A 461,373-nucleotide genomic window follows, 5' to 3' on the forward strand; every position below is an offset into this window, starting at 1 on the left:
AGTTAGGTATGTTTCGTTCTGATATACCCTTGGTAAATTTACAGGGGTTCGTGCGCCAACTTTTTATCATTTCAGATTTTTGGAGCTCAAGCTATGCTGTTTTGGGTGCACACCAAAATGGAAATCCACTGGAAGATTATAGACAGACGATTCACACGGCCTTTTATCCATATCTTGTTTAAAGGAACGGGTCAAATTGGATCGATCCTTGGATTGTTATTCTTTCCTTAATGTGAAAATGGTAACCTCGGGTCGGGCGTTGAATCTGATGGGAATGCTGTGTCCCAGTCCGCGGTTGATATATAATGTTCTGTCTCCGCTTATTTTCTTGATTCCTTTATCGTAGTTTTTATTCTTTACGGGAATAATCGGGGAGCCCCAGAAAGGAATTCTTACTTGGCCAGCATGCGTGTGTCCTGCCAGTATCCAGCCATTGTATCCATTCCAGCCGTCGAGGTCTGCGGCATCCGGATTGTGACATAAAACTAAACTGGCTTGAGATTGATCATAGTCTTTCATGGTCTTTACAAGGTCAAAGTTCGTTCCCCAAAAGTCATCTATACCGAATATTCTTAATCCTTGGGTTATTACGCTTTCATTTCTCAATACTTTTATCGAATATCCATTGAGTAGGCTAACGATTGAATCTGCCGCCGCACTGTCCTGAAAATTCTTTCCATAGTCATGATTACCTAGAATTGCCAATGTTTGAAGTTTGCCTTTTGGGACATCTTGCATGACTTCATCGAGTTGTTCTAAAGGGATTTTATTCTGGACAAGACGTACAAAGTCACCGGTGTATACCATGATATCGGGCTTTAATGCTCGGATTTCCCGAAAGGTTCTTTTTATAAAATCTTTATTCACATAGTTACCGATATGTATGTCCGAGATTTGGATCAACGACTTTCCTTCCAATGCTTCTGGTAAATGTTTTACAGTTAGATTGATCTGCTCGTATTTTACCCAATGTGGCTCGATTTTCCAGCTGTAAAAACCGAGCAATGCACCCATTACGAATAAATAAATTGCTATATGCTTTAATTTTCGCTTATTTTTCATAGCGCTAAATTAACTTTTCCAGTCAGATTTGCTAATCTTCATATTGAGGCTTTTCCAGGTTTCGTTGCCAATTGTTACTTCCGAAATAATATTTTCGTTAATTCGAAAACCTACGGCTTCATAACATCGGATTGCATTGTGATTCCAGTCATAAACGTTTAAATCGGCTATTTCATAATTGCCTTCAGTAAAAAGCAGCTTGAGTAGTTCATTTACCGTGCTTCTGCCGTAACCTTTATTTCGTTCGGAACTTTTTGCAATTAGGATGCGGCAAAGCCTTGGAATGTCCCGTTCGAAGCTTAATTCGCAGTGGCCGATAATTTCTTCGGTTGCTGTATCGATGATTTTAAAGGCGTTTCGCTTTGGGTCTTGAATGTATTTTTCAAGTTGGAAATCGGTAATCGGAAACGAAAAATACGGTCCTGCAAACTGTAATAGTTCCTCTGCTGATTGAATCCATGACTTAAAAAGCGGGAAATCTGATTTTTCGAATTGAAGTAGTGTTATCATGATTATTGTCTAGTTGCCACTCTGAAGGCAAATCAATTTAGAAAATTCTCGTGCCCGATCCTAAAGAAATTACTGAATTTTACGAAATTCGTGCGAAATATATTAAAAGAGTATTATGCCGCAGCTTATTTTAGATACAATTATAGAAGCTCCTTTATCGGTTGTTTTTGACTTGGCACGTAGTATTGATCTGCATATGTATTCGACAAAGAAAACTGGGGAGAAGGCAATTGATGGGGTGACGACAGGATTAATCGAGGCAGGTCAGCAGGTGCGCTGGCGTGCAAGGCATCTTGGAGTAAAGCAAACATTAACTGTGCAGATAACAGCGATGGAAAAACCTCATTTTTTCGAAGATCGAATGACTCAGGGAGTGTTTCATTCGATGGATCACCAGCATATTTTCAAGGAACTGGAACATGGCAAAGTATTAATGCGCGATGTGTTCAATTTTAAAGCTCCTCTCGGGGTTCTGGGAAGGCTTGCAGAATGGCTATTTTTAACCCGATACATGCTGCGCTTTCTTGAAGAAAGAAATCAGGTGATCAAAGAAGTTGCTGAGTCGGGTGAATTCCAGGTCTATCTTCCAGTCTAGTTTCATTTGGGGGTAAACGATAGGTTGCTAGGTGTCGACTGTTGGTTTTAGCGAGAAGCATAGGGGCGAATTTTTCAACTGGATCACATTTAGCAGTTCAATGAACGATGATATGGGGATGCTCCGCTTTTTCGCTGAATTATCTGAAAATTCGTATGTATTTAATGGTTTCTAGCAACAACAACTATCGTTGGATTTTCTTTCCGAAGTTGCTCCTGTAAGAAATCAAAAGCTCCTTTCTGATTCATGGTGACCTGATAGATTTTGTTGAATTCATTATAGAAATAGATGCGATAGCTGTTGGGCCCCCGGTAGTTTCTGATGATTTTTGTTTCAATGCGATGAATTTGACTAATTGGGATCTGTTTGTTTCCAATGAATGGGAAAAATAAAATTTCATTTTCACAAAAAAGATATGGGGCGATAGCTGAAAAGATGCGGACTAGCCGTCTGCTATATTGTTGGTAGATGTCAAGATCATCGTCGTTTAGTTGTTGCAGTGCATGGATGAATTTTTGGTTTTTAATGTAAGCTATCCAACTCAACAGGCCGAACGCAAAGCCTAGATAAACGAAAAGAAAGGATAGGGTAGGGAGTGATTTTGAAAAAAACGACAGCCTGTCTTCACTGTCCGACCATTTCTGAAAAAAAGCCACCAGAAAAAATCCGTAACAAAAAACGAACATCGCGAGGAAGATACCAATTATTACATTGCGGGTTTTCCTGATTTTTACAATTTCTGCTTTTAAAAATGATCTCAATACAGAGGGGGTGTTGCTCATGGTTTGTTGGGAAAACTTAAATATAATAAAAGCGTTTGTTTTGTTCTGTGTGAATTTGATTTTAATGGATTTGGGTAGTTTCATTTTGTAATGTTTTACTTAAGGTTATTCTGTTTATTTAGCTGTATTAAATCTTCTTATTGATTTATTTTGTTGTTTTTTGACGCTGTTGGGTATACCGAAAGGGTTGTCTAACTCATCACATTCCAGTGCTGGTCCGATGCTGTGAAGGTTGTTTTAAGCTCGTTTTTGCTTCTCTTTTTCTTGAGTGACCTAAGGTGCTTTACTCGGAGAAGATGTCTTAAATCGATTAAAAGAGGGCTAGAATTAAGTCGGGTGATTTGGATGGTTGGTCTCGGTCGCCGCAGATCGATTCAGGTGGGAGTTGCCTGTCTAATTTAACGGGGAGTTTTTTGAATCAACCTGTAGTGTTGCGAAAAGATTGTTATTATTCGTTTTAAGCGACTTTGTGTGAATTGTGGGTAAAGCGATGATTGTGTAGGGATATTACCTTAGATCGAATTAAAATGGTGTTAAATCCGGTGTTTACTTATATCTAATGAAGTGGTCTTTGCAAATGGACTTGCTTGGGGGGGCGAAACGTTTCGCATGATGTTGGTAGAAGCGCTAGAGAAATATAGTAAAGTACATGTGCACGCTCTGCTGCATGGATGCTCTTTTGGGTAGGCGGCCATCGTTAATGGTGGGAACTGTGACCGATGCCATTTTTCAGGTCATTCAATTTTTCGAGCTCTACAATACACATGAAGAATTTAAAGATTGTGGTCTCCTGTATTTTTTGTATCCGGCACTGGAGGGAATGCCCGCTTTGGCGCTATCCATGAATAGCAGAAAGGGTGTGGATAAAATTTTATCCACATCCTTTCCGCTATAAAAACCAGGCTTTTCAAACCGTTTTACATGTGTTTTTTTTATTTATATAATCGATGTAATGTGTTGCTGTATAGATGTTAATTTGTGTTTTTTTTGATTTTATGTTAAAAGATGTAAAATTGTATAAAAATAGTGTTATAGTCAGGAAATGATCCGTATTTTTTTGATTTAACCCAAAGGAAAGGCGTCAAAAAAGGAGCATTGTTGCCTTGGTATAGGCTTACAAAAAGCCTATTTCCTTGTTCAATGGAGTGGATTAAATAAAAAGTGAGGGTTACTTTCAGGGAGTTATACCGAGTTTGGTAGCGACCTTATAACAGGTTTAGAAATGGTCTTGGGTCGTCCTATTTCGCGTAATTTGAAGGGATTTCAATGATTTGAATAATTGAATAGCGGGACGCTTAAATGCGATATATTTTAATGTTTTGTAATTTTTATATTGCTTTTAATCAGTTGGTTTATGTAGATTATGTCGATGTGTAGTTTATGTTTTGAAAAAGTTGATTTTGCGTCTTCTGGATTATTTTCAAAACGATGCTCAATAGAAAAAATGAAGGAAAAAGCTGAAGATTTAGCCTGTTAATCCAAGGAATTACCCGTGGTTTTATTCGGGTCGATATGGCTTTTCGTTAACAGGATTTTCCCTTTAATCAGGTCATCATTGAATTGGCCGACCGTTGTTTTTTGAAGCATTTCCGAGAGGTTATTGCGTATGCTTTTGAACTCGTGATGCAAGGGGCAGGGATATTGTTCGGAGCAGAATTCAAGCCCCATGCCGCAGCCGACAAATAGGCTTTCACCGTCGATCGCTTTGACGACTTCGGATAGTGGAGTGGACATATCTTCCCTGTCGAGGTAAAATCCACCACCAGGTCCCTTCATGGATCGAATGATACCTGCACGACTTAGATTCTGCAGTATCTTACCTAGAAAAGCTTCCGGAGAATGGATACTCTCTGCTATTTCTTTTATGCTCACGCGTTTATTTTCTTGGGAGCTTTGTGCGATAAAAAAAACTGCCCGTAGTCCATATTCACATGTTTTAGAAAAAATGCCCATAATCTTTTTTGCTTTTTGCAAATGTACAAAATCAAAAATAGCCATCCACCAATGATTAAAAATTAGGGATGACTATTTGATGAAGTGAGGCAGTGCACTTAATTTAGTTGCAATGATGCTGGACCAAATTCTTCGAAATGAATGTTCTCAGCGTTGATACCCTGATTGGTTAAATATTGGAAGTGCTTTTTGATAAATCCTGATGGGCCACAGAGGTAATAGTTTGCCTCCTGTGGAAGATGCGAAGCATCTATTTTAGCGAGATCAACCCAACCCACAAGCACGTCGGCATCCGCATCCTGAGCTTCGTCATAGAAAGAAAAACTAGTTATGTTTTGATGTTGATTTTCCAATGTTTTTACTCTTTCTTTAAACGCATGTAAATCAGGGTTACGGCAACCATGGATCCAAGTGATTGGTTTGTCTTCTTTCTTGTCAGCTAAATGCTCTAACATGGCAATCAATGGGGGCTGACCAACTCCGCCACTAATAAATACATCTGGTTTTTCACTTTCGATAAGTTGAAAGGAGCCTGTAGGTGCTGTGAGTTCCAGTTGTTTTCCAACTTCAAAGTATTGATGTATATAATTACTCACCATACCCTCAGGTTTTCCTTCCGTAGCTACTCTTTTTACCGAAATCCGAAAGTACTCTCCATTGCTCGCATCGGAAAGACTATATTGTCTTGGTTGGTACAGGTGTAATTCGGGAAGAAATACACGTACACTTACATACTGGCCTGCCTCATGTTTTGGAAGTTTTCCTTGATCTGTTGGCTTGAGATAAATAGACTGAATCTCGGCAGTCTCAGATACCACTTTTACAATGGTGAATGGCTTCCAGCCCGTCCATCCACCGTCGTTCTGGATCATTTGATCATACATATCCTTTTCGATTCCGATCATCAGGTCTGCTAATTGAAAATAGGCAACTTTCCAGGCTTCAATCAGTTCTTCTGTTGCAGCGTCCCCCAATACTTCTTGAATGGAGGCCAATAGATGCTTGCCAACAATCTGATAATGCTCCGGACGAATATTGAGGCTACTGTGTTTTTGTCCAATATGTTTCACTGCAGAAAGAAGGACTGCGGGATTCTCGATATGCTCGGCATAGGCCAACACTGCCGTGGCCAACGCTGTTTGTTGTCGCGCATTTTGTTGGTTTCCCATATTGAAGATATGTTTAAGCTCAGGATTGTGAGCAAACATACGTTTATAAAAATAACTGGTCAGCGCTACACCATGTTCTTTTAAAACCGGTACAGTGCCTTTGATTAACTCTTTTTGTGCTTCAGTAATCATAATAGAATATTTAAATACCTTTTTATCTTTTATTTGATCGGAATAAAAAAACAAAAAAATCCACCTCGGCTACGAGGAATTTTGTAAACCTTGATAGGGTTCATTTGCAAGTGACTATCGGGTACAAAAATAGAAATTTATAATAAAAGACAAAAATATCTTTTATTATTTTTTATCTGTTGTTTGGTCATCAGCTGATCGATTGAAAAGGTAGTATTATTATCAGCTCTGGCTATTCTAAGTTTATAGCGCTGGCTATTCCCAGGTTTTGAGGTTTCTAGGATAAAATGTCCATTCAGGGGTTTTTATAATATCCTGGTCTATATCGTACCAAGGACTAAGCGTGCTGTTGTTCCAATTGTTTAAAATTTGTATTTCTTGGGCTGGCATGTAACTTTGCGCGAGCAGCACGATTGTTTTTCCAGTACTGTCCTTAGCTAGATCAACTACAATGATTGCATGGCCAATGGGTGATCCCTTCTGGATAAAAGTATCTCCAATCTTAACTTCCTGAGTCGTTTTTACGCTGGGCAGCTCATCGTGTAACGAAGCTGTATTGGCATAGGCAAACACATATTCCAGGTATTTCCAATAGGTTGGGTAGGAGTAGTCTCCTTTTGCATAGTTTGTATACGCGCGAGGTTTGCTATCGGAAAGGAAGTTGAATTTGATATCCTTATACCGCTTCTGTTGGTATAAGTAATCTGCCCTGAGCCGCATTACAGCATCGGCGCATTGATGTAAATCGCGCTTTCCTATGTCTAGTTTCACAACGCTATTGTAGATGTTATTTCTAGGTTTAATTTTTCCGTTATAATAATGTACCTCCTGGGTGATGGGGTATAATGGAAGATTTTCGAGAAATTTTCCAAATTCTTCTACCTTATAGGTAGGTCTTTTAAAGCCTTCTGGTAACAAAATGCGCGATTTGATCGTCATCCCATCGGGGTTGATAAACTGATTCCCGTCAGGTGCTATTGACTCAATAGTTGCCGGATTCAAAGTTTTGTTATTTGGTGCAGCAACATTTGGCTGCCCACATCCACTGAAAACCTGACACGAGAGGAGTGGAATGAGTACATATATTGATCTCATATAAAAGTTTCTGAGCTAGTGTATTGCGTTTCATCGAATATACTTAAATTTAGATATAATTCGAAGTGTGAATCATTTGAAAAAATTAAGAAATTTTTAAGCTATTCATCAACTTTTTGGATCATTTTCTGATGTAGCTTAGCCGAAGTTAATAAGAATACGATTATGTCAGGAAAACAGATTTTTCAGACGTCAAGCAAAAAGCGCTGGTACGCTTTTTCATGGATGAGCAGAGCATTGGTGATTGGTTTGATCATTGGTGTTATATGTGTGGTTTATACATTGGGAAAGATTCAGATTCCTCCTTTTCCAACAATTAATACCAACACAGCGTTGACTGAAAAGTCCACCGCCAGATTAAAAAAATCCAAACAATTTAAGGAGTTTACCATTGTAAAATCCGAATTAGAGAAGATTAAACGTGACCGGGAGCTGAAGCATTTGAAACATATTGGTACCAAAGATAGAATCAATATGGGGTTTTATGTCAGTTCTTGGTCTAATGAAGTCCGTGAGCAGTCTCTATCGGATCTACGCCGCAATATTGGTCATTTGGATATGGTTGCTATGGAATCGTTTTTTACTGTGCCTAATCAAGATACAGTAGTGGATAAAGCAGATACTGCTGCACTTAAGGTCATTCATCAATATAAGCGCAAAGCTATCGCACAGATTTCCAATTTCAGTGGTAATGATTTTGACGGGCAGACTGTAAAGGCTATTTTACTTAATCCGGATAAACAACAGCGTTTTATAGACGACATCCTTCTTAAAGTGAAGCGCAATGGCTTTGCTGGTATAAATATTGACTTTGAGAATTTACAGTTGGATGATCACAAGCCATTAAACGATTTTATGGCCCATATCTATACCGTATTTCATACGGAGCGCCTGCTTGTCACTCAGGATATCTCACCTGAAAATGATGATTACGATCCCATTGCGTTACAAAAATACAACGACTATATTATTTTGATGGCTTATGATCAGCATTCCATTGAAAGTAATGCCGGCGCCATTTCACATCAGGCATGGGTTGAAAAAAATCTCGATGAACTTTGCAATAAGATCGATGCAGACAAGGTGATTCTGGCTTTGGCCTGTTATGGATATGATTGGCCAAAAGGCAGTGTTGGTAAGACATTGACTTATGATAACGCTGTTATTTTGGCGCATAATTACAATGCTAAGATTACTTTTGATCCCGAATCGGCAAATCTCAACTTTAGCTACAAAGATGGGACAGGGATGCATCATGATGTCTATTTTACAGACGCTGCAACCTATTTTAATCTTATCCGTAAAGCAGATGACTGGGGGCTGGCCGGTATTGCACTGTGGCGTTTAGGAAGTGAAGATGCCCGTTTATGGTCATTTATTTCACGATCATTGGGTCAAGAAAACTTGAAAAAAGAACCTTTTGACTTTGGAAAGATAAGCCAGATCAATGTCGGGGGTATTCAATATATTGGCGATGGGGAAATTTTGGACTTGGTCAATAGTCCCGCTCCGGGGGAAGTGAAATTCACTTACGACCCATCAACGCTTATGGTTCAGAATCAGGAGTATGTAAAGACGCCAAGTAATTATGTAATCAAACGCTTTGGAGAAAGAGATAATACGGTAGTCCTGACCTTTGATGACGGTCCCGATCCCACGTATACACCACAAGTATTGGATATCCTAAAAAAGGAACATGTTCCCGGAGCTTTCTTCCTTGTTGGTGTTATGGCTGAGAAAAATATGGATCTGGTTCGTAGAGAATATCAAGAGGGACATGAACTCGGTAACCATACCTTTTTTCATCCTGATATGTCTACAATAGGCCCAAATAGGGTTAAGTTTGAACTGAATGCCACCCGAAAAATCATCGAATGTATAACCGGTCATAGTACAATTCTTTTCCGGGCTCCTTTTAATGCTGATGCCGAGCCACAGACTGTTGCCGAAATTCTGCCTGTTGCTCAGAGCCGGAAAGAGAACTACATCAATATTGGAGAGTACATTGATCCCAACGACTGGTTACCCGGCCGTACGGCAGATGAAATCTATAATGAAGTCATCAAACAACGCGATAATGGGAACATTATTCTATTACATGATGCCGGAGGCAATCGAGAAGCGACTATAGCCGCCTTGCCGCGTATTATTCATTATTTTAAATCTCACGGTTATAAATTTGCGAAGATTGGAGATTTAATGGGAAAAAAACGTGATGAATTGATGCCCCCTGTAGAAAATGCTTCCGATTCGGGATTTAGTGGATCTTCCAACCGCTTGTTCTTAGGAACATTGTTTTACGGTAACATCTTCCTTAACTTGGTTTTTTCCATTGCAATTGTATTGGCAATTTTTAGAACAGCAATGATTGCTTATCTGGCAATCCGACAAAAACAAAAAAGTAAAAAAGAGCGATCTCAATTGGTTGTGGAACCTCGGGAAAAGGTAAGTGTGATCATTCCTGCCTATAATGAGGAAATAACAGTGTTGGCGACGATAAAAAGCCTGTTGAATTTGGATTATCCCAATTATGAATTGATTTTTGTTGATGATGGATCGAAAGATAAAACTTTTGAGATTGTCAGTAAGGTGTATGGCGATCATCCTAAAGTAAGGTTATTTACAAAACCAAATGGGGGGAAAGCGTCTGCGCTTAACTATGGTATCCAACAATCCGAAGCACAGTTTGTGCTTTGTATCGATGCCGATACACAACTGAAAACAGATGCGTTAAAACAGTTGATGAAATATTTCAATAAACCTCAGGTCGGCGCTGTTGCGGGTAGTGTTAAAGTGGGAAATGTGCATAATATATTGACACATTGGCAATCGATCGAATATATAACCTCACAGAATATGGATCGGAGAGCGTTCGATTTGCTCAATATGATATCGGTCGTACCAGGAGCAATTGGGGCCTTTCGTAGATCTGTTATTTTGGAAGTGGGCGGATTTACAACAGATACATTAGCGGAAGATTGTGATTTAACCATGCGTATATTAAGAGCGGGTTATACCGTGCGAAATTCATCTGAAGCAATCGCTTATACGGAAGCGCCCGATACGGTCGGGATGCTCTTCAAGCAACGTTTCCGTTGGAGTTTTGGTGTGTTGCAAAGTTTCTGGAAGAATAAACAGACCCTGTTGAATCCCAAATATGGCTATTTTGGCATGGTCGGAATGCCTAATATTCTGATTTTTCAGATTATACTTCCTTTATTTGCTCCCTTGGCCGATATTTTTATGTTATTCTCTCTGGTGAGTGGTCTTTTCTCCTTAAGCGAGGTAAATGGTATCAGCTGGACGGGAATTGCAGGATTATTTTCACTGCATAACGGTTTTGGCCAAGTGATGTTTTATTACTTCCTTTTTGTATTCGTGGATATGTTCTTTGCAGGTATTGCCTTTAAAATGGAAGGCGAGAAGCTTAGCAATTTAATTTATTTGTTTCCGCAACGTTTTTTCTGGCGTCAACTGATGTACTTCGTTTTATTCAAGTCTGTCAGAAAAGCCATTAAAGGTGAATTGAATACCTGGGGTACCTTGAAACGGACAGGGGGAGTAAAGCAGGTAACAACAAGTGAATAAGAAGCCGGTAACAACAAGTGAATAAAAAGCAGGCACGTGCATGAGCTAAACGATAGCGATCCAATGTGGTTCCTTCGTCGGATCCTACACTAGGATCACTATCGCCAGCCCGCCAAAAAGTATACCGAGATTTTTAATTGACCTTGAGAATAAGTACTTTCAACAAAAAAAGCAACAATAATGAAGATACTTTCCGCTCAGCAGATGCATAGGGTTGATGGTGAAACCTTAGAGGATCAAAAAATCAGTAGTCTAGACTTGATGGAACGAGCTGCAACAGTTGTTTTTGAGGAAATTAAAAAGCTTCATCCCCGATTGGAGTACAGTACCTTTTTCATCTTCTGCGGTAAAGGAAACAACGGCGGCGATGGCTTGGTGTTGGCTCGTCTGTTAGATCAACAACAGGCCCAAGTCAAGGTTTATTTAATGGATGTGGAGGATTACTCCGCTGATAATCTTGCCAATCAAAAGCGTTTACCCAATCATATCATTCAAAAAGTTGCTGCGGAAGACCAGATTGCTATCCCTTCCGATGCAATCGTACTGGATTGCCTGTTTGGTTATGGATTAAAGCGTGCACTAACATCAGACTGGATTGGACTTATTTCTAGTATAAATGGATGTGCTGCAAGGATCTATTCCGTCGATATGCCTTCTGGATTACTGGCAGATAAAAAGACTGCTGCAGATGTTCCAATAGTAAAGGCAGATTTGGTTTATACCTTTCAGTTCCCCAAGATGGCCTTGCTGCTGCCCGAAAACCAATGGTATGTAAAAGACTTCAAGGTATTGGATATCGATCTTAGCCAACGAGCAATTGAAGCGGTAGAAACCAATCTTTTTTATGTCGACGAGTCGCTTGTCAGGTCCTTTTATCGACAACGAAGGAAATTTGATCATAAGGGAACATTTGGTCATACCCTGATTATTGGCGGAAGTAAAGGTAAAATGGGGGCTGTTCAGCTTGCGCTAAAAGCGGCTCTTCGAGCGGGCTGCGGTTTAGCTTCCGCTTATGTGCCTGACGGTGGTAATACCATCTTACAGACCGCCGTGCCCGAGGCGATGGTGATGACAGATCCTGAGCAGGATTTTATTAGCCAATTCCCGGCCATCGATGGCTACCAGTCTGTAGGTATCGGAATCGGTATGGGAACGGAGCAATATACAATTGATGCATTAAAGGTATTTATTTCAAGTATTAATGATACCTCTTTGGTATTAGATGCTGATGCTTTGAATATTCTTGCCCGCGAACCGGATCTCTGGGCTTTTGTTCCAGCGCAGAGTATATTGACTCCACATCCCAAAGAACTTAGCCGGATATTGGGTGCTTGGCAAGATGATTTTGAAAAGATTGAGAAAGTGAAAGTCTTTGCGCGTAAACATCAGTTTTACGTGTTAATAAAAGGGGCCAATAGTGCGATGGTTATGCCTGATGGGCAGGTGTATTTCAATAGTACAGGCAATGTGGGAATGGCGACGGGGGGCAGTGGCGATATCCTGACGGGGATAATCACCTCCTTGCTTGGACAGGGCTATTCTTCCAAAGAGGCTTTAATTATGGGGGTATATATCCATGGGCGCGCGGCAGATATTGCAGTTAAGACGATCGGCACCTATTCATTGTTACCTTCGGATACCATTAATCATCTTTCCGACGCATTTATCTCTTTAGAAAAAGGATTATGATAGATTGGTACATTGAACAAGTCTTTGCTGCTCGGACGTGGAAGCTTCGAAAAGAGGTTTTCTCTCCCGAAGGTAAGCTGGCTGAAGTGATGTTGGATGGCGATTTTGAAGCTACACATTTTGCGGCCTACGATGGAAACGAAGTGGTAGGCGTGCTGAGCCTGATTAGTTCAGTTGATGCTTATATAATCCATTTCCTTGCCGTTGCCCCAGATCTAAGAATGAAAGGAATAGGGACCGCATTATTGCGTTATGCACGGCTTTTTGTCCATACATTTGCTGGTAAATATCTTCTTGCAAATGTGACCGGCGACCAGCAACATTTTTGGACAAGTAATGGATTTGTTCTTCTAAAACAGCATGAAGACACCGTCACTTATTCATTATCTATAACAGATGATCCTATACATTAACTGTAAGAAGATAGTGTAAGCGGGAAGATAGATCCTTTTCCCCATAAATGTGACCTATGTTATCCCTTGTGACCCGTGTTATCCCTACAGATTTTCAGCGTAGGTGATCCGAGCCGCTTCGGTTATGTTACGTATCACCCGGCAAGGATTGCCTGCAGCTACGACATCCGCTGGTATATCTTTTGTGACGACCGATCCAGAACCAATGACCGAATTTTTTCCGATTCGCACGCCAGGGTTGATGACAACATGTCCACCGATCCATACATTATCTTCGATAACGATCGGCAAAGCAAATTCCCAACCTTGATTTCTTGCTTCAAAATGGAGTGGGTGACCAGCTGTGAAGAGGCTTACATTAGGACCAAATAATACATTATCACCTATGGTAACCGGCGCGCCGTCTAAAATCGTACAATTATAGTTGCTGTAAAAGTTCTCACCAATAGCAATATTATAACCATAATCGCAACGAAAAGGAGGTTCGAGAAAGAATCGAGTCCCAGTCGCTTTAAACAGTTTTTGAATGATCTGTTTTCTGAATTTCAGTTGTTTAGGCTCCGAATCGTTAAATCGCTTCAGTTCTTCTTTTGCGTATTGTCTTTCCTTAAATAATTGCCCCTCCGAATCTATATAGGGAAGTCCGGCAATCATTTTTTCCTTTGCTGATTTCATTCAATGCCCGTTTTTCTGTAACAAACTTAGATAAATTGATGTTGAAATGCAATAATAATCTACGCGTTGTGAATCTAGATTATTGAGCGCTCTTATTTCACATAATCAAGCCCCTGTTTTCTATTTCACATAATCAAGCCCCTGTTTTCTATTAAGCATAACCAATGGATACCCTGTTTTCCATCAAATTATCCTGTTTCCAACAAATGGACAGTTTTTCAGCGCCAGGTTTTATAGCACCTACTGATCCCCACAAAGTGTCGTTAAACCTTTCTCCGATTTAATTCATACAGTTGTGACAAACAATTTTCGTTCGAAACGCATTTAGATAGTGGAGCACACGATGCTATTGCCTTTGTCCGGGCTATATTCAAAATATTATTCCAATGAAGATTGCTTATATAAGTACCTACTTGCCCAAAGAATGTGGGATTGCCACTTTTACATCAGATTTGTTGCATGCTGTAGCACTGCATAATCAGGAACTGACGCAACATGTTTTTGCGGTCGCGGATCGGGACTATGTTTATCCCAGTGAGGTCGTGTTTAAAATAGATCAACATCGTCAATTGTCCTATATTGAAGCCGCAAATTATATTAATGAGAACGGGTACGACTGTGTCATACTCGAACACGAATATGGCATCTTCGGAGGGAATAGCGGCATATATATCTTATCATTGATTAACGCATTGCATATTCCGCTACTCGTTAATTTTCACACCATTCTTGAAAAACCAAATGTTGATGAAAAGGCCATTCTTATTGAAATTGTAAAACGGGCTTCCATTGTAATCGTCATGAGCAATTATGCAATTACATTACTCAAATCGATTTATCGGGTCAATACCTCTAAAGTTAGGCTGATACAGCACGGGGTTCCAGAGTTTACCTTGGATCATGAGCTTGCAAAACTTAAAAAGGGGCTTTCTGGAAAGAAAGTTTTATTGACCTTTGGTTTTTTGGGGCGTAACAAGGGAATTGAAATGGTGATTGAATCCCTACCTGAGGTCGTCAAAGATGAACCTGATCTGTTATACCTCGTTGTTGGTAAAACGCATCCCAATGTATTGGCACATTCCGGCGAGGAATATCGGGAATATCTGGGTAGTCTCGTGGAAGCCTATCAGTTGGAGGAACATGTGCAATTTGTCAATTCCTTTGTCAGTCAGGCCGATCTTGTGGAGTATCTATGTGCCTGTGATGTTTATGTTACACCTTATATTAATGAGGCACAGATTACAAGTGGAACATTGTCTTACGCTATTGGTGCCGGAGCTGCGGTGGTGTCCACTCCCTATTGGCATGCCAAAGAGCTGCTAGCTGATGGGAGGGGCGTGTTGGTGGAATTTAAAAATTCAGCCAAGATGGCCGAGGTGCTCAAAAATCTGTTTTCAAATTTGGACTATCGCACGACACTAAGAGACAACGCCCGTATATTTGGTAAAGAGATGACCTGGAAAAATATAGGTCTCCGGTACACACGAATTTTAGATAAAATTATTCCTACCTACGATAGCCTCAAAGAAAATGTAGGATTTAGTAAAGAGGAAATGCCTAAATTCAGCTGGAAGCATATCGACAGACTGACCAATCAGGTCGGTATCTTACAGCATGCAACTTATTCGCTACCGAACTACAAAGAGGGCTATTGTCTTGACGATAATGCAAGAGCGCTTTTAGTTGCTTTATTGGCGCAGCAAGATTTTGCTGACAAAAGGCTTGACCGTCGTATTTCGACTTATCTGAGTTATATCTATTATCATCAGCGCGAAGATGGGCTTTTTCACAATTTTATGAATTTCCAGCATAGTTTCCTCGATGAGGTGGGTTCGGAAGACTCCTTTGGACGGACGATATGGGCACTGGGGGTGCTTCTTCGGGAAACAAAATTGACAAGTTATTATCAATTGGGACATGAGCTGTTTTTTAGGGCCGTTCCAAATTTTGGCCAGTTGCGTTCCAACCGAGCGATAGCTTATACTGTACTGGGAATTGCGGAATATTTGCACCATCAATCCAATGATGAGGTGATGATAGAGCTGATGCGGGCACTTATCGGCAAGCTGGTACGGGAATACGAAGCAAGCTCAGATGAAAACTGGCAATGGTTTGAAGCGGTATTGAGTTATGACAACGCAATTTTGCCCTATGCGTTATTGACGGCCTATCCTTTTTTGAACGATGAAACAATAAAACAGTTGGGCCTATCGACTTTAAAGTTTCTCGAAAGTATGACTGTCCAGAATGGTGCGCTTTCATTGGTCGGAAACCAGGAATGGGCCAAACAAGGAAAGCATATCAGTAAGTTTGGCCAGCAGCCGCTCGATGTCACGGCAATGGTATTTATGTATCGTGAAGCTTTTAGACTGACCAATAAAAAGGTCTATTTTACCCGTATGATTGCTTCTTTCCGCTGGTTTTTAGGAGAGAATGATCTTCGGCTCGGTTTGTATGATGAGGAAACCAAAGGTTGCTGTGATGGCCTTGAATCCTATGGCATCAATAGAAACCAAGGGGCGGAGAGCACCCTTTGTTTCTATTTGGCTTATATCGTAGTTTATCGTGCTTTTATTGATAACGATCAGGATTCAAGATAGCGAGCAACAAATCTTCGAGCTTGATGGTTGCATAAGTTGATGCATAATCGGACATCGCATAAGGTAAAATCAGGTGTTCGTTGTGTACAATGGCTCCGCAGGAATAAATGACATTTGGTACATAGCCTTCTCGCTCTTCGTCATTGGGTGTCATCAGTGGGCTGTGTAGACGTCCAATTTCGACATGCGGGTTGTCCAAGTCCAAAAGAGCCGCGCCTAGGACATATTCACGCATTGGTCCAACGGCATGGGTTAAAATCAGCCAGCCGTATTGTGTTTCTATCGGCGAACCGCAATTGCCAATCTGAACAAATTCATACGGATATTCTGGCTGCTGAATCCGGATTGCGGTTTCCTGCCATATATTGATATTATTAGAGTAGGCGATGTAGTTGTTCTCACCATCAATCCGGCAGAGCATGGCATAACGTCCATTTATTTTACGTGGAAATAGTGCCGCCCCCTTATTGGCAATTTCACCATAAATAGGTTTCACTTTAAAATGGTAAAAATCTTTTGTGGTGAGTAATTTCGGGAGGATGCTGAATCCGTCGTAAGCGGTGTATGTTGCATAGTACGTGCTCTCACCTTTTTCGGTTCGGAACTGGACGAAGCGAGCGTCTTCAATTCCTCTTTTTTCTGTGTCGGCGATAGGAAATATGACACGTTCCGAAATGGAAGTATCCAGGGAGAAAGTCATTTCATAATGTGAAGATGCAAGCCAGAGGGCCTGTTGCAGAAATGTAATATTTTCCAGATTATCGTCACTATCGCGTCGCACTTCATCGATGTACCGTTTGAGTTCTTCGTAGGTAAATGTTTCTGTTAGCTTTTCCTCTAGTTTTGACTTGACTTCCGTTGGTTCGGCATGTAGCTCATTCATTTTCTTTAAGAACGATTCCTTGTGATAACGGTGATTTTTGACTTGTATGGGCTTATCCAATAAACTGCCAACATAATCGATATGTATATTATTGTCGACATCAAGTGTGCCTGATCGAAAAACGATTGAAGAGACATGGCCTTCTCCTGTAGCCCTGAAACTCAAAATAACCCGTTTTTCACCTTTGAATAACTCTGTCTGGTCCGGATGTTCGATAATGGAGGGATTAAATAATGCCGCTGACTCAATCGAATATTCCATGGTGAAGTAGGATCCGATCAGTAGCTTGTCAATTTGACTTAGCTTTTCCTTTGGAAATGGAATCTTCTCCAATAAGTGGCTTATTCGGTCAAAATTACGTTCAAATATATGGACAATGCTACGATGTCTTTTTGTATAGCTTCGCAGGACCTGTCCAAATACCTCTTTCCGTTCCAATTCGTTAAGCGATAGAAGGCGTTTGATAACTTTTATCGTGCGGTCATCTCCCAACGAAAAAAAACGTGCTAAAACTCTCTTTTTATCAGGTTTAAAGTAGATATCCTTCCGTTCAACTTGTACTGGTCTATGCATAATGATATGTTGATGTTTATACCCTGTATTAGAACGAACAGTGATTGGCTTTTGTTTTTATTCTAAGCCAATAATCACCGGATATCTAATAAAAATGGAGTAACTTTGACCAAGGAAAAATTTTAGATATGATTGAAAATAGTTTAGAACCAAAAGCAATTTGGAAAAATTTCTCTGCATTGAATGCGGTCCCGAGAGCTTCTAAAAAAGAAGAGCGCGTGATTGCCTTTATGGTAGACTTTGGTAAATCCTTGGGTTTAGAAACAAGCGTTGATGAGATTGGTAATGTGCTCATCAAAAAATCCGCTACTCCGGGAATGGAGGACCGTAAAACGATTGTATTGCAGTCGCATTTGGATATGGTTCACCAGAAAAATAACGATACTGTTTTTGACTTCGATAATGAAGGTATTAAGATGTACGTTGATGGTGATTGGATAAAAGCAGAAGGTACCACTTTGGGTGCAGATAATGGTCTTGGCGTTGCGACAATCATGTCGATTTTGGAATCATCCATTATTGAACACCCTGCCATTGAAGCTTTGTTTACGATTGATGAAGAGACAGGCATGACGGGAGCTTTAGGTTTAAAAGGCGGTGTGCTTTCGGGCGAAATCTTGCTCAATCTGGATACAGAGAATGATACTGAAATCGATATTGGCTGTGCCGGGGGCATTGATGTGACGGCAACGCAGTCCTACGTTGCAGAGCCTTGTCCTTTTGATACGTTATCTTTTGAAATTACAGTAAAAGGACTACATGGGGGGCATTCTGGTATGGACATTCATAAAGGTTTTGCCAATGCCAATAAAGTAATGAACCGTTTGTTATTTGGCTCCAATGCACATTATGGATTGCGTATTGCTTCTTTATTGGGCGGAAGTCTACGCAATGCAATTCCGAGAGAAAGTGTTGCAAAGGTGGTCATCATTAAGGATAAAGCAACTGACTTTGTTCAGAATTTGACACAGTTGGCTCAGGATATTAAATTGGAATTTGCAACGACAGAACCGGCTATGGAAATTGTCGTGAAGCAAACTGATGCTGCTTATGCAACAGTAGTTCCAGTAAACGTGCAGGAAAACCTGATCAACAGCGTTTATGCGGCTTTAAATGGTGTATATCGTGTGAGTGCCGATTTCGAAGACTTGGTAGAAACCTCCAATAATATTGCTAAAGTAGAAGTAGGCGGGGAAAAGGTTTCCATCAAATGTCTAACCAGATCTTCTGTTGAAACGTCTAAATTTGATTTAGCCCAATCTTTAAAAGCTGCATTTGAACTGGGTGGTTTTACCGTCGGTTTTTCGGGCAATTATCCAGGATGGGCACCTAATCCGAATTCTGAGATTTTAGAAGTGCTCAAATCAATTTATACGAGACAACATGGTGAAGCTCCAGAAGTCGTGGCTTGCCATGCCGGGCTTGAGTGCGGTATCTTGGGAACAAACTATCCCGAAATGGATATGATTTCTTTTGGACCAACAATCTTAGGTGCACATTCGCCTGCAGAGCGTGTCTCCATTTCTTCGGTACAGAAGTTTTGGAGTTTTGTGCTCGAAATTCTCAAAGAGATCCCTAAAAAATAAATTTTCAACAAGGGCCTATTGCTGGTTTTTTTTTTTTGACGATAGGTCATGAAAGCAAAAAGAGATAGGTCACGGAAACAGAAAGGTATGGTGTAAGCCATACCTTTTTTATTTTCATTAATTTTTCATTTTCCTTGCAAAAAATGAAAAATAACCTTACTTTCAGGATGAAAAAATGATTTAATAGACCAAATTTTATACAAGCTCTCAAATTGAGGGAAAACCTAATAGTGATATAATGATCATAATCCTCATTGTAATCAGCATTTGTTTGCTTATCCTTTGCATAACTTATTTTAAGATCAATGCCTTTCTCGCTTTTTTAGTTGTTTCCTTACTCAGTGGACTTTGTTTGGGTATTCCACCGGCACAGTTGGTGGGGACAGTTGAAAAGGGCGTTGCGGGAGTTATGGGGAGCCTGACTTTAATTATTGTATTGGGCGCAATGTTGGGGAAAATTGTAGCTGAAAGTGGGGCCGCCGAGATAATTGCTGAGCAAATGGTCCGCCTGATGGGAGAGAAATACCTTCAGTGGGGGCTTATGTTGACGGGTTTTATCGTTGGAATACCGCTATTTTATGGAATCGGATTTGTCTTATTAGTTCCCTTGATATTTTCGATTTCCTACCGCTATAAGTTGCCGACAGTATATATTGGATTACCGATGCTGGCAGCCCTGTCTGTGACACATGGCTTTATTCCGCCGCATCCTTCCCCAGTTGCATTAGTTGCCCTGTTTCACGCTGATATGGGACTGACACTTATATATGGTCTTTTGATCGCCATACCTGCTATTATTTTGGGTGGGCCAATTTTTGGAAGAAGCCTCAAAAATATACGTGCAAGTCAGGAATCAATTTTTCGAGAGAAAGATCGCTCAGAATCAGCGCAGTATCCGCGCCCGACAGTGGGGGTAAGTTTGGCTGTTGCTTTGCTGCCGGTATTGCTCATTGTTTTATTTACACTGCTTCCTTATTGCTATCATACAACCAATATAGCGCTGCAGGAGGGAGTTAAGTTTATCGGCAACCCTACCGTTGTTATGGTTATTGCGGTCGGTGTAGCAACCTATTTATTAGGATTGAAATTGGGACGATCGATGACCAATGTGATGACAATCTATGAGTCTGCGGTGAAAGATATTGCCATGATTCTATTGATTATTGCTGGCTCGGGAATCTTTAAACAAGTGATGGAGGACAGTGGAGTCAGTCTGTTATTGGCCAATACCCTGCAACAGCTCCCCATTTCACCTTTACTGTTGGCTTGGTTAATTACAGCTGTTATCAGAGGTTGTGTCGGCTCGGCCACAGTAGCCGCCTTGACAGCCGCTGGTGTTCTGCTACCTATTGTTACAGGGGGAAAAGCGGATCCCAACCTTATGGTATTGGCGATAGGAGCCGGAAGTCTGATGTTTTCCCATGTCAATGATGCCGGATTTTGGCTATTTAAAGAGTACTTTGGCCTAAGCGTAAAGGATACGTTATTTTCATGGTCGATCATGGAGGCGATTGTTTCCATTGTTGGGCTCCTTGCTGTTTTACTATTGCAATTAATTTTATATTAGCTATTATTTTAAACTTTAAAATCGTTAAAGATGTACAACGCAGACGAACAATTCGAAAAATTAGGTTTGACATTACCTCCGGCACCGGCACCTAAAGGTGTCTATAAACCATACGTTATTGACGGCAAGTATCTGTATCTTTCTGGTCATGGTCCAGTACAAGATGATGCTGCATTAATTATCGGTCGCATTGGAAGTGATATCAGTCCTGAAGAAGGCAAACTTGCAGCGAGACAAGTTGGCCTAACCATGTTGTCGACCATTAAAACCAACTTGGGCTCATTGAACAAAATCAAGCGTGTGATCAAGGTATTGGGTATGGTCAACTGTACCTCGGATTTTCTTTATCATCCAGGCGTAATTAACGGCTGTAGTGAGCTATTCGCTGCGGTTTGGGGAGAAGAGAATGGTATTGGAACACGTAGTGCAGTTGGATTTGGTTCTTTGCCCGATAATATTCCCGTAGAAATCGAAGCATTATTTGAGTTATACTAATCGGAATTGTATGGAAACTTGGTGCCATATACATGATGTCGATCAGGTCGATTCGCCAGCCTTGCTGGTCTATCCTGATCGCATTGTCAAGAACATAGACCGCGCTTTACATATTGTGCATGGGCGGGCTGATCGATTGCGGCCGCATATCAAAACGAACAAGTGTCGGGAAGTATGCCAACTGATGATGGATAGGGGGATTACAAAGTTTAAGTGTGCAACCATTGCAGAAGCTGAACTATTGGGTATTATCGGTGCAAAAGATGTTTTGCTGGCATACCAGCCCGTAGGGCCAAAGATAGATCGTTTTTTGAATCTTGTAACCGCCTTTCCCGAGACACATTTTGCCTGTCTTGTGGATCATGTCGATGCAGCACAGGAGATTTCAAAGCGGAGTCTGTCGAGAGGCTTACGCAGCGCTGTTTATCTGGATGTTAATATTGGCATGGGCCGTACAGGAGTGCCTTTAGAAGGGATTGAGCGTCTCGTTATGGATATCCATCTTTTGGAAGGTATTCAGTTGGTAGGTGTGCATGGTTATGACGGTCATATTCATGACAAGGATTATAAACTTCGCGAAAAGCAATCTCAACATTCATATGGTATACTCGAAACCGCCTACCTTATGGCGCAGGTGTCCACCTCTAAACCTTTGACTAAAGTTATTGGCGGTTCGCCAAGTTTCACTTTTCATGCCGAACGCAGCGATGTAGAATGCAGTCCCGGAACGTTTGTGTTTTGGGATTTTGGCTATGCCGAAAATTTCGCAGAACAGGATTTTATGATTGCGGCGGTACTTCTGACGCGTGTCGTTTCTATCGTTGATCATAAGCACCTTTGTTTGGATCTGGGGTATAAATCAGTTGCATGTGAATCGCCGCAGCCTCGCGTCAAGTTTTTCGATTCCCGTATTGGCGAAATAAAAATGCAGAGTGAAGAACATTTGGTGGTTGAAGTTTCCAATACTGCACAATTTAATATCGGCGATGCCCTTTATGCCGTGCCAAGGCATATCTGCCCGACAGTAGCTTGTTATGGCGAACTTCAAGTTGTCAATGAACGGCAGGCAGATCAAATTTGGACTGTTTATGCGCGAAATAAAAAGATAAATTATTGATATGTACGAATTTGAAATGCCATTTTTGGTCGATGCACATTTGGATTTGAGTATGAATGCCATGGAATGGAATCGGGATCTTCGATTGCCGATTACTGAACTGAACCGTAGGGAAAAGGGGATGGATGACAAACCCGATCGTGCTAAGGCAACAGTCACTTTTGACGAATTGCGTCGTGGTCATATTGGTTTGGTTGTTGCCACTCAAATCGCCCGTTTCGTAAAACCCGATAGCCCATTACCAGGCTGGTACTCACCGGAACAGGCATGGGCGCAAACACAGGGACAGCTTGCATGGTATAAAGCAATGGAAGCCGATGGACAAATGAAAATGATCTGTACAAAAACTGATCTGGACCAACATTTGGCGCTTTGGTCGGATGGCGGCGATCATGCCGATAAGCCAATCGGGTACCTGCTGAGTCTGGAAGGTGCCGATTCCATTGTAGATATCAGCTATCTCGAAACAGCCTATAACTATGGTTTAAGAGCGATTGGACCAGCACATTACGGGCCAGGTAGATATGCCAATGGAACAGATTCGTCTGGCAAGCTTAATGAGCAGGGAATAAGGTTGTTGCAGGAAATGGAGCGATTGGGGATGATATTGGACGCGACACACCTAAATGATGATGCTTTTTGGGATGCTGTACAACGTTATCAGGGTGCGATTTGGGCCAGTCATAATAATTGCCGCAAGTTTGTGGACCATAATAGGCAGTTCAGTGATGAAATGATTAAGACACTTGTGGAGAAAAAAGCGGTGATCGGTGTAGCGCTCGATGCTTGGATGATGGTACCGAATTGGGTCCGCGGTGTATCCGACCCTAAAACAAGCAATTGCTCCATGGATATCATGGCCAACAATATTGATCATATTTGTCAATTGGCAGGAAATGTCGATCATGTTGGCGTAGGGAGCGATTTAGACGGAGCATTTGGCCGTGAGCAGTGTCCTTATGATCTGGAAACGATTGCTGATATCCAAAAAGTATTTGGTATCCTGTCAAAAAGAGGGTATGATAACACGGATCTTGAAAAGATTGCCAGCAAGAACTGGCTTAATTTTATGCGAAATGCATTGCCCGAATCTTAAGAAAAGATAATCGAATCTTAAGAAATGAAATGGAGACATCCTTGAGCACAAATAGGTCAATAACCTACCCAGATGATAGCATGTCTTGAAGAGCAAATAGTTAACAATAGCGAAGCTGATTAGACGAATCAAAACAAACACCTCCAATACCAATTAATAGATGAAACCAGTATTACGCGTGCAATTGTCCCTGATGATGTTTTTAGAGTATTTTATCAAAGGGGCTTGGTTTGTAACTTTGGGAACATACCTCATTAAATCGCTCAATGCCTCGGGTATGGAGGTCGCAAATATTTTTGCGACACAATCCCTTGGTGCTGTATTTGCTCCTTTTTTTGTGGGTTTTGTCGCCGACAGGTATTTTAATGCCGAGCGGGTACTTTCAGCATTACATCTCATTGGAGCTGCACTACTTTACGGGATGTCGCAGGCGCCCGATGCGACACATTTTTATCCCTATGTATTTGTCTATTTTATGGCTTACATGTCTTCGCTATCCTTATCCAATGGGATCGCATTCCGGCATATTGAAGATGCGAAGAAGTATTTTCCGGGGGTACGCGTGTGGGGAACGATCGGTTGGATCTGTTCGGGACTTGTGATCAGTTATTTGTTCCGTTGGGATGCTCCAGAATCGATACAGGCAGGTGCCTTGCATAATACCTTTATTATGGGCGCGGTTTGTTCGTTGTTACTGGCATTCTTTAGTTTGGCCCTACCAAAAACACCACCACAAGTGAAGCTTAGAGATGAAAAGTTTGATTTTGGAAAGGCAATCGGTTTGGATGCATTGAAGCTTTTAAAACAGCGGAGTTTTCTGATTTTTTTTGTAACAGCAATTGTCATCTGTATTCCCATTTCGTTCTATTATCAAAATGCGAACCCATTTTTGGTCAACGCCGGAATACCGAACCCCACAGCAAAAATGGCATTGGGGCAATTTTCCGAAGCCATCTGCTTATTGTTGATTCCATTTTTCTTTAGACGCTTGGGGTATAAAAAGATGATTTTACTGGGCATTGCGGCCTGGGCACTCCGTTATTTGTTTTTTGCCTACGGCGACGGACAGGAACGGTCATTTTTATTGCTATTCGGAATTTTATTGCATGGCATCTGCTATGATTTTATGTTCGTAGTGGGGCAGATCTATACCGATCGAATTGCTGGTGAAAAATACAAGGCTTCTGCACAGGGTCTTATTACCATTGCGATGTATGGTGTAGGGATGCTGATCGGATTTTGGGTTGCCGGTGCTGTTTCAGATTATCTGAAAACAGCTTATGCTGCTCAATTTTGGGAATATCTTTGGTTTATTCCGGCAGGTATTTCTGGTTTTTGTCTTGTGTTATTTGCCCTGTTTTTTAAAGAGGAGAAAACGGTGCCGGATATGAAAACCAGCTAAAGATGCGCTATGTTCAATTAAAGGCAGAACGTCCGTAAAAAACGATAACATGGAGCATCTATGATGGGAAGGTGCTCCATGTCTTTAAAATGCCTATTAGATCATATTGAACCATTCCTGGTATTTTTCACCGATGAAGGGGAGTGGTTTCCGCTCTCCGGAAAATGCGGACATTAATCCTAGTATAAGAGCAATAAGTAGGAGCAATCCAACAATACTAATGGCGATTCCGCCAATACCCGGAACAAAACGTAAAAGTCCCAAAGCCATTCCTGTTACTGAAATGCCTATACTTTGTCGGATATGGAATTGCGCTAAAGCAGTCTTTTCCTTGTTGTTCATGATGATGGCTGCAACAAGGCCGATAATGGTTAAGTAAGAAATAATAGCAATTGTTTTTCCGTCATTTGACGTAGCCTTCTGAATAGGGGTTCTCTCCATGATCCTTTATTGTAAAATGTTTGACTTAAATATTTAAGACAAATTTAGGAGAGATATCCCTTCTATCCTTTAGCTGAATTCAGGGATATTTTAATTATCCTTCGACACTTTCCAGTAATTGCTTTTCATGAAGTTCAAAATATTCACCTCTTTTCTCCATCAATTCAGCATGTGTACCCTGTTCTACAATCTCGCCTTGATCCATCACCAATATATGGTCTGCATTCTTGATTGTCGAGATGCGATGGGCAATAAAAATACAGGTCTTGCCTTTCATGATGCGGCTTAGCGAACGGAGAATTGTTTCTTCTGTTTTTGTATCCACGGCTGAAAGACAGTCATCAAAAATCAATACTTTGGGTTCCTTAATTAAAGCGCGTGCGATGGAAACCCGTTGTTTTTGTCCACCGGAGAGGGTGATACCACGTTCCCCAACGGCGGTTTCAAATCCATCTTCAAAAGCTATAATATTGTCGTATACAGCGGCATCTTTGGCGGCCTGTTCCACTTGTTCCTGTGTAAAGTGGTCTAAACCAAAGCCTATATTATTGGCAATGGTATCTGAAAATAGGAAAACATCTTGTGGGACAAATCCAACTTGTTGGCGCAAGCTTTTGAAATCAAGGTTTTTAATTTCAAGACTATCATAATGAATACTTCCTTTGTCGATATCATACATCCGAAGGAGTAAGTTGGCCAGCGTAGATTTTCCGGATCCTGTTTTTCCGATAATAGCAAGTGTTTTGCCAACCGGAATTTGGAACGATATATTTTTAATCGCCTGAATACCCGTTTCCGGATAGGTAAAGGAGATCCCATCAACCCTGATTTCACCCGCTAGTTCTTGCGTAGCTGTTCCGTTAACAATTGGAGATTCAGTATGGAGAAATTCGTTGATGCGTTTTTGTGAGGCTGCAGCACGTTGTACCAATGAGGTAACCCAAGCCAAAGACATGGCCGGGAAAGTCAACTGGTTGACATAGATGATAAACTCAGCAATATTTCCGGCAGTGACTGTTCCTTTGGCAACCTCAATTCCACCAATATAAATGGTGATTACCGTACTGAGCCCAATGAGCAATAGAATAAGCGGAAAGAAAACAGCCTGTACTTTGACGAGATCAAGAGCTGTATTACGGTAAATGGTACTTTCCTTCTCAAATTCCTGCATTTTGTTTTGTTCTCTGGTATAGGTCTTGATGACGCGGATACCTGCAAAAGTTTCCTGCACAAAAGAAGAAAGATTCGCCAGTTGTTTCTGTATTTTTAAGCTACGCTTGTTAATAATCTTATTGACAAATAAAATAATAACCGATAGGACCGGTATTGGTGCCAATGCATAAGTAGCCAACCGTCCATTGACGCTATACATCGCATAGATGACCATGATCGATAAAACTACGGTATTGATCGCATACATGATGGCGGGTCCGAGGTAGTTACGTACCTGATTGACATCTTCGGTGGCTCGGCTCATGAGATCTCCGGTATTGTTCTTCCGAAAGAAACCGAAGTTTAAATCTTGGTAATGATTATAGATCTCATTTTTGAGGTCGTATTCAATATAACGCGACGTTAAAATGATCGTCTGACGCATAAAGAATAAAAATATGCCCCGCAACAGCGAAAGTAGGAGGACGACGAAACCAAAAAACAGGAGGCTGGTGCCAAATACCTGGTAGATGAGTTCCTGTCTGTCGAAACCATCAAATAGACGGTATAGATAGATGTTTTCCTGTACCAAATCAAATGCTTCGCGAATCACCTTTGCAGGCAATACCCCGAAATAGTTGGAGATGATAACAAAAATAACCCCTGGAATCAGTTTCCAGCGGTATTTATAAAAGTACTTATTTAAGTAGGCGAGATCCTTCATATTACGAATACAAAAGTAGGACTAATTCATCAAAATGCTTTATGATTTGAGCGAATTTACTGTCATTCGGAAATCAAATGTTAAGTCTTGGATAAAAAAAGTTGTTATGCACAACGAATAATTTTCCTACTTTTGCATCAAGTACCTTAAAAAATTAAAACAAATTAGAGTAGTACATTTTATGTCAACATCTCAAAATTCTATTTTTGAATTGATGAGCCAGTCTGGCCATCAAAACTTATTTTTCTGTAATGATGAATTAGTGGGCTTGAAAGCTATCGTTGCGATCCATGATACAACCTTGGGGCCTGCGATAGGAGGGGTTCGTATGTTACCATACGAAAGTACAGAAGAAGCTATTGAGGATGCTTTACGTTTATCCAAGGCCATTACGTATAAATCAGCCATCACTGGATTGAATTTAGGCGGTGGAAGTGCTGTTATTATTGGGAATAGCCGTTTGGACAAATCTGAGGTTTTATTGCGCCGTTTGGGCCAGTTTATTGAAGGATTGAATGGTAATTTCATTGCTTCTTTGGATGTAGGTACTACACAACGCGATTTAGAACATATTTATACGGAGACTGACCATGTTGCTGGTTTACCAAAAGCAATTCATGGCAGTGGTGTCGGTGATCCTTCGATCTTCGCTGCTCAAGGTGTTTATTTCGGTATAAAAGCATGCTTAAAGGAATTATACGGATCGGAAAATGTTGCTGGTAAAAAAGTAATTGTACATGGCGTAGGTGGTGTTGGTGAGCGTTTAATTGCGATGTTGCGTGAAGAGAATGCGCGTGTATATGTAAGCGATATTACGGAAGAAAAAATGCTAAAAGTAGCGGCTAAGTACAAAGCTGAGCCAATACCTTACGGTGAAGTATTCGATCACGAATTTGATGTATATTCTCCCTGTGCATTAGGCGGTACCGTAAATCCAGAATCCGCACAGAAAATGCAATGCAAAATTATTGCTGGTTCTGCCAATAATCAATTGAAAGATGAACTTGTTACAAGTTCTATCCTTCATGAAAGAGGTATATTATACGCCCCTGACTATTTGATCAACGCTGGTGCATTAATCGGCTGTTATTCAGAAATTCAAAATTATGGTGTAGATCACACTGAATTTGTGATCAAAAATATTTATAATGCGACTAGAGACGTGTTAAAAAAATCAAAAGAAGAGAATATCTCAACTTTTGAAGCGGCCAATCGCATCGCGGAGAAGCGTATCCAAGATATTAAAAAAATCAAGAGATAGTCTTCATCCCAAAATCGTTCTTATTTATTATTTTATAAAAAATCGTTCTTTAAAATTACTATGTTAAACAGGAGACACCTGAGGGTAAAAGTAGTGCAAACGCTTTATGCGTACAGTCTTTCGGAAGATAAAGACATCAAAACATTTGAGAAAGCACTATTAAAAAATGTGGATGAAGTTTATGAGATGTATATGTGGACACTGAATCTTTTAGATGAAGTATCTGATTATGTCTTAATAGATGCAGAGGGTAGGGCCAATAAGTTTTTACCAACTGAAAAAGACTTGTCTTTAACGACCAAGTTAAGTACAAACACTTTTATTGAGTCATTGAGACAAAATCCACAATATGGAGAAGGTGTCAAAAAGTATAAGATTTCCTGGAGCTTTGACCCGGAGATCGTACGTACTGTATTTTTGCAGTTAAAGGATTCTGAAGCTTATTTGGAGTACTTGCAACAAGAAGATCGTTCGATCGGTACGGAAAAAGATATCATCAAGCATATCTTTAAAAAGATCATCTTGAAATCGCCGGTTATAGAGCAGGTTTTTGAAGAAAAATTCATCAACTGGCCGGTAGATAAAGAAGTATTGCAGGCTTTGATCGCGAAGACTTTTAAGAATTTTAGTTCTGAAGATCCACGTAAAAATAAACTTGCAGAGATTACGCAAAACTGGAATGATGATAGCGACTATGTCATTGCATTGTTGGGTAAAACTATCCGCAATACAAATGAATATCAAAAGCTTATCTCTGAGAAAACGAAGAATTGGGAATCAGATCGTATTGCCTTAATGGATACATTATTGATGCGTATGGCCATATGTGAGTTGGTTAATTTTCCATCTATTCCAGTGAAAGTGACAATAAATGAGTATATTGAAATTTCTAAGGTATTCAGTACATTGAAAAGTAATACATTTATCAATGGTATCTTGGATAAAATACTGAGCGATCTGAATCAACAAGGAAGAATCCAGAAGGCAGGTCGTGGTTTAAGAGATTAAAACCAAACGCATAAATAATTTATACGAATGAAAAACTTTGGCAAATATTCGGTTTTAGCTTTGTCGGCAGTACTTTTATTTTCTTGTGGAAATGCACAAAAAGGAAAAGAAGAAGGAACCAAGACAGCGACTGAAACAGCAGCTGCGGATAGCCTTTCTAAGGCGGCAGCACAATTGGGAAAAGTAGAATTTGAAGAGTCTGCATTTGATTTCGGTCAGGTAAAGGAAGGCGCACAGGTAAAACACACCTTTGTGTTGAAAAATTCGGGTGATGCACCTGTTATTATCTCGAAAGTGACTGCTTCATGTGGTTGTACACAACCTGAGTTTTCGAAAAGCCCTATTTTGCCAGGTGGAAAATCTGAGATCCATGTAACTTTCAATAGTGAAGGACAGGTTGGTAAACAGCAGAAGATCATTACGATTCAATCGAATGCTTCCAATGGCTTAACAACGGTGCAGCTGAAAGGCGAAGTATTAGCAAAATAACACATTATTAAACGATATAATAGAAGATGAACACAGTATTATTACAAGCAGCGGGTGGCAATTTGATGAGTTTTTTACCAATGGTTTTGATTATCGTGGTATTTTATTTCTTCATGATCAGACCGCAAATGAAAAAGCAAAAAGATCACAAAAAATATATTGAAGAACTTGGTGTAAACTCTAAGGTTGTTACAACAGCTGGTATTCACGGACGTATTGTAGAAGTATCAGACACTACTTTCTTAGTCGATGTAGGTTCGGGTGTAAAAATCCGTTTTGATAAATCAGCAATTGCTTTAGATGCTTCCAAAGCTGCTAACAACACTGAGAAGAGCGCTTCTTAAGCTTTTTCCTGAAAGAAATAAAAGCCAGTTTTCCACGAAAACTGGCTTTTTTTATGTGATGCCTTTTAATTTCATCGTTTAGCTAACTGCGACGGAGCAGTGCTCGATACGATAACAATGCTTTAGATTACTCCACAATAAATGGAATTCGAAAAACCGCCATCTAAGGTATCCCATATTCCGACATAGACATGGAAATCAGTGGTTTTTCGCTTTAACCGGTCAAATTGAACTGAACAAGAACCTTCACTTACGCTTGCGATAGAAGTTCTTAAATGGGATTCATTAAACGGGTCCAATAATACCAGGTTGATTTTATATACGCTATCACTATATTGATCATCTGCTTCCCAGCTCAGGTCGATTACATCATTGTTGATACTGACTTGGCAGTTGGATAATGGGGTTAGCGAACCAGAAAATAGAAGCAGTCGTTCTGGATTAACAAAAGGGTTATTATCAGCGTCTATTTCGATGGCCTCCTTAAAAATATGCCGTTGTGCCAATTGGAATGCACCTACGCGACTTCCTTTTTCCGCTAAAAACTGGTAACCAAATTCAAGAAGTCGCTTATTATGGCCGGCAAACTTACCTGCTACTTGCTGTTTTTTTCTGTTTAAAAGCTCCGCCGCACTTGGTGGGGAGCTGCGTTTTCTTTTTGGGCCGCGCACCACATTTTGATCCTTCAACATGTAGGCACTCACCGATCCAAATTTACCAATAATAGGTCCATTCGGACCGTTTTGTAAAATTGCCATAGCTATTCCTCTTTTAGTTTATAATTCTTGTATTGAGCTTATTATCAATTTACTACTATTTTCTTAATTACTTTAGTAGTAACACTATTTTTACAGGGGATTAACAGGGGGTTAGCAGGGTATTGACCCCTGTTATACCCCTGTTAACCCCCTGTAATCCCCCTGTAAAACCCCAGTTAACATAAAACACAATAGTTGCGAGATACAATCGTTTTTGCGACGTTATTCTCAACGGTTTTTCATTTGTTTTTAGGATTTAATCCACTGCTGACATCGGGCTGTCGATTGAGGGATTAACTTTATGAAAAAAACGATATGAAAAATCTTAGACCATTTGATGGGCAGCATTGTGAAACAACGGCAACAGGTACATTACTTGCCCATATAGGCATTGAGCTTTCGGAGCCGATGCTTTTTGGACTGGGAGAAGGGCTCAGTTTTATCTATTGGAAAATGAAAACCATGGACTTTCCATTTTTGGGCGGACGAATAAAACCAGATCTACTGACGCAGCATATCTGCAAAAATCTCGGTCTAAACCTCAGCGTTCATGAAACTTCTTCAAAAGTAAAAGCTTGGCAGGCTGTACAACAGCTCTTGGATAGGGGGCAACCGGTAGGCTTAAAACTCGATGCCTATCATCTGGAGTATTTTGCAAAACCCTTTCATTTCGCGGGTCATTATGTAGCTATTTATGGTTATGACCATGATAATGCCTATTTAGTGGATACGAGGCAGCAGGGTGGAAGCGTGCGTACATCCCTTGCGAGTTTGGCGCTAGCTAGGGCTGAGAAGGGGCCTATGGCGTCTAAAAATCTGTATTACACGATAGCAGGTAGTGGCGGGCATTTGGACTTGAAAGAAGTGCTGATTGCTGCAATGGTCAATAATGCAAAGGAATATCTTGCACCGCCCATCAGCAACATTTCATATAAAGGAATTTTGAAGACTGCTGAGGAATTGACCAAATGGTACAAGACGAGTCATGCGATTGAAAGTGAGTTTAAAATGGCTGCAAATTTAATGGAAAACGCAGGTACTGGCGGCGCCTTGTTTCGAAATCTATATCGCGACTTTATAAAAGAAAGTTATGATCTGCTCGGAATAGAGCAGATCGCTGCAGTTCATCATGAGTTTGCGCAGATTGCATTATTGTGGACATCCTTGTCGGAATTGTTTAGTCAAATTGCGGAGACAGCCAGTTTTGATGATGTACAGCAGGCATCAGAAATTTTCAGAACTCTTGCCACAAAAGAGAAAAATGCAATGGAAATATTGCTGTCTTTAAGATGAAATGCAGATAAGAACACAGATTTTTACGCAAATTGATTAAGTTTGTATCATGGCGAATGCAGTTCGAATAAATAAGACCCAACGGCGTAAGATTAATGTCTTCGTGCGTTGTGTTGGAATTTCGTTGTTAGCTTGGTTATTGTTTTCGATCTCCAATCAATATACTGTTTCCGTCAAGGCGGCGATTGAATATGTCAATCTTCCCGAGAAACGCGCATTTCACCCCCAGCAATCCGATACGGTAAAAGTAAAGCTGGAAATGACAGGATGGCAATTCCTGTTTTCCAAAGCTGCATTGGAAACCCCAAAGGTTCAGGTGGACCTAAGCTCGTTAAAAACCAAAGACTGGATTGTTTTTTCCAACCAATTGGGCTTTATCAACCGACAGTTTCCACATGAACAACGCGTGGTGTCAGTTAGCCCAGATACCTTGTTTTTTGATTTTTCCAAGCAGACCCAGCGTAAGGTGCCTGTAAAACCCCTTGCAAATATCGGATTTAAACGTGGCTACGGTTTTATCGCTGATACCAAAGTTACACCAGCTTATGTGACAATCACCGGACCTTACGAGGATGTTTCGGCTATCGAGTATTGGGAAACGGATACCGTTCGTGGAAAGGAAGTCGAAACCGACGTTCGGACCGTGGCCAACCTGGCACGTAACCAAAAAGCGAATATCAATGTTTATCCGACTTCAGTCGAGGTGCTGATGCCTGTAGGTGAGTTGACCGAGAAAGTAATCGAGTTGCCCGTAAAAGTGGAGAATGGCCAACGTTATAGTTCGGTCAGGCTTAGTCCGAGCAAAGTTGTCGTCACGGTGTTGATGTCTGTCAAAGATTATAATAACTATACATCGCGAGATTTTGAAGCGGTGGTGGATTTGTCCGATTGGGAGAAAAACGAGGTGCAATATTTGCCTATTTTGCTGACCAAGGTACCGGACTATTGTAAGGTAATTAGCGTTGTGCCCCAAAACGTGGACTTTTTTGTACGTAAATAACAATATTTTCATGAAGATTGGAATAACAGGTGGGATTGGATCCGGTAAAACATTTATCTGTCAGCTTTTTAAAGCCATGGCTGTACCTGTTTATAATGCTGATGATGAGGCGAAGGAATTGATGAATACCGATTTGCGAATCAAAGCACGTTTGATAGCGGAGTTCGGCGAAGAGACCTATAAGGATGGGAAACTGGATCGGGCTTTTTTGGCTGAACAGATATTCTCCGACAAGGCGAAGCTCGAACTTGTGAACGGCATTGTACACCCCGTCGTCATTCAGGCGGCAAAGGACTGGGCTGAACAGCAAAAGTCCCGTTATTCACTCAAAGAGGCTGCTTTGCTTTTTGAAAGTGGCTCTTACAAGGATCTTGATTATACCATACTGGTTACTGCGCCTTTACCCATACGCGTTAAACGTGTCATGGAACGTGATGCTGTTACTGAGGAACAGGTCATGGAGCGAATTAATAAGCAACTATCTGACGAAGAGAAATTAAAATTGGCAGACTTCGTCATCATTAATGATGGAACCACTCCGCTATTGCCGCAGGTGTGGACTTTGCATCAAAAGTTTCTAAAATAATATGATGTCTACACTATTGGCTGACTTCTTAGTCAGAAAGCCAGAAGGCTATTACTGCCGTTATGGTGATTTTTTTATTGATGCCAGCAATCCCGTTATGCACAATGTCGTATCTCATGCCCATGGCGATCATGCCAGTTCAGGACACGACTATGTGTATGCCACACATGCGACTTCACTGTTTATGGCTTATCGGTATAAACAGAATCGCAAAGATTCTTATCAGGTCAAATTGTTTAATAGTCCCTTTAAAATAGGTGCGGTCGAAATCACATTTTTACCAGCAGGTCATATACTGGGTTCAGCACAGATTCTAATGGAATATCGGGGGGTACGTTACTTATACACCGGCGATTACAAGTTACAAGCTGATGATACCTGTGAGCCGATCGAAGTGCAGCAGGCCGATGTCCTCATTACAGAAAGCACCTTTGCAAATCCGGATATCAGCCATCCCGATCCGGCGGAGGAGATAAAAAAACTTGATGGACATGCCAGTAATATCTTATTAGGTACTTATGTGTTGGGCAAGGCGCAGCGGATTACTGATTTGATCAACAGGTACTGCCCGGATCGAAAAGTGCTTGTGCATAGTGGAATATTGCCCTACCATCGCCTTTATGATCAACATGGGCTGAAGAAATTAGACTACGAGCCCTACAATAGAAGAGAAATGAAACAGGGCGAACAGAATAAAGTTTACTTGGTACCGCCGATGACCTTCAATAGTTATTTTAGGGCGACCAAAGTATTACGTGCATTTGCCTCAGGCTGGAAACGTTTACAGGCACAGAATGATATCGAGCTGTACATTTCTGATCATGTGGACTGGAATGACATTCTTCAGTACATTAAGATGGTAAATCCCAAAGAAGTTTGGACACTACACGGTGACGGAAGTATTTTAAAACGTTATTTTAACGAAAAATTGATCGTGCGTGATGTGCTTTCTGCATAAGTAGGATGTGTCGATAACTCCGCTGGTAAACATAGCGGAGTTCGCTATTTCATATTGACAATTTTGTCAACGATATAAACCGTGTTTCCACGCCAGGGAAGCACACCATGATATTCTTTGTAACGCAGATCGAAGTATTTTCCACTATTGAGCTCCAATTGACGGAATATAGAATCATCTTCAATAGAAAATTCAAATTGATTGCTGGCGATACCACCCGTTTTGATACTTCCAAATCCCTCCTGGATGAGCTTGCCTTCGTAGGTCTTGAAAATATTGCCCTTTTTTACAGCATAATTAAGATAGCCAGATTTTACACCTTCACCGAATACATAGTAATACTTCCAGTAAACGTAGGAACCGGCCCCCACAAGGAGGAAAAGGATCAGCAGGAGTAAGAACTTCTTAAATCCGGATTTTTTCGGTTTTTGTTCGGGTAAATTTTCCATCATGTGTGCTAATTAAAACCATTTAATGCAGTGACTAGAACTATGCGCCGGAACGATGATTTTTCTGTCCAACGGATAGTTTCACCTAAAGATAAATAATTAACAGCATAATGACGAATGGATTATACCTAGACTAACGGTTGGCTAGCAATAGTGATTGCCGTTTTGTGCTGTGTTGCTAATTCTATTAGTTATTTTTCGGTTTTCTTAGTCTATAATGCTAATTTTTGTAAATTTGGATCATGGATCCCGAACAGGTACATCGCAAGATTATTCATTTGGATATGGATGCATTTTATGCCTCTGTAGATCAGCGTGATTTTCCCGAATATCGGGGAAAAGCGATTGCAGTAGGTGGTTCCCCGGATGGGAGGGGAGTCGTTGCAACGGCCAGTTACGAAGCGCGAAAGTTTGGCGTCAAATCTGCCATGAGCTCCCGAAAAGCTCTCCAGTTGTGCCCCCATATTATCTTTACCTATCCTCGCTTTGATGTTTATCGTCAGGTTTCATACCAAATTCGGGAGATTTTTCTCCGTTATACGGATTTAATCGAGCCGCTTTCCCTGGATGAAGCTTTTTTGGATGTGACCATAGACAAACAGGGTATTGGTTCGGCTATTGATATCGCCAAAGCCATTAAAGAGGCTATCCAAGAAGAGTTGAATCTGACCGTCTCTGCTGGTGTTTCCGTCAATAAATTTGTTGCAAAGATTGCTTCGGATATGGACAAGCCCAACGGCTTAACATTTATAGGTCCTTCGAAAATTGTCAAGTTCATGGAGTCATTGCCCGTGGATAAGTTTTTTGGCGTAGGTAAGGTGACCGCAAAAAAAATGCATGAACTGGGGCTATTTACCGGACTCGATTTAAAAAAACAGCGTGAAGAGGACCTCGTACGTTGGTTTGGAAAGACTGGGCACTTTTTTTACCGTATCGTACGCGGGATCGACGACCGTCCTGTTGTCCCCAATCGCAGCAGTAAATCGGTCGGGATTGAGGATACGTTTGGCGAGGATGTAGAAGCATTTGAAGAATTAAATACCATTTTGCAACGGCTCTGCAAACAGTTGTGGACACGCATCGGGAAAAAGGAAATCTCTGGAAGAACCTTAACCATAAAAATTAAATATGCCGATTTCGTTCAGTTGACACGGAGTATAACCTTAGAAAATAGTTTTGATTCGGAAGACAAAATTTACGCCACTGCCCATAGTTTGTTGAGCAAGGTTGAGCTGCTGAACAAAGTGAGGTTGTTGGGTGTTTCGATATCAAATTTTGTGGAAGAAGCTGATTTTCCAAAGGAAGGTATACAGCTAACACTTTTCGAACATCGTCCTTAGCAAGGAATCATCCGGTTTAATCAAGTCTTTGCTAAGCCATATGGTACGCGCAATCTGAATTAAGCTTGTTACAGGCAAAATCGTCGTTATTTGCCACAATTCTTTATCTTAGCCAAAATAATTAATAAACATATCCAAAAATTAATGAATACGGTATCAAGAGTACTCTTAGGTGCGTCTATCGTTTTTTTAGTGCATGAGGTTGGTTTTGCACAAAAGAAATTGGATTTTGCACAGTCCTGGGGGCAGAAGCCATCGTTGACAGTTCGTACGAATCAGTATCCTGGCTGGGCAGATGGGACAGCTTATCTGGAAAATGATGTAAATGATGGTCGTTTATATCAGGTTAACGTTAAATCAGGTCATAGAAGCATTTATACAGTTCCCGCTAAAGAAGGCACGGTTGTCTATGTCGAGAACAATGATATCTTCCTGAAAAGTACAGATGGTGTTGCCAAGAAGCTGACCAACTCTCCGGATGTCGCGGAACAGAATCCGACCTTATCGCCGGATGGTAAATATGTTGCCTTTACCCGCAAAAGCAATTTGTATAGCGTAGATGTGACTTCGGGAAAAGAAATGCAATATACAAATGATGGTACCGACGTGATTTACAATGGTTGGTCATCTTGGGTATATTACGAGGAAATTCTTGGGCGTCCAACAAAATACAAAGCTTTTTGGTGGTCTCCGGACAGCCGTAAAATCGCCTTCATGCGTTTCGATGATACCAAGGTTCCTATGTTTCCGATTTATTCGTCCAAAGGCCAGCATGGTTACCTGGAGGAAACAAGATACCCCAAAGCTGGAGACCCAAATCCGGAAGTGAAGGTGGGTATCGTTCATCTCGATGGGGGGAACGTTACCTGGGCTGATTTCAACGAAAAAGATGATCAGTATTTTGGGCAGCCTTATTGGGCCTTTGATAGCAAAAATGTGATGGTGCAGTGGATGAATAGGGATCAGAACAATTTGAAGTTTTATCAAGTGGATCCGAATTCTGGTTCGAAAAAAGAAATTTACGACGAGCGTCAGGCCTCATGGATCAATTTGGATCACGATGAACGTATCACCTATCTTGCGGACAACAAATATTATATCTTAAAATCGGATAAGACGGGCTGGGCGCATTACTACCTCTATAAATTGGATGGAACATTGGTCAATCCAATTACTTCAGGCGAATGGCAGGTAACCGAATTAAAACGGATTGATGAAAAAAATAAGGTGATCTATTTTACCGCACGGAAAGAAAACTCGGCACGTTTTGATTTGTACCGTGTGGATTATTCGGGTAAAAACTTAAAACGTCTGACTTTCGGTGAATACTCACACGATGTCAATGTATCGCCTGATGGCAAGTATTTTATTAGCAAATACTCCAATGTGGGTACACCAGATCGATTTGCGCTGTTGGATAATCAAGGCAAGGTCGTCCGTCAGTTAGCAGATAGTAAAGCGGCTGATTTTGCTTCGTATACGTACGGTAAAACCGAATACTTACATCTTAAATCAGATGATGGTTTGTTCGATCTTCCATTAACAATTACTTATCCGACAAATTTCGATAAATCAAAAGTTTACCCTGTTGTTTTCAGTATCTATGGTGGTCCTGATGCTGGAACGGTAAAAGATACCTGGAAAGGAACAAATAATCAATATTGGGCTAATGAAGGAATTATTCAGGTCTCTGCAGATCACCGGGCATCTGGTCATTTTGGTAAACAAGGTGTTGCTTATATGCACCGCAATCTTGGCCACTGGGAGATTATTGATTATTCAACGATTGTTAAATGGTTAAAATCGCAACCTTGGGTTGCTAAAAACAAAGTGCTTATCACCGGGCATAGCTACGGAGGTTATATGACTTGTTTGGCGATGACGAAGGCCGCAGATGTATTTGATTTTGGTATTGCCGGTGCACCCGTAACCTCATGGGATCTGTACGATAGCCATTATACTGAAAGATGGATGGATACGCCTCAAGACAATCCTGAAGGCTATAAAGCTGGTTCCGTGTTGACCTATGCAAATAACTATAAAGGCGTTTTGCGTATTATGCATGGCGATATGGATGATAATGTCCATTTACAGAATACAATCCAACTTGTCGATAAATTGACAGATCGAAGTGTTCCTTTTGAGTTGATGATCTATCCGGGAAGCCGTCATGGATTTGATCGTTCGAAAAGTAAATATGATTCTAATGAGCGTGCGCGTTTCTACTACCAATACTTATTGGAGACGCCGCTTCCCAAAGAATTTAAGTAGGCATAGTTCGATATACCCTATAGAATCCCCTGTCCATTCGGATAGGGGATTTTTTTTTATGTTAAATATTACAAAAAAAATGATTTTTATGGGAGTGTAAATTGTTGAAAATTAAAAAATATGGCATCTTTGTAGAAGTTTATTCAAAGAAAAAATGATTCAATTCCTAAAGGAAAGTACTTTTGCCGTTAATGAGGTTTTTAATAAGTCATGGGAGTTGCTGAAAAAACATTATTTTTCAGTGGCGGGGCTTTGTTTTTTACTGTTCGTGACCTCCGGACTCTCTAATTATCTCGCGACCACAATCAGTGATTTCAATGTGGTGTTGAGTGGCTTTATGGCATTTTTTTTCATGGTGATGTATTTCGGATTGAATATGACTTTATTTAAGTATATCTTAAGTCTGATTGATGGAAATCATGATAAGAAATTGATCCAATGCATCCCTAGTTCTAAGGAGCTCGCCTATTTTTTTGGCGCAATGTTAAGTATAATGGTGCTCTCCATAGCACTCCTGATGATTTTAGGTGCCGTTTCTTTACCATTCCTTTATCTATTTGAAAATGGTGACAATCGGATGGAGTTGATGAGCAACTTTACGATGTTTGTTGTTTTTGTCGCTGCAATATTGACTTTCATCTTGATTATTAGAGTGGCATTTTATCCATTTTTCATTATTGATAAACACGCGGGGACATTGAGGTCATTACGCTTCAGTTTTGCGCTGACAAAGGGCAATGTATTCAAACTATTATTGATTTTGGCTGTATTTGCTTTTTTTCAGTTATTGCAGATGTATTTTAATTATTTAGAATATTACATAATTTTTATTATTTTGAACCTCGTGAGTTCTTTCTTGGTGGTACCTTTGGCTAGTATTGTTGTTTCGGTCGCTTACCGATCCATGATGGCGGATTACCATGGGGGAGAGGATCCAAAGATTTTAAATAATATATTTTAATTAATAGCAAAGGTTTTGAGTAAAAAAGGAATTGCCATTTTAGGGGCAACGGGAAGTATAGGTACACAAGCCTTGGATGTGATTAGAGCCTTTCCTACTAAATTTGAAGCAATCGTTCTGACCTGTGGTAGCAATGCAACATTGTTGGTTAAACAGGCCTTGGAGTTTAAGCCCAAAGCGGTTGTTGTAACGGATTACCTTCAGTACAGTTATGTGCAGGATGCTTTAAAAGGACATGATATCGCTGTTCTTTTGGGAGAAGCAGGACTGGTTGAAGTGGTGCAGTACGAAGAAGTAGATGTTGTTTTGAATGCGATCGTTGGATCTGCGGGATTAAAACCTACTGTTAAAGCAATTCAATCGAAAAAAGATATTGCGCTGGCCAATAAGGAGACGCTGGTTGTCGCCGGTGAGCTGATTATGGCTTTAGTGAAAGAATATGGTGTACGCATGCTTCCTGTAGATTCGGAGCATTCGGCGATCTTCCAGTGTTTGGCTGGAGAGGAGCATAATCCAATCGAGAAGATATATATCACAGCTTCCGGAGGACCCTTTCGTGGTAAAAAGAGAGCAGATCTTCTCGCAGTGACTAAGGCTGAAGCCTTGAAACATCCCAATTGGTCGATGGGTGCCAAAATTACGATTGACTCGGCGTCCTTGATGAATAAAGGGCTAGAAGTGATTGAAGCAAAATGGCTCTTCAATCTGTCAATAGATCAGGTCGATGTGATTGTACATCCCCAATCTATTGTACATTCGCTGGTTCAGTTTCAGGATGGTTCCATGAAGGCCCAAATGGGGGTTCCTGATATGAAATTGCCGATCCAGTATGCACTGACCTATCCGGCACGTTTTGAAAACAGTTTTGAGCGATTTAATTTCATGGACTATCCAACGCTCAGTTTTGAAAAAGCAGACATGGAAACTTTTCGGAATTTGGCACTTGCCTATGAGAGCCTTCGTGCCGGCGGAAATAGAAGCTGTGTATTAAATGCAGCCAATGAAGTTGTTGTGGATGCCTTCCTGAAAGATCAAGTTGGGTTTTTGGAAATGAGTGATATTATTGAACAGACATTAGGTAAAGTAGAATTCATTGCTACACCGACGCTGGATGATTATCTGGAGACGGATCGTGTCGCAAGATTAATAACAAAGGAAATAATCAAAGATTAAATTTTAAAAAGCATACATGGGTGTTTTAATTATGGTCGGACAAGTGATTTTAGGCTTGTCAATTTTAATTGTTCTACATGAGTTAGGACATTTCTTAGCAGCACGTGCATTTGGTATCAAAGTGGAAAAGTTTTATCTGTTCTTTGATGCTTGGGGAGTGAAATTATTTAAATTCAATTATAAAGGATGTGAATATGGTATTGGCTGGTTGCCTTTAGGTGGTTATGTCAAGATTGCGGGTATGATCGATGAATCGATGGATACTGAGCAATTAAAAGGGGAACCACAACCCTGGGAATTTAGATCAAAACCAGCTTGGCAACGTTTAATTGTTATGCTTGGGGGGATTATTGTCAATATTGTGGTCGGCGTTGTTGTTTTTTGGATGCTGACTTTTAAAATGGGCAATACAGATATCAAAATGGATCAGCTGGTAAATGGTATAGTTCCAGGATCCATTGGTGAATCCATCGGTTTGAAAGCTGGCGATAAAGTGATTTCAATAGACGGTCACCGTATCGAAAATTATTCGGAGCTGATCAGTTCTAAAGTATTGATGGGCGGAGTGGCACTTACAGTTGAGCGCAATGGTGCAACAACAGAAGTAAAAGTTCCAGCGGATTTATTGAACACGCTTTCTGACAAGAAGGGGGAAAAGTTCATCGAGCCACGTGTTAAAACGACAAGTGTTGCTGAAGTAACGCCTGGATCGGTGGCAAGTAAGATGGGTTTTATCAAAGGAGATAGCATTATTGCGGTGAACGAGGTCCCGGTTCCTTTCTTCGACGAGTTTAAAGCACAAATAAAAGCGAATATCAATAAAGCTGTTGCGATTAAAGTTTTACGCAAAGGAACCGAAGTTTCATTGCAAGGGAATGTTCCTGTGGATGCCATGCTGGGAATAGGTATTAATCGTGATTATTCTATCAAATCTTTTACAACACAATATAGCTTGATGGAGGCATTTCCAATCGGCGCTAAAAAAGCATTTACGGTGATTACCGACAACGCCAAAGGATTTGGCAAGATTTTCAAAGGCGAGGTACGTGCTGATAAAGCATTATCTGGTCCAATTGGAATTGCTACCTTGTTCGGCACGGAAGTGGACTGGATCCGTTTTTGGTCCTTAGTAGGGATGTTGTCTATGGCATTGGCATTTATGAACCTATTGCCTATTCCAGCTTTGGATGGCGGTCACGTATTGTTCTTGTTGGTTGAAATGATACAAGGCAAGCCATTGAGCGAAAAATTCCTGGAAAAAGCACAAATGGTCGGTTTCTTTATTTTATTGGCTTTAATGGTCTTTATATTCGGAAACGATATTTTTAAGCTATTTAAATAAATGAAATTCGTCAGCCAGCCGAAAGGCTGATGACTTGCATACCTTAAAAAGGCTTAAAGCCAATCATGGTCGGAAGAAATTCCGACCATTTTTTATGGTAGGTAGGTATTGAATAAAATAGCCTGCAGTTCGGTTTATAACATTCATCTACGCTATTGGCTTTCATTTGCTTTCATTGTACCTGTTCCAAAATACGAGACGAAGGTTTTTCTAACAATAAATTGTTTATTTATATTGCATTTAAAAAACAATTTTTCTAAGTTTGACCATGGATGGAAGAAATAGAGCAGATGTAAAGCCAGGCATGTTGGTGAATATAATCTTAAAAAAGGACCAACGTACAGGAAATTTAACAGAAGGCATTGTGAAAGACTTGCTGACATCGTCCTCATATCATTCGAGGGGAATTAAAGTCAGGTTGACGGATGGCCAAGTAGGCAGAGTGGCTGAAATTATTGAAGATGATTTTTAAGGTATAGGCTACCGATCTTTATTTCTCTTTACTTAATCTTTTCTAACGGTATTGACACGGAGAGATTTACTACCTATGATGTTCTTATTGTATAAATCAAACTAAAAGCTTGTTGGATTGTTAATAGGGAACATTTTGAAATAAAATTTGTATTATAACATAATTATTGCTAACTTTTTTCTGTATTTTTTATTTTATTACATATTTATATAATATTGTTTTTATAATTATTAAAATGATAGCTTTTTCAAATGGATACCAAAAGTAAATGTACGGTTGTCTACGCAGATGATGCGCTGATTCATCATGTGTTGATGCGAGCTATGGCTCAATCTCATTTATTGGATTTGGTTTATTGTGCTTCCAATGGTAGGGATTTAATCGACTACCTCGATGAAAACGAGCACGAACTTCCTGAAATATGTATATTAGATCTGCATATGCCTGTATTAAACGGGATAGAAACGGCAAAAATCATACGTGAGCGGTTTCCCTCTATTCGAATATTTGGGTTGACATCAAGTAGTGATGAAAATGAACGGATGGAATTACGGGACGCTGGGGCAGAAGAGATCTTTTCGAAAGAACAGATGCCGCTATTAATGAAACAACTTGCTCCCAGCATATAGCTATAAATAAAGAAGAGGTCTAACAGATGTTAGGCCTCTTCTTTATTTTCTAAAGCATCCTTAAATTTAAGAAGTCTAATCCAGGATGGACATTTGCTTAGATCTTTTTTCCATAATCCAACATGGATAAAACTTGTGCTCAAGAAACGTTGCACGTCGAAGACCTGCATATCTTGCTGTATTTCTAGCGATTCAGGCAAGTCTTTGGATTGAAAATATTGTTGTAATTCTTCTGGAGTCATACCACAAAAATAGCGTTTTAAATCCTTATCTCCAACCTCCTCCGAGTGCCCGGTACAGATCTACAAATGCATCTAAATGCTGTTGTCTTAACTCGACCAGATCGAGGTCGCTGTTTAGGGCATTGCTTTGCGCTGTAATGACCTCTAAGTAAGTAGCGTAGCCACTTTTAAAGAGTAAACCCGCATTTTTGACGGCAAGATGTGCATTATCGACTCTTTCTTTCGCCAAAGACAATTGCTCCCGTTGCTTGTCGACCGTGACCACTGCATTAGAGACTTCGGCTACGGCTTCCACGACCTTTTGTTGCAATTGGAGTTCGGCTTTATCACGTTCCAATTTAGCTACCTCATACTGTGTTTTCAAGGTTTTGTTTTTGAAAATAGGTGTGGTTAAATTCCCGGTTATACCACCGAGCAATGCTCCGGGGATATTGAACCAATTTTTGGGGAGCATACTATTTACCCCCAATACGCCACCCACGGTCAATGAAGGATAACGCATAGCCTGTTGGATATTGGCATTCGCATTGGCTGCAATCAATTGAAATTCAGATGATCGGATATCTGGTCTATTGCGCACAATTTCGATTGGAGAACCGAGGGAGATGTCTTTGCTTTCAGCGAAGAGATGTTCGTAAGAGGTGCCTCTTTTGATACTGTCAGGTAATTTTCCTGTGAGCGTTTGAAGAGCATTCTCCTGGATGACAATTTCCTTTTCGAGTTCGGGAACGAGGGACGCCGCCAATAGGCGCTGTGATTGGGTTTGCTGGATAGCCAAAGCCGTGATTTCACCAGCTTCATATTGTAGCTTGATCATGCGGAGCGTACTGTCGTTTAATTGGACGTTACGTTTAGCGACCTCTATTTTGGCATCAAGCATCAAGAGATTGAAGTAGCCTTTTGCTACAGAAGTTATGATAGAGGTCTGTATCGCATTTTTTGCCTCCTGTGTATCCAAATACTCGGCTAATAGCTGCTCTTGTTTACTTCCTATTTTCTTCCAGATATCTATTTCCCAGCTAAAATTAATATCGGAACCAAACATAGATTGATACACGAACATATTTTGTGGCGCTGTTTCACCTTTGTGATCGTAATATTTGGTCAGAGGTCCACTGCCAAAGTCTTTGGATCGCCAGGTACGGTTTCCATTGGCAATTGTCGCATTTACACTCGGCAGATAATTGGCTTTGTTCTGCGCCAAAACTCGGGTTGAAATCTGCAGGTTGAGCAATGCTGTCTTCATCTCAAAATTATTTGCTAAGGCAGAGTCAATCAATAGCTTCAAGGTAGGATCGTGAAAGAAGGACTTCCAATGGATCAGCCCCATACTGGAGGTGTCTCCGAAATAATCCAATGTATCGCCACGAAAGTTTTCCGGAAGTTTGAGTTTGGGCTGCACATAATTTTTGCCGATTTTACAGGCATTCATCAGGCCTAAGAGACCAATGATGATAGATATTCCCGAAAGGTATTTTTTTATGTTTTTCATTATTCTTCCTCTTCTTTAGCTAGTTTATCATGTAGTTTTTCATCCAGGCTTTTGAATACGACAAAGAGTACAGGGATGATAAAGATGCCGAAGGCTACACCAAAGAGCATGCCGCCGGCAGCGCTGAAACTGATCGAATGGTTACCGATCGCCGAGGGGCCAACCGTCCACATCAAGGGCACCAAGCCAGCAACAAAGGCTAAACTGGTCATCAAGATTGGCCGTAACCTCAGTTTGGAGCCGCTAATGGCTGCTTCGACGATACTTTTTCCGTTTTTACGCTCCTGGACGGCGAATTCTACGATCAGAATTGCGTTTTTGGCCAATAAGCCAATGAGCATAATAAGCCCCACCTGCACGTAGATGTTGTTTTGAAGTCCAACAAGGTTGATCACAGAAAAAACGCCGATCAATCCCACTGGAATAGACAATAACACTGCCCAGGGAAGAATATAGCTTTCATATTGGGCCGAAAGTAAGAAGTAGACGAATAGGATACTAAGAGCAAAAATCAAGATCGTCTGTGAGCCGGATTGACTTTCTTCATAGCTCATGCCCGTCCATTCAAAACCATAATTACCGGGAAGTTTAGTATCGGCCAGTTTTTGGATAGCTTGCATGGCGTCATCTGTACTGTAGCCTTCAGCAGGAGTGATATTTACAGCGATGGCATTATATAGATTATAACGCGTAATGGTTTCTGGTCCCACAGTCTTTTCCAGGGTCAATATGGTGTTAATAGGAACCATTTCGCCTTTGCTGTTGCGTACAAAAATTGAGTTGAAGGATTCGGGATCTTTACGGAAATCGAAATCCGATTGGACATAAACACGATATTGGCGACCAAATCGGTTAAAATCACTCGCCTGTACACGTGCGAAGTAAGATCGGATTGTGGACATGAGATCTTTGATTTCAACTCCGAGGGATTTTGCCTTCACGGCGTCGATATTTACTTCATACTGAGGGAAGTTCGACTTAAAGCTCGTGTAGGCGCTTCGTATTTCAGGTAAGGTGTTGAGCTGGTTGATAAAAGTATCTGCAATGGTGTTAAAATCCCGAATGTCACCACCCATTCGATCCTGAAGAACCATTTCAATTCCAGCAAAGTCTCCAAAGCCCTGTACGGTAGGTCGGGGGAACACTGTAAACGTTGCTTCATTGATTTGAGATAGATCATTTCTGATGGTATCCATAAATGCATTGATATTTTTGATATGCTCGCGTTTGGCATGAGGTTTTAAAGTAATATACCCAGCGGCAAATGCCGGGCTTGAGCTTCCGTCCAGGGCATTGAAACCAGAAACTGTTGTCATCCCATTAATATCCTGTCTTTTCTTTAAAATACTATCGGCACGGTGCAGTACCTCAGTTGTCCGGCTCAATGAAGCGCCGGGAGGGAGGGCAATGTTGTACGTGATAAATCCATCATCTTCTGTCGGAATAAAACTTTTGGGTGTTTTAATCATAAACACAATGCCAAGTGCTGTAATTAAAATTAAGCCTACCCAGGCTATTTTCTTATTCTTGATCAGTATTTCTACAATCGAGACATAACGGGCGGTCAGTCGATCAAAAGAGGTATTGAATGCTTTAAAGAAGCGATCTTTAAATTGATTGATTTTGCCGGTTTTTTGATTGGCATGATGTTGTGGTGCTTTAAGTAGAAGCGCACATAGGGCTGGACTTAAAGTTAATGCATTGAGTGCTGAAATCAGAATTGCCGTTGCAAGGGTGTAAGCAAACTGGCGATAAAAGATACCTGCTGGCCCTTCCATAAATCCTACAGGCAAAAATACAGCAGCCATGACCATGGTTATGGACAGGATAGCTCCCGTAATTTCGGACATCGTCGATAATGTAGCGGCTCTGGGTTTCATTCCTGTGCTGTGCATTTTTTCGTGGATGGCCTCGACGACGACAATGGCGTCATCCACTACGATTCCAATAGCCAACACCAGGGCAAACATCGTGAGGACATTGAGCGAAAATCCAAAAAGCTGCAGAAAAAAGAAGGTTCCCACCAATGAAACCGGGATTGCAATTGCAGGGATCAAGGTGGATCTAAAATCTTGCAGGAAGATAAAGACAATAATAAATACCAGGATAAAGGCTTCAAAAAGGGTGTGCTCAACCTGGTTGATCGATTCATCGATCTGGTCACGTACCGAGTAGGTCACCTCGTAGTGTATGCCTTTTGGAAATGTTTTTGATTGTTCTTCGAGAACCTTTCTGACGGCAATATCGATATCATGGGCGTTGGAACCACTGGTTTGTGTTAAGTTGAGTGTAAGACCGGGATGTCCATTTACCTTATTGTCGCTGCTTAGATTTGTAGCACCGAATTCTACCCGTGCCACATCTTTTAAATAGAGTACTGAACCGTCGGTGTTGGTTTTGATCACAATACTCTGGAATTCCTCCGGTGTGGTGAAACGTCCTTTATGACGGATCACTGTTTCGAAAGCTTCATCTGAGGTTTCTCCAAATTTACCTGGGGCAATCTCAAAGTTTTGATCTTTTATAGCGTTGGTGACATCTTGTGGAACGAGGTTATAAAGTGCTAGCTTTTCCGGGTTCAACCAAAGTCGCATCGCGTAATCCCTGGCTCCCAAACGGGAAACCTGGGCTACGCCATCAACACGCAGCAAAGGCCGCATCAGGTTAATCTGTGCATAAGCCTGGAGAAAGGTTTCGTCGTAGGCACTATCCTGGTGATCGGAGTAGAGATTGATGGTCATAATGACACCCGTTTGCCGTGGCATGACCGTGATTCCGGCCTCATTTACTTCTGCGGGAATGGAACTGATTGCTTTGGAAATCCGTGTCTGTACGTTGACCGAGGCAATATCAGGATTGGTACCGGTCTTAAAATAGACCGACACACTTCCCGATCCTGAATTGGAGGCAGACGACTTGATATAGGTCATATCCTCTACACCATTGATGGCTTCTTCGATAGGTAGTAAAACACTTTTTGCTACGGTTTCAGCATTAGCTCCCGGATAACTTAGTGAAACAAGCACACTTGGTGGTGCAATTTCCGGAAAGCGCGAGACAGGCAGGAGTTTTAGCCCCACTAAGCCCAAGATTACCAGGATAATGGAAACCACCGTGGCTAATACAGGCCTATTTATAAATGTTTTTAGCATATATATGGAATTTTAAACACGCTACATGAAGTGTACAGTATGCCCGACACCTTGTAGCATGTAAAAATGATAGATAATTATTTCTGTAAAATCGGGGTTACTGGAGAACCGTCGGTCAATTTGTCAAATCCACTGGTAATAACGCGATCGTTCTCCTGTAGTCCTGAGTAGACGATATAATTGTTTTTGGTTTTTCCTGTAAGCTGGATATTTCGTTTCTGTGCTTTATTGTTTTGGTCCAGTATATACACGAAGGTTTTATCCTGCAATTCATTGACTGCAATCTGAGGGATTTGTAGAACGTCCTTTTTAACCTCTGCAATTTTAAGCGTGCCACTACTTCCGGATCGAAGTATATTGTCGTGGTTTTGGAAAGTGGCGCGCAAGGAGATCGCTCCCGTAGTACGGTTAATCTGGCCATTGACGGCATCGACTATACCTTTTTTTGCGTATTCTTCACCATCTGCAAGGACTAGCGTAACTTCGGGAAATACAAGCTTCTGATTTTGGTTGTATTTTTTCCCTTCTAGGCTGTCTTTTTTTGCCTGTGCTTTGGAAAAATAAAGAAAGTCAGATTCATTCATGGAAAAATAAACATAGACTTCCTGGATGTCTGAAAGATAGGTGAGGGGTTCTTTATCTCCTTTTGAGACCAAATTTCCGATGCGTTTTGGAATCCGACCAATATAACCGCCTACTGGAGCTGTGATAACCGTAAAATCCTTACTGATCTGAGCCGAACGTACGGCTGCGATGGCTTGATCCAGTGTAGCCTTGGCTACCTGATAGTCTGATTTGGCCGATGCCAGTCTGACATCGGAGATAACGTCGTTTTGAACCAGCGGTTTCAATCGGTCGACTTCGAGCTGTGCATTTTTAAGTTTGGCTCTGGCGACCTGCTCTGTAGCAACCATGTTATTGAGATTTTCCTGATAAGTAGAGGGGTCTACTTTGAACAGTTTCTGGCCTTTTTGAACAAAAGAACCTTCATCGATATAAATTTCCTGAAGCAGTCCTTCGACCTGTGGGCGGACCTCAACGTTAACTTTACCTTCTATGGTGCCCAAATAATCCTTGATGGTGGTTGCATCTGATTTAGTGACGGTATAGACGGGCAAGGCTACGTTTTTTTCTTTGGTTTTATTTTCTTTTGAAGAACTTGAAGAACAACTTACCTGTGTGGCTAAGGCTGAACAAATCAATAGGGATACTTTAAAAATAGATAATGTTTTTTTCTTCACAATGCTTGATTAATTTTTACGATATATGTTTTGTGTAATATGAATATTACAATATAAACGTCAAATAGTTTAATTATTGTGAAGATTAACATTTGTTAACATCTCAAATTTTAGTTAATAACTGTTCAATTATTAATCAATAATAATGTTTAATAGTTTTAAGAATTTGATTGTTATGGTTTTATGGAGAGAGGTACATCATATTTTCCCTCAAAGGAAAATATGATGTTGCTTGCATTGTAAGCTTAGAATTTAAGGTGCTTCACGGTCAATCCGTTATTGATAAGCTGTTTTAAAGCATCAATACCTATACCGATATGTTCTTCTACATATTTTGCTGTAACTGTTACATCACTGACGGAAGTTTTGACTCCTTCCGGCACCATCGGTTGATCCGAAACTAGCAGTAAAGCACCTGTTGGAATCTTGTTGGCAAATCCGACGCTGAATATCGTTGCGGTTTCCATATCAACGCACATGGCACGGATTGATTTTAAATATTTTTTGAAAGCTTTGTCATGTTCCCAAACCCGTCTATTGGTAGTGTATACCGTTCCAGTCCAGTAATCGCGTTGGTGATCCCGAATTGTAGTGGATATGGCCTTTTGCATGGCGAAGGCAGGTAATGAAGGTACTTCGGGTGGAAAGTAGTCATTCGATGTTCCCTCGCCGCGGATAGCGGCAATTGGAAGAATCAATTCACCTACAGGAATTTTTTTCTTGATACCCCCGGTCTTACCCAAGAATAGAACGGCTTTTGGTGCAATTGCTGATAATAGATCCATAATGGTTGCGGCCATTGGACTTCCCATTCCGAAATTGATAATGGTGATGCCTCCGGCAGTGACGGATTGCATCGGTTTGTCTTCCCCGTAAATAGGAGCATTATCATGCATTTCAGAAAACAGGTGGATATATTTTGAAAAGTTCGTTAAAAGGATATACTCCCCAAACTCTTCCAAAGGCCTTCCCGTATAACGAGGAAGCCAGTTGTTCACGATTTCTTCTTTGGTTTTTAAACCTGGTGTGATCGGACTATTTACGGTATTCTTTGCACTTTTCTTTGTTGTCATAGTCATTAAATTTAATTTCTTGAATCTCTTATCTTCCTGTCAACATTCCGTTATGGCTATGTTATTATTGTAATATAAGATTTTTAATTCTTTTCTAAAAAAAAATCCCGTTCAGCGAACGGGATTTTTTTTAAGCGACTTTAAGCTTTTTCAAATCGGACTTTTCGAATTTTTTCTTCGCATAGTCCAAGGTAATTTCTAATGCTTTCTGTCCCGTTTGCTCTTTTGTTGACGGAATCTCAAACATGGCGTCCAGCATAATGGCTTCGCAGATACTGCGGAGGCCACGGGCTCCAAGTTTAAATTCGTCAGCTTTATCAATAATAAACGTATATACGTCAGGATCAAATTTTAGTTCGATGCCTTCGTATTCAAACAACTTCTTGTATTGTTTTACCAATGCATTTTTTGGTTCAGTCAAAATGCTCAGTAAAGTTTCCTTATCCAGTGGATTTAAGTAAGTCAATACAGGAAGACGGCCAATTAACTCCGGAATTAAACCAAAGTTCTTTAAGTCTTGAGGTGTAATATACTTGTACAGATTGTTCAAGTCAATTTCCTCTTCGTCTTCGTTCATTTTATAACCTACTGTTTGCGTGCGCAGACGGTTTGCAATTTTCTTTTGAATACCGTCGAATGCACCACCACAGATAAATAGAATATTACTTGTATTGACTGCGATCATTTTTTGATCCGGGTGTTTACGGCCGCCTTGAGGTGGAACGTTTACAACTGTACCTTCGAGAATCTTCAATAAAGCTTGCTGCACACCTTCACCCGATACATCTCTCGTAATGGAAGGATTGTCGCTTTTACGTGCGATTTTATCAATCTCATCGATATAGATGATACCGCGCTCTGCAGAGGCTACATCATAATCCGCCGCTTGCAATAAACGTGTCAATATACTTTCTACGTCTTCCCCTACATAACCTGCTTCTGTCAATACAGTTGCATCTACGATACAGAATGGTACATTTAATATCTTAGCAACAGTTTTTGCCAGCAAGGTTTTACCTGTACCCGTTTCACCAACGATAATCAAATTGGATTTTTCGATTTCAATTTCGTCTTTATCCACTTTCTGATTTAAACGTTTATAGTGATTATAAACTGCTACTGAAATTACTTTTTTAGCATCATCCTGACCGATTACATATTGATCCAGGTGAGTTTTAATCTCCAAAGGGCGGATCAACTTTAAAGCAGTCTGTAAAGTTTTACTTTTTCGTTGTTTTAATTCTTCTGCCAAGATTTCGCCTGCCTGCTGGATACATCTGTCACAGATGTGTGCTCCATTGCCTGCAATGAGCATCTGAGCTTCATTTTTGCTTATGCCACAAAACGAACAGTGAATGTCTCTATCGTTATTCTTTGCCATTGTTATTTAATAATCTCCTTCTTAGGAAGTAAAATTTCGTCAATCATACCGAATTCTTTGGCTTCATTGGCTCTCATCCAGTAATCGCGATCTGAAGATTTTTCTACCCATTCGTAAGTTTGTCCAGAGTGATCTGAAATAATGGTGTATAATTCTTCTTTCAATTTCATCATCTCACGTAAGTTGATTTCCATATCGGCAGCAACTCCTTGTGCACCACCGGAAGGTTGGTGAATCATGACGCGTGAGTGACGTAAGGCTGCACGTTTGCCTTTTGCACCAGCAACCAAAAGAACAGCTCCCATAGACGCAGCAATACCTGTACAGATAGTCGCTACATCTGGCGTGATATATTGCATGGTATCATAAATTCCTAGTCCAGCGTATACGCTTCCGCCTGGTGAATTGATATAGATTTGGATATCACGTTGTGCATCGGTAGATTGTAGGAACAAGAGCTGTGCCTGAATAATGTTGGCTACCTGATCATCAATACCGCTGCCTAAAAATATGATACGGTCCATCATCAAACGCGAAAACACATCCATCTGTGCAACGTTCAGTTGACGTTCTTCCACGATGTAAGGTGTAAGGTTTGTAGGAATGCTTGTTTCTGTGCGAGCAATGAAGCTATCAACATGTTGACTTCCAATACGGTGATGCTTTACTGCATATTTTCTGAATTCGTTTTTATCTATATTCATCTTTTTATTTTTTTCTATTCTGTAGGACTAATATAAAACTATATTTTAAAAATCAAATAAATTGAAAAGATGTTTTACATCTACTTTACATTTTTTTGGTGATCCCGCTCCAAGAACTCTTGATACCGTATATTTGGGCTATTTTTTTATCTGTTTCATGTATAGCCCCTTAGCTAATTTCGTTATAGTTTGGGAGGTCTTCTAAAAATTCATAGGACTCCGTATTAAAATCAATTTTACAATAGTAATGATTCATGCCGTTGCTCACTAACAAGTATGGTATGCGGTGCACCGTATTATAATTTGCAATTTGCTCAAATACTTGCTGTGTGATTTTTATATGTGGCGCCTTAAACTCGGCTAAAACGACCTTATTTCCGCTGCTATTGTAAATTAACAAATCACTCCGTTTCTGAAGGTTATTTAATTTCAATCCGCCCTCAATATGCATCAGTGATTTGGGGTAATTTTTCATGAGTGACAAATAATTGATCCAATGCTGTCTAACCCATTCTTCCGGTGTTAATACCAAGTCCTTTTTTCTGAGCTCATCAAAGATGTAAATCGCATTGTTCTTTTTGGATATTTTAGCTTTAAATGGCGGTAAGTTCAGTGGAGTCGGTGAAAACATACACAAATATACTAAAATTTTAGCAAAAGAAATAAATTCATGAAGTTCGAAATACAGTGTTTTTTTTGACTTGTCTGATTTTTTAGGCTCTGGGGAACCCTATGTCTGCATTTATGACACGATTGCTTAACCCAATTGTGAAAGTTATGTTGCTGAATGTTCAAGGCTTTAAACCAATAGTTTAATGTAATGGCGGTACAAGAGTCAATTATAAAAGCGTAATTTTACGGAGTTTACTCGGTTGAATTGTCATTAAAATCGTAATTTTGCTTCGCATAAAATGCCCATGCTCGAGCTCGATAGACATTTTGATGTGCGGTGACATGGGAGGATTTTAGCGCTAGCAGATCGCTTGGATGCCGGAAACAAATAGGGGGCAACTGATCTACAGCCGACGAATAAATAGACTACATATGAACATAAATCCGATCTTATCCGATATTAAGAACAGGTCTTTTAAACCAGTGTATTTATTGCAAGGGGAGGAGAGTTATTTCATTGATACCATTGCCGACGCTTTGGAAGCAACAGTATTGAATGATGCGCAGAAGGGCTTTGATCAATCGATTTTCTACGGAAAAGATATTGATATGTCTACCGTTGTTAATGCAGCAAAACGGTATCCCATGTTGAGTGATTATCAGGTGATTATTATCAAGGAGGCACAGGAGCTAAAATGGAAATCGGATACGGAAGAACTGTTGACTAAATACCTGGAGCATCTTACACCGACAACCATTCTTGTGTTTTGTTTTAAACATGGGAAATTTGACAAACGCAAAAAGATCTATAAAGTCTTTGAAAAAAAAGGGCTGGTTGTTGATGCGGCTAAACTATACGACGATAAGGTGGGCCCTTGGATTGGAGCGTATGTGAAAGATACCGGCTGGCGCATTCATCCGCAAGCTACGATGATGATTGCGGACTATCTCGGTAATGACCTGTCCAAAGTGTCCAATGAACTTGACAAGCTGATGCTTAATGTTCCAAAGAGCCAAGAGATAAGCATGGAAGATGTTGAACGAAATATTGGTATTTCCAAAGATTATAATGTTTTTGAATTAAATACTGCATTGGCTAAACGTAATGCCCTAAAAGCTTATCAAATAGTCGATTATTTTGTAGCGAACCCCAAAAATAATCCGCTGGTGATGGTTATTGGACAAATTGCTACCTACTTCACGAAGATTCTCAAATACCATTATCTGATCGACAAATCGGTCGCGGCAAAAGAATTGGGCGTACATCCTTTCTTTCTGAAGGAATACGAGCTTGCTGCAAGAAATTACAACCGGCGGAAAACTTTCGATGTGCTCAATGTGTTGAAGGAGACTGATTTAAAATCCAAAGGTGTCAATGTGCCGAGCAATTTCAATAGCGAAGAGATTTTAAAAGAAATGATCTATCGAATACTTAACTAATCCCATCCAACAGCAAGAACACCAGCAGTGGTGTTTTTTTTTACACAAATTTAATAATTAAACACTTGTTTAAATTAAACGTTTGTTTAACTTTGTCGCGCATTTAGCGAGAACGTATTTTATAATCGCTATGAATATGCGATTGTATCTTTAAAAGATCGAGGTTTAAAATGGAATTTAACGAGAAACAGATTGATATTCTGCTTGCAGCAGAGCGTCTTTTTGCAACAAAAGGATTTGATGGGACTTCCGTTCGTGACATCGCCAATGAGGCGAATGTGAATGTTGCGATGATCAACTATTATTTTGGATCAAAGGACAAGCTACTGGATACGTTTTTTGAGTGGCGTGTTCCTGATTTTATGATCAATGTGGATGAGTTGGCGCTTGTCGATAATGCGTTGGATAAAATTGACGCTATGGTGGATAAATCGTTTAAGTCCATGAACTCCCATCGCAAACTGTATCATATCATTACCATTGAAAGTTCGTTAAAGCAACGCATGCTGATCTCGGAGGCTTTTCGCAAACTCAAGTTGCACAATCTTGAAGTGATATCGTCTGTCATCAATGCGGGGGTAGAGCAGGGAGTATTCAAAGCGGGTTATGATCCCATCTTGATCCACTCCATGATGATGGGCGTATTTATGAATTTTCAGATGAATCATTGTTTTTTACAGGATCAGTTGCATATCGATAACGATGAGGACTATGCAAATTATATAGAAACAACTTTAACAGAATTTATACAGAAAACAATTAAAGCTTTATTGACATATGAAAAATAAGTTGGCCAATTTGAGTGCTTTATTGCTTTTAAGTCCTATGGGTCTGTTGGCGCAAGACAACAAACACATGACTTTGGAAGAGATAATTCACTTGGCCGCAAATCAAAGCGTGGAAGCAAAGTCTACCGATACCAAGATATTGGGGAGACAGCTCGAAGTCGAAACTGCCAAATCGAAACAGCTTCCTGATGCAAAATTGAGTGGACAATACATGGCTATGACTACTCCAAATGTGAATTTAAAGTTGGCTTTAGGTGAGGGGGGCTCTGCTCCGGATATTGCTGCAAACCAATTGTGGTTAGGACAGGCATCGGTGAGCATGCCAATCTATACAGGTGGACGTATTAAAGGGGGAATTAATATTGCAAAAGATGTATTAAAAGCCGAGGAATACAACGCTGTAGCAAGTAAAGATCAACTGGCTATACGTGCAGTGAATCTTTATTTAAGCCTTTATAAGGCTCAGCAAACCAACTTGTTGATTGCTGAAAATATCAAGCAGTCTGAGCAGCGTGTTTCGGATTTTAAAGCGATGCTTGACAATGGTTTGATCGCGCGTAACGACCTGTTAAAAGCAGAACTGCAGCTTTCAAATTATCAGGTTTCGCTTCAGGAAGCACAGAAAAATATCAAGGTGCTGAATTATCAATTGGCTAATTTTTTGAAAATTGATGAGGATACGCAGCTGGATCAGATCAATTTGGCTGAGGTGAACGGTGTTGATTTGGGTTTAAAAGCATCTTATGACGCTGCGAAAACCTCACGTTCTGATGTGAAATCTTTGGAGTCACAACGGTTGGTTGCAGAGGACCAGTTGAAGGTAACAAAAGCATCTACATTGCCACAGGTTTCTGCAACGGCAGGTTACAATGCTTTTGGTTTGCAAAAAGTGGTTACCGTAACAAATGCGGCCATGGTAGGTGTAGGTGTATCCTACGACATCGGTTCACTTTATAAAAACAAAAGAGAAGTGAATGTTGCGAAAAATCATATCAGGGAAATTGATGAGCACATTGAATTATTAAACGATAAGGTGAAAGTGCAGGTTCAACAGGCCAATGAAAACTATATGCTGGCACAAAAGCAGGATGTGGTTTACCATCAGGCGGTGGATCAGGCGGTTGAAAATTATCGTATTACAAAAGATAAGTATGATAATGGTATCGCGGATACAGACGATTTGTTAACTGCCGACGTACAGCAGCTTCAAAGCAAGATCAATCTTGCGATCAGCAAAGCAAATACCATCGAAAAATATTACGACCTGCTGTTAGCAAATGGGTCTTTAAACATTAAATAGCAATTAATCTAGACATGGAAAATACAGTAGAAAACGCACCTGAAAAGAAAGGTACAAATAAAAAATTTACAATTGTTTTGGTGGCATTGGTCATCTTCGGAGGAGCGTACGGTGCTTATAAATATATGCATGGTCAGGCGCATGAAACGACAGACGATGCGCAGGTAGAGAAAAACATGAGTCCGATCATTCCACGCGTTGGTGGGTTTATCTCGAAAGTGTACGTAAAGGATAATGATTTGGTTAAAAAGGGGGATACCTTGTTCACTATTGAGAGCCAAGATTATCAGGTTCGTGTGGACGAAGCGCTAGCATCCTTGGCAGCAGCTCAAAGTAGCTTTGATGTTTCAAAGGCAGATGTATCTGCATCTTCGGCGAATGTAGCTATTTCGGATGCAACGATCCAATCTAATTTGGGCAGCATCGATGCAGCACGTATTCGTGCTAAGCAAGCGAATAATGATTATATCCGCTACCAAAACTTATACAACAATCAATCAATTACGAAACAACAGTATGAGCAGGCATTAACAGCGAAATTGGAAGCTGACAAGCAGGTTGAAATTTTGCAACAACAACGTAACGCCAGTGCTTCACAACGTAATGCAGTCGTAAGTAAGACTACAGTGGCTTCAAAGCAAACTTCTGTTGCTGAGGCGAATATAAAAAGAGCGAATGCGCAACTTGAGGCAGCTAAATTGAACCTTTCTTATACTGCGGTACTTGCTTCTGTGGATGGTCAGGTATCGAATATCAAGGTACAACCGGGGCAGATGGTCAATCCAGGTCAATCTTTGTTCTACATTGTAGATAATATTGAAACCTGGGTCGTTGCTAACTTTAAGGAGACGCAATTGGAAAAAATAAAACCTGGACAAAAAGTTGGTATTAAAGTGGACGCTTATCCTGCTATTGAGTTTGAAGGTGAGGTAAACTCTTTCTCTCCAGCAACTGGTTCACGATTCTCTTTATTGCCTCCAGATAATGCAACTGGTAACTTTGTAAAGACTGTTCAGCGTTTACCTGTAAAGATCAAATTGACAAAAGACAATAAAGCAGAAAATGTGGCTTTGCTCAGACCGGGCATGAATGCTGACGTAGATGTGCATGTTCAATAACTATGGAAAATTTAAATCAACAAGATAGTCTGGTTGAATATGGTTTTCGACGCGTTGTAATCACGATTACAGCGGTGCTTTGTGCGCTGTTGGAAATTGTGGATACAACCATTGTCAATGTGGCCCTGAACGACATGAAAGGTTCACTGGGGGCGACGTTGACGGATGTCGCATGGGTTATCACAGCTTACGCAATTGCGAATGTAATTGTGATCCCGATGACCAGCTGGTTGTCCCAACAGTTTGGGCGTAGAAATTACTTTGCGGCTTCTATTATCATATTCACAGTATCTTCATTTTTGTGCGGTAATGCAACCAATATGTGGGAGCTTGTTGCATTTCGCTTTATACAAGGGATGGGTGGGGGAGCCTTACTGGTTACAGCCCAGACTATTATCACGGAAAGTTATCCCAAAGAAAAACGTAGTATGGCCCAAGCTATCTACGGGATGGGAGTCATTGTTGGCCCTACATTAGGGCCGCCGCTGGGTGGGTACATCATCGATAACTTCTCTTGGCCGTATATCTTTTATATCAATGTGCCGCTTGGTATTATTGCGACCTTGTTGACCTTATCTTTTGTACGCAGTCCTAAATACAGTCAAAAGCAGTCTGCTAGGGAAGTGGATTGGTTCGGTATGATATTTTTGATCATGTTTATTGGCTCACTTCAGTTTGTATTAGAACACGGACAACAGGATGACTGGTTTGACGACCCCTTGATTTTAGGCTTATCGATTTTATCTGTCTTTGGATTACTGTTTTTTATATGGCGGGAGTTGGTGTACGATAAACCGATTGTTAACCTGCGCGTATTGAAGGATAAGAATTTGCAGGTGGGTGTGGTGATGAGCTTTATTCTTGGTTTTGGCTTGTTCGGATCGACGTTTATTATTCCAATCTATACGCAGTCGATATTGGGATGGACGGCAACAGATGCAGGTTTGCTCTTGTTACCAAGTTCGATTATGACCGGTATCATGATGCCTTTTATCGGTAAGATGATCCAAAATGGTGTTCCTCAGAAGTATATGGTTGCCTTAGGGCTATGTATCTTTTTTGGCTTTTGTTTTTGGATGTATAGCCTCATGACAAACGATACAGGTTCGGAACATATGTTTTGGCCATTGATTCTCCGCGGAGTTGGCCTAGGATTGTTGTTTGTACCTGTTATGACACTGTCTTTATCAACATTACATGGTAAGTCAATCGGTGAAGGGGCTGCTTTTACAGGGATGATGCGTCAATTGGGTGGTTCATTTGGAATTGCTTTGATTACGACATTTATTGCCCGTGATAGCCAAAAACATCGTGTTGATCTGGTAGCTAATTTAGACCCAAGTAAGTTTGATGTGCAACAACGGGTGCAGCAATTGCAAATGAGTTTTCAGGCGAAAGGTTTTTCGCCTAATGAGGCTTTGGCCAAAGCGCATCAAATATTGGACTTGAGTGTGATGAAGCAAGCGACCGTTTTATCTTATATGGATGTGTTTTTGTATCTAGGGATTGTCTTTTTGATTTGTGTCCCTTTTGTATTGATGATCAAACAGGGGAAAACACAGATCGATATGTCCAGTGTGCATTAGTATTGGATTCGTCTGCTGCGCTGTTATCATAGTGCAACATCAGTGAAGAACAATTTATCGTTCAATCAGAAGTCCTCAAAAAGTATTTAACTTTTTGAGGACTTTTTTTGTGCACGTTCTTTTGTGGTAGAAAATCATGTTAAGTTGGCGTTTCTTTTTGAGTTGGCGCTTCTTATTGTCTGGACATGAGAAAGCATACATTTTTGTCCATTGAAAAACCATAAATTGAAAAACCTGATTTAGAATTGATTGTTTAATAATAAAGAGTTTGGAAGAATTGATCTTTTGGCATCAGAAAAGACGGTTCTTGTTGAATTGCGATTAAGGTAGATTTTTTGTCTTCAAAATAGCGACTGCATGTATACAGAAAAACTTAATTTTTTGGCGTTTATCATTCCCTTATTTTTAATCTTGATGGTGTTGGAATATTGGTATAGCCTCAAAAAACAGAAACGTTTTTATTCTTTTGATGAATCGATCTCAAATCTCAATGTTGGTATCGTCGAGCGTATGTGTGATATGTTTTCTGTTAGTTTATTTTACTTTTTTTTCGTTTGGGTGTATCAAAACTTTGCGATATTTCACATTGAAGCTAATTTTTGGACCTGGGTTATCCTTTTCCTATTTACAGATTTTCTCTGGTATTGGTATCATCGCTATAGCCATGAAATAAACTTGTTGTGGGCGGCTCATGTTGTACATCACCAAAGTGAAGATTATAACTTTACCGTAGCAGCCCGGATCACCATATTTCAAGCCGTTTTCCGTTCGTTATTTTGGGCTTTTATTCCCCTTTTGGGATTCCCTCCCTTTATGATGACCGCTATTCTGTTGATTCATGGCGTATATCCATTTTTCTCCCATACGCAGACCGTAGGAAATTTGGGGATTTTAGAGCGTGTATTTGTAACGCCATCTCACCACCGGGTGCATCATAGCAGCAATGAAATCTATTTGGATAAGAATTATGGAGATATCCTGATTATTTGGGATAAGCTATTTGGAACATTTATCCCAGAGCAAAAAGAAGAACCTTGTGTCTATGGACTCACAAAACCCATTCACCGCTACACTTTTCTATGGCAGCATTTTCATTATTTATTTGAAATTGGTTTGTCATTTAAGCGGGCGGAAGGATTTAGGAACAAAATGCGGACTATCTTTGGTAGGCCCGACGATATACAGCCTGAAATTCGCGAAGAACTGGAAGAGCGCATATTTGCAGGAGCTAGGCCCCAAGCTCATGCACAGGTGTTAAGCCGCTATATCTTTTTTCAGTCGATGTTGACGATGCTCCTGCTTTTCTTTTTTTTGCTTTACGGTAATTATCAGCAACTCATACAACTCCTTATTGGCGGAGGATTTATTCTCTGTAGCGTCATTTGTATTGGGGGGCTTCTAGAACATGAAGATTGGGTTTTTCCACTTGAGATGCTTCGGTTATTCTTATTACTGCTGTATATCGGTCTAACTTTTTATTCAACATTGGGGCTTGTTTTGGTAGGATGTTTCGCTTTGATTCAATTGATTTTTTATAAAACGTTAGCAGGTCACTATAAAAAAGTTTTGCGTCTTGAAAGATGTTGAAAATTGACTTCTGAAGAGCCATTCCCTGTGAATGGTAGACGCAGTCAAATTTGTGAGGGCGTTGTTACTGTCAATTATTTGCCTGCTGCTGTAACTAAGTCCGCAAATGATTGACAATAGGATCTGGCCATAATATCCCAGCTATATTGTTTTAGGGTATTTTGTTTAAATTGTAGGCTTAGGTTTTTATAGTGGACTGGATTTTCTAAAATGGCTTGAAGTTGTTCAATCCATTCGTTTTGGTTTTTGCTTGTCAGGAGCAGGCCATTGCAATTATGTGTCACGGCGCTTGTAATTCCTTCTAATTTGGCGGCCACAACAATGGTGCCTGCTGTGGAAGCCTCCAAACAAACGAGCCCAAAGCCTTCCATATCTCCCGCCACTTCAATATTGGGCATCAAGAAGGCCTGTGCGTTGGTCAAGAGGCTTTGCAGTTGTTGGAATGGGACTTTTCCAAGATGTTCAATTTTTTCGGGATATGCTTTCAGTAATTTTCGGATCTCCCCTTGATCGGTCGGAAATCCGAGGAATAAGGTGATTAAATGATTTATCTTTTTTGGTATAAGCTGCAATAGGCGTTCTTTCCATGTAGGTTCGTGATCGAATGGACCCACCATCAGTAATTTGAAATCACCCTGAATAGCGGGAATGACATGTTTCATCAACCACGAGAAACCCTTCCGTTTAACAGGGCGTCCCAAAGTGATGAAATAGGGCTTGTTTTCGCAGGCTGGTTCATTGTTTTGAGTGGAGTGGTGTATCGGATCTACACCGTTGGGTATAACAATAATTTTGGATGGATCGATACCACGTAACTGTGCGGCGTCGGCGGTAGCTTGGCTAACCGCAATAAGCTGATCAAATGTATTAAACCGCGGTATGATCTTACGTTGAAAATAGCTAAAGGGAAATACGATATCCAGTCCGTGAAGCGTGGCAACACGTTTTAAATGGGGATACCCTTTGTGAAAAGAGGCTAAAGACGCAATTAACCCATCATTAAAGTGAATAAGCTTGATGCCAGGGTTATCGTTAATTTTGGCTAGAATTCGGCGATTCAGCTGGAAGAAGAAGGCTAAAAGAGGTTCCCTGTTGTCATAGACTAAGGTGTGTACCTTCAAGTAAAGAGCCGCAGTATTGATCAGTTCAAAGCTTTGTTTTTCCATACCGCCAACACTTGGTGGATATTTGTGGCTGACAAATAGTATTTCTATTTCAGATGGGTACATGAACTGGTTTCTTTTTGATGCATAGATAAAATATAAAACCCAGCGCTACCCAGGTGAGCTGTCGACCGCGACGTAATAATGAAGCACTGAGCCAAATACTACCCCCTGTAATACCGATCATATGGAGAAGGAGCTTATTGGCGATTTCTTCAATACCCAGTTGTCCTGGAATAAAAGCACCGATGCTTTTCAGCACAATGACACTCATGTCCACTATTAAACCATGTATTGGTTGTACTGCAACACCCAAAAATTTTAGAATATAATAGAATTCAAGGCTGCCAATAATCCAATGTAGTGCAAAAAGTAAGTAAGAATACCAAAAAACCTTATTTTGATGTCGATAAAAGTCTTTTACACTCCAAAGTAGTGACTGAGAATGCGCTTTTGCTTTTCCAAAAAATGTTGCTGTCGAAGCCTTGGTTTGTGAGGGACTTTTTGCAGCTATTAACCAATAAAGTATCAGGATCATCAGAAGGAACAGAAATAGACAGATAATATAAATTACTGGCCCTGCGTAGCGTATAATTTCATTTTTTAAAGGAGAAAATATCAACCAAAGCATAGCAATCAAAAAGAGAGTCAATTGAGATAGTACGGCGGTAATACGGGATATAGCAACTGAATTCAATCCTTCTTTTAACGGAATGTCATAACGGGTTATCAATTGTACCTTTAATAAGTCACCACCTATAATGCTTGTAGGATTGAATAGTCCAACGGTTTCCCCGATTTGACGGATGGCAAAGAGTTCGATCAGATTGACCTTCTTTTTTGCGGAGCCCAAGCATATCCACCAAGCTAATGTGCCTACAAAATAGGCCGCGCAAGTCGTAAACAAAATAACAATGAAGCGATAACCAACTGAGGAGAGCTCTTTTTTCAAGGCATTTAAGTCGCTTTTCGCTAAAAAGACAGTGATGGACGCCAGAATCAAAAATAGAAAAATACCTTTGATGAGTTGGCTTGGGTTTGTTAGTTTGCCCATGCCAAATCGACTTCCTGTGTTTTGTCAATCAATAGTTCAATGTCATTAAAATAGCATCCAGATAGTCTATTCCAATCCAGTTGTCCGACATAGGATAGACCTTCAGTAATGAGATTCTTTTTTAAGCTCACGTCAGAGAGAATTTTTTTGAGGTAGTAAACATATCCAGCTGCATTTTCAGGTTGACACTTAAATCCATTTTTCCCGTGCTGAATCAAGGAAGCCGAACCCCCACCATCGGCGATAACACAAGGAAGTCCGGATGCCAATGCTTCGACAACAACATTTCCGTACGTTTCTGAGACCGACGGAAAAACAAAAGCATCTGCCGAAGCATATAGAATTGCAAGCTCATCATGGCTTTTCTTTCCTAAGAAAATGGCATTAGGCATCTCTTGCATTGCAATTATTTTGGCTGTTCCTTCACCGACAACAATGAAATTATAGTCAAGATTCTGAGCTTGTATCTGTTGATAGATTTCAATAAGCGTTTTAATATTTTTTTCCCAGACGATACGACTGACAAAGAGGATTGTTGGTTTGTCATTCTTTGTGATAGTCTGCAGCTGAGATAGATTCTTTTTATTGGGATTAAACAAGGCTGTGTCTATTCCTCTTTGCCACAGTTTTAATCCTTCTTGTTGTAAGCCGATCTGCTGTAATTCGTTTAGAATAGATTTGGTGGGTACATAGACAATATCACATTTGTTATAAAAGTTATTCATTGCTTTTTTCATCCATTGTTCAGTTGGCTTGACCAAGGGGAGTATGTTTTTGAAATAATAGGCAATGTATGAAATGAAGTGTGTATGATAGATCGTAAGGACAGGAATACCTTTCCGTTTGGCATAATTTAATGCGAAAAAACCTAAAAGGGAAGGCGTAGCAATGTGGATCATGTCGGGAGCAAATTTATCTAAGGCGAGCTCAAGTTTCTTTTTAATAAGCTGTGGAATAGCGAGACAATAATCGTCGTTGACCGGTATTTTGAATGTGGGTACCTTGTAAGAATGAAAATTGCGAAATTGCGTAGGGCCGCCACCATAAATAAAAAAATAGTTGAATTTCTGCTGGTCTATACGGTTTATTAGCTGAAACATTGTCCGTGATGCACCGTCGAAATCCTCGACGAGTATCTCTGTAAAGAAGGCTACCTTTCTCATGTTATTCTTATTAGGGGTTGTATAAAAATAGCTGAAAGCTGTAACTCCTATGCTATGCAGGTATTAACCTTTTGTCATTATAGTGTTTATAAATTATTAGTTTTTAATAATTTGTGCATAATTATTAAAAATAGAATTAATTGAATATGATAATAGAGCTAATGTTGGCGCAGTAGCTTTGGAGTGAACGAAATATTCAATCCATGCTATTAGATCTATTGTTCGAAAAAAAAATTAGACCTAAGGGTTTTCGAAAGATTGTCATCTTATTTATTTGTGCATCTGCCGGTGTTATGTTGGGTTTTAAGTTGAAGCCAAAACAACAACCGAAGCTCAGTAATTCGGTATATGCAGCTATGCCGGAAGCGACTTACGGAAAGCTAAATTTGTTAACGTACAATATAGCAGGTCTCCCTGAATTGATTTCCAGTGCTGTAACCGAGCGGGCTTCTAGTATTACGTCGATCGGCAATCGGATCAATGGGTTTGATATTGTCAATGTACAGGAAGACTTTAACTACAACAAGTTTCTTTACAGCGAAAATACGCATAGCTACCGAACGGCAAATATGGGTGGGGTACCTTTTGGGGACGGGCTGAGTACACTTTCAAAATATCCTATTGTTGAGTTTGAGCGGATAGGGTGGACTGATTGCAATGGCGCAGATTGTCTGACTCCTAAAGGCTTTTCTTATGCTCGAATTCAATTGGCCAAAGAGGTATTTATTGATGTTTATAATGTACATGCGACAGCTCAGGATGATCAGAATGCAACGATTGCCCGGCAGAACAATATAAATCAGCTGAAATCCTATATCAAAAAGTATTCGGCTGGCAGACCACTTTTGATTATGGGCGACTTTAATGCACATTATGCTTACGAGCTGGATAACATCGGTTCTTTTCAGAAGGACTTAGGTTTGGTAGATGCATGGGTAAGTTTACGCAACAAAGGTGATATTCCTGGGCCTCAAGTGAATTTTGAAGCGAAAACAGCATTGGAGTTGACAGAGGATTGCGAAGGTATTGATAAAATTTACTATCGCAATGATCATCATTTGCTATTTGAGGCAAAGAATTATCAGGTTCAAAAAAAACTTTTTCAAAACGAAGAGGGCCAGGATTTATCCGACCATTGTGCAGTGTCCTTACAATTAGGCTGGCGTGTTGTCAAATCTTCGGTTCAGTAAAATAAAAATAAAACTTTCTCAATTCTTTCATATCAATCGCGATTAGCACTGAACCCCTCAGTGCTTTTTTGCGTATTAAAAAAGCCCCATAAAATGAATTATGGAGCCTTTATTAAATTGGGATAAATTATCTTATTTATACATTTCTTCACGTTGTGCTTTAACCACATCGCTATTAATGTATTCATCGTAAGTCATCAATTTGTCGATGATACCTTTCGGAGTCAATTCGATGATTCTATTGGCAACAGTTTCAGTCAATTCGTGGTCACGGGATGTGAACAACATTGATCCTTTAAAATCAGACATACCGTTATTTAGAGCAGTGATAGATTCCAAATCCAAGTGATTGGTGGGCTCATCGAAAACTAGGAAGTTGGCACCCTGAAGCATCATGCGAGAAAACATACAACGCATTTTTTCTCCCCCTGAAAGCACAGATACCTTTTTCATAACCTCTTCACCGGAAAACAACATTTTCCCTAAAAATCCCCGTATAAATTGTTCGTCTGCTTCTGGGTTAGTTGTATAGTCTCTCAACCAATCGACTAAATTATCATTTTTTCCTTCGAAGAATGCGGCATTTTCAATCGGCATATCGGCAGGAGTGATGGTAATACCCCATTTGAATTCCCCGCCGAAATCGGTGTCTCTACCAGTGATAATGTCGTAAAATGCTGTGGTCACTAATGAATTTGGACCTAGAACAGCGATTTTGTCACCTTTATTAATCATAAACGTGATATCCTTGAAGAATACCTCGCCATTGACCGTTTTGCTTAATCCTTCGACTTGTAGCGTTTGATCTCCCGGTTCACGATTCATGGTATTGAACATGATGGCCGGATATTTACGGTTGGATGGTTTAATTTCGTCAATATTAATCTTATCCAATGCTTTCTTACGAGAAGTAGCTTGTTTGGATTTGGAAGCGTTGGCAGAGAACCGACGGATAAATTCCTGGAGTTCTTTCACTTTATCTTCCATTTTCTTATTTTGATCAGAACGTTGCTTTAACGCTAATTGAGAAGATTCGTACCAGAACGAGTAGTTACCCGTATAGATTGTCATCTTACCAAAATCAATATCCACCGTGTGCGTACATACAGCATCCAGGAAGTGACGGTCGTGGGATACAACTAAAACGATTGCTTCATAACTTGCTAAAAAATCTTCTAACCATGCAATGGTGTTGATATCCAAATCATTGGTAGGCTCATCGAGAATCAAAATATCTGGTTTGCCAAATAATGCTTGAGCCAAGAGTACGCGGACTTTTTGGTTACCGTCGATTTCAGAAACTAATTTATAGTGCAGATCTTCTTTGATACCCAAACTGCTCAATAAAGTTGCGGCATTAGATTCGGCATTCCAGCCATCCATTTCAGCAAAAAGACTTTCCAGTTCGCCGGCGCGTTCGCCGTCGGCATCAGAGAAATCCTCTTTCATGTAAATGGCATCTTTCTCTTTCATGATTTTGTAAAGCTCTTGGTTACCCATCATGACAGTTTCAAGAACAGTAAACTCATCGAAAGCATAGTGATCCTGACTTAAAACAGACATGCGTTCGCCTGGCGTGAATGCCACTGAACCTGTCGAAGGATCAACTTCCCCTGAGATAATTTTTAAGAAAGTAGATTTACCTGCTCCATTAGCACCGATAATACCGTAACAGTTTCCAGGTGTGAATTTTAAATTGACATCTTCGAATAGTATACGTTTACCAAAACGAAGGGAGAGATTGGACACATTAATCATGCTGCAAAGATACGTTTTAATCTTGGATTTTTAACTATTTACGGTGATCAGTTACGTGGAGAAATTGAAGGTAGCAATGTTGCGGAATTCAGCAGTTTTCAGCACCTGTGGCAAAACAGTATTCTGTGAAATTTCAATGGGCGGAAATGATCTTTGCAATGAAGTGTGAAATGCAGTTATGTTTTGCAGATATTGGATTAATAAATTATAAATATTGTGTCAGTGATTTAAATTGGCTTCTTTTTTGTGGACAAGAGCTGAAATGAAATCAATTATGAAAAGAAATAGAATAACGGGTGTCGTTATACTTGCTGTTGCTTTTTTGTTTAATATTCAAGGAGCCTCAGCCCAGTTTGGAGGACTTTTGGATAAAGCAAGCAAAGCCGTTGCTTCCAAAGGGAGTAAGGTACTGGGATTGGATAAGTTGCTAAAGGAACCTGAAGCAATCAGTACAAGTTTTGAAGATGTAAATAGAAAAGGGGAGCAAATGCCCGATTTTCAAAATACGGCGGTTTATAAACCTTTAGAAAATTTACAAAAGAATGGTAGTGATGGTTATGTATTGGAAGCCGGTCATTTTGAAATAACCAATAAGAGCTATTGCTTGAAAGCGGGTACCTATGCACCTTCAAAAGGCGATGGATATATGTATGCGCCTACTCTTGGTAAAAAAAGAGAAGTGGTCATTGCAATTTTAAAAAGTGCTGAAAAGCACCCAGAAGTAGCACAATCTGACATACAGATGCTATTGTGGACGATCATTGCGAAGACAAAATTTATTGATTATTCGGGCCCGGTGAAAGAGACAGCCTTAAAATTGCTTACAGCTGAACAAATTTTGCATTTGGAAGGTGGTGCGCTCGGCGTTTTGCCATTTGACGTTGTCCAAAAAGCAAAAGACCAGATGCCACCGGCAGTACAGACAATCTTCGAAGCGGAAAATAATATTCGGCAGCTAGTTTCCTCAGGAAACTATTCGTACGCTGATTTTGAACAATATGCAATCTTAGCTGGTATGGCTGAGCCTCGTACAGACGTGCCAAGTGGTATTTGGACGCTTCATCCCGATGGCTACTATGTTCGCTATTTCCCAAGTGGTTATGCGATTACCAAAGTTCAGGTGTATGTCCCTCAAGAATTGATTACAAAATTGAATGGTAAGAAGCTTGTATACGATGCAACAGATGATATTGCCTGTCCGGCAAATACGGGGTCGCAACGGTTAGCGCAAACAAATGAACCGGTGCGTCATTAAGATGTGAGGTATTGAAAGTTCGATAGGAAGTGAAGGGGGGGGAAGGAAATTTAATGAATAAGGGAGATCTACTGATCTCCCTTATTCATTAAATTTCCTCTTTTGCCTCCTGTATAATATATAAACAATGACAATGATAGCGATGATTGCTAAAATAATGTAATGGGAACCTGAATGTTGGGTTTTATCCTCTGTCGTCTGCGCATATGTAAAATTTGCTACGAAAAGAAGCACCATGAAAATCCACTTCTTGCACATAATAAACGGTTTATTAACTATAGTAGCAAGCTAAGTATTTTTTGCAACAAAGTCAAATTAATTCGGTAAAAAATAACTAAGATTTTTATAAAATTTTAATGCATAACCTCTGTTTCTCACATTTGATTCGTTATGTTCGAAAAATAAAAGGATAGCAGAAGAGCTTTTGTCTTTTTTATTCGCTTTTTGGTTCTTTTACCACTAATAAAACACAGCTAAATCGGCTGTCTCCCATTGGATATCGCTCGGGATATTGTCCCTGGAATTCGGTAAATGGTCCTAAAAATCGTATCTTGTGAACCTTTGTAAGCGTTTTTAGATATTCAAATCATGTCAAAACTTATCAATTTAACTGTCTTTAGAGAATTCTTAAAATCCAGCTTTGCTGGCGGAATTATACTTTTTTCCTGCGTTATTCTGGCATTGATCGTAGCAAACACGTCATTGTATGCCAGTGTAATGGAATTTTTGAACCGGGAAGTAGGCTTTGAGAGCGGTCATATTCATTTAAAATATTCGTGGTTGTTGTGGCTCAACGATGGTTTGATGGCTATTTTCTTTTTACTGGTGGGACTCGAGATAAAACGTGAAATTGTAGAGGGTGAACTCTCATCGCCAAGTAAAGCAATCCTGCCCATTTTGGCTGCGGTTGGTGGGGCGCTTTTGCCTGCCATCATTTATTTTGTATTAAATCAGGGAACCAATACTGCAAACGGCTGGGGAATCCCTATGGCAACAGATATTGCATTTGCTTTAGCGGTTATCACGCTTCTGGGAAATAAGGTACCTGCCAGTCTTAAGATCTTTTTGGCTGCACTGGCCATTGTTGACGACCTACTTGCCATATTGGTTATTGCGATCTTTTATAGTAATGGTATTCATGCGACCTATTTATTTATTGCTTTAGGTATCTTTTTGTTTTTGATCGTGTTAAATAAATTGGGCGTTAAAGCGATATGGGCTTACCTGATTCCGGGACTATTTATTTGGTACTTTGTTCACCACTCGGGTATTCATGCAACAATAGCAGGCGTGCTGGTGGCCATGACGCTACCGACAACACCGGACGCGAAAGAATCTCCCCTAGAAAAACTTGAGCATCTTTTGACCAAACCTGTCAATTTCATTATCATTCCTCTGTTTGCATTTGCGAATACACTTATTCCAATCCATGGTGAAATGATTGGAGGTTTGACTTCAAAATTGGGGATCGGTATTATCCTTGGTCTAATCGCTGGTAAATCAATTGGGATATTTTTGATCTGTTTTATTGCTAAAAAATTGAAGATTGCGCAATTACCGGAAGGGGCTGGCTGGAAACAGATTTTTGGTGTCGGCTTATTGGGCGGAATCGGTTTCACGATGTCAATCTTCATCTCGATACTGTCATTTGATGATAGCATGTTGATTGAAGAAGCAAAGTTCGCAGTTCTGATCGCGTCTTTATGCGCCGGCTTGTTAGGCTATATCGTTTTGAATGCAGTGTCAGCCACAAAGAAAACACAGGTTATTGATTAAATTTTGCATAGATAGCAGTCGTACGTTTGGCTTACAATGTCGTACGTTTGACATACAATAATGTGTAGGACCGTTTTTTTGGTCAAATTCAGTCCTGATTCCTTCATGGATTAATCCTATCTGAGGGTTAATTTGGAAGAGGATAACGAGCTATAGGTATTAATTTTAGACTTTTATGAATTAGATTTAGTAATTTAGGGCACAACAATAAAAACAATACGTTGAGATTTGATGAATTTGGCTTTGTTCCAGCTTTGGAAGAAGGTTTAGAAAGTATGATGTTTGAGGAGGCTACGCCGATCCAAGAACAGACCATCCCGATTATTAAAGAGGGAAAAGATATGATTGCCTGCGCACAGACAGGTACAGGTAAAACAGCAGCCTATATGTTGCCCATCCTCGATGCAATAGCACGGAATTCAAGGGAATCTATTCTTGCAATTATCCTTGTCCCAACCCGGGAACTTGCCATGCAAATTGATCAGCAGATTATGGGCATGTCTTATTACACGGGTGCAACATCCATAGCCATTTATGGTGGGGGCGACGGTATGGGCTACGAACAGCAAAAACGGGCTATACGAGAGGGGGTAAATATCATTGTAGCTACGCCGGGAAGGTTGATAAGCCATCTTACCTCCATGAAGATTGATCTCTCTCATTTAAAGCACTTTGTTTTGGATGAAGCTGATAGTATGCTGGATATGGGGTTTCAAGACGATATTTTACGTATTGTAAGTTATTTACCGAAGAAAAAGCAGATGCTTTTGTTTTCGGCTACGATGCCGATGAAGATCAGATCTTTTGCCCGAAAAATTCTCCAGGAGCCTGTGGAGGTCAATATTGCCATTTCTAAACCTTCGGAAGGGATAGATCAACGTGTATATCTTGCCTATGATCAACAGAAAATGGAGCTCCTGAAGAATATACTGAAGGATCCCAATTATGTATCTGTTATTATTTTTGCATCCCAAAAAACTACGGTCAAACTTCTCGCTCAGGAATTACAGAAGCAGGGGATTGATGCGGAGGGTTTCCATTCGGATCTCGAACAGTCGAAACGGGAAGATATTATGGCCAGATTCCGGTCTCGTCAGGTGCGGGTACTGGTAGGGACAGATGTGATATCTCGCGGTATCGATGTGGTGGGGATCAGTTTGGTCGTTAATTATGATGTTCCACCGGATCCGGAAGACTACGTACACCGTATTGGACGTACTGCGCGGGCAGCAACTACAGGAACGGCCATTACCTTTGTCAATGAGAAAGACCAAAACCGTTTTGCTCAGATTGAGAATTTAATAGGTTATACGATTGAACAACTTCCATTGCCAGAGGGGTTTGAAGCAGGGCCCATTTACAATCCTGCCAAAAAGAATCCACAGCATAAGAAGAAGCGTTTCAATAGGAATAAAAATAAAAACTATCAGAAAGCTAAAAGAGCCTGATTTTAAAATGCAAAGCCCCCATATGAGAAAAATGTGGGGGCTTTGCATTTGAGTATATATTTTATTCAACAGTCCACTATTTTATTCAACAGTCCACACGGCCAATTCATATCCATCAGGATCCTGGAACTGAAATCTCTTTCCACCGGGAAAGCTAAAAATATCTTTTAATATAGTCCCGCCAGCGCGGATAACCTGATCACGCGTAGCCTGCAGATCGTCGGCATAGATAACGACGAGAATACTGCCATTTATTGGGTTGCCAAGTGTGAAACCACCATCCACATATTTCCCGCCAAAAGCTGTATATGCTGGCCCGTAGTCCGTAAACTCCCAGCCAAAACTCGTTGTGTAGAATGCTTTGGCACGTTCAAGGTCGCTTGATACAAACTCAAGGTATTGGATCTGCTGGTTGACAAATTTGTTTTCTGTACTGCTATTGCTCATAACGGAACTATCTATTTAATGTATGTATAATAAATTGCTTGATCGGTTGTGTCGGTTTTGGAATTAAAACCCAAACCGTTTTATAAATATAAGGCTTTGTTGAAAATGACACGCATTTTCTTTTCAACATTCATTTCCCAATCTTAGTTGGACTGGGAAATGAATGGAGGTTGTTAAGCGCTCTTTTTACTGCTGATCCAATATTGTAATAGCACAGATGAAACAACCAAAAACAGTCCTACATAGAAGGATAGGTTTAATTCTCTTGCTTCATTAAGAAATAAAAATGCAATCAAAATAGCATATACTGGCTCAAGATTTAAGCTTAAGTTCAATGTAAATGCCGATATCTTCTTTAAGATTTCTGTAAATGCGAGATAGACAGCAACTGTGCAACATAAGGATAGAATAAGCAGGTAAAAAATATCCAGGGCATTGGGAATGAAAGTGCTGATTGGATAATGCTGAATGTAAAAAGGAAGTAGACATGCCAGCCCTATTGTTCCACCGATCATTTGATAATAGTTGATGCATATTGCGTTGTACTTTTTGGTCAATTTTTCATTGTGAACCGCATAGAGTGAGGCAAAAGCCGGAGAAATTATCCCTAAGACTATGCCAAGCTGGTGTGAGGTATCGAAGTGAAATATCAGTGCAATACCGCACAACGTAAGTCCACTCAACAGAAGTTCAGACAATCTGAATTTCGTTTTATTGATCATCGGTGCAAAAATAGCGGTGAAAAAACTTGCCATACAGTAGCAGATCACGCCGATGGAAATGTTTGAATATTTGATGCTAGCATAGAATAATAGCCAGGATGCTGTCAATAGTAGCCCATTTTTTGCAATATGCAGTTTCTCTTTGAACGTAAAATCTGTAGGTATTTTATACCATTTTAGAATAAAAAATAGGATAACGGCAGCTAAAAATACACGGTACCATGTGAGTATCCCTTCGTTTAGTGAAATCACTTTTCCAAATACACCAGATAGTCCCAGGCACAACACAGCAAGGTGCAGCATGAAATATGAATGTTTCATAAGAAATTGTCTTCCAGTTCCGTCCATTAAGGACGAAAGGTGTTAAATAATAAAATTGATAGTAAATAAGAAGCACAGCAAATCAGTCCATTTCTGGCATTGTGCTTCAGTAATATTTGAGAAAAATATTACGCTACTGGAGGAGGAAGACAACTCGTTCTATTCATCATATTTGTATTTACCCGAAGATAGGGAATTTTGGGCGCAGCTGCAAAAAAGGAATGAAAAAGCCCCCAGAAAGTCTTTGCTTCTAGGGGCATATATTTAGTCCGTTGCCTTTATTTTGTGATTCTATGGCGTATTTGGCGGTAAAGCGTCTGTTCCGCCACCCAATGCACGGTAAAGATCTATGGCTGCATTGAGCTTTTCCCGTTTTACTGTAATACGTTCCAAATCATTTTGGAGCGCATTGTTTTGGGCAGTTATCACCTCCAGATAGTTTGCCATCCCACTTTTGTAAAGTAAGGCGGCATCAGCGGTGGCTTTGGCGAGGGCATTTGATTTGGCATGGATAAGTTGCAGGCGCTGTTCCGTATGTTTGATTTTTGCCAAGGCATCCGAAACTTCTGAAACTGCGACCATAACCGACTGTTTAAACTGCAAAGCTATCTTCTCACGTTCGATGACCGATATTTCATAGTTTGTTTTTAAAGCACCTTTCTGGAAAATTGGCTGTGCAATATTCCCCGCTATTGTTTTTACGATCGATCCCGGTAGATCAAACCATTTGTTAAATTGAATGGAGTTTGTACCAATGGATGGTGTCAAGCTTATGGAAGGGTACATCGCTGCTTTGGCGAGTCCCATTCTGCTTGTCGCTGCCACAACCGCGTATTCAGCTGCTCTGACATCTGGTCTGCGGCTCAAGAGTTCGGCCGGCACCCCTGTGGCAAGTCCGTCTCCAACAATTGTATCATCTAAACTTGCTGTACGTTGAATGTCCTCGGGGAAACCTCCGCAAAGAATGCTCAGTGCATTTTCTTCTACAGCCATGTTTTGATGGGCTAGGGGAATCAACAATTCAGCAGTTTTCTTCTGAGCTTCGGCTTGCTCCACGGCAAGCGAACTGACCAGTGATGAGTTGTATTGCAAACGTATCATATTCAGTGTGCTATCGCTCAATTGAACATTTCTTTGTGCAATCTTAAGCTGCTCATCCAAAGCAATCAGATTATAATAGGACTGGATGACCTGTACAATAACCCGGGTTTTCAGGGCCGATAAATTTTCCTTTTGGCCAAAAAAATTGGCTAAGGATTCCTCTTTTTGCATTTTTACCTTTCCCCAGATATCGGCTTCCCAAGATAATCTGAGCGTGGCACTATAATCGTCCATATAAGGTGTCCCGATAAATTGGTCACTCAGCGAGCCATTCAAGGAATTGCTCGATAACCAGGTTCTATTCGCTCCAATGCTTAAATCAGCTGTCGGCAGTAACCCTTTCTTAGACTGCTTGTACGCGAGTTCCAATTGTTGCATATTTAGGAGTGCAACATTGACGTCAGTATTGTTGGATAATGCCTTCTCAATGAGTGATGTCAACAAGGGATCCTGTACAAATTTACGCCAGGATAGCTGTAGCGTATCAGACGTCAGGACAACCGCGCTGTTTTTGAAATTTTCGGGTATTACTATCTCCTGACGTGTGTATTTTTTCCCCACGCTGCATGCGGACAACAACAGGGTAGTGCTTGCGAAAATTGTTATATAGTGATGAAATTTTTTCATTTTAATCGTTTGTATTGTGTACTGTATTGTCCGTAAGCTTTTTACCCGAAACTTTTTCTTGCAGATATTGGAACACCAGGTATAGCAACGGTATGATGATTACGCCGAGGATAACACCACTTAACATACCCATTGCTGCTCCCGTACTGATTGAATGGTTACCTGTAGCTGTTCCGCCGGTCGCAAACATCAAAGGTACCATGCCGGCAATGAAAGCCAATGAAGTCATCAAGATTGGGCGTAGACGAGCTCTTGCTCCTTCTAAAGCCGAATCAATGAGTGAGGAGCCTGCTCTTCTCCGCTGTAAAGCAAATTCAACAATCAAAATGGCATTTTTTGCCAAAAGACCGATGAGCATGATCAAGCCGACCTGGACGTAGATATTGTTGTCCAATCCAATGGCACGTGTTCCTAAGAAAGAACCTATCATACCTGTTGGGATTGATAACAGGACGGCAAGGGGCAATAAGTAACTTTCGTACTGTGCTGATAGTAAGAAGTATACAAATAGCAAGCTTAATGCTAGGATAAGTACGGTTTGATTGCCTGATGATTTCTCTTCCAAGCTAAGTCCCGTCCATTCGTAGCTATAGTCTCCCGGTAACTTGGTCAATACATTTTTCTCCAATGTTTCCATGATCGCACCATTACTGATACCAGGCGTACTAACAACGTTTATCGTGAGCGAATTGTATAAATTATAACGGGTTACCGACTCAGGGCCATACACTTTACGAAGGGTGACCAAGGTATTCACCGGAACCATTTGGCCAAGATTATTCTTGACAAATATTTCGTTGAAGGCTTCTTTATCGGTTCTATAGATGCCATCCGCTTTAACTGCTATCCGATAGAATTTTCCGAAACGATTGAAATTCAATGATTGGTCACCCGCAAAGTAAGTTTGAACGGACGAAAGCATTTCACTGACATCTACGCCAAGTTGGGCAGCTTTGTCCTCATCTACTTCTAACTCCATCTGTGGATAATCTGCTCTGAACATGGTATAGGCAAACTGTACCCCTGGTTGTTTCATAATCTGCGCAATAACGGAGTCGGACATTGCTTTTAGCTCTACCGGCGATTTACCAGCTCTGTCCTGCAATACGAGTTCCGCTCCATTCATCATACCATAACCATCAACAGGAGGGGAGCGAAAGGCCATTGCGTTACCTTCTTTGACACTGGATAATTTTTGTGAGATAACTTGGTGAATCTGATCGATATCGTTCATCTCACCACGTTTCTTTTTATCTTTCAGGCGTATGAATCCTGTTGCATAGGCTGCGCTGGAGTTGTTACCGATCATATTGAATCCAGTAATACTTGTATGGCTTTCAATAGAAGGGATATCGGCAAGTAGTTTTTCGATTTTTTCTACTGCTTTTGTGGTTCGATCAAGTCCCGTTCCTGGGGGCATTTCCAAACTGTATACGACAAAGTTATCATCTTCCATTGGTACAAAACTTTTGGAAGTGCTTGTCATGAGGTATCCGGCAACGCCAATTGTCGCTAGGATCAAAAGTGCCGAAATCCATTTTTTCTTTGCCAGGAATTTTAATGAACCCACGTATCGGTTGGTCATGTTTTCGAAGCCAGCGTTAAACGCTTTGAAAAAACGTTGAGAAAATCCTGTTTTTGGGGTCTGCCCATCGTGATTTTCGGCGTGCGTATTTTTAAGCAATAATGCGCAGAGTGCCGGTGTTAAAGTCAAGGCATTAATCGCAGAGATCACAATGGCAATAACAAGGGTGTAGGCAAACTGTTTATAAAACATGCCCGATGAACCTGTCATAAATCCAATGGGAATAAAAACTGCACACATAACCAAGGTAATGGAGATTACAGCCCCTGTGATTTCACTCATGGCACTATGGGTAGCCTGCTTACCGGTTAAGTTGGAAGTCTCCATCTTTCCGTGTACTGCTTCGACAACGACAATTGCATCATCGACAACAATACCAATGGCGAGTACTAGGGCAAATAACGTCAATATATTGATGGTAAAGCCAAACACCAGCAGGAAGAAGAACGTACCTACGATAGCTACTGGTACTGCGATTGCTGGAATAATAGTCGATCGTATGTCCTGCAGAAACAAAAATACAACTAAGAAAACCAATATGAAGGCTTCAATCAATGTCGAACGTACTTGAGCCGTACTTTCATCCAAGCGTTCTTTGGTACTGATCAATTTAAAAATCTTGATTCCAGGAGGAAAAGAGCGTTGCGCTATTTCAATCTGTTTATCGATTCCGATTTCAATTTCATTGGCGTTGGAGCCTGATGTCTGGAATATACCAATGGTAACGGTATTGAGGCCGTTATTTTGCGAATTACCGCTATAACTGATCGAGCCAAACTCAATACGTGCGACATCCTTTAAACGAACGATCTGAACGTCATTGTTTTTGACGATAATGTTTTCATACTGCTCTGGAAGGTTCTTTTTCCCTTTATAGCGTATGACATATTCAAGTGGTGCTTTTGATTCTTCCCCTAATTTTCCAGGTGCAGATTCCAGACTTTGTTTGGAAATTGCAGCAATGACTTCTTGTGGAACGAGTCCATAACTCGCCATTTTTTGCGGATTCAACCATACACGCATCGAATAGTCTTTGGAACCGAATACCATGGCCTGACCGACCCCAGGTACACGCTTGATCTGTGGGATCAAGTTGATGTTCACATAATTCTGTAAAAATAGTTCATCATATTTTTTATTATCTTCTGTATAGATATTAAATATCATGATCATACTATTTTGTTGCTTGGAAGTCGTTAATCCCATTCGCACAACTTCCTGTGGCAGGATAGGAGTAGCCTGTTGTACTCTGTTTTGCACATTTACGGCTGCCTGATCTGGATTTACACCTGCTTTAAAGACAATACGCACAGAGAATGTACCATCGTTACTTGCAGTAGATGTAATGTATTCCATGTCCTCCACACCATTGATTTGCTCTTCGAGGGGTGTAACAACTGACCTCAATACTGTTTCGCTATTTCCTCCGGGATAGCTTCCGGTAACTTGGACCGTGGGCGGGGCGATATCCGGGAATCGCGTTTGAGGCAGCCTAAAAAGACCGATAACCCCCAGTATGACAAATATGATAGATATAACAGTTGCCAAAACTGGCCTGTCAATAAATTTCTTTAACATTTTAGTTTAAATTTTATAAAGCTTTTAGTACCGTTTTTTTTCAAAAGTGATTACTGAATGTATAGGCTTGTTGCCTTTCTTTGAGCAATTCAGCTTTTGCTATACCTGCTATCCTTGTTACATGGTGGATTTTTTAGTCGGTTGAACTTGCATTCCATCATTAAGCATATCAATTCTATTCATAACGATTTTTTCACCAGCTGTGAGTCCTGATTTAAGTAAGTAGGCGTCAGCGGTATTTCCTGCAATTTCAATCTGTTTCATGGAAATTTTATTTTTCTCACCAATAACATACACGAAATAGCGGTCTTGAATATCCTTTACAGCGGCCATAGGTACCAACAATACGTTTTCATGCGCTTTTTTCAAGATTACTTTTGCTGAGCCACCCGAACGGAGAATTTTTTCGGGATTGATGAAACTTGCTTTAAGTGCCATGCTTCCTGTTGTTCTGTCGATGTTACCACTAGCTAACTCTACTTTCCCCGAATGGTTGTATGCTGTTCCATCAGCCAGTAATAGCGTTGCTTGTTGATTGGATGTTTTGTTATTCTGATCTTTGATAAAGGCTATAAAATCGGCCTCACTCAATGAAAAATACACATTTACGGTATTGATTTCAGATAGCGTCGTTAAAGGTGTCGCGTCTGCTGCGGTAATTAAATTTCCGATCCGATTAGGAATACGGCCGATATAACCACTCACTGGTGCATTGATCAACGTAAATTTGGCATTTATTTGAGATGAACCGAGTGCAGCCTGTGCTTGCGCTACCTGCGCTTTAGCTGTGGCATAATTGGCCTCTGCAGTTTTTAACTGTAATTCGGTATACACTTTACCTTCAACAAGTGGTTTGATTTTTTCAATCTCCAATTTCGCATTTTGTTCTGCCGATAAAGCAGCTTGGTAAGCTGCCTTGCTGTTGTTTACTTGTTCGTTGTAGACATCAGCTTTTATTTTGAAAAGGGGTTGACCCTGGGATACATAGTCTCCTTCTTTGACATAAATCTGATCAAGATAACCAGTTACCTGCGCTTTGACATCGACGTTGACGGTCCCCTCTAATGTACCAGGATATTTTTTTTCGGTCTCCGCGTGGGTAGGAGATAATTCGATAAAGTCAACAGTAACTGCCTGCTCTTGCGGTTGTTCTTGGTTGCCTCCACAGGACGATAATAATGCTGCTGCTGTAATAAGTGTAAGGAAAGGTTTTAAAGTCATCGTTCTTTGTGCCATTTTATCATTTTATAATGAAACAAAGAAAAGAATTCTTTTAAGCCATAAGGCAAAGAAATCTACCGAGACGTTACAATTGCTTACTGAAACGTATCAGTGATGATCTGAATTTTACGATATTAAATGGTACGATCCAATTGTGTTGAAGATATTGGTCTTATCGATTGACATTCCCTTGTTCATCCCGAAAAACTTATTTTACCTTTCTGACGTAAAAGGAGCAAGCGGATCAGTTTTAACATCAATAGTCTAACCAAGTTTTCAGCAATTGAGCCTTTTCTCTGCTCACAAGGATTTCCACTTGATCGTTATTTTTAATTTCTATTTTTAGTTTTCCGTTGAAGTGGTTATGTAATCTTTTGATCGCATCTATATGTACAATGAATTGCCTGTTGGCACGAAAAAATACTTTTGGATTTAATTGCTGTTCGAGTTCTTCCATTGTTTGAGGGACAATTTCGACAGTGCCACATTTGAGTTGCGCATGGGTAAGTTTAAATTCGGAGTAGAAGTATAATATCTCTTCAACAAGAACGGTTTTATAGCCGTCTTTGAATGGAATTAGAAAGCGCGAGCGAAAATCTTTCGGATAGATAAAATCCAATAAACCTTGAAGCGGTTGTTGGTTGATCTGGAGATCTTTTTGATAGTCAAGTTTTTGGATGGCATTTTCCAGCTCTGTTTTTTCTACAGGCTTAAGCAAATAATCTATGCTATTGAATTTAAAGGCCCTCACAGCGTATTCGTCAAATGCTGTTGTAAATATGATTGGGCAATCTATTTTTATAGTCTCTAATATTTCAAAGCTTAAACCATCGGATAGACGAATATCCATCATCACCAGGTCGGGAAGTTCATTGCCATTGAACCAGTTGATGCTATCAGCGATATTATCCAGGACATCTAAAATAACGATAGATGGCTTTATTTCCTTCAAAAGTCGTTTTAAACGATCGGCATTGAGTTTTTCGTCCTCGATGATTAATACTTTGGTTATATTCATTATGCTTGCGCTAAAAGTGGGAGGATAACGTTAAATGTTTTGCCATCATTCTTTATTTGCAGTTTTAAGTTGGATAGCAAATCGTATCTTTTAATGATGTTTGAAATCCCGATTCCCGATGATTCGGATACATTCTCAATAGGGATTAGTATATTTTCAACAACAAGTTGATTCTGGGAGTTGGTGTATACCTTTATTTTCAGCGGTTTTTTCTTATTTGTCTGATTATGCTTTAGTGCATTTTCTACCAATAATTGTAAGGTAAGGGGAGGTAATTGGCAATTGCGTTTGGCAGGATTGACGTTTATTTCGAAGTTTACCCCATCGCCAAATCGGTTTTTGATGAGAAATATGTATGAATTTAGAAAGTTGAGTTCTTCTTCGAGTGAGATAATGTCCTTTTTGGAATTGACAAGAAGGTAGCGATATATTTTGGAGAAGTTTTCTGCATATTCATAGCCTAATTGTTGGTCTTCGAGGATGATTTCTGAGAGCACGCTCAGGTTATTAAAGACAAAATGGGGGTCGATCTGTAATTTTAACGATTGAAGTTCTGTTTCAAGAATGACCTGATCAAGCTTTGCAGCGCGCATGGATTCATTCTTCCAGTTGGTGATCAAATGACTACCGATATTGATACCCATTATCATGAGCGCAATCAATACACTGATTGTAATGTTTTGAATCATCCCCCTTTTTTCCTCTAAAGATGGAGCTATAGTGACATTCTGAGGGCCAAAATAATATTTTGAAATGAGGTATTCCAAAAGTAAATTGATAAAGAGTACTGCAAAAAGGTTGATGACGGTTTCAAGTAGAAGTCGCTCTGTCGGACTATCTTTCCAGGTTAAGAACTTATTAAGCTTGTCATGGACAATGATACTAAATTCGGAAATGATAAAGCTGTAAATGATTGTAAATGTCCATTCACCGAGTATTTCGAACATATTCCGTTTAAAATAGCCATCCCAGCAACTCGAGAAAGGATCAATAATATAGGCGACGAGATAAATAAGCAGAAAGGACAGAAAGGTAAATATCAGCCTTTTTTTATTTGTACTAATTAGAGTCTTATCGTTTTTATAGATCGCTATATCCTGCATTCTTTTAACTTATATGTATCGGTGAAATCTATGCAAATTTCGTAATTCCTTTTAGTATTGGACGACAAATTTCTGCTGAAGCGTATAAAGCCCCGACTGAAATATCAATTTGATACACTCAGGCGTATATTGACGAAGATCGGTAGATTATCTAGTATTGACATATCAGAATAGAATTCTTTATGAAATTCGTGTGTCCTGTTTTTTAATTGGTTGTAAATCTTGTTGTTATTTGTTTTTTGTGATCGATTGATATAACAGTTTCAAAGAATGACTCTGGATATGGGGTTCGTTTTTAGCTATAAACAGAAAGGCTTGACATCATTTCGTCAAGCCTTTCTGTTTTATTGAGGTAACTATTGTATCGATGTATTATCCTTTAAATTATTTTGGCTCTTGATGCGTTGTTGGCGTATGGATAATATCGAAATAGATCGTTTTGTCATTAGCGTTTGGATAAACTCTATACGTGAATTCTTTCTTCGTTAATACAGTAATATCAACCACACGAGTAAACAATGTTTCACCAGCAGCATTTTTAGCAACAATTGTTCTCGTTTTACCATCTGCAGATACGGTCCAGTCGCCGTGCATTTTGGGAGAATTGTCAAGATTGAACATTGTAAATGTACCGTCAGATTTGAAATAAGCAAATCCTACAAAATTTGACACGTTAGCATCTGTTAACACTACACTTTCTCCTTTATTATTCTTTGCGTTTGTTGTTTCCCAGGGGGTACTGGCCAATATTTCGCTTGGTGTAAGCTGTGGTTCAACAACAGTTTCGTCATCTTTACTGCAACTCACCGCTACTAGTGTGCTTAAGGCGATACATACCGCTAATGCAATTTTTTTTAAATCTCTCATTTTATAAAATTTATATGATCTCACAAAAGTAATCGCATTGTTTCAGCTGTATTTGTCTCTTTTATTCCAAGGTTTGAAGGATTTATAAATTGAATGAGATCGCGCTGTAGAAGAAGGTTAAACAAAAGAAAAAGCTTGCTATTAGTTTGCTTTACATGGAAACAATTAAAGGTGATGGAAGAATGGGCTTCGGATAAAAATAAAACAGGGGACCCTAAAGCCCCCCATCTACCAGATATGTATAATAAAATTAGAAAATTGCTTTTTTACAGCATTAATTGTTGCTCCATCCACCACCTAATGAACGATACAGGTCAACAACTGCAGAAAGCTCCGCTTTCTTTACCTGAGCAAGTTCGAGCTCACTTTGCAAGATATTGCTTTGTGCCGTAATTACTTCCAAGTAAGTGGCCATTCCTGTTTCAAATAAAAGATTGGCGTGCTTCGTTGCTTCCTTTAGACGCGTCGTTCTATCTGAAGTAATCTTTTGTTTTTCTTTCAATTTTTGAATTGAAATTAAAGCATCGGAAACTTCTCCAGCTGCTGAGATTACTTTTTGCTTGAAGATCAATACGTTCTTTTCTTGTTCGACACGTGCCAGTTCATATTGAGTTTTCAATTCCTTCCGCTGTAAAATAGGCTGCGTAATACTTCCTGTAATTGCCCCAAATAATGAAGCTGGTAAGTTGAACCAATTGCTTGCCTTGAATGCATTTACTCCTGCTTCGGCGCTAATAACCAAGGAAGGATACATACGTGCCTTTGCGTATTGTTGATAAGCTTGTGAAGCTGTAATAGCCAGTTCAGCTTGTTTTACATCCGGACGATGACTTAGCAAATCGGCTGGGACGCCAGTTGCTAATTCTTCGGGGAATTGAATATTCGACAATTTCTCGGCTATTTTAATCTCCTGCGGGAGTTTTCCGCTAAGAATCTGAATGGCATTTTCCTGAATACGGATCTGTTGTTCAAAGTCGGGGATCAAGGCAGCTGCAGACAATCGCTGCGCATCGACCTGTTCCAATGCAAGCAGCGTAATGTCACCAACTTCATATTGTTGCTGGACAATACGTAAAGTTGTATCGCTTAATTGCAAGTTTTGTTTGGCGATATCACGCAATTGATAAAGCATCAGTAGTTGATAATAGCCTTGCGCAACTTGTGCAATTAATTGGGTTTGAATTACTTTTTTCGCTTCTTCTGTCTGTAAATAGGAAGCTAAAGCAGCGATATTTTGATTTTTGATTTTACCCCATATGTCGGCCTCCCAGGATAAACCTAAGGATGCCGTATAATCTTCCACATGGTGTTGGCCTAAAAACTGCCCCAGGCTCAATCCATTCATGCTGTTATTGGATGGGTTGGTGCTATTTCCGCGGATCTGTAGTTGGGCCGTGGGAAGATAGTTAGCTTTTGCCTGTTTCAGGCTCAGTTGAGACGCTTCTATATTTTTTAGTGCCAGTTGCATATCTAAGTTATGTTGTATAGCACTATCGATCAAGGTTTGTAAGACTTGATCCTTAAAAAAATCACGCCATGGAATAGAACCTATGCTAGTTTCCTGCGGAGCTTTAGCCTGGTCGCGGTACTGTTCGGGTAAGTTGGGGGCAAGGTGTTGATTGCTGACCAACTTATCTGTTTTGCAAGACCATGCGACAAAAGATAAGATGAAAACCGTCAGTAATTTTGATTTACTATTCATATATTTAAATGCTGTCATGATATACTAATTGTTTGTATGCACGGGTATTTCCAACGAAACGGCATTGTTTTCATGTTGTTTTTGCTTTGGAGCACCTCCTATTTTCTCTTGGATAAATTGGAAGAAAATAAAGAGAATAGGGATAATAAAGAGCCCTAAAACTACTCCAGTAAACATCCCTCCCGCAGCGGCAATACTGATTGAGTGATTTCCTTGCGCTGATGGACCTACTGCTGTCATCATTGGAATCATACCAACGATAAAAGCTAAAGAAGTCATAATAATAGGTCTCAAACGTAATCTCGCTGCTTTAAGTGCGGCACTAGGAATTGATAGTCCCTGTTTGCGTCCTTGGATGGCAAATTCTACGATCAGAATGGCATTTTTGGCCAATAATCCAATCAACATAACGAGTGCGACTTGTACATAGATGTTGTTGGCAATATCAGTGAAGCTAATTGCTGCAAAGACCCCAAATATACCTGTAGGAATAGAGAGAATAACCGCCAATGGAATGATATAGCTTTCATATTGTGCCGCAAGCAGAAAATAAACGAATATCAGACAGAGAATAAAAATTAATGTGGATTGGCCTCCGGAGACAATTTCTTCTTTAGTCATACCTGAGAACTCATAAGTGAATCCAGTCGGCAATTGTTGTTTTGCAACTTCTTCAACTGCACGGATAGCATCTCCGGAACTATATCCTGGTTTTGGGATCGCATTTATTCCAATCGAATTGAATAAGTTGTAACGAGATGCTGTTTCCGGACCATATACACGTTCTAATTTGACTAATGTATTGATGGGAACCATGTCTCCCAATCTGTTTTTTACAAAAATACCGTCCATCGAAGTTGGTTCACTTCTATCCTTGGCATCAGCTTGGACCATCACACGATAATACTTTCCAAAACGATTAAAATCTGAGGCTTGGGCACTACCAAAATAGGCTTGCATGGTCTGTAAAATGCTTTTTGTGCTTACGCCAAGTTGTTCTGCTTTGATATCATCTACTTGAAGTTCATATTGTGGATAGTCCGCTTTAAAGGTTGTGAAAGCCATCATAATTTCTGGACGTTTCATCAATTCGCCAATAAACTTTTGGCCTATGCCACTGAATTTTCCGAGTTGTCCACCGGTCCGGTCCTGCAGTACCATATCCAGACCATCCACGTTACTGAATCCTGGTACAGTAGGGAAGGTAAAGACAAAGAAATTTGCGCCTTTGATATTTGCCAATCGCTGATTGACATCGGCCATAATTGCATTGATGTCTTTTATCTTACCACGTTCTTCATGTGGCTTAAGGAGGATAAATGCAACACCTGCTGATGGACTTGTGGATTGTGTCAAAATATTGAAACCAGCAAGTACATTTAAAGTTTTGGTAAAATCAGCATGTTGAAGTTGCTTCTCTGCTTCGGCTAATGCTCCAGAGGTACGATCCAAAGAAGCACCTGCTGGCATAGATAAGGATACAGCAATGAATCCTTGATCCTCTGATGGGATGAATCCAGTAGGTGTTTTACGGATCATAAATACAGTCAAAAGTAGGGTAATTCCCAATCCTGCAAATGCAACCCACTTATAACGGATCAAGAAGCGTAAACTACCTAAATAATTCTTCGTCAACCGATCAAATCCGACATTGAATCCAGCGAAGAAACGCTCTTTGAAATTAAGTTTCTTGGCATCAGCATGACCATGATGCGTTGGTTTTAAGAAGAGCGCACATAACGCAGGACTTAGTGTCAAGGCATTGATTGCTGAAATAACGATTGCAATCGCCAAGGTGAAAGCAAATTGTCTATAAAATACCCCGGTTGAACCTTCCATAAAGCCGATGGGAAGGAATACGGCAGACATCACCAATGTAATCGAGATGATGGCGCCTGTGATTTCACTCATGGCAGATGTCGTAGCAAGCTTAGGCGGGAGATTTTCATGCTCCATCTTGGCATGAACAGCCTCCACAACCACAATCGCGTCATCGACGACAATCCCAATGGCTAGCACCAGAGCAAACAAAGTCAGTAGGTTGATTGAAAAGCCGAAGAGCTGCATGAAGAAAAATGTTCCCACGATGGCTACCGGTACCGCAATCGCTGGTATCAATGTCGATCTAAAATCTTGAAGGAATAGAAAGACAACTAAAAATACCAGTATAAATGCTTCAACTAGTGTATGTTTTACTTGGTCAATAGATTGATCAAGTGCATCTTTTGTGTTGTATAAAACGAGATATTTGACACCTTTTGGAAAGCTTAAAGAGGCTTTCTCCATGAATTTTTGAATGGCAATCTGAATTTCATTTGCATTCGAACCTGCAAGCTGCATGACCCCAATATTCAATCCTGCTTTACCGTTGATGCGCGTATGACTCGCATAGGTATAAGATCCCAGTTCGACACGAGCGACGTCTTTGAGTTTTAGTACAGAACCGTCTGTATTGGAGCGGATAATAATGTTTTCGTAATCACTTGGCTGGTTGAGTTTACCTTTATATTTGATTACAAATTCAAAAGCTTCACTGCTGCTCTCTCCGAATTTACCCGGAGCAGCTTCGACGTTTTTATCTTGAATGGCGGCCATTACTTCCTCAGGCGTTAATTTATAGGTAGCCATTTGATTTGGATTGAGCCATACACGCATGGAGTAGTCTTTGCTACCACCAAATGGCAATGCTTGTCCAACCCCAGGTATCCGTTTCAGTTCAGGAATAATATTGATCTGGGCGTAATTGGTAATAAAGGTCTGATCGTATTTACTCTGATCTTCCGTATAAAGATCCAATACCATGATCAAGCTGTTTTGCTGTTTTGCCGTGGTGATCCCGGCTTGTACAACCTCAGCCGGCAATTGGCTGGTTGCTTGAGCCACACGATTTTGGACGTTTACAGCAGCTTGGTCAGGGTCTGTACCAAGTTTAAAATATACCGTAATCATTAACGAACCGTCGTTGCTGGCGGTAGAGCTCATGTAGCTCATATTTTCAACACCGTTGATTGACTCTTCGAGTGAGGGGGCTACGGCACGAAGCACCGTTTCGGCATTTGCCCCAGGATATAATGCCGTTACTTGCACTGCGGGCGGTGCAATATCGGGAAACTGCTGCAATGGCAGTTTGAGGATACCAATCACCCCCAATATGACAAGTAATATGGAGATAACGGTAGCAAGTACAGGTCTTTCTATAAATTTCTTAAGCATGTGATTTTCTAATATTATAATGAATTGATGCTATCTCTTGATAAGGCTTGTGGTGTAATTTTCTGACCATCCTGAAGCAAGTCAATGCCTTTGTAGACAATTCGGTCTCCCGCATTCAGCCCTTTACTTACCAGGTAATTTGCACCACTTTTTCCAATGACAGTAATAGGTTGTTGAACAACTTTATTTTCTTTACCAACGGTATAAACGAAGATTTTATCCTGCATTTCAAGGGTAGCAAGCTGCGGTACCAATAATGCTTGTGCATACTTCTTCTGTAGTCTTACACGACCGGTGTTTCCGTTGCGCAAAACTCCCTCCGGATTGTTGAATGTTGCACGAAGTGTAATCGCACCGGTATTTTTATCAAACTGCCCATCCACCATATCTATTTTTCCTTTCTGATCATAAATTGTCTGATCCGAAAGAACTAAGCTGATCGGAGGGAGGTTGTGAAGCTTTTGTTGTAAATTACTCCCTTCTGTATTGTTTTTGAATGCAATAAAGTCATTTTCTCCCAGTGAGAAATAAACATGAAGATCTCTTACATTTGACAATGCGGTAAGTGGTTGTGCGTCTGTGGGACCAACCAAACTCCCTTGTTTGCGTTGTAATCTACCGATGTATCCTTCGGCTGAAGCCCGTATTAGCGTATATCCGACATTGATTTTTGCGGTTTCAACGGCCGATAGTGCCAATTGTACATTTGCTTTAGCGGCATTACGTGCGCTAATAGCTGTTTTTAGCTGGAAGTCTGTCAGTACTTTGGTATTCACCAGCTTTGTTTTCTTTTCGACTTCTAACTCCGCATTTTCCAGACTAGCTTTTGCTGCCAGTAAATTTGCCTTCGCTTGGTTTAATTGTTCCTGATAGGGGCGGTCGTTGATCTTGAAAAGTGCCTGACCTTTAGTTACTTTGGCTCCTTCATCGACATAGATGTTTTCCAAAATTCCCTCTACCTGAGGTCTGATCTCAATATTGGCGGAAGCTTCAATAGTCGCTGGATATTCCTGGTAAACTGTCTCGCTACCATTCTCGATGGTAACGACCGGAAGGTTAACTGGTGGTGGATCAATGGGTTTACTTGTTCCGGTTGAGCAACTGTATAGAAAGATTGCACTCAACACATATGCAGTCTTTACGATATTAATTCGTTTAACACTGTTAAGTGCTGGAACGTAAATCTTTTTAAGACTTGGTGATAAATTTGTTTTCATGTGATATTAAAAATTGAAGTTTTGGTGTATTTAACGGTGTTAGATTTTTTAACGTTGTATTTTTTGTTGTAAAAAAATTTAGTCAGTCAGGGAGCGTGTGATGCCGTAAATAGCATCCTTTAATACTTCTTGATTGGTATTTTCGCCATTACCTTGGTTTACCAGATTGATCGAAATCAATCCATGTATAATAGACCAGTAGGTGAAATACTTTCTACAGATCAATTCTTCGGATGGATTTTTCTCTTTCATGATTTCACGGATGACATCACTTATCAATTTTCCGTGGGATTCTGCACATTTATATGTTTTTTCAAATCCACAACAGGCTGTTCCAACGCCGAACATTAACTGATATAATTCACGTTCTTCGAAGGCGAAATCCCAATAGCTAAACCACATTGCTTCCAATTGTTTCTCCAGATCGGTTTCAGTTGATTTGGCTTGCTTTACTTTTTTGGCAAGCAGGAGATAGCCTTGGTTGGCAAGTTCCATCAAGATGGCATCTTTATTGGCGAAATACTCGTATATCATGGGGGCAGTATATTCAATGATATCTGCAATTTTGCGCATACTCAGGGCCTGCCATCCTTCTTCTTTGACGATTTGGAGCGCAGCATCTAGAATATTGGTTCTATTCTCATCTTTGAGCCGTTGTATGCGTTCTTTACTACCCATGTTAATGCGTAAATAATTTAACAGTGTTAGGCAAAAGTGATACTTTTAATTTTATTTATTGACATCTAAAAGTCATTAAATAAAAAGGCCTTATTTTTTCGGTTCGGAAGAAGCGTTTTCAGGGCTTGCAGCAAGGGTTACAATCTGTTTTATGCGATTTTTTTCTTTCTCAGTTAGGGGAAGTGCCTGTTCGATGATAGGGAGAATTTCAGTACTTTTTTCCGATTGCAATAACAGGTCGATGAAACCAAGATAGGTGCGGATAAGGTCTGTTTTAATGCCGAAGAAAATGCGTGGATCTACAATATATAATTCCTGTACTAATGCTAACAATAGGGTTTTTCTTTTTTTATCCTTTTCCGAGTTGTTGTATGCGGGTAGTAGGCCCTTTCTTTCAAGATCTGTTAATTTTACCGCGACAGCGTGCTCTAGTACATATTTTTTTTGTTTTCTATCGAGTAAATCACGTAACTCGGCAAGTAAATTTCGATAAATAACTTGTTTGGCTTTCCCCGAGAAAAGATTATCTTCTGTAGATAGGAGGATATCTTGTTGTTCGAAATGATCAAAGAAGGTAGATTCCACATAGACGGAGTGGTGGAAATTGATCGCGTTATTATTGAAACTGCTAAGTACTTTGGCAATTTCCTTTTTATCACTATTAAGAAAATAATAATAATATCGATCACCAATTTGCTGGTTCCAGCGAATGTAATTGATGGTGAAACTATAGGAAGTATCCTGGTCGGGGCTATAGCCAGTCCACGATAGTTGATCAGCTTCCTGGATTAAATGATCATAAGCCAACAGCTTTCCATTGACGCGTATGGCATAATTCCTTTCCTTATTCAAGTAGAGAAACCAACCGAATTCTTGTGCGAGGAAATTGTTAAAGTCATCGCTTTCAAAAAATGTAGCATTAAGTCCAAAAATGCCTTCAAGAGTAACTTGTGTTTCTGTATTTTTATGTACTACTGGCGTGCTTTCACTGATATCGTATTGCTCTTTACTTTCGCGATCGATTTGAATTCGGTAGTTTGAGAAATATTCATCCTTTTGAAAAACAGTATTCCAAATTGCACGTGTTGCAAAAAGCGAGAAAGAAAATCGGCCCTTTCCCTTTTTTCCTCTTGTATAGGAACTGCGTTTGAGGCTGTTCTTTTTTATAGAATCCAAAAAGTTTCCAAATGAGGAAGAAAGCGTCTCTAGGGGTATGCCTTCGCCATTGTCCTGTATGCTTATACGATTAATGTAGCCTAATTCATTACTGTCTATGAAGAGTTCGATCTGTGTGGCTTTTGCATCAAATCCATTCCAGATATATTCAGCAATGGCATGTTTGGGGTCTTTGGGAAGTCCTGCAGATTCGATACTTTGGTTGGTTATTTTTGTGCTCTTCTTCATCGTAAAGACGGTTTAGCTTAAAACTTGTAAAAAAAGATGGAAATAATTTGGTCGATTAATTCCATTTCAATGTACACTATTTTTTAGATCTCTTGATTAAAAATGTGAAAAAATAAGCAAGTCCAAAATAGATAATAAGATCGAAAAGAAGATAAATAAAATTGAAACTACTTCGATTCTCAGGTTCAAATGAGTGTTTGCCGCCAATATATTCATAAAAAGGAAATGGAAAGCCCAATCTGTTATTTCCATCGGATGGGCTATCGCATTTAGCGAAGAGAATGGTGGCCGCAACTGTTATTACACTAAAAATTACCCAGGTTTTCTTTGGGAAATTTGAAACTATCTTCATGGTTATTGGGCTTTAAGTAGTTTAAAATTACAAAATATCATATGTAGATGTATACGTCTCATTTGTGTCCATATGGCCATTGACGGCTAAAGTTGATGTGTTGATATAGAAGTTGCTTTTTTGGTAGAAAATATACCTAAATTTAGTCTATGCTTATAGAAACTTTAAAAAGCCTTTTCCGACGGGACTTAAACAGGCTGCGTGATGAAATTTCTTTGTACAAACAGGAAGGAAATATATGGCTTATTGAACGTAATATTTCCAATTCAGCTGGCAACCTATGTTTACACCTGATCGGAAATCTTCAAACATATATTGGTGCTGAAATAGGCAAGACTGGGTATATCAGAGATCGAGCGGCCGAGTTTTCGTTAAAAGACATTCCTCGAACACGATTAATAGATCAGATAGATGATACGATTGATGTGGTTACACGCTCTTTGGATCTGTTGTCAGAGGAGAACCTTCTTGAGATATATCCTATACGCGTGTTTGAGGAAAAAACAACAACGCAGTATTTGCTTGTTCATCTGACCACCCACCTAACTTATCACCTTGGCCAAATAAACTATCACCGCCGACTGCTGGATCAACCTGAGGTGTAGTTAATGTATTGGTAAACCTATTCTTATTCTAAAACATAGGAAACAAATTTATAGTATGGATGTAAGAAAAGCGGTATTATCTGATGCCCCGGAGCTCGCAACCTTGACCGAACAGCTGGGGTATCCAGCCGATATTGAAGGAATGAAAACTATTTTGGAGGATCTGTTGCGGAAGCAGGAGTATGCTGTATTTGTGGGGATTATTGATAATAAAACAGTTGGCTGGATTCAACTTCATCAGGTCATCAGTATGGAGACTGGTGTTTATGTAGAAATCATTGGCTTGGTTGTCGATGAAGAATATCGAGGTCGGGGGATAGGTCGATTATTATTGCATACGGCATCTGATTGGTCTAGGTCTCTCGATTGTTACCGTTTGCGTGTCAGATGCAATATCATTCGGACCGAGAGCCATAAGTTTTATCAAAATAGCGGTTTTATACTAAAAAAGGAGCAGAAAGTTTTTGATTCTTTGCTTTAAAAGGTGAACTTTAGCCCAATTAGATATCGAGACCATCAAACATTCTACCTGTATCGAGTGTTGATTTCTCGAAGACCCGACTTAGATAAAATGAGAAGAATCTTTACATTAATTGCCTGTTGCTGTGTTTTTAATTCGCATGCACAACGTATGGACAGTATTACCACGGTGATCGCTCCTGAATATGACCGAGTGGGTTTATTGCATCGATTTTGGCTTGGAGATAGTTACCGTAAATTATACAATACTCCTGTTAAGATGCGTGTGATGGATCTCGCTACTGAGCGGGGCGGGCTTCAGATTGTTAAGTTGGGTGGTGGTATGCAGACACAGTCACTTCGACTGGTAGATTCTATGGGTAGGGAGTGGGTTCTCAGGTCTATTCAGAAATACCCTGAACGTAGTCTACCAGAAAGCCTTCGAAAGACATTTGCAAAAGATATAGTACAAGATCAGATTTCGATACATCATCCATTTGGTGCATTGACCGTTCCGCCATTTAATAAAGCCTTAGGTATTCCTTCAGCTTCGCCAGAACTGGTTTTTGTAGGAGATGACCCTAGGTTCGGCGAGTATCGTGAGGTATTTAAAAATAGGGCCTATATGTTTGAGGCGCGTACACCTTTTGAGGATCAAAAAACAGATAATAGCGCAAAAGTCATGCGTAAAGTGTTGGAAGACAACGATACGCAAATTGATCAGAAGCTCACGCTACGTGCGCGTATGCTCGACTTTACGCTTGGGGACTGGGATCGTCATCAAGATAATTGGCGTTGGGATCCCGAAAAAGAAAAAGGTAAAAAGATCTATACCCCCGTCCCAAGAGATCGGGATAAGGTATATTATAAAACTTCGGGTGTATTTCCCACATTACTTTCCTATCAATGGCTGAAGGCTCATTTGCAACCCTTTAGTCCACATATCCGAAATGTGCCCCATTGGAATTTTAATGCGAGTACTTTTGATCATTTTTTTCTCACTCATCTTACAGAGGATGAATGGATTGACGAAATACAGTTTGTTCAGAAAACACTGACGGATTCGTTGATTCATCAAGCGATGTTAACGATGCCTGATACAATTGTGAAAATGAGCGCGAATGAATTGGAAACAAATATTCGTTCAAGAAGGGACGAGCTGATGGAAAGCGGACTGACCTACTATCGATTTCTTGCGCGTGTCGTTGAACTACCATTGTCCGCCAAATCTGAATTTGTGGATGTCGATTACAATAAGGATGGCTCGGTCACTGTCAATATTCACAACAAGAGAAAAGATGGTACCGAAGGGCGAAAACTGCTAAAACGCACCTTTGTACCTGATCAGACCAAAGAAGTTCGTATATATGGCATATCGGGCACTGACGAATATAAGTTACATGGATCGGGCAAATCGCCCATAAAGATCCGGCTAATTGGGGGGGATGGACAGAATCTATATCGTACAACTGATAAATTTGCCAATGGCAGCAAAGTTTATATCTATGATGGTAAAAATCAGGTGCCGGGTGCTATGCAGGTTGATGATGCTATTCATCTGAAGTTGAGCAAAGACAGCGCTGTCCATAAGTTTGACTATGAAAATTTTATCTATGATCGTAAAGGGGTCGTTTTTAACCTAGATTATGGAGTTGATCGTGGACTTATTTTTGGTCTGGGGTATATGATCGAGAATCAGGGGTTCAGAAAGAAGCCTTATGCCTATCGGCATCAGTTTCTAGGCAGTTATTTGACCGGTCGCGAATCATTTATGTTTGATTACAAAGGGAATTACAAAGATCTCATTGCAGGACATGATCTTTATATTCATCTTTCGTCCCTTGGTCCCAAAAACCTGAGTAATTTCTTTGGATATGGAAACAATACTATTTTCGATAAATCGGATTCAAAGCGCATTTCGTATTACCGAAATCGATTTGATCTTGTGAGCGGTGACATTTTTCTGGAAAAGTACCTGGAACCTAAATTCAAGGTGTTCTATGGATCTTCTTCCGAATATTATACGAGTAAAGAATCGAATAATGTTGGACGTTATTTTGAGGAATTTCATCAAAAATATCCATCGGAACCTATCTATGGGAGTAATTTCTTCACTGGGCTTACTGGCGGGATAGATTATGATACACGTGATAATATGGCCAATCCTAAATCTGGAGTACACGTACATACCAGGCTGGGCTGGAATGCTGAAATTGGAGGGGAGGGCCGCAACTATACAAAATTGCAGCATTCCATGAGTTTTTATAAAACGGTTGCCAATAGCTATATTACTTTCGCCAACCGTGTGGGATTTGATGCGGTATGGGGAGATCCCTATTTTTATCAGCATGCGCAAATTGGAGGGGAAATGAGCTTAAGAGGGTATAATTCCCGACGGTTCACTGGGAAAACAGCGCTATATAATAATTTTGACATGCGATTAAAATTATTTAGCTACTCTTCTTATATCGTTCCTGGAACAGTCGGGGCAATTGGTTTTTATGATGTTGGAAGGGTATGGATGAGTCATGAAAATTCCAATGACTGGCATATGGGGTACGGCGGCGGAATTTATTTTATGCCTGGAGATCTGCTCACGATTCAGGGGGTAGTCGGTTTTAGTAAAGAAGCAACCTTGCCTTATCTTCGCGTTGGACTTTCTTTTTAAAGACCTAAAATGAAGCTTTTTAAGTGTGAAATGAAATGAAATCGGAGATCAAAAAAAAATTAGATAAGAATTTTTCGGAGCGTAGACTACGAAATAGCAGCATTGATTTATCTGTGCTAAAACACTATAAGAGTTACGCAAAAACTTTTGCCGACATTCATAATGGTATAGCTGTACTGAGTGACCTGACAGCGAACTGGAGTTATACATATTTAGGGACAATTGCGGAGCGACTTCATCTTCCTGCAGATGAAAAGAAACTGGAAATAAACGGTATTTGGGAAGATTTTCTTCTCGAACGTGTTTACCCCGATGATTTGGCCATCAAACATGCTTTGGAGCTTCAATTTCTTGACTTGGTCAAAAAAATGGATCCGGCGGAGCGATTCAATTATCAAGCAAACAGTGTCCTGCGAGTCGAGGGGCGAGAGGGGCAAATCATGCAGCTGTCCCATCAAATTTTTTACTTGGACACCCCGGGGCCGGAATTTCCACAGTTGGCTTTATGCTGTTATACCCTATTACCAGAAACTGAAACGTCAATCAATCTCCGAAATTATATCCTCAATCAGGTAACAGGCGTAGTTCATCACTTGGATGGTTATGGTGCGAAAACGTCAATTAGTACACGAGAGAAAGAAATTTTAAGCTGTATCAAGGAGGGGATGATTAGTAAACGAATTGCCGAAAAACTAGGCCTGAGCATAAATACAGTTAATCGGCATCGGCAAAATATACTCCAAAAGCTTCGTGTACGAAATTCATATGAAGCAGTGAGTGTGTTTAACAAGATGCAGCAGGATATACTGACTTAAGATAACGCCCACCTATGCGACTGTCTTAGGCGGGCGTCGGTATTTTTAGTTTGAATTATTCTCTTTCAGCCATTTGCTTCGACGTTGATCTGCAAGGTGTTTGATCGTAAAATAATCAAATTTGGCCTGAAAGCCATTGCCGTCTGGTGAAGCTGCCATTAGACCGACCATAACAGGGTGATTATCCTGTAGCCAGGCATTTCTCATCATGATATACTCCTTGTCATCAAAGGAATAGAAAAATTCTACAGCATCTAATCGACGTATCGCCTTGATCCAGATGTAGGGGATTTCCTTATCGATCGGAACAATGCTCCAATCACTTGTTTTATGTGTAACGACCGTACTTAAATTGTATTTTCCGTCGACAAATTCGATTCCTGCTTTTATATAGTTTTCATGATCAATGCGCAGCATAATACCTGCTTGATCGAACCGGGTTTGATAGTTCGCCGAGATCTTCGCCTTGACTTCAAACTCTCCCCCGCGTAGCGTATAGAAAAAGGGGGCGTCATCTACTGTAAATCCATAATGAGAGATACGCCAATAATCGCTTTTAGGCGTAACGAACATCGAAAGCGAATTGTCTTTGATGTTCCATTCTGTTGGCTCGTTAAACCAAAGCATCTTATCCAATTTTTGTGCGCTGGCCTGTATCGTAAGCAATGGAAATAATGAAGCTGCTAAAAATGTCTTTATAGTTTTCATGTTTTTGTTTTTGTGATGATATTCATTTTCATCAGCAAAGATATTTAAGCATAGCACAGATTTTCAATACTGATAAATAACCATGATTTCAATAATTCATCCTATTGTAATTTATTTGCAATTTAATTGCATTTAGTTTTTTGCTACATAGTTGCAATAGTGAAAAATACTATCTTCGCTGAGTTGACTTTTAATCCATTGTAGTACCGAATTGGTATAGCCAACGGGATCCATTTCAATTTTAAACAATATAAGCAACAGCAGTATGGAATTTTGGGAACGTAATTTTATAGAGAAGCAAGAAATGTGGGGGGATGAAGCAGCAAAGTCTACAATTTTTGCATTAGGTTTTTTTTTGGAGCATAACATCAAAAATATACTGATTCCTGGGTTCGGCTACGGTCGCAATGGTCGCCCTTTTTCGGAAAACGGAATAAAAATTACAGGTATTGAGATCTCGAAAACGGCAATAGAGCTCGCCCGGAAATCCTTTGGGGCAGATACGGTTATCCATCATGGTTCGGTTAATGAAATGCCTTTTGATCAGGATATATATGACGGTATATTTTGTTACGGGCTTATTCATCTATTGGATGCTGAAGAACGTAATGCGTTAATCCAGCATTGTTTTGACCAATTAGCTGAAGGAGGTTATATGATTTTTACGACCGTATCAAAGCAAGCAAGCATCTACGGAAAGGGAGAGGCTTTAGGCACTGATCGATTTGCAATGTTTGGTGGAGTACATATGTTCTTTTACGATTTTGATTCCATTCATGCCGAATTCGATCCCTATGGATTAATGGAAATTAGGGAAGTGGAGGAAAATTTTCCATTCTACTTCATCATTTGTCAGAAGAGGATTAATATTTAATAATGTATATATGAAAGATGATAGAAGCTATGAGGTAATTATTGTTGGGGGAAGTTATTCGGGGCTTTCTGCAGCGATGGCATTGGGACGTTCCTTGCGGAATGTGTTGATTATCGATAGTGGGCTACCATGTAATCGACAGACGCCGCACTCCCATAATTTCATCACGCATGATGGTGAAAAGCCGCTCAGTATAGCGAAAAAAGCAAGGGAAGAAGTCCTGAACTACCCGAGTGTCAAGTTCCAGAAAGGGCTTGCTGTGAGCGGCACGAAGACAGCTACAGGGTATGAAATAACCACCGAAAATGGGGACGTCTTTCAGGCTAAAAAGCTCATTTTTGCGACGGGTGTGGAAGATATTATGCCTAGCATACAGGGATTTTCAGCCTGTTGGGGAATTTCGGTTATCCATTGCCCATATTGTCACGGTTATGAATTTCGAAAAGGAAAAACTGCTATTATGGCCAATGGTGAAAGAGCTCTTCACCTTGCAGGTTTGGTTCACAATCTGTCATCTGACTTAACGCTATTGACTTTGGGTAAGGTTAGTTTTGATGTTAAGCAGAAAGCAAAACTGAAGTTACACGGTATTTCGATTATTGAAGAAGAAATAAGTAAAATCCAGCACAAGAATGGATGGGTTCAGCAGGTACAATTAAAAGACGGTCGTGAACTTGCCTTTGATGCTGTTTATGCTGCCATTCCTTTCAGGCAACATTCGCTTATTCCTGCCATGTTAGGTTGCGAATTGACCGATCAGGGACATATAAAAGCAGACAATTTCCAGAAAACAACAGTTGCGGGTGTTTTTGCCTGTGGAGATAATTCTAGTATGATGCGTTCGGTGGCGAATGCTGTTGCGACAGGAAACCTAGCTGGAGCAATGGTTAATAAAGAACTGGTCGACGAGGTTTTTTAGTGGTCGCATTGATCTGTTTTCCGGATGTGATCGCACTTTGTTAATTCATCAGGAAGTTTATATCACAAAAACTTCCTGATGCGTAAATACTACCTTTAAGCGGGACCCTAGTTCGATGCTCGTCTTAAAAGAAATTCAAATGGACCGTTTTTAAATTTTTTTGTCCAAATTTTGCTGAAGTAATAGCTGCCTATAAAATAAGTCGATGATAGGAAGAGAATTATCCCTGGTGATAAGGTTGCTTTCTGGTCGATTACTTGATTAAATACCCCCTTGCTAGCCAAAAAAGAAAATAATAGGATGCCCAATGTTAAATGGGATATATAATGCGTTAATGTCATCTGGCCAGTTTTCGCGAGACAGTTGACAAATGTATTGGGAGTAATAAAGCGACTAATGTACATGAAGGTGCTAATAAGTAGCAGGCTAAAACCTATTGTACTGATTAAAAATGGAAGTACCGGAGGAAGATAATCCGCGTTTAGAAAAGAGTAGGCTGCCATGCCAATGAGGTTTTGAGGGATACATTGTGCAACTTGTACTACCAGGTATAATACCAATCCTATGAGAAACAGTTTTTTTTGAACAATGGCGTTGGTCCAGTCCAGTTTACCCAGGTACATACCGATCATGAAATAAGACATCCACGGAAAAATAGAATTCCAGCCATTATATAAAGAGTTTCTGATAAACCCCTTTAGGCTCCAATTGTCGGTATAAGTTAGTGTATCGAAATTCCATCCAGTTTCATAAGGAATTAAAATGAGCAAAAGGTGAAAAACGATCGTGAAGAAAACTGCCCCATATATGTAGTATTGTTTATCAACGAATAGCAAGGAAGAGGCGATAAACATGTAAAATCCATAAAAGTGAAGGATATCTGCAGGCCACCAAATAGATAATAATAATCCAAGAACAAATAGAAAACCTGCTTTTTTCTGCACAATAGTCTTTAGTTTAACTTGTTCTTGCGGAGAAGCGTAAATAGATTTTTCTGTTCGCAAGGTAAGTCCCATGCCTGATAGGACAACAAATATTGTACTCGAATTGCCGCTAAAGAGAGTGAGAAACTGGCCTAGCCAACTGGTATGTTGTGGATCTCCAAGAACGAGATTAAAATTGACGATATACATCCCAAAGATTGCGTAAGCTCTCAGGATATCAAATCCTATAAATCTGATTTTTTCTGCCATGATAGTTGATTTTCAAAATGTACTGCAAATTTTGAAAGATGTACTGGTTTGGCATTTGACTTAAATCAAATAATTAGATTTTTGTGCGGACCCTGCTTAATGTTTCTAGGGAAATTCCCAGATAAGAAGCAATATAGGTAAGCGGTATATGGCGTATGAAATCTGGCTGTTCCTTAAGGATTAGCTTATACTTTTCCATGGCGCTGAGGGTGTGAAATTCAAACAGACGCCTTTCTAACCACATTGTATAGTATTCTGTCATTAAAAGATCGAGTTGAATGAGTTGAGGATGATTTATTTTGAGATGCTGAAAAGCGTTTTTATCCATGCACGAAACAGTAACGTCTGTAATTGCTTGAATAAACTCCCTGCTAGGCTGATTCGAAACATAACTGCTAAAGGCGACTGCGAGATCATGTTTAAAAAGTAGCTCAGTCGTTACTTCTTTTTTTTCATTCATATAGTATTTCCTCGTAATACCTTCCTCTATCCAAAAGCTAGACTTGCAGACCTCACCTTGATATAAAAGAAATTCGCCCTTTTTGTATTTTTTGGTTTTGGAAATGGCCTGTAATGCTGAGTGTGTTTCCGCATCAAAACCGTCAATTAAAGTATTGATTTTTTTTAGATGCTCATTCATTTTGGCTGATTTGAGTGATCGAAAGTTGCTGACGTTACATTTGTTGAATCCGTTCGGTCCTACCCGCCGTTTCTCTTCCCCACTCAGCAATCGACTCGAGTAGTGGAACAAGTGTTTTTCCGAATTCTGTCAGTTCGTAATCTACTTTCAAAGGAGCTTTGTCGGTATGTACAGTACGTTTTACTAAACCATCAGCCTCAAGTTCCTTTAATTGTAAGCTTAATGTACGCTCTGTAATTAGGGCGCATTCTTTTCTCAGCTCATTATAGCGTTTTTTTTCAATTAAATGAATCAAAATTACTGCCTTCCACTTGCCGCCTATGTATTTCATAGTCAGGCTGGTACTGCATGGATATTGTTTGTTGTCTATCAAATACATCTGTTACTATCAAGTTTGACCGTTATTGCAAATATATAACACTATATTTAAGTTTGCAACTATAAAAAATATAGTTAATTTAATCTTGTATGTTATGGCTTTTTTAGAAACTGCAAAGCAACGTTACACAACGAAAAAGTATAATTCAAAAGCGCTAATTCCGGAGGAGAAAATCGCTGAATTAAAGGAAATAATCCGATTGAGTCCATCTTCCATCAATAGCCAGCCATGGAAGTTTTTCTTTGTTTCTTCTGGGGACATGAAACAAAAACTCGCTGCCGCATCCTATTGGAACGCACAGAAGATAAATGAGGCAAGCCATCTGGTTGTCTTTAGTGCACTTACTGATGTAGATCGCTTTGAAGAGCAAATCGCAAACACGCTTCCAGAGGGATCGATTAATTACTATAAGCAATTTTTGCAGTCGAAAGGGGAGGTCCATGTTCAATCCTGGATGAAGCAACAGGTGTATCTTTCTTTGGGATTTTTCCTTGCAGCCTGTGCTGCAAATCATATTGACGCAACCCCAATGGAAGGAATTGAAAATTCCGTCTACGATGAAATACTGGAACTCGATGGCTATCAGACGCTTTTTGCAGTTGCTATTGGCTATCGACATGTGGAGGATGCAAATCAGCCTGCCATTACAGCAAAATCACGCTTGACAATTGCAGATATAATTGAAGAATTCTAGGTAAAAAAAGATGAAACCACTATCGGTTTCATCTCTTTTACATTAGTTTAAACGTATCTTTTTGCCCTGTTCGGGGAAAATATAATTTACTTTAAGTGGATTATTCTTGAGCAATTCGTTTTTAATGATTTCAGGGTTGTTACCAGTTGGTTTTCGGTGTGTGACCACAATGCTTAGCCCTTCCAAGTTTTTCAGCCCCGTTTTTTCTTTGAGCTTTAGCAGTTCTTCTAGCAATAAATTGGGGGTTAGGTGACCAAAGAGTAAATTTTCCGGTTGATTATTTGGAAAGGAGACTTCAATCAATATACTGTTTAATTGTTTGTTTTTGATCAGTGGGGCAATGTTATTCCAGAGCTTATCTAGCTGATTGGATTTTTCCACCCGATCGGCACCTGTATCACCAAGGTAAAGGAGATAGTGGTTGTCGTAGTGGACGAGGGCAGCACTACTTTTATATGGATTTACATGGCTCAGTTCGTATGCCGTCAAAGATAATGTCGTATTTGGTACTTGCGTTTCCAGCCCCTCTTGTAAACTGTTGTAATGATACTTTCCTAGTATGGGTTTTTGGCCCTGATCCCCAAAATTGATCCAGGTATCCGTGATAAAGTAGTGATTTTGTAGAATTTGAAGGACGGGATCAATAGCGAAAATGTTCTTTTTGCTATCGGCAGGAGAATTAATAATAAGACCCGATAAATGATCGAGATGTCCATGGGAAATGAAATATCCCTTTATTTGGTTATGTAAAATTGTTTCGACCGAACCATTTAGACTTTTCAATGCAATGGCTTTTCTGATGCCTGTATTTATGGTTCCGGCATCGAGGCAAAGGAAGGCCGTGTCTTTTGGAGTTCCTACTAAATAAGCAGAAAGATTGTCTTCTTGTTCGCCACCATATATTCCCAGCGGGACAAGGTCAAAATGCTGTGCCTGACAGGTCATGGTCACAAGAAATGTAAAAATGGAAAGCGCTAGTTTTTTCATGATTATTAAACTAAAAACCCATCCTTTGTTATAGGATGGGTTCAAATTTACACTATTTTTTGTTTATTGGTTGAATCGGTAACGTACACCCAGCTGAATTCTCCAGCGTGAAGTTTCATCCACACTGTTCGAGAAAGTGTTGATTAAAGGAATCTGATTTGTTGCATCTAAATAAGGGAATGAGAATGTTGGTTGTCCCTGCGCATTCAATCCTTTGTAATTTAAGATACCGTTTGCTTTGTTGGCAAATTGGGCAACTCCCCAGCTTTTGTTGATCATATTACCGAAATTAAATACATCAAAAGTAATCTGCAATTGATGTTTCTTTCCGCTGGTATTTAAAAACACATCTTGCGCGATACGAATATCCAGTGTTCCGATCATTTTTCCTACCAATGCGTTACGTTTCGCGTATTGGCCTCTGTGTGCATTCAGGTAATTGTCCTGATTAATGTATCCGTTCAATTGAGACCATAATTGATCAGCTGTCCGGGTGTCTTGCGCATTGTCGCCAACAAGAGCAATTTCAGCTTTACTATTCGGGATATAAATCAAGTCATTGCCCGACAAACCATCATTATTCAGGTCACCGCCATAGGTATAGGAGTAACGAGGCCCATCCTGCAGTTGATAAAATAAGGAGAATGTCGTTCCTAAATGATCCAGGTATTCTTTACGGTAACAGAAGTTGGCAATAAATCTATTTTTAACCAGATAAGTCGAATAAGAAAGATCAGCACTATTTGGATTGCCCGAAACATAACGATCACGCCACATCGACTGTGCAATAGATCCCCCATCGTTCACAGATCTTGAATCTGTATAGGTATAACCGATATTTGCAAAGAAACCACCTTTGAATTCTTTCGATAATGTTCCCGTCAGGGTGTAGCTATAGCCTTTTGATGTATTGGACATCACAATAGCGTCCGAAATGTTAGGATTTTCAGGAGTCGGTTGTGCGGCGCCATAGATACGTGGTGTTGTATAACGCATACGGTTATCGGCACCAGCTAAAGCTTTTCCATCCGTTGTATTTAGATTGACGTTACGGAAATAAACCGAATTGATATCTTTCGAATACATGGCTTCAAAAGTACCAATAACACCGCCCGGTAATTTTTGGTCAACGGCAAGGTTCGTTCTCCAAAGCTGCATAAATTTGAAGTTATTATCCGTTACCGCCAAGTTATAACTCGAGTTGTTGGCTGCAGTTTGGTGGTTCACGTTGCGATAAGCATCCACATCAGGTGTAAACGGTCTATTTGTTGGATTATTGATGGATTCAGAACCAAACATGACACCATTATTGCCGGCCTGATTAGAAATCCATACTAATGGCGGACGACCTGTAAAGATCCCCGATCCACCACGTACCTGTGTTTGATTTGTTCCATTGACATTCCAATTAAATCCAATTCGTGGCGACCAAAGAATTGCACTCTTTGGATATTTTGATACATCGATCTTTTCACCTTGATCAAAATTCAACTTGGTTACATTATCATTTTTCAGTTCATTGGGAGATGATATGTTCGTCAAATCGGCTCTCAATCCAGCAGTCAATTTAAAATGATCATTTACAGCATAGGCATCCTGCGCATATAAACCAAACATACGTGCTGAAATCTCTGCGTAAGGAAATGATCCATCAGGTAAAACAGAATACTGGATTTGGTATTTGGTTGCGTTAGAAACATTATTTTTTGCAGAGTTGTAGAAATCATCTAAACTGGCAAATGTATAGGCACCATAATAGTTCGGTGCAAATCCATTGGTGGTTTTGTAGTTTTCAAAATTGGCACCCAATGTAATCTCATGTTTTCCGGCATAAATATTAAAGTTGTTGGTAGCTTGAAATACCTTCGTCTTTAAACTATTAAATGCTGTAAATGGCTCGTAACCAAATGCTGTCATGCTACTACCGTCGGGGTTCATGATGTCTACCAAAGGAAATGGCTGACCACCTTTGGATTCCCTAAAATCGTTCATGACATTGTAACCTACGGTCAATGAATTTGAATATTTGCTACTGATACGTGTGCGTAATTCTAAATTCACATTGTCCATATTGTTGTGTATACCGTAGCCTGCTGAGCTGAAAGGTAGGCCAAGGTTGGACGGTTGCCGATTATTTTTGGGCGCACCACTATTGGACGGTAGGATGTCGCGATAGGAACGAAAGTAGAAATATTTGGCGCTTAAAGTATTTTTTTGATCGATATTGTAATCTAATTTAACGGAAAATTTGTCACTGCGTGTATCTAAAGGATAATCTTGATATGATCGAGGATTATAGCCGATCGATTTTAGGTAGTTGGCTAGATCATCAAGTTTTTCCGCAGATACGGTTGAAACATTCGGCCCCGTATTTCCTCCACGTGAAGCTATAAAATTTGTTCCTGGGTCTGTTCTTCGCTCAAGCTCACCGCTTGCAAAAAAGAAAAGCTTGTTTTTGATAATTGGTCCCCCCACGGTAAAACCATAGCCTTTTAAGCTGAAGTTGTTGACTGGTGCTCTTAACCCGGCCGAATTGTATTTGTTGACTAAATTCTGATTTCTGAAATAATAATTTAACGAACCTTGTACTTCGTTTGTACCGCTTCTTGTTACAGCATTGATTGCAGCACCGGTAAAACCATTTTGTCTGACGTCATAAGGAGCGATGTTTACTGAAATCTCCTCAAAGGCGTCCATATTGATGGGTTGCGAGTTTGTTTGACTTCCGATAGTTCCCTGTAATCCAAAAGCATTATTAAATAGCGCTCCGTCGATCGTAAAGTTATTTGCAAGGTTGCTTCTTCCCGCAAAAGAAGGATTACCGTATTGCATCGAAAATTGAGGGGTCAGTTTGACAAAATCCGTAAAGCTTCGATTGAGTGTAGGTAGATTTTGAATCGCTGTTCGGGAAATGTTTTGTGCTGCACCTGTTCGGCCGGAGTTGAAGACTTTTCCCTGTCTCGTTCCTACAACGACAGCTTCATCCAACACCTGTGATGCGGACTGCATCTGAATATCCAATGTTGAGCTTTGTCCCAAAGCTAGTTTCTCTATCTGCTTGATATTGGGTGAATGGCCCAGATAAGTTACGGTGATTTGATAAGGGCCACCAATTCTCATATTGGGGAGATTGTAGCGACCGTCATTTCGTGATGAAGTAACGTACTTTGTCCCAGAAGGTAAATGTATGGCTTCGATTGTCGCCCCATTGATTGGCGAATTTCCCTCTCTGACGGTTCCATTCAGAGCAGAGGTGGTTTCATTTTGCGCATAGGTAAGTGATGTACCAATTGTGCTTAGCAAAATGCTGGTAATCAAATGTTTTCTCATTTGTTTCGTAGCTGTTTAAATGACTAGGTGATTTTTAAACCGCGATAAAGGTAGGAGAGTATTATTGATTTTGTGTTAAGTAAATATTATTTAAATATTTCCACAATCGCTGCTATATGAAGCCTTCATTTGGTAATTATATAGGTTATCGTTTGATGGTTGATGATAGGTTATTTCACTGGTTGGTGGCTATTTTTTAATTTTAATTGTGCCATTGCGATAGAGGTTTAAGGCGGCCGTCAGAATACTTTCGATTGTGTCTATCGGAAGATCTTCCTGTGGATCAATAGGCAATGTTTTCATCCGAAGACGCTGACCTGCTTCCAGCTGTACCTGGTCCAAATGTTTACCTTCAACCATCAGTAGGTACGGAAATGTAGTCCGTTTGTCGGTCCAAAGGTAACAGAATGCTTTTTTTCTATAGCAAAAGCAAGGCATACCGTATTTTATGGTCTCACTCACATCCGCATCCTGTTGAAGGATAATATGTCTTAATGCTAAAAGACAGCTTTTATTTGGTTCTTTCTGGTTCAGATAGAAATGTTGGATCTCCTGCATATGAATGATGTGTTGCAAATAAAGATACAAGACTTATCCTTTTTTATATGATATAGTTACAATTTTCTTTTGTTGTTTAGTATATTCAGACCTATTTTATGCGATCGAATTATCTATTTGCTTATGACCATAAATTTTAGAAATATAGACTATTTGAATAGTGGAAATGAAGTGCAAAAAAAAGCCTATCGGTTACTGATGGATTATCAGATTATTAACCGTCTTGAGGATTACAGTCCGATTGTAGTTGGTACAATACCGATTCAGATAGATGTTGATGGGAGTGATATAGACATTATTCTGCGTGTAGATGATTTTGATGCTCTTGAAGAAAAGCTGTCTCTTAATTTTTCGCAGCATGCACATTTTCGGTTACAGCGGGCTGCCGGTCATGTAATCGTGTGCAGTTTCTCTATTGAGGAACAGCTTTTTGAAATTTATGCAACGGATAAAGCAACTGAAATTCAGAATGGATATTTACATATGCTTAAAGAGCATGAAATCATTCAATTGAGGGGGAAAGAATTCGCTGAGCAGGTCAGGCAGCTCAAAAGGAGCGGGGTAAAAACTGAGCCTGCATTTTGTCAGCTATTGGGAATTGAAGGCGATGCATATACAGAACTTCTAAAGTATAATCCAGCAGATAATTCGATAAACTATGAATGATTTTAATCTAAAATAGTATGAATCCCCTAATTGAACAATTTAAAAAATATGGCTATCTCAATGAAGCAATTGAGAAAGCGGTAGAAAATAGAACTCGTTATTTTTTTAAGAAAAAGGGTGAGCATTTTTTGAGGGAAGGGCAGCATTTATCAAGCTATTTTGTTTTGCGTAGAGGACTGATTCGTGCTTATTTCTTTAAAAATGGACGTGAAATGAACAGTTGGTTTGGTGAGGAAAACCAGATTTTTGGATCGATTTTGCCCGTTTATACTGAAAAGCCCTCTTTTGAAAATATTCAGTTTCTGGAAGACTCCGAGATCTATGCAATTTCTGTGGACGATTTGAATGAATTGTATAGGATTTATCCTGAACTAAATCTTATAGGCCGAAAGATTGCTGAGGAGGTTTGTATTATTCTTGAAGAACGGATTATGTCCCTGCATACCGAATCTGCAGTAGAACGATATCAATCTCTCATCCGCCTACAGCCAAATTTGTTAAATAGAATTAATCTTGGCCATATTGCATCATATTTAGGGATTACACAGGAAACGCTCAGCCGGATACGACGGTAAGTACACGATTTTGATATAAGTCAAAAAATGCCCCTTATATAGCGATTATCTTTGCTTTAGAAATTTAAACTATTGAAAATGAATTGGATTGCATTGATTATTGCTGGCATTTTTGAAATTGGCTGGCCGCTCGGATTAAAAATGGCTCAACAGCCAGATTCCAATAAATTTGGTTGGATTCTATTAGCTAGTGTCTCCATGAGCATTAGTGGCGGATTATTATTTTATGCTCAAAAAACTATTCCTATAGGTACAGCATATGCTGTATGGACAGGTTTAGGGGCAGTGGGCACATTAATGGTCGGAATCTTTTTTTTCGGAGATTCGGCCAATGTATTTAGACTCCTGTCTGCAACATTGATCGTCGCAGGAATTATTGGCTTAAAGATTTTTTAAAAATACCGGAAATATTATTTATCTCAGTGTACATAAAAAAATAGAATATGCGCTCAATTTTCTTCAATTGGATTGTTAAAAATATATAAAATCTATTTTTTTTAGTCTAAACTCCCTAGAAGAGAGTAGGTTGGGATGATTTTTGCTACGCAATTACATTATGAGGCAAGAACTAGCTGAAAAAATAGAATTGTATAGTAAAAGGTACGGCCTATTTATGCGACCGGAGTATATTAGCTTTGCTCGGGATACAACAAGGCTGTTGCTTCGCAACGAATGTCTCCGTGAAGGTGATATAAAAGCTTATCAAGACTATATTGCCTCACATTATCCCGAAGATCTTCCCTGGGAAATGAAACAATTTCAGGAAGCGACCAAAGCATTGGAGCGCATGAGTAAGGAGACGGCTATTGCATGGGTGAATGCGCATCGAATCAATATTTTTGAATCCGACATTTTTATCGATGATGAAGATTCAATTCTGCGCCCCATTCAATCAAAAGATGAAGACATGTTTCGCTATAATTTTAACGCCTTGGAAGAACTTATCTACAATCACCAAAGACCGGACGACTTATTTCGGCGGAATAGAGATTGTTTTTGGATAGATACAAGAATTGACTGGCGGTAGTTTACTGCTAATTGAAGTGTGGTTTCCCAAGAGCTATCTCGTTCTCCGACGAATACCTCTTGGGACACTTTTTTGTTATTTGGATTCTGCGACAAAAATTTCATTTTCTTGTCCAAGGACCACGGTAGGAAACTTTTTGTTGAAGTCAATCGAAATATCTCCTTTTCCCTTTTCGCCGTCTCCGTTGGAATCCCAATCTAATGTTACGTAGTATTTTATGGGCTCAGCGTCACTGACTTTAGGCTGGATGAGCTTAAGGTGATTTTTAGGTAAATCGAGTTTGAGATCAAAAGGTATTTGGTTCGCTGTAAAACTCTTTTCCAGGATCATTGTAGCTGGTACATCTGCTATCTGGGCCGAAACTGCAGATAGGCGAATCTTGCCCGTTGGATTTTTAACTGCAATAGCATTTGTTGATTGAATTTTTACGGAAAGACCAGTTGTATTCGTATGCATTTTTTTCGTATTTAATGTTGTTGAACAACTGCTTGCAGCGAGTGCGACAGCAAGTAATGATATCGTAAGTTTTAACATAATGATTTTTTATTTGTATTGTTTTAACTGTTATTGAAGCACCAAAATTGGATAATTTACAATTTGAGAGATATCCCGACATTTGCAATCCCGAGGTAGCCGAAACCAAATTCGCCATAGATACCTATTTTATTACCGTAACGAATGGCTATCGGCGTAAATTGATAGGATAGCGCACCGAAGCTCTCTATCTTCTTTTTGTCTATTGTTAAATTTTGCATAGCCCAAACCTCCTTTTCCATATAGTTTAAGTTTAGTTTTATTCAAATAGCTATATTGCATATTCAGAAGTCCCCCAAAAACATTCCATTTTGAATCCCCAAGATCATCTTTGTAAGAAACCGTATTTTTACCATAAAACCCGTCGATGCCCATAGACAGTCTTTTGTTTAAATTATGTGAATACCCGGCAGTAAATGTGCCAGTTCCGCTGGAATGTTCTACTTCTCTTCCGAGTAAACCCATAAATATTCCCTCACCGAGCATTGTACCGATCTCTTGGACCGGAATAAGGCCATACCCCACTCGAATTTCTGATTTTTTTTGCATGTTTTCTTGCCCATATCCTTCCAACGAAATCAGGGAGACTAGGACGATGAATATAATTTTCTTCATTAATATAGTTAAGTCAGGATTTTATGTGACTTACTCTAGGTGACGTTTTTGAAATTTAATTCGCTACAATTTATTTTACATAGTATTTTATTTCTTATTTAATTTATATTTTGATTTTAAATTCTTTTTAACTTACTAAAGGCTTGTGAAGTTTTTGGGGTGTATAAGGCATCTTTTTTAAATCAAGGTGCAGATCCTTTATTAAGGACTGAATGTCTAGCGATGGGAGAGCTTAACTCCTGACGGATTTCATTGGCTAAGGCAGTGGATAAAAGGCGGGGAATGAAAGCGGAACAGGAAGATAATAGGAGGGCTAAAGTGGGAAGATGGGGCTGAGGCTATTGCATAAAAAAAGTCCTTAGCATTTGCTAAGGACTTTTTTATTATAAGGTCTTTATTTTTAGGTTTCTAAATGAAACACCTCTGGACCAATCCTGTAGTGCTAATTTCCCACTAATATGTTTACCAAACTCTGGATAATCTTTGAAATTACTATGTTTTACCAAATCTTTCCATTTAGCGGAATTAAAATCCATTTCAGCAGTGATTTTACCATTCAGGTAGAACGTTACCTTTCCGTCTTTCTGAATAATACTCGATTCATTCCAATCATCCTGTGCTTTAATATTGACAAAGTTTTGCTGCGGTAGAAATGTATAAAGACAGCCGGAACGCTTCAGTGGCTTATCAAAATCAGGATGGGAATCTGCCAACAATTGGTATTCTGGTCCTGAATGATAGGTCGCATTGATATCCGGTCTTTCCTGTACATTGACAAAAACGCCACTATTTCCCTCTTTTTCGAGCTTCCATTCAAACTTAAACTCATAATTTTTATACTCTTTGTCCGATACTAAGTCATATTTTTGGCTTTCACTGTTTGGATTGCAGTAAATAGTCCCATTTTTAACGACCCAGGCTGTAGGAGCATTTTTACTATTATTGTAGGTATGCCAATTGTTAAGCGTGGTACCATCAAATAGAAGTTGCCAGCCGTTACTTTGCTCTTCTTCTGTCAATGTATTCGGACTGCTTTTTTCATTTTGACAGGAGAGTAAAATACAGCCCATAAAGACCGATAAGATGATTTTTTTGAAAAGGTTTAAGTTTATCATTGTTTTTATTTGTATAAGTGTCTCTTTAATAAGTTTTCCCATTTAATATGTATCCCCTAAAATAATTTTTAATATGAACTTTTGGCGATAATTTCATGTTCCTTTGCAAATTTGTTACATAGTACTTCTGCTAATACTCATCCGGAGGTTCACCTATTCTCCTATTCATTTATGAATTTTTAAAACATTCTTTTCCGTCATTTTATAGAATAGACCAGTTCAAACCGCCTATGTTTTTTGGTCACCTCTCAAGTATACATGACAAGTTACACATTATAATGATTTGATCACATTTTCAGCATAGTCATTCTCATTTTGATAAAATAACCTTATCAAAATGATAGGATTATCCAATGCTGTTTTGTGGTTTATTTTTTTATAACACCTGATTAATAGTGTGTTATGTTGTTTTTTGGCATAGTGGAACGCTGTTTGGCTTATTGGGACAAATGAATGTAAATATGAAAACAGGACGGAAAAGAAAAGTATGTGGCAAGAGCCCTCCGAAGGAGACGATCGGCAATGCTGCTGGCATGTAATTGAAGTTAACAAAATGAAATCGCGATTCACTAATAAAATTTAACAATGGCAATAACAATCATACTCGTCATAACTGGAATTTTGTTCTTCTGGTTATTCTATAAAATGGTCGACTTCTTCGGCAAAATATAAAAGAAATAATATGAAAGAGAAGCAAGAAAATAAAGGCAGCAGTTCCGCACATAATTTATCGGGAGACCGTATAGCGAAGATCATAGTAGTGGTATTGATTATTGCAATGATTTTTCAACTCTATATCGGTTAGATTTTGAAGTATAGTTTTACACACAACATGAAAAAATTAAATCAATACGGTGCAGGTTTGTATATGGCGCTCCATTATAAGGAAATCCGATCAGAGATTAATTTCTTATTGCGAAAGCACAATTTTGCAGGAGCCTTACAGGCTGTTATTAATCATCTTCGGAGCTTAATTGTATTGCAAAGTACGGACAAAATTTGCCAGCATATTCATTTCCTCGGAATGATTTATGGACGAGGAAACCATTATGTCAAATACATTCTGGAAAATCTCTTTGTAAGATCTTTAGGAGGTCTTCGGCGCATCAGTTCGGTCAATGCATGGGCGGTAATCGAAGCTCAGCTACCAACACCATTTTTAGAGGTCCTTAAAGGACAACAAATTCATAACCTATTAATATCAAAGTAAATGACAGCTTTATTTATTGTAGCACTACTGGTTTTTGCATATATCTGTTATGTACTTCTAAAGCCAGAAAAATTTTAATAACAAGATTACTCATTCTCTATCGTCGGCGATGAAATCCCGCTTTCAGTCAGTTCTTTTCGTGTTACATAGTGAAAAGAAGAGCTTGAGGTTAGATGACGATCGGTCATGATACACTTTTTATACAAATCAACTAAAGAAATGAATACAGAGATTCTTGGAATCATAGTGATGTTCATCGTAACATTACTACTCGGACTTCCCCTTGGGAAATATATGGCTAAGGTATATGGCAATGAAAAGACCTGGTTAGATCCATTGTTTCAACCATTGGAACGATTTTTTTATCGGGTGACAGGAATTAATCCTAGCCTCCAGATGACCTGGAAACAGCACCTCGTTGCTCTTTTGACAATTAATCTACTGTGGTTCCTGTTGAGCATGGTTATCCTGATGAATATGGGACATTTGCCTTTAAATCCAGATGGGAATCCTGGAATGACTGCTGATTTGGCCTTTAATACCAGTATCTCTTTTTTGGTCAACTGTAATCTCCAGCACTATTCCGGTGAATCAGGAGTGAGCTATCTAGGACAAATTTGGCTCATGTTTCTTCAATTCGTGACGGCAGGCGTGGGAATGGCTGCTGCAGTGGTTATTTTCAAAGCTTTTAGGGATAAGACAACAACACAATTGGGCAATTTTTACGATTTCTTTGTGAAGTCTTGCACCCGGATTTTACTGCCTATCTCCGTCTTGGTTGCTGCCATCTTCGTATTCCAAGGCATGCCGATGACTTTCGAAGGTAAGGACAGCATGATTACTGTCGCTGGAGATACCGTACAGGTAAGCCGAGGACCAGTAGCTGCCTTTGTCCCAATTAAACATCTTGGTACAAATGGAGGTGGTTTTTTCGGAGCAAACAGTGCACATCCATTTGAAAATCCCAATTATTTGACCAATATGGTGGAAATGATTGCCCAGTTTATTATCCCGATGGCGATGATATTTGCATTCGGCTTTTTTATTCGCAAGCGTAAATTTTCATGGATGATGTTTGGTGTGATGACCATTGGGTTTATCATCCTGACAATACCAAATATAAAAATGGAGATGGCTGGAAATCCAGCGATTGCACAGATGGGTATTGACACGTCTATGGGCGCCATGGAGGGAAAGGAAATACGTATTGGTGCAGCGGCATCGGGGTTTTGGAGTATTGTTACAACGATGATTTCGACGGGTTCTGTCAATTCTATGCATGATAGTTACATGCCCTTATCTGGTATGAACGAACTTATAGCGATGATGGTGAATGCTTTTTATGGTGGTGTAGGCGCGGGGATACTCAATTTCTTCATTTTTATTATACTCGCTGTTTTCATTAGTGGCTTGATGGTGGGGCGCACACCAGAGTTTATGGGTAAGAAAGTTGAAGCGCGGGAAATGAAAATCGCTATGATTGTTGCTCTTGCCCATCCTTTTCTAATCCTTGTCGGTACAGCACTTGCTACAGCGTTTCCAGCCCAAGGTGCTTCTACATTGAATAACCCTGGATTCCATGGTTTTAGTGAAATATTGTACGAATATACTTCATCCGCAGCTAACAATGGTAGTGGGTTTGAAGGTCTTGGAGATAATACAATTTGGTGGAACATTTCGACAGGTATCGTATTGTTACTCGGCCGCTTTATACCGATTATAGGCCCAATTGCTATTGCGGGATTATTGGCTGAGAAAAAATTTATACCTGAGGGTGAGGGAACGCTAAAAACAGATACAAGTACATTCGGTTTAATGGTATTCGCTGTAATAGCGATTATTGCAGCACTCTCTTTCTTCCCTGCGTTGGCATTGGGTCCAATTGCGGAATATTTTTCCATGTAGTACTTAAAATTAAAGAATTCTAAAAATGAGCAATCAACAAACATTGTTTCAGAAAGAACTTGTACAACAGGCGTTAAAGCAATCTTTCGTGAAGCTAAATCCTAAAATAATGTTCCGTAATCCAGTGATGTTTACTGTGGAAATCGGGACGCTGATTATGGCCGTCGTTTGTCTTTGGATAATGACTGGGGAAAAATCACAAGGTACACTTGGTTATAATTTTACGGTATTTCTTATTCTATTTTTAACCTTATTGTTTGGAAATTTTGCTGAGGCAATTGCCGAAGCCCGCGGTAAGGCGCAAGCAGATAGTCTTCGGAAAACTCGGGAGGAAACTCCAGCAACTCTGCGTGATGGTCGGGTAGTTTCGTCCGCTCAACTGAAAAAAGATGATGTTTTTGTTTGCCAGGCTGGTGATGTAATTCCATTGGATGGGGAGATTATTGAGGGATTGGCAACCATAGATGAGAGTGCAATTACCGGAGAATCAGCACCGGTGATCCGCGAGTCTGGGGGTGATAAAAGTTCAGTTACCGGTGGTACCAAGGTTTTGTCCGATCGAATTGTCGTGCAGGTAACGACAGAACCAGGGGAGAGCTTTTTGGATAAGATGATCGCATTGGTTGAAGGGGCAAGCCGCCAAAAAACACCTAATGAGATTGCATTAACAATCCTTCTGGCAGGTTTTACACTTGTATTTATTATCGTAACGGTGACCTTAAAACCATTTGCGGATTATGCCAATGTTGGTATCACCATTGCGTCGTTTATTTCACTTTTTGTCTGTCTGATTCCAACAACAATAGGTGGTCTTTTATCGGCAATTGGTATCGCGGGAATGGATCGTGCACTTCGTGCAAATGTTATAACAAAAAGTGGCAAGGCAGTTGAAACGGCAGGAGATATTGATGTCTTGTTGCTTGATAAAACTGGAACTATTACGATCGGAAATCGTAAGGCGACAAATTTTTACCCCGCAGATGGCGTCCTGAAGGAAGTTCTGGTACGTGCGGCCACATTGAGCTCCATGGCGGATGAAACACCGGAAGGGAAATCAATTGTCGAATTGGCTGGTGTCAATCCATCGAGCTATAAGGTCGAAAATCCTGCATTCATTAAGTTTACCGCGGAGACCCGTAGCTCGGGAATAGACTTTGCACAGACACGTATTCGTAAAGGTGCAACAGATGCTATTCGGAATATCATTGTAAAGGCTGGAAATCTGTTTCCTCAGGAAATAGATGAACGCGTAAAGCTTATCTCTCAAAATGGGGGAACCCCATTGGTCGTTGCAGAGAATGAACAGGTTCTCGGTGTCATAGAATTGCAGGATGTGATAAAACCCGGAATTCATGAACGCTTTGAAAGGTTACGAAAAATGGGTATCAAAACTGTTATGGTGACGGGAGATAATCCGTTGACGGCCAAATATATTGCGGAAAAAGCTGGAGTGGATGATTTCATAGCCGAAGCGAAACCTGAAGACAAGATGAACTATATCAAAAAAGAACAGCTTGATGGACGATTGGTCGCCATGATGGGGGATGGTACAAACGATGCTCCGGCACTTGCACAAGCCGATGTTGGTGTAGCGATGAACAGCGGTACACAAGCTGCAAAAGAGGCCGGAAATATGGTCGATCTCGACAATGATCCAACCAAACTGATTGAGGTTGTGGAGATAGGCAAACAATTGTTGATGACCAGAGGTACGCTAACAACGTTTAGTATTGCAAACGATGTCGCCAAATATTTTGCTATCATTCCGGCCTTGTTTATTGCAGCAATACCCGCACTTCAAGGTTTAAACATTATGCAGCTCAGTAGTCCACAAAGTGCCATACTATCAGCTGTCATCTTTAACGCAATTATTATCCCATTACTGATTCCTTTGGCATTGAAAGGAGTCGCATACAAACCTATAGGTGCAAGCGCACTGTTACGGAGAAATCTGCTCGTTTTTGGACTTGGTGGAGTACTCGTTCCATTTATTGGTATCAAGGTCATAGACCTACTGGTTTCCCTATTTATCTAATACATTTTTAATAATAAAAGCAAAGATGAAAACACATATATATCCGGCAATAAAGATTACAATTATCTTATTGCTCCTGCTCTCAGTGGTATATCCAGTCCTCGTATGGGCAATAGCTCAAATAGCACCCAATCATGGAAAAGGGGAAATGCTTGAGTACAATGGGCAAAAGTATTACAGAAATATTGGGCAGGCCTTTACGCGTGATGATTACTTCTCGTCGCGTCCTTCAGCTGTTGGTTATAATGCTGCTGGATCGGGTGGAAGTAACAAAGGACCTTCTAATGGGGAATATCTTTCGGAAGTTAGGGCCCGTATCGATACTTTCTTAGTTCACAATCCTACTGTAAAACGCGAACAGGTACCGGTAGACATTGTTACAGCCAGTGGTAGTGGTTTGGATCCAGATATCTCCATAGAGGCCGCAAAAATACAAATTGATCGTGTTGCGAAAGCGAGAGGTATATCGGTAAATAGCCTACAGTCTCTTGTTGATGCCCACGTTCAGACGCCTTTATGGAATATGTTTGGACCTCGCAAAATCAATGTCCTTGAACTAAATATTGCTTTGGACAAGATGGCTGAAAAATAAAATTGACCTAAAGGGTCATCGATATACATTTTATAAGAACAATTTACATGAAAAAACTAGCGATGTTGGCCTGTTTACTCGCAGGGGCAACACAATTATTTGCACAGCAAGATACTACTCAAAATACCCGATTGTCTATCAGTGGTTACCTTGAAGCATATTACCTCCGGGACTTTAACAATCCACTTGGAAATACACGCCCAGGCTTTGTATATAGTCACAATAGGACGAATGAAGTAAACATAAACTTGGCACTTTTAAAAGCTGCATACGAAACAACAAATACCCGTGCAAATCTTGCTTTAGGTGTCGGTACATATATGAATGCCAACTACGGTGCGGAACCCGGAGTCTTAAAAAATATTTACGAAGCGAACGCCGGTATACGTATCTCAAAAAAACATAATTTATGGATCGATGCTGGCATATTTTCTTCCCATTTGGGCTTTGAAAGCGCTATAGGAAAGGATAATTGGACTTTAACAAGAAGTATTTTTGCGGATAATTCCCCTTATTTTGAAACAGGAGCAAAAATATCCTATACATCCGCATCGGGAAAACTGTTTTTAAGTGGGCTGATTTTAAACGGATGGCAGCGGATTCAACGGGTGGATGGTAGCAGTTTGCCGGCATTTGGGCATCAACTGGTCTATAAACCGACAGATAAATGGACCATCAATAGTGGTTCTTTTATAGGCAGTGATAAAGCGGATAGTGTCAGACAAATGCGTTATTTTCATAATCTATATGCAATTTATCAAATGAACGAAAAGCTGGGAATCACATTCGGATTTGATATTGGCGCGGAACAAAAAGCAAAAGGTAGCTCAAAGTACAATGCATGGTACACCCCCGTGTTAATTGCACGATACGCGACGACCGAAAAATTTAGCTTAACAGCAAGAGGAGAATATTACAACGATAAGCATGGTGTGATCGTTTCTACGACTACAGATCAAGGTTTTCAAACGTTTGGCTATTCTTTAAATGCAGATTATGCCATTCTTCCCAATGTTCTTTGGCGTACGGAACTACGTAATCTCACGAATAAAGATGCTATTTTCCTTGATCGGACAAATAAGTTGGTGAAAAATAGTGTGACGGCTGTAACAGCACTTACCGTTAGTTTTTAAAAACAATCGTTCCTGCCGTGTGTTGGATCGGCAGGAACCTTCTGAAATGAAAGGCAATAAAAATGGAAGAAAGGAAAAGCGCTGAACACTTTTTGGACCTTATCCGGAAATCGAGAAGAGGTCGCTTCAAACTTTATATTGGTATGAGTGCAGGGGTTGGAAAAACATACCGCATGTTACAGGATGCACATACCCTTTTACAGGGAGGAATCGATGTGCGTATTGGCTATATTGAGACACATAATCGGAAGGAAACACATCAATTGCTCGACGGTCTACCCCTTATCGCCCGACGCCATCTTTTTTACAAAGGCAAACAGTTGGAGGAACTGGACCTTTATGCTGTCTTGAATTCACATCCCGAGGTTGTCATTATCGATGAGCTGGCACATACCAATATTGAAGGCAGTAAAAATACCAAAAGGTGGCAGGATGTTATGGAGATTCTTGAAGCGGGGATTAATGTGATCAGCGCTGTTAATATCCAGCATATTGAGAGTTTAAACGAGGAGGTCAAAGCGATTACAGGTGTTGAAGTGCAAGAACGTGTTCCCGACAGTGTTATTGATTCCGCAGATGAAGTCGTTAATATTGATCTTACTGCAGAAGAGCTTATCATTCGCCTAAAAGAGGGCAAGATCTATGACGCGTCAAAAATTCAGGCAGCGCTTCAAAACTTCTTTAAAAGCGAACATATCTTACAATTGCGTGAAATGGCGTTGAAAGAAGTTGCCTCCCAGGTTCAACGCAAAGTAGAGATTGAAGTTCAACCCCAACGATGGGTGCGAAAGGAGCGTTTCCTGGCTTGTATAAGTTCTAATGAAATAAAAGCAAAAAACGTCATCCGAAAAACAGCACGCTTAGCAGGATATTACAATAGCAGTTGGTTTTTGCTCTATGTACAGTTGCCAAAAGAGCGCGGAGATCGGATAGCTTTAAATAAACAACGGCACCTGATCAATAACTTTAAACTGGCGACAGAACTTGGTGGAGAAATTATCAAAGTAGAAAGTCATAGTGTGGCAAAAGAGATCATCGCTTTGTGCGAGCTCCGCAAGATCACCACAGTTTGCATTGGAAAACCACGATTATCTCTTTTAAGGATGTTACTTGCTAAGGATACATTTAGCAAACTGCTGGCACAACTGTCGACGGAAGACATCGATCTGATTATATTGTCTTAATGATAAAGACAAATTGTGAATAAGATGAAAATAAAAACGAAACTTACCTTTGGTGTAGGATCACTTTTTCTCATGATCTTTCTACTTGCCGCGCTAAGTGGTTGGTATGTAAACCGATTAAAAAAGGATACCGCAAATATACTGACAGCGAACTACAATACGCTGCTGTACGCCAAGAATATGTTATTGGCATTAGAGGAAATTCCTGTTGCAAAAGCTGCTTTTAACAACTTCCAGATCAATCTTGACAAACAACGGAAAAATGTTACCGAAGTCGGAGAGCAGCAAACAACAAACGCAATTGCCAAACATTTTTTAAAACTGAAAGATAAGCCCTTAGATGTTACTATTGTCTCGTCTATCAGAAAGGATATTGCCTTGTTAATGGAACAAAATATGACGGCAATTTCTCGGAAGAGTATTATTGCGGATCGCACCGCCGAACATGCAATTTTGGTCATTTCATTTGCCGGGGCACTCTGTTTTATCATTGCTTTTATATTACTGGTCAATTTGCCGTCCAATATAGCTAACCCCATTGCGAAATTGACAGCGAGTATTCGACAAATTGCAGGACAGAACTACAAAGAGCGTATTCAGGTACAGAGCGGAGGTGAGTTTGCGGAACTCGTCGCTTCATTTAATTCCATGGCAGAGAAACTTGAAGAATATGCTGAAAGTAAACTTGAAAAAATTTTAAAGGAAAAAAGACGAATAGAGTCTCTTGTTGATCATATGCATGATCCGGTGATAGGCTTCGACGAAGAGCGACGTGTCATTTTTGTCAACGAGGAAGCACTTCGCATCACAAATCTACATAAAGATCAACTTCTCGGAAGATCTGCTTTAGCGGTTTCAGATGAAAATGATCTTGCTAAGGATATTTTTAAAGATCTTTTTCTTCCTGTAGAAAAACGTAAAAAAAATGCGGTTAAAATTTATGCAGACGATAGAGAAAGCTATTTTGAAAAAGATGTTATCGATATCAATGTTTTGCCTACGGGTGAACTTGAATCAAAGTTTATCGGGCAGGTGGTTATCCTAAAGAATATTACGCCATTTAAGGAACTTGATCTTGCAAAAACAAATTTCATCGGTACCGTTTCGCACGAGTTCAAAACACCTATTGCGGCGATTCAGATGGGGGTTCAATTGTTGGAAAACGAACAAATAGGATATCTAAATACCGAGCAGCTTACATTGTTAAACGGAATAAAAGATGATTCTAACCGCCTGCTTCAAATAACCGGTGAACTGTTAAATATGACGCAGGTTGAAAGTGGTTCCATTCAAATTAACTTACATACGACGGAAATACAGCCAATTATTGAATATGCCATCATGGCAAATCAATTTGCTGCGAATCAAAAAAATATCCACTTTGTTATCGAGGTAGACCCCAATGTGAAAGCTATATTTGCTGACAATGAGAAAACTGCCTGGGTTCTTACAAATTTTCTTTCCAATGCGATACGTTACTCCCATGAAGATTCGGTTATTCGCATAGTAGTGGAAAACAGCGAACTTAAAACAAAATTTATCGTTACCGACAGTGGGCAAGGGATCGAGCCGAAATATCTGGATAAAATATTTGCGCGTTACTTCCGTGTGCCAGGGTCCAAAAAAGGTGGAACAGGACTTGGTTTAAGTATTAGTAAAGAGTTTATAGAGGCGCAAGGTGGCGAAATTGGTGTTGAAAGTGATTATGGCGCAGGAAGTTCTTTCTATTTTTCATTGCGTACCGCAATTTCCGATAATTAATACCATATTAAACGATTCGTATCTGTTCATACAGCACATCATGACAATAGAACAAGGACGGATGGGAGGAGAACAATTTTTGAGATTATAAGTGGCGCCGGCAAGCCACTTATAATCTCAAAAATCGATTAATGGTTGACTAAAGCCATAGCGCCTTCGCTGTATCGTGCTCCGATATTGGGGTATTTGTGGAGTATTTCATCTATTTTTTTTAAATCATCATGCGATAATTGTACATCAAGGGCACCAACATTTTCCTCCAGGTATTTTCTTTTTTTAGTTCCTGGAATAGGAATGATGTCATTTCCCTGTGCCAGCACCCAGGCTAAAGCGAGTTGTATTGGACTACAGTTTTTATCTTTTGCCAGTAGGGAGAAGTCGGTGACTAATTGTGCATTGTTCAATGCATGTTCACCTTGATTTCGAGGTAAGGTTCTTCTAAAGTCGTCCGAAGCAAGATCTTCTAAATTTAAAGAATTGGAAAATAATCCACGCGCTAGAGGCGCATAAGGAATTAAACTTATCCCCAATTGCCGTACGGTCTGTAAGATTTCTTTTTCTACATCACGTGTAAGGAGCGAATATTCGCTCTGTAAAGCAGCTATAGGGTGTACGGCATTAGCTTTAATGATTGATGCGGGAGATGCTTCGCTTAAACCCAAATACCTCACTTTTCCTTCTTTAACCAATTCTGCCATAGCGCCTACGGTCTCTTCGATAGGAATACTGGGATCTACGCGGTGCGCATAATAAAGATCTATAGTATCGATTCTAAGGCGTTTTAAACTTTTTTCTACCGCTAATTTTATCCATTCGGGCGAGCCATCGAAATAGGTGTTTGCCGTACCACTTGGACCTGCTATTTCATCTTTAAAGCGAAACCCAAATTTTGTTGCAATAAAAACTTTGTCACGGTTGGGAACAAGCACTTTTGAAATAAGTTCCTCATTGGCACCGTTGCCGTACATATCCGCGGTATCCCAAAAATTAATGCCGAGGTCCAATGCTCTTTCCAATGTCGCAATACTCTCTTTTTCGTCAGTAGGTCCGTATGCAAAGCTCATTCCCATACAGCCTAATCCAATCGCAGAGAGTTTTTCATTTGTTGTTCCAAGATTTCTATATTTCATAATGATTACATTTTGTTCAATACAAAAGTACATATGGAACAAACGAAGCGAGTTAAGACAATCAAACAGATTGTTATACAATTCAAACAGTACTGCTTCGGACTTGGTTTGGAGACATCCCGGTTTGCTTTTTGAAGAAATTGGTGAAATAGGATGGATATTCAAATCCCAGGCTGTAGGCAATATCCGATACATTCCAATTGGTATGCAACAACAAAGCTTTGGCTTCTTGGGCCACACGGTTTGCAATGTGTGTACTGGTGGTTTTGCCTGTGGTTTCTTTTACCGACCTATTGAGGTGATTGATATGAACCGAAAGCGCATGCGCATAATCTGCAGGGCTTTTCAATTGCAGGCTAAGTTGAAGGGTATTGATTGGAAATTGTCTTTCTAACAGCTCAAGAAATAGTCCCGATACCCTGGTCGAGGCATTGGTATAAGATCCAAAACTCGCTGCGGGACTCGATTTCATCGTTTCATGAATTAGAAGATGTAGATAACTTCGCAACATATCATCTTTATGAATATAGCTCGAGTTCATTTCAACCATCATCTTTTGGAAGATTGTAGAAATTTCTGCTAATTGTGTTTCATCCGGAAAATAAATCGGGTTGCTACCTATCTTGAACAGGGGAGAGTCTTTTAGACTTTCTATCCGTTCACTATGCTGTATAAATTCCTCTGTAAATACACAATACCATCCGGATTGTTCTGAGGATTCGGGTTCCCAAGCATATGGAACAACCGGATTCGCAAATAACATGGCAGGTCTATCGATTTGTATCCACTTATCTGCGTAATATAGTTTTCCACGCCCTATGATAAGGGAGGTTTTATAAAAATCGCGGCGATTGTACGGAGAGACGACAGTACAGGATTCCCTGCTGAAAACATTGAAATGCCCAATTCCCGTATTATTTAGCGGCAAATCCAAATTAGTTAAACCTGATTGCCTTTTGTAAAAATCTGTTACACTTTCGGCTGATTTCATATTACTAAATTAAAAAAAGAGAAACAATCCTACGTCATAAACGGATCAGTTTCTCGAAAATGAATTCGAATATTTGGTTAGCCTGTGGCATTTTATTTGAACTGTTTGTGATTTTGTTCCTATTTTTGAGGGTATCCAATAATTGATTTTTTATCACAAGGATATCCTTTACATATTGTGACCATGATTAAAATTTATCATAATAAAAATTGCAGTAAGAGTTGTAATGCATTGGAGCTGCTACAGCATCAAGCTGTGGATATAGAAGTACAGGAGTACTTAAACGATGTTCCGACGAGAGGCCAATTGATTGAATTATTGGGTCAACTTGCTTTAAAACCTTTGGAACTTATCAGAAAAGGAGAATCGGTCTTTCAGGAAAAATTCCAAAATCTTCACTTGACAGATGAGCAATGGATCGATGTGATGCTGGAGTATCCGATCTTGATTGAGCGCCCTATCGTTGTAAAGGACGGTGTAGCAGTAATTGGTCGACCTATTGAAAAAGTTTTAGCACTCATTGGTGCTAAGTGACGATGCTGGCTTGATTGTTATATTTCTTGATTGTATGAAACATTTTTTGAATATAGCTGCAGCCGTGTTGGATGTACTAAAATTTTTTTTCTAATCACTAATTTTGGCTTTTTTTGAACGGTTAAAGATATCTCCTATGATATTATTTTATCGACATGATTTAGTGGGTTATTCTTTTAAAGAGGACATTTATACTTGTACCGACTTTATCAGGGTCTTGTTGGTGTATCCCATGGCTGTATCCTGGTAAAAGAATCAGTTCACAATTGTTATTTTGTTTGATTAGATTTGCATAATGTTTGATTCGAAGCTGATCATAGGCATCAAACCAAAATCTATCATTTATTCCCAATTTACTGTTCATTTCTTTTTCATATCGCTCGATAGGTCGATTGTAGGCGATGAATACGGTAACAGGGACATTTTTTAGAAGCGGTAAATCGGCATAATCTTTAAAAAAATGTTTTTCGCTGACTGCCAGTTCTCTTTTCATTTCCAATTTTACACCTTCACCAAGGTTTTTGTCGCTTATCATATCTGAAAGCATTTTTACCCAGAGTTGTTGGTAACCTATCTGGCTATTTGATGTTTTAGTAGCAATTGCATCTTCTGTTTTTGTTAACATAAAATCGGTAGGATCGATGAGGACTAAGCCGGCAATTTCATCCGGATATTTAGCTGCAAACAGCCTAACAAAAGCTCCACCCAATGAATGCCCGACGAGTAAATAGGGCGGTTTAATTTCTAAACTGGATAGGATTAAATGTAATTTGTCCACAACATCTTGGTCAGATTTTAAGAATGGATCAGGATCCGAATTTCCTAAGCCATTTCTGTCATAACTGAAATACGGTATATTACTCATTAATTTGGGGAAAAGGACGGAAAAATTGTTCCCGCTCATGCCGATGCCACTTTCAAAAATGACGATTGGCTCGTTGGCTTTTCTTTTTTCCAACCCCTTTACCCAATAGGATGTTCGTATACCTTTAATATTAGCCGTTTCCTGTGCATACGTTTGTATGACCCCAATGGAAACGAAGAATAGCATGATCGTCCAGGTTTTCATATTTCTTTTAAAGCTCAAATGAAAGGATGAATTTTTGCATTTACCGTTTATTTATTAGTGCTGCAATATGTTCTTTAAGGCCATTGGTTGATTGTAGTCCAATGTCCGAAAATTGATAATCATTTAGCATAAATTGGTGGAAGGTATCTTGTTCCAACAATATGGTTCTACCTTTTGAAAGGTTGTAAATTTTAGTGTTAATTACGCTAATATCATGGTTTTCTTGCGTAAATGCAATAAAATCAATACGATAATCATCCCGTATTAAGGTGCCCTGGCCAAAATAGTCGGGGTGGTTTCTAGAGACATTTCCCGCGTAAATTTTATTCGTTTGAGCTAAAGTCATCATAGACTCCTGCGAGGTTAATTTAACAACAATATTGCAGAAAGAATAATATTCCTTGTCATGAGGAGATTTGGTTACGCTAAATGTATAAATGATATAATTATCTACTCCGAGCGATAATGAGTCTACGATCACTTTGGTTCCTACAGCCTGATAGGGTTTGACGTGGAAGTTGAAATTTTGTAGGGGTAAAATGTTGGCCTGCGGAGGTACCTTAGTATTATCTTTTTCGAGAAAATAGTTTGAATCTTTTACTTGTCCAATACTATTTTGAGAAAAGCAAATCAAGAAGACGATCCATATTCCTATAATTCTATGCATTGTTTTTATTTTATTGGTTATCTGATCCTGTCAAAATAAACACATAATCTATATCATGATAGGGCTATTCGGTCAATATGGGGTTTACCTCGGTTAGTCAATATTATTTATCGGTAAGCCCACATGCTTTTGGTGTATATGCTGTGGGCTTCTTTAGGACCCTATTTTAATGTGTTGTAGGTAACGATAAGATATTCTTTATTTGTACAATATGCCTGTTATTGTGATGAATAATAAAACGAAATATATCTCCTAAACGGAGCTGTATCCAGTTGCTGAAAGATAGCCTAATGCGAATTTTAGTTAAATCTTTTGACCTTGCCTTATCGAGTAGATGAAGTAGTCTATTTTGCTGTTCTAAAAAAACTGGAATCGGTTCGGCGCTCTGCATAAGATTTCTGGGATCCATTTTTCGAAAAGTTTTCATCTTTTTTTCCTTATCATTTGGTAAAATAGAATTAGCAAAATAGTTCCCTAAAAAACCACTTTTGAAATCAACATTGTAGCCAAGATTGCTTTCGGATATTTTTTTTGTGATTTTAGGTAAATAGAAACTTCCATACAGATTCAGGTGCTGTATGCATTCGAGGATATTCCAGGACCCTTCATGAGGTCTTTTATGTAATGTCTCCTGAGAAAGGGCTTCTAGGGAATTGACAAATGATATATGTTCCTGTACTTGCTTTTCCAGTTGATCAAGTAGTTCTAATGATTTATATTTCATCTTTTTTTTGATAAAATACTCGAAAATAAATTGGAAAAAAATTGATTTAACTCAAGATTTACTGATTCTTGATAAAGTTTCGGGACTCATTCTAAGATAATTGGCGATATGCTTATTAGGAATTAGTTGAAATAATCTAGGATTTCGTTTAATGAGTCTTTCATACCTGTTTTTTGGAGAGTCCAGCAATAGATCTCGTTCTCTTTCAAGCTGCTGTAATACCAACTGTTCCAAGATAGTGATATATAATTTTGTGTTTTCTGAAGTGGAATAGATAAAATTCATAAAGTCTTCCTTCTCGGCGATTAGCATATCTGTTTTCTTTATTGCCTGAATTGTATAATCCGAGTAGCTACCATGAATAAAAGAATCCATAGCTACAATGAGATCTCCATCATATCCAAAGCGAATAATCTGTTCATGATCTTCCTGAAAAATAGAAATTTTGATGCTGCCTTTTTTTATGAAATAAATCTTTGAATCAATCGAACCATTCATTTTGATGTATTCGTTCCTCCTAAAAGAAATTTCTTTTTTAAAGATTCGAGGTGATATGAGATCTAACAGCTTATGCATATACGTTGGATTTAATTGAATCATTAAAGGTCTTCGAAATTAGCGATTGTATTGCTGTTTTCAAATATTGATTATTGAGCTACAAATATCGCCAAGTTTTGACCTAATATGGGTTCCAGATTTACCGGTTGAATAATTATGTGCAGATTTACGGTATTAAATGAAAACATGGAATATGTTTTCACGATTTTACAGATTTAAATACTTCATTAAATAATTTTAGTTTGAAAAGAGTCCTCGTTATCCTGTTCATTTTGCTGGTTTCATTTTTAATAGCGGCGTTTTTTATCAAAGTCAATAAGAGGGAAACCTTGCTCTATAAGATACAGCAGTGGGTTACCTACGATACAGCAGATTGGGAAAATTATGAAAACAATAAACAGCTACTTGCCGCTGGGGCTACCGAAGTAACGACGACTGAAGTGGTAGGTGTAGAAGATGATCTATACCCGGTTGATACAAATCGCATATCGCCAGAATTTAGGGCTTTAGAAATCGAAAAAATTAGAAAGACAGATTTTGGACGATTAGTAATAGCGAAGTTACCACCGGATCATGAGGATGCACAAATCGCATTAATTCATCTCACGGATCGTAAATTGACCGATGTGATAATCAATCAGAAGATTAATATTAAAGTTGGAACTTGTTTTGAAAACCCAAAAACAGCAGGTAATTATCGTTGCGTGAGTTGTATGATTTTACTTTACAATCGAGAGAAGAAAAGTTGGGTGGAGGCTCCAAACGGTGAAAATTTCTTGAAAAATGCCTATGATTTTTACCAGGCGTCTGAAGGAGATATTTGGCAAGCACGCGAGTTGTCCATGAGAATCCCTTATGATTATGCGCTTATAGCAAAATATAGTAAGTAAAATTTCTTTTAAGTAGTTAATATCAATACCGTTATGTTTAAATTTTTAAGAGAATTATTGAATGCGGCAAAGGAAGGTATGCATGAAGCCAAAGATGAACTTACTTTTAAAGCCGAAGAGGAAAAAAGGGAGGAGAGTTTAGCAATTGATAACAATATACTTCTGGATATTCCTTATGAAGAACAGTTTGGTAATGCATTGGGAGCCGCATTTAGAGTCATTGTTTTTGGGGACTGGTTTACGGTATTCGGAAGTACGGGAGATGATGGAAATTATCCGATTCACTTATATCAATTTGGAAATTATCCCAAAATTGATCAATATAGAAGTGATTTTATCAAATTGTTAAAAAGAGATTTTGGTATAACAGATACAGACAGCTGTCTTGAAATGTTGAGTTCATATTTTACATTACTTGGAATAGAAAAGACCGGGACCGCATTGGAAGAAAAAAACGGCAAAATCGATACAGCCGTTTGGGATATCTCCAAAGTAGGGGTGAATGCCTTTGTTGTTGCTGTAGCAAGTCATATTACGACATCCGCAACGGACGTTGGATATCTATCAAAACCTGTGGCATTAGATGTTCTCAAAAAGTTGTCAGTATATGCGAAAAAGCATTTTAGTGATTGGTTGTTATTTTCCGATCATTTTATGGAAGGAGAAGATCAAGTTGGGTTAAATAGTAAAATTGGGAAATCTTATTTGAAAAGGTATATTGGGTATCTTAAAGAAAAGAAAGGAAGTCCCTGGAATAATGTCGCATGGTGGAATGGTAATCATTCCGTCTGAGTGTTGTCTCATGTGGCCTCCACATCCACTACATTTTACGGCTTTGGATTTGCTCTATCAATTGGAACAACAAATCGCTCAGAAAGAACTCGGCGACCATAGCTATCTCGAAAGATTAGATGCTATCGAGAAAGATCAAGGGGGAATTCCTATGTTTTATCTGACTTGTGGAAGTTAATTTTTTTTGTGGAATAAATGAATTTTAAAGGCATTTTTTTGGTTATCAGTTGTATGTTGATCGTTGTCGTGTTGACAGAAGTCTATAAGAAAAATGTAGCTAAAAATTATTTATACGGTGTTAAAAAAAGCTATGAGATGAATGATCATTTTGAAACAGATAAATTAAGAAAACTGTCGTCACGACCCTTTCTATTTGGTATAGAAGATAATCTGTTAAGTGACGAAGATTATTTTTTTGATGAAAATTATTTCTACGCTGTCGTTCGAAAAGGTGGGGCAGGTAGATCCTTTAGGTTAGTGGATATCATTGAACTTCGTAGGACATCGACTCAAATTAATAATCACTATATCTGGCAAGTTGTCGTTCAATTGGATAGTAAGGGACAGTCCATTTTCAGTTTTACGCATAACTATTCCCTCTGGAATAGAAATTTCTATGTTTTTTATCAAAAAATACGAGAACTCAATCCACATGCAATCAAATCAAAATGGAGTTTGTGGACGATGTAACAAATTCAATTTCAACACTTGGATGTATAGAAAAAGAAAAGTGGCTAAAACTGTAATCTAATTGCTTTTGTTATCCTAAGTAAAACGTTATGGGTAAATTACGATTATTGATCATGAATGTGTTGGTAGTTTTTCTTTATGGAGCTTGTCAATTACCTCAACGCCCGCCACAGTCCAGTACAAATGAATCTAAGCACAAGGCACAGGAATTACCTTCTAACATAACGTTTTTTGGTGGTGGAAGATCTAAGGAAATGAATATGGTATCAGGGAAAACGGATACTATTTTCATTTCAGTCCATCAGGCGGATTCGGTTCTTATCAAAATAAAAACTCCCGCGGATACAGCCAATGTACGAATTAGTCAGCTTTTTCTGCCCAATGGTTCGGCTGATGGCCCCTTTGGCCAAGAGCTTGCCTATAGATTTAAAGATGTTGGCCAATATCATATTACGGTGAATGAGAATAAAATGATAGGGAATCATTACTCAGGGCCTTATGTAGTACAAATTGTGCCAATAGTTCAATAGTACACTTGAAATAATAGAATAGAACAATAGTTATTCCGAGTAAAATGGATTCATAATAACTATTGTCGCATTCAGGAATTTATTACAGCAGGCCTTCTGCTAATATAGGATTAAAATAAGATCTTCTTTCCAGGCTACTCAACATCACCTGTGTACTTGATCGTATTATTCACGTAAAGCGTTGATTTTTTAGCATCATATTTATAGTTATCCTTTTGGTAAATTTCGTTTTCGACTTTATCCAGGATAATGTTTTTTTTACTGTCATCAGGTAAAAATAATTCTAGCTTTGATTTATCCTCGCTAAGGACAACAAAGGCACTAATGACAGCTTTTCCTTCTTCTTTCTCCGTTGGATTTAGGCGTAAGCCCACATTGAAGACCTGGATACATCCTTGTTTGATCTCACTCCAAGTTTGTCCTGCCGCGACTAAACAACCGTGCTCATCCTTGCTGCCGCCGACCGACGGAGTTGCTTCCTTACTTTGGCCAGCTGTTTCTTTTGATTCGCTGTTCTTGGGAGCATTGTTACAGGCTGTAAAAGTAAAAAGGCTCATGACTATAAATGCTAGTTTTCTCATTTGAATCGGTTTTTATATGTTTTCTCATGTTCACACAATAAATATACCATACTCTTCTGTTTATTCAGCAATCGACTTATTACGGTAGGCTTTCATCCTTTCCTTAGCTATAAGGTGCAGCTCCGCGGTATCGCAGAAAAATGTGTGTAGCGTAAGTCAATATTGTCATAGGACAAGTCGAATTTCTGTGTAGTTTATTAATATTGTGGTGCCGCGCAATGTGATCTTTTGTATCAGAACATTGGACGGAATGATTTTAAACCAATGTAGATAGACAAAAGTATTCTTATCATTTAAAACATCCTATGAAACATAAAGATCATCCTGTCAAAAATTTGGTTTCGGTTATTTTAGTTGAAAAGCAACTAGCCGATGTTTGGAAATATTGGAATGATGCTGATGCAATTATGCAATGGAATATTCCATTTGACGATTGGCACTGCCCTGCTGTTCATATTGACTTTAGGGAGGGCGGGATGTTTAATTTTAGAATGGAACAAAAAAATAGTCGAGAGGGATTTGATTATGTAGGATTATACAATGAGATTATTTTGATGGAGTACATTGGAAGTACCAGTGGAGGGAGAACCTGTGTTGTTGAATTTCAGGCGATTGATAACAATACGATTATCCGGGAAACTTTCGAACCTGATACATTTACACCTTTGGACCTACAACAGTCTTTTACCGATGGCGTCTTGCTAAGTTTTAAAAAATTTATAGAAAACAAATCGTTGTAGAAGCGTGTTGCTACTGACAGAAATATAGACTTTATAGAATAAATTATGCGTGAAATAAAATCGAAAAGCGGTTATGCACCTGCAAATGGAATAAAACTTTACTACGAAATATTCGGCACAGGAAAGCCTTTAGTATTGATTCATGGCGGAGGTTCCTCTGGGTTCTCTGATTTTGAAGAAACAGTAAAAAGATTGCATGATCAGTACCAGTTGATTGTGATAGACCTGCAAAATCATGGAAGATCCGAACACAGAACCACTCCCGAAACCTTCGAGCAGGATGCGAAAGATATTTCGGCTGTTCTTGACTTCTTTTCTATCGAAAAAGCTTCATTTTTCGGTTTTAGTAATGGAGCGACAACACTTTTGAAATTTGCGATAATGTATCCGGACAAGGTGGAAAAGTTGATTGCTGCATCGGGAAATACGAAAAGAGAGGGGCTTTTAGATGGTTTTTTTGAAAGTATGGAAGCTTCAACGATTAACGATATACCACCTTTTCTCAAAGAAAATTTTATGAAGCTGAACCCAGATCCGGAGAAATTTCGAAATATGTATGAAAAAGATAGCCAGCGCATGATAAACTTTAAAGACTTCGAACCGGAATCCTTAAGCCTTTTGACCTGCCCGGTATTTTTGATAGGTGGAGACCAAGATGTTGTAAAAACGACACATCTAGCTGCCATGCAACAGCAGATTCCTCATGCCCGACTGCTTATTTTACCGGCTAATCATGGGAACTATATGATGGCTGATTTTAATGGCGATGTAAATGACCAATTGATCGATTTTACACTAGGGCAAATACAGCATTTTTTGGCACCCAATTGATACCTGTTCAATCGAATAAGTTCGCGCCAAAGGTTTATCGATAATTACGCATATTACGTTCCATCTTACGTATGCGCTGTTCGTTTTTTCCGTCAACACGAGATGCCACCGCCCAAATGGCTGCGGGTATCCAACCCAGTATGGTCATCTGTAGGATCAAACAGAGAATGCCACTTAGAATCTTACCGCGTAAAAAAAACGATAACCAAGGAAGTAAGACTGCTATTAATATCATAAATAATAGGGTTATAAACATTAAAATACAAAAGTACGGTATTCACCATTAAAAATCACGAATAATATCAATTAAAGCAATTTAAGTTATTTTTTGCTTGTTTGTAATGTATTGATGCTTAATGTGTAATGGTTTTGCGTTGCTAGAATAGGTAAATGTTAAGAAAACTTAAAATATGCTTTCTGACAGATGAATTTTAGAATTTTAAGGAGGTGTGGCACCAAAGTTGATGTTTCCCTGTCGAATATTTTAGATGCAGATTACATATAATAAATGACGGAAAACATGGGAAACAATAATAACATTATTGAGAATTTAGATAGCAAATATCATGGATATCTAGAAGATGAGGGGAAATGGCTCAATGATGGATTTAAGAATATTTTCATCGATGGGGAACCAAGTAAAGCAAATCTGAAAACCTCGGTTTATCTTATGTTACCCCAAGAGATCAGAGAATATGTTGATCAATTGTTACTCAACGATTGATTATAAATTATACCAGCAAATCGTTCAAAGTAAAAGTTTACTAGAATCAGTTTTTTCTGATTTTAGTAAACTTTTACTTGTTTAAACAGGGGAGAGCAGACCACATCTCCATTAAATACCATATTCTTTCACGGTTTGGCAAATTTGCTCTTTTTGTTTTCGGCTTAATACGTTCAACATGTTAAGGATTTCTTTACCTTGAAAAGTCTCAAGCTCAAGTCTAGAACCCAACCAATTGCTTTCAATAATACGGATATTAACGATTTGAATGTAGGGCACGAATACCAGCGCATCCAAATCTGCTAAAGCCCACATACTACCGGTCTTCTTTTTAATCCGTTTAAAATACAATCCTTTTTTATCTGTTCGGGCTCGGATGATCTTCCTGCTGCTCTTTAAAAGAAGGCAGCCGCCGATAATAAAAGATAAATGGAGCAACAGCATAAATAATGAGACTAAAAAGCGAAATACATCTTTAAAGTCAAGTACCATGGCACTGAAATTCTCTTTAAATGAATCATTCGGATGATAACCGATGAGACATGTAGATATCCCCATTAAAATCAAGATACTACCGATGATAATGGATCGCCAATTAGGTAGGTAATAATTAATAAAGGTTTCACTGTCTGTGGCTGCTAATTTTCTCCTTTTCATATCTAAATATAGGGACCTTATAAATTGACCGTACAGAAGACTTACAATTCGTTCAGAAGCATTTATAATTCGACAACTATTGTTATAAAGGCATGAAGTCTGTTTTTGAAATTATTATGAACTTGTTTATTGGTCGCATCGAAATCCATGTTACGGAAGATTGGACCACTGTACATCTGCTATCTGGATGAGGTGGATACGAAAGAGTTGCGATACATTTGCACTATAAATCAAAATATTTAATGAAAATGAATTATAACATTAGAAAGGCAAGTCTTGAGGATCTTGATCAAGCAGCAGCGTTATTCAATCTTTATCGGATTTTCTACAGACAAGAATCGGATTTGGAAAAAGCCAAAGAATTTTTGAGGGACCGATTTTTGTACGGAGAGTCAGAAATCTTTTTGGCAATTCAGGGCGAACAAGCTGTTGGTTTTGTTCAGCTTTATAAATTGTTTCATTATACTAAATTGCAGCGACAGTGGTTGTTGAGTGATCTATTTGTGCATCCTGATCACCGGAGTAAAGGTCTTTCGGTTCGGCTTATAGATCGTAGTAAAGTCTGGTGTGAAGAGACTGGAGCTTGTGGTCTGATGCTTGAGACCGAGAAAACAAATGTTATCGGTAATAGTCTTTATCCGAGGTGTGGATTTGAATACGACGGCATGCATAACTATTATCATTGGTGGCGATAACCTTAACTGGATCGTCAGGGCACTTCTGCGTCTGGCGATCCAGTTGGCAACTGAGATTAATTAGACGGCAAATTGTGTCAAATGATGATCCAGGTGTTTATAAAACATGTTGTTCCACTCCCAGCTTTTAAGCTTGCCGAAAGAATGGGACTCCTTCCCATCAAAATAGTTTTCGCCCAATTCCAGCGTTTTTTTAATGTAATCGATTAACCTACGTTGCTCGATCTCGAAATCACGTCTGGATGTTACCAGAAACTCTGTAGCAGTAGGGTTATTTCTCTTATAAGGTTTTTCATTGACCACCAGATTCTTTACAAACCATTTTAGTAGTAGTTTCTTTAATCCAGTAGGCTTAGGATACTTGTCTTCATAGATCAATTCATAGATCACATTGCAGTGGGCTAACATTTGATCGACAGTCATTTTACCCCATTGGGCACTGCTGTCTGGATTAAGATTTTGAATCCGTGCTATCACTTCATCACTCACTGTTTTGTCAAAAATATTTTTCATTATTTAAATGCTAATTGGTTTTCAGGTTGCTGGAACTTTGGTTGGGGATGATAACGTACGAAATAATAGTCTATATTAATTGAAGTATAATATCACATTTAAAGGTTCATCTTTTACAGTTACTTTCTTTTCGGTAGGCCCATTTTTATTGCTGTACCTCAATGTATAAGACTGATTTTTTTTCACGATAAATGTTAAATAGTCATTCGCATCCTGCAGTTTAGTTGCGGTCGAACCACCGCCAATTTGATCATTTCCTTGAAAGATATCTACATTGCATTTTGTTCTGCCTTCCGGTTGACATTGATCGTTACTGAGATACATGGTTACGTTTAGACGGGTGTAAGATTTGTCGTTCAATTGTTGGCTATATTGCTGATTGAATAGATCAATATAGCGCTGGGAAACATTATCTGCATATACTTCTGTTTCGCTCCATGCTGGGAATGAGGTAGCTGCCGGTTTGTAGGAAGCCGCATAAATGGAATGTTCCTTGCTATTCGGATCGGCTTTCCCTGCGTCGGCCAAAAACCAGCTATAATTTAGGTCTTTGTCCGGATAATATTCAGTAAAATACCATTTACCATTAATCCATACCTCGACCCAACTGTGGTTACCACGATTGTCATGCCAGTTTGGTGTACCGGCAATCCGGGCCGGTATACCTACTGATCGCAATGCATCGATCAGTAAAATGGATAATCCGGTACAAGATGCCATTCCTTGGCTTATCGATTCAGATGGATTTTGATCTGCTTTTTTTCGTTGGGTATTGTAATCGACTTTTACTTCATCTCTGATATTCTTATTTATGGCTACAATGGCATCTTTCATCGTGTTGCTATTTGTTACATATTTTGAGAAACGATCGTAGAAATCACCACGCCAGTCGTCTAGATCTTCAGAAAATACACGATAGGGCAATACCTCATTTAGAAAAATAGAATCTGGAATTTCCTTAGCCCAGGAAAATGTTGATTTTGCCTGGTAAGCCTTTTCAATATTATGGATAAGATGATCACTCTTAATCGTCGTTAAATCATTCTTAGGCATATAAGCTATGAGAAAAGCCGCGCCTTCACGCATTTCTTTGGGCAGTTTCTCTAGTACTTTTTCCAATTCATTACGATTCGTGCCGGCAGCTTTTAGTGCATTTTTCACCGGTTTTTGATACTGACTTGGTAAAGAGGAAAGCTTGAAATCTTGTGCAGATGCTTTGAAAAAAATGGCTGTAGATAAACAGCAGAAAACTAAAGAAAATACCTTTTTTAACATAATATACGCTTGCTTGTTCTTTATCTATTTAAATTAACACAATTTGTATATTTCAAACATAGATAAATTGATTTTTATATGCAAAAATACGTTTTATAGTCTGACTCGTAACTTAGAAGCCCAATTTACATAATATCTTCTTTGACAGCCCGTGAGCCTCTGTTCTAGCCCGATAGCTACCTGCATTGGGACAGAGCCGTATCACAGTCCCTGTGAATCCAAGATGAATCCGACATTCTCTTGGAGTGACAGCCCTTTATTAAGGTGGACTCAACGCGAACGAAGTACGTCGATGTACTTTTGGATTGCGCTGCACTTCTAAAAAGTCAAAAGGTGTTAATCCCGCACAATTTCATTTGCAAATGAATACAAATTTATTTTAGTTTGAAGATCTTTAAGGCAAAGTAAAGATCATAACCCAAAAAATAATTTGAATGACAATTCCGATGAAGCCGTTTCATTTTCTATATTATAGTGTATGCTGTCTGATCCTTTTATCTGGTATGCTGTATTCCTGTCAATCGCAAAATCCGGATCGGGTGATACTTGAAAAATTGGATAGAACTTTTAATGCATCCAAATTTTATGGCCCCAAAATAAAAAGGAGCGAAGAGTTGCTGCATGCGGACGTTAAAAGTATGGATAAGAAAGAGTTGAAAAAAGTCTTTGAAACCGCCATATTTAAAAAGGATACGCTTGCTATTTTTAATTCAGAAGGGAGTCTGCCAACGTTATTTTATATCGAGTCTACCGCAGCTTGGGGAACACGGAAATTAAAGCCAGTTAAAGATTTCGGTTATCGTTATACAACTGTTTCATACAATGAAGAAAAGGATACCGTAGCGATATTAAACGGAGTTTCTTTTCCAGCCTTGACTATGGCAGAGGATAAAAATGGTGAATTTGCATATCTATATGCACTGAAGACTTCAAAAAATAAAGATGATTTTCAAAATATTTACAACTATCTACAGAACGCGTTTACAAAATTGACGCTTCAAGATGATGCGGGAAGTGGTATAAAAGGTTGGGAAAATAAAGACTTTTACTATTTTCTACATAAAAAAAATAGAAGGGAAGAACAGATTTTTTCGTTTGGAGAAGATGAAGACGACAAGCCGACGACTACAGACATCACCGATATCCGTTTGGAAATTTATTCTAAAATTTACATCCAAAATATGCAACAAGAGCAGGTTTACTTACCGGATTATATTCCCATTATCAAATGACAGATGTAGATAATTGGTAACCGTCAAACTTGTTACAAACCTGCATAAGCGAATTTGTTTATATTTACTTCCTTGTAAAAAAATCAATCAAATCGTTTTATTTTTATGTCAGATACTCAAATACCGACTTCCGCTTATGCAGATACCAAACCACATTATGCTGTACTTGATGGGTTACGTGGGGTCGCAGCTATTACCGTGGTTTGCTTTCATATTTTTGAAGCCTTTGCAACGAGCCATTTAGATCAGCGAATTAATCATGGTTATTTGGCGGTCGACTTTTTCTTTATGCTTTCAGGATTTGTCGTGGGCTATGCTTATGATGATCGCTGGAAGACGATGACAACAAAAGAATTTATAAAACGAAGAATAATACGTTTACATCCGATGGTTGTTATGGGAGCGATCATTGGAGCGGTTATGTTCTATTTTCAGGGTTGTTCTGTTTGGGATGTGACCAAAGTGACATTTTCTTCGCTGGCAATCGCGACCCTATTGAATGCCTTGTTAATTCCTGCGATTCCGGGGCATGAGGTGAGAGGGCTTGGGGAGATGTTTCCATTAAATGGACCAAGCTGGTCGTTGTTTTTTGAATACATCGGTAATATCCTGTATGCATTGGTCATTCGAAGATTTTCGACCAAAGCGTTAGCCGGACTCGTTATTTTATTCGGAATAGGTTTGGCTGCATTTGCGATATTGGGACCCTTGGGAGATATCTGTGCCGGTTTTTCACTCACAGGAACAGAATTTACGGCAGGTTCACTTCGACTTTTATTTTCTTTTACAGCGGGTCTATTTCTATCGAGGATATTTAAATCTTTACAGATCAAGGGAGCATTTTGGATTTGTAGTTTAATCTTAGTGCCACTTTTGGCCATGCCGCGCATTGGTGGGGCCGAGCATTTATGGATGAATGGTCTGTACGACACGTTATGTTGTGTTGTTGTTTTCCCTTTGCTTGTTGTTTTAGGAGCATCTGGCAAGGGAGAAAGCGGTATTACAAGTTGGCTTTGCAAGTTTTTAGGCGATATATCCTATCCTTTATATATGGTACATTATCCCTTTATTTATCTATACTATGCTTGGGTCAAGAATGAAAATCTGAGTTTTGAAGAATCTCTGCCGGGAGTAGCAGCTGTTGTGATCGGAAGTATTGTGCTTGCATACGGCTGTTTGAAGTTATACGATATACCCGTACGGCGATATCTGTCAAAACGATTTCTAAGATCAAAAGGGAAATAGCCGCCGGCAAACTAATCCTATATTTATTATAAAATAAAAAAACACCAATTTATGGTGTTTTTTATGCATATTACGTAGGACAGTGACCTGTACATAGAGAAAATATCTTGTCATGTTAAATAACGCTTGAATGTCAGTCTTTTTCAAAAAAAACGTTGTTATATTTCGACGAATAAAATACCAAATAGAAGCCTAAAGGACTTCGGTACACCGTTGGATCTGACGCAAGAATATGATGAGTGGGAGCGTCCATCCACAGCTTTAAGCGTGCGGATTCATAAGGACTAACTGTTTCGATCTTGCCCTTGTAAACTTTGGACACTTTACCTGCATTTACGACGTTGAAATAAATCGAATCGTTATCCTTTATGACAAAATTGTACCTATCGTATTGCCAGTCAGTTTGTTTTCCTGGGAATATGTCACGTTTTATATGATAAGTCCCATAATAATCTTCTTTTTTTAAGATTTTTGGGCTAGCGATCCATTGAAAAAGTTGAGACAAAGAAAAAAGTAGAATTGCGTAACCAAAGAAGCGTCTTTCTGTGAAAATTCCGCATAACATTAAAATTACCAGCAGTGGTAGAAAAATAAATATAATGAAAAAATTAGCCCCAAATCCCATTTTATAAATTGTTGTGGCTTCGAAGAAAACCAAATGGATTTTCTTTTACTCCTCTTTTAGAAACCTACTTTCTAAATTGAAAGTTTTAACTAAAGTAGCCCCATAGCTACCAAATCCAACACAGTATGCCTTCTATTGTCCAATTTATTCTTGACACATGCTTCAAGGATTTTTTTGACACCATTTGAATAAGAATCATGTCCGAGAACCTTGGTCTCAATTTTAATTTCATCATTTTTATCTTTGATCACAATCTGATGGTAGGCATGCTTTTCTAAGTAGGCAACGGGAATATTGATTTTATAAGCCTGCGTTTTCGCATCGCGAATAGAGACAACACGCTCATGAGCGACCTGTAAAGAGTTGGCGATATGATAAGCTGTACCTGGTTCAGTATTCTTGGAGGCCTGATGAGACTCTATAATAGATATTTCATAGTCTTTGAAATTATGACCAAATTGTTGAAGCATATGGAGCGTTTTTAGCAAAAGTATGGAGGTATTCGGGCAAATGACAAGTGGAAAAGCAGTCTCGAGCTTTTCGGTCTCTAGGCCCGTCGACAGTTCAATTAATACCGAACCCGTACGTGCACAAAAATCAAGACAATCTTGTAACTCCCGGCCCGATCCGGCATGTATAACAATAGATGGAGATGTCGTTGTAATGGATGGTTGCCAAGGTGAAATTTCTACATTGGGAATGGAATAATCGGCTTCCAGTATTGCGTTTGCCAGTTTTCCTGATCCTACTACAAAGGCTTTTTTTGTATTCATATTGCTTGTTTTATCAAAATATCCGCTATCCTTTTGACTATGAATCGATAAAATGATACCGGATGAATTTGTAATGAAGTAAAGGTTGTGCTTGAGTGAGGTAAGTTACAAAAATAGACGGTAAAATTTAATCTTTGCTATTATGGAATTATTCTTTTTTCACGCATTTCGTCAAAGAGCTGATAAAACATTGGTTCAGTATCGATAAATTCATGGAAACCGAGCCGCCTTGCCTTTGTGCCGTCGGCAAAAAAATCATAATCCCAAGAAAAGACAAAGTCGCCAAAAGGCCAAGCTGAAACCTGCGCATAGTTATAGCTTAATGCATGCTTTTCTTTTAATTTTTGCCATACAGGCTCCTTATCTGCCATCATTGTTTCGAGCGATAGCGGGATCGGGTCAGCACTTTGCATACCAAAATAGGCCGCTAATTTGGGCCATAGCTCCTTCCAGCGGAAGAGATCGCCATTGTTAATGTTGAAGGCTTGATTGGCCGCTTGTGGATTGGTCGAGGCCCATACCGTTGCTTTGGCTAATAGTGTTGAATCGGTCATTTCCATCAATGTCTGAAAAGCGCCAATTTTTCCTGGAAACCGAAGCGGAATACCGAGTTCTTTTGAGATAGAAGCATATACAGCAATGAGCAACGCTAGATTCATCGGATTATTGGGAGCCGTTCCACCAACAACTGACGGACGGATCGCTGACCAATTCCATTTCTTACCTTTTTGCAGTTGTTCGAGGTATTGCTGTTGGCTGGTATTGAATTCAGGCGGCATATGTCCGGCATCTGATTCTTTGGCCGGTGTCTTGAAAGGACCCAAATGAGCACCGTATACTTTATAACCTTGCATTAAGCTGATGTGCTGAAGATCACCTGCTATTGGCTCAACGACAGTTAAAACATTACGCAGCATTTTCATATTGGGCTCCACCAGCTCAGTCCAGGTCGGCCTATCCTGATATGCAACATAGTAAATATGAGTCACTGAATCCAAGTTGCCTAGTTTTTTGATACAATCGGCTATATCTAATAAATCTACAGCGATAAAACGAACCTTATTCCGATCGGCATTTGTTCGTCGTGATAAACCTATAATTTCCCATTCTTCCGTCTTTTCAAGGTAGTCTATGAGATTGTTGCCTATAACGCCATTGGCGCCAACAACTAAAGCGGTGTTTTTTCTAGTCTTCATCTTTGTCTAATACTTATAAGGCCAAAGTTAGTTGGAAGCTTAGTGGGTTTTAATGTAAAAATCCAACATAATTATGTATATTTCTGAAATGAAACGTTATCGTCAGTTTGAACCGGTGCTTATTTCAGGATTTAAGATGCTTGAATGGAACCATCCCGAACACAATCACAATCATTACGAGTTCATTTTTATTCGGGAGGGTTCAGGACGACATATCGTTAATGGGCATTCATTTCCTTACGAGGAAGGAGCGATCTTTCTACTGGGGCCAGATGATCAGCATTATTTTGAAATCGAACAACTCACACATTTTGTTTATCTTAAATTTACAGACGCCTACCTTGGTCGTGACACTTCGGGTGCTACGCCCGCAATACAACAGCTGGAATATATCATAAAAAGTAGAGAAATCCATCAGATGGGATTTCAATTAGCGGGGGAAGATAAGCTGGTGATAGAACAGATCTTTGATATACTCCTTTTATTTAAGAAAGATCAAATCGGAAATCAGGAGCTTATTTGGTTGCAATTATTCAGCATTGCACATGTTCTGCAGCGAAATATGCCTGAATTGCGTAGTAGTAGTACCAAAAGTCGCGATCTGCAGGCTATGTTTTGTTATATTCATAAAAATATTTACGATCCCAACTGTCTGCGGATACAAATGATGGCGGAGCACTTTAATATTGCCAACGATTATCTTGGTATTTATTTTAAACGTCAGGCAGGGATTACCTTACGGGACTATATTCAAAACTACCGCAGTACATTGATACGTCAACGAATAGCAGTAGGAAGAGTTACCTTAAAGGAAATTGCTGCTGAATTTGGGCTGACCGATGTAAGTCACCTGACTAAGATTATACATAAAACGTAGTCCATTCCCATTGAAAAGCATTGAAATCAAATTTAATCTATAATATTTATCCCGTAGAAGATAAAAATGCAATAAAAATATGGAGAAACGGGATAAACCTTTTACCACCTAACCCTACAGAAATGAATAAAATTGAACCTGTGGAGCACATTCTATTGCTGGATTAGGAAAATGGCGCCTATAACGCCTAGCGAAAAAATTTGGCTGGGGTAGTTGATTTTTCGACATTTTTTGTAGATTTGTCGAGTAATGACAGGTCAACAGGAAAATATTAAAGAGGAAATTATCTTATCATCCATGAAAGTGTTTGAAACATATGGATTTGCAAGGGTTTCTATGCAGGATATTTCAAAAGCTTGTGGAAAGGGTCGGAGCACGTTATATTACTATTTTACCAGTAAAATGGATGTCTTTGATGCGATTGCGGAGTATCTATGTCAGGAAGTGTTTGAGGTCGCGAGTAGAACTTATAACAGGGACGCTTCACTGGAAGATAATTTAGTCGGTTTTTTACAAGCAAAACTACGTCAGATTAATTTAATTACGAAACGTTTTCATCTCGCATTCGAAGATATGAAATCCGATCCAGCCTTGATGGTTTCGAAAACACGTTACATGCTGGACGACGAGATTAAGTTGATTCGTGAAATGATTGAATTAGCCGTTAGGAAAAAAGAAATTCAGGCCTTAGAGGAAAAGGATATCCTGTTTTTATCCGAAATGTTAGTGACAACATCACGTTGTTTTGAGCAGGAAGTTTTACTTTTTGATCGTTTTCCAGATTTTGAAGCTAGGCTTTCCTGGTTGACAAGTATATGTGTTAAGGGACTACGCTAGCAATTCGGAGTGTAGCGCGAAGTAATTATTTTGAACAGTAAGGATGTATATTTATTGTTCTTTTTTTTGAAACTGGTTTCGACAAAAATACAAAATATGTCTATTTTGATTGATCGATTCTTTTTATACAGACAATAAACAGGATTACAACTATGGTGTTAAATGCGAAAGTAGGAAAGTCGGTAGATAGCTTTGCATCAGAAAGATGCGTTTTGGTCATGGTGGAGACAGAGGAAACGATCCGTCCTGAAATGATGGGGGTGTTGGATCCAGATATTGATTGTTATTTATTGATACACAATGATGTGGAGCGCTTGGATAGCCTAGCTCTTGCACTGGAAAATGAAAATAAAAAGGTTCGACTAGCCCGTGATTTTGAGGAACTGAAACAAATGCGTTTTTTGAACCACCAATTACAACAAATTGCCGTTAAAATTTTGAAATAATCTAAATATGTATAAAGTTGTTTATTCTTTATCTCGTAAGCTGAAGTGGAAAGCGAGCGAGATTTATCATTTTCTCTATCAGAGTTTTCCGGAGATAAAAAATATTGATTTATTGTTGGATGACCAGCAATTTTTGCTTGTTCTGCGGATTAGTACCCGACTGGAATTTTCTATTCTGAATATATGCCAGAAACAGGGCTTGGCAATGCAATTTGTACAAGTCGAGGATACTGATTAGTCTGTCTGCTTTACAAAGCTAGCCTATTAGAGATGTTCAGGCATGATGCGATGAGCCGTAAAGAAATATCAATTTGAGCTTTATAGCAAAATCATTCTGAAAGTTACTTTTTACTTTTGATATCGTTCCTTCAAAACATTTTTCACATCCATTGGTTAATTTTATCGTGCGGATGGAATCTGTGTTGTATCATGGGAATTTTATGCATTTATTTAAAACAGAAAACAACAATTTTATCAAGTATGAGTACATTTTCAATTAGAGCTTTTGGAACAAGCGCACCAACGGCTGATCTAAAACAGATGGATATTGAACGCCGTGAAGTGACGGATAAAGATGTCGAGATTGATATCTTATTTTGTGGAGTTTGCCATTCGGATTTACATACAGCGCGAAATGAATGGGGCGGAACCGTTTATCCGAATGTACCCGGTCATGAAATTGTGGGTCGAATTACTAAAGTTGGATCCGCTGTAACCAAGTTTAAAGTTGGCGATTTGGCCGGTGTAGGCTGTATGGTAGATAGTTGTCGCGAATGTGATAGTTGTAAGGAAGGACTGGAACAGTATTGTGAAAATGGAAATATCCAAACATACAACGGACACGATAAGCACCTTAATAAACAGACATTTGGTGGTTATTCTGAACGTGTTGTAGTAGATCAGGATTTTGTGCTCCACATTCCTGAAAATTTGGATCTCGCAGCGACAGCACCTTTATTATGTGCTGGAATTACCACTTATTCACCTTTGAGGCATTGGAATGTGGGACCAGGAAAAAAGGTTGGCATAGTGGGTATCGGTGGCTTGGGACACATGGGAGTCAAAATAGCGAAAGCAATGGGAGCGCACGTCGTTGTCATTACAACGTCTGCTTCTAAAGTTGATGACGCTAAACGTTTAGGTGCCGATGAGGTGATCTTGTCAACTGATGCAGAACAAATGAAGGAACATGCAGGAACATTACATTTCATTTTGGACTGTGTTTCGGCACAACATGACATCAATGCCTATTTAAGTTTATTGAAACGAGATGGTTCCTTGACGCTTGTTGGCGCTCCGGAGCATCCACTTCCTGTTGCTCCTTTTAGTCTGATTCCAACACGTAAAAGTTTTTCAGGTTCTATGATCGGTGGGATAGCCGAAACACAGGAGATGCTTGATTTTTGTGGTAAACATAATATTATCTCCGATATAGAGCTGATTAAAATGCAGGATATCAATCATGCCTATGATAGACTATTGAAAAGCGATGTTAAATACAGGTTTGTTATTGACATGGCGAGTTTGAAAAACTAGCACAATAAAATTATTCAATGCTGAACCATCAAGGGGAATTTCGAGTACCTTTGATGGTTCAGTTTTTTTATACAGGTATTTCACCTAATTATTGAGCTAACCTTTTACCCTTTAAAATTGTTAACATGGGGTAGAGAAGTCAACTATTAGTCGTTTTTATGGAAAAAAATAAAATTATTGTGTTTTGGTTTCGTCGGGACTTACGTCTGGATGATAATGCCGGGCTTACTCGCGCACTGGCCTTGGGCTATCCCGTATTACCTATATTCATATTTGACGAAGAAATTTTGAAGCAATTGGAGGATAGGAGGGATCGACGTCTTCATTACATCCATCAGGCTTTAACCCGTATCAATACCCTACTCGGGGAAAGTGGTGCAACTTTGAATACGTTCTATGGTAAACCTATCGCTATCTACAGGGAGTTGATTGAAAAATTCGATGTGCAGGGAATCTATTGTAATCGGGATTATGAACCGAAAGCAATTCGTCGGGACAAAGAAATTTTCGAGCTTTGTACAGCTAGGGGAATTCCTTTCAAAGCTGTGAAAGATCAGGTTATTTTCGATAAAGGAGATATTTTAAAGAATGATGGAACACCCTATACGGTTTATACGCCTTATGCAAAGAAATGGCGGGAAAAATTACGTCCAGAGGACCATCTTTCCTCTACCTGCACAACGGGATCTTTCTTTCAACAAAACCATCAGCAGATTATTTCTTTGGCGAATTTAGGATTTCTGAAGACTGACCTTATTTTTGAAGAACCAGAGCTGAATGCGACGATTATTGACCATTATGATACCACCCGCGATTATCCGGCATTAATGGGCACAACTAAATTGGGGATTGCACTTCGTTTTGGAACAATCAGTGTTCGTCAATGTGTTACTTTTGCTTTAAAACACAATGCGACCTGGTTGTCTGAATTGATCTGGCGTGAATTTTTTATGCAGATACTCTACCACTATCCGCATGTTGTTACGGAGTCCTTTAGAAAGCAATACGATGCCATACAATGGCGCAACGACGAAGTAGAATTCCAGCAATGGTGCAACGGAGAGACCGGATATCCTATGGTCGATGCGGGTATGCGCCAATTGAACAGTTCGGGTTATATGCACAATCGCGTACGAATGGTTGTAGCCAGTTTTCTTTGTAAGCACCTTTTGATTGATTGGAGATGGGGGGAGGCCTACTTTGCACAAAAATTAAATGATTATGATCTGTCGGCCAACAATGGTAACTGGCAATGGGCCGCCGGCAGTGGTTGTGATGCAGCTCCATATTTTAGGGTTTTTAATCCAACGCTCCAGGCTGAGAAGTTCGATAAAAATCAGGAATATATAAAACAATGGGTTCCTGAATTAGACACTTTAGACTATTGTAAGCCTATTGTTGACCATCAGTTTGCCCGTGATCGTGCGATAAAGACCTACGCAAAGGCGTTGAAATAATGGTATTGAATGTCTTCTCCTTACGAGCGGTTTTAAGGACCAACAAGTAGGAGCGGACATTCAATGTATCTAATTTTATTGATCTAAAAACTCGGCTACAAATGCGTCAAATGCCTGCGGATTTTCGGCTTGAACCCAGTGACCAGCATTAGGAATTGTTTTAAACACGGCATTTGGAAATTGTTCCCTGATCTTAATTTTATCTTCAGGTAATATATATCTTGATTTCTCTCCAGGTAGAAATAATGTGGGACCGTTGAATATTCCCGATTTTACCCCGACAGTGATGAACTCCGTATATTTATTTTTTAAAACATCCAGATTAAAGCGCCAATCTAATTTCCGATCTTCTCTGATATATACATTTTTTAATAAAAATTGGATAACTCCCGGATCACTCAAATAGTGTTCAATCTTTACTTGTACATCTTTCCTGTTATCCAGTGTTGTGATATCCACAGCAGATAGCGCATCGAAGATATCCTCGTGATGTGGCGGATAAGCTTTTGGGGCTATATCAGCGATGATCAGTTTTTCAATTTTTCCGGGATGATCAATAGCAAATTGCATCGCTACTTTTCCGCCCAAAGAATGGCCCAATAGGAGTACTTTATCTGCTCCAATGGATGTTATATAGGCCAGCAGATCTTCTACCATAACTTCCACCGACATATCTTCACTATGGAAACTTCGTCCGTGATTACGAAGATCGAGTAAATGTACCTGTCTTTTCTCTCCGAAACTACGACCAAAGGATCCCCAGTTGTCTGCCATACCAAAAAGCCCATGCAGAACAATTAATGGAGTGCCACCGTTATCTGCGCCATATATTTTGCTGTGTTGTAATTCTTTCAATGCCATGCTATCTATTATTGCAATTATCACCTCTCTGTGATCTGTATATGCAGCGAAGTTAGCTTTTGTTGGTGATTTTTTGATCGAAATTATGTAAAACATTTACATCACTTCCTAGTTGATCCCATCTTGTCGCTCTTATCAAAATGGTAGTATTTGGTGATTTATTGGTAGTTCATCGCTGCTATATCCACCTTAATTTTGTGTAAACTTAATTCATAAAATAGATGAGCAATAGCGCGTTAATAGTCATTGATATTCAAAATGAGTATTTTGAAGATGGCGGAATGGAACTTGTCGATCCGTTGAAGGCAGGTAAAAATGCAAGAAGAGTGATCGACCAATTTAGGCGAAGAAAATTGCCTGTGGTTCATATTCAACATATTTCTTCAGATCCCGAAGCAATGCCATTCTTTATTGATGGCACAAGAGCTGCCGAAATTCATGAAAGCGTAAGTCCAATGCCAAACGAGCTTGTCATACGTAAACATTTTCCCAACAGCTTTAGAGAGACAGAATTATTGGATTACCTTCGCAGAAATAAGATCGAGGAACTTGTTGTCGTGGGCATGATGACCCATATGTGTATTGACGCCACGGTACGTGCTGCTGTCGATTTGGGCTTTCCATGTACGGTAATTGATGATGCCTGTGCGACGCGCGATCTCGAGATCAATGGCTCCGTAGTTGGTGCACTGGAGGTTCAGCATGCCTTTCTCGCTGCATTGGCATTCTTTTATGCGCAGGTTCAAGATACTGAGACGTACTTGGAACTCCATTGATTTCAATGGAAGTTGGGCCATGTGGTTGCCGATCTGCATGGCCCGATTTTCATAACGTCAATTTGTATACGTAATTCAATATTTATTTGAATTCCTGAATAAATGCACCAATGGTTTTTCCAGTTTGAGTTTTGAAAAACCGCATTAAATGATTGGGTTCTGAAAAGTTAAGGTCAAAAGCAATTTGATTAACGGAATGGTCAGAATGGATAAGAAGGTCCTGAATCTCGAATAGCAAACGCTGCCGAAGCAGGTGTGTCGCTGTGGTATTAAACTGTGCTTTAACGGCCTGATTTAACGTAATCCTACTTATTCCCATGAGTGTCGCATATTCGTTTACCCGTTGTTTCTCCCGAATGAACTGTTCCATAAGTTCTTTAAATTGATAGGCGAAATTATTTTCCGCTTTTTGGTTCGGCAGCTTATTCAGGCGGGCATATTTTCGGTTTAAAGTCTGCAATAGGTAATAAAGTAAAGAACGAATAATATGGGCGCTATCTGCTTGGCTTTCGATAAGTTCAAGTTTAATTTCGGCGAGAAGACCACAGAATTTTGACATATGTGTGTCATCTGCTATAATTTGGGGCACATAACTAAGTTGGTAGAAATATAATAGTTTGTATGTGAATAGTTTATCTGAAAAAAAATCATGCAAAAAGTCTTCCTGAAAAATCAATGTTGTAAATTCAAGGTGTTCTGGATCCAGTTCCCAGGTATGTTTTTGAAAAGCCGAAATAAAGATGATTGAATTGTCGGACAAGGAGAGAATCTCTTGCCCCATTATCAATCTGCCTTTGGCTTTTTTGAAAAATAGAATTTCAAAAAAATCTTTATGGTAAGTATCTTGATGTGTATAATCCGTTTCTTTTTCATTGAGGACATTCAACAAAAACTCAACACCGCATTCACCCTTATGGAATTTTATTGTTCTCAATCTAGATTACTTTAATGAACCAAAAATACTAAACTTTATACGTTACACCAGCCTAAATACAAATATTATCGTACCGCTTTAGCCCTTATGTTTATTGCCGCAACTAAGCAAGGAGTAAGGATTGGAGGCGAAGTGTTTGGATGGTAAAAAGGCTTTCTATTATTTGGTGGTTTTCAAAATAGTTATCAAAACAGTAGTCAAAACAGTTAACGGAGAATAGATGAGTTGGAGAGCACGTTAAGAAGGAAGCTGAATTTTGAAAATGGGAATAAAATTTTTGGTAAAAGTGATTTTCATCACTTTTTTGTTGGGAAGAATACGCTACATTTACTGGTGTAGCCATTTATCCAGTAAGATTAGTATTTGGTATTGACAAAAATTATTTAGCCATAAAAATATATTATTTGGGGGTTTTCTCGTTATGAGAGGCCCCTTAATTTTTTAAGCAACCTCTAGTTCTGAGATGAAGAAATTATGCACGCCACCGCAAGCTTGAGGTCTTGTTTTAAAGAAAATAGGTCTTTTCGATAGCTTTCAATAACTTGTTCGAAAAGACCTATAGGTGTCTTCTTATTACTGCTTAGTAAATTGCATTCTGTGCCGTTAATATAACAGGAGCGCCATCGGTAATGAGAATTGTATGTTCATGTTGCGCCATGAATCCACCTTTGTCCCCAACCATTGTCCAGCCGTCGTTGAGTTCGGTCGCGTATGTGGAGGTTGTTGAAATAAAGGTTTCAATAGCAACAACAGTATTTTTTCGAAATCTTCGTTGGTCAAAGCGATTTTTATAGTTAAGCAATTCATCGGGTTCCTCATGCAGACTTTTTCCTACACCATGTCCGCCAAGATTCTTGATGACTTTATAGCCTCTTTTTTTCGCTTCAGTTTCTATTAGATGCCCAATATCGGCTATTTTCACGCCACCACGAATATTATTTATTGCTTTTTGAAGAATTTCTTTTGATGCTTTTACTAACTTTTCGTGTTGAAATATGTCCTTTCCTATAACAAAGGAACAACCATTATCAGCCCAATAGCCATCCAGTTCGGCAGATACATCGATATTGATCAAATCACCTTCTTGCAATAGTCTTTCCGCAGTAGGTATTCCGTGGCAAAACTCGTTGTTTATACTGATACAGGTGTAGCCTGGGAAACCATAGGTAAGAGCGGGAGCAGAATTCGCACCCATGCTTTTTAATATTTCGGCTCCATATTCGTCAAGCTCTTTCGTGGACATACCCACTTGAGCATGTGTTATCATAGCTTTTAAGGTGATGGCAACGGCATCGCTCGCTTTTTGTATGCCTGTTAGCTCTGTTTCATTCGTTATAGACATCGCTGATGTTTTTATTGTGAGCAGGTGAGCTCTGTTTTTTATTTTGTTATTTATAACTACCGGGAACAAATGATTAAAGGTCATTTTGTTTTAATCGGATATAAACCAGTACAAAGGTCTTAATAAAATTGAATAAAATAGACATTTGCTTGCGATTACAAGTAAATATACTGTGTTTGGGCGTTAAAAGTCTAGTAACAAATGCTGAAAAGCAATGTGTTTTTGTCCTAGTTTTTATTGTTTTAGTCCTTTGTTTTAATGTTTAGACATTTATTTTTTTATGTATCTTTACATAACTTTATGATGTTGCTATTGATCATTTAAATTAGAATAAAATGGCTTTATTAGATACCCTAGAATGGCGTTATGCCACAAAAAAATACGACCCTACAAAAAAGGTCGCTCAGGAAGATTTGGATAAGATTTTGGAGGCAGCACGTATGGCTCCGAGCTCGTCTGGACTTCAACAGTTCCGTGTGATTGTGATTACGAATCAGGAATTAAAAGAAAAAATTGTACCTGTGGCTTGGGGGCAACAAATTGTTGCTGATAGCTCACATTTATTGGTCTTCGCAGGATGGAATAGCTATACGGACGAACGTATTGATAATACCTTCGACAAGATGAATGCGTTGAGAGGTTTACCTTTAGACACCACTGACGAGTATAAAAATAGATTGAAAGCACAGTTATCGAGCCTATCCGGTGAGCAACAAGCAGCCCATGCGGCTAAACAAGCCTATATTGCTTTTGGTCTGGCAATTGCTCAGGCTGCAGAATTAGGCGTTGATGCAACTCCTATGGAGGGTTTTTCAAATGCCGAATTGGATGAACTTCTTGGTTTAGATAAACTGGGATTGAAGAGTGCAGTTATGCTTCCTTTAGGCTATCGGATGGAAGAACAAGATTGGTTGCTGAAGCTGAAAAAATTTAGACTTCCGAAAGAGGAATTTTTGATTGAACTCGCATAAATTGCAGAACAGTATTAAAAAAAGCGTTTCAACACTTGGTTGAAACGCTTTTTTTATAGTTACCTCCAACTTACACAGGGACCGCCTTTATAGACTACATAAGTTTACTGTTTGCCCCTTTTTTAGTTTCACATATTGTATGGTGTTATCTTTCTGTAAGGTCTTTTTCGTACTGACATGCATGAGCGTCTTGGGTTCAAAAATTCGAAAGGTACCATCTTCGGTCGCAGTTATTTTCAGCATAACGATTTTATCTCCTCTTTTTTCAGCGTTTACGATAAATCCGCCCATCGTTCTTAAATTTTTGAAAGATGCTGTTGCCCATTCAGCAGGTAAGGCTGGAAAGATTTCTACATAGTTATTCTTGCTCTGAATGAGCAATTCGTGTATTCCTTGCGCAAATGCAAAGTTACCTTCTAACGTAAATGGTCGATACGTAAAGTCTGAATATTGCCCCCCTTTCTGGTCACCATTCAGATGAAAGGAATTGGTGGAACAAAAGTTCTGTGCAAATTTTTGAAGATTGATTACGGCTTCCTTTCCTTGTTTAGCTCGCGCGTGTAAACAAGCCATCCATGCAAAGGAATAACCGACCCACGCACGGGTACCCAGTTTTTCAATATGATCTAGGGAACTTTCGATGAGCTCTTTTTCCTGCGGATTATTGATGTCTAATAAATCCAATGGATAAATTGCCATATAGGGAGACATATGCCGATGGGAATGTTTCATTGGAAGATTTACAGCAACTTGTAGTCCGGTTTCATCCGTTGCATAATGAGGTAGTTGGGCCTTACATTTTAACCAATTCTTCGCTTCTTGCGGTTTTCCCATTGCTGTGCTCACCTCACTTGCAGCCTGGAAAAGAAAATGCGCTAAACTAAGATCGAAATTGGTCCAATTGTCAAACCATGCTGATACACTGTTGTCATTGTATTCGGGACTGCTGCTCAAAGGCAGGTAACGGAGTCCATTTTTTAATGTGGTTATATTTTTAAGGTAAGTCGCAGACTCAACGATATAGGGATAGGCTTGTTCTCTTAGAAAGGTTTTATCCATGCTATATTTCCATTGCCAATAAAAATGTTGGGCCGCCCATGCACCAATAGTTGGAGAAAGAGAATACTGAATCCATCCACCCATAGGATCTCCATTTAAAGTAAGGACACCGGGTACATTCAGCCCATCGACACCAAAATATTGCTTGGTAAAATCACTATTTTTTTTGCGGATCTTCCAGAGCCAATCTGTATAGCTTTTGGCTTCGGCCAATCTATTCCCCGAATAGGCTGGCCAATAGCTCAATTGGGTGTTAAGGTCATTGTGAAAGTCTCCTTTCCAAGGGGGGAGACCACCATTATCTGCCGTCCAGACGGCCTGAAGCGTAATTGCTGGAGCACCTTCTCTTGCGACAGCACCGAGCTTGTACATATCAAGATAATATTGCTTTTCAAGATTTTTTTCTGGAATAGTTATACTTGATTTGGACCAATAGTTTGACCACCAATGCAAATGGCTTGCTTTTTCTTCGGTGTATTTTTTGAGGGAAAGTTCAGAAGGGGCTACCTTTTGATCGTTGACGATTGTCCAATAACCAATCAGTTTTTTAGCTGATATCTTTTCCCATCTCAATACAACTTCAAAAAAATGATTGTCATAAGTTTTTTGGTGCAGCACTTCGTAATTGCTGGTTCGGGTTATATTCCCTTGCTTATATCCTAATCTTGCTAAATTTTGACCTTCAACAACGCTTTTGTTTTCATCTTTGTTTGCGCTATTTTCATATTGATGGGGAATTAATTGAGGTACAAGGTCACTCACATTGTTTCCTGTAATTTCAAAATAGCCAAAGGGTTTATAGGCGTGTATGAATGTTCTTAATATCCGACCATCTTTGAATTTAAGAATATTGGTGGCCTGTTCCAGGTCAAGTACGTTCGAAACGACAGTGCCAAATTTCGCTAAGTCAAAGAACAGCGACGCTGCTGGAAGCTTGGTGGGATAGGGGGATCTATCGTAAGGAGCGTCTCCCCACTCTTGTACAATACCATAGCTGTTGTTTTTTATTTGTTGTTGGACCCAATTGAATTTGTGGTTTTCTATTGCAAAGGCCTTTCTTTCATCCCATAGATCTGCGCGATCAAGTGAAAATCGAATCATATTATCTTTTTTCCAAATCAGTGCACCCAATTGACCATTTCCCAACGGAATGGCTTCATCCCACCGCGAAGCCAACTGATCGAAATGGAGGTTGTTGTCCGATGTCGGTTGACCGAAAGAGAACACTGTGAACGAACAGAATAGTATTAAATAAAGATATTTCATAATTGAAAGGGTTAGCTTGTAAATTTAAAACTCTGGAAGGGGAGATACTGACACTATTGTTACTTTTTTGCATACTATTTTATCTATGCGAGGGCCTTGAACCTGTTAAAACCACTTTAACAGCAGATTTAGCGGTGATTGTATGCAGTCAGAAAACTAAATAAGTTAATTCGTATCGAAATTGTTATACTTTTTGATACGTAGGAATATGTCGCAAAAGTGTTGTTTTATTGTCTGCAGTTTAACCAAAGAAAGTACGTTATGCTGTTTTAAATCAATCTTTTGAGCAGGTGGGACTATAGTATCCAGAAAAACTTGCAAGGGCAAGGGGTAATATTGTTTATGTTTCTGTTAATCTAGTTTTAGTATAATCCAGTGTTGTTCTCTAATTTTATCCTACTCGAAACTAGCACATTTATGGAATAGTTTCGGCTCCACTTAACGAAGAAAACAATCATTATTCATTTCGTTTAGTGCATAAACCTAAAATAATACAGAATAGATATATCCCAATGCTATGAGAAAAAAGATTTTGGTGCTAATATTATTGGCGCTTGTGCTTATTGGTACAAGCATTTTGACTTTTGGAAAAAAAGAGCCAGTTGATTTTAGCGCTGATGTTAAACCGATATTGAATAAACATTGTATCACATGCCATGGTGGGGTTAAAAAAAATGGTGGCTTAAGCTTTCTTTTTGAAAATGAGGCCTTCGCCAAAGCCGAGTCAGGCAAATCGGCAATTATTCGTGGCGATGGCGAACACAGTGAACTTATAAAGAGACTGATTTCCGATGACCCTGAATTGCGTATGCCTTACAATGCCCCTAAACTGAATGACGATGAAATTGATATACTCAAAAGATGGATCGATGAAGGAGCTAAGTGGGGAGAGCATTGGGCCTATACAACACCTAAGGAAACGGAGGTCCCTAAACCTTTTTCGTTGCTCAGTATATTTGGTGTTAAGCCCAAAGGGGTGAACAATACGATTGATTTTTTTGTTTTGGATAAGATGAAGGAGAAGAAATTGTCCTTTGCAGATGAAGCCGATAAAGCATCGTTGCTCCGAAGAGTTTATTTGGATCTAATTGGTATCCCACCCTCGTTGGCAGAGATTCAAGCCTTTGAAGCAGACCAGCGTGATGATGCTTATACCCGGCGGGTAGACAGTCTACTGGCTTCTCAGAAATATGGCGAAAAGTGGGCGAGTTGGTGGTTGGATATGGCGCGATATGCCGATACGAAGGGCTACGAGAAGGATGGTTCGCGCACGATATGGACTTATCGGGATTGGGTCATCAAGGCCTTAAACAAGGATATGCCTTATGATGAATTTACGATTGAACAGCTCGCTGGGGATTTGCTTCCGGAACCAACCAAGGATCAACTTATCGCAACAGCATTCCATCGCAATACCATGAATAATGATGAAGGCGGGACCGATAGCGAGGAATTTCGGATGGCTGCGGTTTTGGATCGTTTAAATACAACTTATCAAGTATGGTTGAGTACGACCTTTGAATGCGTGCAATGCCATAGTCATACTTATGATCCGTTTAAATTTGAAGAGTATTATAAATCGTTAGCTTTTTTTAACAACACCAGAGATGAAGATACCCAAGGTGATCATCCTAAACTGCGTTTTTACACCGCACAGGATGAAAAGCGAATTGACAGTATAAAGAGGTGGTTGTCGACGACAGGAAATGCCAGCTTGGTAAAATCAACAGATCTATTCCTTCACACCCTTGAGCCCAAAGTCCATGCGCATTACAGCGACCAAATAGTAGATGGTGCGCTTTATGATACGAAATGGTTGGGGGTTAGAACTGGAGGATCGGCTCGATTAAGGGCAATAAACCTGGATAATAAACAGCAATTCTTCATGAATTTCTGGACAGGTGCGGTAGGTGGAAAATTGGAAATTCATTTGGATAAACCTAGCGGACCAATACTTGCCGTCATTGATTTGCCGAGTACGAATGGAAGACAGGTTATTCAGTCTCCCATAAGTGCGACTCGTGGTGTACATGACTTATATCTGGTTTTCAAGAATCCATCTGTCGCTCATGGACAGCCGATCTGCATGATTGAATGGTTTGCATTTCGCGAGAACTTTCCACATGAAAAGTCACTGGATAATATGAATTTTCAAAAGACTTTTCTCCAGTTGGTCAACATGCAACCTGAGGGGGTACCAATCATGATTGAAAATCCCAAGGACATGCATCGTAAAACCAATGTATTTATACGCGGTAACCGCCTGTCGCTAGGTGCGGAAGTGCAGCCTACAGTTCCGGCATCACTGAATAGTTTCCCTAAGGGGGCTCAACGCAATCGTTTGGGTTTTGCGCAGTGGATTGTCAGTAAGGAAAACCCGTTGACAGCGCGAACTTTAGTTAATCGCGTATGGGCTCAACTATTTGGTCGGGGGCTTGTTGAACCATTGGGAGATATGGGCACACAGAGTATTCCGCCGATTCACCGAGAATTATTAGATTATCTTGCCCTAGATCTGATGAATACCAAAAAGTGGAGCGTTAAAAAATTGATCCGCGAGATGGTATTATCCGGAACTTATAAGCAATCCTCTAGCTTGAACAATTCCAATTTTGAAAAGGATCCACAGAATTATTATTTGGCAAGGGGACCTCGCTTTAGATTATCTGCCGAACAGATTCGCGATCAGGCTTTAGCCGTAAGTGGATTGCTCAGCAATAAAATGTATGGACCAAGTGTAATGCCATACCAACCGGATGGGGTATGGATGACTGTATACAGCGGTGAGTCCTGGGTGAAAAGTGCTGGAGAAGATCAATACCGAAGAGGCATCTATACGTTTTTAAAGCGTACGAGTCCTTATCCTTCTTTTGTTTCTTTTGATGCTTCGAGTAGGGAGGTTTGTTTGGTCGACCGTATCCGTACCAATACACCGCTGCAAGCGCTTGCCACATTAAACGATCCTGTTTATCTCGAAGCGGCTAAACATCTGGGTGCTATTATGGAAAAGGAGGGAAATGGAAACCTCAGAGATGGTATCCGTGTCGGTTATAGACATGCAATGTTGAAGGATGCCGATGAAAAGAAACTCAAAGAGCTGGAACAGCTTTATCAAAAAGCGTTGATTGATTTCAGCAAAAAGCCTGATTCGGCAGCCAAATTTTTGAATGAAGATTTAGCGAAAAGCAATGTAAAGGTCCTGCCTTCAAAAGCTGCCTACATGCTTGTTGCCAATGCAGTGTTGAATTTGGACGAGTTTTTAACGAAATCATAAATAATGAAATGATAAATATGGAATGATACTTCTGAATAAGGGCTTTCGTGTGAAAACGAAGTCTTTTGTTAAGAAGGGTAAGGCCTATGAAATAATAAGAATATAAACCGAAATGAGCTAAAGCTGCGGACTAAAAATTTAGCGACACAGCCCGTTCATACGTAATGATAGTCAGATGAAAGATCTAAATAAGCTAATAGAAGAAGCGCAACAATTTGAATTGCAGGCTGTCACAAGAAGACATTTTCTAAAGGATTGTGTGGCAGGTATCGGAGGTATTGCTTTGGGGAGTTTGTTGACGAGTTGTAATGGATGGGGACAGTCAAAATCAGCAGAAAAGTTGGATCTGAATGCACTCAATCCACTGGTACCCAAGCCTCCTCATTTCCCAGGTAAGGCTAAAAGTGTAATTTATCTGCATATGGCCGGCGCTCCGTCGCAATTGGAGTTATTTGATTACAAGCCTGCATTACAGAAATTACATAATCAACCTTGCCCAGAGTCCTTACTCGCGGGAAAGAAATTTGCCTTTATTCGTGGGATTCCAAAAATGTTGGGGCCACAAGCTACTTTTAAACAGTATGGAGCAAGTGGGGCTTGGGTATCAGATCATTTGCCTCACTTTAGTAAAGTTGTTGATGAAGTGAGTTTTCTGAAGGCCGTGCATACCGATCAGTTCAATCACGGTCCAGCGCAATTGTTTATGCATACGGGAAGTGCCCGTCTCGGCCGGCCAAGCATTGGTTCATGGGTAACTTATGGTCTGGGATCTGAAAATAGCAATTTACCCGGATTTGTTGTGTTAACATCGGGAGGTAAAACACCGGATGCAGGAAAAAGTGTCTGGGGAAGTGGATTTTTACCATCGGTATACCAAGGCGTTCAATGTCGTTCAAAGGGTGACCCCGTATTGCATATTGCCGATCCTGAAGGAATGGGAAGGGATATGAAGCGTGATTTGATTGATGCCATAAATAACGTCAACAAAACAGAATACGATACCTTTAAAGACCCAGAAACCTTGTCGCGGATTGCACAATATGAGATGGCTTATAAAATGCAGGTTGCAGTTCCTGAAGTGATGGACATCAATAATGAACCTGCTTATATTCACGAATTGTATGGAACTGAGCCGGGTAAAGAATCGTTTGCCAATAATTGCCTCTTGGCTCGGAAACTCGTAGAACAGGGGGTACGATTCGTTCAGTTATTTGATTGGGGTTGGGATAGTCACGGTACAAATCCCGCAGATTCGATTGATCTTGGCTTTAAAAATAAATGCCGGGAGATTGATCGACCAATGACCGCATTGATTATGGATCTAAAACAACGTGGTTTGCTGGAAGAAACACTAGTCGTGTGGGGAGGGGAATTTGGACGTACACCGATGCAAGAAAATAGGGACAACAGCGATATGCCATTCCTGGGACGCGATCATCATACAGACGCCTATACCATCTGGATGGCAGGTGGGGGAGTTCGTAATGGTATAAGTTACGGTCAAACCGATGATATTGGGTTCGCTGGGGTAGAAGGGCGTAGTTCTGTACACGATGTCCATGCGACCATGCTCCACTTTTTGGGTTTTGATCATGAGAAATTTACGTACGATTTTCAAGGAAGGCCATTCCGATTGACAGATGTGGAGGGTGAACTTATTCAAGCTATAATTTAAAAATATGAAACAACTTCTAGTATTAATTTTATTTATGAGCAGTTTTCTATCTATGACTGCCCAGCAGTTACACATCAAATATTATTGCACCAATTGGGGAAATAGCGATTCCTGGGATACGTTCTGTCTCCGGGTGAAAAATGCTGGTTACGATGGTGTTGAATCCTGGTTACCTGGTAGTCCAAATGAGCGCAAGGAGATGATCGATGCATTACATAAATATGGATTGAGTTTAGGATTGCTTTCAGGCGGATCGGGCGGAACTTATGAGGAATATAAACAAAGTTTTAAGCGTAATTTGGATGAAGCAGCACAGCTGAAACCCGATTATATCAATTGCCATACAGGTAAAGATTATTACTCGTTTGAGCAGAATAAAACATTAATTGAGCTTGCAGATGCGGCTAAAAATAAGTACCACATCCCCGTTTATCATGAGACCCATCGCGGAAGATTTAGTTTTGCAGCTCATGTGACAATAGAATATTTAGAGAAGATTCCGACCTTACAACTTGCGTTGGATATCTCGCATTGGTGCAATGTACACGAATCAATGCTTTCTGATCAGACCGAGGCTGTAACAAAGGCACTTTCCAGAACGGAGCACATTCACGCACGAATTGGGCATCCTGAAGGACCACAAGTCAATGACCCTGCGGCTCCTGAATGGAAGAGTATTGTTGCGCAACATTTGACCTGGTGGGATAAAGTTGTTGCTAAACACAAGGAAAATGGGATGAAGTTATTAACCATAACGACCGAGTTTGGTCCAGCAGGTTATTTACCCACATTACCGTTTACACAACAACCGGTGGCCGATCAATGGTCAATCAATGTTTATATGTTGCATTTACTCAAAGACAGATATAAAGAATGATAGTTTTCTTTGATGAATTATTGGGCTTTTTGGGACGATTTCACCCGCTTTTGGTCCATCTACCGATCGGCATATTATTGTTGGCTTTTGTTATGGCAATTAGGATTCAGTTTAAAGGCGGGGATATGTATTTGCCTGCTATTAAGCTCTCCTTATTCCTAGGGACAATCGCTGCTATAGTAGCTGCTTTGTCGGGTTATCTGCTTTCACGAAATGGAGGTTATGAGGAGGATGTACTGAGCTATCACAAGTGGCTGGGAATTGCCGTGGCTATCAGTAGTTTGTTGCTTTGGTTTCTTTATCGTAAAGAATCTCCTGGTGCATTTCGCTTTTGGCTTTTTTTCATCCTGGTGCTCTTGATTGGGGTGACCGGACACTACGGTGGAACACTGACACATGGAAAGGGTTACTTTGTGGAAGCTATGCCAGTAGCACTTAAAAAGCTGTTTAAAGCGGAAGAAGATAAAGAGGAGGTTCTTATCGTTCAAAATGCGCAGGAAGCAGAAGCCTATATGGGAATTATTCAACCTATTCTAAAACAGCGTTGTCAAAGCTGCCACGGGCAAAGAAAGCAGGAAGGGGGGCTGGCATTGGATACAAAAGAGAATTTGTTAAAAGGAGGAGAGAACGGCACAGTACTAAATGCAAATGATTCGAAAAAGAGTGAATTATATGCCCGGTTGGTGTTGCCCGAGGGACATAAGAAACGTATGCCACCTAAAGGTCGTACACCGATAACCGCTGATCAGATAAAACTGATTGCCTGGTGGATTGATCAAGGAGCCAATTTTGATAAAAAAGTGCATGAAATACCACAAACGGAGGAAATAGCTCATTTGTTGAAAAAATTGGAAAGAGGGGAAAAAGAGGTGTCTGCTGTATTGTATGCTGATCTACCAGCAGCACCAGCTTTGCCAAAAGATAAAGTTGATGCTTGGCAGGCTAAGGGTATTAAGATCATCCAAGTTGCAAGAGATAATAACTTCGTGTTGGTTAATGCGATTAATTATCCTCAATTTAATGATAAGGACCTACAGGAATTGTTAGCCATTAAGGATAATATTGTACAGCTGAAATTAGGAAATACGGCTGTTACGGATCTTGCTTTTTCAACATTTTCGGCAATGCCAATTCTTTCCCGTCTACATCTGGAAAATACAAAAATTTCCGATGCTGGATTGAGCCAGCTGAAAGGCCTGTCAAAATTAACGTATTTGAATCTGACAGGAACAAAAGTTACATCAAAAGGGTTATCAAAACTGAACGAGCTTCCAAACTTAAAGAACGTATATCTGTATAAGATCGTAAATCAGGAAGTCGCTGCGATAAAGCAGTTGAATGCTAAGATTAAGGTAGATACTGGTAATTATAGTTTGCCTTTTATTGAAACCGATACAATCAGGTTTTAAGCTGTTATTGGACCTGTTGACTACACGATGAAAATCCGCGATCCAAATAATACTCTTGTCCAATTTAACAACTTGGCGACATAGGCAAGTAATTTAAGGGAAATAAACAGGATATTTTGGCGGATAGGAAGCGAGTATACAAAGGAGAATGCGGAAAAGGCTTTAGCGTAATATAAAATAGGAATGCTAAGGTGAGGATTTCAAATAAAACCTTCATGACTTCGTAGACACCAACAGCAATGAAAGCAAACTGAAGGTTCTTTTTGGCCAATAAGATTAGACACTTTCAGAAAAAATGCCCCCAGAAAGTGTCTAACTTTTTGGGGGCACTGCAAATTTCCTGCTGCTCTTTTTACATCGCGATAAGCTGTTTTTATTTAGTTCCAGCATGTTCTAGTAATTCGATCGCATCGTAAAGCACACCTGCTTCACCTCTAAAAGTTCCTGAACCCTCTGGTTTGTTATCTTTTGTGTACCATTCATAAAAACCTTTATTTTTGATAACACGGGCAAGCATCGGCTGTATTTGCTCATAAGCTTCCTGTTGAAAACCATTTTTAACGAGCTGCTGAATCATACGCCCACCGAACCAGGTCCAGTCCCCACCATTTTGATAACCATACGGATACATGCCTTTGTTTTTAAATGAACCTGCAGGATAAGTTGGGTACACGGTAAGTCCAATTGTTGCCGCACCAGCGTCTTTTACATTTTTAATCATTTTATCCAATGAAACTTTTATTTGCTCTTTGCTGAGTAAATTCGCCTCAATAGCGATAGCTGTTCCACCATGATAATAGATTTGATTTTCATCAAAATCAGCCGAAAATGGAGAGCCTTTGATATAAATATGGGGAATAAACTTTTGGTTCTTTTCATCCCAAAGGTGTTTCATGGTATTACTTGCTATGGAAGCTCTGATTTTTCCCCATTTTTCTTTTTTCTCAGGAAGTAGATCCATGTAGTTGTCAAGGGCGATCAAAAACATCGCATTGTCGTAGATGTCCAAAGCAATATGCGAATTTTCATCTAGATGGACACCCCAGTCATGCTCGGGTTGAACGTCGCCCCAATCAACCGTGGTTGCACCCCAAAGTAAACCATAAGTATCATTATAACGTTTGTCCAATAAAAATTGCAAAGCACGTTCCATGCGATCCTTTACAGTTGCATCACCAATTTTTTCATTGAGAAAAGCCTTATCTTTAGTAGCAACGATATATTTGTGTACCGCTTGAATTAAAGAGGATTCCTGGTCTGTTTCAACGGTGTTTTTATGTGCAGCATAATCAGGAGCCAAGGTACTGGTGATTGTGTAATAGTCCGATACGCCATTTTTTAAGCTGGACTTTTTGACAAAACCATCGGCAATATTACCATCAGGGCCTTGTAGTTTAAAGAACAAAGCCAATTGATCTTTGATCTGTTCATGGGGATGTACTTTTGTTGCTAAGGTGATAAATGTATTGTAGTCTCTAATCCATACCTCACTGTATCCATCCCCCGCATTGAATCCGCTTTTGATGATGTTCGTAGCCATATCTTTGACAATATGGAAGCTGCTATCTTTTTGGATGCTGTCTTGTAAATTGTTCGTAGATGCTTTACTGCCCGGGTTTTGGCAGGACAGTAATAGGAGCGATGAAGATAATGCAAAAAATATAGTTCTCATTGTGCTGTTTGTTTATAATAAATGGTTTGATTAACATTTGGATTCTTTGACAAAAGATTGGATAACCTTTGCCTTACCGTTTCCTAAATTACGCAATGTATAGGACCCAGCAGCAGCAGGAACGGCAAAAGTCTCGGCATAATGGAAGACCCTCTTCATGCCATTTGCTGTCGTCAGCTCAATTGCCTCACCCTCGACAAGCATCATGATATGGCATTGTCCCTGCGTTTCAATCGAAACATCCTGATCGAATTCGTATCTAAAAACATCGTAGAAATGATCTTCATGCGTTGGCAAATGTATTCTTGTTGTTTGCGCATCAAGGACTTTTTCACTGGGCTGAGCTAGCAGTGTGTTTTTTACGACATCACCTTTCCGGCTAAAATTGAGGTTAGCGAATGCTCTATCAATATTTAATGGACGTGGTTTCCCATCTAAATCGGGACGCACCCAGTCGTACATTTTAAAGGTATAATTATAAGGTGTTGCACTGATTTCGAGCACGAGATTGTTCACGCCGGAAGAATGTACGGTACCATGTGGAATCAAATATAACTGGTGTTTCTTGGATTCGAATTTTTGAACGTATTGCTCGATATCCATAGCTATTCCGCTGTGGAAGCTCTCTTCTAAAGCGGAGCGAAATTTGTCTGCATCAATTGTTTGCTGAAAGCCCAGATACACTTGCGCGTCCTCTTTTCTATCAACGATATAATATGATTCGTCCTGTGTGAAGTTTTCTCCAAATTCTGCTTTTGCATAAGCTGGACTGGGGTGACATTGAATGGATAGGTTGCCACCATCAAAGGTGTCCAGAAAATTGAAGCGTATTGGGAATTCGACATCGAAACGTTGCTGTGCATGACCGAGTACATTGGCACTTTCTTGAAACATCAATTGATCGAATGAAATTTCGAGTATATGTCCATCTGCTTCGAGCAAAATACCATTTTCGGGGACAATCATTTCGAAGGACCACGCATAGTTTTTGACATCCTGATCGATGCCTGTAAGGTGCTCTTTCATCCACTGTCCACCCCATACTCCGGGTTCAAAAGTTGGTCGTACGCGGAAGTAATTTTGGGACATGGTTTGCAATGTATCGCGTAGATCCTTCCCCGTAATCCATGGTAAGCTGTGGGACGATTGTTGATCCGCAAGAATTTCGACACGGGACAAGATGGATCTTTTATGTCGGTTCAATATTTCCCAGTCGACAAAATAGTAACGCTTATAGGTTTCCTTTTGATTGGTTTGTGTTGAACAGCCTAAATTTAAAGCTTTGCCCGCACGCATGCGTTGAATAAGCACATTTTTGGGCAAATCAATATACATCAGCTGACTAGACGTATCGACTAATGATGCTCCAGGACCGTAAAAGATGGTATACTTACCTTGTTTTGAATCGGAGTTCGCTAGTATTGATTGAAAATCCGCTAGTTTTTCGGTATCAAAGTATTCAATGAGCTGAATCCCGGCCTTTTTTCCGAACAATGGGTCATTGCCGCCTAGGTAGGGAGAGACAATATCCTGGATGGCTGATTCCGATTTTAAAGCAGAATCCATCGCAATAAATCGTGCGGCTACGCCCTGTCTTTCAAATTCTTGCTTCAGGTTGGGGATGATTGTGCCCCAGTTAACACCTACAAAACCATCAATGCTATGTATATTATGTGTAATGAGATGTGCGACAAGATTCGGGTAGGAATTTGATAATGTTCCTTGAACTGGAAACGTCGGAGCGATTTCGTACTGAAAAGGTTTTGTTTGAGTATTAGAATACATATTGATGTAATTTATTGCAAATGAATGATGTTGGAGTAAATAGCTTTTGCTTACTTGTTTGTTGATTTTTTGTTGTGTTTTTCAATCCAGAATTTTTCGATCTCCTCCAAAGGTTTGCCCTTCGTTTCTGGCAGGAATCCAAGTACAACAAGGAATGCGATGGCACAGAAAAATGCAAACAACCAGAACGTATAGCGGGCGCCCCAGGAAGCGAGAAGAATGGGAGTTAGCTGTCCCACGATAGCATCGGAAATCCACATCACCATAATACTGATACCCATGGCGCGAGCCCGGATGGCATTTGGGAAGATTTCGGCTGCGACGACAAATTTTAGTGGGCCAATGGAAAAAGCAAAGAAAAATAAGAAGGAAAGTATAGCGATAATCAATGCGATATTATTGACTTGACCTTGATTAAAAAGATAACCAGTAACCAGCAAACTCAGGGTAGCACCTACAGTTCCCAAAAGATATAAGGGACGTCTACCCCAATTATCAACCTTCCAGATTGCGAAGAAAGTAAATAGCACATTGGCAGCTCCAAAGAATAACTGGGCATGATAGGAGTTGTTTAATGAAATACCTGATTCAAGCAATATGCTCGGACCATAATAAACAATTGCGTTGATTCCACTGAGTTGTGAAAATAAAGGGAGGAAGAGGCCCAATAGAAAGGCCTTGCGATAAATAGGAGAGAACAGATCACGTAGATTTCCTTTCGAGGAAACATTGCTAACCTCTTGTATATCCGATAGTCCTAATGTGGCACTGATCGCTGCAACTTCAGTGTTTCGTCCATTTTTAGAAAGCCAACGCGGACTTTCAGGAATAAAGTAAACTCCAATGCATAACAATAAAGCCGGTATTGCGCCAACTAAAAACATAGTTCGCCACAGTTCATTTTGCTGGGTGGAGGTATATTCAAGAATCAAGTAATTGCTGATATAGGCAAATAGGATACCGAATGTAATAGCGAGTTGATAACAGGTGACTGATCTTCCTCTAAATTTGCTTGGCGATATTTCCGCAAGATATAAGGGCACAACAATTGAGGCTATTCCAACACCAAGGCCCCCAATGCTTCTACTTGCAATCAATATGCTGTAAGAAGGACTGAATCCACAGCCAATTGCTGAGAATAAAAAAAGCAGGGCCGCAGTAATAAAGGCGGGTTTTCGGCCGTATTTATCTGTTAATGGTCCTGTGAAAAATACACCAACAATACAGCCTAGCAAAGCTGAACTGACAAAAACGCCCTCTTGAGCAGGAGATAGTCCGAAAAATTGCTTCACCAACGGCAAAGCACCTGCAATTACAGCCATATCGAAACCGAAAAGGAGTCCTCCAATTGAAACGATACATAAAATGATGATAAATTTCTTTGACATCTGCGGTTTATATTAATATGTATATACATACAAACATATATCTATTTTTTTAATTATGCAAAAAATCTTATTTTAGCACAAGCAATCCAAATGATGAATTTAAAAATAGATCATAAAAGTCCTGTTCCGCTGCATATACAAGCTGAGAATTTGTTACGCGAATTAATTAAGCAGCCTGAATATATAGAGGGGAAATTATTACCCAATGAAATTGAATTAGCAAAAAGATTGGCAATTTCCCGTTCTACTTTGCGTTTAGCGATCAATAAACTGGTATATGAGGAGCTGCTAATTAGAAAGAAGGGGATAGGAACGAAGGTGACTAGTTCTAAATTCAGTTCAAAATCCAAAAATTGGTTGAGTTTCTCACAAGAGATGAAAAATCGTGGGATTGAGGTGAAGAATTTTGAGCTTCACGTCAGCTGGGTTGTTCCGGATAAAGCTGTTTCGAAGTTTTTTAATGTAGATGAGGATCAGAAGCTATTAAAACTAGAACGTTTGAGAGGAAAGAAAGATGACCCATTTGTTTATTTTATCTCTTATTTCCATCCGCGTATAGGTTTAAACGGCGATGAAGATTTTAAGAGACCTCTATATGAGATCTTAGAAGCAGATTATCATGTCGTTGCAGATCTTTCTCAGGAAGAGTTGGATGCAATGGCTGCAAATAAATTTATAGCGGATAAATTGGAGATTAATATCGGTGATCCTATTTTGTCCCGCAAGCGCTTTGTATTTGACCAATCTGGAAAGCCAATTGAATATAATTTAGGGTTCTACCGTGCGGAAAGTTTTACCTATACAGTTGAAAGCAGAAGAGATTATTAAGTAAATTCACTCATCCTTTTTGAATTGATCAAGTGGATGAGTGAATATCTAATTTATTTATTCTTTTAATGATTCTTTTCTACGGTAGTTTCTGCCCAGCTTTCTAGGAGCGCTATTGCTTTACTAAGTACTCCTGCAGAACCTTTGAATTTCCCTGATCCGCTAGGGACGTTATTTTGACCATACCATTCGTAAAATCCTTTGTTTTTCACAACCCGATCGATCATCGGTTGGAGTTCTGCATAGGCTTCTTGATAAAAACCGTTTAAAACGAGTTGCTGGATCATCCGTCCGCCAAACCAGGTCCAATCACCACCATTTTGGTATTGGTAAGGCTGAGCCATTCCTCCGATGAAAAATCCAACTGGATAGGTTGGGTATAAGGTCAATCCAATACTCGGCATGCCCGATAACCGGACGTTTTCCAGCATTTGCGTATTGACTGTTTTTATTTCTGAATCGGAAAGTAACCCGGCTTCTATAGCGATGGCGGTGCCCCCATGATAATGGATCGTATTTTCATCAAATCCTTTTGGGATAGGAGATGTCTTAGGGTAGATATGAGGGATGAATTTTTGTTTTTTCTTATCCCATAAATGACGTCTACTGTTTGTTTCGAGACTCTTTTTTAATCCCTTCCATTCTGTCACCTTCGGAGAGTTGGGCTGGATATCAATCAATGTCTGCAATGCAATAATAAACATCGCGTTGTCATAAATATCTATCGCCTCATTGGAGAGCTCATTCCAGTCACAACCAAAGCTATCGTTGGGTTGCACATCTCCCCAATCTGCTGTCATCGCACCCCAAAGCAATTGATACTTGTGGTTGAACCGTTCTCTTTTCAAATAATCCAACATGAGTTGGATACGATCTTTTACAGAAATTCCACCGATAGACTCCTCCAGGATACTGTAATCCTTTGTTTTCCGGATATATTTACCAAGCAGTTGGATGAGTGACGTTTCCTGGTCTGTTTCTACTGTATTTTTAAATCCAACATGGCCTGGCGCATTTTCTGAATAATAAGGTGTATCATCATGCCAGGTAAAATCCTTCTTAAGGACATAGCCGTCTACCATTTCACCATTGGGCTGTTGCATCTGAAAGAATACTAAAATGGCTCCTCTAATGTCCGCTTGGGACCGCTCTTCCAATGCGGTTTCAATAAATGTATTGAGATCCCTGGCCCAAATTTGTGAGTAGCCACTTCCCGCATTGAAACCTTCTTTGATGACCTCTCGGGCAAGGCTGTCGACATATTTTAAGTTTTGATCCGCTAGAATGCTTTTTGCCAACTTAAGTTGAGTTATACCGTCGGGTTTTGTTTGTTGTGCTGATAGTTGGGTTCCGAGTAACAGAAGTATTAGACTAAAAAATGTGCTGTTTTTTTTCATTGTGGTTTTATTGTAATTTTCATCTACTTCAGGGCTTTTGATCAAAGATCAGCCGTCCAATGTGTATTTTTTTTGAATTTATTTACTGGTTATGTTTTTAGTATGTATGTACAATCAAAGTTATGGAAAAATGTCAGTATTTAAGTTTTAATAACGTTTTATTTGGTTAGTATTTAAAATTTTACAAATTTAGGTATTGTGGTGAAGCCTTTTCCGTAGTTAAATTGAGTAAGAAAACAGAACTCATGTTTATACATACTCTATTTTTTTGTAAGTTTGCTGTAGAACCTAATTGAGAACAATGGTAAAGCGTATCATTTATTATTTTTGTAGTTTATTTGTTAGTACGGCAGCTGTTTTCGCACAGCAGAAAACAGATTTGACCGTTTTTGTAAAACCTAATATTGGATCCGTCCATAGCCGGTATTTCTTTTATACACCAGCAGCAGTACCTTTTGGAATGGCTAAGCTCGCTCCGAGCACAAATGGAAGCTATGGGAACAAGTCGGGCTGGGAAGCTGTGGGGTACGATGATAGGCATGGGTCAATAGAAGGATTCGCTAATTTTCACGAATTCCAGGTAGGCGGAGTGGTATTTGCACCGTCCGTTGGAAAATTGAAGACAACTCCTGGTCAACTTGATCGTCCACAAAGCGGCTATCGTTCTGCTTTCGATAAGAAAGATGAGTTTGCTACTTCTGGCTATTACCGCGTCAAGTTAAAAGATTATAATATACTTGCGGAGCTCACTTCAACCAAGCGCGTCGGTTTTCATCGGTATACTTTCCCAAAAACTGAAGAAGCCAACCTTATTTTCGATATTGGCCATGTTATGGGGGAAAGTGGCCCAGTCGTTGATGCTGAAGTGAATTATGACAAACAGCACGTCTGGGGATATGTGGTTACCAATCCTGTATACGTACAAAAATATCAGCAGGGTGCTCATGTTAAGATGTTTTTCTTCGCGGAGATAAACAAACAGCCTAAATCTTTTGGAACATTTAGAGATTCCACGACTTTCGATCAACATAGCCGTATAAAAGGAAAGGGGGCAGGCTTGTTCCTGAAATTTGATACCCAAGTAGGGGAATCTATCGAAGTCAAGACCGGTTTGTCTTATACATCTGTGGAAAATGCACAACTGAATTTGCTTAAAGAAGCAAAGGATATGTCGTTTGATACTGCAAAGAGAAATGCCTTGAAAACCTGGAATAGTGAACTGGGAAGAATTTTGGTGGAAGGGGGCAAAGTCGACGACCGCATTAAATTTTATACTGGATTGTATCATGCTTTACTTGGTCGTGGGCTTGCAAGCGACGTCAATGGTGCATATCCCAAAAATGATGGCTCGGTAGGGCAGATTGCTCTAAATAAACAGGGGCAACCTATTCATCATCATTATAATACCGATGCGATCTGGGGTGCATTTTGGAATTTGACACAGTTATGGTCTATTGCTTATCCGGACTATTACAACGACTGGATTCAGAGTCAATTGTTGGTCTATCGCGATGCAGGTTGGTTAGGAGACGGTATTGCCAACAGTAAATACGTTTCGGGTGTAGGGACTAATTTTACAGGTTTGGCAATTGCAGCGGCGTATAATGTGGGTATTCGTGACTATGATGTGAATCTTGCCTATGCTGCGGTGCGTAAAAATGAATTGGAAGCGAAGGACCGACTGCCTGGAGCAGGAAAGTTAGATGTAGGAGTTTTCGTTCGCAAGGGCTATTCACCCTATATAAAAGATGATAATGGTAGTCCCGAATTAATGACCAATGGATCTCCTTTTGGTGCTTCGCATACCTTGGAATATGCTTTTTCTGCCGGTGCAGCCGCACAATTTGCAAAATCATTGGGACACCAAAAAGACTACATTAAATTTCAGGGATTATCCGATGGATGGCGCAATCTGTATGATACCACGACGAAGTTTATGCGACCAAAGGATAGTACTGGACGATTTATTTCAAACTTTAACCCGTATGAACCATGGCGTGGATTTCAGGAGGGAAATGCTTGGCAGTATACCTTCTATGTTCCGCATGTCCCACAAGAATTGGTTAAACTGGTTGGAAAGGATCTGTTTAATCAGCGGTTGGATAGTATTTTTACCGTGTCGCAGAAGAATGTGTTTGGAGGTGGTACACAAATTGACGCTTTCGCAGGGATTGAAAGTCTTTATAATCATGGTAATCAACCGAACCTGCATATCTCTTGGCTGTTCTATTTTTCTGGTAGACCTGATTTAAGTCAGAAATGGGTACGGGCAATTTGCAAGGAGTTTTATGGTAATGATGCAATACATGGCTATGGCTACGGACAAGACGAAGACCAAGGACAGCTTGGAGCGTGGTATGTCTTGTCGAGTATCGGTCTATTCGATGTCAGAAGTCTCACCACCGAGAAACCCGCACTTCAGATTGGCGCGCCACTTTTCGATCGGGTAACGATACAATTACCGGAGAAATTAAGAAAAAGTAAATTTATCATTCAGGTGAAGAAAGAGCAGCCCAATAGTTATATTGTTGATCAGGTTAGGTTGAATAACTGCCTGTGGAAAGGTTGGCAGCTTCCTTTTGAACGCCTGGTAGAAGGTGGGATTTTAGACCTCAAGTTGAAAGGCAACTAAATTTAAGCAATAAAAAAATAGCCCCATTCGGGGCTATTTTCAAGGTAGGTTGGTTTGTTGATTGCCTACGCGATTTCAGCAATAAAATTGCCCTCTTGATCCAAATCAGCTTTGTGAGCTGCGATTTGTTGAAGATTAATATGTCCTATGACATATTTGAAATCTGGTGCGTAATATCGTTCTGTGATTTCACTGAAATTTAACTTTTCAATCAGTGTATCATCTGTGTATCTCAAATAAACCTTAATTAAATAATCTTGGCTATAATTTAATGTGCTGGATTCTAAATGTTTTTTATATTCATAACGGTATCCATAGCGAAGGGCAGCGATATCCGATAGCACAGCAGAGCCCGTCGGGTGTCCACCTGCTCCTTTACCATAGAAAAATTGCTCGTCTGCAAAGGCAGCTTTTACCAATACACCATTGTTCTCATTTTCTACATTATAGAGCATGCTCTCTTTGCCTACTAGGCGTGGTAATACATAAAGTACAACTTTGTTGCCATCGATCTCTTTTGCTGTTGGTATCAATTTGATCTTGAGGTTCTTTTCTTTAGCAAAACGAATATCTTGCTGTCCCAATTTGTCAATACCAATATTAAAGACATCGTCTGGTTTGACATAGATTCCGTACGCATGGGAAGCAACAATACATACTTTAAATTTTGGGTCAAATCCACCTACATCCAGGGTTGGATCTGTTTCTGCAAAACCAAGTTCTTGCGCTTTCTTTAAAGCGTCTGTATATTGCTGGTTTTCATTGAAAACTTTAGATAAAATATAGTTGGAAGATCCATTAAAAATACCGCTGACAGAATGAAGTAATTCATTGTCATAGTACTCTTCTAAATTCCGTATAATAGGAATACTTCCGCAAACGGCACCTTCATACAATAAACTGGTGCCATATTCATGTTGGATATCAACCAGCTCTTCCAAATGGGTGGCAATCATTTTTTTATTGGCAGATACCACATTTTTTCCCGATTTCAAGGCACGAACAGTTAGTTGATAGGCTGCTTCGGCATCATCTATTAGTTCGACAACAGTGTTAATTTCTGGGTCACCTAAAATTGTTTCCGCGTCGGTAGAAAATAGATCTGCTGGTAGCGAGCGCTTTTTATCTCCGTTTTTAATGACAAATTTTTTGATCTCCAGATTAAGATTTTTGGTTTTGATGATATCGTAAAGACCTTGGCCTACTACACCAAACCCAAACATCCCTATTGTTAATTTATTACTCATATCTCTTCTTAAATTCTCTTATATATATTATTTATTCTCTTATACTAATTCGTTTAGGTATTCTTTTTGTTCCCGCAGAAAGTTGCTGATGATTTTTGTGAGTTTTTTTGTTTCGATCAAAAATCCATCGTGGCCATAGGTAGATTCAATCTCCTGATAGTGGGCATTCGGAACATGTTGAGCGATGAATTGTTGCTCTTGTGGAGGAAACAACAAATCTGTATTGACGCTCAATACTAAAGTTGGACAGTCGATGCTCGCTAAAGCGGATTCGATAGATCGTCTTCCCCGACCTAGATTATGGCTGTCCATTGCTTTGGTTAGGAAGTAATAGCTGTACGCATTATAGCGTTTCACCAATTTTTCACCCTGATAGTTTTGATAGGAGGATGCTTTATAATGATCGAGTTTTTCGTTATCATCCTCCTTTTGTGTGTTGGCATACGTTGTATAGTTGCGGTAAGACAACAGTGCCATAGCGCGTGCAACTTTTAAACCCTTAGCTCCGCCATCGGGATGATTGGCGTAAAAGGTTCGATCAGTTGTGATGGCAAGACGTTGACTTTCATTGAATGCAATACCCCATGGTGAATGGACGGCATTTGTTCCAACGACGATTAGATGGTTGATGGCTATACTGTGCGATACGGCCCATTCCAATGCTTGTTGACCGCCTAATGAGCCCCCAATAAGGATCTCTATTTGTTTGATATCCAGGTAGTCTGCAAGAAATTGATGTGCGTTGACCAAATCCCTTACTGTAAATTCAGGAAAAGATAGGTAGTAGGGCTGTCCAGTAGCTGGGTTTACAGATAGCGGATTACTGCTATTATATGCTGATCCTATGACATTGGCGCAGATAATATAATAATCGTTTGAATCAAACAATTCACCTGTTCCAAAAAGACCGGACCACCAATCCAGTACATCTGCATTAGCCGTTAGTGCATGGCAAACCCAGATCACATTACTGCGATCTGCATTGGGTTTGCCAAATGTTTCATAACTGATTTGTAAATCAGTAAGCTCTCTTCCATTTTCAAATACAAAAGGCTCCGGGTGCAGATAAATATGCTTACTCATTTTACGTTTAAGTTTAAGCCGAAAAAATCTGATTATTTAATTTTATCAAAAGCTTGTTGTAAATCAGCTTTGATGTCATCAATATGTTCTATTCCTACAGAAAGACGTAATAAACCTTTGAACACTCCAGCATTGGCTTGATCTTCATCACTCAATTGTTGGTGAGTAGTCGCTGCTGGATGGATAATCAATGACTTCGTATCACCGACGTTGGCCAAGTGACTGATCAATTCTAAGCTGTCGATAAAGCTATTGGCCTTTTGTGCTGCGTCACCTTTGAGCTGGAAAGAAAGCACTGCACCATAGCCATTTTTAAGGTATTTTTGTGCGTTAGCGAAGCTCGGAGAACTTTTTAAGCCCGGATAGTTTACTTTTTCTACCTGTGGATGCGCCTCAAGCCATTTAGCTACCTCTAAAGTGTTGTCTACATGGCGTTGCACCCGTAAAGACAGGGTTTCAAGCCCTTGTAATAATAAGAATGAATTGAAAGGGGAGAGTGCTGGCCCGAAATCTCGAAGCCCTTCCACACGTGCCCGAATGGCAAATTGAATATTTCCAAACGGTCCGCCTTCACCGAAAACTTCGGAAAAAACTAAGCCATGATAACCTTCAGATGGTTCGGAAAATTGAGGGTATTTTCCGTTGCCCCAATTGTAGTTTCCGCCGTCGACGATGACACCGCCAATGCTTGTACCATGTCCACCGATCCATTTAGTAGCCGATTCAACAACAACATTCGCACCATACTCCAAAGGTTTAAATAAATAACCTCCAGCTCCAAAAGTATTATCGACGATTAATGGTAAGTCATATTTTTTTGCTACGGCAGCAATTTTCTCAAAGTCTGGAATATTGAAACTTGGGTTTCCAATTGTTTCAACATAGATGGCCTTTGTTTTATCATCAATGAGGGCTTCAATTTTATCTGCCTCGGCGTCCGTTGCAAAACGAGCTTCGATGCCCAGGCGTTTAAAAGAAACTTTAAACTGGTTAAATGTACCGCCGTATAAGTTGGATCCGGCAACAAAATTGTCACCACTTTCCAAGATATTATTTAATGCAATAAACTGTGCCGCCTGGCCAGATGCAACAGCAACAGCAGCGACTCCACCTTCCAGTGCCGCAATACGTTGTTCGAAAACATCCGTAGTAGGGTTCATAATCCGTGTATAGATATTGCCGAACTGCTTTAATGCAAATAAGTTTGCGCCGTGTTCGGCATTTTCAAATACAAAAGATGTTGTTTGATATATAGGAACTGCTCTAGATCCCGTAGTAGGATCAGCGACTTGGCCAGCGTGAACCTGAAGAGTTTCGAATTTTAAATTTTTGTTTGAAGACATAATATATCAGATTTTAAGGGTTCAAAAAGAAATTGCTAAGTAAAAAGAGAAGCATACACACCTCGTTGAAGGGTCTGTTAAATCTTTATCCAAGAAAAAGGAAATGATTTTTAACAAGCATGGAAGTGCATATGCATACGCATTCGCATCAATACAGTTGTACGATGACTTACACTTTCGCTTATCGTGTGGTTCACTTGTGTTGAACCTGAATTTTTAATGGACTTCAGTAGTTTAATAATCATTGTCTTATGTCATTTATATGCTCCAAAACGATATTGTTTTGGACAGGAATTGGCACCTTTTCAAACAAATTGAAGGTTGCCAGTGGGTCATTGAGCCAGTCTCTCGCCACTTCTTTATAAATCAAGACCTACTGATTAAGGGAGGTGTTGATTAGAAATCTTCTTTCGAAGACGACACAAATATAAACTCTTTTTTTATTAAAGCAAAAGAAAAGCTATTTTTTAGTTAAAGGAATTTTAAATAACATACCGATCGGGATCGCATATCGTCGGATGAAACCGGATAAATAACTGTCAATCGGGTATTATGATTTCTTTAAGTTGATCCGTTCCGCAATTTGATTTAAATCTGTTAAAAGAGGTTTAAGTGCATCAATTCTACTATGGATATCATACGCTAGGTGGCGATTCGTCTTTTTGCTTAACGATAGTGAAAGACCCACCAAATGGGAGTTGACCTGATAAGAGAGTGCTTGAAAATGGTGGATATGTGACCAATCCATCCATTTATGCTCGGGTTCTTTTTTCATTTGATTGATAGCGTCTGAAAATAGCGCCATGGCAGTCTGCGCTTTTTTGCGAGCCAGTCGTATATCAAAAGAACTTTGTTTCTCTTCCGACAGACGGTTATTGATGGTTTGGAAATAATGCTCGTTGTAAAGGGATACCTCTTTTGCCAGCTGAACCATGCCTGTGCTCTGGCGTACGGGGATCAAGAAATAACCTGCTATAGCCAAGAATGCTCCAATGAGTGTGAAAAGTATTCGGCTGCCTAAAATGAGATTGATATTGCCTTCAAACAAATTGAGCGCAATCACAATTCCCAAGGTAATAAAGATGACACTGACCATATAATTAGATCGGTTGAACAAAAAGAATCCGAAAAGACCTAATGCAGCTATGGTAAGGAGAGCTGGGAGAAAATGAATAGAAATTAAGCAGAATATACCAACTATTATACCCGAGAATGTGCCTACAATACGCTCTATATTACGCTTTTTTGTCATTGAAAATGCTGGTCTGGCAACAATAGCGATCGTCAGTAAGATCCAATAGGTATATTTAAAATCCAAAAATAAAATACCGATCAATGCGCCTGTTCCAAAAAGAAGAGCCATCCGAACTGCAAATCGAAAAAGCGGGTTATTCAGATGGAGTTTACTTTTTAGATCAGCAAGATTGCGCAAAGGTCGATTGATAAATTGCTGGTACTCACTGCTGTCAATCTTATCCTGAATTTCCTGATTTTGATAAAAAGCTACCTGAATTCGGCTGAGTACTTCAATAATTGCTTCGATGTTGCTTATGATCGAACATAATATACTTTTTGCTTGACCGGTCTGCTGTTCTTGAATTTCTTTTAAATCCTGTAAGAGGGCATTAATTTTAAAGTTATTGTGATATAATTGATGCGCATACCGAAACCTCTTGTTAGGTTGTGAAAAGCTATCAATTTCTAAAGCTAATAATTTGATTGTGTGACGAATTAAAGGGAGGCTGCCCGTGTCTGCAAGATTTTTGCGAATCGCATCATAGTCGTGATCAAGTGCAATAATTAACTCATGAAGGTCAATTAACCCATAAACCTGACTGAGCCAATAATTGCTTTTATGCCACTGTTGACTTATGATTTTTTTTTCTCGAAAAAGAAGAGACCTGATTTGTTCCTGTTGTTCGCTGATCAGGCCATGAATTTTGCCTACGCGACTGTACGTTATATTCAAAGGAATATTGGGATCGTAAGACTGTGATCGTATCAATAGAAATTGGGACAATCCATGAAAACCATTGGCCATCGCATGTTTTAGCGAGCGATAAGGTTGTATATAGGCTTGTAAAAGGCTAAAAAAGTAGTATATAATGGAACCTGTTGTAATCTGTAAACTAACCGCAAAAGGGTGTTGCGGGGCCATTCCGATCACAAAACTCATGAGAATCAATGTCATGTTTCCAATTGCAGCATAGCGAGCCCCAAAAATACCGTATAACGTACATATAAAACCGGCCGCTGCTAGCAGTATAACCAAGGGCCAATGATACGGAAATACAATCGCTGTAAACAATGATGCAACAAAGAAGGTGGGAATACATACGAGAGCAGAAGAAAGTTTATCTTTTCTGTTTCCAGGAGGATCTGTGAGTGTTGTTAACAACGATCCGACACCGATTCCAATAGCCGTGCTCGCTTGCGCTCCCAATAAGTAGATCGCCAAACTTGGCAAGATGCTGATGGAAACATTACGTAATGCGTCTCCAGAATGCTCGCCATGCATAAATCGTATCATAAGGATATAAATACGGTAGAATCTTTTCTTCAATGATACAGTGCTCATTAATCAGTTTACTAATTTTCTATGTAAAAATACAAATATTATGCTTAATATTTTTTGTATACAATTTATTTGTTTTGATTTTTGTTGATTTTTTGAATTTTTATTTTGATTCGATGTGCTTTTCTTGCGCTGTGCTTTTTGGAGATTCAAGATTAGCTGGGATGATTTTATCGGCTTTAGCATCGATCAGCGAATGACATGGTTTACCGATGTTATTTGGTTGTCTACCGAGTGAATCGGACGATCTATCTATTTCTACTAGTCAACGTGTAATGAATACACGAGGTTTGTTGTCATTATTATGAAGTTGACTATCCAATCGATAGCCTTAAGAAATTACATTATGAAACCACAAAAAATTAAATTGCTCTTATTTTCTCTTGTTTTATTCCTGTTTTCTATTGCCGGACCCGTTTCAGCACAGTCTGACGGGGGAAAATTACGTACAGTCGTTGTTGGACAAGACAATCAGCCTATTGTGGCTGCAAATATTTCATTGTTTCGTAAGCCCAATGATATCTTGTTAAAAGGAACTTTATCCAACGAAAATGGAGAAATTGTGTTGTCTGCGATACCCGAAGGGAAGTACAGCCTACAGGTGTCCACGGTGGGTTATGCTATTTATCGTTCTGCTGAAATGGTCGTGAGTGCGGGTGATCTCAAGGTACTGGATACGATTCGTTTACAGGTGGAAAGTAAAGTGCTGAGTGAGGCACAGGTGATCGGTAAGAAACCATTGATTGAAAGTCACCTTGATAAAGTTGTCCTCAATGTTGAAAACAGTATTTTGGCAACAGGGAATAACGCATTGGAACTCCTGCAAAAGGTTCCAGGGGTAACTTTAGACAATAAAAAGATCAATCTACGTGGAAAAAGTAATGTGATTATCATGATTGATGGTAAGCCTACTTATCTTTCTGCAGATGAAGTATCGCGATTATTGGAAAATACAGCTTCCAATGCAATAGCATCGATCGAAGTACTCACCAATCCACCCGCAAAATACGATGCAGCAGGGAATGCAGGAATTATTAATATTAAGACAAAGAAGAATACGCAATTTGGAAGTAATGTTAGTTTAAACCTCAATTTAGGGCAGGGTAAATATACAAAGGCGGATGGTGGCTTTCTAGTAAACCATCGTAACAGTTGGGTGAACTTATTTTCTTCTTATAACTACGCAAATGCCTTAGGCTTTAATGATTTAAATATCGATAGGGCTGTAGATACCAAAATCGGGACGACTTTTTTCAATTCGGATTCTTATTCGAAATTCCGCTATCGAGGCCATAATTTCAAATTTGCGGCAGATTTTAACCTGGGGAAAGAGGAGGTCATTGGATTTGTGGTTAACGGTAACGTAAGTAATGGCCATTCAACACGCGAGGGAAGCAATCTGATCGCCTCTCAAAAAGGAAAGCTTGATTCGATTGTATTAGGAAGCAATTTGTCAGATTTTAAATACCACTACCTCACTTATAATCTTAACTATAAAAAGACATTTGATACCTTAGGGACTGAATTGACCGTTAATGGGGATTATTCATATTCGAAGAATAATGACAATAGCACTGTTGGAAACCGTTTTTTGGATGCAAATTGGGAAGAATTTAAATCACCGAATATTTTCCGGAATGATATGCTTTCTAAGACCAAAATTTTGGTTTTTAAAACCGATTTTGTGCATCCTTTTAATAAAACGACGAAACTTGAGGCGGGCTTAAAATATAGCCGTGTAAAAACAGATAATAATTTGTTATACGAAGATCAGGATCAGCAAGGCGAGTTTGTGCAAAATAATGGTCAAAGTAATCAGTTTTTGTATAATGAAAATATAGCTGCAGCTTATTTCAGCCTAAATAAATCATTCGGAAAGTTTTCGGTACAAACTGGACTGCGTGTTGAAAATACAAGCTCCCTAGGAAACTCGGTGACGCTTGGGCAACAAACAAAACGTACCTATACCGATTTTTTCCCATCAATATTTGTACAGCAACAGATTAATGATGATCACAAGCTTGGTGCGAGTTATAGCAGACGTATTGACCGTCCTGATTATGGGGCATTGAATCCCTTTGTGTATTATTTGGATCAATACACGTATCAGTATGGCAACCCTTATTTAAATCCACAATATACCAATTCGTATGAAGTAAATTATACCTTTAAAGATCGCTATTTATTGAGTTTGGGCTACAAGAGGACCAATGATGCCATCACTCAGGTCATAGAAAGCAATTCGGAGACCAAAGCTATTGCACAGACAGATAGAAATCTGGCTTACTTTGATTATTACAACATGAATGTCAATATACCAGTTAAGCTTTTTAAATGGTGGAGTATTTCTAACAATGCCAGCGCTTTTTATAATAAGTTTAGTTTTGATGAGCACTCCGGAGCGCAACGCCAATTGGAAAAGTTATCTTTCCAGGTAAGTTCCAATCATGATATTCGAATTGGGAAAACAACAAATCTGGAGCTGACAGCCAATTATTTTTCGCCAGCAGTATATGGGGTATTTAGTTTTCAGTCTTACTATGGTATCGATCTAGGTGCTGGAAAAACATTTCTTGACAAAAAATTGAATGTAAAGTTGGCTGTAAATGATGTGTTGAATACAAGAGGTCAGCGCAGATTGTCGAGTTATCAGGAAAATGGATACTATCGTATACGAAATGGATATGATAGTCGGGTTATCCGATTGTCAGTTTCTTATCGTTTTGGTAATATGAATATTAAGTCAGTCAATAAGAAGGCTGGTAATAATGATGAAGATAATCGGTTAAAAAAATAGGAGCTACTGTTGTGAGGGGAGATAAGGAGCGAGAGATAGCGAACGTTTCCCTGAAACAAAAAGAGCCTGCGATATCGCAGGCTCTTTTTGTTTCAGGGAAGTTATCTTAACTTAAAAATAAGATCTCTCTCAATTTTGGAAGAGGCCATTTTTTGTCATCAACAATTTTCTCCAATTTGTTGACATGATAACGGATCACATCGAAATATGGTTTAACCGATTCATCGTAAGCGATTGATCTTTCACGTACGTCATCAATTTGGTTTGCTTTTTTACGTTCCTGACGCATTGCTTCAGCTTGCTCCAAGATGGTATTTACGTGTGTTGAAATACGTTCTACAAAGTTCAATTGAGAGCTGAATGCTGCCTGCGCTAGACCAAGGTCTTTTAATCCTTTGACATTTTCAATCAATTCGTTTTGATAAATGAAACATGCAGGAGCAATTTGGTTGTTAACCATCTCTTCGATGACACGTGCCTCAATTTGTAATTTTTTATAGAAGTTTTCAAGCAAGATTTCGTGGCGAGCTTCTGATTCACGTTTAGTATAAATACCTAGTGATTCAAACAGGGCTAAAGATTCTTCTTTTACATAAACATCTAATGCTTTAGGCGTAGATTTGATGTTAGAAAGACCACGTGCCTCAGCTTCTTTTTCCCACTCTTCGCTATATCCATTGCCTTCGAAACGGATTGCTTTTGAATCTTTGATGTATTTGCGGACAACATTTAAGATTGCAAGATCTTTTTTAATGCCTTTTTTGATTTGTTTATCTACTTCCGTTTTGAACTCGATCAATTGTGCTGCAACGATTGCATTCAATACGGTCATCGGTAAAGCAGAGTTTGCAGAAGAACCAACAGCGCGGAATTCAAATTTGTTACCAGTAAAAGCAAATGGTGAAGTACGGTTCCGGTCTGTATTGTCCAATTTTAATTCAGGAACTTTAGGAATACCATGCCATAAGTTTGCCTCTGCTTTTACTTTTTTAGCAACACGAGCAGATTCAACTTCTTCCAAAAGCTCATCCAATTGAGAGCCTAAGAAAATTGAAATAATTGCTGGCGGAGCCTCATTTGCACCTAGGCGGTGATCGTTGCTTGCACTAGCGATAGAAGCACGCATCAAATCAGCATATTCATAAACAGCTTTAATGGTATTGACAAAGAAAGTCAAGAACATCAAATTGTTTTTAGGCGTTTTTCCAGGAGATAATAAATTTACACCGGTATTTGTGATTAAAGACCAGTTGTTGTGTTTACCAGATCCGTTGACACCGGAGTATGGTTTTTCATGCAACAATACTTTGAAGTTGTGTCTTAAAGCAACTTGTTCCATGACATTCATCAACAATTGGTTGTGATCGATAGCCAAGTTGATTTCTTCGTACATTGGAGCACATTCAAATTGAGAAGGTGCAACTTCGTTGTGACGAGTCTTTAAAGGAATACCTAATTTTAAAGCTTCATTTTCCAAATCCACCATGTAAGCTAATACACGCTCTGGAATCGCACCAAAATAGTGGTCTTCCAATTGTTGGCCTTTTGCCGACATATGGCCAAATAACGTACGGCCAGTTAACTGAAGATCTGGACGAGCATTATATAAGGAAAGGTCAACCAAGAAATACTCTTGTTCAATACCAAGAGAAGCGTTTACTTTAGTGACCGATTTATCAAAATATTGAGCAACATCTGTTGCAGCTTTATCTACTGCGTTGATCGCTTTCAATAAAGGAGCTTTATAGTCTAATGATTCACCCGTATAGGAAACAAAAACTGTTGGAATACATAATGTTTTACCAGCGCCTGTTTCGTAAATGAAGGCAGGAGAAGATGGATCCCAAGCTGTATAACCTCTAGCTTCGAACGTATTACGGATACCACCGTTTGGGAAAGAAGATGCATCGGGCTCTTGTTGAACTAATGCGTCAGCTGTAAATTTTTCAATTGCTTCACCGTTTTCGTCTGGCTCAAAAAAAGCATCATGTTTTTCAGCAGTCGAACCTGTCAGCGGTTGAAACCAGTGTGTGTAGTGAGAAACGCCGTGGTTAAGTGCCCAAGTTTTCATGGCCTGTGAAATGTGTTCAGCCAAATCTCTTGAAATAATCTGTCCCTCTTCAATGGATGCAACTAACTCCTTGTATGAATTTTTAGGAAGGTAGTCTTTCATTTTGTTTACGGAAAAAACATTCTTTCCGTAGATGTCAGTTGCTTTTTTAGTTTCAACTTTTTCAAATGAAGCAATTTGGCGTGAGCCTGCTGCTTCTACTGCTTTGAATCTTAGGTTCGACATTTGTATTTTGTAGTTAAATTACAGTTTTGTTGATTTTGTTTTTCAAAAATATTGTGTTTTTATTGAAAACTGAAATTTTTTTTGATGTTTTTTGTGAAATAATTTGAAAATTATGGTTTTTGGCTAATAAAAAAGGTGTGATTTGTATAAATCACACCTTTTTTATTGTTTTGTGTTATAATTCGAATCCCCAGTCTATTCCTTTTTCGGTGGCAGGTACTCCTTTCTTCATCCAAGCAGGAGCGGGGGCACCTTTTAGGAAATGATCGAAGAATTGCTGTTCCCGAATTTGTATATCCTTGCGGTTTTGTCGGAGTATGAGGTTATGTTCATCACCATTATAATTCAGCATCCATACAGGTTTGTTTAATCGGCGCAATGCAGTAAACATTTCAATGCCTTGATACCATGGCACGGCCCCATCATTGTCATTGGCCATAATGACAACGGGAGTTTTAACTTTATCCAAATGGAATAAAGGTGAGTTTTCGATGTACAGTTCCGGAGCTTCCCATAGGGTTTTTCCGATGCGGCTTTGTGTATGTTCGTATTGGAATTGGCGCGACATACCGGTTTGCCAGCGTATTCCGCCATAGGCAGATGTCATGTTGACAACAGGAGCACCAGTCCAAGCCGCAGCATACATATTGGTCCGCGTAATGAGGTGAGCAACTTGATAGCCGCCCCAACTTTGCCCCTGTATTCCCATTTTCGTACTATCAACCCATGCATTCTGAGCGAGGTTTCTCATCCCCGAATTGATGTATTCTTCAGCTGATTGACCCGGGTGACCTGTTTTGTAGCTTATATTTGGTGCAAATACAAGGTATTCGTTACTTACAAAATAGGGGATGTTCAAACGTGATGGTGTAGGAGCAGGAGGTTGATACGTATATAATCCATCTGAAAGCTTTTCATAGAAGTAAGCTATAATGGGATATTTTTTTGCAGGATCAAAATTTTCTGGTTTATAAAGAATTCCCTCCGCCTGATTTCCTTCAGGCGTTGTCCAATGAACAAGTTCTGCTGTACCCCAATTGTAATTAGCCTGTTGGGGGTTAATATTGGATAGCTGTAATTCGTCTTTGAACTTAATTGTATTGGTATATATATTAGGTGAATTCATATAATCCTCTTTACTGTACAGTATCGTTTGTTGATCTGCCGAAGAGCTGATATTCTTAAACGTTTTTGCCTCTACCAAAAGACTTTTAGGATCGCTATGCTGTCCCTTGAACTGGTAGAAACCAGATTCTTTGGTTTTATTGTCAAAAGACGTTAGAAAACCACCCTTTTTATAGTCTAGTGTTGTGGCTTGTTCGCGATCTTCTTCTCTTTTTAAAGGCAAGTAGCGGAAAGTTGTCTGCGAAGCAGCCCCATAGCCGTTTGTCAAGATGGATTTGTTGGATCCGTCCAAGTTAAAATACCAGATATCATATCTCGAATTGACGTAAATCCCTTTAAAGTCTGGGCTCCATGCTGCCATGCCGTATCCTTGTGCTGAGGTAGGCATATCATTTTCCTCGTCGGCAAAGGACGCAGGTATACCGTCATTTAGAACTGTTTTTTTCTTTGACCTAACCTGATAGGAATTCCAGGTTCCTTTATCTTGGTCGAAATATACGATGTATTTTGCGTCAGGACTTAAGATTGCATTTCCTGAAAAGTCTGAAAGGATTAACTCTTTATTTCCTGTTTTTGTCGAAACCAGATAGATGTCATCTCTTGTACTACCTTCCCATTGACTTGCGATGCGCTTGCCAAAATCAGTACGCGCTAAGACATACTCTTCATTTCCATCCGGTGTAAGTGCCGTGGAGTTGAATGTTTGGTCCGTAAGGGGGATAATGTTACGATTGTATTTGGGGTAAGTGACCGCTAAGAAGTTTCTTGCAAGGTCTTTCTTTAAATTTACCAACTGCATTGGTTGTAAATAATCGTCTTGCCAGTTCCAAACGTCTACTTTAGCATGCTCAAAATCAACCAAAGTGGTGTCTTTGACACGAGGTATTGGTGCTATGCCGAAAAATAACTTCTCTCCATTTTTGCTGAAACGGATATCCCCATCCCCGCTAACGGCCCAGTTTTTAGGTATACCATTGCTGGTTTTTGTTGCGAGATATTGGGCTGTATCTATACCATTTGAATAGTAATATAAATTATAATTTTTCAGCAATGCCTTTTCATTGGAGAGATCCCCTAGGTAAGCGAGCTGGTTGCCTGATTCATCAAATTTGAAATTTTTATAATTGCCTTTTCCATTTGATATCTTTTTGAGCTTTTTAGTTGCTATTTCGTAGAGGTAGACTCCAGATTCTTTTGACAGGCTATCTTTCGAATCTGTTTTTTTTGAAAAAACAATTTTTGATCCGTTTTTATTCCATTCGTATTGGTCTACGGATGAAAATTGTACCGAATCACCGGAATTTAAATCATATAAAGCAAGCGTTGCAACTGTTTTTTTCTTTTTATCGCTGCTTTTCTTTGCCGATGTGGCATCATTAGCCGTTTTTGTTTCAGATTTTTCATTTATTTCCTTGTCGAAAAGAAAAGAGACAAAATTGTTGTTATGATCGGCAATTTTGTAAGATTTTACCTGCGCAAATTTGACAAGGGATGAAGTCGTTAAATTGTAGATCGCCAATGAATCTTTTGGGAGTTCTTCGACTTTCTTCTTTTTGATTTTGGCTTCGCGGGTTACGGCAAATGGTGCTTTGACCAAACTTAGCAGATGGTTTTCGGTATCTGTCAGTTTTCCATTATATCCACGGGGAATTTGAATGAGTTCTTTGTTTTCTTTGGTTTTGAGAAAAAGCTGATTATTGCCTTCTTGTGGAACGACCTGAAACAGGACAAATTTTCCCGATTTACTGATATAGGGCGATGATACGCTTTGCCAACTATCATATACCGTATGATCCAATGGTTTCTTTTGTGCATGGGCAGCGAATGCTGCCAGAAAACAAAATGGAATACAGATACTTTTCTTATTCATATTTTAAACCTTTTTGTCGCAATTTATTCATAAAAAATAAATAAACATCGATTTTTTGGTATATTCATTGTTACGTAAACATAAAAAACTGGTTATGAAATCATCATCCGCTGTTATTATTTCGATTATAATGGGCGCTGTGCTCTTGCTTGGCACCTGGATATTGGGTACAGCTTATCGCTATAAGTTTAAATCGACGCAGACAATCACTGTTAATGGTAATGCCAAAAAAGATTTCGAATCTGATCTAGTCAAATGGAGTGCTACTTTTAGCCGAAAGAATTACGAATTGAGTGCTGCTTCAGCACAACTGGCCACTGATCGTGATTTGGTGCGGGATTTTTTAGTACAACAGGGGGTTAAAGCCGACGAGATCCGTTTCGAAGCCGTTAATATTGCCAAAGATTTCGAATATCATACAGATGGAAAGGGGAATGGTTATAATACTTTTTCCGGTTATACCTTATCGCAGGCCGTAAGTGTCGAATCCAAAGACTTAAATAAAGTGGACAATGCCTCACGAGAAATATCGACATTAATTTCCAAAGGGATAGAACTTAGCTCCAGCACCCCCAATTATTATTACTCCAAGCTAGAGGATCTGAAATTGGAACTTATTTCACAGGCTTCAAAAAATGCACATCAACGTGCAGACAATATTGCAAAGGAATCGAATGCCGGATTAGGTAATCTGGTAAAGGCTGATCTCGGAATTTTTCAGATAACAGGACAAAACGACAACGAAGAGTACTCTTCTGGCGGTGCATTTAATACAACCTCGAGAAAAAAAACAGCTAATATCACGGTTAAAGCAAGTTTTTTGAGTAACTAATGAAAAATTATTCGACTGAATTTCAGTTCTATATTGGTTTTCGTTGAAAATTTGTTCAAAAAGTTTTCTCCTTTTCAATAAAAAACCTACTTTTGCATCATCCCAAACGGATATGCCCGGATGGCGGAATTGGTAGACGCGCTGGTCTCAAACACCAGTGGGAAACCGTGCCGGTTCGACTCCGGCTCCGGGTACTAAAATCCTCTTTACTTACTGTAAAGAGGATTTTTTTGTGCGTCTATGCTGCATCTGACCTGAAGATTGCCACAAGTTCCGGATTATAGCTAATCAAGGTAGGTACTAAAACAGATACATCCTAATATCAACTTATATCTAATAACAATTTTCAATCAATCTTTAGACAGTGATCAGTCAGTGCTTATTCAATTTGTACTGAATGATCACTGAACAATCACTGAACGATCACTGAGCAAGCACTGAATAAGCATTGTCTCAAGATCTAACTTGGTCACTATTTGATTCTAAGTTGCTGCAGCTATTGCTTGTTCTTTGGTGTTTCTTCGCTTATTGTAGCTACTTTCATTAGACCTTCCTCGGTATTCGTTTGCCGTTTCTTTGGTGTTTCTTTGTTTATTCTTTGGTATTTTAACGATAAAACAGCAATAAAACAGCAATAAAATAGCACAGAAACGGTAAAGTAAGTGTAATCTTGAACCAGACTTGTAGATAAGAAAGATAAATTAACTACCGTCGAAATGGCAATAAGATGGGCTTTTTTTTATAAACTTTCTTTAATCTGAATATTCTTGTTTAAATTGGAAATACCAAATATAAACTTGGATGAAAACAGTTTTTTTATCGCTGGCACTGCTGTGTTTTTTCATTACTCAGGGGCAAGTAGGGTTTGTCTTAAACGGGAAAAAGAATGTTAAAATTCCTTTTCTTTTCGTACATAACCTGGTGATTATCCCTGTACAGGTAAATGGATATATGATGAACTTCCTGTTGGATACGGGGGTTAAAGAAACCATGATATTTGGCGAAACATTAAAGTCAATTGATAGCGCTGTTTTTGTTAATAAATTTCAGGGATTGGGTAGGGAAGAGGGGTTGGATGGCTATTTATCCATACATAATCAGGTGAATATTGCTGGGGTATATGAAGATTTAGACCAACCGATCTATATTCTTCAAAATGCGCATATTGATATCTCTACTCGGATAGGAGTGGAAGTTAATGGAATTATGGGAAGTCGCTTTTTTGAAAACCAAATGATGGAAATGGATTTTCAAAAACATCGTATTACCTTATATGCCAAGGCGAACCGGCCCAAGGGACTTGACAAGATGCAGCGTTTGCCGCTGGATATTTTAAATAGTCGTCCCTATACTTCGGTTGCTTTTAAACAGGGTGATGTTTCTATTGATGGTCGTGTATTGATCGACATGGGAAATAGTGATGCCTTAATGCTTATTCCTTCAAAGCTAAACAATTTTGATATTAAGCCCCCATTTATTGATGACTACATAGGGCAGGGTTTTAACGGTGAGATTTATGGAAAAAGAAATCGAATCCGATCGCTCGAACTTGGGCCGTTTACAATGAACTACCCCTTGGTAGCCTATCCCGAATTGAGTTCGTTACAGCATGCAACATTTGTGAGCGAAAGAATAGGTTCCATTGGAAACGAGTTGTTACGCCGATTTAAGGTCGTATTCGATTATCCCAACAAGTCGATATATCTTCATAAGAATAAAGATTTTGATCGCTTTTATTATCTGAATATGAGTGGCTTGGAGATTATACATGATGGCATTAAATACGAAAAAGAAGAAATACCTGTCGTTCTGCAAAAAGATGGCGGCACAGAGGTAAGAATGGGCAACAGCGTACAGTATCGCTTTGTACTTCGAAATATGTACAAAATTGCGACCGTTCGTGATGGTTCGCCTGCGGCAATCGCAGGACTAATACCCGGAGATAAGGTTGTACGGATCAATGGTAGATCTGCATCGTCATTTTCCCTGGAGTCAATTCACAATCTTTTTAAATCAGAAGAGGGAAAGGAAATGTATTTTCGAGTGACCAGAGGCGAGAAGACACTCGATTTTAAATTTGTGTTAAAGGATCCGCTTCCATTTAACTCGGATTAAATTTTCGCGAATTTTTCTATTTTAAACTGAACTTACTTATATTTGCACTTGATAATAATATTTTAATAATTTAAACACGAAAAGATATGTTGGTCGCTAGAATAATAACACAGCAAGCTTTTAAGGCAAATGGATTTGCCGAAAGCAATCTTCGTGCTTTTCGTCCTATTTAAGATATTCTTCGAAATAGGAGCGCATCATGTTTGTTCAATCCGCTGGAGTGAATAATCAGGTCGCTTTACTTCTTTTGAAAAACCAATTTATACAGATGAAAAAGCCGAAGTTCATTCGGGCTTTTTAATTTTCCGGATTTTCGTTTCTATTTAGATAGTCAAAGCTCTTCAGGGATGCAGCGTTTTAAAAAAACAGGTGCGTTCGACTCTATAGGAGTAATTGACTGTGCATTAAGAAAAATGCTTAATAGAATCGTAATCCCTAAAAGAATATTCCCGAAATTTTTTCAAAAAGGCTGCCGATTTCCAAGAGGAAATTGATGGCTAATTATTTATATTTTTTATAAAAATGGGAAGTAAATTATCTGGAAAAGATCTAGTAAAAATAGGTTTTCCACAAAATAATATAGTTAATACAGCTTTAGGGCTGATCACAAGGTATCGAAAGAGGGAAAATAAAGAAACCATTCTTCTTGAACTTGCTGAGTTGATAGAAGCTCCGCAGCGATTTATGGCGCATAAAATATGGGGAAAGGTCTCTGAAGGACTTGTTAAACCTGTTGAAGTACGCATGCAGGAGCTTCATTCACATTGTGCTCCATTTAGCATATTTGGTGAAAATGAAATTGATGAGCAGGCAAAAAGACAGTTGTATGATGCACTGAGATTGCCTATTTCAAGACAAGGTGCACTGATGCCGGATGCACATACAGGTTATGGCCTTCCCATCGGTGGGGTACTGGCCACAGAAAATGCTGTTATACCCTATGGTGTAGGCGTAGATATTGGTTGTCGGATGAGCCTGTCGATATTCGACTTACCAGGCAGTTATTTCAAAGGGAGGGAGTTCCAACTGAAAAATATATTGAAGGAAAACACCAAATTTGGTTTAAATGACACTCATCGTGATAAGCATGACCATGTTGTTTTCAGTAGAACTGAATTTCAGGAAATCCCACTATTAAAATCCCTGTTGGGTAAAGCTTACAGACAATTTGGGACTTCTGGTAGTGGAAATCACTTTGTCGAATTGGGCATTGTTGAGCTTCAAACCGTGCGGGAGGAATGGGGGATAAATCCAGGACAGTACTTGGGGATTTTATCCCATAGTGGCTCTCGAGGTTTGGGGGCGAATATCGCTAAGCATTACACAAGCCTTGCGGCGCAACAATGTCCATTACCACGTCATGTCCAACATTTGGCCTGGTTGGATTTAGCAAGCCAAGAAGGACAAGAATACTGGATGGCAATGAATTTGGCTGGGGAGTATGCCCAAGCCTGTCATGCAGACATCCACCGACGTTTGGCTAAAGCACTTGGCGGTAATCCCATGGTAACGATCGAAAATCATCATAATTTCGCATGGAAGGAATTAGTGAATGGGGAGGAATGCATTGTTCATCGGAAGGGAGCAACGCCTGCAGGCAAGGGCGTGCTGGGGGTGATTCCCGGCTCGATGACAGCACCAGGGTTCATTGTTGAGGGAACGGGAAACCCCTTAAGTTTACAGTCTGCATCCCATGGAGCGGGGCGTGTCATGTCGAGATCCGCCTGCAAAAATAATTTGACAAAAAGCGCTATGCTGAAAGATCTGGAAGCACATGGTGTAGAATTGATTGGCGGTGCGTTGGATGAATCACCACGTGCGTATAAAGATATTCATCGGGTGATGCAATTACAGCAGGAGTTGGTAACTGTTCTCGGAATGTTTAGTCCGAAGATTGTACGTATGGACAAATAAGGTTATGAAAGAAAGGTATTTACAAATTTCTTCGGGACGAGGTCCTAAGGAATGTAATATGGCCGTTAGGTTGGTAGTCGACAGAATCTCTTTTGAAGGTAGTAAAGTTGGAGTTGAAGTCACGGAAATAGAAACAGAAGAAGTTGATGGACTTCCTTGTTCGTTAATCGTCAGATTTAGAGGAAAAGATATGGATCAATTGATTGATCATTGGATTGGTACAGTCTGTTGGGTGTGTAAAAGCCCTTTTCGTCCTTTACACAAACGGAAGAATTGGTTTGTCGAAATTAAAACGTATCATCCGGGTGAAAAGGAAAAGGTGTTGGATTTAAAGCATGTATATTTCCAAACGATGCGAAGTAGCGGTGCAGGTGGACAGCATGTTAATAAAGTAAGTTCTGGCGTTAGAGCGACGCATGCTCCGACAGGGATAAGTGTTCAGGTGATGGACACGAGATCGCAATTGCAGAATAAAGAGATCGCAATGCAGCGCTTGGCTGCACGTCTGCGGGATTTGGAAAGCGTTGAGTTAAATACGGCCAAAGAGCAAAAATGGAAAAACCAAATCGAGGTGACACGGGGACAGTCGAAACGGGTCTTTTATGGTCAGAAATTTATTGAGAATTAATAATTTGTATTGTTTTTACTGAAGCGAAAACCCTTGCTAATATATTGGCAAGGGTTTGTTTTTTTTAGTGGTATTCTATTGTTTAATAAGGGGTTGTGGTTTGTTTGTTCAGGCTTGGTGATATGGCTTTAGCTGTGTGAGACTTGTAATATTTTAACATTTGATGTTAAAATATGGGTAATATTGGTCAATATCATAGCGTGCTCTGTTTCAACATTTGCATAAATTAGATTTTATAAAAGCATTTTAAACTAACTAACAGAGACTAGCTTATGAACAAAAGAAGTATTGCAATACTAGCATCCAATATACTAGTATGTTCTGCGCTTTATGCCCAAACAGCACTTAAAGGCAAAGTGTTGGATCAAGATGGCAAACCAATACCGGGGGTATCGGTGACCATTCGAGGCGGTGCCGGCACGCAGACAGGAATTGATGGTGGATTTTCATTAACATATACAGGTGGAGGAGTTTTAAATGTCACTGCAGTTGGTTACAAATCTAAGCAGATTCAACTTAGTAATCAAACGAATTTAAACGTTACATTAGAATCTTCAGCGGAGAATTTAGATGAAGTGGTGGTTACCGCATTAGGTATCACAAGGGAGAAAAAATCGTTGGGTTATGCTATGCAGGAGGTTAAAGCAAAAGAACTGACAGATGCAGGACAATATAGCCTAACAGGCGCATTGGCGGGAAAGGTTGCGGGGGTACAGGTGAACCAATTTGGTGGAGCTATAGGTTCTTCTGCCCGTATTTCTATCCGTGGAAATACGTCATTACAGGCAAATCAGCAACCGCTTATCGTAGTGGATGGTATTCCTATTACAAATGATTCTCAACGTAGTGGTGATAATACGTATAGCGGGGTGGATTACGGGTCGGGTTTAAATGACATTAATCCAGATGATATAGAAAGCATCAACGTACTGAAAGGTGGGGCAGCGGCACTATACGGTATGCGTGCTGGTACAGGCGTTATTATGATTACGACAAAATCTGGAAAACGCGCCGAAAACGGAGTGCAGATTTCGTACGATGGTAATTTTTCCATCGACAGGGCGGCCAATTTACCGAAGTACCAAAATTTATATGGTCAGGGATCACGGGGGGATGAATACAGTTTTAAGAAATTTGGTGGAAATCTATCCTATCAGGATTATGTAACCCAAAATTCATTCAGTTATGTTGATGGTACAGGAAACATTGGTGTTAATGATAATATCGATGAATCTTGGGGTCCTCGCATGGACATTGGCTTGTTGATACCACAGTTTAATAGCCCGGTTGTGAATGGTGTACGCCAGGCAACAGCATGGAATTCGCATAAAAATAATGTTAGAGAGTTCTTCCAAACTGGTTTTTCCCAAAATCATAACATTTCATTGCTTTCCAAATCAGATCGATCGTCTACACGTGCTTCAATCTCTTACCGAAATCAAACCGGAACGGTGCCTAATACGGATCAGAAAAAATATACAGCGCAATTAAATAATGAATATAAGGTTAGTGATAAAGTGTCTTATGACATTATGAGTAATTTTACGCGCACAGAAAGTAACAACTTGGTCACTCAGGGATATGATGCTGCCAATCCAATGAATGGCCTGATCTGGTTTGGCCGTCAGGTGGATATGCAGGACTTGAAAAAGAACTGGGATCAAAAAGATGCACAAGGGAAATATACCTATTACAATTGGAATTCCGCTTACCATATGAATCCTTTTTATACGATGCATGAGTCTCTTAATGCTATGAAAATGAACCGTGTTTTTGGTAAGACCTCATTGTATTATCAACCCTTTGATTTTTTGAAATTTGAGGGACGTGTAGGCTTGGATTACTATAATACACATATGTTTGAAACGACATATTTTAACTTTGATAATAAGAATGGAAAGTTCGATGAAATAAAAAATAGTAATTCCGATTTTAATGCAGATTTTATTGCAAATTTTAATAAACAGTTTGGCGATCTGAGTTTAACCGGTATTTTGGGGGCAAATTATCGGGACTATCAATATGAAACAAATACACTAGGAGCAAAAGGATTAAATGTGTTGGGGGTCTATACCATTTCGAATAAAATCGGAGATGCTTACACCTTTATGGACCATTCTAAAGGCCGTTCCAATTCGGTATATGGACAGGCTAATTTGGGCTGGAAAGATCAATTGTATTTAGATTTAACAGCGCGGAACGATTGGTCTTCAACGTTAAAAAAATCCTTTTTTTATCCTTCGGCAAGTTTAAGCTGGATTCCAACAGCTTCATTTGAAGGTCTGAAAAGTGATTATTTGAATTTTTGGAAAATGCGATTTAATTTGGTTAAAGTAGGTAACGCTACACGACCTTATCAAAATGGAAACTATTATTATGCGCAAACAGACGCCTATAATAACCTGGCGCAAATGTACAAAAGCATGGTTTATGCCATTGAAGGCTTGGAACCTGAAGCCATTACGTCTTATGAAATTGGTACTGAACTTGGTTTATTCAAAGACCGGCTCCATTTAGATGTTACCTATTATCAAAAGGTAAATAAAAAACAATTGCTCCCAGTAACGACCTCCAATGTGGTTGGGTTTAGCAGTATCTTCCTAAATGCGGGAGAAATTCGAAGTAAAGGTATTGAAGTTCAGTTACGCGGCGATATCCTGAAGCGCGAAGATGGGTTGAACTGGACAACGACTGTCAACTTTTCAAAAGATAGAAACAAGGTTGTTGAACTTTATCCCGAATTGGGTTTGAAAGACTATAGACAGGGTTGGACTTGGGGTATTTCCAATATGGCGTCTGTAGGACGCCCATGGGGCAGCTTGGTAGGACCTGGTTATGATCGTGTAGAAGATGGGCCTATGAAAGGTGCTATTAAAGTGGGGTCCAACGGTCTGGTTTCTACACCTATTGATGGTCAAGTGATTGGTAATGCTGTGCCAGACTTCTTGGCTTCGATGCGTAATGACTTCACCTTTAAAGATTTTAGATTTGGCTTTATGCTCGATTTCCGTAAGGGAGGAGATATTTGGTCACAAACAATGTCCCATGGTTATGCGACGGGTATAGCTGAAATTACTGCTGCGGATGGCATTCGTGAAAGGGCTATTCTTGCCGGTCGTGACGTGATGAAAAACGAACGATTTGCAATGTCAGACGGAAAAGGAGGCTGGGTCGCAAATACCATAGAGACTACTGCGCAGGACTGGTATGAAAATGGAGGCATTGCCGAAATGTATGTTTTTGATGGTTCTTTTCTGAAATTAAGAGAAGCCTATATTTCGTATAATTTACCTAAACATCTGTATAGTAAAATAAAAGGGATTAAGCGTGCTAATATTTCTGTCACAGGTACCAATTTAGCATTGCTTTGGGTACATAAATCGAATACGATGCGGTTGGATCCGGAAGGCGGAGGTGTATCTAGTGATTCTAGAGGTGTAGGATTTGAGCAAGCCAGTGTTCCAAACTCAAGAAGTATAGGTCTTAAACTTGGTTTTACATTTTAATTAACACATAAAGTTTAAGATTTAGAACCCCAAAAAAATTATGATTATGAATACTTTCATTAAAAAACTAAAATATACGCCTTTTTTAGCAGTTCTTCTGGTTACAGGGTGTACCAAGAATTTTGAGAAAATAAATACCGATCCGGATGCTTTAAATGATGTTCCGCCACAAAACATGCTGGTTAATGTGATGCGGAATGCAGGTGACCAATTTGGTGGCGATGTTGATGGGTATGGTACATTTGCTGGGTATATTGTTAAAATTCAATATCCTGATAATTTAAGTGGATTGATCCCAACAAATAATACTTATGGCAATCGCTGGGCCGCTTGTTACTATAATATCACCCAAATGAAGGATCTGCTAAAAAGGACTGATGCCACTGCAGAGGGGTATAAAAATACAAGGGCTATAGCAAGAATTTGGAATAACTATATGTGGTCCTATTTATTGGATGGCTGGGGAGATATTCCGTATTCAGAGGCATTTAAAGGACGGCCAGATGATGGTTCCGTATTAAAAGCCAAATACGATAAGCAAGAAGATATTTTTCCAGCGGTGTTAGCCGATCTCAAATCAATTGCGGATGAACTAGCCGCTGGGATTGGTGCCGATGAAACATTGGAATACGATATCGTGTATGGGCCTAAAAATTCTGGGCCAGATAATCTAAAGCAGCAAATGCTGAAATGGCAGAAATTCTGTAATTCTTTGCGTTTGCGGATGGCGATGCGGATATCATCCGTTGCTCCTGCTTTAGCTAAATCTACGATTGAAGAAATTGCAGGTAATAAGACAAAATATCCAATCATCGAAACCAACGCGGAAAATTGTCAAATGGTTTATCCGGGAACGCTGCCTTATATGGAACCATGGTACAAATCAGGTATCAATGGTAATCGGATCAACAACTGGGGTATGTTTGATATTTTTATCGATCATTTGAATGAAACAAAAGATCCTAGAATTGCTTCGATTGCACAGAAAAATAATGCCGGTAAGTATGTAGGATTTGTCAACGGTTCGCTTACCAACCCTTCTCCATCGACATCAATTTCATGGATTGGTTTGCATTACATCAACAATCCTGCTGGAGCAGTACCTTTTTATCGTGCATGTGAAAGTTATTATACATTAGCAGAAGCTGCTTTATCGGGATATAATGTTGGAATTTCCGCTAAAGATGCCTATGAAAAAGCTGTGACATTATCAATGGAAGATAATGACGTTGCAGCATCCGATGTTACGACTTATCTTGCCGGAGCTGGTAAATTTGATGGAACGAAAAATCGCATCTATTGGGATATGTGGGTCGCTCTGTTTAAAGAAAATTTTGAAGCCTGGAGTTTGTACAGAAGGACTGGAATTCCTAGCACCAACTATCCTTCAAAAATTCAAAATTCTGCAATCGCACATACAGATCAGCCTTGGCGTTTGCCTTACCCGAATAATGAGTATTTATATAATACAGAAAACGTGACAGCAGCAGCAGCTGGAACTGTAAATTATAATTGGGGAAAACGATTGTGGTGGGCAAAAGACAATGGAAAAAACTAGTTTAAAATGTTTTATTGAGCGGGTATCGAAAGATCCCGCTTTTTTTTGCTCGTTTGGATAACAATTTACTCCCACAGTGGACTAAGATGTCTTGTTGACATTTTGGATAAAGCCTCAATTTCAAAAAGTTGAGGCTTTTTAATTGGTAATACATCCCTTTAAAAAAGGAGTGTACAGTTGTCAAAGGTATTTAGCAGACTGAGGGAAGGCTTTAGCCGCTGAAATAATTTACAATAATTAATTGGGGTAATACCGTATTTTCTTCTGTGATTTACCTTTAATGTAGAAAATAATTTGCTTTATTGCGTTGATAATTAGTATCTTTAAGAGGGAGGCTCTAAAAAGGAGTTCTTCAGACTAAGTAAACTTAAGTAATCGCTGTAGCCTGTATCTAGAGAAGGCTATAGGGTTTGGAATTTCAAATTCGATATTATGATAAAATCCCCGGGCTTCCTTTTTAAGGAAGCGATCAAGAATGAAAAACCATTACAAATTGTTGGAGCGATTAATGCTAATCATGCCCTTTTGGCTGAACAGGCTGGTTTTAAAGCTATTTATCTTTCAGGAGGAGGTGTCGCAGCCGGTTCACTGGGAATTCCAGATCTTGGGATAACAACACTTCAGGATGTTTTGATTGATGTGGATCGCATTACAAATGTGTGTAAACTTCCTTTGCTAGTGGATATTGATACTGGCTTCGGGCCTTCGGCATTCAATGTTGCACGTACAATAAAGTCTTTAATTAAAGTGGGAGCGGCCGCAGTCCACATGGAGGATCAGGTGGGGGCTAAACGTTGTGGGCACCGGCCTGGGAAAGAGCTCGTCTCTCGGGCTGAAATGGTTGATCGCCTGAAAGCGGCGGTGGACGCACGAACGGATGAGCATTTTGCCATTGGTGCACGTACAGATGCACTTGGTTCTGAAGGCCTTGAACTTGCTTTGGAAAGAGCGGTGGCTTATAAAGAAGCTGGAGCGGACTTTATTTTTGCTGAAGCAGTACATCATTTGGAGCAATACGTTCAATTTAGTGCGGCAACTGGCCTTCCTATTTTGGCGAATATCACCGAATTTGGACAAACACCGTTGTTTAGCCTGAATGAACTACGTCAAGCGGATGTTTCTATTGTCCTTTATCCACTATCTGCTTTCCGCGCCGCTAATAAGGCGGCTACAAATGTTTATCGTCACATTCGGGAAGACGGTGGGCAGCTTAATGTGATTGACGACATGCAGACGAGAGAAGAGTTATACAGAAGTATCGATTATTATGCCTATGAAAATCGATTGGATCAATTGTTTAACAAATAATTATATTCAGATGGAAGAGACAAACAGCACAGGTTTTAAGCCCAAAAAAAGTGTAGCACTCTCTGGTGTAGCAGCTGGTAATACGGCTTTGAGCACTGTCGGAAAAAGTGGTAATGATCTGCATTATAGGGGCTATGATATTTTAGATCTGGCGCATCAGGCAAGTTTTGAAGAGGTCGCTTATTTACTTATTTATGGAAGTCTACCAACACAGGCACAGCTCGTCACTTATCAAAGTCAGTTGATCAGTCAACGTGGTCTACCTATTACTGTTCAACAGGTCCTCAAGCAATTGCCATCGACGGCACATGCCATGGATGTTTTACGGACTTATGTTTCATTTTTCGGCAGCGTTTCGCCCGAGAAAGACAGTCATCCCATTACTGGTGCCTGTGACATTGCAACTCGCCTGATGGCTTCGATGGCCTCAGCACTGTTGTACTGGTATCATTTTAGTCAGCATGGACGTGAGGTGCAGGTAGAGACATCAGATGCAACGTTGGGCGGGCATTTTTTGCATTTGCTACACGGAAAATCGCCATCGTCTTCTTGGGTAAGAGCGATGCAGATTTCACTCAATTTATATGCCGAACATGAGTTTAATGCATCTACATTCACCGCTCGGGTAATCGCCGGTACAGGATCAGATATGTATTCCTGCATCGCTGGTGCGATAGGTGCGCTACGTGGACCTAAACATGGCGGAGCCAATGAGGTCGCTTTCGAAATTCAGAGTCGTTATGCAAATGCTGATGAGGCAGAAGCGGATATCCGGAAGCGATTGGCAAACAAAGAAGTCATTATTGGTTTTGGCCATCCTGTATATACAATCTCGGATCCAAGAAATCAAGTGATAAAACAAGTGGCCAAAGAGCTGTCGGAAGAAGCGGGCGACATGACGCTCTACCTGATCGCTGAACGGTTGGAAAAAGTCATGTGGGAAGAAAAGAAAATGTTTCCGAACCTGGACTGGTATTCTGCGGTGTCCTATCATATTATGGGCATTCCAACGGAGATGTTTACGCCGTTATTTGTCCTCTCACGTATTACCGGCTGGTCAGCGCATGTTTTCGAGCAGCGTCAGGATGGAAAAATTATCCGACCAAGTGCAAATTATGTTGGTCCTGAGGACAGACCTTTTGTACCTCTTTCCGAACGGTAAATTTGGATCGGGAAAAGGCATTAAAAAGTACTTTTTAAACGTTGGGCTTTGAGGAAGAGCTTAGCTCAGAAAAAAACGAATTATATTAATAAATAGAACGAGAGTCTTATACGAAAATACACGAATGAGTTCAGCAATATCAAATGAAAGACCACAACCGGATCAGGGTTTAGTGGACATTGTGGACTATGTCCTAAATTATAAAATTGAGGAAAAAGTCGCTTGGAATACGGCCTTTTACTGTTTTCTCGATACCATTGGCTGCGGCTTGGAAGCATTAACCTATCCTGCCTGCACCAAATTGTTGGGGCCAGTTGTGGCAGGGACCATCGTGCCGAACGGTGCTCGGGTACCGGGTACAAATTTTCAATTGGATCCCGTTCAGGCAGCATTCAATATCGGCACGATTGTTCGATGGTTGGATTTTAATGATACCTGGCTGGCAGCAGAATGGGGGCATCCATCCGATAATCTAGGGGGAATCTTAGCTGTGGCAGATTGGTTGAGCCGAACAAATATTGCAAACGGGCAAAAACCGCTGAAAGCTAGGACGGTGCTTGAGGCAATGATTATGGCCCATGAGATACAAGGTGTCTTAGCACTTGAAAACTCGTTTAATAAAGTGGGGCTAGACCATGTTATTTTGGTGAAGGTAGCTTCAACAGCGGTCGTAGGGAGGCTCATTGGCCTCACAAGAGAAGAGCTGCTCAACGCGGTTTCTTTGGCTTTTGTGGATGGACAAGCCCTACGCACTTATCGGCATGCGCCAAATACAGGTAGCCGAAAATCTTGGGCAGCCGGAGATGCAACTTCACGTGCTGTCCGATTGGCCCTGATAGCAAAAACTGGAGAAATGGGCTATCCTTCTGTTTTGACAGCACCAATATGGGGATTTTATGATGTGTCTTTTAACGGAAATCCATTTAAGTTTCAGCGGGGATATGGATCATATGTGATGGAAAATATTCTTTTTAAGATTTCTTTTCCAGCTGAGTTCCATGCACAGACAGCAGCAGAAGCTGCTATGCAACTTCATCAACAACTGAAAGAATTTGGAAAAAGCAGCTCAGATATCGCCCGTGTAACCATTCGTACACATGAAGCGGCTATCCGTATCATTGATAAAAAGGGGCCTTTACATAACCCTGCAGACCGTGATCATTGTATCCAATACATGGTGGCTGTTCCGTTGATCTTCGGCCGTTTGACGGCTGATGACTATGAAAACCATATCGCTTCGGATCCAAGAATTGATGCGCTTCGCGATAAGATCTCCTGCGTGGAAGATGCTCAATTCACTGCTGACTATCACGACCCACAGAAACGTGCGATATCAAATGCTTTAACAATTGAACTGATTGACGGTACAATATTGCCTGAATTGGTCGTTGAATACCCGATAGGTCATCCAAGAAGGAGGGCAGAGGGAATCCCTAAATTAATCGAAAAATACAAAACAAATCTTGCTCGGGTATTTTCTGAAAAACAGCAAAAGGAAATACTTACAGCTACCTTGGATTACGATACTTTTCTCGAACAGGATGTCTCGCAACTGATGGATTTGTTTGTGCGCTAATGATATATAGAGCACGGGGTGATCGAACTATTTGTTTTGTCACCCCTGCTTTCGTTTCTATTATAGCGTTAACTACACCGAATATTCTTTTTAAGGTTGCAACCTTTTGTTTTTATGATTACCTGATACTTTAGTGCACTTAAACAGCTTATGTACGCTTCTTTAGAAGAAAGAACATAGATTGGCTACTCTATCGCCAATTTGAGTCAAAACCACTATAAAATCTGAAATTCTTTTTTGCCAGCTCTCTTAAAGATTCTGGTATATCCCATTGCTCGCCTTTGGTTAGAAAGTTTTCGCATTCAGCAATGAAAATAGGAAGCGTTGTGCGGTCGATATGTCCAAATACGCCACCTGTATAGGATGCATACCCTACACCTAAAATAGAACCAATGTCGCCATCGATGGGTTGGTTGAGTACGCCTTCTGCGAGACATCGATAACTATCCAATGCCATGACATGCAACAAACGTTTCCGGATAATTGAAGGTGTTACATTTTCTTTTGTAGATGCAATTACAGGGTTTTTCCAAATGGTTTTCTTTTTGGTTTCATGGTCATAATCGTAAAATCCAGCGCCCGATTTTTTTCCTTTTCGTTCCTGATTGACCATTTCTTTGAGGTAGGTATATGCACGTTTTTGGCTGGGATGCAGACCGGGTAATTGATCATAAACGTGTAGCATCAATTCCAATGATATCTCATCCAATACTGCCAATGGGCCCACGGCAAAACCTGCAGCCATCGCTTCCTCTTCGACCAGTGTCGGTGAGATGCCTTCCAGTACCATTGTAATACCTTCGAGTAAATAATTGAAGAAAATACGCGAGGTGAAAAAGCCCGGGCCATCCTGCACGACTATCGGAATTTTATTGAGGCGTAAAGCTGTGGTAAGTGCTTTCTCTAAGGTTTTTTGCTCGGTTTGTTTACCGCAGATGATTTCGACAAGTGGCATGCGGTCAACAGGGGAAAAGAAATGCATCCCTATAAAATTTTCAGGATCATTGGTTGCTTTAGCAAGTTCAGTAATAGGCAATGAAGTGGTATTTGTAGCGAAAAAGCCATTTTCGTTTAAATAGGGTAGGCTTTCTTTTGTCACCTCAGCCTTTAGGCGGAAATCTTCAAATACAGCTTCTATAATGCAGTCAGACCCATTAAGGTCATCGACTTGGTCAGTTGGTTTTATGCGCGCAAGCAATTGCTCTCGTTGTGATGGGCTCATGGCCCCTAAAGCCAGTGATTTTTCACAAACCTGGCTAGAATAGGTTTTACCTCGTTCGGCTTGGGGAAGTGTAACGTCTTTTAAAGCAACTTCTATTCCTGCTCGGGCGGCCTCATAAGCAATCCCCGAGCCCATCATTCCAGCGCCCAGTATGCCTATTTTTTTTAGGCTATAGTCCCCAAGATGTTTTATACTGTTGGGTGACTTTGCCAATTGGACAGCATAATGAAGTGTACGGACCATGCTGAGTGGTTCGGGGCTATTTAACACTTCTAGGTATAAATTTGCTTCTCTCTCACTAGCTTCAATCGCTGTAGATGACGGGTTTTTTCTTAATAATTCAATAACTGCGTTTGTGCCGGGGTATAAACCGCGTGTTTTTTTTTGGATAGTAAGAATTGCTTCAGGCGTCAGTTCGTCAATTTGTTCTGTTTGATGGTCAGCATTGGTGCTGGGTAGATTAAGTATCCAGTTTATTGCTAATGATAGGCTGTCGCTGGGCTTCTGCGTCAATTCATTGATCAACCCAAGTTTATGTGCTTCTTCACTGCTCAGAAGTTTGCTTTGTGTCAGCAGATTTAGGGCATTTTCAGTACCTATCAATGCTGGTAAATAGATCGTTGTGCCAAAAGCTGTAAACAAACCATACTTACTCTCCGGAAAGCCAAACTGAAGTTTTTCGGAGGCGATACGACAATTAGACCATAGCATAGTCGCTAGGGCAATAGCTGTACAATTGTGTGAAATAAGAGATACAATGGGTTTTTTAAACGTTTCCCAATGCAATACTTTTGATGTAAGCTTGTATAAGTCCGAAGGGCTTGAGCGGCTTGAAGAAAACTGCTCAAATAATTGCGTATATTCGATTTTTTTGTCCTGAATCGGGCAGCTGTATATGACACCTATGGTATCTTCCCGTTCGAGAATGAACGTAACCAAATCAACAAATTGCGTGAGATAGTCTATAATATCCAACTGCTCGGGAGCCGCTGTCGATATAGGATGGATTGTAATGATGTGATGATTATCCTGTTCTACACGAAAGAGCGTGTGGGTCATATAAGATTTATTTTCATCCATTGTACTTGGTCATGATTTTTAAAAAGCTTTCTATTGTTTGGACTTTCCTGATTGATAAGTCACATGATCTATTGTCATTTTCGCGATAATTTCAAGCATGATTTCTGATGTTCCCCCGATAATGGTGCCGACACGGACATCGCGATATAAACGTGCGATTTTATAATCTTCTGTAAACCCATAACCACCAAATAATTGGAGACATTGGTTCACGACATTGACGGCGAGCTCACTTGCTTGTAGCTTCGCAATGGAACATTCTTGGACTGCATATTCGTTTTGGTCTTGGAGATCACAGCAATGGTAGACAAAGGCTTTCGTGGTAGCAATATCTGCTGCCATTTGTGCGATTCGGTGCCGTATTGTTTGAAATTCCTGGATTTTTTTTCCAAAGGCTTCACGTTGTGCGATATAATCAAGCGTATACTGAAATGCGGATTCTGCGGTAGCGAGACTATGAATAGCTGCGGTAAGCCTTTCCAATTGAAGTCCATCCATTAAATAGCGAAATCCTTCTCCCTCAATGCCAACAAGATGAGAAATAGGGACTCGTACGTTATTAAACCCTAGCTCGGCAGTGTCAGAGGCGTGCCAGCCTAATTTATTGATTTTGCTTGACGAGACTCCGGTTGCATTTCTGTCAATAAGTAATAAGCTTATACCCTTTGTTCCCTGGTCAGAAGCAGTTTTGACTGCTGTAATGAAGAAATCACCATAATAACCATTGGTAATAAATGTTTTAGATCCATTGACAATATAAAAATCGCCATCCCGAACAGCTGTTGTTTTGATCTGTTTTACGTCAGAACCAGCCCCGGGTTCAGTAATAGCAACAGCACTGACCATATCACCAGCAATAACCGGTTTAAGGTAGCGTACTTTCAGATTTTCTGATCCATATTTCAGTAGGTATGGAGCCGACATAAACTGAATGACAAGCGCGGAAATGGTAAATCCTCCAGAAAAACAATACGATAATTCTTCGCAGAGTATCAAGGAATAATAAAAATCAAGTTCTAGTCCACCATACACTTCTGGATAATTGAGTCCCATCAATCCCATATCACCCATTTTCTTCCACACATTTCGGTCGATCTCGCCCCGTTTTTCCCAATCATCGACGTAAGGTGTAATTTCTTTTCGAATAAATGCGCGAAGTGTATCGCGAAAAATCTGATGTTCAGCTGTAAACTTGATTGTCTGCATAATCGTTTATCTTGCTTTTGGTTATCTTATTGTAAGGTGGCCTTTTGAATGGCCGTCTAGTAGGATGTTATCTAAACGAATTTAGCGAAAAGCCTTGGCTTTTTGCAAATTTTTATTCTTTATTTTTCGTTCAATTGGTTAAGTAGGGAAGTTTTTGCGTTATTTTTTTTCTATTTATTCTGTTTTGATGAAAAAAATAAAACCGACTTGTTGTGGGTTATCTGTTATATTTTTTATCTTTAAGATTAGGAAGGGTTGTTGGGGATATGCTAGCGATAGGCCTTCAAAATTTTAGCAGAACAATTATAAACTTTTTATATCATGTCAAAGAGTGTATTTATCGTTGCAGCGAAACGCACACCAATTGGAAGTTTTGGTGGTGCCTTGTCATCTATTTCGGCGCCAAGTCTCGCGGCCCAGGTTGTTGGGGCTGTAGTTGATGAGGCGGGTATTTCCCGCGATATAGTGGATGAGATTATTATTGGTGCTGTTTTGCAAGCTGATTTGGGACAAGCGCCTGCCCGACAGGTAGCGCGGTTAGCAGGTTTGTCGGATCATACCGCTGCAACTACCCTTAATAAAGTATGTGCTAGTGGAATGAAAGCAATAGCTGTTGCTGCGCAAAGTATTTTATTGGGAGATGCTGATATAGTGATTGCTGGTGGGATGGAGAGCATGAGTAGGGTGCCATATTATACGAATAGTATGCGTTGGGGAGCCAAATTTGGAGCCCAGAGTCTGGTTGATGGTTTACAACGTGATGGTTTGAGCGACGCTTATTCGAATGATGCAATGGGAATCTTTGCAGAGTTGTGTGCCGAGAAATATCATATTGGCCGTGAAGAACAGGATGTTTATGCGATAAGTTCCTATAAAAGAAGCCTAGACGCTTGGCAAAAAAATAAGTTTTTAAACGAGGTTCAACCTATAACGATACAAAGTCGTAAAGGAGACGTCGTCGTTTCGCGGGATGAAGAGTTTTCGCAGGTCAATTTTGATAAGATACCTGAGCTTAAGCCTGCCTTTAAAAAAGAGGGGACTGTAACTGCCGCAAACGCATCTACAATAAGTGATGGGGCTGCTGCGGTATTGCTCGTGTCTGGCGAGAAATTGGAAGAACTTGGACTTGTGCCCTTAGCAGAGATTATTGCTTATGCTGATGCTGAGCAAGCTCCAGAATGGTTTACGACAACGCCAAGTATTGCCACAAATAAAGTATTAAAAAAAGCGGGTCTGACAATTGCGGACATTGATTATTTTGAATTTAATGAAGCCTTTTCTGTTGTCGCTTTGGCAAATGCACAGATTTTAGGCTTACCCGTGAACAAAGTGAATGTTTATGGAGGAGCGGTATCTTTGGGGCATCCATTAGGATGTTCGGGAGCTAGAATTGTTGTAACACTAAGCAGCATCTTAAGACAGGAGGGAGGATCAGTAGGGCTGGCAGCGATATGTAATGGTGGCGGTGGTGCCTCGGCAATGATTATTAAAAAGATTTGATGCTTCTTCCAGATAAGATTGCTTTAATTTTATCTGGAAGAAGCTCACGCTTATTGAATTCGGTTGTTTTTAACCACATAGCTTCCAGGAAACTTATTTTATTTGTTATACAAGGTCGTACCTCTACTCTTCATACAGACGGCTTGCCTCGACTCCATGGAGCGCTAGCTCTGATTCGATTTCCGTTGGGTTGAGTCGAATACCTTCTATGGTTAACAGATTATAAATAGAATCCAAGTCGATCTTCCATTCGTGGATGCCATTCAGTTTTTCAACAGCTTGTTTGATTTTGTCTACAAGACTGGGATGTTGTGCATTAGTTTCGAAAATGAGCTTTTCCATAGTGTTTCATATTAGGCCTGATTAAAAATCAGGCGGGTTTAACCAAAATAGCGTAGACAATCATTTGATCGGCTAATTACAATAGTCTCAATATAAGGATAATAATCTGAAATTAATGTTTCAAAGTGACTAAATTGTAATGAAACTATTAAATTTTGTAATAAATACATGAGAATTTCACAGTGGTGTATTTGATCTAAAAGCGCTCAAATTTCATTTTATCGTAAATGAATAGAGGGTTTGGTCATCTGGGTTTTCTCAAGCTGGTTTTTCGTTCATAATGAAATTTTAACTAAGTTTGGATGAACATGACGACTGAGATCTCGAATATAATCATTCTGTTATTGCTGACTATTGTTGCTGTAATATTGGGTTTGTACCTCTTTTTAAGACAAAAATACCGGAAACTTGAGGTAGAAAATAGACAACAAAAAGAGCTTTTTAATCGTATGGATAATCAAAAGATAGAACATTTCCATCGGGCTCAATTAAATCCGCATTTGCTTAAAAATTCGTTGAACGGAATACTTTCCCATGCTTATCAAACCTATTATACGATGGACAAATTAGCCATGGTATTGGACTACGTTTTATACGAAAGTGAAGATGAACTCGTTTCACCGAAGGCCGAAATTGAATTTGCCCGAAATCTCATTGAGATAAACAAGGTAAAATTGAGCCCCTTATTTGATATCCGCGTTAAATTTGATATTGATGAACTAAATGACTCCATGTTGAACACACCGTCATTAGTCCCGCTTATGTCGGTTGATTTAATTGAAAATGCGTTTAAGCATGCGGATTTCCACGGTCCGGATTCTTTTATCGCTATTATGCTGACCTTTAAGAATGGTTTATTCGAATTAGTTGTAAGCAATCGAATATCAAAACGTTCACCATTACAAAAGTCTAAAAGTGGAATAGGCAGCAAAACTTTGGAAGAGCGTCTCATGTTGTATTATCCAGGTAGACATCAACTGTGGCGATTTGTAGAAAATGATGTCTATACTGCCAACCTTCAAATTAGATTGTATGCCGATTGAAAGAAATTTGAAATGTATTCTTTTGGATGATGAAATACCAAGCTTGAGATTTTTGAAAATGCTCTGTGAACAGATTTCTGGTTTAGAGGTGGTTAAAGCTTTTAATGATCCAGCTTCATTATTGAAGGAATACCGCAAGTTAAGTTTTGATTTTTGCATTCTGGATATTGAAATGCCGGAATTTAACGGATTTGACCTAGCCAAAGAGCTAAAAGACTTTCCGATTGTATTTTCTACTGCATATAAACAATATGCGAGCGATGCTTTTGACATCAATGCAGTAGATTATATGCGTAAACCATTGTCCCTGCAACGTCTTCAACAAGCCATTATGAAGGTTGAGCAACTAATTAGCAAGCGATCTGAAACTGTCTCTTTTGCGCAATTTAATACGAATAAAGGAAAAACAGTATTGTATTTCGAACAGATTAACTATGTTCAAATAGCTGAAGTAGACAGCCGGGATAAAACAGTTTATTTGGCGGATGGTTCGTTTATTTTATTGAAAAATATAAGCTTTGATAAGCTGATGGAGATCTTGCCTGAACAGGATTTTATACGTATCAATAAAAAAGAGATCATTGCAACCAAGATCGTCAAATTTTTCTCCGCTGATGAAATTACAAGCAATTTGTCGGACGACCAAGATCTACCCCTTCTTTTTAATTTGGGCGAATCGTACAAGAAAATGTTTTTCGAGAAATTCAGTTGATTACAAAATTCTTTTGGTTCATTACATATTTTCTTAGACCTACCTGCTGAAAGGCATTAAAACTGCTACAGAATTATATTTTTGTTGAGACTGTATTTTATCCCCCCTTGTTTAAAGAATATTGGTCGGGACTTAGTATGCTATTGTCATTATATTTATTTTAATTGCTATTGAAGATGAGGAAATATAGGAATACAATTTTCTATGTAGTTTTAGTTGGTACATTACTTGGTGTGATGTATTGGATGATTCATTTGGGGGCACAGCTGGAGGCTCCAGAACTACTACGTGGAGAGAAAACAAGTCAAGGCGCCTGGAAGGATTTTACATCAACTTTATTCCATAGTCTGCAGCATCCGCTAGCGATATTACTGGCGCAAATCGTGACAATCATTATCGCTGCACGTATCATGGGATGGATTTGCATAAAGATTAAGCAGCCCGTCGTAATTGGAGAGATGCTCGCAGGTATCATATTGGGACCATCATTGCTGGGGCTCTATTTTCCGGAATTTTCGCATACACTTTTTCCTGTAGAATCGCTCAGTAATTTGCAGTTTTTGAGTCAAATTGGGTTAATCTTATTTATGTTTATCATTGGAATGGAGCTGGATTTGAATGTGCTGCGAAATAAAGCGCATGATGCTGTTGTCATTTCTCATGCGAGCATTGTGATCCCATTTACGTTGGGAATTTCATTGGCTTATTTTTTATACCTATTCCATCCACCTACAAATGTAGAGTTTCTATCTTATAGCTTGTTTATTGGTATTTCCATGAGCATAACAGCGTTTCCTGTTCTTGCTAGAATTATACAGGAAAGAGGATTGCAGAAAAGTAAGCTAGGTGCAATGGCGATTACCTGCGCTGCTGCAGACGATATTACAGCTTGGTGTATTCTAGCAGTCGTAATTGCAATTGTCAAAGCCGGTGATTTTGCTAGTGCATTGTATACAATCGGGCTGGCTGTTGCTTATGTGCTCATTATGATTAAGATCGTTCGTCCATTTTTGATGCGCGTTGGAGAGGTAAAAGGGAGTAAAGAAGCCCTAAGTAAGCCTGTTGTTGCTATTTTCTTTATTGTCCTGCTGTTATCTGCTTATGCAACCGAAGTAATCGGTATTCATGCACTTTTTGGTGCATTTATGGCGGGAGCAATCATGCCCGAAGGAAGTCGATTCAGAACAGCATTCATTGAAAAAATCGAAGATGTCTCTACTTTGTTGTTGTTGCCTTTATTTTTTGTCTATACTGGACTGCGTACGCAGATCGGTCTACTTAATGATCCTCAGTTATGGATGATTACCATTGGTATTATTTTGGTCGCGGTTATTGGTAAATTTGCAGGTAGCACGTTGGCGGCGCGTTTTGTCGGTCAAAGCTGGAAAGATAGTCTGAGTATCGGCGCGTTGATGAATACGCGCGGGTTAATGGAACTTATCGTCCTCAATATTGGATACGATCTTGGCGTTTTAAGTGCTGAATTATTTTCGATGATGGTTGTTATGGCATTGGTCACCACTTTTATGACAGGGCCATCTTTGGATCTGATCAATTTCCTTTATCGACCAAAGAAGAGTTTATTACAGGAAGATCTCCTGGATAAATCAAAATTTAAGATTCTATTGTCTTTTGCGAAAAGTAATACCGGGATTTCACTGTTGTATCTGGCTGATGCGTTAACCTTAAAATCAAAAAAGAACGCTGAAATTACGGCTTTACATATTGAACCTGCCAACGAGTTACATCATTATGAAGTGGAAACCCAGGAGCTGGATAGTTTCCGTGAAATCAAGCAGGTAGCGCAGCAGCTCGAGCAACCTATTCAGACAATCTTTAAAATCTCCAGTGATATCGACAGCGAGATTGTACAAACCTCCAATGAGCGAAATCAGGACTTATTATTGTTGGGTGTCAGTGAATCAATTTATGAAGGAAGCTTACTGGGACGTTTTTTAGATTTTACTACGCGTATTGTGAATCCTGAAAAGTTATTCCATACGGTTACAAATGCCGAATCTCCTTTTATGACATTTGATAGAAATCAACAGATCAATGCCAAAGTTAATGCGATGGTAGGCATTTTGATTGATAAAGAGTTTGTGAAGGCGAAGCGAGTGATTGTTCCTGTCGTTTTAAAAAATGATGAATTTCTATGTGAAATGATAAAACGTCTGATTCAGCATTCAGATGCTCAGATCATAGTTTGGGATCTCAACCAAGTGCTGAAGACCAATGAAAGCTTCAAGGAGAAATTGAGGCAATTGGAACAGCTTGTTCCCAACCATCTCACAATAACTGAAAGAGAATTAAATAGTGAGACCTGGCAGGACCAGGACTTAATGTTGATCAGCCTGCCCAGCTGGAACAAAGTTGTCAATAAAAAAGTAAATTGGCTTCCTTTCACGCCATCGACCCTGTTGATGGCAGATCGCAAACCATAAATAAAAAGTAAAAGCCCCTAAATTCAATAATCTAGGGGCTTTTACTTAAGGTATTATAAAGATCTATTTATTGATCTTTTCTATCTTGATTTTTAGTCCGATCAATTTTTCAATATCAGCTAAATACGGTCTTTCTTCTACATCGCAAAAAGAAATGGCTTTTCCTTCCTGACCAGCTCTTCCTGTTCTTCCAATTCGATGAACATAGGTTTCCGGTACATTGGGAAGATCATAGTTAATCACAAGCGGTAGTTGTTCGATATCAATTCCTCTTGCAGCAATATCGGTAGCGATCAAAATTTTAAGATGACTGTCCTTAAATTCACCTAAAGCTTTTTGTCTTGCATTTTGAGATTTATTTCCGTGAATGGCTGCTGCTCTCAAGCCATTTTTCGCAAGCAGCTTAACGATCTTATCGGCACCATGTTTTGTGCGGGAGAAGACAATAGTGCGCTCATGCTTCAGCTTTTTTAATATGCTTGTCAATAATCTGATCTTCTCCTTCTTTTCTACAAAAAATACAGATTGATTTACTTTCTCAGCCGTTGAGCTTACCGGTGTGACGTCAACCTCGACAGGTTTATGTAGTATCCCATGTGCGAATTTACGGATATTAGGAGGCATTGTCGCCGAGAAAAACAATGTCTGTCTCTTTGAAGGAACTTTGGTCAGGATCTTTTTGATATCATGAATAAAGCCCATGTCCAGCATATTGTCCGCCTCGTCCAATATCAAGATCTCGATTTTATCCAGAGAAACTATTTTTTGATTCATCAAATCCAGTAACCGGCCTGGGGTAGCAACAAGAATATCAACACCCTTTTTGATTTCTTTAACTTGCTTTTCTTGGCTTACTCCACCGAAAATAGTGCAATAGTTTAGTTTTAGATATTTCCGGTATAAGTTTATATTGTCTCCAATTTGAATGGCTAGTTCACGAGTTGGCGTAAGGATCAAAGCCCTAATCGGAACGAGCTTACCTAATGTCTTAGTTTCTTCAAGACGTTGTAAAAGCGGAAGTGCAAAAGCGGCTGTTTTGCCGGTTCCCGTTTGTGCACAACCAATAAGATCGTTGCCTTGCAATACAATTGGAATAGCTTTTTGTTGAATTGCAGTGGGGTGTGTGTAGCCTGTTTCGGTTATTGCTTTTAAAAGCGGAGCGATTAAACTGAGTTGTTTAAATTCCATAAATAGTATGTTCGAATTTGTCTTAAATAAAACCTTTGAGAATCCTTTTTATGCTTTTTATTTGAAAACTAAAAGTCTTCAACGGAAAAGTAAAAGATTGCTGAAAAATTGTAAAGGAAGAATAGGAAAAAGAAATGGGATAAGTCATTAAGAATTACCCCATTAACAAGAAAGTGTATTTTTTGGATTACGCCAATTTTACATTTGTAGCGCTGATCCCCTTTGGAGTTCTTTCTACATCATAAGTAACAACGTCGCCTTCAGATACTTGATTTTTAAGCGCAGAAACGTGTACGAAAACATCTGCACTACCATCCTCTGGTGTAATAAAACCAAAACCTTTAGTTTCATTGAAAAATTTAATTTTACCTGTATTCATTATTTTTAATTAAGTGCGGCAAGGTAGTCATAATAAATGATTAATCTTTTATTTTTTTTAATGAAATATAAAATGTGTTGTGTAACTGGGCCTTTTTTTTAACAAGATGTTGATTGGAACAGCGTTAGAGGAAGGAATTTATCGAACATAAATGTATAATAAAACACAATCTCGCCAATCAATGTAACATGGTCAACTCATGATGTTGTTGTTAATGTTATTATTAATTGTTTAGATAAATATTTGTTCTAAATATTTGTTCTTAGTGAAATTAGTATTAACTTCAACCGCCCCTCCCAAGGGCATGTTTTTCATAGGTAGATGTATGGTCGAGTGATTCTAACTCGACCATTTTTTCGTTTTTTTCATAGGGTTACGCTAGGTTTGTCTATATATATTTTACAATGCTTTTTGCGAGCACCTAGATTCATTTTTGTATTTTCATCGAAGCAATTTGTTTTTAATAATAAAGAAAGCATTCTTATTTAGGGCATTCATCTAAGCATATGTATTCTGCTCGTATTGAGAATTTAGATGATATCCAGTAAAAACAAAACTTAAACCAATATCCAATGAATAGAAAAGATTTTATCAAAACGTCTACTGTTTTAGCTGCATCATCATTTTTTTTTAATGCTAAAGGTTCATATTTTTTAGATCAATCCATCCGGGTTGGATTAATTGGTGTAAATGGTATGGGCTGGTCTGATTTGAATGCATTGTTAAAGAATGATGGCTTGGTGTGTACTGCTCTTTGTGATGTGGATGAAAATATTCTTAAAAAGAGGGCAGAAGAACTTCAAAAAAGAAATATACATGTCGAAACGTTTGTAGATTATAAGAAGATGCTCAATAGCTCGATTGTGGATGCGGTCATTATTGCAACACCGGATCATTGGCATTGCCTGCAAATGGTAGATGCCGTAAATGCTGGAAAGCATGTATATGTCGAAAAGCCTATTGGTAACTCCATTCTTGAATGTGAATTAATGGTTCAGGCAGCAAAAAAGAATAAGGCTATTGTACAAGTCGGGCAATGGCAAAGAAGTCAGCAACATTTCAAGGACGCCATTGATTTTGTTCATTCTGGTAAATTGGGCAAAATAAGATTGGTAAAAGCTTGGTCTTATCAAGGGTGGAAAAGTGCTATTCCCATAGTGCCCGATGAACCGGTTCCCGCAGGTGTACATTATACGGAATGGCTAGGTCCGGCACAAAAAAGACCATTTAATTCGAATCGATTCCATTTTAATTTTCGATGGTTTTGGGACTATGCAGGAGGTTTGATGACAGATTGGGGCGTGCATATGTTGGATTATGCTTTACTTGGGATGAAGGTTTCCGATCCAAAATCTATTATGGCCTCTGGAGGTAAGTTTGCGTTCCCGGACGATGCAGGCCAAACGCCTGATACGATGACTGCTGTGTATGAGTTTGATGGCTTCAATATCCAATGGGAACATGCCAAAGGAATTGATCTCGGGCCTTATAACCGCAATCACGGTGTCGCATTTATTGGTAACAATGGTACGCTGGTCTTGAATAGATCGGGCTGGGAGGTTATTCCAGAAAAAGGAAGGATGGAAGCGGTCACTATCCAACCTTCTTTAGATAATGGGTTGGACAAACATATGGAAAATTTTGTAGCCGCCATTCGCCAACGTAATCCACAGGTACTTCATGCACCAATTGAAGTGGGGGCGCATATTGCCATCTTTTCTCAGCTGGGAAATATTGCATTCAGGACAGGACAAAAACTCTACTGGGATAAAGATAAACAGCATTTTACCGATCAGAAAGCAAATAAATACTTAGCTTCTGTTTATCATAACGGTTATAAATACCCAAAAGTATAATGCGTTAAATTGGTTGTTGATTAATCATTTTAATCAACAACCAATGGATCATTCCTTACTAATGATTCACGCCTTTATTTCTTAAAGAACAAATTCATTTGCAAGATCGATCTCCTCGCGATTGATGGAGTGCCCCGCGTTTTGATATACCATGAGCTTTACATTGGCATTCATTTGTGCTAAGATGGATACTGTAGCTTCAACGCGTTCAAGAGGAACATGGAAATCAGGATTGCTAGTGCCAATAAAAATAGGCGTTTGCGCGAAGTCACCCTTGTAATTATTCCTGTTAATTTCTTCACCGATTACGCCACCTATAATTGCTATAGCCCCACCATAGCGCTGCGCATGCCGTGCAAGGTATTCTAGTGTTAAACAGGCACCCTGAGAAAATCCAAAAAAATAGATGTTTTCGGCGAGTATCCCACTCTTTAAAGCTAGTTTAACCGTATGATCGATCAGATCAATTGCGGAACTCAACCAAGGTTCGTTCTCTTGTACGGGAGCAATAAAAGAATAGGGATACCAAGTGTGATTTTCTGCCTGCGGTGCAAGTAGTGCAAAATTATCGACATGAAGATAGGATGACATGCCAAGGATGTCTTCTGCACTCCCCCCACGACCATGGATCATCACAATGGCTTTTTTTGCCTGTTCCAAACTTTGCCCAGCTGTTTTAATATTTATTGAATGACTCATTTTATCCTTTCATGTATGGTAATTTATACCGTTTTTTTAAACCAAACGTCTTGATATAGTTCTGGATGACGATGAAACTGCGCATTTACATAAGGACATAATGGAACAATTTTCATGTTGTTTTCGCGCGCATGAGCTACCAATTTCTCGAGCAGTATTTTTGCAAATCCTCTTCCCTCATAGGCTTCGTCCACCTCTGTATGGTAAACAACGAGATTACCGTCAATGATAGCGATACTCATTAAACCTGCTTTGCGTTCATCGGAGAATAATTGAAGCTCTCCACGTTGATTTTTGTCTAATACAATTTCAGTTCTTTCCATAACTTCCTCGTTTGTAGAATGATGTTTATATAATTTAATTAATCGATTTTTGGCAATGTCTGTTCAATCTGCGAACGGTAGCTTTCATATTGCTTTGGTAATTTCAGTGCCGATCCTAAGCTGGATAGCGGCTCGTCTACTGTAAATCCGGGATTGTCCGTAGCGAGTTCAAATAAGACACCACCAGGTTCACGAAAATAGAGTGAGAAAAAGTAATCTCTATCTATTTTTGGTGTGATATCTAACCCTGCTGAAAGCACCTTTTCACGATACTCCATCAAAACATTGTCGTCCTTTACCCGAAATGCGACATGATGGTTTGTGCCGGCTGCATTTTTGCCGTATGGCAGATTTTTATCCGCTATTATGTCAACGCTATTAGCCGTATCAATGCTATCAGTTGTTAACCTATAACGATTATCATTCTGCTGCTGGAGCGAATAACCCAAAATATCGGTCAATACTTTTAGTGTCGGATCTGCTTCTTTTAAAGAAAGCGTGATATTATGGAAGCCTTTTAGTGCGTGTTCGGCATTGATGTCAGTCGTTGTCCATGCCTTTCTATCATCTTTCGTTTCAATAAACTGAAGCTGCAATCCATCGGGATCATTAAATGAAATTAGCTTCTCTCCAAAAATTTCATTTTCCTGTAAACTAATCTGATGTTCCCCTAAACGATTTTTCCAAAAATCCAAACTCCCTTGAGGTACCGCATAGCCAATATGAGTTGCCATTCCCGCTCCCGGTGTACCCTTTCCGATACCTTCCCAAGGGAAAAACGTAAGGATCGTTCCCGGTTCGCCCTGTTCATTACCGAAATAGAAGTGGTAGGTCCCAGGGTCGTCGAAATTAACTGTTTTTTTGACAAGGCGTACGCCCAGTACTTTCGTATAAAAATCAAGATTTCGCTTTGCATTATCGGCTATCGCGGTAATGTGATGTAGTCCTAATATTCTATTTTCCATATCTGATATTTTTATTTTCTTAACTAATGTAAAGTTACATCGAGCAATAAGGAATTTTATTGAACTAGATTAATAAAAGCTATAATTGGCATTTTTGTTTTTACAACAATATTGATTTTCGAAAATATATAAAAAAACACCTGAAGTTGGGGACTTCAGGTGTTTAACCTAACCAATTATTAACCTAAATTTATGAAATGTATATTTCTGAATATTATACTATAGCGATAAATCCAATTATCATGCCAATATTTTATAGTGTAAATGACCTCAGATAAAAGCCTTATATATTGTATAATTTAGGTAAATTGGATTGTGTTAATGTGGGGTGTGAATCGATGACTTCAATTAAAAATAGATTTAAAGATGAAAAATGGAACAATAGTTAAGGTCATGACTTTCTCTGTTTTATTGCTAACGCTGGGTTGTCAGCAGCCGCAGACAAATGAATCAAAGGAGGCTGCGCAAAAACAACTTGACGAAAACAAAGAGAATAAAAGAATCGTTTTAGATTTTTATCAGCAAATGTTTGGTGATAAGGATGTTTCTGCAGTTGATAAGTACATTTCCCCTCAGTATATCCAACATAATCCCTCTGTTGCGGATGGAGCAGCGGCATTTAAGCTCGCTGCGGCGAAATGGTTTGAAGGGCAGCCCAAAACGAAGATTGATGTACAACACATTGCGTCGGATGGAGATTTGGTTTTCATTCACCTAAAAAATAAGAATCCAGATGGTAGTCTCAAATCGACTATTGATATCTTCAGGCTGGAAAAAGGTAAAATTGTGGAGCATTGGGATGCACAGCAAGATGTTCCTAAAAATGCAGCAAACGCACATCCTATGTTTTAAGGATATCAAAAAATCGCATTTCTTCTTTCCTTTACGTTTTAGTCCCTCTTAATTGTTAGTGGAGATGTCAGGTATGGTAAATTATGTCTAAATTTAGGCCTAAATCCTTTTTCTGAGCAAACCACTAATTTTAATCATGAAAAGAGTCCTAGGCCTAAGTTTTTTTTATCTGTTGTTTTCTGCATGTAGTGTTCATTATCGTCCCAAAGATCATCCTTATGTATATGTGCAAAAGAAAGATCGCGAGGTTAAGGAATGGAAACTGGTATGGGAAGAGAACTTTAATTCCCCTAAGCTAGACAGTAGTAAATGGTCCCGGATTCCAGCAGGCGGAGCCGACTGGAATAAACACATGAGTACAGATGACGCCTGTTTTGGATGGGAAAATGGTGCGTTAATTCTTAGAGGAATTAAAAATACAAATCAAGACAAAGATTCGAGGCCATTTTTGACAGGCGGGATATGGAGTAAGGGAAAGTTTGCTTTTCAATACGGACGTATAGAAATCCGAGCTAAACTTGGAAGTGCAAAAGGGGCCTGGCCCGCCATGTGGATGTTGGCAGAGTTGGACAAGTATGGAAAGTATCCGAGAAATGGTGAAATTGATATTATGGAACATCTTAATTTTGACAATATCATTTACCAGACAACACACTCATACTATACCTTAGATCTGGGGCAAAAGGAGAATCCCAAACATTTTGGTACCGCTTCGATCAAATCGGAAGAGTACAATACGTATGGGATAAGCTGGTATCCCGATCGTATTGTATTTCAGGTGAATGGAGTTGATACCTTTACTTATCCACGGGTTAATGGAGTAGACCCCGCTCAGTGGCCTTATGATCAACCCTTTTATCTATTGATTGACCAACAGTTGGGCGGAAGTTGGGTAGGGGAGGTCAATCAAGACCAGCTGCCTGTTGAGATGCGTGTTGACTGGGTTAAAGTTTACCAATAGTGTTCAACAAGTCTCAGAAGGATAGAAGATGAAAAAGATCGCCTATTATTGAACCGCAGTTTTCTGATAACAGTGAAATATCATAATTTTATAGGTGACCTATGATTAAGTGATAAAAACTTAATATACACGACATAGGAAAAATGTTTACTTTTGACCAAATTATGGAAGATAATACGATATTCAAGATTAGCAATAAGATTAAGGAAATTCGAAAAGAAAAAGGAATTACCATACAGGAAGTTGCTGATAGAGCGGGGGTAAGCAAGGGACTTATTTCGCAGATTGAAAATAACAGAACAATACCCTCCTTACTCGTATTGATTAATATCATCAATGCACTGAATATTGATCTTAATGAGTTTTTTAAAGATTTTAATTCTGAATTGGATTCAGGCCCCGTGGTCGTTCGGAAAAAAGATACTTATAGTCCGTTTGAAAAAGAGTCGGCGATAGGTTTCCATTATAAAAGGATTTTTACATCTGCGATGGATAGTTCAACAATGGATATTGTTCTTTTGGAATTGCTTCCAGATGCACAGCGACCAATGGTTGAGACCGAAGCCTATGAATATAAATATATCATTAGCGGACAGGTTGAGTACATCTTCAATGATCAAACAATTAGCTTAGAAGAGGGCGATTCGATCTTTTTTAATGGGCGATTGTCACATACACCGCGTAATGTTGGAAGTGAAAAGGCCGTCATGCTAATTGTATACTTTTTTGAAAATAAGAAATAGAGGATAACATGTTAATTGTCAGAGCATCATTGAATCATTCAATGATGCTTTTTTATTTTATACTTTTCGTATCGCAAAGGGATGCTTATATTTGTTTATAAATACTTAACAAAAGTTTAGTCTTGTGTTAATTTCCAAAATTTACTTTTGATTGCGGACAATGAGGTCTGTTAACAAGTTTAAATGATGGAGTTAAACCAACGAATAAAAAGACGCATAAATAGACTGGATGAGAAATCTGTGGCTATTGTTCTGGCTGTTACAGCATTTTTATGTTACACGAGTATGTATTCATTTAGAAAGTCATTTACGGCATCTGCTTTTGCAAATGATACTATTTTTGGTGTCGATTATAAAGTCTGTATGGTGGTCATTCAAATGCTGGGGTATTTGTTGTCCAAGTTTTATGGCATTAAATTTATCTCTGAAAGTAAACAACGTAATAGAGGGCGGTATTTAATCGGTTTGATTTGTATTTCATGGATAGGGCTTTTGGCATTTGCAGTTTGTCCGAGACCTTGGAATGTTGTCTTTCTTTTTATCAATGGTTTTCCATTGGGAATGGTTTGGGGGTTGGTATTTAGCTATTTAGAAGGAAGGCGGTTTACAGAGATTATGGGGGCAGTGATGTCCGTAAGTCTGATTTTCGCTTCAGGACTGATAAAAACGATTGGGCGGTGGTTGATGTCTTCTTTTCATGTTAACGAATTTTGGATGCCATTTTTGACGGGTTTACTGTTTTTTCTGCCCTTTGTTTTGTGTGTATGGATATTGGAAAATGCTCCAGGGCCAACAGAAGAGGACAAGAAGTTACGGACGGAGCGCATTGCGATGGATAGTAAAATGCGAAAACACTTTTTTAAAACCTTTATGCCGGGTATCGTTTTGACTATTATCGTTTACACCATGCTTACTATTTTACGTGATGTACGCGATAATTTTGAGGTTGAAATCTGGCAAATGTTACATGTGAAAGGGGCAGGCATTTTTGCAAAAGTTGATGGGACTATCTCCTTGATTGTACTGCTGCTGGTAAGTTGTCTAATCATGGTTAAAAATAATCTTAAAGCATTCAAGTTGATCCACTATATGATCATTATAGGTTTTCTGACTGCAGGTATTTCTACCTATTTGTTTACGAAACAATGGATTGACGGTTTAAGTTGGATGTTGCTCGTCGGTTTGGGCTTGTATATGGCATACATTCCTTACAATGCCATATTTTTTGAGCGAATGATCGCAACATATCGTATGAAAAGTAATATTGGTTTTGTTATGTATATGGCTGACTCAATCGGTTATTTGGGTAGTTTTCTGATATTGGTAAACAAAGAATTTATGCCAAATTCTGTTACTTGGGGAAATTACTTTATTCAATTGGTCTTTTTAGCCTCTATTATCGGAGCTATTTTGGGTATCTTCTCTCTACTCTATTTTATTCGAAAAAAAGAACAGATGAAAGGAAGTGATGATGAGTTGTTGGCCCCTTGGCATACCACAAAAGGAGAAGTGCAAATTAGTTAACTATACTTTTTTATGATATTCTATTTATAAAGATGAAAACAAATACATATGATTTAATTATTGTTGGGGGTGGGATTTTAGGGACCTTTCATGCCTATCATGCGTTACAAATGGGATTACGTGTGCTCCAACTCGAAAAAGATAATTTCCCCGTGGGATCTACTGTTCGTAATTTCGGACAAGTAGTGCCATCGGGGATGGCCGGTGAATGGTTTGATTATGGTGTGCGAGGACTTGAAATATATCAGTCTATTCAGAAAGAGATGGATATATCCGTTAGAAATAACGGCAGCATCTATATTGCTTCGGATAGTGATGAAGTTCAGGTGCTTCACGAGCTATCTAAGCACTATCAGGGAAAAGGATATGATCATGAACTTTGGTCAAAGGAACAGGTTTTATTGAAATATCCCGTAATGAATGCTGATTATGTTAAAGAGGCTATCTTTTTTCCGCAGGAACTCAGTGTAGAACCCGAGTCAATGATTAGACAGCTGCATATTTATATGCAAAATAAGTTTGTGGACTATACGTTGAAATACGATACGACAATTGTGGCCTGCGAGGATAAAAATGATGCTGTTGTTGTCACGAGCAGTACGCTAGAAAACTTTGAAGGGAAGAAATTGCTTATCTGCAATGGATACGAGTTTAAAATTTTATATCGTTCCTTGTTTGATAATAGCGGGCTTGAAATTAGCAAGTTGCAAATGATGCGTACAAAGCCTTTGGCTCATATTCATCTTCCTGGGAATATCTTAACTGGGTTGACCATTCGTCGATACGAGAGTTTTGAAGAATATTGCCCTTCGTTTCAGACAATTCCAATGCCTGATTACTATCAGGAGCTACGCAATTATGGAATTCATATCCTATTTAAACAGGCCACGGATGGTAGTATTATTATCGGTGATTCGCATGAATATGCAGCGGGAAACAGATTGGATGAACTGGGCTTCTCAGTAAATTCCTATATCAATGAATTGATGATTGCGGAAGCCAACCGTATCATTCCAATGGAGCGTACCTGGATTTCATCTTCTTGGGCAGGTTATTATTCGCAACACAAAGATCATATTCTTGAAATCGACGTTAGCCCAAGAATACATGTTAGAACCGGCATTGGAGGGAAGGGAATGACAGCAAGTGCTGGCTATGCCGAACAGAGTATTGAAAAACTTTTTTAATTTAAACATATTGAAGAGCCCCGCTATCACATCTAGCGGGGCTCTTTCTTTTTTAAGCTATTTTTTTGATCAGTTTGTACAGACTTCCTAAACGTACAGTTTGTCTTTCTTAATAAGGTCAAGCTTTATAAAATTCAATTAGTAAATAACTAAATTATGAAGAAGACGTATGGTAAATCTTTTTATTTCATCAACTAATTTAGCTGTTGTTTGTTCTTTATAAAACATTATCTGACCAATATTTCCTTATTGTTTAGGGGTTAAACAATGTTTTTATTAACTTCACGGTCACAATAAACCAGATCTAAATATTAGAAGTGAATGGCAAATAATGTTTTTCCTGAAAATGAGTTAAGAAGGATAGAAAAATTAAAGTCCTATGAGTTAATGGGACTCGGGAAAGACCCTGAATTAGACGTTTTTGCGCAAGCGGCCTGTTTGATTACAGACTGTCCTGCTTCCTTAATTGCAATGATGGAGCAAGAAACGCAACGCATTCAGAGTTGTGTGGGTATGGAATTAGATACTGTTGAAAGGAAGAACACAGTCTGTCAATACACCATAATGAGTAAAGAGGTCCTCGTTATAGAGGATACTTTTGAAGATCCACGTTCCTCTTCCAATCCATTGATTCGCGAAGGAAATATCCGTTTTTATGCCGGAGTTCCTCTTTTGGATGATGATGGCGATGCTCTTGGAACAATCTGTGTGATTGATTTCCATCCGAAAAAGCTTTCGGATAAACAAAAAGACTCGTTGGAAGAGCTTGGCAAGGCAGTGACCAAAATATTATTGGGAAAAAAACGAAAAGTACAGGCAGGTTATTTCTCCGAAATTTTTCACTTGACAAACAATATTATTTGCGTGTTGGATGAGGCGCGCAAGGTAAAAGAAATTAACCCCGCATTTAGTAAAGTCTTGGGATTGTCCAGATCGAATAGTTTAGGCAAATCTATTTTTACATTATTGGGAGACACTGAAAGGGAGTTAGTATCGGACTTAGGTCGAGTTGAGGAAACAAAGTACGGAATTCAATCTACGAGTAGGACTAAAATAGAAAATGGCCAAGTTGTCGAAATTGAATGGCATTTCAAATATGATCCGATAAATCATGATATCCTGGCCTTTGGCAGAAACGTAACAAAAGAGCGCGAAGAAAAACTCAAGTTGGAGAATTCCGAACGTAGATTTCGTAGCTTTTTTGAAAATGCGATCGGCCTCATGAGCATGCATGATTTGGATGGTAATATTCTATCTGTCAATGAAAAAGGAAGAGAGATATTGCGGTATGCCAAAGAAGAGGTAAAAGGACTTAACCTCAAGAAATTGGTTCCATCTCATCATGTCGGTCTGGTTGAAGAATATCTCAAACGTATTGCCACCAATAAAGAGGATTCTGGAATGATGGTTCTCCAAACAAAAGATGGTGAAGACATTTCTTGGCTATACCACAATATGTTGGAAACGGATGAAAATGGACGGTCTTATGTTGTCAGTACGGCCTTGAATATGACGGATCGATTGCGGCTTGAAAATGATCTTTTGCATACCAAACAAATCCTGGAGCAGACCAATGCTGTCGCTCAGGTTGGCGGATGGGAGGTCAATTTAGTTGAAAACAAGGTTTATTGGTCCGACTCCACTAAGCTAATTCATGGTGTGGCTCCTGATTTTACACCTGATTTTGAACATGCAATCGGATTTTATGAGCCGGAAAGTCAGGTTGTTTTGCGTAGGGTTTTCGAAGACGCCATTACATCAAGAACACCTTACGATACCGAATTGCGTCTATTAAAGCAAGATGGAGAATCAATTTGGGTACGGGTAAAAGGTATTCCCGAATTTGAAAACGATGTGTGTAAGCGCGTTTTTGGAATTATTCAGGATATCGATCAAAGTAAATCGCTCTTCTTGGAACTGGAACGCAAAGAATCTATGTTACGTGCGTTTGTGGATTATGTTCCTGCTTCGGTTGCTATGTTTGACCGAGACTTTAACTATATTTCAGTCAGTAATCAATGGTTGGAAGATTTTCACGAAGGGGTAAGTTTGCCGCCAAATAGTAACTTTTTCAAACTGTTTCCAAATATCCCAGAAAATAGAAAAAAAATCTACCTTGATGCGCTGGAGGGAACACCTTATAAGAATATGGATGAGGTCATACAGGCTGGTGGACTTGCTGAAGCGCAACATTTCAATTGGGAAGTAAGACCTTGGCATCTTGCTGATGGAAGTATAGGTGGGATCATTATCTTTACGCAAAATACGACCGAATCGGTAAAAATAAATGATGAATTAAAGTTAGCGAAGGAACTGGCCGATCTGGCGAGTAAAGCAAAGTCCGAATTCCTCGCCAATATGAGTCATGAAATTCGTACTCCCTTAAATGGTGTGATCGGATTCTCCGATTTGTTGTTAAAAACACCATTAAATGATACACAGCTACAATACCTCGGCTATATCAATGAATCGGGAAATAGCTTACTCAATATTATTAATGACATTTTAGACTTTTCAAAAATAGAATCGGGTAAACTCGAATTATTTGTCGATAAGTATAACGTGTATGATGTAGCCAATCAGGTTATTAATGTTGTTCTCTATCAAGCACAACGAAAAGAAGTCGAACTGCTTTTGAATATTGAGCAGGGACTGCCGGCTTTTGTTTGGATTGACGAGGCACGTATTAAGCAAGTGTTGGTGAATTTATTAGGTAACGCAGTTAAGTTTACGGAAAAAGGCGAAATCGAATTTAAGATCAGTAAACTTCGCAATGATGAGAATAAATTAACATTACGCTTTGAGGTCAGAGATACCGGTATAGGAATTCCACCCGAGAAACAACAACGCATCTTTGATGCTTTTACGCAAGAAGATAGCTCCGTAAGTAAACGATACGGCGGCACGGGACTCGGTTTGACAATTTCCAACAATCTTTTGAAATACATGGGAAGTAAATTGAATCTGACAAGCGAATTGGGTGTCGGATCGACGTTCTATTTTGATATCGAGGTCCGATGTGAAGAAATGGAGGATGAAGATACAGCTTTGCCTTTAAATCGTGTCCTTGTTGTCGATGACAACGCGAATAACCGGATTATCCTGCAACATATGTTGGCCTATAAAAACGTCGAATCTGTCCTCGCAGAAAACGGCATGGAAGCCTTACAGTTACTGATGAAAGGGGAACGATTCGATGTTATTTTAATGGACTATCATATGCCGATCTTATCGGGCCTCGAAACGATAGAAAAAATCAAAGAACTCTTTAGAAAACAGGAAGAGGGTATCCCTTTGATCGTGTTGCACACTTCATCAGAAGAGCATGAGGTGATTTCAGCATTTAGACAAGAGGAGCGGTCATTCTGTCTACTTAAGCCGATTAAATCTGAGGAACTGTATTCGACTTTAAGAAGGGCGATACAACAAAATAGGGAAGATGCAGTGCAATTAAAGGCGAATGCAAACTTATCGTTATCATCGGATTTGTACGGTCAGGACGTTCAAGTGCTCTTGGCAGACGACAATGCCGTTAACATGGCACTTAATTTACGAATGATGGCAAGCATAATGCCAGGAGCGCTCTTAACTGAAGTTTCTGACGGAGCACAAGCCATTCATGCTTGCAAAGAAAAACAATTTGATTTTATTTTGATGGATGTTCAGATGCCCGAGGTCGATGGGATTGAAGCAACCAAACAGATCCGGCAAATGGCAGCTTATGCTGAAACACCTATTATCGGTGTTACTGCCGGTAATATTTCAGGCGAAAAGGAACGCTGTCTCGAAGCGGGGATGTCAGATTTTCTAGCTAAACCTATTCGACAACAGGATTTATTCAAGGCCTTGGAAAAAGCGATGTTATCGGTAAAACCTAGTGCTGCAGAAGCTTCGGATCTGGAGGATTTGGATGAGCATTTGGATATGCAGCGCCTGGAAGAACAAGCCGGTGATGATCCCGCATTTTTAACCTTTTTTCTGGATTTGGTAGTCCGGGAAATAACGGGGTCTAGAAAGCAGTTAAAGGAGGCAATTGATACAAACGATATTGTACGCATCAAAGAACTCCTTCATAAGTTGCGGGGAACTTCATCGACTGCTGGACTTATCAGGTTGGCCCAAATGACTAAAGACCTTGAGACCAGCCCAACGATTGAAACTGACCTTGCGATCGCTTTTGTGGCAATCGAACAAGAAATGGATATAGGACTGGAATTAATTACAAAAATCTTAAATAAATAATGATATGTTGATTTTAATAGCGGAAGATGATGAATTGATATTGCGTACTGTTGAACACAAATTAGTAAAAGAAGGACACGAAGTGGTGCTGACCAGAAATGGCCGTGAAGCCATCGAGAAAATTAATGAGCTGGATTTGGATTTAGTTGTAACGGATATTATGATGCCCTTTGCTTCTGGTATTGAAATTCTTTCGGCAATAAAAAGTATTGGAAAGAAGATCCCAGTTATTGTATTATCAAGTATGGGCCAAGAGGAGGTCGTGGTTGATGCATTTGATTTAGGTGCATCGGATTTTATGGTTAAGCCATTTAGTCCAAATGAACTGATTCTTAGGATAAAACGCCTAATAAATAAATAAAATTATGCATCACCATATCGAGCTACATGAGCTTATTCTGGCGATTGTTATCGTATTGATTTTAGTACTATTGTTGATTATCACGGTACTGGGATACAGCTTTTATAGCTATAGAATCCTTCATAATAGGCAATCCTGGAGACAGATCATCGAGTACAAGATTATGGAAACTATTGTTGGTGGCGATGAGAATAGCGATCGAGATCTGGAGTTTGCGACATACTTGAAAGAACCTTCTTTTCGAGCTCTTTTTTTGGATGTATTAGTTGACTCTGATAGAAAATTTTCTGGTGGAGCTAAACAATCGATCAATAGGTTGTTTCATGATTTTAAATTGGAGGATGAGGCCTGGCGGAAGCTTCGGCATAGAAAAGCTTATTTGGTTGCCGGTGGGGTTCAGGAGCTTGCTGCAATGAATGTCGAACCAGCAATCCCAGAGATAACAGCCAAGCTTAATGATTCCCGCACTGCGGTATATCAAGAAGCACAATATGCAATCGTAACTTTTAAAGGGTATGAGGGGCTTGGTTTTTTAGATCAATTCGATCGTCCCTTATCAGACTGGCAACAATTACGTTTATTGTTTTCCATCCATGAAATACCCGAGCTTTCGGAGTTACACGTTGATACCTGGCTTAAGAGTTCAAATGATTCTGTTGTCATATTTACGTTGCGCTTGATCCGAAAATTTAGATTGATGACTTTTTATACGGAAGTTTTTAACCTATTGGATCATCCATCTACGAAAGTTCGTATACAAGCCATACGAACATTGCAGGCCATTGAGAACAGTGGGACAATTCAGCAATTTATACAAAATTTTGATCTGCAACCAATCGAAGTTCAGATTGAAATCCTTAAAGCTATGAAAATTGCCAAAAGTAGAGAAAGTGAGCATTTTCTGAAGGATCAACTTTGGAATCATAGTCAAGTGTCAATTAAAATTTCTGCCGCAGAAGTACTCGTTGTGCTTGGAGAAGAACATTATCTCCGCGAAATTTCACAACGTGAAGATACATACGACGAACTTACACAAATTATTAAACACGCATTGCAAGAGAAAAAATGTTAGAGTTTTCCCATATCGTATACGAAATTATAGTTTGGTTATTTTTGCTTTATTCGGCAGCGGTATTTATTATCTATACTTGGATAGGGCTATACGCTTATGGAGCTGTGTTTCGTTACAAACACAATAATACGTTTACGGATTATAGTATTATTGCTACCAACCCTAACGCGCCTACATTCAGTCTGATTGCTCCAGCCTACAACGAGGGGATGACCATCGTTGAAAATGTACGTTCTTTATTGTCGCTGTATTATCATAATCTGGAAATTATCATCGTCAATGATGGTAGTAAAGACAATTCAATTTTGAAATTGATCGCCTCTTATGAACTTGAACCAACGTCTTTTTTTGTTCAGGGAAATATTGAGACCAAGGATATAAGGGGAATCTATAAGAGCAAAAATCCAGCATTTAAGAAGCTGATTGTTGTTGACAAGGAAAATGGCGGTAAGGCTGATGCGCTCAACGTCGGCGTTAATATTTCTTCTGGAGATTATATCGTCTGTATTGATGTAGACTGTATTTTGGAACAGGATGCTATTCTAAAATTAGCAAAGCCATTTTTGGAACAGACCGACAAACGCGTTATAGCCTGCGGCGGAGTTATACGTTTGGCCAATAACTGTAATGTCGTGAATGGTTCTGTCGTGGACGTTAATCTTCCAAAATCATGGTTGGGGCGTACGCAGGCCTTAGAGTACATCCGTGCTTTTATTTTAGGTCGAATGGCTTGGTCAAGGGCTTCGGGTTTAATTCTTATTTCCGGGGCATTTGGCGCTTTTGACCGGGAGATCGTATTGGCTTGTGGGGGCTATGACCGAAATACGGTAGGAGAAGATATGGAGCTTGTTGTTCGTATGCGCCGTTATATGGAGGAGCAAAAGCAAGCCTACGAGGTGGTCAACATTCCTGATCCATTGTGCTGGACCGAAGTACCCGAGTCAAAAGAAGTATTACGTAAACAGCGTAATCGTTGGATGCGGGGCACGATGGAGACCTTATGGAAACATCGGAAACTCATGTTCAATCCGAAATATGGCCGTTTTGGTATGGTCAGTATGCCTTATTGGTTTTTCTTTGAATTCCTGGGCCCTATTGTCGAATTTACAGGCTATATTGTCTTTATAATCTTTTTTATTCTGGGAATCATCAACTGGCCATTTTTCTTTGCGCTATTTGCATTGGTGATTGCTTCCGGAATTTTGTATTCGATCTATGCAATCTTGGTTGATCTTGTTAGCCATCAGGTTTATTCTAAGAAGCGAGATCTTTCCACTCTAATAACTACGGCGATACTAGAACCGTTATACTTTCACCCCATTGTTGTTAAAGCTGGAGTACAGGGCGTTGTTGATTACTTTCGGAAGCAGCATGGCTGGGGAGAAATGACACGACAAGGCTTCCAACAAAAAGATGCGAATGAGTCGGTTTGGAAATACCTCGGTCAGCGATTAAATCTATCGTTACAGAGCTTAGGACCTGTTATGTTTGTTGTCTTTGCCCTGTATATGTTGTCCGTTGGTGTAGAATGGTGGTGGTACGGTCGTCGATTTGTTCAGCTTTCGGAGTCACATGCCGGGAAGGATCTGTTTTTGGATAACATCCTGTTCATTTTTCAAGCCTTGGCCTGTTTGGGAATCGGCTATTTATTGCTTCAGTTCATAAGCAGTTTTTGGGCGAGACTTCTTGTGGTGATATCGTTCTCGTTTATTGTCGTTATGCAATTCATCTTGTTTCTGTATTTTGGCGAATCCAGAAATTTGCTTGGAGCTGATATGTTCTATTACAGTTCGGAAGAGATGAAGCAAATTTTGGAGGCTAGCGGTATGTTGAGTTTTACCAATATTGCTTTACTTTTATTATTGATCGTAATTTCTTGGGTTCCCCTTTGGATTGCCAATAAACAGACATTCAAAAAGCCCTATGCTAGTATTGCACTGTTATCTTTGGGGATCATATCGTTTTTCATCTCCTCGGCTTCGTTTTTTCGGGGTAGCGCTGAAAAAGATGAATTCGTAGCCAATGCAAGCCGGAGCAAATGGCGTTATTTTTTTGATTCTAATTTGTCCAATTACGTGGATGATCACCCGGGGATGTTCGCTATGTTCAATAAAGACGATGATGATGCAAAAGTGTTGGATACTAAATTTCCTTTTTTGAAAAAAGAGGATACGAAAGATTTCCTGGGGACATACATGCAAAAATCAGCGAAAGTACCCAATTTGGTCATTCTTGTTATCGAGGGTTTAGGACATGCCTATAGTGCTGAAAATGGTTATATTGGCAACTTTACACCTTTTATAGGTACATTGAAGCAACAGTCTTTGTATTGGGATAATAATATGAGTTCCTCAGGTCGGACATTTTCCGTTTTACCGACCATAACAGGTTCGTTGCCTTTTGCGACACATGGATTCCTGGAACAAGACACCTTGCCAGACAACTTCAATCTCTTTAATATTCTGAAGAGCAATGGATTCAATACTGGATTTTTCTATGGTGGTCATTCTAATTTTGATTTCATGAAAAAGTTCATGGATTATAATAAAATAGATATGCTTATGGACCAAGCGGCATTCGGACCTCCTTATAAAAAATTGCCCGAAAAGGGTGGGGAGAGCTGGGGATATGAAGATCAAGCTGTCTTTAGCAAACTTCTTGAAGTGCAGAAAGTACAGGAACACCCTTATTTCCATGTGCTTTTAACGCTATCAACCCATAACCCGTTTTTGATCAATAATGCGGCTCATTATGAGCAATTGTTTGATCAACGTATAGCAACATTGAACCTTACACCGGAACAAAAAAAGTGGGCTTTGGAAAACCGTACCCAACTTGTTTCGGTACTGAATTTGGATGACGCGATGGAGCAGTTCTTTAAAGAATATAAAAAGAGGCCAGATTTTGCAAATACTATTTTTGTCATAACTGGAGACCACGCGATGCCTGAGATACCATTGCAAAGCAAAATCGATCGTTATCATGTTCCCTTGTTGATTTATTCACCACTTTTGAAAGGGCCAAAGACTTTTCATAATTTTGTTAGCCATTTTGATGTCGCGCCTTCTATATTAGCCTACTATCGTGAGAATTTTGGGCTTAAAACTCCTAACCAAGTTACATGGATCGGTGAGGGGCTCGATAAGGGCGCTTCGGCACAGGGTGATGGTATAGCCATGATGCAGAGTAAAAATCAATTGATTGATTTTGTAAAGGGCAGTTACCATCTTTCCGATGGACAACTGTATAAACTGGATGGTGTGCTCAATGAAGATGCCGCCGCTGATAATGCGAAAGAAGAATTGTCCAAGCGCTTTGAATTATTTAAGCGCAAGAACAAACTCTTTTATACGCAAAAGCGACTTCTTCCGGATAGTGTTTATACAAATTACTTTAATCGAACAAAGAAGAACTAGAATTTTCGAATATAAACAAGGATGATGTCCAATTGATTCCCTCGCTCTTTTGGCCTGAATTCTTGGTTATAATAGGTGCCCGAAATTGAAAATAGGTTACTTTGCTTAACTGAGAAATTATACTCGGCACCTACTTTGAATGTTTTTAATTTATAGGAAGCGTTGTCCAATAGATTATTTCGGTTTTCCTCGGGGCTCAGACCCGTTCCGGCACTAAATCCGAAGTAATCGTTTGCTCCTTTTGTATAATAGCGGACTGTTCCGGTATAGGATTGGGAAATATTCTTTTCGCCCGGTGTAAGATAAGTCCTCAGATTGAACCAAAAGTTTTGGTAATATTTTCCCACTGAAGCCGTATACATCCAGATGTTGTCACTAAAATAAAGCTGACGATATCCGATCTCCCCCTCAAAGCTGTTCGGAAGATTGGCATAGAGAGACACACCAGTTCTATATTTCGCAAAAATGCCTACATTATTGGAGTATCCAGCACCGACATATAGGTAAAATATCTTTGAAAGACGCGGGTAAGCCTCCATTTCAAATTGGACACCATTTTCTGCAAATTTATTCGCATAGTTAGTTCTGAAAATAACGGATCCTATTGGTGTTGCCCGTTTATAACTTAATCCAACAATGTGCCAATTATGATCAAACTGTTTGTCAAAATAGACAAAATTGTACGTCAGGCCGATCGCATTTTTTGCTGTGTATTCTTCAATGTTTTTTGCCAGTGCTCTGGCCTCTGTATTTTTTGGATTAATTGCCAATAAGCTATTAATTGCCTTTTCGGCAACCTCATAATGATCATTGCCATAACTTAGTTTACCTTTTAACAGCAGTAGATCCTGAGACTGCGGATGTATGCTAAGCCCTTTGTCTGTAATTGCAATAGCTTTGTCAGTCTGATCATTCCAATATTCCAATGAGGCGTAGGCTAAAAAGAAATCTTCATCACTTGTATTCTTTTTATCCAGTTCTGTAAAGATGGTTCTTGCCGAATCAATTTTATCCGACCAGGTATAAAGACGTCCGAGAAAAATGCTAATATCCGTGTAATCCGGTGCTTGAAGTAGGGCCTGTTTAGATAATTGAATGGCTTGCGGATAATCTTTTGAATCAAAAGCTACCTTTCGCGCTTTTACAAAGAGATCATCAGCAGTGAGTTTCGTCTCTTGCGCGATAGAAAATAAGGGTAATAAAGAGAGGGAGAGTAATGGATAAATTACTTTTTTCATTCTAGATCGTAAATTTGACATTTAAGCTTGCTAATATATAAACTAAAATTAGGAAATTTTGTTTGTCGCTAGTTGTTTTAGAATAAATTTTTGAGCTCTTTTAAAGCGTTCTATCTCATTTTGTAGAACGCCTTCCGAAATGATCCTTAGAATAGGAGTTTCGAAAAACGCCAATGGAATGTGTTCACAAGCGTTAACTGATTGCTATCTACGGGTAATCCGGTTACTATTTTAAGTACCTGCATGGCCATCATACTGCCGATAATACCGGGCAAAGGGCCCAGCACCCCATTTTTATCGCAATTTGGAACCTGCTCCGGATCGGGGGGCGTTGGAAAGATATCCAACAGGTTTTTACTACCCTGATAGTTAAAGACAGCCAGCTGGCCTTCGAAACCATAGATGCTACCGTATACCAAAGGTTTATCGAGTTGTAGGCAGGTCTGATTAAGCAGGTAGCGCGTTGTAAAGTTATCACAGCAATCGACAATGATATGATAGGGAGCGAGCATTGCTAGCGCGTTGTCAGCATCTATTTTTACCTGAAAGGGCTCAAAATCAATTGTGCTATTGTGCTGTCGTATATAGGCTGTGGCACTTTCTGTTTTTGCTTGGTGTATATTATCTTCGGAATGAATGATCTGTCTATTTAGATTGTGGATTTCAACCCGGTCAAAATCAACGAGGCCAAGTTTTCCTATACCGGCCGCGGCTAAATATTGAACGACAGGACTCCCGAGTCCGCCTGCACCGACGACCAATACCTTGGCATCCATGATCTTCCGTTGTCCGGCAACGCCAATCTCTTCGATAAAAATCTGTCTGCTATAGCGATCAAAAATGTTATCTTTTTTCATGTATTTAACGTACAATACCCGCGTAATTGCTTTCCCAGTCTTTCATCACTGGAGAATAGCCCATTTTTCGGATTTGATTTTTTATTGTTTCCATATCTCTTTCATCACTTACTTCAAATTGTTCCAAAGCTTGGGGATCGACAACATAGCCTCCAGGATTGGTTTTTGAAGCTGCACTCATCGTGGTTACGCCAATAGGTATGATATGATCCCTGAAGGTTTGGTTTTCTCTGGTAGAAATGGAGATTTCCAAATTTTCATTCCACAGACGATACGCGCAGATCAACTGCAGCAGATCGCGGTCTGCCAAATGAAAATTTGGCTCAAGAGAACCCGCGGCCGGTCGTAAGCGTGGAAAGGAAATGGAATAGCGTGTCTGCCAATATTGTTTTTGCAAATAGGCAATGTGTGCCGCGGTGAAAAAGCTGTCCACCCGCCAGTCCTCTAGCCCAAGTAATACCCCCAGTCCGATTTTATGGATTCCAGCCCGGCCTATACGGTCAGGCGTATCCAAACGATAGTCAAAATTGGACTTCTTTCCTTTCGGATGATATTGTTTGTAAACTTCTCGATGGTAGGTTTCCTGATAGACCAAAATTGCATATACCCCTGCGGTCTGTAGTAGTCGGTACTCGGATTCTTCCAGTGGCTGTACCTCAATGGATATCTGTGAAAAATGAGGTTTTAAAAGGTGAATAGCGTTTAGGAAATAATTGATCTCGACAGTTTTGTTGGCTTCTCCGCTGACTAGTAAAATGTGGTTGATTCCCATGGATTTAAGTATCATTGCCTCCAGTAATAGTTCGGTGTTGCTGAGGGTTTTGCGTTTAATTTTATTGTCCATGCTAAAACCGCAATATGTACAGATGTTTTGGCACTCATTGCTCAGGTAAAGAGGGGCATAGAGTTGTATGGTTTTACCGAAGCGACGTTGCGTGATTTGTTGTGTTTTTTGTGCCATTTGTTCCAGATACGGTGCTGCAGCCGGTGAGATGAGCGCCTTAAAGTCAGCGAGCGTTAAATGGTCTTTTTCTAACGCATGTTGTACATCCTGATTGGTAGCGTCATAAATCTGCGTGTGGACGTCATTCCAGGAGTATTCATCGAGTATCGTTTTGAAATCTGTCATAAGTGAATCATCAATCAAATAAAAATGAAGTTAAGGGACTCGAACCGATTGCTTGTGATCTGATCTTTCCTAAACCGGCCTCATAAGCCTTTCGTCCAGCGATAACAGCCTTTTTGAATGCTTCGGCCATGCGTATCGGATTATTTGAGACTGCAATTGCCGTATTGACCAAGACTGCATCCGCTCCGATTTCCATGGCTTTGGCAGCATCGGATGGAGCTCCGATCCCAGCATCTACAACCACAGGGACATTACTCTCCTCAATAATAATTTCGAGAAAGTCCAGTGTGCGAAGCCCTTTATTACTACCAATAGGAGCACCTAAAGGCATAACAACTGCTGTACCCGCATTTTCCAATCTTTTACAAAGTACTGGATCTGCGTGAATATAGGGCATGACAACGAAACCCAGTTTGGCCAGCGATTCAGTTGCACGCAGGGTTTCAATAGGATCGGGCAGTAAATAACGAGGGTCGGGATGAATTTCCAGCTTTACCCAGTTGGTTTCCAATGCTTCCCGTGCAAGTTGGGCTGCGAGCACAGCTTCTTCAGCAGTTCGTGCCCCCGAAGTATTGGGAAGCAAATGGATTGCCGCCAGGTCGAGTGCACTGATGAGACTGTCGTCTGCGCTGGTTTGGTCGATTCGTTTAAGGGCAACGGTGACCAATTGGGAGGCCGAAGCCACAATGGCATCGCTCATTTCTGTGAGATTACCGAATTTGCCCGTACCCAGAAATAATCTGGATTCAAACACGCGATCGGCTATATGTAGATTGCTCATAATAAAATTTTATTGATGGATGAAACAATGTTTGGAGTCTTGGTTACGATTCCGGAGAGTGCTACACCGTAAACTCCAATTTCTAATAGCTGTTGGATATCTTCAAGTTGGCTTATACCGCCAATTGCGAATATTGGAATAGGGGGCAAGCCTGCTAGGCGGACTTGTTGGATGATGTTTTCATATCCTGCAATCCCCAGTAGGGGACTTAGTTTTTGTTTTGTTGTGGTATAGTTGAATGGTCCGAGTCCGATATAGTCACAATGTTCACTTATTCTTTGTTTTACATCCGCAAAGCTATTGGCAGTACCGCCAATTATTTTTCCTGCACCCAATATGTCCCGGGCAGCTGTGACGCTGCAGTCATCCAGTCCCAAGTGTACGCCATCTGCGTCTACAGCCGCTGCAAGCGAAGGATGGTCATTGATGATACAGCTGGCACCAAATTCGGAACAGGTTTGCTTGATCTGTTCTGCAAGCATGTAGCGGCTCTTTTCATCGGCGTCCTTCCATCTGATCTGTATCCATTTGGCCCCCGCATCCAGCGCTTTCAGTATGTTATTTTTTTGTTCAGTTAATGTTTGTCCCTGCGATATATATTGGAGTTTTTCCATAGTTTTTGTTTGCATGCTATAAAATTTTGAACTGGCTCAGGGTGCTTCCATAAAGTACCATATAAGGCAATTCCATCTGCACCTTGCTGCACCGGGATAAGACAGTTATCTTGGTTTATCCCTCCAAGACCGATGAGACCAACAGTAAAGTTGGAGCGTGACGGGAGCTGATCCAACCTTGCATTATACACTCCATACCCCACTTTAGAGATGCTCGGAAATAATGGACTTAGAAAAGCATAGGCCCAACATTCATCAAGGCTATTGAATTGATCGATATCATGCACAGATGTTGAACAGATTGTTGTAGGCAGCATTTGATTTGTTGATCTATCCTTTCTATTCTTTTCGTTCATATGAATACGTGCGATTCCGAGCTCAGCCGATAGGTGAGGGTGGGAATGTAGGACCAATCTGTCCAAATATGTGGAATCTATAGATTCCACATATTTGGACATTTGTAGGTCTGTAAAATGATACTTGCGCAAGTGCAGGATATCAAGTCCTTCTTTGAACAAAGCATCTATAATCCCTTTTTCAGAAGGGATCGCTTCTGCTGCTGTCAAAGCGATGATCATAAATAAATCTCTTTTCCTTGCGCGATGAATTCCTGCGATTTTTCCAGCATCCCTTGTGCGGCACTATCTCTGATTTCCTGCGTAATTTTCATCGAGCAAAATTTGGGACCGCACATGGAGCAGAAGTGAGCCACTTTGGCCGCATCTGCCGGCAATGTTTCGTCATGATATTCCCGTGCTGTATCTGGATCCAGGGAAAGGTTGAATTGATCTTCCCATCTAAATTCAAATCTCGCTTTACTCAAGGCATTATCACGGTATTGTGCACCTGGATGTCCTTTGGCCAAATCGGCCGCATGGGCAGCTAGTTTATAGGTGATTACACCGTCTTTAACGTCTTTTTTATTTGGTAAGCCCAGATGTTCTTTGGGCGTCACATAGCAAAGCATCGCACATCCATACCAACCGATCATCGCAGCTCCAATGGCTGATGTGATATGGTCATAACCTGGAGCAATATCAGTTGTTAAGGGACCCAAGGTATAAAATGGAGCTTCGTCACAACAGGCCAATTGTTTGTCCATATTCTCTTTGATCAATTGCATAGGAACATGGCCCGGACCTTCGATCATCACCTGAACATCGTGTTTCCAGGCGACCTTGGTGAGTTCGCCCAGTGTTTCGAGCTCAGCAAATTGAGCCGCATCGTTGGCGTCCGCAATGGCACCTGGACGGAGACCATCGCCAAGTGAAAAAGCAACATCATATCGCTTCATGATCTCACAGATCTCCTCAAAATGAGTATAAAGAAAGTTCTCTTTGTGGTGGAAAAGACACCATTTGGCCATGATAGATCCTCCTCTGGAGACAATGCCCGTTACTCGAGATGCCGTGAGATGGATATAACGAAGCAGTACGCCGGCGTGTATGGTAAAGTACGAAACACCCTGTTCGGCCTGTTCAATCAAGGTATCTTTGAATATTTCCCAGGTAAGGTCCTCGGCCACCCCCTTCACTTTTTCGAGCGCCTGATAGATCGGTACTGTACCGATTGGAACGGGCGAGTTACGAATAATCCATTCGCGGGTTTCGTGAATATTTTTGCCAGTGGATAGGTCCATGATGGTATCGGCTCCCCATCGACAGGCCCATACCGCTTTCTCAACTTCTTCCTCTATACTTGAACTTACAGCGCTATTGCCAATATTGGCATTAATTTTAACAAGAAAGTTGCGCCCGATAATCATGGGTTCACTTTCAGGGTGATTGATATTATTAGGGATGATCGCTCTTCCGGCAGCGATTTCCTCACGGACAAATTCTGGTGTAATAGCTTTATCATGTGTTCTGGCACCAAAGTTTTGTCCTTTATGCTGATGATCCATTCCGGGGGTGCTGGCCGTGAGCTGCTCGATACGTTGGTTTTCACGGATAGCAACGTACTCCATTTCTGGGGTAATAATGCCTTGCTTTGCATAATGTAATTGGGTGACATTCCTGCCGGCAGAGGCTACTTTTGGTTTATGACTATAGGCAAATCGGAGTTCATCCAACGTTGGATCAGAAAGGCGTTTTTGTCCATATTCAGAGCTGATGCTAGCCAGCTGTATAACATCCTGACGATCCAAGATCCACTGATCGCGAAGGCGAGGGAGGCCTTTTCGGATATCGATATGGACCGTGTCATCCGTATATGGTCCAGAAGTATCATAGATTGTTACCGGCGGATTAATTTCTACCTCTCCATTCGTTAATTTGGTTGGACTCAAGGAGATTTGACGCATAGCGACTTGAATAGGAAATAGTTTTCCGGATACAAAAATTTTCTTTGCATTTGGAAAGGGGGATTGCGTAATTGTTTCAGCTGTCATTTTTTTCTTTATTGGGTGAATTACTCGGTTGATTTTTTGGGAATGGCTATCCGCCCTGAGATGCGGTAATTAAGATAATCTGATCGTAAGGTTTAAGTGTTGTCGTAGCCCAGTCCTTTTTGGGGATGACTTTGTTGTTGATGGCTACAGCCACACCCTGAGTTTTGCCAGATAATTCCAAAAGCAACAAGCCTTCAAGTGAAGTAAGTGGGGGGGCGAAAAATCGAATCTGATGGTTTATTGTAAGTTCCATTCCTTAATTTTTTTGGTAAAACTTTAGGAATGGCTACACAAAGGCACAGCAATGCACCTTGTAGACAGCTCACTTTTCCCTACGCCAGTATGATCCGGATCAGGTTCTAAGGGTAAAATCTCAGCCTGCACGAGCAGACACCCCTAAAGTTGCGACTAAGATAAGGTTATTTTTATGAAAGTTGCAAGAATTTTATTTTGCAGACTTGGGTTTATTGCACAGGACAGTGCAGGTCAGTATGTGGGAAATATTTGATATATTAGTTTTTTGAATCAGCTAAAACAATTTAACAACCACCAAGAATAGTATCTTTTAATGCGTAGGATTTTATTGACAACACTGTTGTGTATCGCTAGCAACACTTATGCCCAACCTAAAAATAACTGCAGCGCCGTGCAGTTGACATGCGAACATTTGGTCAATCCATTGGGTATCGATGCAATCCACCCGAGACTTAGCTGGCAACTTGATGATCAACGTAAAGGTGCGGTACAACAGGCTTATCAGATCTTTTTAGGGCAAGATTCGCTGGCACTGCTGAGAGAGACCAAAGATAGCTGGGATAGTGGCAAACAGTTCAGCTCGGCTATGTTAGTGCCTTATACCGGCACACAGTTAAAGCCACAGACCAAGTACTTCTGGAGGGTTAAAGTATGGGATAAGGATGGTGTATCAACACGTTCTGAAATAGCATCTTTCGAAACAGGAATGATGGGAATGGACCTTTGGAAAGGAAAATGGATCAGCGACAATAAGGATATTCATGCGCGGGAAACGCCTTATTTTAGAACAGAATTTAAGGCAAATAAGCAGGTAAAATCTGCCCGCGCGTATATTGCCGCAGCAGGATTATATGAACTTTCCATTAATGGCCAGCGCGTTTGCGACCATCGTCTGGATCCAATGTATACTCGATTTGACCGACGCACATTGTATGTCGTGACGGACGTAACCCAGCAGCTTCAAAAAGGAGAGAACGCCATTGGCGTTGTTTTGGGGAATGGCTGGTATAATCATCAACCACTGGCCGTTTGGAACTTTGATAAAGCACCATGGCGGGCCCGGCCAACATTCTGTTTAGAACTGAAAATCGTTTATATCGATGGAACGACGGAAACCATTGTTTCGGATAAGCAGTGGAAGACAGCTTCGGGACCAATCACTTATAATAATATTTACACTGGTGAGCATTACGATGCAAGACTGGAAATACCTAACTGGGATAAACCAAAATACGATGATTCGGCCTGGCAGGCTGTTCAGTATAGAAATGCGCCATCTGCATATATCGTTTCCCAACAGATGGTACCGATTCGGCTCGTGAAGTCCTATAAGCCAAAATCAGTGACAAAGATAGACCAACGTACCTATGTGTTCGATATGGGGCAGAATATGGCCGGGATTACAAAAGTTAAAGTGAAAGGAGCTGCGGGTACTATGCTGCGTATCAAGCATGGTGAGCGGTTGTTGGCGGATGGGCATCTTGATCAGTCCAATATTGATGTTTATTATCGGGGCGATAAGGAAAAGGAGCCCTTTCAAACTGATATATTGACCTTAAGTGGTCGGGATGATGAGTTTATGGCAAAGTTTGGTTACAAAGGGTTTCGTTATGTCGAGGTTAGCAGCAGTGCCGCAATTGCATTGGATAGTTCGGCTGTGACCGCCTATTTTATGCATAGTGATGTGTCTGCTATTGGACAGCTCAAGACATCGTCAGCGTTGGTCAATAAACTATGGACAGCGACCAACAATGCCTACTTGTCCAATTTGATGGGCTATCCTACGGACTGTCCGCAGCGCGAAAAGAACGGTTGGACAGGGGATGGGCACCTTGCGATTGAAACAGCTTTATACAATTTTGACGGGATAACAGTTTATGAAAAATGGATGGCGGATCATCGTGATGAACAACAGGAGAATGGTGTCTTACCCGATATTATTCCAACTGGCGGATGGGGCTACGGTACCGCAAATGGTTTGGATTGGACAAGCACCATTGCCATCATTCCATGGCAGATTTATCAGTTTTATGGAGACCCACGTGCATTAGAAGAATGCTACCTAAATATCAAACGCTATGTCGATTATGTAGACGGAATCAGTCCATCTGGGTTGACAACGTTTGGGCGTGGAGACTGGGTGCCGGTGAAGTCACAGTCCAATCTGGAGTTGACCTCATCTGTTTATTTTTATGTGGATGCGACCATCTTGGCTGCTGCGGCCAAATTGTTTGGATACACAGCAGATCAACAAAAATATGAACTGCTGAGCAGAAAAATTAAGACGGCCATCAACGCTAAATTTTTAGATGCTTCCAAGGGTGTTTATAGCAATGGAACACAGACCGAACTGAGTGTACCACTCTATTGGGGTGTTGTACCCAATGAAATGAAAGCCCGTGTTGCCGCCAACCTGAATAAGAAAGTGGAAGAGACCAACTTTCATTTGGATGTAGGCGTATTGGGTGCTAAAGCATTATTGAATGCGTTAAAAGATAACGGTTATGCAACGACAGCCTATAAGGTCGCGGTACAAGATACCTACCCGTCTTGGGGATGGTGGATTGTAAATGGAGCGACAACATTGTTGGAGAACTGGGATTTAAAAGCAACACGGGATATTTCAGACAACCACATGATGTTTGGCGAAATCGGTGGTTGGTTTTTTAAATCTATCGGCGGGATTCTTCCAGATCCTAAACAACCAGGATTTAAACATGTGCTCTTAAAACCCATCTTCCCCCAGGAACTGAAAGAATCTTCTATTTCTTATGATTCACCTTACGGTAAAATTGTTTCCGAATGGAAGTTAACGGATAAAATGATCGTATATAATATCCAAATACCTGCTAATGCGACGGCAACATTTTATCCACCGGATAATGTTAGAAGCAGCGATATCGTCCAATTGGAGGCTGGTAAACACAGGTTGGAGCTGGAACTCAAGTAAGCATAGGCTCCGACTTGTTGTTTCGTTGTCTTGACTGTGGGTTTTATTTTTGTATGTTATAATTTATTGGAGGGCTTTTGCGAGTTTACCAAGCTGTTTTAATTTTAAGGCGAGTTCATTGCTCCAGGGTAAACCAATACAGAGACGCATGCAGTGGTGAAATTGATCCTGCAAGGTGAAGATCCTTCCCGGTGAAATGCTAATCTGTAGTTTAAGCGCATAGTTGTATAGTTTGCCTGTATCGATGTGTTTTGGAAATTCAACCCATAGGGCGAGTCCACCCTGTGGGCGGCTTATTTTAGTGTCTTCCGGAAAATGGTCCGCGATGATAGCGGCATACTGCTGGTAGTTTTCTGTTAATGATCTACGGAGTTTACGTAGGTGGTTTTCATACTTTCCTGTTAATAGAAAATTTCCCACCGCCTCGTTGATGATCGCTGTAGATGACAGGGAATGGATCAGTTTTAATTTGATAATCTGCTCCTTGTATTTTCCAGGAGCGACCCATCCGACACGGAAGCCCGGAGCCAATGTCTTTGAAACTGACCCACACCAGAGTACATTGCCATCGAGGTCAAAAGATTTGCAACATTTGGGGCGTTGGGTGCCAAAATGGAGGTCGCCGTAGGTGTCATCTTCGATCAGCGGGATATGATGTTTTGCTAGCAGTGATACAATTTCCCGCTTGTTCTCATCCGGCATACAATAGCCCAAAGGGGTGTTAAAATTGGGGACCAGTAAACAAACTTTGATTTCGGGCAATAGATTCTTAAGGGCTTCAATGTCTATTCCCGTGATGGGGTCCGTGGCTATTTCCAGCACCTTAAGTCCCAGGCTAACGGCAAGTTGGAGGATACCCGGATAGCAGGGGCTTTCAAGAGCCAGTGTATCTCCAGGTTTGGTTAAGGCCATCAGACATAAAACCAAAGCATTCATACAGCCGTTGGTGGTAACGACCTCATCTTCGTTTAGATTTCCACCCCAGGCCAATGAACGTACAGCTACCATACGACGTAATTTTATATTGCCCTGCAAGGGCTCATATGCTGTGCCACCATCGCTGAGCTCCTGTGTAGCGAGAACGATTTCTTTTTTCAATTTCGCGGTAGGCAGGAGACTTCCCGAAGGAACACCGATCGAAAATAAGGTTAAATCCCGGCGCCCCATGGTTGAATACACTTTATTCATTAATTGATCTGGTTCTCGGTTATTGGCGATTGGAATAGGTTGACTGGCTGTGGCCAAAGGAAGCTGCAAATAGTTTGGAGGACTAACGAAGTAGCCGGACTGAGGTTTGGACCGTATAAGTGAACGTCCTTCCAGCGCTAGAAATATCCTTTTTGCTGTATTTATACTGATACCGTGTTCAGCACTTAGATTTCTCACTGAAGGTAGTTTCTCGCCAGCTTTTAAGACACCTGAATTAATCTTATTGGCAATATTGTCTGCTATTTCATTATACAAATAATCTTTTTTCATAAAATAAGGACTAATGTCTGTCTTCAAAGGTAACTGTGTCCATTGAATTATCAAAAACTGTGACTGTGCTTAGTTCTTGTAATGGACGAACTTTGTGTAAAAGATGGAAACATGGCAGAATTAAGTATAAGTAAATTACAAGAAAATACCGCAAGCGGTTGGTTAAACGGTTTTATTGGTGTGGTATTGTTTAGTGGTTCGTTGCCAGCAACACGAATGGCGGTTTTAGCATTTGACCCCGTATTTGTGACGCTAGCCAGGGCTTCGATTGCAGGTATATTGGCACTGGTAACATTGATGGTTTTTAAGGAAAAACGCCCGAAAAGAAAACAATTGGGTTCGCTATGCATCGTTGCAATAGGATGTGTCGTTGGATTTCCCTTAATGAGCGCTTTGGCCCTGCAGCACATCACGTCTGCTCACTCCATCGTTTTTATCGGTATTTTGCCCGTATCGACAGCCGTATTTGGTATTATACGCGGTGACGAGCGTCCGAAGCCAATCTTTTGGCTGTTCTCTGCTTTAGGGAGTTTACTGGTGATCGGCTATGCGCTGGCACAAGGACTAACAGCCTCACCTTTAGGTGACGTTTTAATGATTTTATCGGTCATTCTCTGTGGTTTGGGCTATGCTGAAGGCGCTAAATTGACCAAGACGCTGGGTGGTTGGCAGGTCATTTCCTGGGCTCTGGTTTTGTCGCTGCCGTTGATGTTGCCACTTACTTTTATCTATCTTCCATCGTCTTTTGATGCTGTGCCTATGGGCGCCTGGGCTAGTTTAGCCTATGTTTCCTTGTTCAGTATGTTTATTGGCTTTGTTTTTTGGTATAAAGGACTTGCCCAAGGCGGTACAGCGACCATAGGACAGTTACAGTTATTACAGCCATTCTTTGGTTTGGCCTTAGCCGCCTGGCTTCTTCATGAACAAGTCAGTGTTGGCATGCTTGCCGTAACAGTTGGTGTTATCCTCTGTGTCGTAGCGACGAAGAAATTTGCACAATAAATGCATTGGAAAAAGAGAACTGGTTTATAGGTTCTCTCGGAAAACCATAAATTTATTAACTTTAACTTTTAGGGCACCGTTCGAGGCGTATTTGATCGAATGATGTTTATTATCTTGTATTGACAAAGACAACATCGTATGATTTTACCGTTTGAACCTTATAATCCGATATGGAAAGCGAATTTCGACAGCATTCAAAATGAACTTCTTACATTGTTGAAACCTATAAGGCCGAGGGTAGATCACATAGGCAGTACGGCCGTTGAGGGATTGTCTGCCAAACCAATCATTGATATATTGATCGGTCTTGAGGAAGAAAATGATCTTGATCGCATTCCGTTTCTGTTGCGTGGTAAATGCTATGTATATTATGAAAAATACAATGAGGATATGCCTTACAGACGTTTTTTTGTCGCCCTGATTGATCGCCCTGAAGTATTGGGGGTGCCAGAGCACATTGCACCCGACGATGAAATTCCAGCACGATTGCATGATCATTCGCTACGGATAGCGCATATTCACAGCATACCGTTGCAATCAGAACACTGGTTGCGCCATATAGCGTTTCGCGATTATCTGCGTGTACATGAAGAAGTAAGAGGTCAGTATCAGGCGATCAAGGAAAAGTTGGTCCTTCAGCAATGGAAAGATGGGAACGACTATAATGACGCAAAAGATGAATTTTTGAAAGAGCACGAAGCAAAAGCTGTGGAATGGTACAAAAAAGTTTACGGAATAATAAAATAGTAGAACAATGGAACGTTACACAATAGCGTGGAGGCAAGGGATTACATTGTTAAGAAATTAGTGCAATAAGAGATAGATTTAGGTATGAGTACATTTTTGGCAGAATTTGAGGATATTATCCATGATTTTACCCAGCAAATTATGGAATTAAACGAGGACGATTTTAATATGAAATTGGGACCAAATAAGTGGAGTAAAAAAGAAATTCTAGGTCATTTAGTCGATAGCGCTTTTGTAAATTACGGACGGTTTATAAGAGCTCAATTTGAAGAAAATCCAAAAATATACTATGATCAGGTAGCCTACTGTTCATCTGCTGACTATCAACATGCTGAAACCGTTAAATTATGCAATTTATGGCGATCGTTAAACGAGCAATTGTTGTTTTTGTTTCAGCATATAATTGCGAATAAACTGACACAAAGGACTTGTAATGACCATAGCCTCGAATTTTTAATGCTTGACTATGTGATGCATTTGAAGCATCACAGAAATCAGATTTTGCCTGAATGATGAAATTTAATCCCTGATGGGTGGTGTCCTTACTTCTCAAGGACCTTTTTTGATAATATCAATTAAGAATTAAAGTATTTCTTTTATAATTAATAACTGCAAAACAATTGTCCATGTAAACTTGTTGTCTAATAGGTGGTTCTATCGTTTTTACGCTAAGACTACCCAAAATAGATCGATGTACTGGCATATCACACGAAAATACGAAGAGACTCTCTGCTACACTTCAAAAGGACACTAATTTTTAAAACATATGAAATCGAAGTCATTTTTAACCGCAATTGTCTCAAGCTTCTTATTGTTGGCTTGTAGTACCTCCACAAGGATAACAGATATCTATAAAAATAGAGATCTGACTCCAAAACAATACCAAACAATATTCATTATTGCGATGACAAACCATGCTAAAGCAAAGGATGTCATTGAATCCAATTTGGCTGAAGCGGCTTCCATGCATGGCTACAAGGCTATTAAAAGTACTGATGTTTTTAAACGCACGTTCACCAAAGATGAAAGTCAAAATAAAGATTTAGTGATGAAAGCAGTACACAGTCTGAATGCGGATGCTATTTTCACTGTTACCCTGATCGACAAAACCAGCGAGACCCGATATGTACCGGGAAGTGGACCTTATATGCCTTATCCGAGGTTTGGATGGTATGGTAATTTTTGGAGCTATTACTCCCATTGGTACCCGATAGCATACGATCCGGGATATTATACCACGGATAAAATGTACTATCTGGAAAGCAATCTATATGACGTTAGTTCCGAACAACTGGTTTGGAGTGTGCAGTCTGAAACAATCAACCCTTCCAGCTTAGCTGATTTTTCTAAAAGTTATACGAAAGCCCTTGTTAAGGCTCTAGAAAAGGATATGTCCGCTAAATAACCATCGATAAAAGTATATTTAAAGCTAGCTTCAAATTAAATAATTGTATTGGTGTATAATTATTCTTTATGTTGACGATATAGCCTCTTGAAATGTTTTTTATAGTATATTTGTAAACTAAGTTGCGATAATGTTGTTATATTAACAAGCAATAAAGTTAGTTCAAATAAGATGAGGTACAAATTATATAGAGAACAACAATTGGCCTGCGATTTGGATACCGCTTGGTCTTTTTTTTCTTCACCCATGAATCTTTCAGAAATTACACCAAAAGATATGGGGTTTGTTGTCGTCTCGGACTTTCGTCGGCAAGAAATTGCTGAAGGAATGATTATTGATTATTTGGTATCTCCGATCCTTCGGTTTCCGCTGAAGTGGAAGACCAAAATAACGCAAGTGGAAAAGAATAAAAGTTTTACTGATTTTCAACTAAAGGGACCTTATGCCTATTGGAATCATTTTCATGAGTTTATTCCGAATGAAAAAGGAGTGCTCGTGAAAGACAGGGTAGATTATGAATTGCCTTTGGGAATTCTAGGCACAATTGTGCATGGAGTTTTTGTTAAAAAAAAGTTGGAGCAAATCTTCGATTACCGTTATCAGGTTTTAGAAAAATTATTTAATCAAACTAAGAATTAATGATAACGAATCTATTGCAGTTCACGTGACCGGCGAGAAGGAGGTCAGATGAGCTTTTCAACATATTTTATGCTGTATACAATGAAGAAAATCTATCAAATAACCAATGGAGTTGCTTTGGTCATTACGGTGATTATTAATTACCTATCCAATACGGGAATTTTTAATGGGGAGACCATGGCAACGGTTTCTGCTAAATATCAAAATCTATTTACACCCGCGGGATATGCCTTTTCCATATGGGGCCTCATTTATTTAGGGTTGTTTGGATTTGTAATTTATTTTGGTCCTTTTGTCAGACAGACAAACGAAAAGGAAAAAGTAGTTTTAAAAGTCGGATGGTGGTTTTTGATTTCTTGTCTAGCAAATAGTCTATGGGTCATTACCTGGTTGTATGACTATACCTTTTTAACTATTTTATTGATGATCTTACTTTTTGTGTCGCTATTAAAGATAATTCATCATACTCAATCTATTGCGCTTCATGCTGCACGCAGCAAGCGTATATTTCTTAAGTTCCCTTTTCAACTTTATGCAGGCTGGATTTCTGTGGCTTTGATTGCCGACATTGCAGCCTATCTCACGAAGATAGGCTGGGACGGTTTTGGATTATCAGCTACAACATGGGTTATTATCATGTTTGCAATTGCATTAATCATTCACTTATTGATGATATGGCAACGTCATATGCCCTTATTTGGACTTGTAGCTGTATGGGCTTTAATAGCAATTTCAGTTGCTAATAAATTAGTTAATAGCACTGTATATACAGCGGCTATAATAGCGGCTCTTATTGTTTTGCTAAATGTAATTGTATACTATATCCAATATCGTAAGCGACTGCCTGTCTAGTGCTTACTTAATATAGTAAATGATAGTGGTTTGGAAATCAAGGTTTAAGCTTTTCATAGTATTGTAGCCAGCTGCTATTTTATTGCTGATTCCGCAATCAATAGCTTTTGAAATTCTTTTCCGATTAATGGATTGATGACATGCTGAAATCCTTTTTGCAGCGTAAAGACAGTGATAGTCGCATCAGATCCCACGAAGGACCAATGGCATAAGAGTCCCAGTTGTACTTGCTTGCGTGCTGATGGGCGAGAGGCAGGGTGTTTTCAGGATATTGTTCTAAGTTTATAAACCATGTCTTTGTTAGGTTTAATTCTTTGTATCTAAGTAAGTAATAACACTAATTTTTTCATATGTTCTTTTCTAAACATTGTGCCTCAGACTCAAAAACTTTCTGAGCATTTGCTAAGTATATTTCTTTACTACTTCACTAACAATCGCCTCTGCAGCTGCGAATGCATCGACGCCGCAGTAGGGGTAACGGATTTCGTTGCCTGTTGCGCTTGTGAAAATAAGAATTAAAATAAAAACCTTTATGGTTAAATATATGAAATAGTACATCGGGCTTATCTAATAAACTCAGTTTGTATTTATTGATGTTTTGTTTTTGAAGCGAAATGCCTTCGATTTGACAATAGGAGTTTGATTTTTACACATTATTTATTTTAATATCTTTGCGGTGTCAAATTATTAATTATTAATGAAAAGAAATTATTTTACACTCTTTATGACGGTGGCTTTTGCCTCGATGTCTTTTGGACAAACGAATACAGCAGTTGAAGCCAAAGTTGAGGATCACCAATTTGCCTACAATATCCTGACCAATATGTCTTACGAAATGGGGATCGGAAATAAAACAACATTGCGCTTTTCAGGACCTTTATCAGGAAGTTTATTATACAGTAAAACATCGATAACGATTAACGATTATCATCATGAAGATTCTGAGTGGGGATATGCATTTCGCCCAGCGGTCGATATGCAAGTGCGGCATTATTATAATCTAAATAAAAGGCTTCAGAATGGAAAAAAAATAGCACACAATTCCGGCAATTATATTGCAGGGGTGCTTGGAGCCGCTGGTCCGTCCATATTGAAAAGTGATAATATGTATGTTGCTGATTTCACCCTAACTTTAGGCGCAATGTGGGGTATACAGCGAACTTATGGCGATCGTTTTATGATGAATGTAGGTATCGGGCCAGGTGTGAGTTTTTATGACAGCCAAAGCGAATTTACACCTGTTGGCGGTATAACGGTTGGATTTAGATTGGGAAAATAGATAAATAATTCCCATTTCTTTCCCAAATTGATGTATAGGTTTAGATTATTATAACATTTTAAATCTTAAATCATATGGTCAATTGGAATTTAGTAACCGGCAGGGGTGAAAAACTTTCTTCCCAGGATGTCAGAAGGAGTATTTTAACTTTTATCATAAAAAATCATCCTGGGAATCAGGTTGAGTTTATCGAAAAAAAACGCAGTTCATATCGAATAGATATCAGGGGTGGAGATGCTCTTATTTTCGATTTCAATGGACAGTTTGTGAGAACAGATCGTGACTAGCCTGCTTCGATGATCTGAAATAGACTTAATATCTTAAAAAAGGGGCAGGAGCTCAGCTTTGTGCTCCCCCCTTCAACGGTAATTATCTTTAGTGGTTTGACTTTTTTGTCTTAATTCCTTCCACCTGCAATTTTATTCGGTGACTATTATTTATTCTTTGAAACTTTAGCTTTCTTTTCTATCATTATCCCGGTTTATTTCTTGTCTTATGCAAAGCCTATTCAATGTATAAAATGTTAGATTTACGGTGTAAAAGAAGCTTATTGGAAGGACATGAGAAAAGTAATTGCAGCATTCAATATGACCCTTGACGGGTTTTGTGATCATACAGCAGGGATTCCCGACGAGGAAATACATCTTCATTATACGCATCTGTTAAATAGCGCTGATGTCATTTTATATGGTAGGATTACCTATCAGCTTATGGAATATTGGCGGCCTTTTGTGAAAAATTCCTCAGGTGAAAAATCAATGGATGACTTTGCATTGGCTATCGATAAAATTCCAAAAGTTGTTTTTTCAAATAGCATGAAAAATATAGACTGGGCGAGTGCAAAATTAGCCGAAGGGATGCTTAAAGATGAAATATTGAAATTGAAACAGCAAGCCGGTAGGGATATTTTGGTCGGGAGTCGAAGCTTAATTGTCCAGCTGATGAATCTCAATTTGATCGACGAACTTCAATTGTGCATTTATCCCGTTGTGGTAGGACAGGGGCTGTCACTATTTGAACATATAAGCGATAGAATAGTTTTTAAACTATTAAAAACAAGGTGTTTCTCTGGTGGTTCAGTCCTCCTGTACTATCAGTACAATCCAACATCTACTTCCTCATAAATTATTCCCTCGGGAAATATCGGCAACACAGCGGGAAATTCAGATACCTACAGCTCCTCCCATGAAATTTACATTTGTAATGTAATTTAAAAAGAATTCATTATGAAACATAAACATTCAATTTTGTGGGCTATGGCAGCAATGCCTTTGCTAATTATCGCTTGCAATAAAAATGATGCTATGCCATCAACGTCGGCGACGACTATCACGATAGAAAATGTATTGGATTCAAAACCATTGGTAGAGTACGGTAGTTTTAAAAACACTGGTGCTTCGCCAGTGGTTATGCCTGGCGAAGCAATTTCCATTAAGTTTTCTGCAGCCAAAGGACAAGCGCTGAGCTTTGCAACGATGTATGGTTGGTCGAATGACTTGTTTTTTGCTCCCGCAAATCCTGGCATAAAGCTGTATCAGGACAATGGAACTCCGGTTGAGGGCGATGTTTCGGCACAGATCAAATTATGGGATAATGGTACTCGTATCAATCAGATACCAGGTGCAGCTGTAATTCACCCGGGAACAACAGAAACTACTCCAAGAGCTATTACCGAAGTAAACGGAACCGATGCACAGGGCAATACTTATGCTCCAGCTTCTACTTTAATGAAAGCAACACTTCATTATGAAGGTAATTCCAATTTTACACTTATAATCACTAATGTCTCTGGCGTTACGACCAATCCGACCCCCTTCAGTCCCGGAGTTTGGGCGATTTCATATAGCGTGGGAGGCAACCTGTTAAATCCTAATCCATTATTTGAAGTTGGAAAACCAAGTGTAAATGGCTTGACAAATATTGCGGAGATGGGAGACAATAGCGTGTTGGGTAATTACATTAATACGCAAACAGGTATTTTTACACCATTATCTCCAGTTTTGGTGGTGCTATATAAAGGCATCGAAAACCCAATATATAAAATCGGTGAAAATGACCGTGGTAAAGGACTGAAAGATTTAGCGCAAAAAGGTGATGCATCGGGCCTGGCGGCTTATCTTAAAACACTCTCCGGTGTAAAAGCGGTTTATATCCTTCCGGCGGCTAGCTCAACAGTATTACTTCCTAAAATCGGAGCGCAGGCAGGAAGTAGCGTTTCACAGCAGTTAAGTATAGCAAGTGGAGATCGAATTGCCATTGCAAGCATGTATGGACTTTCCAACGATTGGTTCTTTGCAACAAAAGATAATGGAATTGATGCAACAGTAAAAGGAGATGTATCCTATTCAATCGGATTGTTTGACAATGGGACAGCGATTAATCAGTTTCCCGGAGCCGGCAATGAGCAAGCAGGATTAGGCGGCACTCCTGTGACCGAACGTAAACCAATTGCAGAAGTGCCTAATCCAAATGGGTTCACCACACTGCCATCAATTTCTAGCATTATTAAAGTAACAATCAACTAATTTTTGAGGCCGGTTATACGAACGAAAATCTCATGGCTATTATTGTCCTTATTGGAGACAGGACAATCAGCAACCTATTTCATGCAGTGGCTAAAGTATCGATTGAGTTTCCACGGGCAAAAAGTATCGATTCAGTATTTATTAAGTAATAAACGTGTTATAAAATGAAAAATCCTATAAAAACAAAATTAGCTGCGTTTGTTGCGCTGCTGTTGTTCACGACCTGCATCGCAAGCATAGCCAATGCGCAGGAGCGGTCCAGCATGCGGAGAGCTGACAGCAGGATAGATAAAATGGATATGAAGCAAATCCCTTATCGAATTCCGCAAAATCCAGAAGACATCAGTCCGTTATTGTGTGGAGAAAAAATACCGATGGCAGTATTGGTAGACGTTTCAGGTAAAAGGTTTGATCTCAATAGAGCGATTTCCCAAAAGCCGACCATTTTGGTTTTCTACCGCGGTGGCTGGTGTCCTTATTGTACCAGACAACTTTCGGGCTTACAAGAGGCCTTTCCCGGCTTGGAAGAAATGGGGTATCAGTTGATTGCCATAAGTACAGACGAATCCGAGGGATTAATGAAAGCTGCAGCTAAAGAAAAATTAAGCTACACACTTTTATCGGATGCAGATCTTTCACTGTCGAAACAAATGGGGATTGCGTATAAAGCTCCGAAGGACTACTGGGAGATACTACCGAAAACAACTAGAGGTAAAGACACCGACTTGCTGCTTCCGGTTCCATCAGTATTTATACTTGATCAAAAGGGAACAATTCATTTTGAATTTATCAATCCCGATTTTAAACAAAGATTATCCTCCAATCTGCTGCTTGCTGCTGCAAGCAGTATTAAAGAAGACCTTTAAATTTCTAGCTTGTGGGCGTTAGGCTCTTACAAGAAAATGATTAAATTTAAGCGAATTGAAATGCTGTAAGTAAATGACAACATGATTAGGGAGTATAGCGATAACGCAACAGCAGCACTGTTTGTGATGCACAGTGACAACAACCAGTTTTCAGGCAGGGGACTTCGTAATGCGAATTCCCTGCCTATCAATACATTTATTTATAACAAGGGCGGCGAACAAAAAGTGACGATCGATGAGATCAGTTATACGATGCCATCAAGGTGTATACTTCCTTTGGTTTCCAATCAACATTTTGTATTTGAACAGCCCGATGCGCTGACTGCCTGGCAGTTTAATAGGGAGTTCTATTGTATCGTTGATCACGATGCTGAGGTCGGCTGTGTTGGTTTTCTGTTCTATGGTATTCGACATCCAATGTTCATTGTATTAAATGAAACTGCTGTGGAAGAAATGTCTCATCTGGAGAATGTGTTTTCAAATGAGATGATGGTAAAAGATAATTTTCAGGGTGAAATGCTGCGCACCCTTCTTAAGAGAGTGATTATCAATACCACAAGAATTGCAAAGCTCCAAAGTGAAAGCTATCAGTTATTCCCCGACGAAAAAATGGATATTGTGAGAAAGTTTGCATTGCTACTAGAATGTAACTTTAAAGAGGAACATGAAGTCAGGTTCTATGCGGCTGCACTCAACAAATCACCAAAAACACTAAGCAATGTATTTGCGCTGTTGAAACAGTCGGCGCCATCTATTCTAATCCGCAACAGAATAATTCTTGAGGCTAAAAGGTATCTCCATTATACCGAGAAGTCAGCGAAAGAGATAGCTTACGAACTTGGTTTTGAAAGTCCTGCTCATTTTAGCCGGTTTTTCAAAATGTATTCCGGAACAAATATTTCTGCGTTTAAGAACCTTTGATCATTATTGCGTTTAAATACAGACGGTCATGTTGACCATGAATAAGAGGTGCTACAAATAATGTAAAAAAACGGCAAATACTGCCCTATAATTTTCTTTGTTTTCAACAATTTGTGTGCTAACTTATGACCTATTAAATCTTCAAAAATAGGAATCGATTCATTGGTGAAAAGCTTTAGATATTTAAATTTTATATAGCCAGTATCAGGATTGAATCAACGTAATAGGACGACTTTGTTTTAGCTAGTGATCATGAAAGTTTATTAATCATAGAAGCGAAAATAAGAGAATTTAAATAATCAACAAACCGAAACGGAGCACAGAAAAAGAATGAAAAAAGGAATAAATAATCTAATATTAGCTGCTCTGATTTTTGGATTTTTTACAAACTGTCACCAAAAAGAAAATAGAAATTCTAATTTTAATAAAGATAACAAGTTTGAATTTACTGAAAAAAAGAGCATAGTGTATGTTGAGAAGTTTGATGACTTTTTGGTCCATTTCTTTTGTGACTCAATATTCCAAATAAGTAGAATCGATTTCCCGCTCAGAGGCATGTCAACTGAATTTGTTTTTAATGAAGAAGAAGCAAGAGATTCAGTTGGTAATTCTTTTTTCATTAAGGACAGAAAATTTTATTGGACTAAAATGAATTGGACCGTTATTCAGTCCGCGAACCTTAGTAATGTCGAAGATCATTCCTTTTTCAAGAAAAAAGGCGATAATTATTATGAGATAACCTATCGGTCAAAGTTAGATGACATTGTTTTATTTTTTAGATTTCAATCTGTTTCCGGACATTGATACCTTACATATTATAGTTTTGAATGGAACTAGGTAAATGACCCTTTAAGAAAGGAGGAAATTTAAAAAGCTTCCTTTGATCATCAAAGAGGGAGACTTTTTCTTCATGTTTATGACAACATAGATTTCGTTCAATGAGACTATATGATTCCTTTGTATTTATAAATTACGCAAGTTGATTTCAATTTCAGTTGTATTTTATAGGGTGTTTTTTTGTTGTTCATCTTTTCTTGATACTGAAACGGTAAATTTCTAACCAAAGGATTAGTTTTTTTGCGGATGAATTGTATTTGTGATCTATAAGTGGTACTTTGATTAGTATAAACCTAAATTAATAGTTATGGGAAAACGGTCAACGGCATTATTGGCGATAGTTTCATGCTTATTATCGGTTCCTTTGGTCACCTTAGGACAGAGTAATAATAGCTTTATTATTCAAGGAAAGATCGACACTGTTCCGAATGCGAAATATAGAATCATGTATAGAAATAATGAAAAGGACATTGGTGATTCGCTACAATTATCTGCAGATCGAACTTTTACTTTTCATGGTAGTATTGGTGAACCGACACGTGTTAATTTTATTATTGATAATGATTTCAATCCACGACTTGTAAAAGATCAAATTGAGAAGTTTCCTTGTATTGACAAAAGAAATTGAAATGTATAAAATAATTTTTACTAATGCTGATGAAATTACAGCTCCAGATCAATTAAATCTAAATTCGTCGAATGGAGAAGTTTGTATTCAATTTGGTAAATCTTCTTTTACATCAACACATGTTTCAATATGTTTGAAAAATCTAACTGATTCAGAGAAGGAGTTAATTAGCATATAAAAAATGACTAGCATTGTCCTGGCTAAATGAGTATCTTTCAAAAAAATATATAATGAAAACCAAACTCCTAATTTTAACCCTATTTATTGCCAATTTCGGTCGTGCACAAACCTCATTAATGGATAGTTTAATTCAAAATAACTATTCGACCTTTAAAAAAAACAACAATAACGCTTTTGACGGCAAAGGATGGACTACCTTGCTAGATGAAATCAGCAAAAACAACTCTGTATTATTGGGCGAGCAGCATTTCACCAACGAAATTCCTTATTTCACAAACTCGGTCGTCAATAATATTAAGTTCGACAACTATATTCTGGAAATTGATCCCTATACAGTCAATACAATATCAAAGAAAATTAAATCCTTAACTCCTTCTGAACTGGACAAATTTCGCAATGAGTCGGGTTCTGCCTTATCTTTTTTACAAGGTGAGGCTGAGTTTGACTTATTTAAAAACATAGTCGATCAGAATGTCAAAACCTATGGAGCTGAACAAATTAGTTTATTTTCAGATCGCTTGCTTTTTTCGGAATTAAGTAAGCAATCCAAAAGTGCTAAAGCAAAAGAAATTTATACACAGATGATTGCTAATTCTGCTGCTTTTGATACAAAAAATAATACCAGATTCTATTTGTTCTCAGATGATTGTTTAGAAAAAATAAATGCATTGACCGCTCTCAATTTATCCGCCATTGAGAAAGAACAGCTTGAAGCGCTAAAATTAAGCAAGGATCTATATTTAAATCGAATTCATCGCTTAAGGATTCAATATATCAAACATCTGGTTTTTGAGAAGCTTCCCGAATGGAAAGACAAGAAGAATCTTTTCAAATATGGCGCTAATCACATGCCTAAAGGAGAGAGTTTAATGGAAGTATTCGATGTTGGTAACCTGGTTGCTAATATTGAAGAGGCAAATTACCGGAAGTCATTACATATTATGCTCATCGGAAAGGGCGAGGGTGAAACATTGGCTGATTTGGATCAATATAAATCGTTTTTAAGCGTTGTAAAAGATGACAATTGGTATGCCTATAATTTGAGACCCTTACAACAAGCAATCTCTAAACAGAAGCTTAAGGTAGAGGATTTGGAGTTGGAAAGAATTATAAAAGGTTACGATTATTTGGTTTTCATCCCCAATATTACCAAAACACCCAAAAGAGGTAAACAGGATCATTAAATCCTTTTCAAAAGCCGGCTTTCTATAACACAGCCGGCTTATTTGTTTGATTCATATAGATCCTTCCAAGTTTGTCTATAAATCGACATGCTTGTTAAGTATATATTTTTAACCGATATTGAATGCCTACTTTCGTTTATTCAGGGCGAAAAGGATGAATATGGTACATTAGCTCAACTGCAAAAGACTGTAGATCAGGGTTCGGGATATGCAGAAGAATTAATTTATTTTAGAGCCCAAACATTGCTATCGAGAAAAGAGATCTTATTTAGGTTAATTGTTATACTCTTGATCTGTCACAGGTTTAAGCCATACTGTTTCTCCCTTTTCCCTGCCTGTTATGGCAATCTGTACAAAAGCAGAATCGGCGCTCGCGCCATGCCAATGAGGAACATCTATTGGGCATTTTACAACTTCTCCTTTACGGACGATTCTTTTTTCCTTACCTTCTTCCTGATAGAAGCCGACACCATCCAATGCCAGAATAATCTGTCCCGCCGGATGAGAATGCCACTTGGTCCTGGCGCCAGGCTCAAAGGTCACACTTCCAACAGCATTCTGATTGATCCGATCTGCGGTTACTAGATTATTTAACCACACTGTTCCTGTGAAATTGTCATTTGTAATCCTTTCACCTTTTGAAAAAATAGGATCATGCGTTCTGTCCTGTTCAGTTTTTTGTGGTTTGATCTGTTGAGTACATGAAATTGCCAAGATTCCCGTCAGAAATAGTATCGTTGTATTGTTTAAATTCATGATTTTAAATTTTTAAATAAAGTTTATCCTGAAGTACCCCATTTTAGGCTCGTTTATTTTTTGTTATAGTCGTTTTAATGACCGCAAATTTTATGGCAGCAGTTAGATTACTTTCTATTCGCTAATACTTCATCGAATATTTTTTGTGCAACTATAGCCTCTTTTTTGCCAACAGTAGATTTAATAATAATTATAAACTGCTGTAATTGTTCTTCCGATAAACCAACATTTAAACAAATTGCCAAATGCGATTTCAGCATCGGTTGCACGCCGCCTATGCTGGCTAGTACAGAGACTGTTACCAGTTCTCTTTCAGCGTAGGTAAGAATATCCCGTTCAAAAATATCAGCAAATAGATGTTCCTTTAAAAATAGTTCAATAGTTGGAGCAAAAGCAGCATAACCAGTTTTTGGATCTTTTTCGGCTACTCCTGTAAGCTGTTCCAAAATCGCTTTGCCACGATCATATTTTGCAATAATATACTTTTGTTTCTTCATGATCATTCTCTATTAGTGATCCTTTCTATTTCATCTCTATTTGGAGTAGAAAGACTAGCGATCGCATTCTTTACGAAGATATCACTGGTTGAATCGTTATTAGTTCCCAGGAGTAAGCAGTTTGGTGAACGACAGTGATCCTAGTTTCCAAGTGCCATTTTGTTTTACGTAGACTTCCGTAACTATAAATGGATTGGTTACCTCGTTACCACCAACGACAGCAAGTAGGTCGATTCTATTGAGTAGGATAGCTGTATTGTCAATGATATTGACTGATACTTCATGGATATCAGCCTTTTTATACCAGATTCCGCCACTTTTTATGACATCAAGTTCCCTTTGTTTTCCCCAGGATCCCCCCATGTGGACAAACATTGAATTTTCATGAAAAAGGCTGTCCAATGTGCCGACATTTTTGTCGGCCATCCATTGCCATTTATCTTTTGAAATTTTGATGATTTCCTGATCAGCAGGCGACTGTGCAAATGAGATCTGAATTCCGGAGAGGGCCAAACAGAGGCCGAGTAATAATTTTTTCATAATCATAATAAAGTATAGTGTATTTTTTATTGAAGATTCTGGTGATAAAACTCAACCAATTTATTTACAGCTTTTGTGACGTATTCCTTTTTCCAGTAAGTTTCAATGTGTGTAGCTCCTTCTAGTAAAAAGAGCGCTTTGTTTTTTGCATTTTTAGCCTTTGAAAAAGCCACATCGGTCATATACTTGGTATCTGCCTTGCTTCCAGCGATCATCAACAAGGGCTGATCGATCAGTTCGATACCATCGGTCGCATCCCATGTCATCAGATCCATCAAGCTGCTGGTTGTATATAAAAACGTTGAATTCGGATGGGCGTGCGTCCGATAATAATATTCAAATCCTTGCCGATAGAGATCTGTTGGAGTTTTGGCGATCTCTTCGTCCGTTATACTAGCTACGCCAGAATACTTGATTTCTCCGCCTGCTGCCTCCTGTGCCCGGGCATCTGATGCCTGTTTCAATCGTTGCTCAATTGTATTTTGTTGAGAATTTTGAAACCCGTTGCGTCTCACTTCACCAGAGTTGAACATGCTCAGTGTAGCAACAGCTTTTAGCCGTTTATCAGACTGTGCTGCTTTGAGGGTATAACCGCCGCCGCCGCAGATCCCGAGTGCACCGACACGATCCGGGTCGACACCAGCGTAACCAGCGATATAGTCTGCCATGCCATGGATATCCTCTGTTCTGAACTGGGGTTTGTCGGTATGGCGGGGTTCGCCACCGCTGGCTCCCTGATAGGCGGCATCTGCGGCTATTGTAATGTAACCCGCTTCTGCCAGTCGCTGTGCATAAAGACCGGCAGTTTGTTCTTTGACCCCGCCATTGGGATGTGCGACTATAATGGCAGGATATCTTTTTGAAGGGTCATAATTCGCCGGAGTATATACATTAGCAGCGATCGCTATTCCGTTTAATTTATAGCTCACAGGATGTAGATTTACTTTTCCCTTTACATTTTCCTTTATAGCATCACCATATACAAGGCCAAATGGATTTTTTGATTTGTCCTGTGCTTCTGTAATGAGCCCCGTCGCCATAAACATGGCTACGATGATATACTTGATTTGTTTCATTGATTGTAATTTTATGCTTTCCACTTCTTATTATTTTGTGAATCCAAGTTTTTCAAGCCATTGGGCAAGTTGAACGGTAAGCTGTTTTTCTTTTTCACCTGATATCACAAAGAGGATTCCGTCCCGTTCTTTCCCTGCTTTTGTTGTAAACCCTTCCAATATTTTGCTTTTGGAACAAAGTTGTTTGATCGTGTCAAAGCTGCTCCCAACGCCATATCCGGCATTTGTATTAAAAGGGACAATCGTCTTTCCTGCCAGATCATACTGTTTTAGAAAACTCTTTATGGGGGGAGGGAGCTGCATCCCCCAAGTTGGAAAACCCACAAAGATGAAGTCGTATTTTCCTATGTTGTCTATTTTCGTTTTTAGTGGCGGCAGATAACCCGTTTTATTTTCTTCGGCAACCTGGTCGACAGCGGTTTGATAGTGAGTGGGATAAGGATTTTCGAGCTCAAGACCAACCAGATCACCGCCTACCTGCCGATGGATAATCTCCGCTACAGCTTTGGTATTTTTTGTCCGCGATAGGTAAACGATCAAAACTTTCTGATTATTTAGCGAATCACGGGGAACTATCGGGAAACCTTTGTTTTCAAATGTGGCTTCAAATGTGGCTTCATTTGCTCCCGAACAGGAAGTTACCGCAAACAACAGGCAAAGTAGTAGGCAATATAAATATCTAGTTTTCATTTGCATCGTTTTTGATTTATACAAAGTTCCCTAAATCAACTTTCTTTTTAGGTAGACGGATTACGGATAGTACTACCATTATTACTTATCCAGTCCTTTTTGTTTTAACCATTTGGATAGTTCATCCGCAACTTGCAAATTGTTGAGATCCGAAAAAGGAAAATGAGTATTTCCCATGATTCCAACTTCAGGAAGATGGATTACCGTTGCATTTCCGCCATGTTTATTAATTGCCGCGGCCCATAGTCTGGCCATTTCCAGCCCCGAACGCCAGTGGTCTTTGTTCCATACATTAGTCGGCTCTTTGGCAATATTATCCCCATAGTAAATGACAATGGGGATTTGGGTCAGCTTTTTAAAATCAGAGAGGGGGATTGTAACCCCTTTGAGTTCACCAAACAACCCCGCGGATTTTATGGGAGCCGGAAGTTCGCCCTCTGGAAATACAAATCCACTGTATGGTTCGTAGGCGACGACCGCTTTGACTCTATCGTTTTTGATCGCGGTCAGCCAACCTGGACCTCCGCCCTGGGAGTGGGTGACCAAGATTCCGGCATTAATCTTATCAAATAGACTGGATACCGCTGCGGTAATAACGGTTGCATCGAAAGCACCCGTATTGGGTGTCATCTGTCTATAGAACTGTTCTAATGCTATACTATCCTTTGGAAACTGAACATTCGGGAAATAGTTGGGGTAATTGCCTATACGAAATTGTGTAAACCAGAACTGCTCATCTGCCGTAGGCTTGATCGTTGCTTCTACCATGCTTTTTCCGGCTTCCCCACGTCGCGGTTGGTCGATGAGGTACACTGAGAATTTCCGAAGGAGGAAAATGTTCTGAAAGCCTTCTCTACCATCTGCTGTTGTTTCCCATGTTTTTTTTGATTGGCCTGCACCATGCAGAAATACCAAAGGATACTTGTGGGCTTTTACTGGTTTTTGATAGAAAACGTAGGCATGATCGCCATGGAAAGTTTGTCCTTGAGGACTCAGGGCATCATTTACGTTAAAGTGCCCAGCTTCGGTCTTGATTGTACCACCAACTGCAAAGCTGCCTTGTTCATCAATGAGCAAAGGCTTTTGTTTTTTTTGGGCATGTACCGTCATCGATAAAATAAATAGGGCAGCAGAGGCTGTAATATTTCGTATTATTCTGTTCAATCGCATAGTTTATTTTTTATTTACCGACTCTGTTCTGTAAAGCAGCAGGATATCGTTCGCCTTGGATGGTAATCGCTGAAGCCGCCTGGTTGATCTCCCGTATTTCCTTTGTATCTAGCTGAACAGCAATGGCGTCAATATTTTCCTTCAGGCGATGTAGTTTTGTCGTTCCCGGGATTGGGGCAATCCATGGTTTCTGAGCAAGCAGCCATGCCAATGCAATCTGCGCTGGAGTGGCATCTTTTGCACTTGCTATCGTTTTTAGGAGATCTACAAGAACCTGATTCGCTTTGCGATTTTCTTTCGAGAAACGTGGTACGATGTTACGGAAATCCGTCGGGTCAAATTTTGTCGTTTCATTGATTGCGCCGGTTAAGAAGCCTTTTCCCAGGGGGCTAAAGGGCACAAAACCGATCCCAAGCTCCTCCAGTGTAGGGATGATCTCATTTTCGGGTTCACGATAAAAGAGCGAGTATTCGCTCTGCAATGCCGCTAGGGGCTGCTCTGCATGTGCTCGACGGATAGTTTCAGTTCCCGCTTCAGAGAGTCCCCAATGTTTTACTTTACCTTCAGCAATCAGATCGCGGATGGTTCCGGCCACCTCTTCAATAGGGATATTGGGGTCGATGCGGTGTTGATAGAATAGGTCGATTCGGTCCGTACGCAGACGTTGGAGGGAAGCTTCAGCAACTTTTCTGATTCTGGCGGGACTGCTGTCCAAACCTTTTTTTGAATCGCCATCTTCGAAACCAAACTTAGTCGCGATCACCACATGATCTCTGAATGGCTCCAGTGCTTGTCCAAGTAGGGTTTCATTGGTAAAAGGGCCATAACATTCAGCCGTATCGAAAAAGGTAATCCCAGATTCAAAAGCAGAGCGGATTAATTGAATTGCCTCTTTTTTGTCCGTAGCCGGGCCATAGCCAAAACTCAAACCCATGCAGCCTAATCCAAGTGCGGACACTTCAAGTCCACTATTTCCCAGTTTTCTTTTTTCCATTTTAGTATCAATTTAGCGTTTTAGATATCAAGTTTTCTTTCACTCAGCGATCTGACCATCTTAGGGTCCCGGTGATCAAAAAATAGACTTTCTCCAGTGTCCAGAGATCTTATGGCATCCATTTCCTTCTCTGTCAGTTCGAAATCGAATAGCTGGAAATTTTCGGCTATTCTTTCTTTACGAACTGATTTGGGGATAGCAATGATGTCCCGTTGCACAAGCCATCGGAGGATAACCTGTGCAACAGTTTTATTGTAATTTTCTCCTATTGACTTAAGGACCCCATTATGGAAAATATCGTTTTTCCCCTCTGCAAAAGGACCCCAGGATTGGGTCTGGATATTATTTTCGTTCAGGAAAGCTTGATTTTGAATTTGCTGTTGAAAAGGATGTGTTTCGATCTGGTTGACAGCCGGAGTGAAACCACTATTGACAATGAGATCCATCACCCTGTCCGGCTGGAAATTAGCAGTCCCGATAGCCCTTATTTTACCGGCTTCATAAAGTTCTTGCATCGCTTTCCACGATCCAAAGATATCGCCATAAGGTTGGTGGATCAGATATAGATCGAGATAGTCCAATTGCAGTCTTTCCAATGAGCGGTGGAAGGCGGTCTTGGTTTTCTCATATCCCGTATCCTGAACCCACAGTTTGGTCGTGATAAATAGTTCTTCACGTTGGATAGCGCAATTTTTTATCGCTTTTCCTACTGCTTCTTCATTCAAATAAGAGGCCGCGGTATCAATTAGCCGGTATCCAGTTTCGACAGCATCAATAACAGCACGTTCGCATTCCAAGGCATCTTTTATCTGGAAAACACCGAAACCAAGGATAGGCATTTCAATTCCGTTATTTAGTTTTACTTTATACATAATGAAAATCGTTTATGTAGTATACAATCCAATGATAACAAAGTTCGGTTTTGCAGGCTAAGGTTTTGGTAGATGGATTACGGATAGTTCTACCAATATTACTGATTCAATACATTATTGGATTTCAGTTTTGTAAATTTGTTTCATAGCATTAAGGCAAATGGAAGAGATCATCAATTTTAAGAGTATTAGCGAATACAATAATTTCAATAACAATGAAACATTGCATCCTTTGGTCAGTGTTGTCGATTTGAGCAAAGCTGATCCTCGTAAACTGTCAAAGCTCAGGTATGAGTTCTATACCGTGTTTTTTAAAGAAATAAAATGCGGAGATCTCCGGTATGGACTTAAGAATTATGATTATGAAGAGGGAACATTGATATTTTTGGCTCCGGGGCAGGTCATTGGGGAGAACGGCACCGAATTCTACCAGCCTCAGGGGACAGCATTGGTATTTCATCCAGAGCTGGTTTATGGTACTTCTTTGGCAAAGGAGATCGCCAACTACACGTTCTTTTCCTATTCGGCTAGCGAGGCGCTTCATCTTTCCGAGCAGGAGAGGAGGGTCATTATGGATTGCCTCAACAAGATAAAGCATGAACTGGTACATAGTATCGACAAGCATACCAAAAAGCTCATAGTCTCCAACATCGAGCTTTTCCTGGATTATTGTCAACGGTTTTATGACAGACAATTTATAACGCGCGAAAATGTTAATAAGGGTATTATAGAAAAATTCGAAGAGATTTTGAATGCTTATTTTCAGTCAGATGAACCACAACAAAACGGTCTGCCTACTGTGGCCTACTTTGCTGAACAATTATTTCTTTCTGCCAACTATTTTGGTGACCTCGTTAAGAAAGAAACAGGGAAGACTGCGCAGGAATATATTCAGAATAAGTTAATCGAGATTGCCAAGGAAAAAATATTCGATTCGAATAAGACCATTAACGAAATTGCATTTGAACTTGGCTTTAAATATCCGCAGCATTTTAGTCGCTTATTTAAAAACCGTGTCGGTTATAGCCCAAATGAGTACCGGAATGTCAATCTGAATTAGTTTTAAAATGAGAAGCCTTGATATTCTGCTTATTTAAAAATTATAAGAATAGCAGAGGCTATGGTATATCCTTCGTCTTGACCACCAAAAGTGAGGAGGAGCCAACGTCTGTTCAATTAGAAGCTATTTCTTGCAACAGATTATCATATTTAGGGCGCCATCCCAATTCTTTTCTGGCTCGGTCAGAATTGACAAGGATATTTGAACCTAATCCAAAATGTGCCATTATTGGTCCCCAGAGAGCAATGGCATCCACTATTGAAATTTGTTCAATAGTGTCCTGTTTATAACCTAAGCGAGAAATGATTGAATAGCCTATTTCGGAGAATGAAACTGTTCCATTTTCTGCAAAGAAGAAACTTCCCGAATTGGCTTTTTCAATAGCCAATACATATAAATCTGTTAAATCATCAATATGTACATTGGAAGTACGATTTGCTCCCGAGCCTATAATAACAACTTTGTTATTTTTTTCAGCCGCTTTGATTAGTGCTGGAACCTGAGAAGATTCCTTTTTTAACCCTTTCCCGATCCCATAAACTAAGGTAGGACAGATAACGATTGTATAAATGCCTTTTTTACTATAACCAACTACTTCTTTATCAATAACTACCCGTCCCTTTCTTTCTAATAGCGGAAATTGAGGAATGTCTGCATAGATTTTTGTACTGGGATATTTTCCTTCGGCTTTATCTCCGACAATGCCTCCTCCCGATGTATGTATATACATCTTACCAGTTCCCTTTAAAGCTTCTAAAATGAAAGCAACTAGGAAAGTATCGTCTGAATCGGCGGCGTTGATCACAATTTCTACTTCTTGTAAAATGGCATAACCTTCGGAGTTACCATCAAGTTTTGTATGTACAGGTTTTACACCTAAATTCATTACTCTTTCGATGTCCTCCACATGCCTCACCAAACCATACACACAGAAGCCTTTTTCCAATAATTTCACAGCAATAGATCCGCCAATATATCCAGTAACTCCAATTATAAATACACGTTTTTTGTTAAAACTATTCATTATGTAATATTTAAGATAAACATATAGTCTTTAATACGTAAAACTTTGTCCTCAATGCTAAATGCTAGTATTAGTACTGTGTTTTACTATACTCTTTCTCAGAAGATTCAAGCACAAATTTATAGTCCATCATTAAAAATATACCATACAGATTTTTCAATAGTAGTCAGTACAGATAAGATGTGTTATTTCTATTGGCTTGAAAATAAATTTAGACCACATGTGTTTTCGGCGGATTTTGGATAGTGAAAAACCAAAAGGAGTTACTACATTTGGTATTGTGAGGATAGCAATAAATGAGCTTTTCAGAAATGTTAATTGAGCTTCAGCGTAAAGGACTTACTTTGCTTATTTACTACTTTTGTGAAAAAAATAGCATATTATTCGATGGAACAAGCTGATAAATTAAAAACGATAAGTTACTGGGGTATCTTCCTTTCTTGCTTTTCAGACTTTAGCGAAAAATGTATTCATGCTGCGCCTGAACATGTATTGGTGTATGTATATTCAGGTGAACAGATTATTGAAGATCGAAACAAGAAAATTAAGATAAAAGCTGGAGAATGTGCGTTTATTCGGCGTAACCATCGTTTGTTGATGTATAAAAATAGCAAGGGGAATGATCTGTATAAGGGGATTTCATTAAAATTCAACCGAAGTGTTCTAAGGGAGTTCTACAGCCGATTGAATAAATCTAAGCTTCCTAAACAAGAAGCATTTTCAGATAAAAATGTATTTAAGATAGAACCAAAGCCAGATATTGCGAGTTTGTTTAATTCGCTTACTCCATATTTTGAAGAAAATGTAAAGCCGACGGAAGAAGTGACACATTTGAAACTGCTCGAAGGTATTTATGCTCTTCTCAATAACGCTGATGTTTTCTTCCCGATATTATTTGATTTCGCTGATCCTTGGAAGATAGATATGTTGGAATTTTTGAATGATCACTATATGGATGATCTTACAATGGCGCAAATTGCGGCCTATACCGGTCGAAGCCTGGCAACATTTAAACGTGACTTTGCAAAAATTAGTACGCTAAGCCCTCAAAAATGGTTGATAAAAAAGCGGTTGGAATCGGCCTATGTCAAATTAAAAGAAGAAGGTAAAAAGGTGCAGAATGTATACGTTGAAGTAGGCTTTAAAAACCCGTCCCATTTTTCAACTGCATTTAAAAAACAATATGGTATAACTCCTTCTGAAATCTAGTTTGTTGAATTAATCTATTCCATTTATGGATCGACAATAGGGATGAAGAAATATTTTAATATTTCCTAACAGGCCAAAAGATTGAAAAGCATTCGAACAATTGCCAAAAACAACATATTCCGAGGAGCAAGCCAGTGTACGCCTTGAACAAATAAAATTCTTTAGAAAAAAGTAACAGTGCGAAGAATTACTGAAGTAGATCATCTTTTTTCATAGAACAACAACGTCCCAATCTTTATCAGATTTGGCGTTGTTGTTCTATTTGGGTACCTACTGTATCTTGATCTTAGTAGATATTATGATACCGTTGATCATTCAGATTCGAACAGCCATAATTACTAAACACTAATATATTTTTTGAGTACTTCAAGAAGGTCTGCCCGGCGTATTGGTTTGGGAAGAAAGTCATTCATTCCGGATTCAAGGCATTTTTCTTTTTCCCCCAGCACATTTCCAGCTGTAACGCCTATGATAGGTATATGTTGATATGCTGGCAGCATTCTAATATGTTGTGTTGCCTCAATACCACTCATGATCGGCATTTGTACATCCATAATAATAAGGGAAAACTGCTTTTTCTTGCATTCTTCCAAAGCCTGTAAACCATTTGCTGCTTCCGTCAGAAGTATATTGGGAGCAAGAGACTTCATTATCCTATTGTTCAGGACCATATTCACTGGGTTATCATCAACCAAAAGTACGTCTAATTCTCGCGCAAATGCATGCGAATCTTTCTCAGTCTGATCCTGAATAATTTCTATTACTGTACTTCGGTCTACCTTTTTAAGGGTTTTGTATAGATCATGTGATTTTATAGGCTTCAATAGCAAATGTGTATTTTCTATTTTCCTAACCGATGTAAGTATATCCAGTTCTTCCGAAGAAGACGAAAGTACTATAAATGGAGCAACTTCTTTTCGCTGATTTAACAAGCCTTTTATTTTTTCTATTGTTTCCAATCCGGACATGATAGGCATATGATAATCCATCAGAATGACATCGAAGCGCTCACCTTTCAACATGATATCCAAGGCTTCCATTCCATTAGAAGCTAACGTAGATTTGATATTTTTATAGGTAAGCATGTGTTCAAGAATAATCCTGTTGCTTTCATTATCATCCACCACTAAGGCCGTTTTAATTGTCGTTTCATCCTCTTCTTTCCATTCAGGCTTTTCGTAAGGAACCTCAAGATCGAAGAAAAATACAGAACCGCTGTCCATTTCGCTGGTAAGCGACAAATGACTTCCCATATATCCCAAGATATTGTTCGAGATGGTTAGTCCCAGTCCTGTGCCGCCAAATCGTTTACTGATTGAACTGTTTTCCTGGGTAAAGGCATCAAAGATATATTTCTGTTTCTCTATAGGAATGCCGATTCCAGTATCTCTTACCGAGAAGCGCAAGGCAATCGTATGATCATCCATGCGCAATTTTTCTACTTTTAGTTCGATCTCGCCCTTTTCTGTGAATTTTACAGCATTTCCTAACAGATTGATCAAGATCTGTTTTAACCTGACTTCATCAATGAAAAGTATTTTTGGGAGGCCAGGCTCAACGTTGAGAAGAAGTTCGATGTTTTTTTTCTGGGATTGATAAAGAATAACATTGATGACTTGGCTTAACATATCATACACATCACTTTTTTCAATCAAAAGCTCCATTTTTCCGGATTCTATTTTAGAAAAATCCAGTATATCATTGATGATGCTAAGGAGGTTTTCCCCTGATTCATTGATGTAATGCAGATATTGCGTCTGTGTTTCATTCAGTGGTGTCCGGAGGAGGAGGTCTGAAAAACCAATAACTCCGTTCAAGGGAGTACGGATCTCATGACTCATATTGGCCAGAAATTCGGATTTTGCCCTGCTGGCTATATCTGCAGTTTCCTTCGCATTTTTCAGTTCCTCGTTTATTTTTACGGCATTTGTAATATTCTGTATGGAAATAATTATACCTCCAATCTCATCTTTTGTAAGATACCAAGGTCCGACCTTAAGATCGTAATGTTGAATTTCTTCTTTTCCTTCCACCTTTAGTGCAAAATCCCCGTCGATGTACGTTTCTCCCAAAAGCGCATTCCTGTAAATCTTTTTTCTTTCTTCGGGAATATTGGGCGATATTGTAAACAGGTTATTGCCGATAAGGTCGACATTATTCATACTAAATTCATCTCGCCATCTGCTGCTGACGGCAACGTAGTTAAGGGCTTTGTCAAGCATCGCCAAAGGAATAGGAACATCTGTAGCACAGGACTGCATCATAGCTTCCTTCTGAGCAATTTCCAGAAACATTTTTTTGAAGGCATCAATGTTCTGAATAATTCCAAAAACCCTGTGGCAAACTTCATTTTCAAATTCCGGAATTCCTTTTACTCTTACCCAGATGGTGACACCGTCATTACGCAGAAGTTGTAGCTCCTCATCAAAAGAAATCCCTTGTTGTACTGCTCTGTTGAATAGAAATTCTATTCTCTCTCTGTTTTTTCCTTCGTAAAATCCAAGGGCATTTTCAAAAGTTGGTTGGAAATTAATGTTAGTTTTATGAATTTCCCGTACACTTTGAGACCAGGTGAGCTTTCCGCTCTTCATATTGACTTCCCAGCCTCCCACTTGGGCAACCGCGCTTGTTTCCTCCAGCATTTCCTTCGTATAAAACAGATCTTTTTCTAACTTATCCCGGCGCATAATGTCCGATTTTAGTTGAATATAGACGAAAATGGTGACGCCAATGGCCGCGACTGCTGAAAAGATAATGAATAAAACGGTCCGTTTGGTGGAGTTATTCAGATCTTCATTTTTTAGGGCAAGCTGAACTTCCTCGTGTTTCACAAACTCCTGAACGAGCATTCGGCATTTATCCATGGCCATCTTGTTTTGAACAAGTTCTTCTGGAGTCATTAATATTCCCTTTGTACGATTATCAATCAACAAGACATATTCTTTCATCAACATGTCTGAGGTATGCAGCAGTTCATGAAGGATATTAATCTGGAGTTTATCGTTAAGATTAAACCTATCTTTGTTAGCAACAAGCAGCGGATATTCATTCCTGCTTTTATTGAAAGGTTCAAGAAAATTTTCACGGCCGGTAAGCTGATATCCCCGATTGCCAGTTTCGGCATTTAACAGCGTGTTTAAAATATCTTTTATTAAACTGATAGACTCCTTCGTTTTTAAGAGGCTTTTCCTGCTCTCCATCTGGTTATGTATGCTAACATAAGATGCTATAGAACCCGCAATCAGTAGTATCAAAGACAGCATTACACCTATCTGGAGATTTCTTATAATTTTTTTTGGCATTGGTCGGTAGTTTACTGTTAAGATACTAAAAAAGTAGAATTGTATCTCTAATCAGTCAGTAATATTTGATGGCTTTCATCATGTTTCTACGAGATAGCTTATATTGGAAATTTCAACTATTGGGATCATGCGATCCACTTTAGCTAGCCTGACACAACAGCTTTTCTGCAGATAGCGTTTATTATTTTTTGTATTTTGTTATTGCATAACCGTCAAATCTTATTAACTCTAATTCTTCCTTTCCTTTCGGTATGTTGTAATAAAAGTTATAAAATTGAACAACTTTACCGTTAGGGAAACCTTTGGTAAATTTTGAAGTTATTGCCGATTGCTTGATTATTTCTGAATTCTTTTTCACAAGAGTTGCCATTGTTCCGTTTCCATAAATTTTGACGTCGCAACTATCCTTTGGTAGCAATGTAAAAGTATTTGATAGAAGAGCTTCTCTTTCTTTTAACATCCATTCTTTTTTCATTCCCCGTAATTGTGCCACCTCAAATTCTGCGTTCTGGATAATTTCCAAAACATTGTTGCTATTTTTATCATTTAAATCTTTCGTCAGGTTGGTAAGAGCGCTATACAGTTTGTCAAGTAGTTCTGTTGAGTTCTTTAATTGAACTGATTTATTTAAGGAAGATAGTTCGACAGGGATTTTAGCATTAAACTTTAGCGTTTTCAAGAAGTAACCACTTTTAATGTTTTCTTGAGTTATATCATCATCAGATAATTCATAATTTACTAAAATGTTTTCTTCGGGAAAATCAGATTCATTGGAAATGATTGATATTCCTTTGGCTGACCTAACTAATAGAATTTTTAAAATCGGATTTCCTTGCTTTTTATAATTGGATAAGTCAATTAGTATTTTTAACTCTTGTTCACCATTTTTGTTGATCGCAATGTCAATAAAGTTTGGAATTGTGTTTCCAAAGAATTCAAGCCCTTTGACTACAGGATAATCATTTATTGAGATTTCAGTAGGATAATAAAACGTCGGTTGGATACCATAGTTGCTCTTGTCCGCATTATATTTTAGTTTATCCAAAATTTCTGTCTTACTTTCTTGTCCTTTGCAAGAGGCTAAAGTCAGTAAAACAATAATTGATAACATATATTTTTTCATAAGTCAATTCTGTTGGAGCGTTTTGGTTTAATATTTCGGCCAACGCTTTTAGACAGCTTTCCGATATACTAGCCGTATAGCTTAAGAAGTATTGGTAATTGTCAAATGTAAAAATATCAATTTTTGCAGTGTAAACCGTTTACAATTCGCTGAGTATCGTTTAAAATTCGTTAAAAAGGATGTTATTCAATTTCATATGTTGTTGTAAAATAAAGGAGTTCTAATTTATAACCCCTTGATGTGATCTTATAAAATTGTCTTTATTCTTGTTTAGTTGTTTTGCATTGAAGATTTAATTGTTCCATTCTTAATAAACGACAACAGGATATTTGGAAATAATATTTTTTAACGTCTTAACAATTGGTTTGATAAAGGTCTGATCAAAATCGAGTTCGAATTTTAATGTACTGGCGTAGACTCCGGGTTTGTCGCTACATTGAATTTCGACGTTGATGTTACCTAGTCCATTGCCTTTCATTTTAATTGATAAATATCCTTCTAAGTCTTTAAATTCAATCTCCATATTCAAATTTTCATATAGTGAATCCAGATCTTGTTTAAAATTCTCAAAGTCAAATGTGGTTAGTTCGGCATCGTAGGTGCCACTAAAAGCGCCAGCCCGTACTGAGATTTTAGTCCTCAACCAATTCTTATCCCAATTGCTAGAAGCATTATTATATAATAATGCTATTACTTTAATTGAAATTGATCGGCCTCCTACGTGCAATCCGATCGTAAAATCATCTAGCTCTTCCATTTACAGTTTTTTACATTATCTACATTGTACTGACTCGAGTTTATTGTTCATTTCTTATTCGAAGCCTTCGCCGTTGGGTTATAATCAAGACAGATTTTTATCCAATATTCAAAATCATCAAATTTTTGAAAACCAACAGGCTCTACATAGCAATAGCCTTTTAGTTGCTTTCCTTTCATAATCATCGGCAAGAAGCCTTTTTTTTCCGAGACCTCATCTTCCAGTTCTTCGCTATAGCGACACATCAGATTGTCATGGCTGATATTGATACACATTTTCCCATTCACAAGAAAAGATAAGCCGCTAAACATTTTCTTTTCTGCAACTTCAATATTTTCTTCCATTGCAAGTCTTTCACGGACGCGGTCGGCAAGTTCATTGTTATAAGCCATCACTTCAGTTTGTCTGTTATCTAAAATTACTTAAAAACCGCGATTGTCCTCATTATAATTTAAAGAACTATACTAAGATATGTTTGTCGACGAGGATTGTTGCTCCGATAGATTTTCCAGTTGGCCGTCTAGAAACACTTAACCATAGGATTATACATGAGACAAATTGACCAAAGAAATATTCTATGCTAAATTGGGATATCAAATGATTTCGATTCCATTATTTAATAAACAGCTGGAAGAACTCAAGACAATTATGGATCAATGGTTGTACTTACTTAAACACTTGAGTACCATGGATAGATTGCCATTATTTTTGGATAACAGGATATTTGGTCTTATCTTTGAGATAAGAGAGATGAATTATTCATAGCTGATATTGTTAAAGGCACGAAGTTTTAGGTCGAGAATGTCACATCGTAGAAAATTATTCTTCATCGGAATAACATTATGTCTTTCGTCAATTCTAATGTTATTATTTGGTGTTGGAATGTTTGCTTCGAAAGGTGATTATAGCAAATTCATAATAGAATTATCAGAATTTTGCTTCATATCTTGGATTCCATTTTTAATAATTGGAATTTTACTTGTATTAGTTTCAATTATTTTAAGTGCGTTTCAATCTTCCAAAATAAAGAAACCGTAAAAGAGCAAATAGTAACGTTTTCTGACTTCTTTCTTTTTCCATGACTACGATAGCTAAGTTTTCTTTTTTCCAACGTGAAAAAACACGATTGATAACTGTTGCTAGGGTCGTTAACACCCAAATAATTAATGAGTAAATAGCCTAACATCTTCTATTTATAGGGCTTCATTCTTTTGGATCAGCTCTGCAATATAACGATTATAGGTGTCTCCCATGGGGAGATCCATGTCTACGGCCAATTGTCTGCGAACCACTTCAACTTTTTCATTCGACAAAGGATTAATACCTGTTGATTTCACTTTTTTCCAGTATATTCCGATTCCTCTTTTTTGCCAGTTGGGCAGCTCATTGAAATTTATACCATAGCTGTGCAGTAGTTCGTTTTTCATTGAAACACTAAGACCTTCAATTCTTTTAGTAGCTTCATTTTTATTAAGACCGTTTTGCCTTAGATTCCAGTAACAATGCGCATTTAATGCATTCCGGTGAGCATCTTCGTTCCGCCATCTGAAGTAATCCTCAACAAGCGATGCGTTGGGCAGTTCAGAAATTCGACAATCGAAAGCCGCAACATCGCCTAGCATAGATGAAAATTTTGCACTCGCTTCACCTGCCAAGATAGAAATCAATTTTCTGGTTTTTCGCCCGAAAGTATTCTCCTGCAAGTGGAATAGTAAAGAGATTTCATCACTTTCTGTAAATCCATATATTATATTAAACCCGCAGCATATGAGGTGTTTGACGGTTTCAACCATCATATCCCTAAATTTCTCGTCGAATGGTGCTTGGAAAGCATGTGTCTCCTTTGTCAGTTTCGTGAAATTCCTGCCATCAATCCGTGCGACCATATACATTCCAGGCAAGACTTGCCTGTCCTGATAAGTTTCATAAATACGTAATTTCTTATCTAGATCATCAAACTTCATTTTTCCAATCTTTAACTGTGAATCCTCTTGTATCTAATGACACGTAATATAATTTTTCGAAACCTTCGTCGAGCGAGGGGATCTGTAATTTCTTATGGGTTCCCCTGATGCCAATATCAGGAATCCTTTCTTTATTTATCCTAGCACTGTTTCTTTCTAGCGAAGACCGCAGACTCGAGCTGAAATAGTATCCTATGATCTTGTATTTATACGTTTTGGCTAGATCAATATACTTTGCTCGTTCTGCCTTTGTTGGATTTGTATTGTCTACGACAAAGGCTTGCTGTGTTTCTAAACAAGTTTTTATAAACTGCTCTTCCTTATTACGCGTATTCAGTAGATCCATCGAAATTCTCACATGGCTATTAAAATGGTTTTCTTTATAGAAAGAACTCTTTCCGCTGGCCTGTATTCCACAATAAATGATCATTTCCATCTCATAAAAAATAAATTTTCCCATAGGGGAGCCTAAAATTATAGCCCATTTTAAGGGGTACTTTTTTCCTTTCCAAGGAATGTTGCTAACGAATTGCTTAATTTACTAAAGACGTTTTAAATAGACAAAATATTTAACTCAGTAGCTATAATTTACATAGCTATTGAGTATCTTGACGGAATATGATTAATATTGCTATAAGGAAAGTCTTGAATGATTATGTTGCTTTTATAGATTGCTTCAAACATCAGTTCTCTCCAGAAATGGAAGAATTTGAACAAAGGAGCCGCCGGAATCGTTCGGGACATATCGGTGGTTTTAACTATCAGTTTCATGGTGCGGGCTGCCGTTTAGAGAAAGACGGTATCGTATGTGAATTTGATTTTATGCCTACCAATGAATATCCCATAAAGTTTTCGTTATGGGGAATGAAAGAATTTATTTTGACCAATAAGGGATATGGAATAGATAAATTAGAGGAATCGGAATTACATGAAGTTCTATATCCACTGGTTGAAGACGGGACTCTTGTCAAATTGGTATTAGGTGGGGTAGTTTGGGAGGTGTACCAGATTTAGAACTAATTCTCATTTTTACCAATATTTAAAAATTAAGATATTGTGTAATAAGGTTTCTTCTGACTTTCTATAATCCCTGTAAATTGATTTCTGATCTCGCTAAACTGGAGCTTTCCACATTCAAGTTTGCACAGGATCAGTAATTTCCATCTTCTTCCGACCTGACAGATTGCATAGGTAAGATTACATTCAGTTATGTACTACTCATTAACGCTATTTGTAGAATTTTCCTTTCTTTTCCCTTTACTTACAAATTTGTTAGTAACATACATTCAGCTGTGTACTGTGGTAAATTTATGACTTCTATATAATTTTGATAGCATATGAAAAAGATTCTCGGAATACGCGTGATACCGGGATTGATTTTCTATAGAAACATAAATCAAAATAAAGAAATGAATACAATTAAATTGACTCCTGAAATAACTAAAATAATTGAAAACCTGAACAAGCTTCATGTGTTTGACGGTATAAATCCATTAGACATAAGTCGCAAAGGATATGAGACAATGGCCATTCAGCTCGGCGGGAAGAAAGAAGCGGTGAAAATGATAGAAGAATTTAATATTCGTAATGAGAATCACGAAATTCCTGTGAGAATATACCGACCCAATGGAATTATGAACGAAAAATCACCGGCTATCATTTATCTTCATGGCGGTTGGTTTATTTCAGGAAGTTTTGAGACGCACGATGTTATTGTTCGTCAATTGGCCAATGCTACAGGCTCTGTTATTGTTTTTGTTGATTATCGACTGGCTCCAGAGCATCCTTTTCCGGCTGGTTTCGATGATGCTCAGTCGGCCACTGAATGGATCCTTAATAATTCGGACTCTTTAAACATCGATAAAAATAAGATTGGAATTATTGGCGACAGTGCTGGTGCGGCCTTAGCGGTTGGAATTTCGACACGGCTTGGTCAGCAATTGAGATTTCAGGTGTTAATTTATCCGGCGGCTGATAATCAATTAAATACACAATCATGGAAAGACTATGAAGATGGTCCGATTATTAATAAAGATGAAGGAATAAAAGCCTGGAATTGGTATCTAAACGATTCAAAGGATCAACAGAACCCAATGGCAATTCCTTTATTGATTAAAGCCTTTAAAAATACACCTCCAACGTTCATATTATTAGCTGAACATGATCCTTTGCGGGACGAGGGAAAACAACTGGCACAGAATATGAAAGTTTCTGAAATTCGGGTCAAAATTACTCATTACAAAGAGATGGTTCATGGCTTTATGCATATGGGAGCTGTTTTAAAAGAAAACAGAGAGGCTGTTCTGGAGATTGCAGCATTTGCAAGAGAGAATTTAAAGTAAAACATCAGCTAATTGGATACGAAGAAATATGCATATATATTGGGTTGTGTAGGATTTTGGTTTTTTAGCTGTTATGCTGAGATAGGAGTTTTTATCTTTTCTCAGGTTACTCCGTTCGATTGTTGCTATCTATGGCCATTAAACCACCTCCAACCGGTATCGCTTGCCAAAGAAAAGTCTATATCGGCATCCTTTCGGATGCTTTGACCTAGAAGGCTATTAAATGCTAATATGTAAAAGAACACAATGATTTGTTTCATGCTATGGCTTACACTCTGAATTTACAAAATCCGGCTGAAGAGCACAAGATGTTACGATTTAGGAAGTAGATTTATATATCAATAGAAAGGCTATTATTAAACCCATTATATGGTTCATCAATATGGATTTTCATCTTTGTCTTTTTGTGTCACTTTTTAATTTCAAGTCACCATCACTAAATAATAGGGGATATGTATAGCCACATTTTACAGCATATCCATTTTGATATCCCGGTTTCCATGGACTAGATTTTCTAATCAATTTAATTAAAGCTTCACCAGTATGATAACCAATGTCCTTGGCTATCTGAAAATTACTGAGCCTTCCATCTTTCTCAATCGTAAAATTGATAATCAGTTTGCCGTTTACTTTTGCTTTCTTAGCTGCGGTTGGTATCTTATAATTTTTAATAATCCAATCTTTAAATCCGTTCGTACCATATGGCGGCTCGGGAAATACTTCATTCATGTGAGGAGGAATATCCGCAATAGAGTCATCCGAAACAAGGGACTGACCGACAGCCTGTGATAACATACTTATCGATACAATACACATAAATAATAGCTTACGAACCCAGGAAATTCCCATTGTATTTCTATATAACTAAGTAGCTAATTTACATAACTAATTTGTGTCTTGATGCAACAGTTCCTTATGAAAAAATCAATAAATGCTATTTTTTTGATGATACTAATTATTAGTCTGTTTTGTATTTCATGCATGATTTTCGGACAGAAATATTTTGATTTAGACCTTTCAGGCTGATATGAGTCCTATACAGGAAAATATATTATGCGATAAAATGAGGTATACTTAAGTTTTATAATAAGTTCTTAGGCCATTGTCAATTTAAAGGGACATAAAAGACCAAGTGAATTGCAGCGTAAAATACCAGATGCCTCCAGACGTGTTTTAAATATCCAGCTGAAAGAACTGGAAGACCATGAACTTATCAGCAAGAAAATTTATCCTGTTGTACCACCAAAAGTAGAATATTCACTCACAGATTTTGGAATGACGCTGATTCCAGTAATTTCCGCACTTGGATATTGGGGAGACCAGAATGAAGACAGACTGAGAAGAGTAATTTTAAAAAGAATTTCAGAATGATAAAAAGGGTGAGGATAGTCGCCTTTTTCAGAATAGGTGGGTATGCAAAATTTACCACTGTTCAGCGAATCGTAATTTTCTGCTCACGGATTTTAAATAGAGGGCCATGGGTATTGTCGAATACCTTATTTTTATTTTGGAATAATAGAGAGCTGCAACGGAATAAACTATAAAAGTTATTGCTATGCTTAGTGCTTACATCTGAACAAAGGGTTATGAAATCAATTGGCAAATTTCTTCAATGGTCTGTGGCTGCTGCCTTCATCTTTGTCATCGTTTTCTGGGGCAACAGTTACCGTTATTTTGTTTATGCGCTGGTATGCTCTTCTCTGCTTTATTTCCCTTTGCAAAAAATAATCCTTAGCAAATTAGGTAAAGGAGATGGTCGGGATGAAGTCCGCTATAATGTGAATGGAAAGCGCATAACAATGCAAAGTGGCAAGCGCATAGCGTTTGCTGTTCTGTTGGCAGCACTGTATGTTTTAATAATTTCCGTTTTTTCTGTAAGTCCATCTTTGGAGCGTAAAGAGTTTGCGCTGACGCATCCGAGCTGGATTGCAACAGCGCCCGCTATCATAAACTTCGAATCTAAAATACATAGAGGAAAGACAAAATACGCGTATTTAAATATCGAATACCGATATACTGCCAATGGACAGCTGTATTTGCGGAAATTAGATAAGGCGGAAAAGCAGTATGCATTTTTACCTATTGTGAGCCAGCGACGTTTTGAGCAGATGCGAACCGAACTGCTGGATAGAGCAAATGGAATAATAGCTAATAAGGAATACATATTGTTTTACAATCCACAAAATACTGAACAGCAAAAGTTTTGCCTTGCAGACGATTCTTTTTATCTGCAGGGATCTTGGCTGTACGATATATTGTTTGTCTATTTATTACTATTCTTATTCATTGTAATCATCGCGTTTTTGTTTAGAAAAGACTATAATAATAGGATGAAAAAATCTAATTCGACCATTCATTATTACCGTCGTACAGATTATTATGAAAACAGATAAGGTTTGCGTACTACAGGGTTAATTTAGAATGTCTAAACTGGTTTCTGCTTGGAGATTTCTACTAAAAAAAGCTGCTGTTTGTAAAAATTGTCTTATATTTCCTTTCAATTTTTACCGTCGGCCACTTTGATTATGGAAATAAGATCCCTGGAAAATATAGATCCTGAAATTTTGTTTTATGCATTTCAGAGAGCTTTTGCCGAATATGAAATGCAATTGGATAAAAGTGAGCTCTTGGCCATGCTCAAGAGGCGCGGTTTTAGGCGTGATCTTTCCTTTGGGGCTTTTGATGGTGATGATATCGTATCTTTCACCTTTAACGGGATCGGTGATTTCGATGAGGTTTTAACGGCTTATGATACCGGGACAGGTACTCTTAAAAATTATCAGGGACAAGGACTTGCCACATCGGTATTTAATTATTCGATTCCCTATCTGAAGAAGGCTGGAGTCCATAATTATCTACTGGAAGTACTGCAGCATAATAAAAGTGCCGTATCGGTTTATAAAAAGATCGGCTTTACTGTGGTCCGAGAGTTCTTTTATTTTAGGCAAAAGATTGAGGCAATTACTTTATTGGCCAAAAGTTCAAACTTTAATATAAAACCAATAGATATTTTTGAATATACTGAAATTGAAACTTTTTGGGATTTTAAACCATCCTGGCAAAATAGCATTGAATCAATTCGTAGGTCTTTCGACAATTTTATTTGCACAGGCGTTTTTTCAGAGGATAAGCTGATTGGATATTGCGTATTTGAGCCAGGATCAGGGGATATTATCCAACTGGCGGTAAATAAAGAACACAGAAGAAAAGGTGCTGGTACCCTATTGCTTCAGCATATAATAGAGACTAGGCAAACTGACGCTATAAAAATTATCAATACAGACATTAACTGTGAATCTATGACAGCTTTTTTGAAATCCGTGAATATTGAACCAGTTGGAAAGCAATATGAAATGATCAAAAGGCTATGACAGATTTCCGATTCCTTTTTCTTTTCTCACGATCCCATTTTCTTTTTTGTTTTAAAAAAAGGAAATTAATAGAGATGCAAAACTACTTGTTGATTTAAATATCAGGTAACGATGCAGATGATTTTTTTATTGTCTTTTCTAAAAAAATTAACGTTGATGAGTGTGGATTTGAAATAGGAGACTATTTACCAAGGCTAATTATTTCATTTTCAATATCATGGTAAAGCAGGATTTTCCATTGTTCTTCTTGTGCTCTTTGCTTCCAAATGATCCGTTCTTCCATTGCTTTTTTGCCATCATAATCAGTTTTAAATGCTATTTGATAGTTTAGATATCCCATTTGAGGAAGATTGTCTGCACCATAAAAAGCGGTTTCTCCATCTTCCTTAATCCAGAAAACCTGATGATAAGGGGTATGTCCGCCAGTAACTTCGAAATCAATTTCGGAAGTAATACTTCCTTTATCAGAATCCATCCAGACAATATTGGCATTCTCAACAATGAACTTCAAAACATCCAAATCAAAAGAAAGACTCCCTTCTTTTGAAAGCGCAAAATCATATTCACGCTTTTGCAGATAGACTTCGGCATTTGGAAAATTAAGCGTCCAATCATTTTTCTCTCTATTCACAAGTCCGTCAATGTGATCTTTGTGCAAATGAGAAAGCATAGCTAGCTTGACATCTTTTGGTTGGAAACCTGCTTTTATCATGTTGTTATGAATTTTCGGAATACCGTTTTCCACCCAGCCTAATCCTGCATCTAGTAGTATTAGATTGCCAGCTGTTTCAATAAGAAAAGGCTGCACCCCCATTTTTAAATTTTTATCGTTTTCAGTATCTTCCAGATAGGTGAAATTTTTATTCTTATCTACACTGAAATCACCGTCTTTTAAAGGATATATTTCCATTTGTAATTATTTAATCTCACTTACGCTATTGATTGAGAAAGCGGATTAAACAAAATTAAACATCCCAAAGGCAAAATCCTCATTCTATTGAATTAATTACGGTTTCCGTATAGATATCGACGAAATTTCAGTATGGAATACCCAATTCTTGATGCCACTGATATAATCCTCCGGGGTCGAAGACATTCCCTTTTAAAAAACGTTGCAAAAATTCTGTGAGGGAGGAAGTTAATGCTATTGTAGGGTGTGTTGCATTAAATATTTCATATCGGCAATCTCCTAAATACCTTAATCCCCATATATCTGAATAAATCATATATTCTGAAAAATAAAACCAATTATCGCCATAATTGTCTGCGTACTCCATTATTCCAGCAAGTGGTATAATATTGAAAATATCTTCATTACAACCGAAACCATTGCATAAGAGATAGAATCTTCTAAACTCATCGGACAAAGGGAATCCAATTTTTTGCTCAAACGTATCAATCTCCGAGAGCATGGCTCCAGGATAGATGTCAATTCCATCTTTCTCGTGCTTTTGTTTTATAGCCGTAATTAATTGTCTCATTGCACTACTACTTATAATTGAACATTTATTTATCAATAATCAACTGTCTCTTTCCCAATTTTGATTAGAAAATTTTTCAACGTTTACCCTTATATATATGCTTGTAAAAATTCCAAATTTGAAAATAAAAGCACTGTGATTGAATGTAAATATAGCCAGGAATACCCGAGTGATTTTCTAGGCTATCGCTGCATAACTGTTTATTCCATTTTGTTTGACCTGCTACCATTTATAAGGGACCTCAATTGTGAATAGACCAAAAACCATAGTCTTTGTACGCGTTGATTTAGACACCCCAATGAAAGGGTTATCACGGTACAAACTTGGATGATGTTTAAAAATTTCATGCTGTGGCTTACTAGTTACTGAATTTACAAAACAGTCCTTAAATAGGCAAAATATGTAACTCGTTGGCGCTAATTACATACTCATTTTGTATCTTGATGCAACATGGTTCTTCTTAGCTATAAGAAAAGAGATAGGGGGGAAAAAAAGACTACCTAATTGGAATGGGCCTTGGCTTCCAAAAAAATAATTATTTAATATGGCGAAAGGAGATAAATTATATTTTAAAGCTCTCAAAGAAGCGAGCAAAAATACTGAGATAGGAGATTCAAATGCACTTGAGTTATTACAGAAAGCGATCGACAAGAATAACAGTAAAGCGCAATATGCATTAGCAACATGGTACCTATATGGAAAAACCGTCAAAAAAGATTATAAAGTAGCCGTAGAGCTGTTGTTAGACTCCTCCGTTCAGAACAATGAACTGGCCTGTTTCGATTTAGCCGTTTGTTATGAGAACGGTTTTGGCGTAAAAAAGAATACAAAAAAAGCTTTCTTATTTTATTCGAAAGCTATTTTACTTGGTGAGAAACAATCTATTTACGAGGTTGGTCGGTGCTATTATTATGGCATTGGGGTTAATAAAAATCTGGAGCTTGCTAGTGTATATTTTGATATAGCTAGGTTGTATGGAATAGAAACGTAACTAGGTTTAAATTAATAGCCGAAGGAAATTGTAGACTGGTATTGTCTAGTATTTTTTAATTGTAAAAACCACTACTTGATCTGACTTTGGCTACGCCTAAAAATTGTCAGATATCATTATCGTCCAAATAATTTTGATAAAAATCCTTTTTTAATTGGCTTCTCAATTCCCCAAATTAATTCCGTTTCGTGTCGTTTTGCTTTGTCAATGTTCGGCCCGAATTTGCCCCACGCAAATCCGCTCTGAATTTGTTTGTTTCTTAAGTCTGCAATTACAAAATTGTCAGGAAGTGATAGTGCAAAGTTTTTCAAAGTTGTGTCTTTAGATTGTCTTGCATTTTCAAGTTCAATAAATCCATCTCCTTTGCTCCAAATATCCATAACCACTTTTTCGTGAATAATGTCAAGGTTTGACTTATTCCCATTTTTTCCAAAATCGTCAATGTGTTCTATAAACTGAGTTAAGTTGTCCGAGTGTTTTACGATTACTGCTGGGGCGTGGCACACATAAAACACGCTTCCCCAACTTCCATTGTTGTCAACATCTAAAATCCAAAAATTTCCGAATCCGTCTCCCGCAAGTTGAACTGAATTAGGAAAAAACTCTTCAAATCCAAATTGACCTACTCCGTCAAATGTGACTTCTTCAAGTCCGAAAAATTCAAAACCGCTTGTAAATTTTAGTAATTCTCTTATCTCTGGCGGAATTTGTCCTGTCGGCAGTCGTTTGGCTAATTCGTCAATCTGTTGGCTGGTCAAACCTTCTTTTAGTTCTACTTTATATTCGTCGCCATCTTCTGAAATATATTGTTCTGTCAAAATGGATGTCAGTTTTTCTGTCGGTGTCATAAATTCAATTCTGTTGTCTTGGTCTGTCGTGTTATGCTGGCAGCACACTTTTGGCAATACCTTGTTGGTTGTAGTTTTTTATTTAATCCACTTTTCGATTATTTCAATGAATTGGTTTTGCTGGTCAACAAATGGATAATGCGAGCAATTGTCAATTGTCTTGAAATTCTGTTTTCCAACTATTTTCTTCATATCACTTAATTGCTTTTCTGAAAAGATTTTGTCTTGCAAACCATAAATTGCAAATAATTTTACATTCTCTTTTTTTAGTTTTTTTAAAATAGGTTTGGTGTCAATATTATTTTTGCTTTCATTTTTATAGAACAAAATAGGAGCGTCATCATTTCGGATATTGCTTTTTCCATATTCACTATTTTCATAATTTTCCCGCAATTGGTTTGCTTCATTTGTCGGAAATGGCATTTTGAAATAGTTGTTCATACTTGCAATTTCATAACATTGCTTTCTGTATTCAGCCGAATTTTTAGCTAATCTTTCAATTTCAGAAATTTTGGAAAGTATTACAGTGTCATTCTTTTTTTTGTAGATTTTTCGTGTCGTTTCCAAAATATGGTTATACGTTTCTTGTTGGGAAAAAAGTGCACCTGCAAGAATTAATGAACTTACTTTTTCAGGATTTTGTTCTGTAAAAAGTGTTCCAACCAAACCACCAAAACTATGAGCAATGATATTTGCTCTTTTGATGTTATATTTTTCGTAAATGCTATTTAAATCACTAATTGCTTCTTGAAAAGTAAATGTTGCAGTTGTGTGGATTGAACGACCTTCACCACGTCTGTCATAAACGATAACATACAAACCTTTTTCGGCTAAATTTTCTGCAGTTGTTCCCTCGAAGAGTGTCGAGTTTCCTCTTGGTCCGCCGTGAATGAAAATTATTGTCGGATTTTCACTCTTTCCGTATGTTTTTGAGTAAATCTTTTCCGTTTGAGCTTTTCCAATTATTGATGTTAGGGTACAAAAAAGTATTAAAAATATTTTTATCATTTTAGGGTGCTATGTTCAGTTATGAATTCAGATAAAATTATCGCCAATGGCGCGGCGACTTGTCGAAATAGCGTAGCCGTATCGAAGATACGAAAGTGGAGCTGTTTTGCCAAGTCGTTTGTTGTAAGTTTATCTTCGTCAGTCAATCAGCACCGGAATAGATCCACATCGGCTCTGTTTGACCTGCTCGTTCAAAGCCGTTCTTTTTATAGAAGTCGATAGCCTTTCAGTCTGCAGTAGGTATCTGCATATTAAAGCCATTATAAATGATCAATTCATTTAAATTTTGTACCAGTATCCGATTATTTGACGGAAAATAATACCGAATTATTTTGAAAATGAATTGGTAAATTAACCTTTCTATTCTATTTTTGCCCTATGTGATCCTTCCCTCTGAACAAGTCAACAAAAGTACTTTTTGAAACTGATTTCCATCAAGGACTATCAGCTAGAGGTTATAAGTGAAGATCACAATTTTAATCAGCAATCAATTTAAACTGAAAATCACATTAAATTACTACAAAGATACATGAATCAGGTTTTTAAACTCAGCATATTTGTATTAACAATACTATTTTTCCATAATTATTCTTCTGCCCAAGAAAGAGAAAATTACGTGGAAAAAATAGACAATTTATTGGAAAGCCGAAATCCCCGAGATTTTAATGGGGTCGTTTATATTCTGCAGAACGGACAATTAAAATATGCAAAAGCCTATGGATTTGCCGATTTTGACAAGAGAACGCCCCTAAAAATTAACGACCGGTTTTCAACAATGTCCATTGCCAAACAATTTACTGCAGCTCTTATTTTACAGCAGGTAGAACAGGGAACGATTGATCTGCAAGTACCTATACGCACATATTTACCGGATTTTAAATATGCCTGGGCAGATACCGTTACTGTTCATCAGTTGTTAAACAATACTTCAGGATTGAACAGTGACACTATGGACGAACCGCTGAAGTTTCAACCCGGCTCTGCTTTTAATTATTCAAACATAGGATATTATGTGGCAGGACTGGTCCTAGAAAAGCAGAGCGGTGAAAAATTTGAAAAACTTGTTGCCGAATTGTTCCGAAAGTGCAAAATGAAGGATAGTTATTACCCCAACGAAACCAGTAACAAATTTTTAGTGAAAGGACACAATATCAAAAACGACAAGAGTTTTGTCCTTAGGCAAAAATCAGAATTTGATGTTACCCATTATTTTGGAAGTTATTTAATCGTAACTGCGCCTGACTTAGCCCGTTGGAACGAATGCTTGCACAAGGGAAAAGTTTTGAAGCCCGAAACCTATAAAATGATGACTGATTATGTAATCACTAGCGCACATCCAGTTTTTGGTGAGAAACCAATTGGTTATGCTTATGGTTTACGAATAAACGACAAGGCCGATATTTATGAAATTGGACATACTGGCTTTCATCCAGCAGAAGGTTTTACAGCTGTAAACCTGTATTATCCGAAAACCGAAACGAGTATTGTCATTATGGAGAATGTAGGCAATGAAAATTTTGACATCGCTTATTTTTACGAATTGAAAATCAGGGATATTGTCAAACAAAGTATGCTTTTAAGGTAAGTCTGTTCTAGGAGAAAAATACGTTTGCAAATTTGCTGTATGCCCTCATTAATCGCAAATGTGCAAAGCGGGCGTCTATTATCGATAGTATCTTCAAGTGTAAATAGACCAAGATCCATTGTCTTTATGCGATATGGGTTCTTGCACCCAACTATTAAGGGGGATATTATTCCCCCTTTAATCTAGATTCCAGTAAATTTAACAAAGACTACAGCGCGCATTTTAGCGATTAAGTAGAAATAACAAGTTTCCAGCTTTAACAATTAGGCATAGCTGTTATGAAGAAATGTTACTGTGTTAAAGAAAACTGCTGTAGAGTGTTATATTTAACGTTTTACCCTTAGCTACCTGGTAAGAACCAAACCCCCAACCATAATTACCATATGTCTTGTGGTGAACAATAAAATCAAAAATTTGGTTAGCTGGTACTTTTAGGCTTACGTATCCATTTTTATCCGTCAGCCCTTTCAGCGTCGAACTTTTTACTACATCCGCGATATTATCAGAGGTGACATGGATCTTATTGACAGGAAATGCGACGACTCCCTGATCTTGAATAGGGGTGCGGGTTTCGTACGATAGTAACCGAATTATCAGGGTGCCCGAAAAATCAGTTACCTTTGTTGTCTTTTTACGTTCTATACCCGCTGTAATCTGTACATATTCATCGACGCTGTAATCGTTGTTATTTAATTTTATAGAATCTGTCTTTAGTTGATAATTATTAGGTAACAAATCCGTGAAATTGACTTCGCCAACACTGCTCGTAATAGCTGAATCTATCGGTGAATTAGGATCTTGCTTGCTCCCAGGGTTATAAATGTAAACTTTGAGACCAGACAATCCCTTACCAGTATCGTCTGTCAATTTGTAGTTTAGTTTTCCCGTAATTTCCCCTTCTGCCAGTTTGACAACGACCTCCTTCTCACAAGAGGCTGTTGCAATCAACAGTGTGAGCACAATAAAAAAATAGACTTTCATATCATTAAAGTTTTTTATCAGCGAATTATTGATAAAAACCTGCAAAATAGTTCATCGTCATACCTTTTTGAATGGATGTTGTGCCCCAGTTAAGGTTTGACAAGGTTGTTGTATTATAGAGTAAGACGACATAATCTTTGCCAGATGCGATCTTTAATGTAGCAATTCCATTTTCGCCAGTCACACCTTTAAATTCTGCGTTAGCTAAGTTTTTTGAAATATATTGCTCATATTCGTAGTTATTAACAGGAATGATGAGAACACCTATATTTTTTGCGGGTTGATTCGTGTTATAGGAAGTTACTTTAACGACTAATGTTCCTGAAAAGTCTGTCACTTTGGTCTCTTTATTCTTTGTCATACCAGTGGTGACCTGAACATAATCTCTAACAGTATAATTTACATTGTTTACTTTTGCCGAATCAGCGACTATTAGATAACTTTTCGGATTTAGATCACCAAAATCAACTTGGCCGTTTCCGTCGGTACGACGCTCATCGATTAATATACTGTTGCTTGCATAATATCTGTCCAAGTGATCAAACAAGGATATCTTTACATTAGATAGGCCTTTACCGTTTGCGTCAGTTAATTTGTAAGTAAGTTTTCCACTATTGGAGAGAGACATCTCTACCTCGTTTGTTTTCTTACAAGATACAAATGCTATCGCTATAAGCATTAAATAGGCTAATTTTAATTTCATAAATATTAATTAATTGTTTAAGGCTGCAAATATGTCACTTTAGTTATTATATTGTGCTTTTTAAACGAAATAGTGTAAAATAGTTTTGCCGACAATAGTCGGTAAATTTCCAACTATCTTTAGCCAAAATTTTAATAGAATTTTAGTAGATGAAGTATAAGATATCAGAAAAAAGAGCAGCTTTTCTAAGCAAAGCATTTTTTGAATACAGTTTTAAAGAAAATGTGCTTGATAGGGAGCTGCTGGAGGAAATCAACGAACCTATCGAACTTGATTTTATTGCAAAAAATCACAATTACGATGATGGGAATGATCTGCTACTTGCTATTGTAACTCATCCTTACTGTGATATTTCGACTGTTAAGATGATCTTGCATAGAGCTGATGTTGATGGTTATTTAACGGATGCTGAGAGGTCAGGTGATTTCGAACTGATCAAGGCTATTATTACCCATTTAGATAATGGATTCTACAAGCATGAAAAATTCTATTATGATCCCGTTAGTGACCCTGGCGCTTTATCTTTTGATGTAGAAGAGTTAAAAAAATACATTAAGGAGGATGCTGTTCTGTTTAATAAACCCAGGGGAAAAAAACTCGAAACATCATTTGCAGATAATTTTCATCGCAGAGATCTGAAGTTCTATAATGGCACAATAAAAACTGTAAAAACATCTCAAGCTCTAAAGCTGATAACTGACAGATGTAATTTTATTTTTAAGGTACCTGAAGGAGATTTTAGGATAGTAAAAGACAATACGATAAAGAGTTTTATAGATTGTTATACATTTCCTGCGGGTATAAAAGACCGTTTTGGAGCAAATGAAAAGGAACTAAGAAAGGTCATTATGCAGCCGGATCTTGTCATTGAGAATGATGATATTTTAGTGGTTCTTTTTCTATTTAATAGCCAAGCATTACAGCTGGAAAATGCGGCCACCAATGTTTCAACAATGATGCGCAATGAGTTTTTCTATATTCCGGCTTTTATTGAAATAGTTGCTGTTGAAGAAAACTTTGATAAGATAGCCCGCATCAAACATAGTGATACTTGGTTTGCCGTCAGTAAAGGCATGCAGGTCAAAATAAATGATGTCGAAAATTTAAAATTCCTGAAGCTCATCTTAGTGGAAAAAGGCGGCGTTTTATTTTCATTCTCAGTTGTTTCAGATCAGCGGCAAAATCTGGATAACGAAGTTATTAAAAATTTGATCAGCAATTGTTCATTGGAGTATTCGCTATGAATTGAAATATTACGGTGACTTTAGTGGCTTAGCTGGATATTTAATAACGCAAACTCCCATTTCTGGATGGGCTTATCTGAGAATTTTACGCGTGCAAATGCGACCCTTCGATCCTTATTGGCATTAATATTGGCCATTGCCAATTCGACCGGAAACTCACCAACAGGAAAATTTTCACTAAAAGCTGCCGCATCCCTTAAGGTAACGGGATCAGTTGCGATAATCTGGCCTGATGATACCTTTAGATTTCCTAAAGCTATCTTATCAAAAGTTATTTCCGTACCGAATTGCGCTACTTTTGTGGCCTTCGCGAAACTTCCCTCAAATATCTGTGGGAATGTGAGCGATGTATCCTTAATGGTTATTTTCGGTATGGTATCCGTCAGGTCAAATTTGGCTGTTTGTACAATGACATCGTTAGTATTACTTGGAACTTTGTTTCTTGAAATGTATAAAAATAGCACAACGGCCATCAGACATATTGTTATTGTTATTTTGTGCATGGGAAATAATTTTCTTTATTTAGTTCATATCTCTATAGGATGAGCCACCTCCTGAAAAAACTTTCTGAGCATTTCATATATGCTGCAATCAGCGACAACCTGATTGGAGCTATCTATTGCCATTGCTTCACAACTTAAACAGATATTCAGTGCTGATACAATTTCGCCCGAACTATTATAGAATACGATAGCATCCCTGTAAATGGGGGCACACATCCAGTTGGACACGTCAGTTGTTTTCGTAAGTAAAATATTCTTTAGTAGACCGACTACCTCATTATCATACTGAAAAGTATTTATTCTTTGACTCGAAAAATGAAACTGCCCTGTATCATCAATTAAATATTGTGTTACACCTAATAGCTTGTCCAATTCGCTCAGTCGAATTTCTTCGGTTTCGGTCAGATTGTTTCGTTTCTCCTTTCTCACTTTTAAACCATTACGTTCTGGTTTTAGCATTTGGATCACCGCATTGTATTCCTCTCCGCGCTGGAGGGAATAGGTCTCAACCTGGTCAAATGCAAAACTCTGTATATAATGAGAAGATGTGATTGAATTCGTGATACTTTTCATCTTTGAAAGTGAACGGTTATTTCTCTAAATCCTAACGATAAAAGTATAAAAAATAGATTGTAGTAGCTAATAAGAATCTTAATACGTTCTTCAAATAGAACTTTTAAAAAATCGCTAAGAAATTTTCTGTCTTACTTTTGGTGCTATCCAAGATCATAACTCTTAGCGTTTTTTTAACTTATTTTCTCATTTAAAAAGAGATCGAGCTTATCAGTCATTTGCAATCAAATTTGCAGCGTCACTTTTTAGATTGGTGGATAAATTTAGCTCGAACCATCTAAGAGCTCAAAAGTAATCCCTCCAGCATGATGCTTTCTTAATTGGTCGATTAATGGAATACAAGACGCATCATAAGCAATATGAGTTAGGTTTTTGTAAGTTAATAGCTCAATTAGAAGGTTTGGAATATCAATAATATGAGCATTTTTAAGAACCAGTGTTTTTAGGTTTTTTATCCTTAGGTTGGTCAAACCAATTAAATCAAAATGATCCAAATACAACAAACTTATATTTTCAAGGTCATTTATCCATAACGGGATATCATATGGACTGTTTTCTTTTACCCTTCTACTGCTATAATCACCTGTTAGAAATAGTTTTTCAAGCTGGTCAAGGTGTTTTACATGTTCATTTGGCAAGGTATTTCTGTCAAACCGAGTTGTTGTGTATAAAGCAAAGGGAACATTACAAATTCCTAATAAGATCGTTTCCCCCTGAAAAAATAGTACTGATCCATTTTTTTCATCACCCCAATTGACATGGAGCATACCACTTCCTTTAATGATACTTCTTCCTTCATTGTTGTCTTTTTCCATGATGACTAAATGTGGGACCCTACAACTACCAGGTCACAGTTTAACTTTTCCTGCAATTCAACTATAAATTCAGGTTTCAATTCAGGCCAGTTCCAAAATGTAAATCCAAGATTGCTGAATTCCCACTGTGGTTCGAAAACATATTGATGGATGTCACTTTCAGTGCCGCATATCGGACACAACAAGTTATCGGTAAAACCCTGGTACCAGGGATCTAGATCCCATTCATTGTCTACAATATTTTCAGTACAATTGGGGCATACTATACGATCGATACCATTTTGTCCGGTATTAAATATAGTACGCTAAGTTGTTATTTCCAGACCATTTATATCAAGTTGGTGTGGAAGGAAATGAGGCTCTAATACAATGTATTGAGCACCGTCAGAAAATGCATATCCAAGGTTGCCCAGTGTGCATTCCGATAATTCAGCTTTGACGATATCTTTCGAAACTAACCACTTTAAAATATCATCTACAGCAATTTCAGCAAAAGCGTACCTGGACACGCTAGGTACAAGCGAAATAGTATAATCAATCATAGTCTAAAAATAAAGAATAATGGGAATATTGTTCCAACGGTTTCATACAAATTTTTACGAAATAACTGGATCTGTTCCAGTACTCGAAAAGCGTAGTAGGGATTAAGCAATGGATTTTGATTAATTCAAATTGAATTGGCGTCAGGAATTACTTTTCAGCAGACTTGGTGCAAACCCGAACTGCTTCTTAAAGGCGAATGAAAAATGGGAAAGGTTTTCAAATCCTACCTCATAGCAAACTTCCAGAGGCTTTTTTTTCTTTTCTGTTAGTTGATAATAGGCAAGCTCCAAACGTTTGTAAGTTAACCATCGTTGTGGGGTCATGGTAAATGCTTTTTTGAAATCCCGTTTAAATGTTGTGAGGCTTCTGCCAGTGAGGTAACCAAACTTTTCCAGCGGAAGATTGAACATAAAATTCTTCTCCATATAATCGACTAGGTTGATCTTTCCGGGTTCTTCAAAATTAGCAAGTAATTGATCGATCCTTTTATCCAAGGTTCTGAGAATGCTGATGGCTTCGGTAATTTTAATCGCAGCAATATCCTCAGGGATATCTTTCATGTCAAAATAAGGGATAAGCGAAGCTAGGCAGCTTTCTAGGAGAGGATGATTATTGAAACAAAAAATCTTAGGTGAATTTTGTGGTTGGGGATCTATGGTCTTATCAGCATAAAAATTTTTTAATGTTTCTAATGATAAATGCATGACTACCGTTTTGTGAGGTTCGCCATCTTTAGGGTAATTAATTATTGTAGCCAATTGGTTTCTGGGAATTAAAAAGATATCCCCTTTTCCAAATAGACAGGTGGCATCAGCCTGTACAATCTTTGTTTCTCCGGAAAGAAACCAGACCAACATATGTTGGTCAAACATAATGTCCGATTTAAAAAATTGGTCTTCGTAGCTGGAAAGCTTTATATCTTCGGTGATGTATCGGGCTTGGTATTCCATGATTTTTGCTTTTTTATGAAAGAAATCAATAAGGTAAAGATAAGAAATAACATAATTTACTTTGTTTAAAAGTTCATTGTTGAAAATAGAGAGGCAGAAGGGCCATCTTGCCTCTCTTTTATGCTTGAAATTAATTCTTGATAGATTGTACGCCATCCACCAGAAAGTTGGCTCCGGTCGGGAAACCTGCATTTTCGCTTGTTAAATAGTGGATCATATAAGCGCCGTTTTCTTTTAATTTTTTAGCGGCAGCATAGCCAATACCGCTATTACCACCGGTAATTACCGCTATTTTATCTTTTAAATTTTTTATTTTTTAAAATACGTAACACAATAAGTTAAATAGAACATTTAATGAGTAGATTTAAATGGATTTATGGATTGAACCGGATACCTGTCATCTCTTCGGTGAGTTTCCAAAGTCTTTTGGCATTGGTTTCATCCAGTGAATAGGGATGTACCCCTTTTTGGGCGGTAATATCCGATGAGACTACTGCGATGTCTCCATCTTCACAATAAACGCCGCCGATATGATCAAGCTTAGGGCTTGTTGCGCACCATACCGTTGTGGCAGCTCCTTGTGGGATCGTTTTTAGCAATGCGGCAACTTCGGGTAACATATTACCGTCTGCATCCACAAACCCCATTTTTTGGAATAGCTCCAATGGGGCTTCTCTGCCCAATTCTGTTCCACCGATAGAACCGGGATGAACCGCATAACTTCTGATATGAGCAGATTGTCCTCGTGTGTCCAATTCCATTGAAAAAAGATTGACTGCGGTCTTGGATTGTCCATAGCCCTGTAATGTTTCATATTCTCTGTGCAGGAAATTAGGATCATCAAAATTAAAAGGTGCGAAATAGTGGCCATGAGAGGAAACATTAACCACTCGCGCTCCGTTGGCTTTTTTAAGGGAAAGCCACAATCTGGAGGTGAGCTGGAACAAGGCTAAATAGTTGGTAGCGAGTTGTGATTCTATACCCCGTTCATCTCTACGCAAAGGGACCCACATAATACCTGCATTGTTAATGAGTAAATGTAAAGGTCTTCCTGAAGCGACAAAATTTTCTGCGAAAGTATCAATAGAGGCGGGAGACATTAGATCCATTGCTGCAATTTCAATATTGGATATTCCTTCCAGATTTTTCTTTGCTTTGTCGATATCACGTGCAGCGACAATTACGGTAGCTCCGGCTGCGGCGAGTATTCTTGTGGTTTCCAGTCCAATCCCTGTGTTGCCGCCTGTTACGATAGCTGTTTTCCCGGTAAGATCGATGTTTTGAATCACATCATTAGCTGTTGATTTTGCATTGAAGCCCGAACCTATAGGTTGTTGTTGAGCTCCCTGATAATTATTCTTTTCCATTTTGAATATGTTTAATTGTTATTACTGAGACAAAATTAGGGCGGATCAATATGTCCTGTTTTGTTCAAAAGGCCTAATTAACTTTGTTCAAAAGGGCAGGGGATCTTGATCAGGATATAAGCAGAAAAAAGGCAGGATCTTCAAAATCCTGCCTTCTATTTCGATGTTGTTGGGCAAGTGTTATATTACTCCCAAGCTATGAACCCCTCATAAACAAAATACATCAGTTTCAATGATTAGAAAGTTGAGGATCCATAATCGTGTATACATTCCTGATTGTAGCAAGCCACATTTCAACGACTTCAGGAGTGGCCCGGTCAGCTTTATCAAAAAAGAGATGCTCTTTGATCTGAAAACCGCAGTAGGTATAGATACCTTTATCAGATGTCAGTAATAATGCTTTATCCATACCGATAGCGGTATATTCTTCGTGGGATTTTCCGTGGGTATTGAGAATTATAGCCTGTTTTCCGGCTAATAATCCTTTTTGTATTCCCTGATCATAACGATAGGCAAACCCGTAGCTGAATACTCTGTCGATATACCCTTTCATAATGGCCGGCATGCCGGTCCACCAAATCGGATAGATAAAGGTGACCACATCTGCCCAGGAAATATACTCCTGTTCTTGTCTGATAAGTTCATTAACGTAACCTTTTCGTTGTCCGTCCATATCTTCCAATGATAATACAGGGTCAAATCCCAGTTGATACAGGTCTCTGGTAATTACTTTATGCTCCTGTTGTTGCAGAACGTTATCAATAGATTGTTTAAACTGAGCATTCAAACTTTCCTGATTGGGGTGGGCGTAAATAATAAGATGTTTCATACTGTTACTTTTAATTGATTGAACAATACAAAAGTAAAATAGGGAACACCTCAAAAATTGTAAGAAAACGAAACAGGTTATTCACCAGCCCGACAAATATCCTGCTGGAATTTTAGGTAATTCTTAGGCGAAAGATTAATGAAATGTTTAAAGTCGTGAATAAGCTGGCTTTGATCATAATAACCGCATTGATCGATGATTTCAAACCAGTTGACCTTTTCTTTAGAAAAATCTGTCTGCTGAATCAATTCAATGGCTTTAACAAAACGATGGTATCGATTCACTTCCTTTGCACTGAAGCCAAAGTGCCTTTTATGGATCAATTGGATGTTTCTTTCACTTTGTCTAGCTTCTTCAGCAATGGATTTGATGGAGTTCATCGTATCCGATCTGAAATTAGCCAATAGCGTAGAGGTGGCATTCTGCTGATTGAGATAGGGTTTGCCGAAATTAAGAATATGGTCTACCTTTTCTTCTGTGGCGGAAATATTATCTAATTGAAACCATAAACGGGTAAAACAATTTTCTTCCATAGCTTCATCTGGGTGAACAGGCAAATGATCAGATAGAAATGCTTTGCCAAAAAAACGATAAAATGCATCAGCCTTGAAATTAGCAACTAGGATAATGGAATCGGGGGGAAGGCTGTATTCAAGTGCTGATTTAATAGGGCCCAAAACGATACATTTGTCAACTTCAATTTTTGTTTTTTGCTTGGAAACCAAAAATGCCCGAGCTCCGAAATTAAAAACCATAATGGTTTGAAAAGAAGGGAGAAGGGTTTTGGTTATGGTATGTTCAGACTTGTTTTCAGCATAATAGAAATGAGAGAACACTGCTTCAAACTCTTTGGGCGCAGAAATTCTGTAACTACGATATGTTTCTTCCTTTGGTTTCATATATAACTACCAATGTAAGAAAAATCTATGTTTTTGATCCTCATAGTTTGGATTATTTAAAAGCTCTTTATTCCTTTATAACCCTCCCAACATTTTTCCTGCCACAGGGAGACAAAGCCCGAAGCTCCACTTTTGACTGTCTGAACAATGCAATTCTTATTTGCCCTTCACAGCGGTTTAATAATGATAAAAATCGACAAAAAATTGAGACAGAAAGGCTACTAAAATTTTTGCTTTTTATGTATTTTTCTATAATTGTAAACTTTAAACGATATCTCAAAATATTTGAGAAAACATCAGATAACCAATGAAGATTTTAAAGCAAGCTATTCCATTTTGTTACTTTCGCACATCAAAGTTTTTATCTGCCACGTGGAGGCTCAATTAATCAAAAATAAGTTATGAAAAAGATGCTCTTTATTTTAGTCTTGTTAATATCCACAGCGGTTATTTTTCATGCGAAGGCACAAGTAAAAAACAACAACAATTACGATTTTTTTGATACTGTTGTAAACAACCACAATCAAATCTTTCCGGCTTCAGGTATCCCCTCAGCAATCGAAATGGTGCTAAAGTATTGCAAAGTGGTGGATTTTAATTTTTATGACTTGCAAATTAAATGGCAAAATAAAACGGATGGTTCTTTTCGCGACTTTGATAAAAAGGAATTATACGGAATTACTTTTTCCCAGAAATTTAACTTGCCACGGGATGAAAGTTTTCCGATGGACAGTCTTTTTCAAGCGATAGAAAATGAATTGAAATCTGGGAAAAAGGTAATTATCGCACTTCAGGTAGAAACAGGTTGGTCCATTTTTGTCGTCTATAAACAAACTCCGGATGGCGAATTTGTTTCTTACAGCAAGCACGGTAGCCATACAACGATATTTCGAAATACAAAAGAAATTGTGAAAAAGTCTAACGGTACAGAAATCATGACGTACAGCATTGTACCTCATTTGTAGTGAAGTATTATCTTATCTTACTATCAAAAGTAATTTAAATTATGAAAAAGGTTCTCTTAAGTTTAGTTGTGTTAATGTCCACATCTTTTGTTTATCATTCGAAGGCTCAAGCACAAAAAGACGATAATCTTGAGTTTTTTGATACTGTCATAAATAACCACAATCAACTCTTTCAAATGTCCTGCATTCCATCTGCTGTCGAAATGATCCTAAAGTATTATAAAGTGGTGGATTTTGATTTTTACGGCTTACAAAAGGAATGGCAAAACAAAGCAGATGGTTCTTTCCGGGATTTTGACAATAAAGAATTATACGGTATTACTTTTACTCAAAAATTTGTTTTACCCCGAGATTCTAGCTTTCCGGTGGACAGCCTTTTTCAAACGATAGAAAATGAATTGAAGTCTGGGAAAAAGGTGATTATCTCACTTCCAGCAGATGGTGGCTGGCATATGTTTGTTATATGCAAACAAACTCCGGATGGAGACTTTGTATCATATAGCAAACTTGGAAGTCATACATTAATACTTAGAAATACAAAGGAGATTGTGAAAAAGTCCAATGGTACGGAAATCATGACCTATCGCACTCCTCCTGGTATGTAGCCTTTCCGAAACAGCCCTTAATTAATTCCCAATTAATGGCTGTTAGTTTTGGCATAGAATGCTTTCAATTTAATGGTTTACTGATGTAACCTTGAATGTTTGCTATTACTCGTAAACTTTAGCTCCCTTGAAAATATCAGCAAATGTTGACCACGCAGCTTTTTTCAGCATCTACATTCGCCTCTGTACTGTCATAACACCCTTGGATATCTTCTGTATATAAATGTAAATACCTGCCAAACCTTTCAGACTTTGGTTTTGTTCACCTGATGGATCAAATCAGAACAGCATTGGATATGAAAAAAGAAAAGAATTTAAAAACTGCTGAGATAGATCAGCATTTAGTGGACAATTCCCAGCAGATTATGACCACCAATGATGGTGTGCCTATTTCCGACAACAACAATACATTAAAGGCGGGTGAGCGGGGACCATCATTACAACAGGATCATATTTATTTTGATAAGCTGATGCATTTTGACCGTGAACGTATACCAGAACGTGTCGTTCATGCGCGTGGATCAGGAGCCCATGGTATTTTCGAAGCGACTGCTGACCTATCTCAATATACTAGTGCAGCATTTTTAAAAAAAGGAATGGTAACGCCTCTTTTTACTAGATTTTCAACAGTGGCGGGCTTCAAAGGTTCTACCGACCTTGCTAGAGATGTACGAGGTTTCTCTGTTAAATTCTATACCGAAGAAGGCAATTACGATCTTGTAGGGAATAATATTCCAGTTTTTTTTATTCAGGATGCGATGAATTTTCCAGATCTCATCCATGCCGTAAAACCAGAGCCGAACAACGAAATGCCTCAGGCGGCATCTGCACATGACACCTTTTGGGATTTTGTATCACTGATGCCCGAATCTGCACACATGATCATGTGGACGATGTCAGATCGTGCCATACCCCGAAGTTTAAGGATGATGGAAGGTTTTGGTGTCCATACATTTAAATTTGTGAATGCCCAAGGAAAAGGCACATTCGTTAAATTTCATTGGAAACCCAGATTAGGAGTACATTCAGTCGCATGGAACGAAGCCCAAAAGATCTCAGGATTTGATGCTGATTTTCATCGAAGAGATCTCTATGAAGCTATAGAAAGGGGCGATTTTCCGCAGTGGGATCTCGGCGTTCAATTAATTCCTGAGGCCGATGAATTTAAATACTCGTTTGACATTCTTGATGCGACAAAGATTATCCCAGAGGAACTGGTGCCTGTTCAGATTATTGGAACGATGACACTAAATCGCAATCCAGAGAATTTTTTTGCAGAGACCGAACAAGCCGTTTTCGACCCCGGAAGGTTAGTGCCAGGTATAGATGTTTCGGATGATCCGCTTTTGCAAGGGCGAATATTTTCGTATATGGATACCCAAAATTATCGATTAGGTGGTCCGAATTTCCATGAGCTTCCTATCAATCGTCCCGTGACCGGCAAGCACAATAATCAAAAAGATGGTTTTGCGCGGTCTGAGATTCCTAAAGGTGCTGTGAGTTATTTCCCTAATAGCAAAGCTGTGGGCTGTCCTTATCATGCAATGCTCAATGATGGGGTAGGATTTGAATCCCACAAGCAAGCTATCGATGGCTCGAAAATTAGGGGGCGCTCAGATTCCTTCGCAGACCACTTTACACAAGCAAGACTATTTTTTAATTCACAGAGCACAGAAGAACAGGATCACATGGTCAATGCCCTGAGTTTTGAGCTTTCGAAAGTAAATGATGTCAATATACGAAAGCGAGAACTGGCTATTTTGAATCAGATAGACCAGGGATTAGCAAAAAATGTTGGTACAAACCTCGGGCTTACTCCGCCAAAAGAACTTGATCCATTAACCCTCAAATTCGCACGGCAGAACCATCCTCAATATCCTCTTAAACCAGTCAAACCCGAAGTTGATAAGTCTGCTGCTTTGAGCATGAAAGTAAAAGACGGCGCGGGTACAATCAAGAGCAGAAAGGTCGCTTTCCTTGTTGATAATGGGGCTAGCAAATCTTCGATAGATAAAATGAAAAAAGTACTTGAAAGCGAAGGAGCGCAAGCCGTGCTAATCGCATCTCATGTCGGAAAGATCCGGTTCATGGAAGGGACGGAAGAAGATATCCAACATTCCTATCTTACAGAGGCCTCAGTTTGTTACGATGCATTCTTCACACCAGCAGGCGAATCGGTAAAGACTCTTGCGCAAAATGCCGATTATCTCCATTTTATCAATGAAGGTTACCGACACTGTAAGGTCCTGGCATTTGCTAAAGATGCTGAAGGGTTAGCTGAACGGTCATTTATTAAAAAAGATAAAGGCGTTATTTTCGAAAGCACGGACAATTTAACAGCGGATTTTATAGCGGTAATGAAAGGCCACCGTGTTTGGGAGAGAGAAAAATCGAGAAAGGTACCTTCTTGATATACAGTGAATAGTCCTTCGGTAGAAGGACTATTTGTTTAACAGTCGAATAGAAGTAGGACTGGAAATCAGAAATTGTTTATAATAATTTACAAGAAGTAGCATGAAAAAAGGAGCGAGTAAAAAGATTCGACCGCTGCAAACGCAAAAGCGACCGGGATTGGAAATGAATATGGCACCAGTTCCTGACACGTCTCCATTAAAGTATCCTGCAGAAGGAAAATTAAAAGATAAGGTAGTGTTAATTACGGGCGGAGATAGTGGCATAGGCAAAGCTGTAGCGTTGTTATTTGCGAAGGAGGGAGCCGATATTGTTGTAGCCTATCTTAGTGAAACAAAAGATGCAAAACAAACCAAGAAAGAGGTTGAATCCTTCTCTCGAAAATGTACGCTGATTAAAGGTGATTTGGGAAAAGAAAATCACTGTAAAAAAGTCATTCAAATTGCAATAAAAGCGCATAAGAAAATTGATATTATTGTTAATAATGCGGGTCTTCACTGGGAAACAGAATCAATTGAAAAAATTTCCACTGAGCAGTTAATCAAGACTTTTCAGAATAATTTCTTTTCCTATTTCTGGGTTACGAAGTATGCCATACCTTATCTTAAGAAGGGAGCAAGCATAATTAATACATCCTCGGTGACAGCCTATCGAGGCAGTCCAAAGTTGATCGATTATTCTGCAACAAAAGGTGCAATAATTTCGTTTACACGGAGCTTGTCAGCAAATCTTATAGCTAAAGGAATTCGGGTCAATGCTGTGGCTCCAGGTCCGGTATGGACACCATTGATAGCATCATCTTTTGATCCTAAAAAGAACTCCGAATTTGGAAGCGACTCTCCAATGAAGAGGGCAGGAATGCCTAATGAAATTGCGCCAAGCTTTCTATTTCTAGCTAGCGAAGATTCACATTTTATGAGCGGTCAAGTTTTACATCCCAATGGAGGAGAGATCATAAATGGATAGCTCAAAGCCCGAAATTTCCAACTTGCTGCCCTACTAATCTAATATAAATCTGACTAGCCCTGAAAAATAGATACGGGTTTTCAGGGCTAGTCAGATAACAAATTGGTTCTCTTCGAATAATTTTCCATTCTACTGACCGATATAATACTATAAATCCTTTCTATCTCGGAGTTCTTCCAGGCTCAAATTGCGGTGATGAAGAAAGATATCGTTATGATAATAATCCAGTTTACGTAATAGGAAGGATAAAGAACTCACTTCTGCAGAGGTAAGATTGCCAACAATCACACTCCCTACTAATCCCATTTTAGGAAACAGGGACGCAAGCTCTTCCTTGCCCTTCGCGGTAATGGCCACCAGTACGCTTCTTTTGTCGTTCGGGTTGTCAAATTCTTCTATAAGTTCGTTTTTTAATAAGCGTTTAATAACCTCTACACCCGAAGTTTTTTCCATGATTAATTTCTGTACCAGCTCAGTCTTGCTCAAACTTGGGTAAGTCATCAATACAATCAAAAATGAAAATTCATCCAATGTATTAATAGGACCCTCTTTTAATGCCTTTTTGAAATATACTACCGCATATCGATACATAAAGACAAGTAAGGTCGAAATATCCGTATTCACATCATCGTCCTCTTTGATCCATTCCTCTTCTTCTCCCGCTATATTTCTGATGGCTGCTGTTTGTACCGCATACCTTACATTCAGGTAACCTACAAAGTCCGCCATCGAATACTCTTTCTCCCCTTGAAATTCATCGTCAAAGTCAAAAAAATGCTCCACGAGCTCTTTTAGTATCTCTTTCTTATGCATAGAATACAATGTTTACGTCTCAAAAATAGTAAATAAAACACGATAACTTGAAAATAATTTCTCTTATATGGCGAAATATAAATGTTTTCGTACTACATTTGCATTATTAATTACGATTACATATAAATATATGGATATAGTCGCATCTGTTAAAAATGCAAGTAAGCAGTACAAAACCGGGGATACATTAATCACTGCACTGCAATCTACGTCATTCGATTTTAGAAGAAACGAACTGACCTTAATCATTGGACCATCCGGTTCAGGGAAAACAACCCTGTTATCCCTGTTGGGTTGTGTAATATTTCCAACCGCGGGAGAGGTATTCATTGCCGATAAACTAATTAATGGATTGAACCAAAAAGAACTTGCCGATGTACGCCTGAAAAACATTGGCTTTGTTTTCCAGAGTTTTAACCTGTTGGCTCCTCTTAATGCACTGGAAAATGTAATGCAGCCTTTAATTCTGATGGGAATACCTAAGTCGGAAGCAAAAAAACGGTCCGAAGATGCACTAATAAAAGTGGGTATGGAAGACAGAATGAAAAACCTGCCAAAAATACTCAGTGGCGGACAACAACAACGTGTCGCCATAGCAAGAGCATTGGTCACTGAGCCCTCATTGATGCTTTGCGATGAACCCACTGCTGCATTAGATATCAAAAGCGTATCTGTAGTAATGGAGGAACTTAAAATGCTTTCGACCACAGGCAAGTCGGTGGCGGTTGTCACACACGATTTGCGCCTAAAATCGTATGCCGATAGGATCATTTATGTCAATGACGGGGTAGCGTCCGAAACAGCACCGGAAGACGCACATTTTCATTAAAATACATTAATCACAAAAATCAAGCATTTCATAAAATGAAGAAAATATCAATACTTATTGCAACGATTCTCTTGTTAAGCTCTTGCGGTGAGCAGGAAAAAAAGGCAAAAGATCAGCAGGAAACCATCGACCGTTCTGCCGCGCAAATAACAGAAGTAGTAGGTGTAGGTAAGGTAGAGCCCGAAAGCAAGATTGTAAACCTTGCTGCTACATCGGGTGGTATTGTCACTCAGGTTTTTAAGACGGACGGAGATAGCGTAACGGGAGGGGAAAAATTAGTTCAATTAGAAAACGAAACCGAACGTCTGAAAATTAGCGAGATCAGAAGCCACATGAAGACGCAGTCTTCACAGATTGCCCTTGAAAAAAACAATATCAAGGATGCCGAAGCGAAACTGGTCAACAAGAAAAAGCTCTTGGTAACCACCAAAAATCTTGTCAATAAAGGAGCGGAAACCATACAGGTGTATGATGACCTGGAAACGGATGTGAAAACACTGACGGTATCACTTGAAAAATCTAAAATCAATGTGCAGATGGCAGAAAGCAAATTGCAGGAAATTGCCGGGCAGCTTCGCACAGCTGAAGCCGAGGCCGAAAAGAAAGTACTTCGTGCCCCAACTGCCGGCAAGGTTTTAAATATGCAGGTTACACAGGGCGGAGCACTTAATCAGTATGCAACCTATGCGGAATTCGCACCTGAAGGAGCATTGATTATCCGAAGCGAGGTCGATGAACTCTTCAGCCAAAAACTGAAAGTTGGTCAGCAAGTGAGTATTCGTTATGCAGGTTCGCAGGAAGTTATTGCCAAAGGCACGATCAAGATGCTGTCCCCATATCTTAAAAAGAAATCCCTGTTTTCGGAGAAAGCAAATGACCAGGAAGATAGGCGGGTAAGAGAAATAAAGATTAGCATACAGGGGAACCCCGGATTGGTGATCAACTCCAAAGTGGAGTGTGTTATCAACCTTTAAAATCAGAAACTATGTTTTCGACAGCATTAAAATTTATGAGATACGATAGAGCCAAGAGCATTGGTATTATTATCGGTATCGTTATCAGTGTGTTCCTTATTGGTCAGCAGCTGGGTATTTTAACATTCCTGACCGGAATGATGGGTGGATTGGTTGATAATTCAAGGTCAGACATAGGTCAGATATGGGTGGTGGACAACATTACTCAAAATGCCAACGAATTGGCAAAAATAGACGACGGATTAGTACGTGAAATCAGAAGTATTGAAGGTGTAGCCAATACCTATCCCGTTGTTGTTGCCAATGCATCGGTAAAATTCAACAATGGTAAAACAGGGTCGGTAATTTTGGTAGGGAGCGAGGCACCTCTGTTCGTAGCGGGACCCCGTAGATCTCTTATTCAAAGTGGCGAGCTAATGCATCTCAACGAAGAAGGTGGTATAACGGCAGAGTATTACGACGAGTCTGCTTTCAATTCGAGTCTGGCAGTCGGAAGCCGTTTAGAAATCAACGGTAAAGAAGCCTTTATAAAAGTACAGACCAAAAATGCACGGAGTTTTTCCGGTGCATTGATGTACACCACATTGAGCAAAGCCCGTTTTTATGGTGGATTTCCCGAAAATAAAATCAGTACGGTTGCTGTACAGGTAAAACTCGGCTATGACATTAAAAAGGTTGTTGACAATATCAACAAAACTATTTACGGCGTAAGGGCGTGGGATGCGCAGGTACTTAAAAGTGAAACAGTCAGCTATCTTACCATATCATCCAATATCGGAACCAGTGTTGGTTCATTGGTGGTTTTTGCGATCATTAGTGGCTTCTTTATCATCGGTCTTACCTTATATTCTTCTGCGCTTGACCGTATCAAGGATTATGGTACGTTAAAAGCGATAGGTGCTACAAATGGCTATGTACGCAAGCTGATATTGACACAATCGTTTCTGTTTGCAATCGTAGGTTTTGCATTGGCATTCTTACTTCTTCAACTATTTAGGATCGGGGTGCAGGAAGCAGGATTGGTATTCCATTATTCGCCTATACAGCTTTTTGCGATGTTTCTTATTACCGTTTTCATTTCAGTCGGAGGGTCCTTATTCGCCATTAAAAAAATCAATAGTGTAGAACCTGCTTCCGTTTTCAGAGGTTAAAAACCGAGTATAGCGAACTCATTTATTCCTTTGAGTATATAACAACAGTTATAAATAATCAAATTAAATTCAATGAAAAAAATAATATGGTTGCTGACCGCTTTTCTCAGCAGCGCAGTGTACGCACAGGATAAGCCGATACGTCTGTCGGAATGTGTCCGCCTGGCATTGGCAAACAAAGCCAATATCCTTGCCGTAAAAACGGATGTTCTTGTAGCAAATTTGCAGGAATTGGAAGCAAAAAACAAATATACAGCCCAACTTTCCTTGGCTTACGAATACAGGTATAACCCTATTATAGCCAGTCAGGTGATACCTGTGGGACAGTTATCCTCCACACCCAGTGATGAATTGCGTGCCGTTCAATTTGGTTCAAAATGGCAGCAAACCGCAGGTATAACCCTTACACAGCCCTTGGTGGATTTTTCTATAAAGAGTAAAATAGGCGAAAGCAGGATTAATGAAAAAGTTAAACAGGCAGATATGCAGCTTGCCGAAGATGACTTAAAGTATGAAGTGCTGCGGTCTTTTGGTAAGCTGCTGGTATATACCAAGCAATTAGAAACTGCGGTAGTAGATACTGCACGAACTTATAAATCTTACGCGCTTATCAAAGGTAAATTCGATGAAAGAAGGGTTTTGAAAACTGATGTAAATAAAGCATTGTTTAACCACAATAACGCTATTTCAAGTTACAAAACAGCGGTTTCGGAACTGGTAAAAGAAAAAATATACCTTAGTTTTTTGACCACTTTGCCCGTAAACCAGTTACTTGATAATCCGGTTGATTTTTCGCCTTTGCTTTCTGGAAATTTTTCAGACGCAAATGAAAATGTCCGTTTCGATGAAGTTGCGAGCATAAAACAACTGGGCTTCAAAGAGGCATTGTTAAAACAACAGATTAAATCGGAAAAGTATAAATACAGACCCGCACTTAATTTTATTGGGTATTTGGGCGCCAATCAATATGCTGAAAAATTTAACCCTGTTATGCCCAATTCGTGGTTTGGAAACAGCTATGTAGGACTTTCGCTTAAAATGCCGCTATTGGGCGAAAACATCCGCTACACAGTAAAACAGCTGGAAACCCAAGTGCAGGGCATAACCCACAATCGTTCTGAAACACAAAACAAGTTGATGAAAGATTATTTGCAGGCCAGTGAAGATATCCGGAAGTTCAAAGAACAGATTTATATTACCACCGATAATGTAATATTAATGACCCAAAATGTGATTATTTTTCAGGAGCGTTTTATCGCTGGGCAATACAATGCCAGTGACCTGAATTTGCAGGAGCTTGATTTATTGAAAGAAAAAAATAGTCTGCTTAAACAACAAGCTGATCTTATTCTGAAACAAATAGAGCAGTTGAATTTCTCTGGTAACTTGAATGAATTTCTGAAAAAACTGAGTTAAAATATACAAACCTCACAAAATTTCGGTTGTAATTAACTTAATTAAACAGAAGTGTCATCATGAAACTTGATGCTATGACACTTTTGTTTAATGGGTAGACTTATGACGTGTTTTGAAATTTTAAACGTATTTCGTGTATAGATGTGGCTTTGCGAAATAGTTTGTATATTGATTTCGCAAATACAATTGTTACCCGCCATTTCAATGAACGACACCGCTCAAAATAAAATACATATCGAAAAAACAATGGGAGTGTTCGTTGGACAGTTTAACGACAACGTTTCGCATAAACATTTTGCTTTGCAAATCAGTGTTGCTTCACAGGGAAAATTTAAAATCACAGACGAGAAAGATAACCAAAATTCTTACTCGACTTGTTTCATTAACAGCAATGTACTACACCAATTTAAAAGTAATGAAACTTCGTTGATTATTCTTATAAACCCGATTAGTAGTATAGGTCATCAATTATACAATAAATACAGAAACATTAAGATTACGAGTTTGGATGAAGACTTTGAACAACTTGTAGAAATTTTTGCAGATTATTTACAAAATGATTCTGACTTTATTAATTTGACGAATAAGATCAACAATTATTTCGTAAACTTCCGATGCGAATGTGAACTTAAAAATCACTTTGAAGACGAAAGAATTTACAAAGCAATTCAATATTTAGAACAAAATTTTGACCGAATTGTATCGCTTAAAGAGATTGCGAATATTTGTTTTCTTTCCGAAACACGTTTTTTACATCTTTTCAAAGAGAAAACCAATCTTAATTTCAGACGATACCAACTTTGGAATAAACTCATAACGTCATTACCTTACTTAAAAGAACATTCGATTACCGAAACTGCACATCAGTTTGGATTTACAGATAGTTCCCATTACAGCAGAATATTCAAAGAAACATTTAGACTTACGCCTAAATTTTTGTCATCGTTAAAATAGCCACTTTATACAAGTTTGTTTTATTGTTGCTGTTCATCTTTGTAGTGTAAAAAAGGGATATGAACAATTACCTTAAAGAAACTAAAATTCTTGACTATTCTCACGATTCGATTCAGAAATTAGTGAACGAGAGAGAATGGAATCAACTTGATATGATTTCAAGGATAAAAGCCATTTATAATTTTGTAAGAGATGAAATAAAATTCGGTTATAATCTTTCGGATAACATTTCAGCATCAGCTGTTTTAAAAGACGGGTATGGACAATGCAACACGAAAGCCACCTTGTTAATGGCTTTATTGAGAGCTACGGAGATACCAAATCGTATTCACGGATTTACAATTGATAAAGCATTACAAAAAGGAGCGATTACGGGAATTTGGTATAAACTTTCGCCTAAAAACATACTGCATAGTTGGGTTGAAATATTGGTCGATGAACAATGGTATTTTTTAGAAGGTGTGATTTTGGACAAAATATATTTAGCCAAACTACAAGAGAAAAATAGCGATTGTAAAACTACTTTTTGTGGTTATGGAGCTTACTCTGATAACTTTAAAAATCCACCAATTGATTGGGATTTAAACAATACGTTTATTCAAGACAAAGGAATCAATCAGGATTTTGGTTTATTCGATACGCCTGACGAATTTTACGAACAACATCAACAAAAATTAAACGTTTTTGAAAGGTTTGTTTTCAAAAATATCGTTAGGCACAAGATGAACAAAAACGTTGCGAAGATAAGAAACGGCAGGTAACAGGCAGTTTGGTAAAATGGCGGTCTTTTGATGACTGCCCAGCGGCAATAAGATTGAAACCACCGGGCAAGCTTAGGTTTATCGCAACAGAGGAGCTACTGTTAGGAACGGGGTTCCGTCGCGCCGAGCAGCCGCAGGTCGTCGGATGCAGGCAGTTCAAATACCTGTAGGTGAAAGTGCTTAATGGCGGCCAGTAGATGGTCAAAAATATCGGCCATCGTATCTTCGAAATAGGCCCATTGTGTCCCCTTGGTAAACATGTAGAGTTCCAGCGGAATACCGTATTCACTAGGGGCTAACTGACGGACCAATAAAGTAAGTTCCTGATGGATATTGGGGTTATGTTTGGCATAGGCGAGTACATAGGCCCTGAACAGGCCGATATTGGTCATCCTGCGACCATTGACGGGCGAGGAACTGTCTGTATGCCAGGTTTTATTGTACTCGGCAATCTCGCGCTCTCTTTTTTCGATATAAGGAGCCAACAGCCGGATCGTTTTTAATGCCGTGATTTCCTCCGCACTGAGGTAGCGCACCGAAGACATTTTAATGTTCAATGCCCGTTTTATCCGACGGCCACCAGTCTCCTGCATTCCACGATAGTTTTTAAATGAATCGCTCAGAAGGGTATAGGTCGGAATGGTGACAATGGTCTTGTCCCAGTTCTGTATCTTCACATTGTTGAGGTTGATCTGCAGCACGTCGCCGTCCACACCGTATTTGGGCATTTCTATCCAGTCTCCTACGCGGACCGAGTCATTCGCCGACACCTGAATGCTGGCCACAAAGCCTAGGATAGTGTCCTTAAATACGAGCATGAGGATGGCGGACGCCGCCCCGAGCGAGACCAGAAAGGACCAGGGCGAATTGCCGGTCAGCAGGGAAACGACCAGTGTACCTATCACAAAAATTAAAAAGATCTGTACCACCTGCAGGTAGCTGTCGATGGGTTTGTCCTTAAACGCATTTGAACCACGAAAAATATCGCGGCAGGTTTTTAATAGGCTATTGGCCAGATGGTAGATGGTGAACAATACCACGATATCCAGAAACTTGACAATAGCCGCTGTAAGCACCGGAAAACCAACGAAGATCACCGGCAGCAGCTGCCTTGCAAGCAGCACGAGCAGGGTACGGCTCACGCGTACATGCACTTTGTTTTCCAACAGATAATTATCCCATTTGGTCGAGGTCCGCCGGGCAATCCGGTTCAATGCGGAATAAAATACTTTGCGCATGATATAATCGAGCGCATAGAGCAGCACCGCAAAAGCAAAAAGTAACCCGGCGGCCGTAACAATATGTGCCTGCTGCTCGGGTAAACCCAATTTGGCAAAGAAATTAAAAATGTACTGATAAATTGAACTTGATGATTGTTCACTGAGTTTAAGCATGTTTAAGTTTTTCATATGAACAAACAAATTTACGAAGAAATATAAACACGGATTTTGGCGTGGAAAATACCCCTTTAACCCTGTTTTTACGCGTAAAGTTTGCTTATTGATTAATTTTTACGTATATTGATAAATTAATAGATAACCCGATGGCGAAAATTTTCTGTTTCGCGTCTTTAAAACCCCCAACGATTTGAATGAGATTAGTGTGATAGGTGGTGGGAGTTGGGCCACGGCCCTGGTTAAAATTTTGACAGAAAATAGCATTCATACCAACTGGTACTTGCGGCGTTCAGAGCAGGTGCGCTCGATAAACCGAGATGCTGTTAACCCTGACTACCTATCGTTTTTAAAACTTGACAATACAAAAATTTATGCGTCCGATCAGCTGGACGAGATCGTGGCCCGATCGAAAGTAATTCTTTTCGTCGTGCCCAGTGCGCATCTGGACAAAGTTTGCGCCGCAATCCCCAAAAAGGACCTTGCCGAAAAGTTTGTGATCACCGCTATTAAAGAAACCGTCTGCCCGGACAACCTGCTTCCCAGTGCTTATCTCGCTAGGTATTTTGAATTGGAAGATTTTCAGCAGGCAATCATTGCGGGACCATGCCATGCCGAAGAAATCGCACGGAACAAGAAAACCTATATGACCCTGTGCGGTCCCAACGAATCCTTTATCAGTAAGATTTCCAAGGGCTTCGCTTCAAGCTATATGCAGGTAAACTATAGCCCCGACATGCTGGGCGTGGAGTACGCCGCTATTTACAAAAATGTCGTCGGCATCGTCTGTGGCATGGCCGAAGGACTCCATTATGGAGACAACTTTATGGCGGTGCTTGTGGCCAATGCGATTGACGAACTGGGGCTGTTGCTGCATTCCCTTGGTGCGCCCGATGTCCGACTGGGCAGCTCCACCTATTTGGGCGACCTATTGGTGACGGGCTACTCCGCGCATAGCCGTAACCGGACTTTCGGTAAATACCTTGGCCAGGGATATTCGGTGTTCGAAGCCCGTCAACTCATGGGCATGGTCGCTGAGGGATATTTTGCAACCAGGGGGCTGATGGCGACAGTCTCGAGCCTCGGGCTCAATTTGCCCCTCTTACAGACAACATATCGTGTGCTATACAACCATATGGCCGCAATTGATGAATTTAAACTTTTAGAAAGGAATATAAAATAATATGCTATTAGCAACAGATTTAGATGGAACTTTTTTGGGCGGAAAGATGGAAGACCGCCTCAGATTATATAGATTGATAAAAACTAGCCCGAATATGCAGCTGGTCTTTGTCACCGGAAGAGGGCTGGAGTCGGTATTGCCGCTGCTGAGCGACCCGCTTATTCCGGTGCCGGATTTCATTATTGCGGATGTGGGCGCCACGGTCGTTAACGGCCATAGCCTGGAAGCGATTGAGCCGCTGCAGAGTGAGATCGAGGAAAAATGGCCGCAGACTTATGCCATCCGGGCGGCGCTGGAGGAAATACCGCAGTTGAATTACCAGCATGTACCGCAGCAGCGCCGCAGCTCCTTTTATTTTGAAGCCGGCGTGGACCATAGCCTGGTGCAGCAGGTAGCGGACAGGTACGACTGCGACATCATTACTTCGGCCGATAAATACCTGGACTTGCTCCCCAGAGGGGTCAATAAGGGGACGACATTAAAGAAGCTGGTTGAATTTCTGGCCGTTGACCCAGATGATGTGATGGTAGCTGGCGATACACTGAATGATCTGGCCTTGTTTGAGATCGGCTTTCGTGGTGTTGCTGTCGGAAAATCTGAGCCGGGGCTGCTGCAGGCCATTGATCAGTTGGATACAGCGTACAGTGCAGAGGCCGCTGGAGCGGGCGGTATACTGGAGTACATGGGCAAATACCGCCCGTTTCAGCAGCTGATCCGCGGGGAACAAAAATCGGTGCCTCGAAAAAGAAAATCCAAAAAATCAGACCAGCTGGTGATGGTGTACCATCGGCTGCCTTTTGAAAAGGAGTCGGTAAACGGTAAGACGGTAAGGGTAACGCCCAAAAGCCCGAACGGCATCATTCCTTCGCTGCTGGGCTTATTTGAAAAGGGACGCTCCGGTCTTTGGATCGGGGAGGAAGTCATCCAGCAGGACGGAAAGCCGGTTCCAAATCAGCTGGTGGACGAAAGCCGATACCCTAATCTGGTCGCTTCCACCATATCGCTGTCTAAAGAGGATATCGATAAGTTCTATCGTGTATTCTCCAAAGAGGCGTTCTGGCCGACGATCTTTTCCTTTGTGGACCGGGCAAAATTCAACCACGAGGACTGGGAACATTACCTGATGATAAACAAGCGCTTTGCCGAGCGGATTGCCCGCGAGGCCGACGAGGAGGCGCTGGTCTGGATCCATGAGTATAATCTGTGGATGGTGCCTTCTTTTTTAAAGACCATGCGCCCGGATCTGAAAATTGGCTTTTTTCATCATACGGCTTTTCCGGCAGCAGATATTTTCAATATTATTCCCTGGCGCAAAGAGATTATCGGCAGCCTGCTGCTCTGTGATTTTATCAGTTTTCATATCCCGCGTTATGTCGAGAATTTTGTGGATGTGATCCGTAGCCATACACCATTTAAAGTGGTCAAAAAAGTTGATGTCGCCAATCAGTTCCTGACCTATAGCTGTGCGCTCGGCGTCGATCAGATGACCAAGATCATTGAGGTGGATGGCCGGCAGATTAGGCTTGGCGCACAGCCGGTGGGGGTCAACAGGGATCATATCGAACAGATTTTGACAGATGATAAGGTTAAGACCGAGATCAATGCCCTCAAAGAAAACAAAGCCGGATCAGGAATAACGCGTATCATATCCATCGAGCGCCTGGATTACGTCAAAGGCCCCTTGGAAAAAATCCAGGCTTTTGGTGAATTTCTGGCCGAATACCCAGAATTTAGAGGCAAGATCGAACTGGTCAATGTCTGTACGCCGCCATCACAGGGGATGACGATCTATGACGAAATCCGGGATCAGGTGAATCAGGCCGTGGGTGAGATCAACGGTAAATATGCAACGATGAACTGGACCCCGATCCAATATTTTTACAGGGCCTTGCCTTTTGAGGAAGTGGTCAAGCACTATGCGCTGAGCGATATTGCCTGGATTACGCCTCTGCGGGACGGACTGAATCTAGTCGCAAAGGAATACATTGCGACCCATGGGTTATTGGAGACTCCCGGGATTCTTGTGCTCTCAGAATTTGCAGGTGCCTCGGTCGAATTGCCTTATGCCATATTGACTAATCCCTATGACCGTAAGAGCATGAAAGATGCACTGTTGAAAGCCTTGGTCATGGAACCCGGAGAGGCTCAGGTCAGAGCGCGCAGGCTGTACGAGCATATTGAGCACTACGATATCCATTACTGGGGGCGGGATTTTGTGAAAGAGCTCGAAAAATCGGGTAAAGCAATTGTTCATGAAAAGAAGTAACTGCTAGTCTTAGGTGTCAAACGTGCTTTTTTAGCCATCTTAGAAAAAAAGAATTAGAAATCCGTGTTAATCTGGTTTCTTGAATAGAAGACAAAATAACGTTGAAAACGAAGCTGCTGGATGTATCCCTTAGGAAATCCCTCTATTTTACAAACAATATTGTTTTAACGAGGGTTTTTCTTGAGGGAATAATTCAATAAAAAATAACGCGCAAAGTCTCGAAGAAAAAATAAAATATGATAAATACTGGTAATAATAATGAATTTCAAAATGCTTTCAGTGCAAGCTTCAGTTATTATTTTGACAATTTTGGAAATGAGGAGCAATTTTTTGATTCTGCCAAAAGATGGATTGATGATAAATATTTCTTGATTGTGTTTGGATGTTCAAATAAGGATCATCGTGGACAACATATCTTATTATTTTTCAGCAACCAGTATTTTCCGGTTCAAGAAATAAGAGGATATTTTAAAGAAGGGGCTTATTTTGCATTCCGTTCAGATCTATTTACAGGATATAGTCTGCGAAATAAATTGAAAGAATTTGGGTTTCTAGAATACTCCATTCAGGAATCGATGATCTTATCGAATAACGATTATAGGCTTATAAAAAATATCTTTGAACTGATAGACCTCGAGACTAAGATGCCCATGAGTGAAACGCAGTCTAAAATACTTATTTCATATCTTGATTTGCTTTTACAACATATGCAAAGGTTTTATCAACAGTTAATGGAAGATAAGCTGAATGAGTTTAGAGCGTTACAAAAAGATTTCATGAGCGAGCTGCACACTCTTTTTGATAGCAAAAGAAAATGCTTGTTTTTACTTCCTAGTTTAACATTATTGTCCAGGAAACTAAATTGTACAACACGATTTCTCAATGATGTTTCTTTAAAAACTTCTAAAAATACAGCACAGTATCATATTGACAATTTTATTGTTAAAATAGCAAAGGAATTACTTGCTGAAACTGATTTATCAGTAGCTGAAATCGCTAAAAAAATGCAATTTGATCAACCTCAGTCATTAACCAGACTGTTTAAAAAGAAAACAAGAATTAGTCCACTCGACTATCGTATATCAATTATATGACAAATTTATTCCCAGAGGAATCAGCTTAGCCTAGCTAAATCAGTTCATTGGTCAAGCCAATGAACTAAATTGAGCAAAAATTGGGCATTCTGTGTTGCCGACGGGTGGTTCATTACTCTTTTTTCACTTTTGATGCCATGGAGTTGTGCCGAAAAAGGTGGGTTATTATTTTAACCAAAAGTTTTTATCGCTATATGCGTTGGTATGATAAGGAGTATGGTTTTCAATGGTAGTTGTCATTCGATTATAGCTTATTGTTTCCATTTCACTTTTCCCTTATCGTCCAACATTTCGATAGAAGGATTACCTAGACTGTCCACCTTTAAAATAATTCTCGGTATTTCATTGTTATCTTTCATCACCAAAGAAGCGTTCCCATTCTCCGTTAGCAGGTTTATCCGGTTAATATTATGCCCCGGCTTACCGGATAGATCTTTATCATTAATCAATAGACCAGCCCTGAAATAATTGTCGTGTTTATTATCCTGTGCCAAGATACCAATGGCATCTGCATTCTGATAATCAAATGCGAGGGCATTCAGGTTAGTCTCTTCATTATCAGTAATTGCCAAACCACCTCTTTCGTCTCCATTTTTATCATAGAAAATTAGACCCGCGGGAGCGTAAGCCCTTTTATACGTCTTCCCATTGATAATAGGTTGCGGAATGTTATCTGTGTTTGCAATAACGACACGATTTTTTCCAGATCTGTCCTTGATATCTATTCTTTCCGCGGTTAAGCTTTGCTTGTTGTTCAGAAAAAAGTAGACCACACAAGCCATCAGTACGATATTGGAAAGAATAAGTGCGGTTAGAAATATTTTTAGTGTTTTGGAAATTGTTTGCATAATTTAATTTCAATTGTTAATTATTACGTTCTCCTATTTCACTCTTCAATTAATAGTACGATGCGTTCTATTTCAAAGAGTTTAATAGTATGCTTTATTATTGTTTGATAATAAGCAAAAATAAAGTGCGATTTCGAGAACGCACTCTACATAGGTTGAGCGTAATGATTTTTTTATTTGGTTAGCCCTTTACGTATTCTGCTCAACTGTGTTGGGGTAATGCTCAGGTGCGAAGCAATATATTGTAGTGGAATTCTCCTATCAATTCCTGGATGTGCCGCCAGCAATTTGAGATATCTTGTGGTGGCACTTTCGGTCAGTAAAGAAATTTCTCTTTCTTCATTAATGACTATCCATTTTTTCTCCAAATAAGCAATGTAAAGGTTTTTTAGTTCATCATTTTGATTAATAGCTGCTCTTGTTTGATGATAAGGCATACATACCACGGTAGTGTTTTCAATAGCTTGCAATTTAAAATCGTTGGCCGTTTTTATAATTGCCGAAAATCTTGTGCTCGCAAAATCCCTCTCCAAATAAATCCATTTATTCCAGGTAGCTCCTTTCTCATCAATAAAATAAGAGTTTAAGGCCCCTTTACAAACAAAGAAAATGTCATTGGCGACACGTCCTTCTCTTAGTAAAACTTCGTTTTTCTTAAACTGCTGAATGTAGACGGTTTGAGCCAACAAATCAAATGCCCTATCCGAAATAGGATATACGCTTTTAACAGCTGTTTTAAAGTCTGAAAGATATTTTTCTGTTTCTGTCATTTGTTTTAGCGGGGCTACATGATGCTGTTACTTTCAAATAAATATAACGTATATTTTAAATAGCTAAAATTGATTTTTCTCTTCAGTTGGATATTTCGATATCAATGACCACTAGATAAATATGATAGATTTAACATAACCGCTTCATCCGTTTTGCAGCCCCCTTATCTGGATACTATCATTCGGCATTCTTCCAGAATAACTGGACCTTCTCGGTGCACCGCCTACACCGCCACCACCAAGTAAGGTATTGCGAAGACCAGAACAAATGATTGACCAAAATCCCTTTTTTATATTTTTTCAATAAGTGGTCCGCATCAGGTATGCTAACATTCCTTCTGATAATTTTAATCTGATTTAGAAATCCATTACTGTGTCCAAGCCGCGTTTGAGTCCCTTAAATGTATCTATTTTATTTAAAGCTATAAAAATGCCTTTAAGATAAGGTGCTGTGCCGCTTCCTGCTTCGTGTTTAATATTCAGTCTTTCGTCTTCCATACCAAAGATTGTTTCGACACCGAGTATATGACCCGGAAGGCGAACTGCGTGGACTTGAATGCCATTGATTGTAGCTCCCCTCGTTTCTTTATAACCAATGGTGTTTTCTATAGGCACATCTAAAACTGGTTTTTGAATCTTAGAAAGGCGATAGGCAAGTTCAGCAACTGTTCCACTTGGGGCATCTACCTTCTTCTGGGATGCATAGTCTATTATTTCGAAGTGATCAATATATTTCGCTGCAGTTTCCGAAAATCTTTGTAATAAAACAGCCGTTATTGAAAAATTACCAGCAGCTAACACAGATACATTTTTTTCCTCTGCAAGCGAGCCGATCTCCTCATATTCCAGATCTGAAAGCCCCGATGTACCAACAATACTATTTTTTCCATTCTTAATTGAAGCTATAATATTTTCCTTTGCAATTTTTGGGGATGTAAAATCAATCAAAATATCAAAATCCACCTTGTCAATTGCTTTTTCAATTGAATCAAATAGCGGAATTACCCCTTGATCTAAACCTAAAATGTCCGATAAATTTTCTTCGGATCTTGAAAGCCCACCGACTAATGTATAATCTGAACTAGCCACAATCGCTTTGCTCAATTCTTTACCGACCCAACCTGTGGCTCCGGCTATAAAAACTTTTTTCATACTAATTTCTGTTTTATTTATTCTACTTCAAATACAGCCTGTATTTCTACAGATAAATTTTCCGGTATAGATGAGTGACCAAGTGTTACCATGTTCATTTTTTTCATGTCCACCGATATTGTAAATGATAGTACAAAGCTAGCTTATGTTTTTTTATTAAATTTGCCAATAACTATATGCAAAACGACAAGAATAAATGTGGCTTAATTGAACGTAAGAAGGGAGAGTTTTCAGATCCAATAAATTTAGATGCTTATGTATGGTATCAAAATAACTGGACACATGATGATTACGAACATGTACATGCTCGAGGCCAATTAAGCTTTGTTTCCCAAGGATATCAATATTTTTATATTGAAAACAGAATATACCTGGTTCCTCAGAATCATGTCATTTGGATTCCTTCCAAAGTAAAACACAAATCCCGTTCGGAAGCAGAACATGTCGATTTAATGGTTATACTATATGCAAATGTGCCCGAATTCGACTTTTTCCGATCCGTACACGTATTTGCAGTGCCTACCGTATTGCGTGAGATGTTAGGTTACGCTTCTAAATGGAGCCAAAATTTTGAAGAAAACAAAGAACAATATCATTTTTTGCAGGCAATATTGAATTGTTTACCTAACTTTTGTTCTGAAAATCACAACCTACAAATTCCTATACCATCAAATGAAAAACTGATTCCAATCTGTGAGGAGATCAATAATAATTTTAAATACGCAATTAATATAGAAATGCTAGCCAGAAAAGCCGCTATGTCAGCACGTAGTCTTCAACGAATCTTTAAGGCGGAAACTGGTATTACAGTTCAAAAATACCACCAGCTCATTAGGATTTTAAAAAGTATCGAAATGATTGATCAAAAGAAATTTACACTTACAGAAATAGCATATATGGTCGGATATAAAAGTTTGTCTGCGTTTACTTCTTCATATCAAGCAATCATGAAAGATGGTCCTAGAGCTATGAAAAAAAAGGTTCTTACAGCTAGATATTGATATTTTGATTGCGTCTAATCTACCTGCACCAAATCCTGGGACAATGTCGATGATATGTATGGCCCGAGCAGAGAGAGAATTAGGGATCAAAATCATTGAATTGACTGTCAGTTAAATTAATGAAACGATGTGTGTAAATCCCGCAGATTACGTGTTTCTCTACCGCAAATGTCTTGGTTTTAGATGTAGTACTGCGCTTTCTACAACCTCAGCTATGCGCTTTTGTCTAGTTTCCGGTTTTCTGACAAGGATAATCCAGCCCAATATTATTTTTCTTGTTGATTTGCTCAGACGTAGAAAATAATCTTTCGAGCCAGTATGTTTTTCGAATGCAATTTCTAAGTCATTTGGTATGATTAGTTCTTCTATTTCATCCAGGTTTGTCCAAGATCTATCTTGTTTTGCAACTTCCACGCATGCTAAACCCGCCTCTGTCATTCGCCCACTTTCACTGAGCTGCTTAACTTTTTCTTTGTTGATTTTTGACCAGTTGCTTTTCGGTTTTTTTTTGGTAAAAAATTGCATGTAAGAAGAATTGTCGATCGTCTTTCTTGTGCTGTCAATCCAGCCGAAGCAAAGTGCTTCGTCAACGGCCTCACTCCAACTTAATGAAGGAATATCTGACTTTTTTGTATAAAAGACAAGCCAAACAGATTGTCTGGACAGATGGTTTTCATCCAACCATTGTCTCCAATCTGTTTGGCTTTGAGGACAATAGGTATCTATATCCTTATTATGCATTTTGTTGGGCTAACCATTTTAAAATTGCGCGGTTTGTTTCCTCCGGTTTTTCCTGTTGAATCCAGTGAGCACAATCCAGACTGACAATGTCCAGATTGGGAACGATATTTTTAAGATTTTCAGACTTTGGAATCGTATCCTGTTCTCCGTATATCATCAGCGTCGGTTGATGAATGAGCGGCTTGATATCCGCCATCAGGTGCCAGTTTCGATCAAGGTTTCTGTACCAGTTTATGGCGCCAGTAAATCCAGATAATTCAAAGGCCGAAACAAATACAGACAGCTCGGTTTTGTCCATTAAAGGCTTCCCAGCGGGTTCTACTGCTCTTGCGAGATTGATCATTAGCATGCCGGGAGCCGGGGGAGCGGAAGGGATATCTTTGCGAAATATGTTACGCAGGAACTGGTGTACGTTTTCATTCATTATAGCATCTGCAATTCCGGTTTGCTTATTGAAATGAACAAAGTAGAAGTCTTCTCCAAATAGGATTTCCATCAATTCAATCCATGGTTGTTCTCCGCGATCCTGATAAGGCAGCGCTAAGTTTATTATTTTATTTACCCGTTCAGGATACAATAGCGCTAGATTCCATACCACATTGGCACCCCAGTCATGACCGACGAAGGTGGCATCCTCGTATCCGTAATAATCAAGTAGAGCGATAAGGTCAGCGGTCAAGTGCTTTATATCATAATCCGTTACTTCGGTCGGGCAGGATGAGTTACCATAGCCACGTTGATTCGGGACAATTACGTGATAACCTGCAGCGACCAAAACGGGTATCTGATAGCGCCAGGAAAATGCGTGTTCCGGAAAACCGTGACAGAGAATAATCGGTTCCCCCGAATTTTGTCTTCCTGCTTCAAATACTTCCAATACTACATTATTTACTGAAATGAAAATAGGTTTTGGAAATTCGATTTGATCGGATGCTGTACCAGATGATATGTCACTCATGTTCTTATTGTTTGATAAAATTGTCATGAGGCAAATTTAAAGCTGGTCTGTGACAATAGGATGTCAGTAATCAAAAGTGTATCTCCCCAAAAAACTAATATTTAAAACCAAGGGATCGGGTGTATTGTAATCATCTTGAAAGTTAATAGCTAGCTGCCAATGTTGCCATCGGCACCACTGTCTTTAGCGATATAGGAGCGAACTATGCAGATTTCTTTGGCGGTCGTTCTTCCAGCGATGAGAAGGACTCAGGAAATGTTTAATCGATCACAATTATTTAAATGAAACTTTGGTAAGTTTAGAGCTAATGCAACATTAAAATATGCACCATTTATTTCTTTGTAATGTGCGAAAGCTGTTCGTTTGACTATGGTTGGAAGGGACGGATAAATTAAGTAGATTTAATTTCTATAAAACTTCTTTTATAAAATTTCCATTGAACAAAAGAACTTATGAAAGAAATCAAAAAACATCACAATATGCGCACGCTAGCCATTGCACTATTTTCAGTGGTATTTATCTTTTCGTGTATCTCTTGCACTTCCATATCGCCCAAGTATTTAGCACAAAATGCTGCGGCACATAGCGTTTCGAAGGTAGAATTGAGAGAAACATATATCTTTGATAATTATCCTCAGAAGATAATAGGCCACAATCATGGCAGCCAAGCGAAGAGTGCAGTCTATAATGAATATTGTCTATGGAACTATATTGAACCAAATTACTATAAAACGGATAGCCTGCATTATCTTTACAAAACTTCATTGGAGCTCACTCAAAAAAATAAAATCCATTTCAAACTAATTGATACCTTAGGAAATGTCGTTCGAGAAAGAACGCGGAAAGTTAAGCTCGAATCGCAAAACTTTGTTTCTTTCAGAAATACTGACCTTGACATCTATGTATTAGTCAATAGATTCTTTACCAAAACTATCTGCTTTGCACTAGATAAACAGGGTGATTTAGTTGTGCCCAGTGAGTCGACAGCAGCCGGTTTTCTTATTCTCTTTCCGCTCGCCGGCGCCCTTAACCATTAGGCATATACTTATCGTCATGTCGATACAGTTGCCAATTGAAAGGATATAGATTGGAAAGAAACAATTAGCCCAAACCACTTCCGAGAACAACAAATATTCGTGTTTTGAATTCAACAATACAAAGCAAAAAAAGAGTAAAAAAGCAATACAAAATGCGAGGAGTCTATATTTCTTCCAATTGCATGATGTAATATCTTTTAGGATTTTCCATATAATCTATTTTCTAATTTGGTGAATTGCGTATATTTAAGAGTTAGAAGCAACCGTGAAAATGATGTCAAACAAATAACAGGACTGAAATGAAACTTTCACAAAAAGTAGAAAATATACTGACAAAGATCACTGAAAAGAATACGAAACTTGGAGACTTGCGAATTATTGCCAAGGATATTAAAAAAGATCACGAATTGGCAATGGAACTTTGGTCATCCAAGCTTTTTTTTGTCCGTCAATTGGCAATCTTGATTATGGACAAGAAACTTCTAACCGAAGAAGTGATTGATCAATTAGTTGCTGACATTAAGAAACATAACGAAAACGAGAGACTTCAAATGATTGATTGGCTCATGGCGAACCAACTAACAAAAGACAAAAAGACAATTGCTTTAATAGAAAGTTGGGAAGATAACCAGTCCTCGCTAAAAAGACGAACTTATTGGTATTTTCAAGGTCGTTTGCGTTGGACTGGACAACCACAACCCAACAGTGAAGAATTGCTTAATAAAATTGAAAGTAAAATTGAAAAAGAAAAACCGGAAGTGCAATGGGCAATGAATTTTACAACAGGTTGGATTGGAGTTTATGAAAAAAAATATCGGAATCGTTGTATAGCACTTGGCGAAAAAACTGGACTTTATAAAGGTAAAATGGTTTCAAAAGGTTGTACACCTGAATATTTACCAGAATTTATTGTCATTGAAAGCAATAAACGAAAGCTATAAAAGCATTATTTACTGATGATTTGAAAGTAGAATCAACAAAATCTGATATAACCCAAAAGGTATCGCCATCTCCCGAAAAAACAAGTTTTGATGCAGTCATTAAAATTCAAACGCTCAGCGCTAGATAAATATAATAGATTTACCACCTAAAGTGGGGAAGAACCCGTTTATTCGAAATCTACAGCTCAGTCTAGTCATTAATGGAAAATCGGCATAATGAAATTTTACAGATAATGATGAAGTTATAGCGAATAATAAATGTCTCCGAACGAATTATAAAGTAGTCTTACACACTACCAAATTAACTGTAAATTGGTTTAAATAAGCTGATATGAAGTGGATGTTTTGCATATTAATTTTTGTGATAATGGAAATGGATGTGGCATTTGCGCAGGCTCATTTAAAGAATGGTGTATATGAATTTGTCGATAGTATTTCATTGGATCCCCTTGGCAAGGGAAGAGAGAAAGTGCAAACTGTTGAAAAGAAAACCCTCATAAGAACACTTATTGTATTAAATGATACGATCTGCTATCGAATCGGAGAGCATACCCAAACGTTTGCAGTTAGTTTTGGGATGCAAGCAGATTATCTTTTGAAGCTTAAACATGTCAATAATGGATTCAGCGCTGAAAGCAAAGCTGTCAAATTGAAGCTCGTTATCGTCGATGATGAGACTATTGCAGTGGAGGTTTTAGCGGGAAAGGCCAGGTATTTTTATAGTGGCGGTCAATATTTTACACGCGAGATCGCACTTCCCCCTGAAAAAAAAATATTGACTTTTAAACGGGGATTAATTCCTGAGGATATTAAAAATTTATGCAAGCAAGAGCATTAAAGAATAATGTAGAAGTGAGCAAGTGGTAGCAGAGGCTTTTTAGCGCGAGGTAAGAAGGTTAGTGATTATTACCTGCCGAAGGTTTACTTTATCGGTATTTTGGAATTTGACATGGATAGAAATGGAAGTTCTGGTATATCCAGTCTCACAGAGCGTCCTTATTTTTATGATGTGGCGCTGTGTGACAAATTGACCAAAGAAATATTCTATGATAAATTGGGATATAAAATGATTTCGCTTCCATTATTTAATAAACAGCCAGAAGAACTAAAGACAGTTATGGATCAGTGGTTGTACTTACTTAAACATTTGAGTACCATGGATAGATTGCCATCATTTTTGGATAAAAGAATATTTGGTCTTATCTTTGAGATAGGAGAGATAGGTAAATTAACGGAGGAGCTAATGTCATACGAAGCAAGTTTAAAACATAAGCGTGATGCTGAGAGCGTATTTAATTCGGCCAAGAAATCTGGAGAAGCTTTAGGTCACGCTAAAGGTCTAGCAGAAGGTAAAGCCAAAGGACTAGCAGAAGGTAAAGCCAAAGGACTAGCAGAAGGAGAGCGTAAAAAAGCTCTTGAGACTGCTAAAGCATTTAAGGAAATGGGGCTACCTATAGCTGATATTGCTAAGGGCACTGGACTTTCTGTCGAAGAGGTCGAAAAACTCTAAGTTTCTTTATTTTGGATGACTGCTCTACCAATAGATGAATGGCAACCACCATATCCAGTTGGGGTTTCATAAAGGGTTGCTATACTGTTATAAGGTCTTTTTATTGTTAATTTGTATTAATCGTTATCTTAAATCTTTAATAACATTTTTCAATTTTTCAGGATTATTCTCGAAAGCTTTTATTTGACCTATATTGTCAGCTGTAAATGAAAGGAGCGGACCGTTTGGATCGCTGATCCTGTTTTCGCCCTTTACCTTTAAATTTCTATAGATGTACACGGGGGTTTTCAGTATCCCCCAGGGAATTCCCCACCAACCAAGAAGTGAGCAGGATACAATGGCTTTTCGATTTTGCTTGTCCAAACAATCCGGGCAGGCAATGATCCATCTAGTTTCGGTAATACTCATAACTATGATGCTTTTGATACTGTGGTAGATTGTCCCATTTAACTTGTCCCGAGTATTGTTGCAGATAGGGCAGGGACAATTCCGCAGCAGTTCCGCATAATGATAAATATCTTCAATAGAATGCTGTTCATTTTGGGCTATTAAACTATTTAAAAGATCAGGGTCGAGGTTGCGCTTCTTAATTTCATTTTCTATGATACTAACTACTTCCGGCTGAATTCCCTGCGCATTTGTGGTAATAACCTCAATGAGCCTGTTATCCGACATTCTTTCATAGTTTTTTTCTATCTCCCTTAGTTCCATGATAATGTGATGAATGCTCTAAAATTAATTGCTATGATATTTAGGTATTAAATTGGCTTCCTAATAATTGAATTTACAAAACAGTATTTGTATTGGCAAAATATAAAATCAGTCTTCACAAATTCCTTAATTGGGATTAATGTTTAATCAGCTACAGTTTCCCGTAACCATTCCTCCATTCAACCGATATCTTGGCCTTAAATTGTATGTAAGGTTATTTTAATCGTTACTTTTGGATGATCATAAGTCATGATCGACTTTAAAATTAACTTTCTAATTTGGCAAATTGCGTATATTTAAGAGTTATGTGATATAGTTGTAAATCAAGTACTAAATGGAACAAAGAGAATTTTCGAAATTAATACTTAAATTCCTGGAAGGAAATTATCCACAGTTTGCTCAGACAATAAAGTTTCAAGATGATGGATCTTTTGATTGTGATTTGAAAAGTGAATCCGGAATATTTTCAATTTGGATTGCAACATATAATACCGAAATAACTATTGGAATCGAAGATCCAAATGGAAAAACAGATATTCATAGTCATATTCCATGTTATGTGTTAGATGATTTAGAAGCTTGTGTTGCAGAATTATCATCATTTATTGAAAATATTAAAGCTGACAATTTAGTTTTATATCAAGATGAGGATGGAAAATATGATTGGATAGAATCATTTAAATTTGAAAACCTTGATAACTGTAAAAAGTTTTCCTGGAAGATTAATCACGACGTCACATCATAGCAGTTTTTTCCCTTCCACCCGAATATACACATATGAAAAAGTATTAACCTTAACCTTCTCTCAGTGATCACCCCCAGAATAGATCCACATAGGCTCTGTTTGACCTGCTCGTTCAAAGCCGTTCTTTTTATAAAATTCGATAGCATTTCCATCAGCCGTAAGCATCTGCATGTGAAAACCCTTATAAATCTCTTGCATTTTATCCATAATCAAACGCCCAACACCTTTGCCTTGATAAGAGGGTAGCACCAGTAGATGTGGATAATAAACCACGAGGTATCCATCGGAAATAGCATTTCCTAGACCTACCAATATCGTACCATCCCATGCCGTAACTAAGGAATGCGAATTTAAGAGTGCTTTGATCAGTAGTTCTGGTTTATCGGCTGCACTCCATTTGTTAGCTTGATAAAGTTGTAGTATGTCGGTTGCGTTTAAATCTCTATTGACACTTAGCTGTATGTTCATATATTATTCTGTAGTTTTCGTTGGTATTTTAAGCAAATGTTCTTCGTTCGTAAATAGGCGAATATGTGAAAATCGAAGATTACAAACCGTAAAAAACAAATTAGATTTTATTCCTTGTCAAATTTTCCAATATATTTCATACCGAGCATATCGGCAATTTTTTCACCATGTATTTCAATTGAGCCTTTTACAACAAGTTCAAGTACGGAATGGGCTGTGATCATTCTCAGCTCTTCAACTTTGAGAATCATCTTTTCGGCAATGTTGTAATCTTCTATTTGGAGAATCAGTATCTCGTCAAGTTTTTCGCTTTTTGAAGTATGGTAATAATTCAGTTTTATAATATCCTTTTTATTTAGTGCCGCTTGTTGGAGAATATTCTTTTTATCAATTTTATTGTCTCCTATCCATAAGTAATGAACCTCATAATCTGATAAAGACTGGTCTGAAAACTGAGCCAATTTCCCAATGTACTTTATCGTTTCAGAACGTGAAGCATCTTTTTCATCTAGGTCATTGTCTTCAAAAGCTACAACAGCGTTAAAACCAATGAAACTATGTCCTCTTAATAATGTTTCTAACTCCTTTTTATCTACACCAATATCATCTGCAATGGTTTTGATATCTAGAGAGTTCTTATAATATTTCATTATCATGAGATCTTCATCATAGTTATCCAAATGAACTTCCTTGCAAAAATCACAGCGTAACTCCGTATTTGGTTCTTTATCGTCCTCTTCGTTTCGGGTTGGCGGTGCGTTGTCATAAACAGACCATGCTTCCAGATAGTCATTTTGATCAAGATATTTTTTTAATTCTTTCTCCGTTTTAAACTTTCCGAACCATACATGTATTTTTTTCATCCTGTGATGTAATTTAAGAATCTGAATTAGCAATGTTAAAGATAAAGCATTTTTGTATAGAAATTTTCCCCTTAATTACCTCAGAAACATCCTTGGGTATATTACTTACGATTTCCCATAACCAATCCTACTTCCAAACCAATACCTTAGCGTTACAGTTTGTTATAATCTTGAAAGTTAGTAGCTATAAACTTATTAATTCAACATACCACGACCAATTCCAATAGCTGCCAATGTTGTTATCGGCACCACTGTCTTTAGCGACATAGGGGCGAGCTATGTAGATTTCTTTGTCGGTCGCTCTACAAGAGAAAACAATGGCGAATTTAAAAAAAAGGGAATTCACTGTTTAACAATGTTAGACTGTAAAACTGAATTTTTTATTAGCATAAAAAGTTGATTAATGTCCAGGTTAGGGGATAAAACCGATTGAACATAATTTGTACATCGCTTTGCTTCACAAAGAAAAGTTTGATGTACAATAAGTAAAATGACCGTGTCGGGATAAAAATAATTTACAAACGAAAAGAAAAGTGCTGTGTCTTTAAATACGAGGCGATAATCTATCAGCAGCAATTCTGGCCTTTCATTGATGTGAGAATTGCTGCTGATAGAATCAATAGAAGTTGCTTCAAGTACAATATTTGCCGGACTTTGTATATGCTCAGAAAAAAGTATACGGTAGGCGAACAGTAGCTTTCTCAAATTCGTAATAATACCAATATTGATTTTTTCCATACCTAACGATATTATTGTTATTTACAAGCTTTCTACTTATCGCTACCGATATATTGATACCTCTAAAATTGAGGTATACGTTGATTTAGGGATAGCATGTCAGATTTGTGCTGAAAAGCATTTTCTCCCTTTTCGGCTTCTTTGTCACTTACAGTTTTTCGAAGTGATTGGCTCGAGAACCTATTTTTGTTTTTGATATAGCATATTTCGATTCCTTCCGAGATACAATAATCCTTTCCTGAAAAATCGACCAATTTATATTCTTCACCTATAAAATACTTGTGAATGGGCAGCGACTGAAGCATATCCGTGATGTCTTTATCCGATTCAAAAGGAATAATTTCATCAACAAATTGACAACCCTCCAATTTGATAAACCGTTCGACCATTGTTTGTGCTGCATCATGGGATTCAGCATTCTGTATGTTTGAATCCGTTTTAAGTCCTACAACCAAATAATCACATTTGCTCTTAGCTTCCTGTAGTGCAACAATATGGCCTACATGTAACATGTCGAATACGCCGAAAATAATACCTACGTTCATATATTCATTATTAGTTTATGCATTTATACGCTTTAAGGCATAGTTAACTCCCTCATTTATGTTTACGACTGAACCCGCACTGACTCTTTCTTTCGATGCAATTATTCGGCGTAAAGAAGAACTCGAAAACCTGTTTTCCCGTCTATTGAAATACAATTCTATTCCTTTTTCTTCGCAATATTGCCTTCCTGTAAATGCTTTATCCATATATTCATCGCCTAAGATCCGCACATGTATTTTGAACGAACGTAATACATCTTCCAGATCCTGTTCTGTTGCATATGGAATAATCATATCTACATGTTTACATGCCTTTAATTGCATATAGCGTTCAAATACAGATTGTGTTGGCTTGTTTTTCTCCGGACGATCAAGTGTTGGATCGGTTTGTAGGCCGCAGATCAGAAAGTCGCAATGTTCTCTGGCATCTTCGAGCATTTTAATGTGACCTGCATGGAGCAGATCAAAAGCAGAAAACGTAATTCCTATTTTTTTCATTTTATATTAGTTTAAAACTGCAATTATTGAAGAAGTATAGGTAGAACGTAGCTCAAAAAGATTCGTTTTAATTTTAAATTATTTTTTTACTGTAGTATTTTCAGAATTCTTGGACCTTTTTTCCATCTTTCTTTTTTGAAATTCATATGAACTAAAATTGCTGGCCGACGTTCTGATCTAAAATGAAATTCAGCGAGCCATGCAGATGAATAGAAATGTATCCATAAATACGCCAAACACTACTTACAGAATTCAGTTTCATAAAGAATTTAACTTTTCGGATTTCAAGAGAATTATTCCTTACTTAAGAGATCTGGGCATCGATACAATCTACGCTGCACCTATTTTTCAGTCAACACCAGGGAGTATGCATGGTTATGACGGCACAAATTTCAATAAAATAAATAGTGAACTTGGTACGCTGGACGAGCTGAGATCCATTAAAAAAGAGTTAAGTGAATATCATATCAAATGGTTACAGGATATTGTTCCTAACCATATGGCGTTTCATCCCTCGAATGAATGGCTAATGAATCTGCTCGAATTTGGACAGACATCAAAATTTAGCCATTTTTTTGATACCTGCTATAGTTCCAATTTATTCGAGAAAGGAAAGTTAATGGTGCCTATCTTGTCTAAGATTTTAGACGAAACGATTTCAAACCACGAAATTGCTGTCGTTTTCTCAGATGATAGTCTTCGGCTTTCTTATCAGGAAAACCTTTATCCACTTTCGCCTGAATCCTATTTTTTCGTCCTTAATGATTATTTAAAAGAGAGCCAGTCGGATTTTAGTGGACTTCTGGTTCAAATATATACGGCTCAAGCTAATGGAGATGTCGAGGAGTGGAGACAGCTGCGTGCGCACATTTTTAAGCACCTTCCCAATGAGAAATTAAAGCATATTCTTGACCAATTTAATAATAATCTAGAAAGTATTCACGAACTGGTGGCTAGTCAGCTTTATGAGCTTTGTCCTTGGTGGTTTACAAATCAACGTATAAATTTTAGACGTTTTTTTACGGTCAATGAATTGATTTGTTTAAATGTACAAGACAAAAATGTATTTAAGCAGTCGCATAAGCTGATAAAAAAACTTGTCGATGAAGAACTGATTGATGGACTAAGGATTGATCATATTGATGGACTTTATAAGCCTACTGACTATTTATTTAATTTGAGGAAATTAATCGGTCCACAACCTTATATAGTTGCTGAAAAAATACTTGAACAGGGGGAGAAACTTCCACTCGAATGGCCTATACAGGGAACAACAGGCTACGATTTTTTATCGGCTTCCAATAATGTTTGCTCCTGTAAATCGGGAAAGAAAATATTGGATAAGTATTATAGAAAAGTTATTGGAGAAAATCTATCCATTAAAAAACAACAGTATATAAAAAAGAGCATAATTCTCAATGAACACATGCAGGGCGAGCTTAATAACCTGGCCCGGTCATTGGCATCACTTTTAGCAGTTAAAAGTCCGAATAAGCTAGGGCCTTTAAAAGATATTCTAACCTCTTTTTTAGGATTTTTCCCTGTTTATAGATTATATGACGAAAGCTTTCCACTGTTGGCAAACAATTTTAATCTGCTGTCTTCTCTTTTTAAAAAGTTGACCCGAAAGCCCGAGCTCGATCAAAAGCTGGTTAATCAATTTCGAGAACTATTTGAGCAAGCACAGGTAGATTCAAAATCGCTGAGCCATACTGCTGTGGTTGATTTTTTTCTCCGATGTATGCAGTTGGCCGGCCCTGTAATGGCTAAGGGTGTGGAAGATACGTTAATGTATACATACAACCGTTTAATAGGACACAATGAAGTCGGCGATCATCCGGATAATTGGGGGCTAAGTAAAAAGAAATTCCACAAATTAATGCAGGAAAGGCAAAAATTTTGGCCACTGTCCATCAATGCAAGTTCTACCCACGATACCAAACGTGGTGAGGATTCGCGAAGTCGCTTATTAGTCCTAACCGCTATGGCTCAGAAATGGGTTAAACAGGTTCAGATTTGGCAAGATGTGGTTTGGAATGAATATCGAAAAGACCTCCCACATCCGAATGATGAATATTTTATTTATCAGTCGCTGGTAGCCTCTTATCCAATGGAAAAACAGGATGGAGAAGCATACGACGCATTTGAAAAACGTTTTTTGGACTACTTGGTTAAATATCTACGCGAAGGGAAAGTGCGCTCGAGCTGGGAAAATCCAAATTTAACCTATGAAGACGCTGTTCGGGAATTTGCCTCTTTTTTGCTTGATAAAGATCGTCCATTTTTTACGAGCTTTTATCAATTTATTGAGGCGGTAGCTGATTTCGGGATTTTAAACTCGCTTACACAGCAAATCTTGAAATTTACTTGTCCCGGTGTACCTGATATTTACCAGGGGTCGGAACTCTGGAACCATAGTTTTGTTGATCCCGACAATCGACGACCGATAGATTATCAATTAAGTGAAAATCTGCTGAAGGCTATTGAAAATATGCCCAACGACAGTCGAATTAGACAATTATGGCAAAATAGATACGATGGGACAATTAAACTATGGTTAGTTAAGGAATTGGTAAAATTCAGAAAGCATGATGCTGCACTTGCATCAGATAGCAGTTATATTCCGTTAAAAGTAAGCGGTCGTTACCGTAAACATATTTTGGCATTCGCGCGTAGATCTGGAGATGATTGGATGATCGTAGTACTTCCGCTACACCTCGCTGCTATCGGTAAAATCTCCAAATTCGTACCTGGCTCATTTGACTGGGCAGATACGAGCGTTCATCTTTCCGTAAATCATTCCGTGACCTGGCATCACATGCTATTTGACATAGGGGGCGAAGGCACAGAAATTTCAGTGAATACCATTTTTAGGGATCTTCCAATGGCTATTTTAAAATACAAAAGTAGCCCAACTAAGCGTAGTGCGGGTGTTTTAATGCATATCAGCTCATTGCCATCATCCTATGGAATTGGTGATTTGGGATCCGGAGCTCGTCGTTTTGTTAAACAACTGCATTATAGCGGCCAAAGCTGGTGGCAGGTACTTCCTTTAGGGCCTACAGATGTTGAGCAAAACCATTCTCCTTACAGCACCCTAAGTAGTAGAGCAGGTAATCCATTATTCATCGATTTAAATGAATTGCTGGAATTTGGCTTATTGGAAAGAGGGGAACTAAAGGCTTTAAAAAGAAATAGTTCTAAAACAATAGATTTTGCTGATATAGTCTTCACAAAGTACAAACTTTTGGAGAAGGCATTTAATCGTCTTTCTGTTCAACATGCGCTTGATTTCTCCGAATTTTTAGACCGTGAATCCTCGTGGCTTAAGGATTATGCGTTTTTCAAAGTCCTAAAAAACAGACATGGGAATCGTCCTTGGTATGAGTGGCCAACACAATACAAACATCGCGACAGCGCTGCACTTAACGATTTCGCAATTGAATTCGCAGATGAATTGCGAAAGGAAAAATGGTTTCAATACTTATTTTTCAGACAATGGGATGCCATAAGAAACTACGCATACGATTATGGCGTAAGATTTATCGGTGATATTCCATTTTATGTTGCCTATGATTCTGCCGATGTTTGGGCCAATCCGCACTATTTTTCCATAGGAGCAAATGGTACTATTAAAAATGTTGCTGGGGTTCCGCCTGATTACTTTAATGCAGCGGGGCAATTATGGGGGATGCCGACTTATCATTGGGGATCACTCAAAAAAGATGGCTACAGATGGTGGATTGAGCGCCTTTCACACAATTGCGCGCTGTTTGATAGGCTACGGCTTGATCATTTTAGGGCATTTTCTTCCTATTGGGAAGTTCCCTTTGAAGAAACTTCCGCCAAGAATGGACGTTGGTCAACAGGCCCTGGTTCGGATTTTTTTGATCAAGTAAAAGTTCATTTAGATGACATGCCTTTTATCGCTGAAGATCTTGGAGATATCGATGCGAAGGTATATGATCTGCGCGATCAATACAACTTTCCGGGCATGGCGGTTTTACAGTTCGCTTTTGATAACGATATGGCACATTCACCCCATATTCCACATCATTATTGCAGAAATTCTGTTGCCTATCCTGGAACACACGATAATAATACAACACTTTCTTGGTATCGTGAAGATCTTAAATCATCGAGTAAACTAAATATCAATAGGTATTTTGGACAAATTGTTGAAAGTGGAAATGTAAATGAGGTCCTCATACGATCACTTTACGCCTCTGTCGCAGATACAGTCATTGTTGCGATGCAAGATATCCTCAATCTTGATGGATCCTGTCGTATGAACCGACCTGCCAGTACGACCGGAAATTGGTTGTGGCGCATGCAGAAAAGAGCTTTTTCTCCAAAACTTCAGGCGAGATTAAATGACTATACAAAATTATACAACCGTTAAACATAAAGATGGAAACAAAAATCAATACTGGAAGCCCTTATCCTTTAGGCGCAACTTACGATGGAGAAGGGGTTAACTTTGCCCTTTTCTCCGAAAATGCCGAAGCTGTCGAACTTTATCTCTATGATAGTTCGAACCAACAAGAAATCGAGAAATTTAAAATAACAGAGAAGACGCATCAAGTTTGGCATATTTATGTTTCGGGAATTAAACCAGGACAACTGTACGGCTATCGTGTGCACGGTCCTTACGATCCAGCCCAGGGGCATCGTTTCAACCCCCATAAATTACTGATTGATCCCTATGCAAAAGCAATTTCGGGTGTCGTACAATGGAATGATGCTTTATTTGCGTACAATATAGGAGAGGACGATTTAAGTTTGGATACAACTGATAGCGCTCCTTTCGTCCCGAAATCCGTGGTTATAGACGGTCATTTTGATTGGGGGGACGACCTTCCTCCGCGTATACCGATGCACCAAAGTGTGATTTATGAAACACATGTAAAAGGTTTTACAGCAACTCATCCAGAGATTCCCGAAGAAATAAGAGGAACATACGCTGCCTTGGCGCATCCTGTCACCATAAATTACTTAAAGGAATTGGGGATCACTGCAATTGAATTATTGCCTATACACCATTTTATTACAGACCGTCACCTACAGGATAAAGGACTAACTAACTATTGGGGATATAACAGTGTTGGTTTTTTTGCCCCTGATGTGCGCTATTCAGCTTCGGGTACCCATGGAGAGCAGGTCGTGGAATTCAAGGAAATGGTAAAAGCACTTCATAGTGCAGGGATAGAAGTTATCCTTGATGTCGTTTACAATCATACAGGCGAAGGGAATGAAATGGGACCAACACTCTCTTTTAGAGGAATTGACAATGCTTCATATTATCGTTTGGCTGAAGATCCACGTTATTATATGGATTTTACTGGAACAGGCAATACATTGAATACCCGCCAGCCTAATGTACTACGGTTAATCATGGATAGTTTACGCTATTGGGTGCAGGAAATGCACGTTGATGGATTCCGTTTTGATCTGGCATCAGCATTAGCGCGGGAGCTCCATGACGTAGATAAATTGAGCTCTTTCTTTGACGTTATCCATCAGGATCCCGTGATCTCACAGGTTAAACTAATTGCCGAACCATGGGATATTGGAGAAGGAGGGTATCAGGTAGGCGAGTTCCCCGCCGGTTGGGCCGAATGGAATGGAAAGTATCGTGACTGTATCCGCGATTATTGGATCGGAGCGGACAGTATGATCGCTGAATTTGCTAATCGCCTGACTGGATCGTCCGATTTATACCGGGGTGACAATCGTACACCTTCCGCCAGTATAAATTTCATTACTGCACATGACGGATTTACGCTCCACGATCTGGTATCGTACAATGAAAAGCACAATGAAGCTAATGGTGAGGATAATAAAGATGGAGAAAGCCACAACCGCTCCTGGAACTGTGGGGCAGAAGGACCTACAGATGATTCTACGGTAAATAACCTGAGAGAAAAACAAAAAAGAAACATGCTCGTCACATTATTTCTTTCCCAGGGAGTACCTATGCTTGTCGCTGGCGATGAACAGGGGCGAACACAGCAGGGCAATAATAACGCCTATTGTCAGGACAATGAGATTTCATGGCTCAACTGGGCCAATGTAGACGTATCTTTATTGGACTTCACTAAAAAATTGATCCATTTTAGGCGAGAACATCCGGTATTCTGTCGTCGCAAATGGTTTCAAGGATTGCCTATCCGCGGTACAGGTGTTGAAGATATTGTATGGTTTCTTCCAGATGCATCTGAGATGGATGATCATCACTGGCAGGAAGACTATGCGCGCTCACTCGCTGTGTTTTTAAACGGTGCGGGAATTAGATCAGTAGATACCGATGGAAAGAAAATCGTGGATGCTAATTTTTACCTGATATTTAATGCGTATTGGGAAGATGTAACCTACACGCTCCCCGGTGAAAATTATGGGGCTGGTTGGTTTAAGATCTTAGATACGAATAATGATACGATAGAAAGCTTTGGAAACTATTCAGCAGGTGATTCTATTTTAGTGCCCTCACGTTCCATACTTTTATTTCAATCACAATAAAGTGGGGGATATTGATGAACAAGACAGGAATTCAACAATTGGGTATTCGTCGCAATGGTGACGTTTGGCAGATTCGCGTATGGGCACCAACGGCAAAGAATGTGCTTTACCGATTTTATCAAAAAGATATGGAGATCGCGCTTAAGCCCCAACAATACGGTTATTGGTACGCAGAGACTGATTTATTAGCAGCTGGAGATTTATACTGGATCAGTGTCGATGGCAACGAATTGCCGGATCCGATTTCGCTCTCCCAGCCAGAAGGTGTACATGGTCCCTCAAAAATCGTTGATCTCACTTTTTCTTGGACCGATAAAGACTATCGGCCTCCAGCATTGTCTGATTTTATTATTTACGAGCTTCATGTAGGAACATTTACTTCATCCCATGATTTTGATGGTGTTATCAAAAAGATTCCCTATCTGAAAGATTTGGGGATCACTGCTATTGAAATTATGCCTGTTGCACAGTTTCCCGGTGAAAGAAATTGGGGCTACGATGGCGTTTTTCCTTTTGCAGTTCAGCATTCCTATGGTGGCGCTTCGGAATTCCAAAGGCTTGTGAATTCCTGTCATGAGGCCAATATTGCGGTAATTTTGGATGTCGTCTATAATCATCTCGGTCCAGAGGGAAACTATTTCTCGAATTATGGTCCATATTTTACCGACAAATACCATACGCCCTGGGGTAATGCGCTGAATTACGACGATAGCTATTGTCATGGACAGCGGGATTTGGTACTGAACAATGTACGCATGTGGTTTGAAGACTTTCATATCGATGCGCTGCGTTTGGATGCGGTACATGCAATCAAGGATTTTAACGCTGTTCATATCCTTCAGCAAATTCGTAAGGAAACGGATGAAATTATCGCTAAATCCGGAAAAAACCATTTTCTATTTATTGAATGCGATCTCAACGATAGACGATTTTTAGACCCATTGGCGAAAAATGGTTTTGGGATGGATGCACAATGGCTAGATGAATTCCACCATGCTTTAAGAGTAAGCGTGGGCGAACCCAAAAAGGGGTACTATGAGGAATTTAATGGATTGGCCGATCTCGCCAAAGCTTATGAAAAAGCATATGTATTCGATGGCAACTATTCTCCCCATCGGGAAAAATTCTTTGGAACGGACACTCTCGGTATCAAAGGGGATCATTTTATAGTTTTCTGCCAGAATCATGATCAAGTCGGCAATAGGATGATGGGCGATCGCGCGGCTTCACTCTATCCTGTAGAAATAACGCGACTAATGGCTTTTGCCGTGTTCATATCCCCGTATCTTCCTTTACTATTTATGGGAGAAGAATGGCGTACAAAACGAGCTTTTCCCTATTTTACCAGTCATAGTGACCCCAAACTTGTAGAGCAGGTGAGACAGGGACGAAAAAAAGAGTTTGAAGATTTTTTTGAAGATTCAGAATTTCTCGATCCGCAGGACGAGACAACATTTAGGAATACCGTTTTGAATTGGGACGAACAGGATAGCGAAGTCCATCAGAAACATTTATCTTATTATAGATCCCTGATAGCATTCCGTAAAACCAATCCTGGGCTGAAAAATATACAGCGCGATGAAATGACGGCTAAATGTCTCCCGGATCAAAAAGTACTTATCTTATCGATGAGAAAAAACAATAGTTCTTTAGTTGTACTGATGAATTTTTCTGCCACTGTACAACAGGTAACGCTGGCTGAGGATCTGCAATGGAAAATGATATTTAATACGAATGAAATGGATGCCGCGGTTTTGTTAGATACTGATTATGCTCAAACCACTGTCGCATCACTAAAACCTTGGTCAGGTCAGGTCTATATTTCTATCTAGATGCATGGTATATAAAAAATTTTATATACCATACATCAGGTTTTTATATCGCGTTAAGCAGCCCCTCGGATTACACGTAACAGAACGACAATAATGGCGATAACCAATAAAACGTGAATTATATTCCCTGTAGCATAACCTCCAAAGAAACTAAACGCCCAAATAATGACTAAAATAACAGCAATGATATATAATAAATTTCCCATAATATATTTGTTTTTTTCAGTAGAACAGCCTTCGATGGATTATGGTTTGAATGGATAAAATTTAAACGTTAGTTGTTAGTTATCAATCGTTAGTTGTTAGTTAACAATAAAGTGTACAGTTGTCAGCGGCCGACTACTAAACTGGTTTGCAAATAACACTTTAGAATAAACGTATTTATAACATTTCCCATATATAAATACCCTATTGTCTTTTTTTATTATTTGCTTATTTTTTTATCTGTATTTAAAATTAAGCGCAAAAATCCATTAAAATTTGCTTAATAGGCTTTGTAAATAAGGACAACGTATTTTTACCGCTAACAATGCTATTTATTTTACATGCAAATTGGCCCTCAAAATTAGCACTCTTCTTGTTATCCTTTTCTTGTAAAATCATTTTAAACAATCAGTTGAATAAAGAAAGAGGATAAGTTATGAACAACCACAATTTAAATGTACTCATCACCGAAAAAAGAAGTTTACTTAATCATTTTGCTGCTAAATTTACAGCTGATCCGGATGAAAAGGAAGACCTGATCCAAGAAACGTGGATACGCGCATTGAAGTCCATAGACAATTTTGTTCAGCATCCGAAGCTAATGAGCTGGTTATATGTAATTATGAAACATACTTACATCAATAAGTATAGAAAAGCAAAGCGTACCACCGAAATTCAAGATCAATATGTGGTCTTGGAAAGTACAAATACAATAGAACTCAACAAAGGGATCAATAAGTTTATGGCCGAAGATATCGAACGTGCGATGAACAGCTTAACGGCAGAAAACTATGAAATTTTCCGTTTGTTTTTAGATGGTTATAAATACCATGAAATTGCATCATATTTTGATATGCCAGAAGGTACAATAAAGACTAGAATCCATATGGTAAGAAAAAAGCTGCAAAAACAGCTTAAGGTCTACCGGTTAAATTGACAATCCCAACAAATAAAACAAGAGCTAACGTTTCAGTTTAGTTTGATTTTTGCGAAAGGCTGACTTTTTAAAGTCAGCCTTTCTTTCGTATACTTTCAAAACAATAGTTCCTTTGCGGAAATCGTATGGTCATCAACTGAACATGATTGCACTCCGACGAAGGTTCATCCCGGCTGCAACTTTTCAACTATTTTCCAATTGTCCTCTTTTTTATCATATCGAAGTAGCCAAGTTTCCTGGGGGACTTTCTCTTCCTTATCGGTTGAATGTTCACCCACCGTAATCGTGATTTCTGAAGGAAGAGCGTGGATAATTTCGGCGTAGGCTTTTTCGCCGCCGAGGAATTCGATAATTGCTGGCATCGCATTATAACCAATTTCCGGGCTAAATAAGAACTCAGCTATGCCGCCATAATGAATCTCAGTACCATGAAAAATAATACCATTCATAATCTTACAAATTGAAAGTTAAAGTTATAGTGATCTTATCTCAGATCATAATTTTTGGAATTTTGATCTGCGATAATTCTAACAGTCGTATGCCATTTTTGTTTTTTTGGCGATCCAATAATTTATTTTGCAAAAGCAATCTATTTGTTTTTGAGACGTGTTATATCAGTAATTAAAAGCAGGAGCTTGAGGGTGAAATAGAAAAATTTTCAGGCAAAAAGGATTCAAAAAAATAATATATTCATCATGAACGTAAAAAGAATATTTGGAACTATTCTCACAGTATTGGGTATTGTAGGGCTAATCTATACCGGCTATGAACTGATCATGAAAAGTAATGCCTATACGAATTTGGCAGTAGTCGGCATTTTGGCGCTTATTTTCTTCTCATCAGGAATAAGTCTTGTGAAGAACACTAAAGACGAGTCTTAAAGGCGGTTCATTTTGGGAAGTCTAATTTTCGGCTTTTGCTAAAAATTAATGAAGGTCGGATTATCAAGTCCGACCTTCATACATGAATTTTACTTAATATAGTTGAGAATATAAATAACAAATATATACCTCGCATTGTTTTCGTAAAAAGCCTTTAGCTGTTGGCCAAGGTTTTTGCTGTATTTCAACTATTCTTGGGCAGCCTTGTCGTTTACGAAACCGCCTGCTATCCCTGTTAATGCTTCGTCGGTATCCTTCTCATTGTCTAAGGTTTTTTGGAGCAGTGAAGCTACATCGTCGTGTCCCATCGTTTCTGCAAATGTGCGAAGAGTACCGTAAGTAGCGATCTCGTAGTGTTCTACTTTCTGTGCGGCAAGGATGAGGCCTGCGTCTCTGGTAAAAGTATCCTTTTCTGTGTCAGAAATGATCGAATCGGCTTCATCAAGTAGACCCTGCATAGCGTCACATTTTTTAGCAACAGCTTTTTCTCCCAATTGCTCAAATACCTGTTCAAGAGTTTCTATATGTTTCTGAGTTTCCTTGGTATGCTTTTCAAAAGCAGCGGCGAGTTTTTCGCTAGTTGCCGCTTTCTGCATTTTAGGTAAAGCTTTCACTAAGTGTTTCTCGGCCCAATAAATGTCTTTTAGTTCATCGACGAAAAACTCGTGGAATTCACTGTCTTTCATTTTTCCGGTATTACCAGAAGGTTTTTTTGTGGCATTTTTTGCCGGTACAGATTTCGTAGTTGCCATAATAAAAATTTTAAGTGTTACTGCATAGATAACCCAGCCCAAACCACTTTAGTTCAATAAAATATATTTAACTGTTATCAAATAAAAACGAAAGCGATATTCTCTTCTAAGTTTGGGTACAATCCTGTTAGCAAAACCTTTCGCACGCCAGCATTGTTCAGAATAATATTTATCAGGCCATAAACAGCAATTTGCTAAATCAGAGAAAACCATTTCATATTGAGTTTTGTGCTATATCAAAATCGAATTAACTGGTAGTGTAATATGCATTTTATTATTTACCAATATATTAATTTTTAAAATACCGATCATGGCCGATAATAAATCCAAAAAGGGAAAAACAGCTAGAAACAGATCACCTAAAGATACAGCTATGGGATTAGCTAAATATCGGCAAAAGCGTACCGAAGAGAAAACCCCGGAACCCTTTGGCGGGAAACCAAGTGGAACAGAATTACGTTAGAAAGGATGAATAGTGAAGGTGATATTTTTAAACCGGTCCTTGGTAAAGGTATTGATCTCAAAAAAGTAATTGAAAAATATACGAAATAAACGCATCAAAACCTCCATGGATAATCCGGAATTAAAAACCAGTAATAAAAAATCAATATACAGTGCACTCGCGGCGAATGTATTAATTGCATTAACTAAATTCATTGCGGGAGCATTTACAAATAGTTCATCCATGATTTCAGAGGGTATTCACTCAACGGTAGATACTGCAAATCAATTGCTCATACTTTATGGCTTAAAAAGAAGTAAGAGGCCACCCGACCAGTCTCATCCTTTTGGTTATGGTAAAGAACTATACTTTTGGTCTTTTATTGTTTCCATTCTGATTTTTGGGCTTGGTGGTACATTATCTATTTACCAGGGTGTAGCTCATATCATGAAACCCGAATTAATGAGCGATCCTTTTTGGAATTATATTGTACTTATACTCTCCTTAATTTTTGAAGGAACTTCTTTTTTTATTGCTTTAAAAGAATTCAATAAAACCCGCAATGGCATGGGGTGGTGGGATGCAATTATTAAAAGTAAAGATCCTTCCAGTTTCCTTGTGGTCTTTGAAGATGGTGCAGCTGTGGCAGGGTTAATAATCGTTATGGTACTAATGGGACTAAGTCATTACTTGCAGATTCCTGAATTAGATGGCCTAGCTTCAGTAATCGTAGGCTTGTTGTTGGTTTTTGTATCCTTTATATTGGCTAGAGAAAGCAGAAGCTTATTAATGGGAGAGGGAATTGCTTCAGAAACAAGATTGAAAATCGCCCAGCTTGCCGAAAAGGATTCGGCTGTTATAAAAACTAAAAACATACTATCCACTTATCAATCGCCAGAGTATGTTGTATTGATGCTTATTATTGACTTTGAAGATCATCTTGACACAGAGGAGATCACCGAGGCGATACGCCGGATTCGTGAGGATATAAAAAATGAATTTGAGTTTGTACACTTTGTGATTATTCAACCAGAATAATCATATAAAAGCCCTTTTAACACGCTATCAAAACATCATTTTCAAGCCCATAGCGCAGAAATGGTGGTAATTTTTGCAAATATAAATACCTACCAAACCTTTCAGACTTTGGCTTTGTTCACCCCTGATGGATCAAATAAGAACAGCATTGGATATGAAAAAAGAAAAGAATTTAAAAACCGCTGGGGCTAGCAAATCTTCCATAGATAAAATTAAAACAGCATCCGGTTCATGGAAGGTAAGTACTTCAAGGTAAAGTGGGGGCATTACATTTTTCTTGAATGAAGGGAAGCTTCAATTGGTTAACGAAGAACCTACTTATTATCGAGACCATAATGCCATGAACAGAAAATCAATACCGACGGCCAATCCGCTGCTTTGAGCGATGAGATTATGCTAAGTAGAATGAACAGCGAATTATTTAAAATGATACATTTGTAAATATCAATTTCAGAGCTGCTTAACGATGAATTTTCAAAATAATCAATTAGAATATATGTCACTTAAGCCGTGGCAATCGCTTGAACACATCGTAGAGAGTATCTGGATGGTAATAAATCATTCTGATGAGAATAAAGAAGGAATTATCGTTCCAGACGGCAAAATAGACTTATTTCTTCTGACAGATGAAAAAGGAGCTTTTGAGATTTTTATTTGTGGAGTCTGTACAGAACCTGTTATAAAGCCACCATTCCCGAAATCTCGGATGTTCGCCATTAGCTTTTATCCAACTGCTGCGGAATATATTTTTAATCACTCTTTTTCGGATTTAAAAAATACAAAAAAAACGTTGCCAGATGATTATTGGGGATTTTCAAAAGATGACCTCATTGACTTCGAGTGTTTTTATAAAAAGGCCTGTTATACTATTTCTTCAAAGTATAAAAAACAAATGGATGGAATGAAACAGAAGTTGTTTGAGCTTATCAGTAAATCTAGGGGAGAAATTACAGTAAAAGAACTGGCGGGTAAAATATGTTGGAGTAGCAGGCAGATTAACCGCTATTTCCAGAATTGGCTTGGGCTTACGCTAAAATCATATGTTAACATTGTACGTTTTTCAAATTCATTGCAACAACTGAAAGAAGGAAATTTCTATCCAGAACTGAACTATGGCGACCAATCTCACTTTATCCGTGAAGTAAAAAAATATGCCGGAGTAACGCCAACTATTTTAAACAAAAATGAAAACGACCGATTTATCCAATTGAACCTGATTCCTGATGCATAATTTTGTATTAAATAAAAGAAGAAAAAATGCATCTAAATCACATCAACCTGGTCGTAAAAGAGGTAGATAAAGCCGTAGATCTATTTACGCAAAAGTTGGGTTTTAATTTAATTATAAACAGAAACAGCAAAATGGCAGTGCTTGAAAGTAGCAATAATTTTGCTTTAGTCCTTTGGGGGCAGCAATTGAACAACTAGGAAAATAGACCTAAGTATCCAGCGAATTTCCATATTGGATTTTATCAAAAAGATGAGAAAGCTGTTCACGAGGTATATCAGAAATTAATAAACGACAGCGGTTTGAAATTTGAAAGCGCACCAAAGAAAATCAGGGATTCATTTGGATTCTATTTTTATTTTGAAAATCTGATGATTGAAATCAGTGTAACTCCTTTTAAATGATCATAAAGTTGAGATTATCTCAGAGAGGTTAGATTTGCTATCAAAATTAAAAACAGAGTGGGGGAATACTAAACCAACCAAAAAATCTATAGTATGAGTTATAAAAGCTATTATTTGAACTGCTTCATATTGATGTTGCCGATCATTATTTGGAATATTTTATTAAGCAATAAGTTGCCTGCCAATTACCAGGCCGAAATATTTTCTGCTAATATTCCGGACGTGTTAACGTACGGTGAGAATATTTTTAGGCTGTTTATATTTGTAATTTCATTTTTGATGCCTCTGCAGCTGCGTACAAAAAGGCAAAAAGTCGGCTTCAGCATTTATCTTACAGGATTATTGCTGTACATGCTTTCGTGGGTTTTATTAATTTTATTTTCTAAAAGCATTTGGAGCAATAGCCTTCTTGGTTTTTCTGCTCCCGCTTACACACCTTTGGTATGGCTTCTAGGAATTTCACTGATAGGAGATACCTTTAATTTTAACCTGCCATTCAAGAAATGGATTTTTATCAGTGCTTCTGCCTTATTTTTAGCCTTTCATCTTACTCATACCATTCTTGTTTATAAAACTTTTACGAAGATCTAGGCTTCATTTTTTTAGTATACTGTTTTTTAAACTCCCCGGGAGCCTGTCCAGCAAAATAATTCCGAGCCTGACAGCACGATAAGTGGCTAGATTTACGATGCTGGGAGACGTAGCTGGAAGTCCGCAACTCCACCTTTGACAGTCTGAATAAAAGCGGCAGGTCATGCCTGCCGATACAATTTTATTGTGTTGTATTTGTTTCAGGGGAAATCCAGAAGTAAGCAGGATCAAACGTAATCACGTTGTTTTTTAAATATTTGTTATTGCTTTTGTCAAACCCACTTGGAACTAAAGAAATGTACTGCAGATCAGGGGCTACGGGCCTATATCTACTTTCTGTGTTAAACTGGCTTTTATTCGTGCATTGAATCCAGTATAAATTCTTTGCCATATAATAATCCAGGTACCAAAGTTTATTTACTTTGGACTCTGCGTTTAGCTTGAGCGATTGATTATTTTTTAAACGCTCCCTAACTTCTTCAATGCTCAGTAAATTGTTGTTGTCGTCCATCACAAATGTACCATGGGAAGGATCCATCCACAGCCATTTTTTTAGAGTTTCAGCATATACGCTATTGATCACATGGCAGTCAGTATCTTTATCGTCTTTTGGCATGCATGTAACATAACGAGACTTAAATCCCATAGCAAGATACATTTCATTTAACGTCATCGCTTTGTGCCGACAGTTGATACCTTTTCCAGTTGCCTTGTGATAGTTGTAAAAATCGATCGCGTCAAACTCACATAGTGCCCAATTGCTGCCGTCATATTTAATATTATTTGCGACAAAAAACATGATATTACAGATTTTGGAGATTTCGTCACCCTTACCAGCTATCGAGTCCAGATCGAAAAAATTTTTTACCGCTAATAAATTTCGATTGCTCGTTACCTCGTAGGTAAATACCGGCAAAGAGTCACTATTTGCTGAAATGTATCCTCCAGATTGCTGCAATAGGGTTAATTTATCGTACTGCTTCAGTTGGACTAATGCTTTTACAAATTTTTTTTCTTTACGGATATTGTCTAAATCATGATCATTTAAAGCATTACGATAGTCGGTATATCCCCACAAAACTGCCTTTTCAAAACTTGAAACAGCTTGTTTTTTTTGATTGAGTAATGATTGTAAACAAGCAAGGTTGTAGTTTATATTCGCATTAATTTCACCTATCGTAGTTTGATATTCCTGCTTTTCTTTTTCAGATAGCTGTAAGCTGTCCATTTTGGCCGATATGGCATTTAATACTTTTGTGGATTTTTGATAATCCTTTGCCGGATAATAGGTATTATAATCCCGTTCTAATTTCTTAAAGTCTGATAGGAACTTATTCCATGTCGTCGAGTTTGTTTGTGCAAATGCACTGCCTGTCAAAAATATGAACAGAAGAAGGTTAAATAATGGTTTCATTGGAGGTCTTTAGTTAAATACTGTTTTATTCATAATTAGTGGTTAACAAGGTACTTGCCAAAATGCTATCCTCCTGAAAATAAAAACTTTGAGTTAATAACCCTGTTCGATACCGAACGATTGCTAGCTAAAAACGAACACTCCACAGGCATCACTTCCTCCAAAAGCTGGTATATATGGAGATAGGTCATAAAAAATACGATAAGAGAAAAAAAAATAACAGCATTTATGTCAATGTTCTTACTGTGCGTTTTTGCTTTTGGACAAGACACACAGACTTTTCAGTATATTTTATTTGTTTTTAAAATATACTTTTTGGTATATTTGTAGCGTAAATAATAAAACAGATGTTGACAAAAGCAGAAAAAACAAAACAATTTATTCTTGAAACCGCCAGCCCGCTTTACAATGAGAAAGGGATATCGGGTGTGAGCATTGACGATGTTTTGGAAGCGACCAAGTTAACTAAGGGCTGTCTTTATGGGCATTTCAATGGAAAAGAGGATCTTTCGGAACAGGTTGTAGACTATTCCCTAAAAAAAATAACCGAAAGAGTGGCATCTATTGTATCAAAAGGTAAAACAGCGAAAGAGAAGATCTTTTTATATCTTGATTTTTATAAGAACCCGATCGATACATATATAGCAGGAGGCTGTCCCATCTTTAACACCGCTGTTGAGGCTGATGATAATTTTCCTTCGATAAAAAAGAAGGTTGCAGCAGTTCTGAATGCGGGTCAGATCGCTCTTTCAAATGTACTGGAAGAAGGAAAAATTAACGGTGAATTTTCAGAAAACCTAAATGCAGAAGTTTTTGCCTTTAAAATGTTTTCAGCGATAGAAGGTGGAATTGTTCTGAGCAGGACGATGGGATCGAGAAAATTGATGCTAGAACTTATCAGGGACCTTAAAAAAGAATTAGAGCAGTATATACTGTAATTTTTTTTGAAACAAAATAGACTAAAAAGTATATTTTAAATATTAAACCAAAGAATTGAAATATGAGCAACAAGTTGTTTGAAAGCTACGAGCTTAATGGTAAACGGTTAAATAACAGGATGGTAATGGCTCCGATGACCAGAGCCCGATCTGTCAACGAGGGTAATGTTGCAACCGAACTGACTGCGATATATTACGCGCAGCGTGCAACAGCCGGACTGATCATTACCGAAGGCACTTTTATCAGTGAGGAGGGTATTGGATTTATCAATGTTCCCGGAATCTATACAGATAACCAGGTTGAAGGCTGGAAATTGGTCACTGATTCTGTTCACGACAAAGGAGGGAAGATCTTTGCCCAGCTCTGGCATACAGGAGCTTATTCGCATCCCGATTTGCATGAGGGCAGATTACCTCTTGCTCCATCCGATTTTAATCCTAGGCAGAAAGCATTTACTTTAGAAGGCTTTAAACCTACCGTTGCTCCTCAGCCGATGACAATTGAAGATATCAAAAGAACAGTTAACGATTTTAAACAAGGAGCTATCAATGCTTTCCGTGCTGGTTTTGACGGGATAGAGCTTCATGGTGCAAACGGCTATCTTTTGCAGCAGTTTTTCAGCAAAAATGCCAATAACAGAACAGATGAATACGGAGGTTCTCCTGAAAATCGCGCAAGAATTCTTTTTGAAATATTAGATGCGATCAGAGAAGTGGCTGACATCAAAAATGTTGGCGTGCGTCTCAATCCATCGTTGAATGGAATAATGGGAATTGCTGTGGATGATGAGACCATTGCGACGTATAATTACATTGTCAGCCGGTTAAATGATTATGATCTGGCCTACATTCATTTAATAGAGCCTTTCACCGATTTAACGGGTAATAAAAATGCGATTCAGCACGTGGCAAAGCATTTTCGTGAAATTTATAAAGGAACTATTATCATTAACCGTGCTTTCAATAAAGAAACGGCCACACAGGTCTTGGAGGATGGAGATGCGGATCTGGTGTCTTTTGGCATTCCATTTATAGCCAACCCAGATCTTGTAGAACGCTATAAAAGAGATTCTATACTGAATACTCCTGATCAGGATACCTTCTACACACCCGGTGAAAAGGGATATACAGATTATCCATTTTTAAATAAATAAGAACACAGTTATATACATAAAATAATATCAAACAAAATTTGTCAAAATGAAAACAACAGGAAATACTATATTCATTAGCGGCGGAAGCGCAGGAATAGGATTGGCAATTGCCAAAAAACTAAATGAAACAGGAAATAAAATTATTATAAACGGACGTAATGAGGACCGTCTTCAAAGAGCGTTGACCGAGTTGAAAGATGCCGTTGCCATTCAGGGCGATCTCTCAGTAGAGACAGATAGGATACGAATTGCAGAAGATTTGAAGACAAATCATCATGATGTAAATATCATCATTAATAATGCGGGAGCAGCTTTTGGATATTTACTCAGTGAAACGACCAATGCACACGAAAAAGCAATGATCGAGATGAATACGAACTATTTTGCGATCATTCACTTTACAGAATTAATGATTCCACATTTGTTGGAAAAAGAAGAATCAGCGGTGGTCAACGTTTCGTCTATTGCTGTATATGGAAGTCATAAATTTCTTCCAACCTATGGTGCAACGAAAGCGGCACTACATAGCTATACTACAGCTCTGAGAAAAACTTATGAAGAGCAGCAAAAACTTCAGGTCTATGAGGTCTATCCTCCATTGGTAAACACCGATTTTTCTGCTGAAATAGGTGGGGCGGCTGGAATTGCGCCCAGTGAAGTGGCGGACGAACTGTTTATTGGACTGGAAAACAATTTGTTTGATATTCCTGTTGGTGATACAAAGGTTTACGCAAATGCAATTGGGGAAGCTATGGCAAAATTAGTTCAGGCATAAATACAAGCTGAATCAGTCTTTTGAGAAATTAAAAGATTGGTTCAGTTCTTATTAAATTTTTCATTATGAATTTGAAAAATAAGGTGATCCTGATAACTGGAGGAGGTTCAGGAATAGGACTGGAAGCTGCAAAACAGTTTTTAGCACTGGGAAACAGCGTAATTATTACGGGAAGAAACCAGTCAAAACTGGAAGCCGTAAAAAAGCAATATCCTGAAATAACGATTATTCAATCTGACGCTTCTCAGGAGAAGGATGCAATCGCTCTTTATGAAAAGGTAAGCGAAATGGGGGGTATTGACATCCTGTACAATAATGCAGGTGTTGGGGTTGCTCCGTTAAACCTTGGTATTGCCGACACTAGACATCTGGAAGGTGCTGTTTATGAAATGGAGGTTAATTATTTCGGGATAATCCGCCTGAATAATCTATTTATGGAAATGCTCAAATCCCGTCAAGAGGCAGCAATCATCAATACAACCTCCATTTTGAGCATAGTTCCGTCGGTATTGGAAGCAACGTATTCTGCTTCGAAAACGGCTTTGGCATTTTATACAAAATCATTGCGGTCACATTTGCAGGCAATCCATAGTTCGGTGAAAGTTTTTGAATTGCTTCCACCTTTGGTCGATACCGATATGGTCGCCGATCGGCAGGATAAAAAGATAAGTACGCAACAACTGGTCAAGGGGCTGATTTTAGGTATTAAGAAAGACGTTGAAACGATAAAAGTGGGGGATACAAAGGTTATTTCCATTCTTAATAGGATTGCGCCTAAGACGGCCTATAATATAATCAATGCTAAAAAAGAGTATATAAAATTGAAATAATCATGAAAGCATTTCTAATTAATAAATATACAAAGGGAGGCCTGCAGCTGACAGATGTTTCTTTACCAAAAATTAAAAACAATGAAGTTTTGGTGGAGATTTATGCAACAGGTTTAAACCTGTTAGATTCGAAAATAAAAACAGGGGAATTCAAACTTATTCTTCCCTACAAAATGCCGCTTATTTTAGGTCACGATCTTGCTGGAATTGTAAAGGAAGTGGGAAAGAATGTGAAAAAATACAATGTTGGAGATGAAGTTTATGCTAGGCCGACCGACTTTCATATAGGTACATTTGCAGAATATATAACGGTGAGGGAAGAAGATTTAGCCTTTAAACCAAAGAATCTTTCGATGGAAGAAGCTGCATCGGTTCCTTTGGTCGCACTCACAGCGTGGCAGGCTCTGGTGGAAATTGGTCGGTTAAAAAAAGGACAAAAGGTATTTATTCAGGCAGGTTCGGGAGGAGTAGGTACCATTGCGATCCAGTTGGCGAAACATCTTGGCGCAACTGTTGCGACAACTGCAAGTGCCAAAAGTTTTGATTTTCTGAAAGAAATAGGCGCTGATGTTTTAATTGATTATAAAACACAGGATTTTGAAGCAATACTGAAAGATTATGACCTCGTTTTAAATAGCCAGGATAATAAAACACTTGAAAAATCATTAAATATTTTAAAAGCAGGAGGGAGGGTCATTTCAATTTCCGGTCCACCAACACCTGAGTTTGCTGAAGCTATACATGCGAATTGGCTGGTAAAGATGGTAACAAGATTTCTGAGCTTCGGGATTAAGAAAAAGGCGAAAAAATTGGGCGTTGATTACACGTTCCTTTTTATGAAGGCAGATGGAAACCAGCTCAATGAAATTACAAAATTGATAGAGTCTGGAATCATTCAGCCTATTATAGACAAAGTATTTCCGTTTGGAGAAACCAACAAAGCTTTGGAATATGTCGAAAATGGAAGAGCGAAAGGAAAAGTTGTGGTCAAAATAAAATGAAAGTGAAGATCATTCTAAACAAGCTTTAGTTTTGCTTCAAGTTATTATAAACAACATGTAAGTACCCCATTTTTCCAAATTTCTGAATCTATCATGGCAAGCCTGATTGCCGGTCATTTGGTTTAAACTGTTATCTTTTGTACATCTATTAATTGACCGAAAAGCTAAAAAAGTTTTAGGTAAAACGAGGAATAGAACCATTACACAAAAGTGTAGTTGTAGTATCTTTTATTTGTATCAATTGTTCCGGGAAATAAGGCTGCGATAATGTAGTAGACAATTACTATAAATTCAGAAATTGATAAGTGTGAGTATAGGAATTCTATTTTCGATAGGTCAGCGCGGAAGCTATACTGGTTATTCTTATTTCATCAGGATTTAAGTTAATCTTAGATTATAAGACACTTATGAATTATTTGTAACTTGTGGAAGTAAATTGTTATCATGGATTCACTTGAAAAGAAACTTACGAAGATTGAGCATGGGTTCAAACCTTTTGAAGAGGAAGCGCTGGAGATCATCGGACAGGAAAGTTTGGAGGATGCAAAGTCGATAGCGATCCGCTTGCTGAAAAGTGAGCATTACCAACTTAGGTGTTGCGCGATATTCATTCTGGGATTTATTGCTGCGAAAGACATCCAGGTATTAAACCAGCTTAAAGAGGTCGCCCGGTCCGACCAAAGCTGGCAGGTACAGGAAATAGTAGCGAAAGCATTTGATCAGTTCTGTAAAGACAATGGCTACGAGCAGTCCTTACTGGTAATAAAAGAGTGGCTTAGTGACAAACATCCCAATGTTTGCAGGGCTGTGACAGAAGGCCTGAGAATTTGGACCAGCCGCCCTTATTTTAAAATCCACCCCAAAGTGGCCATACAACTTATCAGTTTGCATAAGGCCAGCGAAAGTGAATACCTGCGTAAATCTGTCGGTAATGCATTAAGAGATATTCGCAAGCGACATGATGAACTGATTTCCAACGAAACGGCCCAATGGAATTTAAATGATAAACGGATTGTATTCACCTACAAGCATGTTCTTAAAGGCTAAAAATTAGCAATATATCTGATACTCACTGATAGATTTTATTCTGTATGTGGCTTATTTTGCACCGTATAAAGAGATTTATCGTTTTTAAGACAATGTCACAACAGATTCCAGCCGGTCTCATCTTTTCTCTACAAATCGGTGCTCTGCATAATAAGTTTAGTTATTAATCTTGTCCCCTTAAGAAATATTATACCATGATTCTATCCCGATAATTGAAAAATGATAGCGGATAATAAATACAGCTTTACGAATTATAAAATAGCCTTTCATACCAAAAAGACCGGCCGTATATTTACATACGTGAGGTTGAGTCAAGTAATTGAAGTTCGGTAGCGAGCTCGCGCTATTTTAAAAATGGTGAATTAAGCTTTGGTGTACTATTTGGCGAGGCTATATATGTGGGGATAGGTCATAAAAAATACGATATGAGAAAAAAAATAACAGCATTTATGTCAATGTTCTTACTGTGCGTTTTTGCTTTTGGACAAGATACACAGAAAACTAAACCCCAGATAAAAACAGAGGAAATAACCTACCATGGAATAGCGGGGCGGCCTATTAACAGAAGCGACATGCAAGGACTGGATCAATATAAAGAGTACAATTTAGATGGTACCGTTTCAACTATCTATATCGTAGAGTTTGACAAAAGCAAGAATAAAAATAATTACAATTTAAATGAAAGATATATCTATGAAAAAGGCAAACTCTGCAAAATAGAACTAATTGGCACAGTTACAGGGGATAAATATGGGGAGATTTTGTTCTCTTATAATGAACAAAAACAATTGACAAAAAAGATTGAAAACCGGTACGAAGGCAATAGGTTAAGTCTGAATCAATTTAGCGCATACACGGATTATTTTTATAATGAAAATGACGAAACAATAAAACGTTATGAATACGACGAAACAAAAAAAGAGTTTTTGTTAGTTTCTATTGCCACTAAAATATATGATCAGAATAAAAATATGATTCAAGAAAAAACTGACAATTTTGATGGCAATATATCAGGGGTTGTCGATATCAGATATGACAATTCAAATAAACCAATCGAGCTAAATTCTTCTTATTTTAAAGAAACAAAAAATTATAAATACAACTCACATGGCGATATAGAAGAAGAAAAAAGCAGATCTGAAGAAAGCCCTACCATACAATCATCAACCTATTCATATATTTATGATCATTATGAAAATTGGGTTGAACAAAAGCAGATTATTAAAAGAAATCCTAAAGACGAATTTGAAGGCGGAATTTTAATAAAAAGAAAGATCGAATATTATGAATAAAACGACCACTAAAAAGTGGTATTTGGTTGTTTTTAATGGTTCGATGATTACTTTGTTTTTACAATAATTGATCAACATTGGCGTGGAAGGATACGAAATTCTATCGATTTGAGATAAGTTTTTTATTATTAATCAGCAAATTGACGGAGGTAAAGTTTCAAAATGTTAAACGCGGTTTATAATGAGAAGAGGTTATAGAATTGTGTAACGGTCGGGACTGTCCCACTAAGTGTATAAATAAAAACTACGGAGTTCAGTTATGTTACTTATAGCTGGACTTTTTTTCAAATAAATATAATTCAATTAAAAGCCCGTGGGGAGAGTAATCGCTCCATCGCTAGGTTGTGGGGCATCAACCGAAAGACAGTCAATGAATATGTCATATATACTCCGCATCTCGTTAAACAACGCATATCTGTTTTTATGGGTTTAATCTATTGTATTCAAGAAGTTTTTATCAATCGGACTACAAGTCTCCAGAAAGGAGTAGAAAGTTGTTAAAAGTCCAAGTTGACGCGTTGCAACTTGAACTTTTAATTTAATAGTTTTTTTGGGGGTACTTCCTTATTTTCCTAAATCATTAAAATTTGGCTATCACGTCAATTCGCTAAGCTGAGACGATTTTATTTTCAAAAATCACAATTTAATATAGCACCACTGCTAGCATTGCTAACAAGTTGCCGATATTGACTCAACCATTTAGAATTTAGTTTTTTTCTGATCGGAATAAAGTTATTTCTTCGCAATTGTATCTCATCTTCGCTTATGTCAGCTGAAAGCATATGTTGGTCAATATCAATAACGATGTGGTCTCTGTTTTTTAGTAATCCAATTAATCCACCTTCAGCAGCCTCAGGGGAGACATGTCCTATAGCTATTCCGCGAGTAGCTCCGCTGAATCGCCCATCTGTTATCAAGGCTACCGAACTACCCAATCCCATTCCCATGATCAGGCTTGTAGGTGTCAACATTTCCTGCATCCCCGGCCCACCTTTGGGACCTTCGTAACGGATCACCACAACATCGCCAGCTTTGATCTCACCGGCAAGGATGCCTACTATGGCATCTTGTTGGCTATCATAGCAAACTGCAGTCCCGCTAAATTTCTTTTCGCCCGTGATTCCTGCGGATTTTACCACAGCTCCCTGCTCTGCCAGATTTCCAAATAGAATCGCCAATCCTCCGACAGGACTGTATGGATTGTTTATTGTATGTATAATTGTTGAATCTTTGATCGCTGCATTTGCAATCTTTTCGAATAGCATTTCGCCACCGACCGTTATATTATCCAGGAGGACATGGTTGCTGCGCTTGGTCATTTCGTTCATTACAGCATTTACGCCCCCGGCGCGATGGACGTCTTCCATGTGAACGGTGCTTAAACTGGGCGATATTTTTGCGATGTGAGCTACTTGATCCGATATTGAATTAATGTCCCTAAGCTGAAAATCTACATCTGCTTCGTGAGCTATAGCAAGCATATGAAGAACAGTATTGGTACTACCACCCATAGCCATATCCACTGCAAAAGCATTCTGGATGGCTTTTGCATTAATGATGTTTTTAAGTTTGAATTGCTTGGAAAGCTGATCGTCTTTGGCGATTTCACAGATCCTTCTGGCTGATTCCCGATATAGATTTTCACGCTCGGGTGTTAACGCCAATATGGTTCCATTACCAGGTAGTGCTATACCCATAGCTTCCATCAGCGTGTTCATGGAATTTGCTGTAAACATACCCGAGCAACTACCACCACTGGGGCATGCGTTACACTCGATGTCTTTGAGTTCATCGTCACTGATTAAGCCCGCTTCGTGTTTGCCCACAGCCTCGAAAGCTGTAGACAGGTCAATGGCAGTACCATCTTTGGTATATCCTTTTCGCATGGGTCCTCCACTTACAAAAATTGTAGGCACATCTACACGTAGCGCACCCATAATCATCCCGGGTACAATCTTATCGCAGTTAGGGATAGCTATCATTGCATCCAATTTGTGTGCATTCATGACGCTTTCAATTGAGTTGGCAATTAATTCTCGGCTGGGGAGCGAGTAAAGCATACCATCGTGTCCCATAGCAATACCATCGTCAATACCTATCGTATTGAATTCAAAAGGAATACATCCGTTTGCCTTGATTTCTTCTTTAATGATCTCAGCAACCTTATTCAGAAAAAAATGTCCGGGTATAATTTCGATAAAGGAATTTGCTACTCCAATAAAAGGCTTATCGAAATCGTTATCATTTATGCCTGTGGCCCGAAATAGGGCTCTATGGGGAGTACGTTGGTATCCCTTCTTTACTTCATCGCTTCTCATTTTTTATTAGTTATATAGTAGATTTTAGTCTACTTAGTGTTTCAGGCGATATGGCCAGATAAGCCGCAAGGTTGACATTAGACAAACGCTGTATGAGCTCAGGATTATTTTTCAGTAGATCGCGATAGCGTTCTTTAGCGGTTTGAGTTAATAAGCTGCTGAGTTTATTATTTATGACAGTTAATCCATATTCGAGAATGTAGATATAAAAATTGTCCCAGCCAGGCATGTTTTCCCTCAAAAAGGTAAAATCAGTGTTGCTGATGCTGAGCACCTCCGTATCTTCTACTGCTTGGATAAATTCTGTAGCTGGCTGTCTTGAGATAAAACTAACGATAGAGGTTAGAAAAGTATGCTCAAAAGCCATGAATCGGGTTGCCGTTGATAGTTCGTCATTGCGAAAATATAGGCGCAAACAGCCTTTACCGACAAAGAAAAGATAGTCTGCAATGGAACCTTCGTTGAGCAGATGGTTATTTTTCTTTATCGATTGATGTTTAAAATAAGTTAGGGCCTCTGCTAATTGCTGTTCGGTTAACAACGCTTTCTCACGTAACAATTGTAATAGTTGCTCTCTCATCGCTTATTATTTTATACGTCAAAGATGCACTTTATATTAGGATACAGTCGTTGACATTGGTCAAAAACGTCAACGATTTATTAAAGTTTTAATCTTCTATTGGATAATGGAACTTTGGTAAGTTTAGAGCTAATACAACATTAAAATATACACCAATTATTTCTTTGTTAGGTGCGAAAGCTGTTCGTTTGACTACAGTTGGAAGCGACGGATAAATTAAGTAGATTTAATTTCTATAAAACTTCTTATATGAAGTTTCCATTTTGTTATTACTATTGGTCAGATTTTATACGGTCTTCTTTGCACAAAATGCTGCGGCACATAGCGTTTCGAAGATAGAATTGAAGGAGACATACATCGTTGATATAGATCCGAAAGAAATAATTTTAGCGGATTTGTTTCCGTCATTCAACTATTTTTGAAAGACATTTTTGGTTTGTCGTTATTTAGTATTCTTTAGTTAGATGCAATTGAAGAAAACCGTTTTTAAGCGCCTGTCCTTTGTACTTGAACTTTGAACTTAACTCCTTATTGTTTGCTAAAATTGCTCCAGCTCCAGTGATTATAGGGCTGACGTTAAAATAAATATCGGTAACCAAATTCTTGTCCAAAAAAGCGTTGAAAGTACCTGCTCCGCCTCCAACGGCTATTTCCCGCACTCCTTTTGCAGACATATATGCAATTGCCTCTTCAGGACTTGCTAAAGTCTGGTAACCATCAGCCGTATAAGGTTTATCGGCCAATATGATGATTTCTATTCCCTTAAAATGATCTTTTACCGGATCTGGAAAATTTAGAAAATTTTCAAATGTTTTCAATCCTATCACTACATTTCCAACCTGCCTTACAAATTGTAGGTAAAATTCCATTGCTTCCGGTGGCAGCTTATGATGTGGATTATCGGATATCAAAATTCTTCCATTAGCTGAAATATTTGCGATTACTGTTACTTTCATAATGATTTTCCTTAAATTTCTGTTCAACAAAACTATTGGATATTCAATATATATTTACTATTCATTACCTTTAGGAAAGTAACTATCATATGAGCAATAAAAATATTGATAAAGAAACGATATTGGCATTAAAAGATGGCATTGAATTGCTCAGTGGCAAATGGAAATTTTGTATCCTGCACAATTTGCAGCAACACGGCACAATGCGGTTTAAAGATCTGCAAGAGATGGCTCAGGGAATATCCCCAAAAGTTCTATCCAAGGAACTTCAGGAATTAGAAGACAATTTGCTGATTAGTAGAACAGTTAATGATACCAAACCTGTGACCGTTTCTTATACGCTTACCGCCTATGCTAAAGAAACGGAGGAAGTTGCCAATGTTTTAATTAAATTTGGTCTAAAGCATAGAAATAAAATTAAAGCAAAATGAGGCTTATATCTTAACAGCTCATTTGACTTTCCGCTTCATAGAATGGTGTATTGTCGTCTCTCTCCAGACGTTTTTCAATGCTCCGCTTTCATTAAAATACCTCCGTTCCAATTTCTCGAGACCTTCGCGAAATATAGCTCTGCGGAAATATACATTTCTTCACTGTCGGTCGGCGGCGTCTTATCCTTACCACTTTGATTCAGGTCTTAAAGCGATGGAGGCGACACAAATACCGTCTTCTTGATCCGCAGGGAAATATGCTGATGGATGAGAGTCATCGAGACGAAGCCCCCGTATTCGGAGATGAACATTTCCGACCAGAAATCGATAGAGGAGCGCTGAGAGATCTAATCGACGGACTGCTTCCTTGTGGCGTTTCAAATGTTAATTCCAAGATTCTGCCAGTTCAGTAGCTGCATAAGCACCCATTTGTGCATACCGCTCACAGAGACTCCAGATGAGATAAGAACAATGGAATCTCCTTCTGATAAATGAGGGATTAATTTTTGCAAAGTAAAGAATAGTCCTTTGACATTGATGTTGCAAAGGTCATCAAAACCTCTTCGGTTGTATCTTCAATTGAATATTGCTTTGCTATTCCCGCATTCAGTACAAGCACATCCACTTTGTTTCCGCTAGCTGCAACTGTGGATAGTTCTCGACACGCAACCCGTAACGGTTCAATATCAACTAACAGAATACGGCTTGACGCTAAAAAAAATCATCAATACCCTGGCCGAATGGGGAACTGAACATCGAAAAGTGATTGTCGGGAAGTAATTGATGAATTGTCGATAAGAGACCATAAAAGATTATCGGAAATCTATAAAAGGAAAGCGTGCTAAAAATGGCGGCCCTTGCATTTTGTTGGAATTTTTACACTTAGGTAAGGGCGTTCTTGATAGCGTTGCTGATAATGAAATATACCGAGTTTAGGTATTGAAATGATAGAGGAATACTACATCCCCGATATAAGCTGGCTTAATTTGATTCTTGATAACAAGTTTAGCCTCAATAGTCACTTTTATTGTTCCGCGAAGGTTGCAGATGGATTTTGCGGTTGCTTGGAGTTGAACTTCACTATCTACAGGGACAGCTTGTCCAAATCTAAAATTTTCTATTCCATAATTGATTTCCATTTTCACGTTTCTAACATCTGCAATCTGCTTCCATAAGTAAGGAATTAATGATAGGGTCAGATACCCATGTGCAATAGTTGAAGAAAAGGGACCTTCCTCTTCGGCTTTTTGTTTGTCGACATGTATCCATTGATGATCGTGCGTCGCATCCGCAAACAGATTGATCTGCTGTTGGTTAATTACGTGCCAATTGGAAACCCCGATGAGTTTGCCCTCGTAGGCCTTATATTCTTCAAAATTGTTAATAATTACCATAAACTTCGGTTAGTCTGTAATAACTGATATAGGACAAGTTTAAATAAATGGATGTTAATATCATAATTTAATAACTTATAAACTTCCTAAATATTGCTGATAAACAATATTCAGGCAGAAATTAAACCAAGGGAAGCTTAAACGCCATTCTATTTTGGGAATCAAAGAATCTATAAAGTGACAGGTCTAAGTACGGTTAACGATTCCGATTATTACCTAAACTTAGTTTTTATTTCGAAGACTGGTTAAGTTGGTATGTTAATTGTATTTTTTGACTGTATAGAATTAATTACAAACCACTTAATATAAAACTACCATGTTCAACAACAAAGATAATAAATCAGGCTTAGTTCTTGGAATGCTGGCAGGTGCTGCTCTTGGAGCACTTGTAGGACTATTATTTGCTCCAGAAAGTGGAGAGGAAACAAGAAAGAAAATAAAGAAAAAGTCAGATGATTTAAAGGATCAGGCAAAGAATAAATATGGAGAACTTAGTGACGCCGTGAAGGATCAGTTTAACAATGCTTCTGCGAGTGTTAAAGAGACGGCAAGTAATGTCGCTAATTCGGTGACCGATGGTTTTGATAAACTGAAAGGTCAGATTACATCTAAAGCTGAAGATGCTCAAGAGAAGGCCGAGCCAAAATCAAAATGATGTTAAAAAGCAGTACTTCCTTTCCATCTTATTAAAAGAAGAACGGAAATTGCAATACCGCATTAAAACAACGATGTTTTTTGTGGGACAAACCTTTTTTAGCGTATGTATATAAGTCGATTCTAAACGAAGAATCGACTTTTTTTTGATCTTTCGCACACCATTTTTTTGGATTTCCCTCGGGGAAATTGAACGTTTTATTTCAAAATTACTTTCATTAGAAGCTCCTGATGCTCATCACCCCAATTTCCTAGCGCAGAAATTACAGGGATTAAAGTTTTCCCAAATTCAGTAAGACTGTATTCCACTTTAGGTGGTACAACAGGGTAAATAACTTTTGCAACCAATTCGTGCTCTTCAAGTTCTTTTAGCTGAACATTTAGCACTCTTCGTGAAGCATCCGGTATTTTGCGCTGGAGTTCGCTTGGGCGTTTATAGCCTTCATTGATAAACCACAATAATCGTATTTTCCATTTACCATAGAGAACTTCACCAATCAAGTCTAAACCACAGTTGAGACTTAAAGGTATTTTCTTTTCGTACATATTCCAAAATTAAGTCAATGTTCGAAAATATACAATATGGGATAAATTTATCCCTATGCAATTCGTTTTTCCGTACTTGTGTAAACTGTTTATAGGTCGGAAATTTGTATAAAAATATTTCAATAATGGAACATATAGTTGATTTCAACAAGGAGTTATCGGGTAAATTTGCTTTGGTGACAGGTGGTACAAAAGGCGCGGGAAAGGCAATAGCTGAGCGCTTGTTAAATGCAGGCGCAACGGTGATTATTGCGGCAAGAAATGCCCCTAAACAAGCCAACGACAAGTTACATTTTATTTCTGCTGATCTAAGCCAATCTGCCGGAACCAAAAAAATAGTTACAGAAGTTCTTCAAAAATTTGGAAGGTTGGATATACTCGTCAATAATCTGGGCGGTTCAGATGCACAAGGCGGAGGTTTTTCAGTATTGAGCGATGAAGATTGGGAAAAGGCTATTCATACCAATCTGCTTGCGCCGGTCCGTTTAGACCGAGGCTTTTTGCCTCATATGTTAGAAAGGGGAAATGGTGTCATTATTCATATCGCTTCCATACAAGCTAGGTTACCACTACATGATTCAACATTACCTTATGCGGCAGCAAAAGCAGGATTGCTAAATTATAGTAAAAATCTATCAAATGAAGTCTCACCGAAAGGGGTACGAGTTTTAACTGTTTCGCCGGGCTGGATTCAGACTGATGGTGCAACGGGAATGATGCAGGAAATTTCGGAGCGAACCGGTATTAGCGTTGAGGAAGCAATTCAACAGGTCATGAACAGCCTGGGAGGAATACCTTTTGGCAGGCCGGCAAAACCCGAAGAGGTTGCGGAATTGGTCGGTTTTTTAGTATCACCACGAGCAGGATATCTCACCGGAACCGAATTTGTAATCGATGGCGGGACAATACCAACCGTTTAAATTTAATCATATGCCAGCATACATAATATTTACAAGAATCACAACTATTGATCAAAAAGAGCTAGAGAAATATTGGAGCCTGATCGGAGAGACTATGAAGGGGCACCCAATTGAAGTTCTTTCTCCTTATGGAGACTTTGAAGTTCTCGAAGGTGATCAGATCCAGGGAGTCGTTGTTGCTAAATTTCCAGATATGGAATCAGCAAGGAAATGGTATTTTGGGAAGCCCTACCAGGAGGCCGCAGCACACCGCAAAGCGGGGGCAATATATAATGGAGTTCTTGTGGAAGGAATTGTATAGGTTAAAAGTAACTAAAATAAGAAATCATGGAATTACCAAAAGTGTTAATAGATTTAGTGGCAGCACAAGCGAGCTACAATAGTGTTGCATATGCCAAGTGTTTCACCGAAACAGCAGTAGTTTATGATGAGGGCAAAATGCACAATGGACGAAAAGAGATCGAAAAATGGATTTCAGATGCAAACAAAAACTATAAGTCAATTATGAAGCCTATCAGCTTTGAGAAGAATGAGGATCAAAGTATTTTGAAAGCGGAAGTCTCAGGTAATTTTCCTGGAAGCCCTATTGTATTGAGTTACCGGCTCAATATTGTTGGTAATCAAATCCAATTTCTAAAAATTACAGGTTAAGGGGAAAATTTATGGACCAAAGGGTATCGGCGGTATTTATGAAGTATGGGTTGATCTGGAGTGTTGGTGAAACTGATATGTCAGAAACAGATGTAAGAACTATTTCCCAAGAGGTCTGCATAGATAAGAGAATATATTTCTTAAATGATCAAAGCAGGCAAATGTATGCCTGCTTTGAATTTGACCTTTTCAGTATTCTTAAATACTGCGGAATAGTGCTGCTGTAACTATGTTTCTATCGTCGAGAATAAAAGGTGCTGTATTGACGGAGGATTTTCCCCATCTGCCTCGAAGATATCAACCTTTGTTTGTAGCAACCTATCGTCTTTAATTATCAGATGCTCGGGGAAAACATTTTGTGCTTTCTTTGTCAGCTTTTCAAATACCTGAAAATCAGTGTCGGTTACGGGGGTAAATGATTTTTTCCGATTGGGCAGGCGCATTATCCTGATCGCAAAATAGGGTAAAATAACACTGACAAATAAAGAGTATAAAATGTCTTCATTCTGCTCAAGGCGGAAGGAAAAGTGATATGAAGGGCTTCCCCCCAAGAAGGAGTAGTCCCAGATTTCAGCAGACAGGTCGGTAAGAGACTCTTTTAATTGTTCCCACGAAAAAGAAATGTATTTGACCGCTGACCTTTCTGAGGTTCCGAGACCTTTATTTTGGAAAGAAAAATTAAGCAAATACGGACACGACATTTTGTTTCGTTATTATTCAGATGAAGAAAGACAACCAGAGCAAGTTCCTTATCCAGACTATCAAAGTTACTATATACAACTTGCGGACAGAATTAGCTCGACACCATTGAAGATTGATACCTTATGTATGTTGTTTTTGCCAAGTGATGAACTATTGCGACCGGAGGAATGTTTTAGGATTAAATGGCGGAGGCCACATTAAGATTTTTGGATTTTAAAAGGTTATGGTTGATATACAAAAAATATTTGCAGAGGGGGTGGAAAGCTCCTTTCTTGTTGAAATAGGAGCGAGAACAATTATAATGTTTATTCTAATACTGATCATTCTAAGGCTCTCGGGTAGAAGGGGAGTTCGGCAGTTAACTCTTTTTGAGGTTGCGATTATAATCAGTTTGGGCTCAGCTGCTGGAGATCCAATGTTTCAAGAAGAAATACCAATCTTTCATTCGATTGTTGTCTTTATATGTGTAATCTTTGTCTATAAGTTGATAACCTGGATTGCTTCCCGATCAGAGAATATTGCCCATTTATTGGAAGGTAAAGTTTTACCTGTAGTAAAGGATGGCGTATTTGATATAAAACATGAAAATGATAATACCTTTTCGCGTATGGAATTTTTTTCTGAACTGAGAAATTTAAATATCGAACATTTGGGACAGGTTAAGGAAGGGATTCTAGAAGTTGATGGAACGCTAAGCGTTTTATTTTATGCTGATAGTGATGTGAGGTATGGGCTGCCATTATTCCCGTCATCTTTCAAAAAGGTTGATGTATTCAGTGCTGAAGGGCCATTCGCATGCATGTATTGCGGCCATGTCGTATTTAGTTTTGAGAATGATTCCAAGGCATGTCCAAGATGCAATAAAACACAATGGAGCAAAGCCTTGAATTCAAAAAGAGTTTAAAAGAAATAATACCATGTATTAATTAAACAAATCATAGGGTGATACAGTTCGTGGCCGTTTTTATTCGAAGCCATTCTTTGAATAGAAAAACTTAAGATTGGGCAGCAGCATAATGAATTCAGGGTGCCATCGATGTGGAAAAAAAAGCAAATGGCCACGAATCGTTATTTATACCCAGCGAATTGTAATCCATTCAATTTGCTATAGATTTTACAGCTAAATTTGTTTGGTAAATGAAGCTGAAATCTTAAACAATAATATCAACATTTTAGCATCCTGACAAATGAATAAAGTAATATTAATTCCATCGATTTTAATTTTAAAGCTATCTGCTTTAAGGAAGATGCTTGCCGGCATCTTTTTTTTATTTTTCTTTTTAATTCCAATCAGTAATGGTTTTGCACAGACATGGATCAATATTGAACTTGAGCAAACCGAATACGATGATGCTACTGATAAAACCTGTTTAAAGGAAACGGGAGAGCCTTTAAACGGGAATTATGCGATAAAATTTAATGGTTTCCAAACCAATTTCGAGCCATTTACAGATGGTTTTAAAAATGGGGAGGCCAAAGTTTACAGACATAAGAAGCTGGCAGAGAGGGGTACATATCTAAACAACCTTAAGGAAGGTGTATGGTTTTACTATAAAGAAGATGGAACAATTCGTAAACGGGTTATTTATAAAAAAGGGAAAACAGAACCTTTTGGTGATCGGAGATTAAGGTGGGAAAGATCCAGTAAAAAGTAGTGTTTTGCCTGTTATTAAAAAAGAATAAGAATCATGAAGAAATTATCATTACTAGCTGTTTTACCCTTTGTTATGTGTTGCAGAAGTCAAGAAAAAATAGATTTAGCAAACTTGAACTTAAATGAGCCGATTGAACAAATCAGTAAATTTGAGGATCGATTATTGGTCGGCGTTGAGACTGTAGAGTATCCCTTCAGTCTGTTGCTGGAGGTTGAAAAATCACAAAGGTATAGTTTCGATGGAATTGATTTAGCAGGGCAGCGGATTATTTTTCAAATCAATTCGGAAACATTAAAAACAGATAGTATTACACGTCTTGGCGGTGGACATATTGATCTCAAACAAGCCAAAACCGCCAGTGAATTAGAAGAATCTTTAAAACGATACGCTGCTGATGATAAAATATATGGCGTAAGAATTGAGCTCAAGACGCAACAGCTAAAGGCGAGTATTTTAAAGAAACTAGAGGTAAAATATGGCAAAGGGACAAAAAATCCAAATACCGACCATGGTTTATACTGGAATTTAAAGCCCCAAAATAAATTTATTTTATACGCGCCAGACTACGATAGGTTAATCATTTTGAACAACACAAACTTGTCTAAAACGTGTTACTGGGATATCATGAATGGTTTAATTGATTTTGGCGGATGCAATAATGAAAAATATATGGCGGACTTGCTAAAAAATGCGACCAAACCGGAAGATGTTAGAGACAAACCCACGCTGAAAATTGATAAGAACTGGAATATAAACAATTTGATTGTTGGCAAAACAACGGAAGAAGAGTTTACGAAATCTCCTATAAATAAGCGTTTTGAACGAGTGACAGAAATTGATGGCACTACCGGAAAAACCAACGAGATCTATTATCAGAATACTTATCATGATTTCAATCTTTTTTTTGCTGTCAGTAAAAGTGATCCGGAGAACCAAAAGGAAAACACTATCAATGGTTACGCCATCAACGACTTTAGAAAGGTCAACATCTCATTTGAAAATAACTTAAAACCAGGCTTACAATTTGAAGAAGTGCTTAAGTTGTTAGATAAGCTTAAAATAATTTATCATCCGGTGGATTTTGCCAATTATATTGAAATCAAAACACCACCTTATACAGTAACCCTGAATTTTAACGAAAGTATGTTGCTTTCCGGAATGTTTGTTAAATAGCTTTCTGATATAACATTTGTCCGATTGCTTGGCTATTGACCTTGCCCGATTGAACAATAGAACGCTATGATAGCAACCCCAACCAATTCCAACATTCCAACATTCCAATAGCTACCTATGTTGTCATCCGCACCACTGTCTTTAGTTATAAGGAGCGAGCCATGTAGATTTCTTTGGTGGTCGTTCTACCAGCTATGAGAAGAAGATGCAGGAAATGTATAATCGTCTCATAGAGACGCTCAAGTAACATGTCAGGCAATTTGTGTAACGCTATTTTCGGGCTATGAGAGGCTTCATCCATCCAATTGCATATTAAAAATGAGAAGCCCTAAATATCTTTACCGTGTACAATAATGCTAGTAATATTGTAAAATGAAACCGCTAGAAATCTTTTGCCGAAATCGGGTAATGTACGCTCAAATTACCGTGCATGATAAAAGCATGGGCATGGAAGATTATCATCTTTACAACAAAAATGGTCTTGCTTTTTATGTTTTCAGGAAATGGATGTAGATTTTCGCAATGGCGTAGAGGAGGTTAAATGACTATTCGATCAAGTTTTTATGAACTTATTGCGCTTTTAGCTTTATTTATTAATGTTGGTTTTGTCTGTTTGGAAAGATTTTGTCTGCAGCTTCTAAACTTCTTTTTTATGTCCTGTGGGAAAGTGAGCGATTCGAATTGATCCTCATTTTTCATTTGAAAAATTTGAGCTGTGCAATAATTAAATTAATGAAATAAATTTTGTGTTAATAGAAAATTCATCGTTTTGATGAACTTTCTATTAATAATTGCTATTTCGATTCGACAATATCCTGCAATGCTCTGAACAAATTTAATGGATATTCAGCTAATCGGTTGCAGAGATAAAGGTACCATTCCTGACCGTAAACGAAATAGAGTTTTGTTGGATAGCCTTCATCTTTCAATTGGGCCAACTGATCGGTTTGGATTCCGAAAAGACTTTCAAACTCGTAGAGTTCTTTATTTGGTTTTAGCGTATCTATAAGTTTTTTTACTTCCTGTTGTATTTCATGATGATGGGTTGCGATGGAACAGGGGTGGCCTTTTGAAAGTAGCTGTTCGACAAAATAAATATAGCGGTTATTGAGTTCCTGTCCACGTGGTAGGGACAGTCCTTTAGCAGTTTCAAATGCTCCTTTTACGATACGGATACGTCCCCTTTCATTACACATTGCTTCAAAATCATCAGTTGTCCGATGGAGGTAGGCTTGTAAGGTAATGGACAGGTTGGCATACTTCTTTGAACCATTTTGATAGAGTTTCAAAATGCGGTCAGTTCTTTCTGTTCCTTCAGCACTAATAATAACTTCCCTGTCCTTTGCTGTTTCACATATTTTAGATAAGTGCTCATAACAAAGACTTTCAGAGACTTCTAGTCCAATGTGCGAAAGGTCCAGTGAAATCGTGGAATTGAGATTTTTTTGCTCGATTGCTTTGCAGATATCCAAAAATTCATCCGTCGCTTTTGCCGCTTGCATAATAGATCGAGTGCTTTCACCCATATACTCGATCGAACACTTAAAACCGGTATCATTTGAATCTTGTACTTTTATTAAAGTTTCCGAAAGATTTTCACCGCCAATGTATCGGTCAGCGGCTTTCTTCATTAGCTTGTAGAGTGCTTCGTTATTTAAAACATAAGCTTTTGCATCTTCATTTAATGCAGCTTTCCTTAATGCTTCAGCACCGATTGATAGTAATTGTTCCATCTAATAATATTAAAATTAATGTATAAGCTTCAAAGCATTTAACTTATCCAATATGATCTTTACAACAGCTGATGTTCGATCCCTATCCTGATAGGTTATCCATTCCAATGATGCTATTTCATTTGTCGGTTCAGGATTTCCGGAATAATCAGCAAAATAACATGTCATCCTTACTGATATACCATCAGTTTTACCATCGGCAAGAGCCTCGAAAGTTTCAAAATATTGCACTGAATCTTCTTTGATTTGGACATTAAGTTCCTCATGAATTTCTCTTTTTAAGCATTCTAAATCTGTTTCACCAATTTCTCTCTTGCCTCCAGGTAGATATAGCTTTGATTTTGAATGGGAAAGAGCTGTTAATACTTTCTTTTCAACTATACAGATTAAAGCAACTTTGTCAATAATGTTATCTTTCATCTTATAAAATTAATAAATTTTAAATGGGCTGTCCGCCAGCCTTTGTGTATGTGCCTTCAGATTGATTTTAAACTGTTTTTATTGACAATGAAATTAAATCCAAAAGCGTCCAACAGAATATGTTCTTGCCTTACCAGCAATAATTACGCGATCAGGCTTGTTTTCACAATACAACTTTCCACCTCTTTCTGATAATTGCAGGGCAAAAAGCTTATCCTTTGTTAATCTTTTTGCCCAGAATGGTATAAGCGAACAATGCGCTGAGCCAGTAACTGGATCTTCAAGAATAGAAGACTGTGGGGTGAAAAATCTTGAAACAAAATCGCTCTCCGTACCTGCTGCTGTTACTACTACGCCTCCCGGATCAAGATTGATTAGGTCAAAAATGGATCTGTCAATTCTGATGTTTTTTATATCCTGCTCAGATTCATACAACAGTACATAATCTCTAGATTTGAGGACCTCTTTTGGCTTGATATTTAATGATCTCTCAATGATATCGGGCAGGGCAGTAGGTTCTGGCATTCTGGAAGGAAAATCCATATAATAAACACCATCTTCTACATTTACTTTTAACGGTCCCACCTGGGTTTCAAAAATGATTCTTTTTTTTTGATAACTCAGGTGTGCAACTAAACAATGGGCTGTTGCAAGGGTTGCGTGCCCACATAGATCCATTTCAATCTCGGGCGTAAACCATCTCAGGTGTATAATATCACCTTTATGGATAAAAAATGCTGTTTCCGCAACCGCATTTTCACGGGCTATTTTTAAAAGTGTTTCGTCGGGTAACCAGTTTTTTAAAGGTACAACGCATGCGGGATTACCATGAAATACCTGTTCTGTAAAAGAATCGACTTGATATATTTCTAACTCCATAAAGTATATTTTTTGTTAGTAAAAATTTGGTTAAAGAAGCTCCGATACGGGAATTTCTTCTACGGAATGATAAATTTTCAGTCCTCTTTCCTGGGCTAACCGTACATCTTGATCAGCTCCTTTTGATTCTCCTTTGATTCGCAATACGGCATCGCATTTCTCGAGCATCCGATGTGCTATGGGATATTGGACTTCATTCCACTGCTGATCTCCAACATGTGTTGATCCTGCTAATTTTATCAATGGAAGTGCCATCCATTCACCAATGAACGGTATATGCCCTTTTCTAAAGATTTCTAAAGCAAATGATTCAAGGTTGTCCAGGTTCTTTTTCATTAAAACCGGATCATCGTTAGTGCCACCTCGATAAGGGCCCGCAATTAATATTAGCATCATATTTACATTCTTTAATTACTGCAAATTAAAGGTGTCCAAACTTGAAAAAAAATAAACTACTTTAAGACTTCCGCTTTTTTCGCTTGATCATACTTAAAAACTCAGGTGTGATTCCTAAATAGGATGCAATTTGTTTTTGCTTCACTTTATTGGCAACATCAGGATATTTGTTCAGGAATATGTCAAAGCGTTCTTCGGCGGTTAACGAGAGATTTTGAATCACACGCAATTGTTCCCTTATATAGGCATTTTGCATCAAGATCCTAAAAAAACGTTCAAATTTTGGTACTGTTAAATAGAGTTTTTCCAGATCATTTTTTTGCAGCTGATAGATGATGCTATCTTCAATAGTGTCAATGGTAAGCATGGCGGGAAGTACATTTATAAAGCAGTACATATCTGTTATCCACCAGTCTTTTATGGCAAACATAATAGTCGATTCTCTGCCGGACATATCAAGGTAGAATGCCCGTAATGCTCCAGTATCAACAAAATAAATGGAATTACATAATTGCCCCTGAGTTAATATCATGCTTCTACGCGGTACTTTTACTTTTTTTAATACCTTAAGAAATTGTGCAACTTCATTATCGTCTAATGTTATGTGCTTAGCAATATTCTCCAAAATTAACCCATGTTCCATTCTTATTCTATCTTAATCAAATGTAGTGATTTTTGTTTTTTTGTTCAGCTTATTATATTGGAGATTTCGATACCATTGACCATCCAGATTCAACATCCGGTTACCATTCAATACGGATAATTTTGACCATTTGAATTTGTATTTTATCTAAAGCGTTAATAAGATAATGTGGGGAGCTGCTATTAAGACAATTTTTCAGCTCGTGCGATTGACTATCAATATAAGTTACTTGTCTACTTATGTTATTTACTAATTATTTTAGTATTTTTCAATTTATTGTTGTATATTTGACTGATAACCAATTAATAAATATTATGGCTAGATTAAAAAAACATTTGGGTAGGTATGTAGATCCACGTACCGATTTCGGTTGGAAATTTTACTTTGGTAGGGAGGACAACAAAATCTTACTGATTGAGTTTCTCAATAGTCTATTTCATGGAGAGAAGATAATTTCGGATCTAAGATATAAGCCTGTAGAACATGATGGTGATTATGAGGAAATGCGTCGTGTTGTATTTGATTTACATTGTATTGGCAGCGAATGGTGAGGTTTTCATTATTGAGATGCAGCAGCTCTTTCAAGAATTTTTTAAGGACCGTGCAGTGTACTATACCTCACGTCTCATCAATAAACAATTAGCGCGAGGTAAGAAGGGGAGTGATTATTACCTACCGGAGGTTTACTTTATTGGTATTTTGGAGTTTGACATGGATAGAAATGGAAGTTCTGGTATATCCCGTGTCACAGAGCGGCCTTATTTCTATGATGTTGCGCTGTGTGACAAATTGACCAAAGAAATATTCTATGATAAATTGGGATATAAAATGATTTCGCTTCCATTATTTAATAAACAGCCAGAAGAACTAAAGACAGTTATGGATCAGTGGTTGTACTTACTTAAACACTTGAGTACCATGGATAGATTGCCAACATTTTTGGATAAAAGAATATTTGGTCTTATCTTTGAGATAGGAGAGATAGGTAAATTAACGGAGGAGGAGCTAATGTCATACGAAGCAAGTTTAAAACATAAGCGTGATGCTGAGAGCGTATTTAATTCGGCCAAGAAATCAGGAGAAGCTTTAGGTCACGCTAAAGGTCTAGCAGAAGGTAAAGCCAAAGGTCTAGCAGAAGGTAAAGCCAAAGGTCTAGCAGAAGGAGAGCGTAAAAAAGCTCTTGAGACTGCTAAAGCATTTAAGGAAATGGGGCTACCTATAGCTGATATTGCTAAGGGCACAGGACTTTCTGTCGAAGAGGTCGAAAAACTCTAAGTTTCTTTATTTTGGATGACTGCCCCCCAGTAGATGAAGGGCACGAGCCGATTAAATTGGTTGACACAGTTTATGTTACAGACTCCAGATTTCAGCAGACGGGTCGGTAAGGGACTCTTTTAATAGTTCCTATTGCCCGCGGTCTGATCAGGCTGATTCAACACATCGTTTGCGGTTATTGTAAGCTTCTGAAGCGGAATAAGCCATGATATCGTCGAGGGTAAGACCCTCCGGATAATACTCTTTTAACTGCTCTGTTATTTGTTCCTTTCGCATCTGAATTTATTTACAATTAGGATCCCAGCTTTTCACTCCAGCCTCAGGATTAGTTCCTACCATATTGGCTACTCTTGCAAGATTCGCGCTAAGCTGTGCGTTGATATAAATCTGCATTTCAGTCTTTATAAATGCCTGAATTTTGGCAGGCTACCTTAACCTTCTCTCAGTGATCATTACCTTTATAGATCCACATCGGCTCTGTTTGACCTGCCCGTTCAAAGCCGTTCTTTTTATAAAAGTCGATAGCATTTCCATCAGCAGTAAGCATCTGCATGTGAAAACCCTTATAAATCTCTTGCATTTTATCCATAATCAAACGCCCAACACCTTTGCCTTGATAGGAGGGTAGCACCAGGAGATGTGGATAATAAACCACGAGGTATCCATCGGAAATAGCATTCCCTAGGCCTACTAAAGTGGTACCATCCCATGCCGAAACTAAGGAATGCGAATTTAAGAGTGCTTTGATCAGTAGTTCTGGTTTATCGGCTGCACTCCATTTATTAGCTTGGTAGAGTTGCAGAATGTCATTTGCGTTCAAATCTCTATTAACACTTAGCTCTATGTTCATATAATATTCAGTAGCTTTCGTCAGTATATTTAAGTCTATGTTCTTCGTTCGTAAATATGCGAATATGTGAAAATCGAAGATTACAAACCATAAAAAACAAATTAGATTTTATTCCTTGTCAAATTTTCCAATATATTTCATACCGAGCATATCGGCAATTTTTTCACCATGCATTTCATTTGTGCCTTTTACAACAAGTTCAAGTATGGAATGGGCGGTGATCATTCTCAGCTCTTCAACTTTGAGAATCATCTTTTCGGCAATGTTGTAATCTTCTATTTGGAGAATCAGTATCTCGTCAAGTTTTTCGCCTTTTGAAGTATGGTAATAATTCAGTTTTATAATATCCTTTTTATTTAATGCCGCTTGTTGGAGAATATTCTTTTTATCAATTTTATTGTCTCCAATCCATAAATAATGAACCTCATAATCTGATAAAGACTGGTCAGAAAACTGAGCCAATTTCCCAATGTACTTTATCGTTTCAGAACGTGAAGCATCTTTTTCATCTAGGTCATTGTCTTCAAAAGCTACAACAGCGTTAAAACCAATGAAACTATGTCCTCTTAATAATGTTTCTAATTCATTTTTATCTACACCAATATCATTTGCAATAGTTTTGATATTTAGAGAGTTCTTATAATATTTCATTATCATGAGATCTTCATCATAGTTATCCAATTGAACTTCCTTGCAAAAATCACAGCGTAACTCCGTATTTGGTTCTTTATCGTCCTCTTCGTTTCCGGTTGGCGGTTCGTTGTCATAAACAGACCATGCTTCCAGATAGTCATTTTGATCCAGATATTTTTTTAATTCTTTCTCCGTTTTAAACTTTCCGAACCATACATGTATTTTTTTCATCTTGTGATGTAATTTAAGAATCTGAATTAGCAATGTTAAAGATAAAGCATTTTTGTATAGAAATTTTTCCCTTAATTACCTGAGAAACATCCTTGGGTATATTGGCTACAGTTTCCCGTAACCAATCCTACTTTCAAGCCAATACCTTAGCCTTACAGTTTGTAATAATCTTGAAAGTTTATTTCAGTGACCAAGAATGGCCAATATGGTTTCGGGCATTTGAGATATCAAAATCACCTAGATGCTAAAGATATTGATATCGATGACAACATTGGCACCACTGTCTTTAGCGATCTAGGAGTAAATAAAAAGTGATTAATTAACATGGCGACTACTACTAATAAAGTTTAAAGTGTTACACTTTTGTTCAATAATTGATCAGTTCGTGGCAATTTTTCTGGAGTTTCTCTATCTTAACCTAACAATTAACCACTTATAGATCAACTATGAAATCATTTATTTTGCCATTTTTATGGCTATGCTTTGTCGCGTGCAACAAAATAGCACCTTCAAAAGAAGAAGCTGAATTTCTGAAATCAGCAAACTCGACTGTCCAAGCTAATTTAAGCACAGCAGTAACTACTTATCCTTTGCCCAGCAGCCTGCCAAATCAGTACAAGTCAACGGCCTTTACAGTTAGTGCGGGTGGAAATCCAGTCGGCCTATATAACGCTGGAAATAACAGCTGGGGAAATAGCGTTAGTTATGGCTACTTTGATTTCAGCGGTACTGTATCGATATCGATTACCCCTTCCAGCGGCTTCAGCAGCTTCAAATTAGTGCCTTCATCATTGGGTATCACAGGGGTGAGATCCGGCAACACGATTACTTTCACACTCTCTCAGCCAACCAATATATCACTTGTATTAGACAACGATTACCAAGGAAAGGTACTGCATTTATTTGCCCAAGAGCCAGAAAGTAATATTCCATCAGCGACAGACCCCAATGTCTTGTATTATGGTCCGGGATATTACGATTTGAGCTCGCAGCCGCCACTAACTTTGAGTTCCGGAAAAACCTTATATATCGCCGGCGGAGCCGTTATCAGAGGAAGAGTAAAAATAGATAATGCGTCAAATGTGACAATAAGGGGGAGGGGCATTCTGCTCAACGATTACAACAGTCCAACGGATGATATCGCCCTGGCATTGGGCGCAGTAAGCAACTCGACTGTGAAAGATATCATTGTCAATCGAAACATAGGAAGCTGGACTTCTGCCATGCACAATTGTTCTTTTGTCAATGTAACTAATTATAAAGCTGTCAGCCCATATTTTGCCAGTTCCGATGGATTTAATATCAACAGCAGTCACGATATCACTTTTGATAAATCTTTTATCCACTCTGCAGACGATGCAGTCGCCATCAAAGGAATGTCGGATCAAATTCCCGCAAATTCACTGCCCGTTTATAATATAATCTACAAAAATGCACAATTATGGGCTGATGCAAATAACACCATTGGTATCGGCGCTGAAACACGCGCGGCCTATTTTCAGAACATTAAGTTTCAAAACATAGATATCCTATATAATTACGATGACAAAAATCACCCGGATGTTCTCCCTGATCGTTCCGCTATCAATATTTTCGCCTTACATGGCACCTATTTTAATGATATAACCTTTGAAGACATCCGTGTAGAAAGAGCAAAAAGACTAATAAATGTTCAGATGGATGAAACATTTTATTTTGGTTCGTTGACCGGAAACTGGAATTGGCCCGGAGCAATGACAAACATACTTTATAAGAATATTACGTCCACATCTGGCGGCAGTAACGAAATCAAATTGATCGGTTGGAATGACAGCCATCGTATTGAAGGAGTGACCCTAGAGAATGTTAAGATTAACGGTAACTATGTTAAAGATTTTAAAGATAGCCATTTGACCATGAATCAGTATGCGAATTCGGTCAAGATTGTCAGTCCATCCGGAACAGTTAATAGCGATGTCTATAATGCATCGACCGATTTTTCGCCGGTACAAGGAACCCGCAGGTGGTACTATAAATACTGGCAGGCAGGTATAGGTACAAATTTGATGAGCTGGAATCCGGACGGATCAAATCATTGGCGCGGTTCGAGTAGTTATGACGCTATATGGAACGGTAGCGGTAACATCTATATTCATCCCGATAATAGCCAGCCGATACTCGTTTGGAATGCGCCAAAATCGGGTACCGTAAAAATTACCGGATTGGTTCGTAAAAATGATATCGGGGGTGGGGATGGTGTAAACGTAAGCATTTGGAAAAATAATGTGATGGTCTGGCCATCAAGCAGCTGGCAGACTGTTGTTTATAATAATACCACTGGATTTTGGCATGATATTAATTTGCCTGTCACCTTTGGTGACGAATTATCCTTTCGTGTGGATCAGCGTTCCAATTCAGGCTGGGATACCACATACTGGAATCCAGAAATTGCATATCAATAAGCATTTTTGCTATCCATTTCAATCGTCAGGATTGAAATGGATAGTGACTATTTAGCCTTTCTATAGTGGCTTGGCGTTATACCAAAGAAATCCTTAAACTGCTTGCTAAAATAGTTTGCATTGGAATAGCCTAACTTATATGCAATTTCAGAAATGCTAAAAGATGGGTCTTTTAATAAGGTTTTAGCATAATCAAGTTTGACTTTAATAATGAAATCAGTAGGAGTGAGGTCTGTTATTTTTTTCAGCAATAGATACAGCTGGGTTCTGCTAATGCGCATTTCTTGCGCTAGTTGATGGACTGAAAAATTATTTTCCGCAATGTTTCTAACGATAATCTCCTGCACTTTTAAAATAAAAGTTTCCTCTTGTGAGTTTGCTTCTTCTTTAATTCGTAAAGGCTCCGCCTGACTGTAGTAATGGCGTAACGTAGCTTTATTTTTTAATAAACTGCCCATTTTAGCCAGTAGCTCCTGTGTGCTGAAGGGTTTATTGATATAGCCATTTGCGGCTAATTCATAACTTTTGATTTTATTGGCAATCGTATCATAAGAAGTCATTAGGATAACCGGGATGTGTTTGGTCTTCGGGTTACTTTTCAAATGCTTGCATAATTCATATCCATCCATGATGGGCATCATAATATCGCTGATCACCATGTCGATCGGATTATTCCTAATGTATTCTAAAGCTTCCTGTCCATTGTGAGCGATGATGACATGGTAGGATTCCAGTAATTTATTTCTAAATAGTTCTGCCAGATCAGTATGATCTTCTACCAGAAGAATTTTATGCGTATTGCCTTCTGACGGAACATCAAATCTTATTTGGCTGTTATCAGTGTAAATCACGTCGTCTATGAGCTCAATTGTAGCATTTAATTCGAGATCAGGGTCATCCGGAAGCTCGGATGCAAAATTATCCACTGGTATAGTAAGTGTAAATTGTGTTCCAGTTTCAATGCTGCTCTTAACCTCAATCTGTGCGTTTATACGCTTTGTGAGACCTACAACCAAAGCTAGACCAATGCCATTATTGTCATAATAATTGCCGGTTGACTTTTGTCTGAAATAAGGTTCAAATATTTTTTCAATCTGGTCCTGTGGTATATAACTGCCCGTATTGCTTACATGAATAACAACTTCATTGGTGTCTTTGGAAACGCATAGTACAAGAGCTATCTGGCCACCCACCTCACAGTTTTTAAACGCATTGCTCAGCAGATTGCTGATTATTTTTTCCAGTTTGTCAAAGTCGAGGTCGACATTTACATCCATTGATGGGTTTTCAAATCGGTATTTGATGTTTTTACGGTCGAATAAAGGCGCAAACATCGAAAAGATATTTTGACAAAAGGTGGCCAGGTCTCCGTTAATGGTGTTTAATGGCAAATTACTGCTTTCAATTTCTCTAAATTCCATTAATTGACTTATCAGGAACGTAAGCCGTTTGATATTTTTTTGGGAGATTTCATATTTCTTGATGTTTTCAATCTTATGATTGGAAAAAAGGTCTTCCTGTATCGCCATTATAATAGCTAAGGGAGTCTTAAGTTCATGAGACATATAGGTGAAAAAATCAAGCTTACTTTTATTCAGTTCCTCTAATTTAGACGTTTCTACTTCAGCCAGTTTTATCTTCAAGATTTTCAAATGCCGTCTTTTTAAGAACTTTCTAAATAGGATGAGGGCCACAATCACCAATGCTCCATATACCCACAGCATAATATTGCTCAACAGGAAATGGGGTTTGATTTTGATCAGCATTTTTTTTGTGGCAATGATATTATTGTTCAGATCTACTAACTTAATATGGAGTTCGTAATTTTTTGATTTTAAGGAAGTAAAAGTTATTGTTCCTGAAGCTTTCGAAAGTTCATACCAACGTTTGTCAATGTCTTTTAAAGTATAAAATATGCGATAGTTTTCGCGGCTTTGCGGATCGAAATTTACTTGGTTCACCTCAATAGAAATCATATTTTGATCATAAGGGAGCACGATTTCATTCGTATGATCAATGCCTTTTTCAAAATACTTTTTGTTTCTAAGTTGGCTGATATTAAATATTTTAAAATCAGAAAAGTAGAGTAAAGGTTTATGTACTGGAAGCGGGTCGAGCTGTGGAGCCTTAAAAAAACATATTCCGTCAACAGAGCCAAAATATAAGGTGTCATTGTAATAGTAGGCAGAACGTTCGTTAAACCAGGACGTGTTTAAACCCCAGCTGACATTAAAATTTTTAATGGACCGGTCGGTATCAACACAGTACAAGCCATTTGTTGTTGATAGCCAGTACCGCTTCAAGTTGTCTTTCTTGATACCATGTATTTGAACATTGATTTTTCCTCGACCAGGATAAGGAAGTAGGTGACCATCTTTGTCAATAAAATAAAGGTAGTTTTGCTTTGTTCCTAAAAGGACATTTTCTCCATCAAGGAGCATCGAAAGAAATTGTATCCTATTTCCCTTATTCAGCTCTTTCTTATATATTTTAGTTGTCTTTTTGCTCCAATCATAACATACGATCTCATCGAGGCAGCAAATCCATATCAGATGATTGTTTACCATGATGTCATTGATCGTCGAGGTCGTTTTAAGTAGAGTTGTAAAATTATCTTTATGGCGGTCATATATGCTTACAAAACCATCTGTCCCCACAAGTAGATAATCCTGGTTGAAGTTTCGGATGGAGAATATTCTATTATTTGGTAAAGATGATGCGATGTTCTTATCATATTGATAATGCTTGATTTTGCTTCCCTGATCAGCTAAACAGTATAAACCGTTTGATTCAGACCCAGCCCAAATATTTCCCTGAGCATCTTCTTCTAGTGATATGATATTATCACTGATTTTGTTTTTTTCCTGATTAAACCTTTTTATTACCTGTGATTGTCCATTGTATACATTTATCCCGATGGCGTTGGTTGCAACCCAAAGCTGTTTTTTAGATGACATGAGTATATTGTTGATTACGATTCCACGCGCTCTTTCGGGATTAGTGACGTGTAAAAAATCTAACCATGAATCATTTTTCGAGAGACAGAATGCTCCATTAAAATAAGTCCCCAATATCATGTCATCAAACTTACTTTTGTAGATTGCGCAGACTGTAGAATTAAGTTCATTGTCAAAGTTCTCTATTAACATCCGATATTCTGTATACTGGTTGATATAATCAAATACAGCGACACCTTTGTTATGTCCTATCCAAAGTCTACCCTCTGCGTCTTCGGCAATACTACATACATTTTGGATCTGTGCGGGTTGTGGTAGCTGCGCCTTAAATTTATTTTGGATGGGATCGAAGCGCAGGATACCGTGTCTTTTTGTTCCTACCCAGATCAGATTTTTGTTGTCACAGTACAGCGAGGTGATGAGCACATCCCTGTCATAGCTCTCGGAGAAATTAAAACTGGCTAAGACATTCCCTTTTTTGTCACATTTAGCAACGGTGGTAAAGGTCGCTCCCCATAGATTACCTTGATTATCCGCCTGAATCCTATTAAAATATACATGGTTATTGAGTATAGAAATTTTTTGTTCATCCCATTTGTATAACGTGTTGTTGCAGAGTATTACTACAGCATCTATTGTCAAGGCCAAGGCTTTCGACGTATTATGCAATTCGGCTTTGATCAATAGCCTATATTTATTGCTGTTGAAATCATAGCTATATATGCCATTGTCAGCAGCGATGATCATTTCCTGTTTAAATGACTTAATTTCGATGATTTTGCCCGGTTGAAAAGTAGAGTCACTTATCGACTTTGGATTACTGATTATGTGGGCGCCGTCATATAGGTTAATGCCATCGCTCGTTCCTATCCAGACACGCCCAATAGGGTCTTCAGAGATTGCGGTTACCCGATTTGAGAGAAGGCCATTTTCTTGTGTCAGCTTATTATATTTTCTGATATGCTGTGCATCCAGCCATAGGCAAGTAAACAGTAGATAACAAAATATGAAAAACGTTTTTAGAGTCATTTTCTTTAGGCTTTGCTTATTTGTCAAATAAACAACTATGTATAGATTAATAAATATAATATCGTTTATTTAATTGTAATATCGTTCAGTTCCTCAAAAAAAAATGATGAAAAATTAAATTCATCCATATTTAAACCATATTATCTTTTTTAGTTGGAATAACTCCTTATTTTCGGGACGATGTTACAGATCACACCTTGTTTTGTTGCATGAGATAACCAATAACCAAATTTTTGAAAGAGATGAACCGAAAAAAATTAAACCGTAGTATGCTCTATTTTCTCTTTGTTTTTATACTAGAGCCACCTCTCGTTCATGCGGCTTGGAGAACAAAAGCTATTTCTATAGATCGATATCGCGAACAGGAAATCCGCAGCGGGCGTGTCCTTGACACGCAGGGAATTCCACTCGCAGGTGCTAATATTAAAATAACGGGAACGCAGACAGGTACCAAGACCGATAGTGAGGGACGGTTTAGTATTAACGTTCGTTCTGGACAGCGTCTGCAAGTCTCATTTTTGGGTTATAAACAGACTGTTGTTCAGGTCGAATCTGGCATTGGAGAAATAATGGTCAAACTCGAGCAGGACAGTTTTGGACTACAAGATGTCGTTGTCGTAGGATTTGGAAAACAAAAAAAAGTAAATCTCACGGGGGCAGTCACATCTGTCTCAATGGCTGATATAGAAAGCCGTCCTATCACAAATGCTTCTATGGCGCTAGCTGGAAAAGTGGCCGGACTGCAAGTAACTCAAAGTTCAGGACAGCCAGGTGCTGATGGCGGTACCCTAACGATCCGCGGGATCGGTACATTGAACAATGCATCACCTTTGGTCATAATAGACGGGTTTGAAGCAGCAATTAATGATGTAGATCCCAAAGATATCGCCTCCATATCCGTACTAAAAGACGCTGCATCGGCATCTATATATGGCAATAAAGCGGCTAATGGTGTTATTTTGATTACGACAAAAAGGGGGCAGGAAGGAAAACTGAAAATAAAATATGATGGATACGCCGCAGTCCAACAAGTGACGCGGTATCCAAAATTGTTGAATTCCTATGATTATCTAACGCTACTGAATGAAGCGAAAATGAATTCAGGTTTCCAGCCGCAATATGACGATGAATATATAAGTCATTATAAAGATATTAAAGACCCTGTGCGCTATAGGGATTACAATTGGGCAGATTTCTATTTTAAGCCTGCATTACAGCAAAACCATTATTTACAGCTTAGTGGCGGCAAGGAAAATATTGTTTATGCCATTTCCGCAGGATACCTCAACCAAAAAGGTATTGTTGAGGGGACAAATTACGATAGATATAATTTCCGATTCAATACCCAGCATTCATTTTTAAACAATAAAGCACATCTGGGGCTTACTGTGTCGGGCTATATTGGCAAGACAAAGGATCTGATTGAAGGAGCTGGAGCAACGATTGCCCGAATTACCCAAATGGCGCCGTTTGTAATCCCAAAGATAGAAGGTTACGGATGGACCGACTGGTTCTATAGCGATGCAATTAAAGAAGCAGGGGGAGGGCAGACATTTGATAATAGCAATTTAAATACAATCGCCAATTTGACTATTAACCTTACGCCCCGGCTCACATTTGAAAGTGCATTGAGCTATGTGACCAATAATGATCGGCAGCTATCTTATGCGCCAAATGTAGATCTATTTCTGGTAACCAGAGCCGCCGACGGAACCAGCATCATTGGAAAAAACAATTCTAGAGAATCTTCCATTAGCAAAAGCTCAAATAAATATGGTACTATTTCCAGCTGGGCAAACCTCAATTATCTTTATGACTTAGCAAAAGATCATCATTTTAAAGCTCTGGTAGGTTTTCAGCAATTTCAATGGAAAGGCAATTATTTCCAGACATCAATCAGGCGGCTGTCCGCCAATCTGCCTTATTTTAGTGTGGGCGACCCTTCCTCTACCAAAAATAATGATTGGGGAAGCAAGGAAACCTCCATTGGATTTTTCGGAAGGTTAAATTATGATTATAAGGGCAAATATCTATTTGAGGGCAACTTGCGGTACGATGGCGCTTCCAAATTTGCACGAGGCCATAAATGGGGGACATTTCCTTCATTTTCTGCTGGATGGCGTCTATCCCAAGAACGTTTTTTCAAGAATATTACCTTCGTTCAGGATCTAAAGATAAGGGGATCATGGGGGATACTCGGCAACCAAAATATTGGCAACCCCTATGCTGGTGCTGATATATTAGCATTAGGGGGAAGGCAGAACAACTATATTTTTAACAATCTCGACAACGTAGGCGCTGCCGTCTCGGTGATCGCCAACAAGGGGCTTACCTGGGAACAGACGACACAGACTAACATCGGTATTGACCTACAGATTTTTAAGGATTTTAGTGTAACAGCCGACTACTATATTAAAAATACAAGTGCTATTCTCCTACAGCTGCCTATTTCCAGTACCTTCGGTTTTACAGAAGTCCCCTTCCAGAATGCTGGTAAAATGCGCAATAAAGGACTTGAGGTGGCGCTGGGATACCATAAGAAAATCAATGAATGGCTCTTCAAGGCCAATGTAGCCGTCGCCCACAATCAGAATCGTGTCACTGATTTGAAGGGAATGAGTCCAATTATTTTCGACGGTGCAATATTAAAAGAAGGCGTAGAGTCCACTTCGTTATTTGGATACGATACCGAAGGTATATATCAGAGTGAAAGTGAGATTCAGCAGCACCTCCGGACCTTCGATGAGGATGGGCATTCCTTGTTAAATTCATACGCAGGCCTGAGAGCCCAACCCGGAGATGTTAGGCTGAAAGATCAGAATGGTGATCGTATTATAAATGATAAGGATAAGGTGGTTTTGGGGCATACCTCTCCAGATTATATATTTTCTGCAGACCTTAATATTCAATACAAGGCTTTTGAGCTGCGTACTCTTTTGGAGGGTACGCAGGGGGGCAGAGGATGGAGTGCAGGACAGCTCGTTACACCATTTTTTAACGGTGGGTATAATGGGGCTAGTTGGCTTATGGACAGGTGGACACCTGAGCAGCCCAATAATACCTATCAGCGTGTTTACTTTGACAATCAACGGAGCAATTTAAAGTCCAGTTATTTCGTAGAAGACCTCTCATACATTCGGGTCAAAAACATAGAATTCAGTTACAGCCTGGCTGATCAGGCACTTCGTAGGCTTTCGATCCAAGGCTGTAGATTTTTTATAAGCGGACAAAATCTGCTGACTTTGACAAACTATAAAGGTTTTGACCCTGAAGCTTCGGGCAATCCGAGAGAAGGGACAAGGATCGGAAACTATCCGCAAGTGAAAACTTACACCGTTGGCGTGAATTTGACATTCTAAACTAATCGACATGAACTCAAAACTATTGTTTTATACATTTATTATTTCAGGAATGCTATCCGCTTCCTGCCAAAGTTATCTGGATACGGTTCCCGAAGACAAAGTAACCCCTGAAAGCTTTCTGACAGGAGCGGAGCAAGCTAACACGCTATTAAACGGAGTATACAATCAATTGTACTATGACAGTCCTGATAAGATGGTTCCTTATGTCTACGACAATATGAGTGATAATTCCTTCAATTCGCATTCCTGGGACCCTGCGCCACAATTTGCATCCGGTACGCAGACGGGTGACAGCGATTTCACATTGGTCAAATGGAAATATAACTTTAGAGGCATCTCACGTGCAAATTCATTGCTCAAAGGGCTCGCTGGCGCAGATGCAATCGCTAATTCGGACAAGGCTAAAATAGGTGCTGAAGCACGTTTTTTAAGGGCTTACTACTATTTTGACCTGATCTGTTTTTATGGCGAGGTACCCATTTTGGACGAACAAACCGTTTTAAACAATCCCGAACGAGGCAAATTGGATGCGGTACTATCGTTTATAAACAACGATCTTGATTATGCTATAGACCAGCTTCCGGTCGCAGTAGGAGGAGAGCGTGCATCCAAAGGCGCGGCTCTGATGTTGAAACTTCGGGTGGCCGAATGGATGAACAAGCCTGAGCTTGTCATTTCCCTGGCCCAACAGATCCAAAAACTGGGTTATCAGCTGTATCCTAATTACTTTGAGCTTTTTCAGCCAGCCGGTATTGAGCAAAAAGATAACCCCGAGATTATCTTTAAGATCAACTATGCCAAGGATCTGCAGAGCAGCGAGGTTTCTAAAATCTTTGGCAATTGGAATAACTTTACGCCGACTCTTCAGATGGTTGATAGTTATTATACTACGAATGGATATCCAATCCGTGACATCCGTACCACCGATGGTGCATTTATTGCAGGCGACCCTACTTATAATAAAGACCGCCCTTTTGACAATCGTGATCCGCGGTTGCAGCTATCCATCGTTGTTCCCGGTTCCGAGTTTAGGTTAGATGGCCAAGGTTGGTATCAGGCACATTACGTACCGGCCAACTGGGATGTCGCCACATCATTTACAGTCCGTAAGTTTGTTGGCCCCTATCTCAAAACATTGACCAATGAAACTACAGATCGAATTGTAATGCGTTATGCAGAAGTATTGCTTGCCTGGGCAGAGGCAGAGAATCAGCTTCATGGTCCGACAGCTCAAGTTTATGAATTGCTCGACAGAGTTAGATCCCGCATTGGGATGGTGAAAGTATCTCAAGCGATGCCTAATATTTCCCAGGCCGTTATGACAGAAGTAATTCGCAATGAGAGACGTGTAGAGTTTTTTGCGGAGGGAAGGCGATGGTTTGATGTTCGACGCTGGAAAATTGCTGAAACCGTTATGGTCGATGCACAAGGTTATGATAAATCCAAGCTTTCCTGGTATTCGGACGGCAACATTACAACCTATTGGCAGTATATCCCTATTGTCGTTGACCGTAGGTCTTTTAATCCCAACAGAGATTATCTCTGGCCCATACCGAATGAAGAGCTCAATGCTAATCCTAATATACAACAGAACCCAGGATATTAATGGTCAATTTCTTAAAACTGAAACGTATGAAGATACAATCCATCTATTTATTCATGCTCCTCTTATTCATTTCCTGTAAAGAAGAGATAGCGTATGTTAACCCTACTTGGGTGCAACAGCTGTTACCGATGAATAGCACACAAATAAAAATTGATTATTTTGACAATGAGACGATGCAGGAATTCAGCTGGGTACAGCGGGAGGGAGCTACCTATACGTTAATGTTGGATGTTGACGAGAATTTTGACAATCCAATCCGATACGAAGTTGGAGCGAAAGCCAGCTATAAAATTACCAATCAGGAATTTTTGGATGATCTGAAGAAATTAAACCCATCATTTAAAAATTCAGGTCGCTTTTTTTGGAAATTAGAACAGCGAAATCAAGGAAAAGTTGAGAGCGTATGGCGCTATTTTGATGCTTTGGTTTCAGTATCCAGCTTTGTCGACCCTCGGGATCAAGAACATTATAAGGCATTGCAATTTGTCTTGCCCGGAGGCAAGCTTGTTACTATGATGTCGGAGAACCTTAGGGCAAAAGTATATGCAGACGGTACAGCCCTTCCGCTACCTCGAAAACTAGCACCTGAAGACAGTCCGGCTGCTATTCGGAATATTGCAGGTGGATTTTATTCATGGGGCACGGTCGTCCGTGATGAAGCCATCGCACGGGAGAAAACCCTGGCTGGTGAAAATATTCAGGGCATTTGTCCAGATGGCTGGCATGTTCCTGCGTTAGCAGAGTGGAAAGAAGTCATCAATTACCTCGGACCAAATTCAGGTAATAAAGTCAAAAACCCACAGTTCTGGATTCAAAATGGAGCAATTACAGATGAGGTCAAATTCAATATTGTGCCCTCGGGATTTTATTGGAATGAAGGACTTTCGTTTCTCACCGATCCGGGGACTATGTGCGGATTCTGGACTTCATCGCCGGCCTTAAAAGGGTATCAATATTCTTGGGAAACACTTTCAGCGGACCGCGCGGGTGAAGCATCAGCGGTGATTATTTACAATGATCCAGGTAATCCAGATATCAATACACAATCGAGGAGCAGCGCCGGCGGAGGTAATTTTCACTACAATGTACGTTGTATCATGAACTAATTTAAGTTAGCCATTATGAAAAATAAAATATATATCAGTTTCGCTTTCCTTAGCATCAATCTGTTTTTTTCCTGCAAAAACGATAATGAATTTTATGAGGTCGGCTTTCAGCCGACCGTATTGCTCAAACCGGTGGCAGATTCACTGGTTATATTGGATAAGAATAATCCAAGTATGCTGGTCGGATTCGAGTATTTTTCGAAGAGACCCTATATAGATTACAATCTTCTTCTTGCTGTAGATCCCGCACTTACCACTGAAAGAAAAGTGATATCTGCCGGAGTAGGTGAAAAATATTTTTTGACTCACTTTGTGCTGGATTCGCTGATGAATACAATGCATTTTAAATTAGGTGAACAAGGAGATATTTATTGGAAAGTTGAAGCTAAAAACTCCGAGTTCAGCTCGACTGATGAGGTACGGCGCTTAAAAGTACAGCGGTTTAAATAATGATTAACCATAGACTTAAAAATAGAAATTGTGAATAGAAAGTATATTCCAAAGATGCTCTTATTCTTCATTGGCTCAGTTTTGTTGGCCGGGATTCTAACAGGCTTTAAGTGGATGTCTGATCAAAATGATGAAAAGATAACGATCGTTATGTTTGGTGATTCGATTACCAAAGGGGGAGATTGGGCAACATTGTTAGGACGTAGCGACGTCAAAAATAGCGGTTTCCCTGGGTTTACCACCTCACATCTGGTCTGGCTATTAAAGGAAAACGTTATTGATTTAAAACCTCGCGTATGTTTTCTCGAGGGCGGTATTAATGACATCGGTGTGGGGATCCCTTTGGAACGTACCAAGAGCAATTACCGTTCGCTCATAGATGGGCTGAAAGAACATCAGATTGTACCCGTCGTCCAGTCCATTTTGTACCAACAGGATAATCCGGAGAGTAAGGTTCAGGTCGATAGCCTCAACAGCTATTTGAATGCCTATTGTCAAAGCAAAGGAGTTTACTATTTGGATATAAATGGCAAACTTAGCTCATCGAAAGGTCTCAACGCGCAATATACGACCGATGGCACACATATCAACCAAGAAGCTTATGGGATATGGGCGAGCGAAGTTAAGAATCTTTTAAAATCTATATTATAGTATTGATCTTATAAGCCGTTTTTTATGACACGATTAACCTTTTTCAGGCTTGGAATACTGGTTCAATTACTGTTAGGTTGGACAGATTTAAATGCAAAAATTATAAACGTTACGCATTTTGCAGTGCTACCGAATGACGGGCAAGACGACCGTCGGGCTTTACAGTTGATTTTTGATCGTCTCCAAGATGGTGATAAAGTATACTTTCCTGCGGGAACCTACTCGTTTTCATCGTCATTGAGACTTTCCGGTAAAATCGGAATTGAGATCTATGGTAGCCCCGGGACGAATACATCTACACTTATGGCTACCGGGTTCGATCCGTTCAGTTCCAATGTCAGCTGGAATAGTTTATTGGAAGTCAGCGACTGTAAAGATCTTATTATGCACGACCTTTTTATTGATGTCGACCGGCCCGTAAGTATCAATGGCACTGTCGTAGGGACTTGCGATAGTCCGGAAGGGTCATTCTATGTTCTTGATCTTTTACCTGAGTTTTCTGGATATGTGGATCGTTTAGCTGAGCTCAAGATCATGCATCAGCTCAGCTATAATGCCGATGGAACACCCAATTATCATATTTCCACGCATTGTGATCTTAAGAATGGAAATTGGCCACACATCGAAAAGCTAAGTACCTTACGTCTGAAAATTTATAATGATGAGGCTCATAAACTCAGTAAAGGCGAACTTATCAATCTGAGACTAAAGATTACCGGCAATCCCTGCTTTAGTTTTTTAGGTGTCAATACATTAATATTGCGCGATATCACCATCTGGCAATGGCCTGCATTTGCGATGTACGTATCAGATCTAGCCGATAGTCGTCATCGCTCCAGGAATATGACGCTGGAGCGTATTCGTATGAAACCCAAACCAACTTCTGGGCGTTTGATGTCGGTTAGTGCGGATGGCATACATGTAGCCTCAATGGCGGGTACGTTTAAGGCCGAGCATTGTGAATTTGTTGGACTGGGCGATGATGCCATTAATATACACAGTCGTTTGTGCCATATCGGCAAGATCGGTGCTGACTCAGTTTTATTGATCAATGGTTGGACGAAAGCTCCCGTCGAAGATGATTGGGCTTTCAAGGATGATGTTATCGAATTTTTGGACGGTAAAACAGGCTTGCCCAAGGGCAAAGCAAAGGTCAAGTTTCGCGGCAAAGGACAGTATCAATTAAAATCTATCCCAAAGAATGTCAATGTAGGCGATTTTGCTGCAAAAGACACACGCACACCGTCGACCATTATACGGGATTGCATGGTTTCAAACAGCCGTGCTCGCGGATTTGTAGTTCAGTCCAAGAAAGTTGTGATCAGCAATAATAAAATATGGAATATTTCTGGTCCGGCGATCTTACTTTCCTGTGATATGGAGCGCTGGTTTGAAGCGACAACCGTGAAAAAGGCCACTATAACAGGCAACAGGATAGATAATTGCGGTAACTACCTCAGATGGGACGATACCCTGACAGGTTATGGCGCCATAGCCGTTAAGACAGGACATGAAATAGGAGGGATTGACAAGCCCGCGGGGGTACATCACAATATTACTATCCAGGCAAATACGATCAACGACTGTGCAAATTCGGCGATCTTTGTATCTTCGACTGATGGCATTAAAATAACAAAAAATCGAATCTATAACTGTAGTAATCGTTCCAGTATTCCATATTACGGAAATTATGCGATCTACCTGAAAAATTGTGTCAATGAGCAAGTTTTTGACAATGGCTTTAATCAGGTTAAAAAACTATTAGGAAAAGATTGACCTATATAAATTGAAATAGCGTGGGTCAAGGTAGTTTTACCGATAAATAATATCCCAATTATCGCTGCAAATGTTAACTTTACCTGGGTGGTAGTGTCGGTAAATGGCTTTTAAATTAGGCAATATAACTATGGTGAGCCATTTTAAAGGATATACAACAATTCTCAATAAAATGATAAAAAAAGCAGTGCATGAAAATTTAGGCGAAATAGTACAAGTACTTGAAGAAGTAAAAGTCCATATGCTAAATAAAGGAATAGATCAATGGGATGAAGAATATCCAAATAGACTTATTCTGGCCCAGGATATTGACAATTGCGAAGCCTTTATCTATGAGGATAAAGGCGAGTTATTAGCCTATATGACACTTAACGAGAAATACGACGATGAATATAACGACTTAGACTGGAAAACATCATCACCCTTTATTGTTGTCCATCGGTTATTTGTCAAGCCGGCTGCCCAGGGGCGTGGTATTTCAAGCAAAATGATTGAATATGTGGAGCAATATGCTTCCATTTGTTCTTATAGATCCATTCGGCTGGATGCATACTCCTTAAATAACACTGCGAATGTGGTTTATTTAAAGAAAGGATATGCGCAGGTTGGGGAAGTTTATTTTCGAAAGGGAAAATTCTATTGCTATGAGAAGGCTATTGAGGGGAGTTAACAAAGAATTTAAAATTATGAATTTAAGGGAAGCTAAAGTAGAAGATATTCCGCAAATACAGATAGTAAGAAATGCTGTGAAAGAAAATACACTATCAGACCCTAGCCTGGTAACGAATCAGGACTGTGAAGATTTTATCACAAAGCGGGGAAAGGGTTGGGTATTTGAAATTGATAACAGCATAGTTGGTTTTTCAATTGTCGACCTTATCGATAATAATATCTGGGCCTTATTTGTACATCCTGGTTATGACAAGAATGGAATAGGGAAACAGCTGCATGAAATCATGATTGACTGGTACTTCTCAAAAACAAAAGAAACAGTCTGATTGGGGACAGCACCCGGAACAAGAGCAGAAGCATTCTATAGAAAAGCAGGGTGGACGGAGATAGGTATACATGGCAAGGGAGAAGTTAAATTTGAGATGCCGTTTGAAAAATGGCTGGTTATTCGGGTGTAGCCAAGACGAAGTCGAGACTGTAACGTAACTGGGAAAACAATGGCGGAAATATTTAAGCCATCATATTTATTTCAATGGAAATTTGGTAAGTTTAGAGCCAATATAATAGTAAAAGATGCACCAGTTATTTCTTTGTCAATTTAAAGGAGAAGAGTATTTATCAATCAGTAGCTTTGAAGAGGTAATGGCTATTGTGGAGCGTTATAAACCAGAAAACTGGAACGAATTTGAAAAGTACCTGCGACGTGATGATCCTCCTGGCTATAATGAGTATCTTGCTGAATTGTATGATGTAAGCTTGCCCTTCAATAAAAAAAAATTAAAAACATTAACGATAGATTGTTATAAGGATAAGACTCTTGATAATCTTTTGTTTGAACAATTACAGCATTTTAAATTTCAAATAATTAGCTTTTCAGAATCCTTATTGGATATTGAGCTACCTAAGAATGTACTGGAGGTAAGACAACTCTATTGCAATGGGAAATCGACAAAGGGAATCATCGATTTAAGTAAATTTACTAGGCTTGAAGAAATCCATATTTTGGATTTTAATAAAAGTATTAAATTCGAAAATCACGGTAATTCTGTAAAGCATATTACATTATGGTTTTTCAACCCGACAAACAAATCGATTGAATCGATCGTGGATGCTTTTCCATATGTGGAAGAAATATTGATCCATCATACTAATGTGCAAAGTTTGGAAGGTATCGAGAAGCTCAAAAATCTAAGAACACTTCGTATCGACTACGGCAGAAACTTACAATCTGTCAAGGAGGTAAACGAATGTGATCACATCGAAATGGTTATTTTCAATAATTGTAGAAAAATAGATGATTTAGAGCAGATAGAAAAGAGTCCAAATCGGACTGTCCTGCATACTAGATTCCCAGGGTAATTAAAAAAAAATAAACAATATGTTAGATACAATTTGGGTTTTTCATGGGGAAGGAGGGCGGTTTTCAAGTGGAGTTTTTACTTCAATTGAAAAGGCAGAAATATGGATAAATAGACATAAGTTATCAGGAGTTTTAACAGCATATCCAATAGATGAAGGGGTGTATGACTGGGCATTATTTAATGATTTTTTCAATGTGAAAAAACAAGCTCAAATGGAACCCAATTTTATCCAACAATTTACTTCGGCAAATCAAGAGCATTATCATTATGATAATGGAACGAGGGATAATTGATCTTTGAATACTATTTCCAGTAACCGTTAAGGTATTTGTCAATCTGATTTCTGTTACTTAAATCGATTAATTGCAAGCTATTCCAGTCCGCTAAAACCATTTCGTATTCTTCTCCTAAGCTATATAGTGCATCTTTAATCAATTTGAATTGTTCTCGTGAAATTTCCGTTCGAGAAGCTGTCGAGTTGATCGAAAGCCAAATATGTTCTACAAATTCTTCTTCTGTATCAAAAAATATAGTGAAGTTTGAGAAACCAAAAGCTTTAGTGGATGTTGTTTCGCAGTTGGCTATTTTATAGCCGACATAGTTAATGCTTTTTGCTTTTTCAAATTTATAATTTGTTAATAGTTGACTCAGCGGCTCTGTTAGGATTTCTTTTGAAAAAGTCGTTATAGACATCTGGTCGACTTCGAATATTTCAGTAAAACCCCGACCTTCTCTTGATTGATCCGAGAGAATTTTTACTTCTATAATCCTCTTCTCTATAGACTCCCTATTTTCGGCGGGGACAATTTCAATTTGACAATAATCGTCGTCCCAAGACAGGGGCAAGTATGCATTCCTCTTTGTTTTTGATGCAATCTTTCGTTTAAATATTCTGAAAAAGTCTAATATCTTCATCGCTGTATAAAATGTCAATTAAAAAATCTCTTTTATTAAATTAAACCGTGCTTTTCTGCATATTCTTTGAGGCTCGCAATTTTATATCGATTATAATTTTCTTTTGATATTTTCTTGTATTCGGCTCTCGCTTTATCAAAGAGCTTTAGCTCTGTGAAAAACGTCATCTTGGCGGCGGTGTGCAGTAAGGTTTCCTCGGAAGTTTCCAGTTCGTTGATAAGCTTTTCTTCAGTATTTAATTTTTCAAAGAATGGTAAAATAAAGCTTGAAATATTGTATCTCATTTCGGCAATTAGTTCTTCAACATCTGTCGTCGCTGTTATATTATACCAAATATCGGGTAGGCCTCGTTTAATTGCATAGGATTAAGCTATAGACGCTAGTTCTAAAATGGATACAAATATTGATCTAAATATATTAAAAATTAATTAACAATCACCCAGTGTCAAAATCCTGATCAATCTATTAGAAAAGTTATAATATAATCATAAAACCAAAACGCATTTTAATAAAACTTGTTATATATAAAGTTGTTGGTTATTAATCTTTTAATTTAGTTCCAAAAAAGTAATTAGTGTTAGATGCGCTTAACTTGAATTTAAAAATCCTTAAACAATAAAATAAATATGAAATCTATTTTAAAATTCCTAGCCTTATTTGTGGTTATTTTTACGATTCTGCCGCATAGTTTTGCGCAGCAGAAGGAAGACATGATTTACCTCATGGATGGTAGTCAAAAAAAAGGTAGGGTTGTTTCAATCGGAGACGATGTAGTTAAATTTTCGTATACCGGTGAAGATGTCCAATACGAATTAAAAAAGTTGACAGTGAGCAAAATCGTGTTTGCCAATGGAAGAGAGGAATCTTTTGCCAGCGGAAGTTCTACAGGAAACCTAAACACCAATGTAGCGAAGGCTTCTACAGCCGGTAATTTGCTGGCTGTAATCCCTTTTGAGGTAGTAAGTAACGAAGCTGGGCTAACTACCGATGCCATGCGTCGAGAAATTCAGCAATCTTGTATTGATGCCCTAAAATCCCGCGGGCTGTCTTTTCAGATACAGGAGGCGCGAACAACAAACGCTGCGCTTTCTAAGGCTGGAATTGCATACGCCGATATTGCAAACCATACGCCTGATGATCTGGCTAAATTGCTCAGTGTAGACTATGTGGTGCTGGGAGTATACGACATCGAAAATAAAGGCTCAATGAGCTATGGCTCCGGTGTGGCGACGTATAATGATAAAAAGCAGGAAAATAAGTCTAAAGGCACTGTTGTACAGTCTAATAATTCCTACACATCAACAAACTATGATACTAAGGTGCAGTTATCGATATATGACTCCAATGGAAGACAGCTGTTTTCCGATAGCAGAAGACCTTTTATGGGAAGCCTGGATTCCTATAAAGGAGCCTTGAAGACATTGTCAAAAAGAATTCCATTAAAATAAAATACAGCCATCAATTCCATGATTTAAGTCATTTGGAAATTGATGGCTTCGTTCGTTTTTCTTAAAAATTATTGCCTTATTCTTTTTATATCATTATAATTTCTACAGGCACTTCCTATTCCATGTTTTTACCTTCACGTTAGGTTACTAACTCTTTCATCTTCAATTATCCCCAATAATTCAATGGCCGGACTGACATTGACCCAAACATGAAGACTGAAGTAGAGAAAAATATCACTCTAACCGAATTTGGTGCTGGACAAGAAAAGATTTTAATTTACAATAACCGTATGTTGCTAAAATGGAGTACATCGGTTTATTCGCGCATAGTTGTAAAGTTATTGCGGATAATATATACGGCATAACGAATTATAAATTATCCTTGCATCACCAGATAGCCGGCAGTATTTTTATATAAAATTATGAGCACATTTATGAAAAAACTATTATTTCTTCTCGTTATTTTACACATCTTTTTTCCTTGTAAAGGACAGTCCACGGAGCATAAAACGCTTTTCGACAACGGTCAGGTTAAGGAAATATATTATTTAGATAAAAATGGACAGTTGACTGGTGAAGTAAACATCTATTTTGACAATGGAAAGTTGTCAACTGTCAGCACATATAAAAGTGGAAAGAAAATTGGTGAAAGCAAGTAGTATTGGCCAATGGAAATTGTATCATAAAGACGGAACCAGTCGAGGAATGCAACAATATGACGAAGACGGCCGTCAAATTGGCGAATGGAAAGAATACTACGAAAATGGAGAATTGGAAAGCATTGGCCGTTATGAAGCAGGAATGAAAATTGGTGAATGGAATTATTATTACCAAAATGGCAAATTGGAACATTTAGAGATCTATAATAAATACAAAAGATATAATGGTGAGTGGAAATTTTATAATGAACAGGGTACATTGATAAAAACCGAAATCTATACAGATGGAAAGGAAAAGGGGGATTGGAAGTTTTATGATGAAAAAGGTCATTTAATTAAGACAGAAAAATACTAGGGAATGCACCGTCAGATACGATAAATCATTAAACCGAGCGAAGAGAGCTCATGAATCCCTTAAGAATAAACCCTAATGCATAGTCTAAAGGAGCCTTCAGTTCCGAACAGGCACTAATAAAATTGATGTATCTGATCATAAAGGATATCGCAAAAAAATGGACGATGCCAATGCACAACTGGGGCTTGACCATATCCCAACTTTATATTAGATTTGGGGATAGACTCAAATTAGAAAGAGGTTTTTAAGATTTTAATCCAATGACACAGTTTGAGTTACACTCCCAGAATTTGTGTAGGTGTTATCAACTTTCTCAAATTTTTTCTTGTACCAACGCTGTATATTTTCATCCATACCAAAAATATCATGAGTATTAGGTGGCAAACGCAGTTTGTCTTTAACTTTATTTTCGATCACGGTTACTTTGGCTAGATCGTCCAATGTTAAAAAGAATGGGATTCTTTCCCAGAAAACCGAAGGAGAACCGATGTCATTGGTCTCGCTAATCTGTACCTCAAAGACAAATTTAGAACCAGCATAAGCGTCAAAACCTTCTTGGGAGCATTGAAACCAGCATACAAGATAATGTTCCTTTAATGCTTTGAGAAATCCCAGCATTCCGCTTTTAGTTTTTTTAAACCCTAAGCTTTTTAATTCGGGAAAGATAATTTTATTGATTATTCGATATACGTCCGTTGATTTCATTTTAGCTCAATAAAGTTTTCTAAGTATTTAGCCTCTAATTTAAATAAATTAGTCCTTCTGTTCACCGATAATTGACCTGAGTTCCTCTTCAGAATAATTTTCTATAATACCGTGCTTGGTTTTTAGATAATCAAAGATGGCATCATTGTAGAGCCAATGTGTTTCCCGAAGTCCATCAATAATTGTTTTTAAATAGGCATTGCTGGGTTTAGTCGAGGATTGTGAATCTTGTTCATTTGTTATTGTAAAAATAGGGAAGCCGTTATGCTCACCCAAGTACAATAGGTTACCATACCAGGATGGCTGTTTAAAGATATAAAAGCCATTTTTAATTGCCTTTCCAAATTCAATTTCTAAGCTGGTACTTGTATTCGTCTCCTGTCTAGCAATATCTATCAATTGGCCTTTTGTTATCAAATATATTCGTCCATAAGTAGACGCAGTAGGAATAAATGTAGTTCTGATAAAGGCAATGCCTCCGTTCCAATTTCTCGAGACCTTTGCGAAATATAGCTCTGCGGAAATATACATTTCTTCACTGTAGATCGGCGGCGTCTTATCCTCACATCCAATATAGGGTGTGTTTGCACCGGGGGGCTGGCCGCCTTGTATATAGCAAAGAAACCTTTCTTGCAGCAGGTTCGAACCATAACAAGCATACCAAACTTTTTCGTCCAAATTTTCCATTTCTTTATTGTTTTCTGACCTCTTTCAGATGCCAGCGCAATTTCTCAGGAACTAATGCACAGGCAAAGCTAGAGATCCCAAAATCTTTTGAGAATAATTTCTTATCATTTTGCCAAACAGTTATTTGATCCCAATAGGCCAGAAAGAAATCTCCTTCCTGAATAAAGTCCATCCAACCATCGGCTTTAATTGATTCTTGTTTGTTGATCAATATAATACCCGAGTAATTTTCTAGGCTACCATCCAGAAACATTCCATCATGCCCTTCTATACAGGATTCTGACCAGTCAAAATCAAATTTAGAGCTTATACCTAACAAACTATTTAGTTCGTAAGTAAGCTGAATTTGTACTAATTCTCTTAATTTTGGTCCCATAGTACTTGAAAGACCATATGTATCGCAATTATCTTCCATAGATTCCTATTTATGTGTTGAAAGTACTCTTTTCAATTTAAAGAAAGTATATCCGATCAAGGGAAATATGGCTGAGAGAATAATATAGATGCATTTCGCTTGAAATTGCCAATTTATATTCAATGGGAGTGGCATTTCCTTGATGAGATGAGCTATTAAAACATCATATGCTATGTAATAAGCCTCAGGAATTAGCCATAAAATGGTGATACCTATATTTGTGTTAAACTGATAATTTCCTGTTATGAGTATACAAAATATTAACATCAGTAGTCCAATCAATGCTGGCCAAAATATGGAGAATATCTTTCTATTTCTTTTCGCTTGTAGGTATCCTGCATAAATAAGTGCTGCAACTTGAAATCCAAAAATAATCAGGTTAAAATTTAAACTCCTCGTAAAATATCTCAGCCAATCACCACCTGTGAACACCGCATAAAATGTCAAAGCCATAAAACTGAGATGTACAAATAGGGGAGCGTTAATTCTCTTCATTATCCATATTACGTTTGTGGAATCTCAATGTCTTTATCGCTTTAAGAAGATCCTGTTCTGTTTGCGCATTCAGGTTTGAACCATGAAGATTAAATCGGACTTTTGAAGAGTCTCCCCATAGGCTACCAATGTACACTCCAGTCATTCCTCTCCCGGATATTCTCGGAAATACGATTTTCGCTCTTCTATTATCGATCGTATCCCAAGACACATTTTGTTTTCTGTAAAGATCGGCATCAATATTCATTGACATGATATCGTTAACAACAACAAAATCAGAGGAGTCCAAGTTATTTTCCTCTATCATCTCTCGCGTGATAACCTGAATATTTGGTTCTGTCAAACTATTTGAATACAACCCCAGATCAAAGTAGAGCGTATCCGTATTGCCTACAGCAATTGCGCCGATATAACTGTCGATTCCATTTTGTTTGACTTGCTGCCATTTATAAGGAACTTCAAGCGTAAATAGACCAAAATCCATTGTCTTTGTGCGAGATGGATCCTTACACCCGACAAAAAGGATAGTAAGGGCAGAGATATGGAATAGTTTTATGAACTGTTTCATGCTATGGCTTATACGTTGAATTTACAAAATTAGGATGGACTATCCATCTATGGCTAGTATTTTTTATTCTTAAATCGCAAACGGTTGGAGTGGAAGAGCCAAATTAATTATTAGTTTCGTGCAATATGATTTTCTTTTTAGATATAGACGGTGTCATGGTACATGCCAATCCACATAGGCATGTAGAGCAGGCAACTGATGGCTTTTATGTATTCAGTAGTGCTGCTGTAGATACATTTAATACGATATTCATTGCAGAGGAAGATCAGGTGATCCTCTCCACCTCGCACCGTTCTAGATATACAATAGCAAAATGGAAAAAGATATTTCTTGATAGGGATATTAAAATTGATTCACTTCAACTGTTGGATAATGCTGAACAACATTTGATTAATTACTATACGCGAAAGGACGAAATATTAGGTCATATTGGTCGGCGGTGTATGCGACCGGAGGAAATGATCATAATAGATGACGACAAATCGTTAAACGATCTACCTCGAGAGCTAAAGACGAGGCTAGTATCTACATCCTCTTATATCGGATTGACCGAAAAGGATCTTCCCAAATTGAAGACAATACTCAATAGGTAATTCCCATTAATAGCTTTCGGATAAGATTATAAAGTCAATCGGATAAAAATTGAAAAGCTGGATAGTTTTTCAACTTGATGAAATCAAACCTATAATTACAATTCCAATAGCTTACTATTCTACTTCGGATCGTCCTTTCATATAGTGTGTTTTCAGTAAAGAACTCTTTGATCCAACTCTTTTGCTGCGGGGTAATGCATGCAATAATGGTCAAATGGATTTCCATAACATACTCACCTAATAGCTGCACTATATATGGAATGCTTTCCGAGGGAAATAGCTGCATTAGTTTCACTATAGCTATTTCACGAATGTACCCATCATAATGACGGGTCATGAGACTTAGTTCCTCAAAATCCTTCATCGTTTCAACGTAGTTTTTCGTTGTGGATGTATATATCCGATATGGAAATTGATTAACTTTTCCCTGCCATAGGACTTCGATTTGTTCCATTCTCATTGTTGTTTTTTTGTTCATATCTCTATGACAAGGTTCTTATTAAACCCATTATGCGGCTCATTGATATAGCCGTGTGGATTGCATATAATTTCGGTGTTACCGATTTTATAGTTTACAGGAGTATGTATATGGCCATGAATCCAGTAGGAAGGTTTATGCTTTATTATTAAGTCTTCCATATCTGAGACATAGGCGGCGCTGATCGGATCGTCTAAATACTTCATTGGCAGGGATCGAATGCTCGGAGCATGATGCGTCACTACGATGTGGTGTTTCGCTTTACTAACACTAAGATGTCTGGAAGTTTGGTGGATTCTAAACGTATCGATGCTTCTTAATTTGGCATAATTGTCACCTATTCTGATCTTCTTATAATCATTCATACGGCTTTGGCATAGCGACCCATATGCGGCAGGGTTGCCCTTTAAGGAAAAATCAGTCCAGAGTGTGCAGCCATGGAAACAAACGTGGTCGATCTCCAAAGATTCATTTTCCAGCACATGGATATTTGAATTGCTTGCAGCGTCCTTGTTTTTATATAGTGTTTTCGGATAGGCTCCTTTGTAATACTCATGATTGCCCAGCACATAAATGACCGGTATATCTAATGAAAGTGATTTGAGCCAGCTGATCCCTTTTACTCCTAGATCAGTATCTCCAGCCAATATAAGTACATCTGCTAAATTCAGATTGAAATCATTGTATCCAAATTCTCTATGCAGGTCGCTAATGATGTGGATTTTCATCTTTGTTTTTTTGCCTCAGATTCTAATTTTAAGTCACCTTCACTGAATGATAGGGGATATGTATAGCCGGATTTTACAGCAAGCCCGTTTTGGTATCCCGGTTTCCAGGGACTGGATTTTTTGATCAATTCAATTAGTGTTTCACCTGTTTGATAACCAACATCTTTGGTTATCTGAAAATTACCGAGCCGTCCATCTTTCTCAATCGTAAAATTGATCATCAGGTTGCCGTTTACTTTTGCTTTCTTGGCAGGCGTTGGTATCTTATAATTTTTAACAATCCAATTTTTAAATCCGTTTGTACCATAAGGTGGCTCAGGTAATATTTCAATCATGTGAGGGGGAATATCCGTGATTGAGTCATCCAAAACAAGGGACTGACCGACAGCTTGCGATAAGATGCTTATCGATACAATAAACATAAATGATAACTTACGAATCCAAGAAATTCTCATCGTATTAATATATATAACTAAGCAACTAATTTACGTATCTATTTTGTATCTTGATACAACATGATTAATCTATTTATACGGAATGTTTTGAATGACTATGTTGCTTTCATTAACGACTTCAAATATCAGTTCTCTCCAAATATGGATGAATTTGAACAAAAAAGCAGTCGAAATCGCTCTGGACAAATTGGTGGATTCAAATATCAGTTTCATGGTGCGGGCTGCCGTTTAGAGAAAGACGGTATAGTATGTGAATTTGTTTATGCCTACCAATGAATATCCCATAAAATTTTATTTATGGAAAATGAGCGAATTTATTTTGCAATGATACTGTTGTGAATCTTTGAAATAAGAAACGATATAAATTCCCTCTTCATTTTTTACAGTTAGATTTTCGGGATGCTGAAACATCAAGGATGCAATCGCATATTTGGCTATTTCATCAAAAGTATAATTTCTTGGCGCATAGTCCAGAACGGGTTCTGTAGTAGGTTGACTGTTTTCAATAACCTCAGTGAGAGTCTCTTGTACTGCTGGTTGAGGTGATTGTGAAGAGCATGCTGTAAAAATTGCAGCTGCGATAATAAAATATGTTTTCATATTTTTTAGAGTTGTTCCAAAAGGTTCTAACATTAAATAGAATCTAATAACAAATTTCTACTTTCCTAGTACTATCTCCTTACGGTTTCCCGTATGATTTCATCCTCTACCAGCTTTACCTTTGTTTATGGAAATTGTAAACACATAGACAATGGATATATTTTTGGGATGGATTATCTTTTCGTTAGCAGTAGGTGCTATCGGTGTTAATAGGAATATAGGTTTTGCAGGAGCATTCTTCCTTTCATTATTCCTATCTCCTGTTATTGGACTCATATTCACACTGGTGTCTAAATCAGACGATCAGGTTAAATTTGAAACAGAATTGCTATCCAATGCGAAAAAACAAACTCAAGGGCTTTTAAAAGCAAGTGATAAGTCTTTTACTGATGAATTATATAAACTTAAGAGTTTGCTCGATTCAGACTTGATTACCAGGGAGGAATTTGAAATTGAGAAGGAAAACTTAAAAAGCACCCTACCACAAAAGAAGACTGTGTTATCACTTTATTGTTCGTCGACCCCTGGCATTTCCGGAAGATTGATGATAAGGGTAGGAGACAAAGGAAACTTTATCGATGTACCACAGGGACGGGATAACGCTTTAGATTTCGACGTATCTGCAGGCGAAGTTAAAGTGGTGATCAGTCCGACTGGAATTTTTGCCAGCGAAAAGATGGTCTACTTAAAAACGGTGATGCATGAAACCACTTTGTATGATATAGCTGAAATTTATATATAGTAGTGAAACTATTCTAATCGTTAACTATGGATTATCATAAAGGATGTTCGACTTTAAAGCTAATGTATCTCTGCGCGATAGATTGAAGGCATTCTTTACTTCCTCCAAAAAGACAACAGGGGAAGAAGTAGTATCTTTTCATAATGGAGGTGCTTTTTAGGTACCTCCGTTGTTATGGTTATGATCATTACTTCATTATCCATGGCAGATTTTAACGATTTAAAGGATTAAAAAATATTGATCGGTCTTTTAAAAATGCTGTAACCCAAATCAAGGCCAAAGGAATTCCTGGATTAAGCATTGAATCGTCGTGGGATAATTCTGTGGCCATTGCTCCTGAAAAGTAACAGCACAGCAGAATAAAGCCTATTCGCATCGTTTTCGGATTTAGAAAAAGAATCGCAAATGACATCTCCATTAACCCAAGTATAGTGGCAGAATTTGGCAAATTGAATTTAACCAGACCAGCGACAGACCAAGGTAAATGAATTGCCTTCATGAGTCCACTTGCAATAACCATTATTCCCACCAGTACACTAATCGAAGTAGTGATGATTTTATTTGTTTTCATTTTAGCTGCTTGGATTTAACGATCAATTGTTCAGCGTTCTTGTTTCAATAATCAGAAAATGACCTATACGTTCTTTGATTAGCCATTTCCCATCCTGGCGGATATAGACGTCTTCATATTTTACGCTATAATCAGTGACAATATCTTTCCCTTCCTTTTCCCGGATCATTTTAAGTTGTGAAAATGAAATTCCTGTGGCATCATTGCCATCTATTTTTACCGTATGCTGTCCATTTAAGGTAAAATAAGTTTTAACCTCTGCGGCATGTGCGCTAAATTCCTTTTTTAGTGTTTCGGTTCCGGTGGTATTGGCAACCTCGAATCCGTTCATATAGACTTTATAGGTAGCATCTGGAGTAAATAATTCCATCTGCTCATCTAACTTTTTATCATCACCTAAATAAGCATAGGCATCTATTAAATCCCTTAATTCTTGTCTTGTTTTCAAATTTTCTAACGACATAATTTTGTTTGTTTTATTATTTAATAATTACTTTTAACAAATACAGGATCAACTGTTTTGTAAATTGAATATTGCTTGTTCGCTCCTGTTTGTTTGACAAACTTACCGTATATTTGCTAACAATTTATTAGTTGTTACCTAAAGGTTAGTGGATAATTATATGGAAGTATATTATGAAAAAAGAGGACGAAGCATTGCAGGATAGTAAAGAATTTTCTGATGATTGCCACAAATTATTAGCCTCTGTAAGTGATGCTATGTATGCCATTGGAGGAAAATGGAAACTCATGATTATTATTGCGATGGCAAGGGGCAATAGCCGTTTCACCGAGCTTCAGCGCATGGTGAAGGGTATTTCGGCCAGAGTTCTCTCCAGTGAACTAAAAGAACTGGAAATGAATGGATTTATTGTCAAAAAGGTTTCAGTAGGTTACCCTGTATCTATTACCTATGAATTACTTCCATATAGTGAAACTCTTGAGGAGGTTGTCAGTGCTTTATCAAGATGGGGAGCGCAGCACCTGGAGAAGATAAAAAGTGATATGTCAAAAGATAATTCAGCCAAACGTTAGCGATGTGATTTACTAGGTTGCAAGGATAGGTTTAAATTACAAATCATATCATTTTCGTTAAGTCGCGATAAGTTTTTAAATTTGCTATATGCAATCCGATCTCATATACGACAAAGCTAACTTACGAGAATTGGCTTCTTTGGTGTCCCATGCGTCATTCAAGAAGCTTTCAAGCAGTACCAATCAGTCTTCTTATATCAGGAAGATGAAAAAGTATGTGGGGTGGAATGAGATGACTGGAGATAAACCCACCCAGTTGGGCGATCTGATTGCACATTCTTATCATATACTCGAACAAAATTATAGGCACGAATATATCTACAAGAATAAGTTGCTTAATGAGTACGTGTTAAAGTATTATTCCTTGGAGGACACGATACTGCTCAACGAATTTCGGGTAGGGCAGTCCATCGCTGATACCGTTTTGGTCAATGGAACGAATAAGGTTTTTGAAATCAAGACCGAGCTGGATTCTCCCGAACGCTTAGAAAGTCAGTTGAACGATTATCACAGAGCTTTTACCGAGGTTTATCTATTTACCCACGTTTCATTGCTAAACAAATATCTTCGGGTACTTCCTGCTTACGTTGGCATATTGATTTATACAGAAGAAGGAGAGGTATCTGAATATCGTGCTGCTGTCAAATACACAGCTTCTCTTGATGCCAGCTATATGATGTCGTCCTTGCGAAAACCTGAATATAGCCGGCTTATAAAAGAACTGGTAGGTTTTTTACCTGATGTCACACCCGTATTTTATTATCGGGCATGTCTGGAAATACTAGCGGAGCTGCCAATTGAAGAAGTCCAAGCGATGTATTGCCATATCCTAAAAAGTCGTATTGATCTACAAACCAATTTATATTTGACTCTTGGCGACGTACCTTCATTTGTCAACTTCTCTTTTTATCAGGCGAAATACAATAAAAAGTCGTATCTTACTATGATTAATAATCTAAGTAAGAACCTATTATTATAAAGCGCTTATGTATTTCCCTTATCTTCGAGGTAAGCAATTTGAGCTAATTGCATTACGAGAACTTGTAGGACTTCCATTAAATCCGGAGCGAATCATTCCTATCATTGAACCTGTAAAGAAGAACGTCTCGTCGCTAAAGACAGCGCTTAAAGCTTTAAGCGGGGCTAATATCCGTGTACAGTTGGTGGTAAATAATGAGCATGGAGAATTAAAAGGTGATAGTGAATCCATTTTTACTTTAATTGAAGAACTTAAAGATCTAGGTGTTACATCTGTTATACCGACCTATTTAATTAAGACGGATCGCGATAGCGCTTTTGCACAGGAAAGCATTATGCAAAGAGGTTTCTCCGACAGTGGCTATGCATTGGTTGTTGTGTAAACTGTTTTGCAGACCAAGGGGTGCGGGATAGAATAGAAGCGGAATCAAATGAAAAGGGACTTTGTGATTTTTGTGAAAGTAAAGATGTTTTTTTGATAGCCTGCGAGGAACTATCTGATGTCTTTGATGCACTATTTGAACTCTATATCAATCATCCAACGGCTGCATTATCTCTCAAAGAAGACAGACCGGTTGCAATGCATGAACATTTGATATGTTATTGGCCAAAGTTGTTCGATAGTACCAAACTAAAACTCAAAGATGTAAAACAGTTGCTTAACCAGATTGGCCGGGGTTGGATCGGATTCAAGGAATCATTATTTGAGGAACCAGTTGAGTTGCAGATCTATCTTAATGGAGAAGCGGCGGACGATTCCCATCGGATGCAATGGGAGAAATTTGCATCCGAGATAAAAGAAGAGAACCGTTTTTTTATAGCTAACACCTTAGATTTAGAATTGTTGGAGTCTACCTTTAGCAGGTTTGCAAAAACCTATCCTGTTGGAACGCATTTTTACAGAGCGCGGATCAGCGATCGCCCACTTGAAGTCCATGAGCTGGGTAAACCGCCCAAGCTGTATACAACACCAGGCAGGGCCAATCCAGTAGGTATACCGTATCTATATATTTCTGAAAGTGAAGAGACGACCTTTTATGAAACACGAGTGTCTTTGCACGAGTCCATTAGTATCGGACGTTTTACTTTAAAGGCTCCATTACAGATCATTTCATTAAAAAATATTGAAGATTACGGGCCATTTGAAATTCAAGATCGTGGGTTTGATATTGAGGAGTTTATGTTAATCCGATCTTATTTACTAAAACTTGAAGAAGAGCTGTCAAAACCCGTTCGGAAGCAAGATGTGAATCTCGATTACTTGCCTACCCAATATCTTTGTGAATATATTAAATCGTTAGGGTTTAATGCGGTAGAATATAGAAGTGCCATGAAAGTCGGGGGCTATAATTTAGCTGTCTTTAATGATTCTGACTTAGTTTGTACAGAAGTGAAACATTATCATGTAAAAGGCCTGAAATATGACTGGTAATATACGTATGTCCAATTTTTTAAACTACATTTTTTAAAACTATGTTTTCCCGTAGCCATTCATTCTTTCAAGCCAATACCTTACCCTTACAGTTTGTAATAATCTTGAAGGTTAATATCTATAAACATATTAATTCAGAAAAAATAATGTATTTTAGGATTGGGTATTAACAGGGATAAATTTGTTTTTGATAAATCTACAACCAACATTACAGTTCCAAATATTTTTGGCTTATGAGAAATTTTTTAATTTATTTTTTGGCATATATTCTTTGCGCTGTTATCACGGTATTGGTACTTTATTTCTTAGATCCAAATCCTGGAATTTCGAGATATATAATTGTAGGACTAGTAACAGCAACCACTGTTGTTTACTCATTTTATTATTCAATCAACAAATCAAATAAGAAGGGCGTTTAAATGATGAAGGTCCTTGTATGTTGCTAAACAAAATGTTGAAGGGGCAGTCATGAAGCTGTCCTTTTTGTAACTATCCAGGGACAGATTTTTATTTTACGACGATATTCATCCTTATTAAACGTACTAGATTTGAAGATTCCAATAGTATTTAGCCTTTTTTGAAGATATTTTAACAGTATCATCCCGATCAGTGGGGGCTATATATGGATCAATCCCGCTTTTTTGATGCCTCCTGGAATATCGATACTTTTAAGCGGTGCTTGAGATGTTTGAAAGACACTACGATATGTCAGTGCTTACTCCCGGTGACGAAAAAACATCCGTTGCTGTCCAAATCCCTAAGCCAGTTGTAAGATAACAAGGGAGGCTACTCGTATTCTTACGGTTTCCCGTATCCAATCCTACTTTCAAACCCATACCTTAGCCTTACAGTTTGTAATAATCTTGAAAGTTAATATCTGTAAACATATTAATTCAGAATACCACGACCAATTCCATTGAAGGGAGGGAGATTTCACGATATAATGATCCAATAGCAGCCAATGTTGTCATGGTCACTAATATCTTTAGCGATATAGGAGCGAGCTATGTCGATTTCTTTGGCGGTCGCTCTACCAGCTATGAAAAGAAGACGCAGGAGATGATAAGCGAGTTACGGAAACGCTCAAGCAACGCTCACAGGCGCTTTTAGATGTCGAACGCAACTATTATTTATCATTTTGGACGCTAGTGGTTTTGTTTTTAAAATAATTTATCGCTATTATTACTAAGTTAAAAATTCACCATTTAAACCTAATCAATTGTAAAATTGATTAAAATATCAGAAAATTATTCTGTGACCAAAAGCTTTGATGAAGCTCTCTGAACGAAATTCTATAATCAAATACTTTGTAGTGTAAGTAAATTTTATGATTTCTAACAAAAATTGGATCGAAATTCTAAAGATAGCTTTATTTCCAGCCATTATCTTCTTGTTGGCTTCGATTTTTAGCAGTCGATCATTCGCTCTGGGAGCTATCACCTCTTTTTTTTTTATTCTATTTCGGAGTAAGGCTAAATTGAAACCTACTTTATGGTTATCAATATTGATACTAATAGCTTCAATTACTATTGCATTTATAACGAAAATTGATTCCTCTTTAGGAAGCTATAATACCCGATCCATGTTAAATTCAATAAAAATGATAAAAATGAAAAAAGCAGCAATTCTATTTATGATGGTTTTAATCACAGGTTTTGTTTTCTCCCAATCTAAGGATCATAGAAATGAATCAGGTAGACATCTCAAGCCAGCTGGGTTAAATAAATTTTACGGTACCTGGAAGTATGAGGGGCAGGATGAAGTGTTTACTATAGTTTTGATAAAAGACGAATATTACAACAAAATTAATGGTGATAAATTGGATTTTGCAGTTGGTTACCATTCTTATAAAAAAAATGGTGTTTTGATTGATGGTTATGATGTTGATGGTAAGAATACCATAACTACCGGATCTTTTGATAAAAAAGTAAATAATGAAAATATATTATCTTTTCGATTTAGAGAAACTAAAAATCGTATTAATGCCCGAGGAACCTTGACCTACGTCAAAGGAAATCCTGATAAACTAGTTTTAAAACTCATATTAGCGGAAGGAGGTGGAATGATAAGTATAGATGGAAAAGGTAGTCAATATAAACTTCATGTTCCTAATAATATTGAATTGAAAAGAGTTAAATAGAGAAAAAATCTACATTAAGCCAGTGATATTTGTGCAATTTCAGATTAACACAATAGTTAAAAAGCTTCTCTCTGTAAATTAGAGGGAAGCTTTTTTATTTAAATATTCTTTATCGTCTCAGTAAAACTGCTAACTAAATCAGTACGGTTTCCCGTGACAAGTCCTACTCTCAAACACATATCTTATCCTAACAATGTGTAATAATCCTGAAAGTTAATTGCTGTAAACATATTAATTCAGAATACCACGACCAATTCCAACATTCCAATAGCTGCCAATGTAGTCATCGGCAGCAATGTCTTTATCGGTATAGGAGCGAGCTATGTCGATTTCTTTCGCGGTCGCTCTACCAGCTACAAGAAGAAGATGCAGGAAATGTACAATCGTATCATAGAAACTACCAAGCAACACGTCCAGACAATTTGTAATGCTATTATCGGGCTATGATAGGCTTAATACATCTGATTACATATAAAAAATGGGAAACCTAAATATCTATACCGTAAACAATATTACTAATATTATTAGTGATATTGTAAAATGAAACCGCTAGAAATCTTTTGCCGAAACCGGGTAATGTACGCTCAAATTACCGTGCATGATAAAAGCATGGGCATGAAAGATTATCATCTTTACAACAAAAATGGTCTTGCTTTTTATGTTTTCAGGAAATCTCAGGGAGTGTGGCGATTGGCATTCGGTGTACTTGCCGATGACATCAAAGAAGCGTGCATTGACGCTCTTATACTTCGCTTTGATACGGATGTGCCTGAGTTGTTTTATCATCATGGAAAACGCCAGGTAGTGGAAGTGAGGGCCAAGAAATACAGCCTTTGGCATATTTATCTCAATAATGCTTATGTAGGAAGTATTCAATATTACACCTTCACTAAGCAGTTCAATTACCATCTCGAAGACAATGGCTTATTGAGCGATGATCAGGTGCAAAAATATATAGTCCTGATCCAACGCGGGGAATTAAAGTGGATAAAGGACGATATGCGATGAAAAACGATCTAAAAGGAATAAAAAAACCTTGAGTCTGGGAGGATCGAATCCTGTTTGGTTTTTAAAAAAATTATTTCTAGCTGTTGAGTATGGATATACCGGAATGCAGAAGCGGATGGCGGCTTTTCTTATACTTACGAGGATACGTAGCTTACCATCAACAAAGGGAAGGGGGCAGAATGCCATTTCAAAGATAATTTAAAGGTGGAACATTTGTAGCAATTGTAAATGCGCCAAAAGGAGCAGGCGGCAATGGTCATAATGCCCTGTTAGTAACGAATAATATTTTTTTGTAATATAGGATTAACTTGATTAATTGATAAAATGAAGAAAATTAAATTTTTAGAATATCCGATGGCCTATTTCAACGAAGTTGAATACGTTGCATACCTTCCCAAAGTAGAAGGTGAAAATGAATTATTTAGAAAGTTGAGCAATATTCTTACTTTTCCAGATTATTTTGGCGAAAATTGGAATGCTTTGTTTGATTGTCTAAGAGATTTTAGCTGGATTAGTAAAAAAGGAATTACATTGGTACATGAAGAAATTCCTGTACTTTCGAAAGAGCAATTGAGGATGTATTTTGATGTTTTGTTTTCCGCAGTTAATGATTGGAAAGAGACTGATGAACATTACTTTATTATAATTTTTTCCAAACGTGACAAACCGAAAATTATGAAACTTATTGATGACACTGAATGTTTAATACAATTTCGAATCTTAATAGGATGAATTTTTTCAATAGGAGTAGACAGAAAGTGGCCTGTTGTTGGATATTAAATTTCTCCAGGCTATTATTCAATAAACTTAGTGCATTTTCGTCTTTGGTAAGCCATCCAGATCTAAAGTAAACTCTATTTATTTTATCAAAACTGTGTAAATCTGTTTACACCAATTTCACGCGTATCTGATATTTCATAATAATAGATATCTATTTTGTCGCTGACTTTTAAATCATCGATGGTATGCTCAGTTTTAATACTATTCAGCTCTTATATTGGAGATTTCGATACTGCTGACCATTTGAATTCGAAAATTCATGACCATTCAATTCGTAAAATTTTGACCATTAAAATATTATGCTGAGAAGTTTAAAATCCATTTTATTTATTTTTATGGTTCTATTTATAGTGGTCAATTTGCGATGCAATCGCATGGCGGCGATGTCCGAAATCTCCACTCTGCCACGGAAATATCGCGTATTATTGAAAGTGTGCTTCCAGGTGACTGAGTGGAATCGTTGAAATGCCGTGATGTGCTTATTTCAACAGGTGTCTCAGATCCCATTCCTTTTTGTTATGCCCGGCATCAATTCCTCCACCAATAACATTTATAATATCCCTAACTGAACGGTCATGATAATTGATTACATCCAGCGAAGCACCTTTTGACACAAGAAGATTTATTATTTTGATCGTATTCTCCTGACCGCGGTAATTCATAACAGCTATCCATAAAGGGGTATTCCCATTTATTTCACGGATATCAATTTCTGCACCGCTATCAATTAAATGGCTTACAATTCGATAGTTCATTTTAGAAACGGCTACGTGCAGAGCTGCAAGTTCACCGCCGCGTTTATTCCGCCTATGATTAATGTCAATACCACAGTGTAAAAGAAAATCTATCAGATCTTCCGGTTGATATCTTTTGTCATAACCGGAACCCGCATATGCTATAAGCAAATTGTTCCGATCATACACATCGGTTTTGCAGAAATCAACACCTTCTGATCTTGCTTTTTCCAACGTACTAATGTCATTTTCGTAGATCAGTTTAAATAAATCTTTAAATTCCATCTTTAAGTCTTTTAATGGTTTTCCTTCCTTTAAAATTAGCAATTCGTCACCGAATTTTCTCCTTTTAGATATTCGTTTTTTCGGAGTAGATCAATTCTTTTTCTTCTTCAAACACTATCTCCGCGGCGAAATACTGAATAAAAATATTAAGCTCATCGGTGGTAAGCTAGCATACAATGCATTTTCAGTAAAGAGCTCTTTAATTCAACTATTTTGCTATGGGGTAATGGATGCAATTGTATATATCCGATTTGGAAATTGATTAACTTTGCCCTGCCATAAGACTTTGATTTGTTCCATTCTCCATGTGTTTTTTGTTCATATCTCTATAACGAGACTCTTATTAAACCCACTATACGGCTCATCAATATAGCCATGTGGGTTGCATATAATTTCGGTGTTGCCGATTTTATAGTTTGCAGGAGTGTGTATATGGCCATGGATCCAATAGGAGGGTTGATGCTTTATTATAAAGTCTTCCATATCTGAGACGTAGGCGGCGCTGATCGGATCGTCTAAATACTTCATTGGCAGGGATTGAATGCACGGTGCATGGTGCGTCACTACGATGTTATGTTTCGCTTCACTCACACTAAGACTTTCCGTCAGCCATTGCCTCGAAGTTTGGTGAATTCTAAATGTATCAATGCTTCTTAATTTGGCATAATTGTCACCTATTCTGATCTTCTTATAATCATTCATACGGCTTTGGCATAGCGATCCATATGCAGCAGGATTGCCCTTTAACGAAAAATCAGTCCAGAGTGTACAGCCATGGAAACAAACCCGATCGATCTCCAAAGATTCATTTTCAAGCACATGGATATTTGAGTTACTTGCAGCATCTTTGATTTTATATAACGTTTTTGGGTATGCTCCTTTGTAATATTCATGATTGCCCAGCACATAAATGATCGGTATATCCAAAGAAAGTGATTTGAGCCAGCTGATCCCTTTTATTCCTAGATCCGTGTCTCCTGCCAACACAAGTACGTCTGCTAAATTTAGATTGATATCGTTATATCCAAATTCTCTATGTAGGTCGCTAATAATATGGATTTTCATCTTGGTCTTTTTGCCTCATATTCTAATTTTAAATCACTGCCACTGAATTATAGGGGGGGATAGCCGCATTTTACAGCAAGCCCGTTTTGATATCCTGGTTTCCATGGACTTGATTTTCGAATATCCACAAGTGATTGACCGAAAGCCTGCTATAATAAGCCCATTGATAAAATACATATAAATGATAACTTACGAACAGAGAAAATCCCCATTGTATATTAATATATAACTCAGTGGCTAATTTACACATCTATTTTGTATCTTGATACAAAATGATTATTCTAATTATCAGGAAGGTATTGAATGATTATGTTGCTTTTATTAATGACTTCAAACATCAGTTTTCTACAAAAATGGGAGAATTTGAAAAGAAAGCCGGAATAGTTCGGGACATATTGGTGGGTTCAATTACCAGTTTCACGGCGCGGGATGCCGTTTAGAGAAAGAAGGTGTTATATGTGAATTTGATTTTATGCCTACCAATGAATATTCCATAAAGTTCTGCCTATGGAAAATGTGTGAATTTATTTTGACCAATAATGCAAATGGAATAGTTAAATTGGAAGAGTCGGAATTACATGAGGTGCTATATACCCAGGTTGAAGATGGCACTCCTGTCTAAGTGGTATTAACTCAAAATTCTATTTTCGGATATACTCCTTATGCTGCGTTCTTTCCCTAAAATCATGCATGAAGATATTATAAATCTAAAATTTTTACATAAATTTAAAGCTTACTTGTATTTATAAGATCTATTTAATCCTTTTTAATGGCAACAATACGGATGATTTCCAGCTTTATACTGACGAGCCGAACTATAACCACAATAATCTGTTTTTTTATTTTTAGCCTTAGCAATTCTTTTGCGCAATCACTTGACAATTTTTTAGTGGTTGGACAGCGCTATACGATAAACTCTAAAATACTTAATGAAAGCAGAAATTATTCTGTTTATTTACCGGCTTCCTATAAAAACAATGTCGACAAAAAATACATCGTTGCCTATGTTTTAGATGGGGACAGAAGTAAATTTTTAGAAGTTTCGGGGATTGCACAATCGATGCATTCAGATGCAAATCTTAAGCTGCAAATACCTGAACTTATTATTGTATCAATAGAAAATACCGATAGAACGAAGAATTTTACTCCTACAAATTCATTGAATTATTTAGATAGGGAAGATGTTTCTGCATTTAAAAGTAGCGGAAAAGCGGATGATTTCATGCGTTTTATGGAGAATGAATTAATGGTGGAAATAAATAAATCTTTCAGAACCGTTCCACAGAGTATGATTATCGGACATTCATTGGGTGGACTATTTGCGTTACATTGCCTGTTAGAAAATCCACAGCTGTTTAGTTATTATTTACTTATCGACCCCTCTTGGTTTTGGGATCATAATTATATTGGGAAAAGAAGTAAAGAAGTTTTGGCGAATCGAGTCGACCTAAAAGCTAGGATATACATTGCATTAGCCAATAATATGCAGGAGGATAAGAGGCATTATCAGTGGGGCAATCAATTTTACAAGTTACTGAAGGAGAATAAATCTCCAGATCTGAAGGTAGACTTTCGATATTTTGAAGACGAAAAGCATTTAACAGTAACAATTCCTGCCACATATTATGGCCTTCGATATCTCTTCGAACCATATACTATTGATATAAATGAAGTAACAAAAGACCCCAATATATTGGTAAATTACAGTGCAAAAATAAAAAAGGAACTTTTCTTTGATACTAAACCGGACCAAAGTTTTGTAAATACTATTGGATATGTTGCCCTTTATGATAGGCAACTACCTGATATAGCAATTTCTATTTTTGAGCTGAATACGAAAAATTATCCGCAATCAATCAATGTATGGGATAGCTTAGCCGAGGCCTACACGGTCAGGGGGTATATTGATAAAGCAAGAAAGTGTTATGAAAAAATCTTGACACTTTCTCCAACTAATAATACCGCAAAAACGAAACTTGAAGAATTAAATAGCAAAATAAGACAGAGAAACTAAATGCTGGTCATCGACTCGCGAAGCCAGCATTTTATACCTCTTCACCCGAAATAAATAATGTATATTAGGCTTGGGTATTAACCTTGCCCAATTTTTTAATCCGTTTGTGCCATAAGGCGGCTCAGGAAATACTTCAATCATTTTAGGAGGAATATCCGTAAGGGACTGACCGACAGCCTTCGATAATAGGTTACTTTTGGATGATCATAAGTCATGTTCGACTTTAAAATTAACTTTCTAATTTGGCAAATTGCGTATATTTAAGAGTTATGTGACATAGTTGTAAATCTCGTACTAAATTGAACAAGGAGAATTTTCGAAATTAATACTTAAATTCCTGGAAGGAAATTATCCACAGTTTGCTCAGACAATAAAGTTTCAAGATGACGGATCTTTTGATTGTGGTTTGAAAAGTGAATCCAGAATATTTTCAATTTGGATTGCAACATATAATACCGAAATAACTATTGGAATTGAAGATCCAAATGGAAAAATAGATATTCATAGTCATATTCCATGTTATGGGTTAGATGATTTAGAAGCTTGTGTTGCAGAATTATCATCATTTATTGAAAATATTAAAGCTGACAATTTAGTTTTATATCAAGATGAGGATGGAAAATATGATTGGATAGAATCATTTGAATTTGAAAACCTTGATAACTGTAAAAAGTTTTCCTGGAAGATTAATTGTAAGTACCCCATTTTTCCGACAGCTGGGATTGGACTTTTCTAACTTACCTACAGCAATTTTACTACATGGATAATTATCAAGCAATCTTTCTTACATTTTATCGAAGAAATTGATTTATCTTTAATATTGAGAAAGAATAAAACTAGATTTAAGTTTTTATTGTTACCTATTTATAAAATCTTCTTCATTTAAGCTTTTATAGTTGACCAATTTAATTGTTTTTAATTTTTATTGTTCCTAGATGATCCGAGTTGGAATTACAGATGATTACAAATTTTTAGCACAAAATCTTGCTGACACATCGTATTGGATTGATTCAGTTCAAGTTATATTTAACGTAAGCTGTCCAAATAAGTTAATGGAGGATTTACACCAAAATCCAGTGGATGTTCTCTTTGCAAGTCACAATATCATTCACTGCATTACCGTTCCCTTCTATGGAAGGCTAAAGGAATGCTTTCCAGATATTCGAGTCGTCATATTTGATTTATTTGACCTTGAGAGAGACTTGGTTATCAGTTCTAATAATTTCGTAATGAGGGATTTTGAAAAAAATAAGAAATTATTGATCCGAACCGCTAAGGAAATTTTTATTGGTCCCCATATCGTATTCGATGATAATCATGAACCTCAAAATTTTCTCGAAAAAGTAAGACTTTTTCGTCAAGGAAAATACCATTTTAATGATGTGGTATATATATCTCTCCGGGAAAAATATATTATAAAGTTGGCAGCAAAGGAGCTCTGCGCCAAGGAGATTGCAGAGGAATTGAACATTAGCTTGCGGACAGTTGAGGTACATAAAAGGAATCTAATGACACGAACCAATTCTAAAAATTTCATTGGTGTCATCCTATATGCACTTACCAATAGGATCATGACGTTGGAAGAACTATATGATTAAAATTTAGGAAATTTCTTAATTTATATATTCAGCTTTTTCCCAGGTCAAGTCATCCATTTAGTTGGTGCTTAAAATACGTGAAAACACTTATTGAGAATTTTTATAGGAAAAATTAACTTTGATTTAATTATTAAAAAAGTTTAAGTATTGATTTTCCAAAAATTCAAAATTTGAAATAGCTATGCGAAATTTAACCTATTTGTTTGTATTGTTACCACTTTGTTTTCCACAGCAGTCTCTTGCGCAGAAAAAATCTATATCTATGAAACAAGCTCTTTTGTATACCGAGTCTGAGATAGATCAATTAATCACAAAATTAACTGACGAGGAAAAAGTTGCTCTGGTTATCGGTAGAGGAATGGATAATGTTGGTAATCTCGGAGTAATTGACGGTAGGGTACCGGGCGCGGGCGGGCAGACCCATGACGTAAAACGTTTAGGAATTCCGGATATTATTGTCTGTGATGGGCCATCTGGTATACGCATCAATCCTACACGAGAGGGAACTACAAAGACGTTTTATGCTACTGCCTTTCCATCAGAAACTGTTTTGGGCTCAACATGGAGTAAAGAGCTCGCCCAACAGATAGGGACAGCCTTGGGGACAGAAGCCAAGGAATATGGTATCGATGTACTATTGGCACCGGGCGTAAATATTCACCGCAATCCGCTGGGAGGCCGAAATTTTGAATATATATCCGAAGATCCCGTGTTATCAGGAGTTATGGCAATGCACCTGATCAATGCAGTACAAAAACTTGGAATAGGGACATCGCTAAAGCACTATGCGGCAAATAATGCCGAGCACAACCGACTTTTTAGCAACTCTTTAGTGAGCGAACGCGCGTTACGTGAGCTCTATTTGCGACCCTTCGAAATAGCTGTCAAAGGCGCACAGCCATGGACAATAATGACTTCTTATAACAAAATAAATAATAAGTATACAAGTGAACGAAGGGATTTAAATTATCAGCTTCTGCGTGAAGAGTGGGGCTTCAAAGGACTCGTGATGACAGACTGGTATTCAGGGTTTCCCAGTGTGGAAGTGATCAGGGCCGGCAATCAATCTAACGATGTTTCAGCACAGCTAAGATCCGGAAACGATTTGATCATGCCAGGCTCCAAAATTCAACTCGAGGCCGCACTGGCAGATGTAAAATCCGGAAAGCTTTCAAAAAAAGATCTAGATTTTGCCGTGCGAAATGTCCTCAATCTAGTTTCCAAGTCCCCGACATCCTTAAAGTATAAGTATAGCGACTCACCTGATCTGGAATCTCACGCACAATTATCACGTAAAATAGCAGGAGAGGGGACAGTAATGCTAAAAAATGCCGACGCACTTCCTTTAAGCTCAAATACACGAATAGCAACATTTGGTATAGGGTCTTACCATTTGGTGGTCGGAGGCACAGGTAGCAGTGAAGTTACTACAGCCTACAATATTCCGGTATATAAAGGCTTGCAAAATGCAAATTTTAGCCTATACAAACCACTATTAGATAAATATATCCCCTATGTTGAAGAAGAAGAGAAAAAGGATATTGAGCGCAGAGCTAAACTTAATAAACTAGCGCCACTTGGTGTCATTTCACAATTAGAAATATCCGATCAAGAGCTTGCTGCAGCCGCAGCAAATACAGATGTTGCGATATTGACATTCGGTCGTAACTCTGCTGAGGAGCAGGATTTAAATGTGGATACTGAATACAACCTAAGCCAGGATGAACAATCATTGCTAAACCGGGTTTCAGAAATCTATAAAAAGCAGCACAAGAAAGTGATCGTTGTATTGAATGTAGGAAGTGTTATGAATACATCCTGGAGAGACAAAGTTGATGCTATATTAGTAACCTGGTTCGCTGGAGCCGAAGGAGGCAATGCGCTGGCGGATATTGTAAGTGGTCGTGTAAATCCGTCCGCAAAGACGACAGCCACTTTTCCTAATTCCTATTCTGATGTTCCGTCTGCACAGAGTTTCTTTGCTACGGAAGCCTCGGACCATCGGGACATCCGCTATACCGAAGGAATCTATGTGGGATACCGCTATTATGATAGCTTTAAGATTGCGACGGCCTATCCCTTCGGTTTTGGCTTATCTTATACTACTTTTGATTATAGCGATCTGAAATTGAATAAATCGGAATTTAAAGACGATATAAAAGTTACCTTAACAATTACCAATACAGGAAAAACAGCAGGTAAAGAAGTTGTGCAGATGTATGTAAGCGCACCGAAGGGTACAATAGACAAACCTGTAAAAGTACTGGTCGATTTTGGCAAGACCAAGCTTTTGCAGCCAGGTGAATCTCAAACTATGGAATTAACAATAGGGCCCAAGGAAATCGCATCCTTTCACACAGATAAGAGCCAGTGGTTAGCTGATGCGGGCATTTATCAGGTTTTAATTGGAAAGTCCAGTCAAAATATCGTTTTAAAATCCGAATTCAATATTGAAAATACCTTAGTTGTAGAGAAAGTTAAGCCGGCCTTTACCGAAAGACTGGATTTTAAGGACTTAAAAAACAAATAGCTTTGATATTCCACCAAGAGACACATGAGATCGATTTTATATTTATTCATACTATTTAGTTTACTATGCTCGTCCTGTATCAAGGACGAGCTCCCCAATGCGGAGGCAGATATCTTGTCTTGTACAGTAGATAGTCTAATTCTTAAAAAAGACCCATTAATTCAAAACGACCGTATCCAGATATTTGTCAAATCCTTTGTAGACCTGACATCTCAGGCGCCAGTATTTACACTGTCCTCCGGTGCAACAATCTCTCCCGAAAGTGGTACAACTTTGGATTTTACAAATTCACAATTATATACGGTTACATCGCAAGACGGAAAGTCGAAAAAAGTTTATGAAGTAAGTTATATAAGCTCAGCTGTTGGATCAAAATACAGTTTTGAACACGTGCGTACAGAAAACAACAAGTATGATGTTTTCTACGAATTAAATCAGGATAATCAAAATATTATGGATTGGGCAAGCGGAAACGCTGGATTTAGTTTGACTGGAGCAGGATCAAAACCTGAAGACTATCCGACAGCCAGATTAACGAGTGGTAAGGTAGGGCAGGGTGTAAACCTGACGACACGGTCTACTGGAGCTCTCGGGGCGACAATGGGCAAACCATTGGCCGCCGGAAATATCTTTATGGGCGAATTTGATTTGGCCAGTTCTATTATCAATCCATTGAAAAGCTTGCGTTTAGGTATGCCGGTAGATTTTGTGCCCTACGCTTTTAAAGGTTTTTTCAAGTACAAAGCAGGTAATGTATACAAAGAAGGAGGTACTGTGGTTTCGGGCAAAAAAGATTCATGGGATTGTTACGCTGTATTTTTTGAAACCGATGCCACACTCAAACACTTAGACGGGACAAATAAATTTACTCATAATAACATCTTAGCTATCGCGCGGATTCAATCACAGGCAGGTATTGAAACTAACGAGTGGACACCATTTCATATCCCTTTTGTTTTTAATAGTAATGCGGTAGTTGATCCTCAAAAGATGAAAGACGGTAAATATAGTTTGACATTAGTATTTACATCCAGTATCGACGGAGATGCATTTGCCGGCGCGGAGGGAAGTACACTTCTTATAGACGAAATAGAAATAATTCATGAGTAATTCAACTAGCATGTCAATAGCAAAACCTCTCACTTTTATACTTCTTTTTGGATGTTTTAAGACTTCACTTTCACAAGAAACTATAAAACAGGAGCGTGAAATCCTTCAAGATAGCATTGTTTTTCAGATACGTACTGGAATTAATATCGGAGGTTTTAGTCCACTACCTTTACCTGCTGAAATTAGAAAGATAAAGAAGTTTAACCCCAAATTGAATTTTAGTGTCGAAGGTAGCGCGACCTACTGGTTTAGGAAATCCTGGGGTATAAGAACAGGAGTGAGGCTTGAAAATAAAGCGATGGAAACAGATGCGCAGGTCAAAAATTATAGTATGGAAATCATTGGTGACAACGGAGAACGTGTAGCAGGTAATTGGACAGGTGGTGTATCAACCCAAGTTATCAATTCTTACATAACGATCCCGATTTCAGCCACGTATGCGTTAAATGATAAATGGGGTTTTTCGCTTGGCACTTTTTGGTCTTTCCTTTTAGAAAAGGATTTTTCGGGATATGTCTATGATGGGTACCTTCGGGAAGGTGGAGCTACTGGCAATAAAGTTGTTTTTAGTGGTGAAAATACAGCGACTTATGATTTCTCAAATAACTTGAGAACGTTCGTTTACGGTCTAGAGGTAGGAGGAAACTGGCGTGCATCAAGGCATTTGAATGTCTTTTCTAATTTAAATTTTGAGCTAAACAATATATTTAAATCTGACTTTAAGACCATTACATTTGGAATGAGGCCCATTTATCTTAATATTGGCTTTGGTTATGTTTTCTAGAGGTGAAGAAATTGATTTCACTCTATTATTATAGATCCAAGGAAGGTTCAATAACAAAATTATAGTTCCTAAGACTTAAAATCATTGAAACTATTTTGGTAAATTCATAAGTAGTTCCTTTGCTGCACTTTCTACTGCCAATTTTCGCAAAACCTTTTGCACTCCTAAACGAATTCGTTCAGCAAGAATGATATTTTCAATATTTACCTTATTGTTCATTATGGTATTTCGATTTTAGTGTTGACCAAATTTCGCTATTTGAAATGAAAACGATCGCTAATGCAATAGACATTAATCAAGCTATGTCGATTTTTTTGGCGGTCGCTCTACCAGCTATGAGAAGAAGATGCAGGAAATGTACAATCGTATCATAGAAAACTCTCAAGCAACACGTCCAGGCAATATGTGTGATGCTATTATCGGGCTAGGATAGGCTTAATACATCCGATTACATATAAAAAATAAGAAACCCTATAAATCTATACCGTATACAATATTACTAATATTATTAGTAATATTGTAAAATGAAACCGCTAGAAATCTTTTGCCGAAATCGGGTAATGTACGCTCAAATTACCGTGCATGATAAAAGCATGGGCATGAAAGATTATCATCTTTACAACAAAAATGGTCTTGCTTTTTATGTTTTCAGGAAATCTCGGGGAGTGTGGCAATTGGCATTCGGTGTACTTGCCGATGACATCAAGGAAGCGTGCATTGACGCTCTTATACTTCGCTTTGATACGGATGTGCCTGAGTTGTTTTATCATCATGGAAAACGCCAGGTAGTGGAAGTTCGGGCCAAGAAATACAGCCTTTGGCATATTTATCTCAATAATGCTTATGTAGGAAGTATTCAATATTACACTTTCACTAAGCAGTTCAATTACCACCTTGAAGACAATTGCTTATTGACCGATGATCAGGTGCAAAAATATATAGTCCTGATCCAACGTGGAGAATTAAAGTGGATAAAGGACGATATTCGATGAAAAACGATATAAAAGGAATAAAAAAACTTGAGTCTGGGAGGATCTCAAGGCTTCCTAAATACTGCGGAATAGTATTGCTGTAACTATGTTTCTATCGTCGAGAATAAAAGGTGCTGTATTGACGGAGGATTTTCCCCATCTGCCTCGAAGATATCAACCTTTGTTTGTAGCAACCTATCATCTTTAATTATCAGATGCTCGGGGAAAACATGTTGTACTTTCTTTTTCAGCTTTTCAAATATCTGAAAATCAGTGTCGCTTACAGGGGTAAATGATTTTTCCCGATTGGACAGGCTCATTATCCTGATCGCAAAATAGGGTAAAATAACACTAACAAATAAAGAGTATAAAATGTCTTCATTCTGCTCAAGGTGGAAGGAAAAGTGATATGAAGGACTTCCCCCTAAGAAGGAATAGTCCCAGATTTCAGCAGACAGGTCGGTAAGGGACTCTTTTAAATGTTCCCATTGCTCGCGGTCTGACCAGGCTGATTCAATACATCGTTTGCGGTTATTGTAAGCTTCTGAAGCGGAATAAGCCATGATATCGTCGAGGGTAAGACCCTCCGGATAATACTCTTTTAACTGATCCGTTATTTGTTCCTTTCGCATCTGAATTTATTTGCAATTAGGATCCCAGTTCTTCACTCCAGTCCCAGGATTAGTTCCTGCCATATTGACTAATCTCGCAAGATTCGCTCCAAGCTGTGCATTGATATAAATCTGCATTTCAGTCTTTACAAATGCCTGAATTTGGGCAGGCTACCTTAACCGTCCCTCAATGTTCATTACCTTTATAGATCCACATAGGCTCTGTTTGACCTGCTCGTTCAAAGCCGTTCTTTTTATAAAAGTCGATGGTATTTCCATCAGCCGTAAGCATCTGCATGTGAAAACCCTTATAAATGTCTTGCATTTTATCCATAATCAAACGCCCAACACCTTTGCCTTGATAGGAGGGTAGCACCAGTAAATGTGGATAATAAACCACGAGGTATCCATCGGAAATAGCATTTCCTAGGCCTACCAATGTCGTACCATCCCATGCCGTAACTAAGGAATGCGAATTTAAGAGTGCTTTGATCAGTAGTTCTGGTTTATCGGCTGCACTCCATTTGTTAGCTTGATAAAGTTGTAGTATGTCGTTTGCGTTTAAATCTCTATTGACACTTAGCTGTATGTTCATATATTATTCTGTAGTTTTCGTTGGTATTTTTAAGCAAATATTCTTCGCTGGTAAATATCCGAATATGTGAAAATCGAAGATTACAAACCGTAAAAAACAAATTAGATTTTATTCCTTGTCAAATTTTCCAATATATTTCATACCGAGCATATCGGCAATTTTTTCACCATGTATTTCAATTGTGCCTTTTACAACAAGTTCAAGTATGGAATGGGCTGTGGTCATTCTCAGCTCTTCAACTTTGAGAATCATCTTTTCAGCAATGTTGTAATCTTCTATTTGGAGAATCAGTATCTCGTCAAGTTTTTCGCTTTTTGAAGTATGGTAATAATTCAGTTTTATAATATCCTTTTTATTTAGTGCCGCTTGTTGGAGAATATTCTTTTTATCAATTTTATTGTCTCCTATCCATAAATAATGAACCTCATAATCTGATAAAGACTGGTCAGAAAACTGAACCAATTTCCCAATGTACTTTATCGTTTCAGAACGTGAAGCATCTTTTTCATCTAGGTCATTGTCTTCAAAAGCTACAACAGCGTTAAAACCAATGAAACTATGTCCTCTTAATAATGTTTCTAATTCATCTTTATCTACACCAATATCATTTGCAATGGTTTTGATATTTAGAGAGTTCTTATAATATTTCATTATCATGAGATCTTCATCATAGTTATCCAAATGAACTTCCTTGCAAAAATCACAGCGTAACTCCGTATTTGGTTCTTTATCGTCCTCTTCGTTTCCGGTTGGCGGTTCGTTGTCATAAACAGACCATACTTCCAGATAGTCATTTTGATCCAGATATTTTTTTAATTCTTTCTCCGTTTTAAACTTTCCGAACCATACATGTATTTTTTTCATCTTGTGATGTAATTTAAGAATCTGAATTAGCAATGTTAAAGATAAAGCATTTTTGTATAGAAATTTTTCCCTTAATTACCTGAGAAACATTTTTGGCTATATTGAAATGAGCCCATGGAACAGCATTGTTGAAAAGCCGGAATATCCGACATATTGTATTATCGACCTGGATTCCGAAAAAAACGCGTTCGACCAAGTTATTGAAGCGGCACAGGTTACAAAGCAAATCTTGGATGATATGAGTGTAGAGTCTTTTTTTAAAACAAGTGGCTCTACAGGTCTTCATATTTAGTATCGATGCCTTTGCAGTGGAATGAAGTAAAGAAAGGATTGAAGATGAGCGATTTTCACATCTTCAATACAATGGGAAGATTATCTAGTGAAGGGGATATTTTCAAACCGGTTCTCGGCAAAGGGATATACCTAAAAGCAGTTACCGAAAAACATTGTAAAAATGATGGACAAAAGAAGGATAATAAAAGAATGGGCAACAAAAGCAAAAGGTTCTCATTCGTTTGAATTTGTTGCCCTTAATTACGTTTTGTAATATTGATAGCTATAGAAATTTTAGAGATTCTAAAAAAGGGGACATCCATACGGATCAACTAGTACACCAATCGGTGTGTTGGGGCATCTATCCACATCATCCGCGACACCATCCTGATCTTGATCGCCTGGTGCTGGAACTGCGCTTGATGAAAGCATTACCAATGCGAAGGCAAATGCTGCAAACTTTAAAATTTGTTTAGTCATAATAATATATTTAAGTTATAAAATTCTATTGCAAGTAATGAATCAGGGTCTGGTTTTTTTATCTTCTGTACCAGTGTATATTTTTTCAAATACTACTTTATCCAACAACTTTTTTGTGTGCAGAAGGTCATCCAGTTTAATATTTACATCTTCCCTCTGTCTGCTCAGCGCAAGATACCAGCTTTCGACAAGAGCAATTTCTTTATTTGTGCACCTGCTATCGGAGTATTTTTTTAGTAATTCTTTTGAAATGTTTTTATGCATAATAGAATTTCTATTATCATCTAACAAGCGACAAATAATAATATTGATATGTAATGATTTCATTGAACAGCAGGTACTCACTGAAACCACTTAACGATTTACCGGCCCTACTACATATTTATAATAAATATTCGGATAGAAAAAATATTCGCCTGAAATGGGTTTACCGTCAAAAAAATACAGTTTTTTAATATTATCTGATGATATTTTGGACTGCCATTCACCTATTTGTTCGTAATCAATCTGGATAGGTATAATAACTTGTGCAGCGCTATTGTGTTTTATTTTAATGTCTTCATAAATACTTTTGAAATCGAACTTGTTTTCCATCTTTTGAATCAGATCAACAAACTTAGGAAAGGCACTGTCGGAAAAACTAATCGATTGGACCTCGCCGTTTGCAGCAAAATTGATTTTCATTAATGTTACCGTTGAAGGCTGCTTAGTTTCAAGTCCATCAGGGTATTTTAAAAGCTCACCGAAAGTCGAATAGAATTTTTCAAATGATGGAAAATCAACATATTTTTGTCCAAATGCTGTATATGTATTTAAAATTGCGAGAATAGTAATAAAGATTTTCATGTTCAATTTATGAGATTAATTACATTTTGATCCTTTATATCCATATTGGTAATCTGCCTCGATTCTGGAGCGTTCATCCAAATTAGGCAATTTATTTTTATATTTCTCTTCAAGAGTTTCCCACGTCTCATTATTGATACTGTTTTTAAATGCTTCCTGCAATCCTGCCATTGCCAGTGAATAGGCATCCTGCAGAGGTGTATTGTAATTATCAATTAAATGTAATGCCATTACATCTAAATATTGTGATAGCATGACATCATGCTGATTTGTTGAGTAGGCATATCCCTGGTAGTTCAGGTAAGCATGTATTGATTCATGTACAACAACCAAAGCAATATACTCTCTTGAAGCATTGGACAAATTATTAATATTGAAGAGGACAGTAATGTCCATATCCGTTATTTTACCATCATTATCATATAAAATCCGGGTTGCCTGTGCAGAACCGTCCACACCATTAGGCATATTTGAACCTTCCATATACTTGATATTAAAGTGTCCGTTCCAGCCGAAAATTGACTGTAAAGTCTCATTGGCTTTAAATGAGATGTTGCTTGCTAGAACTTCGTCGACCACTCCGCTGACGCAGGGATCTTCTACTTGATTATCGAGGGCAGAGCTACCTCCAGAATTTCCTCCGCCACCGCCGTTGCCTCCACTTCCACCGGAATCGTCTCCAGGACCATCACCTGGATTTCCTGTATCACCAGGACTGCCGGGGTTGGGATTATAACCGCCGTCCCCTGGAGTACCTGGATTTCCTGGACTTGGTATATCTACTGGAGGCAGCTCGTTATCAACGGGACAGCCTTCAGGGTCAACCCAAGTTTGTGGTGGAGTATTTGGGCATTTATCGTCTTTGTTTGGAACCCCGTCACCATCATCGTCATCATTAGGATTACTTGATGCGCGTGTACCAGCTCTTTTTACAGCCTCATCGGTAATAAAGACAGCTTCTCCATCATTTACAGCATATTTTCTGTAAAAGTGACCGTTAACAAGGTAAATATTAAGCCTTCCGTCGAATCCATCTTTAGTTTTGTTTTTGTGGGAATTTTTGTCAGGGTTTGCTATAAATTCCGTAATCTGCGCGTACCTCTTGCCATCTTGATTTATTATAACAAGCTGGAGTGTCACGTTGGTGACAAAGTCCATTTTTAATGGAAGCGAAACAATCTTTTGATTGTCTTTTTTTGTGACTTTTATCGCGTTAAAATCGGCGGTAAGGTTACCGTACTTTTTATTAAAACGGGCTAAGCCATATTTAGATGTGGTCTGGTATAAACTAATTATATCTTCTTTGGATTTGGTCAATGATTGTTCGACATCCCGCTGGGCATCCTCCTTTGTGCAGCCATTAAACATTAAGAGCGCAATGAAGAACGTAATGATAAAATAACTTCTTTTCATATAACAATAGTTGTGTTCTTATTCCTTTTTCGGAAAAAATATTTGGTTTGTATTATCAAGTATAGCTAAAAAATTTATTTATATATAATTTTATTTTAAAATAGTATGCAAAACAGCCTTTTTATGTGGTAAATGTTGCGAAATGTATGTTTTATGATTTATTTGTAACAATTAATTTCGGTTGTTTTCTGAATAAGCTATGTTTTCATGTAAAACTTCCAAATAAGGACCTGATTGCTGTTATATATTAAAAATAATGCGCTATTGTGGAGTCGGGTAATTATAAAGGAGTGTAAATAGATTGTTCGGTAATTTCTTGTTATTAACATTCAATTCATAATCATTTATTGGACAATGTCTGAATTAATTTAAAGTTCAAAAACGGACGGTCTACCGTATCATATGACAGGAAGTTTATACCTATTCATTTAGAAATTGGTATTTCATAGACAGCTTACAAACAAATGTTGTTTTCGTAAATGGCCACTCTTAGATATGGTAAATAGAATAAATCTATTTGCACCAAATCTTGCGAGGAGAATGCCATTAACGCCACAGTTGTTTTATTTTTCATTATGTTGTTGACTAATGTATTGTGTATTGGCTTTTCAAACCTATGGATTGCTTTTCAAGTCTTCTTACGGTTTCCCCTAACCAGTCCTACTTTCAAACACATATCCTAGCCTAAAAATGTGTAATAATCCTGAAAGTTAATAGCTGTAAGCCTATTAATTCAGCATACCACGACCAATTCCAAACTTCCAATAGCTGCCAATGTTGTCATCGGTAGCACTGTCTTTAGCGATATAGGAGCGAGCTATGTCGATTTCTTTGGCGGTCGTTCTACCAGCTATGAGAAGAAGAAGGAGGAAATGTACAATCGTATCATAGAAACTCCCAAGTAACGCGTCCAGACAATTTGTGCGATACTATTATAGGGCTATGATAGGCTTAATACATCCGATTACATATAAAAAATGAGAAACCCTATAAATCTATACCGTATACAATATTGCTAATATTATTAGTAATATTGTGAGGTGAAACCGCTAGAAATCTTTTGCCGAAATCGGGTAATGTACGCTCAAATTACCGTGCATGATAAAAGCATGGGCATGGAAGATTATCATCTTTACAACAAAAATGGTCTTGCTTTTTATGTTTTCAGGAAATCTCAGGGCGTGTGGCAATTGGCATTCGGTGTACTTGCCGATGACATCAAGGAAGCGTGCATTGACGCCCTTATACTTCGCTTTGATACGGATGTGCCTGAGTTGTTTTATCATCATGGAAAACGCCAGGTAGTGGAAGTTCGGGCCAAGAAATACAGCCTTTGGCATATTTATCTCAATAATGCTTATGTAGGAAGTATTCAGTATGACACCTTCACTAAGCAGTTCAATTACCACCTTGAAGACAATGGTTTATTGACCGATGATCACGTGCAAAAATATATAGCCCTGATACAACGTGGGGAATTAAAGTGGATAAAGGACTATATTCGATGAAAAACGCTATAAAAGGAATAAAAAAACCTTGAGTCTGGGAGGCGCGAATCCTGTTTGGTTTTAAAAAAAATTATTGCTGGCTGTTGAGCACGCGGTACTAGCTGTCAGTAAGTTTTCTGTTACCGGATTTTTGACTATAGATGATCTAAGCACCAAAAAATATTTTACGTTGACGGATCAGGTGTGGATGATCATGGAAGAACTTTTTAATAAAAGACGGTTGTCATTATCGAAGAGTGGGTTGATCTGGAATGTTCGTAAGACAGATAATAATATTTGATGAAGTGATATTGCGTTTTGGAATTTAATTATTATTAGGATGGAATTTTTGAACAACATTTTATAAGAAATGAACAACAATTATCTCAGCTAATCTCGCGATCTTTACAGTAGATGAATGCCCAAAGCCGGTTAACATCTAGCCCAAGCGGACATCTAGCCAAAATTGCCTCCCTCGACGGTTAACGAGGGAGGCCTTTTTGTTTATTTTATTGTCTTATTAAAACCGTTGAGTAAATCAGCTACGGTTTCCCGTAACCAATCCTACTCTCAAACCTATACCTTAGCCTTACAGTTTGTAATAATCTTGAAAGTTAATATCTGTAAACATATTAATTCAGAATAAATAATGTATATTAGGCTTGGGTATTAACCTTGCCCGATTGAAAAGTATAATGCCATGATAGTAACCACGACCAATTCCATCGAAGGGAGGGAGATTTCACGCTATAATGATCCAATAGCTGCCAATGTTGTTATCGGCACCAATATCTTTAGCGATATAGGAGCGAGCTATGTCGATTTCTTTGGCGGTCGCTCTACCAGCTATGAGAAGAAGATTCAGGAAATGTACAAGCGTGTTACCGAAACGCTGAAGCAACGTGCTCAGGCTATTCGTGCTGATGCTATTATAGGGCTTAGTGTAGATATCGACGAAATCTCAGGAAAGGGGAGCCAGATGTTTATGATTACGGCCGTGGGGACACCAGTACATCTCAAAGAGGTTGCTCGCGTCCCGATGGAGAAGCAAGATGATCTATTGGATGGCGAATTGATTCAGCAAAAGGTCCGAGCAGATATTATCCTAGAAAATTATAAGTCGGTAGAATTTATGAATAAAGATACAGCTGAATTTATCGCTACCTCAGGCCTAAGGGAATTTGAGCTACTTGTGGTAGAAGCTATAAATTGGAGTGTTGGGGCATAGAAGGAAGGTATAAATAATAGGGAATAACTTTAACGTAATAATCTAAAATACTTAAAAAATATGTGGGCAGATAAAGAAACCCCTGACGATCTACTTGGTTTTAAAGTTCATGCAGATTTGATTGTAGATGTAATAAAAGATAATGATGTACTACCCGTTACAATTGGGGTTTTTGGAGATTGGGGCAGTGGAAAATCGAGTATTCTTAAAATGGTTGAAAAAGAATTAATTGGGAATGATAAGGATGGTTTCAAAGATGGTACTCTTGTTTTGTATTTTAATGGATGGGTATTTGAAGGTTATGACGATGCAAAAGCAGCTTTATTAGAATCAATTATTGAAAAATTTAATAAACATAAAACATTAGGTTCGAAGGTAAAGCATGAAACCTTAAAACTTTTAAAGTCTGTTAAATGGATGCGTTTAATGGGATTAGGCTTTAAAAAAATTGCTGTCCCTGCTGCAACAGCGTATCTTACAGGAGGAATTTCATTAATACCATATTTATTAAACGAGTTTTCACAAATAGAACCTGCCGAATTAGCAAATAAGCTAAGAGGAGAGGAAGCAGAAAATTTTTTAAGTAGTATAATCAAGAAGAATGAAGACGAAGAAATTACTATGGTTCGTGAATTTAGAGATGATTTTAAAATGATGCTTGATAAATCTAATATTGAAAAACTTGTTGTAATTATTGATGATTTGGATCGTTGTACACCTGACAGGTTGATTGAAAATCTTGAAGCCATTAAACTATTTTTAAATGTTGAGAAGACTGCTTTCGTTATTGGTGCTGACCCAAGGATTGTAAGACATGCGATAGAACTACGGTACAAAACAGATGGCATTGAAAACTCCTCTGATGTAGAAAGTAGAAACGAAAGAATTGTAAGTGATTATTTGGAAAAATTAATACAAGTTCCTTATTATCTTCCGAAGTTGACAGATAATGAAGTTGAAACCTATTTGTCACTATTGTTCTGCCAAAAAGAACTTGGTGGAGATTTTAAGAAAGTTTTGGAAGCTTTTCATTCAACGAGAGAGAATAATAGGTACGATGTATTTGGTTTGGGAGATGTTGATTCAATTCTTAAACAAGAGGAAAAAAGTAAACTAACAAATAGCGTTTCTATAATAGCCTCATTAGCACCAATCATAACAGAAGGTTTAAAAGGAAATCCAAGACAAATAAAAAGATTTTTGAATACATACTCTTTGAGAGATAGACTTGTTCGAGTTGCAAAAATATCTGACTTTAAAATGGATATTTTAGCCAAATTAATGGTGCTTGAATATTCTTCACAAAGTCTATTCAGACAAATTTATGAATGGCAATCATCTCAAAAAGGAGAGCCTAAAGAAGTTGTTGAATTAGAGTTATTTGCAAGTAAAAACAATACCGAAAAAATAAAAGAAAAATATTCGGCGGATTGGAGTTCGGATAAAGTAATTAGATGGCTAAATACGGAACCTAAATTATCAGGCATGGATCTGCGTGACTACTATTGGATAACAAGAGATCAATTAACAACGTCCATTAGTGGTAGCTCATTAATATCTCCACATATCAGATTATTAGTGAAAAAGCTTATTGAACCAGTTTCTGGTTCTGCTTTAAATAGAACTGTCAATAACGAGATTAAGGACAAGTTAAGTGAGGGGGATTATGAAACACTAATTTCGCTACTTGAAAAAGAACTTATAAAATCACCAGAAATAACTGAAATACACGAAGCCTTTATTGAATTAATGGCTGAAAATTTTCCAAATGTTATTGATGCTTACATCAGAGTTATTAAAAAAATAGATAATGATAAAATTCCATTTAGTCTTGCTCAAAACTTTAAGCTAATCGAAGCAAAGAATTCAGGCGTAGAAAAAATATACAATGTATTTAGTAAAGGAAGCTCAATTTATAATAACATAAATTCTGAGAGATAATGGGAACTACACAAAGAATTAATCCAGGAGTGACTAATCAGCCTAATTGGGGTGATTTATCAAATTCAATTACTCAAGTAGCTAAAACTTTAGAACAGGAAAAAACACTTGATGAAGAAGAAGCTAAGAAAAATGATAAAAAAGAAGATGATAGTATAAAGCATTTATATACTGATAGTTCCAAACAGTATAAAAAAATAGTAGATAGAAGAACTGAGCATATTAGAACAGTATTTAAAAATTTAATAAGAACAGGAGGTGGTCGTCAAGCAATTGCATCAGGTAAATCGTCCTCTATCGGTAAAGCAGGACTAAAGTCTGCAGGTAAACTCACTGGATTTTTTACAAGTGTTGCAACGAATGGCCTAGATAAAACTTTAGTTGATATTGGTTTTGGTTCACTTCAGGGGAAGTCATTCAATGATATCATTGATTATTTATTAGTATACTGCTCGGAATCAAACCAAGGAATGGACGAGACCGCTGCTAATAAAGCGTCATGTGAGATCATGAAAGAGATTGCAGCTCAATCTGATAACAACGTAAAGAAGTATCAAGATTTGATTAAACAATTAGTTGATGGTCAAGAATTATCTGATACACTATGTAAATTTTGGGGACTTTACATTTTCGAACATTTATCGCAACGTTTTGAAGAAAAAATTCAACAGCAAAAAGGAGAGGATGTTAGCAAAGAAACTTTTAAAATCATAAAAGATGACATCTTAGGCCGTGTGAAAGTTTTAAATACGCAAAGAGCTATATCAAAGATAGATTGGAATAAAGCTGAAGGAAAAAAAGAGATTGAAAAAATATTTGATTCAATTATAAAAATCATTTGCAATGAAAAAAATTAAAGTTCACCCGCCTATATATGATATAAAATCTGGAAATTTAAGGATCAAGCTCACTGAGGAAAAGGGAGCTTCATCTACTTTGAGTGTTGATTTTAGAACGCTATTGCCTTTTGTTAATCTTGTGGAGAACCAAACAAGAGAGTTCTTTTTTCTTACTTGTTCAGTATACGGAATAGATAGGTTTATAAACCGTAAACATCATTCAGTTGACGGCTGGTCAAGGGAGCTTCAAGTTTCGTTTCCGGTCTCTGATTTGCAAGTTTGGAATAATGTTAAAGAAGATTTAGAAGACCTTTTTTCTTTTTTGACGGGAGATTATTGGATTATCGACTTTTATAAATCAGATTTTGTACTACCCGAATTTGATTTACCACTAGATTTTAAGGAGGAATATAAGCAGGTTAGTCTTTTTTCAGGGGGACTAGACTCATTAATAGGTGCCATTGATTTTTTGAGTAAACATCCTAATGAAAGGCTTTTACTTGCATCACATTATGATCCACAAATGAAAGGCCCTAAAGGTGATCAAGAAGAATTGCTTAAATTATTAGACAAGCAATATGAAGATCTGTTTGATGCTGTACCTTCCATTAAAGTGACTTTATCTGAGACAACTGAAAAAAGAGAAACTACATTTAGAAGTCGTTCAATATTATTTATAGGTATAGCTCTCTTAATCTCACAAGGAAAAAATATTCAAGATATTATCGTCCCTGAAAATGGTTCTGTTTCTCTGAACTATCCATTGAGTTCTTCACGAAGAACTTCTTGTAGTACTAGAACTACACATTCATTCGTGTTAGATAAAACTAATTTAGTTTTAAAAAAGTTGAATATACTGAGTAATATCTCTAATCCTTATGAATTTTTAACAAAAGGGGAAATGGTAGATAATTGTAGTGATTTAGAATTTCTTAAACAGATTATTAGTTTTTCTAATTCATGTGGAAAAAGAGGTCATAGAAGAAGCTGGACTAATCGTTCCGCAACTCACTGCGGGGTTTGTATGCCATGTATTTATCGACAAGCTTCATTATTAAATCAGAAAGATTTTACTTCATACGGCAGCCATATTAACTCCTTAATACCATTCAAGAAGAAAAAAACTCAAGATGTCGGAGTTTGTTTGGATTTCCTTAATAAATCTTTATCCAAAGACGATATTAAAATAGAACTTATCGTTAATGGAATAAAAAATTTAAGTAAACTAGATAATTATGTTGACGTTATATGTAGGACTAGAGCAGAATTATTAAATTGGGTTGGTAAAAATGGTAATACGATAATAAAATCAAAAGCTGGATTGTAAATGTTAGATACTCATTGTCATATTGATTTGTACAAAGACCCTAAGCTTACATTGGAACAGTGTGAGGTAAAAAAAATGATTGTTTTATCAATGACTAATTTGCCAAGCCATTTTGAGATGGGGTCACCTTTTTTTAAATCAAAAAAATATGTACGAATATCTCTTGGGATGCATCCATTATATGCTGACTTGCATATAAAAGAATTTCCATGTTTTCTAAGGAACGTATCTAAAACTTCCTATATAGGTGAAATTGGATTAGATTTTTCGAAAGATTGTATTGGCACTAAGGAAGTGCAAATACAATCTTTCGAAAGAATTCTGAAACTTGTTTCAGGACAAAAGAAAATCCTAAGCATTCATTCAAGAAAAGCCGCAAGTGAAGTTTTAAAAAATTTGATTAAGTATAAAATTAAAAGTGCTATTTTTCATTGGTATTCTGGTGAACTGAATTTGATAAAAGAGATTGTAAAGGAAGGTTACTATTTTTCTATCAACCCTGCAATGATAAAATCAGCATCGGGACAGAAAATCATTGCTAAAATACCTAGAGGAAATATATTGACAGAGACAGATGGCCCTTTTATTGAAAATGACCATAAACCATTAAACCCTGGTGAAGTTGACGAAGTAATTTTTTACTTATCCAAGGTTTGGAAAGTAAGTGCCAAAGAAGTACAACAGATTATAATGTCAAATTTTAAACAAGTAATAAATAGTTTGAAATAATAATCTCCGGAGGTATAACTCAAACGATGTGGTAGGATAAAATTTAAAATTCTGCGCCCTAATTTGTGTTTTTTTTGATTAATGATCCAAATGATTTAGATCAAACCATCAATTCCGAATTAGCAATCATTGACCTTTATTTTTTCAATAAATTGGTAAAAAATGAGGTTGTTCTAAATAAATTGAGAATCTCAATTGTCATTCCGTCACTAGATAACGCGAAAATTAGGGCTATTACGACTCTAAAATGGCTAGTTGATTAAGTTTTATTTTGTGAATAGGTTTAATAAAAATATCTTTAGAGTCAGATTGTTAACAAATGAATTTAAAAAGAGAAATAGCCGATAAACTTTTTGAGATATTCTATCTGGACACCAAAAAATATGGTGTGCAAAATGATAATGGTTCTTATAAATACATAGAAAATACTATAAGCCCAATGTTGATTCAAGATAGTTTAGAAAAAGCGGGAAGTTTAATGGTTTATCAAGAATTATCTGTTTTTAGAAATTCACTCATTAAGTGGGTTTGTCTTGATATTGATATCGAAAAAGGATCTCAGGAAGATGGCGACAATTTTTTTTTAGCGGTAAAGGAAGCCGCTTTAATCGTAGAGAGATGTTTAATTTACTTAAATGTTCCTTATATAATTGAATTCTCAGGACGGAGAGGATTTCACTTTTGGATAATTTTTGATGAACCTGTTGATAAGACTATAGGTTATCAATTGGTCAATCTCGTTTTAGACAAAGTTAAAGTTGAACTGCCTGAAGGTATTAATATAGATTTATTTCCTCAAACACCAGTTCGTTCTGAGAGCTCTAAGGGAGTCGGTAAAGGTGTTAAATTGCCCCTTTCTAAACACAAAGGTAGTGGTTTCTATGCATATTTACTAGAGGATTTGACAGACTTTAGCCCGGCGGGAAAGCTAACAACACTTAGTTCTGAGATTTTAGAAGAGCAGTTAGACATTTTAAATAAGATTGTTTATTTTAAGAAAGACCAGCGGGTAAAACTCTTTGATTTATATAGTAATGAGATTAACGAGATAATTACTAAATCTCCTTTTTTACAGAACTATAAAGTAGAGTCATATCTCAAGGGAGATGTATCTTTAGATAACATATTGAAAGATGTATCAAAATGTGATAATATCAAATCCATTCTAAATGGATATCAAACTGGACTTAGCGAAAAGGAGAGGAATATATTAGTCGGATTGTTAATCAATTTACGGAGGGAAGATGACAAGCAATTTGGTTATAATTTACTACTCGAGCTTTTTTCTAACATTAGTGGATATGATGAGGAAAAGACTAAAACCAGACTTGAAGGATTAAAGTATCTTAACCCTGTGTCATGTGATGTATTAGGGAAGTGTAGTCACTGTGGGGTAAATTGCGATATAAAGTCGCCTGTACAGCTTATAACTAATGTAAAGATTGGCGATGCTCATACAATAAGTATAACAAATTTCAACGAAGATTATTTTGAAAGGATTCGTAAATCCCTCTACAATTATTCTTTAAGAAATGACGAGGTACCACTTTACCCACATTTAAAAAAATTGCAAGGAATAAGGAGACAAGAGGTAGAACAATATGCTTTTGATATTTTACGAGGTGGAGAAATTGTAAGGTTTAAACCGTATAGATTTGATAGGAGAGAAAAAAGTAAGATAAGATATTTATATAATTTAGATCCATTAAACAATATTTTAACAACTTATTTTACTTTTTTGCTAAATACCTTTTTCTATCTAGAAATGTCGAATTACTCATATGGTTATGAGTTTTCTAAGAGTCTGTATAATGGGAATCTTTACACGAATTGGTTTATTAACTGGGGTAAATATACAAGAGAAATAGAGAAAGTACTATTTAAAGAATGTTATGCAGATTATCATTTAATTAAATTGGACATCCAAAGCTTTTATGACAGTATCGATTTAGAGCGCCTGAGAATAAAGTTATTTGAGGAAGCGCCTGCTACCGTCAAAGAGAGGTTGCGAAAGCTTTCTAATGAGGAGAAAGAAGCTTATAGGCATCTGATTAATTATCTAATTAATATATCCATTAAAACTACTAGTGGGGATCAAGGTGGATTGCCTCAGGGACCTGCCTATGCACGTTATTTGGCCGAGATTTACCTTTTAGGGCTGGATAAGCTAATAGAAAGTGACTTTTTGATTAACCCAAAACGGGAGTTTTATTATCGATTTGTAGATGATGTGTTTATTTTTGTTGAGAATGAAGACCGAGCTAAGTTGCTATTTAACAAAATTGAAAGTTGGTTATCGACCAATTCATTGCAAATGAATAGGGAGAAAACAACAGTTTCTAAAGTTTGTGAATTTGTAAAGTCTGGAGCGTATGTCCGTTTCAAAGATGATCAGAAATATGATATAAATTATGCCAACAAAAACAAACATATTCTTTCCGAAGCACAAGTCAATAAAGCTTTAGCTGGATTACGGGAATTTACTGATGATGTTGATTTTGGTCTTAAAGATAACCTGCGTTTTTTTTATAGTCAATTCAAAAGCGATAAAGTTCTCCGATCTCTTAAGAGAAAATTAACACCTAAGATTGCCTTTAGTAAAGACGGAAGGGGAGCACTTTACCTTTTATTTTATCAAGATCTATTTTCGAGTGATAAAAAAAATTTTCTGGAACTTTCAAAGGGTGTCAATAAAATGGAAGGACTTGCTTTAACTCATTATTTGCATGCGGTGTTAAAATATGATGAGGACAAATCCTTTATGCCCTATCTAGCATTATTTGTAGAAAATTCTTTGCGAAATCCAACGTTGACTATAGCTGATAAATTACTATTAACCTCTTTAATACTTAAATATGATATGGAAATAAATCTCAATGTCGACAATGATTTAGTGATGGAGGCCTGCGACCAACCTGGTTTAAAATTGCCTGACCGTGTATGGCCAATGTTCAGGGAGTTTTTACAGCAGACGATCGATAGTCCAAAGTCTTATTTTAATGAGGTTGAACGCATTATAGAGTCTCACGAATTTGAATTAGAATTTCTGAAAAAATTTGCAACACATACTTTTACTCGTTTCACTGAATGGAATGATTCCCAATTACAGGAAGTTTTCGCAGATGACGCTAGTATTGTAAAATATTATCATATAATATCTTTTTTGACATTATTTGTTGAACAGGGTTTAGAAAGTAAGATTTGGGAAATATTACTTGATCGTTCAGTTGAGAGAGGACATTTTCAATATGATGAGGAACATCTATGGGTAGATAAGGTTAGTTCCTTTCGATTGGAAGATTATACTACAGCTTTTTACACTTTGCTGTTTAGCGTTAAGGGGACGGACCAATTATCTAAAATTCCATGTCCTAATAATTTTTTAGATAATTATCGCAATATATTAACCATTGTCATGTATGCTTCTGATAAGTCAGAAAACCAGTCAGATTTTAAGAAGAAGCTTGGAGAGAAAGTGGAAGATAGTGAAAAATCAATATTACAAAAATGGGTAGCTAATGAGTATTCTACACTTTATCCTGAAAACAGCAGAATTTTTTTACGGAATATTTCGTTAAATGGTCTGATTGCATTAAAGTGTGGTGCCGAATTTTTTGTAAAGAATATTAATAATATTAGTTTAACAACAAAATATGCTTATATTGACAAGCATACTTCCGAGAGTTATGAGAATGTATACCAAGTCGATCAAACTTTACTTTCTGAATCATTTACAAATTTAAAAAATCTATCGAACGTATTAAATAAACTAAATCAGGTCTTTATTGACCATAAGAAGTTTAAGACAAATTACGGAACTTATCCTCTGCTATATACTGGTTACGAAATTGTAAAAGATCATTCTCCCGCGGTTCCCTATTTTTCGGACTTTAGTAAAATAATTAATTACAATGGTGATATAGTGAAATGGAACACTAGAAACTATTTAGAAGTTATTTTTCAATTTCTTAAATCAATAACCTGGATACATAATCCACAAATAAGTTTAGGAAATACATTGTTTAATTTTGGCGTAAAACAAATATGGGATCGGTTTTTTCTAAAATCTGAGATTATATATGATGAATATTTTGAGTTTAAATTTCTTGAATATTTCTGCAAAGACCATCTTAATTTCGATAATATACATGATTATCAATATTTGTGGAGCAAAGCATTGTATCAGTACTTAGAAGAAGAAAAAAATAGGGATATTGTCAAAGACTTTTTTAAAATTCATCTGGATCAATACAGTGAATATAATATTGACATTTTTTTTGGAGCTGAGCATTCAATGTATCATTCTAAAGAAAATTTCTTAGCTTTTCGTAATACACTTGAACAATCTATAAGAATTTTTCAGAGTAAAGTTCCAAACTTTAATCCTGAATTTGACTTTGTTAAAAATTTATTAGACAAGGTATTTTTATCTCTGGATAAATTAGAAATAGATCAGGCTAATTTTGAGTATATGCCATTAATTATGAAGCAGGAACCCGATTATAAAAATGGTAACGATGAAATATACCATTTTATTTTAGGTGATAAGTCAGTTAAGAGTATTAGTATTTTCAATAGTGATAGTGGTGAATTTGAACAAGCATCTTCGGATGAACTAATCTTATTAAAGGAAGATAAATTTTTATTTGGTAAAATTAACGGAGATAGTGCTGAGATAATTACTATTCCAAATTATTTAGCAAAGTGTTATGAGAGAATTTTACTCAGAAAAGGACTTGCGCAAAGATATTATAGTGCTCCTCAAGAATCTCCAATGCTTAAAGATCAGTTTGAAAACCCCTCAGTTGAACACGCTGGAAAATCTATTCATGGAATTACTGAGCCGGAAAGTTTAATTAATAAATTGTCATCTCAAAGGGGACAAACGAAAGAGCAAGCATTCTCTGGGCTTCAGTTTTGGTTATCTATGTTCAATGAAGATTTGTTTTTATCTGTTCAAGTTTTTAAGGACAAAGCTGGAATAGCTGGATTTATTGATGGTGTACATAATTGTATATTAAAGGTTCTGAATACTCACAGTGAGATCGACGATATTGCAATAATAAATTTTTTAGAAGATTTAGATAAGCTTCAGAATAATAATGAATTAATAATTGCTTTAAAACATCCTGGAAGAGATCAAAATGGTCTAAATCAAATTTTAACAGCTAAGGGGCGACAAAGAAGTGTCGATTTTGAAAAGAATTTTAGCAAACTTTGTGAACCAACTTTTGCATTTGAAAGCATTATTATTATTTCAGATATTTTTATATCTGGGCAGCAATCTGAAAAAGCTCTTAAACACTATTTTTCGCCAGTTGATTCTGAGAAGATGAGAGCTGTTCATCAAAAAAATGAAATTAATGAAAAGTATTTTGTTTTAGCTAACCACGAAAATCTAATTAAAAATGTACATACTATTAAAAAAATATTATTTGTAGCTCCTTTTATTTCCGAGAAATTTAAAATTGAAATTGCACCTAAATTGGAAGAGCTAGGTATTAAAGCAACTGTTGAATGTAAAACTTTCGGTGGATTTAAACCTCATGATGAATGCTTTTTTTCAGATTCTAATGCGTTAAACATGGCTGAGCGCAGATTGTTTAGGCAAGTTTTCTTGAATAGAGAGTTAATGGAAAAGGTATTTGTATTTAACGACGATGATTGGCGATATCATGAGCAGGCACTTGAGGAAAGCAAGCTAGACTTTAATATTATACTTCGTCCACAGTCTTTACCTGCAAAACATTTCAAGCCTTTTGCCTGGCAAGTTAAAAATGGAGAACCATTGCTAAAATACCGTAAGAATTGGAAGAGATATTAAATTATTTATAAATGTGTCATTATCTTTAAGAAATTGGTCGGCAAAAACGGAGGTCAATGAGCCAAGCCAATTTATGGTAAATCCGTGTTATAATCTGTATCAAAAAGTAAGAAAACAATAATGAGATACTAATCAAATGATCTTAATGTAAATAAAATTTAAAATGCCAAATACTTATTTTATTAATATTCTTATTACTCTTATATTCTATTTAATCTGTCGTTTTGTAAATAAAATTAATACTGTCGAAAAAGAAAATCGAGAATGGTATATTAAAAAACAATTAAAATATGAAGAAGATAAAAGTTTCAAATTTTATCTATATATAATGTTATTAATAATTATCTTTTTGATAGGAACACTTGGTAGTTTATATTTATTTGTATGTTTTGTTAAAAATTTTGAAAAGATATATAACACTTTATTTGAGGTATTTGAACTACCATTTGGTTTAAATAGTGACTATAAGTTTTCTTTTGTTATCGTAATTATTATGTGTGCATTTTTTACGTATCGATCGGGAAAAGACAGGATATGAAAACGAAAAGCAACTAGATGGTCTTATACGTCTATAGCTTTACAGTTTTGGTTAAAAACGTAAAGGAAACATGAATGAACAAGTTTTGTCTCGATTTGAATTCGAAGAAGAATTTAAAGAGAAATTAGTAGAGCTGGTGCTTTATAAAAATGTGTCAGCAGAACAAACTGCAAGAAAGTATGGACTGCCCAATACGACGATCTTAATTAATTGGATTAACAATTATAAACGCAAATTAGAAAAGGGAGCCGTAACTTTAGTACCTATGGAAAAGCCAGGAACAAAAGACGTTACCGCTCTAAAAAAACGGATCAAGGATCTGGAGAAAGCTTTAGAAAAAGCCAATGTGCTAATTTACGGTCTTAACTTTATGATTGACCATGCTGAAAAGGAGAACAAAATTGCGATCCGAAAAAAGCGTGGTACCAAACAATAAAGCTAATCAAAGAAAAGCATGTGACAAGGATGGGAGTCGGTCCACTTTGTAAATTGTTTGGTAAAAGCCGACAAGCTTATTACGATCATATATGGCATCTTCACGACCATACTGATCAGGAAAATCTGGCTGTAGACATGGTTCGCCTTGTTCGCCGTGAACTACCTGGGTTAGGTGGTCACAAGCTTTATAAATGTCTATATACTCCTTTCCGAAGTAATGGAATAAATATTGGTAGAGACAAGTTATACAAGGTGCTCAAAAAACATAGATTATTGATAGACAGGAAAAAGAAGCGTACGCCAGGAACCACGAATTCAAATCATTCCTATCTGAAATATCCTAACCTAATCAAAGAGTTAGCACCTACGCGTAGTAATGAATTATGGGTTTCAGATATTACATATATTTCAGTAGGCTATGATTTCAATTATCTTTCTCTCATAACTGATGCATACTCAAGAAAAATTATGGGCTATTGCCTTCATCCCCAGCTGACTGCTCAAGGGGCAATTAAAGCTCTGCAAATGGCACTGAAGGAAAAACCGGTCCCCAATACTCTGATTCATCATTCGGATCGAGGTGTGCAGTACTGTTCCTTCGACTATATACTAAGGTTGAAAAAAGCGGGTGTAAAAATCAGCATGACAGAAAACGGAGAGGCCTATGAAAACCCTATTGCAGAAAGAATTAATGGTATATTAAAAACAGAATTTAAACTCAAAAGGGTATTTTCTTCAAGGAGTGAAGCCCTGTTGGAAGTGACTAAAAGTATAGAATCGTATAATCATTTGCGTCCGCACATGAGTTGTGATTTTCTAACACCTGCGGTAGCACATGTAACAGATGTACCATTAATCAAGCGTTGGAAAAACTGTAGGAAAAAATACAAAAGTTTACAAAAAAACAATTAAATTCATAATATCAATTCACCCACCAAAACTGTAAAGTAAGAACCGTATTAGACCAACTGTAAAGTAAGAACCGTATTAGACCAACTGTAAAGTAAGAACCGTATTAGACCAACTGTAAAGTAAGAACCGTATTAGACCAACTGTAAAGTAAGAACCGTATTAGACCAACTGTAAAGTAAGAACCGTATTAGACCAACTGTAAAGTAAGAACCGTATTAGACCAACTGTAAAGTAAGAACCGTATTAGACCTAGTGTAAAGCTATATCAGGACAAGACAGGTGTTCTAGAGGAATTTGGTTTTGACACTATTATACCCGATGAGGAAAATCAAAACCATGTTATGGAAAGCATATATGGACAGCAGGGCGTAAAGGCCGGGTATCGAACGGGGACCTGTAAGGAAAATATCCTTAAGGCGGCAGATTTCCTGGCCAGAAAAGGGGCAAAGGTGCTCATTTTGGGCTGTACTGAACTCCCGTTGCTATTTCCCGATGAAGCCTAAATCCAGATAGACGGTCAACAGATCGCCCTGATTGATCCGACCCTTATTCTGGCTACAAAGATTGTTGAGTTATCTGACCAAAGTGGACTCGATTAAGTTTTCGATTTTTATGTTACAAATTATGCTTACACTGAGAAATTATTAAAGTAAATTTATCTGATCATATTTTTGAAAGGTGAATGCAATGATGAAATGCTATTGATAACGCTTCTAATAATAAAACTATGACGACAGATCACAGCATTTTTGTCATTGTTTTGATAGCAATTTTGGCTTTAACACAAAATTCATTTGTAATAGGATGGTTCATCTTGGAAAAATCTTACTTTTGTTCTACTATTAAATAATATCAGATGAAGGCTTCATACACTATACTCCTTTTGACTTTTGGGCTACTATTAACAACAAGCTGTACGACAAGAAAAAATAATGATGTGCAGGTGGAAAACAAGGAGGAAACAATTTCTGCTACAGGCACTGTGATGCACACAGAAAATGGTAAGGATGGATATATGGCAACGATTAAAAGTGAGGATGGGAAAGACTATGTCGCAACGATAAGTATTGTCAATTTAGGCAAAAATGCTGGAAGCTTTAAAAAATATGAGGTAGGGGATAAGATAAAGGTGAAGGGACCTTTTTGGAAAGATGAAGAAGGAAAAGTACATATTACAGTGCGCCAGCTAAATTAGGAAAATAAACTCTATTTTAAAGGCCTCTTTTGATCTCTATTTTTTATTTTTTTCAAGGAAAGAATAATAACAACTGATCATGGTTTGCAACAGTTAAGAGATATTATAAAATGATGTAGGAGTGTAGGATTATTTATTAACGTGCTTTGGTAAACAAAATAAAAAAGCCTTTGATTAATTCAAGGGCTTTTTAGAGATATTTTGCTAATGAATGATACTAATGAAATCTATTTCCACTGAACATTCCTGTTTCGCTATACACCGCATCCTTTCTTATTTCAAACAATACAAGATCGCTATCAGAAAGTGCCTCTAAAGTGTGATTTTCATCAACAATAACACTGTCTCCTTTTGTGATAGTATGGTCACCGACCTTAAAGCTTCCGCTGAAACAGTACAACAGATATGTATTCTGAATTTTATGATCCGGAAATGTCACCGAAGATTTTTTAAGTAAGTGTATATCGTATATATTGGTCTGTACCCTTAACTTTAAAGGTGCTTTAGCGTCATAACCTGCAACAAGTCTCCAGACGTCTTCACTGTAGATGTTTTCGAACTCGCTAAACTGTACCTGTGGTGGTAAGCTGTTCTGTGAAGGGCGCATGAAAATCTGCAGCATTTCTACATCGGACACAGCACGTTCTTCATGTGAAATCCCTGTTCCCGCGTTCATTAGCATCATATAACAGGAATCTAGATGTTCTTGATGTCCTGTACTGTCCATATGAACCATTTCTCCTGATCGGATATAAGAGAAGATTTCGTCGTCTTGATGAGGATGCATCGGAACTAAACCAGGAGGTCTAAAAGATGCGTGATCAATTCTACCGACCGTTAGATAGCCGGTATCCACATTGCCGAGATTGGCGCCTGGATATAAAATGTTGACCTGGAAAGAACGATTTCCGTGGGTATGTTTTTCAGAAGCTCTAATAATTCTCATAACTTTAATATTATAGTTAAAGCAAAAGGAACATCGTCAACTTTTACGCTGCACCTCTTGCGGTCATGTACTTAGTGGTAGTTTAAAATTCCAACGAGTTTTTGTCCATTTGGGCTTGTCCAATCAATGGCAAGTTCAGAAATAATCTGATCAACAGTTGTAATTATAGCACCAGCCTGTCTCATTCTCTCCAAGCCTAAATTGTCGCCATATTGTGTGTAGGAAGCGGACGCATCTGCGGAAACCTGTACTTCGTAACCTTCGTCCAGCATCTGTAAAACCGGGAAAGTAACACAGATCTCTGTGGTAACTCCCGCCACAAATAATTTTTTTCGTCCGAGGGCTTTTACTGCCTCATTAAAACCATCATGGTGCATGGCGTTTACAATTCCCGGACGTTTGATCCGTGCTGCGAATGCCTCGGGTAAAAGTTCCTGCAGCTCTGGAATCAATGGTCCCTGAACATATTCTTCCATACTGGAAGTCAGTATCACGGGCATGTTGAGTGCCTTTGCGATTTTGGCCAGTTTAATGGCATTTTGTTTTACCAAATTGATGTCATGCGAATGGGTCCATGCCATAGTTCCTACTTGGTGATCAATGAGCAGCATTGCTGCGTTTTCTGGGTTAAATGCTTTTGTGTGCATAATTAGATATTTTTATATTATTTACTTGTTTTAACATTAAGCTCTTTAGTGCTTTTGTATATGACAAAGTTATGTTGATTGTATTCCCCAGCTCGTTGACATATGCTACAAAAAAACTGTGACAAAAGTCAATTATTACCTGTAAGAAACTTAGATATAGGCAATTAATTTGTTTTGGATTAACAAAACGTCAGAAAATATTCAGTGATTTTAAGCTGTGCAAAACCGTAATCATATTATTGTATAGCATAATTTCCTCTTGGATGATTTAAAGTATAAGCTATTAAAAAGGGGACACCTAAATTCTGGATATAAATTAAGCTGATCCTGCTGAATTCTTTTAAAGTAAACTATTGAGAAGTTAGGCCTTCTTGCTCTTATCAGCTCATATCCTTATTCCCGAGTAATTATAAAAGAGGGGAGTGCCTCCTGAAATGTTAGTTACACCAGTCTATCCTTTTTTATTAGGACCTATAAAAGAAAATATTAGGAACTGGAAAAATTGATAACACTTCGGGAAATGCTGCCTAACTCATACCCTATGTAAACATGCAACTTTGTACTGTTGATAATGAGAAACATATTGACAATAAAAAAAAATTAAAAAATATAATATTATGGCACGCATTAAAGCATTAAATCCAGAAGAAACTACCGGAAAAACAAAAGAACTTTTTGACATTGTTAAAAGTAAAATGGGAATGGTTCCTAATATGATGAGAACCTTAGGAAATTCTCCCGCTGTACTCAATGCCTATTTAGGCTTCAACGCAGGTCTTAACTACTCTTCTTTAGGAGGCAAATTAGGTGAACTTATCGCATTGACCGTGGCGAACGAGAATGGATGTAACTACTGCGATGCCGCACACAGCTACATCGGTGGAAAAATTGGAATAAATGCTGAAGACATTGAGAATGCCAGACATGCTTTTTCAATAGATCCCAAAGTAAATGCCGCATTGCTCTTCTCAAAAGAGATCCTTGAGACAAAAGGTGCAGTTTCAAATGAATCTTTACAAAGAGTACGAGCAGCGGGTTACGATGACGCTCAGATACTTGAAATATTGGCACAGGTATCCTTGAGCATCTTCACTAATTACGCGAACATTTTAGCAGGTACCGATATTGATTTTCCACAACTGACCGTGCTATCTCAAAATTAATCGGAAATACCTACATTCTAAATATCTTATACAATGAAAACGACATTCAAAACTGAAAAAATAAACGGTGTGGATATCTTTTATAGAGAAGCCGGTGATAGGAAGAGACCGACTCTGGTCCTGTTGCACGGTTATCCCACTTCTTCACATATGTACAGAAATCTCATCAAGGACCTTTCTCATAAGTATCATTTGATCGCGCCTGATTACCCTGGGTACGGAAGGAGTGAGCAACCGCCGATAAGTGAGTTTGCCTACACCTTTGATAATTTTTCAAAGATTATCGGCGCTCTGTTGGATAAGCTTGATATTCAAAAATACAGTCTTTATTTAATGGATTACGGGGCACCTGTTGGTTTTAGAATAGCGAGTGCAAATCCTGAAAAAATTGATTCGTTGATTGTACAGAACGGTTGTGCCTATGAAGAGGGGCTTGAAGCCTTCTGGGATCCGATCAAGGCTTACTGGAAAGATATCAACGATAAAGAAGCTGAAAACACATTAAGAGGTTTCCATGATGCAAATGGACTAAAATGGCAGTATACCCATAACGTCCCTGACCCGAGTGTCGTTTCCCCTGATAATTGGGAAATAGATCTTAGACATTTAGAGAGACCAGAAAATGGAGCAATACAGTTGGCTCTGTTCTATGATTATCGGACCAATGTGCCTCTATACCCAAGGTGGCAGCAATACTTCAGGGATTACCAACCAGAAATGTTGATCGTTTACGGTAAGGATGATTATATTTTTCCTGGATCGGGAGCTGAAGCATTTAAAAAAGATGTGAAAAACCTTGAATTCCATCTATTTGAAGCAGGGCACTTTGCGCTGGAGTCTCACGGTGAGGAAATTTTGGCCATCATCGAAGATTTTCTTGACAGAAAGGTTAAATAAGAATTTAAATTTAAGCATTCGATTTATAAAATCGCTCTGGAAAAAATGTCCGAGCGATTTTATTTTGTCTATTTAAGTAGGATGCGGATGTTTAAAAGATGTGATTTTTTCTTAAATTTGACCTATAGCGACTTTACCAGTCGTCGTCTAAAAATACTTCCAATGTACGAACCACTTTTTAATTATATAGAGCGTTACAGCAAATCAACTCTGTCCCATGATGAGAAGGAGAAGATACAGTCATTATTCCTGCTAAAAAAGCTTAGGAAAAAACAGTATTTTCTGGAAGAGGGCAGTAGTTGTGCATATACGGGCTTTATTCTAAAGGGTGCAACGAGGCAGTTCAGTGTTGATAGTCATGGTCTCGAATATATCCTACAACTTGCCATTGAGAATTGGTGGATAGTTGACAGGAATAGCTATATCAATCAGACACCTTCAAAATATTTTATTGAGGCCTGGGAAAATACGGAGCTCCTTGTATTACCACGGCCTAATCTTGATCCATTGTTAGAGATTCCTGCAATTAAGGAAATGTTCTGGAAAATGAGTGAAAATAATCACATAGCTTCGGTAAAGCGTGTCGATGACGCAATAAGTCTGAGTGCTTTACAGCGATATGAAAGTTTTGTCGAGCTTCATCCCGAAATGATTCAGAGATTTCCGCTCCATCAGATAGCTTCTTACCTTGGAATATCCAGAGAGACTCTAAGTAGGATTAGAAAGCAGAGTTTGCGCTAAACTTATCTTTCTCTTCATTTTTAGCTATTTTATGTCTAAATAGTTTTCTTTTGATTTCACTTAAGGGCATTACAATGCCAATCTTTAAGCGCGCTTTTTCTGAGTAAGATGTGCTTAAAGTTTGATTTTTTTATATAAAAACATACGCAATTAGGAACCGTTTGGTAAATAATTGCGATTTGTTACTGGTTTGGGGTGTATACTTAAGAGCAGAAAAAAATAAACGGAAGTATCTGATTTCTTTCAGGCCTTCCGTTTATTTGGATAAATCAGCTAACTGCTGAATGGATAAGCAGATCTTTTTCGCTCGTCGTCTTCCCAGTCTTTGGGCCAGAGATCCTAAAAGCTGCTTCGTTTTACTGATCTGGATTTATTTGAACAGAAGTGAATAAACCTCTTCAATCACAATTGGTTTGGCAATTTCACCTTCAGGTGAAGCCCAGCTGCCGATGATCTCGGATATAAATTGACTGATCGTCGTTGTTCTTACACCTTGAGCTTCCCATGTTTTGCGGGCCACATCTTCCGCGATCTCAGTGGGTGATCCCCCGCCGTCAATCACAACCTGAACATCAAAACCTTCTTCCTGCATGTCTATTGCAGGCCATACAATACAAACATCGTTAGTCAAACCGGCCATCACGATATTTTTTTTGCCGTCAGCTGCCTTATATACGGCATTTCTAAAGTTTTCATCATCCCAGGCATTTGTGATACCGTCGCGTTTAACACGTTCAGCGAACTGAACAGGTAAAATCTCCTGTAGGTCTTTTAAGAGTGGACCTTGTTGCAGATCCTCCTGGCTTGAGGTTAGAACAACAGGAATGTTGAGCCCTTTGGCTAATCGTGCTAAGGTACGGGCACGGGAGATGATTACTTCATGTGCACGGTTGGCAGAAAAATTAATTGTTCCTTCTTGGTGATCGATCAGTAAAATTACTGTGTCTTCGATTTTAAACTTTTTCATAAGACTTGTTTTTTAAATTATTAAATAAAGTTTCTATAGCAAATGTACCCCTGTACACGTCCCGGAGACGATGACCTTTATCACAAAAGATTAGTGACAAAAGTCAATGAATATGCTTAGATCTTACAATAAACAGCCATGCTCATAAAGACATTCATAAAACATGATTTTTTAGTTGGCTAGAGGAGAAGAAATTCCGCTTTGTACCGCATGGAATTGCTCCCAGGCATCCATATAGAATCACAGGTATCAGATGTCAGTAGTTTATTACAGATCCATCCTCCTGCTTAAGATTAGATGCTTTTTCTATTGAAATTATGAGCTTAGAAATACGTTCAATTCTAAATTAGTTATTTGCTCTTTTCTATTGTTCACTTTAAAAAGCCTTTCATTATACAGGGCATTTTACAATCTGGTTATACCAGGATTTTAGGAAGAAAAATGAAAAAATGTAGATAATGAAAAAATGCCAACTCTTTGGGAAATTGTGTCTAACCCTAAACTTTCCGAAAATAGCAACTTTGTACTGTCATCATCAAAATCTGGAAAAAAGTACTAATCTGTGAAGGATTTGCTCTTTATGATTCAAGAGCTTAATGATGGTTTTACAATATTTAGAAAATAAACAGGGGGGAATCAATAAGGCCTCTGATTTTTAAAATAAAATACTTAACAATATAAAATTAACAGATAAGATGAACAATCACAACCTAAGCAAAAAGCGAGAAATATTATCATACACAGCTGCTTTTATCTTTATTCTACTAATGGTGGCAACGGCGGTACATTTTGCAGATCGAGAGCTAATTCTTCCAGAAATTGCTGCGATGGCAGTCGCAATTTTTGCATTCCGAGAACAGTCCTGGATGAGACAGCCAGAGAAGATATTTATATTGCCTTCTCTTACGGCGATAATTGGATTTTCCCTCAATTTTTTGGAAATACCTCACGGCATGAAACTGGTCGCTGTACTTATATTAATGCTTATATTGATGTATAGCTTTAAGTATAGCTTGCCCCCAGCGTTAGCTACAGGATTCCTGCCCATTGTTTCCCAGGCACATTCATTTTCATTTCTTGCTTCAATCCTATCAACAACAGCTGTTCTAATGGTTTCAGTCTATATATTCCGTTTAAATAAAGGGAGTGACCGTAAGTCAACGATTGATAGCAGGACATTATTGCTCTACTTCGGAATCATGGTGACATGGGTTGCTATCGCTACAGTTCTTGGCTATGGCCAGATGGCAATAATTCCACCTATTGCTGTTGTGACCTATGAATCACTTTCAATGAAGATGTATAGTATAAAAATTGCCCTGAAACAAATTGCGGTTTTATTTCTTTCAGCATCGATAGGGGTCTTTTTCTTCCTCACAGTAAACAACTGGCTCATAGTTTCGGTTGCGGACCTTCTTTTTATGTACCTGTTGCTGAAATTATTTAAGATGCATGTGCCAGCGGTATATGCTTTTCCTTTTCTGGCTTTTATACTTCCCAAAGAGGTAATTTCCGCTTTGCCTTTTGCCGCACTTGCAATGTCTATATTCTCTTTTGGGATCATTTTAATTTACAGACAGTATGCGGATAAGATGATTTCGAAAATATCTGACCTCAAGTAAAGTGTAAATAAAATTGACTTTTGTCACGAAAATTTATTGTCTAATGTCAACGTCCAGCCCTAAGCCGTTAAATAAATTTGTAGAATGAAAACATGTAAAAGGGAATTTATTAGAAAAATGAAAGGAGCTATCCGATTCTTATCGGTAACGTTAGTTACGGCAATTTCGTGCGGTGTTGTTTATGGGCAGGATCCGGTACTTCCGCCGGCAAATCTTGGTAGTGCAAACATTTTTGATGGATTTGCAGGTGAGCCGGGATTCGTATATCAAGGTTTTGCCCAGATCTTCAATACTCGTTCTATCTATGACGGAGCAGGAAGAAAGACATCCTCAGACCTGAAGATCAACTCCATCGTTCAGATAAATCAGCTAATATATCTTTCACCGGTTGAGGTTTTTAAGGGAAAGCTAGCTTTCATGGTTCTAATTCCGGTTGTTCAGATTAATAGTTCGGGCAGTGGCCCACATATTCCCAGGGCTAATCCTTCGGTAATTGGTGACCTCACTTATGGTACGGCCATTCAGTGGTCAGATAAAAAGTTATTCGGAAAACCATTTCATCATCGTGCTGAAATTGATGTTAACATTCCTCTTGGAAGTTACTCAAAGGAATATCAGATCAATCCTTCTGCACACTTGTGGAGTTTCAGTGTGTACCATGCTTTTACCACGATGTTGACTGACAAGATCAGCATAAGTGCAAGGAATCAATTGAACCTCAATTCTAGGACGATCGGTTCCATGGAGAGGGCCGGTGCTTTTTATAATGGAAACTATTCAGTGGATTACGCCATTATACCGGCGCTACGTGTTGAGGGGGTTGCGTACTATTTGAGGCAGTTTGAACAGGATAGTTTCGCTGGCGACCGAAACTACTACCAAAATAAGTATCAAATAAGCGATACGCGCGAAAGCGTGTTCGGTATTGGCCCCGGACTAGCCTATGTTGCGCCTCACGGACTTTTGTTTGAGGCCAAGGTTATGTTTGAGACCGATGCCCGGAATAGGCCCGCGGGAACCCGTTCTGTTCTTAGAGTAACCATTCCAATCACCAAATAATCTGGGATTATAATAAAAGAAGGTTGGAGTAAATCATAAGTGTATTTTTGGCAGGCCGGTACAAAGTATTTTTTCAACCTACCTTGAGGGATGAACTTAGCTCAGAGTATTAAATTTGGATTTCATCTGTTATTGGTTCTCAAGATTTTGGCGGGTCATAATTTAAACCCGGTGTCAGCCAGTACAAAAGAATCATGCGTGAATAACGGTAATTAAATGGCGCCAACAAAATAACAACCGCAAAGATTATACTGAGGTAGTACCAAAGGTGTTCAAAGTTTAAAGGTAAGCCAATTATATAGGCTGCTACGGCTATTGTGATCATTTCTGCTACGCTCATGGCATAGCTGACGAACATAGCGACATAAAAATAACCCGGTTCACGTTCGTATTTTAGATTACAATGCGGGCAGTTAAGATTCATTTTTTGCATTTTTAAACCGTATGCCGGTCCGGAAAATACTTTACCTATACGGCATCTAGGACATTTTGCCTGTATTACTCCGTCCCATTGCGAGACATACTTTGGTTGAATAGGATGTTCTCTGTTGTTCATTTTAGTAAAATTTCTTAGTGATATTTATACTTACTAATTCATTGTTCTGCATTCTGCCACAGGCTAATTGTTGCTAAATCACGCTGTTTAGTTCAAACTGACATGCCTGCAAGATCATATTTTCAGTTCAATGTGATATTTTAAAGGAAGCCTAATTAAAAGGCTTCCTTCGGGTTCATGCTGTTGTCTATTTTAGAACATCTCCGTTAGCAACTAAATATACCGGTGGAGGACTGTTAGAAAGAATAGCAACGGATGGATTAAAAAAATACCGTTTTTTTTGTTCCGTTCAACTAATTCTAGATTGTACATTATCTTGGCATATGCTGCTGCAATTCCTGCATATCTATTCCAAGGCCTTTGGCAACTCCCATTCCCAGAGGAACACTAGCTCTAAACCAATGACACAATTGGCGCATGATTATGTCGTTTCGTTTAGGCCCCTCGATACCGCTCATTGCTCCAACGATATTACTGATGGTGTTCAGACGATCCTGCTCGGACATTACCCTATCGAATAAAATACCTGGCTGTGTATAGTGGTCATCATCATTTTCATTTCTCTCGAAGTGAGCCACAGTGTTGCTTTCCAGCTGATAAGGTTTCGTCTTGTAGACCGGGTCTTCGTAATTCCCATCGAAACTATTTGGAAAATAATTGGGTGATGCCCCGCCGTTGTCTGTAAATTTCATGGCACCGTCCCTGTGGTAATTATTTACCATAAATGGGCATGCGTTCACAGGTAGATCCTGATAATTTGATCCGATTCTGTATCGTTGCGCGTCTGGATATGATAAAATCCGTCCCTGCAGCATTTTATCAGGGGAGAAGCCAATTCCATCGATAACATTTGAGGGTGAAAAAGCCGCCTGTTCCACGTCACGGAAATAATTTGCCGGAATCTGGTTGAGTTCAAAATATCCTACTTCTATTAATGGATATTCCTGCTGTGGCCATGTTTTGGTAATATCGAAGGGGTTCCAGCGGAAGTTTTTTGCCTGTTCATATGTCATTACCTGAATGGAAACATTGTATCTAGGGAAATCGCCATTAGCAATTGCATTAACAAGATCACGCTGTGCATGATCAGGATCTTCACCCTTCATCTTTACCGATTCTTCATTACTAAAATTTTCAATTCCCTGTGCTGTTTTGTAATGAAATTTAACATACACAACCTCGTCTGAGGAATTGATCAGCGTGAAAGTATGGCTCCCGAATCCATGCATATTTCTAAAGGTTCTCGGTGTTCCTCTGTCAGACATTAGGATGAGAACCTGATGCAGTGATTCTGGATTCAGTGACCAGAAATCCCACATCGCAGTCGGACTTTTGCAGTTTGTATGCGGATCTCTTTTTTGAGTATGGATAAAATCAGGAAATTTTTTCGCATCCTTAATGAAGAATACAGGTGTGTTATTCCCCACCAAATCCCAGTTTCCGTCTTCAGTGTAAAATTTCAATGCAAAACCTCTTGGGTCTCTTTCAGCATCAGCAGATCCCTTTTCACCGCCAACGGTAGAAAATCGTGCAAACATTTTAGTTTCTTTTCCGATTTCCGAAAAAATCTTTGCCCGGGAATATTTCGTGATATCGCCAGTAACTACAAATTTCCCGAATGCACCGGTTCCTTTTGCGTGAACGATACGTTCCGGAATTCTCTCGCGGTTAAACTGGGCCATTTTCTCGTGAAGGAAAAAATCCTCCAATAGCACTGGACCTCTTGGTCCTACTGTAAGTGAATCTTGATAGTGAGGTACTGTTGATCCGGCATTTGTTGTAATTTTCGAATTGTTAGTCATTATAATTGGTTGTTTAATTTGTTCTGTTAAAAAGATGATTTGCTAGTAAAGTCTTTTTATCTAAATAGAGAGTGCAGTAAGAACACCTGGCTCAAGTACTTTTAACTGATGTTCAATTCCTAGAATTTGGAATGCTTCTCTTAGATTTGTATTGTTTTCTGTGTAATGTGACCAGCCCTCGGAGTGAACAGGGATCAAGATGGACTTTGGAAACGCGGCCGCCGTATCAAGGGCATCATTTGTACCCATGGTCACATTGAATGGCCCCCGTGGTCGTGCAGCCCCCGCAAAAATAAATATGTAGTCCGGTCTAATACGCTTGGAAAGTGACTCGATTTCATTGTAGTAAACGGTATCGCCGGTAATATACAGCTGAATACCATCAGGCGAATCAACTTCAATATGAAACCCGATCACATCACCCGTAATTTTTTCGATTCCCGCTGGACCGTGGCGTGCGGGTGTAGCGGTAACTTTAATTTTTTCTCCGCTCGGAGCTGTGAAAGTATGCTGCTGATGTGGGTCAAGTCCTATTGAATTTGCTTTAAGCCTTTCTGCACCCGCCTTAGTAGTTAGAACTTCACCGACCTCTTTCAAAAAAGACCGTCCTAAACCGTCCAGATTGTCGAAGTGCTGGTCATGGCTCAAAAGGACAATATCGATAGACTTTTCAGGATAGAGCGCAGGACCTGCCAATTTCCTTTCGGTCATCGTTTCATTTAGTTTAAAAAAAGTTCCCTCCGGATCAAGCGTGGGATCCGTCATAAATGTCAATCCTCCGATCTCAATAATTATAGTGGGACCTCCTAGGTAAGTGGCATATATTTGTTTGCTCTGCATAGTATTTTTGGATAAATTTTTGTTAGTCAATTATTATTGCCTCAGTTTTTTCTTTAGATCGGATAGTTCAGTCTCCAGTCTTTCAATGTATTGTAGTTTTGATTGTATTATCTCTTCAATTTCTACTTCGCTATAGCGAGGTACAATATGTTGAGGGCAGTTCCAGTCGTATGCTTTAATATGAAATAGCAATATTCGCTCTGCCTTAAATTTATAATTTTCGGGTTTTAGATAGTCGTACAATCCCGGATCGTCGTCAATTTCCAAGATCTCAGCTTCAGCGTAAATTTTTAATCTTGCGCGTTTGGGATAGGATACCATTATCAAAGAGACATTCGGATTCGTGGTGATATTACCAACAGATATAAATTGTTTGTTACCACTAAAATCAATGATCCCGATCGTATCTTTATTGATGACTTTTAAAAAGCCCTTTGATCCACCGCGATGTTGTATGTATGGAAACCCATTTTCTCCGAAAGATGCCATGTAGAAACTGTCCATTTCCCGGATAAAATTCTCTTCTGTAATGCTAAGGCCATCTACATAGCTGAACTTTTGCATACGGTCGTAGGCAGCTCGACTGCCATTTTTTTCCTGTAGAGCCTTTATAATGTCGGTGAAGGCGATATTAGCATAATTCATCGATCTAATATTAAATAGACTCTATCTGTCTGATCATTTGGTTGGTAAACCCCCATTCATTATCGTACCAGGCCATCACTTTTACAAGGTCACCGTCGACAACTCTTGTCATTTCCATATCAACAGTGGCGGCAAAGGCACTTTTAATGATATCAGTAGATACAAGTGGCTCGTCGGTTACTGCAAGAACTTTACGATAACGATCCGTTTGGGATTCCTCGATCAGGATTTGATTTATCTCTTCGATAGTCGTTGGTCTTTCGGAAACAAAAGTAATATCCGATATGGATCCCACGGGCACTGGTACTCTGACTGCTATACCGTCAAATTTACCGGCATACTGCGGAAGTGCTTTTGTCGTAGCTATTGCGGCACCGGTGGCTGCTGGAGCAAGATTAATACCTGCTGCTCTGCCCATTCTAGGTTCTTTCTTAGATGGAGCATCTATCAATGTCTGAGAGGCAGTATAACCATGTGTTGTGTTGAGTATAGCCTTTTTGATACCAAGTCTTCTGCCCAATATTTCGATCACTGGACTTATATTGTTGGTGGTACAGCTAGCGCATGAAAATACCGGAACTTTGCCGTCTTCAGTATTGACGCCATGTACGACTGTCGGCGTATCTTTAGTAGGACCTGAGATTACTACATATTTTGCACCTGCAGTTAGATGTTTCTCCGCATCTGCCTTGTTGGTGAAAATTCCGGTACTTTCGATAATTATTTCTGCACTGATATCATTCCAGGGCAGACTTTCAATTTCCCGCAGGCTGGTATACTTTATTCTTTTTCCATCCACTATGAGGCTATCATTTTCGATCTTTACATCCTTCTCATATTTTCCATAGTTACTATCATACTTTAGCAGATATGCAGCATTTTCGATACTCATCAAATCATTGATTCCAACGACTTCGAGGCCTTCAGTTTCTGTTATTATTTTAAGTGCCGCACGTCCGATACGTCCGAAACCATTAATTGCTATTTTTTTCATAACGATCATTTTAATATTGTTTATGTTATTTTCTTGTATTATCTATTGGCTAAGTTCCTCCATATTTCGCTAAAAAAGGATGACATTTGTCAAAAAATTACCTTGACTAAAGTCACCAGATCAGTCCTATATATTTTGGAAATTTTTAGAAGTGTATAGCTGTAAATGAATTGTGATTAAGACAAATTGTTGTGAAAAATTACGTTGCATATTGCTCTTTTTGGAATTTACACTTTCTTGATCTTCGTGACTCAAGTTTGCGAGATAATGACATTTATCAATACTTTTTTTTAGCAAAAGTCATCGTTGAAGAGTAGAAATTAGGGCAAATTTGTGTCAATCGCCGATCAATTTGGTCGTTACGAAATCAACTAATTTAAACAGAAAGACTATGCACACTAAAGCTTTTAATCCGGAAAATTCAGCAGTACTTTTAATTGATCACCAAATAGGTACAATGAGCTGGACAAATTCACATGACATCAATCTTGTCAAGCAAAATGCCATTAAACTGGCTAAAATTGCAGCTGCCTTAAACCTTCCAGTCGTATTGACATCCAGTATGGAAGAAAAATGTCCAGGGTCCTTTAATTCCGGAACTTGAGGAGATTTTACCAGAGGCATTTGCAGCGCATATCAAGCGTCCCGGCATTGTGAATGCAATGCATCACGATGGTTTTAATCATGCGGTAAAAGCCTTGGAACGTAAGAAGTTGTTTGTAGCCGGAGTTACAACGGAAATCTGTGTTACTTTCCCGGTTTCAGATGCTAGATGAGGGCTATGAAGTGCAGGTCTCTGCCGATGCATCTGCTTCATATACGAAGTATGGTGATGAACTGGCGCTAGCTCGCATGCGCGCTGCTGGAGCCATTATTACAACTGTCGACCAGATTATTTCTGAACTGGCAATTGACTGGACAAGTCCGAACGGCCAAAAATTAGTGGGTATACTAAATTACCATTAGGTCCGACAGGTCAATTTGGCTATCGTAAAACCTTGTGTCCTAATCTCTCAAAAATCCTTCGCTAGCTGTAGTTACTATTTGAAAATGAGAAAAACGAATATTTTTTAGAATAGGAAAAATTGATAACTATTCGGGAAAGGGTGACTAACAGACGCTTTGTTATTATGATCAACTTTGTACTGTCAAATTACTTAAAACAAATTAAAAATTAAAAAACAATATTATGGCACGTATTAAAACAGTAGATCCGGCAGAAGCTACCGGAAAAGCAAAAGAACTTTTAGATGTTGTAAAATCCAAAATGGGCATGGTTCCCAATATGATGAGAACAATGGCTAATTCTCCAGCGGTACTTAACGGTTACCTTGGATTTAGCAGTGCTCTTGGCGCTTCTTCACTTGGCGGTAAATTGGGCGAGTTGATCGCTTTGACAGTCGCAAATGAAAACGGATGTAATTATTGTAATTCAGCCCACAGTTTTGTAGCTGGCAAAATGGGTATCAAAGATGAAGATGTTGCCGGTGCGAGAAACGCTAATTCTACGGATCCAAAGATAAATGCAGCTTTGATTTTCAGCAAAGAAATTTTGGATAACCGTGGTGCGGTCTCTCAGGTAGCGTTAGCCAATGTAAGAGCTGCAGGCTATGAAGATCAGCAGATCGTTGAAATTTTAGCTCAGGTTTCACTTAGTATTTTCACAAACTATGTCAATATCCTCGCCGATACAGATATTGATTTTCCAAAACTGGCACCAATTGAAAAGAATTAATCACTTATAAATATTTAAACAATGAAAACAACTTTTAAAACAGAAAAAATCAACGGAGTAGACATTTTTTACAGAGAGGCTGGAGATAAGAGTAAGCCGACATTAGTTTTGCTTCACGGGTATCCTACGTCCTCACATATGTACCGTAATCTGATCCAGTCCTTGTCTCATAAATACCATTTGATTGCTCCTGATTATCCTGGGTATGGTAGAAGCGAGCAGCCCCCGATGGCAGAATTTGAATATACATTTGACAATTTCGCCAAAATAATTACCGCTCTGCTGAATAAGCTCGATATTCAAAAGTATAGTTTATATCTGATGGACTATGGTGCACCTATCGGTTTCAGAATAGCGAGCGCAAGTCCTGAGAAAATTGATACCCTTATTGTGCAGAACGGCTGTGCGTATGAAGAGGGATTAGAAGCCTTTTGGGATCCAATTAAGGCATACTGGGCTGACAGAAACAACAAAGAAGCCGAAAATACGTTAAGAGGCTTCCATGATCTTAATGGTTTGAAATGGCAGTATACACACAATGTGCCTGATCAGAGCGTTATTTCACCTGACAATTGGGAAATTGATCTTAGACATCTCGAAAGGCCAGAAAACGGCGCAATACAGCTGGCATTGTTTTATGACTATCAAACAAATGTGCCATTATATCCTAGCTGGCAGCAGTACTTTAGAGATTATCAACCTGAAATGCTGATTGTTTACGGAAAAGACGATTATATTTTTCCGGGGTCAGGAGCTGAGGCATTCAAAAAAGATGTTAAGAACTTAGAGTTTCATCTGTTTGATGCAGGGCATTTTGCTCTTGAATCTCATGGTGAGCAAATATCTGCGATCATAGATGATTTTCTTGATAGAAAGGTTCTTTCAGTTTAGGATTCATTGCTAAGCAAATAGAAGATAGAAATGTTTTACTACCAGTACCCTAATAAACTACTGGTAGTAACATCTCAGCTATAAGATAGCTAAAATTTTAAAAATATTATAAATCTAAAATATTACAATATGGAACAGAGACATCCTTTACCTCCGTTTACACTGGAGACAGCTTTAAAGAAAGTTCAGTTGGCAGAAGATGCCTGGAATTCTAAAGACCCTGAAAAAGTTGCGCAGGCGTATACCATAGATAGTGAATGGAGAAATAGATCCACCTTCATAAACGGTAGGCAGCAGATCATTGAATTTTTAACTGGAAAGTGGGAGAGGGAGCTTGATTATAAGTTAAAAAAGGAATTGTGGGCATTTACAGATAACAGAATCGCCGTTCGTTATGAATACGAATTTCGTAATGCTGAGGGACAGTGGTTTCGTGCATATGGGAATGAAAATTGGGAGTATGACGAAAATGGACTGATGCAGAGGAGGTTTGCTAGTGTGAACGACCTTCAGATCGAAGAATCTGAGCGCAGATTGTAGTAAGTTGTCTGAAGCTGTATTTTGAAAAGCGGGATTTTTTATTATTTTTGGTAGACGTACTATTTATGAGCTACCAAAAAAATTAATAAAGAATGTATGACCCGCTTTTTAACTATATCGAACGATACAGCGATGTGGAGCTGCTAACTTGTGAAAAAGAACGTGTTGCCAGTATCATGAAACCAAAAAAACTTCGTCGTAGACAATTGTTTCTTGAGGAAGGTAAAATTTGCGCTTACACGGGATTTATACTAAAAGGTGCTGCGCGACAATTCACAATTCCGGAGAATGGTACGGAGTGTATCAACCAGTTATGTATTGAGAACTGGTGGATTACAGATCGCGATAGTTTTATAAATCGTATTCCGTCAATTTATTATATCGAGGCTTGGGAAGATACAGATCTATTAGTTTTTCAAAGACAGGACCTTGAGGTGCTACTTAAGATACCTGCAATTCAGAGGATGTTTTGGAAAATGAGTGAAAATAATCAGATCGCTTCCCAGAAACGTCTGGACGCGGCAATTAGTATGAATGCGTTGCAACGTTATGAGCGGTTCTTGCGATATTATCCTGAAATAGCACAGCGATTTCCGCTTCATCACATTGCCTCCTATCTAGGAGTATCAAAAGAAACTTTAAGCCGAGTTAGAAAACCACGTGTGAAATAGTACTCCTATAGCAACAAAACATTTTTACTAATTGATATTTGTCAACGTCAAGTTGAAAACTCTATTGTATGTTTGTGAAGACTAAAAGAGTTTCACCAAATGTTATGTCAAGACACGTAACCTTGATAGGACATTAAAAAACAGGGAAAAGCAAATTATGATCTTTACAAACAATTCGCATGAGGTTTTACAGATTTACGATTTAAATCCAACCGATAAAGATGTCATTTTGAATGTCAAAAAAACTGACATGACATTTATATGGAATACGGGTAAAAAGCTTGATATGGTCATCGACAAAGTTCCCTATGAACTTGAACATAACCAGATCATTTTTCTTACAGAGTTTCATCGCATAGATGAAATCACTTTTGAATCTGCACGAATGGTAAGATTTAATCAGCCATTTTATTGTATTGTCAATCATGATAATGAGGTTGGTAGCAAGGGGCTACTTTTCTTTGGAGCCACCGAAATTCCTATCGTAACCATCTCGGAAAGCATGCTGAGCGATTTTGAGAAATCATGGGATATTTTCTGCAGTGAGATGAAGAATTCGGATATATTGCAACAAGATATGCTGCAAGCACTTTTAAAGAGATTCCTTATCCTTTCTGTTAGGATTTTAAGACAGAATAAAAATTTTGACCGTATTGATGCAAGTCAGGGCGATATTATCAGGGAATTTAACTATTTGGTTGAAAGACATTTCGCAGAGCATCATGACGTAGCCTTCTATGCCTCCCAGCTGAACAAATCTCCCAAAACGCTTTCCAATCTGTTTTCTCTGATTTCTGATAGGGCGCCCTTAAACATTATTCATGATCGGATTATGATTCATGCTAGGCGGCAAATTAATTACTCAAATCTATCAATCAAGGAAATCGCATATGAGTTAGGTTATGATAATATCCAGACTTTTAGCCGATTTTTCAAGGCTAAGGAAGGAGTTTCCCCAGGACAATATCGCAAAAAATATACTGAGCTAGTGGCATAACACAGATTCTGTAAAAGGTCAGTACAATATTAAGAAGATAAATACCCGAAAAATATTTTAGTTATGAGTTTTGAAGGCAAGATGAAGGCAGCTTTTTATGAAAAGCAAGGTTCTGCTGCGGAAGTTTTAAAAGTGCAGGAAATTCCGATACCTCTTCCCGGTCCCGGACAAGTTCGTGTGAAAATCGCTGTGTCCGGAGTTAACCCTTCTGATATAAAAACAAGGACAGGCTTTACGGGAAGTATGCCTTTTTCAAGAATAATACCGCATCAGGATGGTGCTGGGGTAATCGATCTGGTCGGAGAAGGGGTCGAGGAGAGTAGAATTAACCAAAGAGTTTGGATTTATGAAGCGCAATACGGAAAGAGTGATGGCTCCGCAGCAGAATATGCAATTGTCGAAGCTCATCGTGCTGTCTTGTTGCCAAGTGATGTAAATTTTGAGGTCGGTGCGTCCTTAGGTGTACCTGCTTTAACAGCACACTATTGTTTATTTGCTGATGGAGATATAAAGGGCAAAAAGATCTTGGTACAAGGGGGAGCGGGAGCAGTTGGTGAGGCCGCCATTCTTTTGGCCAAGTGGGCCGGAGCGTGGGTTGCCACAACTGTACGTGATATTAAAGATAAGCAGGGAGTACTTTCGAAAGTAGCTGATTTAGTTATCCATTTGGGAAGTGAAAATGTTGAAGATGAAATCAGAATGGCAACACAGGGTACTGGTGTCTCTAAAATAGTAGAAGTGGATCTAGCGGCAAATTACGATGTCGATGTTCGATGCCTGGATAATTCTGGCACTATTAGTACTTATTCTGTTAGTTCGCCAGAACAGACTGTACCAGTGGGAGTACTAGACCTTATTAAACGCAATGTTGCATTACGTTTTGCTTATGTCTACACGATTCCTGAAGAGTTTAAAAGGAAGGCCGTAGGAGATATCACTAACTGTCTTGCGACCGGCGATTATAGACCAACCATTGGAAAAATATTTCCCTTAGCGCAGATTGACCAGGCACATGAGGCAGTAGAAATGCGCAAGGTTAAGGGAAAGATTTTGGTATCGTTATAATCATTCAGTAAACTCGTTGTTTAAAAATCGCTTTACATACCTTTAGTAAGAGTTCTTCATTGACCAGCATTTACGAATCCTATTTAGATATATTGAAGAAAATCAGGATTGAGTTTAAGTCTTGAAGACGATACTGCTATTGAAGAAAAGTTTAAACCGAGGCGGCTCAAAAAGAGGCAATATCTTTTGCAGGAAATAGATGTATGTAAATACGCGGCCTTTATTGTTGAAGGTGCTGCAAGGGTGTTTTCGGTATGTGAGAAAGGTCATGAGTTAATGGCTTTTAGTTAAAGGATACTGTACAATATTTTAGAGCTTCAAGAAAAGTAAAATCCCCTTACATGATGTAAAGGGATTTTCACTCAATAAATGACAACGTCCCGGTTACCATTTATTTTACAATAATAGAAACAGAGTACCATAGCAGGCATCCAATTATCTTCTTAACTATTTGCCAGAATTTTTTTAATTGAATCAAGAGCTTGAGCTATCAGCTTTAGATTTGCGTCTGGGAGAACATCCGGTTTATTGTTCGTTTCATTGTCATCAAAACAGGGGTCTTCTAAAAAGCCTAATTTATCATCCATATCATATTCTTTCTTTTTGCTAAGTTTCTCCTTTAGTTGTTGCATTTCTACACTGATTGATTCCTGTTCAGTAATAGCATATTCCTCCGTCTGTTTTACGGAATAGTGGCCCATCATTTCCTTAACCACATGAATTGGAACACCATTCTTCAGTGTTACGGTACTGCCAAATGTCCTCCTGGCCTTATGGGTATTGAGCTCGCCGGACAAATCGCAGATTGTGGCAATTTCTTTTAGATATTCGTTCATTTTTTGATTGGATTTAACTGGCAGTACAGATCCTCGCTCTATACACAATGGATGACTTTTATAGCGTTCCATAATTTCAATCGCTTGGGGTAGAAGAGGAATATCTGTCTTCGATTTTGATTTTTGTCGATTTGACATAATCCATAAGCTTCCGTCGATTCCATTTTTAATATCGCTCGGCTTTAGCTGGTAGGCATCAATGTAAGCGAGTCCTGTATAACATTGAAAAACGAATATATCTCTTATGACAGAAAGTCGCTCAGAAGAAAATACTTTGTTTTCTAGTCGTTGAAGCTCTTCTGAAGAGAGCGGCTTTTTATTGCATTTAGTTTTTTTGCTTTTAAACATTTTAAAGGGGTCCTTAGGAATGATATCTTTTGCAATGGCTCTAAGAACAATCGTTTTAAAATTGGCGATATATTTTAAAGCTGTGTTATTGCTACAGTTTCTGACGGTCTTTAAATAAAGTTCATAATCCTTGACGAATTCATAATTCAATTCTCTGAATTCAAGGTCTTCCCGACCATACTTATATTTAATAAATTCAGCAACATGGGAGCGGGCTGTCGTATAACGCTCAAATGTACCGTAAGCATATTCTCCTTTTTTAACAAGCGCCAACATTTCATCATTATGCAATTGGAATTCCTCTAAAACTTTGACTTTCGATACATTTTTCCCTTTAACAAAATCAATGATCTTCTGGGAGGTAATAGTCTGATCACTATTGATAAGTTCAGTTCTATAATTTAAAACACGATTGAACAGGGAATCCAGAAAGTAATTAAGGGATTTGGCATCCTCTTTACTTCCATTAGCCCTTTCGGCTTTCTGGCTCCAACGGGTAACATCCCATTTTCGTTTTGTTGAAATTTCCTTCGGAATACCATCTATGGTAACTCTAAGGTAAACCACTCTCAAATTCTCTTTTTTTTCAGGTGTCTTCAAAAAGAAGGTAACACCAAGACTTTTTTCAAGCATAATTCAATTTTTATTAAGTTAAATTTCGAAATATGTTGCTCTTTAGTCAAGTCGTTAAACAGTTTTACATGTTGATATACAGTGTTTTATACTGTATTTTGTGGTAGTTTTTTTTGAATTTCAAAACTGCCACAAAACTGCCACAAAAATTAGGAGTGTTTTTGAAAATTTTGCGAATTCCCACCTAAATAAAAAGCCTGTAATTTTTAAAAATTACAGGCTTTAAAGCTTTTTAGACCATCTAGAGGCTATTTGCTTCTAGTTACTTGCGGAGAGTGAGGGACTGGAACTTTCTTTGTTTTTAGCCCTGTTAGAGCTGTTTTCCGACTGTTAAAGAATCATTTTGCCACGATTCTGCCACAATCTTATTTTCCATGCCTCAAACTGCGTTTTTATGTCTCAGCGGAAAGGGAGGGATTCGAACCCTCGGTATTACCTTGCAAGGAATATTTCCAAACACTATAATTTTATCACCTACTATGTCTGTTATTCGGAAAATACTATACCTCCAATTCTCTTAACAGTTTAGAGCCCTTATCTGTCAATTTATAGCTCTGTCGACTGCTGGTAACTGCAGATTTAGTTTTAGTAATCAACTCAATATTTTCTAACACGTTTATTGTCCTAACGACATTGTTGGTATCATTTATCATCTCGGCTTTACTAAAAAGTTCTTTCCTTGTTTTCTCACCGTCATCCAAAGATAGAAGCATAACAGCCATTTTTCTTAAAGAAGGATTATTTTTTTTGTTGTCACTATTCACTAAGTCAGATTTGAATAGTTCACAAATTTGTTCTAATTTGATTACTAAGTCAAAAAGGGGATCTATTTCTTTGGGAAACTTTTTGTTGGAACGCTTATATTTTATGGGTGATGTTTGGGTCTTTACTAGTAATCCAATATTTACCAAAGAATTTAAAGAATTCTGCACTTTATTTGGTTCAATATTTATTTTGAACTTTGTGGAAATTAGTGCTGTTAATTCCGCAGCAGTTGTAGGGTCTTCTATTAGCTTTTCGGGAAGAATTCTTTGCATAATTACTTTTTGAGGTTTAGTCTCTTTGCTCGAAATATCACAAATAGATGGGTTTTCGGGATGATTCTTTCTCAAAATTGCAGTTAGTTCTCTCCATGTTAAATTAAAAGACGAGCTACATAAAACGCTCTTTTCTATACCGATAAATTTTATATATTTCTCCTGCTCTTCTATATTAAAGTATTTATGAGCCTTCTCAATTCGCTCTATTGATCCTCGGTTAATTCCTGACTTATTAGCCATTTCTATTCGACTAAACAGTAGCTTTTCTCTAGCTATTTTGAGATTTTTTCCAATTATAATATTGATATCCTTTGCCATGTATTAATTTATGGCAGTTTGTGAAAAAATGTATTAAATATTTCTATGAATTATTATATTAATTCACTAAGTTTGTGTAAATAGTTTCTTCTCCGAAAGAGAGGATTTATGGTATTTAAAACAAAGAGTCTTGCGGTTGCAATTTCTGAAGCCGTAACGCAGGGCAGTAGTTTAAATACCCACCTCTATTCTTATTTAAAAGCTTTTATTATATTTGCTTTAATAAGATGGATGTGGGCCTACTGTTAGTCCGTGTTACGTAAGGCTTCAGAAACTTTTTCGCAACCATGGCATGTAGGCCCACATTTATCTAAAAATGTCTCATCCCAAGACTCGTTTAACCAATAACGAGTTATGATTATTAAAAACAAACATTCAAAAAATCCCAATCCGCCTTAATTCTATTAAGGCCAGAGGTCTATATGACCATCCGAAAAAAGTGTCATTGTAAATATATCATCTGCTTTGTAACCAATTAGAGACTACTATATCGGAACATTTTTACGAGTTATTCTAATGACCTGATCCAGCATCTACGCGAGGAAAGGGAAAAATTATGATCATTTTTAAAACCTTAAAATGAACAATTTTATAAGGACTGGGAGAGGTATTGCCTGTTCAAAGCAGGCAGCCCAGTATGTAAATTTAATAAATGCACAACATACGTGTATTGAAAATAAAGCATATAGCTTAAGAGAACTACTAACCATAAGGACTCTTTTAGTAATCGCTACTGTATTTCATATGTTTAGTTTATCAGCTCAGACGCCCCGCAAGGACAGCGGGGCTGATGGGGTTTTAACAGTATCTGGTACAGTAGTATCCGCTTCGGACGGTAAGCCAATACAGGGGGTGTCGGTCCGCATAGCAGACGAAAAGGGGAGAGCCTCCACCAAAAGTGATGGTTCTTTCTCCGTGCCAGTAACAGCTACGGCAGGAACCGTGAAGTTTAGTCATTTGGGTTTTAAGCCTTTAACTGTTTCCTATTCCGTTGGAGTATCGTTAACCGTGAAGTTGATACCGCTGGAGAATCAATTAGAAGAGGTGGAGGTCGTCTCCACCGGCTACCAGAAGATTCCTAAAGAGCGTGCGACAGGGGGCTTCGAGTTTGTGGATAATAAGCTACTCAACCGGAAGGTGTCCACTGATTTTATCAGTCGGCTAGAAGATGTGGTGCCCAGTATAGCAATCTTCGATAAGGGACAACGGGAGACGAAGGGTTTTCTGATGCGGATGAATGTTAGAGGGCAAAGTTCGCTCACAGCTGCAAGCCCCCTGATCGTCGTGGATGGTGTACCCTATGAGAGTAAACTTGCTGATTATGGGCTTGGTGAATTCAATAATATCAACCCAAATGATATTGAGAATATTTCAGTTTTAAAGGATGCTTCGGCAGCATCCATATGGGGAGCGCAATCGGGTAATGGTGTCATAGTCATCACAACCAAAAAGGGGAAATTTAATGCTCGGCCTAAGATCGCATTCAATTCCAACATAAGTATCAAAAACAAGCCTGATCTTTTTTACTATCCCCAGATGATAGCAAAGGATTATATTGATCTGACGCAAATCTTATTTGATAAGGGGCGATATGATTCGTATTTTAATGACCTGTATTATAACCCGATAGATATCGTATGGTCAATGAAAGATCAACGTGATGGCAAGTTCTCCAAGGGGGAATTGGAAGAGCGAAAGGATGAGCTTGGCCGTCAGGATCAAAGGAATGATTTTTTAAAATATATCTACCGTAAAGCGATAAACCGACAGGTCAATGTGCAGATCTCCGGTGGTGGGGACAAAGCAAATACATTGTTTTCCGTAGGCTATGACGGTAACAACAACGAACTTGTCACTTCTTCTTACAATCGGGTGGTATTGAGATCGGCATCTCAGTTTAAGCCCGTAAAAAATCTCTTGCTGGATGTATCGATGACCTATATCCGTTCAAAATCAGTGGATAGTTGGGATTTTGTTGGCTATAACATCTTGGGGAAAGGTGTTGAAAATCCGCCTTACCTGCGTTTGGCAGATCAACAGGGTATCCCACTAAGCTATGATATTTCAGGTTTTAATCGTATTTATCGTGATACATTGGCCAATGGAAGGTTGCAAAGCTTTAACTATTCGCCGCTAAATGAAATAAAGGAGTCAAAAGTGACCCAAAAACTTCATGAAATTCTGGCTAATCTTTCGGCCTCTTATTCCTTAAATTTTGGTCTGAAGCTCCATGCCCTATATTCTTATCAAAATACCCAAAATCCAATAGAATCCTGGCGTGGCCTCGGATCGTATTATCTCCGTTCTATGATCAACGATTATGCGTCATGGGATGATAAACAGGTGACATGGAATCTGCCCGTAGGTGAACAGTTGATCACAAATAACTGGGATAGCCATATCCATCACGGTAGATTGAATATGGAGTACAATAAAATTTGGAATCTAAAGAACGAGATAAATCTATTGGCTGGCTATGATGTCCGGCAATTGCAAAAGAACCTTTTGGTGTCTCAGTACTATGGCTACAATAGGGAGACAGGCACATTCAAATCGACCGCTTTTGGAAAGGAAGTACCATACCTCAACGGTATGTTTGGTATATATGCTTTACCTGACGATGGCCGAATAGAATCACTCACGAATAGGTACTTATCGTATTATGCCAACGGTTCTTACAGCTACGATCAAAAGTATATCGTAAGCGCTAGTTTCCGAAAGGATGCCTCAAATCTGTTTGGTGTCAAAGCCAATGATCGTGGACAGCCTTTTTGGTCTACAGGATTAGCTTGGCTTATTTCTAAGGAGGACTTCCTGAGCAGTCGCTGGATTGACATGCTTAAAATTAGGACGACATATGGTTATAATGGTAATGTCAACAATTCCGTTGCAGCCTATCCCATTATCAGCGTTCAATCTGCAATAAACAGCATCACGGGACAAAACTATGCAATAATGAGTACACCGCCCAACCCTAAGCTTCGATGGGAACGAATTGCTAATCTCAACTTCGGCGTTGACTTTGGCTTATTTAAACATCGCCTGAATGGTAGTGTCGAATATTATCAAAAGTGGGGAAATGATCTAATTTCGGTCGCACCTGTGGACCCGACGCTAGGATACAGTACACTCACAGTGAACTATGCAAACACCAAAACTACGGGTTGGGATATTGCTCTACAGGCGAAATCCATAGAGTCAAAAGATTGGGGCTGGCAGCATAATCTGGTTTTTTCTTATAACAAAACCTTGGTGACCAAAGCTTATACCAATCCGTCAAACCCTTCATACCTGTATATGGCTGGAAATAATTCGAGCCCAATGACTCCTGTGGAAGGCGCAGACCTATATGCGCTACTGAGCTATAGTTGGGCCGGGCTGGATCCGGAAGATGGTAGCCCGAGGGCTTATCTTAACGGTGAAATCAGCAAGGATTACCTGGCAATCAGAAATAGTAAATTGGATCAGTTACAGAACAATGGGTCGACAAGGCCGCTCTATTTTGGTTCACTGCGCAATACGGTCAGATTTAAAAATGTTGAACTTTCTTTCAACATTGCTTTCCAGCTGGGACACAAATTTTTGCGTTCATCATTCAGTAACAGTTATTTTATCGACCGATACATTGGTCATTCGGATTATGCGCTCCGTTGGCAAAAGCCCGGAGATGAGCTAACGACCAATGTACCAGCTTTTGCCTATCCCAATAGCTCGCTTGCAAGTGAGGTTTATATGCAGTCCTCAGCACTGGTAGAAAATGCAGGACAAATCAAGTTGCGCGACATCCAATGTAGTGTCCAGATTCCTTATTTAAGTCGCTATGGACTGAAAGATTGCCGTCTTTACGGTTATTTTCAAAACATAGGAACAATATGGCGCGCAAATAAAAAAGGTATTGATCCTGAATTTGGAAATTCTTATCCGGATCCGTTGATGTGTTCACTAGGGATCAATTTTAACTTATAATTTGAAGAATATGAAACTATATTATCATTATTTCCTTGTAGGGGTGGGATTACTAACAGGATGTAATTCATTTTTGGATAAAAAATCCGATATCCATATGACTATACCCAAGTCCTTGGATGATGCAAAGCTGTTGTTAAATGATTATACCAATTTGACAGGAGGGTTTCCTATATACGGGGAACTGGGCACGGATGACTATTATGTAACCGATGCTACCTGGAATGCAGCATCTTCATTGGATCAGCGCAATGCCTACATTTGGGCCGATGAACCTTATACGGATGCTATTCAGTGGCAAAGACCATATAAAGCTGTTTATGTTGCAAATCAGGTATTGGACATTTTAAAGGGGATTAATGCTGCTGATAATATGGAGGAGTATGCGCGTTGTAAAGGTGCCGCTCATTTTATACGCGTTATACGCGCGTATTCATTTCATCTATTGACAGAACTGCATTGTCCGGCTTATACGATAAATTCAGCACCTAATGACTTTGGAATCCCTTTGCGCCTGGAATCGGGAATAGACGGGAAGTCAAATCGTGCTAATCTGAAAGATACGTACGATCAGATTATCTCCGATTTTAAATCAGCGGCATCTAATCTCCCTATTGTAGAGAGCGTGAAAGGCAGGCCTTTTAAAGCATCGGCCTATGCGGGACTTGCTAGAGCCTATTTAGATATGGGAGATTTCGACAATGCATATTTATACGCAGACTCTTGTCTGCGGTTGAGACCTGAGTTGATCGATTTTAATAGTCTTAAGGCAACAGATGCTTTACCGATTCCAAAGTTTAATATTGAGGTTTTGTATTCGTCATTATCGACGACGCTAGGGATTATGGGAGCCAATTTTGCCTTGATGGACAAAGATTTATATAGCAGCTACCATACAAATGATCTGCGCAAAGGCATCTTTTTTAAGGCTACTAATAATCCCCCAAATTCCTTTTTATTTAAAGGTAGTTATGATAAATCTTCAGCCAATATTTTTATGGGGCTTACCACCAGTGAGGTTTATTTGATCAAAGCAGAAGCAGCCTGTCGTATCAGACATATAAAGGAGGCTTTAGTCTGTATAAATAAGTTACTCAAAAATCGTTGGAACAAGAACGCAACTTCCGAGGAAATTACTGAGAATGATCCTGATAAGTTATTGGCACTTATTGTCAACGAGCGCAGGAAAGAATTACTATTTAGAGGACGTCGTTGGGCAGACCTCAAAAGGCTCAATTTAGACCCCCGCTTTCAGAAAACATTAATAAGAACACTCGGGGAGGAGAAGTACTCTTTAGCGCCCAACAGTCCTAAATATGCTTACAGATTGTCAGAAACGGTGATAGACCTGGCAGGTCTTCCTCAAAATAAAAGATGAGAATTTAAAAATAAAACACATGAAAAATAGACTATTATACATATACTTAATTGCGCTGCTATGCAGTGTAGTTGTTGCGAAAGCTCAGCCAAATTTCAAGGTAAATCTTAAAAAAAGGTTATTGGTAGGGGATACTTTCATTGCGCCAGATAACGTGTCGCTAATACGTGGTAAACTCAAGAGAATAGATTGGAAAAAGTTGAAAAACAAAGTTGTTCTACTAGATTTTTTCGATACCTATTGTGCTTCGTGCATACAATTGATGCCGCATTTGCAGGATTTACAAGATACCTATGGTGATAAAATCCAAATAATTACCGTTACCTGGCAAGATAGGGAAACGATGGAGAAGTTCTTTGCTCAAAATCAGTATTTAAGCGATCATAAAGTAAATTTACCCGTAATTTATAACGATACCTATTTAAAAGATTTATTTCCACATCAGTCTGTGCCACATGAAGTACTTATCTATCACGGCCGTGTGCAAGCTATAACAGGACCAAACTATGTCACTGCGGAGAATTTGCTTAAATTACATAAGGAAAAGCAGATCAATCTCCCCTTAAGAGATGAGTATGGAAAGGCTGACTTAAAAGGCCAAACGAAAAGTGCATCAACAAATTTTAAAGCAGGTACGTTAATTGCCGGTTTTAAAGAGGGAATACCTTATCAATCATGGAGAATGGAATCAGACTCAACAACTGGACTTTACAAAAGTTCAGTTTATAATACATCTATCTATAGTGCATTGCTGGGACTGGCATCGAAAGCTAAATTGAAAAAGAAAATGTATGTGCCACGAATGGATCGAGTGATCTGGCAGGTAAAAGACTCTTCAAAGTTTTATGATTTCGAACAATCAGACCCGTTTTGGGAGACTAAAAATAGTATTTGCTATGAGCGATATGATTCTATAATCCGACCAGATTCAGTACGCGCACATAGTATACTAGAAGACTTTAAAAGCTTCTTTGGTGTAACCATAAAACCTGATGTGCGCAAAATCAAAGTTTTACGCTTAGTTCCTACAAAGGCCCGATCGGAAAGCAACCCAGAACCTACGGATGCGGTTACCTACAGAGGGACAGCTGTATTTGCTGGCTTTACAGATATGAGCATGCAATTTCCACCGATACTGGACGAAGTGAATAGCGATGTGAAATTAAGAATTGCGCCATACAATAACCTGGAAGAGTTGAATAAGCAGCTTGCCCGTTATGGGATTAAGGCTGAATATGGCTTTAGTGAAATGGATGTTTTGGTTATCGAAGAGTACTAAAAAAAAGGATAGGATATGGCGCATAGCCATATCCTTTTCTCATGCATATACTTATTCAACAACTATCTTGCTTTAAGTCTAACATTCGCCGTATTATTTTGCGAATCTAAAGCTTGCACCATTTCAGATAAGATAGCATTATCCAAATCTGGATGATTTGAACCATCATCATTAGCTTGAATGGCACACAATCGTTGAGTAGGGGTAGAACAGCTTGGTGTTCCACTCACCAGAGTATAATCATTTGCATTGGCAGGGTTTGACCCCGTAAAGCTATACCAACTCATAATTGTAAGGTTTAAAATGTTAATAAATTAGATTTATAATTCAGTACGCTGCAGTCGTACCGGCCCCCATACTGGTTACGGTTGCTCGTAACCGACGCTCTGGCGGGGTACTCCTTTTGCCAGACCGTTTTTTTACCCTTTGAACTTTTTTCTCCCAATTTCATGATTTCGTAGCTGTCTACTTGTGTTCCTTTTCTTATCACTAAGATCAAAAGAGATTCTGCTTATTCAATTTGGATATCCGAAGATCTGGATACCAAAATTGATAGTGATGGATATCAGTTTTCACAGCGGCAGCTGGCTGAAGTAGCTCACATTCATATGCAGGTAATTGGCCAGATCTTTATTCTGGATGCGGTTATAAGACCAGCCCAAACGCTCCACAAGTGCCGCCTTGCGCTCGGCCGCGGGTAAAAGCATCAGCTCAATACGTCGTTGCCTTTGCTTTGCCCATTCAAAGATCAAATCTCTGTAAGGGGAAATCAGTTGTTTGTATTGGGATAGGAGGTTGTCTAAGTCTCCC

433 protein-coding genes, 1 tRNA gene, 2 pseudogenes and 2 riboswitches (2 of these 438 running past the window's edge) are annotated in these 461,373 nt (G+C 38.6%); of the genes and pseudogenes, 248 read left to right on the forward strand and 188 right to left on the reverse strand.

Features of this window, described 5'->3' with window-relative positions; translation table 11 throughout:
• On the forward strand, positions 1–182 hold the 3' portion of the coding sequence (locus HS960_RS03460; protein WP_153846385.1) for a TetR/AcrR family transcriptional regulator. It extends 400 nt beyond the left edge of the window; 182 of the gene's 582 nt are visible here — the last part of the coding sequence; the start codon falls outside the window, past its left edge; it ends in the stop codon at positions 180–182.
• 34 nt (positions 183–216) lie between these two features.
• Here HS960_RS03460 and HS960_RS03465 read toward each other — a convergent pair whose 3' ends face one another.
• Positions 217–1,062 (reverse strand): metallophosphoesterase, encoded by an 846-nt coding sequence (locus tag HS960_RS03465; RefSeq protein ID WP_182331259.1) that lies wholly within the window; start codon positions 1,060–1,062, stop codon positions 217–219.
• 9 nt (positions 1,063–1,071) lie between these two features.
• Positions 1,072–1,572, reverse strand: coding sequence for a GNAT family N-acetyltransferase (locus tag HS960_RS03470; protein WP_153846383.1), 501 nt, complete (start codon positions 1,570–1,572; stop codon positions 1,072–1,074).
• 115 nt (positions 1,573–1,687) lie between these two features.
• On the opposite strand from HS960_RS03470, the gene HS960_RS03475 reads away from it, so the two are divergent.
• Positions 1,688–2,167: an SRPBCC family protein gene (locus HS960_RS03475; RefSeq protein WP_153846382.1), complete on the forward strand. Its 480-nt coding sequence runs from the start codon at positions 1,688–1,690 to the stop codon at positions 2,165–2,167.
• Between the two features lie 161 nt (positions 2,168–2,328).
• On the opposite strand, the gene HS960_RS03480 is transcribed toward HS960_RS03475, so the two are convergent.
• Complete coding sequence (locus HS960_RS03480; RefSeq protein ID WP_182331260.1) at positions 2,329–3,033, reverse strand: DUF2254 domain-containing protein; 705 nt, start codon at positions 3,031–3,033, stop codon at positions 2,329–2,331.
• A 583-nt stretch (positions 3,034–3,616) separates the two neighbouring features.
• On the opposite strand from HS960_RS03480, the gene HS960_RS03485 reads away from it, so the two are divergent.
• The gene (locus HS960_RS03485) at positions 3,617–3,844 is read left to right on the forward strand and encodes a hypothetical protein (protein WP_182331261.1); all 228 of its coding nucleotides are present in this window, start codon (positions 3,617–3,619) and stop codon (positions 3,842–3,844) included.
• 578 nt (positions 3,845–4,422) lie between these two features.
• Here HS960_RS03485 and HS960_RS03490 read toward each other — a convergent pair.
• The 3 genes from HS960_RS03490 to HS960_RS03500 all read right to left on the reverse strand — a co-directional run bounded on the left by HS960_RS03490 (position 4,423) and on the right by HS960_RS03500 (position 7,298).
• Positions 4,423–4,947, reverse strand: a complete 525-nt coding sequence (locus HS960_RS03490) for an RrF2 family transcriptional regulator (RefSeq protein ID WP_228280192.1) — start codon at positions 4,945–4,947, stop codon at positions 4,423–4,425.
• Positions 4,948–5,000: 53 nt separating this feature from the next.
• Positions 5,001–6,203 (reverse strand): NO-inducible flavohemoprotein, encoded by a 1,203-nt coding sequence (hmpA, locus tag HS960_RS03495; protein WP_228280194.1) that lies wholly within the window; start codon positions 6,201–6,203, stop codon positions 5,001–5,003.
• Positions 6,204–6,458: 255 nt separating this feature from the next.
• Positions 6,459–7,298, reverse strand: a complete 840-nt coding sequence (locus HS960_RS03500) for a DUF4846 domain-containing protein (protein ID WP_182331262.1) — start codon at positions 7,296–7,298, stop codon at positions 6,459–6,461.
• Between the two features lie 165 nt (positions 7,299–7,463).
• Between HS960_RS03500 and HS960_RS03505 the strand changes: the two genes are divergently transcribed.
• From HS960_RS03505 to HS960_RS03515, 3 genes are all read left to right on the forward strand, one after another.
• Complete coding sequence (locus HS960_RS03505) at positions 7,464–10,886, forward strand: glycosyltransferase (protein ID WP_182331263.1); 3,423 nt, start codon at positions 7,464–7,466, stop codon at positions 10,884–10,886.
• 180 nt (positions 10,887–11,066) lie between these two features.
• Positions 11,067–12,575 carry an NAD(P)H-hydrate dehydratase gene (locus HS960_RS03510; RefSeq protein WP_153846378.1) on the forward strand — a complete coding sequence of 503 codons (1,509 nt, stop codon included), beginning with the start codon at positions 11,067–11,069 and terminating at the stop codon, positions 12,573–12,575.
• Positions 12,572–12,988 (forward strand): GNAT family N-acetyltransferase, encoded by a 417-nt coding sequence (locus HS960_RS03515; RefSeq protein ID WP_182331264.1) that lies wholly within the window; start codon positions 12,572–12,574, stop codon positions 12,986–12,988. The genes HS960_RS03510 and HS960_RS03515 overlap by 4 nt, the downstream gene beginning before the upstream one ends.
• Positions 12,989–13,072: 84 nt before the next feature.
• Here HS960_RS03515 and HS960_RS03520 read toward each other — a convergent pair whose 3' ends face one another.
• On the reverse strand, positions 13,073–13,663 hold the full coding sequence (locus tag HS960_RS03520; RefSeq protein WP_182331265.1) for a sugar O-acetyltransferase: 591 nt from the start codon (positions 13,661–13,663) through the stop codon (positions 13,073–13,075).
• 386 nt (positions 13,664–14,049) lie between these two features.
• Here HS960_RS03520 and HS960_RS03525 point away from each other — a divergent pair, with 386 nt between their 5' ends.
• Positions 14,050–16,263 (forward strand): glycosyltransferase family 4 protein, encoded by a 2,214-nt coding sequence (locus HS960_RS03525; protein ID WP_182331266.1) that lies wholly within the window; start codon positions 14,050–14,052, stop codon positions 16,261–16,263.
• Here the strand turns inward: HS960_RS03525 and HS960_RS03530 are convergent.
• Positions 16,235–17,719 carry a glycoside hydrolase family 130 protein gene (locus tag HS960_RS03530; RefSeq protein ID WP_120332681.1) on the reverse strand — a complete coding sequence of 495 codons (1,485 nt, stop codon included), beginning with the start codon at positions 17,717–17,719 and terminating at the stop codon, positions 16,235–16,237. The two genes, HS960_RS03525 and HS960_RS03530, sit on opposite strands and share 29 nt — an antisense overlap.
• Before the next feature lie 128 nt (positions 17,720–17,847).
• On the opposite strand from HS960_RS03530, the gene HS960_RS03535 reads away from it, so the two are divergent.
• The 6 genes from HS960_RS03535 to HS960_RS03560 all read left to right on the forward strand — a co-directional run bounded on the left by HS960_RS03535 (position 17,848) and on the right by HS960_RS03560 (position 24,982).
• Complete coding sequence (locus tag HS960_RS03535; RefSeq protein WP_182331268.1) at positions 17,848–19,305, forward strand: aminoacyl-histidine dipeptidase; 1,458 nt, start codon at positions 17,848–17,850, stop codon at positions 19,303–19,305.
• Between the two features lie 238 nt (positions 19,306–19,543).
• Positions 19,544–20,872, forward strand: a complete 1,329-nt coding sequence (locus tag HS960_RS03540) for a GntT/GntP/DsdX family permease (RefSeq protein WP_182331270.1) — start codon at positions 19,544–19,546, stop codon at positions 20,870–20,872.
• A 30-nt stretch (positions 20,873–20,902) separates the two neighbouring features.
• Positions 20,903–21,367: a RidA family protein gene (locus HS960_RS03545; RefSeq protein ID WP_075993294.1), complete on the forward strand. Its 465-nt coding sequence runs from the start codon at positions 20,903–20,905 to the stop codon at positions 21,365–21,367.
• Positions 21,368–21,377: 10 nt separating this feature from the next.
• A complete protein-coding gene (locus HS960_RS03550) occupies positions 21,378–22,484 on the forward strand; it encodes a D-TA family PLP-dependent enzyme (RefSeq protein WP_182331272.1) in 1,107 nt (368 codons plus the stop codon).
• Between the two features lies 1 nt (position 22,485).
• On the forward strand, positions 22,486–23,580 hold the full coding sequence (locus HS960_RS03555) for a dipeptidase (protein ID WP_228280196.1): 1,095 nt from the start codon (positions 22,486–22,488) through the stop codon (positions 23,578–23,580).
• Between the two features lie 160 nt (positions 23,581–23,740).
• Positions 23,741–24,982 (forward strand): MFS transporter, encoded by a 1,242-nt coding sequence (locus HS960_RS03560; protein ID WP_159730974.1) that lies wholly within the window; start codon positions 23,741–23,743, stop codon positions 24,980–24,982.
• Positions 24,983–25,078: 96 nt separating this feature from the next.
• On the opposite strand, the gene HS960_RS03565 is transcribed toward HS960_RS03560, so the two are convergent.
• Together HS960_RS03565 and HS960_RS03570 are read right to left on the reverse strand one after the other, a co-directional pair.
• Positions 25,079–25,423, reverse strand: coding sequence for a hypothetical protein (locus HS960_RS03565; protein ID WP_159730972.1), 345 nt, complete (start codon positions 25,421–25,423; stop codon positions 25,079–25,081).
• Positions 25,424–25,517: 94 nt separating this feature from the next.
• Complete coding sequence (locus HS960_RS03570) at positions 25,518–27,299, reverse strand: ABC transporter ATP-binding protein (protein WP_120332686.1); 1,782 nt, start codon at positions 27,297–27,299, stop codon at positions 25,518–25,520.
• A gap of 181 nt (positions 27,300–27,480) precedes the next feature.
• On the opposite strand from HS960_RS03570, the gene HS960_RS03575 reads away from it, so the two are divergent.
• The 4 genes from HS960_RS03575 to yajC are packed head-to-tail and all read left to right on the forward strand — an operon-like array spanning position 27,481 to position 30,401.
• Positions 27,481–28,560, forward strand: a complete 1,080-nt coding sequence (locus HS960_RS03575; RefSeq protein WP_088162143.1) for a Glu/Leu/Phe/Val family dehydrogenase — start codon at positions 27,481–27,483, stop codon at positions 28,558–28,560.
• 60 nt (positions 28,561–28,620) lie between these two features.
• Positions 28,621–29,568, forward strand: a complete 948-nt coding sequence (nusB, locus tag HS960_RS03580; protein ID WP_153846367.1) for a transcription antitermination factor NusB — start codon at positions 28,621–28,623, stop codon at positions 29,566–29,568.
• Between the two features lie 27 nt (positions 29,569–29,595).
• Complete coding sequence (locus HS960_RS03585) at positions 29,596–30,057, forward strand: DUF1573 domain-containing protein (protein ID WP_182331274.1); 462 nt, start codon at positions 29,596–29,598, stop codon at positions 30,055–30,057.
• A gap of 26 nt (positions 30,058–30,083) precedes the next feature.
• Positions 30,084–30,401: a preprotein translocase subunit YajC gene (gene yajC, locus HS960_RS03590; protein WP_120332688.1), complete on the forward strand. Its 318-nt coding sequence runs from the start codon at positions 30,084–30,086 to the stop codon at positions 30,399–30,401.
• A 122-nt stretch (positions 30,402–30,523) separates the two neighbouring features.
• On the opposite strand, the gene HS960_RS03595 is transcribed toward yajC, so the two are convergent.
• Positions 30,524–31,159 carry a hypothetical protein gene (locus HS960_RS03595; RefSeq protein WP_182331276.1) on the reverse strand — a complete coding sequence of 212 codons (636 nt, stop codon included), beginning with the start codon at positions 31,157–31,159 and terminating at the stop codon, positions 30,524–30,526.
• Between the two features lie 315 nt (positions 31,160–31,474).
• On the opposite strand from HS960_RS03595, the gene HS960_RS03600 reads away from it, so the two are divergent.
• Genes HS960_RS03600 through HS960_RS03615 form a run of 4 tightly spaced genes read left to right on the forward strand, consistent with a single transcriptional unit; the run spans position 31,475 to position 34,996 of the window.
• Complete coding sequence (locus HS960_RS03600) at positions 31,475–32,452, forward strand: BtrH N-terminal domain-containing protein (RefSeq protein WP_182331278.1); 978 nt, start codon at positions 31,475–31,477, stop codon at positions 32,450–32,452.
• Positions 32,453–32,501: 49 nt separating this feature from the next.
• Entirely contained in the window at positions 32,502–33,452 is a 951-nt protein-coding gene (locus tag HS960_RS03605; RefSeq protein ID WP_182331280.1) for a CdaR family protein, read from the forward strand.
• 10 nt (positions 33,453–33,462) lie between these two features.
• A complete protein-coding gene (gene coaE / locus HS960_RS03610) occupies positions 33,463–34,038 on the forward strand; it encodes a dephospho-CoA kinase (RefSeq protein ID WP_182331282.1) in 576 nt (191 codons plus the stop codon).
• Between the two features lies 1 nt (position 34,039).
• Positions 34,040–34,996, forward strand: a complete 957-nt coding sequence (locus HS960_RS03615; protein WP_317167965.1) for an exonuclease — start codon at positions 34,040–34,042, stop codon at positions 34,994–34,996.
• 44 nt (positions 34,997–35,040) lie between these two features.
• Here the strand turns inward: HS960_RS03615 and HS960_RS03620 are convergent, their stop codons facing one another.
• Positions 35,041–35,448 (reverse strand): hypothetical protein, encoded by a 408-nt coding sequence (locus HS960_RS03620; protein WP_075993279.1) that lies wholly within the window; start codon positions 35,446–35,448, stop codon positions 35,041–35,043.
• 239 nt (positions 35,449–35,687) lie between these two features.
• Between HS960_RS03620 and dinB the strand changes: the two genes are divergently transcribed.
• The 7 genes from dinB (at position 35,688) to HS960_RS03655 (ending at position 43,633) form a co-directional block, all read left to right on the forward strand.
• Positions 35,688–36,785 carry a DNA polymerase IV gene (gene dinB, locus HS960_RS03625; protein ID WP_182331284.1) on the forward strand — a complete coding sequence of 366 codons (1,098 nt, stop codon included), beginning with the start codon at positions 35,688–35,690 and terminating at the stop codon, positions 36,783–36,785.
• A gap of 144 nt (positions 36,786–36,929) precedes the next feature.
• Positions 36,930–39,056, forward strand: a complete 2,127-nt coding sequence (locus tag HS960_RS03630; RefSeq protein ID WP_182331286.1) for a S9 family peptidase — start codon at positions 36,930–36,932, stop codon at positions 39,054–39,056.
• 154 nt (positions 39,057–39,210) lie between these two features.
• Entirely contained in the window at positions 39,211–40,017 is an 807-nt protein-coding gene (locus HS960_RS03635) for a beta-carotene 15,15'-monooxygenase (RefSeq protein WP_159730966.1), read from the forward strand.
• 15 nt (positions 40,018–40,032) lie between these two features.
• Entirely contained in the window at positions 40,033–41,190 is a 1,158-nt protein-coding gene (locus HS960_RS03640; RefSeq protein ID WP_153846360.1) for a 1-deoxy-D-xylulose-5-phosphate reductoisomerase, read from the forward strand.
• A 16-nt stretch (positions 41,191–41,206) separates the two neighbouring features.
• Positions 41,207–42,532 carry an RIP metalloprotease RseP gene (gene rseP, locus HS960_RS03645; RefSeq protein WP_182331288.1) on the forward strand — a complete coding sequence of 442 codons (1,326 nt, stop codon included), beginning with the start codon at positions 41,207–41,209 and terminating at the stop codon, positions 42,530–42,532.
• Positions 42,533–42,800: 268 nt separating this feature from the next.
• The gene (locus HS960_RS03650; RefSeq protein ID WP_046674525.1) at positions 42,801–43,004 is read left to right on the forward strand and encodes a YwbE family protein; all 204 of its coding nucleotides are present in this window, start codon (positions 42,801–42,803) and stop codon (positions 43,002–43,004) included.
• Between the two features lie 251 nt (positions 43,005–43,255).
• Positions 43,256–43,633: a response regulator gene (locus HS960_RS03655; RefSeq protein WP_182331290.1), complete on the forward strand. Its 378-nt coding sequence runs from the start codon at positions 43,256–43,258 to the stop codon at positions 43,631–43,633.
• Between the two features lie 29 nt (positions 43,634–43,662).
• On the opposite strand, the gene HS960_RS03660 is transcribed toward HS960_RS03655, so the two are convergent.
• The 8 genes from HS960_RS03660 to HS960_RS03695 form a co-directional block, all read right to left on the reverse strand.
• Positions 43,663–43,875: a DUF6965 family protein gene (locus tag HS960_RS03660; RefSeq protein ID WP_120332699.1), complete on the reverse strand. Its 213-nt coding sequence runs from the start codon at positions 43,873–43,875 to the stop codon at positions 43,663–43,665.
• A gap of 25 nt (positions 43,876–43,900) precedes the next feature.
• Entirely contained in the window at positions 43,901–45,367 is a 1,467-nt protein-coding gene (locus HS960_RS03665; protein WP_153846357.1) for an efflux transporter outer membrane subunit, read from the reverse strand.
• On the reverse strand, positions 45,367–48,519 hold the full coding sequence (locus tag HS960_RS03670; RefSeq protein WP_153846356.1) for an efflux RND transporter permease subunit: 3,153 nt from the start codon (positions 48,517–48,519) through the stop codon (positions 45,367–45,369). The genes HS960_RS03665 and HS960_RS03670 overlap by 1 nt, the downstream gene beginning before the upstream one ends.
• A gap of 77 nt (positions 48,520–48,596) precedes the next feature.
• Positions 48,597–49,760, reverse strand: coding sequence for an efflux RND transporter periplasmic adaptor subunit (locus tag HS960_RS03675; RefSeq protein WP_227550202.1), 1,164 nt, complete (start codon positions 49,758–49,760; stop codon positions 48,597–48,599).
• Positions 49,761–50,005: 245 nt separating this feature from the next.
• On the reverse strand, positions 50,006–50,839 hold the full coding sequence (locus HS960_RS03680) for an AMP nucleosidase (RefSeq protein WP_120332702.1): 834 nt from the start codon (positions 50,837–50,839) through the stop codon (positions 50,006–50,008).
• 124 nt (positions 50,840–50,963) lie between these two features.
• A complete protein-coding gene (clpX, locus tag HS960_RS03685; RefSeq protein WP_182331292.1) occupies positions 50,964–52,214 on the reverse strand; it encodes an ATP-dependent Clp protease ATP-binding subunit ClpX in 1,251 nt (416 codons plus the stop codon).
• Positions 52,215–52,216: 2 nt separating this feature from the next.
• A complete protein-coding gene (clpP, locus tag HS960_RS03690) occupies positions 52,217–52,918 on the reverse strand; it encodes an ATP-dependent Clp endopeptidase proteolytic subunit ClpP (protein ID WP_046674530.1) in 702 nt (233 codons plus the stop codon).
• A 169-nt stretch (positions 52,919–53,087) separates the two neighbouring features.
• Complete coding sequence (locus HS960_RS03695) at positions 53,088–53,549, reverse strand: type I restriction enzyme HsdR N-terminal domain-containing protein (protein ID WP_153846354.1); 462 nt, start codon at positions 53,547–53,549, stop codon at positions 53,088–53,090.
• A gap of 413 nt (positions 53,550–53,962) precedes the next feature.
• On the opposite strand from HS960_RS03695, the gene holA reads away from it, so the two are divergent.
• The 6 genes from holA (at position 53,963) to HS960_RS03725 (ending at position 61,349) form a co-directional block, all read left to right on the forward strand.
• Entirely contained in the window at positions 53,963–54,970 is a 1,008-nt protein-coding gene (gene holA, locus HS960_RS03700; protein ID WP_182331294.1) for a DNA polymerase III subunit delta, read from the forward strand.
• A gap of 170 nt (positions 54,971–55,140) precedes the next feature.
• Positions 55,141–55,758, forward strand: a complete 618-nt coding sequence (locus tag HS960_RS03705) for a TetR/AcrR family transcriptional regulator (RefSeq protein WP_075993267.1) — start codon at positions 55,141–55,143, stop codon at positions 55,756–55,758.
• Positions 55,748–57,058 (forward strand): TolC family protein, encoded by a 1,311-nt coding sequence (locus tag HS960_RS03710; protein ID WP_182331297.1) that lies wholly within the window; start codon positions 55,748–55,750, stop codon positions 57,056–57,058. The genes HS960_RS03705 and HS960_RS03710 overlap by 11 nt, the downstream gene beginning before the upstream one ends.
• Positions 57,059–57,072: 14 nt before the next feature.
• Positions 57,073–58,176 carry an HlyD family secretion protein gene (locus HS960_RS03715; protein WP_153846351.1) on the forward strand — a complete coding sequence of 368 codons (1,104 nt, stop codon included), beginning with the start codon at positions 57,073–57,075 and terminating at the stop codon, positions 58,174–58,176.
• 2 nt (positions 58,177–58,178) lie between these two features.
• A complete protein-coding gene (locus HS960_RS03720; protein WP_153846350.1) occupies positions 58,179–59,762 on the forward strand; it encodes an MDR family MFS transporter in 1,584 nt (527 codons plus the stop codon).
• Between the two features lie 357 nt (positions 59,763–60,119).
• Complete coding sequence (locus tag HS960_RS03725) at positions 60,120–61,349, forward strand: sterol desaturase family protein (RefSeq protein WP_202883745.1); 1,230 nt, start codon at positions 60,120–60,122, stop codon at positions 61,347–61,349.
• A 74-nt stretch (positions 61,350–61,423) separates the two neighbouring features.
• Here the strand turns inward: HS960_RS03725 and HS960_RS03730 are convergent, their stop codons facing one another.
• From HS960_RS03730 to HS960_RS03740, 3 genes are read right to left on the reverse strand one after another with little or no spacing between them, the layout of a single operon-like run.
• The gene (locus HS960_RS03730) at positions 61,424–62,578 is read right to left on the reverse strand and encodes a glycosyltransferase family 4 protein (protein WP_228280198.1); all 1,155 of its coding nucleotides are present in this window, start codon (positions 62,576–62,578) and stop codon (positions 61,424–61,426) included.
• Positions 62,565–63,566, reverse strand: coding sequence for a lysylphosphatidylglycerol synthase transmembrane domain-containing protein (locus HS960_RS03735; RefSeq protein ID WP_182331299.1), 1,002 nt, complete (start codon positions 63,564–63,566; stop codon positions 62,565–62,567). The genes HS960_RS03730 and HS960_RS03735 overlap by 14 nt, the downstream gene beginning before the upstream one ends.
• Positions 63,554–64,729 carry a glycosyltransferase family 4 protein gene (locus HS960_RS03740; protein ID WP_159730958.1) on the reverse strand — a complete coding sequence of 392 codons (1,176 nt, stop codon included), beginning with the start codon at positions 64,727–64,729 and terminating at the stop codon, positions 63,554–63,556. The genes HS960_RS03735 and HS960_RS03740 overlap by 13 nt, the downstream gene beginning before the upstream one ends.
• A gap of 203 nt (positions 64,730–64,932) precedes the next feature.
• On the opposite strand from HS960_RS03740, the gene HS960_RS03745 reads away from it, so the two are divergent.
• Positions 64,933–65,919 carry an endonuclease/exonuclease/phosphatase family protein gene (locus HS960_RS03745; protein WP_182331300.1) on the forward strand — a complete coding sequence of 329 codons (987 nt, stop codon included), beginning with the start codon at positions 64,933–64,935 and terminating at the stop codon, positions 65,917–65,919.
• 132 nt (positions 65,920–66,051) lie between these two features.
• Here HS960_RS03745 and HS960_RS03750 read toward each other — a convergent pair whose 3' ends face one another.
• Positions 66,052–67,677 (reverse strand): ABC-F family ATP-binding cassette domain-containing protein, encoded by a 1,626-nt coding sequence (locus HS960_RS03750; protein WP_153846346.1) that lies wholly within the window; start codon positions 67,675–67,677, stop codon positions 66,052–66,054.
• Positions 67,678–67,951: 274 nt separating this feature from the next.
• Between HS960_RS03750 and HS960_RS03755 the strand changes: the two genes are divergently transcribed.
• From HS960_RS03755 to HS960_RS03765, 3 genes are all read left to right on the forward strand, one after another.
• Complete coding sequence (locus tag HS960_RS03755) at positions 67,952–68,932, forward strand: hypothetical protein (protein ID WP_153848359.1); 981 nt, start codon at positions 67,952–67,954, stop codon at positions 68,930–68,932.
• Positions 68,933–69,520: 588 nt separating this feature from the next.
• Positions 69,521–70,708 (forward strand): Na+/H+ antiporter NhaA, encoded by a 1,188-nt coding sequence (gene nhaA / locus HS960_RS03760; RefSeq protein WP_159730954.1) that lies wholly within the window; start codon positions 69,521–69,523, stop codon positions 70,706–70,708.
• A 221-nt stretch (positions 70,709–70,929) separates the two neighbouring features.
• Entirely contained in the window at positions 70,930–72,156 is a 1,227-nt protein-coding gene (locus tag HS960_RS03765) for a DEAD/DEAH box helicase (protein WP_159730952.1), read from the forward strand.
• An 81-nt stretch (positions 72,157–72,237) separates the two neighbouring features.
• Here the strand turns inward: HS960_RS03765 and HS960_RS03770 are convergent, their stop codons facing one another.
• The 13 genes from HS960_RS03770 to HS960_RS03830 all read right to left on the reverse strand — a co-directional run bounded on the left by HS960_RS03770 (position 72,238) and on the right by HS960_RS03830 (position 90,960).
• Complete coding sequence (locus HS960_RS03770; protein ID WP_182331302.1) at positions 72,238–72,603, reverse strand: VOC family protein; 366 nt, start codon at positions 72,601–72,603, stop codon at positions 72,238–72,240.
• Between the two features lie 173 nt (positions 72,604–72,776).
• Positions 72,777–73,646 (reverse strand): DMT family transporter, encoded by an 870-nt coding sequence (locus HS960_RS03775; RefSeq protein ID WP_153848363.1) that lies wholly within the window; start codon positions 73,644–73,646, stop codon positions 72,777–72,779.
• Between the two features lie 291 nt (positions 73,647–73,937).
• Positions 73,938–75,374 carry an efflux transporter outer membrane subunit gene (locus HS960_RS03780; protein WP_182331304.1) on the reverse strand — a complete coding sequence of 479 codons (1,437 nt, stop codon included), beginning with the start codon at positions 75,372–75,374 and terminating at the stop codon, positions 73,938–73,940.
• Position 75,375: 1 nt separating this feature from the next.
• A complete protein-coding gene (locus tag HS960_RS03785) occupies positions 75,376–78,537 on the reverse strand; it encodes an efflux RND transporter permease subunit (protein WP_153848365.1) in 3,162 nt (1,053 codons plus the stop codon).
• Positions 78,538–78,654: 117 nt separating this feature from the next.
• Positions 78,655–79,773 (reverse strand): efflux RND transporter periplasmic adaptor subunit, encoded by a 1,119-nt coding sequence (locus tag HS960_RS03790; protein WP_182331306.1) that lies wholly within the window; start codon positions 79,771–79,773, stop codon positions 78,655–78,657.
• A 241-nt stretch (positions 79,774–80,014) separates the two neighbouring features.
• Positions 80,015–80,776 carry a LytR/AlgR family response regulator transcription factor gene (locus HS960_RS03795; protein ID WP_182331308.1) on the reverse strand — a complete coding sequence of 254 codons (762 nt, stop codon included), beginning with the start codon at positions 80,774–80,776 and terminating at the stop codon, positions 80,015–80,017.
• Positions 80,776–81,879, reverse strand: a complete 1,104-nt coding sequence (locus HS960_RS03800) for a sensor histidine kinase (protein ID WP_182331310.1) — start codon at positions 81,877–81,879, stop codon at positions 80,776–80,778. The genes HS960_RS03795 and HS960_RS03800 overlap by 1 nt, the downstream gene beginning before the upstream one ends.
• Positions 81,880–82,263: 384 nt before the next feature.
• A complete protein-coding gene (locus HS960_RS03805; protein WP_153848369.1) occupies positions 82,264–82,746 on the reverse strand; it encodes a DUF4822 domain-containing protein in 483 nt (160 codons plus the stop codon).
• 274 nt (positions 82,747–83,020) lie between these two features.
• Entirely contained in the window at positions 83,021–84,448 is a 1,428-nt protein-coding gene (locus tag HS960_RS03810; protein ID WP_120332956.1) for an efflux transporter outer membrane subunit, read from the reverse strand.
• A 24-nt stretch (positions 84,449–84,472) separates the two neighbouring features.
• Positions 84,473–87,661, reverse strand: a complete 3,189-nt coding sequence (locus tag HS960_RS03815) for an efflux RND transporter permease subunit (protein WP_153848370.1) — start codon at positions 87,659–87,661, stop codon at positions 84,473–84,475.
• A 14-nt stretch (positions 87,662–87,675) separates the two neighbouring features.
• Positions 87,676–88,878, reverse strand: coding sequence for an efflux RND transporter periplasmic adaptor subunit (locus HS960_RS03820; RefSeq protein WP_153848371.1), 1,203 nt, complete (start codon positions 88,876–88,878; stop codon positions 87,676–87,678).
• Between the two features lie 78 nt (positions 88,879–88,956).
• Positions 88,957–89,556 (reverse strand): TetR/AcrR family transcriptional regulator, encoded by a 600-nt coding sequence (locus HS960_RS03825; protein ID WP_088162102.1) that lies wholly within the window; start codon positions 89,554–89,556, stop codon positions 88,957–88,959.
• A gap of 90 nt (positions 89,557–89,646) precedes the next feature.
• On the reverse strand, positions 89,647–90,960 hold the full coding sequence (locus tag HS960_RS03830; protein WP_182331312.1) for an ATP-binding protein: 1,314 nt from the start codon (positions 90,958–90,960) through the stop codon (positions 89,647–89,649).
• 501 nt (positions 90,961–91,461) lie between these two features.
• Here HS960_RS03830 and HS960_RS03835 point away from each other — a divergent pair.
• The 4 genes from HS960_RS03835 (at position 91,462) to HS960_RS03850 (ending at position 95,859) form a co-directional block, all read left to right on the forward strand.
• Positions 91,462–91,917 (forward strand): DinB family protein, encoded by a 456-nt coding sequence (locus tag HS960_RS03835; protein ID WP_153848373.1) that lies wholly within the window; start codon positions 91,462–91,464, stop codon positions 91,915–91,917.
• Between the two features lie 55 nt (positions 91,918–91,972).
• Complete coding sequence (locus HS960_RS03840) at positions 91,973–92,398, forward strand: GNAT family N-acetyltransferase (RefSeq protein ID WP_153848374.1); 426 nt, start codon at positions 91,973–91,975, stop codon at positions 92,396–92,398.
• Positions 92,399–92,488: 90 nt separating this feature from the next.
• Complete coding sequence (locus HS960_RS03845) at positions 92,489–95,044, forward strand: BamA/TamA family outer membrane protein (protein ID WP_153848375.1); 2,556 nt, start codon at positions 92,489–92,491, stop codon at positions 95,042–95,044.
• A gap of 35 nt (positions 95,045–95,079) precedes the next feature.
• The gene (locus HS960_RS03850) at positions 95,080–95,859 is read left to right on the forward strand and encodes a helix-turn-helix domain-containing protein (RefSeq protein ID WP_153848376.1); all 780 of its coding nucleotides are present in this window, start codon (positions 95,080–95,082) and stop codon (positions 95,857–95,859) included.
• Positions 95,860–95,904: 45 nt separating this feature from the next.
• Here the strand turns inward: HS960_RS03850 and HS960_RS03855 are convergent, their stop codons facing one another.
• Positions 95,905–96,567: a DUF1349 domain-containing protein gene (locus HS960_RS03855; RefSeq protein WP_075993244.1), complete on the reverse strand. Its 663-nt coding sequence runs from the start codon at positions 96,565–96,567 to the stop codon at positions 95,905–95,907.
• Positions 96,568–96,832: 265 nt separating this feature from the next.
• Between HS960_RS03855 and HS960_RS03860 the strand changes: the two genes are divergently transcribed.
• Entirely contained in the window at positions 96,833–97,441 is a 609-nt protein-coding gene (locus HS960_RS03860; protein WP_153848377.1) for a class I SAM-dependent methyltransferase, read from the forward strand.
• A 10-nt stretch (positions 97,442–97,451) separates the two neighbouring features.
• Positions 97,452–98,360, forward strand: a complete 909-nt coding sequence (locus HS960_RS03865; protein ID WP_153848378.1) for an NAD(P)/FAD-dependent oxidoreductase — start codon at positions 97,452–97,454, stop codon at positions 98,358–98,360.
• Between the two features lie 107 nt (positions 98,361–98,467).
• On the opposite strand, the gene HS960_RS03870 is transcribed toward HS960_RS03865, so the two are convergent.
• From HS960_RS03870 to HS960_RS03880, 3 genes are all read right to left on the reverse strand, one after another.
• Complete coding sequence (locus HS960_RS03870; RefSeq protein WP_153848379.1) at positions 98,468–99,553, reverse strand: DUF418 domain-containing protein; 1,086 nt, start codon at positions 99,551–99,553, stop codon at positions 98,468–98,470.
• A gap of 73 nt (positions 99,554–99,626) precedes the next feature.
• Positions 99,627–100,193, reverse strand: coding sequence for a Crp/Fnr family transcriptional regulator (locus tag HS960_RS03875; protein WP_153848380.1), 567 nt, complete (start codon positions 100,191–100,193; stop codon positions 99,627–99,629).
• Between the two features lie 34 nt (positions 100,194–100,227).
• Positions 100,228–100,524 carry a winged helix-turn-helix transcriptional regulator gene (locus HS960_RS03880; RefSeq protein ID WP_198385931.1) on the reverse strand — a complete coding sequence of 99 codons (297 nt, stop codon included), beginning with the start codon at positions 100,522–100,524 and terminating at the stop codon, positions 100,228–100,230.
• 142 nt (positions 100,525–100,666) lie between these two features.
• Between HS960_RS03880 and HS960_RS03885 the strand changes: the two genes are divergently transcribed.
• Positions 100,667–101,266, forward strand: a complete 600-nt coding sequence (locus HS960_RS03885) for a nitroreductase family protein (protein WP_153848381.1) — start codon at positions 100,667–100,669, stop codon at positions 101,264–101,266.
• A gap of 42 nt (positions 101,267–101,308) precedes the next feature.
• Here HS960_RS03885 and HS960_RS03890 read toward each other — a convergent pair whose 3' ends face one another.
• The 3 genes from HS960_RS03890 to HS960_RS03900 form a co-directional block, all read right to left on the reverse strand.
• On the reverse strand, positions 101,309–102,253 hold the full coding sequence (locus tag HS960_RS03890; RefSeq protein ID WP_153848382.1) for an MBL fold metallo-hydrolase: 945 nt from the start codon (positions 102,251–102,253) through the stop codon (positions 101,309–101,311).
• Positions 102,254–102,316: 63 nt separating this feature from the next.
• Positions 102,317–105,583 (reverse strand): TonB-dependent receptor, encoded by a 3,267-nt coding sequence (locus tag HS960_RS03895; RefSeq protein WP_182331314.1) that lies wholly within the window; start codon positions 105,581–105,583, stop codon positions 102,317–102,319.
• A gap of 189 nt (positions 105,584–105,772) precedes the next feature.
• Entirely contained in the window at positions 105,773–106,141 is a 369-nt protein-coding gene (locus tag HS960_RS03900; RefSeq protein WP_120332728.1) for a DUF1801 domain-containing protein, read from the reverse strand.
• Positions 106,142–106,264: 123 nt separating this feature from the next.
• Here HS960_RS03900 and HS960_RS03905 point away from each other — a divergent pair, with 123 nt between their 5' ends.
• From HS960_RS03905 to HS960_RS03920, 4 genes are all read left to right on the forward strand, one after another.
• The gene (locus HS960_RS03905; RefSeq protein ID WP_153848384.1) at positions 106,265–106,807 is read left to right on the forward strand and encodes a DUF4269 domain-containing protein; all 543 of its coding nucleotides are present in this window, start codon (positions 106,265–106,267) and stop codon (positions 106,805–106,807) included.
• 17 nt (positions 106,808–106,824) lie between these two features.
• Positions 106,825–107,382 (forward strand): Crp/Fnr family transcriptional regulator, encoded by a 558-nt coding sequence (locus tag HS960_RS03910; protein ID WP_120332730.1) that lies wholly within the window; start codon positions 106,825–106,827, stop codon positions 107,380–107,382.
• Between the two features lie 78 nt (positions 107,383–107,460).
• Positions 107,461–107,778: a DMT family transporter gene (locus HS960_RS03915; RefSeq protein WP_182331316.1), complete on the forward strand. Its 318-nt coding sequence runs from the start codon at positions 107,461–107,463 to the stop codon at positions 107,776–107,778.
• Positions 107,779–107,938: 160 nt separating this feature from the next.
• Positions 107,939–108,409, forward strand: coding sequence for a hypothetical protein (locus HS960_RS03920; protein WP_075993232.1), 471 nt, complete (start codon positions 107,939–107,941; stop codon positions 108,407–108,409).
• Between the two features lie 75 nt (positions 108,410–108,484).
• Here HS960_RS03920 and HS960_RS03925 read toward each other — a convergent pair whose 3' ends face one another.
• The 3 genes from HS960_RS03925 to HS960_RS03935 form a co-directional block, all read right to left on the reverse strand.
• Positions 108,485–108,943, reverse strand: coding sequence for a hypothetical protein (locus HS960_RS03925; RefSeq protein WP_153848386.1), 459 nt, complete (start codon positions 108,941–108,943; stop codon positions 108,485–108,487).
• Between the two features lie 132 nt (positions 108,944–109,075).
• Positions 109,076–109,558: an outer membrane beta-barrel protein gene (locus HS960_RS03930; protein WP_153848387.1), complete on the reverse strand. Its 483-nt coding sequence runs from the start codon at positions 109,556–109,558 to the stop codon at positions 109,076–109,078.
• Positions 109,559–109,941: 383 nt separating this feature from the next.
• The gene (locus HS960_RS03935) at positions 109,942–110,673 is read right to left on the reverse strand and encodes a 3-keto-disaccharide hydrolase (RefSeq protein WP_075994866.1); all 732 of its coding nucleotides are present in this window, start codon (positions 110,671–110,673) and stop codon (positions 109,942–109,944) included.
• A 682-nt stretch (positions 110,674–111,355) separates the two neighbouring features.
• Here HS960_RS03935 and HS960_RS26975 point away from each other — a divergent pair.
• The 9 genes from HS960_RS26975 to HS960_RS03975 all read left to right on the forward strand — a co-directional run bounded on the left by HS960_RS26975 (position 111,356) and on the right by HS960_RS03975 (position 120,493).
• Entirely contained in the window at positions 111,356–111,478 is a 123-nt protein-coding gene (locus HS960_RS26975) for a hypothetical protein (RefSeq protein ID WP_259254088.1), read from the forward strand.
• Between the two features lie 27 nt (positions 111,479–111,505).
• Positions 111,506–111,883: a DUF7674 family protein gene (locus HS960_RS03940; RefSeq protein ID WP_153846693.1), complete on the forward strand. Its 378-nt coding sequence runs from the start codon at positions 111,506–111,508 to the stop codon at positions 111,881–111,883.
• Positions 111,884–111,961, forward strand: a complete 78-nt coding sequence (locus HS960_RS27095) for a potassium-transporting ATPase subunit F (protein ID WP_075994865.1) — start codon at positions 111,884–111,886, stop codon at positions 111,959–111,961. It abuts the gene before it with no gap.
• Between the two features lie 141 nt (positions 111,962–112,102).
• Positions 112,103–113,788 (forward strand): potassium-transporting ATPase subunit KdpA, encoded by a 1,686-nt coding sequence (kdpA, locus tag HS960_RS03950; protein WP_182331318.1) that lies wholly within the window; start codon positions 112,103–112,105, stop codon positions 113,786–113,788.
• A 25-nt stretch (positions 113,789–113,813) separates the two neighbouring features.
• Positions 113,814–115,823: a potassium-transporting ATPase subunit KdpB gene (kdpB, locus tag HS960_RS03955; RefSeq protein ID WP_153846695.1), complete on the forward strand. Its 2,010-nt coding sequence runs from the start codon at positions 113,814–113,816 to the stop codon at positions 115,821–115,823.
• Positions 115,824–115,848: 25 nt separating this feature from the next.
• Complete coding sequence (locus tag HS960_RS03960) at positions 115,849–116,415, forward strand: K(+)-transporting ATPase subunit C (RefSeq protein WP_159730916.1); 567 nt, start codon at positions 115,849–115,851, stop codon at positions 116,413–116,415.
• A 47-nt stretch (positions 116,416–116,462) separates the two neighbouring features.
• A complete protein-coding gene (locus HS960_RS03965; RefSeq protein WP_159730914.1) occupies positions 116,463–117,548 on the forward strand; it encodes a porin in 1,086 nt (361 codons plus the stop codon).
• 62 nt (positions 117,549–117,610) lie between these two features.
• Positions 117,611–118,732, forward strand: a complete 1,122-nt coding sequence (locus HS960_RS03970; protein WP_075993224.1) for a histidine kinase — start codon at positions 117,611–117,613, stop codon at positions 118,730–118,732.
• A gap of 24 nt (positions 118,733–118,756) precedes the next feature.
• Entirely contained in the window at positions 118,757–120,493 is a 1,737-nt protein-coding gene (locus HS960_RS03975) for a HAMP domain-containing sensor histidine kinase (RefSeq protein ID WP_159730912.1), read from the forward strand.
• Positions 120,494–120,621: 128 nt separating this feature from the next.
• Here the strand turns inward: HS960_RS03975 and HS960_RS03980 are convergent, their stop codons facing one another.
• Positions 120,622–121,623 (reverse strand): aldo/keto reductase, encoded by a 1,002-nt coding sequence (locus HS960_RS03980; protein WP_153846700.1) that lies wholly within the window; start codon positions 121,621–121,623, stop codon positions 120,622–120,624.
• An 82-nt stretch (positions 121,624–121,705) separates the two neighbouring features.
• A complete protein-coding gene (locus HS960_RS03985) occupies positions 121,706–122,614 on the reverse strand; it encodes a helix-turn-helix domain-containing protein (protein WP_182331320.1) in 909 nt (302 codons plus the stop codon).
• A 183-nt stretch (positions 122,615–122,797) separates the two neighbouring features.
• Here HS960_RS03985 and arsC point away from each other — a divergent pair, with 183 nt between their 5' ends.
• On the forward strand, positions 122,798–123,148 hold the full coding sequence (arsC, locus tag HS960_RS03990) for an arsenate reductase (glutaredoxin) (RefSeq protein ID WP_075993220.1): 351 nt from the start codon (positions 122,798–122,800) through the stop codon (positions 123,146–123,148).
• 160 nt (positions 123,149–123,308) lie between these two features.
• Here the strand turns inward: arsC and HS960_RS03995 are convergent, their stop codons facing one another.
• The 4 genes from HS960_RS03995 to HS960_RS04010 form a co-directional block, all read right to left on the reverse strand.
• Positions 123,309–124,217 (reverse strand): alpha/beta fold hydrolase, encoded by a 909-nt coding sequence (locus HS960_RS03995; protein ID WP_153846702.1) that lies wholly within the window; start codon positions 124,215–124,217, stop codon positions 123,309–123,311.
• Positions 124,218–124,257: 40 nt separating this feature from the next.
• On the reverse strand, positions 124,258–124,884 hold the full coding sequence (locus HS960_RS04000) for a hypothetical protein (protein WP_153846703.1): 627 nt from the start codon (positions 124,882–124,884) through the stop codon (positions 124,258–124,260).
• Positions 124,885–125,050: 166 nt separating this feature from the next.
• The gene (locus tag HS960_RS04005) at positions 125,051–125,608 is read right to left on the reverse strand and encodes a DinB family protein (protein ID WP_182331322.1); all 558 of its coding nucleotides are present in this window, start codon (positions 125,606–125,608) and stop codon (positions 125,051–125,053) included.
• 51 nt (positions 125,609–125,659) lie between these two features.
• The gene (locus HS960_RS04010; protein WP_153846705.1) at positions 125,660–126,184 is read right to left on the reverse strand and encodes a Crp/Fnr family transcriptional regulator; all 525 of its coding nucleotides are present in this window, start codon (positions 126,182–126,184) and stop codon (positions 125,660–125,662) included.
• Positions 126,185–126,408: 224 nt separating this feature from the next.
• Between HS960_RS04010 and HS960_RS04015 the strand changes: the two genes are divergently transcribed.
• The 5 genes from HS960_RS04015 (at position 126,409) to HS960_RS04035 (ending at position 129,068) form a co-directional block, all read left to right on the forward strand.
• Complete coding sequence (locus tag HS960_RS04015) at positions 126,409–127,056, forward strand: hypothetical protein (protein ID WP_153846706.1); 648 nt, start codon at positions 126,409–126,411, stop codon at positions 127,054–127,056.
• A 33-nt stretch (positions 127,057–127,089) separates the two neighbouring features.
• Complete coding sequence (locus tag HS960_RS04020; RefSeq protein ID WP_153846707.1) at positions 127,090–127,848, forward strand: DUF1266 domain-containing protein; 759 nt, start codon at positions 127,090–127,092, stop codon at positions 127,846–127,848.
• 10 nt (positions 127,849–127,858) lie between these two features.
• Complete coding sequence (locus HS960_RS04025; protein WP_153846708.1) at positions 127,859–128,026, forward strand: hypothetical protein; 168 nt, start codon at positions 127,859–127,861, stop codon at positions 128,024–128,026.
• 17 nt (positions 128,027–128,043) lie between these two features.
• The gene (locus HS960_RS04030; RefSeq protein ID WP_182331324.1) at positions 128,044–128,538 is read left to right on the forward strand and encodes a hypothetical protein; all 495 of its coding nucleotides are present in this window, start codon (positions 128,044–128,046) and stop codon (positions 128,536–128,538) included.
• An 89-nt stretch (positions 128,539–128,627) separates the two neighbouring features.
• Positions 128,628–129,068 (forward strand): hypothetical protein, encoded by a 441-nt coding sequence (locus HS960_RS04035; RefSeq protein WP_153846710.1) that lies wholly within the window; start codon positions 128,628–128,630, stop codon positions 129,066–129,068.
• 134 nt (positions 129,069–129,202) lie between these two features.
• On the opposite strand, the gene HS960_RS04040 is transcribed toward HS960_RS04035, so the two are convergent.
• Positions 129,203–129,649 (reverse strand): hypothetical protein, encoded by a 447-nt coding sequence (locus HS960_RS04040; protein WP_153846711.1) that lies wholly within the window; start codon positions 129,647–129,649, stop codon positions 129,203–129,205.
• Between the two features lie 305 nt (positions 129,650–129,954).
• Here HS960_RS04040 and HS960_RS04045 point away from each other — a divergent pair, with 305 nt between their 5' ends.
• Positions 129,955–130,389 carry an SRPBCC domain-containing protein gene (locus HS960_RS04045; RefSeq protein WP_153846712.1) on the forward strand — a complete coding sequence of 145 codons (435 nt, stop codon included), beginning with the start codon at positions 129,955–129,957 and terminating at the stop codon, positions 130,387–130,389.
• Positions 130,390–130,434: 45 nt separating this feature from the next.
• The gene (locus tag HS960_RS04050) at positions 130,435–131,220 is read left to right on the forward strand and encodes an alpha/beta fold hydrolase (protein WP_153846713.1); all 786 of its coding nucleotides are present in this window, start codon (positions 130,435–130,437) and stop codon (positions 131,218–131,220) included.
• A 34-nt stretch (positions 131,221–131,254) separates the two neighbouring features.
• Here the strand turns inward: HS960_RS04050 and HS960_RS04055 are convergent, their stop codons facing one another.
• Positions 131,255–131,455: a YqaE/Pmp3 family membrane protein gene (locus HS960_RS04055; RefSeq protein ID WP_075994862.1), complete on the reverse strand. Its 201-nt coding sequence runs from the start codon at positions 131,453–131,455 to the stop codon at positions 131,255–131,257.
• Between the two features lie 285 nt (positions 131,456–131,740).
• Between HS960_RS04055 and HS960_RS04060 the strand changes: the two genes are divergently transcribed.
• The gene (locus tag HS960_RS04060; RefSeq protein ID WP_153846714.1) at positions 131,741–131,944 is read left to right on the forward strand and encodes a hypothetical protein; all 204 of its coding nucleotides are present in this window, start codon (positions 131,741–131,743) and stop codon (positions 131,942–131,944) included.
• A gap of 111 nt (positions 131,945–132,055) precedes the next feature.
• Here HS960_RS04060 and HS960_RS04065 read toward each other — a convergent pair whose 3' ends face one another.
• Positions 132,056–132,601, reverse strand: coding sequence for a hypothetical protein (locus HS960_RS04065; RefSeq protein WP_153846715.1), 546 nt, complete (start codon positions 132,599–132,601; stop codon positions 132,056–132,058).
• A 248-nt stretch (positions 132,602–132,849) separates the two neighbouring features.
• On the opposite strand from HS960_RS04065, the gene HS960_RS04070 reads away from it, so the two are divergent.
• Positions 132,850–133,296: a GNAT family N-acetyltransferase gene (locus tag HS960_RS04070; RefSeq protein ID WP_075993209.1), complete on the forward strand. Its 447-nt coding sequence runs from the start codon at positions 132,850–132,852 to the stop codon at positions 133,294–133,296.
• A gap of 60 nt (positions 133,297–133,356) precedes the next feature.
• Here the strand turns inward: HS960_RS04070 and HS960_RS04075 are convergent, their stop codons facing one another.
• Both HS960_RS04075 and HS960_RS04080 read right to left on the reverse strand, forming a co-directional pair.
• The gene (locus tag HS960_RS04075) at positions 133,357–133,809 is read right to left on the reverse strand and encodes a DUF1569 domain-containing protein (RefSeq protein ID WP_153846716.1); all 453 of its coding nucleotides are present in this window, start codon (positions 133,807–133,809) and stop codon (positions 133,357–133,359) included.
• 75 nt (positions 133,810–133,884) lie between these two features.
• Positions 133,885–135,084 carry a transglutaminase-like domain-containing protein gene (locus tag HS960_RS04080; protein WP_182331326.1) on the reverse strand — a complete coding sequence of 400 codons (1,200 nt, stop codon included), beginning with the start codon at positions 135,082–135,084 and terminating at the stop codon, positions 133,885–133,887.
• 434 nt (positions 135,085–135,518) lie between these two features.
• Between HS960_RS04080 and HS960_RS04085 the strand changes: the two genes are divergently transcribed.
• Together HS960_RS04085 and HS960_RS04090 are read left to right on the forward strand one after the other, a co-directional pair.
• Positions 135,519–136,316 (forward strand): hypothetical protein, encoded by a 798-nt coding sequence (locus HS960_RS04085; protein WP_159730891.1) that lies wholly within the window; start codon positions 135,519–135,521, stop codon positions 136,314–136,316.
• Positions 136,317–136,421: 105 nt separating this feature from the next.
• Entirely contained in the window at positions 136,422–137,561 is a 1,140-nt protein-coding gene (locus HS960_RS04090; RefSeq protein ID WP_159730889.1) for an acyltransferase family protein, read from the forward strand.
• A 714-nt stretch (positions 137,562–138,275) separates the two neighbouring features.
• Here the strand turns inward: HS960_RS04090 and HS960_RS04095 are convergent.
• Positions 138,276–138,959, reverse strand: coding sequence for a dihydrodipicolinate reductase C-terminal domain-containing protein (locus HS960_RS04095; RefSeq protein ID WP_159730851.1), 684 nt, complete (start codon positions 138,957–138,959; stop codon positions 138,276–138,278).
• 140 nt (positions 138,960–139,099) lie between these two features.
• On the reverse strand, positions 139,100–140,155 hold the full coding sequence (locus HS960_RS04100) for an SDR family oxidoreductase (RefSeq protein WP_159730849.1): 1,056 nt from the start codon (positions 140,153–140,155) through the stop codon (positions 139,100–139,102).
• A gap of 73 nt (positions 140,156–140,228) precedes the next feature.
• Here HS960_RS04100 and HS960_RS04105 point away from each other — a divergent pair, with 73 nt between their 5' ends.
• The 6 genes from HS960_RS04105 to HS960_RS04130 all read left to right on the forward strand — a co-directional run bounded on the left by HS960_RS04105 (position 140,229) and on the right by HS960_RS04130 (position 145,308).
• Complete coding sequence (locus tag HS960_RS04105) at positions 140,229–141,032, forward strand: AraC family transcriptional regulator (protein ID WP_182331328.1); 804 nt, start codon at positions 140,229–140,231, stop codon at positions 141,030–141,032.
• 249 nt (positions 141,033–141,281) lie between these two features.
• On the forward strand, positions 141,282–141,869 hold the full coding sequence (locus tag HS960_RS04110) for a TetR/AcrR family transcriptional regulator (protein WP_153846722.1): 588 nt from the start codon (positions 141,282–141,284) through the stop codon (positions 141,867–141,869).
• A 152-nt stretch (positions 141,870–142,021) separates the two neighbouring features.
• Positions 142,022–142,315, forward strand: a complete 294-nt coding sequence (locus tag HS960_RS04115) for a hypothetical protein (RefSeq protein WP_153846723.1) — start codon at positions 142,022–142,024, stop codon at positions 142,313–142,315.
• A gap of 7 nt (positions 142,316–142,322) precedes the next feature.
• Complete coding sequence (locus HS960_RS04120; RefSeq protein WP_046674596.1) at positions 142,323–142,553, forward strand: hypothetical protein; 231 nt, start codon at positions 142,323–142,325, stop codon at positions 142,551–142,553.
• A gap of 242 nt (positions 142,554–142,795) precedes the next feature.
• A complete protein-coding gene (locus HS960_RS04125; RefSeq protein ID WP_153846724.1) occupies positions 142,796–143,851 on the forward strand; it encodes an NAD(P)-dependent alcohol dehydrogenase in 1,056 nt (351 codons plus the stop codon).
• A 158-nt stretch (positions 143,852–144,009) separates the two neighbouring features.
• Positions 144,010–145,308: a cryptochrome/photolyase family protein gene (locus HS960_RS04130; RefSeq protein WP_159730845.1), complete on the forward strand. Its 1,299-nt coding sequence runs from the start codon at positions 144,010–144,012 to the stop codon at positions 145,306–145,308.
• A gap of 75 nt (positions 145,309–145,383) precedes the next feature.
• Here HS960_RS04130 and HS960_RS04135 read toward each other — a convergent pair whose 3' ends face one another.
• A complete protein-coding gene (locus tag HS960_RS04135) occupies positions 145,384–146,169 on the reverse strand; it encodes an alpha/beta fold hydrolase (protein ID WP_088162049.1) in 786 nt (261 codons plus the stop codon).
• A gap of 221 nt (positions 146,170–146,390) precedes the next feature.
• Between HS960_RS04135 and HS960_RS04140 the strand changes: the two genes are divergently transcribed.
• A complete protein-coding gene (locus HS960_RS04140) occupies positions 146,391–146,945 on the forward strand; it encodes a cysteine hydrolase family protein (RefSeq protein ID WP_159730843.1) in 555 nt (184 codons plus the stop codon).
• Between the two features lie 82 nt (positions 146,946–147,027).
• On the opposite strand, the gene HS960_RS04145 is transcribed toward HS960_RS04140, so the two are convergent.
• Together HS960_RS04145 and map are read right to left on the reverse strand one after the other, a co-directional pair.
• Positions 147,028–147,879, reverse strand: coding sequence for a helix-turn-helix domain-containing protein (locus HS960_RS04145; RefSeq protein WP_200845663.1), 852 nt, complete (start codon positions 147,877–147,879; stop codon positions 147,028–147,030).
• Between the two features lie 580 nt (positions 147,880–148,459).
• Positions 148,460–149,221, reverse strand: a complete 762-nt coding sequence (gene map, locus HS960_RS04150) for a type I methionyl aminopeptidase (RefSeq protein ID WP_159730841.1) — start codon at positions 149,219–149,221, stop codon at positions 148,460–148,462.
• A gap of 335 nt (positions 149,222–149,556) precedes the next feature.
• On the opposite strand from map, the gene HS960_RS04155 reads away from it, so the two are divergent.
• Positions 149,557–150,192, forward strand: coding sequence for an NAD(P)H-dependent oxidoreductase (locus tag HS960_RS04155; protein WP_182331330.1), 636 nt, complete (start codon positions 149,557–149,559; stop codon positions 150,190–150,192).
• Between the two features lie 87 nt (positions 150,193–150,279).
• On the opposite strand, the gene HS960_RS04160 is transcribed toward HS960_RS04155, so the two are convergent.
• Positions 150,280–152,517: a glycosyl hydrolase family 95 catalytic domain-containing protein gene (locus HS960_RS04160; RefSeq protein WP_159730836.1), complete on the reverse strand. Its 2,238-nt coding sequence runs from the start codon at positions 152,515–152,517 to the stop codon at positions 150,280–150,282.
• Positions 152,518–153,034: 517 nt separating this feature from the next.
• On the opposite strand from HS960_RS04160, the gene HS960_RS04165 reads away from it, so the two are divergent.
• The 4 genes from HS960_RS04165 (at position 153,035) to HS960_RS04180 (ending at position 159,752) form a co-directional block, all read left to right on the forward strand.
• On the forward strand, positions 153,035–155,791 hold the full coding sequence (locus tag HS960_RS04165; RefSeq protein WP_182331332.1) for a DUF1553 domain-containing protein: 2,757 nt from the start codon (positions 153,035–153,037) through the stop codon (positions 155,789–155,791).
• A 175-nt stretch (positions 155,792–155,966) separates the two neighbouring features.
• A complete protein-coding gene (locus HS960_RS04170) occupies positions 155,967–157,466 on the forward strand; it encodes a DUF1501 domain-containing protein (RefSeq protein ID WP_182331334.1) in 1,500 nt (499 codons plus the stop codon).
• 4 nt (positions 157,467–157,470) lie between these two features.
• Positions 157,471–158,343: a sugar phosphate isomerase/epimerase family protein gene (locus HS960_RS04175; RefSeq protein WP_153846733.1), complete on the forward strand. Its 873-nt coding sequence runs from the start codon at positions 157,471–157,473 to the stop codon at positions 158,341–158,343.
• Positions 158,340–159,752 carry a c-type cytochrome domain-containing protein gene (locus HS960_RS04180; RefSeq protein WP_227550222.1) on the forward strand — a complete coding sequence of 471 codons (1,413 nt, stop codon included), beginning with the start codon at positions 158,340–158,342 and terminating at the stop codon, positions 159,750–159,752. The genes HS960_RS04175 and HS960_RS04180 overlap by 4 nt, the downstream gene beginning before the upstream one ends.
• Positions 159,753–160,125: 373 nt before the next feature.
• Here the strand turns inward: HS960_RS04180 and HS960_RS04185 are convergent, their stop codons facing one another.
• The 3 genes from HS960_RS04185 to HS960_RS04195 are packed head-to-tail and all read right to left on the reverse strand — an operon-like array spanning position 160,126 to position 164,597.
• A complete protein-coding gene (locus HS960_RS04185) occupies positions 160,126–161,424 on the reverse strand; it encodes an amylo-alpha-1,6-glucosidase (RefSeq protein WP_153846734.1) in 1,299 nt (432 codons plus the stop codon).
• Positions 161,425–161,454: 30 nt separating this feature from the next.
• The gene (locus tag HS960_RS04190; RefSeq protein ID WP_159730828.1) at positions 161,455–163,209 is read right to left on the reverse strand and encodes a class I mannose-6-phosphate isomerase; all 1,755 of its coding nucleotides are present in this window, start codon (positions 163,207–163,209) and stop codon (positions 161,455–161,457) included.
• A 50-nt stretch (positions 163,210–163,259) separates the two neighbouring features.
• Complete coding sequence (locus HS960_RS04195; protein ID WP_153846736.1) at positions 163,260–164,597, reverse strand: sugar porter family MFS transporter; 1,338 nt, start codon at positions 164,595–164,597, stop codon at positions 163,260–163,262.
• A gap of 90 nt (positions 164,598–164,687) precedes the next feature.
• Between HS960_RS04195 and HS960_RS04200 the strand changes: the two genes are divergently transcribed.
• Entirely contained in the window at positions 164,688–165,425 is a 738-nt protein-coding gene (locus tag HS960_RS04200) for a GntR family transcriptional regulator (RefSeq protein WP_228280200.1), read from the forward strand.
• Positions 165,426–165,490: 65 nt separating this feature from the next.
• On the opposite strand, the gene HS960_RS04205 is transcribed toward HS960_RS04200, so the two are convergent.
• Entirely contained in the window at positions 165,491–166,822 is a 1,332-nt protein-coding gene (locus HS960_RS04205; RefSeq protein WP_182331336.1) for a glucosidase family protein, read from the reverse strand.
• Positions 166,823–167,123: 301 nt separating this feature from the next.
• On the opposite strand from HS960_RS04205, the gene HS960_RS04210 reads away from it, so the two are divergent.
• Complete coding sequence (locus tag HS960_RS04210; RefSeq protein ID WP_182331338.1) at positions 167,124–169,454, forward strand: GH92 family glycosyl hydrolase; 2,331 nt, start codon at positions 167,124–167,126, stop codon at positions 169,452–169,454.
• 65 nt (positions 169,455–169,519) lie between these two features.
• Here HS960_RS04210 and HS960_RS04215 read toward each other — a convergent pair whose 3' ends face one another.
• The 4 genes from HS960_RS04215 to HS960_RS04230 form a co-directional block, all read right to left on the reverse strand.
• Positions 169,520–170,701, reverse strand: coding sequence for a homoserine dehydrogenase (locus HS960_RS04215; protein WP_182331340.1), 1,182 nt, complete (start codon positions 170,699–170,701; stop codon positions 169,520–169,522).
• Between the two features lie 39 nt (positions 170,702–170,740).
• On the reverse strand, positions 170,741–171,784 hold the full coding sequence (locus tag HS960_RS04220) for a homoserine O-acetyltransferase family protein (RefSeq protein WP_182331342.1): 1,044 nt from the start codon (positions 171,782–171,784) through the stop codon (positions 170,741–170,743).
• A gap of 32 nt (positions 171,785–171,816) precedes the next feature.
• A complete protein-coding gene (locus HS960_RS04225) occupies positions 171,817–173,127 on the reverse strand; it encodes an O-acetylhomoserine aminocarboxypropyltransferase/cysteine synthase family protein (protein ID WP_075993185.1) in 1,311 nt (436 codons plus the stop codon).
• A 255-nt stretch (positions 173,128–173,382) separates the two neighbouring features.
• Positions 173,383–173,495, reverse strand: a riboswitch (SAM riboswitch).
• 182 nt (positions 173,496–173,677) lie between these two features.
• Positions 173,678–175,705 (reverse strand): FUSC family protein, encoded by a 2,028-nt coding sequence (locus tag HS960_RS04230; RefSeq protein ID WP_182331344.1) that lies wholly within the window; start codon positions 175,703–175,705, stop codon positions 173,678–173,680.
• A 343-nt stretch (positions 175,706–176,048) separates the two neighbouring features.
• Between HS960_RS04230 and HS960_RS04235 the strand changes: the two genes are divergently transcribed.
• On the forward strand, positions 176,049–178,499 hold the full coding sequence (locus tag HS960_RS04235) for a TonB-dependent receptor (protein WP_182331346.1): 2,451 nt from the start codon (positions 176,049–176,051) through the stop codon (positions 178,497–178,499).
• A 106-nt stretch (positions 178,500–178,605) separates the two neighbouring features.
• On the opposite strand, the gene HS960_RS04240 is transcribed toward HS960_RS04235, so the two are convergent.
• Together HS960_RS04240 and HS960_RS04245 are read right to left on the reverse strand one after the other, a co-directional pair.
• The gene (locus HS960_RS04240) at positions 178,606–180,795 is read right to left on the reverse strand and encodes a glutamine synthetase III family protein (RefSeq protein WP_088162032.1); all 2,190 of its coding nucleotides are present in this window, start codon (positions 180,793–180,795) and stop codon (positions 178,606–178,608) included.
• A 175-nt stretch (positions 180,796–180,970) separates the two neighbouring features.
• Positions 180,971–183,790 carry a S9 family peptidase gene (locus tag HS960_RS04245; RefSeq protein WP_182331348.1) on the reverse strand — a complete coding sequence of 940 codons (2,820 nt, stop codon included), beginning with the start codon at positions 183,788–183,790 and terminating at the stop codon, positions 180,971–180,973.
• A gap of 94 nt (positions 183,791–183,884) precedes the next feature.
• On the opposite strand from HS960_RS04245, the gene HS960_RS04250 reads away from it, so the two are divergent.
• The 10 genes from HS960_RS04250 to HS960_RS04295 all read left to right on the forward strand — a co-directional run bounded on the left by HS960_RS04250 (position 183,885) and on the right by HS960_RS04295 (position 198,389).
• Positions 183,885–184,622 carry an SIMPL domain-containing protein gene (locus HS960_RS04250; RefSeq protein WP_120332779.1) on the forward strand — a complete coding sequence of 246 codons (738 nt, stop codon included), beginning with the start codon at positions 183,885–183,887 and terminating at the stop codon, positions 184,620–184,622.
• 114 nt (positions 184,623–184,736) lie between these two features.
• A tRNA-Leu gene (locus HS960_RS04255) sits at positions 184,737–184,816 on the forward strand.
• Positions 184,817–185,423: 607 nt separating this feature from the next.
• The gene (locus tag HS960_RS04260) at positions 185,424–186,737 is read left to right on the forward strand and encodes a PDZ domain-containing protein (RefSeq protein ID WP_182331350.1); all 1,314 of its coding nucleotides are present in this window, start codon (positions 185,424–185,426) and stop codon (positions 186,735–186,737) included.
• 522 nt (positions 186,738–187,259) lie between these two features.
• Positions 187,260–188,651: an RtcB family protein gene (locus HS960_RS04265; RefSeq protein ID WP_182331352.1), complete on the forward strand. Its 1,392-nt coding sequence runs from the start codon at positions 187,260–187,262 to the stop codon at positions 188,649–188,651.
• Positions 188,652–188,655: 4 nt separating this feature from the next.
• The gene (gene prfH, locus HS960_RS04270; RefSeq protein ID WP_159730812.1) at positions 188,656–189,279 is read left to right on the forward strand and encodes a peptide chain release factor H; all 624 of its coding nucleotides are present in this window, start codon (positions 188,656–188,658) and stop codon (positions 189,277–189,279) included.
• A gap of 272 nt (positions 189,280–189,551) precedes the next feature.
• Positions 189,552–192,785: a SusC/RagA family TonB-linked outer membrane protein gene (locus HS960_RS04275; protein WP_159730810.1), complete on the forward strand. Its 3,234-nt coding sequence runs from the start codon at positions 189,552–189,554 to the stop codon at positions 192,783–192,785.
• Positions 192,786–192,831: 46 nt separating this feature from the next.
• Positions 192,832–194,343 carry a SusD/RagB family nutrient-binding outer membrane lipoprotein gene (locus HS960_RS04280; protein ID WP_159730808.1) on the forward strand — a complete coding sequence of 504 codons (1,512 nt, stop codon included), beginning with the start codon at positions 192,832–192,834 and terminating at the stop codon, positions 194,341–194,343.
• 432 nt (positions 194,344–194,775) lie between these two features.
• Complete coding sequence (gene prpB / locus HS960_RS04285) at positions 194,776–195,651, forward strand: methylisocitrate lyase (RefSeq protein WP_182331354.1); 876 nt, start codon at positions 194,776–194,778, stop codon at positions 195,649–195,651.
• 10 nt (positions 195,652–195,661) lie between these two features.
• Positions 195,662–196,813, forward strand: coding sequence for a bifunctional 2-methylcitrate synthase/citrate synthase (prpC, locus tag HS960_RS04290; RefSeq protein WP_182331356.1), 1,152 nt, complete (start codon positions 195,662–195,664; stop codon positions 196,811–196,813).
• A gap of 124 nt (positions 196,814–196,937) precedes the next feature.
• Positions 196,938–198,389, forward strand: a complete 1,452-nt coding sequence (locus tag HS960_RS04295) for a bifunctional 2-methylcitrate dehydratase/aconitate hydratase (RefSeq protein WP_182331358.1) — start codon at positions 196,938–196,940, stop codon at positions 198,387–198,389.
• A 190-nt stretch (positions 198,390–198,579) separates the two neighbouring features.
• Here HS960_RS04295 and HS960_RS04300 read toward each other — a convergent pair whose 3' ends face one another.
• Positions 198,580–200,691 carry a 3-hydroxyacyl-CoA dehydrogenase NAD-binding domain-containing protein gene (locus tag HS960_RS04300; RefSeq protein ID WP_182331360.1) on the reverse strand — a complete coding sequence of 704 codons (2,112 nt, stop codon included), beginning with the start codon at positions 200,689–200,691 and terminating at the stop codon, positions 198,580–198,582.
• A 30-nt stretch (positions 200,692–200,721) separates the two neighbouring features.
• Positions 200,722–201,897: an acyl-CoA dehydrogenase family protein gene (locus tag HS960_RS04305; protein WP_153846751.1), complete on the reverse strand. Its 1,176-nt coding sequence runs from the start codon at positions 201,895–201,897 to the stop codon at positions 200,722–200,724.
• 321 nt (positions 201,898–202,218) lie between these two features.
• Between HS960_RS04305 and HS960_RS04310 the strand changes: the two genes are divergently transcribed.
• Positions 202,219–203,397, forward strand: coding sequence for a thiolase family protein (locus HS960_RS04310; protein ID WP_153846752.1), 1,179 nt, complete (start codon positions 202,219–202,221; stop codon positions 203,395–203,397).
• A 123-nt stretch (positions 203,398–203,520) separates the two neighbouring features.
• On the opposite strand, the gene HS960_RS04315 is transcribed toward HS960_RS04310, so the two are convergent.
• Entirely contained in the window at positions 203,521–203,739 is a 219-nt protein-coding gene (locus HS960_RS04315) for a hypothetical protein (protein WP_046672939.1), read from the reverse strand.
• 302 nt (positions 203,740–204,041) lie between these two features.
• Between HS960_RS04315 and HS960_RS04320 the strand changes: the two genes are divergently transcribed.
• From HS960_RS04320 to HS960_RS04330, 3 genes are all read left to right on the forward strand, one after another.
• Complete coding sequence (locus HS960_RS04320; protein WP_202883746.1) at positions 204,042–204,782, forward strand: histidine kinase; 741 nt, start codon at positions 204,042–204,044, stop codon at positions 204,780–204,782.
• The gene (locus HS960_RS04325) at positions 204,772–205,494 is read left to right on the forward strand and encodes a LytR/AlgR family response regulator transcription factor (protein WP_202883747.1); all 723 of its coding nucleotides are present in this window, start codon (positions 204,772–204,774) and stop codon (positions 205,492–205,494) included. Before HS960_RS04320 ends, HS960_RS04325 begins: the two co-directional genes overlap by 11 nt.
• A gap of 176 nt (positions 205,495–205,670) precedes the next feature.
• Positions 205,671–207,938 carry a cation:proton antiporter gene (locus HS960_RS04330; protein ID WP_153846753.1) on the forward strand — a complete coding sequence of 756 codons (2,268 nt, stop codon included), beginning with the start codon at positions 205,671–205,673 and terminating at the stop codon, positions 207,936–207,938.
• 63 nt (positions 207,939–208,001) lie between these two features.
• Here the strand turns inward: HS960_RS04330 and HS960_RS04335 are convergent, their stop codons facing one another.
• Together HS960_RS04335 and HS960_RS04340 are read right to left on the reverse strand one after the other, a co-directional pair.
• Positions 208,002–209,126 (reverse strand): DEAD/DEAH box helicase, encoded by a 1,125-nt coding sequence (locus tag HS960_RS04335; RefSeq protein ID WP_153846754.1) that lies wholly within the window; start codon positions 209,124–209,126, stop codon positions 208,002–208,004.
• A 187-nt stretch (positions 209,127–209,313) separates the two neighbouring features.
• Positions 209,314–209,505 (reverse strand): cold-shock protein, encoded by a 192-nt coding sequence (locus tag HS960_RS04340; protein ID WP_046672944.1) that lies wholly within the window; start codon positions 209,503–209,505, stop codon positions 209,314–209,316.
• 572 nt (positions 209,506–210,077) lie between these two features.
• On the opposite strand from HS960_RS04340, the gene HS960_RS04345 reads away from it, so the two are divergent.
• A complete protein-coding gene (locus tag HS960_RS04345; protein ID WP_153846755.1) occupies positions 210,078–211,361 on the forward strand; it encodes a Gfo/Idh/MocA family protein in 1,284 nt (427 codons plus the stop codon).
• An 81-nt stretch (positions 211,362–211,442) separates the two neighbouring features.
• On the opposite strand, the gene HS960_RS04350 is transcribed toward HS960_RS04345, so the two are convergent.
• Genes HS960_RS04350 through HS960_RS04360 form a run of 3 tightly spaced genes read right to left on the reverse strand, consistent with a single transcriptional unit; the run spans position 211,443 to position 213,348 of the window.
• The gene (locus HS960_RS04350) at positions 211,443–212,060 is read right to left on the reverse strand and encodes an alpha/beta hydrolase (RefSeq protein WP_153846756.1); all 618 of its coding nucleotides are present in this window, start codon (positions 212,058–212,060) and stop codon (positions 211,443–211,445) included.
• A 23-nt stretch (positions 212,061–212,083) separates the two neighbouring features.
• Positions 212,084–212,383 (reverse strand): GNAT family N-acetyltransferase, encoded by a 300-nt coding sequence (locus HS960_RS04355; protein WP_153846757.1) that lies wholly within the window; start codon positions 212,381–212,383, stop codon positions 212,084–212,086.
• Positions 212,384–212,421: 38 nt separating this feature from the next.
• Positions 212,422–213,348: a ring-cleaving dioxygenase gene (locus HS960_RS04360; RefSeq protein ID WP_182331362.1), complete on the reverse strand. Its 927-nt coding sequence runs from the start codon at positions 213,346–213,348 to the stop codon at positions 212,422–212,424.
• Between the two features lie 366 nt (positions 213,349–213,714).
• On the opposite strand from HS960_RS04360, the gene HS960_RS04365 reads away from it, so the two are divergent.
• The 9 genes from HS960_RS04365 to HS960_RS04405 all read left to right on the forward strand — a co-directional run bounded on the left by HS960_RS04365 (position 213,715) and on the right by HS960_RS04405 (position 227,706).
• A complete protein-coding gene (locus HS960_RS04365; RefSeq protein ID WP_153846759.1) occupies positions 213,715–214,200 on the forward strand; it encodes a nuclear transport factor 2 family protein in 486 nt (161 codons plus the stop codon).
• A 136-nt stretch (positions 214,201–214,336) separates the two neighbouring features.
• Positions 214,337–215,161 carry a glycoside hydrolase family 16 protein gene (locus tag HS960_RS04370; RefSeq protein WP_153846760.1) on the forward strand — a complete coding sequence of 275 codons (825 nt, stop codon included), beginning with the start codon at positions 214,337–214,339 and terminating at the stop codon, positions 215,159–215,161.
• A 164-nt stretch (positions 215,162–215,325) separates the two neighbouring features.
• A complete protein-coding gene (locus tag HS960_RS04375; protein ID WP_153846761.1) occupies positions 215,326–215,904 on the forward strand; it encodes a helix-turn-helix domain-containing protein in 579 nt (192 codons plus the stop codon).
• A gap of 183 nt (positions 215,905–216,087) precedes the next feature.
• Positions 216,088–217,428 carry a DUF5690 family protein gene (locus HS960_RS04380; RefSeq protein WP_153846762.1) on the forward strand — a complete coding sequence of 447 codons (1,341 nt, stop codon included), beginning with the start codon at positions 216,088–216,090 and terminating at the stop codon, positions 217,426–217,428.
• Between the two features lie 32 nt (positions 217,429–217,460).
• Positions 217,461–218,615 carry a TIGR03364 family FAD-dependent oxidoreductase gene (locus HS960_RS04385; protein WP_153846763.1) on the forward strand — a complete coding sequence of 385 codons (1,155 nt, stop codon included), beginning with the start codon at positions 217,461–217,463 and terminating at the stop codon, positions 218,613–218,615.
• Between the two features lie 321 nt (positions 218,616–218,936).
• On the forward strand, positions 218,937–222,857 hold the full coding sequence (locus HS960_RS04390; RefSeq protein WP_182331364.1) for a response regulator: 3,921 nt from the start codon (positions 218,937–218,939) through the stop codon (positions 222,855–222,857).
• Positions 222,858–222,861: 4 nt separating this feature from the next.
• Positions 222,862–223,218 carry a response regulator transcription factor gene (locus HS960_RS04395; protein ID WP_120332802.1) on the forward strand — a complete coding sequence of 119 codons (357 nt, stop codon included), beginning with the start codon at positions 222,862–222,864 and terminating at the stop codon, positions 223,216–223,218.
• A gap of 4 nt (positions 223,219–223,222) precedes the next feature.
• Positions 223,223–224,290, forward strand: a complete 1,068-nt coding sequence (locus HS960_RS04400) for a hypothetical protein (RefSeq protein ID WP_159730782.1) — start codon at positions 223,223–223,225, stop codon at positions 224,288–224,290.
• The gene (locus HS960_RS04405; protein ID WP_182331366.1) at positions 224,284–227,706 is read left to right on the forward strand and encodes a sulfatase-like hydrolase/transferase; all 3,423 of its coding nucleotides are present in this window, start codon (positions 224,284–224,286) and stop codon (positions 227,704–227,706) included. Before HS960_RS04400 ends, HS960_RS04405 begins: the two co-directional genes overlap by 7 nt.
• Here the strand turns inward: HS960_RS04405 and HS960_RS04410 are convergent.
• The 8 genes from HS960_RS04410 to thiS form a co-directional block, all read right to left on the reverse strand.
• A complete protein-coding gene (locus HS960_RS04410) occupies positions 227,703–228,944 on the reverse strand; it encodes a YaiO family outer membrane beta-barrel protein (RefSeq protein ID WP_182331369.1) in 1,242 nt (413 codons plus the stop codon). The genes HS960_RS04405 and HS960_RS04410 overlap by 4 nt on opposite strands.
• 146 nt (positions 228,945–229,090) lie before the next feature.
• A complete protein-coding gene (locus HS960_RS04415) occupies positions 229,091–229,801 on the reverse strand; it encodes a HesA/MoeB/ThiF family protein (RefSeq protein ID WP_182331370.1) in 711 nt (236 codons plus the stop codon).
• A 4-nt stretch (positions 229,802–229,805) separates the two neighbouring features.
• Positions 229,806–230,930, reverse strand: a complete 1,125-nt coding sequence (thiH, locus tag HS960_RS04420; RefSeq protein ID WP_182331373.1) for a 2-iminoacetate synthase ThiH — start codon at positions 230,928–230,930, stop codon at positions 229,806–229,808.
• Between the two features lie 10 nt (positions 230,931–230,940).
• On the reverse strand, positions 230,941–231,711 hold the full coding sequence (locus HS960_RS04425) for a thiazole synthase (protein ID WP_182331375.1): 771 nt from the start codon (positions 231,709–231,711) through the stop codon (positions 230,941–230,943).
• On the reverse strand, positions 231,708–232,340 hold the full coding sequence (thiE, locus tag HS960_RS04430) for a thiamine phosphate synthase (RefSeq protein WP_228280202.1): 633 nt from the start codon (positions 232,338–232,340) through the stop codon (positions 231,708–231,710). The genes HS960_RS04425 and thiE overlap by 4 nt, the downstream gene beginning before the upstream one ends.
• Positions 232,286–232,903 (reverse strand): thiamine phosphate synthase, encoded by a 618-nt coding sequence (locus HS960_RS04435; protein ID WP_182331377.1) that lies wholly within the window; start codon positions 232,901–232,903, stop codon positions 232,286–232,288. Before HS960_RS04435 ends, thiE begins: the two co-directional genes overlap by 55 nt.
• Positions 232,900–234,714 carry a phosphomethylpyrimidine synthase ThiC gene (gene thiC, locus HS960_RS04440; protein ID WP_182331379.1) on the reverse strand — a complete coding sequence of 605 codons (1,815 nt, stop codon included), beginning with the start codon at positions 234,712–234,714 and terminating at the stop codon, positions 232,900–232,902. Before thiC ends, HS960_RS04435 begins: the two co-directional genes overlap by 4 nt.
• 46 nt (positions 234,715–234,760) lie before the next feature.
• The gene (gene thiS, locus HS960_RS04445) at positions 234,761–234,967 is read right to left on the reverse strand and encodes a sulfur carrier protein ThiS (protein ID WP_182331381.1); all 207 of its coding nucleotides are present in this window, start codon (positions 234,965–234,967) and stop codon (positions 234,761–234,763) included.
• Positions 234,968–235,026: 59 nt separating this feature from the next.
• Positions 235,027–235,122: riboswitch (TPP riboswitch) on the reverse strand.
• A gap of 160 nt (positions 235,123–235,282) precedes the next feature.
• Here thiS and HS960_RS04450 point away from each other — a divergent pair.
• The gene (locus HS960_RS04450) at positions 235,283–237,919 is read left to right on the forward strand and encodes an alpha-L-rhamnosidase (protein WP_153846775.1); all 2,637 of its coding nucleotides are present in this window, start codon (positions 235,283–235,285) and stop codon (positions 237,917–237,919) included.
• Positions 237,920–237,982: 63 nt separating this feature from the next.
• Here the strand turns inward: HS960_RS04450 and HS960_RS04455 are convergent, their stop codons facing one another.
• On the reverse strand, positions 237,983–239,398 hold the full coding sequence (locus tag HS960_RS04455; RefSeq protein ID WP_182331383.1) for an aminotransferase-like domain-containing protein: 1,416 nt from the start codon (positions 239,396–239,398) through the stop codon (positions 237,983–237,985).
• 111 nt (positions 239,399–239,509) lie between these two features.
• Between HS960_RS04455 and HS960_RS04460 the strand changes: the two genes are divergently transcribed.
• From HS960_RS04460 to HS960_RS04530, 15 genes are all read left to right on the forward strand, one after another.
• Positions 239,510–240,400: a DMT family transporter gene (locus HS960_RS04460; protein WP_182331384.1), complete on the forward strand. Its 891-nt coding sequence runs from the start codon at positions 239,510–239,512 to the stop codon at positions 240,398–240,400.
• A 138-nt stretch (positions 240,401–240,538) separates the two neighbouring features.
• Complete coding sequence (locus tag HS960_RS04465; protein WP_153846777.1) at positions 240,539–241,147, forward strand: GrpB family protein; 609 nt, start codon at positions 240,539–240,541, stop codon at positions 241,145–241,147.
• Between the two features lie 84 nt (positions 241,148–241,231).
• On the forward strand, positions 241,232–241,660 hold the full coding sequence (locus HS960_RS04470) for a DinB family protein (RefSeq protein WP_182331386.1): 429 nt from the start codon (positions 241,232–241,234) through the stop codon (positions 241,658–241,660).
• Positions 241,661–241,913: 253 nt separating this feature from the next.
• The gene (locus tag HS960_RS04475; protein ID WP_153846778.1) at positions 241,914–242,552 is read left to right on the forward strand and encodes a hypothetical protein; all 639 of its coding nucleotides are present in this window, start codon (positions 241,914–241,916) and stop codon (positions 242,550–242,552) included.
• 171 nt (positions 242,553–242,723) lie between these two features.
• Positions 242,724–243,191, forward strand: a complete 468-nt coding sequence (locus tag HS960_RS04480; protein ID WP_153846779.1) for an SRPBCC family protein — start codon at positions 242,724–242,726, stop codon at positions 243,189–243,191.
• Between the two features lie 81 nt (positions 243,192–243,272).
• On the forward strand, positions 243,273–244,043 hold the full coding sequence (locus HS960_RS04485) for a tryptophan-rich sensory protein (protein WP_182331388.1): 771 nt from the start codon (positions 243,273–243,275) through the stop codon (positions 244,041–244,043).
• Between the two features lie 697 nt (positions 244,044–244,740).
• Positions 244,741–245,322, forward strand: a complete 582-nt coding sequence (locus tag HS960_RS04490) for a hypothetical protein (RefSeq protein ID WP_182331390.1) — start codon at positions 244,741–244,743, stop codon at positions 245,320–245,322.
• A gap of 74 nt (positions 245,323–245,396) precedes the next feature.
• Positions 245,397–245,609, forward strand: coding sequence for a PepSY-like domain-containing protein (locus HS960_RS04495; protein ID WP_182331392.1), 213 nt, complete (start codon positions 245,397–245,399; stop codon positions 245,607–245,609).
• Positions 245,610–245,882: 273 nt separating this feature from the next.
• Positions 245,883–246,446, forward strand: coding sequence for a dihydrofolate reductase family protein (locus HS960_RS04500; protein ID WP_153848745.1), 564 nt, complete (start codon positions 245,883–245,885; stop codon positions 246,444–246,446).
• Positions 246,447–246,548: 102 nt separating this feature from the next.
• Positions 246,549–247,847 (forward strand): spondin domain-containing protein, encoded by a 1,299-nt coding sequence (locus HS960_RS04505; RefSeq protein WP_159730748.1) that lies wholly within the window; start codon positions 246,549–246,551, stop codon positions 247,845–247,847.
• A gap of 164 nt (positions 247,848–248,011) precedes the next feature.
• Positions 248,012–248,713, forward strand: a complete 702-nt coding sequence (locus tag HS960_RS04510) for a peroxiredoxin-like family protein (protein ID WP_159730746.1) — start codon at positions 248,012–248,014, stop codon at positions 248,711–248,713.
• A gap of 81 nt (positions 248,714–248,794) precedes the next feature.
• On the forward strand, positions 248,795–249,634 hold the full coding sequence (locus tag HS960_RS04515) for an AraC family transcriptional regulator (RefSeq protein WP_159730744.1): 840 nt from the start codon (positions 248,795–248,797) through the stop codon (positions 249,632–249,634).
• A gap of 330 nt (positions 249,635–249,964) precedes the next feature.
• Positions 249,965–250,438: a hypothetical protein gene (locus HS960_RS04520; RefSeq protein ID WP_182331394.1), complete on the forward strand. Its 474-nt coding sequence runs from the start codon at positions 249,965–249,967 to the stop codon at positions 250,436–250,438.
• A gap of 340 nt (positions 250,439–250,778) precedes the next feature.
• Positions 250,779–251,099, forward strand: a complete 321-nt coding sequence (locus tag HS960_RS04525; RefSeq protein ID WP_182331396.1) for a DUF4369 domain-containing protein — start codon at positions 250,779–250,781, stop codon at positions 251,097–251,099.
• Between the two features lie 230 nt (positions 251,100–251,329).
• Positions 251,330–252,463 (forward strand): hypothetical protein, encoded by a 1,134-nt coding sequence (locus HS960_RS04530; protein ID WP_182331398.1) that lies wholly within the window; start codon positions 251,330–251,332, stop codon positions 252,461–252,463.
• A 273-nt stretch (positions 252,464–252,736) separates the two neighbouring features.
• Here the strand turns inward: HS960_RS04530 and HS960_RS04535 are convergent, their stop codons facing one another.
• The 8 genes from HS960_RS04535 to HS960_RS04570 form a co-directional block, all read right to left on the reverse strand.
• Positions 252,737–253,219: a cupin domain-containing protein gene (locus HS960_RS04535; RefSeq protein ID WP_182331400.1), complete on the reverse strand. Its 483-nt coding sequence runs from the start codon at positions 253,217–253,219 to the stop codon at positions 252,737–252,739.
• 107 nt (positions 253,220–253,326) lie between these two features.
• Positions 253,327–253,716 carry a carboxymuconolactone decarboxylase family protein gene (locus tag HS960_RS04540; RefSeq protein ID WP_228280204.1) on the reverse strand — a complete coding sequence of 130 codons (390 nt, stop codon included), beginning with the start codon at positions 253,714–253,716 and terminating at the stop codon, positions 253,327–253,329.
• A 99-nt stretch (positions 253,717–253,815) separates the two neighbouring features.
• Entirely contained in the window at positions 253,816–254,256 is a 441-nt protein-coding gene (locus HS960_RS04545; RefSeq protein ID WP_182331404.1) for a nuclear transport factor 2 family protein, read from the reverse strand.
• Positions 254,257–254,282: 26 nt separating this feature from the next.
• Positions 254,283–255,332, reverse strand: a complete 1,050-nt coding sequence (locus HS960_RS04550) for an alpha/beta hydrolase (protein WP_182331406.1) — start codon at positions 255,330–255,332, stop codon at positions 254,283–254,285.
• 30 nt (positions 255,333–255,362) lie between these two features.
• On the reverse strand, positions 255,363–256,022 hold the full coding sequence (locus tag HS960_RS04555) for a flavodoxin (RefSeq protein WP_182331408.1): 660 nt from the start codon (positions 256,020–256,022) through the stop codon (positions 255,363–255,365).
• Between the two features lie 81 nt (positions 256,023–256,103).
• Positions 256,104–257,192 (reverse strand): alpha/beta hydrolase, encoded by a 1,089-nt coding sequence (locus HS960_RS04560; RefSeq protein ID WP_182331410.1) that lies wholly within the window; start codon positions 257,190–257,192, stop codon positions 256,104–256,106.
• A gap of 10 nt (positions 257,193–257,202) precedes the next feature.
• Positions 257,203–258,186, reverse strand: a complete 984-nt coding sequence (locus tag HS960_RS04565; RefSeq protein ID WP_182331412.1) for an aldo/keto reductase — start codon at positions 258,184–258,186, stop codon at positions 257,203–257,205.
• A 20-nt stretch (positions 258,187–258,206) separates the two neighbouring features.
• Entirely contained in the window at positions 258,207–259,058 is an 852-nt protein-coding gene (locus HS960_RS04570) for an aldo/keto reductase (protein WP_182331414.1), read from the reverse strand.
• Positions 259,059–259,218: 160 nt separating this feature from the next.
• Here HS960_RS04570 and HS960_RS04575 point away from each other — a divergent pair, with 160 nt between their 5' ends.
• Complete coding sequence (locus HS960_RS04575; protein ID WP_182331416.1) at positions 259,219–260,118, forward strand: helix-turn-helix domain-containing protein; 900 nt, start codon at positions 259,219–259,221, stop codon at positions 260,116–260,118.
• A 112-nt stretch (positions 260,119–260,230) separates the two neighbouring features.
• On the opposite strand, the gene HS960_RS04580 is transcribed toward HS960_RS04575, so the two are convergent.
• Entirely contained in the window at positions 260,231–261,142 is a 912-nt protein-coding gene (locus HS960_RS04580) for an NAD-dependent epimerase/dehydratase family protein (protein WP_182331418.1), read from the reverse strand.
• Positions 261,143–261,505: 363 nt separating this feature from the next.
• Here HS960_RS04580 and HS960_RS04585 point away from each other — a divergent pair, with 363 nt between their 5' ends.
• Positions 261,506–262,351, forward strand: coding sequence for a helix-turn-helix domain-containing protein (locus HS960_RS04585; RefSeq protein ID WP_228280206.1), 846 nt, complete (start codon positions 261,506–261,508; stop codon positions 262,349–262,351).
• Between the two features lie 338 nt (positions 262,352–262,689).
• Here the strand turns inward: HS960_RS04585 and HS960_RS04590 are convergent, their stop codons facing one another.
• From HS960_RS04590 to HS960_RS04605, 4 genes are all read right to left on the reverse strand, one after another.
• The gene (locus HS960_RS04590; protein WP_202883749.1) at positions 262,690–265,653 is read right to left on the reverse strand and encodes a response regulator; all 2,964 of its coding nucleotides are present in this window, start codon (positions 265,651–265,653) and stop codon (positions 262,690–262,692) included.
• Positions 265,654–265,834: 181 nt separating this feature from the next.
• Positions 265,835–266,776 carry a hypothetical protein gene (locus tag HS960_RS04595; protein WP_182331420.1) on the reverse strand — a complete coding sequence of 314 codons (942 nt, stop codon included), beginning with the start codon at positions 266,774–266,776 and terminating at the stop codon, positions 265,835–265,837.
• Positions 266,777–267,083: 307 nt separating this feature from the next.
• The gene (locus HS960_RS04600; RefSeq protein WP_182331422.1) at positions 267,084–267,533 is read right to left on the reverse strand and encodes a WapI family immunity protein; all 450 of its coding nucleotides are present in this window, start codon (positions 267,531–267,533) and stop codon (positions 267,084–267,086) included.
• Positions 267,534–267,580: 47 nt separating this feature from the next.
• Positions 267,581–267,925, reverse strand: a complete 345-nt coding sequence (locus HS960_RS04605; RefSeq protein WP_182331424.1) for a TfoX/Sxy family protein — start codon at positions 267,923–267,925, stop codon at positions 267,581–267,583.
• A 166-nt stretch (positions 267,926–268,091) separates the two neighbouring features.
• On the opposite strand from HS960_RS04605, the gene HS960_RS27100 reads away from it, so the two are divergent.
• On the forward strand, positions 268,092–268,298 hold the full coding sequence (locus HS960_RS27100; RefSeq protein ID WP_394353582.1) for a PD-(D/E)XK nuclease family transposase: 207 nt from the start codon (positions 268,092–268,094) through the stop codon (positions 268,296–268,298).
• Positions 268,299–268,726: 428 nt separating this feature from the next.
• Here HS960_RS27100 and HS960_RS04615 read toward each other — a convergent pair whose 3' ends face one another.
• Both HS960_RS04615 and HS960_RS04620 read right to left on the reverse strand, forming a co-directional pair.
• Positions 268,727–269,497, reverse strand: coding sequence for a tRNA(His) guanylyltransferase Thg1 family protein (locus HS960_RS04615; RefSeq protein ID WP_182331428.1), 771 nt, complete (start codon positions 269,495–269,497; stop codon positions 268,727–268,729).
• Positions 269,487–269,957, reverse strand: a complete 471-nt coding sequence (locus HS960_RS04620; RefSeq protein ID WP_202883750.1) for an AAA family ATPase — start codon at positions 269,955–269,957, stop codon at positions 269,487–269,489. The genes HS960_RS04615 and HS960_RS04620 overlap by 11 nt, the downstream gene beginning before the upstream one ends.
• A gap of 158 nt (positions 269,958–270,115) precedes the next feature.
• On the opposite strand from HS960_RS04620, the gene HS960_RS04625 reads away from it, so the two are divergent.
• Entirely contained in the window at positions 270,116–270,511 is a 396-nt protein-coding gene (locus HS960_RS04625) for a DUF6896 domain-containing protein (protein ID WP_153848734.1), read from the forward strand.
• Between the two features lie 32 nt (positions 270,512–270,543).
• Here the strand turns inward: HS960_RS04625 and HS960_RS27105 are convergent, their stop codons facing one another.
• Positions 270,544–270,708 (reverse strand): winged helix-turn-helix transcriptional regulator, encoded by a 165-nt coding sequence (locus tag HS960_RS27105; RefSeq protein ID WP_202883798.1) that lies wholly within the window; start codon positions 270,706–270,708, stop codon positions 270,544–270,546.
• Positions 270,709–270,834: 126 nt separating this feature from the next.
• Between HS960_RS27105 and HS960_RS04635 the strand changes: the two genes are divergently transcribed.
• Positions 270,835–271,839 (forward strand): alpha/beta hydrolase, encoded by a 1,005-nt coding sequence (locus tag HS960_RS04635; protein WP_228280209.1) that lies wholly within the window; start codon positions 270,835–270,837, stop codon positions 271,837–271,839.
• A gap of 390 nt (positions 271,840–272,229) precedes the next feature.
• On the opposite strand, the gene HS960_RS04640 is transcribed toward HS960_RS04635, so the two are convergent.
• Positions 272,230–272,634: an energy transducer TonB gene (locus HS960_RS04640; protein ID WP_182331430.1), complete on the reverse strand. Its 405-nt coding sequence runs from the start codon at positions 272,632–272,634 to the stop codon at positions 272,230–272,232.
• 306 nt (positions 272,635–272,940) lie between these two features.
• Between HS960_RS04640 and HS960_RS04645 the strand changes: the two genes are divergently transcribed.
• From HS960_RS04645 to HS960_RS04655, 3 genes are all read left to right on the forward strand, one after another.
• Positions 272,941–273,210 carry a winged helix-turn-helix transcriptional regulator gene (locus tag HS960_RS04645; RefSeq protein ID WP_182333109.1) on the forward strand — a complete coding sequence of 90 codons (270 nt, stop codon included), beginning with the start codon at positions 272,941–272,943 and terminating at the stop codon, positions 273,208–273,210.
• Between the two features lie 215 nt (positions 273,211–273,425).
• Positions 273,426–274,232 carry a hypothetical protein gene (locus HS960_RS04650; protein ID WP_182331432.1) on the forward strand — a complete coding sequence of 269 codons (807 nt, stop codon included), beginning with the start codon at positions 273,426–273,428 and terminating at the stop codon, positions 274,230–274,232.
• Between the two features lie 132 nt (positions 274,233–274,364).
• Positions 274,365–275,210, forward strand: a complete 846-nt coding sequence (locus tag HS960_RS04655) for a GNAT family N-acetyltransferase (protein ID WP_182331434.1) — start codon at positions 274,365–274,367, stop codon at positions 275,208–275,210.
• Between the two features lie 181 nt (positions 275,211–275,391).
• On the opposite strand, the gene HS960_RS04660 is transcribed toward HS960_RS04655, so the two are convergent.
• Together HS960_RS04660 and HS960_RS04665 are read right to left on the reverse strand one after the other, a co-directional pair.
• Entirely contained in the window at positions 275,392–276,120 is a 729-nt protein-coding gene (locus tag HS960_RS04660; protein WP_182331436.1) for an MBL fold metallo-hydrolase, read from the reverse strand.
• A gap of 127 nt (positions 276,121–276,247) precedes the next feature.
• Positions 276,248–276,691 carry an SMI1/KNR4 family protein gene (locus HS960_RS04665; protein WP_182331439.1) on the reverse strand — a complete coding sequence of 148 codons (444 nt, stop codon included), beginning with the start codon at positions 276,689–276,691 and terminating at the stop codon, positions 276,248–276,250.
• Between the two features lie 544 nt (positions 276,692–277,235).
• On the opposite strand from HS960_RS04665, the gene HS960_RS04670 reads away from it, so the two are divergent.
• On the forward strand, positions 277,236–277,682 hold the full coding sequence (locus HS960_RS04670; protein ID WP_182331441.1) for a tetratricopeptide repeat protein: 447 nt from the start codon (positions 277,236–277,238) through the stop codon (positions 277,680–277,682).
• A 116-nt stretch (positions 277,683–277,798) separates the two neighbouring features.
• Here the strand turns inward: HS960_RS04670 and HS960_RS04675 are convergent, their stop codons facing one another.
• Positions 277,799–278,530, reverse strand: coding sequence for an SMI1/KNR4 family protein (locus HS960_RS04675; RefSeq protein ID WP_182331443.1), 732 nt, complete (start codon positions 278,528–278,530; stop codon positions 277,799–277,801).
• Between the two features lie 78 nt (positions 278,531–278,608).
• The gene (locus HS960_RS04680; protein WP_182331445.1) at positions 278,609–279,538 is read right to left on the reverse strand and encodes an alpha/beta hydrolase; all 930 of its coding nucleotides are present in this window, start codon (positions 279,536–279,538) and stop codon (positions 278,609–278,611) included.
• A gap of 529 nt (positions 279,539–280,067) precedes the next feature.
• On the opposite strand from HS960_RS04680, the gene HS960_RS04685 reads away from it, so the two are divergent.
• Positions 280,068–281,123 (forward strand): serine hydrolase domain-containing protein, encoded by a 1,056-nt coding sequence (locus HS960_RS04685; RefSeq protein WP_182331447.1) that lies wholly within the window; start codon positions 280,068–280,070, stop codon positions 281,121–281,123.
• A 297-nt stretch (positions 281,124–281,420) separates the two neighbouring features.
• Here the strand turns inward: HS960_RS04685 and HS960_RS04690 are convergent, their stop codons facing one another.
• Together HS960_RS04690 and HS960_RS04695 are read right to left on the reverse strand one after the other, a co-directional pair.
• A complete protein-coding gene (locus HS960_RS04690) occupies positions 281,421–282,104 on the reverse strand; it encodes a hypothetical protein (protein WP_182331449.1) in 684 nt (227 codons plus the stop codon).
• 25 nt (positions 282,105–282,129) lie between these two features.
• Complete coding sequence (locus HS960_RS04695; protein WP_182331451.1) at positions 282,130–282,807, reverse strand: hypothetical protein; 678 nt, start codon at positions 282,805–282,807, stop codon at positions 282,130–282,132.
• 149 nt (positions 282,808–282,956) lie between these two features.
• Between HS960_RS04695 and HS960_RS04700 the strand changes: the two genes are divergently transcribed.
• Positions 282,957–284,051 carry a DUF4274 domain-containing protein gene (locus tag HS960_RS04700; RefSeq protein ID WP_182331453.1) on the forward strand — a complete coding sequence of 365 codons (1,095 nt, stop codon included), beginning with the start codon at positions 282,957–282,959 and terminating at the stop codon, positions 284,049–284,051.
• Positions 284,052–284,071: 20 nt separating this feature from the next.
• Here HS960_RS04700 and HS960_RS04705 read toward each other — a convergent pair whose 3' ends face one another.
• From HS960_RS04705 to HS960_RS04740, 8 genes are all read right to left on the reverse strand, one after another.
• Positions 284,072–284,554 (reverse strand): DUF4241 domain-containing protein, encoded by a 483-nt coding sequence (locus tag HS960_RS04705; RefSeq protein ID WP_182331455.1) that lies wholly within the window; start codon positions 284,552–284,554, stop codon positions 284,072–284,074.
• A 24-nt stretch (positions 284,555–284,578) separates the two neighbouring features.
• A complete protein-coding gene (locus HS960_RS04710) occupies positions 284,579–285,127 on the reverse strand; it encodes a hypothetical protein (protein WP_228280211.1) in 549 nt (182 codons plus the stop codon).
• A gap of 263 nt (positions 285,128–285,390) precedes the next feature.
• Positions 285,391–285,942, reverse strand: coding sequence for a hypothetical protein (locus tag HS960_RS04715; protein WP_182331457.1), 552 nt, complete (start codon positions 285,940–285,942; stop codon positions 285,391–285,393).
• 305 nt (positions 285,943–286,247) lie between these two features.
• Positions 286,248–286,484 (reverse strand): hypothetical protein, encoded by a 237-nt coding sequence (locus tag HS960_RS04720; protein WP_182331459.1) that lies wholly within the window; start codon positions 286,482–286,484, stop codon positions 286,248–286,250.
• Positions 286,485–286,625: 141 nt separating this feature from the next.
• The gene (locus tag HS960_RS04725) at positions 286,626–287,435 is read right to left on the reverse strand and encodes a helix-turn-helix domain-containing protein (protein ID WP_182331461.1); all 810 of its coding nucleotides are present in this window, start codon (positions 287,433–287,435) and stop codon (positions 286,626–286,628) included.
• Positions 287,436–287,809: 374 nt separating this feature from the next.
• Complete coding sequence (locus tag HS960_RS04730) at positions 287,810–288,802, reverse strand: SDR family NAD(P)-dependent oxidoreductase (protein WP_182331463.1); 993 nt, start codon at positions 288,800–288,802, stop codon at positions 287,810–287,812.
• A 229-nt stretch (positions 288,803–289,031) separates the two neighbouring features.
• Entirely contained in the window at positions 289,032–289,631 is a 600-nt protein-coding gene (locus tag HS960_RS04735; protein WP_159732578.1) for an NAD(P)H-dependent oxidoreductase, read from the reverse strand.
• A gap of 77 nt (positions 289,632–289,708) precedes the next feature.
• Complete coding sequence (locus HS960_RS04740; protein WP_182331465.1) at positions 289,709–290,530, reverse strand: helix-turn-helix domain-containing protein; 822 nt, start codon at positions 290,528–290,530, stop codon at positions 289,709–289,711.
• 401 nt (positions 290,531–290,931) lie between these two features.
• Between HS960_RS04740 and HS960_RS04745 the strand changes: the two genes are divergently transcribed.
• The 4 genes from HS960_RS04745 (at position 290,932) to HS960_RS04760 (ending at position 295,478) form a co-directional block, all read left to right on the forward strand.
• Positions 290,932–291,495, forward strand: coding sequence for a hypothetical protein (locus HS960_RS04745; RefSeq protein WP_159732572.1), 564 nt, complete (start codon positions 290,932–290,934; stop codon positions 291,493–291,495).
• Positions 291,496–291,536: 41 nt separating this feature from the next.
• On the forward strand, positions 291,537–292,100 hold the full coding sequence (locus HS960_RS04750; protein ID WP_182331467.1) for a hypothetical protein: 564 nt from the start codon (positions 291,537–291,539) through the stop codon (positions 292,098–292,100).
• Positions 292,101–292,369: 269 nt separating this feature from the next.
• Complete coding sequence (locus HS960_RS04755) at positions 292,370–294,511, forward strand: catalase (protein ID WP_228280213.1); 2,142 nt, start codon at positions 292,370–292,372, stop codon at positions 294,509–294,511.
• Positions 294,512–294,614: 103 nt separating this feature from the next.
• Positions 294,615–295,478 carry an SDR family oxidoreductase gene (locus HS960_RS04760; RefSeq protein WP_182331471.1) on the forward strand — a complete coding sequence of 288 codons (864 nt, stop codon included), beginning with the start codon at positions 294,615–294,617 and terminating at the stop codon, positions 295,476–295,478.
• Positions 295,479–295,625: 147 nt separating this feature from the next.
• Here HS960_RS04760 and HS960_RS04765 read toward each other — a convergent pair whose 3' ends face one another.
• The gene (locus HS960_RS04765) at positions 295,626–296,291 is read right to left on the reverse strand and encodes a MarR family winged helix-turn-helix transcriptional regulator (RefSeq protein WP_182331473.1); all 666 of its coding nucleotides are present in this window, start codon (positions 296,289–296,291) and stop codon (positions 295,626–295,628) included.
• Between the two features lie 130 nt (positions 296,292–296,421).
• On the opposite strand from HS960_RS04765, the gene HS960_RS04770 reads away from it, so the two are divergent.
• The 6 genes from HS960_RS04770 to HS960_RS04795 all read left to right on the forward strand — a co-directional run bounded on the left by HS960_RS04770 (position 296,422) and on the right by HS960_RS04795 (position 302,376).
• The gene (locus tag HS960_RS04770; protein ID WP_182331475.1) at positions 296,422–297,120 is read left to right on the forward strand and encodes an ABC transporter ATP-binding protein; all 699 of its coding nucleotides are present in this window, start codon (positions 296,422–296,424) and stop codon (positions 297,118–297,120) included.
• 35 nt (positions 297,121–297,155) lie between these two features.
• Positions 297,156–298,094 (forward strand): HlyD family secretion protein, encoded by a 939-nt coding sequence (locus HS960_RS04775; RefSeq protein ID WP_182331477.1) that lies wholly within the window; start codon positions 297,156–297,158, stop codon positions 298,092–298,094.
• A gap of 35 nt (positions 298,095–298,129) precedes the next feature.
• Entirely contained in the window at positions 298,130–299,245 is a 1,116-nt protein-coding gene (locus HS960_RS04780) for an ABC transporter permease (RefSeq protein WP_202883751.1), read from the forward strand.
• Positions 299,246–299,317: 72 nt separating this feature from the next.
• Complete coding sequence (locus HS960_RS04785; protein WP_182331481.1) at positions 299,318–300,661, forward strand: TolC family protein; 1,344 nt, start codon at positions 299,318–299,320, stop codon at positions 300,659–300,661.
• A gap of 204 nt (positions 300,662–300,865) precedes the next feature.
• The gene (locus HS960_RS04790; protein ID WP_182331483.1) at positions 300,866–301,615 is read left to right on the forward strand and encodes a helix-turn-helix domain-containing protein; all 750 of its coding nucleotides are present in this window, start codon (positions 300,866–300,868) and stop codon (positions 301,613–301,615) included.
• A gap of 59 nt (positions 301,616–301,674) precedes the next feature.
• Positions 301,675–302,376, forward strand: a complete 702-nt coding sequence (locus HS960_RS04795) for a transglutaminase-like domain-containing protein (protein ID WP_182331485.1) — start codon at positions 301,675–301,677, stop codon at positions 302,374–302,376.
• A 101-nt stretch (positions 302,377–302,477) separates the two neighbouring features.
• Here the strand turns inward: HS960_RS04795 and HS960_RS04800 are convergent, their stop codons facing one another.
• The gene (locus HS960_RS04800; protein WP_228280215.1) at positions 302,478–303,770 is read right to left on the reverse strand and encodes a mechanosensitive ion channel family protein; all 1,293 of its coding nucleotides are present in this window, start codon (positions 303,768–303,770) and stop codon (positions 302,478–302,480) included.
• Between the two features lie 193 nt (positions 303,771–303,963).
• On the opposite strand from HS960_RS04800, the gene HS960_RS04805 reads away from it, so the two are divergent.
• The 3 genes from HS960_RS04805 to HS960_RS04815 all read left to right on the forward strand — a co-directional run bounded on the left by HS960_RS04805 (position 303,964) and on the right by HS960_RS04815 (position 308,313).
• Positions 303,964–304,953, forward strand: coding sequence for an NAD(P)H-dependent glycerol-3-phosphate dehydrogenase (locus HS960_RS04805; RefSeq protein ID WP_182331489.1), 990 nt, complete (start codon positions 303,964–303,966; stop codon positions 304,951–304,953).
• Position 304,954: 1 nt separating this feature from the next.
• Entirely contained in the window at positions 304,955–307,219 is a 2,265-nt protein-coding gene (ggpS, locus tag HS960_RS04810) for a glucosylglycerol-phosphate synthase (protein WP_182331491.1), read from the forward strand.
• A 236-nt stretch (positions 307,220–307,455) separates the two neighbouring features.
• Complete coding sequence (locus tag HS960_RS04815) at positions 307,456–308,313, forward strand: helix-turn-helix domain-containing protein (RefSeq protein ID WP_153848645.1); 858 nt, start codon at positions 307,456–307,458, stop codon at positions 308,311–308,313.
• Positions 308,314–308,564: 251 nt separating this feature from the next.
• Here HS960_RS04815 and HS960_RS04820 read toward each other — a convergent pair whose 3' ends face one another.
• The 3 genes from HS960_RS04820 to dapB all read right to left on the reverse strand — a co-directional run bounded on the left by HS960_RS04820 (position 308,565) and on the right by dapB (position 311,083).
• Complete coding sequence (locus HS960_RS04820) at positions 308,565–309,161, reverse strand: hypothetical protein (protein ID WP_153848644.1); 597 nt, start codon at positions 309,159–309,161, stop codon at positions 308,565–308,567.
• 173 nt (positions 309,162–309,334) lie between these two features.
• Positions 309,335–309,931 carry a Crp/Fnr family transcriptional regulator gene (locus tag HS960_RS04825; RefSeq protein WP_153848643.1) on the reverse strand — a complete coding sequence of 199 codons (597 nt, stop codon included), beginning with the start codon at positions 309,929–309,931 and terminating at the stop codon, positions 309,335–309,337.
• A gap of 357 nt (positions 309,932–310,288) precedes the next feature.
• Positions 310,289–311,083 carry a 4-hydroxy-tetrahydrodipicolinate reductase gene (dapB, locus tag HS960_RS04830; RefSeq protein ID WP_153848642.1) on the reverse strand — a complete coding sequence of 265 codons (795 nt, stop codon included), beginning with the start codon at positions 311,081–311,083 and terminating at the stop codon, positions 310,289–310,291.
• Positions 311,084–311,259: 176 nt separating this feature from the next.
• Between dapB and HS960_RS04835 the strand changes: the two genes are divergently transcribed.
• Positions 311,260–312,084: an AraC family transcriptional regulator gene (locus tag HS960_RS04835; protein ID WP_182331493.1), complete on the forward strand. Its 825-nt coding sequence runs from the start codon at positions 311,260–311,262 to the stop codon at positions 312,082–312,084.
• Positions 312,085–312,243: 159 nt separating this feature from the next.
• Here the strand turns inward: HS960_RS04835 and HS960_RS04840 are convergent, their stop codons facing one another.
• Positions 312,244–312,825 (reverse strand): YdeI/OmpD-associated family protein, encoded by a 582-nt coding sequence (locus HS960_RS04840; RefSeq protein WP_182331495.1) that lies wholly within the window; start codon positions 312,823–312,825, stop codon positions 312,244–312,246.
• Positions 312,818–313,783, reverse strand: a complete 966-nt coding sequence (locus HS960_RS04845) for an alpha/beta fold hydrolase (protein ID WP_182331498.1) — start codon at positions 313,781–313,783, stop codon at positions 312,818–312,820. Before HS960_RS04845 ends, HS960_RS04840 begins: the two co-directional genes overlap by 8 nt.
• A 452-nt stretch (positions 313,784–314,235) precedes the next feature.
• On the opposite strand from HS960_RS04845, the gene HS960_RS04850 reads away from it, so the two are divergent.
• The 4 genes and pseudogenes from HS960_RS04850 to HS960_RS04865 form a co-directional block, all read left to right on the forward strand.
• A complete protein-coding gene (locus HS960_RS04850) occupies positions 314,236–314,820 on the forward strand; it encodes a hypothetical protein (protein ID WP_182331500.1) in 585 nt (194 codons plus the stop codon).
• 299 nt (positions 314,821–315,119) lie between these two features.
• Complete coding sequence (locus HS960_RS04855; protein WP_182331502.1) at positions 315,120–315,761, forward strand: DNA alkylation repair protein; 642 nt, start codon at positions 315,120–315,122, stop codon at positions 315,759–315,761.
• A 331-nt stretch (positions 315,762–316,092) separates the two neighbouring features.
• A complete protein-coding gene (locus HS960_RS04860; RefSeq protein WP_153848636.1) occupies positions 316,093–316,599 on the forward strand; it encodes a hypothetical protein in 507 nt (168 codons plus the stop codon).
• A gap of 54 nt (positions 316,600–316,653) precedes the next feature.
• Positions 316,654–317,271 (forward strand): annotated as a pseudogene (locus tag HS960_RS04865) (PD-(D/E)XK nuclease family transposase); the annotation flags it as partial.
• Positions 317,272–317,394: 123 nt separating this feature from the next.
• Here the strand turns inward: HS960_RS04865 and HS960_RS04870 are convergent.
• On the reverse strand, positions 317,395–317,946 hold the full coding sequence (locus tag HS960_RS04870) for a hypothetical protein (RefSeq protein ID WP_182331505.1): 552 nt from the start codon (positions 317,944–317,946) through the stop codon (positions 317,395–317,397).
• A gap of 370 nt (positions 317,947–318,316) precedes the next feature.
• Here HS960_RS04870 and HS960_RS04875 point away from each other — a divergent pair, with 370 nt between their 5' ends.
• On the forward strand, positions 318,317–318,727 hold the full coding sequence (locus HS960_RS04875) for a hypothetical protein (RefSeq protein ID WP_182331507.1): 411 nt from the start codon (positions 318,317–318,319) through the stop codon (positions 318,725–318,727).
• Between the two features lie 60 nt (positions 318,728–318,787).
• On the opposite strand, the gene HS960_RS04880 is transcribed toward HS960_RS04875, so the two are convergent.
• From HS960_RS04880 to HS960_RS04895, 4 genes are all read right to left on the reverse strand, one after another.
• Positions 318,788–319,195: a GNAT family N-acetyltransferase gene (locus tag HS960_RS04880; protein ID WP_153848126.1), complete on the reverse strand. Its 408-nt coding sequence runs from the start codon at positions 319,193–319,195 to the stop codon at positions 318,788–318,790.
• Positions 319,196–319,302: 107 nt separating this feature from the next.
• Positions 319,303–320,058 carry an immunity 22 family protein gene (locus tag HS960_RS04885; RefSeq protein WP_182331509.1) on the reverse strand — a complete coding sequence of 252 codons (756 nt, stop codon included), beginning with the start codon at positions 320,056–320,058 and terminating at the stop codon, positions 319,303–319,305.
• Positions 320,059–320,858: 800 nt separating this feature from the next.
• Positions 320,859–321,341, reverse strand: coding sequence for an adenylyltransferase/cytidyltransferase family protein (locus HS960_RS04890; protein WP_153848124.1), 483 nt, complete (start codon positions 321,339–321,341; stop codon positions 320,859–320,861).
• Positions 321,342–321,356: 15 nt separating this feature from the next.
• Complete coding sequence (locus HS960_RS04895) at positions 321,357–321,839, reverse strand: adenylyltransferase/cytidyltransferase family protein (RefSeq protein WP_120333754.1); 483 nt, start codon at positions 321,837–321,839, stop codon at positions 321,357–321,359.
• 205 nt (positions 321,840–322,044) lie between these two features.
• Between HS960_RS04895 and treY the strand changes: the two genes are divergently transcribed.
• Genes treY through treZ form a run of 3 tightly spaced genes read left to right on the forward strand, consistent with a single transcriptional unit; the run spans position 322,045 to position 330,190 of the window.
• Entirely contained in the window at positions 322,045–326,241 is a 4,197-nt protein-coding gene (gene treY / locus HS960_RS04900; RefSeq protein ID WP_182331511.1) for a malto-oligosyltrehalose synthase, read from the forward strand.
• Between the two features lie 8 nt (positions 326,242–326,249).
• Positions 326,250–328,358, forward strand: a complete 2,109-nt coding sequence (gene glgX, locus HS960_RS04905; protein ID WP_153848122.1) for a glycogen debranching protein GlgX — start codon at positions 326,250–326,252, stop codon at positions 328,356–328,358.
• Positions 328,359–328,372: 14 nt separating this feature from the next.
• The gene (treZ, locus tag HS960_RS04910) at positions 328,373–330,190 is read left to right on the forward strand and encodes a malto-oligosyltrehalose trehalohydrolase (protein ID WP_182331513.1); all 1,818 of its coding nucleotides are present in this window, start codon (positions 328,373–328,375) and stop codon (positions 330,188–330,190) included.
• Between the two features lie 53 nt (positions 330,191–330,243).
• Here the strand turns inward: treZ and HS960_RS04915 are convergent, their stop codons facing one another.
• The gene (locus HS960_RS04915) at positions 330,244–330,396 is read right to left on the reverse strand and encodes a lmo0937 family membrane protein (protein ID WP_120333750.1); all 153 of its coding nucleotides are present in this window, start codon (positions 330,394–330,396) and stop codon (positions 330,244–330,246) included.
• A 434-nt stretch (positions 330,397–330,830) separates the two neighbouring features.
• Here HS960_RS04915 and HS960_RS04920 point away from each other — a divergent pair, with 434 nt between their 5' ends.
• Entirely contained in the window at positions 330,831–331,331 is a 501-nt protein-coding gene (locus HS960_RS04920; RefSeq protein ID WP_153848119.1) for an RNA polymerase sigma factor, read from the forward strand.
• A 164-nt stretch (positions 331,332–331,495) separates the two neighbouring features.
• Here the strand turns inward: HS960_RS04920 and HS960_RS04925 are convergent, their stop codons facing one another.
• The gene (locus HS960_RS04925) at positions 331,496–331,780 is read right to left on the reverse strand and encodes a hypothetical protein (protein ID WP_120333748.1); all 285 of its coding nucleotides are present in this window, start codon (positions 331,778–331,780) and stop codon (positions 331,496–331,498) included.
• 246 nt (positions 331,781–332,026) lie between these two features.
• Between HS960_RS04925 and HS960_RS04930 the strand changes: the two genes are divergently transcribed.
• Positions 332,027–332,212: a hypothetical protein gene (locus HS960_RS04930; protein ID WP_075993108.1), complete on the forward strand. Its 186-nt coding sequence runs from the start codon at positions 332,027–332,029 to the stop codon at positions 332,210–332,212.
• Between the two features lie 188 nt (positions 332,213–332,400).
• Here the strand turns inward: HS960_RS04930 and HS960_RS04935 are convergent, their stop codons facing one another.
• Positions 332,401–332,964, reverse strand: a complete 564-nt coding sequence (locus HS960_RS04935) for a YciE/YciF ferroxidase family protein (RefSeq protein ID WP_153848118.1) — start codon at positions 332,962–332,964, stop codon at positions 332,401–332,403.
• A gap of 310 nt (positions 332,965–333,274) precedes the next feature.
• Here HS960_RS04935 and HS960_RS04940 point away from each other — a divergent pair, with 310 nt between their 5' ends.
• The 4 genes from HS960_RS04940 (at position 333,275) to HS960_RS04955 (ending at position 335,872) form a co-directional block, all read left to right on the forward strand.
• The gene (locus HS960_RS04940; RefSeq protein ID WP_153848117.1) at positions 333,275–333,427 is read left to right on the forward strand and encodes a hypothetical protein; all 153 of its coding nucleotides are present in this window, start codon (positions 333,275–333,277) and stop codon (positions 333,425–333,427) included.
• A 105-nt stretch (positions 333,428–333,532) separates the two neighbouring features.
• On the forward strand, positions 333,533–334,444 hold the full coding sequence (locus tag HS960_RS04945) for a cation diffusion facilitator family transporter (protein ID WP_153848116.1): 912 nt from the start codon (positions 333,533–333,535) through the stop codon (positions 334,442–334,444).
• A gap of 466 nt (positions 334,445–334,910) precedes the next feature.
• Complete coding sequence (locus HS960_RS04950; protein ID WP_159732509.1) at positions 334,911–335,675, forward strand: helix-turn-helix domain-containing protein; 765 nt, start codon at positions 334,911–334,913, stop codon at positions 335,673–335,675.
• A 26-nt stretch (positions 335,676–335,701) separates the two neighbouring features.
• Positions 335,702–335,872 carry a VOC family protein gene (locus HS960_RS04955; RefSeq protein WP_182331515.1) on the forward strand — a complete coding sequence of 57 codons (171 nt, stop codon included), beginning with the start codon at positions 335,702–335,704 and terminating at the stop codon, positions 335,870–335,872.
• Positions 335,873–336,848: 976 nt separating this feature from the next.
• On the opposite strand, the gene HS960_RS04965 is transcribed toward HS960_RS04955, so the two are convergent.
• Positions 336,849–338,081: a transglutaminase-like domain-containing protein gene (locus HS960_RS04965; RefSeq protein WP_153848112.1), complete on the reverse strand. Its 1,233-nt coding sequence runs from the start codon at positions 338,079–338,081 to the stop codon at positions 336,849–336,851.
• A 347-nt stretch (positions 338,082–338,428) separates the two neighbouring features.
• Between HS960_RS04965 and HS960_RS04970 the strand changes: the two genes are divergently transcribed.
• The 7 genes from HS960_RS04970 to HS960_RS05000 all read left to right on the forward strand — a co-directional run bounded on the left by HS960_RS04970 (position 338,429) and on the right by HS960_RS05000 (position 345,118).
• Complete coding sequence (locus tag HS960_RS04970) at positions 338,429–339,019, forward strand: TetR/AcrR family transcriptional regulator (RefSeq protein ID WP_153848111.1); 591 nt, start codon at positions 338,429–338,431, stop codon at positions 339,017–339,019.
• 62 nt (positions 339,020–339,081) lie between these two features.
• Complete coding sequence (locus tag HS960_RS04975) at positions 339,082–340,173, forward strand: alkene reductase (RefSeq protein WP_182331518.1); 1,092 nt, start codon at positions 339,082–339,084, stop codon at positions 340,171–340,173.
• A gap of 46 nt (positions 340,174–340,219) precedes the next feature.
• A complete protein-coding gene (locus tag HS960_RS04980) occupies positions 340,220–340,948 on the forward strand; it encodes an SDR family NAD(P)-dependent oxidoreductase (RefSeq protein ID WP_153848109.1) in 729 nt (242 codons plus the stop codon).
• A gap of 65 nt (positions 340,949–341,013) precedes the next feature.
• Positions 341,014–341,778: an SDR family oxidoreductase gene (locus HS960_RS04985; protein WP_182331520.1), complete on the forward strand. Its 765-nt coding sequence runs from the start codon at positions 341,014–341,016 to the stop codon at positions 341,776–341,778.
• A 2-nt stretch (positions 341,779–341,780) separates the two neighbouring features.
• On the forward strand, positions 341,781–342,779 hold the full coding sequence (locus tag HS960_RS04990; RefSeq protein WP_153848107.1) for an NADP-dependent oxidoreductase: 999 nt from the start codon (positions 341,781–341,783) through the stop codon (positions 342,777–342,779).
• 444 nt (positions 342,780–343,223) lie between these two features.
• Entirely contained in the window at positions 343,224–343,826 is a 603-nt protein-coding gene (locus tag HS960_RS04995) for a HEAT repeat domain-containing protein (protein WP_182331522.1), read from the forward strand.
• 425 nt (positions 343,827–344,251) lie between these two features.
• Entirely contained in the window at positions 344,252–345,118 is an 867-nt protein-coding gene (locus HS960_RS05000; RefSeq protein ID WP_153848105.1) for a hypothetical protein, read from the forward strand.
• A gap of 629 nt (positions 345,119–345,747) precedes the next feature.
• Here HS960_RS05000 and ilvD read toward each other — a convergent pair.
• From ilvD to HS960_RS05015, 3 genes are all read right to left on the reverse strand, one after another.
• Entirely contained in the window at positions 345,748–347,436 is a 1,689-nt protein-coding gene (ilvD, locus tag HS960_RS05005) for a dihydroxy-acid dehydratase (RefSeq protein ID WP_153848104.1), read from the reverse strand.
• A gap of 10 nt (positions 347,437–347,446) precedes the next feature.
• Positions 347,447–348,016 carry a Crp/Fnr family transcriptional regulator gene (locus tag HS960_RS05010; protein ID WP_153848103.1) on the reverse strand — a complete coding sequence of 190 codons (570 nt, stop codon included), beginning with the start codon at positions 348,014–348,016 and terminating at the stop codon, positions 347,447–347,449.
• A gap of 446 nt (positions 348,017–348,462) precedes the next feature.
• Positions 348,463–348,972 (reverse strand): dihydrofolate reductase family protein, encoded by a 510-nt coding sequence (locus HS960_RS05015; protein ID WP_182331524.1) that lies wholly within the window; start codon positions 348,970–348,972, stop codon positions 348,463–348,465.
• An 89-nt stretch (positions 348,973–349,061) separates the two neighbouring features.
• Here HS960_RS05015 and HS960_RS05020 point away from each other — a divergent pair, with 89 nt between their 5' ends.
• On the forward strand, positions 349,062–349,403 hold the full coding sequence (locus tag HS960_RS05020; protein WP_182331526.1) for a winged helix-turn-helix transcriptional regulator: 342 nt from the start codon (positions 349,062–349,064) through the stop codon (positions 349,401–349,403).
• A 651-nt stretch (positions 349,404–350,054) separates the two neighbouring features.
• Positions 350,055–350,183, forward strand: coding sequence for a winged helix-turn-helix transcriptional regulator (locus HS960_RS05025; RefSeq protein WP_228280339.1), 129 nt, complete (start codon positions 350,055–350,057; stop codon positions 350,181–350,183).
• Positions 350,184–350,335: 152 nt separating this feature from the next.
• Here the strand turns inward: HS960_RS05025 and HS960_RS05030 are convergent, their stop codons facing one another.
• Complete coding sequence (locus HS960_RS05030; protein WP_120333731.1) at positions 350,336–350,797, reverse strand: MaoC family dehydratase; 462 nt, start codon at positions 350,795–350,797, stop codon at positions 350,336–350,338.
• Between the two features lie 316 nt (positions 350,798–351,113).
• On the opposite strand from HS960_RS05030, the gene HS960_RS05035 reads away from it, so the two are divergent.
• Positions 351,114–351,452, forward strand: coding sequence for a YtxH domain-containing protein (locus HS960_RS05035; protein WP_182331528.1), 339 nt, complete (start codon positions 351,114–351,116; stop codon positions 351,450–351,452).
• Between the two features lie 197 nt (positions 351,453–351,649).
• Here HS960_RS05035 and HS960_RS05040 read toward each other — a convergent pair whose 3' ends face one another.
• The gene (locus HS960_RS05040) at positions 351,650–351,997 is read right to left on the reverse strand and encodes a winged helix-turn-helix transcriptional regulator (protein WP_182331529.1); all 348 of its coding nucleotides are present in this window, start codon (positions 351,995–351,997) and stop codon (positions 351,650–351,652) included.
• 125 nt (positions 351,998–352,122) lie between these two features.
• On the opposite strand from HS960_RS05040, the gene HS960_RS05045 reads away from it, so the two are divergent.
• Genes HS960_RS05045 through HS960_RS05055 form a run of 3 tightly spaced genes read left to right on the forward strand, consistent with a single transcriptional unit; the run spans position 352,123 to position 353,568 of the window.
• Complete coding sequence (locus tag HS960_RS05045; protein WP_153848097.1) at positions 352,123–352,917, forward strand: SDR family oxidoreductase; 795 nt, start codon at positions 352,123–352,125, stop codon at positions 352,915–352,917.
• Between the two features lie 10 nt (positions 352,918–352,927).
• Positions 352,928–353,218: a DUF1330 domain-containing protein gene (locus HS960_RS05050; RefSeq protein ID WP_153848096.1), complete on the forward strand. Its 291-nt coding sequence runs from the start codon at positions 352,928–352,930 to the stop codon at positions 353,216–353,218.
• A 26-nt stretch (positions 353,219–353,244) separates the two neighbouring features.
• Complete coding sequence (locus HS960_RS05055; protein ID WP_075993091.1) at positions 353,245–353,568, forward strand: hypothetical protein; 324 nt, start codon at positions 353,245–353,247, stop codon at positions 353,566–353,568.
• 227 nt (positions 353,569–353,795) lie between these two features.
• Here the strand turns inward: HS960_RS05055 and HS960_RS05060 are convergent, their stop codons facing one another.
• A complete protein-coding gene (locus tag HS960_RS05060) occupies positions 353,796–354,269 on the reverse strand; it encodes a hypothetical protein (RefSeq protein WP_182331531.1) in 474 nt (157 codons plus the stop codon).
• 224 nt (positions 354,270–354,493) lie between these two features.
• On the opposite strand from HS960_RS05060, the gene HS960_RS05065 reads away from it, so the two are divergent.
• The 3 genes from HS960_RS05065 to HS960_RS05075 all read left to right on the forward strand — a co-directional run bounded on the left by HS960_RS05065 (position 354,494) and on the right by HS960_RS05075 (position 357,098).
• Positions 354,494–355,174 (forward strand): DUF421 domain-containing protein, encoded by a 681-nt coding sequence (locus HS960_RS05065; RefSeq protein ID WP_159732657.1) that lies wholly within the window; start codon positions 354,494–354,496, stop codon positions 355,172–355,174.
• Positions 355,175–355,457: 283 nt separating this feature from the next.
• Positions 355,458–355,925: a toxin-antitoxin system YwqK family antitoxin gene (locus tag HS960_RS05070; protein WP_159732661.1), complete on the forward strand. Its 468-nt coding sequence runs from the start codon at positions 355,458–355,460 to the stop codon at positions 355,923–355,925.
• A gap of 33 nt (positions 355,926–355,958) precedes the next feature.
• The gene (locus tag HS960_RS05075; protein WP_159732663.1) at positions 355,959–357,098 is read left to right on the forward strand and encodes a hypothetical protein; all 1,140 of its coding nucleotides are present in this window, start codon (positions 355,959–355,961) and stop codon (positions 357,096–357,098) included.
• Between the two features lie 794 nt (positions 357,099–357,892).
• On the opposite strand, the gene HS960_RS05080 is transcribed toward HS960_RS05075, so the two are convergent.
• From HS960_RS05080 to HS960_RS05100, 5 genes are all read right to left on the reverse strand, one after another.
• Positions 357,893–358,831, reverse strand: a complete 939-nt coding sequence (locus HS960_RS05080) for a proline dehydrogenase family protein (protein ID WP_182331533.1) — start codon at positions 358,829–358,831, stop codon at positions 357,893–357,895.
• A 15-nt stretch (positions 358,832–358,846) separates the two neighbouring features.
• Positions 358,847–359,251 carry an NUDIX hydrolase gene (locus HS960_RS05085; RefSeq protein ID WP_075993047.1) on the reverse strand — a complete coding sequence of 135 codons (405 nt, stop codon included), beginning with the start codon at positions 359,249–359,251 and terminating at the stop codon, positions 358,847–358,849.
• Between the two features lie 93 nt (positions 359,252–359,344).
• Positions 359,345–360,130, reverse strand: a complete 786-nt coding sequence (locus tag HS960_RS05090; protein ID WP_182331535.1) for a PhzF family phenazine biosynthesis protein — start codon at positions 360,128–360,130, stop codon at positions 359,345–359,347.
• 30 nt (positions 360,131–360,160) lie between these two features.
• Positions 360,161–360,526: a DUF4406 domain-containing protein gene (locus tag HS960_RS05095; RefSeq protein ID WP_228280216.1), complete on the reverse strand. Its 366-nt coding sequence runs from the start codon at positions 360,524–360,526 to the stop codon at positions 360,161–360,163.
• 61 nt (positions 360,527–360,587) lie between these two features.
• Positions 360,588–361,169, reverse strand: coding sequence for a Crp/Fnr family transcriptional regulator (locus tag HS960_RS05100; RefSeq protein ID WP_182331537.1), 582 nt, complete (start codon positions 361,167–361,169; stop codon positions 360,588–360,590).
• Between the two features lie 314 nt (positions 361,170–361,483).
• Between HS960_RS05100 and HS960_RS26980 the strand changes: the two genes are divergently transcribed.
• Both HS960_RS26980 and HS960_RS05110 read left to right on the forward strand, forming a co-directional pair.
• A complete protein-coding gene (locus tag HS960_RS26980) occupies positions 361,484–361,720 on the forward strand; it encodes a PD-(D/E)XK nuclease family transposase (protein ID WP_182331539.1) in 237 nt (78 codons plus the stop codon).
• Positions 361,665–362,444: an Rpn family recombination-promoting nuclease/putative transposase gene (locus tag HS960_RS05110; RefSeq protein ID WP_182331541.1), complete on the forward strand. Its 780-nt coding sequence runs from the start codon at positions 361,665–361,667 to the stop codon at positions 362,442–362,444. The genes HS960_RS26980 and HS960_RS05110 overlap by 56 nt, the downstream gene beginning before the upstream one ends.
• A 147-nt stretch (positions 362,445–362,591) precedes the next feature.
• On the opposite strand, the gene HS960_RS26985 is transcribed toward HS960_RS05110, so the two are convergent.
• The 3 genes from HS960_RS26985 to HS960_RS05120 form a co-directional block, all read right to left on the reverse strand.
• Entirely contained in the window at positions 362,592–362,720 is a 129-nt protein-coding gene (locus HS960_RS26985) for a hypothetical protein (RefSeq protein WP_262886228.1), read from the reverse strand.
• 166 nt (positions 362,721–362,886) lie between these two features.
• Positions 362,887–363,294: a GNAT family N-acetyltransferase gene (locus tag HS960_RS05115; RefSeq protein ID WP_159732337.1), complete on the reverse strand. Its 408-nt coding sequence runs from the start codon at positions 363,292–363,294 to the stop codon at positions 362,887–362,889.
• 108 nt (positions 363,295–363,402) lie between these two features.
• A complete protein-coding gene (locus HS960_RS05120; RefSeq protein WP_182331543.1) occupies positions 363,403–364,158 on the reverse strand; it encodes an immunity 22 family protein in 756 nt (251 codons plus the stop codon).
• A gap of 446 nt (positions 364,159–364,604) precedes the next feature.
• On the opposite strand from HS960_RS05120, the gene HS960_RS05125 reads away from it, so the two are divergent.
• Positions 364,605–366,599, forward strand: coding sequence for a glycosyl hydrolase family 28 protein (locus HS960_RS05125; RefSeq protein ID WP_159732345.1), 1,995 nt, complete (start codon positions 364,605–364,607; stop codon positions 366,597–366,599).
• A gap of 47 nt (positions 366,600–366,646) precedes the next feature.
• Here the strand turns inward: HS960_RS05125 and HS960_RS05130 are convergent, their stop codons facing one another.
• Entirely contained in the window at positions 366,647–370,585 is a 3,939-nt protein-coding gene (locus HS960_RS05130; RefSeq protein WP_182331545.1) for a hybrid sensor histidine kinase/response regulator transcription factor, read from the reverse strand.
• Positions 370,586–370,827: 242 nt separating this feature from the next.
• Between HS960_RS05130 and HS960_RS05135 the strand changes: the two genes are divergently transcribed.
• The 10 genes from HS960_RS05135 (at position 370,828) to HS960_RS05180 (ending at position 381,862) form a co-directional block, all read left to right on the forward strand.
• Positions 370,828–373,944 (forward strand): SusC/RagA family TonB-linked outer membrane protein, encoded by a 3,117-nt coding sequence (locus HS960_RS05135; protein WP_182331547.1) that lies wholly within the window; start codon positions 370,828–370,830, stop codon positions 373,942–373,944.
• 10 nt (positions 373,945–373,954) lie between these two features.
• Positions 373,955–375,553 carry a RagB/SusD family nutrient uptake outer membrane protein gene (locus HS960_RS05140; protein WP_182331549.1) on the forward strand — a complete coding sequence of 533 codons (1,599 nt, stop codon included), beginning with the start codon at positions 373,955–373,957 and terminating at the stop codon, positions 375,551–375,553.
• A gap of 26 nt (positions 375,554–375,579) precedes the next feature.
• Positions 375,580–376,659: a fibrobacter succinogenes major paralogous domain-containing protein gene (locus HS960_RS05145; RefSeq protein WP_182331551.1), complete on the forward strand. Its 1,080-nt coding sequence runs from the start codon at positions 375,580–375,582 to the stop codon at positions 376,657–376,659.
• A gap of 15 nt (positions 376,660–376,674) precedes the next feature.
• Positions 376,675–377,109 (forward strand): hypothetical protein, encoded by a 435-nt coding sequence (locus HS960_RS05150; RefSeq protein WP_159732362.1) that lies wholly within the window; start codon positions 376,675–376,677, stop codon positions 377,107–377,109.
• Positions 377,110–377,139: 30 nt separating this feature from the next.
• Complete coding sequence (locus tag HS960_RS05155) at positions 377,140–377,760, forward strand: SGNH/GDSL hydrolase family protein (protein WP_182331553.1); 621 nt, start codon at positions 377,140–377,142, stop codon at positions 377,758–377,760.
• Positions 377,761–377,784: 24 nt separating this feature from the next.
• Entirely contained in the window at positions 377,785–379,536 is a 1,752-nt protein-coding gene (locus HS960_RS05160) for a right-handed parallel beta-helix repeat-containing protein (RefSeq protein WP_182331554.1), read from the forward strand.
• A 172-nt stretch (positions 379,537–379,708) separates the two neighbouring features.
• A complete protein-coding gene (locus HS960_RS05165) occupies positions 379,709–380,206 on the forward strand; it encodes a GNAT family N-acetyltransferase (RefSeq protein ID WP_159732372.1) in 498 nt (165 codons plus the stop codon).
• A 16-nt stretch (positions 380,207–380,222) separates the two neighbouring features.
• Positions 380,223–380,534: a GNAT family N-acetyltransferase gene (locus HS960_RS05170; RefSeq protein WP_228280217.1), complete on the forward strand. Its 312-nt coding sequence runs from the start codon at positions 380,223–380,225 to the stop codon at positions 380,532–380,534.
• 247 nt (positions 380,535–380,781) lie between these two features.
• Positions 380,782–381,567: a hypothetical protein gene (locus tag HS960_RS05175; RefSeq protein WP_159732375.1), complete on the forward strand. Its 786-nt coding sequence runs from the start codon at positions 380,782–380,784 to the stop codon at positions 381,565–381,567.
• Between the two features lie 19 nt (positions 381,568–381,586).
• A complete protein-coding gene (locus HS960_RS05180) occupies positions 381,587–381,862 on the forward strand; it encodes a DUF7710 domain-containing protein (protein WP_182331555.1) in 276 nt (91 codons plus the stop codon).
• Between the two features lie 10 nt (positions 381,863–381,872).
• On the opposite strand, the gene HS960_RS05185 is transcribed toward HS960_RS05180, so the two are convergent.
• Positions 381,873–382,484: a hypothetical protein gene (locus HS960_RS05185; protein WP_202883752.1), complete on the reverse strand. Its 612-nt coding sequence runs from the start codon at positions 382,482–382,484 to the stop codon at positions 381,873–381,875.
• Between the two features lie 35 nt (positions 382,485–382,519).
• On the reverse strand, positions 382,520–382,768 hold the full coding sequence (locus HS960_RS05190; protein ID WP_182331557.1) for a hypothetical protein: 249 nt from the start codon (positions 382,766–382,768) through the stop codon (positions 382,520–382,522).
• Positions 382,769–383,110: 342 nt separating this feature from the next.
• Here HS960_RS05190 and HS960_RS05195 point away from each other — a divergent pair, with 342 nt between their 5' ends.
• From HS960_RS05195 to HS960_RS27210, 4 genes and pseudogenes are all read left to right on the forward strand, one after another.
• Positions 383,111–383,932: a hypothetical protein gene (locus HS960_RS05195; protein WP_182331559.1), complete on the forward strand. Its 822-nt coding sequence runs from the start codon at positions 383,111–383,113 to the stop codon at positions 383,930–383,932.
• A 434-nt stretch (positions 383,933–384,366) separates the two neighbouring features.
• The gene (locus HS960_RS05200; protein WP_182331561.1) at positions 384,367–384,591 is read left to right on the forward strand and encodes a toxin-antitoxin system YwqK family antitoxin; all 225 of its coding nucleotides are present in this window, start codon (positions 384,367–384,369) and stop codon (positions 384,589–384,591) included.
• Positions 384,563–384,946: a toxin-antitoxin system YwqK family antitoxin gene (locus tag HS960_RS05205; protein WP_182331563.1), complete on the forward strand. Its 384-nt coding sequence runs from the start codon at positions 384,563–384,565 to the stop codon at positions 384,944–384,946. Before HS960_RS05200 ends, HS960_RS05205 begins: the two co-directional genes overlap by 29 nt.
• 83 nt (positions 384,947–385,029) lie before the next feature.
• Positions 385,030–385,194: pseudogene (locus HS960_RS27210) on the forward strand (IS256 family transposase); the annotation flags it as partial.
• Positions 385,195–385,198: 4 nt separating this feature from the next.
• On the opposite strand, the gene HS960_RS05210 reads toward HS960_RS27210, so the two are convergent.
• The 5 genes from HS960_RS05210 to HS960_RS05230 all read right to left on the reverse strand — a co-directional run bounded on the left by HS960_RS05210 (position 385,199) and on the right by HS960_RS05230 (position 387,816).
• Entirely contained in the window at positions 385,199–385,564 is a 366-nt protein-coding gene (locus HS960_RS05210; RefSeq protein ID WP_182331565.1) for a hypothetical protein, read from the reverse strand.
• A gap of 135 nt (positions 385,565–385,699) precedes the next feature.
• Complete coding sequence (locus tag HS960_RS05215) at positions 385,700–386,338, reverse strand: hypothetical protein (RefSeq protein WP_182331567.1); 639 nt, start codon at positions 386,336–386,338, stop codon at positions 385,700–385,702.
• Between the two features lie 4 nt (positions 386,339–386,342).
• Positions 386,343–386,753: a hypothetical protein gene (locus tag HS960_RS05220; RefSeq protein WP_182331569.1), complete on the reverse strand. Its 411-nt coding sequence runs from the start codon at positions 386,751–386,753 to the stop codon at positions 386,343–386,345.
• Positions 386,754–386,759: 6 nt separating this feature from the next.
• Positions 386,760–387,248, reverse strand: a complete 489-nt coding sequence (locus tag HS960_RS05225) for a hypothetical protein (protein WP_182331571.1) — start codon at positions 387,246–387,248, stop codon at positions 386,760–386,762.
• The gene (locus tag HS960_RS05230; RefSeq protein WP_182331573.1) at positions 387,235–387,816 is read right to left on the reverse strand and encodes a hypothetical protein; all 582 of its coding nucleotides are present in this window, start codon (positions 387,814–387,816) and stop codon (positions 387,235–387,237) included. Before HS960_RS05230 ends, HS960_RS05225 begins: the two co-directional genes overlap by 14 nt.
• A 125-nt stretch (positions 387,817–387,941) precedes the next feature.
• On the opposite strand from HS960_RS05230, the gene HS960_RS05235 reads away from it, so the two are divergent.
• The gene (locus HS960_RS05235; RefSeq protein ID WP_182331575.1) at positions 387,942–388,409 is read left to right on the forward strand and encodes an HAD domain-containing protein; all 468 of its coding nucleotides are present in this window, start codon (positions 387,942–387,944) and stop codon (positions 388,407–388,409) included.
• 34 nt (positions 388,410–388,443) lie between these two features.
• On the opposite strand, the gene HS960_RS05240 is transcribed toward HS960_RS05235, so the two are convergent.
• From HS960_RS05240 to HS960_RS05250, 3 genes are read right to left on the reverse strand one after another with little or no spacing between them, the layout of a single operon-like run.
• Positions 388,444–388,863 carry a hypothetical protein gene (locus HS960_RS05240; protein ID WP_182331577.1) on the reverse strand — a complete coding sequence of 140 codons (420 nt, stop codon included), beginning with the start codon at positions 388,861–388,863 and terminating at the stop codon, positions 388,444–388,446.
• 20 nt (positions 388,864–388,883) lie between these two features.
• Complete coding sequence (locus HS960_RS05245) at positions 388,884–389,615, reverse strand: metallophosphoesterase (protein ID WP_182331579.1); 732 nt, start codon at positions 389,613–389,615, stop codon at positions 388,884–388,886.
• Positions 389,612–390,070, reverse strand: a complete 459-nt coding sequence (locus HS960_RS05250) for an energy transducer TonB (RefSeq protein ID WP_182331581.1) — start codon at positions 390,068–390,070, stop codon at positions 389,612–389,614. Before HS960_RS05250 ends, HS960_RS05245 begins: the two co-directional genes overlap by 4 nt.
• Before the next feature lie 60 nt (positions 390,071–390,130).
• Here HS960_RS05250 and HS960_RS05255 point away from each other — a divergent pair, with 60 nt between their 5' ends.
• A complete protein-coding gene (locus HS960_RS05255; protein ID WP_182331583.1) occupies positions 390,131–390,346 on the forward strand; it encodes a DUF6896 domain-containing protein in 216 nt (71 codons plus the stop codon).
• 15 nt (positions 390,347–390,361) lie between these two features.
• Here the strand turns inward: HS960_RS05255 and HS960_RS05260 are convergent, their stop codons facing one another.
• Positions 390,362–390,703 carry a hypothetical protein gene (locus HS960_RS05260; RefSeq protein WP_182331585.1) on the reverse strand — a complete coding sequence of 114 codons (342 nt, stop codon included), beginning with the start codon at positions 390,701–390,703 and terminating at the stop codon, positions 390,362–390,364.
• 118 nt (positions 390,704–390,821) lie between these two features.
• Between HS960_RS05260 and HS960_RS05265 the strand changes: the two genes are divergently transcribed.
• A complete protein-coding gene (locus tag HS960_RS05265) occupies positions 390,822–391,412 on the forward strand; it encodes an SHOCT domain-containing protein (protein WP_182331587.1) in 591 nt (196 codons plus the stop codon).
• A 211-nt stretch (positions 391,413–391,623) separates the two neighbouring features.
• On the opposite strand, the gene HS960_RS05270 is transcribed toward HS960_RS05265, so the two are convergent.
• A complete protein-coding gene (locus HS960_RS05270) occupies positions 391,624–391,983 on the reverse strand; it encodes a DoxX family protein (protein ID WP_182331589.1) in 360 nt (119 codons plus the stop codon).
• Between the two features lie 22 nt (positions 391,984–392,005).
• Positions 392,006–392,446, reverse strand: a complete 441-nt coding sequence (locus tag HS960_RS05275) for a nuclear transport factor 2 family protein (protein ID WP_182331591.1) — start codon at positions 392,444–392,446, stop codon at positions 392,006–392,008.
• A 173-nt stretch (positions 392,447–392,619) separates the two neighbouring features.
• On the opposite strand from HS960_RS05275, the gene HS960_RS05280 reads away from it, so the two are divergent.
• The 9 genes from HS960_RS05280 (at position 392,620) to HS960_RS05320 (ending at position 399,308) form a co-directional block, all read left to right on the forward strand.
• Positions 392,620–393,018, forward strand: coding sequence for a winged helix-turn-helix transcriptional regulator (locus tag HS960_RS05280; RefSeq protein WP_182331593.1), 399 nt, complete (start codon positions 392,620–392,622; stop codon positions 393,016–393,018).
• An 88-nt stretch (positions 393,019–393,106) separates the two neighbouring features.
• A complete protein-coding gene (locus tag HS960_RS05285) occupies positions 393,107–393,997 on the forward strand; it encodes a sce7726 family protein (RefSeq protein WP_182331595.1) in 891 nt (296 codons plus the stop codon).
• A 7-nt stretch (positions 393,998–394,004) separates the two neighbouring features.
• Positions 394,005–394,379, forward strand: a complete 375-nt coding sequence (locus HS960_RS05290) for a sce7725 family protein (protein ID WP_182331596.1) — start codon at positions 394,005–394,007, stop codon at positions 394,377–394,379.
• Between the two features lie 20 nt (positions 394,380–394,399).
• On the forward strand, positions 394,400–395,428 hold the full coding sequence (locus tag HS960_RS05295) for an RES family NAD+ phosphorylase (protein ID WP_182331599.1): 1,029 nt from the start codon (positions 394,400–394,402) through the stop codon (positions 395,426–395,428).
• Between the two features lie 891 nt (positions 395,429–396,319).
• Positions 396,320–396,538, forward strand: coding sequence for a YbjQ family protein (locus HS960_RS27110; RefSeq protein ID WP_376779957.1), 219 nt, complete (start codon positions 396,320–396,322; stop codon positions 396,536–396,538).
• A 499-nt stretch (positions 396,539–397,037) separates the two neighbouring features.
• Positions 397,038–397,568 carry a DUF6705 family protein gene (locus tag HS960_RS05305; RefSeq protein WP_182331601.1) on the forward strand — a complete coding sequence of 177 codons (531 nt, stop codon included), beginning with the start codon at positions 397,038–397,040 and terminating at the stop codon, positions 397,566–397,568.
• 309 nt (positions 397,569–397,877) lie between these two features.
• Positions 397,878–398,015: a hypothetical protein gene (locus HS960_RS27115; RefSeq protein WP_394353592.1), complete on the forward strand. Its 138-nt coding sequence runs from the start codon at positions 397,878–397,880 to the stop codon at positions 398,013–398,015.
• A 168-nt stretch (positions 398,016–398,183) separates the two neighbouring features.
• Positions 398,184–398,576, forward strand: coding sequence for a hypothetical protein (locus tag HS960_RS05315; protein ID WP_182331603.1), 393 nt, complete (start codon positions 398,184–398,186; stop codon positions 398,574–398,576).
• Positions 398,577–398,900: 324 nt separating this feature from the next.
• On the forward strand, positions 398,901–399,308 hold the full coding sequence (locus HS960_RS05320; RefSeq protein ID WP_182331605.1) for a barstar family protein: 408 nt from the start codon (positions 398,901–398,903) through the stop codon (positions 399,306–399,308).
• Between the two features lie 527 nt (positions 399,309–399,835).
• On the opposite strand, the gene HS960_RS05325 is transcribed toward HS960_RS05320, so the two are convergent.
• Both HS960_RS05325 and HS960_RS05330 read right to left on the reverse strand, forming a co-directional pair.
• Positions 399,836–400,375: an ankyrin repeat domain-containing protein gene (locus tag HS960_RS05325; RefSeq protein ID WP_182331607.1), complete on the reverse strand. Its 540-nt coding sequence runs from the start codon at positions 400,373–400,375 to the stop codon at positions 399,836–399,838.
• 318 nt (positions 400,376–400,693) lie between these two features.
• Positions 400,694–401,440, reverse strand: a complete 747-nt coding sequence (locus HS960_RS05330; RefSeq protein ID WP_182331609.1) for a metallophosphoesterase — start codon at positions 401,438–401,440, stop codon at positions 400,694–400,696.
• A 272-nt stretch (positions 401,441–401,712) separates the two neighbouring features.
• Between HS960_RS05330 and HS960_RS05335 the strand changes: the two genes are divergently transcribed.
• From HS960_RS05335 to HS960_RS05365, 8 genes are all read left to right on the forward strand, one after another.
• Positions 401,713–401,880, forward strand: coding sequence for a hypothetical protein (locus tag HS960_RS05335; protein ID WP_182331611.1), 168 nt, complete (start codon positions 401,713–401,715; stop codon positions 401,878–401,880).
• A complete protein-coding gene (locus HS960_RS27120; protein WP_394353593.1) occupies positions 401,835–402,062 on the forward strand; it encodes a DUF6896 domain-containing protein in 228 nt (75 codons plus the stop codon). The genes HS960_RS05335 and HS960_RS27120 overlap by 46 nt, the downstream gene beginning before the upstream one ends.
• A gap of 147 nt (positions 402,063–402,209) precedes the next feature.
• Complete coding sequence (locus tag HS960_RS05340; RefSeq protein ID WP_182331613.1) at positions 402,210–403,454, forward strand: alpha/beta hydrolase-fold protein; 1,245 nt, start codon at positions 402,210–402,212, stop codon at positions 403,452–403,454.
• 406 nt (positions 403,455–403,860) lie between these two features.
• Entirely contained in the window at positions 403,861–404,190 is a 330-nt protein-coding gene (locus HS960_RS05345) for a hypothetical protein (protein ID WP_182331615.1), read from the forward strand.
• A gap of 199 nt (positions 404,191–404,389) precedes the next feature.
• Positions 404,390–405,052 (forward strand): helix-turn-helix transcriptional regulator, encoded by a 663-nt coding sequence (locus tag HS960_RS05350; protein WP_182331617.1) that lies wholly within the window; start codon positions 404,390–404,392, stop codon positions 405,050–405,052.
• Positions 405,053–405,314: 262 nt separating this feature from the next.
• On the forward strand, positions 405,315–407,582 hold the full coding sequence (locus HS960_RS05355; protein WP_182331620.1) for a glycoside hydrolase family 3 N-terminal domain-containing protein: 2,268 nt from the start codon (positions 405,315–405,317) through the stop codon (positions 407,580–407,582).
• Between the two features lie 24 nt (positions 407,583–407,606).
• Positions 407,607–408,692 (forward strand): PCMD domain-containing protein, encoded by a 1,086-nt coding sequence (locus HS960_RS05360; protein WP_182331622.1) that lies wholly within the window; start codon positions 407,607–407,609, stop codon positions 408,690–408,692.
• On the forward strand, positions 408,685–409,476 hold the full coding sequence (locus HS960_RS05365) for a porin family protein (RefSeq protein ID WP_202883753.1): 792 nt from the start codon (positions 408,685–408,687) through the stop codon (positions 409,474–409,476). The genes HS960_RS05360 and HS960_RS05365 overlap by 8 nt, the downstream gene beginning before the upstream one ends.
• A 90-nt stretch (positions 409,477–409,566) precedes the next feature.
• Here the strand turns inward: HS960_RS05365 and HS960_RS26990 are convergent, their stop codons facing one another.
• A complete protein-coding gene (locus HS960_RS26990) occupies positions 409,567–409,695 on the reverse strand; it encodes a hypothetical protein (protein ID WP_262889713.1) in 129 nt (42 codons plus the stop codon).
• 380 nt (positions 409,696–410,075) lie between these two features.
• Between HS960_RS26990 and HS960_RS05370 the strand changes: the two genes are divergently transcribed.
• Positions 410,076–410,468 carry a hypothetical protein gene (locus HS960_RS05370; protein ID WP_182331623.1) on the forward strand — a complete coding sequence of 131 codons (393 nt, stop codon included), beginning with the start codon at positions 410,076–410,078 and terminating at the stop codon, positions 410,466–410,468.
• Positions 410,469–410,551: 83 nt separating this feature from the next.
• Here HS960_RS05370 and HS960_RS05375 read toward each other — a convergent pair whose 3' ends face one another.
• From HS960_RS05375 to HS960_RS05385, 3 genes are all read right to left on the reverse strand, one after another.
• Entirely contained in the window at positions 410,552–411,079 is a 528-nt protein-coding gene (locus HS960_RS05375) for a hypothetical protein (protein WP_182331625.1), read from the reverse strand.
• A gap of 166 nt (positions 411,080–411,245) precedes the next feature.
• Positions 411,246–411,653: a GNAT family N-acetyltransferase gene (locus HS960_RS05380; protein WP_182331627.1), complete on the reverse strand. Its 408-nt coding sequence runs from the start codon at positions 411,651–411,653 to the stop codon at positions 411,246–411,248.
• A gap of 108 nt (positions 411,654–411,761) precedes the next feature.
• Complete coding sequence (locus HS960_RS05385) at positions 411,762–412,517, reverse strand: immunity 22 family protein (protein WP_182331629.1); 756 nt, start codon at positions 412,515–412,517, stop codon at positions 411,762–411,764.
• 52 nt (positions 412,518–412,569) lie between these two features.
• Between HS960_RS05385 and ligD the strand changes: the two genes are divergently transcribed.
• Positions 412,570–412,809 carry a non-homologous end-joining DNA ligase LigD gene (gene ligD / locus HS960_RS27045; RefSeq protein ID WP_182331631.1) on the forward strand — a complete coding sequence of 80 codons (240 nt, stop codon included), beginning with the start codon at positions 412,570–412,572 and terminating at the stop codon, positions 412,807–412,809.
• Positions 412,810–413,093: 284 nt separating this feature from the next.
• Here ligD and HS960_RS26745 read toward each other — a convergent pair whose 3' ends face one another.
• The 4 genes from HS960_RS26745 to HS960_RS05410 are packed head-to-tail and all read right to left on the reverse strand — an operon-like array spanning position 413,094 to position 415,529.
• The gene (locus tag HS960_RS26745) at positions 413,094–413,270 is read right to left on the reverse strand and encodes a hypothetical protein (protein ID WP_202883754.1); all 177 of its coding nucleotides are present in this window, start codon (positions 413,268–413,270) and stop codon (positions 413,094–413,096) included.
• A gap of 42 nt (positions 413,271–413,312) precedes the next feature.
• Positions 413,313–413,597 carry a hypothetical protein gene (locus HS960_RS05400; RefSeq protein WP_228280219.1) on the reverse strand — a complete coding sequence of 95 codons (285 nt, stop codon included), beginning with the start codon at positions 413,595–413,597 and terminating at the stop codon, positions 413,313–413,315.
• A 27-nt stretch (positions 413,598–413,624) separates the two neighbouring features.
• On the reverse strand, positions 413,625–414,116 hold the full coding sequence (locus HS960_RS05405; RefSeq protein ID WP_182331634.1) for a hypothetical protein: 492 nt from the start codon (positions 414,114–414,116) through the stop codon (positions 413,625–413,627).
• 15 nt (positions 414,117–414,131) lie between these two features.
• Positions 414,132–415,529, reverse strand: a complete 1,398-nt coding sequence (locus HS960_RS05410) for a hypothetical protein (RefSeq protein WP_182331636.1) — start codon at positions 415,527–415,529, stop codon at positions 414,132–414,134.
• 731 nt (positions 415,530–416,260) lie between these two features.
• Here HS960_RS05410 and HS960_RS27125 point away from each other — a divergent pair.
• The 12 genes from HS960_RS27125 to HS960_RS05470 all read left to right on the forward strand — a co-directional run bounded on the left by HS960_RS27125 (position 416,261) and on the right by HS960_RS05470 (position 431,987).
• Entirely contained in the window at positions 416,261–416,434 is a 174-nt protein-coding gene (locus tag HS960_RS27125) for a heavy metal-binding domain-containing protein (protein ID WP_394353594.1), read from the forward strand.
• Between the two features lie 210 nt (positions 416,435–416,644).
• On the forward strand, positions 416,645–417,037 hold the full coding sequence (locus HS960_RS05420) for a hypothetical protein (protein ID WP_182331638.1): 393 nt from the start codon (positions 416,645–416,647) through the stop codon (positions 417,035–417,037).
• Between the two features lie 679 nt (positions 417,038–417,716).
• Positions 417,717–418,244: a YbjQ family protein gene (locus HS960_RS05425; RefSeq protein ID WP_182331640.1), complete on the forward strand. Its 528-nt coding sequence runs from the start codon at positions 417,717–417,719 to the stop codon at positions 418,242–418,244.
• Positions 418,245–418,304: 60 nt separating this feature from the next.
• Positions 418,305–420,185: a KAP family P-loop NTPase fold protein gene (locus HS960_RS05430; RefSeq protein ID WP_182331642.1), complete on the forward strand. Its 1,881-nt coding sequence runs from the start codon at positions 418,305–418,307 to the stop codon at positions 420,183–420,185.
• Complete coding sequence (locus HS960_RS05435; RefSeq protein ID WP_182331644.1) at positions 420,185–421,042, forward strand: hypothetical protein; 858 nt, start codon at positions 420,185–420,187, stop codon at positions 421,040–421,042. Before HS960_RS05430 ends, HS960_RS05435 begins: the two co-directional genes overlap by 1 nt.
• A complete protein-coding gene (qatC, locus tag HS960_RS05440) occupies positions 421,029–422,351 on the forward strand; it encodes a Qat anti-phage system QueC-like protein QatC (RefSeq protein ID WP_182331646.1) in 1,323 nt (440 codons plus the stop codon). Before HS960_RS05435 ends, qatC begins: the two co-directional genes overlap by 14 nt.
• On the forward strand, positions 422,352–423,080 hold the full coding sequence (gene qatD / locus HS960_RS05445) for a Qat anti-phage system TatD family nuclease QatD (protein ID WP_182331648.1): 729 nt from the start codon (positions 422,352–422,354) through the stop codon (positions 423,078–423,080).
• 319 nt (positions 423,081–423,399) lie between these two features.
• Positions 423,400–428,904, forward strand: a complete 5,505-nt coding sequence (locus HS960_RS05450; protein WP_182331650.1) for a reverse transcriptase domain-containing protein — start codon at positions 423,400–423,402, stop codon at positions 428,902–428,904.
• A gap of 608 nt (positions 428,905–429,512) precedes the next feature.
• On the forward strand, positions 429,513–429,878 hold the full coding sequence (locus tag HS960_RS05455; RefSeq protein ID WP_182330952.1) for a transposase: 366 nt from the start codon (positions 429,513–429,515) through the stop codon (positions 429,876–429,878).
• A 29-nt stretch (positions 429,879–429,907) separates the two neighbouring features.
• Positions 429,908–430,792: an IS3 family transposase gene (locus tag HS960_RS05460; protein ID WP_182330953.1), complete on the forward strand. Its 885-nt coding sequence runs from the start codon at positions 429,908–429,910 to the stop codon at positions 430,790–430,792.
• A 242-nt stretch (positions 430,793–431,034) separates the two neighbouring features.
• Positions 431,035–431,295 (forward strand): aspartate/glutamate racemase family protein, encoded by a 261-nt coding sequence (locus HS960_RS05465; protein WP_182333122.1) that lies wholly within the window; start codon positions 431,035–431,037, stop codon positions 431,293–431,295.
• Positions 431,296–431,648: 353 nt separating this feature from the next.
• Positions 431,649–431,987 (forward strand): hypothetical protein, encoded by a 339-nt coding sequence (locus HS960_RS05470; protein WP_182331652.1) that lies wholly within the window; start codon positions 431,649–431,651, stop codon positions 431,985–431,987.
• Positions 431,988–432,204: 217 nt separating this feature from the next.
• Here the strand turns inward: HS960_RS05470 and HS960_RS05475 are convergent, their stop codons facing one another.
• Together HS960_RS05475 and HS960_RS05480 are read right to left on the reverse strand one after the other, a co-directional pair.
• Positions 432,205–432,933 (reverse strand): pirin family protein, encoded by a 729-nt coding sequence (locus HS960_RS05475; protein ID WP_182331654.1) that lies wholly within the window; start codon positions 432,931–432,933, stop codon positions 432,205–432,207.
• 71 nt (positions 432,934–433,004) lie between these two features.
• Positions 433,005–433,580 (reverse strand): isochorismatase family protein, encoded by a 576-nt coding sequence (locus tag HS960_RS05480; RefSeq protein ID WP_182331656.1) that lies wholly within the window; start codon positions 433,578–433,580, stop codon positions 433,005–433,007.
• 617 nt (positions 433,581–434,197) lie between these two features.
• On the opposite strand from HS960_RS05480, the gene HS960_RS05485 reads away from it, so the two are divergent.
• From HS960_RS05485 to HS960_RS05495, 3 genes are all read left to right on the forward strand, one after another.
• Positions 434,198–434,743 (forward strand): carboxymuconolactone decarboxylase family protein, encoded by a 546-nt coding sequence (locus tag HS960_RS05485; RefSeq protein ID WP_182331658.1) that lies wholly within the window; start codon positions 434,198–434,200, stop codon positions 434,741–434,743.
• A 33-nt stretch (positions 434,744–434,776) separates the two neighbouring features.
• Positions 434,777–435,640, forward strand: a complete 864-nt coding sequence (locus HS960_RS05490; protein ID WP_182331659.1) for an alpha/beta fold hydrolase — start codon at positions 434,777–434,779, stop codon at positions 435,638–435,640.
• Positions 435,641–435,727: 87 nt separating this feature from the next.
• Positions 435,728–436,381, forward strand: a complete 654-nt coding sequence (locus HS960_RS05495; RefSeq protein ID WP_202883755.1) for a Crp/Fnr family transcriptional regulator — start codon at positions 435,728–435,730, stop codon at positions 436,379–436,381.
• Between the two features lie 370 nt (positions 436,382–436,751).
• Here the strand turns inward: HS960_RS05495 and HS960_RS05500 are convergent, their stop codons facing one another.
• On the reverse strand, positions 436,752–437,348 hold the full coding sequence (locus HS960_RS05500; protein ID WP_072963392.1) for an isochorismatase family protein: 597 nt from the start codon (positions 437,346–437,348) through the stop codon (positions 436,752–436,754).
• A gap of 695 nt (positions 437,349–438,043) precedes the next feature.
• Here HS960_RS05500 and HS960_RS05505 point away from each other — a divergent pair.
• Together HS960_RS05505 and HS960_RS05510 are read left to right on the forward strand one after the other, a co-directional pair.
• Positions 438,044–438,970, forward strand: a complete 927-nt coding sequence (locus HS960_RS05505; protein ID WP_182331661.1) for an HPP family protein — start codon at positions 438,044–438,046, stop codon at positions 438,968–438,970.
• Between the two features lie 84 nt (positions 438,971–439,054).
• Complete coding sequence (locus HS960_RS05510; RefSeq protein ID WP_182331663.1) at positions 439,055–440,029, forward strand: SphA family protein; 975 nt, start codon at positions 439,055–439,057, stop codon at positions 440,027–440,029.
• Between the two features lie 139 nt (positions 440,030–440,168).
• Here HS960_RS05510 and HS960_RS05515 read toward each other — a convergent pair whose 3' ends face one another.
• The 5 genes from HS960_RS05515 to HS960_RS05535 form a co-directional block, all read right to left on the reverse strand.
• Complete coding sequence (locus tag HS960_RS05515) at positions 440,169–440,585, reverse strand: DUF983 domain-containing protein (protein WP_182331665.1); 417 nt, start codon at positions 440,583–440,585, stop codon at positions 440,169–440,171.
• A gap of 311 nt (positions 440,586–440,896) precedes the next feature.
• The gene (locus HS960_RS05520; protein ID WP_182331667.1) at positions 440,897–442,387 is read right to left on the reverse strand and encodes a catalase; all 1,491 of its coding nucleotides are present in this window, start codon (positions 442,385–442,387) and stop codon (positions 440,897–440,899) included.
• 60 nt (positions 442,388–442,447) lie between these two features.
• Positions 442,448–443,227 (reverse strand): MBL fold metallo-hydrolase, encoded by a 780-nt coding sequence (locus HS960_RS05525; RefSeq protein WP_182331669.1) that lies wholly within the window; start codon positions 443,225–443,227, stop codon positions 442,448–442,450.
• Between the two features lie 33 nt (positions 443,228–443,260).
• Entirely contained in the window at positions 443,261–443,872 is a 612-nt protein-coding gene (locus HS960_RS05530; RefSeq protein WP_182331671.1) for a pyridoxamine 5'-phosphate oxidase family protein, read from the reverse strand.
• Between the two features lie 10 nt (positions 443,873–443,882).
• Complete coding sequence (locus HS960_RS05535) at positions 443,883–444,866, reverse strand: type I glyceraldehyde-3-phosphate dehydrogenase (protein WP_182331673.1); 984 nt, start codon at positions 444,864–444,866, stop codon at positions 443,883–443,885.
• Between the two features lie 391 nt (positions 444,867–445,257).
• Here HS960_RS05535 and HS960_RS26750 point away from each other — a divergent pair, with 391 nt between their 5' ends.
• The 9 genes from HS960_RS26750 (at position 445,258) to HS960_RS26875 (ending at position 451,056) form a co-directional block, all read left to right on the forward strand.
• Positions 445,258–445,470, forward strand: a complete 213-nt coding sequence (locus HS960_RS26750; RefSeq protein ID WP_202883756.1) for a hypothetical protein — start codon at positions 445,258–445,260, stop codon at positions 445,468–445,470.
• A gap of 140 nt (positions 445,471–445,610) precedes the next feature.
• Complete coding sequence (locus HS960_RS26870) at positions 445,611–445,832, forward strand: isochorismatase family protein (protein ID WP_262889714.1); 222 nt, start codon at positions 445,611–445,613, stop codon at positions 445,830–445,832.
• 223 nt (positions 445,833–446,055) lie between these two features.
• Positions 446,056–446,601 (forward strand): carboxymuconolactone decarboxylase family protein, encoded by a 546-nt coding sequence (locus tag HS960_RS05545; RefSeq protein WP_182331675.1) that lies wholly within the window; start codon positions 446,056–446,058, stop codon positions 446,599–446,601.
• Positions 446,602–446,622: 21 nt separating this feature from the next.
• Entirely contained in the window at positions 446,623–447,492 is an 870-nt protein-coding gene (locus HS960_RS05550; RefSeq protein ID WP_182331677.1) for an alpha/beta fold hydrolase, read from the forward strand.
• Positions 447,493–447,621: 129 nt separating this feature from the next.
• Positions 447,622–448,032 (forward strand): nuclear transport factor 2 family protein, encoded by a 411-nt coding sequence (locus HS960_RS05555; RefSeq protein ID WP_182331679.1) that lies wholly within the window; start codon positions 447,622–447,624, stop codon positions 448,030–448,032.
• A 92-nt stretch (positions 448,033–448,124) separates the two neighbouring features.
• The gene (locus tag HS960_RS05560; RefSeq protein ID WP_182331681.1) at positions 448,125–448,703 is read left to right on the forward strand and encodes a Crp/Fnr family transcriptional regulator; all 579 of its coding nucleotides are present in this window, start codon (positions 448,125–448,127) and stop codon (positions 448,701–448,703) included.
• 157 nt (positions 448,704–448,860) lie between these two features.
• Positions 448,861–449,700 (forward strand): helix-turn-helix domain-containing protein, encoded by an 840-nt coding sequence (locus HS960_RS05565; RefSeq protein ID WP_182331683.1) that lies wholly within the window; start codon positions 448,861–448,863, stop codon positions 449,698–449,700.
• A 63-nt stretch (positions 449,701–449,763) separates the two neighbouring features.
• Complete coding sequence (locus HS960_RS05570; RefSeq protein ID WP_202883759.1) at positions 449,764–450,765, forward strand: NADPH:quinone reductase; 1,002 nt, start codon at positions 449,764–449,766, stop codon at positions 450,763–450,765.
• Between the two features lie 108 nt (positions 450,766–450,873).
• A complete protein-coding gene (locus HS960_RS26875; RefSeq protein WP_072963431.1) occupies positions 450,874–451,056 on the forward strand; it encodes a cyclic nucleotide-binding domain-containing protein in 183 nt (60 codons plus the stop codon).
• A 152-nt stretch (positions 451,057–451,208) separates the two neighbouring features.
• Here HS960_RS26875 and HS960_RS05575 read toward each other — a convergent pair whose 3' ends face one another.
• Positions 451,209–452,582, reverse strand: a complete 1,374-nt coding sequence (locus HS960_RS05575) for a site-specific integrase (RefSeq protein WP_182331685.1) — start codon at positions 452,580–452,582, stop codon at positions 451,209–451,211.
• Positions 452,583–453,082: 500 nt separating this feature from the next.
• The gene (locus tag HS960_RS05580) at positions 453,083–453,940 is read right to left on the reverse strand and encodes a helix-turn-helix domain-containing protein (RefSeq protein WP_182331687.1); all 858 of its coding nucleotides are present in this window, start codon (positions 453,938–453,940) and stop codon (positions 453,083–453,085) included.
• Positions 453,941–454,519: 579 nt separating this feature from the next.
• On the opposite strand from HS960_RS05580, the gene HS960_RS05585 reads away from it, so the two are divergent.
• The 3 genes from HS960_RS05585 to HS960_RS05595 are packed head-to-tail and all read left to right on the forward strand — an operon-like array spanning position 454,520 to position 460,563.
• Entirely contained in the window at positions 454,520–457,906 is a 3,387-nt protein-coding gene (locus tag HS960_RS05585) for a SusC/RagA family TonB-linked outer membrane protein (RefSeq protein WP_182331689.1), read from the forward strand.
• Positions 457,907–457,916: 10 nt separating this feature from the next.
• Positions 457,917–459,284, forward strand: coding sequence for a RagB/SusD family nutrient uptake outer membrane protein (locus HS960_RS05590; protein WP_182331691.1), 1,368 nt, complete (start codon positions 457,917–457,919; stop codon positions 459,282–459,284).
• A 19-nt stretch (positions 459,285–459,303) separates the two neighbouring features.
• Positions 459,304–460,563, forward strand: coding sequence for a TlpA family protein disulfide reductase (locus tag HS960_RS05595; RefSeq protein ID WP_182331693.1), 1,260 nt, complete (start codon positions 459,304–459,306; stop codon positions 460,561–460,563).
• Positions 460,564–460,625: 62 nt separating this feature from the next.
• Here the strand turns inward: HS960_RS05595 and HS960_RS05600 are convergent, their stop codons facing one another.
• Both HS960_RS05600 and HS960_RS05605 read right to left on the reverse strand, forming a co-directional pair.
• On the reverse strand, positions 460,626–460,850 hold the full coding sequence (locus HS960_RS05600) for a hypothetical protein (protein ID WP_153848719.1): 225 nt from the start codon (positions 460,848–460,850) through the stop codon (positions 460,626–460,628).
• Between the two features lie 285 nt (positions 460,851–461,135).
• A protein-coding gene (locus HS960_RS05605) for a cyclic nucleotide-binding domain-containing protein (RefSeq protein WP_182331695.1) crosses the window boundary here: on the reverse strand, positions 461,136–461,373 show its final stretch. It continues 302 nt past the right edge of the window; 238 of the gene's 540 nt are visible here — the last part of the coding sequence; its start codon lies beyond the right edge, outside the window — the gene reads right to left on this strand; it ends in the stop codon at positions 461,136–461,138.

Source organism: Sphingobacterium paramultivorum (assembly GCF_014109745.1).
GTDB lineage: Bacteria > Bacteroidota > Bacteroidia > Sphingobacteriales > Sphingobacteriaceae > Sphingobacterium > Sphingobacterium paramultivorum.

Bases quoted from the DNA above. Each gene is read 5' to 3' on its own strand.
- HS960_RS04880 (WP_153848126.1), bottom strand. From the start codon at position 319,195: ATGAACATACAGCTAAGTGTCAATAGAGATTTAAACGCAACCGACATA.
- HS960_RS05545 (WP_182331675.1), top strand. From the start codon at position 446,056: ATGGCACGTATTAAAACAGTAGATCCGGCAGAAGCTACCGGAAAAGCA.
- HS960_RS03475 (WP_153846382.1), top strand. From the start codon at position 1,688: ATGCCGCAGCTTATTTTAGATACAATTATAGAAGCTCCTTTATCGGTT.
- HS960_RS03930 (WP_153848387.1), bottom strand. From the start codon at position 109,558: ATGAAGAAAATTATATTCATCGTCCTAGTCTCCCTGATTTCGTTGGAA.
- HS960_RS03490 (WP_228280192.1), bottom strand. From the start codon at position 4,947: ATGGCTATTTTTGATTTTGTACATTTGCAAAAAGCAAAAAAGATTATG.
- HS960_RS05050 (WP_153848096.1), top strand. From the start codon at position 352,928: ATGCCAGCATACATAATATTTACAAGAATCACAACTATTGATCAAAAA.
- HS960_RS04930 (WP_075993108.1), top strand. From the start codon at position 332,027: ATGAACGTAAAAAGAATATTTGGAACTATTCTCACAGTATTGGGTATT.
- HS960_RS04360 (WP_182331362.1), bottom strand. From the start codon at position 213,348: ATGGAAAATAGAATATTAGGACTACATCACATTACCGCGATAGCCGAT.
- HS960_RS04950 (WP_159732509.1), top strand. From the start codon at position 334,911: ATGAATTTTCAAAATAATCAATTAGAATATATGTCACTTAAGCCGTGG.
- HS960_RS03770 (WP_182331302.1), bottom strand. From the start codon at position 72,603: ATGAGCAATAGCAGTACAGAAAACAAATTTGTCAACCAGCAGATCCAA.
- HS960_RS04070 (WP_075993209.1), top strand. From the start codon at position 132,850: ATGAATTATAACATTAGAAAGGCAAGTCTTGAGGATCTTGATCAAGCA.
- HS960_RS04615 (WP_182331428.1), bottom strand. From the start codon at position 269,497: ATGAAGTTTGATGATCTAGATAAGAAATTACGTATTTATGAAACTTAT.
- HS960_RS04365 (WP_153846759.1), top strand. From the start codon at position 213,715: ATGAAAAATGGAACAATAGTTAAGGTCATGACTTTCTCTGTTTTATTG.
- HS960_RS05375 (WP_182331625.1), bottom strand. From the start codon at position 411,079: ATGCGAAAGGAACAAATAACGGATCAGTTAAAAGAGTATTATCCGGAG.
- HS960_RS04425 (WP_182331375.1), bottom strand. From the start codon at position 231,711: ATGAGCAATCTACATATAGCCGATCGCGTGTTTGAATCCAGATTATTT.
- HS960_RS05600 (WP_153848719.1), bottom strand. From the start codon at position 460,850: ATGAGTTGGTATAGCTTTACGGGGTCAAACCCTGCCAATGCAAATGAT.
- HS960_RS03565 (WP_159730972.1), bottom strand. From the start codon at position 25,423: ATGGAGAGAACCCCTATTCAGAAGGCTACGTCAAATGACGGAAAAACA.
- HS960_RS04345 (WP_153846755.1), top strand. From the start codon at position 210,078: ATGAATAGAAAAGATTTTATCAAAACGTCTACTGTTTTAGCTGCATCA.
- HS960_RS04160 (WP_159730836.1), bottom strand. From the start codon at position 152,517: ATGAAATATCTTTATTTAATACTATTCTGTTCGTTCACAGTGTTCTCT.
- HS960_RS04965 (WP_153848112.1), bottom strand. From the start codon at position 338,081: ATGAAACCATTATTTAACCTTCTTCTGTTCATATTTTTGACAGGCAGT.
- HS960_RS04220 (WP_182331342.1), bottom strand. From the start codon at position 171,784: ATGAGTAAGCATATTTATCTGCACCCGGAGCCTTTTGTATTTGAAAAT.
- HS960_RS05330 (WP_182331609.1), bottom strand. From the start codon at position 401,440: ATGAAAATCCATATTATTAGCGACCTACATAGAGAATTTGGATATAAC.
- thiS (WP_182331381.1), bottom strand. From the start codon at position 234,967: ATGGAACTTACAATAAACCATCAGATTCGATTTTTCGCCCCCCCACTT.
- clpP (WP_046674530.1), bottom strand. From the start codon at position 52,918: ATGAATATAGATAAAAACGAATTCAGAAAATATGCAGTAAAGCATCAC.
- HS960_RS05095 (WP_228280216.1), bottom strand. From the start codon at position 360,526: ATGATGCTAATATTAATTGCGGGCCCTTATCGAGGTGGCACTAACGAT.
- HS960_RS05525 (WP_182331669.1), bottom strand. From the start codon at position 443,227: ATGCAGAGCAAACAAATATATGCCACTTACCTAGGAGGTCCCACTATA.
- HS960_RS03975 (WP_159730912.1), top strand. From the start codon at position 118,757: ATGAAAATAAAAACGAAACTTACCTTTGGTGTAGGATCACTTTTTCTC.
- HS960_RS05265 (WP_182331587.1), top strand. From the start codon at position 390,822: ATGGATATATTTTTGGGATGGATTATCTTTTCGTTAGCAGTAGGTGCT.
- HS960_RS26750 (WP_202883756.1), top strand. From the start codon at position 445,258: ATGCACACTAAAGCTTTTAATCCGGAAAATTCAGCAGTACTTTTAATT.
- HS960_RS04480 (WP_153846779.1), top strand. From the start codon at position 242,724: ATGAGGTACAAATTATATAGAGAACAACAATTGGCCTGCGATTTGGAT.
- HS960_RS03900 (WP_120332728.1), bottom strand. From the start codon at position 106,141: ATGCAGGAGATCCAACATTTCTATCTGAACCAGAAAGAACCAAATAAA.
- HS960_RS03670 (WP_153846356.1), bottom strand. From the start codon at position 48,519: ATGCTAAAAACATTTATAAATAGGCCTGTATTAGCCACGGTGGTTTCC.
- HS960_RS03965 (WP_159730914.1), top strand. From the start codon at position 116,463: ATGAAAAAACTAGCGATGTTGGCCTGTTTACTCGCAGGGGCAACACAA.
- glgX (WP_153848122.1), top strand. From the start codon at position 326,250: ATGGAAACAAAAATCAATACTGGAAGCCCTTATCCTTTAGGCGCAACT.
- HS960_RS04500 (WP_153848745.1), top strand. From the start codon at position 245,883: ATGAGAAAAGTAATTGCAGCATTCAATATGACCCTTGACGGGTTTTGT.
- HS960_RS03960 (WP_159730916.1), top strand. From the start codon at position 115,849: ATGAAAACACATATATATCCGGCAATAAAGATTACAATTATCTTATTG.
- HS960_RS04400 (WP_159730782.1), top strand. From the start codon at position 223,223: ATGCATCACCATATCGAGCTACATGAGCTTATTCTGGCGATTGTTATC.
- HS960_RS04230 (WP_182331344.1), bottom strand. From the start codon at position 175,705: ATGAGCACTGTATCATTGAAGAAAAGATTCTACCGTATTTATATCCTT.
- thiH (WP_182331373.1), bottom strand. From the start codon at position 230,930: ATGACAGATTTCAAAACGATACTCGATGAATACTCCTGGAATGACGTC.
- HS960_RS04580 (WP_182331418.1), bottom strand. From the start codon at position 261,142: ATGAATAGTTTTAACAAAAAACGTGTATTTATAATTGGAGTTACTGGA.
- HS960_RS04465 (WP_153846777.1), top strand. From the start codon at position 240,539: ATGATTTTACCGTTTGAACCTTATAATCCGATATGGAAAGCGAATTTC.
- HS960_RS04970 (WP_153848111.1), top strand. From the start codon at position 338,429: ATGTTGACAAAAGCAGAAAAAACAAAACAATTTATTCTTGAAACCGCC.
- HS960_RS04005 (WP_182331322.1), bottom strand. From the start codon at position 125,608: ATGAAATATAAATCATTAGAACTACTTGATCAACTGGAAAAGCAAGTA.
- HS960_RS04625 (WP_153848734.1), top strand. From the start codon at position 270,116: ATGATTAATATTGCTATAAGGAAAGTCTTGAATGATTATGTTGCTTTT.
- ilvD (WP_153848104.1), bottom strand. From the start codon at position 347,436: ATGAGAAGCGATGAAGTAAAGAAGGGATACCAACGTACTCCCCATAGA.
- HS960_RS03895 (WP_182331314.1), bottom strand. From the start codon at position 105,583: ATGAGAAAACATTTGATTACCAGCATTTTGCTAAGCACAATTGGTACA.
- HS960_RS05520 (WP_182331667.1), bottom strand. From the start codon at position 442,387: ATGACTAACAATTCGAAAATTACAACAAATGCCGGATCAACAGTACCT.
- HS960_RS04545 (WP_182331404.1), bottom strand. From the start codon at position 254,256: ATGAAAAAATTATTACTCGGCCTCTGTTTGGCCCTCTCCGGAATTCAG.
- HS960_RS04490 (WP_182331390.1), top strand. From the start codon at position 244,741: ATGAAAAGAAATTATTTTACACTCTTTATGACGGTGGCTTTTGCCTCG.
- HS960_RS04725 (WP_182331461.1), bottom strand. From the start codon at position 287,435: ATGGAATACCAAGCCCGATACATCACCGAAGATATAAAGCTTTCCAGC.
- HS960_RS04780 (WP_202883751.1), top strand. From the start codon at position 298,130: ATGAGATACGATAGAGCCAAGAGCATTGGTATTATTATCGGTATCGTT.
- HS960_RS26990 (WP_262889713.1), bottom strand. From the start codon at position 409,695: ATGAACAATAAGGTAAATATTGAAAATATCATTCTTGCTGAACGAATT.
- HS960_RS04915 (WP_120333750.1), bottom strand. From the start codon at position 330,396: ATGGGAAATTTATTATATATCATTGCTGTTATTTTAGTCATTATTTGG.
- HS960_RS04520 (WP_182331394.1), top strand. From the start codon at position 249,965: ATGAAAAAAGGAATAAATAATCTAATATTAGCTGCTCTGATTTTTGGA.
- HS960_RS03695 (WP_153846354.1), bottom strand. From the start codon at position 53,549: ATGTTTTCACCGACTCCACTGAACTTACCGCCATTTAAAGCTAAAATA.
- HS960_RS05530 (WP_182331671.1), bottom strand. From the start codon at position 443,872: ATGAATTATGCTAATATCGCCTTCACCGACATTATAAAGGCTCTACAG.
- HS960_RS04035 (WP_153846710.1), top strand. From the start codon at position 128,628: ATGGGTAAATTACGATTATTGATCATGAATGTGTTGGTAGTTTTTCTT.
- HS960_RS04030 (WP_182331324.1), top strand. From the start codon at position 128,044: ATGAATTTTAAAGGCATTTTTTTGGTTATCAGTTGTATGTTGATCGTT.
- HS960_RS05565 (WP_182331683.1), top strand. From the start codon at position 448,861: ATGATCTTTACAAACAATTCGCATGAGGTTTTACAGATTTACGATTTA.
- HS960_RS04525 (WP_182331396.1), top strand. From the start codon at position 250,779: ATGGGAAAACGGTCAACGGCATTATTGGCGATAGTTTCATGCTTATTA.
- HS960_RS05580 (WP_182331687.1), bottom strand. From the start codon at position 453,940: ATGGCAAAGGATATCAATATTATAATTGGAAAAAATCTCAAAATAGCT.
- HS960_RS04275 (WP_159730810.1), top strand. From the start codon at position 189,552: ATGAACAAAAGAAGTATTGCAATACTAGCATCCAATATACTAGTATGT.
- HS960_RS04800 (WP_228280215.1), bottom strand. From the start codon at position 303,770: ATGCTTAAACTCAGTGAACAATCATCAAGTTCAATTTATCAGTACATT.
- HS960_RS03745 (WP_182331300.1), top strand. From the start codon at position 64,933: ATGCTATTAGATCTATTGTTCGAAAAAAAAATTAGACCTAAGGGTTTT.
- HS960_RS04815 (WP_153848645.1), top strand. From the start codon at position 307,456: ATGATAAATACTGGTAATAATAATGAATTTCAAAATGCTTTCAGTGCA.
- HS960_RS04570 (WP_182331414.1), bottom strand. From the start codon at position 259,058: ATGTATAAAGTAAAACTAAATAACGGAATTGAAATGCCTATCCTTGGT.
- HS960_RS03805 (WP_153848369.1), bottom strand. From the start codon at position 82,746: ATGAGAGATTTAAAAAAAATTGCATTAGCGGTATGTATCGCCTTAAGC.
- HS960_RS04640 (WP_182331430.1), bottom strand. From the start codon at position 272,634: ATGTTATCACAGGCTGTCGGTCAGTCCCTTGTTTCGGATGACTCTATT.
- HS960_RS04100 (WP_159730849.1), bottom strand. From the start codon at position 140,155: ATGAAGACTAGAAAAAACACCGCTTTAGTTGTTGGCGCCAATGGCGTT.
- HS960_RS05460 (WP_182330953.1), top strand. From the start codon at position 429,908: ATGGGAGTCGGTCCACTTTGTAAATTGTTTGGTAAAAGCCGACAAGCT.
- HS960_RS03530 (WP_120332681.1), bottom strand. From the start codon at position 17,719: ATGCATAGACCAGTACAAGTTGAACGGAAGGATATCTACTTTAAACCT.
- HS960_RS05180 (WP_182331555.1), top strand. From the start codon at position 381,587: ATGTTAGATACAATTTGGGTTTTTCATGGGGAAGGAGGGCGGTTTTCA.
- HS960_RS03480 (WP_182331260.1), bottom strand. From the start codon at position 3,033: ATGAAACTACCCAAATCCATTAAAATCAAATTCACACAGAACAAAACA.
- HS960_RS05290 (WP_182331596.1), top strand. From the start codon at position 394,005: ATGTATTTCCCTTATCTTCGAGGTAAGCAATTTGAGCTAATTGCATTA.
- HS960_RS05370 (WP_182331623.1), top strand. From the start codon at position 410,076: ATGAAAGATTATCATCTTTACAACAAAAATGGTCTTGCTTTTTATGTT.
- HS960_RS04945 (WP_153848116.1), top strand. From the start codon at position 333,533: ATGGATAATCCGGAATTAAAAACCAGTAATAAAAAATCAATATACAGT.
- HS960_RS04825 (WP_153848643.1), bottom strand. From the start codon at position 309,931: ATGACAGAAACAGAAAAATATCTTTCAGACTTTAAAACAGCTGTTAAA.
- HS960_RS05495 (WP_202883755.1), top strand. From the start codon at position 435,728: ATGTTTAAAAGATGTGATTTTTTCTTAAATTTGACCTATAGCGACTTT.
- HS960_RS04375 (WP_153846761.1), top strand. From the start codon at position 215,326: ATGGAAGATAATACGATATTCAAGATTAGCAATAAGATTAAGGAAATT.
- thiE (WP_228280202.1), bottom strand. From the start codon at position 232,340: ATGCAAACAAAAACTATGGAAAAACTCCAATATATATCGCAGGGACAA.
- HS960_RS04620 (WP_202883750.1), bottom strand. From the start codon at position 269,957: ATGGGAAAATTTATTTTTTATGAGATGGAAATGATCATTTATTGTGGA.
- HS960_RS04655 (WP_182331434.1), top strand. From the start codon at position 274,365: ATGGAAATAAGATCCCTGGAAAATATAGATCCTGAAATTTTGTTTTAT.
- HS960_RS05435 (WP_182331644.1), top strand. From the start codon at position 420,185: ATGGGAACTACACAAAGAATTAATCCAGGAGTGACTAATCAGCCTAAT.
- HS960_RS26980 (WP_182331539.1), top strand. From the start codon at position 361,484: ATGGCTAGATTAAAAAAACATTTGGGTAGGTATGTAGATCCACGTACC.
- HS960_RS04175 (WP_153846733.1), top strand. From the start codon at position 157,471: ATGAAACAACTTCTAGTATTAATTTTATTTATGAGCAGTTTTCTATCT.
- HS960_RS04415 (WP_182331370.1), bottom strand. From the start codon at position 229,801: ATGAAAAAAGATAACATTTTTGATCGCTATAGCAGACAGATTTTTATC.
- HS960_RS05360 (WP_182331622.1), top strand. From the start codon at position 407,607: ATGAGATCGATTTTATATTTATTCATACTATTTAGTTTACTATGCTCG.
- HS960_RS04955 (WP_182331515.1), top strand. From the start codon at position 335,702: ATGCATCTAAATCACATCAACCTGGTCGTAAAAGAGGTAGATAAAGCC.
- HS960_RS05500 (WP_072963392.1), bottom strand. From the start codon at position 437,348: ATGAAAAAGTTTAAAATCGAAGACACAGTAATTTTACTGATCGATCAC.
- HS960_RS05385 (WP_182331629.1), bottom strand. From the start codon at position 412,517: ATGAAAAAAATACATGTATGGTTCGGAAAGTTTAAAACGGAGAAAGAA.
- HS960_RS05400 (WP_228280219.1), bottom strand. From the start codon at position 413,597: ATGAAATCATTACATATCAATATTATTATTTGTCGCTTGTTAGATGAT.
- HS960_RS05045 (WP_153848097.1), top strand. From the start codon at position 352,123: ATGGAACATATAGTTGATTTCAACAAGGAGTTATCGGGTAAATTTGCT.
- HS960_RS05585 (WP_182331689.1), top strand. From the start codon at position 454,520: ATGAACAATTTTATAAGGACTGGGAGAGGTATTGCCTGTTCAAAGCAG.
- hmpA (WP_228280194.1), bottom strand. From the start codon at position 6,203: ATGATTACTGAAGCACAAAAAGAGTTAATCAAAGGCACTGTACCGGTT.
- arsC (WP_075993220.1), top strand. From the start codon at position 122,798: ATGATTAAAATTTATCATAATAAAAATTGCAGTAAGAGTTGTAATGCA.
- holA (WP_182331294.1), top strand. From the start codon at position 53,963: ATGAACATAAATCCGATCTTATCCGATATTAAGAACAGGTCTTTTAAA.
- HS960_RS04130 (WP_159730845.1), top strand. From the start codon at position 144,010: ATGGAAAAAAATAAAATTATTGTGTTTTGGTTTCGTCGGGACTTACGT.
- HS960_RS03520 (WP_182331265.1), bottom strand. From the start codon at position 13,663: ATGAAATCAGCAAAGGAAAAAATGATTGCCGGACTTCCCTATATAGAT.
- HS960_RS04700 (WP_182331453.1), top strand. From the start codon at position 282,957: ATGAAGTATAAGATATCAGAAAAAAGAGCAGCTTTTCTAAGCAAAGCA.
- HS960_RS03920 (WP_075993232.1), top strand. From the start codon at position 107,939: ATGAGGCAAGAACTAGCTGAAAAAATAGAATTGTATAGTAAAAGGTAC.
- HS960_RS05275 (WP_182331591.1), bottom strand. From the start codon at position 392,446: ATGTCGTTAGAAAATTTGAAAACAAGACAAGAATTAAGGGATTTAATA.
- HS960_RS03830 (WP_182331312.1), bottom strand. From the start codon at position 90,960: ATGAAGAAGAGCACAAAAATAACCAACCAAAGTATCGAATCTGCAGGA.
- HS960_RS03850 (WP_153848376.1), top strand. From the start codon at position 95,080: ATGAAATCGGAGATCAAAAAAAAATTAGATAAGAATTTTTCGGAGCGT.
- HS960_RS03510 (WP_153846378.1), top strand. From the start codon at position 11,067: ATGAAGATACTTTCCGCTCAGCAGATGCATAGGGTTGATGGTGAAACC.
- HS960_RS04735 (WP_159732578.1), bottom strand. From the start codon at position 289,631: ATGAAACATCTTATTATTTACGCCCACCCCAATCAGGAAAGTTTGAAT.
- HS960_RS03865 (WP_153848378.1), top strand. From the start codon at position 97,452: ATGAAAGATGATAGAAGCTATGAGGTAATTATTGTTGGGGGAAGTTAT.
- HS960_RS03870 (WP_153848379.1), bottom strand. From the start codon at position 99,553: ATGGCAGAAAAAATCAGATTTATAGGATTTGATATCCTGAGAGCTTAC.
- HS960_RS03860 (WP_153848377.1), top strand. From the start codon at position 96,833: ATGGAATTTTGGGAACGTAATTTTATAGAGAAGCAAGAAATGTGGGGG.
- kdpB (WP_153846695.1), top strand. From the start codon at position 113,814: ATGAGCAATCAACAAACATTGTTTCAGAAAGAACTTGTACAACAGGCG.
- HS960_RS03650 (WP_046674525.1), top strand. From the start codon at position 42,801: ATGGATGGAAGAAATAGAGCAGATGTAAAGCCAGGCATGTTGGTGAAT.
- HS960_RS04895 (WP_120333754.1), bottom strand. From the start codon at position 321,839: ATGAAAAAAATAGGAATTACGTTTTCTGCTTTTGATCTGCTCCATGCA.
- HS960_RS04080 (WP_182331326.1), bottom strand. From the start codon at position 135,084: ATGTTAAAAAAGGTATTTTCTTTAGTTTTCTGCTGTTTATCTACAGCC.
- HS960_RS05040 (WP_182331529.1), bottom strand. From the start codon at position 351,997: ATGTACGAAAAGAAAATACCTTTAAGTCTCAACTGTGGTTTAGACTTG.
- HS960_RS05110 (WP_182331541.1), top strand. From the start codon at position 361,665: ATGAGGAAATGCGTCGTGTTGTATTTGATTTACATTGTATTGGCAGCG.
- HS960_RS04455 (WP_182331383.1), bottom strand. From the start codon at position 239,398: ATGAAAAAAGATTATTTGTATAATGAAATAGCAGACAATATTGCCAAT.
- HS960_RS03720 (WP_153846350.1), top strand. From the start codon at position 58,179: ATGGAAAATTTAAATCAACAAGATAGTCTGGTTGAATATGGTTTTCGA.
- HS960_RS03545 (WP_075993294.1), top strand. From the start codon at position 20,903: ATGTACAACGCAGACGAACAATTCGAAAAATTAGGTTTGACATTACCT.
- HS960_RS04470 (WP_182331386.1), top strand. From the start codon at position 241,232: ATGAGTACATTTTTGGCAGAATTTGAGGATATTATCCATGATTTTACC.
- HS960_RS04675 (WP_182331443.1), bottom strand. From the start codon at position 278,530: ATGACACCGACAGAAAAACTGACATCCATTTTGACAGAACAATATATT.
- HS960_RS03985 (WP_182331320.1), bottom strand. From the start codon at position 122,614: ATGAAATCAGCCGAAAGTGTAACAGATTTTTACAAAAGGCAATCAGGT.
- HS960_RS04090 (WP_159730889.1), top strand. From the start codon at position 136,422: ATGTCAGATACTCAAATACCGACTTCCGCTTATGCAGATACCAAACCA.
- HS960_RS05245 (WP_182331579.1), bottom strand. From the start codon at position 389,615: ATGAAAATCCACATCATTAGCGACCTGCATAGAGAATTTGGATACAAT.
- HS960_RS04795 (WP_182331485.1), top strand. From the start codon at position 301,675: ATGAACAATTACCTTAAAGAAACTAAAATTCTTGACTATTCTCACGAT.
- HS960_RS03730 (WP_228280198.1), bottom strand. From the start codon at position 62,578: ATGTACCCATCTGAAATAGAAATACTATTTGTCAGCCACAAATATCCA.
- HS960_RS05190 (WP_182331557.1), bottom strand. From the start codon at position 382,768: ATGAGATACAATATTTCAAGCTTTATTTTACCATTCTTTGAAAAATTA.
- HS960_RS03635 (WP_159730966.1), top strand. From the start codon at position 39,211: ATGATTCAATTCCTAAAGGAAAGTACTTTTGCCGTTAATGAGGTTTTT.
- HS960_RS05065 (WP_159732657.1), top strand. From the start codon at position 354,494: ATGGTTGATATACAAAAAATATTTGCAGAGGGGGTGGAAAGCTCCTTT.
- HS960_RS05470 (WP_182331652.1), top strand. From the start codon at position 431,649: ATGAAGGCTTCATACACTATACTCCTTTTGACTTTTGGGCTACTATTA.
- HS960_RS03570 (WP_120332686.1), bottom strand. From the start codon at position 27,299: ATGAAGGATCTCGCCTACTTAAATAAGTACTTTTATAAATACCGCTGG.
- HS960_RS04765 (WP_182331473.1), bottom strand. From the start codon at position 296,291: ATGCATAAGAAAGAGATACTAAAAGAGCTCGTGGAGCATTTTTTTGAC.
- HS960_RS05000 (WP_153848105.1), top strand. From the start codon at position 344,252: ATGAGAAAAAAAATAACAGCATTTATGTCAATGTTCTTACTGTGCGTT.
- HS960_RS03790 (WP_182331306.1), bottom strand. From the start codon at position 79,773: ATGGCACAAAGAACGATGACTTTAAAACCTTTCCTTACACTTATTACA.
- HS960_RS05015 (WP_182331524.1), bottom strand. From the start codon at position 348,972: ATGAAAGTAACAGTAATCGCAAATATTTCAGCTAATGGAAGAATTTTG.
- HS960_RS05220 (WP_182331569.1), bottom strand. From the start codon at position 386,753: ATGGAAGATAATTGCGATACATATGGTCTTTCAAGTACTATGGGACCA.
- HS960_RS05150 (WP_159732362.1), top strand. From the start codon at position 376,675: ATGAAAAATAAAATATATATCAGTTTCGCTTTCCTTAGCATCAATCTG.
- HS960_RS03470 (WP_153846383.1), bottom strand. From the start codon at position 1,572: ATGATAACACTACTTCAATTCGAAAAATCAGATTTCCCGCTTTTTAAG.
- HS960_RS03835 (WP_153848373.1), top strand. From the start codon at position 91,462: ATGCTTATAGAAACTTTAAAAAGCCTTTTCCGACGGGACTTAAACAGG.
- qatD (WP_182331648.1), top strand. From the start codon at position 422,352: ATGTTAGATACTCATTGTCATATTGATTTGTACAAAGACCCTAAGCTT.
- HS960_RS05490 (WP_182331659.1), top strand. From the start codon at position 434,777: ATGAAAACGACATTCAAAACTGAAAAAATAAACGGTGTGGATATCTTT.
- HS960_RS05455 (WP_182330952.1), top strand. From the start codon at position 429,513: ATGAATGAACAAGTTTTGTCTCGATTTGAATTCGAAGAAGAATTTAAA.
- HS960_RS03680 (WP_120332702.1), bottom strand. From the start codon at position 50,839: ATGACTATGACAACAAAGAAAAGTGCAAAGAATACCGTAAATAGTCCG.
- kdpA (WP_182331318.1), top strand. From the start codon at position 112,103: ATGAATACAGAGATTCTTGGAATCATAGTGATGTTCATCGTAACATTA.
- HS960_RS05425 (WP_182331640.1), top strand. From the start codon at position 417,717: ATGATAGTAACCACGACCAATTCCATCGAAGGGAGGGAGATTTCACGC.
- HS960_RS05085 (WP_075993047.1), bottom strand. From the start codon at position 359,251: ATGAAAGATAACATTATTGACAAAGTTGCTTTAATCTGTATAGTTGAA.
- HS960_RS05135 (WP_182331547.1), top strand. From the start codon at position 370,828: ATGAACCGAAAAAAATTAAACCGTAGTATGCTCTATTTTCTCTTTGTT.
- HS960_RS04245 (WP_182331348.1), bottom strand. From the start codon at position 183,790: ATGAATAAGAAAAGTATCTGTATTCCATTTTGTTTTCTGGCAGCATTC.
- HS960_RS05090 (WP_182331535.1), bottom strand. From the start codon at position 360,130: ATGGAGTTAGAAATATATCAAGTCGATTCTTTTACAGAACAGGTATTT.
- HS960_RS05145 (WP_182331551.1), top strand. From the start codon at position 375,580: ATGAAGATACAATCCATCTATTTATTCATGCTCCTCTTATTCATTTCC.
- HS960_RS04000 (WP_153846703.1), bottom strand. From the start codon at position 124,884: ATGCATAGAATTATAGGAATATGGATCGTCTTCTTGATTTGCTTTTCT.
- HS960_RS04170 (WP_182331334.1), top strand. From the start codon at position 155,967: ATGAAAGATCTAAATAAGCTAATAGAAGAAGCGCAACAATTTGAATTG.
- HS960_RS03595 (WP_182331276.1), bottom strand. From the start codon at position 31,159: ATGGCAATTTTACAAAACGGTCCGAATGGACCTATTATTGGTAAATTT.
- HS960_RS04055 (WP_075994862.1), bottom strand. From the start codon at position 131,455: ATGATATTAATAGCAGTCTTACTTCCTTGGTTATCGTTTTTTTTACGC.
- HS960_RS03795 (WP_182331308.1), bottom strand. From the start codon at position 80,776: ATGAATATAACCAAAGTATTAATCATCGAGGACGAAAAACTCAATGCC.
- HS960_RS03500 (WP_182331262.1), bottom strand. From the start codon at position 7,298: ATGAGATCAATATATGTACTCATTCCACTCCTCTCGTGTCAGGTTTTC.
- HS960_RS04335 (WP_153846754.1), bottom strand. From the start codon at position 209,126: ATGGAATTTAAACAACTCAGTTTAATCGCTCCGCTTTTAAAAGCAATA.
- HS960_RS04410 (WP_182331369.1), bottom strand. From the start codon at position 228,944: ATGAAAAAAGTAATTTATCCATTACTCTCCCTCTCTTTATTACCCTTA.
- HS960_RS03775 (WP_153848363.1), bottom strand. From the start codon at position 73,646: ATGAAACATTCATATTTCATGCTGCACCTTGCTGTGTTGTGCCTGGGA.
- HS960_RS04020 (WP_153846707.1), top strand. From the start codon at position 127,090: ATGTTTAAATTTTTAAGAGAATTATTGAATGCGGCAAAGGAAGGTATG.
- HS960_RS05410 (WP_182331636.1), bottom strand. From the start codon at position 415,529: ATGAAAAGAAGTTATTTTATCATTACGTTCTTCATTGCGCTCTTAATG.
- HS960_RS04045 (WP_153846712.1), top strand. From the start codon at position 129,955: ATGAAACATAAAGATCATCCTGTCAAAAATTTGGTTTCGGTTATTTTA.
- HS960_RS04110 (WP_153846722.1), top strand. From the start codon at position 141,282: ATGACAGGTCAACAGGAAAATATTAAAGAGGAAATTATCTTATCATCC.
- HS960_RS03465 (WP_182331259.1), bottom strand. From the start codon at position 1,062: ATGAAAAATAAGCGAAAATTAAAGCATATAGCAATTTATTTATTCGTA.
- HS960_RS03880 (WP_198385931.1), bottom strand. From the start codon at position 100,524: ATGAAATACATAGGCGGCAAGTGGAAGGCAGTAATTTTGATTCATTTA.
- HS960_RS05115 (WP_159732337.1), bottom strand. From the start codon at position 363,294: ATGAACATAGAGCTAAGTGTTAATAGAGATTTGAACGCAAATGACATT.
- HS960_RS05340 (WP_182331613.1), top strand. From the start codon at position 402,210: ATGGCAACAATACGGATGATTTCCAGCTTTATACTGACGAGCCGAACT.
- HS960_RS04180 (WP_227550222.1), top strand. From the start codon at position 158,340: ATGATAGTTTTCTTTGATGAATTATTGGGCTTTTTGGGACGATTTCAC.
- HS960_RS04105 (WP_182331328.1), top strand. From the start codon at position 140,229: ATGTATATTTCTGAAATGAAACGTTATCGTCAGTTTGAACCGGTGCTT.
- HS960_RS05160 (WP_182331554.1), top strand. From the start codon at position 377,785: ATGACACGATTAACCTTTTTCAGGCTTGGAATACTGGTTCAATTACTG.
- HS960_RS05485 (WP_182331658.1), top strand. From the start codon at position 434,198: ATGGCACGCATTAAAGCATTAAATCCAGAAGAAACTACCGGAAAAACA.
- HS960_RS04390 (WP_182331364.1), top strand. From the start codon at position 218,937: ATGGCAAATAATGTTTTTCCTGAAAATGAGTTAAGAAGGATAGAAAAA.
- HS960_RS04405 (WP_182331366.1), top strand. From the start codon at position 224,284: ATGTTAGAGTTTTCCCATATCGTATACGAAATTATAGTTTGGTTATTT.
- HS960_RS04125 (WP_153846724.1), top strand. From the start codon at position 142,796: ATGAGTACATTTTCAATTAGAGCTTTTGGAACAAGCGCACCAACGGCT.
- clpX (WP_182331292.1), bottom strand. From the start codon at position 52,214: ATGGCAAAGAATAACGATAGAGACATTCACTGTTCGTTTTGTGGCATA.
- HS960_RS04310 (WP_153846752.1), top strand. From the start codon at position 202,219: ATGTCAAAGAGTGTATTTATCGTTGCAGCGAAACGCACACCAATTGGA.
- HS960_RS05355 (WP_182331620.1), top strand. From the start codon at position 405,315: ATGAAACAAGCTCTTTTGTATACCGAGTCTGAGATAGATCAATTAATC.
- HS960_RS04190 (WP_159730828.1), bottom strand. From the start codon at position 163,209: ATGTATTCTAATACTCAAACAAAACCTTTTCAGTACGAAATCGCTCCG.
- HS960_RS04755 (WP_228280213.1), top strand. From the start codon at position 292,370: ATGGATCAAATCAGAACAGCATTGGATATGAAAAAAGAAAAGAATTTA.
- HS960_RS05215 (WP_182331567.1), bottom strand. From the start codon at position 386,338: ATGGAAAATTTGGACGAAAAAGTTTGGTATGCTTGTTATGGTTCGAAC.
- HS960_RS04555 (WP_182331408.1), bottom strand. From the start codon at position 256,022: ATGAAAACTAGATATTTATATTGCCTACTACTTTGCCTGTTGTTTGCG.
- HS960_RS05120 (WP_182331543.1), bottom strand. From the start codon at position 364,158: ATGAAAAAAATACATGTATGGTTCGGAAAGTTTAAAACGGAGAAAGAA.
- HS960_RS04235 (WP_182331346.1), top strand. From the start codon at position 176,049: ATGAAACCACAAAAAATTAAATTGCTCTTATTTTCTCTTGTTTTATTC.
- HS960_RS04790 (WP_182331483.1), top strand. From the start codon at position 300,866: ATGAACGACACCGCTCAAAATAAAATACATATCGAAAAAACAATGGGA.
- HS960_RS05590 (WP_182331691.1), top strand. From the start codon at position 457,917: ATGAAACTATATTATCATTATTTCCTTGTAGGGGTGGGATTACTAACA.
- HS960_RS04840 (WP_182331495.1), bottom strand. From the start codon at position 312,825: ATGCATAATAAGGATATAGATACCTATTGTCCTCAAAGCCAAACAGAT.
- HS960_RS05270 (WP_182331589.1), bottom strand. From the start codon at position 391,983: ATGAAAACAAATAAAATCATCACTACTTCGATTAGTGTACTGGTGGGA.
- HS960_RS04340 (WP_046672944.1), bottom strand. From the start codon at position 209,505: ATGAATACAGGTAAAATTAAATTTTTCAATGAAACTAAAGGTTTTGGT.
- HS960_RS05480 (WP_182331656.1), bottom strand. From the start codon at position 433,580: ATGCACACAAAAGCATTTAACCCAGAAAACGCAGCAATGCTGCTCATT.
- HS960_RS03485 (WP_182331261.1), top strand. From the start codon at position 3,617: ATGGATGCTCTTTTGGGTAGGCGGCCATCGTTAATGGTGGGAACTGTG.
- HS960_RS04075 (WP_153846716.1), bottom strand. From the start codon at position 133,809: ATGAAAAATATTTTTGACAAAACAGTGAGTGATGAAGTGATAGCACGG.
- HS960_RS03725 (WP_202883745.1), top strand. From the start codon at position 60,120: ATGTATACAGAAAAACTTAATTTTTTGGCGTTTATCATTCCCTTATTT.
- HS960_RS04870 (WP_182331505.1), bottom strand. From the start codon at position 317,946: ATGTCGGATAACAGGCTCATTGAGGTTATTACCACAAATGCGCAGGGA.
- HS960_RS04330 (WP_153846753.1), top strand. From the start codon at position 205,671: ATGAGGAAATATAGGAATACAATTTTCTATGTAGTTTTAGTTGGTACA.
- HS960_RS04635 (WP_228280209.1), top strand. From the start codon at position 270,835: ATGAAAAAGATTCTCGGAATACGCGTGATACCGGGATTGATTTTCTAT.
- HS960_RS05280 (WP_182331593.1), top strand. From the start codon at position 392,620: ATGAAAAAAGAGGACGAAGCATTGCAGGATAGTAAAGAATTTTCTGAT.
- HS960_RS04835 (WP_182331493.1), top strand. From the start codon at position 311,260: ATGCAAAACGACAAGAATAAATGTGGCTTAATTGAACGTAAGAAGGGA.
- HS960_RS05555 (WP_182331679.1), top strand. From the start codon at position 447,622: ATGGAACAGAGACATCCTTTACCTCCGTTTACACTGGAGACAGCTTTA.
- HS960_RS04135 (WP_088162049.1), bottom strand. From the start codon at position 146,169: ATGGCATTGAAAGAATTACAACACAGCAAAATATATGGCGCAGATAAC.
- HS960_RS05240 (WP_182331577.1), bottom strand. From the start codon at position 388,863: ATGGAACAAATCGAAGTCCTATGGCAGGGAAAAGTTAATCAATTTCCA.
- HS960_RS03935 (WP_075994866.1), bottom strand. From the start codon at position 110,673: ATGATAAACTTAAACCTTTTCAAAAAAATCATCTTATCGGTCTTTATG.
- HS960_RS04985 (WP_182331520.1), top strand. From the start codon at position 341,014: ATGAATTTGAAAAATAAGGTGATCCTGATAACTGGAGGAGGTTCAGGA.
- HS960_RS04240 (WP_088162032.1), bottom strand. From the start codon at position 180,795: ATGTCGAACCTAAGATTCAAAGCAGTAGAAGCAGCAGGCTCACGCCAA.
- HS960_RS04665 (WP_182331439.1), bottom strand. From the start codon at position 276,691: ATGAGACAATTAATTACGGCTATAAAACAAAAGCACGAGAAAGATGGA.
- HS960_RS04280 (WP_159730808.1), top strand. From the start codon at position 192,832: ATGAATACTTTCATTAAAAAACTAAAATATACGCCTTTTTTAGCAGTT.
- HS960_RS04355 (WP_153846757.1), bottom strand. From the start codon at position 212,383: ATGGAAAGAACTGAAATTGTATTAGACAAAAATCAACGTGGAGAGCTT.
- prfH (WP_159730812.1), top strand. From the start codon at position 188,656: ATGAAAGAAAGGTATTTACAAATTTCTTCGGGACGAGGTCCTAAGGAA.
- HS960_RS04530 (WP_182331398.1), top strand. From the start codon at position 251,330: ATGAAAACCAAACTCCTAATTTTAACCCTATTTATTGCCAATTTCGGT.
- HS960_RS05225 (WP_182331571.1), bottom strand. From the start codon at position 387,248: ATGAAGAGAATTAACGCTCCCCTATTTGTACATCTCAGTTTTATGGCT.
- HS960_RS03655 (WP_182331290.1), top strand. From the start codon at position 43,256: ATGGATACCAAAAGTAAATGTACGGTTGTCTACGCAGATGATGCGCTG.
- HS960_RS04385 (WP_153846763.1), top strand. From the start codon at position 217,461: ATGAAAACAAATACATATGATTTAATTATTGTTGGGGGTGGGATTTTA.
- HS960_RS04435 (WP_182331377.1), bottom strand. From the start codon at position 232,903: ATGATCATCGCTTTGACAGCAGCAGAAGCGATCCCTTCTGAAAAAGGG.
- HS960_RS03740 (WP_159730958.1), bottom strand. From the start codon at position 64,729: ATGAGAAAGGTAGCCTTCTTTACAGAGATACTCGTCGAGGATTTCGAC.
- HS960_RS04185 (WP_153846734.1), bottom strand. From the start codon at position 161,424: ATGAGAACTATATTTTTTGCATTATCTTCATCGCTCCTATTACTGTCC.
- HS960_RS04325 (WP_202883747.1), top strand. From the start codon at position 204,772: ATGCCGATTGAAAGAAATTTGAAATGTATTCTTTTGGATGATGAAATA.
- HS960_RS04845 (WP_182331498.1), bottom strand. From the start codon at position 313,783: ATGAGTGACATATCATCTGGTACAGCATCCGATCAAATCGAATTTCCA.
- HS960_RS04850 (WP_182331500.1), top strand. From the start codon at position 314,236: ATGAAAGAAATCAAAAAACATCACAATATGCGCACGCTAGCCATTGCA.
- HS960_RS03715 (WP_153846351.1), top strand. From the start codon at position 57,073: ATGGAAAATACAGTAGAAAACGCACCTGAAAAGAAAGGTACAAATAAA.
- HS960_RS04670 (WP_182331441.1), top strand. From the start codon at position 277,236: ATGGCGAAAGGAGATAAATTATATTTTAAAGCTCTCAAAGAAGCGAGC.
- HS960_RS04120 (WP_046674596.1), top strand. From the start codon at position 142,323: ATGTATAAAGTTGTTTATTCTTTATCTCGTAAGCTGAAGTGGAAAGCG.
- HS960_RS04775 (WP_182331477.1), top strand. From the start codon at position 297,156: ATGAAGAAAATATCAATACTTATTGCAACGATTCTCTTGTTAAGCTCT.
- HS960_RS04860 (WP_153848636.1), top strand. From the start codon at position 316,093: ATGAAGTGGATGTTTTGCATATTAATTTTTGTGATAATGGAAATGGAT.
- HS960_RS04515 (WP_159730744.1), top strand. From the start codon at position 248,795: ATGATTAGGGAGTATAGCGATAACGCAACAGCAGCACTGTTTGTGATG.
- HS960_RS04575 (WP_182331416.1), top strand. From the start codon at position 259,219: ATGGAAGAGATCATCAATTTTAAGAGTATTAGCGAATACAATAATTTC.
- HS960_RS26985 (WP_262886228.1), bottom strand. From the start codon at position 362,720: ATGCGAAAGGAACAAATAACAGAGCAGTTAAAAGAGTATTATCCGGAG.
- HS960_RS03615 (WP_317167965.1), top strand. From the start codon at position 34,040: ATGATGTCTACACTATTGGCTGACTTCTTAGTCAGAAAGCCAGAAGGC.
- HS960_RS05035 (WP_182331528.1), top strand. From the start codon at position 351,114: ATGTTCAACAACAAAGATAATAAATCAGGCTTAGTTCTTGGAATGCTG.
- HS960_RS04315 (WP_046672939.1), bottom strand. From the start codon at position 203,739: ATGGAAAAGCTCATTTTCGAAACTAATGCACAACATCCCAGTCTTGTA.
- HS960_RS05260 (WP_182331585.1), bottom strand. From the start codon at position 390,703: ATGTTAGAACCTTTTGGAACAACTCTAAAAAATATGAAAACATATTTT.
- HS960_RS27095 (WP_075994865.1), top strand. From the start codon at position 111,884: ATGACAGCTTTATTTATTGTAGCACTACTGGTTTTTGCATATATCTGT.
- HS960_RS04475 (WP_153846778.1), top strand. From the start codon at position 241,914: ATGAAATCGAAGTCATTTTTAACCGCAATTGTCTCAAGCTTCTTATTG.
- HS960_RS05320 (WP_182331605.1), top strand. From the start codon at position 398,901: ATGAAGAAAATTAAATTTTTAGAATATCCGATGGCCTATTTCAACGAA.
- HS960_RS04995 (WP_182331522.1), top strand. From the start codon at position 343,224: ATGGATTCACTTGAAAAGAAACTTACGAAGATTGAGCATGGGTTCAAA.
- HS960_RS05060 (WP_182331531.1), bottom strand. From the start codon at position 354,269: ATGTCGTGTCCGTATTTGCTTAATTTTTCTTTCCAAAATAAAGGTCTC.
- HS960_RS04225 (WP_075993185.1), bottom strand. From the start codon at position 173,127: ATGTCTTCAAACAAAAATTTAAAATTCGAAACTCTTCAGGTTCACGCT.
- HS960_RS04685 (WP_182331447.1), top strand. From the start codon at position 280,068: ATGAATCAGGTTTTTAAACTCAGCATATTTGTATTAACAATACTATTT.
- HS960_RS04990 (WP_153848107.1), top strand. From the start codon at position 341,781: ATGAAAGCATTTCTAATTAATAAATATACAAAGGGAGGCCTGCAGCTG.
- HS960_RS05575 (WP_182331685.1), bottom strand. From the start codon at position 452,582: ATGCTTGAAAAAAGTCTTGGTGTTACCTTCTTTTTGAAGACACCTGAA.
- HS960_RS04720 (WP_182331459.1), bottom strand. From the start codon at position 286,484: ATGATTGATTATACTATTTCGCTTGTACCTAGCGTGTCCAGGTACGCT.
- HS960_RS03750 (WP_153846346.1), bottom strand. From the start codon at position 67,677: ATGATTAATGTGTCCAATCTCTCCCTTCGTTTTGGTAAACGTATACTA.
- HS960_RS03575 (WP_088162143.1), top strand. From the start codon at position 27,481: ATGTCAACATCTCAAAATTCTATTTTTGAATTGATGAGCCAGTCTGGC.
- HS960_RS03665 (WP_153846357.1), bottom strand. From the start codon at position 45,367: ATGAAAAACATAAAAAAATACCTTTCGGGAATATCTATCATCATTGGT.
- HS960_RS04605 (WP_182331424.1), bottom strand. From the start codon at position 267,925: ATGGCTTATAACAATGAACTTGCCGACCGCGTCCGTGAAAGACTTGCA.
- HS960_RS04205 (WP_182331336.1), bottom strand. From the start codon at position 166,822: ATGAAAAAAAACAGCACATTTTTTAGTCTAATACTTCTGTTACTCGGA.
- HS960_RS05140 (WP_182331549.1), top strand. From the start codon at position 373,955: ATGAACTCAAAACTATTGTTTTATACATTTATTATTTCAGGAATGCTA.
- HS960_RS05325 (WP_182331607.1), bottom strand. From the start codon at position 400,375: ATGGAATTTAAAGATTTATTTAAACTGATCTACGAAAATGACATTAGT.
- HS960_RS04380 (WP_153846762.1), top strand. From the start codon at position 216,088: ATGATGGAGTTAAACCAACGAATAAAAAGACGCATAAATAGACTGGAT.
- HS960_RS05030 (WP_120333731.1), bottom strand. From the start codon at position 350,797: ATGGTAATTATTAACAATTTTGAAGAATATAAGGCCTACGAGGGCAAA.
- HS960_RS04250 (WP_120332779.1), top strand. From the start codon at position 183,885: ATGAAATCATCATCCGCTGTTATTATTTCGATTATAATGGGCGCTGTG.
- HS960_RS03705 (WP_075993267.1), top strand. From the start codon at position 55,141: ATGGAATTTAACGAGAAACAGATTGATATTCTGCTTGCAGCAGAGCGT.
- yajC (WP_120332688.1), top strand. From the start codon at position 30,084: ATGAACACAGTATTATTACAAGCAGCGGGTGGCAATTTGATGAGTTTT.
- HS960_RS04705 (WP_182331455.1), bottom strand. From the start codon at position 284,554: ATGCACAAAATAACAATAACAATATGTCTGATGGCCGTTGTGCTATTT.
- HS960_RS05200 (WP_182331561.1), top strand. From the start codon at position 384,367: ATGAAAAAACTATTATTTCTTCTCGTTATTTTACACATCTTTTTTCCT.
- HS960_RS03970 (WP_075993224.1), top strand. From the start codon at position 117,611: ATGGAAGAAAGGAAAAGCGCTGAACACTTTTTGGACCTTATCCGGAAA.
- HS960_RS03910 (WP_120332730.1), top strand. From the start codon at position 106,825: ATGAATCCCCTAATTGAACAATTTAAAAAATATGGCTATCTCAATGAA.
- HS960_RS05475 (WP_182331654.1), bottom strand. From the start codon at position 432,933: ATGAGAATTATTAGAGCTTCTGAAAAACATACCCACGGAAATCGTTCT.
- HS960_RS04590 (WP_202883749.1), bottom strand. From the start codon at position 265,653: ATGCCAAAAAAAATTATAAGAAATCTCCAGATAGGTGTAATGCTGTCT.
- HS960_RS03505 (WP_182331263.1), top strand. From the start codon at position 7,464: ATGTCAGGAAAACAGATTTTTCAGACGTCAAGCAAAAAGCGCTGGTAC.
- HS960_RS04115 (WP_153846723.1), top strand. From the start codon at position 142,022: ATGGTGTTAAATGCGAAAGTAGGAAAGTCGGTAGATAGCTTTGCATCA.
- HS960_RS04695 (WP_182331451.1), bottom strand. From the start codon at position 282,807: ATGAAATTAAAATTAGCCTATTTAATGCTTATAGCGATAGCATTTGTA.
- HS960_RS05055 (WP_075993091.1), top strand. From the start codon at position 353,245: ATGGAATTACCAAAAGTGTTAATAGATTTAGTGGCAGCACAAGCGAGC.
- map (WP_159730841.1), bottom strand. From the start codon at position 149,221: ATGTCTATAACGAATGAAACAGAGCTAACAGGCATACAAAAAGCGAGC.
- HS960_RS04095 (WP_159730851.1), bottom strand. From the start codon at position 138,959: ATGAATACAAAAAAAGCCTTTGTAGTAGGATCAGGAAAACTGGCAAAC.
- HS960_RS05010 (WP_153848103.1), bottom strand. From the start codon at position 348,016: ATGAGAGAGCAACTATTACAATTGTTACGTGAGAAAGCGTTGTTAACC.
- prpC (WP_182331356.1), top strand. From the start codon at position 195,662: ATGGAAGAGACAAACAGCACAGGTTTTAAGCCCAAAAAAAGTGTAGCA.
- HS960_RS04925 (WP_120333748.1), bottom strand. From the start codon at position 331,780: ATGAATGGTATTATTTTTCATGGTACTGAGATTCATTATGGCGGCATA.
- HS960_RS04715 (WP_182331457.1), bottom strand. From the start codon at position 285,942: ATGGAAAAAGACAACAATGAAGGAAGAAGTATCATTAAAGGAAGTGGT.
- HS960_RS05350 (WP_182331617.1), top strand. From the start codon at position 404,390: ATGATCCGAGTTGGAATTACAGATGATTACAAATTTTTAGCACAAAAT.
- HS960_RS03995 (WP_153846702.1), bottom strand. From the start codon at position 124,217: ATGAAAACCTGGACGATCATGCTATTCTTCGTTTCCATTGGGGTCATA.
- HS960_RS05315 (WP_182331603.1), top strand. From the start codon at position 398,184: ATGAAAGATTATCATCTTTACAACAAAAATGGTCTTGCTTTTTATGTT.
- HS960_RS03600 (WP_182331278.1), top strand. From the start codon at position 31,475: ATGAAAAATCTTAGACCATTTGATGGGCAGCATTGTGAAACAACGGCA.
- HS960_RS03915 (WP_182331316.1), top strand. From the start codon at position 107,461: ATGAATTGGATTGCATTGATTATTGCTGGCATTTTTGAAATTGGCTGG.
- HS960_RS04025 (WP_153846708.1), top strand. From the start codon at position 127,859: ATGTGGCCTCCACATCCACTACATTTTACGGCTTTGGATTTGCTCTAT.
- HS960_RS04140 (WP_159730843.1), top strand. From the start codon at position 146,391: ATGAGCAATAGCGCGTTAATAGTCATTGATATTCAAAATGAGTATTTT.
- HS960_RS05515 (WP_182331665.1), bottom strand. From the start codon at position 440,585: ATGAACAACAGAGAACATCCTATTCAACCAAAGTATGTCTCGCAATGG.
- HS960_RS04745 (WP_159732572.1), top strand. From the start codon at position 290,932: ATGAAAAAGATGCTCTTTATTTTAGTCTTGTTAATATCCACAGCGGTT.
- HS960_RS05505 (WP_182331661.1), top strand. From the start codon at position 438,044: ATGAACAATCACAACCTAAGCAAAAAGCGAGAAATATTATCATACACA.
- HS960_RS05335 (WP_182331611.1), top strand. From the start codon at position 401,713: ATGATTATTCTAATTATCAGGAAGGTATTGAATGATTATGTTGCTTTT.
- HS960_RS04395 (WP_120332802.1), top strand. From the start codon at position 222,862: ATGTTGATTTTAATAGCGGAAGATGATGAATTGATATTGCGTACTGTT.
- treZ (WP_182331513.1), top strand. From the start codon at position 328,373: ATGAACAAGACAGGAATTCAACAATTGGGTATTCGTCGCAATGGTGAC.
- HS960_RS05560 (WP_182331681.1), top strand. From the start codon at position 448,125: ATGTATGACCCGCTTTTTAACTATATCGAACGATACAGCGATGTGGAG.
- HS960_RS05255 (WP_182331583.1), top strand. From the start codon at position 390,131: ATGATTAATCTATTTATACGGAATGTTTTGAATGACTATGTTGCTTTC.
- HS960_RS03905 (WP_153848384.1), top strand. From the start codon at position 106,265: ATGACCATAAATTTTAGAAATATAGACTATTTGAATAGTGGAAATGAA.
- HS960_RS04935 (WP_153848118.1), bottom strand. From the start codon at position 332,964: ATGGCAACTACGAAATCTGTACCGGCAAAAAATGCCACAAAAAAACCT.
- HS960_RS05550 (WP_182331677.1), top strand. From the start codon at position 446,623: ATGAAAACAACTTTTAAAACAGAAAAAATCAACGGAGTAGACATTTTT.
- HS960_RS03755 (WP_153848359.1), top strand. From the start codon at position 67,952: ATGAAAAGAAATAGAATAACGGGTGTCGTTATACTTGCTGTTGCTTTT.
- HS960_RS04320 (WP_202883746.1), top strand. From the start codon at position 204,042: ATGAACATGACGACTGAGATCTCGAATATAATCATTCTGTTATTGCTG.
- HS960_RS04550 (WP_182331406.1), bottom strand. From the start codon at position 255,332: ATGAAACAAATCAAGTATATCATCGTAGCCATGTTTATGGCGACGGGG.
- HS960_RS05075 (WP_159732663.1), top strand. From the start codon at position 355,959: ATGAAGAAATTATCATTACTAGCTGTTTTACCCTTTGTTATGTGTTGC.
- HS960_RS04010 (WP_153846705.1), bottom strand. From the start codon at position 126,184: ATGCATAAGCTGTTAGATCTCATATCACCTCGAATCTTTAAAAAAGAA.
- HS960_RS03585 (WP_182331274.1), top strand. From the start codon at position 29,596: ATGAAAAACTTTGGCAAATATTCGGTTTTAGCTTTGTCGGCAGTACTT.
- HS960_RS05250 (WP_182331581.1), bottom strand. From the start codon at position 390,070: ATGAGAATTTCTTGGATTCGTAAGTTATCATTTATGTTTATTGTATCG.
- HS960_RS26975 (WP_259254088.1), top strand. From the start codon at position 111,356: ATGAAAGAGAAGCAAGAAAATAAAGGCAGCAGTTCCGCACATAATTTA.
- qatC (WP_182331646.1), top strand. From the start codon at position 421,029: ATGAAAAAAATTAAAGTTCACCCGCCTATATATGATATAAAATCTGGA.
- HS960_RS03940 (WP_153846693.1), top strand. From the start codon at position 111,506: ATGAAAAAATTAAATCAATACGGTGCAGGTTTGTATATGGCGCTCCAT.
- HS960_RS04350 (WP_153846756.1), bottom strand. From the start codon at position 212,060: ATGAGTCATTCAATAAATATTAAAACAGCTGGGCAAAGTTTGGAACAG.
- HS960_RS05450 (WP_182331650.1), top strand. From the start codon at position 423,400: ATGAATTTAAAAAGAGAAATAGCCGATAAACTTTTTGAGATATTCTAT.
- HS960_RS03525 (WP_182331266.1), top strand. From the start codon at position 14,050: ATGAAGATTGCTTATATAAGTACCTACTTGCCCAAAGAATGTGGGATT.
- HS960_RS03885 (WP_153848381.1), top strand. From the start codon at position 100,667: ATGGCTTTTTTAGAAACTGCAAAGCAACGTTACACAACGAAAAAGTAT.
- HS960_RS04050 (WP_153846713.1), top strand. From the start codon at position 130,435: ATGCGTGAAATAAAATCGAAAAGCGGTTATGCACCTGCAAATGGAATA.
- HS960_RS03820 (WP_153848371.1), bottom strand. From the start codon at position 88,878: ATGAAAACAAATTTATCACCAAGTCTTAAAAAGATTTACGTTCCAGCA.
- HS960_RS03890 (WP_153848382.1), bottom strand. From the start codon at position 102,253: ATGAAAAAACTAGCGCTTTCCATTTTTACATTTCTTGTGACCATGACC.
- HS960_RS04785 (WP_182331481.1), top strand. From the start codon at position 299,318: ATGAAAAAAATAATATGGTTGCTGACCGCTTTTCTCAGCAGCGCAGTG.
- HS960_RS05535 (WP_182331673.1), bottom strand. From the start codon at position 444,866: ATGAAAAAAATAGCAATTAATGGTTTCGGACGTATCGGACGTGCGGCA.
- HS960_RS03605 (WP_182331280.1), top strand. From the start codon at position 32,502: ATGGCGAATGCAGTTCGAATAAATAAGACCCAACGGCGTAAGATTAAT.
- ggpS (WP_182331491.1), top strand. From the start codon at position 304,955: ATGCTATTAGCAACAGATTTAGATGGAACTTTTTTGGGCGGAAAGATG.
- HS960_RS04565 (WP_182331412.1), bottom strand. From the start codon at position 258,186: ATGGAAAAAAGAAAACTGGGAAATAGTGGACTTGAAGTGTCCGCACTT.
- HS960_RS04710 (WP_228280211.1), bottom strand. From the start codon at position 285,127: ATGAAAAGTATCACGAATTCAATCACATCTTCTCATTATATACAGAGT.
- HS960_RS04510 (WP_159730746.1), top strand. From the start codon at position 248,012: ATGAAAAATCCTATAAAAACAAAATTAGCTGCGTTTGTTGCGCTGCTG.
- HS960_RS03735 (WP_182331299.1), bottom strand. From the start codon at position 63,566: ATGGGCAAACTAACAAACCCAAGCCAACTCATCAAAGGTATTTTTCTA.
- HS960_RS03825 (WP_088162102.1), bottom strand. From the start codon at position 89,556: ATGGGTAGTAAAGAACGCATACAACGGCTCAAAGATGAGAATAGAACC.
- HS960_RS04485 (WP_182331388.1), top strand. From the start codon at position 243,273: ATGAAGAAAATCTATCAAATAACCAATGGAGTTGCTTTGGTCATTACG.
- HS960_RS03980 (WP_153846700.1), bottom strand. From the start codon at position 121,623: ATGAAATATAGAAATCTTGGAACAACAAATGAAAAACTCTCTGCGATT.
- HS960_RS03515 (WP_182331264.1), top strand. From the start codon at position 12,572: ATGATAGATTGGTACATTGAACAAGTCTTTGCTGCTCGGACGTGGAAG.
- HS960_RS04535 (WP_182331400.1), bottom strand. From the start codon at position 253,219: ATGAATTTAAACAATACAACGATACTATTTCTGACGGGAATCTTGGCA.
- HS960_RS05070 (WP_159732661.1), top strand. From the start codon at position 355,458: ATGAATAAAGTAATATTAATTCCATCGATTTTAATTTTAAAGCTATCT.
- HS960_RS03845 (WP_153848375.1), top strand. From the start codon at position 92,489: ATGAGAAGAATCTTTACATTAATTGCCTGTTGCTGTGTTTTTAATTCG.
- HS960_RS04820 (WP_153848644.1), bottom strand. From the start codon at position 309,161: ATGCAAACAATTTCCAAAACACTAAAAATATTTCTAACCGCACTTATT.
- dapB (WP_153848642.1), bottom strand. From the start codon at position 311,083: ATGAAAAAAGTTTTTATAGCCGGAGCCACAGGTTGGGTCGGTAAAGAA.
- HS960_RS03540 (WP_182331270.1), top strand. From the start codon at position 19,544: ATGATCATAATCCTCATTGTAATCAGCATTTGTTTGCTTATCCTTTGC.
- dinB (WP_182331284.1), top strand. From the start codon at position 35,688: ATGGATCCCGAACAGGTACATCGCAAGATTATTCATTTGGATATGGAT.
- HS960_RS05365 (WP_202883753.1), top strand. From the start codon at position 408,685: ATGAGTAATTCAACTAGCATGTCAATAGCAAAACCTCTCACTTTTATA.
- HS960_RS03855 (WP_075993244.1), bottom strand. From the start codon at position 96,567: ATGAAAACTATAAAGACATTTTTAGCAGCTTCATTATTTCCATTGCTT.
- HS960_RS03560 (WP_159730974.1), top strand. From the start codon at position 23,741: ATGAAACCAGTATTACGCGTGCAATTGTCCCTGATGATGTTTTTAGAG.
- HS960_RS05570 (WP_202883759.1), top strand. From the start codon at position 449,764: ATGAGTTTTGAAGGCAAGATGAAGGCAGCTTTTTATGAAAAGCAAGGT.
- HS960_RS04940 (WP_153848117.1), top strand. From the start codon at position 333,275: ATGGCCGATAATAAATCCAAAAAGGGAAAAACAGCTAGAAACAGATCA.
- HS960_RS05430 (WP_182331642.1), top strand. From the start codon at position 418,305: ATGTGGGCAGATAAAGAAACCCCTGACGATCTACTTGGTTTTAAAGTT.
- HS960_RS04305 (WP_153846751.1), bottom strand. From the start codon at position 201,897: ATGCAGACAATCAAGTTTACAGCTGAACATCAGATTTTTCGCGATACA.
- HS960_RS04200 (WP_228280200.1), top strand. From the start codon at position 164,688: ATGATGAATTTAAAAATAGATCATAAAAGTCCTGTTCCGCTGCATATA.
- nusB (WP_153846367.1), top strand. From the start codon at position 28,621: ATGTTAAACAGGAGACACCTGAGGGTAAAAGTAGTGCAAACGCTTTAT.
- HS960_RS03550 (WP_182331272.1), top strand. From the start codon at position 21,378: ATGGAAACTTGGTGCCATATACATGATGTCGATCAGGTCGATTCGCCA.
- HS960_RS03800 (WP_182331310.1), bottom strand. From the start codon at position 81,879: ATGCAGGATATAGCGATCTATAAAAACGATAAGACTCTAATTAGTACA.
- HS960_RS05125 (WP_159732345.1), top strand. From the start codon at position 364,605: ATGAAATCATTTATTTTGCCATTTTTATGGCTATGCTTTGTCGCGTGC.
- HS960_RS03535 (WP_182331268.1), top strand. From the start codon at position 17,848: ATGATTGAAAATAGTTTAGAACCAAAAGCAATTTGGAAAAATTTCTCT.
- HS960_RS04450 (WP_153846775.1), top strand. From the start codon at position 235,283: ATGCGTAGGATTTTATTGACAACACTGTTGTGTATCGCTAGCAACACT.
- HS960_RS04085 (WP_159730891.1), top strand. From the start codon at position 135,519: ATGACAATTCCGATGAAGCCGTTTCATTTTCTATATTATAGTGTATGC.
- HS960_RS03785 (WP_153848365.1), bottom strand. From the start codon at position 78,537: ATGTTAAAGAAATTTATTGACAGGCCAGTTTTGGCAACTGTTATATCT.
- HS960_RS05020 (WP_182331526.1), top strand. From the start codon at position 349,062: ATGAGCAATAAAAATATTGATAAAGAAACGATATTGGCATTAAAAGAT.
- HS960_RS26745 (WP_202883754.1), bottom strand. From the start codon at position 413,270: ATGACTAAACAAATTTTAAAGTTTGCAGCATTTGCCTTCGCATTGGTA.
- HS960_RS05175 (WP_159732375.1), top strand. From the start codon at position 380,782: ATGCACCAGTTATTTCTTTGTCAATTTAAAGGAGAAGAGTATTTATCA.
- HS960_RS04890 (WP_153848124.1), bottom strand. From the start codon at position 321,341: ATGAACGTAGGTATTATTTTCGGCGTATTCGACATGTTACATGTAGGC.
- HS960_RS04065 (WP_153846715.1), bottom strand. From the start codon at position 132,601: ATGAAAAGGAGAAAATTAGCAGCCACAGACAGTGAAACCTTTATTAAT.
- HS960_RS05235 (WP_182331575.1), top strand. From the start codon at position 387,942: ATGATTTTCTTTTTAGATATAGACGGTGTCATGGTACATGCCAATCCA.
- HS960_RS04260 (WP_182331350.1), top strand. From the start codon at position 185,424: ATGAAAACAGTTTTTTTATCGCTGGCACTGCTGTGTTTTTTCATTACT.
- HS960_RS03840 (WP_153848374.1), top strand. From the start codon at position 91,973: ATGGATGTAAGAAAAGCGGTATTATCTGATGCCCCGGAGCTCGCAACC.
- HS960_RS05420 (WP_182331638.1), top strand. From the start codon at position 416,645: ATGGAAGATTATCATCTTTACAACAAAAATGGTCTTGCTTTTTATGTT.
- HS960_RS04920 (WP_153848119.1), top strand. From the start codon at position 330,831: ATGAACAACCACAATTTAAATGTACTCATCACCGAAAAAAGAAGTTTA.
- HS960_RS04165 (WP_182331332.1), top strand. From the start codon at position 153,035: ATGAGAAAAAAGATTTTGGTGCTAATATTATTGGCGCTTGTGCTTATT.
- HS960_RS04740 (WP_182331465.1), bottom strand. From the start codon at position 290,530: ATGAAACCAAAGGAAGAAACATATCGTAGTTACAGAATTTCTGCGCCC.
- treY (WP_182331511.1), top strand. From the start codon at position 322,045: ATGAATAGAAATGTATCCATAAATACGCCAAACACTACTTACAGAATT.
- HS960_RS04980 (WP_153848109.1), top strand. From the start codon at position 340,220: ATGAAAACAACAGGAAATACTATATTCATTAGCGGCGGAAGCGCAGGA.
- HS960_RS04540 (WP_228280204.1), bottom strand. From the start codon at position 253,716: ATGAAGAAACAAAAGTATATTATTGCAAAATATGATCGTGGCAAAGCG.
- HS960_RS04730 (WP_182331463.1), bottom strand. From the start codon at position 288,802: ATGGAAAAGAATAATTATCAGGGAGCTCAACAACAACCTATAGGTTCG.
- HS960_RS04300 (WP_182331360.1), bottom strand. From the start codon at position 200,691: ATGGATGAAAATAAATCTTATATGACCCACACGCTCTTTCGTGTAGAA.
- HS960_RS04370 (WP_153846760.1), top strand. From the start codon at position 214,337: ATGAAAAGAGTCCTAGGCCTAAGTTTTTTTTATCTGTTGTTTTCTGCA.
- HS960_RS05210 (WP_182331565.1), bottom strand. From the start codon at position 385,564: ATGCTGGGATTTCTCAAAGCATTAAAGGAACATTATCTTGTATGCTGG.
- HS960_RS05170 (WP_228280217.1), top strand. From the start codon at position 380,223: ATGAATTTAAGGGAAGCTAAAGTAGAAGATATTCCGCAAATACAGATA.
- HS960_RS04855 (WP_182331502.1), top strand. From the start codon at position 315,120: ATGAAACTTTCACAAAAAGTAGAAAATATACTGACAAAGATCACTGAA.
- HS960_RS04215 (WP_182331340.1), bottom strand. From the start codon at position 170,701: ATGAGTAATAAATTAACAATAGGGATGTTTGGGTTTGGTGTAGTAGGC.
- HS960_RS03555 (WP_228280196.1), top strand. From the start codon at position 22,486: ATGTACGAATTTGAAATGCCATTTTTGGTCGATGCACATTTGGATTTG.
- HS960_RS05510 (WP_182331663.1), top strand. From the start codon at position 439,055: ATGAAAACATGTAAAAGGGAATTTATTAGAAAAATGAAAGGAGCTATC.
- prpB (WP_182331354.1), top strand. From the start codon at position 194,776: ATGATAAAATCCCCGGGCTTCCTTTTTAAGGAAGCGATCAAGAATGAA.
- HS960_RS04505 (WP_159730748.1), top strand. From the start codon at position 246,549: ATGAAACATAAACATTCAATTTTGTGGGCTATGGCAGCAATGCCTTTG.
- thiC (WP_182331379.1), bottom strand. From the start codon at position 234,714: ATGACAGCTGAAACAATTACGCAATCCCCCTTTCCAAATGCAAAGAAA.
- HS960_RS05165 (WP_159732372.1), top strand. From the start codon at position 379,709: ATGATAAAAAAAGCAGTGCATGAAAATTTAGGCGAAATAGTACAAGTA.
- HS960_RS03710 (WP_182331297.1), top strand. From the start codon at position 55,748: ATGAAAAATAAGTTGGCCAATTTGAGTGCTTTATTGCTTTTAAGTCCT.
- HS960_RS04495 (WP_182331392.1), top strand. From the start codon at position 245,397: ATGGTCAATTGGAATTTAGTAACCGGCAGGGGTGAAAAACTTTCTTCC.
- HS960_RS03810 (WP_120332956.1), bottom strand. From the start codon at position 84,448: ATGAATAGTAAATCAAAATTACTGACGGTTTTCATCTTATCTTTTGTC.
- HS960_RS04875 (WP_182331507.1), top strand. From the start codon at position 318,317: ATGGAACAAAGAGAATTTTCGAAATTAATACTTAAATTCCTGGAAGGA.
- HS960_RS04660 (WP_182331436.1), bottom strand. From the start codon at position 276,120: ATGGAAATATATCCTTTAAAAGACGGTGATTTCAGTGTAGATAAGAAT.
- HS960_RS05230 (WP_182331573.1), bottom strand. From the start codon at position 387,816: ATGAAACAGTTCATAAAACTATTCCATATCTCTGCCCTTACTATCCTT.
- rseP (WP_182331288.1), top strand. From the start codon at position 41,207: ATGGGTGTTTTAATTATGGTCGGACAAGTGATTTTAGGCTTGTCAATT.
- HS960_RS04295 (WP_182331358.1), top strand. From the start codon at position 196,938: ATGAGTTCAGCAATATCAAATGAAAGACCACAACCGGATCAGGGTTTA.
- HS960_RS04265 (WP_182331352.1), top strand. From the start codon at position 187,260: ATGGGAAGTAAATTATCTGGAAAAGATCTAGTAAAAATAGGTTTTCCA.
- HS960_RS03815 (WP_153848370.1), bottom strand. From the start codon at position 87,661: ATGCTTAAGAAATTTATAGAAAGACCTGTACTTGCTACCGTTATCTCC.
- HS960_RS05080 (WP_182331533.1), bottom strand. From the start codon at position 358,831: ATGGAACAATTACTATCAATCGGTGCTGAAGCATTAAGGAAAGCTGCA.
- HS960_RS04770 (WP_182331475.1), top strand. From the start codon at position 296,422: ATGGATATAGTCGCATCTGTTAAAAATGCAAGTAAGCAGTACAAAACC.
- HS960_RS03620 (WP_075993279.1), bottom strand. From the start codon at position 35,448: ATGATGGAAAATTTACCCGAACAAAAACCGAAAAAATCCGGATTTAAG.
- HS960_RS04690 (WP_182331449.1), bottom strand. From the start codon at position 282,104: ATGAAAGTCTATTTTTTTATTGTGCTCACACTGTTGATTGCAACAGCC.
- HS960_RS04680 (WP_182331445.1), bottom strand. From the start codon at position 279,538: ATGATAAAAATATTTTTAATACTTTTTTGTACCCTAACATCAATAATT.
- nhaA (WP_159730954.1), top strand. From the start codon at position 69,521: ATGTCAAAACTTATCAATTTAACTGTCTTTAGAGAATTCTTAAAATCC.
- HS960_RS05405 (WP_182331634.1), bottom strand. From the start codon at position 414,116: ATGAAAATCTTTATTACTATTCTCGCAATTTTAAATACATATACAGCA.
- HS960_RS04600 (WP_182331422.1), bottom strand. From the start codon at position 267,533: ATGGAAGAGCTAGATGATTTTACGATCGGATTGCACGTAGGAGGCCGA.
- HS960_RS05185 (WP_202883752.1), bottom strand. From the start codon at position 382,484: ATGAAGATATTAGACTTTTTCAGAATATTTAAACGAAAGATTGCATCA.
- HS960_RS03780 (WP_182331304.1), bottom strand. From the start codon at position 75,374: ATGAAAAAATTTCATCACTATATAACAATTTTCGCAAGCACTACCCTG.
- HS960_RS04560 (WP_182331410.1), bottom strand. From the start codon at position 257,192: ATGCGATTGAACAGAATAATACGAAATATTACAGCCTCTGCTGCCCTA.
- HS960_RS05100 (WP_182331537.1), bottom strand. From the start codon at position 361,169: ATGGAACATGGGTTAATTTTGGAGAATATTGCTAAGCACATAACATTA.
- HS960_RS03660 (WP_120332699.1), bottom strand. From the start codon at position 43,875: ATGACTCCAGAAGAATTACAACAATATTTTCAATCCAAAGACTTGCCT.
- HS960_RS04460 (WP_182331384.1), top strand. From the start codon at position 239,510: ATGGCAGAATTAAGTATAAGTAAATTACAAGAAAATACCGCAAGCGGT.
- HS960_RS04210 (WP_182331338.1), top strand. From the start codon at position 167,124: ATGGTAAAGCGTATCATTTATTATTTTTGTAGTTTATTTGTTAGTACG.
- HS960_RS05130 (WP_182331545.1), bottom strand. From the start codon at position 370,585: ATGACTCTAAAAACGTTTTTCATATTTTGTTATCTACTGTTTACTTGC.
- HS960_RS04595 (WP_182331420.1), bottom strand. From the start codon at position 266,776: ATGAAAAAATATATGTTATCAATTATTGTTTTACTGACTTTAGCCTCT.
- HS960_RS04975 (WP_182331518.1), top strand. From the start codon at position 339,082: ATGAGCAACAAGTTGTTTGAAAGCTACGAGCTTAATGGTAAACGGTTA.
- HS960_RS05380 (WP_182331627.1), bottom strand. From the start codon at position 411,653: ATGAACATACAGCTAAGTGTCAATAGAGATTTAAACGCAAACGACATA.
- HS960_RS04195 (WP_153846736.1), bottom strand. From the start codon at position 164,597: ATGTCAAAGAAATTTATCATCATTTTATGTATCGTTTCAATTGGAGGA.
- HS960_RS04155 (WP_182331330.1), top strand. From the start codon at position 149,557: ATGGCTTTATTAGATACCCTAGAATGGCGTTATGCCACAAAAAAATAC.
- HS960_RS04040 (WP_153846711.1), bottom strand. From the start codon at position 129,649: ATGAGAAAACTAGCATTTATAGTCATGAGCCTTTTTACTTTTACAGCC.
- HS960_RS05305 (WP_182331601.1), top strand. From the start codon at position 397,038: ATGAAAAAAGCAGCAATTCTATTTATGATGGTTTTAATCACAGGTTTT.
- HS960_RS04650 (WP_182331432.1), top strand. From the start codon at position 273,426: ATGAAATCAATTGGCAAATTTCTTCAATGGTCTGTGGCTGCTGCCTTC.
- HS960_RS03630 (WP_182331286.1), top strand. From the start codon at position 36,930: ATGAATACGGTATCAAGAGTACTCTTAGGTGCGTCTATCGTTTTTTTA.
- HS960_RS04750 (WP_182331467.1), top strand. From the start codon at position 291,537: ATGAAAAAGGTTCTCTTAAGTTTAGTTGTGTTAATGTCCACATCTTTT.
- HS960_RS04885 (WP_182331509.1), bottom strand. From the start codon at position 320,058: ATGAAAAAAATACATGTATGGTTCGGAAAGTTTAAAACGGAGAAAGAA.
- coaE (WP_182331282.1), top strand. From the start codon at position 33,463: ATGAAGATTGGAATAACAGGTGGGATTGGATCCGGTAAAACATTTATC.
- HS960_RS03925 (WP_153848386.1), bottom strand. From the start codon at position 108,943: ATGTTAAAACTTACGATATCATTACTTGCTGTCGCACTCGCTGCAAGC.
- HS960_RS05595 (WP_182331693.1), top strand. From the start codon at position 459,304: ATGAAAAATAGACTATTATACATATACTTAATTGCGCTGCTATGCAGT.
- HS960_RS03875 (WP_153848380.1), bottom strand. From the start codon at position 100,193: ATGAATGAGCATCTAAAAAAAATCAATACTTTAATTGACGGTTTTGAT.
- HS960_RS04060 (WP_153846714.1), top strand. From the start codon at position 131,741: ATGGGAAACAATAATAACATTATTGAGAATTTAGATAGCAAATATCAT.
- HS960_RS05285 (WP_182331595.1), top strand. From the start codon at position 393,107: ATGCAATCCGATCTCATATACGACAAAGCTAACTTACGAGAATTGGCT.
- HS960_RS05195 (WP_182331559.1), top strand. From the start codon at position 383,111: ATGAAATCTATTTTAAAATTCCTAGCCTTATTTGTGGTTATTTTTACG.
- HS960_RS04760 (WP_182331471.1), top strand. From the start codon at position 294,615: ATGAAAAAAGGAGCGAGTAAAAAGATTCGACCGCTGCAAACGCAAAAG.